The 446,687-nt window shown below is 67.1% G+C and carries 445 protein-coding genes, 4 tRNA genes, 12 pseudogenes and 3 riboswitches (2 of these 464 only partly in view); of the genes and pseudogenes, 248 read left to right on the forward strand and 213 right to left on the reverse strand.

Annotated features, from left to right (window positions below; translation table 11 throughout):
• The 7 genes and pseudogenes from PE061_RS06220 to PE061_RS06245 form a co-directional block, all read left to right on the forward strand.
• A protein-coding gene (locus PE061_RS06220) for a DUF736 domain-containing protein (RefSeq protein WP_145396306.1) crosses the window boundary here: on the forward strand, positions 1–73 show its 3' portion. Its footprint begins 263 nt before the window's first position; 73 of the gene's 336 nt are visible here — the last part of the coding sequence; the start codon falls outside the window, past its left edge; it ends in the stop codon at positions 71–73.
• A 173-nt stretch (positions 74–246) separates the two neighbouring features.
• Positions 247–978: a lytic transglycosylase domain-containing protein gene (locus PE061_RS06225; protein ID WP_420794391.1), complete on the forward strand. Its 732-nt coding sequence runs from the start codon at positions 247–249 to the stop codon at positions 976–978.
• A complete protein-coding gene (locus PE061_RS06230) occupies positions 975–1,295 on the forward strand; it encodes a hypothetical protein (RefSeq protein WP_183795786.1) in 321 nt (106 codons plus the stop codon). Before PE061_RS06225 ends, PE061_RS06230 begins: the two co-directional genes overlap by 4 nt.
• 143 nt (positions 1,296–1,438) lie before the next feature.
• Positions 1,439–1,939: pseudogene (locus PE061_RS21730) on the forward strand (relaxase/mobilization nuclease domain-containing protein); the annotation flags it as partial.
• 174 nt (positions 1,940–2,113) lie between these two features.
• On the forward strand, positions 2,114–3,346 hold the full coding sequence (locus tag PE061_RS06235; protein WP_271259137.1) for a DUF3363 domain-containing protein: 1,233 nt from the start codon (positions 2,114–2,116) through the stop codon (positions 3,344–3,346).
• A 216-nt stretch (positions 3,347–3,562) separates the two neighbouring features.
• A complete protein-coding gene (locus PE061_RS06240; RefSeq protein ID WP_000214125.1) occupies positions 3,563–4,777 on the forward strand; it encodes a chloramphenicol/florfenicol efflux MFS transporter FloR2 in 1,215 nt (404 codons plus the stop codon).
• A gap of 93 nt (positions 4,778–4,870) precedes the next feature.
• A pseudogene (locus PE061_RS06245) lies at positions 4,871–4,987 on the forward strand (DUF3363 domain-containing protein); the annotation flags it as partial.
• On the opposite strand, the gene tetR(G) reads toward PE061_RS06245, so the two are convergent.
• The gene (gene tetR(G) / locus PE061_RS06250; protein ID WP_000163574.1) at positions 4,984–5,610 is read right to left on the reverse strand and encodes a tetracycline resistance transcriptional repressor TetR(G); all 627 of its coding nucleotides are present in this window, start codon (positions 5,608–5,610) and stop codon (positions 4,984–4,986) included. The pseudogene PE061_RS06245 and the gene tetR(G) sit on opposite strands and share 4 nt — an antisense overlap.
• A gap of 103 nt (positions 5,611–5,713) precedes the next feature.
• Between tetR(G) and tet(G) the strand changes: the two genes are divergently transcribed.
• The 3 genes and pseudogenes from tet(G) to PE061_RS06265 form a co-directional block, all read left to right on the forward strand.
• A complete protein-coding gene (gene tet(G) / locus PE061_RS06255; protein ID WP_001257840.1) occupies positions 5,714–6,889 on the forward strand; it encodes a tetracycline efflux MFS transporter Tet(G) in 1,176 nt (391 codons plus the stop codon).
• 89 nt (positions 6,890–6,978) lie between these two features.
• Complete coding sequence (locus PE061_RS06260) at positions 6,979–7,902, forward strand: LysR family transcriptional regulator (protein WP_028657710.1); 924 nt, start codon at positions 6,979–6,981, stop codon at positions 7,900–7,902.
• Positions 7,839–8,024: pseudogene (locus tag PE061_RS06265) on the forward strand (DUF3363 domain-containing protein); the annotation flags it as partial. The gene PE061_RS06260 and the pseudogene PE061_RS06265, both read left to right, overlap by 64 nt.
• A gap of 123 nt (positions 8,025–8,147) precedes the next feature.
• Here the strand turns inward: PE061_RS06265 and fabF are convergent.
• Complete coding sequence (gene fabF, locus PE061_RS06270; RefSeq protein WP_084639837.1) at positions 8,148–9,410, reverse strand: beta-ketoacyl-ACP synthase II; 1,263 nt, start codon at positions 9,408–9,410, stop codon at positions 8,148–8,150.
• Positions 9,411–9,414: 4 nt separating this feature from the next.
• Positions 9,415–9,921, reverse strand: a complete 507-nt coding sequence (locus tag PE061_RS06275) for a winged helix-turn-helix transcriptional regulator (RefSeq protein WP_031623797.1) — start codon at positions 9,919–9,921, stop codon at positions 9,415–9,417.
• A 269-nt stretch (positions 9,922–10,190) separates the two neighbouring features.
• Between PE061_RS06275 and PE061_RS06280 the strand changes: the two genes are divergently transcribed.
• Together PE061_RS06280 and PE061_RS06285 are read left to right on the forward strand one after the other, a co-directional pair.
• Positions 10,191–12,179 carry a conjugal transfer protein TraG gene (locus PE061_RS06280; RefSeq protein ID WP_271258272.1) on the forward strand — a complete coding sequence of 663 codons (1,989 nt, stop codon included), beginning with the start codon at positions 10,191–10,193 and terminating at the stop codon, positions 12,177–12,179.
• A 10-nt stretch (positions 12,180–12,189) separates the two neighbouring features.
• Entirely contained in the window at positions 12,190–12,663 is a 474-nt protein-coding gene (locus tag PE061_RS06285; RefSeq protein WP_029074263.1) for a hypothetical protein, read from the forward strand.
• A gap of 76 nt (positions 12,664–12,739) precedes the next feature.
• On the opposite strand, the gene PE061_RS06290 is transcribed toward PE061_RS06285, so the two are convergent.
• A complete protein-coding gene (locus PE061_RS06290; RefSeq protein ID WP_271258273.1) occupies positions 12,740–13,474 on the reverse strand; it encodes an alpha/beta fold hydrolase in 735 nt (244 codons plus the stop codon).
• Between the two features lie 85 nt (positions 13,475–13,559).
• Here PE061_RS06290 and PE061_RS06295 point away from each other — a divergent pair, with 85 nt between their 5' ends.
• From PE061_RS06295 to trbF, 9 genes are all read left to right on the forward strand, one after another.
• Complete coding sequence (locus PE061_RS06295; RefSeq protein WP_255302509.1) at positions 13,560–13,694, forward strand: hypothetical protein; 135 nt, start codon at positions 13,560–13,562, stop codon at positions 13,692–13,694.
• Between the two features lie 146 nt (positions 13,695–13,840).
• A complete protein-coding gene (gene trbB / locus PE061_RS06300) occupies positions 13,841–14,836 on the forward strand; it encodes a P-type conjugative transfer ATPase TrbB (protein WP_271258274.1) in 996 nt (331 codons plus the stop codon).
• The gene (locus tag PE061_RS06305; RefSeq protein WP_271258275.1) at positions 14,833–15,165 is read left to right on the forward strand and encodes a TrbC/VirB2 family protein; all 333 of its coding nucleotides are present in this window, start codon (positions 14,833–14,835) and stop codon (positions 15,163–15,165) included. The genes trbB and PE061_RS06305 overlap by 4 nt, the downstream gene beginning before the upstream one ends.
• Positions 15,165–15,446, forward strand: a complete 282-nt coding sequence (locus PE061_RS06310) for a VirB3 family type IV secretion system protein (protein ID WP_271258276.1) — start codon at positions 15,165–15,167, stop codon at positions 15,444–15,446. The genes PE061_RS06305 and PE061_RS06310 overlap by 1 nt, the downstream gene beginning before the upstream one ends.
• A gap of 10 nt (positions 15,447–15,456) precedes the next feature.
• Positions 15,457–17,949: a conjugal transfer protein TrbE gene (gene trbE / locus PE061_RS06315; RefSeq protein WP_271258277.1), complete on the forward strand. Its 2,493-nt coding sequence runs from the start codon at positions 15,457–15,459 to the stop codon at positions 17,947–17,949.
• Positions 17,946–18,722 carry a P-type conjugative transfer protein TrbJ gene (gene trbJ, locus PE061_RS06320; RefSeq protein WP_271258278.1) on the forward strand — a complete coding sequence of 259 codons (777 nt, stop codon included), beginning with the start codon at positions 17,946–17,948 and terminating at the stop codon, positions 18,720–18,722. Before trbE ends, trbJ begins: the two co-directional genes overlap by 4 nt.
• Positions 18,723–18,736: 14 nt before the next feature.
• A complete protein-coding gene (gene trbK-alt / locus PE061_RS06325) occupies positions 18,737–19,003 on the forward strand; it encodes a putative entry exclusion protein TrbK-alt (protein ID WP_031623918.1) in 267 nt (88 codons plus the stop codon).
• Positions 19,004–19,005: 2 nt separating this feature from the next.
• Positions 19,006–20,361, forward strand: coding sequence for a P-type conjugative transfer protein TrbL (gene trbL, locus PE061_RS06330; protein WP_029074256.1), 1,356 nt, complete (start codon positions 19,006–19,008; stop codon positions 20,359–20,361).
• Positions 20,358–21,047 (forward strand): conjugal transfer protein TrbF, encoded by a 690-nt coding sequence (trbF, locus tag PE061_RS06335; RefSeq protein ID WP_031623919.1) that lies wholly within the window; start codon positions 20,358–20,360, stop codon positions 21,045–21,047. The genes trbL and trbF overlap by 4 nt, the downstream gene beginning before the upstream one ends.
• 5 nt (positions 21,048–21,052) lie before the next feature.
• Here the strand turns inward: trbF and PE061_RS06340 are convergent, their stop codons facing one another.
• Positions 21,053–21,430: a nuclear transport factor 2 family protein gene (locus tag PE061_RS06340; RefSeq protein ID WP_029074878.1), complete on the reverse strand. Its 378-nt coding sequence runs from the start codon at positions 21,428–21,430 to the stop codon at positions 21,053–21,055.
• Positions 21,431–21,526: 96 nt separating this feature from the next.
• Between PE061_RS06340 and trbG the strand changes: the two genes are divergently transcribed.
• The 7 genes from trbG to PE061_RS06375 all read left to right on the forward strand — a co-directional run bounded on the left by trbG (position 21,527) and on the right by PE061_RS06375 (position 26,669).
• Positions 21,527–22,444: a P-type conjugative transfer protein TrbG gene (trbG, locus tag PE061_RS06345; RefSeq protein ID WP_271259138.1), complete on the forward strand. Its 918-nt coding sequence runs from the start codon at positions 21,527–21,529 to the stop codon at positions 22,442–22,444.
• Positions 22,445–22,476: 32 nt separating this feature from the next.
• Entirely contained in the window at positions 22,477–23,577 is a 1,101-nt protein-coding gene (locus PE061_RS06350) for a TrbI/VirB10 family protein (RefSeq protein WP_420794392.1), read from the forward strand.
• A 2-nt stretch (positions 23,578–23,579) separates the two neighbouring features.
• The gene (locus PE061_RS06355) at positions 23,580–23,801 is read left to right on the forward strand and encodes a DUF2274 domain-containing protein (RefSeq protein ID WP_271258280.1); all 222 of its coding nucleotides are present in this window, start codon (positions 23,580–23,582) and stop codon (positions 23,799–23,801) included.
• A gap of 135 nt (positions 23,802–23,936) precedes the next feature.
• Positions 23,937–24,254: a hypothetical protein gene (locus PE061_RS06360; RefSeq protein WP_029074251.1), complete on the forward strand. Its 318-nt coding sequence runs from the start codon at positions 23,937–23,939 to the stop codon at positions 24,252–24,254.
• On the forward strand, positions 24,251–24,604 hold the full coding sequence (locus PE061_RS06365; protein ID WP_029074250.1) for a toxin-antitoxin system TumE family protein: 354 nt from the start codon (positions 24,251–24,253) through the stop codon (positions 24,602–24,604). Before PE061_RS06360 ends, PE061_RS06365 begins: the two co-directional genes overlap by 4 nt.
• Positions 24,601–24,999, forward strand: coding sequence for a helix-turn-helix domain-containing protein (locus PE061_RS06370; RefSeq protein ID WP_183794222.1), 399 nt, complete (start codon positions 24,601–24,603; stop codon positions 24,997–24,999). The genes PE061_RS06365 and PE061_RS06370 overlap by 4 nt, the downstream gene beginning before the upstream one ends.
• Positions 24,996–26,669, forward strand: coding sequence for a recombinase family protein (locus PE061_RS06375; RefSeq protein ID WP_271259139.1), 1,674 nt, complete (start codon positions 24,996–24,998; stop codon positions 26,667–26,669). The genes PE061_RS06370 and PE061_RS06375 overlap by 4 nt, the downstream gene beginning before the upstream one ends.
• On the opposite strand, the gene PE061_RS06380 is transcribed toward PE061_RS06375, so the two are convergent.
• Positions 26,625–26,701 (reverse strand) — tRNA-Arg (locus tag PE061_RS06380). The genes PE061_RS06375 and PE061_RS06380 overlap by 45 nt on opposite strands.
• A gap of 82 nt (positions 26,702–26,783) precedes the next feature.
• Here PE061_RS06380 and PE061_RS06385 point away from each other — a divergent pair.
• Positions 26,784–27,350 carry a hypothetical protein gene (locus tag PE061_RS06385; RefSeq protein WP_271258281.1) on the forward strand — a complete coding sequence of 189 codons (567 nt, stop codon included), beginning with the start codon at positions 26,784–26,786 and terminating at the stop codon, positions 27,348–27,350.
• Between the two features lie 431 nt (positions 27,351–27,781).
• A complete protein-coding gene (locus PE061_RS06390) occupies positions 27,782–28,018 on the forward strand; it encodes a hypothetical protein (RefSeq protein ID WP_271258282.1) in 237 nt (78 codons plus the stop codon).
• Between the two features lie 19 nt (positions 28,019–28,037).
• Here the strand turns inward: PE061_RS06390 and holA are convergent, their stop codons facing one another.
• The 4 genes from holA to PE061_RS06410 are packed head-to-tail and all read right to left on the reverse strand — an operon-like array spanning position 28,038 to position 32,492.
• The gene (gene holA, locus PE061_RS06395; protein WP_271258283.1) at positions 28,038–29,081 is read right to left on the reverse strand and encodes a DNA polymerase III subunit delta; all 1,044 of its coding nucleotides are present in this window, start codon (positions 29,079–29,081) and stop codon (positions 28,038–28,040) included.
• A gap of 7 nt (positions 29,082–29,088) precedes the next feature.
• Positions 29,089–29,577 (reverse strand): LPS assembly lipoprotein LptE, encoded by a 489-nt coding sequence (lptE, locus tag PE061_RS06400; protein ID WP_271258284.1) that lies wholly within the window; start codon positions 29,575–29,577, stop codon positions 29,089–29,091.
• Positions 29,574–32,072, reverse strand: a complete 2,499-nt coding sequence (leuS, locus tag PE061_RS06405) for a leucine--tRNA ligase (protein WP_271258285.1) — start codon at positions 32,070–32,072, stop codon at positions 29,574–29,576. The genes lptE and leuS overlap by 4 nt, the downstream gene beginning before the upstream one ends.
• Positions 32,073–32,078: 6 nt before the next feature.
• Positions 32,079–32,492 carry a DUF3576 domain-containing protein gene (locus PE061_RS06410; RefSeq protein WP_271259140.1) on the reverse strand — a complete coding sequence of 138 codons (414 nt, stop codon included), beginning with the start codon at positions 32,490–32,492 and terminating at the stop codon, positions 32,079–32,081.
• A 244-nt stretch (positions 32,493–32,736) separates the two neighbouring features.
• On the opposite strand from PE061_RS06410, the gene PE061_RS06415 reads away from it, so the two are divergent.
• Positions 32,737–33,522 carry a porin gene (locus PE061_RS06415; protein WP_271258286.1) on the forward strand — a complete coding sequence of 262 codons (786 nt, stop codon included), beginning with the start codon at positions 32,737–32,739 and terminating at the stop codon, positions 33,520–33,522.
• Positions 33,523–33,576: 54 nt separating this feature from the next.
• Here PE061_RS06415 and PE061_RS06420 read toward each other — a convergent pair whose 3' ends face one another.
• On the reverse strand, positions 33,577–34,128 hold the full coding sequence (locus tag PE061_RS06420) for a thiamine phosphate synthase (RefSeq protein ID WP_271258287.1): 552 nt from the start codon (positions 34,126–34,128) through the stop codon (positions 33,577–33,579).
• Between the two features lie 22 nt (positions 34,129–34,150).
• Here PE061_RS06420 and PE061_RS06425 point away from each other — a divergent pair, with 22 nt between their 5' ends.
• Positions 34,151–34,813, forward strand: coding sequence for a YggS family pyridoxal phosphate-dependent enzyme (locus tag PE061_RS06425; protein WP_271258288.1), 663 nt, complete (start codon positions 34,151–34,153; stop codon positions 34,811–34,813).
• A 10-nt stretch (positions 34,814–34,823) separates the two neighbouring features.
• Positions 34,824–35,870: a saccharopine dehydrogenase family protein gene (locus PE061_RS06430; RefSeq protein ID WP_271258289.1), complete on the forward strand. Its 1,047-nt coding sequence runs from the start codon at positions 34,824–34,826 to the stop codon at positions 35,868–35,870.
• On the opposite strand, the gene PE061_RS06435 is transcribed toward PE061_RS06430, so the two are convergent.
• Positions 35,839–36,276, reverse strand: coding sequence for a MerR family transcriptional regulator (locus PE061_RS06435; RefSeq protein ID WP_271258290.1), 438 nt, complete (start codon positions 36,274–36,276; stop codon positions 35,839–35,841). The genes PE061_RS06430 and PE061_RS06435 overlap by 32 nt on opposite strands.
• A 67-nt stretch (positions 36,277–36,343) precedes the next feature.
• Between PE061_RS06435 and PE061_RS06440 the strand changes: the two genes are divergently transcribed.
• Positions 36,344–37,057 (forward strand): cation transporter, encoded by a 714-nt coding sequence (locus tag PE061_RS06440; RefSeq protein WP_271258291.1) that lies wholly within the window; start codon positions 36,344–36,346, stop codon positions 37,055–37,057.
• Here the strand turns inward: PE061_RS06440 and PE061_RS06445 are convergent.
• From PE061_RS06445 to PE061_RS06465, 5 genes are all read right to left on the reverse strand, one after another.
• Positions 36,967–37,470, reverse strand: coding sequence for a L,D-transpeptidase family protein (locus PE061_RS06445; RefSeq protein WP_271258292.1), 504 nt, complete (start codon positions 37,468–37,470; stop codon positions 36,967–36,969). The two genes, PE061_RS06440 and PE061_RS06445, sit on opposite strands and share 91 nt — an antisense overlap.
• Positions 37,467–38,528, reverse strand: a complete 1,062-nt coding sequence (ribA, locus tag PE061_RS06450; protein WP_271258293.1) for a GTP cyclohydrolase II — start codon at positions 38,526–38,528, stop codon at positions 37,467–37,469. Before ribA ends, PE061_RS06445 begins: the two co-directional genes overlap by 4 nt.
• A complete protein-coding gene (locus tag PE061_RS06455) occupies positions 38,525–39,316 on the reverse strand; it encodes an exodeoxyribonuclease III (RefSeq protein ID WP_271258294.1) in 792 nt (263 codons plus the stop codon). Before PE061_RS06455 ends, ribA begins: the two co-directional genes overlap by 4 nt.
• Before the next feature lie 245 nt (positions 39,317–39,561).
• The gene (locus PE061_RS06460) at positions 39,562–40,164 is read right to left on the reverse strand and encodes a LolA family protein (RefSeq protein ID WP_271258295.1); all 603 of its coding nucleotides are present in this window, start codon (positions 40,162–40,164) and stop codon (positions 39,562–39,564) included.
• A gap of 95 nt (positions 40,165–40,259) precedes the next feature.
• Positions 40,260–42,581: an FtsK/SpoIIIE family DNA translocase gene (locus tag PE061_RS06465; protein WP_271258296.1), complete on the reverse strand. Its 2,322-nt coding sequence runs from the start codon at positions 42,579–42,581 to the stop codon at positions 40,260–40,262.
• 339 nt (positions 42,582–42,920) lie between these two features.
• On the opposite strand from PE061_RS06465, the gene PE061_RS06470 reads away from it, so the two are divergent.
• Complete coding sequence (locus PE061_RS06470) at positions 42,921–44,138, forward strand: UbiH/UbiF/VisC/COQ6 family ubiquinone biosynthesis hydroxylase (protein ID WP_271258297.1); 1,218 nt, start codon at positions 42,921–42,923, stop codon at positions 44,136–44,138.
• On the opposite strand, the gene PE061_RS06475 is transcribed toward PE061_RS06470, so the two are convergent.
• Genes PE061_RS06475 through PE061_RS06485 form a run of 3 tightly spaced genes read right to left on the reverse strand, consistent with a single transcriptional unit; the run spans position 44,135 to position 45,782 of the window.
• Complete coding sequence (locus PE061_RS06475; RefSeq protein WP_271258298.1) at positions 44,135–44,323, reverse strand: Trm112 family protein; 189 nt, start codon at positions 44,321–44,323, stop codon at positions 44,135–44,137. The two genes, PE061_RS06470 and PE061_RS06475, sit on opposite strands and share 4 nt — an antisense overlap.
• Positions 44,320–44,955 (reverse strand): LON peptidase substrate-binding domain-containing protein, encoded by a 636-nt coding sequence (locus tag PE061_RS06480; protein WP_271258299.1) that lies wholly within the window; start codon positions 44,953–44,955, stop codon positions 44,320–44,322. Before PE061_RS06480 ends, PE061_RS06475 begins: the two co-directional genes overlap by 4 nt.
• Positions 44,952–45,782, reverse strand: a complete 831-nt coding sequence (locus PE061_RS06485; RefSeq protein WP_420794393.1) for a tetratricopeptide repeat protein — start codon at positions 45,780–45,782, stop codon at positions 44,952–44,954. Before PE061_RS06485 ends, PE061_RS06480 begins: the two co-directional genes overlap by 4 nt.
• Before the next feature lie 234 nt (positions 45,783–46,016).
• Here PE061_RS06485 and PE061_RS06490 point away from each other — a divergent pair.
• Positions 46,017–46,091, forward strand: a tRNA-Gly gene (locus PE061_RS06490).
• 250 nt (positions 46,092–46,341) lie between these two features.
• Here the strand turns inward: PE061_RS06490 and PE061_RS06495 are convergent.
• On the reverse strand, positions 46,342–46,734 hold the full coding sequence (locus PE061_RS06495; RefSeq protein ID WP_118072619.1) for a hypothetical protein: 393 nt from the start codon (positions 46,732–46,734) through the stop codon (positions 46,342–46,344).
• Positions 46,731–47,414, reverse strand: a complete 684-nt coding sequence (locus PE061_RS06500) for a hypothetical protein (protein WP_118072620.1) — start codon at positions 47,412–47,414, stop codon at positions 46,731–46,733. Before PE061_RS06500 ends, PE061_RS06495 begins: the two co-directional genes overlap by 4 nt.
• A gap of 600 nt (positions 47,415–48,014) precedes the next feature.
• On the opposite strand from PE061_RS06500, the gene PE061_RS06505 reads away from it, so the two are divergent.
• The 7 genes from PE061_RS06505 (at position 48,015) to PE061_RS06535 (ending at position 59,601) form a co-directional block, all read left to right on the forward strand.
• Entirely contained in the window at positions 48,015–48,953 is a 939-nt protein-coding gene (locus PE061_RS06505; protein ID WP_271258301.1) for an ArdC family protein, read from the forward strand.
• Between the two features lie 156 nt (positions 48,954–49,109).
• Positions 49,110–51,251 carry a ParB/RepB/Spo0J family partition protein gene (locus PE061_RS06510; protein WP_271258302.1) on the forward strand — a complete coding sequence of 714 codons (2,142 nt, stop codon included), beginning with the start codon at positions 49,110–49,112 and terminating at the stop codon, positions 51,249–51,251.
• A gap of 104 nt (positions 51,252–51,355) precedes the next feature.
• The gene (locus PE061_RS06515; RefSeq protein WP_271258303.1) at positions 51,356–51,829 is read left to right on the forward strand and encodes a hypothetical protein; all 474 of its coding nucleotides are present in this window, start codon (positions 51,356–51,358) and stop codon (positions 51,827–51,829) included.
• Positions 51,826–52,656 (forward strand): DUF7007 domain-containing protein, encoded by an 831-nt coding sequence (locus PE061_RS06520; RefSeq protein WP_118072624.1) that lies wholly within the window; start codon positions 51,826–51,828, stop codon positions 52,654–52,656. Before PE061_RS06515 ends, PE061_RS06520 begins: the two co-directional genes overlap by 4 nt.
• Before the next feature lie 193 nt (positions 52,657–52,849).
• Complete coding sequence (locus tag PE061_RS06525) at positions 52,850–57,229, forward strand: strawberry notch-like NTP hydrolase domain-containing protein (protein WP_271258304.1); 4,380 nt, start codon at positions 52,850–52,852, stop codon at positions 57,227–57,229.
• A gap of 73 nt (positions 57,230–57,302) precedes the next feature.
• On the forward strand, positions 57,303–58,340 hold the full coding sequence (locus PE061_RS06530; protein ID WP_118072626.1) for a DUF7146 domain-containing protein: 1,038 nt from the start codon (positions 57,303–57,305) through the stop codon (positions 58,338–58,340).
• Between the two features lie 331 nt (positions 58,341–58,671).
• Positions 58,672–59,601 (forward strand): DUF2493 domain-containing protein, encoded by a 930-nt coding sequence (locus PE061_RS06535; RefSeq protein WP_271258305.1) that lies wholly within the window; start codon positions 58,672–58,674, stop codon positions 59,599–59,601.
• Between the two features lie 68 nt (positions 59,602–59,669).
• Here PE061_RS06535 and PE061_RS06540 read toward each other — a convergent pair whose 3' ends face one another.
• From PE061_RS06540 to PE061_RS06575, 8 genes are all read right to left on the reverse strand, one after another.
• The gene (locus PE061_RS06540; RefSeq protein WP_271258306.1) at positions 59,670–60,008 is read right to left on the reverse strand and encodes an energy transducer TonB family protein; all 339 of its coding nucleotides are present in this window, start codon (positions 60,006–60,008) and stop codon (positions 59,670–59,672) included.
• Between the two features lie 383 nt (positions 60,009–60,391).
• Positions 60,392–62,542 carry a TonB-dependent receptor plug domain-containing protein gene (locus PE061_RS06545; RefSeq protein WP_271258307.1) on the reverse strand — a complete coding sequence of 717 codons (2,151 nt, stop codon included), beginning with the start codon at positions 62,540–62,542 and terminating at the stop codon, positions 60,392–60,394.
• A gap of 44 nt (positions 62,543–62,586) precedes the next feature.
• A complete protein-coding gene (locus PE061_RS06550; protein WP_118074572.1) occupies positions 62,587–63,216 on the reverse strand; it encodes an SCO family protein in 630 nt (209 codons plus the stop codon).
• Positions 63,203–63,694 carry a copper chaperone PCu(A)C gene (locus PE061_RS06555; RefSeq protein ID WP_271258308.1) on the reverse strand — a complete coding sequence of 164 codons (492 nt, stop codon included), beginning with the start codon at positions 63,692–63,694 and terminating at the stop codon, positions 63,203–63,205. Before PE061_RS06555 ends, PE061_RS06550 begins: the two co-directional genes overlap by 14 nt.
• On the reverse strand, positions 63,691–63,888 hold the full coding sequence (locus tag PE061_RS06560) for a hypothetical protein (RefSeq protein ID WP_118072631.1): 198 nt from the start codon (positions 63,886–63,888) through the stop codon (positions 63,691–63,693). The genes PE061_RS06555 and PE061_RS06560 overlap by 4 nt, the downstream gene beginning before the upstream one ends.
• Before the next feature lie 3 nt (positions 63,889–63,891).
• On the reverse strand, positions 63,892–64,422 hold the full coding sequence (locus tag PE061_RS06565; RefSeq protein WP_271258309.1) for a DUF2244 domain-containing protein: 531 nt from the start codon (positions 64,420–64,422) through the stop codon (positions 63,892–63,894).
• 78 nt (positions 64,423–64,500) lie between these two features.
• Positions 64,501–64,905 (reverse strand): DUF2946 family protein, encoded by a 405-nt coding sequence (locus PE061_RS06570; RefSeq protein ID WP_271258310.1) that lies wholly within the window; start codon positions 64,903–64,905, stop codon positions 64,501–64,503.
• A gap of 285 nt (positions 64,906–65,190) precedes the next feature.
• Positions 65,191–66,306 carry a Fic family protein gene (locus PE061_RS06575; protein ID WP_271258311.1) on the reverse strand — a complete coding sequence of 372 codons (1,116 nt, stop codon included), beginning with the start codon at positions 66,304–66,306 and terminating at the stop codon, positions 65,191–65,193.
• Positions 66,307–66,493: 187 nt separating this feature from the next.
• Between PE061_RS06575 and PE061_RS06580 the strand changes: the two are divergent.
• Positions 66,494–66,814: pseudogene (locus PE061_RS06580) on the forward strand (ATP-binding protein); the annotation flags it as partial.
• A 630-nt stretch (positions 66,815–67,444) separates the two neighbouring features.
• Here PE061_RS06580 and PE061_RS06585 read toward each other — a convergent pair.
• Positions 67,445–68,758, reverse strand: a complete 1,314-nt coding sequence (locus PE061_RS06585; RefSeq protein ID WP_271258312.1) for a tyrosine-type recombinase/integrase — start codon at positions 68,756–68,758, stop codon at positions 67,445–67,447.
• A gap of 471 nt (positions 68,759–69,229) precedes the next feature.
• Between PE061_RS06585 and PE061_RS06590 the strand changes: the two genes are divergently transcribed.
• From PE061_RS06590 to mdoH, 5 genes are all read left to right on the forward strand, one after another.
• Complete coding sequence (locus PE061_RS06590; protein ID WP_271258313.1) at positions 69,230–72,064, forward strand: TonB-dependent receptor; 2,835 nt, start codon at positions 69,230–69,232, stop codon at positions 72,062–72,064.
• A complete protein-coding gene (locus tag PE061_RS06595) occupies positions 72,064–73,455 on the forward strand; it encodes a purple acid phosphatase family protein (RefSeq protein WP_271258314.1) in 1,392 nt (463 codons plus the stop codon). Before PE061_RS06590 ends, PE061_RS06595 begins: the two co-directional genes overlap by 1 nt.
• Positions 73,456–73,458: 3 nt before the next feature.
• Positions 73,459–74,508, forward strand: a complete 1,050-nt coding sequence (locus tag PE061_RS06600; protein WP_271258315.1) for a phytase — start codon at positions 73,459–73,461, stop codon at positions 74,506–74,508.
• 97 nt (positions 74,509–74,605) lie between these two features.
• Complete coding sequence (locus tag PE061_RS06605; protein WP_271258316.1) at positions 74,606–76,153, forward strand: glucan biosynthesis protein; 1,548 nt, start codon at positions 74,606–74,608, stop codon at positions 76,151–76,153.
• A gap of 85 nt (positions 76,154–76,238) precedes the next feature.
• Positions 76,239–78,098 (forward strand): glucans biosynthesis glucosyltransferase MdoH, encoded by a 1,860-nt coding sequence (mdoH, locus tag PE061_RS06610; RefSeq protein WP_271258317.1) that lies wholly within the window; start codon positions 76,239–76,241, stop codon positions 78,096–78,098.
• On the opposite strand, the gene PE061_RS06615 is transcribed toward mdoH, so the two are convergent.
• Positions 78,049–78,438 (reverse strand): YbaN family protein, encoded by a 390-nt coding sequence (locus PE061_RS06615; protein ID WP_271258318.1) that lies wholly within the window; start codon positions 78,436–78,438, stop codon positions 78,049–78,051. The genes mdoH and PE061_RS06615 overlap by 50 nt on opposite strands.
• Before the next feature lie 138 nt (positions 78,439–78,576).
• On the opposite strand from PE061_RS06615, the gene PE061_RS06620 reads away from it, so the two are divergent.
• Both PE061_RS06620 and PE061_RS06625 read left to right on the forward strand, forming a co-directional pair.
• Entirely contained in the window at positions 78,577–78,876 is a 300-nt protein-coding gene (locus PE061_RS06620; RefSeq protein ID WP_271258319.1) for a metalloregulator ArsR/SmtB family transcription factor, read from the forward strand.
• Positions 78,858–79,514 carry an SdpI family protein gene (locus tag PE061_RS06625; RefSeq protein WP_271258320.1) on the forward strand — a complete coding sequence of 219 codons (657 nt, stop codon included), beginning with the start codon at positions 78,858–78,860 and terminating at the stop codon, positions 79,512–79,514. The genes PE061_RS06620 and PE061_RS06625 overlap by 19 nt, the downstream gene beginning before the upstream one ends.
• Before the next feature lie 126 nt (positions 79,515–79,640).
• On the opposite strand, the gene PE061_RS06630 is transcribed toward PE061_RS06625, so the two are convergent.
• From PE061_RS06630 to PE061_RS06655, 6 genes are all read right to left on the reverse strand, one after another.
• Positions 79,641–80,426 (reverse strand): GNAT family N-acetyltransferase, encoded by a 786-nt coding sequence (locus tag PE061_RS06630; RefSeq protein WP_271258321.1) that lies wholly within the window; start codon positions 80,424–80,426, stop codon positions 79,641–79,643.
• 84 nt (positions 80,427–80,510) lie between these two features.
• Positions 80,511–81,680: a serine hydrolase domain-containing protein gene (locus PE061_RS06635; RefSeq protein WP_271258322.1), complete on the reverse strand. Its 1,170-nt coding sequence runs from the start codon at positions 81,678–81,680 to the stop codon at positions 80,511–80,513.
• Between the two features lie 4 nt (positions 81,681–81,684).
• The gene (locus tag PE061_RS06640; protein WP_271258323.1) at positions 81,685–82,263 is read right to left on the reverse strand and encodes an NAD(P)H-dependent oxidoreductase; all 579 of its coding nucleotides are present in this window, start codon (positions 82,261–82,263) and stop codon (positions 81,685–81,687) included.
• A gap of 7 nt (positions 82,264–82,270) precedes the next feature.
• A complete protein-coding gene (locus PE061_RS06645; RefSeq protein ID WP_271259141.1) occupies positions 82,271–83,650 on the reverse strand; it encodes an L-serine ammonia-lyase in 1,380 nt (459 codons plus the stop codon).
• Positions 83,651–83,768: 118 nt separating this feature from the next.
• On the reverse strand, positions 83,769–84,941 hold the full coding sequence (locus PE061_RS06650) for an acyl-CoA dehydrogenase family protein (protein WP_271258324.1): 1,173 nt from the start codon (positions 84,939–84,941) through the stop codon (positions 83,769–83,771).
• An 81-nt stretch (positions 84,942–85,022) separates the two neighbouring features.
• Positions 85,023–85,943, reverse strand: coding sequence for an EamA family transporter (locus PE061_RS06655; RefSeq protein WP_271258325.1), 921 nt, complete (start codon positions 85,941–85,943; stop codon positions 85,023–85,025).
• 273 nt (positions 85,944–86,216) lie between these two features.
• On the opposite strand from PE061_RS06655, the gene PE061_RS06660 reads away from it, so the two are divergent.
• Positions 86,217–87,908, forward strand: a complete 1,692-nt coding sequence (locus PE061_RS06660) for an Eco57I restriction-modification methylase domain-containing protein (RefSeq protein ID WP_271258326.1) — start codon at positions 86,217–86,219, stop codon at positions 87,906–87,908.
• Here the strand turns inward: PE061_RS06660 and PE061_RS06665 are convergent.
• Complete coding sequence (locus PE061_RS06665; protein ID WP_271258327.1) at positions 87,891–88,271, reverse strand: hypothetical protein; 381 nt, start codon at positions 88,269–88,271, stop codon at positions 87,891–87,893. The genes PE061_RS06660 and PE061_RS06665 overlap by 18 nt on opposite strands.
• Positions 88,272–88,391: 120 nt before the next feature.
• Here PE061_RS06665 and istA (PE061_RS06670) point away from each other — a divergent pair, with 120 nt between their 5' ends.
• The 12 genes and pseudogenes from istA (PE061_RS06670) to PE061_RS21735 all read left to right on the forward strand — a co-directional run.
• The gene (gene istA, locus PE061_RS06670) at positions 88,392–89,906 is read left to right on the forward strand and encodes an IS21 family transposase (protein ID WP_021238707.1); all 1,515 of its coding nucleotides are present in this window, start codon (positions 88,392–88,394) and stop codon (positions 89,904–89,906) included.
• Positions 89,893–90,621, forward strand: coding sequence for an IS21-like element helper ATPase IstB (gene istB, locus PE061_RS06675; protein ID WP_031304487.1), 729 nt, complete (start codon positions 89,893–89,895; stop codon positions 90,619–90,621). Before istA (PE061_RS06670) ends, istB (PE061_RS06675) begins: the two co-directional genes overlap by 14 nt.
• 344 nt (positions 90,622–90,965) lie before the next feature.
• Positions 90,966–93,722, forward strand: coding sequence for a LuxR C-terminal-related transcriptional regulator (locus PE061_RS06680; RefSeq protein ID WP_271258328.1), 2,757 nt, complete (start codon positions 90,966–90,968; stop codon positions 93,720–93,722).
• Positions 93,723–94,046: 324 nt separating this feature from the next.
• Positions 94,047–96,272 carry a TonB-dependent receptor gene (locus PE061_RS06685; RefSeq protein WP_271258329.1) on the forward strand — a complete coding sequence of 742 codons (2,226 nt, stop codon included), beginning with the start codon at positions 94,047–94,049 and terminating at the stop codon, positions 96,270–96,272.
• A gap of 149 nt (positions 96,273–96,421) precedes the next feature.
• The gene (locus PE061_RS06690) at positions 96,422–97,654 is read left to right on the forward strand and encodes a M24 family metallopeptidase (RefSeq protein WP_271258330.1); all 1,233 of its coding nucleotides are present in this window, start codon (positions 96,422–96,424) and stop codon (positions 97,652–97,654) included.
• Complete coding sequence (locus tag PE061_RS06695) at positions 97,651–98,328, forward strand: aspartate/glutamate racemase family protein (RefSeq protein ID WP_271258331.1); 678 nt, start codon at positions 97,651–97,653, stop codon at positions 98,326–98,328. Before PE061_RS06690 ends, PE061_RS06695 begins: the two co-directional genes overlap by 4 nt.
• A 48-nt stretch (positions 98,329–98,376) precedes the next feature.
• The gene (locus PE061_RS06700) at positions 98,377–99,375 is read left to right on the forward strand and encodes a quinone oxidoreductase family protein (protein WP_271258332.1); all 999 of its coding nucleotides are present in this window, start codon (positions 98,377–98,379) and stop codon (positions 99,373–99,375) included.
• 69 nt (positions 99,376–99,444) lie between these two features.
• Positions 99,445–100,677 (forward strand): M24 family metallopeptidase, encoded by a 1,233-nt coding sequence (locus PE061_RS06705; RefSeq protein WP_271258333.1) that lies wholly within the window; start codon positions 99,445–99,447, stop codon positions 100,675–100,677.
• Positions 100,678–100,727: 50 nt separating this feature from the next.
• The gene (locus tag PE061_RS06710) at positions 100,728–102,293 is read left to right on the forward strand and encodes a hydantoinase/oxoprolinase family protein (RefSeq protein ID WP_271258334.1); all 1,566 of its coding nucleotides are present in this window, start codon (positions 100,728–100,730) and stop codon (positions 102,291–102,293) included.
• Positions 102,294–102,326: 33 nt separating this feature from the next.
• A complete protein-coding gene (locus PE061_RS06715; protein WP_271258335.1) occupies positions 102,327–103,433 on the forward strand; it encodes a DUF917 domain-containing protein in 1,107 nt (368 codons plus the stop codon).
• Between the two features lie 195 nt (positions 103,434–103,628).
• Positions 103,629–104,789 (forward strand): aminotransferase class I/II-fold pyridoxal phosphate-dependent enzyme, encoded by a 1,161-nt coding sequence (locus PE061_RS06720; protein WP_271258336.1) that lies wholly within the window; start codon positions 103,629–103,631, stop codon positions 104,787–104,789.
• A 211-nt stretch (positions 104,790–105,000) separates the two neighbouring features.
• A pseudogene (locus PE061_RS21735) lies at positions 105,001–105,354 on the forward strand (IS630 family transposase); the annotation flags it as partial.
• A gap of 149 nt (positions 105,355–105,503) precedes the next feature.
• Here PE061_RS21735 and istB (PE061_RS06730) read toward each other — a convergent pair.
• The 3 genes and pseudogenes from istB (PE061_RS06730) to PE061_RS06740 form a co-directional block, all read right to left on the reverse strand.
• A pseudogene (istB, locus tag PE061_RS06730) lies at positions 105,504–106,145 on the reverse strand (IS21-like element helper ATPase IstB); the annotation flags it as partial.
• Positions 106,097–106,441 carry a BsuBI/PstI family type II restriction endonuclease gene (locus tag PE061_RS06735; protein ID WP_271259142.1) on the reverse strand — a complete coding sequence of 115 codons (345 nt, stop codon included), beginning with the start codon at positions 106,439–106,441 and terminating at the stop codon, positions 106,097–106,099. The pseudogene istB (PE061_RS06730) and the gene PE061_RS06735, both read right to left, overlap by 49 nt.
• 480 nt (positions 106,442–106,921) lie before the next feature.
• Positions 106,922–107,485: a hypothetical protein gene (locus PE061_RS06740; protein WP_271258337.1), complete on the reverse strand. Its 564-nt coding sequence runs from the start codon at positions 107,483–107,485 to the stop codon at positions 106,922–106,924.
• 119 nt (positions 107,486–107,604) lie between these two features.
• On the opposite strand from PE061_RS06740, the gene PE061_RS06745 reads away from it, so the two are divergent.
• The 4 genes from PE061_RS06745 to PE061_RS06760 all read left to right on the forward strand — a co-directional run bounded on the left by PE061_RS06745 (position 107,605) and on the right by PE061_RS06760 (position 109,907).
• The gene (locus PE061_RS06745; protein ID WP_271258338.1) at positions 107,605–107,847 is read left to right on the forward strand and encodes a helix-turn-helix domain-containing protein; all 243 of its coding nucleotides are present in this window, start codon (positions 107,605–107,607) and stop codon (positions 107,845–107,847) included.
• 157 nt (positions 107,848–108,004) lie between these two features.
• Positions 108,005–108,532, forward strand: coding sequence for a hypothetical protein (locus PE061_RS06750; RefSeq protein ID WP_271258339.1), 528 nt, complete (start codon positions 108,005–108,007; stop codon positions 108,530–108,532).
• Positions 108,533–108,872: 340 nt separating this feature from the next.
• Complete coding sequence (locus tag PE061_RS06755) at positions 108,873–109,133, forward strand: excisionase family DNA-binding protein (RefSeq protein WP_271258340.1); 261 nt, start codon at positions 108,873–108,875, stop codon at positions 109,131–109,133.
• A 183-nt stretch (positions 109,134–109,316) separates the two neighbouring features.
• Positions 109,317–109,907, forward strand: coding sequence for a hypothetical protein (locus PE061_RS06760; RefSeq protein ID WP_271258341.1), 591 nt, complete (start codon positions 109,317–109,319; stop codon positions 109,905–109,907).
• A gap of 110 nt (positions 109,908–110,017) precedes the next feature.
• Here PE061_RS06760 and istB (PE061_RS06765) read toward each other — a convergent pair whose 3' ends face one another.
• Both istB (PE061_RS06765) and istA (PE061_RS06770) read right to left on the reverse strand, forming a co-directional pair.
• Positions 110,018–110,746, reverse strand: coding sequence for an IS21-like element helper ATPase IstB (istB, locus tag PE061_RS06765; RefSeq protein WP_031304487.1), 729 nt, complete (start codon positions 110,744–110,746; stop codon positions 110,018–110,020).
• Positions 110,733–112,247 (reverse strand): IS21 family transposase, encoded by a 1,515-nt coding sequence (gene istA, locus PE061_RS06770; protein ID WP_021238707.1) that lies wholly within the window; start codon positions 112,245–112,247, stop codon positions 110,733–110,735. The genes istB (PE061_RS06765) and istA (PE061_RS06770) overlap by 14 nt, the downstream gene beginning before the upstream one ends.
• A gap of 98 nt (positions 112,248–112,345) precedes the next feature.
• On the opposite strand from istA (PE061_RS06770), the gene PE061_RS06775 reads away from it, so the two are divergent.
• The 4 genes and pseudogenes from PE061_RS06775 to PE061_RS21740 form a co-directional block, all read left to right on the forward strand.
• On the forward strand, positions 112,346–113,518 hold the full coding sequence (locus tag PE061_RS06775; protein ID WP_271258342.1) for a site-specific integrase: 1,173 nt from the start codon (positions 112,346–112,348) through the stop codon (positions 113,516–113,518).
• Positions 113,515–114,567: a hypothetical protein gene (locus PE061_RS06780; protein WP_271258343.1), complete on the forward strand. Its 1,053-nt coding sequence runs from the start codon at positions 113,515–113,517 to the stop codon at positions 114,565–114,567. The genes PE061_RS06775 and PE061_RS06780 overlap by 4 nt, the downstream gene beginning before the upstream one ends.
• A gap of 198 nt (positions 114,568–114,765) precedes the next feature.
• Entirely contained in the window at positions 114,766–114,918 is a 153-nt protein-coding gene (locus PE061_RS06785; RefSeq protein ID WP_271258344.1) for a hypothetical protein, read from the forward strand.
• Between the two features lie 6 nt (positions 114,919–114,924).
• Positions 114,925–115,365: pseudogene (locus tag PE061_RS21740) on the forward strand (recombinase family protein); the annotation flags it as partial.
• Between the two features lie 24 nt (positions 115,366–115,389).
• Here the strand turns inward: PE061_RS21740 and PE061_RS06790 are convergent.
• The gene (locus PE061_RS06790; RefSeq protein ID WP_271258345.1) at positions 115,390–115,614 is read right to left on the reverse strand and encodes a hypothetical protein; all 225 of its coding nucleotides are present in this window, start codon (positions 115,612–115,614) and stop codon (positions 115,390–115,392) included.
• Between PE061_RS06790 and PE061_RS21745 the strand changes: the two are divergent.
• A pseudogene (locus tag PE061_RS21745) lies at positions 115,531–115,935 on the forward strand (recombinase family protein); the annotation flags it as partial. The gene PE061_RS06790 and the pseudogene PE061_RS21745 overlap by 84 nt on opposite strands.
• Before the next feature lie 12 nt (positions 115,936–115,947).
• On the opposite strand, the gene PE061_RS06795 reads toward PE061_RS21745, so the two are convergent.
• The 4 genes from PE061_RS06795 to nth all read right to left on the reverse strand — a co-directional run bounded on the left by PE061_RS06795 (position 115,948) and on the right by nth (position 117,835).
• Entirely contained in the window at positions 115,948–116,097 is a 150-nt protein-coding gene (locus PE061_RS06795) for a hypothetical protein (protein WP_271258346.1), read from the reverse strand.
• Between the two features lie 405 nt (positions 116,098–116,502).
• Positions 116,503–116,579 (reverse strand) — tRNA-Arg (locus PE061_RS06800).
• A gap of 70 nt (positions 116,580–116,649) precedes the next feature.
• Entirely contained in the window at positions 116,650–117,048 is a 399-nt protein-coding gene (locus PE061_RS06805) for a hypothetical protein (protein ID WP_271258347.1), read from the reverse strand.
• A gap of 151 nt (positions 117,049–117,199) precedes the next feature.
• A complete protein-coding gene (nth, locus tag PE061_RS06810; protein WP_271258348.1) occupies positions 117,200–117,835 on the reverse strand; it encodes an endonuclease III in 636 nt (211 codons plus the stop codon).
• A 49-nt stretch (positions 117,836–117,884) separates the two neighbouring features.
• On the opposite strand from nth, the gene PE061_RS06815 reads away from it, so the two are divergent.
• Positions 117,885–118,331 (forward strand): DUF2244 domain-containing protein, encoded by a 447-nt coding sequence (locus tag PE061_RS06815; RefSeq protein ID WP_271258349.1) that lies wholly within the window; start codon positions 117,885–117,887, stop codon positions 118,329–118,331.
• Positions 118,332–118,341: 10 nt separating this feature from the next.
• Here the strand turns inward: PE061_RS06815 and dapB are convergent, their stop codons facing one another.
• Positions 118,342–119,121, reverse strand: coding sequence for a 4-hydroxy-tetrahydrodipicolinate reductase (gene dapB / locus PE061_RS06820; protein ID WP_271259143.1), 780 nt, complete (start codon positions 119,119–119,121; stop codon positions 118,342–118,344).
• Positions 119,122–119,209: 88 nt separating this feature from the next.
• Here dapB and PE061_RS06825 point away from each other — a divergent pair, with 88 nt between their 5' ends.
• Complete coding sequence (locus PE061_RS06825) at positions 119,210–119,920, forward strand: NAD-dependent deacylase (protein WP_271258350.1); 711 nt, start codon at positions 119,210–119,212, stop codon at positions 119,918–119,920.
• Here the strand turns inward: PE061_RS06825 and PE061_RS06830 are convergent.
• Positions 119,909–120,319, reverse strand: a complete 411-nt coding sequence (locus PE061_RS06830) for a metallopeptidase family protein (protein ID WP_271258351.1) — start codon at positions 120,317–120,319, stop codon at positions 119,909–119,911. The two genes, PE061_RS06825 and PE061_RS06830, sit on opposite strands and share 12 nt — an antisense overlap.
• A 32-nt stretch (positions 120,320–120,351) precedes the next feature.
• Here PE061_RS06830 and PE061_RS06835 point away from each other — a divergent pair.
• Positions 120,352–120,642 (forward strand): annotated as a pseudogene (locus PE061_RS06835) (4a-hydroxytetrahydrobiopterin dehydratase); the annotation flags it as partial.
• Between the two features lie 19 nt (positions 120,643–120,661).
• Here the strand turns inward: PE061_RS06835 and PE061_RS06840 are convergent.
• From PE061_RS06840 to secB, 22 genes are all read right to left on the reverse strand, one after another.
• Positions 120,662–121,660 (reverse strand): M23 family metallopeptidase, encoded by a 999-nt coding sequence (locus PE061_RS06840; RefSeq protein WP_271258352.1) that lies wholly within the window; start codon positions 121,658–121,660, stop codon positions 120,662–120,664.
• 28 nt (positions 121,661–121,688) lie between these two features.
• Positions 121,689–122,258, reverse strand: coding sequence for a hypothetical protein (locus tag PE061_RS06845; RefSeq protein ID WP_271258353.1), 570 nt, complete (start codon positions 122,256–122,258; stop codon positions 121,689–121,691).
• Entirely contained in the window at positions 122,255–122,791 is a 537-nt protein-coding gene (locus tag PE061_RS06850; protein ID WP_271258354.1) for an RNA polymerase sigma factor, read from the reverse strand. Before PE061_RS06850 ends, PE061_RS06845 begins: the two co-directional genes overlap by 4 nt.
• A 169-nt stretch (positions 122,792–122,960) precedes the next feature.
• Positions 122,961–124,178, reverse strand: coding sequence for a methionine adenosyltransferase (gene metK / locus PE061_RS06855; RefSeq protein WP_271258355.1), 1,218 nt, complete (start codon positions 124,176–124,178; stop codon positions 122,961–122,963).
• 80 nt (positions 124,179–124,258) lie between these two features.
• Positions 124,259–124,651 (reverse strand): helix-turn-helix domain-containing protein, encoded by a 393-nt coding sequence (locus tag PE061_RS06860; protein WP_271258356.1) that lies wholly within the window; start codon positions 124,649–124,651, stop codon positions 124,259–124,261.
• Positions 124,652–124,717: 66 nt separating this feature from the next.
• On the reverse strand, positions 124,718–126,220 hold the full coding sequence (gene lnt / locus PE061_RS06865) for an apolipoprotein N-acyltransferase (RefSeq protein WP_271258357.1): 1,503 nt from the start codon (positions 126,218–126,220) through the stop codon (positions 124,718–124,720).
• Entirely contained in the window at positions 126,217–127,128 is a 912-nt protein-coding gene (locus PE061_RS06870; RefSeq protein ID WP_271258358.1) for a hemolysin family protein, read from the reverse strand. Before PE061_RS06870 ends, lnt begins: the two co-directional genes overlap by 4 nt.
• A 13-nt stretch (positions 127,129–127,141) precedes the next feature.
• Positions 127,142–127,648 (reverse strand): rRNA maturation RNase YbeY, encoded by a 507-nt coding sequence (gene ybeY / locus PE061_RS06875; protein ID WP_271258359.1) that lies wholly within the window; start codon positions 127,646–127,648, stop codon positions 127,142–127,144.
• On the reverse strand, positions 127,641–128,645 hold the full coding sequence (locus PE061_RS06880) for a PhoH family protein (RefSeq protein ID WP_271258360.1): 1,005 nt from the start codon (positions 128,643–128,645) through the stop codon (positions 127,641–127,643). Before PE061_RS06880 ends, ybeY begins: the two co-directional genes overlap by 8 nt.
• A gap of 2 nt (positions 128,646–128,647) precedes the next feature.
• A complete protein-coding gene (gene miaB / locus PE061_RS06885; protein ID WP_271258361.1) occupies positions 128,648–129,979 on the reverse strand; it encodes a tRNA (N6-isopentenyl adenosine(37)-C2)-methylthiotransferase MiaB in 1,332 nt (443 codons plus the stop codon).
• On the reverse strand, positions 129,976–130,401 hold the full coding sequence (locus PE061_RS06890; protein ID WP_271258362.1) for a Fur family transcriptional regulator: 426 nt from the start codon (positions 130,399–130,401) through the stop codon (positions 129,976–129,978). The genes miaB and PE061_RS06890 overlap by 4 nt, the downstream gene beginning before the upstream one ends.
• Positions 130,402–130,481: 80 nt before the next feature.
• The gene (locus PE061_RS06895; protein WP_271258363.1) at positions 130,482–130,901 is read right to left on the reverse strand and encodes a MucR family transcriptional regulator; all 420 of its coding nucleotides are present in this window, start codon (positions 130,899–130,901) and stop codon (positions 130,482–130,484) included.
• 103 nt (positions 130,902–131,004) lie between these two features.
• Positions 131,005–131,463, reverse strand: a complete 459-nt coding sequence (locus PE061_RS06900; protein ID WP_271258364.1) for a GNAT family N-acetyltransferase — start codon at positions 131,461–131,463, stop codon at positions 131,005–131,007.
• Positions 131,460–132,074, reverse strand: a complete 615-nt coding sequence (gene tsaB, locus PE061_RS06905) for a tRNA (adenosine(37)-N6)-threonylcarbamoyltransferase complex dimerization subunit type 1 TsaB (RefSeq protein WP_271258365.1) — start codon at positions 132,072–132,074, stop codon at positions 131,460–131,462. The genes PE061_RS06900 and tsaB overlap by 4 nt, the downstream gene beginning before the upstream one ends.
• Positions 132,074–132,667: a malonic semialdehyde reductase gene (locus PE061_RS06910; RefSeq protein WP_271258366.1), complete on the reverse strand. Its 594-nt coding sequence runs from the start codon at positions 132,665–132,667 to the stop codon at positions 132,074–132,076. The genes tsaB and PE061_RS06910 overlap by 1 nt, the downstream gene beginning before the upstream one ends.
• Before the next feature lie 29 nt (positions 132,668–132,696).
• Positions 132,697–133,260: a NifU family protein gene (locus tag PE061_RS06915; RefSeq protein WP_271258367.1), complete on the reverse strand. Its 564-nt coding sequence runs from the start codon at positions 133,258–133,260 to the stop codon at positions 132,697–132,699.
• Between the two features lie 52 nt (positions 133,261–133,312).
• Complete coding sequence (locus PE061_RS06920; RefSeq protein ID WP_271258368.1) at positions 133,313–133,798, reverse strand: universal stress protein; 486 nt, start codon at positions 133,796–133,798, stop codon at positions 133,313–133,315.
• Entirely contained in the window at positions 133,795–134,745 is a 951-nt protein-coding gene (locus tag PE061_RS06925; protein ID WP_271258369.1) for a hypothetical protein, read from the reverse strand. The genes PE061_RS06920 and PE061_RS06925 overlap by 4 nt, the downstream gene beginning before the upstream one ends.
• A gap of 122 nt (positions 134,746–134,867) precedes the next feature.
• Entirely contained in the window at positions 134,868–135,518 is a 651-nt protein-coding gene (locus PE061_RS06930) for a DUF4136 domain-containing protein (protein ID WP_271258370.1), read from the reverse strand.
• Positions 135,519–135,609: 91 nt separating this feature from the next.
• A complete protein-coding gene (gene trpS / locus PE061_RS06935) occupies positions 135,610–136,632 on the reverse strand; it encodes a tryptophan--tRNA ligase (protein ID WP_271258371.1) in 1,023 nt (340 codons plus the stop codon).
• Positions 136,633–136,681: 49 nt separating this feature from the next.
• The gene (gene murJ, locus PE061_RS06940) at positions 136,682–138,244 is read right to left on the reverse strand and encodes a murein biosynthesis integral membrane protein MurJ (RefSeq protein WP_271258372.1); all 1,563 of its coding nucleotides are present in this window, start codon (positions 138,242–138,244) and stop codon (positions 136,682–136,684) included.
• A gap of 22 nt (positions 138,245–138,266) precedes the next feature.
• Positions 138,267–138,791, reverse strand: coding sequence for a protein-export chaperone SecB (secB, locus tag PE061_RS06945; protein ID WP_271258373.1), 525 nt, complete (start codon positions 138,789–138,791; stop codon positions 138,267–138,269).
• A gap of 218 nt (positions 138,792–139,009) precedes the next feature.
• On the opposite strand from secB, the gene PE061_RS06950 reads away from it, so the two are divergent.
• The 4 genes from PE061_RS06950 (at position 139,010) to PE061_RS06965 (ending at position 142,543) form a co-directional block, all read left to right on the forward strand.
• The gene (locus tag PE061_RS06950; protein ID WP_271259144.1) at positions 139,010–139,666 is read left to right on the forward strand and encodes a Tim44/TimA family putative adaptor protein; all 657 of its coding nucleotides are present in this window, start codon (positions 139,010–139,012) and stop codon (positions 139,664–139,666) included.
• Between the two features lie 88 nt (positions 139,667–139,754).
• Positions 139,755–140,972, forward strand: coding sequence for a murein transglycosylase A (locus PE061_RS06955; RefSeq protein ID WP_271258374.1), 1,218 nt, complete (start codon positions 139,755–139,757; stop codon positions 140,970–140,972).
• The gene (locus PE061_RS06960) at positions 140,956–141,498 is read left to right on the forward strand and encodes a Smr/MutS family protein (RefSeq protein ID WP_271258375.1); all 543 of its coding nucleotides are present in this window, start codon (positions 140,956–140,958) and stop codon (positions 141,496–141,498) included. Before PE061_RS06955 ends, PE061_RS06960 begins: the two co-directional genes overlap by 17 nt.
• 58 nt (positions 141,499–141,556) lie before the next feature.
• Entirely contained in the window at positions 141,557–142,543 is a 987-nt protein-coding gene (locus tag PE061_RS06965; RefSeq protein WP_271258376.1) for an I78 family peptidase inhibitor, read from the forward strand.
• A gap of 7 nt (positions 142,544–142,550) precedes the next feature.
• Here PE061_RS06965 and hslU read toward each other — a convergent pair whose 3' ends face one another.
• The gene (hslU, locus tag PE061_RS06970; RefSeq protein WP_271258377.1) at positions 142,551–143,894 is read right to left on the reverse strand and encodes an ATP-dependent protease ATPase subunit HslU; all 1,344 of its coding nucleotides are present in this window, start codon (positions 143,892–143,894) and stop codon (positions 142,551–142,553) included.
• Complete coding sequence (gene hslV, locus PE061_RS06975; RefSeq protein WP_420794373.1) at positions 143,891–144,442, reverse strand: ATP-dependent protease subunit HslV; 552 nt, start codon at positions 144,440–144,442, stop codon at positions 143,891–143,893. Before hslV ends, hslU begins: the two co-directional genes overlap by 4 nt.
• Before the next feature lie 95 nt (positions 144,443–144,537).
• Between hslV and PE061_RS06980 the strand changes: the two genes are divergently transcribed.
• The 8 genes from PE061_RS06980 (at position 144,538) to PE061_RS07015 (ending at position 151,145) form a co-directional block, all read left to right on the forward strand.
• Positions 144,538–145,860: a PQQ-dependent sugar dehydrogenase gene (locus PE061_RS06980; RefSeq protein ID WP_271258378.1), complete on the forward strand. Its 1,323-nt coding sequence runs from the start codon at positions 144,538–144,540 to the stop codon at positions 145,858–145,860.
• On the forward strand, positions 145,857–146,456 hold the full coding sequence (gene hisB / locus PE061_RS06985) for an imidazoleglycerol-phosphate dehydratase HisB (RefSeq protein ID WP_271258379.1): 600 nt from the start codon (positions 145,857–145,859) through the stop codon (positions 146,454–146,456). Before PE061_RS06980 ends, hisB begins: the two co-directional genes overlap by 4 nt.
• A 32-nt stretch (positions 146,457–146,488) precedes the next feature.
• Positions 146,489–147,145 carry an imidazole glycerol phosphate synthase subunit HisH gene (gene hisH, locus PE061_RS06990; protein WP_271258380.1) on the forward strand — a complete coding sequence of 219 codons (657 nt, stop codon included), beginning with the start codon at positions 146,489–146,491 and terminating at the stop codon, positions 147,143–147,145.
• Positions 147,146–147,172: 27 nt separating this feature from the next.
• On the forward strand, positions 147,173–147,901 hold the full coding sequence (hisA, locus tag PE061_RS06995; RefSeq protein WP_271258381.1) for a 1-(5-phosphoribosyl)-5-[(5-phosphoribosylamino)methylideneamino]imidazole-4-carboxamide isomerase: 729 nt from the start codon (positions 147,173–147,175) through the stop codon (positions 147,899–147,901).
• On the forward strand, positions 147,898–148,659 hold the full coding sequence (hisF, locus tag PE061_RS07000; protein WP_271258382.1) for an imidazole glycerol phosphate synthase subunit HisF: 762 nt from the start codon (positions 147,898–147,900) through the stop codon (positions 148,657–148,659). Before hisA ends, hisF begins: the two co-directional genes overlap by 4 nt.
• A 31-nt stretch (positions 148,660–148,690) precedes the next feature.
• Positions 148,691–149,038, forward strand: coding sequence for a phosphoribosyl-ATP diphosphatase (locus PE061_RS07005; RefSeq protein ID WP_271258383.1), 348 nt, complete (start codon positions 148,691–148,693; stop codon positions 149,036–149,038).
• A 2-nt stretch (positions 149,039–149,040) separates the two neighbouring features.
• Complete coding sequence (locus PE061_RS07010; RefSeq protein ID WP_271258384.1) at positions 149,041–149,427, forward strand: histidine triad nucleotide-binding protein; 387 nt, start codon at positions 149,041–149,043, stop codon at positions 149,425–149,427.
• Positions 149,428–149,561: 134 nt separating this feature from the next.
• A complete protein-coding gene (locus PE061_RS07015) occupies positions 149,562–151,145 on the forward strand; it encodes an amino acid permease (protein WP_271258385.1) in 1,584 nt (527 codons plus the stop codon).
• Positions 151,146–151,187: 42 nt separating this feature from the next.
• Here PE061_RS07015 and PE061_RS07020 read toward each other — a convergent pair whose 3' ends face one another.
• The 3 genes from PE061_RS07020 to crcB all read right to left on the reverse strand — a co-directional run bounded on the left by PE061_RS07020 (position 151,188) and on the right by crcB (position 153,370).
• Positions 151,188–152,177, reverse strand: coding sequence for an adenosine kinase (locus PE061_RS07020; protein ID WP_271258386.1), 990 nt, complete (start codon positions 152,175–152,177; stop codon positions 151,188–151,190).
• 213 nt (positions 152,178–152,390) lie between these two features.
• Complete coding sequence (locus tag PE061_RS07025) at positions 152,391–152,984, reverse strand: cation transporter (protein WP_271258387.1); 594 nt, start codon at positions 152,982–152,984, stop codon at positions 152,391–152,393.
• Positions 152,981–153,370 (reverse strand): fluoride efflux transporter CrcB, encoded by a 390-nt coding sequence (gene crcB / locus PE061_RS07030; protein WP_271258388.1) that lies wholly within the window; start codon positions 153,368–153,370, stop codon positions 152,981–152,983. Before crcB ends, PE061_RS07025 begins: the two co-directional genes overlap by 4 nt.
• Positions 153,371–153,395: 25 nt before the next feature.
• Positions 153,396–153,457, reverse strand: a riboswitch (Fluoride riboswitch).
• A gap of 185 nt (positions 153,458–153,642) precedes the next feature.
• On the opposite strand from crcB, the pseudogene PE061_RS07035 reads away from it, so the two are divergent.
• Positions 153,643–154,215 (forward strand): annotated as a pseudogene (locus tag PE061_RS07035) (EI24 domain-containing protein); the annotation flags it as partial.
• On the opposite strand, the gene queG reads toward PE061_RS07035, so the two are convergent.
• Positions 154,195–155,355, reverse strand: a complete 1,161-nt coding sequence (gene queG, locus PE061_RS07040) for a tRNA epoxyqueuosine(34) reductase QueG (protein WP_271258389.1) — start codon at positions 155,353–155,355, stop codon at positions 154,195–154,197. The pseudogene PE061_RS07035 and the gene queG overlap by 21 nt on opposite strands.
• A gap of 45 nt (positions 155,356–155,400) precedes the next feature.
• Between queG and PE061_RS07045 the strand changes: the two genes are divergently transcribed.
• Positions 155,401–156,339: an ABC transporter ATP-binding protein gene (locus tag PE061_RS07045; protein ID WP_271258390.1), complete on the forward strand. Its 939-nt coding sequence runs from the start codon at positions 155,401–155,403 to the stop codon at positions 156,337–156,339.
• Positions 156,336–157,700, forward strand: a complete 1,365-nt coding sequence (locus PE061_RS07050) for an ABC transporter permease (protein WP_271258391.1) — start codon at positions 156,336–156,338, stop codon at positions 157,698–157,700. Before PE061_RS07045 ends, PE061_RS07050 begins: the two co-directional genes overlap by 4 nt.
• Here PE061_RS07050 and PE061_RS07055 read toward each other — a convergent pair.
• The 5 genes from PE061_RS07055 to PE061_RS07075 all read right to left on the reverse strand — a co-directional run bounded on the left by PE061_RS07055 (position 157,697) and on the right by PE061_RS07075 (position 164,129).
• The gene (locus PE061_RS07055) at positions 157,697–158,476 is read right to left on the reverse strand and encodes an SDR family NAD(P)-dependent oxidoreductase (protein ID WP_271258392.1); all 780 of its coding nucleotides are present in this window, start codon (positions 158,474–158,476) and stop codon (positions 157,697–157,699) included. The genes PE061_RS07050 and PE061_RS07055 overlap by 4 nt on opposite strands.
• An 85-nt stretch (positions 158,477–158,561) precedes the next feature.
• Entirely contained in the window at positions 158,562–159,473 is a 912-nt protein-coding gene (locus PE061_RS07060) for a DMT family transporter (protein WP_271258393.1), read from the reverse strand.
• On the reverse strand, positions 159,454–161,256 hold the full coding sequence (locus PE061_RS07065; protein ID WP_271258394.1) for an AMP-dependent synthetase/ligase: 1,803 nt from the start codon (positions 161,254–161,256) through the stop codon (positions 159,454–159,456). Before PE061_RS07065 ends, PE061_RS07060 begins: the two co-directional genes overlap by 20 nt.
• Positions 161,257–161,292: 36 nt before the next feature.
• On the reverse strand, positions 161,293–163,035 hold the full coding sequence (ggt, locus tag PE061_RS07070) for a gamma-glutamyltransferase (RefSeq protein ID WP_271258395.1): 1,743 nt from the start codon (positions 163,033–163,035) through the stop codon (positions 161,293–161,295).
• A gap of 41 nt (positions 163,036–163,076) precedes the next feature.
• Positions 163,077–164,129, reverse strand: a complete 1,053-nt coding sequence (locus PE061_RS07075; RefSeq protein ID WP_271258396.1) for a quinone-dependent dihydroorotate dehydrogenase — start codon at positions 164,127–164,129, stop codon at positions 163,077–163,079.
• 658 nt (positions 164,130–164,787) lie between these two features.
• On the opposite strand from PE061_RS07075, the gene PE061_RS07080 reads away from it, so the two are divergent.
• From PE061_RS07080 to PE061_RS07120, 9 genes are all read left to right on the forward strand, one after another.
• The gene (locus tag PE061_RS07080) at positions 164,788–165,636 is read left to right on the forward strand and encodes a helix-turn-helix domain-containing protein (protein ID WP_271258397.1); all 849 of its coding nucleotides are present in this window, start codon (positions 164,788–164,790) and stop codon (positions 165,634–165,636) included.
• An 82-nt stretch (positions 165,637–165,718) separates the two neighbouring features.
• Positions 165,719–166,156: an SUF system Fe-S cluster assembly regulator gene (locus PE061_RS07085; protein ID WP_420794374.1), complete on the forward strand. Its 438-nt coding sequence runs from the start codon at positions 165,719–165,721 to the stop codon at positions 166,154–166,156.
• Positions 166,156–167,622 carry a Fe-S cluster assembly protein SufB gene (gene sufB / locus PE061_RS07090; RefSeq protein ID WP_271258398.1) on the forward strand — a complete coding sequence of 489 codons (1,467 nt, stop codon included), beginning with the start codon at positions 166,156–166,158 and terminating at the stop codon, positions 167,620–167,622. Before PE061_RS07085 ends, sufB begins: the two co-directional genes overlap by 1 nt.
• The gene (locus PE061_RS07095) at positions 167,619–167,855 is read left to right on the forward strand and encodes a hypothetical protein (RefSeq protein ID WP_271258399.1); all 237 of its coding nucleotides are present in this window, start codon (positions 167,619–167,621) and stop codon (positions 167,853–167,855) included. The genes sufB and PE061_RS07095 overlap by 4 nt, the downstream gene beginning before the upstream one ends.
• Before the next feature lie 7 nt (positions 167,856–167,862).
• On the forward strand, positions 167,863–168,603 hold the full coding sequence (gene sufC / locus PE061_RS07100; protein WP_271258400.1) for a Fe-S cluster assembly ATPase SufC: 741 nt from the start codon (positions 167,863–167,865) through the stop codon (positions 168,601–168,603).
• Positions 168,600–169,343, forward strand: a complete 744-nt coding sequence (locus PE061_RS07105; protein WP_271258401.1) for a SufD family Fe-S cluster assembly protein — start codon at positions 168,600–168,602, stop codon at positions 169,341–169,343. Before sufC ends, PE061_RS07105 begins: the two co-directional genes overlap by 4 nt.
• Complete coding sequence (locus tag PE061_RS07110) at positions 169,340–170,548, forward strand: aminotransferase class V-fold PLP-dependent enzyme (RefSeq protein WP_271258402.1); 1,209 nt, start codon at positions 169,340–169,342, stop codon at positions 170,546–170,548. The genes PE061_RS07105 and PE061_RS07110 overlap by 4 nt, the downstream gene beginning before the upstream one ends.
• The gene (locus tag PE061_RS07115) at positions 170,545–171,000 is read left to right on the forward strand and encodes an SUF system Fe-S cluster assembly protein (protein ID WP_271258403.1); all 456 of its coding nucleotides are present in this window, start codon (positions 170,545–170,547) and stop codon (positions 170,998–171,000) included. Before PE061_RS07110 ends, PE061_RS07115 begins: the two co-directional genes overlap by 4 nt.
• Positions 170,997–171,350 carry a HesB/IscA family protein gene (locus PE061_RS07120; RefSeq protein WP_271258404.1) on the forward strand — a complete coding sequence of 118 codons (354 nt, stop codon included), beginning with the start codon at positions 170,997–170,999 and terminating at the stop codon, positions 171,348–171,350. Before PE061_RS07115 ends, PE061_RS07120 begins: the two co-directional genes overlap by 4 nt.
• Before the next feature lie 35 nt (positions 171,351–171,385).
• Here PE061_RS07120 and PE061_RS07125 read toward each other — a convergent pair whose 3' ends face one another.
• Positions 171,386–172,000: an FMN-dependent NADH-azoreductase gene (locus PE061_RS07125; protein ID WP_271258405.1), complete on the reverse strand. Its 615-nt coding sequence runs from the start codon at positions 171,998–172,000 to the stop codon at positions 171,386–171,388.
• A 93-nt stretch (positions 172,001–172,093) separates the two neighbouring features.
• Between PE061_RS07125 and PE061_RS07130 the strand changes: the two genes are divergently transcribed.
• On the forward strand, positions 172,094–173,032 hold the full coding sequence (locus tag PE061_RS07130; RefSeq protein ID WP_271258406.1) for a LysR family transcriptional regulator: 939 nt from the start codon (positions 172,094–172,096) through the stop codon (positions 173,030–173,032).
• Positions 173,033–173,131: 99 nt separating this feature from the next.
• Here PE061_RS07130 and PE061_RS07135 read toward each other — a convergent pair whose 3' ends face one another.
• The 3 genes from PE061_RS07135 to PE061_RS07145 form a co-directional block, all read right to left on the reverse strand.
• On the reverse strand, positions 173,132–174,760 hold the full coding sequence (locus PE061_RS07135; RefSeq protein ID WP_271259147.1) for an ATP-binding protein: 1,629 nt from the start codon (positions 174,758–174,760) through the stop codon (positions 173,132–173,134).
• 123 nt (positions 174,761–174,883) lie between these two features.
• The gene (locus PE061_RS07140; protein ID WP_271258407.1) at positions 174,884–175,630 is read right to left on the reverse strand and encodes a TIGR02186 family protein; all 747 of its coding nucleotides are present in this window, start codon (positions 175,628–175,630) and stop codon (positions 174,884–174,886) included.
• Positions 175,627–176,541: a sulfite exporter TauE/SafE family protein gene (locus tag PE061_RS07145; RefSeq protein ID WP_271258408.1), complete on the reverse strand. Its 915-nt coding sequence runs from the start codon at positions 176,539–176,541 to the stop codon at positions 175,627–175,629. Before PE061_RS07145 ends, PE061_RS07140 begins: the two co-directional genes overlap by 4 nt.
• A 166-nt stretch (positions 176,542–176,707) precedes the next feature.
• On the opposite strand from PE061_RS07145, the gene ada reads away from it, so the two are divergent.
• From ada to PE061_RS07160, 3 genes are all read left to right on the forward strand, one after another.
• Positions 176,708–177,796 (forward strand): bifunctional DNA-binding transcriptional regulator/O6-methylguanine-DNA methyltransferase Ada, encoded by a 1,089-nt coding sequence (ada, locus tag PE061_RS07150; protein WP_271258409.1) that lies wholly within the window; start codon positions 176,708–176,710, stop codon positions 177,794–177,796.
• Between the two features lie 109 nt (positions 177,797–177,905).
• Positions 177,906–178,595 (forward strand): MerR family transcriptional regulator, encoded by a 690-nt coding sequence (locus tag PE061_RS07155; protein WP_271259148.1) that lies wholly within the window; start codon positions 177,906–177,908, stop codon positions 178,593–178,595.
• A 22-nt stretch (positions 178,596–178,617) separates the two neighbouring features.
• Positions 178,618–179,691, forward strand: coding sequence for a diiron oxygenase (locus PE061_RS07160; RefSeq protein WP_271258410.1), 1,074 nt, complete (start codon positions 178,618–178,620; stop codon positions 179,689–179,691).
• Positions 179,692–179,693: 2 nt separating this feature from the next.
• Here PE061_RS07160 and PE061_RS07165 read toward each other — a convergent pair whose 3' ends face one another.
• A complete protein-coding gene (locus PE061_RS07165; protein ID WP_271258411.1) occupies positions 179,694–180,848 on the reverse strand; it encodes a hypothetical protein in 1,155 nt (384 codons plus the stop codon).
• Positions 180,849–182,261 carry a glycosyl transferase family protein gene (locus tag PE061_RS07170; RefSeq protein WP_271258412.1) on the reverse strand — a complete coding sequence of 471 codons (1,413 nt, stop codon included), beginning with the start codon at positions 182,259–182,261 and terminating at the stop codon, positions 180,849–180,851.
• Positions 182,262–182,391: 130 nt separating this feature from the next.
• Between PE061_RS07170 and PE061_RS07175 the strand changes: the two genes are divergently transcribed.
• The 8 genes from PE061_RS07175 to PE061_RS07210 all read left to right on the forward strand — a co-directional run bounded on the left by PE061_RS07175 (position 182,392) and on the right by PE061_RS07210 (position 190,191).
• A complete protein-coding gene (locus PE061_RS07175) occupies positions 182,392–183,186 on the forward strand; it encodes a thymidylate synthase (RefSeq protein ID WP_271258413.1) in 795 nt (264 codons plus the stop codon).
• Positions 183,183–183,698: a dihydrofolate reductase gene (locus PE061_RS07180; RefSeq protein ID WP_271258414.1), complete on the forward strand. Its 516-nt coding sequence runs from the start codon at positions 183,183–183,185 to the stop codon at positions 183,696–183,698. Before PE061_RS07175 ends, PE061_RS07180 begins: the two co-directional genes overlap by 4 nt.
• Complete coding sequence (locus PE061_RS07185; RefSeq protein ID WP_271258415.1) at positions 183,698–184,873, forward strand: dipeptidase; 1,176 nt, start codon at positions 183,698–183,700, stop codon at positions 184,871–184,873. Before PE061_RS07180 ends, PE061_RS07185 begins: the two co-directional genes overlap by 1 nt.
• Positions 184,874–184,911: 38 nt before the next feature.
• Complete coding sequence (locus tag PE061_RS07190; RefSeq protein WP_271258416.1) at positions 184,912–185,853, forward strand: bifunctional riboflavin kinase/FAD synthetase; 942 nt, start codon at positions 184,912–184,914, stop codon at positions 185,851–185,853.
• 78 nt (positions 185,854–185,931) lie between these two features.
• Positions 185,932–188,739, forward strand: a complete 2,808-nt coding sequence (gene ileS / locus PE061_RS07195) for an isoleucine--tRNA ligase (RefSeq protein WP_271258417.1) — start codon at positions 185,932–185,934, stop codon at positions 188,737–188,739.
• Positions 188,736–189,215: a signal peptidase II gene (gene lspA / locus PE061_RS07200; RefSeq protein WP_271258418.1), complete on the forward strand. Its 480-nt coding sequence runs from the start codon at positions 188,736–188,738 to the stop codon at positions 189,213–189,215. Before ileS ends, lspA begins: the two co-directional genes overlap by 4 nt.
• Before the next feature lie 16 nt (positions 189,216–189,231).
• Complete coding sequence (locus tag PE061_RS07205; protein ID WP_271258419.1) at positions 189,232–189,663, forward strand: DUF3035 domain-containing protein; 432 nt, start codon at positions 189,232–189,234, stop codon at positions 189,661–189,663.
• Between the two features lie 201 nt (positions 189,664–189,864).
• Positions 189,865–190,191, forward strand: coding sequence for a hypothetical protein (locus PE061_RS07210; protein ID WP_271258420.1), 327 nt, complete (start codon positions 189,865–189,867; stop codon positions 190,189–190,191).
• Positions 190,192–190,273: 82 nt separating this feature from the next.
• Here the strand turns inward: PE061_RS07210 and PE061_RS07215 are convergent, their stop codons facing one another.
• The 5 genes from PE061_RS07215 to hflK form a co-directional block, all read right to left on the reverse strand.
• On the reverse strand, positions 190,274–191,899 hold the full coding sequence (locus PE061_RS07215) for a helicase HerA-like domain-containing protein (protein WP_271258421.1): 1,626 nt from the start codon (positions 191,897–191,899) through the stop codon (positions 190,274–190,276).
• 116 nt (positions 191,900–192,015) lie between these two features.
• Entirely contained in the window at positions 192,016–193,572 is a 1,557-nt protein-coding gene (locus PE061_RS07220) for a Do family serine endopeptidase (protein WP_271258422.1), read from the reverse strand.
• 74 nt (positions 193,573–193,646) lie between these two features.
• Positions 193,647–193,841, reverse strand: coding sequence for a DUF2065 domain-containing protein (locus PE061_RS07225; RefSeq protein ID WP_271258423.1), 195 nt, complete (start codon positions 193,839–193,841; stop codon positions 193,647–193,649).
• A 5-nt stretch (positions 193,842–193,846) separates the two neighbouring features.
• Positions 193,847–194,689 carry a protease modulator HflC gene (gene hflC / locus PE061_RS07230; RefSeq protein WP_271258424.1) on the reverse strand — a complete coding sequence of 281 codons (843 nt, stop codon included), beginning with the start codon at positions 194,687–194,689 and terminating at the stop codon, positions 193,847–193,849.
• Entirely contained in the window at positions 194,686–195,714 is a 1,029-nt protein-coding gene (gene hflK, locus PE061_RS07235; RefSeq protein ID WP_271258425.1) for an FtsH protease activity modulator HflK, read from the reverse strand. The genes hflC and hflK overlap by 4 nt, the downstream gene beginning before the upstream one ends.
• Positions 195,715–195,802: 88 nt before the next feature.
• On the opposite strand from hflK, the gene PE061_RS07240 reads away from it, so the two are divergent.
• Positions 195,803–196,861, forward strand: a complete 1,059-nt coding sequence (locus PE061_RS07240; protein WP_271258426.1) for an Mrp/NBP35 family ATP-binding protein — start codon at positions 195,803–195,805, stop codon at positions 196,859–196,861.
• Positions 196,842–197,270, forward strand: coding sequence for a CoA-binding protein (locus tag PE061_RS07245; RefSeq protein ID WP_271258427.1), 429 nt, complete (start codon positions 196,842–196,844; stop codon positions 197,268–197,270). Before PE061_RS07240 ends, PE061_RS07245 begins: the two co-directional genes overlap by 20 nt.
• A gap of 18 nt (positions 197,271–197,288) precedes the next feature.
• Here the strand turns inward: PE061_RS07245 and PE061_RS07250 are convergent, their stop codons facing one another.
• Entirely contained in the window at positions 197,289–198,635 is a 1,347-nt protein-coding gene (locus tag PE061_RS07250) for a TldD/PmbA family protein (protein ID WP_271258428.1), read from the reverse strand.
• A gap of 48 nt (positions 198,636–198,683) precedes the next feature.
• On the reverse strand, positions 198,684–199,625 hold the full coding sequence (gene ubiA, locus PE061_RS07255; RefSeq protein WP_271258429.1) for a 4-hydroxybenzoate octaprenyltransferase: 942 nt from the start codon (positions 199,623–199,625) through the stop codon (positions 198,684–198,686).
• A 30-nt stretch (positions 199,626–199,655) separates the two neighbouring features.
• Between ubiA and PE061_RS07260 the strand changes: the two genes are divergently transcribed.
• Both PE061_RS07260 and PE061_RS07265 read left to right on the forward strand, forming a co-directional pair.
• The gene (locus PE061_RS07260; protein WP_271258430.1) at positions 199,656–200,405 is read left to right on the forward strand and encodes a 16S rRNA (uracil(1498)-N(3))-methyltransferase; all 750 of its coding nucleotides are present in this window, start codon (positions 199,656–199,658) and stop codon (positions 200,403–200,405) included.
• Between the two features lie 54 nt (positions 200,406–200,459).
• Positions 200,460–201,833, forward strand: a complete 1,374-nt coding sequence (locus PE061_RS07265; protein WP_271258431.1) for a glutamate--cysteine ligase — start codon at positions 200,460–200,462, stop codon at positions 201,831–201,833.
• 149 nt (positions 201,834–201,982) lie between these two features.
• On the opposite strand, the gene PE061_RS07270 is transcribed toward PE061_RS07265, so the two are convergent.
• A complete protein-coding gene (locus PE061_RS07270; RefSeq protein ID WP_271258432.1) occupies positions 201,983–203,125 on the reverse strand; it encodes an acyl-CoA dehydrogenase family protein in 1,143 nt (380 codons plus the stop codon).
• Between the two features lie 54 nt (positions 203,126–203,179).
• Entirely contained in the window at positions 203,180–203,743 is a 564-nt protein-coding gene (locus tag PE061_RS07275; RefSeq protein ID WP_271258433.1) for a helix-turn-helix domain-containing protein, read from the reverse strand.
• A gap of 90 nt (positions 203,744–203,833) precedes the next feature.
• Between PE061_RS07275 and PE061_RS07280 the strand changes: the two genes are divergently transcribed.
• Positions 203,834–204,310, forward strand: a complete 477-nt coding sequence (locus PE061_RS07280; protein ID WP_271258434.1) for a DUF6456 domain-containing protein — start codon at positions 203,834–203,836, stop codon at positions 204,308–204,310.
• Here PE061_RS07280 and PE061_RS07285 read toward each other — a convergent pair.
• Positions 204,298–204,426: a hypothetical protein gene (locus PE061_RS07285; protein WP_271258435.1), complete on the reverse strand. Its 129-nt coding sequence runs from the start codon at positions 204,424–204,426 to the stop codon at positions 204,298–204,300. The genes PE061_RS07280 and PE061_RS07285 overlap by 13 nt on opposite strands.
• Before the next feature lie 308 nt (positions 204,427–204,734).
• On the opposite strand from PE061_RS07285, the gene PE061_RS07290 reads away from it, so the two are divergent.
• From PE061_RS07290 to PE061_RS07320, 7 genes are all read left to right on the forward strand, one after another.
• Positions 204,735–205,205, forward strand: a complete 471-nt coding sequence (locus tag PE061_RS07290) for a hypothetical protein (protein ID WP_271258436.1) — start codon at positions 204,735–204,737, stop codon at positions 205,203–205,205.
• On the forward strand, positions 205,148–205,363 hold the full coding sequence (locus PE061_RS07295; RefSeq protein WP_271258437.1) for a DUF2460 domain-containing protein: 216 nt from the start codon (positions 205,148–205,150) through the stop codon (positions 205,361–205,363). The genes PE061_RS07290 and PE061_RS07295 overlap by 58 nt, the downstream gene beginning before the upstream one ends.
• Complete coding sequence (locus tag PE061_RS07300; RefSeq protein ID WP_271258438.1) at positions 205,363–206,196, forward strand: DUF2163 domain-containing protein; 834 nt, start codon at positions 205,363–205,365, stop codon at positions 206,194–206,196. Before PE061_RS07295 ends, PE061_RS07300 begins: the two co-directional genes overlap by 1 nt.
• Positions 206,196–206,618 (forward strand): peptidoglycan endopeptidase, encoded by a 423-nt coding sequence (locus PE061_RS07305; protein ID WP_271258439.1) that lies wholly within the window; start codon positions 206,196–206,198, stop codon positions 206,616–206,618. The genes PE061_RS07300 and PE061_RS07305 overlap by 1 nt, the downstream gene beginning before the upstream one ends.
• Before the next feature lie 4 nt (positions 206,619–206,622).
• A complete protein-coding gene (locus PE061_RS07310) occupies positions 206,623–208,821 on the forward strand; it encodes a phage tail protein (RefSeq protein ID WP_271258440.1) in 2,199 nt (732 codons plus the stop codon).
• Between the two features lie 9 nt (positions 208,822–208,830).
• Positions 208,831–209,325: a DUF2793 domain-containing protein gene (locus tag PE061_RS07315; RefSeq protein WP_271258441.1), complete on the forward strand. Its 495-nt coding sequence runs from the start codon at positions 208,831–208,833 to the stop codon at positions 209,323–209,325.
• A gap of 147 nt (positions 209,326–209,472) precedes the next feature.
• A complete protein-coding gene (locus PE061_RS07320; protein WP_271258442.1) occupies positions 209,473–210,597 on the forward strand; it encodes an OmpA family protein in 1,125 nt (374 codons plus the stop codon).
• A gap of 120 nt (positions 210,598–210,717) precedes the next feature.
• On the opposite strand, the gene PE061_RS07325 is transcribed toward PE061_RS07320, so the two are convergent.
• The 3 genes from PE061_RS07325 to PE061_RS07335 are packed head-to-tail and all read right to left on the reverse strand — an operon-like array spanning position 210,718 to position 211,947.
• Positions 210,718–211,311, reverse strand: coding sequence for a hypothetical protein (locus PE061_RS07325; protein WP_271258443.1), 594 nt, complete (start codon positions 211,309–211,311; stop codon positions 210,718–210,720).
• Positions 211,312–211,324: 13 nt separating this feature from the next.
• On the reverse strand, positions 211,325–211,624 hold the full coding sequence (locus PE061_RS07330) for an SCP2 sterol-binding domain-containing protein (RefSeq protein ID WP_271258444.1): 300 nt from the start codon (positions 211,622–211,624) through the stop codon (positions 211,325–211,327).
• Between the two features lie 47 nt (positions 211,625–211,671).
• The gene (locus PE061_RS07335) at positions 211,672–211,947 is read right to left on the reverse strand and encodes a hypothetical protein (protein ID WP_271258445.1); all 276 of its coding nucleotides are present in this window, start codon (positions 211,945–211,947) and stop codon (positions 211,672–211,674) included.
• 194 nt (positions 211,948–212,141) lie between these two features.
• Here PE061_RS07335 and PE061_RS07340 point away from each other — a divergent pair, with 194 nt between their 5' ends.
• Positions 212,142–213,260 carry an EAL domain-containing protein gene (locus PE061_RS07340; RefSeq protein WP_271258446.1) on the forward strand — a complete coding sequence of 373 codons (1,119 nt, stop codon included), beginning with the start codon at positions 212,142–212,144 and terminating at the stop codon, positions 213,258–213,260.
• A gap of 3 nt (positions 213,261–213,263) precedes the next feature.
• Here PE061_RS07340 and lipB read toward each other — a convergent pair whose 3' ends face one another.
• Positions 213,264–213,878, reverse strand: a complete 615-nt coding sequence (lipB, locus tag PE061_RS07345; protein WP_271258447.1) for a lipoyl(octanoyl) transferase LipB — start codon at positions 213,876–213,878, stop codon at positions 213,264–213,266.
• A gap of 66 nt (positions 213,879–213,944) precedes the next feature.
• On the opposite strand from lipB, the gene PE061_RS07350 reads away from it, so the two are divergent.
• Positions 213,945–214,205 (forward strand): FliM/FliN family flagellar motor switch protein, encoded by a 261-nt coding sequence (locus PE061_RS07350; protein WP_271258448.1) that lies wholly within the window; start codon positions 213,945–213,947, stop codon positions 214,203–214,205.
• 99 nt (positions 214,206–214,304) lie between these two features.
• On the opposite strand, the gene PE061_RS07355 is transcribed toward PE061_RS07350, so the two are convergent.
• The 3 genes from PE061_RS07355 to PE061_RS07365 form a co-directional block, all read right to left on the reverse strand.
• Positions 214,305–215,429, reverse strand: a complete 1,125-nt coding sequence (locus tag PE061_RS07355; protein WP_271258449.1) for an epoxide hydrolase family protein — start codon at positions 215,427–215,429, stop codon at positions 214,305–214,307.
• The gene (locus tag PE061_RS07360) at positions 215,426–217,042 is read right to left on the reverse strand and encodes a GMC family oxidoreductase (RefSeq protein WP_271258450.1); all 1,617 of its coding nucleotides are present in this window, start codon (positions 217,040–217,042) and stop codon (positions 215,426–215,428) included. The genes PE061_RS07355 and PE061_RS07360 overlap by 4 nt, the downstream gene beginning before the upstream one ends.
• 76 nt (positions 217,043–217,118) lie before the next feature.
• Positions 217,119–218,699, reverse strand: coding sequence for a spinster family MFS transporter (locus PE061_RS07365; RefSeq protein WP_271258451.1), 1,581 nt, complete (start codon positions 218,697–218,699; stop codon positions 217,119–217,121).
• Positions 218,700–218,776: 77 nt separating this feature from the next.
• On the opposite strand from PE061_RS07365, the gene PE061_RS07370 reads away from it, so the two are divergent.
• Complete coding sequence (locus PE061_RS07370) at positions 218,777–219,268, forward strand: low molecular weight protein-tyrosine-phosphatase (protein WP_271258452.1); 492 nt, start codon at positions 218,777–218,779, stop codon at positions 219,266–219,268.
• Here the strand turns inward: PE061_RS07370 and thpR are convergent.
• Together thpR and PE061_RS07380 are read right to left on the reverse strand one after the other, a co-directional pair.
• Positions 219,232–219,762: an RNA 2',3'-cyclic phosphodiesterase gene (gene thpR, locus PE061_RS07375; protein ID WP_271258453.1), complete on the reverse strand. Its 531-nt coding sequence runs from the start codon at positions 219,760–219,762 to the stop codon at positions 219,232–219,234. The two genes, PE061_RS07370 and thpR, sit on opposite strands and share 37 nt — an antisense overlap.
• Positions 219,762–220,427: an arylesterase gene (locus PE061_RS07380; RefSeq protein WP_336297021.1), complete on the reverse strand. Its 666-nt coding sequence runs from the start codon at positions 220,425–220,427 to the stop codon at positions 219,762–219,764. The genes thpR and PE061_RS07380 overlap by 1 nt, the downstream gene beginning before the upstream one ends.
• A gap of 26 nt (positions 220,428–220,453) precedes the next feature.
• Here PE061_RS07380 and PE061_RS07385 point away from each other — a divergent pair, with 26 nt between their 5' ends.
• The 4 genes from PE061_RS07385 (at position 220,454) to mmsB (ending at position 225,485) form a co-directional block, all read left to right on the forward strand.
• On the forward strand, positions 220,454–221,158 hold the full coding sequence (locus PE061_RS07385; RefSeq protein ID WP_420794394.1) for an ABC transporter ATP-binding protein: 705 nt from the start codon (positions 220,454–220,456) through the stop codon (positions 221,156–221,158).
• On the forward strand, positions 221,155–223,653 hold the full coding sequence (locus tag PE061_RS07390; protein WP_271258455.1) for an ABC transporter permease: 2,499 nt from the start codon (positions 221,155–221,157) through the stop codon (positions 223,651–223,653). Before PE061_RS07385 ends, PE061_RS07390 begins: the two co-directional genes overlap by 4 nt.
• A 92-nt stretch (positions 223,654–223,745) precedes the next feature.
• Positions 223,746–224,474, forward strand: coding sequence for a Bax inhibitor-1 family protein (locus PE061_RS07395; RefSeq protein WP_271258456.1), 729 nt, complete (start codon positions 223,746–223,748; stop codon positions 224,472–224,474).
• A gap of 117 nt (positions 224,475–224,591) precedes the next feature.
• Positions 224,592–225,485: a 3-hydroxyisobutyrate dehydrogenase gene (gene mmsB, locus PE061_RS07400; protein ID WP_271258457.1), complete on the forward strand. Its 894-nt coding sequence runs from the start codon at positions 224,592–224,594 to the stop codon at positions 225,483–225,485.
• Positions 225,486–225,513: 28 nt separating this feature from the next.
• Here the strand turns inward: mmsB and PE061_RS07405 are convergent, their stop codons facing one another.
• The 3 genes from PE061_RS07405 to PE061_RS07415 form a co-directional block, all read right to left on the reverse strand.
• A complete protein-coding gene (locus PE061_RS07405; protein WP_271258458.1) occupies positions 225,514–225,885 on the reverse strand; it encodes a hypothetical protein in 372 nt (123 codons plus the stop codon).
• Positions 225,878–228,214, reverse strand: a complete 2,337-nt coding sequence (gene clpA, locus PE061_RS07410; RefSeq protein ID WP_271258459.1) for an ATP-dependent Clp protease ATP-binding subunit ClpA — start codon at positions 228,212–228,214, stop codon at positions 225,878–225,880. The genes PE061_RS07405 and clpA overlap by 8 nt, the downstream gene beginning before the upstream one ends.
• 118 nt (positions 228,215–228,332) lie before the next feature.
• Positions 228,333–229,790, reverse strand: a complete 1,458-nt coding sequence (locus tag PE061_RS07415) for a sigma-54-dependent transcriptional regulator (RefSeq protein WP_271258460.1) — start codon at positions 229,788–229,790, stop codon at positions 228,333–228,335.
• Between the two features lie 165 nt (positions 229,791–229,955).
• Between PE061_RS07415 and PE061_RS07420 the strand changes: the two genes are divergently transcribed.
• The 6 genes from PE061_RS07420 to PE061_RS07445 all read left to right on the forward strand — a co-directional run bounded on the left by PE061_RS07420 (position 229,956) and on the right by PE061_RS07445 (position 234,028).
• Positions 229,956–230,096, forward strand: a complete 141-nt coding sequence (locus tag PE061_RS07420) for an aa3-type cytochrome c oxidase subunit IV (RefSeq protein ID WP_271258461.1) — start codon at positions 229,956–229,958, stop codon at positions 230,094–230,096.
• Positions 230,097–230,103: 7 nt separating this feature from the next.
• Complete coding sequence (locus PE061_RS07425) at positions 230,104–231,243, forward strand: NAD(P) transhydrogenase subunit alpha (RefSeq protein ID WP_271258462.1); 1,140 nt, start codon at positions 230,104–230,106, stop codon at positions 231,241–231,243.
• A gap of 4 nt (positions 231,244–231,247) precedes the next feature.
• Positions 231,248–231,535 (forward strand): proton-translocating transhydrogenase family protein, encoded by a 288-nt coding sequence (locus PE061_RS07430; protein WP_271258463.1) that lies wholly within the window; start codon positions 231,248–231,250, stop codon positions 231,533–231,535.
• Positions 231,536–231,541: 6 nt separating this feature from the next.
• A complete protein-coding gene (locus tag PE061_RS07435) occupies positions 231,542–232,957 on the forward strand; it encodes an NAD(P)(+) transhydrogenase (Re/Si-specific) subunit beta (RefSeq protein WP_271258464.1) in 1,416 nt (471 codons plus the stop codon).
• A 69-nt stretch (positions 232,958–233,026) separates the two neighbouring features.
• Complete coding sequence (locus tag PE061_RS07440; protein ID WP_271258465.1) at positions 233,027–233,557, forward strand: superoxide dismutase family protein; 531 nt, start codon at positions 233,027–233,029, stop codon at positions 233,555–233,557.
• 60 nt (positions 233,558–233,617) lie between these two features.
• A complete protein-coding gene (locus tag PE061_RS07445; protein WP_271259150.1) occupies positions 233,618–234,028 on the forward strand; it encodes a DUF4112 domain-containing protein in 411 nt (136 codons plus the stop codon).
• Here the strand turns inward: PE061_RS07445 and PE061_RS07450 are convergent.
• From PE061_RS07450 to PE061_RS07490, 9 genes are all read right to left on the reverse strand, one after another.
• A complete protein-coding gene (locus PE061_RS07450; protein WP_271258466.1) occupies positions 234,009–234,716 on the reverse strand; it encodes a ribonuclease T2 family protein in 708 nt (235 codons plus the stop codon). The two genes, PE061_RS07445 and PE061_RS07450, sit on opposite strands and share 20 nt — an antisense overlap.
• Entirely contained in the window at positions 234,703–235,548 is an 846-nt protein-coding gene (gene nadC / locus PE061_RS07455; protein WP_271258467.1) for a carboxylating nicotinate-nucleotide diphosphorylase, read from the reverse strand. Before nadC ends, PE061_RS07450 begins: the two co-directional genes overlap by 14 nt.
• On the reverse strand, positions 235,545–237,656 hold the full coding sequence (locus PE061_RS07460; RefSeq protein WP_271258468.1) for a prolyl oligopeptidase family serine peptidase: 2,112 nt from the start codon (positions 237,654–237,656) through the stop codon (positions 235,545–235,547). The genes nadC and PE061_RS07460 overlap by 4 nt, the downstream gene beginning before the upstream one ends.
• Positions 237,657–237,807: 151 nt before the next feature.
• Positions 237,808–238,812: a quinolinate synthase NadA gene (gene nadA, locus PE061_RS07465; protein ID WP_271258469.1), complete on the reverse strand. Its 1,005-nt coding sequence runs from the start codon at positions 238,810–238,812 to the stop codon at positions 237,808–237,810.
• Positions 238,813–238,824: 12 nt separating this feature from the next.
• Positions 238,825–239,433 (reverse strand): DUF4230 domain-containing protein, encoded by a 609-nt coding sequence (locus PE061_RS07470; protein ID WP_271258470.1) that lies wholly within the window; start codon positions 239,431–239,433, stop codon positions 238,825–238,827.
• Positions 239,430–240,314 (reverse strand): MBL fold metallo-hydrolase, encoded by an 885-nt coding sequence (locus tag PE061_RS07475; protein ID WP_420794377.1) that lies wholly within the window; start codon positions 240,312–240,314, stop codon positions 239,430–239,432. Before PE061_RS07475 ends, PE061_RS07470 begins: the two co-directional genes overlap by 4 nt.
• Positions 240,315–240,366: 52 nt before the next feature.
• The gene (locus tag PE061_RS07480) at positions 240,367–241,584 is read right to left on the reverse strand and encodes an acyl-CoA dehydrogenase family protein (RefSeq protein ID WP_271258472.1); all 1,218 of its coding nucleotides are present in this window, start codon (positions 241,582–241,584) and stop codon (positions 240,367–240,369) included.
• Between the two features lie 12 nt (positions 241,585–241,596).
• Positions 241,597–242,691, reverse strand: a complete 1,095-nt coding sequence (locus tag PE061_RS07485; protein WP_271258473.1) for an acyl-CoA dehydrogenase family protein — start codon at positions 242,689–242,691, stop codon at positions 241,597–241,599.
• A gap of 76 nt (positions 242,692–242,767) precedes the next feature.
• On the reverse strand, positions 242,768–242,965 hold the full coding sequence (locus PE061_RS07490) for a DUF1192 domain-containing protein (RefSeq protein ID WP_271258474.1): 198 nt from the start codon (positions 242,963–242,965) through the stop codon (positions 242,768–242,770).
• 76 nt (positions 242,966–243,041) lie between these two features.
• Here PE061_RS07490 and PE061_RS07495 point away from each other — a divergent pair, with 76 nt between their 5' ends.
• Both PE061_RS07495 and PE061_RS07500 read left to right on the forward strand, forming a co-directional pair.
• Complete coding sequence (locus PE061_RS07495) at positions 243,042–244,064, forward strand: NAD(P)H-quinone oxidoreductase (RefSeq protein ID WP_271258475.1); 1,023 nt, start codon at positions 243,042–243,044, stop codon at positions 244,062–244,064.
• Positions 244,042–244,662: a glutathione S-transferase family protein gene (locus tag PE061_RS07500; RefSeq protein WP_271258476.1), complete on the forward strand. Its 621-nt coding sequence runs from the start codon at positions 244,042–244,044 to the stop codon at positions 244,660–244,662. The genes PE061_RS07495 and PE061_RS07500 overlap by 23 nt, the downstream gene beginning before the upstream one ends.
• A 54-nt stretch (positions 244,663–244,716) precedes the next feature.
• Here the strand turns inward: PE061_RS07500 and PE061_RS07505 are convergent, their stop codons facing one another.
• Both PE061_RS07505 and PE061_RS07510 read right to left on the reverse strand, forming a co-directional pair.
• Positions 244,717–245,013: a HigA family addiction module antitoxin gene (locus tag PE061_RS07505; RefSeq protein ID WP_271258477.1), complete on the reverse strand. Its 297-nt coding sequence runs from the start codon at positions 245,011–245,013 to the stop codon at positions 244,717–244,719.
• Positions 245,014–245,032: 19 nt separating this feature from the next.
• Positions 245,033–245,308 (reverse strand): type II toxin-antitoxin system RelE/ParE family toxin, encoded by a 276-nt coding sequence (locus PE061_RS07510; RefSeq protein WP_271258478.1) that lies wholly within the window; start codon positions 245,306–245,308, stop codon positions 245,033–245,035.
• A gap of 205 nt (positions 245,309–245,513) precedes the next feature.
• On the opposite strand from PE061_RS07510, the gene PE061_RS07515 reads away from it, so the two are divergent.
• The 8 genes from PE061_RS07515 (at position 245,514) to PE061_RS07550 (ending at position 252,790) form a co-directional block, all read left to right on the forward strand.
• On the forward strand, positions 245,514–246,365 hold the full coding sequence (locus PE061_RS07515) for a UDP-2,3-diacylglucosamine diphosphatase (RefSeq protein WP_271259151.1): 852 nt from the start codon (positions 245,514–245,516) through the stop codon (positions 246,363–246,365).
• A 49-nt stretch (positions 246,366–246,414) separates the two neighbouring features.
• Positions 246,415–247,434 carry a glycosyltransferase family 4 protein gene (locus PE061_RS07520; protein ID WP_271258479.1) on the forward strand — a complete coding sequence of 340 codons (1,020 nt, stop codon included), beginning with the start codon at positions 246,415–246,417 and terminating at the stop codon, positions 247,432–247,434.
• 105 nt (positions 247,435–247,539) lie between these two features.
• Entirely contained in the window at positions 247,540–248,166 is a 627-nt protein-coding gene (locus PE061_RS07525; protein ID WP_271259152.1) for a DUF1013 domain-containing protein, read from the forward strand.
• A gap of 51 nt (positions 248,167–248,217) precedes the next feature.
• Positions 248,218–249,336: an MBL fold metallo-hydrolase gene (locus PE061_RS07530; RefSeq protein WP_271258480.1), complete on the forward strand. Its 1,119-nt coding sequence runs from the start codon at positions 248,218–248,220 to the stop codon at positions 249,334–249,336.
• Complete coding sequence (locus PE061_RS07535) at positions 249,326–250,012, forward strand: HAD-IA family hydrolase (RefSeq protein WP_271258481.1); 687 nt, start codon at positions 249,326–249,328, stop codon at positions 250,010–250,012. Before PE061_RS07530 ends, PE061_RS07535 begins: the two co-directional genes overlap by 11 nt.
• Before the next feature lie 29 nt (positions 250,013–250,041).
• Positions 250,042–251,733, forward strand: a complete 1,692-nt coding sequence (locus tag PE061_RS07540; RefSeq protein WP_271258482.1) for a long-chain-fatty-acid--CoA ligase — start codon at positions 250,042–250,044, stop codon at positions 251,731–251,733.
• Between the two features lie 11 nt (positions 251,734–251,744).
• Positions 251,745–252,386, forward strand: coding sequence for a maleylacetoacetate isomerase (gene maiA / locus PE061_RS07545; RefSeq protein ID WP_271258483.1), 642 nt, complete (start codon positions 251,745–251,747; stop codon positions 252,384–252,386).
• Between the two features lie 2 nt (positions 252,387–252,388).
• Positions 252,389–252,790 carry an EVE domain-containing protein gene (locus PE061_RS07550; RefSeq protein ID WP_271258484.1) on the forward strand — a complete coding sequence of 134 codons (402 nt, stop codon included), beginning with the start codon at positions 252,389–252,391 and terminating at the stop codon, positions 252,788–252,790.
• A 141-nt stretch (positions 252,791–252,931) separates the two neighbouring features.
• Here PE061_RS07550 and PE061_RS07555 read toward each other — a convergent pair whose 3' ends face one another.
• Complete coding sequence (locus PE061_RS07555; RefSeq protein ID WP_271258485.1) at positions 252,932–254,365, reverse strand: amidohydrolase; 1,434 nt, start codon at positions 254,363–254,365, stop codon at positions 252,932–252,934.
• 94 nt (positions 254,366–254,459) lie between these two features.
• Here PE061_RS07555 and PE061_RS07560 point away from each other — a divergent pair, with 94 nt between their 5' ends.
• On the forward strand, positions 254,460–255,464 hold the full coding sequence (locus PE061_RS07560; RefSeq protein WP_271258486.1) for a threonine aldolase family protein: 1,005 nt from the start codon (positions 254,460–254,462) through the stop codon (positions 255,462–255,464).
• Entirely contained in the window at positions 255,461–256,396 is a 936-nt protein-coding gene (locus PE061_RS07565) for a DMT family transporter (protein WP_271258487.1), read from the forward strand. Before PE061_RS07560 ends, PE061_RS07565 begins: the two co-directional genes overlap by 4 nt.
• On the opposite strand, the gene PE061_RS07570 is transcribed toward PE061_RS07565, so the two are convergent.
• The 4 genes from PE061_RS07570 to PE061_RS07585 all read right to left on the reverse strand — a co-directional run bounded on the left by PE061_RS07570 (position 256,393) and on the right by PE061_RS07585 (position 261,617).
• Positions 256,393–258,057, reverse strand: a complete 1,665-nt coding sequence (locus PE061_RS07570; protein WP_271258488.1) for an MFS transporter — start codon at positions 258,055–258,057, stop codon at positions 256,393–256,395. The two genes, PE061_RS07565 and PE061_RS07570, sit on opposite strands and share 4 nt — an antisense overlap.
• A 91-nt stretch (positions 258,058–258,148) precedes the next feature.
• Positions 258,149–258,547 (reverse strand): endonuclease domain-containing protein, encoded by a 399-nt coding sequence (locus PE061_RS07575; protein ID WP_271258489.1) that lies wholly within the window; start codon positions 258,545–258,547, stop codon positions 258,149–258,151.
• A 5-nt stretch (positions 258,548–258,552) separates the two neighbouring features.
• On the reverse strand, positions 258,553–260,823 hold the full coding sequence (locus tag PE061_RS07580) for a xanthine dehydrogenase family protein molybdopterin-binding subunit (protein ID WP_271258490.1): 2,271 nt from the start codon (positions 260,821–260,823) through the stop codon (positions 258,553–258,555).
• On the reverse strand, positions 260,820–261,617 hold the full coding sequence (locus tag PE061_RS07585; RefSeq protein WP_271258491.1) for an SDR family NAD(P)-dependent oxidoreductase: 798 nt from the start codon (positions 261,615–261,617) through the stop codon (positions 260,820–260,822). The genes PE061_RS07580 and PE061_RS07585 overlap by 4 nt, the downstream gene beginning before the upstream one ends.
• A gap of 163 nt (positions 261,618–261,780) precedes the next feature.
• On the opposite strand from PE061_RS07585, the gene pepN reads away from it, so the two are divergent.
• A complete protein-coding gene (pepN, locus tag PE061_RS07590) occupies positions 261,781–264,387 on the forward strand; it encodes an aminopeptidase N (RefSeq protein WP_271258492.1) in 2,607 nt (868 codons plus the stop codon).
• Here the strand turns inward: pepN and PE061_RS07595 are convergent.
• Positions 264,384–265,214, reverse strand: a complete 831-nt coding sequence (locus PE061_RS07595) for a class I SAM-dependent methyltransferase (RefSeq protein WP_271258493.1) — start codon at positions 265,212–265,214, stop codon at positions 264,384–264,386. The genes pepN and PE061_RS07595 overlap by 4 nt on opposite strands.
• A 66-nt stretch (positions 265,215–265,280) precedes the next feature.
• On the opposite strand from PE061_RS07595, the gene PE061_RS07600 reads away from it, so the two are divergent.
• A complete protein-coding gene (locus PE061_RS07600; RefSeq protein ID WP_271258494.1) occupies positions 265,281–265,469 on the forward strand; it encodes a hypothetical protein in 189 nt (62 codons plus the stop codon).
• Between the two features lie 19 nt (positions 265,470–265,488).
• Here the strand turns inward: PE061_RS07600 and PE061_RS07605 are convergent, their stop codons facing one another.
• From PE061_RS07605 to PE061_RS07625, 5 genes are all read right to left on the reverse strand, one after another.
• Positions 265,489–265,743 (reverse strand): hypothetical protein, encoded by a 255-nt coding sequence (locus PE061_RS07605; RefSeq protein WP_271258495.1) that lies wholly within the window; start codon positions 265,741–265,743, stop codon positions 265,489–265,491.
• Positions 265,740–267,251 carry a CpaF family protein gene (locus PE061_RS07610; protein ID WP_271259153.1) on the reverse strand — a complete coding sequence of 504 codons (1,512 nt, stop codon included), beginning with the start codon at positions 267,249–267,251 and terminating at the stop codon, positions 265,740–265,742. Before PE061_RS07610 ends, PE061_RS07605 begins: the two co-directional genes overlap by 4 nt.
• A 69-nt stretch (positions 267,252–267,320) precedes the next feature.
• Positions 267,321–267,743, reverse strand: coding sequence for an acyl-CoA thioesterase (locus PE061_RS07615; RefSeq protein ID WP_271258496.1), 423 nt, complete (start codon positions 267,741–267,743; stop codon positions 267,321–267,323).
• Complete coding sequence (locus PE061_RS07620; protein WP_271258497.1) at positions 267,740–269,794, reverse strand: S9 family peptidase; 2,055 nt, start codon at positions 269,792–269,794, stop codon at positions 267,740–267,742. The genes PE061_RS07615 and PE061_RS07620 overlap by 4 nt, the downstream gene beginning before the upstream one ends.
• Positions 269,795–269,877: 83 nt before the next feature.
• Positions 269,878–272,262, reverse strand: a complete 2,385-nt coding sequence (locus PE061_RS07625) for an EAL domain-containing protein (RefSeq protein WP_271258498.1) — start codon at positions 272,260–272,262, stop codon at positions 269,878–269,880.
• A 122-nt stretch (positions 272,263–272,384) separates the two neighbouring features.
• Between PE061_RS07625 and PE061_RS07630 the strand changes: the two genes are divergently transcribed.
• Positions 272,385–274,172, forward strand: a complete 1,788-nt coding sequence (locus tag PE061_RS07630) for an aminopeptidase P family protein (protein ID WP_271258499.1) — start codon at positions 272,385–272,387, stop codon at positions 274,170–274,172.
• A gap of 381 nt (positions 274,173–274,553) precedes the next feature.
• A tRNA-Thr gene (locus tag PE061_RS07635) sits at positions 274,554–274,628 on the forward strand.
• A gap of 79 nt (positions 274,629–274,707) precedes the next feature.
• Here PE061_RS07635 and PE061_RS07640 read toward each other — a convergent pair.
• Positions 274,708–274,989: a hypothetical protein gene (locus tag PE061_RS07640; protein ID WP_271258500.1), complete on the reverse strand. Its 282-nt coding sequence runs from the start codon at positions 274,987–274,989 to the stop codon at positions 274,708–274,710.
• 132 nt (positions 274,990–275,121) lie between these two features.
• Positions 275,122–275,418, reverse strand: a complete 297-nt coding sequence (locus PE061_RS21750; RefSeq protein WP_420794378.1) for a Rap1a/Tai family immunity protein — start codon at positions 275,416–275,418, stop codon at positions 275,122–275,124.
• 124 nt (positions 275,419–275,542) lie between these two features.
• Here PE061_RS21750 and istA (PE061_RS07645) point away from each other — a divergent pair, with 124 nt between their 5' ends.
• The 4 genes from istA (PE061_RS07645) to PE061_RS07660 all read left to right on the forward strand — a co-directional run bounded on the left by istA (PE061_RS07645) (position 275,543) and on the right by PE061_RS07660 (position 279,046).
• The gene (gene istA / locus PE061_RS07645) at positions 275,543–277,057 is read left to right on the forward strand and encodes an IS21 family transposase (protein WP_021238707.1); all 1,515 of its coding nucleotides are present in this window, start codon (positions 275,543–275,545) and stop codon (positions 277,055–277,057) included.
• Entirely contained in the window at positions 277,044–277,772 is a 729-nt protein-coding gene (gene istB / locus PE061_RS07650) for an IS21-like element helper ATPase IstB (RefSeq protein WP_031304487.1), read from the forward strand. The genes istA (PE061_RS07645) and istB (PE061_RS07650) overlap by 14 nt, the downstream gene beginning before the upstream one ends.
• 255 nt (positions 277,773–278,027) lie before the next feature.
• Positions 278,028–278,285: a hypothetical protein gene (locus tag PE061_RS21755; protein ID WP_420794379.1), complete on the forward strand. Its 258-nt coding sequence runs from the start codon at positions 278,028–278,030 to the stop codon at positions 278,283–278,285.
• 56 nt (positions 278,286–278,341) lie between these two features.
• Entirely contained in the window at positions 278,342–279,046 is a 705-nt protein-coding gene (locus PE061_RS07660; RefSeq protein WP_271258502.1) for a nuclear transport factor 2 family protein, read from the forward strand.
• Positions 279,047–279,172: 126 nt separating this feature from the next.
• Here the strand turns inward: PE061_RS07660 and PE061_RS07665 are convergent, their stop codons facing one another.
• The 3 genes from PE061_RS07665 to PE061_RS07675 are packed head-to-tail and all read right to left on the reverse strand — an operon-like array spanning position 279,173 to position 282,808.
• Positions 279,173–280,039, reverse strand: coding sequence for an SMP-30/gluconolactonase/LRE family protein (locus PE061_RS07665; protein ID WP_271258503.1), 867 nt, complete (start codon positions 280,037–280,039; stop codon positions 279,173–279,175).
• Between the two features lie 25 nt (positions 280,040–280,064).
• Positions 280,065–282,353 carry a xanthine dehydrogenase family protein molybdopterin-binding subunit gene (locus PE061_RS07670; protein ID WP_271258504.1) on the reverse strand — a complete coding sequence of 763 codons (2,289 nt, stop codon included), beginning with the start codon at positions 282,351–282,353 and terminating at the stop codon, positions 280,065–280,067.
• Complete coding sequence (locus PE061_RS07675; RefSeq protein WP_271258505.1) at positions 282,350–282,808, reverse strand: (2Fe-2S)-binding protein; 459 nt, start codon at positions 282,806–282,808, stop codon at positions 282,350–282,352. The genes PE061_RS07670 and PE061_RS07675 overlap by 4 nt, the downstream gene beginning before the upstream one ends.
• A 208-nt stretch (positions 282,809–283,016) precedes the next feature.
• Between PE061_RS07675 and PE061_RS07680 the strand changes: the two genes are divergently transcribed.
• From PE061_RS07680 to PE061_RS07710, 7 genes are all read left to right on the forward strand, one after another.
• Positions 283,017–285,143 (forward strand): TonB-dependent receptor, encoded by a 2,127-nt coding sequence (locus PE061_RS07680; protein WP_271258506.1) that lies wholly within the window; start codon positions 283,017–283,019, stop codon positions 285,141–285,143.
• Between the two features lie 44 nt (positions 285,144–285,187).
• On the forward strand, positions 285,188–285,643 hold the full coding sequence (locus PE061_RS07685; protein WP_271258507.1) for a YybH family protein: 456 nt from the start codon (positions 285,188–285,190) through the stop codon (positions 285,641–285,643).
• A gap of 94 nt (positions 285,644–285,737) precedes the next feature.
• The gene (locus PE061_RS07690) at positions 285,738–286,205 is read left to right on the forward strand and encodes a nuclear transport factor 2 family protein (protein WP_271258508.1); all 468 of its coding nucleotides are present in this window, start codon (positions 285,738–285,740) and stop codon (positions 286,203–286,205) included.
• Positions 286,206–286,234: 29 nt separating this feature from the next.
• Positions 286,235–287,995 carry an FAD-dependent oxidoreductase gene (locus PE061_RS07695; RefSeq protein ID WP_271258509.1) on the forward strand — a complete coding sequence of 587 codons (1,761 nt, stop codon included), beginning with the start codon at positions 286,235–286,237 and terminating at the stop codon, positions 287,993–287,995.
• A gap of 53 nt (positions 287,996–288,048) precedes the next feature.
• Positions 288,049–288,705 carry an alpha/beta hydrolase gene (locus PE061_RS07700; RefSeq protein ID WP_271258510.1) on the forward strand — a complete coding sequence of 219 codons (657 nt, stop codon included), beginning with the start codon at positions 288,049–288,051 and terminating at the stop codon, positions 288,703–288,705.
• A 1-nt stretch (position 288,706) separates the two neighbouring features.
• On the forward strand, positions 288,707–289,306 hold the full coding sequence (locus PE061_RS07705) for a choice-of-anchor V domain-containing protein (RefSeq protein ID WP_271258511.1): 600 nt from the start codon (positions 288,707–288,709) through the stop codon (positions 289,304–289,306).
• Positions 289,307–289,329: 23 nt separating this feature from the next.
• Positions 289,330–290,016 (forward strand): nuclear transport factor 2 family protein, encoded by a 687-nt coding sequence (locus tag PE061_RS07710; protein WP_271258512.1) that lies wholly within the window; start codon positions 289,330–289,332, stop codon positions 290,014–290,016.
• Between the two features lie 107 nt (positions 290,017–290,123).
• On the opposite strand, the gene bioB is transcribed toward PE061_RS07710, so the two are convergent.
• From bioB to PE061_RS07760, 10 genes are all read right to left on the reverse strand, one after another.
• A complete protein-coding gene (gene bioB, locus PE061_RS07715; RefSeq protein WP_271258513.1) occupies positions 290,124–291,110 on the reverse strand; it encodes a biotin synthase BioB in 987 nt (328 codons plus the stop codon).
• A gap of 10 nt (positions 291,111–291,120) precedes the next feature.
• Positions 291,121–292,317, reverse strand: a complete 1,197-nt coding sequence (locus PE061_RS07720; RefSeq protein ID WP_271258514.1) for a thiolase family protein — start codon at positions 292,315–292,317, stop codon at positions 291,121–291,123.
• 3 nt (positions 292,318–292,320) lie between these two features.
• Positions 292,321–293,775 (reverse strand): pyruvate carboxylase, encoded by a 1,455-nt coding sequence (locus tag PE061_RS07725; RefSeq protein ID WP_271258515.1) that lies wholly within the window; start codon positions 293,773–293,775, stop codon positions 292,321–292,323.
• Positions 293,776–293,777: 2 nt separating this feature from the next.
• On the reverse strand, positions 293,778–295,163 hold the full coding sequence (locus PE061_RS07730) for an acetyl-CoA carboxylase biotin carboxylase subunit (RefSeq protein WP_271258516.1): 1,386 nt from the start codon (positions 295,161–295,163) through the stop codon (positions 293,778–293,780).
• Positions 295,156–295,578, reverse strand: coding sequence for an acetyl-CoA carboxylase biotin carboxyl carrier protein (locus PE061_RS07735; RefSeq protein WP_271258517.1), 423 nt, complete (start codon positions 295,576–295,578; stop codon positions 295,156–295,158). Before PE061_RS07735 ends, PE061_RS07730 begins: the two co-directional genes overlap by 8 nt.
• A gap of 83 nt (positions 295,579–295,661) precedes the next feature.
• On the reverse strand, positions 295,662–297,401 hold the full coding sequence (locus tag PE061_RS07740; protein ID WP_271258518.1) for a pyruvate, phosphate dikinase: 1,740 nt from the start codon (positions 297,399–297,401) through the stop codon (positions 295,662–295,664).
• Between the two features lie 4 nt (positions 297,402–297,405).
• Entirely contained in the window at positions 297,406–298,008 is a 603-nt protein-coding gene (locus PE061_RS07745; protein WP_271258519.1) for a hypothetical protein, read from the reverse strand.
• An 11-nt stretch (positions 298,009–298,019) separates the two neighbouring features.
• On the reverse strand, positions 298,020–299,498 hold the full coding sequence (locus PE061_RS07750; protein WP_271258520.1) for an AMP-binding protein: 1,479 nt from the start codon (positions 299,496–299,498) through the stop codon (positions 298,020–298,022).
• Positions 299,498–301,027, reverse strand: coding sequence for a hypothetical protein (locus tag PE061_RS07755; protein WP_271258521.1), 1,530 nt, complete (start codon positions 301,025–301,027; stop codon positions 299,498–299,500). Before PE061_RS07755 ends, PE061_RS07750 begins: the two co-directional genes overlap by 1 nt.
• Positions 301,024–301,758, reverse strand: a complete 735-nt coding sequence (locus PE061_RS07760) for a PEP-utilizing enzyme (protein WP_271258522.1) — start codon at positions 301,756–301,758, stop codon at positions 301,024–301,026. The genes PE061_RS07755 and PE061_RS07760 overlap by 4 nt, the downstream gene beginning before the upstream one ends.
• A 159-nt stretch (positions 301,759–301,917) precedes the next feature.
• Between PE061_RS07760 and PE061_RS07765 the strand changes: the two genes are divergently transcribed.
• On the forward strand, positions 301,918–302,649 hold the full coding sequence (locus PE061_RS07765) for a tyrosine-protein phosphatase (protein WP_271258523.1): 732 nt from the start codon (positions 301,918–301,920) through the stop codon (positions 302,647–302,649).
• 9 nt (positions 302,650–302,658) lie between these two features.
• Here PE061_RS07765 and PE061_RS07770 read toward each other — a convergent pair whose 3' ends face one another.
• Together PE061_RS07770 and PE061_RS07775 are read right to left on the reverse strand one after the other, a co-directional pair.
• Positions 302,659–303,396: a GntR family transcriptional regulator gene (locus PE061_RS07770; protein ID WP_271258524.1), complete on the reverse strand. Its 738-nt coding sequence runs from the start codon at positions 303,394–303,396 to the stop codon at positions 302,659–302,661.
• A 110-nt stretch (positions 303,397–303,506) separates the two neighbouring features.
• Positions 303,507–304,265, reverse strand: coding sequence for an enoyl-CoA hydratase-related protein (locus tag PE061_RS07775; RefSeq protein WP_271258525.1), 759 nt, complete (start codon positions 304,263–304,265; stop codon positions 303,507–303,509).
• 167 nt (positions 304,266–304,432) lie between these two features.
• Between PE061_RS07775 and PE061_RS07780 the strand changes: the two genes are divergently transcribed.
• From PE061_RS07780 to PE061_RS07800, 5 genes are all read left to right on the forward strand, one after another.
• Complete coding sequence (locus PE061_RS07780) at positions 304,433–305,254, forward strand: 3-hydroxyacyl-CoA dehydrogenase family protein (protein WP_271259154.1); 822 nt, start codon at positions 304,433–304,435, stop codon at positions 305,252–305,254.
• Positions 305,255–305,327: 73 nt separating this feature from the next.
• Entirely contained in the window at positions 305,328–306,107 is a 780-nt protein-coding gene (locus tag PE061_RS07785; RefSeq protein ID WP_271258526.1) for an SDR family NAD(P)-dependent oxidoreductase, read from the forward strand.
• 40 nt (positions 306,108–306,147) lie between these two features.
• Positions 306,148–307,464: an acyl-CoA dehydrogenase family protein gene (locus PE061_RS07790; RefSeq protein ID WP_271258527.1), complete on the forward strand. Its 1,317-nt coding sequence runs from the start codon at positions 306,148–306,150 to the stop codon at positions 307,462–307,464.
• A complete protein-coding gene (locus PE061_RS07795) occupies positions 307,461–308,594 on the forward strand; it encodes an NADH:flavin oxidoreductase (RefSeq protein WP_271258528.1) in 1,134 nt (377 codons plus the stop codon). The genes PE061_RS07790 and PE061_RS07795 overlap by 4 nt, the downstream gene beginning before the upstream one ends.
• Before the next feature lie 13 nt (positions 308,595–308,607).
• Positions 308,608–309,777, forward strand: coding sequence for an acetyl-CoA C-acetyltransferase (locus PE061_RS07800; RefSeq protein ID WP_271258529.1), 1,170 nt, complete (start codon positions 308,608–308,610; stop codon positions 309,775–309,777).
• Positions 309,778–310,890: 1,113 nt separating this feature from the next.
• Here PE061_RS07800 and PE061_RS07805 read toward each other — a convergent pair.
• Both PE061_RS07805 and PE061_RS07810 read right to left on the reverse strand, forming a co-directional pair.
• Positions 310,891–311,145: a hypothetical protein gene (locus PE061_RS07805; RefSeq protein ID WP_271258530.1), complete on the reverse strand. Its 255-nt coding sequence runs from the start codon at positions 311,143–311,145 to the stop codon at positions 310,891–310,893.
• Positions 311,146–311,163: 18 nt separating this feature from the next.
• On the reverse strand, positions 311,164–311,472 hold the full coding sequence (locus PE061_RS07810; RefSeq protein ID WP_271258531.1) for a hypothetical protein: 309 nt from the start codon (positions 311,470–311,472) through the stop codon (positions 311,164–311,166).
• A 275-nt stretch (positions 311,473–311,747) separates the two neighbouring features.
• Between PE061_RS07810 and PE061_RS07815 the strand changes: the two are divergent.
• A pseudogene (locus PE061_RS07815) lies at positions 311,748–312,059 on the forward strand (oxidoreductase); the annotation flags it as partial.
• A gap of 2 nt (positions 312,060–312,061) precedes the next feature.
• On the opposite strand, the gene PE061_RS07820 reads toward PE061_RS07815, so the two are convergent.
• Complete coding sequence (locus PE061_RS07820; protein ID WP_420794380.1) at positions 312,062–313,516, reverse strand: MFS transporter; 1,455 nt, start codon at positions 313,514–313,516, stop codon at positions 312,062–312,064.
• A gap of 409 nt (positions 313,517–313,925) precedes the next feature.
• On the opposite strand from PE061_RS07820, the gene gabT reads away from it, so the two are divergent.
• Both gabT and PE061_RS07830 read left to right on the forward strand, forming a co-directional pair.
• Positions 313,926–315,215 (forward strand): 4-aminobutyrate--2-oxoglutarate transaminase, encoded by a 1,290-nt coding sequence (gene gabT / locus PE061_RS07825; RefSeq protein WP_271258532.1) that lies wholly within the window; start codon positions 313,926–313,928, stop codon positions 315,213–315,215.
• Positions 315,216–315,295: 80 nt separating this feature from the next.
• Entirely contained in the window at positions 315,296–315,643 is a 348-nt protein-coding gene (locus PE061_RS07830; RefSeq protein WP_271258533.1) for a cupin domain-containing protein, read from the forward strand.
• Positions 315,644–315,695: 52 nt separating this feature from the next.
• On the opposite strand, the gene PE061_RS07835 is transcribed toward PE061_RS07830, so the two are convergent.
• The gene (locus tag PE061_RS07835; RefSeq protein ID WP_271258534.1) at positions 315,696–316,592 is read right to left on the reverse strand and encodes a PHB depolymerase family esterase; all 897 of its coding nucleotides are present in this window, start codon (positions 316,590–316,592) and stop codon (positions 315,696–315,698) included.
• 32 nt (positions 316,593–316,624) lie between these two features.
• The gene (locus PE061_RS07840) at positions 316,625–317,674 is read right to left on the reverse strand and encodes an extracellular solute-binding protein (protein ID WP_271258535.1); all 1,050 of its coding nucleotides are present in this window, start codon (positions 317,672–317,674) and stop codon (positions 316,625–316,627) included.
• Between the two features lie 347 nt (positions 317,675–318,021).
• On the opposite strand from PE061_RS07840, the gene PE061_RS07845 reads away from it, so the two are divergent.
• A complete protein-coding gene (locus tag PE061_RS07845; RefSeq protein ID WP_271258536.1) occupies positions 318,022–319,371 on the forward strand; it encodes a glutamine synthetase family protein in 1,350 nt (449 codons plus the stop codon).
• 58 nt (positions 319,372–319,429) lie between these two features.
• A complete protein-coding gene (locus PE061_RS07850; RefSeq protein WP_271258537.1) occupies positions 319,430–320,722 on the forward strand; it encodes an NAD(P)/FAD-dependent oxidoreductase in 1,293 nt (430 codons plus the stop codon).
• Between the two features lie 28 nt (positions 320,723–320,750).
• On the opposite strand, the gene PE061_RS07855 is transcribed toward PE061_RS07850, so the two are convergent.
• Positions 320,751–321,440 (reverse strand): TetR/AcrR family transcriptional regulator, encoded by a 690-nt coding sequence (locus PE061_RS07855; RefSeq protein WP_271258538.1) that lies wholly within the window; start codon positions 321,438–321,440, stop codon positions 320,751–320,753.
• Between the two features lie 261 nt (positions 321,441–321,701).
• Between PE061_RS07855 and PE061_RS07860 the strand changes: the two genes are divergently transcribed.
• Positions 321,702–322,025: a hypothetical protein gene (locus tag PE061_RS07860; protein ID WP_271258539.1), complete on the forward strand. Its 324-nt coding sequence runs from the start codon at positions 321,702–321,704 to the stop codon at positions 322,023–322,025.
• A gap of 52 nt (positions 322,026–322,077) precedes the next feature.
• Positions 322,078–322,883 (forward strand): annotated as a pseudogene (locus tag PE061_RS07865) (helix-turn-helix domain-containing protein); the annotation flags it as partial.
• Between the two features lie 177 nt (positions 322,884–323,060).
• Here PE061_RS07865 and istB (PE061_RS07870) read toward each other — a convergent pair.
• The 6 genes from istB (PE061_RS07870) to PE061_RS07895 form a co-directional block, all read right to left on the reverse strand.
• A complete protein-coding gene (gene istB, locus PE061_RS07870) occupies positions 323,061–323,789 on the reverse strand; it encodes an IS21-like element helper ATPase IstB (RefSeq protein ID WP_031304487.1) in 729 nt (242 codons plus the stop codon).
• Complete coding sequence (gene istA, locus PE061_RS07875; protein ID WP_021238707.1) at positions 323,776–325,290, reverse strand: IS21 family transposase; 1,515 nt, start codon at positions 325,288–325,290, stop codon at positions 323,776–323,778. The genes istB (PE061_RS07870) and istA (PE061_RS07875) overlap by 14 nt, the downstream gene beginning before the upstream one ends.
• A gap of 75 nt (positions 325,291–325,365) precedes the next feature.
• Positions 325,366–325,749, reverse strand: coding sequence for a carboxymuconolactone decarboxylase family protein (locus PE061_RS07880; RefSeq protein ID WP_271258540.1), 384 nt, complete (start codon positions 325,747–325,749; stop codon positions 325,366–325,368).
• 23 nt (positions 325,750–325,772) lie between these two features.
• Complete coding sequence (locus tag PE061_RS07885; protein WP_271258541.1) at positions 325,773–327,029, reverse strand: TolC family protein; 1,257 nt, start codon at positions 327,027–327,029, stop codon at positions 325,773–325,775.
• The gene (locus PE061_RS07890; protein ID WP_271258542.1) at positions 327,026–327,229 is read right to left on the reverse strand and encodes a YgaP family membrane protein; all 204 of its coding nucleotides are present in this window, start codon (positions 327,227–327,229) and stop codon (positions 327,026–327,028) included. The genes PE061_RS07885 and PE061_RS07890 overlap by 4 nt, the downstream gene beginning before the upstream one ends.
• 26 nt (positions 327,230–327,255) lie before the next feature.
• Positions 327,256–328,542: an NAD(P)/FAD-dependent oxidoreductase gene (locus PE061_RS07895; RefSeq protein WP_271258543.1), complete on the reverse strand. Its 1,287-nt coding sequence runs from the start codon at positions 328,540–328,542 to the stop codon at positions 327,256–327,258.
• A gap of 94 nt (positions 328,543–328,636) precedes the next feature.
• On the opposite strand from PE061_RS07895, the gene PE061_RS07900 reads away from it, so the two are divergent.
• From PE061_RS07900 to PE061_RS07915, 4 genes are read left to right on the forward strand one after another with little or no spacing between them, the layout of a single operon-like run.
• On the forward strand, positions 328,637–328,927 hold the full coding sequence (locus tag PE061_RS07900; RefSeq protein WP_271258544.1) for a rhodanese-like domain-containing protein: 291 nt from the start codon (positions 328,637–328,639) through the stop codon (positions 328,925–328,927).
• Positions 328,928–328,950: 23 nt separating this feature from the next.
• Complete coding sequence (locus PE061_RS07905; protein WP_271258545.1) at positions 328,951–329,967, forward strand: efflux RND transporter periplasmic adaptor subunit; 1,017 nt, start codon at positions 328,951–328,953, stop codon at positions 329,965–329,967.
• Positions 329,964–333,167 (forward strand): efflux RND transporter permease subunit, encoded by a 3,204-nt coding sequence (locus PE061_RS07910; protein ID WP_271258546.1) that lies wholly within the window; start codon positions 329,964–329,966, stop codon positions 333,165–333,167. The genes PE061_RS07905 and PE061_RS07910 overlap by 4 nt, the downstream gene beginning before the upstream one ends.
• Entirely contained in the window at positions 333,164–333,493 is a 330-nt protein-coding gene (locus PE061_RS07915) for an ArsR/SmtB family transcription factor (RefSeq protein WP_271258547.1), read from the forward strand. The genes PE061_RS07910 and PE061_RS07915 overlap by 4 nt, the downstream gene beginning before the upstream one ends.
• Before the next feature lie 16 nt (positions 333,494–333,509).
• Here the strand turns inward: PE061_RS07915 and PE061_RS07920 are convergent, their stop codons facing one another.
• Positions 333,510–333,872 carry a metalloregulator ArsR/SmtB family transcription factor gene (locus tag PE061_RS07920; RefSeq protein ID WP_271258548.1) on the reverse strand — a complete coding sequence of 121 codons (363 nt, stop codon included), beginning with the start codon at positions 333,870–333,872 and terminating at the stop codon, positions 333,510–333,512.
• Complete coding sequence (locus PE061_RS07925) at positions 333,865–334,521, reverse strand: peroxiredoxin (RefSeq protein WP_271258549.1); 657 nt, start codon at positions 334,519–334,521, stop codon at positions 333,865–333,867. The genes PE061_RS07920 and PE061_RS07925 overlap by 8 nt, the downstream gene beginning before the upstream one ends.
• A gap of 50 nt (positions 334,522–334,571) precedes the next feature.
• On the opposite strand from PE061_RS07925, the gene trxC reads away from it, so the two are divergent.
• The 7 genes from trxC to PE061_RS07960 all read left to right on the forward strand — a co-directional run bounded on the left by trxC (position 334,572) and on the right by PE061_RS07960 (position 340,009).
• Complete coding sequence (gene trxC, locus PE061_RS07930) at positions 334,572–335,036, forward strand: thioredoxin TrxC (protein WP_271258550.1); 465 nt, start codon at positions 334,572–334,574, stop codon at positions 335,034–335,036.
• A 152-nt stretch (positions 335,037–335,188) separates the two neighbouring features.
• The gene (locus tag PE061_RS07935) at positions 335,189–335,539 is read left to right on the forward strand and encodes a hypothetical protein (RefSeq protein WP_271258551.1); all 351 of its coding nucleotides are present in this window, start codon (positions 335,189–335,191) and stop codon (positions 335,537–335,539) included.
• A 103-nt stretch (positions 335,540–335,642) separates the two neighbouring features.
• Positions 335,643–336,509, forward strand: a complete 867-nt coding sequence (locus PE061_RS07940; protein ID WP_271258552.1) for a hypothetical protein — start codon at positions 335,643–335,645, stop codon at positions 336,507–336,509.
• A 2-nt stretch (positions 336,510–336,511) separates the two neighbouring features.
• Positions 336,512–336,739, forward strand: coding sequence for a sulfurtransferase TusA family protein (locus PE061_RS07945; protein WP_271258553.1), 228 nt, complete (start codon positions 336,512–336,514; stop codon positions 336,737–336,739).
• A gap of 85 nt (positions 336,740–336,824) precedes the next feature.
• Positions 336,825–338,753, forward strand: a complete 1,929-nt coding sequence (locus PE061_RS07950; RefSeq protein WP_271258554.1) for an alkyl/aryl-sulfatase — start codon at positions 336,825–336,827, stop codon at positions 338,751–338,753.
• A 95-nt stretch (positions 338,754–338,848) separates the two neighbouring features.
• Positions 338,849–339,292, forward strand: a complete 444-nt coding sequence (locus tag PE061_RS07955; protein WP_336297022.1) for an Hpt domain-containing protein — start codon at positions 338,849–338,851, stop codon at positions 339,290–339,292.
• A gap of 45 nt (positions 339,293–339,337) precedes the next feature.
• Positions 339,338–340,009, forward strand: coding sequence for a hypothetical protein (locus tag PE061_RS07960; protein ID WP_271258555.1), 672 nt, complete (start codon positions 339,338–339,340; stop codon positions 340,007–340,009).
• 67 nt (positions 340,010–340,076) lie between these two features.
• On the opposite strand, the gene purL is transcribed toward PE061_RS07960, so the two are convergent.
• Entirely contained in the window at positions 340,077–342,245 is a 2,169-nt protein-coding gene (gene purL / locus PE061_RS07965) for a phosphoribosylformylglycinamidine synthase subunit PurL (RefSeq protein WP_271258556.1), read from the reverse strand.
• Between the two features lie 40 nt (positions 342,246–342,285).
• On the reverse strand, positions 342,286–343,566 hold the full coding sequence (locus PE061_RS07970; protein WP_271258557.1) for a Y-family DNA polymerase: 1,281 nt from the start codon (positions 343,564–343,566) through the stop codon (positions 342,286–342,288).
• 31 nt (positions 343,567–343,597) lie between these two features.
• On the opposite strand from PE061_RS07970, the gene PE061_RS07975 reads away from it, so the two are divergent.
• Complete coding sequence (locus tag PE061_RS07975) at positions 343,598–344,353, forward strand: queuosine precursor transporter (RefSeq protein ID WP_271258558.1); 756 nt, start codon at positions 343,598–343,600, stop codon at positions 344,351–344,353.
• Positions 344,354–344,372: 19 nt separating this feature from the next.
• Positions 344,373–344,921, forward strand: a complete 549-nt coding sequence (locus PE061_RS07980; protein WP_271258559.1) for a glutathione peroxidase — start codon at positions 344,373–344,375, stop codon at positions 344,919–344,921.
• A gap of 25 nt (positions 344,922–344,946) precedes the next feature.
• Here PE061_RS07980 and PE061_RS07985 read toward each other — a convergent pair whose 3' ends face one another.
• Positions 344,947–345,450, reverse strand: coding sequence for a DUF3237 domain-containing protein (locus PE061_RS07985; protein ID WP_271258560.1), 504 nt, complete (start codon positions 345,448–345,450; stop codon positions 344,947–344,949).
• 134 nt (positions 345,451–345,584) lie between these two features.
• On the opposite strand from PE061_RS07985, the gene PE061_RS07990 reads away from it, so the two are divergent.
• Genes PE061_RS07990 through PE061_RS08000 form a run of 3 tightly spaced genes read left to right on the forward strand, consistent with a single transcriptional unit; the run spans position 345,585 to position 349,619 of the window.
• Positions 345,585–347,804 (forward strand): TonB-dependent receptor, encoded by a 2,220-nt coding sequence (locus tag PE061_RS07990; RefSeq protein WP_271258561.1) that lies wholly within the window; start codon positions 345,585–345,587, stop codon positions 347,802–347,804.
• A gap of 10 nt (positions 347,805–347,814) precedes the next feature.
• Positions 347,815–348,894, forward strand: coding sequence for an aromatic ring-hydroxylating dioxygenase subunit alpha (locus PE061_RS07995; protein ID WP_271258562.1), 1,080 nt, complete (start codon positions 347,815–347,817; stop codon positions 348,892–348,894).
• Positions 348,891–349,619 carry a glutathione S-transferase N-terminal domain-containing protein gene (locus tag PE061_RS08000; RefSeq protein WP_271258563.1) on the forward strand — a complete coding sequence of 243 codons (729 nt, stop codon included), beginning with the start codon at positions 348,891–348,893 and terminating at the stop codon, positions 349,617–349,619. The genes PE061_RS07995 and PE061_RS08000 overlap by 4 nt, the downstream gene beginning before the upstream one ends.
• A gap of 106 nt (positions 349,620–349,725) precedes the next feature.
• Here the strand turns inward: PE061_RS08000 and PE061_RS08005 are convergent, their stop codons facing one another.
• The gene (locus PE061_RS08005) at positions 349,726–351,006 is read right to left on the reverse strand and encodes a Rieske 2Fe-2S domain-containing protein (protein ID WP_271258564.1); all 1,281 of its coding nucleotides are present in this window, start codon (positions 351,004–351,006) and stop codon (positions 349,726–349,728) included.
• A 95-nt stretch (positions 351,007–351,101) separates the two neighbouring features.
• On the opposite strand from PE061_RS08005, the gene PE061_RS08010 reads away from it, so the two are divergent.
• The 6 genes from PE061_RS08010 (at position 351,102) to leuC (ending at position 357,110) form a co-directional block, all read left to right on the forward strand.
• Complete coding sequence (locus PE061_RS08010) at positions 351,102–352,265, forward strand: Gfo/Idh/MocA family oxidoreductase (protein WP_271258565.1); 1,164 nt, start codon at positions 351,102–351,104, stop codon at positions 352,263–352,265.
• Positions 352,262–353,254, forward strand: a complete 993-nt coding sequence (locus tag PE061_RS08015) for an ABC transporter substrate-binding protein (protein WP_271258566.1) — start codon at positions 352,262–352,264, stop codon at positions 353,252–353,254. Before PE061_RS08010 ends, PE061_RS08015 begins: the two co-directional genes overlap by 4 nt.
• A gap of 62 nt (positions 353,255–353,316) precedes the next feature.
• A complete protein-coding gene (locus tag PE061_RS08020; RefSeq protein WP_271258567.1) occupies positions 353,317–353,820 on the forward strand; it encodes a MarR family winged helix-turn-helix transcriptional regulator in 504 nt (167 codons plus the stop codon).
• Between the two features lie 65 nt (positions 353,821–353,885).
• The gene (locus tag PE061_RS08025; protein ID WP_271258568.1) at positions 353,886–354,464 is read left to right on the forward strand and encodes an NADPH-dependent FMN reductase; all 579 of its coding nucleotides are present in this window, start codon (positions 353,886–353,888) and stop codon (positions 354,462–354,464) included.
• Positions 354,465–354,525: 61 nt separating this feature from the next.
• Positions 354,526–355,707, forward strand: coding sequence for a CaiB/BaiF CoA transferase family protein (locus tag PE061_RS08030; RefSeq protein ID WP_271258569.1), 1,182 nt, complete (start codon positions 354,526–354,528; stop codon positions 355,705–355,707).
• Positions 355,707–357,110 (forward strand): 3-isopropylmalate dehydratase large subunit, encoded by a 1,404-nt coding sequence (gene leuC, locus PE061_RS08035; RefSeq protein ID WP_271258570.1) that lies wholly within the window; start codon positions 355,707–355,709, stop codon positions 357,108–357,110. Before PE061_RS08030 ends, leuC begins: the two co-directional genes overlap by 1 nt.
• Before the next feature lie 133 nt (positions 357,111–357,243).
• Here leuC and PE061_RS08040 read toward each other — a convergent pair whose 3' ends face one another.
• The 3 genes from PE061_RS08040 to PE061_RS08050 form a co-directional block, all read right to left on the reverse strand.
• Positions 357,244–358,122 carry an OmpA family protein gene (locus PE061_RS08040; protein ID WP_271258571.1) on the reverse strand — a complete coding sequence of 293 codons (879 nt, stop codon included), beginning with the start codon at positions 358,120–358,122 and terminating at the stop codon, positions 357,244–357,246.
• 408 nt (positions 358,123–358,530) lie between these two features.
• Positions 358,531–359,127, reverse strand: a complete 597-nt coding sequence (gene leuD, locus PE061_RS08045) for a 3-isopropylmalate dehydratase small subunit (protein WP_271258572.1) — start codon at positions 359,125–359,127, stop codon at positions 358,531–358,533.
• A gap of 53 nt (positions 359,128–359,180) precedes the next feature.
• Positions 359,181–359,621 (reverse strand): MarR family winged helix-turn-helix transcriptional regulator, encoded by a 441-nt coding sequence (locus PE061_RS08050; protein WP_271258573.1) that lies wholly within the window; start codon positions 359,619–359,621, stop codon positions 359,181–359,183.
• Between the two features lie 149 nt (positions 359,622–359,770).
• Between PE061_RS08050 and PE061_RS08055 the strand changes: the two genes are divergently transcribed.
• The 6 genes from PE061_RS08055 to PE061_RS08080 all read left to right on the forward strand — a co-directional run bounded on the left by PE061_RS08055 (position 359,771) and on the right by PE061_RS08080 (position 366,552).
• Positions 359,771–361,402, forward strand: coding sequence for a long-chain-fatty-acid--CoA ligase (locus PE061_RS08055; RefSeq protein WP_271258574.1), 1,632 nt, complete (start codon positions 359,771–359,773; stop codon positions 361,400–361,402).
• 69 nt (positions 361,403–361,471) lie between these two features.
• Positions 361,472–362,599, forward strand: a complete 1,128-nt coding sequence (locus PE061_RS08060; protein WP_271258575.1) for an alpha/beta hydrolase — start codon at positions 361,472–361,474, stop codon at positions 362,597–362,599.
• Positions 362,600–362,610: 11 nt separating this feature from the next.
• Positions 362,611–363,615, forward strand: coding sequence for a phosphotransferase family protein (locus tag PE061_RS08065; RefSeq protein ID WP_271258576.1), 1,005 nt, complete (start codon positions 362,611–362,613; stop codon positions 363,613–363,615).
• Complete coding sequence (gene eno / locus PE061_RS08070; RefSeq protein ID WP_271258577.1) at positions 363,612–364,913, forward strand: phosphopyruvate hydratase; 1,302 nt, start codon at positions 363,612–363,614, stop codon at positions 364,911–364,913. Before PE061_RS08065 ends, eno begins: the two co-directional genes overlap by 4 nt.
• Complete coding sequence (locus tag PE061_RS08075) at positions 364,910–365,848, forward strand: NAD(P)-dependent oxidoreductase (RefSeq protein ID WP_271258578.1); 939 nt, start codon at positions 364,910–364,912, stop codon at positions 365,846–365,848. The genes eno and PE061_RS08075 overlap by 4 nt, the downstream gene beginning before the upstream one ends.
• On the forward strand, positions 365,848–366,552 hold the full coding sequence (locus PE061_RS08080) for an alpha/beta fold hydrolase (RefSeq protein WP_271258579.1): 705 nt from the start codon (positions 365,848–365,850) through the stop codon (positions 366,550–366,552). The genes PE061_RS08075 and PE061_RS08080 overlap by 1 nt, the downstream gene beginning before the upstream one ends.
• A 102-nt stretch (positions 366,553–366,654) precedes the next feature.
• Here the strand turns inward: PE061_RS08080 and PE061_RS08085 are convergent, their stop codons facing one another.
• The 3 genes from PE061_RS08085 to PE061_RS08095 all read right to left on the reverse strand — a co-directional run bounded on the left by PE061_RS08085 (position 366,655) and on the right by PE061_RS08095 (position 368,857).
• On the reverse strand, positions 366,655–367,161 hold the full coding sequence (locus PE061_RS08085) for a hypothetical protein (RefSeq protein ID WP_271258580.1): 507 nt from the start codon (positions 367,159–367,161) through the stop codon (positions 366,655–366,657).
• A complete protein-coding gene (locus tag PE061_RS08090) occupies positions 367,158–367,415 on the reverse strand; it encodes a helix-turn-helix transcriptional regulator (protein WP_271258581.1) in 258 nt (85 codons plus the stop codon). Before PE061_RS08090 ends, PE061_RS08085 begins: the two co-directional genes overlap by 4 nt.
• A 395-nt stretch (positions 367,416–367,810) precedes the next feature.
• Complete coding sequence (locus tag PE061_RS08095) at positions 367,811–368,857, reverse strand: 5-methyltetrahydropteroyltriglutamate--homocysteine methyltransferase (RefSeq protein WP_271258582.1); 1,047 nt, start codon at positions 368,855–368,857, stop codon at positions 367,811–367,813.
• A gap of 76 nt (positions 368,858–368,933) precedes the next feature.
• On the opposite strand from PE061_RS08095, the gene PE061_RS08100 reads away from it, so the two are divergent.
• The gene (locus tag PE061_RS08100) at positions 368,934–370,496 is read left to right on the forward strand and encodes a long-chain-fatty-acid--CoA ligase (RefSeq protein WP_271258583.1); all 1,563 of its coding nucleotides are present in this window, start codon (positions 368,934–368,936) and stop codon (positions 370,494–370,496) included.
• Between the two features lie 26 nt (positions 370,497–370,522).
• Here PE061_RS08100 and PE061_RS08105 read toward each other — a convergent pair whose 3' ends face one another.
• From PE061_RS08105 to PE061_RS08120, 4 genes are all read right to left on the reverse strand, one after another.
• Positions 370,523–371,143 (reverse strand): VOC family protein, encoded by a 621-nt coding sequence (locus tag PE061_RS08105; RefSeq protein WP_271258584.1) that lies wholly within the window; start codon positions 371,141–371,143, stop codon positions 370,523–370,525.
• A 78-nt stretch (positions 371,144–371,221) separates the two neighbouring features.
• Positions 371,222–371,611 carry a nuclear transport factor 2 family protein gene (locus PE061_RS08110; RefSeq protein WP_271258585.1) on the reverse strand — a complete coding sequence of 130 codons (390 nt, stop codon included), beginning with the start codon at positions 371,609–371,611 and terminating at the stop codon, positions 371,222–371,224.
• A gap of 22 nt (positions 371,612–371,633) precedes the next feature.
• The gene (locus PE061_RS08115; RefSeq protein WP_271258586.1) at positions 371,634–372,506 is read right to left on the reverse strand and encodes an SDR family NAD(P)-dependent oxidoreductase; all 873 of its coding nucleotides are present in this window, start codon (positions 372,504–372,506) and stop codon (positions 371,634–371,636) included.
• Positions 372,503–373,816 carry a spinster family MFS transporter gene (locus PE061_RS08120; RefSeq protein WP_271258587.1) on the reverse strand — a complete coding sequence of 438 codons (1,314 nt, stop codon included), beginning with the start codon at positions 373,814–373,816 and terminating at the stop codon, positions 372,503–372,505. Before PE061_RS08120 ends, PE061_RS08115 begins: the two co-directional genes overlap by 4 nt.
• Positions 373,817–373,924: 108 nt before the next feature.
• Between PE061_RS08120 and PE061_RS08125 the strand changes: the two genes are divergently transcribed.
• Positions 373,925–374,704 (forward strand): SDR family NAD(P)-dependent oxidoreductase, encoded by a 780-nt coding sequence (locus PE061_RS08125; RefSeq protein ID WP_271258588.1) that lies wholly within the window; start codon positions 373,925–373,927, stop codon positions 374,702–374,704.
• Positions 374,705–374,728: 24 nt separating this feature from the next.
• Here PE061_RS08125 and purQ read toward each other — a convergent pair whose 3' ends face one another.
• Together purQ and purS are read right to left on the reverse strand one after the other, a co-directional pair.
• On the reverse strand, positions 374,729–375,397 hold the full coding sequence (purQ, locus tag PE061_RS08130; protein ID WP_271258589.1) for a phosphoribosylformylglycinamidine synthase subunit PurQ: 669 nt from the start codon (positions 375,395–375,397) through the stop codon (positions 374,729–374,731).
• A gap of 1 nt (position 375,398) precedes the next feature.
• The gene (gene purS / locus PE061_RS08135) at positions 375,399–375,629 is read right to left on the reverse strand and encodes a phosphoribosylformylglycinamidine synthase subunit PurS (RefSeq protein WP_271258590.1); all 231 of its coding nucleotides are present in this window, start codon (positions 375,627–375,629) and stop codon (positions 375,399–375,401) included.
• A 134-nt stretch (positions 375,630–375,763) separates the two neighbouring features.
• On the opposite strand from purS, the gene PE061_RS08140 reads away from it, so the two are divergent.
• Positions 375,764–375,928 (forward strand): hypothetical protein, encoded by a 165-nt coding sequence (locus PE061_RS08140; RefSeq protein WP_160119055.1) that lies wholly within the window; start codon positions 375,764–375,766, stop codon positions 375,926–375,928.
• A complete protein-coding gene (locus PE061_RS08145) occupies positions 375,928–376,092 on the forward strand; it encodes a hypothetical protein (RefSeq protein WP_271258591.1) in 165 nt (54 codons plus the stop codon). Before PE061_RS08140 ends, PE061_RS08145 begins: the two co-directional genes overlap by 1 nt.
• Positions 376,093–376,099: 7 nt before the next feature.
• On the opposite strand, the gene purC is transcribed toward PE061_RS08145, so the two are convergent.
• Together purC and PE061_RS08155 are read right to left on the reverse strand one after the other, a co-directional pair.
• A complete protein-coding gene (gene purC / locus PE061_RS08150) occupies positions 376,100–376,885 on the reverse strand; it encodes a phosphoribosylaminoimidazolesuccinocarboxamide synthase (RefSeq protein WP_271258592.1) in 786 nt (261 codons plus the stop codon).
• Positions 376,886–377,024: 139 nt separating this feature from the next.
• Positions 377,025–378,167 (reverse strand): DUF3667 domain-containing protein, encoded by a 1,143-nt coding sequence (locus tag PE061_RS08155; protein WP_271258593.1) that lies wholly within the window; start codon positions 378,165–378,167, stop codon positions 377,025–377,027.
• A gap of 158 nt (positions 378,168–378,325) precedes the next feature.
• Here PE061_RS08155 and PE061_RS08160 point away from each other — a divergent pair, with 158 nt between their 5' ends.
• From PE061_RS08160 to PE061_RS08175, 4 genes are read left to right on the forward strand one after another with little or no spacing between them, the layout of a single operon-like run.
• Positions 378,326–378,649, forward strand: coding sequence for a DUF1476 domain-containing protein (locus PE061_RS08160; protein ID WP_271258594.1), 324 nt, complete (start codon positions 378,326–378,328; stop codon positions 378,647–378,649).
• A gap of 10 nt (positions 378,650–378,659) precedes the next feature.
• Positions 378,660–378,893 (forward strand): BolA family protein, encoded by a 234-nt coding sequence (locus PE061_RS08165; RefSeq protein WP_271258595.1) that lies wholly within the window; start codon positions 378,660–378,662, stop codon positions 378,891–378,893.
• 20 nt (positions 378,894–378,913) lie between these two features.
• Positions 378,914–379,243 (forward strand): Grx4 family monothiol glutaredoxin, encoded by a 330-nt coding sequence (gene grxD, locus PE061_RS08170; RefSeq protein ID WP_271258596.1) that lies wholly within the window; start codon positions 378,914–378,916, stop codon positions 379,241–379,243.
• Between the two features lie 28 nt (positions 379,244–379,271).
• On the forward strand, positions 379,272–379,991 hold the full coding sequence (locus PE061_RS08175) for a glycerophosphoryl diester phosphodiesterase membrane domain-containing protein (protein WP_271258597.1): 720 nt from the start codon (positions 379,272–379,274) through the stop codon (positions 379,989–379,991).
• Here PE061_RS08175 and hemF read toward each other — a convergent pair.
• Together hemF and PE061_RS08185 are read right to left on the reverse strand one after the other, a co-directional pair.
• Positions 379,988–380,842, reverse strand: a complete 855-nt coding sequence (gene hemF, locus PE061_RS08180; protein WP_271258598.1) for an oxygen-dependent coproporphyrinogen oxidase — start codon at positions 380,840–380,842, stop codon at positions 379,988–379,990. The two genes, PE061_RS08175 and hemF, sit on opposite strands and share 4 nt — an antisense overlap.
• Positions 380,839–381,288 carry a tRNA (cytidine(34)-2'-O)-methyltransferase gene (locus PE061_RS08185; protein ID WP_271259157.1) on the reverse strand — a complete coding sequence of 150 codons (450 nt, stop codon included), beginning with the start codon at positions 381,286–381,288 and terminating at the stop codon, positions 380,839–380,841. Before PE061_RS08185 ends, hemF begins: the two co-directional genes overlap by 4 nt.
• 161 nt (positions 381,289–381,449) lie before the next feature.
• Here PE061_RS08185 and petA point away from each other — a divergent pair, with 161 nt between their 5' ends.
• From petA to PE061_RS08210, 5 genes are read left to right on the forward strand one after another with little or no spacing between them, the layout of a single operon-like run.
• Entirely contained in the window at positions 381,450–382,013 is a 564-nt protein-coding gene (gene petA / locus PE061_RS08190) for a ubiquinol-cytochrome c reductase iron-sulfur subunit (RefSeq protein WP_271258599.1), read from the forward strand.
• 6 nt (positions 382,014–382,019) lie between these two features.
• Entirely contained in the window at positions 382,020–383,309 is a 1,290-nt protein-coding gene (locus tag PE061_RS08195) for a cytochrome b (protein WP_271258600.1), read from the forward strand.
• A gap of 13 nt (positions 383,310–383,322) precedes the next feature.
• Positions 383,323–384,156 carry a cytochrome c1 gene (locus PE061_RS08200; RefSeq protein ID WP_271258601.1) on the forward strand — a complete coding sequence of 278 codons (834 nt, stop codon included), beginning with the start codon at positions 383,323–383,325 and terminating at the stop codon, positions 384,154–384,156.
• A 16-nt stretch (positions 384,157–384,172) separates the two neighbouring features.
• Positions 384,173–385,042 carry an S-methyl-5'-thioadenosine phosphorylase gene (locus PE061_RS08205; RefSeq protein WP_271258602.1) on the forward strand — a complete coding sequence of 290 codons (870 nt, stop codon included), beginning with the start codon at positions 384,173–384,175 and terminating at the stop codon, positions 385,040–385,042.
• The gene (locus tag PE061_RS08210; RefSeq protein ID WP_271258603.1) at positions 385,039–385,590 is read left to right on the forward strand and encodes an adenine phosphoribosyltransferase; all 552 of its coding nucleotides are present in this window, start codon (positions 385,039–385,041) and stop codon (positions 385,588–385,590) included. Before PE061_RS08205 ends, PE061_RS08210 begins: the two co-directional genes overlap by 4 nt.
• A gap of 4 nt (positions 385,591–385,594) precedes the next feature.
• Here PE061_RS08210 and PE061_RS08215 read toward each other — a convergent pair whose 3' ends face one another.
• The 6 genes from PE061_RS08215 to PE061_RS08240 all read right to left on the reverse strand — a co-directional run bounded on the left by PE061_RS08215 (position 385,595) and on the right by PE061_RS08240 (position 390,864).
• The gene (locus PE061_RS08215) at positions 385,595–386,041 is read right to left on the reverse strand and encodes a MaoC family dehydratase (protein ID WP_271258604.1); all 447 of its coding nucleotides are present in this window, start codon (positions 386,039–386,041) and stop codon (positions 385,595–385,597) included.
• A 54-nt stretch (positions 386,042–386,095) separates the two neighbouring features.
• Positions 386,096–387,349, reverse strand: coding sequence for an ectonucleotide pyrophosphatase/phosphodiesterase (locus PE061_RS08220; protein WP_271258605.1), 1,254 nt, complete (start codon positions 387,347–387,349; stop codon positions 386,096–386,098).
• Between the two features lie 38 nt (positions 387,350–387,387).
• Positions 387,388–388,488 carry a redox-regulated ATPase YchF gene (gene ychF / locus PE061_RS08225; protein ID WP_271258606.1) on the reverse strand — a complete coding sequence of 367 codons (1,101 nt, stop codon included), beginning with the start codon at positions 388,486–388,488 and terminating at the stop codon, positions 387,388–387,390.
• Between the two features lie 4 nt (positions 388,489–388,492).
• On the reverse strand, positions 388,493–389,074 hold the full coding sequence (gene pth / locus PE061_RS08230) for an aminoacyl-tRNA hydrolase (protein ID WP_271258607.1): 582 nt from the start codon (positions 389,072–389,074) through the stop codon (positions 388,493–388,495).
• Positions 389,075–389,116: 42 nt separating this feature from the next.
• A complete protein-coding gene (locus PE061_RS08235; protein WP_271258608.1) occupies positions 389,117–389,740 on the reverse strand; it encodes a 50S ribosomal protein L25/general stress protein Ctc in 624 nt (207 codons plus the stop codon).
• 209 nt (positions 389,741–389,949) lie between these two features.
• A complete protein-coding gene (locus PE061_RS08240) occupies positions 389,950–390,864 on the reverse strand; it encodes a TraB/GumN family protein (protein WP_271258609.1) in 915 nt (304 codons plus the stop codon).
• Between the two features lie 204 nt (positions 390,865–391,068).
• Between PE061_RS08240 and PE061_RS08245 the strand changes: the two genes are divergently transcribed.
• The gene (locus tag PE061_RS08245; RefSeq protein ID WP_271258610.1) at positions 391,069–391,857 is read left to right on the forward strand and encodes a PEP-CTERM sorting domain-containing protein; all 789 of its coding nucleotides are present in this window, start codon (positions 391,069–391,071) and stop codon (positions 391,855–391,857) included.
• 49 nt (positions 391,858–391,906) lie between these two features.
• Here PE061_RS08245 and PE061_RS08250 read toward each other — a convergent pair whose 3' ends face one another.
• Positions 391,907–393,436, reverse strand: coding sequence for an AMP-binding protein (locus PE061_RS08250; RefSeq protein WP_271258611.1), 1,530 nt, complete (start codon positions 393,434–393,436; stop codon positions 391,907–391,909).
• 236 nt (positions 393,437–393,672) lie between these two features.
• Here PE061_RS08250 and PE061_RS08255 point away from each other — a divergent pair, with 236 nt between their 5' ends.
• From PE061_RS08255 to PE061_RS08280, 6 genes are all read left to right on the forward strand, one after another.
• Positions 393,673–396,810 (forward strand): autotransporter outer membrane beta-barrel domain-containing protein, encoded by a 3,138-nt coding sequence (locus tag PE061_RS08255; RefSeq protein ID WP_271258612.1) that lies wholly within the window; start codon positions 393,673–393,675, stop codon positions 396,808–396,810.
• Between the two features lie 246 nt (positions 396,811–397,056).
• On the forward strand, positions 397,057–397,923 hold the full coding sequence (locus PE061_RS08260; protein ID WP_271258613.1) for a glycine--tRNA ligase subunit alpha: 867 nt from the start codon (positions 397,057–397,059) through the stop codon (positions 397,921–397,923).
• Positions 397,923–400,403 carry a glycine--tRNA ligase subunit beta gene (gene glyS / locus PE061_RS08265; protein WP_271259158.1) on the forward strand — a complete coding sequence of 827 codons (2,481 nt, stop codon included), beginning with the start codon at positions 397,923–397,925 and terminating at the stop codon, positions 400,401–400,403. Before PE061_RS08260 ends, glyS begins: the two co-directional genes overlap by 1 nt.
• A 45-nt stretch (positions 400,404–400,448) precedes the next feature.
• Positions 400,449–403,115 carry a pyruvate, phosphate dikinase gene (ppdK, locus tag PE061_RS08270; RefSeq protein ID WP_271258614.1) on the forward strand — a complete coding sequence of 889 codons (2,667 nt, stop codon included), beginning with the start codon at positions 400,449–400,451 and terminating at the stop codon, positions 403,113–403,115.
• Positions 403,116–403,155: 40 nt separating this feature from the next.
• Positions 403,156–403,731 carry a DUF1214 domain-containing protein gene (locus PE061_RS08275; protein WP_271258615.1) on the forward strand — a complete coding sequence of 192 codons (576 nt, stop codon included), beginning with the start codon at positions 403,156–403,158 and terminating at the stop codon, positions 403,729–403,731.
• Positions 403,728–404,225, forward strand: coding sequence for a DUF1254 domain-containing protein (locus tag PE061_RS08280; RefSeq protein WP_271258616.1), 498 nt, complete (start codon positions 403,728–403,730; stop codon positions 404,223–404,225). The genes PE061_RS08275 and PE061_RS08280 overlap by 4 nt, the downstream gene beginning before the upstream one ends.
• Positions 404,226–404,367: 142 nt before the next feature.
• Here PE061_RS08280 and PE061_RS08285 read toward each other — a convergent pair whose 3' ends face one another.
• From PE061_RS08285 to PE061_RS08295, 3 genes are read right to left on the reverse strand one after another with little or no spacing between them, the layout of a single operon-like run.
• Complete coding sequence (locus tag PE061_RS08285) at positions 404,368–404,997, reverse strand: glutathione S-transferase family protein (RefSeq protein ID WP_271258617.1); 630 nt, start codon at positions 404,995–404,997, stop codon at positions 404,368–404,370.
• Positions 404,998–405,001: 4 nt separating this feature from the next.
• Positions 405,002–405,409 (reverse strand): hypothetical protein, encoded by a 408-nt coding sequence (locus tag PE061_RS08290; protein ID WP_271258618.1) that lies wholly within the window; start codon positions 405,407–405,409, stop codon positions 405,002–405,004.
• Positions 405,409–406,032 carry a hypothetical protein gene (locus PE061_RS08295; RefSeq protein WP_271258619.1) on the reverse strand — a complete coding sequence of 208 codons (624 nt, stop codon included), beginning with the start codon at positions 406,030–406,032 and terminating at the stop codon, positions 405,409–405,411. Before PE061_RS08295 ends, PE061_RS08290 begins: the two co-directional genes overlap by 1 nt.
• Before the next feature lie 74 nt (positions 406,033–406,106).
• Between PE061_RS08295 and PE061_RS08300 the strand changes: the two genes are divergently transcribed.
• On the forward strand, positions 406,107–407,327 hold the full coding sequence (locus tag PE061_RS08300) for a CaiB/BaiF CoA transferase family protein (protein ID WP_271258620.1): 1,221 nt from the start codon (positions 406,107–406,109) through the stop codon (positions 407,325–407,327).
• A 6-nt stretch (positions 407,328–407,333) separates the two neighbouring features.
• On the opposite strand, the gene PE061_RS08305 is transcribed toward PE061_RS08300, so the two are convergent.
• Genes PE061_RS08305 through PE061_RS08340 form a run of 8 tightly spaced genes read right to left on the reverse strand, consistent with a single transcriptional unit; the run spans position 407,334 to position 415,935 of the window.
• Positions 407,334–408,314, reverse strand: a complete 981-nt coding sequence (locus PE061_RS08305) for a type II secretion system F family protein (RefSeq protein WP_271258621.1) — start codon at positions 408,312–408,314, stop codon at positions 407,334–407,336.
• Positions 408,314–409,288: a type II secretion system F family protein gene (locus PE061_RS08310; RefSeq protein ID WP_271258622.1), complete on the reverse strand. Its 975-nt coding sequence runs from the start codon at positions 409,286–409,288 to the stop codon at positions 408,314–408,316. Before PE061_RS08310 ends, PE061_RS08305 begins: the two co-directional genes overlap by 1 nt.
• Complete coding sequence (locus PE061_RS08315; protein ID WP_271258623.1) at positions 409,285–410,988, reverse strand: CpaF family protein; 1,704 nt, start codon at positions 410,986–410,988, stop codon at positions 409,285–409,287. The genes PE061_RS08310 and PE061_RS08315 overlap by 4 nt, the downstream gene beginning before the upstream one ends.
• Before the next feature lie 53 nt (positions 410,989–411,041).
• Positions 411,042–412,307, reverse strand: a complete 1,266-nt coding sequence (locus tag PE061_RS08320) for a pilus assembly protein CpaE (protein ID WP_271258624.1) — start codon at positions 412,305–412,307, stop codon at positions 411,042–411,044.
• 18 nt (positions 412,308–412,325) lie between these two features.
• Positions 412,326–413,009, reverse strand: a complete 684-nt coding sequence (locus tag PE061_RS08325) for a CpaD family pilus assembly protein (protein WP_271258625.1) — start codon at positions 413,007–413,009, stop codon at positions 412,326–412,328.
• Positions 413,010–413,026: 17 nt separating this feature from the next.
• On the reverse strand, positions 413,027–414,439 hold the full coding sequence (locus PE061_RS08330; RefSeq protein WP_271258626.1) for a type II and III secretion system protein family protein: 1,413 nt from the start codon (positions 414,437–414,439) through the stop codon (positions 413,027–413,029).
• Between the two features lies 1 nt (position 414,440).
• A complete protein-coding gene (gene cpaB, locus PE061_RS08335; RefSeq protein WP_271258627.1) occupies positions 414,441–415,424 on the reverse strand; it encodes a Flp pilus assembly protein CpaB in 984 nt (327 codons plus the stop codon).
• Positions 415,425–415,461: 37 nt separating this feature from the next.
• The gene (locus tag PE061_RS08340) at positions 415,462–415,935 is read right to left on the reverse strand and encodes an A24 family peptidase (RefSeq protein WP_271258628.1); all 474 of its coding nucleotides are present in this window, start codon (positions 415,933–415,935) and stop codon (positions 415,462–415,464) included.
• Positions 415,936–415,984: 49 nt separating this feature from the next.
• Here PE061_RS08340 and PE061_RS08345 point away from each other — a divergent pair, with 49 nt between their 5' ends.
• Together PE061_RS08345 and PE061_RS08350 are read left to right on the forward strand one after the other, a co-directional pair.
• The gene (locus tag PE061_RS08345) at positions 415,985–416,926 is read left to right on the forward strand and encodes an alpha/beta fold hydrolase (RefSeq protein ID WP_271258629.1); all 942 of its coding nucleotides are present in this window, start codon (positions 415,985–415,987) and stop codon (positions 416,924–416,926) included.
• On the forward strand, positions 416,923–418,041 hold the full coding sequence (locus PE061_RS08350) for an NAD(P)/FAD-dependent oxidoreductase (RefSeq protein ID WP_271258630.1): 1,119 nt from the start codon (positions 416,923–416,925) through the stop codon (positions 418,039–418,041). The genes PE061_RS08345 and PE061_RS08350 overlap by 4 nt, the downstream gene beginning before the upstream one ends.
• A 3-nt stretch (positions 418,042–418,044) precedes the next feature.
• Here PE061_RS08350 and rnhA read toward each other — a convergent pair whose 3' ends face one another.
• The 3 genes from rnhA to ispH are packed head-to-tail and all read right to left on the reverse strand — an operon-like array spanning position 418,045 to position 420,407.
• Positions 418,045–418,506 carry a ribonuclease HI gene (gene rnhA, locus PE061_RS08355; RefSeq protein ID WP_271258631.1) on the reverse strand — a complete coding sequence of 154 codons (462 nt, stop codon included), beginning with the start codon at positions 418,504–418,506 and terminating at the stop codon, positions 418,045–418,047.
• Positions 418,503–419,444, reverse strand: coding sequence for a homoserine kinase (gene thrB / locus PE061_RS08360; RefSeq protein ID WP_271258632.1), 942 nt, complete (start codon positions 419,442–419,444; stop codon positions 418,503–418,505). Before thrB ends, rnhA begins: the two co-directional genes overlap by 4 nt.
• A gap of 3 nt (positions 419,445–419,447) precedes the next feature.
• On the reverse strand, positions 419,448–420,407 hold the full coding sequence (gene ispH / locus PE061_RS08365) for a 4-hydroxy-3-methylbut-2-enyl diphosphate reductase (protein ID WP_271258633.1): 960 nt from the start codon (positions 420,405–420,407) through the stop codon (positions 419,448–419,450).
• A gap of 133 nt (positions 420,408–420,540) precedes the next feature.
• Between ispH and PE061_RS08370 the strand changes: the two genes are divergently transcribed.
• The 13 genes from PE061_RS08370 to tgt all read left to right on the forward strand — a co-directional run bounded on the left by PE061_RS08370 (position 420,541) and on the right by tgt (position 431,989).
• Positions 420,541–421,158: a hypothetical protein gene (locus tag PE061_RS08370; protein WP_271258634.1), complete on the forward strand. Its 618-nt coding sequence runs from the start codon at positions 420,541–420,543 to the stop codon at positions 421,156–421,158.
• A 75-nt stretch (positions 421,159–421,233) separates the two neighbouring features.
• A riboswitch (glycine riboswitch) is annotated at positions 421,234–421,328 on the forward strand.
• A gap of 1 nt (position 421,329) precedes the next feature.
• Positions 421,330–421,437: riboswitch (glycine riboswitch) on the forward strand.
• A 48-nt stretch (positions 421,438–421,485) separates the two neighbouring features.
• Complete coding sequence (gcvT, locus tag PE061_RS08375) at positions 421,486–422,601, forward strand: glycine cleavage system aminomethyltransferase GcvT (RefSeq protein ID WP_271258635.1); 1,116 nt, start codon at positions 421,486–421,488, stop codon at positions 422,599–422,601.
• Entirely contained in the window at positions 422,601–422,972 is a 372-nt protein-coding gene (gcvH, locus tag PE061_RS08380; RefSeq protein WP_271258636.1) for a glycine cleavage system protein GcvH, read from the forward strand. Before gcvT ends, gcvH begins: the two co-directional genes overlap by 1 nt.
• A 7-nt stretch (positions 422,973–422,979) precedes the next feature.
• Positions 422,980–423,741, forward strand: a complete 762-nt coding sequence (locus PE061_RS08385) for a class I SAM-dependent methyltransferase (RefSeq protein ID WP_271258637.1) — start codon at positions 422,980–422,982, stop codon at positions 423,739–423,741.
• A gap of 3 nt (positions 423,742–423,744) precedes the next feature.
• A complete protein-coding gene (gene gcvPA, locus PE061_RS08390; protein ID WP_271258638.1) occupies positions 423,745–425,115 on the forward strand; it encodes an aminomethyl-transferring glycine dehydrogenase subunit GcvPA in 1,371 nt (456 codons plus the stop codon).
• The gene (gene gcvPB, locus PE061_RS08395; protein WP_271258639.1) at positions 425,109–426,665 is read left to right on the forward strand and encodes an aminomethyl-transferring glycine dehydrogenase subunit GcvPB; all 1,557 of its coding nucleotides are present in this window, start codon (positions 425,109–425,111) and stop codon (positions 426,663–426,665) included. Before gcvPA ends, gcvPB begins: the two co-directional genes overlap by 7 nt.
• Before the next feature lie 64 nt (positions 426,666–426,729).
• Positions 426,730–426,978 carry an exodeoxyribonuclease VII small subunit gene (locus PE061_RS08400; protein WP_271258640.1) on the forward strand — a complete coding sequence of 83 codons (249 nt, stop codon included), beginning with the start codon at positions 426,730–426,732 and terminating at the stop codon, positions 426,976–426,978.
• A gap of 8 nt (positions 426,979–426,986) precedes the next feature.
• A complete protein-coding gene (locus PE061_RS08405; RefSeq protein ID WP_271258641.1) occupies positions 426,987–427,883 on the forward strand; it encodes a polyprenyl synthetase family protein in 897 nt (298 codons plus the stop codon).
• A gap of 24 nt (positions 427,884–427,907) precedes the next feature.
• Entirely contained in the window at positions 427,908–428,402 is a 495-nt protein-coding gene (gene coaD, locus PE061_RS08410; protein ID WP_271258642.1) for a pantetheine-phosphate adenylyltransferase, read from the forward strand.
• 80 nt (positions 428,403–428,482) lie between these two features.
• Positions 428,483–429,202, forward strand: coding sequence for a peptidylprolyl isomerase (locus PE061_RS08415; protein WP_271258643.1), 720 nt, complete (start codon positions 428,483–428,485; stop codon positions 429,200–429,202).
• A gap of 1 nt (position 429,203) precedes the next feature.
• The gene (gene queA, locus PE061_RS08420) at positions 429,204–430,229 is read left to right on the forward strand and encodes a tRNA preQ1(34) S-adenosylmethionine ribosyltransferase-isomerase QueA (RefSeq protein ID WP_271258644.1); all 1,026 of its coding nucleotides are present in this window, start codon (positions 429,204–429,206) and stop codon (positions 430,227–430,229) included.
• 50 nt (positions 430,230–430,279) lie between these two features.
• Entirely contained in the window at positions 430,280–430,816 is a 537-nt protein-coding gene (locus tag PE061_RS08425; RefSeq protein WP_271258645.1) for a hypothetical protein, read from the forward strand.
• Positions 430,817–430,855: 39 nt separating this feature from the next.
• Positions 430,856–431,989: a tRNA guanosine(34) transglycosylase Tgt gene (tgt, locus tag PE061_RS08430; protein WP_271258646.1), complete on the forward strand. Its 1,134-nt coding sequence runs from the start codon at positions 430,856–430,858 to the stop codon at positions 431,987–431,989.
• Here the strand turns inward: tgt and PE061_RS08435 are convergent.
• Positions 431,976–432,788, reverse strand: coding sequence for an enoyl-CoA hydratase-related protein (locus PE061_RS08435; RefSeq protein WP_271258647.1), 813 nt, complete (start codon positions 432,786–432,788; stop codon positions 431,976–431,978). The two genes, tgt and PE061_RS08435, sit on opposite strands and share 14 nt — an antisense overlap.
• Before the next feature lie 158 nt (positions 432,789–432,946).
• The gene (locus PE061_RS08440) at positions 432,947–433,204 is read right to left on the reverse strand and encodes a PepSY domain-containing protein (protein WP_271258648.1); all 258 of its coding nucleotides are present in this window, start codon (positions 433,202–433,204) and stop codon (positions 432,947–432,949) included.
• 109 nt (positions 433,205–433,313) lie between these two features.
• Here PE061_RS08440 and PE061_RS08445 point away from each other — a divergent pair, with 109 nt between their 5' ends.
• From PE061_RS08445 to PE061_RS08455, 3 genes are read left to right on the forward strand one after another with little or no spacing between them, the layout of a single operon-like run.
• Positions 433,314–433,667 carry a PepSY domain-containing protein gene (locus PE061_RS08445; RefSeq protein ID WP_271258649.1) on the forward strand — a complete coding sequence of 118 codons (354 nt, stop codon included), beginning with the start codon at positions 433,314–433,316 and terminating at the stop codon, positions 433,665–433,667.
• Entirely contained in the window at positions 433,667–434,329 is a 663-nt protein-coding gene (locus PE061_RS08450) for a response regulator transcription factor (protein WP_271258650.1), read from the forward strand. Before PE061_RS08445 ends, PE061_RS08450 begins: the two co-directional genes overlap by 1 nt.
• Positions 434,329–435,684, forward strand: a complete 1,356-nt coding sequence (locus PE061_RS08455) for a sensor histidine kinase (protein ID WP_271258651.1) — start codon at positions 434,329–434,331, stop codon at positions 435,682–435,684. Before PE061_RS08450 ends, PE061_RS08455 begins: the two co-directional genes overlap by 1 nt.
• 142 nt (positions 435,685–435,826) lie before the next feature.
• On the opposite strand, the gene PE061_RS08460 is transcribed toward PE061_RS08455, so the two are convergent.
• The 3 genes from PE061_RS08460 to PE061_RS08470 all read right to left on the reverse strand — a co-directional run bounded on the left by PE061_RS08460 (position 435,827) and on the right by PE061_RS08470 (position 440,091).
• A complete protein-coding gene (locus PE061_RS08460; RefSeq protein ID WP_271258652.1) occupies positions 435,827–437,119 on the reverse strand; it encodes a putative porin in 1,293 nt (430 codons plus the stop codon).
• A gap of 142 nt (positions 437,120–437,261) precedes the next feature.
• A complete protein-coding gene (locus tag PE061_RS08465; RefSeq protein WP_271258653.1) occupies positions 437,262–437,909 on the reverse strand; it encodes a carboxymuconolactone decarboxylase family protein in 648 nt (215 codons plus the stop codon).
• A gap of 82 nt (positions 437,910–437,991) precedes the next feature.
• Positions 437,992–440,091, reverse strand: a complete 2,100-nt coding sequence (locus tag PE061_RS08470) for a malate synthase G (protein WP_271258654.1) — start codon at positions 440,089–440,091, stop codon at positions 437,992–437,994.
• 102 nt (positions 440,092–440,193) lie between these two features.
• On the opposite strand from PE061_RS08470, the gene PE061_RS08475 reads away from it, so the two are divergent.
• On the forward strand, positions 440,194–441,129 hold the full coding sequence (locus PE061_RS08475) for a LysR family transcriptional regulator (protein WP_271258655.1): 936 nt from the start codon (positions 440,194–440,196) through the stop codon (positions 441,127–441,129).
• On the opposite strand, the gene PE061_RS08480 is transcribed toward PE061_RS08475, so the two are convergent.
• Positions 441,096–441,569 (reverse strand): Lrp/AsnC family transcriptional regulator, encoded by a 474-nt coding sequence (locus PE061_RS08480; RefSeq protein ID WP_271258656.1) that lies wholly within the window; start codon positions 441,567–441,569, stop codon positions 441,096–441,098. The genes PE061_RS08475 and PE061_RS08480 overlap by 34 nt on opposite strands.
• A 130-nt stretch (positions 441,570–441,699) precedes the next feature.
• Here PE061_RS08480 and PE061_RS08485 point away from each other — a divergent pair, with 130 nt between their 5' ends.
• Both PE061_RS08485 and PE061_RS08490 read left to right on the forward strand, forming a co-directional pair.
• The gene (locus tag PE061_RS08485; RefSeq protein ID WP_271258657.1) at positions 441,700–444,027 is read left to right on the forward strand and encodes a transketolase; all 2,328 of its coding nucleotides are present in this window, start codon (positions 441,700–441,702) and stop codon (positions 444,025–444,027) included.
• A gap of 240 nt (positions 444,028–444,267) precedes the next feature.
• Positions 444,268–445,623, forward strand: coding sequence for a cytochrome B6 (locus PE061_RS08490; RefSeq protein ID WP_271258658.1), 1,356 nt, complete (start codon positions 444,268–444,270; stop codon positions 445,621–445,623).
• A gap of 39 nt (positions 445,624–445,662) precedes the next feature.
• Here the strand turns inward: PE061_RS08490 and PE061_RS08495 are convergent, their stop codons facing one another.
• Positions 445,663–446,328, reverse strand: coding sequence for a TetR/AcrR family transcriptional regulator (locus PE061_RS08495; protein ID WP_420794382.1), 666 nt, complete (start codon positions 446,326–446,328; stop codon positions 445,663–445,665).
• Between the two features lie 155 nt (positions 446,329–446,483).
• Here PE061_RS08495 and PE061_RS08500 point away from each other — a divergent pair, with 155 nt between their 5' ends.
• On the forward strand, positions 446,484–446,687 hold the start of the coding sequence (locus PE061_RS08500; RefSeq protein WP_271258660.1) for an amine dehydrogenase large subunit. It continues 978 nt past the right edge of the window; 204 of the gene's 1,182 nt are visible here — the first part of the coding sequence; the start codon lies at positions 446,484–446,486; its stop codon lies beyond the right edge, outside the window.

Consider the following 446,687-nt stretch of genomic DNA (forward strand, 5'->3'; position numbering starts at 1 on the left):
CCAGTCCAACGACGACCCTTCGGTCTGGACCCTGCGTTGGAAGCACGCCCGGAAGATCGAGGATGAGGAATGACGGCCGCGCGCGTCCGGCCCGCCATCCGGTCAAAGATCGGCATCCCTTTGTTCGCGGAAAAGCCGTCTCATCCCTTCGTCCCGCTCGGCGACCAGACGGCCGGCGCGCGCAGCGAAGGTCAGGGGCGGCCATCGGCCGGCGCTTGCGCCTTGCCCTTGACCGCAGCGAGCACGCTGGCAGGCTGGCGGCAAAGCGGAGACAGGCCGGCATGGCATTATGCCGTCCTGCTGCTGGCGGGGGCGCTTTCCGTCTGCACCGGATCGGGCGTCGCTGTCGCGCAATCCGCGCCCGTCGAGCGCCCGACCGCCGCCCATCCCTATGCGGCGCACATCGCCGAGGCGTCGCAGCGTTTCGGCATCCCCGAGCACTGGATTCGCGCCGTGCTGCGCGCCGAAAGCGCGGGCGATGTGCGCGCCATATCGTCAGCCGGGGCGATGGGATTGATGCAGGTGATGCCCGACACATGGGCGGGCCTGCGCGTCCGCCATGGCCTCGGCCGTGATCCCTACGACCCGCGCGACAACATCCTCGCAGGCACCGCCTATCTGCGCGAGATGTTCGACCGCTACGGCAATGTCGCGGCGATGCTGGCGGCCTATAACGCCGGCCCCGGCCGCTATGACGAGCACCGCGCGACGGGCCGCCCGCTTCCCGCCGAAACCCGCGCCTATGTCGCCGCGCTCGCCCCGATCCTTGGCGGCGCGGCTCCATCGGATGCGCCGTTGCAACCACCGGCACCGCCGCCCGATTGGCGCGAGGCACCGCTATTCGTCATGCGCCCGGACGACACGCGAGCTGCCGCCGCGCCGCTGTCCGAGGCGCAATCCGGCGACGGCCGCGCCCGTGCGGAGCCGCAGGACGGCAGCATTTTCGTGGCGAGCGCCAGCGACGGGGGAACGCCATGAAGGCGGCGTTCCCGCGCTCGGCGGTTTTGGTTTTGGCATCCGGTCGGGCAGGTTTGCGCCCGGCAGGATTCCCGGCAGGAGGGGCAGAAAAGACAGAAAGGGCGGAGGGCAAGATTAAAGAAGACGGCACCATGTCGGGCCGCTTCTGGAAATTGTTGTTGTCTGCACACTGGTTAGGTGGCCGGTTCCGGCACCATGGTTTTGAGGGGCCGCGTGCCGCGATTTTGCGCAAAGCCTTGGCTTTGCAGGGTTTCAAGCGGCACCATAGGCGCAGATCGGCGGTTTTCCGGCGGTTTGGGCTGGAGTCGCGCCCTTGAGCGCCGACGACGAAAACCGCTTCCGACCGAAGCCCGGCCGCATCCGATCCGACACGCCGAAGGCTGGCAAGACCAAGAGCTTTTTCACGCAGGTCAGGAAGATCACCCGGCAGCATCAGGCGGCAGCCTCCCGCGACCCTTCCATGCCGTCATCCGCCCGCCCGTCATCGTCGGGCCGGTCCCGTGCCGTGGTCGCCAGCGGCAAGGGCGTGAAGCGCGGCCGGGGCGCGAGCTTCGTGCGTGCCCGCAATATCTCGGGCAACTGGCATCATCGCCAGCCGGGCAGCCGCCGCGTCATCGTCAAGCAGCGCAGCGTCAGGGCCGCATTGAAGGGCGGCCGTGCCCGTGCACATCTGCGCTATGTCCAGCGTGACGGAACCTCACGCGACGGCGAGCGGGGCCGGCTCTATTCGGCGACCGAGGACCGCGCCGATGGCGACGCCTTCCTTGATCGCGGCAAGGACGACCGCCACCAATTCAGATTCATCGTCTCGCCCGAGGAGGGGGCGGAGCTGTCGGACCTCACGGCCTACACCCGCGATTTCATGAAACAGGTGGAAGCTGACCTTGGCACCAAACTCGATTGGGTTGCCGTCAATCACTACAACACCGGCCATCCCCATGTGCATATCGTCGTCAACGGCCGCGACGATATGGGCGGGGATCTAGTCATCAACGGCGACTACCTTTCCGCCGGCCTGCGCGAACGCGCCAGCGAGCTTGCCAGTCTCGAACTCGGCCCCGTGACCGAGATCGAGCAGGCCCGCAAGCTATCCGCCGAGATCGACCAAGACCGTTTCACCCGGATCGACCGCGCCATGGTCGAGGAAGCCGATGCCCGTTTCCTCGACCTGCGCCATGAACTGGCAGAGCCGAGGCGGCAGTTCGAGCGCACCTTGCGCCTGCGCCGCCTTACCAAGCTGGAGAAGATGGGGCTGGCGACCGAGCACGCGCCCGCCGTTTGGGAATTGAGCAAGGACATGGAACCGGCCCTGCGCGAGCTAGGCGAGCGTGGCGACATTATCCGCACCATGCAGAAGGCGCTCGGCCCGCAGGCAGGCGAACGCGATCCCATGAGCTTCCAAATCCATGACGGAGCGCCCGAGACGCCTATCGTCGGCCGCGTCGTGGACAAGCACCTGTCCGACGAGTTGGGCGAGAACCTGACAATCGTGGTGGACGGGATCGACGGTAGGACGCACCACATCGCCGGCATCACGCCCGAGCGGCTGGAGGACGCCCGCATTGGCAGCGTCATCCAGATCGGCCCGGCCGAGGTGGCACCCCGGCCGTCCGACCGCACCATCACCGCCATCGCCGAGGACGGCATCTATCGGCCGAGCCGCCATCTGGAGCAGGCGAAATTCGAGGGCCGCGTTCCCGGCGGCGACTATGAGGGCTATATCGATGCCCATGTCCGGCGGCTGGAGGCGCTGCGCCGGGCCGGCATCGTCGAGCGCATCGACGCCGACCAATGGCGCATCCCAGATGATCTGGTCAGCCGCGCGGCTGATTACGATACCGGCCGCGACCGGCAGGCCAGCGTTCGCGTGCTTTCCCCGGTTGATCTGCAAAGGCAGATACGTTCGGACTGCGCGACATGGCTGGACCGGCGATTGGTCCATGGCGAAACGGCCGACCTTGCGCCGACCGGCTTCGGGCAACAGGTCCGCGAAGCCATGGACCAGCGCCGCGAGCATCATATCGAACAGCGCGACGCCACGCGCAACAGGGACGGCCGAATCTTCTACCGGCGCAATCTTCTCGCCACCCTGCGCGAGCGGGAAGTTGCGCGCGCCGGTGCGGAGATGGCCGAGGGCAAGGCGCTGCCGTTCCGCGCCGCCAAGGATGGTGAGAGTGTCAGCGGCAAGTTCACCGGGACTGTCCAGCTAACGAGCGGCAAGTTCGCCATCGTGGAAAAGAGCCACGAGTTCACCCTTGTCCCGTGGCGGCCGATCATCGACCGCCAGCTCGGCCGCGAGGTCGCGGGTATCATGCAGGGCGGTTCGGTGTCGTGGCAGTTAGGGCGGCAGCGGGGGTTGGGGCTATAGGAGCCAACGATACCGCATTGCAACGCAACAACTAATTCGATAAGAGCTGCTATTCAATTTCGTAATCGTGGAGCCATCAGCATGGGAAATTCCAAGTCAGCAGACAAGTAAGCCGCAACATCAGAATTGTTGTTGCGGCGCTCTGTAAGACCAATCCCATCTGATTGCTGACGAGCAGACGCTGCCCGGTATCCTTAATCGAGCGGTTGATTCGTCATGACCACCACACGCCCCGCGTGGGCCTATACGCTGCCGGCAGCCTTGCTGCTTATGGCTCCCTTCGACATCCTCGCCTCGCTGGCGATGGATATTTATCTTCCAGTCGTTCCGGCGATGCCGGGCGTCCTGAACACGACTCCATCCATAATCCAACTCACGTTGAGCCTCTACATGGTGATGCTCGGTGTGGGCCAAGTGATCTTTGGGCCACTCTCCGATCGCGTCGGGCGACGGCCGATCCTGCTTGTAGGCGCAACGGCTTTCGTTGCTGCGTCTCTGGGAGCGGCTTGTTCTTCAACTGCATTAGCCTTTGTTGCGTTTCGTCTGGTTCAGGCTGTTGGAGCATCGGCCATGCTGGTGGCCACCTTCGCGACCGTGCGCGACGTATATGCCAATCGTCCCGAAGGTGCCGTCATCTACGGCCTTTTCAGTTCGATGCTGGCGTTCGTGCCTGCGCTCGGCCCTATAGCCGGTGCGCTGATCGGCGAGTTTTGGGGATGGCAGGCGATCTTCATCACACTGGCTGCACTGGCTTCGCTCGCACTCTTAAACGCCAGTTTCAGGTGGCATGAAACCCGACCGTTGGATCAGGCCAGAACGCAACGATCTGTTTTGCCGATCTTCGCGAGTCCGGCCTTTTGGGTTTACACGGTCGGATTTAGTGCCGGCATGGGCACATTCTTCGTTTTCTTCTCGACAGCCCCCCGTGTTCTCATAGGCCAAGCCGGCTATTCCGAGATCGGATTTAGCTTGGCCTTCGCGACTGTCGCGCTGGTCATGGTCACGACAACCCGCTTCGCAAAGTCCTTCGTTGCCAAATGGGGTATCGCGGGATGCGTAGCGCGCGGGATGGCGTTGCTCGTTTCCGGCGCGATCCTGTTGGGGATCGGCCAACTTTTCGGATCGCCGTCATTTTTCAGCTTCATCCTGCCGATGTGGGTTGTCGCGGTCGGCATTGTCTTCACGGTGTCCGTTACCGCCAACGGCGCACTTGCGCAGTTCGACGACATCGCTGGATCAGCGGTTGCGTTCTACTTCTGCATCCAAAGCCTGATAGTCAGTATCGTCGGGACATTGGCGGTGACGCTGTTAAACGGCGATACAGCGTGGCCCGTGATTTGTTACGCCACGGCAATGGCAGTGCTGGTGTCGTTGGGGCTGGCGCTCCTTCGATCCCGTGATGCTGCCACCGAGAAGTCGCCAGTCGTCTAGCCGACGACTGGAAGCAAGCCCGCTCCGATGCGGCGCAATAATCTTCGAAACCTCGTGAATGGCGGTATCCTGTCTGGCAAGATACCGCTCATTTCCCTTGTCCCGTGGCGGCCGGTCATCGACCGCCAGCTCGGCCGTGAGGTCATGGGCATCGTGCAAAGCGGATCGGTGTCGTGGCAGTTGGGGCGGCAAAGGGGCATAAGCCTCTAATCTGTTGTAGATGAACGCAGCCGCTCGAAACCAGCGATGAGGCTGTCGAGTCCGAAGTTGAACGCAGCATCCATGCCGTCTGTTTCCAACTCGTGAAACAGATCGTGCAGGAAGGACGACGGTGCTTGCTCGGACACATCTGGCCTGTCCGGAACTCTCTCATCGGCATCAGATGCCTGCTGCTCGAGAACGGAACCGACCACATAGTGACTGACCGCCCGGAGCGCCCAAACGGCGCGCTTCGGACAAAAGCCCTCCGCGCAGAGAAAGCGTATTTGCGTCTCGGCGGTGCCAAAATTCGGTTCTGTCGGTCGAGTGCCGGCATGGATACGCGCGCCGTCGCGATAAGAGAGCAACGCCGTTCTGAAGCTCAGGGCATTCTCTTTCAGGAACACCCGCCAGTCCTCATTCTCTTCGGGTAGCGAGCGGGTATGGCGTTCCGCCAGCATCGCCTCGGCGAGCGCATCAAGCAGCGCTCGCTTGTTCTGGAAATGCCAGTAAAGCGCAGGCTGCTGAACCTTGAGGCGTTCAGCGAGCTTCCGCGTCGTCAGGCTGTCCATGCCAACCTCGTTCAACAGCTCTAGCGCCGCCGCGATCACGGTGCCCTTGTCCAGTTTGGTCATTCACGTTCCTTCGCCAGTGCTTGACAATTTATCACCGATAAGTTCTATGTCCATCTCCTTATCGTTGATAAAGTCGCTCCATTGAGCGGCGCTGGAGTTTCAGGTGCGCAGCTCTGCCATCATTGCCCTGCTGATCGTGGGTCTTGACGCCATGGGTCTCGGCCTCATCATGCCCGTCCTTCCGACGCTTCTGCGTGAGCTTGTGCCAGCAGAGCAGGTCGCTGGACACTATGGTGCCTTGCTGTCGCTCTATGCATTGATGCAGGTCGTCTTCGCGCCCATGCTTGGACAGCTTTCGGATTCTTACGGTCGGCGTCCGGTACTTCTGGCTTCTCTTGCAGGAGCCGCAGTCGATTACACGATTATGGCATCAGCGCCGGTCTTATGGGTGCTCTATATCGGCCGACTCGTGTCCGGCGTCACGGGCGCAACCGGAGCTGTAGCAGCCTCAACCATTGCCGATTCGACGGGGGAAGGTTCTCGCGCACGCTGGTTCGGCTACATGGGGGCCTGTTATGGGGCGGGCATGATTGCCGGGCCAGCACTTGGTGGCATGCTCGGTGGTATCTCTGCTCATGCCCCGTTTATCGCCGCCGCCCTTCTCAACGGGTTCGCGTTCCTGCTTGCCTGCATTTTCCTCAAGGAGACTCATCACAGCCATGGCGGGACCGGAAAGCCGGTTCGCATCAAACCATTCGTTCTGTTACGGCTGGATGATGCATTGCGCGGGCTAGGTGCGCTTTTCGCAGTTTTCTTCATTATTCAACTGATCGGCCAAGTGCCTGCAGCCCTATGGGTCATATATGGCGAGGACCGTTTTCAGTGGAACACCGCGACCGTTGGTTTGTCGCTCGCGGCGTTTGGGGCAACACATGCGATCTTCCAAGCGTTTGTTACCGGCCCGCTTTCAAGCCGGCTTGGAGAGCGGCGCACGCTGCTGTTTGGCATGGCTGCGGATGCGACTGGCTTCGTTCTTCTGGCTTTTGCCACGCAGGGATGGATGGTGTTCCCGATTCTGTTGCTGCTTGCCGCCGGGGGTGTTGGCATGCCGGCCTTGCAGGCAATGCTCTCAAACAATGTCAGCAGTAACAAGCAAGGGGCTTTGCAAGGAACGCTAACGAGCCTCACCAATCTAAGCTCTATCGCAGGACCGCTTGGCTTCACAGCACTCTATTCTGCCACCGCCGGGGCATGGAACGGTTGGGTTTGGATTGTCGGCGCGATCCTCTATTTAATATGTCTGCCAATACTACGCAGACCATTCGCAACTTCATTGTGATTTAGTCATGGCGATTTGGCATGCGTAGACTTAGGAGAAATGACGGATTAAATCTGTTGAGCAATCATCTCCTTTCGGGGCGAGTGCCAATGATGACCTTAGTTCACACTCTCGCTGTCGCCGAATATCTCAACTTCCGTCACGCCGCCAACGCGCTCGGCGTTGCACAGTCCAGCGTCAGCGCCCGCGTGAAGGCACTGGAAGAAGACCTCGGCATCCTCTTGTTCGAGCGTCATGCGCGCGGCGTTCGGCTGACCGAGGCCGGACGCCATTTCGTCGAGCGGATAGCCGTAGGTATTGACCAACTCGACCATGCGGTGAAAACCGCCGGCATGGCGGCAGCCGGAGAAAGCGGCCGGCTTCGTATCGGTATCCATGCCCTGATTCCGCATAGCTTCCTCGCAAAGCTGATCGGCCAATACCGCAAGGATTACCCCGATGTTGAAGTCGAGATCGCCGAAGGCCCGGCCCGTGAAGCGGTGGTGCAGCTTCGCGCCGGCAGGTTGGACGTGGCGTTCGTCGCGGGCACGCCCCAACCACCCGACTGCCATTCCCGTCGCACATGGACCGAACCGCTCTTGGCGGTGCTACCGGAACGGCATCCGCTCGCCAAGCGGTCAGCCGTCACATGGCCCGATTTGGCAGGCGAGACGTTCCTTGTCCGGCATGGCGGCACTGGACCGCAGGTTCATAGCCATATCGTGCTACGCCATGCCGAGCGCTGGCCTGCGCCGTCGATCCTGCGCTTCGACGTGGGGCGTGGCACCCTTTTGTCTTTGGTCGGACAGGGCTTTGGCATCACCATCGTCGGCGCGGCCACGGCGCTGTTGCCGACAAACGGCATTGTCTTTTTGCCCTTCACCGACGAGCCGGAGCCGGTCGCCTTCTCGGCTGTCTGGTCGCCGTCCAATCGCAGCGCGGCGCTTCGCAACCTGCTCAGCCTCGCCAACGACATGGGCCGGAAGGTCTGCACGGACTACCGTTCGATACTACCACGGATAGCGAAGGCGTGAGCGACAAGTCCAACGGCACCGTACAATTATCCAGCAGCCAGTTCGCTGTGGTTGAAAAGAGCCATAAATGCACCCTTGTCCCGTGGCGGCCGGTCATCAACCGCCAGCTCAGCAGCGAGGTCTGCGCGGGCAGATAGGACCGGCGCTATAGGATCAATGCTCTATTCGACCTTCCTCTCAAAAGCGTTATCTGACCATCGTTGCGTAGCGAACCGAAGTGTTTGCGGAAGCACAGTCCGGGACTGTTACTGCCATCGCCGGAAAGCGACACTTGCATTAACACCGCCAAAGCCGAATCCGTTGGAAATGGCATGTTCCATGAGAATGGGCCGCGCAGATTGGCGAACGAGGTCGATACCAGCGGCAACAGGATCGGGGGTTTCTAAATTTCTCGTTGGGGGAGCAATTTGATCGCGCAAAGCGAGCACCGTGAAGATTGCCTCAATACCGCCTGCGGCACCAAGTAGGTGCCCCGTAGCCGATTTCGTGGCGCTTACGACCACATCATGATTGCCGAACACGGATTGTATCGCGGCAATTTCTCCTCGATCTCCTACGGGGGTGGAGGTGGAATGTGCGTTCAAATGTTGAATATCGATTGGTTTCAACCCAGCACTGTGGAGTGCAATTCCCATCGCACGGGCCGCGCCTCGGCCGTCATCTGGACCGGCAGTCATATGATGTGCATCGGCGCTTGTGCCGTATCCCACCAATTCCGCTATGGGCTTGGCACCCCGAGCGAGGGCATGTTCTAATTCCTCTATGACGATCAGACCCGCCCCTTCAGACATTACGAAACCATCGCGCCCGGTGTCGAACGGCCTCGACGCCAGTTCCGGGGTAGTATTGTAGCCGGTGGATAGTGCTCGCGCGGCAGCAAATGCCCCAAGACTAACCTTATCAATGCATGCTTCTGCCCCGCCGCACAGAGCGATGTCGGCCTCGTTAGAGCGTATCAGCCGCGCGGCGTCGCCGATGGCTTGAACGCTGGCAGCGCAGGCGGTTACAGGCGTGCCAATAGGACCTGTAAATCCATGCCTGATGGTAACATGTCCTGCCGCGAGATTGGCCAGAAACGATGGCACGGTAAAGGGTGATAGCCTCCGTGCTCCCCGTGTATCCGTTATACGAACTGCTGAAGCAATTGCAGGAAATCCGCCTATACCAGAGGCAATAATTGTCGCCGTGCGCTCACGTTCGTAGTCGCACGTAGGATGCCATCCCGCCGTTTCAAGAGCCTCCATCGCGGCCGCTAGTGCGAACAGAATGAAGCGATCCATTTTTCGTTGATCCTTTGTGTCAACGATCACATCGGGATCGAAACCGGCTTCGGAATCTTCAATCAGGCTGGGAACGAGTCCTCCGATTTTCACCGGCAGGTCGCTGGAGATTTCATCGGGCAAACTCCTAATTCCTGATTTTCCTTCCAAGAGCCTTTTCCAGCTTGTTTCGGTCCCGGAACCAAGAGGGCCCACCAGACCCATGCCGGTTATAACAATTCGACGCATTTGATTATTCCGCTTTTTCTGAGTTTACCCGCTTCACACGGTTTATGACGCGCATCGTTTCTTCCGTCGCCGCTGGGCCTGCTAGAAGAACCGTGTTTTCAGGAGTGATTTTTTCTCCAGTATCCGCATCGACTATGATGGCGTTTCGTTCCCTACCGGTTTCCCTGTCGCCAAGGCGCATGGCTATTTCATTGGGCGCAAGATTCCGGTTTCCCCATGCGAACAGGGCGATTGCTACCGGATAGAAATCTCGCCCCTTGTCGGTAAGGACGTATTCAAATCGAGGCGGATGATCATTGTATCGTTGCCTTTCAAACAACCCTTCGGCTGTGAGATGTTTCAATCGCCTCGCCAAAATGTTCGTGGAAATACCGAGATTCTTCTCGAATTCATCGAATTTGCTCAACCCTTGGAAGGCGTCCCGCAGGATCAGGATGCTCCACCAGTCACCGACGCTTTCCAGCGCTCGGGCTGCGGGACATTCGGATGATAGAAAGCTTGTTCGTTGCATGGCACATCCATAATGGCGTTACTTCCATTATGCAAGTTACCTATGTGACAGCGGCGACATGACGCGAGGGCTATCCGAGGCATCCATTGCGGCGATTCGCCCGACCAGTTGAGCAGCGGCGATCACCCGGCCGGATGGCGGTGAATGCAACCCGTCCTATTTGCCGCCGATAGTATCCGGCAGCCCTCTCGCATCCGCTTTCCTGTTGCCTGTCCCGATTTTGCCTACTCTCTGATCGGCTCCGTCTCTTTTGCCGACTGGAGCCTGCATTGCGCGGAGGCCGAATCCTTTGGAGTCAGATCGCCGTAGTCTTCACCATCGTCTTGGTGATGACGTGGGCGGCGACGCAATGGGTAGCGTTTCGTCTCGGCTTCCAGCCCCAGCTTGGCAATCCGTGGTTCGAGCTGGTTGGCCTGCCGGTCTATTATCCGCCGGCCTTCTTTTGGTGGTGGTTTTCGTTCGACGCCTACGCGCCCGCGATCTTCGTCGAGGGCGGCATCATCGCCGTATCGGGCGGTTTCCTCGCCATCGCCGCCGCCATCCTCATGTCGATCATCCGGGCACGGGAGGCGCGCAACGTCGCCACCTATGGTTCGGCGCGATGGGCAGAGGATAGGGAAATCCGCACCGCCGGCCTGCTCGGTCCCGATGGCGTCCTGCTCGGCCGATACAACCGGGACTACCTGCGCCATGACGGCCCGGAGCATGTCCTATGCTTCGCCCCGACGCGTAGCGGCAAAGGCGTCGGGCTGGTGGTGCCGACGCTGCTGACATGGTCCGCATCCGCCATCGTTCACGACATAAAAGGCGAGAACTGGACGCTGACAGCGGGCTTCCGCGCGAAGCATGGCCGCGTGCTGCTGTTCGATCCGACCAACGCCAGATCGTCGGCCTACAACCCGCTGCTGGAGGTCCGGCAAGGGGAATGGGAAGTCCGCGACGTGCAGAATATCGCGGATATTCTGGTCGATCCCGAAGGCAGCTTGGACAAAAGGAACCATTGGGAAAAGACCAGTCATTCGCTGCTGGTCGGCGCGATCCTGCATATCCTCTATGCGGAGAAGGACAAGACCTTGGCGGGCGTTGCCAACTTCCTGTCCGATCCGCGTCGCCCGGTCGAGGCGACCTTGCGCGCCATGATGGATACGCCGCATCTCGGCGAGGCTGGCGTTCATCCCGTCATCGCGTCGTCGGCCCGCGAGCTGCTGAACAAGAGCGAGAACGAGCGCAGCGGCGTCCTTTCCACAGCCATGTCATTTCTCGGCCTCTACCGCGATCCCGTGGTGGCGCAGGTGACGGCACGATGCGACTGGCGCATTGCCGATCTGGTCGGCAGCCGCCGGCCCGTCACGCTCTATCTGGTCGTGCCGCCGTCCGACATAAACCGCACCAAGCCGCTTATCCGCCTGATCCTCAACCAGATCGGCAGGCGGTTGACCGAGGAACTGACCACCTCCGGCAAGCGCCATCGCCTGCTGTTGATGCTGGACGAGTTTCCGGCGCTCGGCCGGCTCGACTTCTTTGAATCGGCGCTCGCCTTCATGGCGGGGTATGGAATCAAAGGCTTCCTGATCGCGCAGAGCCTCAACCAGATCGAGCGCGCCTATGGGCCGAACAACGCCATCCTCGACAACTGCCACGTCCGCGTCAGCTTCGCCACGAACGACGAGCGGACGGCCAAGCGGGTGAGCGACGCACTTGGCACCGCGACCGAGTTGCGCGATTCCACCAACTACGCCGGCCATCGCCTTGCACCGTGGTTAGGTCACTTGATGGTTTCACGGCAGGAGACGGCTCGGCCGCTGCTCACGCCGGGCGAGATCATGCAGCTTCCGCCAACCGACGAAATCGTCATGGTCGCGGGCACGCCGCCGATCCGCGCAACCAAGGCCCGCTATTTCGAGGACGCGCGGTTTCAGGAACGCATCCTGACCCCGCCCGATCTGGTCGCCGCTCCGCTGGCGCCCAGCCCATCCGCCGATGACTGGTCCGGCCGTGTGGTCGCGGCGGGAAGCCGTTCCGCAACGGTCGCCGCAGATGCGACCGAGGGCGATCCGGCCAACGCCGGCATCCGCCGCGAGCCGGAATTGCCCGAGCATGAGGAAATCGTCACCCCGCCGCCATCCCCCGAACAGGAGTTCGACATTCTGGACGACGAGCCGGATGTTGACGCGGCCAAGGCCCGCACTATCCGCCAGCGCATGAGGATGGTGGCGCGGCAGGTGGCGATGAACCCCGATGATGGAATCGAGCTTTGAGGACACGCCTATGACCACACGCACCCGCCTGAATCTCTATTTCGACCCAGCGCTCATCCCGCAGATCGAGGCGATGGCGCTGCGCCGCTCGGCGGCGCTGCGCCGCAATGTCTCGAAATCCGCCATCGTGGAGGCGGCGGTCATGTCCTACCTGTCCGGCGATGCCGACGACCAGCTTGAAGCCGCCATGTCTCGCCGCTTGGATAAACTCGGCCGCCAGATCGACACGCTCGACCTAGATCTCGCCGTCCTCGGCGAGACGGTCGCGCAGTTCATCCATTTCTGGATGACCATCACGCCGCCGCTTTCAGGAGCCGCGCAATCTGCTGCCCGCGCGAAAGGTGCGGAACGGTTTGAAGGATTCATGCAGAATCTCGGCCGGCGTCTGGCGACGGGCGACAGGTTCTTGAAGGAGATTACGAGAGATGTTGGGCCTGAAGAAGGTCTTCCGGGGTTGAACAATCATCCAACGCAGGAGCGCTGATGAAGATTATTGCACCGACTATAGTCGCTATGCGCGGCGCTAGGTTCGCCTACTTCTCTCCGTCAACGCATCAATGTTATCTAGAGCTTCCGAATTGCTGAACTACCTCTCCGGTTATCCACGCGCTATCAGGCATCAGATCAAAGTGATTTCGCCCAGGGCGTTCGAGATACCGTGCTGATGGGAAATGTGCGACGGCGGCGGCTGTTGCATTCCGAAAAAAGCACTTTTCGCCTGCATAAAGTAAAACTGGCGCAGTGAACGACTCAGAAGCCGCACCCAAGGGCGGCCATTCAGCTTCAGCGGTGCGTAATGCATGAAGTGCGTTGGTGTTGACGCGAGCAAGACGGGTGGCCATGCCGTCCGGCACATCGAACATTTGCATCCAAACAGCAAGCCAAGCTTGTGCTCCACTGGAAAATGTTTCGGCAACCATATCTGTCGCCAAATCGACTTCAGAGTGAAGCTCGAACCCCCCAAGAATCAATCCTCGATAAGCCTCTGGATTTTGAACGGCGGCAGCGAGCGCTATTTTTGCGCCGAGCGAGTATCCCCAGACTAATGGATTTACTAGATCTAGGGTGTTGATTACCGTTTCAATGTCAGAAGCCATTTTGGGCAATGCGTAAGAGGACGAATTCGTGGGGCATGTGCTTAGCCCGTGCCCGCGAGGTTCGACACATACGACATGAAATTCCTTAGCCAATCCTGAGATGTAGCCAAGTTCTAACCAGTCCTCACAGGTCATGCTGATGCCAAAGATCAGGACAAGAGGCAGGTTCGTTTCATCACCAAACGTCTCATACCTCACGAGAACGTCGTCATTTTTAACATAGGGCATGACCATCAATAACGTGCGACAAGCCTGATCGCAACTTCGGTAGCAAAAAGGAGAGGTGGAAAGGCAGCAGAATCTCGGCCGGCGTCTGGCGACCGGCGACAGGTTCCTCAAAGAGCTGTCGCGCGACCTCGACTCACTTCCCGACGATCCGTTGCCGGACGAATCCGAGAGCAACGGCGATCAAGAATAAGTATTCGGACCCGTCCTATTTACCGCCGATGGCCGCCGATTGCCGCCGCCGCTTAGATACTTGTTGAACCGGCCCAATTCCGGGCTTTCTTAATCGACCCCGATCCGGGGACCGCCTGTTGCGCCCCGCCAGAAGCCGGGGCCGACATGACCACCAACCACCACAGACAGGAAGCGATCCAGCGCGGCGCGCGCATGTTGCGCACCGCGCTCGGCCCCGCCATTGCCCGGCTGCTCGAAGACCCGGCCGTGGTCGAGGTGATGCTGAACCCGGATGGTCGCCTTTGGGTGGACCGGCTATCCGAAGGGCTTTCCGACACGGGCGAACGCCTGTCCGCCGCCGATGGCGAACGCATCGTTCGGCTAGTCGCGCATCATGTCGGCGCGGAGGTTCATGCCCGCAGCCCCCGCGTCTCGGCCGAACTGCCCGAGAGCGGGGAGCGGTTCGAGGGCCTTTTGCCGCCCGTGGTCGCCGCGCCGGCCTTCGCCATCCGTAAACCTGCCGTCGCGGTGTTCACGCTCGACGACTATGTGGCCGCCGGCATCATGTCTGCCGATCAGGCGGAAACGCTGCGCGAAGCCGTCGCATCCCGCGCCAATATCTTGGTGGCGGGCGGCACTTCCACCGGCAAGACCACGCTCACCAATGCCCTTTTGGCGGAGGTCGCCAAGGGCGCGGATCGTGTCGTCATCATCGAAGACACCCGCGAGCTGCAATGTGCCGCGCCCAATCTGGTGGCGCTGCGCACCAAGGATGGCGTCGCCAGCCTGTCGGACCTTGTGCGGTCCTCGCTGCGCCTGCGCCCCGACCGCATCCCGATTGGGGAGGTGCGCGGATCGGAAGCCCTCGACCTGCTCAAAGCATGGGGCACGGGCCATCCCGGCGGGATCGGCACCATTCACGCCGGCACCGGCATCGGCGCGCTTCGTCGCCTTGAACAGCTCATCCAAGAGGCTGTCGTCACGGTCCCGCGTGCGCTGATCGCCGAGACTATCGACCTTGTTGCCGTCCTTTCCGGGCGCGGTTCCGCGCGCCGGCTGGCCGAGCTTGCCCGCGTCGAGGGGCTGGGGCCGGACGGCGACTACCGCATCACGCATCCCATCCCTTCGGCAATCCCCACCAGCACAGGAGAATCTTCATGATCCGCACCCTTACGCGCGGCTATCGCTTCGCCGCGACCGCCGCATCTGCCCTTGTCATCAGCCTCATGCTCGCCCCGGCCGCCCATGCGTCCGGTTCGTCGATGCCGTGGGAACAGCCCTTGCAGCAAATCCTCCAGTCCATCGAGGGGCCGGTCGCCAAGATCATCGCCGTCATCATCATCATCGTGACGGGCCTGACCCTCGCGTTCGGCGATACCAGCGGCGGCTTCCGTCGCCTGATCCAGATCGTTTTCGGCCTGTCCATCGCGTTCGCCGCATCGAGCTTCTTCCTGTCTTTCTTCTCGTTCGGCGGCGGGGCGCTCGTTTGATGGCGGGCGGCCTCGAACAGCTCGACGCGGTGCCGGGCTTCACGGTCCCGGTCCATCGGGCGCTGACCGAGCATATTTTGCTCGGCGGCGCACCGCGCTCCATCGCCATCATGAACGGAACGCTGGCCGGAGCCGTGGGCCTCGGTTTGCGCCTCTGGCTGGTCGGCATCGCCATTTGGGCAATCGGCCATTTCGCAGCCGTATGGGCGGCGAAGCGCGATCCCCAATTCGTCGAGGTCGGGCGTAGGCATCTGCGCATCCCCGGCCATCTGGCGGTGTGAGGGCGCGGCCATGATGAACCTTGCCGAATACCGCAGCACCGCCACCCGACTCGCCGACTATCTGCCATGGGCCGCACTGGTCGGCTCCGGCGTCGTCTTGAACAAGGACGGCAGTTTTCAGAGGACCGCGAAGTTTCGCGGTCCCGATCTGGATTCCGCCGTCGCGGCCGAGCTGGTCGCCGTCGCCGGCCGCATCAACAACGCCGTGCGCCGTCTCGGCTCCGGCTGGAGCATCTTCGTCGAGGCACAGCGCAGCGAGGCGGCGACCTATCCCGACAGCACCTTTCCCGATGCGGCGTCGGCGCTGGTCGATGCCGAGCGCAAAGCCGGGTTCGAGGAAGCAGGCACGCATTTCGTGTCGGGCTATTTCCTCACCTTCCTCTGGCTGCCCCCGGCCGAGGAAGCCGCCCGCGCCGAAACATGGCTCTATGAGGGCCGCGAGAAAACCGGCGTGGACCCGTGGGAGCTGATGCGCGGCTTCATCGACCGCACCGACCGCGTGCTGGCTTTGCTCGACGGCTTCATGCCCGAGTGCCGTTGGATGGATGATGGCGCGACGCTGACCTATCTCCACTCCACCATCTCGACCAACCGGCATCGCGTGCGCGTGCCCGAGGTGCCCATGCACCTCGATGCGCTGCTCGCCGACCAGCCCTTGACCGGCGGGCTGGAGCCGCGCCTTGGGACCAAGCATCTGCGCGTGCTGACCATCGTGGGATTCCCGACCGCGACGACGCCGGGCCTGCTCGACGAAATGAACCGCCTGCCGTTCCCCTACAGGTGGAGCACGCGCGCGATCCTGCTCGACAAGACCGATGCGACGCGGCTGCTGACCCGCATCCGCCGCCAATGGTTTGCGAAGCGCAAGAGCATCGCCGCGATCTTGAAAGAGGTGATGACCAACGAGGCGTCCGCGCTGGTGGACACCGACGCGGCCAACAAGGCGCTCGACGCCGACATGGCCTTGCAGGAACTCGGCGCGGACGTGGCGGGCATGGCCTATGTCACGGCCACCGTCACCGTATGGGATGCCGACCCGCGCCTAGCCGACGAGAAGCTGCGCCTGGTCGAGAAGATCGTTCAGGGGCGCGACTTCACCGCCATGCCCGAGAGCGTCAACGCGGTTGACGCATGGCTCGGCAGCCTGCCCGGACACGCCTACGCCAATGTCCGCCAGCCGCCCATCAGCACATTGAATCTCGCCCACATGATCCCGCTGTCGGCGGTGTGGGCGGGGCCGGAACGGGACGAGCATTTCGGTGCGCCCCCTCTGCTCTTTGGAAAGACCGAAGGCTCAACCCCGTTCCGGTTGTCTTTGCATGTCGGCGACGTAGGGCACACCCTTGTCGTCGGCCCCACGGGCGCGGGCAAGAGCGTGCTGCTCGCCCTTATGGCCTTGCAGTTCCGGCGCTACGCCGGATCGCAGGTCTTCGCCTTCGACTTCGGCGGCAGCATCCGCGCCGCCGCGCTCGCCATGGGCGGCGACTGGCACGACCTTGGTGGCGGGCTGACAGAAGGGGCCGAGGCGTCCGTCTCGCTCCAGCCGCTCGCCCGCATCCACGACACCTATGAACGCGCATGGGCGGCGGACTGGATCGCCGCCATCCTCATGCGGGAAGGCATCGCCATCACGCCCGAGGTCAAAGAGTATCTTTGGACGGCGCTGACTTCGCTGGCCTCGGCCCCGGTCGAGGAACGCACCATCACCGGCCTTGCGGTGCTGCTGCAATCCAACGATCTGAAACAGGCGCTCCGGCCGTTCTGCGTCGGCGGTGCCTATGGCCGGCTGCTCGACGCCGAAGCCGAACATCTCGGCTCGGCGGATGTGCAGGCGTTCGAGATCGAGGGCCTTGTCGGGACTGGAGCGGCCCCGGCCGTGCTGTCCTACCTGTTCCACCGCATCGGCGACCGGCTCGACGGGCGGCCGACGCTTCTCATCATAGATGAAGGCTGGCTTGCGCTGGACGACGAGGGTTTCGCCGGCCAGCTCCGCGAATGGCTGAAAACGCTCCGCAAAAAGAACGCCAGCGTCATCTTCGCCACGCAAAGCCTGTCCGACATTGACGGCAGCAACATCGCGCCCGCGATCATCGAGAGCTGCCCGACGCGGCTTCTGCTGCCGAACGAGCGCGCCATCGAGCCGCAGATTACCGAGATTTACCGGCGTTTCGGGTTGAATGACCGGCAGATCGAAATCCTCGCACGGGCCACGCCCAAGCGCGACTACTACTGCCAGTCGAGGCGCGGCAATCGCCTGTTCGAGCTTGGCCTGTCCGAAATCGGCCTCGCGCTCTGCGCCGCATCCGCCAAATCCGACCAGACGCTCATTGCGCAGATCGTCGCCGAACACGGCCGCGACGGCTTCCTCGCCGCATGGCTACGCGCGCGCGGCGTCGAGTGGGCGGCCGACCTGATCCCCAACCTCACCAATCTTGCCGACCGGCCGGAATCCGCCGCGCCGGCCCGGCTCGATACCCACCCCACACAGGAGATTCTTCCATGACCTATCCCAAGTTTGTCGGGGCTTCGGCCCTCGCGCTGGCGCTCGCAGTGCCCGTCGCGCTGTCGCCCATGCTGGCAAGCCCGGCCCATGCACAATTCGGTTTCGGCCGGATCGTCTATGACCCGACCAACTATGCGCAAAACCTGCTTACGGCCGCGCGCACGCTGGAGCAGATCAACAACCAGATCACCAGCCTCCAGAACGAGGCGCAGATGCTCATCAATCAGGCCCGCAATCTGGCGAGCCTGCCATATTCCTCGCTCCAGCAGCTCCAGCAGAACGTGAGCCGGACGCAGCAGCTTCTTAGCCAAGCGCAGAACATCGCGTTCGAGGTCGGGCAGATCGACCAAGCGTTTCAACAGCAATACGGCAACGTCTCGCTTTCGACGACCGACGCCCAGCTTGTCGCCGATGCGCGCAGCCGGTGGGAGAACACGGTCGGCAGCTTGCAGGACGCCATGCGCGTGCAGGCGGGAGCGGTCGGCAATATCGACAGCAACCGCGCCGAAATGGCCGCGCTGGTCGGCCAGAGCCAAGGCGCGACCGGCGCGCTGCAAGCCACGCAGGCCGGCAACCAGCTTCTCGCGCTCCAGTCGCAGCAGCTTTCCGACCTGATCGCGGTCATCTCGGCGAACGGCCGCGCCGACGCGCTGACCGAAGCCGAGCGCGCGACCGCCGCCGAACAGGGCCGCATCCAGCGCGAGCGTTTCCTGACGCCCGGCAGCGGCTATCAGCCGGGTAACGCGCAGATGTTCAACAACGGCAACAACTGACCGGGAGGCTCGCCATGGACGGCAAGATGCTGGTCCGGCTCGGGGCCGTGGTGTTCGTTGCGATTGCCTTGACAGTGACCGCAATCGACATGACGCGGAAGGACGAGCCTTCCGCGTCACGGCCGGCATCGGCCCTCCAGCCCCCGGCCGATCCCCTGCGCGAAACCCTGCGCCGTTGCCAGCAGCTCGGCGAGGCGGCGGCGAGCGACACCGACTGCCTCGCCGCATGGGCTGAATCCCGCGACCGCTTCCTCGGCCGTGACCGCAGCGAGGCGCGCTGACCATGGGAAACACGGGCGTCATCGACAATTTCCTCGGCGTATTCACGCGCTACATCGACAGCGGGTTCGGGCTGTTGTCTGGCGAAGTCGCCTTCATCGCTACCACCCTGATCGTCATCGACGTGACGCTTGCCGCGCTCTTTTGGGCATGGGGCGCAGATGACGACATCATCGCTCGGCTGGTGAAGAAGACCCTTTTCGTGGGCGTCTTCGCCTACATCATCGGCAATTGGAACAACCTCGCCCGGATCGTCTTCGAGAGCTTCGCCGGCCTCGGTCTCATGGCGTCGGGCACCGGCTTTTCTGTCACCGGTCTGACGCGGCCGGGCCGCGTAGCGCAGACCGGCCTCGACGCCGGCCGCCCGCTGCTCGACTCCATTTCCGACCTGATGGGCTGGATCGCCTTCTTCGAGAACTTCATCCAGATCGCGTGCCTGCTGTTCGCATGGGCGCTCGTGGTGTTGGCCTTCTTCATCCTCGCCATCCAGCTTTTCGTGACCCTCATCGAGTTCAAGCTGACCACGCTTGCCGGCTTCGTCCTCATCCCCTTCGGCCTGTTCGGCAAGACCGCCTTCATGGCCGAGAAGGTCTTGGGCAACGTGGTGTCCTCCGGCATCAAGGTTCTGGTGCTCGCCGTCATCATCGGCATCGGCAGCACCTTGTTTTCGCAATTCACGGCCGGTTTCGGCGGGGCGACCCCGACCATCGACGACGCCATGGCGATTGTGCTGGCAGCTCTGTCGCTGCTCGGCCTCGGCATCTTCGGCCCCGGCATAGCAAACGGCATCGTTTCGGGCGGCCCGCAGCTCGGCGCGGGTGCTGCCGTGGGAACCGGGCTTGCGGTCGCAGGTGCAGCCGTCGCCGCTGGCGGCGGGGCCATGCTCGCCGCCAAAGGTGGTGCCGCTGCCCTGTCCGGCGGGGCCGCGGCCGTCCGCGGCGGCGCGGCCACCGCGGGCGCGGCGACCGCCGCCTATAGCGTCGGATCGCTTGGCCAGTCCGGCGCGGCAGGCGTCGCCTCCGGTCTCGGCGGCGTCGGCCGCGCAGCAGGTTCGGCCGCCATCTCACCCCTCAAACGCGCCGCCGCGCGGGCCAGCGAATCCGTCAAATCCAGCTTCTCCGAAGGTTCGAAGGCCGGATTCGGCGCAAGCGGCGGCAGCTCCACCATGGGAACGGTCGGCGGGAGCGATGCTGCGCCCGCATCGCCGGCACCATCCGCCGGTCCTCCGGCCTGGGCGCAGCGCATGCAGCGTTCGCAAGCCCTCAACCACGGCACGACCATGGCCGCCCATGCGGTGCGCTCCGGCGACAGCCACGGCTCCGGTTCCTCCATCAATCTTTCCGAAAGTGACCGCTCATGAGCATCTTCAAACGACCAGCAACTCATTACGGCAAGACGCCGGAACCCGAGACGCCTTATCAGCGCGCCGCGCAAGTGTGGGACGAGCGTATCGGCTCGGCCCGCGTGCAGGCGCGGAACTGGCGGCTCATGGCCTTCGGCTCGCTGATCCTCTCGGCCGGCTTCGCCTCTGCGCTGGTCTGGCAGTCCGCGCGTGGGACCGTGGTGCCTTGGGTCGTGCAGGTGGACAATCTCGGTCAGGCGCAGACCGTCGCGCCAGCCAATGCCGACTATCGCCCGACCGATCCGCAGATTGCTTTCCATCTCGGCCGCTTCATCGAACAGGTCCGCGCGATCCCGGCCGACGCGATCATCGTCCGCCAGAACTGGCTTCGCGCCTATGAATGGACCACGGATCGCGGCGCGGCGGCATTGAACGATTACGCCCGCGCCAATGACCCTTTCACCAAGGTCGGCCGCCAACAGGTCGCCGTCGAGGTGTCCAGCGTCATCCGGGCCTCGCCCAACAGCTTCCGCGTCGCGTGGACGGAAAGGCATTTCGAGAACGGCCAGCTTTCCACCACGGAACGATGGACGGCCATCCTCACTATCGTCATCCAGCCGCCGCGCGACGCCGAGCGCCTGCGCGCCAATCCGCTGGGAATCTACGTCAATGCAATTTCGTGGTCGCGGGAGATGAGCCAATGAAAACGTCAGCTTGCATCAATCACCTCGCTGATCTTTCCCTTGGAGATCATGAAGAACGAGGTGCCCGCTATCTCGATCTTCTGCCCAGCCTTCCAGCCGTTGGGCAGGTCGGCCTTGACCTTGGCGCGATAGCCGATGCGCACCGCTGCACGGTCCTCAATGGCGATGCAGTCGAGAATTGTCTGTTCTCTTTCCGCAAACAATTCAACACCCTGTTCCGCCAACGCGCGAAATGCCTCAATCCCATGCGTCTCGTTCGTCACTTCTCCGTTCGATCTGTTGATAAACCGAACGTCGCCCGACAGGCAGTCGAGCATCGCCTGAACATTCATCGTGTTGTAGGCGTCGATATACCGGGCAACAATCGTCGGGACAGTATCCATCCTGTCAGTTCCTCACTACTAATCCTAAAGCCGCTATCGTATGCTATTTTTGTGACGGTCGTGGCAATCGCTTTGACCGGCTGCGCCACCAATCGGATGCCGCAATTCAGCTATGACGCCAGCGTTCCGCCGCTGCCGACCGTGCAGGCGGCAGCAGTCGACAACACGCCCCGGCCGCTGCATGTGCCCCCGGCATGGACCGTGGCGCGGGGCGGTACGGCTGCCGGCACGCCGACCGGCCGCGTCGAGAACGCCAATGCAGCCGCCCGCGTCGAGCCGCGCCGCGAAGGCTACTACAACGCCATCCAGATATATCCGTGGTCGGAAGGCGCGCTCTATCAGGTCTATGCCGCAGTCGGGCAGATCACGACGATCGCGCTGGAGCCGGGCGAGAGCCTGACCGGCGCGGGGCCAATCGCGGCGGGCGACACCGCCCGCTGGATCATCGGCGACACGGAATCCGGTTCGGGCGCGAACCGCCGCGTCCATATCCTCGTGAAGCCGACGCGACCCGACATCGCCACCAACCTTGTCGTCACCACCGACCGGCGCACCTACATGATCGAGCTGCGCGCCCGGGAATCACTCTACATGCCCGCCGTCGCCTGGGCCTATCCCGCGACGCCCGGCCAGCGCCGCACCGTTCCGACAGCCCCGATCATCCCCGCCGAGGCGGCGCGGAACTATCGCTATGCCTTGCAGGTGCAGGGCGATAGCCCGCCATGGCGGCCCGTCTCCGTGTTCGACGATGGCCGCCGCGTCTATGTCGTCTTCCCGGCCGGGATCGTGCAGGGCGAGATGCCGCCGATCTTCGTGCTCGGCACGAATGGCGAACCGCAGATCGTCAACAGCCGAGTCCACCAGAACGTCCTGATCGTGGACCGCCTGTTCGGCGCGGCCGAGCTGCGCCTTGGCTCTGGCAGCCGCCAGCAGGTCGTCAGGATCGTCCGCACCAACCCGACGCAGGCCGCCGACGCGCAGCCCGCCAGCGCGACCGGAGGCTCCCCGTCATGACCGACAACACCATCACCGAAACCGCAGCCCCCATGCGGCTGCGCGCCGAGCCGCCGCGCGTCACCCGCCTGTCCCGCAAGATGCTGGCGGGCGTCGGCGCGGTTGCGTTGCTCGGCATCGGCGGCGCACTCATCTATGCGCTCCAGACCCGCGACGGAGGGCCGGACGGCGGCGAACTCTACTCGACCGAGAACCGGCCCACGGCGGACGGCCTCGCCGGTCTGCCAAGCGACTATAGCGGGCCGGTGCTCGGCCCCGCGCTGCCCGGAGATTTGGGCCGTCCGATCCTCGACGCGCAGAACCGAGGGCAGCCCGTCGCACCGCCTACGATGGCGACGCCCGCCGTCGATCCCGCCGAGGAACGCCGCCGCGCCGAGGAAGAAGCCGCGCGCTTAAGCAATGTGTTCTTCCAGTCCGGCCCGCGCACGGGATCGCCGGCAGGGACGGCCATGCCCAGCCTTGCCGGTCTTGGCCTCGGCGGACAGCCCGCGACGCAGGACCGGCACGCGGCTTTCCTCAACGGACCCGTGGACCGGCAGACTGTCGCGCCGGATCGCGTCGCGCCGCCGGCATCGCCCTACATCCTTCAGGCCGGGGCCGTGATTCCGGCCGCGCTCATCACCGGCATCCGCTCGGACCTGCCGGGCCAGATCACGGCGCAAGTGACCGAGAACGTCTATGACAGCCCGACCGGGTCGCTGCTCCTGATCCCGCAGGGAACGCGCATCATCGGTCAATACGATGACGGCGTGACCTTCGGCCAGCGCAGGGTGCTCTTGGTGTGGAATCGCCTGATCCTGCCGGGCGGCCGTTCCATCGTCCTTGAGCGCCTGCCGGGCGCGGACGCTTCCGGTTACGCCGGGCTTGAGGATGGCGTGGATTACCACTGGTGGGATCTGATGAAGGCCGCAGGGCTGTCCACGCTGCTCGCAGTCGGCACGGAGCTGGCGACCAGCGACGAGGACCGGCTTGTTCGAGCCATCCGCGACGGGGCGCAGGATACCGTCAATCAGGCGGGCCAGCAGATCGTGCAGCGCCAGTTGCAGGTCGCACCGACTCTCACCATCCGGCCCGGCTTCCCGGTCAGGATCATCGTCACCCGCGACCTTGTATTCGAGCCGGCAGGAGGTTGACCATGACCAAGCTGAAACTCGGCCCGCTTCCCGACGACAAGCCCGTGAAGGTGACGGTGGAGCTACCCGCGCCGCTTCACCGCGATCTGGTCGCCTATGCCGAGGTGCTGGCCCGCGAGAGCGGCCAGCCCGTCGCCGATCCCGTCAGGCTCATCGTGCCGATGCTGGAGCGGTTCATCGCAACGGATCGCGGCTTCGCCAAGGCACGGCGAGCCGCCAACTGAGTCCCATCCCGGCAGGGGTGCCGCCAGCGCATAGGCGCAAATGCGGCACGCTACAGGCCGCCGACTGCCCTCCATGGTTCGCCTAATTCCGGGGCCTTGAGCGCCTCGGATTCCAACAGAACCAAGGAGGATTCCATGTGCGCAGAGCGCCGCCGCGCCCGGAGAGGGCGACCGCGACAGTCGATCCCCGAACCACTTCCCGACGATCTTTTCGACTACGCCGACGATCCTACGCCCGACGGCCGGACGCGAGCCGGCAACATGCCACTTCTCGGCCCGGATGGGCAGAGGATGCGTGTCACCGACGACTGGCCCGAAGACATTCCCGTCACCGAAGCCGAGATTGACGTGTTCGAGCGTTGGTTCGGCGATGTGTTCGACGAACTCTTGAACCCGAGAAAGCCGAATGACAGCTTGCAATACCTATCACAAACTGATAGGAAAAAGACGTGAGCGTGGATCGTGATCCAAGCCTCGACACGCTTCTGGACCTCGACGGACAGATGCTCTTTGTCGATCCCGAGGGCGGCCATTGGGTGAAGTTCGTCGTCACCCGCGTTCCGGCCTCGCCGGAAAAGCCGCACGGCCTCGATTATTCGCTCACGCTTCACGAGCCTTCGGGCGAACGGCTGGTCGGCTTCGACAATGCCCATCCGGTCGGCCGAGGCAGGCGCGGCGCGCCGATGGACCATCGGCACCGCTTTCAGACCGTGAAGCCTTACGCCTACGAGGATGCGGCCACGCTGCTGGCCGACTTCTGGCAGGCCGTGGACGCGGTATTGAAGGAACGAGGTGCCCTATGACCACATTGAAAGTCGGGATTGCCGACTATGAAGAAATGAAGGCCCGCACCATGCGGATCGCGCGCGGCGAGGAAAAACCTGTGCCCAGCGATCCGAAGGTGTGGTTCACCTCGACCGAATCCTTTGCCAAGGTGCTGTCGGCCGGCAACCGCGAACTGCTGCGCATCATCGCCGAGAAAGCCCCGGCATCGCTGGAGGAACTGGCGGAAATCACCGGCCGGGCCGGCTCCAATCTGTCACGCACCCTGAAAACCATGGAGAACTACGGTCTTGTGCGACTCGAACCGGGGCATGGGCGTAAGCTCGCGCCCAAGGTGGTGCATGACCGCGTGGAGCTGGCGTTGCCCCTGATCGACCACCCCAAGATGAAGAAAGCTATGGGAGGCCGACCATGAACATTCACAGCCCAACCACTACCGCCCGCGCCGCGCTCTACCTGCGCGTTTCGACTGCCCGGCAGGCGGAGCATGATATTTCCATTCCCGACCAGAAGCGGCAGGGCGAAGCCTATTGCGAGCAGCGCGGCTATCAGCTCGTTGAGACTTATGTGGAACCGGGCGCAACCGCCACCAACGACAAGCGCCCCGAATTCCAGCGCATGATCGAGGCGGGCACGTCGAAGCCCGCGCCCTTCGACATTGTCGTGGTGCATAGCTTCTCGCGCTTCTTCCGCGATCACTTCGAGATGGAGTTCTACGTTCGCAAGCTGGCGAAGAACGGCGTCAAGCTCGTGTCCATCACGCAGGAAATGGGCGACGATCCCATGCACCAGATGATGCGGCAGATCATGGCGCTGTTCGACGAATACCAGTCCAAGGAGAACGCCAAGCACGTCCTGCGCGCCATGAACGAGAATGCCCGGCAGGGTTTCTGGAACGGCGCACGGCCGCCCATCGGCTATCGCATCGTCGCGGCCGAGCAGCGCGGATCGAAGATCAAGAAGAAGCTGGAGATCGACCCGCTGCACGCCGACACCGTGCGGCTGATCTATCGCCTGTTCCTCGAAGGAGACGGCACGTCCGGCGCGATGGGCGTCAAGGCCATCGCCACCTATCTCAACGAGCGCCGCTTCTTCACCCGCGACGGAGGGCGTTGGGGATTGGCGCAAATCCACGCCATCCTGACCCGCACCACCTATATCGGCGAGCACAGGTTCAACACCCGCTCGCACAAGGATCGGGAGAAGAAGCCGGAGAGCGAGGTCGCCATCATGGCGGTGCCGCCCCTAATCGAGCGCGAGACGTTCGACGCGGTGCAAGCCCGCCTCAAGTCCCGCAATCCCATGGTGACGCCTGCACGTGTCTCCAGCGGCCCGACGCTCCTGACCGGCATTTGCTTCTGCGCCAAGTGCGGGGGAGCGATGACGCTTCGCACCGGCCAAGGCAGCACGGGCGCGACATACCGCTACTATACCTGCTCGACCAAGGCCCGGCAGGGCAAGACCGGCTGCAAGGGTCGCACGATCCCCATGGACAAGCTGGACCATACGGTCGCCGATTATATCGGGGACCGCCTGCTCCTGCCCAAGCGGTTGGAAACCGTCCTTGCCAGCGTCATCGACCGCCGACAGGAACGCACCGAGCGCCGCCGCGAGCATCTTGCCGAGCTTCAAAGGCGAATCACGGAAGCCGACCAGCGGCTCGGCCGTCTCTTTGACGCCATCGAAGCCGGCATGGTGGACAAGGACGACGCCATGGCAAAGGAACGCATGGTGAGCCTCAAGGCATTGCGGGATCAAGCCGCCGCCGACGCGGAGCGCACGCAGCTCGCGCTCGATAGTTCAGGCAATCAGGGCGTCACCCCCGATATGCTCAAGGGGTTTGCCCGCAAAGCCCGTGAACGGATCAGGCTCAACGATGGCGGCTACCGCCGCGACCATCTACGCGCGCTGGCGCAGCGTGTCGAGGTTGCCGACGACGAGGTTCGCATCATGGGATCGAAGTCGGAACTGCTGCGAACGCTGGTCGCCGCTTCAAGCGTAGAAACGGCGGCGTTCGGCGTTCATAGTTCTGTTCTGAAATGGCGCGCCCGGAACGATTCGAACGTCCGACCCTCAGATTCGTAGTCTGATGCTCTATCCAGCTGAGCTACGGGCGCGCACGGGAGGGCGCTACATAGTCGCCTCCGGCATCGGGTTCAAGCCCGTGTTTGCACCCCGGTCCAAGCCGTGGTCCGGGCCGTGCCCGCGCTTGCGGCTGCGGGGCCGCCTCTCTATCGTCCCGCCGTGATGCGCTATCTGTCTTTCCCGGCTTTTCTGGCCGTTGCCCTGATGCTCGGCGCCTGCGGCGACCGCGGCGGCGAATGGCCGTCGCTGGCGCGCGTGCCGGGATCGCCGAACGTCCCCTGCGGCCCGGCCGCCGAATCGCCGCCCGCATCGCAGCCCGCGGGGCCGCGCCCCTGCGTCGCCGCACCGCCCGCGGCGGAAGCCCCTCCCGCTCCTGCACCCGCGCCCGATCTGCCCGCGCTCGAATCGCGTCTCGCGGCGGCGCGCGGTGCGTGGGCCGATCAGCTTGAGGCCGCCGAAACCGCCGTGGCGGCCGCCGCGCGCGCCGATGCGGGCGAAAGTGCATGGGCGGCGGCGGAGCTTCAGCTCAGCCGGCTCGAGCGCGCGGCCGTGCCGTTCGGGGAGATCGCCGAGGCGCTCGGAGGGTCCGAATCAAGCGCGGCGTTGCGCGCCGCGGCGGAAGCCGAAAGGGCGCGCCACCTCGCAGCGTTCGCCCGCCTGCGCGCCGCGCTGCGGCGCTAGCACGGGCCCGAAAGTCGTCCGGCGCAACTTTTTTGGCGGCATCGTACAACCTATGCGTGTTTCGTTTACCGGTTGTTTACGGTTCCGGGGCTAGACCTGTGCGTGCAGGCCGATCAGCGGCGGTTCGTCCCCCTGGTTCCTCTCCGTTCCCGCCGGGCGGCCTGCTGAAAGAAGGGCACAAAGGCCGCCCCCGCGGCGAAGTGCTCCGACGGTGTCCGAAAGGGCCGCGACGCCAAGTCCCCCGTGCGTCCGGCCTTGATCGCCGCCCGGTCCGTGCTCCCCCGCCGGGCCGGGCGGCTTTTCGTTCATCCCGGCATTGACGCCGCGCCGGCGGGTGATGCACGCTTGCAACGCAGTCGCGCCCGCGGCCGCGGCGGGGGGACCCAAAGCCGTTGCCGCGCGTTTCCTGCCGTGAGGGAACATTAATAATAATGGCGCATCGTGCCTGCCGGATGGGGGCCGAACGCGCCGAAGTGGAAAACAAGATGGCCGAAAAGGACACGGGCAGCAGAAACGACAGGGGTGCAGTCGCACGGCCCCCGGCGTGCGCCGATCTGCAAGACCCGGATTTGCAGGATCTGCTGCGGGCGCTGGATCGCCCGCTCGATCAGTCCGTGGTCGACCGGGGCCTGCTGCGTCTCGCGACCTTCGTTGCCGGGCGGCATTAGCCGCCGTTTCCGGCGCCTGTCAGCGCCGCCGCCGCGCGAGATGCGCAACCGCCAGCAGCGCGCGCGACGTCAGCAGCTCGGGGTTTGCCGCGCCCGGTGACTTGATCTGGCGCTCCGCCTCCAGCAGACGCGAAAGACCGCTCCGCAGCGCCGGCGTGTTCCATGCCGAGGCCTGCCGCGCGACCCGGTCGCGCTCCTTCCAGAAGATCGGCGGCCGCGCGGCTTCCACCGCCTCGCGCGCGCTGCGCCCGCTGTCGATGATGCGCCTCAGCTCGCCGAGCAGCGTCAATCGCCGCGCCACGGCGCGAAGCTGGGGAATCCCGACGATGCCGTTGCGGCCGAGCTTCGCCGCCTGCATCTCGGCCTCGGCGGAATCGCCGCCCGCGACCGCGTTCACCAGCGCGTCGAAATCCGCTTCAGCCATCACCGCGCCGAGTTCGGTGAGCGTGTCCATTTCGAGCGCGCGCACCCGGTCCGGCGCCGCGTCGAGGTAGAGCGCGAGCTTTTCGAGTTCGCGGGCGAGCACGCCGCGCTCCGCCCCGAACCCGGCGGCGAGCGCTTCCGCCGCCTCGCGCGAGGGCTTGAGGCCGTGCCGCGCGCAGGCGTCGATCACCATGTTCACTGCCTCGCGCGCGTCGGGCACGAAGCACTGCGCGACGATCGCAAGCGGCGACGCGCTTGCGGTCTTGACGAGCGCGGACGTCGCCTTCAGCGTCGCCGTGCCGACCATCACCACGGGATTGCCCGCGGCGGGCGCGGTCAGCAGCGCCTCGACGGCGGCGGCGCAAGTGTCGCCCGCGCCGTCGACGCGGATCAGCCGCCGGTCGCCGAACATCGAGACGGCGGCGGCCTCGTCGGCAAGGCGGGCGGGATCGCCCGCGAGCGCGGCGGGATCGAAGTCGATCCGCCCCATCGGGTCGTCGGCGGGCGCGAGCAGCACGGTGAAGCGGTCGGCGATCTCGCGCGCCTGCGCCTCGTCGGGGCCGTAGAGCAGGACCAGCCTCGTGGCGGGGTCGAAGCGCGCCTGCGCCGCGTCGATCGCCTTGCGATCGGCGGCTTTCACGCCGCCCTCACCGGGCCGCTTCGCTGCGCGCAAAGAGCGCGACGCGCGCGATGATCTGCTGGGCGATGTCCTCGGAAAGCCGTTCGAGCGCCGCGTTCTCGGCCGCGATCACCGCATATTCGGAGCTGACGATGTCGATGCCCGCGTCCGACCGCGCAGCGGCGTCGATCAGCACCGTGCCGGTCAAATCCTCGACGAGCTGCCAGCGCGCGCGCAGCTGGCGCCGTTCGCGCGAGATCGAATCGTCGCCGCGCACGCCGAAGCCGCTGATGCTGTCGTCGAGCTTCACGATCAGGCGGTAGTGGCGCTCGCCGCTCGCGTCCGGCAGGCGGTCGAGCAGCGCCTGCCGCACCAGATAGCCGGATTTCTCCGGGATCACCGGCACGTCGATCCCGGCGAGGATGGTCGCGCCCGGCCCCTTGCTGCCACCCGAATAGACCGGTTGCAGCCCGCAGCCCGCCATCAGCAGGAACAGCAGGGCGGCGGCGCGTCTCATGCGACGAGGTTCACCAGCCGGTCGGGCACCACGATCACCTTGCGCGGGCTCTTGCCGTCGAGCGCGCGCTGCACCTTCTCGCGGGTCAGCACCAGCGCTTCCATGTCCTCGCGCGCCGCGCCCTTCGGCGCTTCCACCTCGTCGCGCAGCTTGCCGTTCACCTGGATGGCGATGGTCACGGTGTCCTGCGCCAGCATGGCGGGGTCCGCCTCCGGCCACGCCGCGTCCACGGCGAGGCCCGCCTCGCCGAGCGCTTCCCGCGCCTCCTCGGCGAGGTGCGGCATGGCGGGCGAGACGAGCTGCACGAGCGTCTTCACCGCGTGGCGGCGCGCCGAGGACGGCGCGGCCTTCTCGATCGCGGCGGCAAGCTCGTAGCTCTTGGCGACGGCCTTGTTGAAGCGCAGCGCCTCGATGTCCGCGGTGATGCCGTCGATGGCGACATGCGCGGCGCGCGTCAGCGCCTCGTCCGCGCCGCCGGCATCGTCCTTCACCTCGTTCACCAGCCGCCAGACGCGCTGCACGAAGCGCCACGCGCCCTCGATGCCCGCCTCGGTCCATTGCAGGTCGCGCTCGGCCGGGGAGTCGGACAGCACGAACCAGCGCACGGCGTCCGCACCGTACTGGTCGAGGATCGGCGAGGGGTCGACGGTGTTCTTCTTCGACTTCGACATCTTCTCGACGCGGCCGACCGTCACCGGTCCCGTGGTCGCCGTTTCGACGAGGTTGCCCTCGCGCCGCTCGACCTCGCTCGGCAGCAGCCAGCGGCCGTCGGCGGCGCGGTACGTCTCGTGCGTCACCATGCCCTGCGTGAAGAGCTGCCGGAACGGTTCCTCGAGGTCGATGAGGCCGCAAGCTTTGAGCGCGCGCGTCCAGAAGCGTGCGTAGAGCAGGTGCAGGATCGCGTGCTCGACGCCGCCGATATACTGGTTCACCGGCAGCCAGCTTTCCGCCTCGGCGCGGTCGAAGGGCCTGTCCTTCGGCTGGCTGGCGAAGCGGATGAAATACCAGCTCGAATCCGCGAACGTGTCGAGCGTGTCGGTCTCGCGCCGCGCCGGCTTGCCGCATTTCGGGCAATCGGCGTTCTTCCACGTCGGATGGTGCTCCAGCGGGTTGCCCGGCGTGTCGAAGGTGACGTCGGTGGGCAGCCGCACCGGAAGCTGGTCCTCCGGCACCGGCACCACGCCGCAATCGCCGCAATGGATCACCGGTATCGGGGTACCCCAATAGCGCTGGCGCGAGACGCCCCAGTCGCGCAGGCGGAACTGCGTCGTGCCCTCGCCCCAGCCCTCCGCCTCGGCGCGCGCGATGACGGCGGCGATGGCGTCGTCCACCTCCATGCCGTCGAGGAAGCCGGAGTTCACGAGGCGCCCGGGGCCGACATAGGCCTCGTCGCCGATCGGCGCGTCCGCGTCGCCGACGACGCGCGTCACCGGAAGCTGGTATTTCCGCGCGAAATCGAGGTCGCGCTGGTCGTGCGCCGGGCAACCGAAGACGGCGCCGGTGCCGTACTCCATCAGCACGAAGTTCGCGGCGAACACCGGCAGCGTCCACGCCGGGTCGAGCGGATGCACGACGCGCAGGCCCGTGTCGTAGCCCTTCTTTTCGGCGGTCTCGATGGTCTCGGCGGACGTACCGGTCTTGCGGCACTCCTCGATGAAGGCGGCAAGGCCAGCATCCTTCGCGGCCAGCCCGGCCGCGAGCGGATGGTCGGCGGCGATGGCGGCGAAGCTCGCGCCGAACAGCGTGTCCGGGCGCGTCGTGAACACGTCGAGGCCGTCGTCGCGGCCTTCGATCGCGAAGCGGAACTTGAGGCCCCGGCTTCGGCCGATCCAGTTCTCCTGCATCAGCCGCACCTTGTCCGGCCACTGGTCGAGGCCGGAAAGCCCGTCGAGCAGGTCGTCGGCGAAGGCGGTGATCTTCAGGAACCACTGGCTGAGCAGGCGGCGCTCCACGGGCGCGCCGGAGCGCCAGCCCTTGCCGTCGATCACCTGCTCGTTGGCGAGCACGGTCATGTCGACCGGGTCCCAGTTGACGTAGCTTTCCTTGCGATAGACGAGGCCCGCCTCGTACATCTTCAGGAACAGCGCCTGCTCGTGGCCGTAGTATTCGGCGTCGCAGGTCGCGAACTCGCGGCTCCAGTCGAGCGCGAAGCCGAGGCTCCTGAACTGCTCGCGCATCGCGGCGATGTTCTGCCGCGTCCAGCTTTCGGGGTGCGTCTTCTTCTCGAAGGCGGCGTTCTCGGCGGGCATCCCGAAGGCGTCCCAGCCCATCGGGTGCAGCACCTCGAAGCCGCGCGCGCGGCGGAAGCGCGCGATCACGTCGCCCATCGTGTAGTTGCGCACGTGGCCCATGTGCAGACGCCCCGACGGATAGGGGAACATCTCCAGCACGTAGGTCTTGGGCTTTTCGGAGGCGCTGTCCGCCGCGAAGGCCTGGCGCTCTTCCCAAATGCGTTGCCAGCGGCCGTCGGCGACCGCGGGATTGAATCGCGTCATCGGCCCTCAGCCCTGATACACGGCCCTGCGCATGTCGCGGGCGCGGGCGAGGATGGTTTCCTCCAGCTTCTGTACGGTGCCGGCGCGCACCGGGGCATCCACCCAGTTGCCGCCCTGCTGCTGCTGGCGGACGGCGGCGACGCGCAGCGCGTCGGCGCGCAATTCGCGGTCGAGGATGTAGACGGTCACCTTCACGCGCTCGCCGGGCGCCTGCGGATTGGCGTACCAGTCGGTGACGATGACGCCGCCGTTCGAATCGACCTGCGCCATCGGCATGAACGCCAGCGTTTCGAGGCTCGCCCGCCAGAGGTAGGAATTGACGCCGATCGTCGTCGTCGTCGCGGCGGCGAGGTCGGCGCGCGGCGCGGCCTTCTTGCCTCCGCAGGCGGCGAGCAGGGCCAGCGCGACCGCCAGACCCATAATGCGTGCACTCGTCTTCACGTGGATTTCCGCTCCATCAGGCTTGCTCGGCGGCCGTTATAGGCAGCGCTTTCGGGGGCGCATAGCCCCTCTTCGCGTTGCATTCGCTGTTGAGATGTTGCAACAGGTTGGAACGAACCCGGCCGGTCGCCGCCGAATGAGCGATTCGGACTCGGATTCGTGCGGAGGAATCTGTAGTTCTGTCACGTAGTTGTCATAGCGACGCGACAGAAGCGTGGGGGTTATGATTCGGGTTGGGACACACGCGACGAAGGCACTGGCCGCGATTTCCGCGGGCCTGATGCTGTGCGCGCTTCCCGCCGCCGCCTCCACCAAGAAGCCGGTCGAAAAGGTCGCGGCCGACAAGGCCGCCGCCGCGACGTCTTCGGAAACGAAGCGCAAGCTGACGACGACGGCGGGCGTGGTGACTCCGCTCAAGGCCGAAACGCTCGGCTCGTTCACGCCGCCGATGCTCGACAACGCCCGCCGCGCAGGGGTTGCCGGTGCGTCGCAGGAACGCACGTTCCGCTTCACGCCTTCGGGCAAGAGCCGCGACAGCAAGGCGCTGGCGCTGGGCGTCACGTCGCGCGTCGTCCGCGCGGCCGCGCCGGAAACCGCGCGCCCGGCCGAGACCGAAGCGGCGACCGCCTACAACTTCGACGTGTCGGTCGCGCTCAAGGGCTTCGCGCTCACCGGCGGCTACAGCAAGATCGCCAGCGTGCTCAGCGACGAGCGCGAGGGCATCGACCTCGGTCTCTCCTATCGCGGCAGCCGCTGGAAGACCGCGCTTCAGCTGAACGCCGAGCGCGATGCGGACGGCTGGGTGAACCCGCTCAGCCTCGACAAGCGCTACACGGTCGAACTCGGCGGCGCCTATGCGCTGAGCCCGCGCCTGTCGGTCATCGGCGGCGTCCGCTACCAGATGTCGGAACCGGATCCCTCGGGCCGCTACCTGCTGCGCCGCGGCGAGCGGCTCGGCACCGACGCCGAAGCCGGCGCGGTCTATCTCGGCACCTCCTTCAGCTTCTAGGACCGGTTCCGCGCGTTCCCGTCTCTCTCCGCGGGGAGAGGAGCGAACAAAATCTCATAGCCACGCGTCGATCGCGCCCCATGCCTGCGCGCCGAGCGGCTGCATCCGCGCGTAGCGCTCGCGGTTCATGCCGCCGAGCGCGGCGACGGCGATCCCCGCTCCACGCGCCATCAGCCCGAACCGGAGCGGGCCAAGCGTCCGGGCGCCGGGGTGCGAGCGTGTCGGGAACACGGGGGAGAGAAATACCAGCCGTGCACCTGCCCTTCGCGCCCGTACCAGCCCTGCGCGATCATGTGACGCTGCCGTTATGACGTCACGTGCCGGGCGTCCGCCGTCCGGCATATGGACCCCCGCCGCGCCTACGGCACGCGCGAGCCGGGCGTCGCCCGCGACGACAAGCATGTGCCCATGTCGCCGTGCCAGAGCCGCCGCGCGTTTGGCGATAGCGCGCCGGTCGGCTGCGCCGTAGTGCCTGAGCACGACGCCGCTGCCGCGCGGCAGGCGGCGGATGGCGTCCCACAGCGCCTCGCCCATGCGCGGGTCGGTGAACAGCCAGATTTCAGGCAACGTCTCGGGCAGGGGCTGGCGGGAGTGGCGGCGTCGCATCCCCCTCTCTATAGGGAAGCGCATGACCGCTGCCGAGACGCTCGCCGACATTCATGCCCGCATCGAAAAGGCCGCGAAGAGCGTGGGCCGCAAGCCGGATGTGACGCTCGTCGCCGTGTCCAAGACCTTCGCGGCCGATGATATCCGCCCGCTGCTCGAAGCGGGCCAGCGCGTGTTCGGCGAGAATCGCGTGCAGGAGGCGGCGGCGAAATGGCCCGCGCTCCGTGAAGTGTTTCCGGGCGTGGAACTGCACCTCGTCGGCCAACTCCAGTCCAACAAGGCGGCCGAGGCCGTCGCGCTGTTCGATGTCATTCATTCGCTCGACCGGCCCTCGCTCGTCGCCGCGCTCGCGAAGGCGATGGCGGCGTCGGGGCGCCGCGTGCCCTGCTTCGTGCAGGTGAATATCGGCGACGAGTCGCAGAAAGGCGGCGTGGCCATCGGCGATCTCCCGGCGCTTCTGGATGAAGCCCGCGCCGCGGACATTCCGCTCGCCGGGCTGATGTGCGTGCCGCCCGCCGACAAGGAGCCCGCGCCCTATTTCGGGCTGCTCGCGAAGCTTGCGGCCCGGCACGGGTTCGCCGGGCTCAGCATGGGCATGTCGGCCGATTTCGAGATGGCCGTCACGCTCGGCGCCACGCATGTGCGTGTCGGCTCGGCGCTGTTCGGAACGCGCGAAACCCGTTAGGCTCTCCCGCATGGGCGGAGACATCCTCATCTATGGCGCGAACGGCTACACCGGCCGTCTCGTGGTGGAACGTGCGCTCGCACGCGGATTGAGGCCGATCCTTGCGGGCCGCAATCGTCAGGCGGTCGAAGCGCTTGCCGATGAAAGCGGCCTTCCCTCGCGCGTGTTCGATCTGAGGGGCAATGTCACGGACGACCTCGGCGGCGTCGGCACGGTGCTGCACCTCGCCGGGCCGTTTTCGCGCACGTCGTCGCCGATGCTGGACGCCTGCCTCGCGGCGCGCGCGCATTACATCGACATCACCGGCGAGATCGACGTGTTCGAGGCGCTCGCGGCGCGGGACGCCGAGGCGAAGGCCGCCGGGATCGCCGTGCTGCCCGGCGCGGGGTTTGACGTCGTGCCGTCGGATTGCCTCGCCGCGCACCTGAAGCGCCGCCTGCCCGGCGCGGTCTCGCTCGATCTCGTCATCGGCGGCCTCAATGACCCGAGCCGCGGCACGACGCGCACGATGCTGGAGGGCATGGCGGCGGGCACGCGCGTTCGCGAGGGCGGCATCATCGTCGAACTCTCCGAAGTGCCGCGCGGCACCGCCGATTTCGGGCACGGATTGAAACCCACCCTCGGCGTCAGCTGGGGCGACGTTTCGACCGCGTGGCATTCCACCGGCATCCCCGACATCCGCGTCTTCTTCGAGGCGAGCCCGCCGCTCGAACGCGCCCTCGGCATCCCGCGCCCGCTGCGGGCGCTGATCGCCAGCGCGCCGGGCCGCTGGCTCGCGGGCCGCGCCATCGACCGGATGCCGCCCGGCCCCGACGCCGAAGCGCGCGGGCGGGGCCGCGCCGTCCTCGTCGGTCATGCGGCGGATGCCGAGGGGAACCGCGCCGTCAGCCAGCTCGAAACCCCGGAAGGCTACACGCTGACGGCGCTCACCGCCGTGGAGATCGCCCGCCGCGTCCACGGCGGAGAAGTGGCGGTAGGCTTCCACACGCCGTCCCGCGCCTTCGGCCCGGATTTCATCCTCGGCTTCAGCGGCGTGAAGCGCCGGGACCTGTCGTAGGAGGCGCGGACGGGGGCGGGGCGAGCGCCTCGAGAATACGGCACTCCGCGACCGTGCCGCCGCAGCACGATGTGATCAGTTCGGACAGCGCGCCTTTCAGGGCGACGAGATCGGCGATCTTGCGCTCGACCTCGGCGAGATGATCGCGGGCGAGGTCGTCGACCGTCGCGCAGTCGCGGCCGCGGTCGTCCGAGAGCTCCAGCAGCGCACGCACCTGATCGAGCGAAAAGCCGAGATCGCGCGCGCGCCGGATGAACGACAGGCGGTTGAGGTCCGGCGCGCCGTAGGCGCGGTAGTTGCCGTCCGTGCGCGGCGGCCTCGGCAGCAGGCCGATGCGCTCGTAATAGCGGATGGTCTCGACCTTCGTGTCCGTCGCTGTCGCAAGCGCGCCGATCTTCAGTCCCATGCCCTTGACCCTGTAGTGGCTACAGGGTGCATATGAGGCGCCGTGCCGGAAAAATCGAGGGTGATGCATGGCGGGCGGATGTTGCGGCGGTTGTGAGACGAAAGCGCCGGTCGAGGACAAGGCGTGGCGGCGGGTGCTCTGGATCGCGCTTGCGATCAATGCCGGCATGTTCGCGGTGGAGATCGCGGCGGGCGTCGCGGCGCACTCCGCCTCGCTGAAGGCCGATGCGCTTGATTTCCTGGGCGACAGCGCCAATTACGCGATCAGCCTCGGCGTCGCCGGCATGGCGCTCGAGTGGCGCGCCCGCGCGGCGCTGCTGAAGGGCGCGTCGCTGCTGCTGCTCGGCCTCTGGGTGCTCGGCAGCACGGTCTGGATGGCGGCGGCGGGCACGCTGCCGAAGGCGGAGACGATGGGCATCGTCGGCGTGCTCGCGCTTCTCGCCAACCTCGCCTGCGCGGTCATGCTGTGGCGGCACCGCGACGGCGACGCCAACCGCCGCTCGGTGTGGATCTGTTCGCGCAACGACGCGATCGGCAACATCGCCGTGGTGGCAGCGGCGCTCGGCGTGTTCGGCACGGGCACGGCGTGGCCCGATCTGGCGGTTGCGGCGATCCTCGCGGGGCTTGGCGTCAGCGGCGGCTGGCAGATCATCCGGCAGGCACGCGGCGAACTGAAAACCGGCAGCGCCCCTCAGGCGATCGCGATCGTATCGGCCGGTGAAAGCCGCCCGACAAGCGCCAGCAACGCATCGCGCGAAACCGCGACGCAGCCCTGCGTATAGGGCTTTTCCGCCGTGCAGTGCAGGAAGATGGCGCTGCCCATGCCCGGCACGGGCGGCGCGTCGTTGTGGCCGAGGATGACGATGAGGTCGTAAAGCCCGTCGTCGCGCCACAAATGCTCGGCCGAGAAGAGATGCGGGTGGCGTACCGGCCGGTTGTAGGCGGGGTCGCGCACGTCGTCGGACCAGCCGTCGCTTTGGTGCAGCCAGCGCCACGGCAGTGCGGTTTTCGGCGCTTGCATTCGGTCCGGCCGCACCAGCAGCGCGCGGACGGCGTAGGTGCCGCGCGGCGTCATGGCGTCACCTTCACGCTTGTCGGCGGCATCCGCGGCGCCCGCCTTGCCGATCAGGCAGGGTATGGTGTTGCCGAATGCGGTGAGCGTGCGGGCAGCTGTGTCGACGCGGATGGCGCTCAAAGCATGTGCCCGGTGCGGTCGCGCTTGGTGCGCAGGTACGCCTCGTTGTGCGCACCCTCGCCGGCCTTGAGGGGCAGCCGCTCGGCGACGCTGATCCCTTCCGCCTCCAGCCCCGCGACCTTCGCGGGGTTGTTGGTGAGCAGGCGGATGGTGCCGAAGCCGAGCGCCTTCAGCATGTTCGCGGCCAGCGCGAACTCGCGCTCGTCGATCTCGAAGCCGAGGCGCAGATTGGCGTCCACCGTGTCGAAACCCTGGTCCTGCAGCGCATAGGCGCGCAGCTTGTTGATGAGGCCGATGCCGCGCCCCTCCTGCTGGAGATAGAGCAGGATGCCGCCGCCCGATGCCGCGATGGCGTCGAGCGCGGCGTGGAGCTGGTCGCCGCAATCGCACTTCAGCGAGCCGAGCAGGTCGCCGGTGAGGCAGGAACTGTGCAGGCGCACCAGCGGCGTCGCGGCGTAGGGGTCGCCGATCAGCAGCGCGAGATGCTCCGGCCCGCCCGGCAGGCGGAAGGCGACGATCTCGGTCTTCTCGTGCGCCTTGATCGGCAGGCGCGCGCGGCTCACCAGTTTCAGCGCGCCGGTTTCGGCGAAACGCTCGATGTCGGCCGCAGCCACCGTGTCGTCCGCCTGCCCGCCCTCGATCACGAACAGCGCGGGCAGCAGCCCGGCGTGCTTGGCGAGGCTGAGCGCGGCGCGCCCGGCGCGTTCGATGCGCCCCGGCGGCAGGCTGCGGAACGGGCCTTTCATCGGCGTCGCGAGGTCGAGCACCGGGTCGGCGACCGCGCGCGCCGTATCGAGGTCGAGCCACGGCGCACGCTCGACCAGCACCGCCTGCATCCCCGCCGCCGCGAGCTGGTTGCCGAGGCCGAGGAAGGCGGCGCGCTTGTCGGTGAGCAGCACGTTCGCACGGGCCTCGCCCTCGAACGTCGCAAGCGATTCGGGATCGGCGAGTTCGATGGCGAGCACGGCGATCGCCGCCGCGCCGTCCGTCACCTGCACGGGGTGGCCGCGCCGCAGCGCGTCGATCGCGTGTTCGGCGCTTTGCGCGGCGCTCGTCAAAGCGTGAACTCCGCGACGAGCGGGATGTGGTCGGAGGGCTTCTCCCAGCTCCGCGCGGGCTCCAGCACGCGGAAGCCCGTGAGCGTGTCCTTCATCGCGGGGGAGACCCACACGTGATCGAGCCGCCGCCCGCGGTCGTTCACGGTGTGGTCCCTGTTGCGGTAGCTCCACCACGTGTAGAGCCGCCCCGGCGCGGGCACGTGCGTGCGCGCCACGTCCACCCAGTCGTGGCTCTGCATCAGGCCAGTGAGCGCCTCCACCTCGACCGGCGTGTGGCTGACGACGTCGAGCAGCGCCTTGTGGCTCCAGACGTCGCATTCCAGCGGCGCGATGTTGAAATCGCCGAGGATGATCGTGGGATCGCGCAAGCGTTCGGACCAGCGCGTCATGCGCTGCACGAAATCCAGCTTCTGCCCGAACTTCGGGTTCAGCGTGCGGTCCGGGATGTCGCCGCCCGCGGGCACGTAGACGTTTTCGAGCAGGATGCCATTCGGCAGCCGCACGCCGATGTGGCGCGCCTCGCCGTTGTCCTGCCAGTCGAACCGGCGCTCCTCGACGAGCGGCAGCTTCGAAAGGATGGCGACGCCGTGGTGCATCCGCTGGCCGTTCAGGATCACGTGCGGGTAGCCGAGTCGCTGGATCGCGGCGAGCGGGAAATCCGTGTTCTGCGCCTTGGTTTCCTGAAGGCAGATGATGTCGGGCGATTCGTCCCGCACCAGCTGCGCGATGATGGGCAGGCGGATGCGGACGGAGTTGATGTTCCAGCTGGCGATCTTGAGACGGGGCATGGCGAGCGGCTTAGCAAGGCCGAACGCCGACGCAAAGGGCTCAGAAATGCGTAGGCCCCCGCCTTCGAGGAGAAGACGGGGGCCCTTTTGCGCTCGTCACGCAAGTCGGCGGCGGGTCCGGGCAACAGGGGGCAAATCCCGAACACCAGCCGACTGAACGCAATTTAGGTGCCCGATGCTGTCGCTTCAATGAACGGGCCGTCGCTTGATCAGCAAATTCGACCGTTCCGCCTCCGAATCTCCGTTCAGCGGCTGCCGGGGCGGCTACGCGGGCGCGGGTCGCGGTAGCGGAAGGCATTGTCGTTCACGGGCACGTTGAACGCGATGTTGGTGAGATCGACGCGCGTGGTGTTGCCCTGCGCGTCGAGCACGCGCCAGCCTTTCAGCTCGAGTCCGCCGGGGGCGGCCTTGTCGCGATCGAAAAAGAGGGTGATGACGCCGTATTCGGGGTGCTTCGCGTCCTTCGCCTCCACCGTCAGCGCCTTCGGCGTCGAGGATACGATACGCGCGAAACGCGAAAGGTCGGCGTCCGCATCGAGCAGCACCGAAAGCGGCGTCTGCTTGATCGGATAACGCGAGACCTGCGCCACCTGATAGTCGATCATGGTGAGGTTGCGCCCGTCCGCCACCACCAGCAACGGCACCTCCTTCTGATACTGGAAGCGCACCTTGCCCGGCCGGGCGAGTGTGAGCTTCCCGGTCGCGACCGCGCCGCTCTCGGCGGTCTGCCGGAAATCGGCGGTCATCGTGCGCGTCGCGGCGAGATGCGCGCTCACCTCGGGAATCGAGGCGGCGGCGGGGACCGCGAGGCCGAGGGTGGCGGCAAGGGCAATAAGGGCTTTTTTCATTGCGAATCCTGATAGCGCCGGCGCGCAGGCGCGGCAAATACGCGAGGATAGTGCCGCATCGCGCTTGAACCGGCGTTGAACCGGCGATGCCGTGATCAGATCCGGTTTCCGTCCGGGTCGATCAGCACTTCGCGGCGGCCGACGTGGTCGGGCGTGCCGACGTAGCCGTCCTTCTCCATGCGCTCGATGAGGCGCGCGGCGTTGTTGTAGCCGACGCGGAGCTGGCGCTGGAGATACGATGTCGAGGCCTTCTGGCTTTCCGCGACGACCTGTATGGCGCGGCGGTAGAGGCCGGCCTCGGCATCGTCCTCGTCGATCGGCAGGCCGAACTGGCCGTCCGAGCCTTCCGGCTCCTCGGTGACGGCGGCGATATATTCGGGGGCGCCCTGCTCGCGCCAGTGGATGGCGACGCGCTCCACCTCCTCGTCGGACACGAACGGCCCGTGCACGCGCGCGATCTGCTTGCCGCCGGGCATGTAGAGCATGTCGCCCTTGCCCAGAAGCTGCTCGGCGCCCTGCTCGCCGAGGATGGTGCGCGAATCGATCTTGGAGGTGACGGAGAAGCTGATGCGCGTCGGCAGGTTCGCCTTGATGACGCCGGTGATGACGTCCACCGAAGGCCGCTGCGTCGCCATGATGAGGTGGATGCCCGCCGCGCGTGCCTTCTGCGCGAGGCGCTGGATCAGGAACTCGACCTCCTTGCCCGCCGTCATCATCAGGTCGGCAAGCTCGTCGACGACGACGACGATGAGCGGCAGCGTGTCGAACTCCAGCGTCTCGGTCTCGTAGATCGGCTGGCCGGTCTCGCTGTCGTAGCCGGTGTGGACGCGCCGCACGAACGGCTCGCCCTTCGCCCGCGCCTCCTTGACGCGCGCGTTGAAGCCGGAGAGCGAGCGGACGTTGACCGACGCCATCATCCGGTAGCGGTCCTCCATCTGCTCCACCGCCCACTTGAGCGCGCGGATCGCCTTCGGCGGCTCGGTGACGACCGGGGAAAGCAGGTGGGGGATGCCGTCGTAGACGGAAAGCTCCAGCATCTTGGGGTCGATCATGATCATTTTGCACTCGCGCGGGCTGAGCCGGTAGAGCAGCGACAGGATCATGGCGTTGAGGCCCACCGACTTGCCGGAGCCGGTGGTGCCCGCGATGAGGAGGTGCGGCATCGGCGCGAGGTCGGCGACGACCGGGTCGCCCGCGATGTCCTTGCCGAGCACGATGGGCAGCGCGGCGTTCTGCGATTCGAACGCGTCCGACGACAGCATCTCCGAAAGCGACACCGTCTCGCGCTTCACGTTCGGCAGCTCGATGCCGATGACGTTGCGGCCCGGCACCACGGCGATGCGCGCGGACAGCGCCGACATCGAGCGGGCGATGTCGTCGGCAAGCCCGATCACGCGGCTCGCCTTGATGCCCGCGGCGGGTTCGAGTTCGTACATGGTGACGACCGGGCCGGGGCGCACCTCGACGATCTCGCCCTTCACGCCGAAGTCGTCGAGCACGGATTCGAGCAGGCGCGCGTTCTGCTCGAGGCTCGCGGCGTCGATCTTGCGCGCGGCGGCCTTGGGCGGCGGCGTCAGCAGCGACAGCGGCGGCAACTGGAACGAATCGCGCAGGTCGAGCCGCGATTGCTTCTCGCGCGCCTCGCGCTTCGACGGCGCGGCCTTCTTCTCGGGCGTGACGATGCGCTTGGTCGGCGCGGCCGCGGTTTCCGGTACGGTCTCGGCGTCGCGCGGCGCGTCACGGCGCGGCTGCGCGCGCGGCGCGGGGCGTGACGGCGGCGCATCGGCGCGCTCGCTGCTGCGCTCGGCGAGGCGCGCGCGAAGCGCCGCAAGATTCTCCCGGCTGATGCCGAGCGCGTAGAAGAACAGGGCGAGCGCCGCGAGGCCGAGCAGCACGCCGACCGGCGCCGTCACGGCCGCGGGATTCACGTCCGGCGGCAGGAGGCCCGTCGCGGCTTCGGGGATGCGACCGAGCAGGAGCCCCGCGATGCCTCCGGCGCCCGCGGGGAGATCGCTGAGGAAGTCGCGCCCCGGCAGCGCCAGCGCCGTTGCGGTGAGCAGCACCGCGCCGAGCGTCGCGGCAAGCTGGCGTCGCCAGCCCTCGATGCCGCGCCGCTGGATCAGCCGCACGCCGAGCAGCGCGAGGACCGGCACGAGCAGCAAGTTGGCGAGCCCCGCGAGCTGCAACAGCAGGTCAGACGCATAGGCGCCGGTATGCCCCAGCCAGTTCTGCGGTGCCGCGATCGTGGCGCGGTTGAACGAGGGGTCGCCGCTGTCGTAGCTCGCGAGCGCCAGCGCCAGCGCCAGCGCGGCCATCACCAGCACGCCGCCGCCCGCGACGACGGCCGCGCGCTCCAGCGCCGCCACCCAGCTCTGCGGCATGATCGCCGTCGATTTGCCTGCTGCCCCGCGCGCCATGACCCTTTGCCGACCCCGCCGTTACGCCCCCGTTCGCGGAACATCCCGCGAACATGCCTAAGATTGAGTCCGTGGGCCGCCGGGGTCAAGAAAAAGTCGGCCGGCGGTGAGGCCGGCCGACAGGAACGGTCCTGAAAAATCCAGGTTCCCGAGCGAGCAGAGACGCGAGATGCGTCTCGCGGGAGTCTCTTCAAATTCCATGCCAAGCGCAGAATGGCGCAGTTCCGCCGGTTTTCAGTGCAAGACTGCCCAATAAATAGGCTTCAAAAGACGTGCGCCTGAAAAACAGGCAATCTTGATGCCCTTTCGCGGCTCACGATGTGCGGCTAGGCTTCGGCCATGCGCCACACCCACGACACCATCATCATCGGCGGCGGCCTCGTCGGCATGACGACGGCGCTCGCGCTGGCAGCGTCCGGCATCCGCTCGGCCGTCATCGACAGCGCCGACCTCGAAGCGACGCTGGCCGCGGGCTTCGACGGGCGCGCGTCGGCGATCGCCAGCGCGACGTGGCGGATGCTCGCCGCGCTCGGTCTCGATACCGAACTCGCGCCGAAAGGCTGCCCGATCCGCGAGATTCGTGTGACGGACGGTCTCTCGCCGCTGCACCTCCATTTCGACGGTACCGGCGACGCGTCCGGCGAACCGCTCGGCTACATGTTCGAAAACCGCCACCTGCGCATGGCGCTGGTCGCGTCCGGTTCGGCCTCGCCGCACGTCGATGTCCGCGCGCCCGATGCGGCAGCCGAAATCGCGCGCACGGACAGCGGCGTCACCGTCCGTCTCGCGAGCGGCGGCACGCTCACCGCGCCGCTGCTCATCGCCGCGGACGGCCGCCGCTCGAAGATCCGCGAGGATGCGGGCATCCGCATCGCCGCGTGGAGCTATCACCAGACCGCGATCGTCGGCATGATCGAGCACGCGGTACCGCACGGCAACGTCGCGTTCGAGTTGTTCTATCCGGCGGGGCCGTTCGCGGTGCTGCCGATGCTGCCGGGCACGCGCTCGGCGATCGTGTGGACGGTGCGCGAGCGCGATGCCGCGGCCACGCTGGCGCTGCCGGAGCGTGCTTTCGTTGCCGAGATCGACAAGCGCATGGGCGGTTTTCTGGGGCAGGTGCGTCTCGCCGCGAAGCCCAGTTCCTTCCCGCTCGGCTTCCACCATGCCGAACGCTACACCGACCGCCGCCTGATCCTCGTAGGCGACAGCGCACACGGTATGCACCCCATCGCCGGACAGGGCCTCAATCTCGGCCTTCGCGATTCCGCCGCGCTCGCCGATGTGCTTGCCGAAGCCGTGCGGCTCGGGCTCGACCTCGGCGATCCGCAGGTGCTCGCGCGCTATCAGCGCTGGCGCGGCTTCGACAGCATGTCGGTGATGGGCGCGACGGACGTGCTCAACAAGCTGTTCGCACTTCCCGGCCGCCCCGCCGCACTGGTCCGCCGCCTCGGCCTCGCGGGCGTTCACCGCCTGCCGCCGCTGAAGCGCTTCTTCATGGCCGAAGCGCGCGGCGCCTCGGGCGATCTGCCGTCGCTGCTGCGCGGCGACCTGCCTTAACCCTCGGCCTCGCCGAGTTCCCGCGCTTCCTCGATCACCATCACCGGCACGCCGTCGCGCACCGGGTAAGCAAGCCCCGCCGCCTTGCTGACGAGTTCCTGTTTCTCGCGGTCGTAGCTGAGCGGCGCCTTGGTGAGCGGGCAGACGAGGATGGCGAGCAGCCGGGGATCGACATCGCGGCTCAATGCACCAGCCCCGATCCGTTCTCGGCGCCGGGCTGCGCCAGCGTCATCAGCGCGCAGAGCGTCGCGGCGCGGATCGGCACCGTCTTCGCCTCCAGCAGCGCCTGCTTCTCCGCCACGTCGAACGGGCAGACGGCGGCGAGCGTGTTCACCAGCGATTCGTCGTCGGCGCCGGAAACCGCTTCCCAGTCGGCGGAGAGGCCCTGCGTGTCGAGATACGTCCGCAGCGTCGTCTCGAGGTCGGCGCGCAGCACCGCCGCCATCGGCTGCGGCGCCTGAAAGTCTTCGGTAAAGCCGCTGTAGTCGGCGCGCACCTGCCGGTACGGCGTCGCGGCGTCGAGTTCCCCGGCGATGCGGAACCGCGTGACGCCGGTCAGCACGATCAGCAGGCGGCCGTTCTCCGGGTCGGTGAACTGGGTGATGCGGCCGAGCCCGCCGATCTCGAACAGGCTGCCGTCCTCCTTCGGCTGGATCATGCCGATCAGCCGGTCGCCGCCCATCGCCGCCTTCACCATGGCGAGGTAGCGCGGCTCGAAGATGTTGAGGGGCAGCTGACCGCGCGGCAGCACGATCGCGTTTTCCAGCGGGAACACCGGGATCACCTCCGGCAGCGCGCTGGCCCCGAAACCGCTCACGAGAACAGCAGCGCGGAGAGCTTGCGGCGGGTGGCGCTCACCCACGGGTCTTCAAGGCCGATCGCCTCGAACAGCTTCAGCAGCTGCGCGCGTGCCGCATTGTCGTTCCAGCCGGGCTCGCGGCGCATCACCTCGAACAGATGCTCCGCCGCCGCATCGCGCTCGCCGTTCGCCGCGAGCGCGGCGGCAAGCTCCAGCCGCTTGGCGTGGTCGTCCGGGTTCGCGGCGAGCGCGGCTTCCAGCGCGGCGACAGCGCCGGCGGGCACGCGCTTCTTCGCCATCTCGATCGCGGCGCGCACCTGCGCCAGCCCCGGCGCCTTGCTGTCGGCGGCAACGGCAGCGAGCGCCGCCTCGGCCTCGTCGATCCGGTCGAGGTTGGCGAGGGCGCGGGCAAGGCCGATCGCGTGCGCCTCCTGCTCCGGCTCTTCCGTGCGCAGCGCCGTATAGAGCTGCTCGGCCTGCGCGAAGTCGCCCGCGTCGAGCGCGGCGGCTGCGGCCTCGGCATAGGCGGCGAGCGACCGGTCATGGCCGTCCGCCGCGCTGATCGGCAGCTGCGGCAGGATCTGGTCGAGGAACTGGGCAAGCTCGCGCTCGGTGCGCGCCGGCGTCAGGTCGGCGACCGGCTGGCCCTGGAAGAACGCATAAACGGTCGGGATGGACTGGACGCGGAACTGCGAGGCGATCATCTGGTTCTTGTCGACGTCGATCTTCACCAGCTTCACGCCGCGCGGCGCATAGTCGGCCGCCACCTTTTCCAGAACGGGCGCCAGCTGTTTGCACGGGCCGCACCAGTCCGCATAGAAATCGAGGATGACGAGCGACCCCATCGAGGGCTCGATCACGTCGCGCTTGAAGGCCTCGATCGAAGCGCGCTCGGATTCGGGGGTGCTGAGAGTGGCCAAGATACGTGCCCTTTTCGAAAGACGAAGGTGGGTTCCCGGCGTTCATATGGGAAGTCCGCGCGCCCCGTCCAACCCCAATCGCGAATCCGCTTGCGCTTTTCGCCGCGCTCATGCTAGCAGCCGCGGCCTCTGGCGGAGCGAGCCTCCGCATACGTTCGAGCGGGCGTAGCTCAGGGGTAGAGCACAACCTTGCCAAGGTTGGGGTCGAGGGTTCGAATCCCTTCGCCCGCTCCAGTTTTCTCCCAGAAAACCAACGTTTTGAAGCCAAGGCCAACCGGTCTTGGCCTGGAGACAAAGGTCTCCCGCGGAGCCTCTGTCTCCACATTGTCTCCAATTTTCCGGAAGGCCGCGCGTAAGTTCGGCTGTTGCAGCGTAGGCGGATGAATTTCCGGCTCGCTGATCGATCTCGTTTATGTGCAGCGGCAGATGAGTCGGAGGGAATTCCCGGCCTGACCGAATTCAATGCGACATCTCTGTCGGCGATTTACATCGCGCGCAGGCGGTCACCGGTCGCGCTGATCTCATAAAAGCCGCTGGCAACTGTCTCGGAGATGCTGACCAGCTTGGGCCACAGGGTCAGTACCCGGGCGCATTGTCGTTCCATTGGCCATTTGGCCACGGCAGGTGCCGGAAAGAAGCCAATCAGGCCTGCATGCGAGAATATATGTCGGGACGGTCGTTTTCTGGCGATGTTGCGATCCGCAGTCAGCACGCACCAGCGTCCTTCCCGGCCAAGGAGTTCGATCCACTCCTCGTCCTTGAGGCTGCCCGTCCCGAACTTGTCCTTGATATGGACGACCGTATGCATGCCGTCGAAAAACGCCCCAAGGCCCCTGCCGAGCCTTGGTGGCAGATTGTTGTCGACGAGCAGCTTCATGCCGCCTTTCGGTTGCCGATGCTCGCCTCGTAGGCGATTGCATCACGAATGAGGCGCGGCTTGATTTCATAGACCCGCGCTGCTTGCTCTACTGAGCCTTCGGCAGCGACAGCCTCGACCATCCGGGCCGTCGATATGCCGCATTCGGCCAATATCGGCTGGCCGAAGGAGCGGGTGGGATCGGCAACGACGGTTTTCTTGCCGTGAAGCAGCCACCAGCGTTCAGCCCCGCCCGGGCCAAAATCAAGATCCTGGAGGCTCGGCTCCACGACCCGCTTGAAGACGCCCTGGCTTTTCCTGAGATCGATGAACTCCGGTTCATCGAGATCCCGGGTTATCTCGAGAAAGATTGTCTTCCCATCGGTCCTGAAGGCCTTGGTCGAGAAGGGTCGCTCGTCGCCGACAATCTCCCGGGCCCGTTCAATGCACTTTCTGATCGTTGGAAGGCCAATACGCTGTTTGCGTAGTGCATAAACGATCCGCGCCTCGACCAGATCGCGGAAACCCAGGAGGACGCCGTCTTCGTCAGGCTCATACTGGGGATGCCAGAGCGCGGGTTCCGGCTTGCTGTCATGCTGATAGCCCAGCAACCAGCGACGAAGCGTGGATTGGCTCATCCCGACCATCCGGGCGGCCTCGAGTGCCGTATAGGCCCCAATTCCATAATCCACGCTATCCATGTCGCTCTATAATCATAACCGGTGAGCAAGGGGCAAAGGAATTCGTCGATGAGTGGAAGCCGCGACATTGCTGCCGCGGCGAGTATTTCGGCCATGGCATCAACATCCATCGTTTGCAGTGCATCCGTTGACGCTGTGGCAGAAGACGACATGGGGATTGCAATACCGGAAGGGGGAAAGCCTTCCCCTCGGTCGGAGACGCTGCGCTGTCCCGACCTACCCCATCTGCGGGGGCACCCCGCAACGCCCCTGGAAACGGAGCGGGGCTGATGACGCGCTCTATCCCGCAGGTCCTGACGGACCTGCTCCTGAGGGCGCGGTAGCTTTATCTATCGGGCCCCGCACGCACTCTGACCCGGCGCGAATGGCAGCAATGGCAGCCTGTGAACGCCGACCGGCCCCGCCGTTCGGTCTGCCAGGCATCTGGCAAGCCATTTCCCGCCTCTGTCAGGGTGCGCTCTTTCTGTTCGGGCGATCTCGCTGGCCGCTCGCGCGATGGCTGGCAACGGTGTTGGAGAGTGAGAGCCTGGCGGCTTCGGCCGTGACGGTGCCGAAGCCAGAGGGAGTGGCCCCCGGCCGGTCCGTCCGAGGAGACAGGCCATGGCATCTTTCCGCGCACGTAGCGCTTCCGTAACCGAGCGGACCGACCTCTATCAGGACATCACTGACCGGATTATCATTCAGCTCGAGCAGGGGCGCGTGCCCTGGGTGCAGCCGTGGGATTCGGCCGCAGCAGCCCTTGACCTGCCGGTCAATGCCAGCACTCGCGCGCGCTACAGCGGGATCAACATCCTGATCCTGTGGAGCGCGATGATCGAACGCGGCTTCACCACCAACCGCTTCCTCACCTTCCGCCAAGCGCTGGAGCTTGGCGGTAATGTCCGCAAGGGCGAGCGGGGCATGACCGTGGTCTATGCCCATCGCTACACGCCGCAGCAGGAGCGCGAACGGGCCCGCGAGGAAGACCGGATGCCCGGAACGATCCCGTTCCTGAAGCGCTACACGGTCTTTTCGACCGACCAGTGCGAAGGCCTGCCCGAGGACTTGAGCGCGCCGATCGAGCCGGTCGACCGCTCGCTGATCCTGCCCGAGGCCGACGCCCTGATCCGCGCCACCGGCGCCGATATTCGCATCGTGGGCGGTGAGGCCTTCTACGTGCCTTCGCGCGACTACATCCAGATTCCGCGCCCCGAGGCCTTCCCCGACCCGATCAACTGGCACCGCACGGCCTTTCATGAACTGGGGCACTGGACGGGGCATCCGAGCCGGCTCTCCCGCGTTCAGTCCGGCCGGTTTGGCTCGCCTGAATATGGCCGGGAGGAACTGTGCGCGGAGATGACGAGCGCCTTCGTCTGCGCGGCGCTGGGGATCGAGCCCAGCGTGCGCCATGCCGACTACCTCGGTTCGTGGCTGGCGATCCTGCGGGAGGACAACCGCGCCATCGTGCGGGCCGCAAGTGCCGCCTCAAAGGCCGCAGACTTCCTCCTCGCCTTCGCACGGGCGGAAGAGGCGGCGCCCGACCTCGCCCGGGGGGCCTGAGGTCTCCGCGCGGGCCATGGGCGGGATCGGGGCAAGGGCGTCGCTGCCTCCGGGCAGGCGGCGCCCGCCCCATAGAGGGAAAGGGAAGCCGGGGGCTTCGTGACGGGCCAGGGGCTGGGAGAGAGGCTCCCGGCGGTCCGCCACCGGAGACCTGACATGGCAAGTGCTGCTTCCAAGATCATCCTGTCGCAGTCGCGCGACATTCCCTTCAACCAGCTGGTCCTGAGCCAGGCCAATGTCCGGCGGGTCAAGACCGGCGTCTCGATCGAGGCGCTGGCCGAGGACATCGCCCGGCGCACCCTGCTCCAGAGCCTCAATGTCCGCCCCCAGCTTGACGATGACGGCAAGGAAACCGGCCTGTTCGAAGTGCCTGCGGGCGGCCGCCGCTTCCGCGCCCTCGAGTTGCTGGTGAAGCAGAAGCGCATGGCGAAAACCCAGCCCGTCCCTTGCGTGGTGCGCGAGGGCAGCGACATTTCTGCGGAAGAAGACTCGCTGGCGGAAAACACCCACCGCGAACAGCTGCACCCCCTCGACCAGTTTCGCGCCATGCAGGTGCTGAGCGATCAGGGCCTGGGGCTCGAGGACATCGCCGCCCATTTCATGGTGACGTCGGCTGTCGTGCGCCAGCGGCTCAAGCTCGCCTCGGTCTCGCCCCGGCTGCACGCGATCTATGCCGATGACGGGATGACCCTCGATCAGCTGATGGCCTTCTCGGTCTGCGAGGATCACGAACGGCAGGAGCAGGTCTGGGAGATGCTGGCGCACAGCTTCAACCGTTCGCCCGCTTATATCCGCTCGCGCCTGACCGAAGATACCGTGCGCGCCTCCGACAAGCGGGTCCGCTTCGTCACGCTCGATGCCTATGAGGCCGCAGGCGGCAGCGTCATGCGCGACCTGTTCGAGGATGACCACGGGGGCTGGCTGCAGGACGTGCACCTGCTCGACACGCTGGTCGCCGACCGCTTGCAGGCAGAGGCGGCAAAGCTCGAAGCCGAAGGCTGGAAATGGGCGGCGACGGCAGTCGATTTTCCCTGGGGTTACCGCGACGGCATGCGCGTCATCACCGGCACGGCCGCCGAGCTCACCCAGGAAGAACAGGCCCGGGTCGAAGCCTTGCAAGCCGAAGCTGCGGGTATCGAGAACGACTACGAGGGTGTCTCCGAGATCCCGGATGAGGTCGAACAGCGGCTGACCGCGATCGACCAGGAGCTGGCGCTGCTGCTGGAACGCTCGCCGGTATTTGCACCCGAGGACATGGCGATGGCTGGGGTATTCATCAGCATCGATGTCGACGGATCGCTCCATGTCGAACGCGGCTTCGTGCGCGCCGAGGATGAGCCGAAGCCTGACTCGGACATGCCGGATGACGGCGGGTATGCTGGCGGCGAAGATGGGCACGATGCCGGAAGCGTCGATGCCGATCGGCCCTTTGGCGGCGAACCGTCGCAGGGCAGCGAACCTTCCGGCGAGCCCGAAGAAGACGAGAGCAGCATCAAACCGCTGCCCGACAAGCTCGTCTGCGAACTGACCGCCGAGCGCACGCTGGCGTTGCAGGATGCGGTTGCGAACCGCCCTGACGTGGCCTTTGCCGTCGTCCTCCATGCCATGGTCCTCCAGACGTTCTACCATGGAGCGCGGGAAAGCTGTCTCGGCGTGGCGGTGCATCGCACCGGCTTCCCGCACCAGGCGCCGGGCATGGCGGATTCGACGAGCGCCCGCGCGATCATCGCGCGGCATGACCAGTGGAAGGCCAAACTGCCCGAGCACGACATCGATCTTTGGGCAGCTCTTCTGTCCATGACCGGCGCCGACCAGGCAACCCTGTTCGCCCATTGCGCCGCTTTCGGCATCAATGCGCAGTGGGAACCGGCCAGCCGCTACGATGGCAGGGTTTCCGCCCACACGGTGGCGCGGCGCATCGAGCATGCCCATGTCCTCGCCCGCGCAGTCGATCTCGACATGGTGGCCGCAGGCTGGAAGCCCGGCGTCGAGAACTACCTCGGCCGGGTGACCAAGCCGCACATCCTTGCTGCGGTGACCGAAGCCCGGGGCGAGGAGACCGCAGCGCTGATCGATCACCTCAAGAAAGGCGACATGGCCCGCGAGGCAGCCCGCCTGCTCGAGGACAGCGCATGGCTGCCCGAACCGCTGCGCACGCCGGGCATCGCCGATCTTGTCGATCTTGGCGCAGTCAGCACCGCAGCGAGTGACGACCTGCCAGCCTTCCTCACCGGCGACGGGGAGCCCGAGGACGGTGAAGACGGCAGCTTCGACGCGTGGGCCATCGCGGCCGAGTGACCCCCGAGGGCCGGGATGTGCCTGCTCGCGTCCCGGCCACTTCCCATCCCCTTTCCGGCGCGCGCGCGATGACGCCGCAGCGCCCCGATCACAGGACCAGACTGATGAATGCCCATGACCTTTTCGACACCGCGCCGCTTGGCAGCCTGATAAGCTTTGCCAATGACCAGCCCCGACCGCCCGAGCGCTTCCGGCGCAAACTGGCTGCCTGGCGTACCTGGAACGGCGCTGGCCGGCTTGTCGCCATCTACCCGCGCCGCCTGATAGGCAGCAGCTTCCAGTCCGCTGGGTTCGTGCTGAAGATCGGCGAATACGGCTCCGAAGGCGTGACGATCCTCACCGTCAGCCGCCATTTCGAGCTCACCTGTCCGCTCGACTTCGCCATCCTTGAGCGCCCGCGCCCCGGCATGGTTCGGGTCCTGACCGAATGGAACAGCAAGGTCGAGCTTCAGCATCTGGCCGAAGACCTGCCCTCAGCCCACGAATGGCTGGCACGCCACCGCTATTCGAACGCTTTCCTCAGCATTGCCGCAGCGGACGAAACGGGCGGACTTGGCGCCCTACGGAGGGCAGCGTGAAGACGCCCAGGACAAATCCCGCACCGGTGTTCGGCAGAACCGCCGGAGGTCTGCTCGCCGCAAGCCTAGAGGATCATTCCTGGATCGCAGTTCCTGTCCGGACCGGCCTGCGCATCGCCAATGCCTGGCGGCTCAAGAAGACGATGGCCGACTGGACCGAGGAGGACTTCTGGGGTTCGTGCGGCATCGTTGCCGACGAGGCCGCATTCCGGGATCACGTTGCCGAGATTGCCGAGCACCACCGCGAATTGCGGGGTCTTCCCCGTCCGACCATGATCCCACGCCGGTCGACGCCGTGGGGTCCGGCCCAGCAATCCTGCCGCTATGGTGAGGGGATCAGTTGCCACTCCACCGCCGGGCATGGCGGCTTCCATCTCGACGATCTACGCAATGCCGCGGTTCATCCGCTGCTGCGGCATGCCAATGGCTGGTACGAAGAGGACTGCGACTGGGCCAAGGTAGCCTTCACCTTCCCGCGCCTGTTCACTACGCGGGAGCGACGGATCGCGGCTGAAAGCCTGATCGCCTATTATCCGGACGCCTGGGAGGCGATCCACGACATCGAGCTTGCCCCCGGCCAGTCACGCGTCAAGGACGAGCGCCGTTTCCGCGAGGTCCATGCGGCCAACTGGATCGTCATCTCGGCAGTGCGGTCGGACAGCCATCCGGGAATGGTCGACTGTGTCGCGACGATGGGCGGTGCGCGCGGAGCAGTGCCTGTCCGACACTACCGGGTGCCGGTCGGCGAATACGCTCCCGGCGCGTTCGGCTTTGTCATCGATCCGGACCGCCACGAACAGGTGGAGCCTTCAGCCCTCAGCGCCTGACCGCCAGCATACGGGAACAACAGCGCTGCCGGACCGGCCCGCTTCCGCGCATTCCCGCACGGAGGCGGGCCTTTTCGCATGTCCGCCTGCACGGCGGACCAGAGAGGACGAGGCTGGCCGGGACGCAAGCGAGCCCGGGCAGGATCGAGGGAGATCGTGCCGGGCCGCAACCTTCAGTCCGGAGTTCCCTGTCATGTCTCTTCTGCCCGTTTCCGCCTCGGCCTTGCCGCGCGCCGCGCATGCAAGGCCCCCCGCCGCCGCAGACAGCGAGCCCAGTCGCCTGATCACGGCAGCTACCGCGCTCCTTCCCCTGCTGGTGCGGGGCGAGCGCATTGCCACCGCGCGGTTGCGCCGGGTCATGGAGGAAGCCTTCGGCGGCAGCGATGCCGAGGGGCGCTGGAGCTGGAAGCTTGCCTATGAAGCCTGCGAAGCGGCCCAGGTCCTGTTCCTGCGCCGCTATGGCGCAGCCCTGCTGAGGCGGCCGGGCGGAGCACAGGCATTGCTCGCCGCCATCCAACGCTTGGCCGACCTGCTTCCGACCCAGACCCGGCGATCGGAAGACGGACAGGCCTTTCAGCAGTTCTCCACGCCCCTGCCGCTGGGGCTAGTTGCCGCCGTCGCAGCCCGGATCACGCCCAGTGACCTGGTTCTCGAACCATCGGCAGGAACCGGCATGCTGGCGATCCTCGCCGAGATCATGGGCGCCCGTTTGCACCTTAACGAGCTGGCCGATGGCCGGGCTGACCTGTTGTCCGGACTGTTTGCGACCCTGCCGGTCACGCGCCACGACGCTGCCCAGATCGACGATTTTCTGGAGCTCGACCTGTCACCGAGCCTCGTGCTGATGAACCCGCCGTTCTCGGCAGCGGTCCACGTCAAGGGCCGGGTCCGCGATGCAGCCTTGCGCCACATGCGCTCGGCGTTTGCGCGGCTTGCCCCCGGCGGGCGGCTTGTCGCCATCACCGGCGCGAACTGCTCGCCCCATGATCCTGCCTGGCAGGACGCCTTTGCTGAACTCCAGCAGGCAGGCACTCTCGTCTTTACCGCCGCGATTGCCGGCAAGGTGTTCGCGCCCCACGGCACCGCGATTGCCACGCGCCTGACCGTGATCGACAAGCTGCCTGCTGCCGATCCGCTTGCTTTCCCTGAGCCGCGCGGGATGGCCCCGGACGTTGCCAGCCTGCTCGACTGGATCCTCGCCGACCTGTCGCCCCGGCCGGACTGCACGCCGTCTGTTCCCGTCCACATCGTCGGGCCCCAGGATGGACGCGCCACCGGGATGCAGCATGGCCGTCCTGCCGTGGTCGCGGTCCCGCTGAAGGGCAATGTCCCGTCGCTCGAAGGGATCGAGCTCGAGTATGAGACGCTCGAAAGCGCCCCAGCAGACACCGTCCAGCTGGGCGAGGCAATCTACGAGCCTTACACGCTCCAGTCGCTCCGCATCCCGGGCGCAGTTCCCCATCCGACGCCGCTGGTCCAGTCGGCGGCCATGGCCTCGGTAGCACCGCCGCCACCCAACTATCGTCCGCATGTCCCGGCGAGACTGGTCGCCGATGGCATGCTGTCTGACACACAGCTCGAATCAGTGATCTATGCCGGGGAAGCCCATGCCGGATTTCTGTCCGGAGCCTGGGCAGTGGATGCGACGTTCGATGTCCTGTCGGCCGCGAGCGAGGAGCAGGAGGGCGCCGTCCGCTTCCGGCGGGGCTGGTTCCTCGGTGATGGCACCGGCGCGGGCAAAGGCCGCCAGGTCGCCGGGATCATCCTCGACAACTGGCTCAAGGGTCGCCGCCGCGCGTTATGGATTTCGGTGTCGGACCGGTTGTTGGAAGACGCGCAGCGCGACTGGGCGGCCCTCGGCCAGGAGCGCCTGCCGGTCACGCCGCTGTCGCGTTTCCGGCAGGGTAGCCCGATCCGCCTTGCCGAAGGCATCCTGTTTACGACCTATGCGACCCTCCGTTCGCAGGAACGCGAAGGCAAGGCCTCGCGCCTGGCGCAGATTGTCGAATGGCTCGGCTGCGATTTTGACGGGGTCATCGTGTTTGACGAAGCCCATGCCATGGCCAATGCCGCCGGCGGCAAGGGCAGTCGGGGCGAACAGACGCCCTCCCAGCAGGGCCGGGCGGGCCTGCGCCTCCAGCATGCCTTGCCCTCGGCACGAGTGGTCTATGTCTCGGCGACCGGGGCGACCACGGTCCAGAACCTGGCCTATGCCCAGAGGCTCGGACTGTGGAGCGGTGAAGACTTCCCCTTCGCGACGCGCGGCGAATTCGTGGCGGCGATCGAGAACGGCGGGGTCGCGGCAATGGAAGTGCTGGCCCGCGATCTCAAGGCGCTCGGGCTGTATGCCTCGCGTTCGCTGTCGTTCGACGGGGTCGAATATGACATGCTCGAACACGCGCTGACGGGCGAGCAGGTGCGGATCTACGATGCCTATGCCGCCGCCTTCCAGGTCATTCACAATCACCTCGATGCAGCCCTTGCCGCAGCCAACGTCACTTCGGCGACCGGCACGCTCAACGCCCAGGCCAAGTCGGCCGCCCGCTCGGCGTTCGAAAGCGCGAAGCAGCGCTTCTTCAACCACCTGATCACCGCGATGCAGTGTCCGAGCGTCATTGCCGCGATCGAGCAGGATCTGGACGCCGGACATGCCGCCGTCGTGCAGATCGTCTCGACCGGGGAAGCCCTTATGGAGCGCCGTCTGGCGGACATTCCGACCGAGGAGTGGAACGACGTCCGCGTCGACATCACGCCTCGCGAATATGTTCTGTCGTACCTCGAGCACAGCTTCCCAGTGCAGTTGTTCGAGCCCTACAGCGATGAGGAGGGGAACCTGTCATCGCGCCCGGTCTGGAAGGATGGGCAGCCGGTTCTCTGCCGCGAGGCGGTCGCACGCCGCCAGCAGATGATCGAGCATCTGGCCGCCTTGCCGCCGGTGCCTGCCGCGCTCGACCAGATCCTTCATCATTTTGGCACGGATGTGGTCGCCGAAGTGACCGGCCGCGCACGACGCATTGTCGCGCACCGCGATGGAAGCGGGCAGGTCCGCTTTGCCGTCGAGACCCGTCCCACGTCCGCCAACCTCGCCGAGACCCAAGCCTTCATGGACGATGCCAAGCGGATCCTCATCTTCTCCGACGCCGGGGGCACGGGGCGTTCCTACCATGCCGATCTGGGAGCCCGGAACCGCCGGCTGCGGGTCCACTATCTGCTCGAAGCCGGATGGAAGGCCGACAATGCCATCCAGGGCTTCGGGCGGACCAACCGCACCAACCAGGCGCAGCCGCCGCGGTTTCGTCCAGTGACGACCGATGTGAAGGCGCAGAAGCGCTTTATCTCGACCATCGCCCGGCGGCTCGACAGCCTTGGCGCCATCACCCGCGGCCAGCGACAGACGGGCGGGCAGAACATGTTCCGGCCCGGGGACAATCTGGAATCGCACTATGCGCGCGACGCCCTGCGCCAGCTTTATGCCCTGATTGCCGCCGGCAAGGTTGAAGGCTGCAGTCTCCAGCAGTTCGAGCAGGCGACCGGGCTATCGATCATTGAAGCCGAAGGCGGCGGGCTGCGCGACGAGCTTCCGCCGATCACGACCTTCCTCAACCGCATGCTGGCCCTGACGATTGCGCTGCAGGACATTCTCTTCACCGCGTTCGAAGACCTGCTCTCCCGCCGGATCGAAGGCGCGATGGCCAGCGGCACTTATGAAATCGGCCTAGAGACCCTGCGCGCAGAGAGCTTCGCGCTGACCTCACGCCGGACCATCTATACCCATCCCGGCACCGGCGCCGTGACCGACCTGCTGACCATCACCCGCAAGGATCGCACTCGGACGGTTACGCTGGATGAAGCACTTGAGCTTGCCGGACGCAGCCAGGGACGGCTGCTCTTCAACCAGCGCTCGGGCCGCGCGGCGGTCGAGATGCCCGCGCGCAGCATGATGCGCGACGACGGTTCGGTCGAAGCCCGCATTCGACTGGTGCGCCCGGGCGAGGCCAGCACGGTGCCGGTTGAGGCCATGGCGGCAAGCCACTGGGAGCCTGCCGACGAAACAGCGTTCAGGACAGCCTGGACGGCCGAACTGGCGACGATCCCGGAGTTTGAAACCAGCACCCTGCACATGGTCAGCGGTCTGTTGCTGCCGATCTGGAAGCAGCTGCCCGACGAAAGCACCCGGGTATACCGGCTCCAGACCGATGACGGGCAGCGCTTTGTCGGGCGCAAGGTCTCGCCAGCATGGGTCGCCGCGATCATCGAGGAAGAGGCACCGGCACTCGCGCCCGATGCCGCCTTTGCCATGCTCATGTCCGGAGAAGCGGCGTTGCAACTGCGCGAAGGGCAGACCCTCCAGCAGGTCCGCGCCATGGGTACTCCGCGCATCGAGCTTGCGGGTTTCAGCGATCTGGCGCTCGACCGGCTGAAGGCGATCGGGCTCATCTCCGAAATCGTCTCGTGGAAGCTGCGCCTGTTCGTGCCGACCGGCAGCGACGGCCCCGCCATCCTCGCCCGGCTGCTCGAGCGCTATCCTCTCGAGCGCATCCTGCCCCGCCGCGAGAGCGCCAGGGTAGCCTGACCGCGCCGATTTGCCGGTCCCGGGCCGCGCATCGCATCCTTACCCCTTCTCTGTTCGGCAGGAGCTTTGCCTCATGAATGCCACCGAATTATCCCGCCGCCTTGGCCAGCAGGCCGAGGCGGTATGCCGCCGCTATCTGTCGAACGGGTGCAGGGAGGGGCGTTACTGGCTGGTCGGCAATGTCGACAACGCACCGGGGCGCAGTCTTTATGTCCGCTTGGTCGATGGCGAGAAAGGCCCAGCCGGTAAATGGACCGATGCTGCCACCGGCGATCATGGCGACCTGCTCGACATTATCGGTCACTCGGTTCGGGCCGCCGGCATGCGGGAGGCCCTGAGCGAGGCCCGTCGCTTTCTCTCCCTCCCGGAAGCTCCAGCCCCTGCGCCGCGATCGCGTCCTTTAGGGCTCAGTTGCATCAGTTCAGGCCAGCGGGACGCCGCCTTGCGGCTTTGGTCGGGCAGCCATCCGACCGCGGGCACTCTCGCGCAAGCTTACCTCCAGTCCCGGGGCCTTGAAGCAGGTGCGGACCTCACGGCCTTGCGGTTCCATCCCGGTTGTCATTACCGGCCGTCCCGTGACGATCCGTCTGACACGCCGACGCGTTGGCCAGCCCTGATTGCTGCGGTCACCGACAATGCAGGTGCGATCACCGGCGTTCATCGCACCTGGCTCGACCCGTCCGGTAAGGACAAGGCGCCTGTTGCCAATCCGCGAAAGACCATGGGCGCCATTCTCGGCCATGCCGTCCGCTTTGGCGTGCCGTCGGAGCGAATGATCATCGGCGAAGGCATCGAGACCATGCTTTCCCTGCGAGCATGTCTTCTGGCCATGCCTCTCGCGGCCTGTACGTCGTCCGCGCACCTGGCAGCCTTCCTGTTCCCGGCAGGCGTAAACCGCCTCTATGTCGCCCGCGATCGCGACACGGCCGGCGAGGCAGCTTTTGCCGCCATCGTCGACCGCTGCGCCACGTCGGGCATCGAGGTGATCCCACTCATGCCGATCTTGGGCGACTTCAACGACGACCTGCGACAATGCTCCCGCGAGGCTATGGCGGCCAACCTTGCCCGGCAGCTCGGTAGCGGGGACGAAGCCTTGCTGCGCAAGGCGTGAGACCGGGAAGAGAAGCAAGCGGTCCGGGTGATCGGGCTGTCCTGTTGGTGCTTCTGTCAGTCATCTGCCGGATCGTTCGGCCTTCCTTCCTGCGATGCGCGTCTGCGCCGGCCTGTCCGGCGGAGCAACGGCGCCGCCCGGGCTATTTTCCGTCGGCGGGCCGGGGGCCCGCCTTTACATCGCGAAGCAAAATAGCCCGGGCTTTGCCGTCCTGCGCTGATCGCTGCGGCCGTCCGCTTCGCTCCCGGTGCGCCGCCGGTCTGGCCGTCACCAGAGGACGCGCGAAGGAAGGCCGGGAGAACGCCCGGCTCCGCTATCAGGAGCGCACCCCATGCAAGACTATGACGATCACGAACCCGAACACGCATCTTCCCCCACGGCGCACTTGCTCGAAGAACTCAGCCTCTATGGCTACCGCCCCTTCTCGGACGAGGCCGACCCCAGGCCGCTGCCCGAAGAGCGGATCGCGTCCGGTGCGATCGCCGACATGTTCGACGCCCTGATCGCCACCATGCTCGACACCCGTCTCGAGCCTGACCTTGAGGAACTGTGCTGGTCGACCGTCAACATCTTCCACCGCGCCACCGGCCGCGTGCAGCGCGAACTTGATGACAACGAGGATGCCCAGCGCCGCAGCCAGGGTGAACAGGATGGCTCGGAAGTCCGCTCGGTCGAACTTGAACGGCTCCTGCGCGAAGGCCTGTCGCTGATCGAACGCCGCAATGCCCTGGAATTCATGCGCGAAGCCGCCAGTGACCAGTACGAACGACACTTCCGCAAGCCCTGGACGCCGCGCACCGGATCACTCGTCCACCACAAGACCCTGACGGCCGCGATGATCGACAGCCGCGACTTCCTCGCCGCCAAGCGCAAGGCCGAGATCGAGCCGCTGCTGCCAACCGGAACCCGCGTCGCTTTCACGGCTGGCCCTGACTACACCGACCACAAGCGGATCTGGGACGTGCTCGACCGAGTTCACGCCAAATATCCCGACATGGTCCTGTTCCACGGCGGCAACCCGACCGGGGGCGAACACATCGCGATGCTCTGGGCCCGCAACCGCAAGGTCCAGCATGTTGCCTTCCGGCCCGAGTGGGAACGCTACCGCAAAGCCGCCCCGTTTCGCCGCAACGATGCCATGCTCGAGGCCATGCCAAAGGCGGTGATCGCCTGCCCCGGCAACGGGATCAACGCCAACCTCGTCGACAAGGCGCGCAAGCTGGGGCTCAAGGTCTGGAAGGTGGGCGCAAGCGGCAGCTGAGCGCCCATTTCGACAACGGCCGCCAAGCCTGAAGGTCCTTGCCGCAGTGTCCCTGCGGTCCAGGCCGCCTAACGAAAATTGATAGGTATCTCGAACGTCAGCTGCGTATCCGCGATGCCGGTCGGAGCACGTGGGAAAGGCGCCGCCTGACGCACGGATCGAAGCGCGATCTTGTCGAGCTGAATCAGGCCGCTGGTTCGCGAAACGGCAGATTCGATGAGCGCGCCGTCGGGTGTAAGGCGGAACCGTATCATGGCAGTTCCGCGCATGGTGACACCACGGGGCCGATGCGCATCGATCTGTCGCCAAAGCGCGGCTCGGTAGAGCTCGAGTGCAGATTCCCGTTCGGCCGCAGTCGAAAGCCTTTCTGGAGCCGGACCCGAAATGCTCATTTCGGCAGGTTTCACGGATTCGGACGCCGCGGGGACAGGGGCAGACGAGCCTGGCGCCGATGACGTTTCTGCGCCTGGCGCTCTGGTCGGCCGACGTTCCGCTGGTTCTGGGAGGTGCGATGATGGAGCCGGCAGAGTGGCGGGCGTCGGCTCTGCCCTTTCCTCTCGCATCGCCACGGGCGGTATCACTGCCAGGGTCACGACGGTTAGAGCCGCCCCCCGATCCTTGGCATTATCGGGCCTGAAATCGAGGATGCTGGCAAGAGTTGCGGCCACAAGCAGATGCAAGATTGTCGTCGCGCACAGGGCAATCAGGCGGGCACCCTTCAGGCAGTCAGGCAGGGCCATCGGGTGATGACCCTGCGATGCCCCATCTGGTTGCCCGCCTGTGTTCATGCTCAGAAGCTGGCGCTGAGGCCAAAGTTTACCGAACGCCCACGACCGGGCACCGGCCGCAGCACACCGGTCGCCTTGTAATCGCCCAGCGATACGCCGCCGAGCGGCAGGTTGTAGCCCTTGTCGAACAGGTTTTCCGCCTCGACGCTCAGTTTTACCGGCCCAAGGTTGTAGGCAAGGCGCAGGTTGACGAGGGCGTAAGCGCTGGTCACCGGTTCGTTGCGGGTGGCGTCCACACGGGTTTTTTCTGCCACCCATTCGAGGTCGACGCCCGCTTCGACCGGCCCCTGGCGGTGGTCGAGCGCGACCTTAACGTTCAAGGGCATCTGATGGTAGAGCGGTGCATTATCGGAGAGGTTCTGGCCGCGCACCCAGGACAGCGACCCGCTGAGGCGTGTCCCGGCATCCTTGCCGCCATCCCAAAGCTCCACCTGACCAGACACGTCCACCCCGACAAATTCAGCCTTCTGGTTTGCGAACTGCAGTTGGACAAAAGGCATCGGCAGGCCCGACATCGGGTGCGTCAGATTCTTCACGAACGCGGCGTCGATGTAGTCATTGACGTGGGTGTAATACGGTGAAACCCGCAGTGACCAGGTATCGTCCGTTCCCTTGAACTCGATTGCCGCACTGACCGTATCGGCGCGTTCCGGCTTCAGGTTCAAATTGCCAACATAGCCGTTGCCATCGCCATACCAGCCGATCATCCGGCTCGCCATGGTCCCGCGCCCCCAGGTATAGCGTTCATAGATATTGGGCGAACGAGCCTTGTGCGCATAGCCAAGCTCGATCGCGACCCCTGAAGTGGGCGCATAGCTTAGCAGCGCGGATGCGCTCCAGTTGTTGTCGGTGCGTTTGTGTCCCACCGCGTTGAAAGCATCCGCCGCCGTGGCGTCGGGCATGTTCATCATTGATGTGGAATAGGGCTGGACCTGCCCGGTATTCATGCGGACATGGTCAAGCCGCGCGCCGATCACGCTGGATAGCGTGTCGCTCCAGTGGGCTTCCCACTCGGCAAACCCGCCGATGCGGTCGCGCGTGCCGCCATTGATGTTCACGAAGGTGTTTGGCCCCATCATCATGTTGCCGGCTACCGGTGGCCAGTAGTCGTTCAGCCACTGGTGGTGGTATTCGCCGCCGAAGCGCAGCTTGTCACGCGCGGATACCGGCAGTTCGAGCTTGAGCGCGGTGCTGAAGGTATGGACCTCGGTGATCATCGGCATGGCGCCGGGGAGCTTGTCCTCCAGGAAGTTCATCTCGTGGTCGGTATCGCGGTAATCAGCCGTGAACTTCACCGAGCCCCAGTCGAATTCTCCGTCATAACCGGCGTTGAGGAACCACGACTTGTTGGAGACCATGTCCATCGCCTGGTTGGCGAAGCCTTCATAGGGCGAAAAGTGGTAGCCACCCTTCAGCTTGAACAGCCCGGCATCGTTCTGAAACGCGAGGGCGAGGGCATGGTCGGTCTTGGCGTATTCGGTCGAGCGGACCCGCCCGAGATCGCCACCGGCCTTGTATTGCTGTGCCTGGGTATAGGAGCCGGTGTAGGTTGCACTGAGGTTGGCGCTCGCCACCGTCAGCAGCGCCGAGCCGCCAAAACCATCGCCGTTGGAACGATAGAACGCGGAAACCTCACCAGTCACCAGCGTGGTGCCGTCGCTAGCGAAGCGGGGAGCTACGCTCTCGACCGAGATGATCCCGCCGATGTTGTCGCCGCCCATGCTGACCGGCGCCACGCCCGGCACGACCCGGATCGATTCGATCGTCTGCGGAACCGTATAGGACAGCGGCGAATTCATGTCGTTGGGGCAGGACAGATCGATCGGCGCGCCATCAACCGTAATGCGCAGTCGCTGCTCGGACAGACCGCGCAGAGCCGGCATCGAGGAGAACCCGCCGCCCGAATTGGCGCTGACACCGGGCAACTGGCGCAGCAGATCGCCGGTATCGCTTGTCGCGTTGTGGCGGCGCTTGATGTCCTCGCGTGTCAATTCTCGTCCTGTCACCGGAGCAGTGCCCACGCTATCGGCCGCATTTGCGGCATCTGCATCGACCGGGGGCAGTTGCGTGATTTCCTGTGCGTGCGCGGCAAACGGCAGCAGGGTGGATGAGGCGGCGAGCAGAACGCGCAGCGAGACAATTTTCGAATTCATGGAATGCCTTTCCTGGAGTGATGCTTGAAAGTTCGAAGGTCGGTTCAGCCGATCAGGCGCTTGAGCTTGGCAAGCGCCGTCGCGTCGGGCTCGTGGGCGTCGATCGTGCCCGAGAACTCGCCTCTGGCGGTCATCAGGTAGATCGCGGCAGTATGATCGATGGTATAGTCGCCGCCCGGCTGCGGGACTTTGGCGGAGTAGACCCCATACCCCTTCTTGATCTGGGCCAGCTGGGCTTCGGTGCCGGTCAGCCCGATGATCGGGGTGCCGAACAGCGCCACATAGTTTCCAATATCAGCCGGCTTGTCGTGGCCGGGGTCGACCGAGACGAAGACGATATTGAACTTTGCGCCATCCGGGCCGAGTTGTTTCCGGAGCCGTGCCATGCGGGCAAGACTGGTCGGGCATACATCGGGGCAACGGGTGAAGCCGAAGAAGATGGCATAGGGTTTACCCGCTAACGTCTTGTCGGTGACGCTCGATCCATCCGGGGCGGTCAGAACAAACGGACCGCCGAACGCACTGGCATATTGGCTGGCTGGATCGCCGGGAGGATGGCCGCGATCATAGATCACGGCCAGTGCGATCAATACGCTCACACCTGCAGCCACCCACAGGCCTGCGCGCAGCCGCGCCAGTCCCTTGCGCCCGGCTTTCTGCTCAGTGCCCTGCATGGCCACTGTCCATCGAGCCCGAGGAGGTCACGGGCAGAACCGAGACTTGCACTGTCACGCTGCCTGCGCGCTGGAAACGCAGCGTTACGGGAAAGCGCTCGCCTTGGCGCAGCTGGCGCTTCAGCCCCATGAACATGATGTGATAGCTGCCGGGCTTGAGTTCGAGCGTGCCTCTAGCTGGCACGGCGATGCCACCCTCGACCCGGCGCATGCGCATGATGCCGCCATCCATGGTCATGGTATGGAGTTGCACTTCGGCGGCCACAGGGCTGGTGCCGGACAGGAGGCGGTCCGCTGCGGCTCCGCGGTTGGAGATGGTCATGAACCCGCCGCCCACGGACTGCCCGGCTGCCGTCTCGCGCGACCAGGCATGATGAACAGCAAGGCCCTCGGACTGGTTGGCTTGCGCCAGGGCGGAGGTGCCCAGGGCAGCCAATGCAGCCATCGGAACGAGAATTCTGGACTGAAGGAACATCATGGATTGCACTCCTGTGCGACAGAGCCGGCAGGTATTTCCTGTGCGGCGAGAGAGTGGGTGGGTTCGATGAAACCAAAGCCGAGCGCGGTGTCGGCAAGGCGCAACGCGGCGCAAAGAACGATTGCCTTCCACACCTTGAGGCGGAATCGCTTCAAGCTCTGGTGGCGTTGGTCGGAAACGGCGAGGATGCTCATGGCTCAGCACCCCCGTGTCTGCGCGAGGGCCGCAGCTACCAGCGGGGCAACGGCGCGGCGTTCATCAAGGCTGAGGCAGCGCCCGAATTCGATCGAGCCATCCCGGCCCCGCAGGAACAGGCGCAATTCGGATGGACTGCGGCCCTCTGCGGCAAGCCGCATCCAGAATGAGGGCAGTTCGACCTGCTGCCCGGCGCTATCACGATGCCGCACCCTGCCTTCGGCAAGTTCGAGCGTTTCGCTGGCAGGCCGGGACTTGCCATGCCTTTCGAGCGCGAACGTCAGACCCGCAAGGGCAAGGATCGAGAAGGCAGGGACGAGCCAGTGACCTTTTAGCGCGGGCGCGATGCTGGTAACCAAAAACAGCAGGGCAATGACACTGAAACAGACCCGCGCTTCCTGCGTCAGGTGCGAGCGGTTCTCCTGCATGTGCAGGATGAGGGGCCTGGAAGTGCCCCGTTCGGGCACTGCAACCAGCTTTTCAGGCTGGGGCGCCCAGGGCCGCTGCGATGAACGGCACAACAGTTCGTACATGGAAATGTGCTCCGGCTAAGCCGGTGCACGCGCAAAATGGGCGCAGGACCGGCCGGTCCGACAAATCGGTTCAGATTGTCAGACGAGAGCCGGCGGTCCGCGCAGCGGCGGACGGAGATGGAATACGCGCTCAGGATGGGCTGTGCGGGTCGGCACAAAGCCCAGAGCCAGGATGAAGGCCAGCGCCAGCGCCAGCAATGCCGGATCGGCACCCGACATCGACGCCATGGACAGCGAGGTGAAGGGACATTCGCCCTTGCCCTGCTTGCCGCTTGAGTCGCTGCCGCCATCCTTCATCGGGATGGCGATCTGCTTGACCGCGTGATTGCCAAAGGCGTCATCGCAGATCTGCACTGTCAGAAACTTGGAGTTCTGGCCGATCATGAAGCCTGTCGGGACGATTGCCTTCATGCACAGCGTCGCCAGCACCAGCACGATAGCCAGAGCTCGATGTCGCAGGAAAAAGGCGCGAACAAGATTCATGTCGGGCCGCCCTATGCGATCATCGGTTATTTGTCATCCCCGGACCGCTTCGCCAAAAAGCGGGCAGTATCCGCCGGGCCGGTATTGTCCGGGTCAAGGAAGTCGAGCGCGACGATGGCCGGATCGAAGTGGAAGGCTATGACGCGAAGGGACGCGAAATCGAACTCGTCATGGATGCTGCCGGCAAGCGGTGCTCGCAACCCGGGTCGATCATCGCTGGGATGACTGACGGCAACGAGCCCATTCGCCCGCAGACGGCCTGGCGAATGGGCATTGCGCCTGTGGTCAAAACGCCTCCCGGCCCTCCGCAATGTTCAGCAATTCCGAAAACACGAATGTTGCGGGTGCCCGCCCGGAGGCGGGCACCAGTTCTCGCAGCAAGCCGTTGTCGCGCAGGTCGCGGATAATCTTGCGGGCGGTCGCCGGCGGGATCTGGGCCGAGGCGATGAAGTCCGGTGTCTGAAAGATCGGGCGCTGGAAGATCCAGTCCAAAGCTCGCACGGCATATTGCGAGTGAGTGATCTCGACCACCCAATCGCGCTTGTCCTGATGTAGCGCCAGAATCGCCTGGGCCTTCTGGGTGTTGGCTTCTGCCTGGGCGATGATGCCGCGCAGGAAGAAGGCCACCCATCCGCTCCAATCGTCGTCGCGGGAAACGGCCAGCATCCGGTCGTAATACTCGTCCCGATTGGCTTCGAGGTATTCCGACAGGTAGAAATTGGGGCGCGACAACAGCCCATGGGCATAGAGGAACAGCGGGATGATCAATCGCCCGATGCGCCCGTTGCCATCGAGGAAGGGGTGGATCGATTCAAACTCGGCATGAACGATAGCCAGTTGCACCAGCCTATCCGGCGCATCGGCATGAATATAGGCTTCCCAGCCCGCCATTGCGTCCTCGATGCGATCGGCACCTGGCGGTACGAAGCGTGCCTGTTCGATGGTGCAACCGTCCGGACCGATCCAGTTGGGGATGCGGCGGTATTCGCCCGGATCCTTGTGACGGCCGCGCACACCATCCATCAAAACCCGATGCGTGGCCTTGATCAGGCGTTGCGACAGCGGAAGCTCCGCCATCAGGCTGTCCGCCTCGCGCAGGGCGGCGCGATAGTTCAGCACTTCGCGTGCGTCGGCTTTCTTGGGCGTGCTCTCGTCAAACAGATGCCCTTGCGCCTCGAACTCCAGAACCTCGCCAAGCGTTACCTGCGTTCCCTCAATTTTGCTGGAGAGCACGGCTTCGCGAGCCGTCAACGGCGAAAGCAGAATGTCGGGATTGGGAATGCTGGAGAGGACGCCCTCATAGCGCGCAATGGCGGCATTGGCTGGCCCGACCAGCGGAAACAGCGCGCCCAGATCAAGCGTTGCGGGCGGGAAACGTCCTTCGTGATAGACAACAGGCAATGGCGTCTCCGTCAGGCGGGCGTAGGCTAGTGCGCACGAATCACAACGCGCTTTGATGATCGTCTATCAACAGCTATACCATTTGATGATCGCAAAGTAGGGTTTTGCCTACATCAAACACCTTTGATGTTCACAGACGATCACCAAAGGCTTCACACGTATCGGATCAGGCCGGTTCCATCGCAAGATGGTGACACGCCTCGAAGAGGAGACCCGGATCGGCAAAGGCGGGACCCTGGCGGCGCAGCTGTCGCGGCTCGACCTGATCGTGCTCGACGAGCTCGGTTATCTGCCGTTCGCCCGCTCGGGAGGGCAGTTGCTGTTCCACCTCATCAGCAAGCTTTATGAGCGGACCAGCGTCATCATCACCACGAACCTCGCCTTCGGCGAATGGCCGACCGTGTTCGGCGATCCCAAGATGACCACGGCGCTGCTCGACCGCGTCACCCACCACTGCGATATCGTCGAGACGGGCAACGACAGCTGGCGCTTCAAAAACCGCAGCTGACAGCCACCTTCGGCGCCTTCAAAAATCTATCTTGCGCTGCGCGCGCCTCCGGTCGGGCTACGCCCGCCCTCCGCCGCACGCAGCGCAAGGCCATCTTCAACAAACCAGCATCATATTATCCGAAAAGGGGGTCCCTCTTCGACGCCGATCGGGGGTCCCTTTTGAACGCCGTTTGACACTTTGGGGGAAGCGCCAACCACTACAATGCCGTCTGTTGCGGTTGCATCGGTGGGAGCTAGGGCAACATCTGCCCCATACTGGCTATTCAGCGGGACCGGGAAGGCAGACGAAGCTGCCTCCGGCCATGACGTGACATTATCGTATTCCATGAACAGCGGACGTCTCAGGCAGCGATGCTTGCAATGAAGGCTTCGACCTCTCCCGCAACATAGCGGGGACAGGAGCCGATATAGCGCGGGTCTAGTGCAAGAATATGGGGCAGGCCGTGCTTTCGCTTGTGGCGCTGTGTTGTGTTGCTGCGAAAATAAGACGGGGAGAGTCGTAAAACCTCCCTACCCTATACCAACATTATACCAAAAAATGGGAGATTTGTCAAGAAAAATGTTGCATAATGCTAAATATATTGCTATATTCATGCAGTGCGACGGTTTTTCTATTGATAAAGACCTGTCAAGGGGCGTGACCTTCCGGGGCTGCCAAGTCGCCCGAGCGTGCCGCTTCTATCTCGCCGTCTTCCTCAATAGCATCGGCGGCCTCTTTAGGCTTTTTCCTCTTCACTATTGGGGTGCTGAATGCCTTTGCGGCCTCCATGTCTCCTAGATCCACGGCATAGTGTTTGGCCAGCATTGCCGTGCCGGAATGGCCAAGTCTTCCTGCCACTGTTCGAGGGTCGATATTGCGCTGTAGGAGCAGCGTAGCATGTGTACGCCTCAAGTCGTGCAGGCGAATATCCCGCAAGCCTGTTGCCCTCCACAAGCCCGTCAGGGAGCGTTTGAGCGTCGTCAGAGACACCGGGAACAAACGGTTATCACCTTCCACCCGATCCAAAGCACGCAGCGCCGGAAGGATTGTCAGCATTTCCTCTGTGCATGTTACGGTTCGGGGCTTGCCCGTCTTGGTGTTGATAACCTCGATGACTGTAGTTTCGCCGTTGATCTTCCGCACATTATCCCACGTTAGATTGAGGATTTCGGCCCGCCGCATACCGGAGTTGTAGGCCCAAACAACGTAGTGGCGTAGCCATCCCCTGATCTGCTGCGGTGTACGCTCCTTGTTCTCTTCCTGATCCTGTTCGATCTTGTCCACCGCTTTCAGGATAACTTCCCATTCCTCGTCGGTAACAAATCGCTGCCTTGGCTCGACGCCTTTGATCCGGTCGGCCCTATCAGTGGGGTTCTTCTCAATAACGCCGCTCCGAACGGCATCATTCATAATGGCATTGAATGTAGACAACTGCCTCTGAACAGTTGCTGGTTTCAGTTTGGCGCTTTGCTTCCCAATCCAGCGGTTCACGTCTGCAATGGTAATGACGTTCAAAGCCTTTTTCCCGAACGTAGGGCCAAGGGCAGAATTGATATGTCCTTTGGTTACGCCATAGCCCTTCATTGTCGGCTTTTTCCGTTCAAGCCATTCTGAGGCGTATTTGGCAAAGGTATCGACCTCCACAGCCTCCAAAGGTTCACCACGATCAGCCAGACCTTGCAACCGATCCCGCTCTGCTACGAGTTGCGACCAGTCCCAGGACGAGCGCTTGCCTAGTTTATGTTCGACAGGTCCGCCAACCGGGATTGTGCGCCCGTTGTATGTGCCCCCGCGTGGCAGTGTGATCTTGACCCAGACGGTTGTGACGGTCGCGCCTTTGTATATGCCAATGCCGTCGCAATAAGCGGGACGCTTGGTCTTTTTCGAAGATAGTGAAGCCTCAAACCGCTCAAAGTTGTCGAAACGGCCAGGGCGACCAACCGGACGTTTAACTACTACCATCGCTCCTCTTCCTTTCGCCAAGCCTATACGGCATATGCCAGTGGGGAATCTAGTGGGGTGCATTAAAAATCACCGGGAAAAGGGGGTGATTCTATGCCCCACTCGATCCCCACTCGGAACGTTTATAAATCCATGAATGCGTCTATAGCAGTATAAACACTGGATTTTTAGAAAGGGCGGAAGTCCGGCAACGGCAATAACATCCAAGATGCCGGATAACGTGTGGTACTTACGTTGCCAAGGTTGGGGTCGAGGGTTCGAATCCCTTCGCCCGCTCCAGATTTTTCCGCATTGGTAGACATGTTTGCAGCCAACCGCGACGGACTGGCTGGCTCTTGGCCGTTTGTCGCCGAGCTGCAATTTTTCGGGCATTTTTCTGTCACGCAAACGACGCCTGCGCGTAACCGCGTGCCCCTAAGCGGTCGCCGCAAGGGGCGGCATCGGGACTGCCCCCGCACAAAGGGGTATTCCATGTCGCACCGAATCCGCGCTCGCCGCAGCCGCCTCGTGGCTGCGTTCTTCGCCGTAACCTCGCTTTCCTCACCCGCCTTCGCCGGCACGCTCGTCGGCAGCGTCGTCGACGCAGGCGGCGTTCGCGGCCTTCAGGGCGCCGAGGTGGAGCTCGTCGAGCTGGGCCGCCGCACGTCGGCGGGGCCGGACGGCAGCTTCCGGTTCGCGGACGTGCCCTCGGGCCGCTACACGCTGCGCGCCGTCTATGCGGGCGCGGATGAAAGCCGCACCCCGGTGAGCGTGACGGAGGACGGCATCACGCGTGTCGATGTTGCGCTCAGCGCGGGCGACGACAGCCTCATCCTCGTCATCGGCCAGCAGGCGAACCTCGGCAGCTCGATCGCGCGGCAGCGCGCGGCGGACGGCGTCGCGTCCGTGCTCACGCGCGACGCGGTCGGCCAGTTCCCGGACCAGAACGTCGCGGAATCGCTGCGCCGCCTGCCGGGCGTCAACATCCTCAACGACCAGGGCGAGGGCCGTTTCGTTTCGGTGCGCGGCCTCGATCCCGAACTCAACGCCGCGTCGCTGAACGGCACTCGCCTGCCCGCGCCGGAATCGGACGTGCGTTCGGTCGCGCTCGATGTCATCTCCAGCGACCTCATCGAATCCATCGAGGTGAAGAAGTCGCTGACGCCGGACATGGACGGCGACACCATCGGCGCCTCCATCGAGATCAACACGACGAGCGCGTTCGCGCGCAAGAAGGACCTGCTGAAGCTGAGCGCGGAAGGCAGCTACAACGATCTCACCGATCACCTCTCGCCCAAGGGCGCGATCGATTTCTCGGCGAAGCTCAGTGACAATGTCGGCGTCGCGGGCGGCATCTCCTACTACAAGCGCAAGTTCGCGACCGACAACATGGAGATGGACGGCTGGGACGAGGACGACGGCGTCGTCTATGCCGATACGCTCGAATACCGCGACTACGACGTGGAGCGCGAACGCATCAGCGCTTCGCTCTCCTTCGACTTCAAGGCGGGCGAAAGCACCACGCTTTACGTGCGCGGCCTCTACAGCCAGTTCGACGATCAGGAATATCGCCGCCGCCTGATCTTCGAGATGGACGAATCCCCCTCGTCCGGCACGGGCACCACGGCGGAGTTCCTCTCCGACGGCGGCGAGATCAGCGTGCAGCGCGATCTCAAGGACCGGTTCGAAACGCAGAAGATCCGCTCGCTGACGCTCGGCGGCGAGACCGAGACGGGACCGTGGAAGCTCGTCTATTCGGGAAGCTGGGCGAAATCGAGCGAGCGCGAAAAGGGCTCGATCGACCCGGTGGTGTTCGAACGCCAGTTCGAGGACGAAGGCGAGTTCGGTGTCAGCTTCGATTACAGCAAGCCGAAGCTCACGAGCTACGCGATCACTGCCGGAAACGACCTGTTCCTCGACCCTGGCGAATATGAGTTCGACGCGCTGGAGCGCACCACGCTCAGCAATTCGCAGGATGAGGAATGGACGCTGAAGGCGGACGTCTCGCGCGTGTTCGCGCTGGGTGGCGGCGAGTTCACCGTGCAGGGCGGCGTGAAGTCGCGCTGGCGCGAGAAATTCTACAACGGCCAGTTCGACATCTACGACGGCTTCGACGGCGATCTGACGCTCGCGGATGTCCTCGGACCGCAGGACTACGGCCTTGCCGTCATCGATCCGGTGCCGGCGAAGAAGTCGTTCCGCAAGTTCTTCAACGCCAACCGCGACGCGTTCGAACGCGATCCGTTCGATACCGCGCAGGCATCCGCCGAGGAGGATTACAGCGTCGACGAGGACATCCTTGCGGCCTATCTGCTCGGCCGCTGGGACAGCAGCACGCTCAGGGTCATCGGCGGCGTGCGCATGGAGCGCACGAAGAACCGCATGACCGGAAACGTCGTCACGCTGGTCGAGGAAGGCGGCGAATTCGGCGGTGTCGAGGTGGAGGAGGACACGGTCTTCATCACGCCGCAGAGCTTCAGCCGTAGCTACACGGACTGGCTGCCGAGCCTCACCGTGCGCTACGAGCCAGTGCCGAACCTCGTGCTGCGCGCGGCAGGCTACAAGAACCTCATGCGTCCGAAACTGTCGAGCCTCGCGCCGCGCGCGGTCATCGAGGACAACGAGGGCGAATTCGGCAATCCCGACCTCAAGCCCTACCGGGCGTGGAATGCCGATCTTTCGGTCGAATATTATTTCGGCCGCAACGCCGCGGTCTCCGCGGGCGTCTTCTACAAGGACGTCAAGAACTACATCATCGAATACACGGTCGACGGCGGCGACACGGGCATTCCCTACAACGGCGAGCTGCTCGACGAAGCGACAACGTGGATCAACGGCGACACCGCCAAGATCCGCGGCTTCGAATTCAGCTACAATCAGGCGTTCGATTTCCTGCCTGCACCGTTCGACGGCCTGCTCGCGCAGTTCAACTACACCTACACGGACGCCAAGGGCCGGGTGACGACGGACGGCGATCTCGGCGATCTGCGCAGGGTCGGCCTGCCCGCGTCGGCGAAGCACACGTTCAACGCCGTGCTCGGCTATGAAAAGGGTCCGATCAGCCTGCGCGTCGCGGGCGCCTATCGCAGCAAGTATCTCGACGAGCTGAACGACGAGGCCGACCAGGACCGCTATGTCGCCAGCCACTTCCAGCTCGATCTCAGCGCCAAGTACAAGGTCACCGAGAACATCCAGATCTTCGGCGAATGGGTGAACGTCACCGACGAACCCTATTTCGCTTACCAGAACTTCGGCGGTTCACGGCGTCTGCTGCAGTACGAGGAGTATAGCTGGACGGCGAAGTTCGGCGTGAAGGCCACGTTCTGATGCTGCGCCTTGCCGCGCTCCTGCTCGCGGCGGCGACACCCGCCGCCGCTGGGCAGGCGGTTCCGATTCCCCGTTCGCCCGGCCTCCCCTACGCGGCGAAAACCCTGCCCGACCGCATCGTGCTGACCGCCGGTGCGGACCCGTCGCGCGAGATGGCGGTCGCGTTCCGCACCGATACGGCGCAGGCCACGGCCGAGGCGGAGATCGCGCCCGCGATCGACGGACCGTCGCTCGGCGCGCGTGCCGTCAGGGTCGTCGGCAGCAATTCGGAAATCGAGAACGAGAACGGCAAGGCGCTTTATCATCAGGTGCGCTTCACCGGGCTCGAGCCGGGGCGGGCCTACGTCTACCGCGTGAAGGGCAGTGCGGGCTGGAGCGAATGGCTCCAGTTCCGCACCGCGAGCGCGGAGGCGCAGCCGTTCCGCTTCCTCTATTTCGGCGACACCCAGAACAATATCCTCAGCATCGCCTCGCGCGTGATCCGGCAGGCGTTCCACGCGACGGCGAGCCCAGCGCTCGTCGTCCACGCCGGCGATCTCGTCGCGCAGCGCGACAATCTCGCGCATGACGACGAGTGGGGCGAGTGGACCGAGGCGGGCGGCTATAATTACAGCATCGTCCCGCAGCTCCCGGCCACCGGCAACCACGAATATGTCGACAACGAGCTGCCGGACGGCACCGAGCAATATGTGCTCGGGCCGCACTGGCCGCGCCAGTTCGTGCTGCCTGGAAACGGCGCCGAGGCGGCGAAGGCGACGACCTATTTCGTCGATTATCAGGGCGTGCGCTTCATCATCCTCGACGGCACCGCCGCGCTGGAACTCGGCGCGCTCGAAAGCCAGACGCGCTGGCTGGACGCGACGCTCGCAGCGAGCAAGGCGCGCTGGAACGTCGTGCTCTTCCACCAGCCGATCTTCACCTGCGCGCGGCCGAACGACACCGCAAAGCTGAAGGCGGCATGGAAGCCGGTGTTCGAGGCGCGGAAGGTGGACCTCGTGCTGCAGGGCCATGACCATTGCTACAGCCGCCTCACCGCGGAGGGCGGCAAGACCGTCTCCGCGAAGGCGCGCGCCGACGGCAAGGTGCAGGGGCCGGTGTATCTCGTGTCCGTCACGGGCTCCAAGATGTACGGCCTCAACGACCGCGCGGGCACGCAGCCCGACCGCGTCGCGGAGGACACCGAACTCTATCAGGTCGTCGACGTGGCGGCGGACAGGCTCCAGTTCCGTACCTATACGGCGAGCGGCCGCCTCTACGACGGCTTCGACCTCATCCGCCACGCGGACGGCAACCGCCTCGTCGAGATTCCCGAGGCCGCCGGTCCCGTGCGCCGCTGCGCGGGACAGACGGGACCGGACGGCGTACCCTGCACGGCAAACGCCAAGGACTGATTGATGAAGACGCTTTTCACCGCCCTTCCGCTCGTCCTGCTCGCCGCCTGCGCCGCGCAGGAGGCCGACCTGCCGCAGGGCACCGCCGCGCGCGGCGACCCTGCGAAGGCGGTGCCCGCGGCGGTGGAGACGGTCGTCGCCACCGATCCCGCCGTCGATGCCGACGATCCCGCGCTCTGGGCCGATCCGCGCGATCCGTCGCGCGCTGTGCTCTTCGGCACGGACAAGAGCGATGGCCTTTATGTTCACGATATAGACGGCGAGGTTCGCCAGTTCCTTCCGGACGGTCCGCTCAACAACGTCGACCTCCGCACCGGCTTCACGGTGGAGGGCAAGGACTATGTCCTCGTCACCGCGACCGAACGTGAGAACTTCACGCTCATTGCGTACCTCTTCGATCCGGACACGCTGGAGACGCGGCGCTACGGCGTGCTGCCGCTCGATATGGGTGAACCCTACGGCTATTGCATGGGGAAGCTCGGCGGCGATTTCTACCTGATCCCCAACAACAAGGCGGGCGAGATCCGCGCGCTGCGCCTTGCGAACGGCGCGCCGCTTTCCGAGGCGAAACACGCCTACAGCTTCAAGGTCGGCAGCCAGCCCGAGGGCTGCGTCGTCGATGACGAGACCGGACGGCTTTATCTGGGCGAGGAGGACGTCGCGATCTGGCGCTTCGACCTGAAGCCGGGCGCGAGCGCCGAGGGCATCAAGGTCGCCGCCGTGGACGGCGAGCGCCTCACCGCCGATGTCGAGGGCATCTCGATCCTGCGCGATCGCGGCGCGAAATACCTGATCGCCTCCAGCCAGGGCGACGCCACCTACCCCGTCTGGCGGATCGAGGGCGACGGCTACACCTACAAGGGCCGCTTCGCCGTGGAAGGCGGCACGATCGACAACGTGACCGGCACCGACGGCCTCGACGCGTGGAGCGGCCCGATCGGTCCCTTCCCCGAAGGCGCCATCGCGATGCACGACACCGACGACGGCGGCGGGCAGCAGAACTTCAAGATCGTCGACTGGCGCGAGGTGCGCCGGGCGCTGTCGCTACCCTGATCGCAACCGTCTGCCGCAAGGCTGCGTGCGCCTGTCGCGATGGCCCTTGCATCCATTTCGCTTGCGGTGCGTTCGCGGCAACGCAATGAAAACACGGATGAACCCTGATCGAAACGCACGCTGGTCGCGGCGCGAAGCAATGGCGGGCCTCGCCGCGTTCGGCCTGCTGCCCGCGCTTCCTGCGCTCGCCGCGCCCCGCCTCGGCCGTGCCGAAGCCTTCTCGTGGGAGGGGCTGAAACGGCAGGCGATGGCGCTGTCCGGGCGGCCGTTCGTGCCGCTTGCCCGCGTCGAGGCGGCCGCGGCGGTCGACTACGACGCGCTGAACGCCGTCCGCTACCGCGATTCCGCGGCGCTCTGGCCGGATCGGCCGGGGCAATCGGTGCGCCTGTTCCCGCTCGGGAAATATGCGCGCGAGCCCATCGCGATCCACGTCGTCGAGGCAGGACGCGCACGCGCGCTTCGCTATTCGCCCGATCTCTACGAGATGCCGGAGGACAGCCCGGCGCGCGCGCTGACGACGGAGAACGGCGGTTTCGCGGGCTTCCGCGTCATGAACCCCGGCGACATCGGCGACTGGCTCGCCTTTCAGGGCGCGTCCTATTTCCGCACCGCGGGCCCGCTTCATCAATACGGCCTCTCCGCGCGCGGCCTCGCCATCGACACGGGGCTTTCGACACCGGAGGAATTCCCGGTGTTCCGCGCCTTCTGGCTGGAGCCGGGCGAGGACGCCTTCACCGTCTACGCGCTTCTCGACGGGCCGCGCGTCGCGGGCGCCTACCGCTTCGTGAACCGCGTCCTCAAGGACGAGATGGTGCAGGAGGTGACGCTCTCCATTCGCCTGCGCGCCGATGTCGAACGCCTCGGCTTCGCGCCGATGACGAGCATGTACTGGTACGGTGAGACCGAGCCCGGCCCGCGCCGCGACTGGCGGCCGGAAATCCATGATTCCGACGGGCTTCTCATCGCCAACGGCGCGGGCGAGCGGCTGTGGCGGCCGCTCGTCAACCCGCCCCGCACCGCGCTCAATACCTTCCTAGACCGCAATCCGCGCGGTTTCGGCCTGTTCCAGCGCGACCGGAATTACGACAATTACGAGGACGACGGCGTCTTCTACCACAAGCGCCCCTCGCTCTGGGCCGAGCCGGTCGGCGACTGGGGCGAGGGCACCGTCGATCTCGTCGAGATCCCGACGAGAGGAGAGACGGACGACAATATCGTCGCCTTCTGGCAGCCGAAGGCCCCGGCGCGCGCGGGCGCGCGCTACGACATGGCCTATCGCCTGCGCTGGCTCGGCGGCGAGCCGGACGCATCGCCGCTCGCGCGCGTCATCGGCACCTATCGCGGCCTCGGCGGGCGCCCCGGCCATCCCGCGCAGGAGGATGTCGTCAAGCTCGTCGTCGATTTCGAAGGCGAAGGGCTGAAGGGCCGCGCGCACGGCGATGTCACGGCCGACGTTTCGGTCACGAACGGCGAGATCCTGATGCAGGCCGCCTATCCGGTCGCCGGTCGCCCGACTCGCTGGCGGCTGATGATCGACGTCGCGCCTCGAAACGGCGCCGAAACGGACCTTCGGGGGGCGCTCGTCTGCTGCGGCGCACAACTCACCGAAACGTGGCTATATCAAATACCTGCAATGGGGAACTGATCGGTGCGGCAGGCATTTGCTGACGGGCCGGACGATGCTGCTGAGACGGCAAGCCGGGAATGAAACCAGGGTCGATATTGCACATATGCGACATGAAGTTCTGCTGGCTGAGGGCGCGTCCGGTGGCTACGACGCGGTCTCCTTCGAAATCCTCCATCGGCGCACGGACAGCCTTCCGCCCGAGGCGCCGCTTGCCATGCCGCTGCAGGACTGGCGCGCGTGCGCGCCTGCGCCGCTGCGCTCCGAAACCGCGCCGCGCGGCATTGCGCTGCGCCGTTTCCTGCTGATCCTCGCGACGCTGCTCATCGCGCTCGCGGGCGGCGCCGAAATGGCGCGCGCCGCCGCGCCCGGCGGCTTCGCGCTGGGCGAGCTGCTGCTCATCGCGCTGTTCGTGCCGCTCTTCGCGTGGATCGGCTTCGGCTTCCTCACCGCGCTCGCCGGCTTCGTTCGCCTGCTTCGCAAGGCGCGCGATTTCGATCTCGTCGACGAGGCCGTGCCGGAAGGGCGCACCGCCGTCCTCGTCCCCGTCTACAACGAGGACGTCGCCGCCGTGTTCGGCCGCATCCGCGCGATGGCCTGCTCGCTCGCACGCGAGGGCCGCGCGCGCGATTTCGACATCTTCGTGCTGAGCGATTCGAGCCCCGAGAACGGCCGCGCGGAGTACGCTGCCTTCCTGTCGCTCAGGCCCACGCTCGCCCCCCGCCTCTTCTATCGCCGCCGCGAAAAGAACATCGAGCGCAAGCCCGGCAACATCGCCGACTGGGTGCGCCGCTTCGGCGGCGCCTACGACTACATGCTCGTGCTCGACGCCGACAGCCTGATGGACGGCCGCACGATGGCGCGCATGGCCGCCACGATGGACCGGAACCCCGGCGTCGGCCTTATCCAGACGGTGCCGGACGTCATCAATGCCCGCACGCTCTTCGCGCGCTGGCAGCAGTTCTCCGGCCGCCTCTACGGGCCGGTGGCGACGGCGGGCATGATCTGGTGGTCGGGCAGCGAGGCGACCTTCTGGGGCCACAACGCGATTCTGCGCACGCACGCCTTCGCCGAAAGCTGCGGCCTTGCCGCGCTTCCCGGCGCCGCGCCCTTCGGCGGGGCGATCATGAGCCACGACATGGTGGAGGCGGCGCTGCTCCGCCGCCGCGGCTGGGCGGTGCACATGGTCGCCGCGCCGGGCAGCACGGAGGAGTTCCCGCCCAGCATCGTCGATTTCGCGAAGCGCGACCGCCGCTGGTGCCAGGGCAATCTCCAGCATCTCCGGATTCTCGGCAGCGCGGGGTTCCACTGGGTGAACCGGCTCCAGCTGCTGATGGGCGGCTCGGCCTACCTCACCTCGCCCTTGTGGCTGCTGCTCATCGTCGCGGGCGTCGTGCACCACGTCACGCTCGGCGCGGGAGGCGCCGCCGCGCCCTCGCCGTGGCTGCTCGGCGTCACGCTGGCGCTGCTGTTCGGTCCGAAGCTGCTCGGGCTCGCCTGGACGCTGGTGGACCGCCGCCGCCGCGCCGCGCTCGGCGCCGTGCGGCGGATCGCGGCGGGCATCCTCGTCGACGTGCCGCTCTCGGCGCTCGTCGCGCCCCTGATGATGCTCACGCAGACGCTGAACCTCGCCGACATCCTGATGGGCCGCAGCAGCGGCTGGTCGCCGCAGCGCCGCGAGACGGACGGCATCGCGCCCGGCGAGGCGCTGCGCCACTATCGCCCGCACCTGCTGCTCGGCGCTGCCATGCTGGCGTTCGCGGCGCTCGGCGCGGGATCGTCGCTGTGGCTGCTGCCGGTCGCCGCCGGTCTCGTGCTCAGCCCGTGGATCGAGATGGCGACGGCGCGGCAATCCGCGCTGCCGGGTCTGTTCGGTGTCGCGGACAGGCCGGTGCAGGCGGTCGCGGCCGGGGCCGCTAGCGGGCCCGTTCCGTTTCGCGCTCCGCCATCGGCCTTGGCCGCGTGACCACGAAGAGCGCCGAGGCGATCAGCCCGGCGGCGGCAAGTCCGCGCCACAGCGGCGCGGGGTTCCCCGTCAGGTGGAAGACGGCGTAGCCGACGGCCATGCCGGTGCACGCCGCGATCTTCGCGCGCGTGCCGATCGCGCCCTCGCGCCGCCATGCGATCACCGGCGGCCCCAGCTTCGGGTGGGCGAGGATCTTCGCCTCCAGCCGCGCCGACGACCGACCGAAGCAATAGGCGGCGATGATGATGAAGATGGTGGTGGGAAGCAGCGGCAGGAACGCCCCGACGATGCCGAGCGCCAGCGAGACGAAGCCGAGCGCAAGGTAAAGGTGGCAAGTCATGCCCCGGTTATGGCCGCCCGCGCCGCTGCCGTCGATACGCTATCGACACTCATTCGCGTTCTGGCGCCGCCCGAGGGGCTTGACGCGATGCACGCGCTCATGATTTAGTCTGTTCGCTAACAGACAAACAGAGGGTTCGTGAACGAGGTTTTCGACGCGCTGGCGCATCCGATCCGCAGGCAGGTGCTCGAGATGCTGAAGACGGGCGGCAAGTCCGCCGGGGAGCTTGCCGATGCGTTTCCAGTGTCGAAGCCCACGATGTCCGCGCACTTCGCGAAGCTGAAATCGGCGGGGCTCATTCAGGGCGAAAGCCGCGGCGGCGGCATCGTCTACACGCTCAACCTGTCGGCGGTGGAAGAGGTCGTGATGGCCTTCATGGGCCGGCTCGGTGTCGGGGAAGCAGGGAAAGGAACGGCGGAATGCGCGAGCACGCACTGATCGTCATGTCATGGGTCACGGTGGCGTTTCTGGCCGCAATCGCGACGATCGCGCTCGCGCTGCTGCCGGAAGGCACGCGGCTTCCCGTGCACTGGAACCTTGCGGGAGAAGCGGACCGCCATGCCGGCGCCGCCTTCGCGCTGTTCACGCCCGTGGCGATGTGCGCCGGGCTGTCGCTGCTTTTCGCGGTCCTGCCGCGCATCGAGCCGCTTCAGAACCGCATGGAGGGCAGCGCGGCGCTGTACCGCGTGACGTGGATCGCCCTGCTGGCCGTCATGGTCATGGTCCAGCTTCTGGTCGCGGCCCCCGCTTTCGGCTGGGCGATTCCGATGACGCTGCCGTTCGTGGCCGTCGGCCTGCTGCTCATCGTCATCGGCAACGTGCTGCCGAAATCGCGCCCCGGCTTCTTCGTCGGCATCCGCACGCCGTGGGCGCTGCTCGACACCGACAACTGGATCGCTACGCACCGTCTCGGCGCATGGACCATGATGGCGGGCGGCGCGGCGCTGCTGCTCGTCGGCCTGCTGCCGCTCACGCCCGCCGCGCGCGGTGCGCTCGTCGTCGGCGCCCTGCTCGTCAGCACGGTCCCGCCCGTCTTCTACTCCTGGCTGCTCTGGCACCGCCGCACGGGGCGCTGACGCCGGTGTTCCGAGCCGCTCGACTCTCCGGCTGCGGGGCGCATCCGAGGAACGTGCGGATTCTACCGGGCTCGCGGGATCTTCATTAGCGCGACACGCGTGCCGTGCGTCCCTCTGCCCCTCCCCTTATGCCGCTGCGCCGAACCGTTTCGCATAGCGCGCCGCGATGGCGTCCACCGGCATCATCATGAACACGTCGACGGTGTTGAACTGCCGGTCGATGAAGGCGCCGCTGCCCACCATCGCGCCGACGCGCAGGTAGCCCTTGATGAGCGGCGGCAGCGCGCGCCACGCCGCCTTGGGGTCGTAGCCGCCGATCGGCAGGCGCGCCATGTCGGTGAAGTGGCGGACGTGGGCGCTCACGCGCCGGTCCTGCGGGGCGAGGTGGTTGTGGTGGAGATAGGCGAGCGCGGCGGCGTGTGCGTCCGGGTCGGTGCCGGGGAAGCTCGCGCAGCCGAACATGTGGCCGATGCGACGCTGCATCAGGTAATCGCCGATGCCGCGCCAGAGCAGCTGAATGGTCGCCGTGTCGCGGTATTCCGGCGCGACGCACGAGCGTCCGAGCTCCAGGAGCTCGCCGCCGTGCCGCGCCGCGTGCGCCTCGAGCGGGACGAGGTCGTATTCGGAGGCGCTGTAGAAGCCGCCGTGCCGTGCCGCGACGCTCTGGCGGAGCAGCCGGTAGGTGCCGACGACGCGCGCGCCGTCCGCGCCGGTCTCCTCGACGAGCAGGTGGTCGCAGAACCGGTCGTAGGGATCGACGTCAAGGCCCGCCGCCGCGCCGCCCGGCACTGCGCCCATGTCGCGGAAGAAGACCTGATAGCGCAGCGCCTGCGCGGCGCGCACGTCGGCCTCGCTGTCTGCAAGCCGGATGCTCAAGGATATGTCGCGGGCCGTGTTTTCGATGAGACGCATGGCGGTTCCCCCGGGGATTGTGACCGCTCGCGGATGTCGCACGCGTGTGTTGCGGGCGCGCGTCGCTCTTGCGACAGAAATGCGTCAGCCGAGCCGGGCGCGCAGCGCCGCGAAGGCGCGCGCGTGCAGCGGCTCGCTGGCGATGTTGGAAGGAAGCGGCGTCGAGGCGAGGCGGATGATGGCGAGATCGCTTTCCGGCTCGATGTGCAGGCGCTGGCCGTAGACGCCCATCGCCATCAGCGCGGGCGGCGGCGCGTGGTCCACCCACCAGAAGCCGCGATAGGAATGATCGGGCCGCATGTTCGCCGCGCCGGCCGCGAACAGCGCGCGGTCGCCGCCGGCGATCAGCGCCTCCGCAACCGGGCCGCCCGCCATCAGGAAGCGCGCCAGCCGGGCGAGGTCGCGCGCCGTGGCGTTGAGGCCCGATCCGGCGATCTCGTGGCCGCCGGTGTCGAGGAGGAAGTGCGCGGGGTCGCCGCAGCCCGCGGGTTTCCACACATGCTCCGCGACAAGGCGCGCGAGCGAACGCCCGGTCGCGCGGCGCAGCACCCATGCGGCGGCGTCCGCGATCGGCGTGCGGTAGCGGAAGGCGGTGCCCGGCGCGGCCTCGCGGCGGGTGAGCGCCGCAAGCGCGGGCAGCGTGCCGCCCTTTGCCACGTCCGGCATCCAGTAGCTCGCCGAATAGCGGTGCACGTCGGAATCGAGGTTGGCGTAGTCCTCGTCGAAGCCGATGCCGTCGGTCATGTCGAGGAGCTGGCGCAGCGTCGTGCCCGCGAAGGCGCTTGCGCCGAGTTCCGGCACCGCCTCGACGGTAGCGAGGTCCGCCGCGACCGCGCCGCCTGCGATCAGCGTTTCCGCAAGCAGCCCGACGATGGACTTGGTGACGGAGAACAGGTGGTGGGGCGTCGCTGCCGTCATGCCGTTGCGGTAGGTCTCGTAAACGATAACGCCCCGGTGCAGCACGATCATCGCATCCGTGTAGGTGGATGCGACATAGGTCTCCCAGTCCAGCGCTTCGCCGTTCTCGCCCGCGAAGCGCAGCGCCGAGAGACCGGCCGGCCGTTCGGGAAGCGGCGCCGGCCTGTCCGCGCCCGCGAGCGGCACGGACGGCACCAGCCGCCGCGTGTGCTGGAACGCCCAGCGGTTGAACGGCCACGTCCGCCAGTTGGCGCCGGTCACGCGGCGGTCCTCGGGAATATCCGCGTCGATGCCGAGCCCGGCCTCGCGCCAGTCGATCGGCGGCGGCAGCGTCATCGCGTCAGGCGGCGTCCGCGCCCAGCTTTCGCATCAGCGCCAGCGCCCCGGTGCGGTTCCCGGCATTGCCCTCGACATTGCCGACCAGGGTCTCCCGGATCGGCCCGATGCCGACGAAGCGCAGGATGTTGCTGCGCAGGCTCTTGAGGCTGTGGGCGCGGTACACCCAGCGGTAGAACAGCGCGGGCATTCCCATCGTCACGACGATGCGCGCGGACTTGCCCTTCAGCAGGCCCCCGTGCGGTTTGCGCGGACCGGTGGGGAACGCGAAGCCGGGCCGGAACACCTGCTCGAGGAACGCCTTCAGCAGCGCGGGCACGTCGCCGAGCCACAGCGGGAACAGGATCACCAGATGATCGGCGCGGGCGATCATCGCCTGCGCGTCCCGGATGGCGGGAGAGGCCTCGCCCTCCTCCCAGTCCGCGCGCGTGCGCAGCACGGGAACGTCGAGCCCCGACAGCGCCAGCCGCTCGACGGCATGGCCCGCGCCCGCGGCGCTCTCCGCATAGGTATCGGCGAGCGCATGGCAGAAGCGCACCGGATCGGGGTCCGGGTGCGCGTCGATGACGAGGATGCGCGCCACCCGCGCCTCAGCACTCGACGACGTTGACGGCAAGCCCGCCGAGGCTGGTTTCCTTGTACTGCGAGCGCATGTCCTCGCCCGTCTGCCGCATCGTCTCGATCACCGCGTCGAGGCTCACGACATGCTGGCCGTCGCCGTGCAGCGCGAGGTACGCGGCGTTGATCGCCTTGATCGCGCCCATCGTGTTGCGCTCGATGCAGGGGATCTGCACGAGCCCGCCGATGGGGTCGCAGGTGAGGCCGAGGTTGTGCTCCATGCCGATCTCGGCGGCGTTCTCGATCTGGCGGTTGCTGCCGCCGAGCGCCGCGACGAGGCCGCCCGCCGCCATCGAGCAGGCGACGCCCACCTCGCCCTGGCAGCCCATCTCGGCCGCCGAGATCGAGGCGCGCTTCTTGTAGAGGATGCCGATCGCGGCGGCGGTGGCGAGCAGCGTTCGGCTGCCCGCAGGCGTCGGCGCGCCGGTGAACACCTCGTAGTATTTGAGCACGGCGGGCAGCACGCCCGCGGCGCCGTTCGTCGGCGCGGTGACGACGCGGCTCCCGGCGGCGTTCTCCTCGTTCACCGCGAGCGCCCACAGGCTCACCCATTCGAACACGGTCGAGGGGTCGAGGCGCGGCCCGCGCGCGCTGAGCGCGCGCTGGATGTCGTTCGCGCGGCGCTTCACCTTGAGCCCGCCGGGAAGCACGCCCACCGACTGGCAGCCGCGCTCGATGCAGCCGAGCATCGCGGCGCGCACGCTGTCGAGGAAGCTCTCCGTCTCCTCGCGGCTGCGCCACGCGAGTTCGTTCTCCAGCAGCATGTCGCCGAACGAGAGGCCGGTCGCCTCGCCGAGCCGCAGCAGGTCGGCGGCGGACTCGAACGGATGCGGCAGGCGGATGTTGACGCGCGGCGCACTCTCGCCCTCGCGCAGGATCGCGCCGCCGCCGATCGAGAAATAGGTCGCCATCCACGTTTCGCCGCCCTCGTAATGCGCCTCGAAGCGCACCGCGTTCGGATGGCCGGGCAGGAACTCGCCCATGCGGAAGCGCAGGTGGTCGGCCTCGCGGAACGTCACCTTGCGCCCGCCCGCCAGCGGCAACTTGTCCTCGCCGCGGATCTGCGCGAGCATCGCCGGGGCGGCGTCGGGATCGAGGCTCTCCGGCGTGTTCCCGGCAAGGCCGAGGATGATCGCCGTGTCGGTGGCGTGCCCGCGCCCGGTGAGCGCCAGCGAGCCGTAGACGTCGCAGGCGACCGCGCGCACCTTGCCGCGCTTCACCGCGGCCTCGGCGAAGGCGAGCGCCGCGCGCATCGGCCCCACCGTGTGCGAACTCGACGGCCCGATGCCGATCGTGAACACCTCGGTCACGCTGATCGGCCGCTCGGCCATCGCCTTGCGCGCGGCGCTCATCGTCGCCGTGCTCGCCACCGCCTGTTCGAGTGTCATGCGCCTCTCGGTCCCTCGTTCAACCCCGGGGTCCTTTTAGGCGCAAACGCGCCCGGCCGCTACCGGCGGCAGGGCCGGATTTTCACACCGCGGCAAGCGTGTCGCGCTTGATCCTCTTGGCAAGCGACCATTTGTGGACCTCGGTGGGTCCGTCATAGATGCGGAAGGCGCGGATTTCGCGGAATACCTGCTCGACGATGGTGTCGCCCGACACGCCCATGCCGCCCATCACCTGCACTGAGCGGTCGGCGACGCGCATCAGCGCCTCGGACACCGCGACCTTCGTCATCGAGCTTTCCACCGTGCCGAGCGCGCCAGTGTCGAGCACGTCGGCGCACCAGTCGATCATCAACTCGGCCTGCTTCAGGTCGATGAGGTTCTCGGCGAGCATGAAGCCGACGCCCTCGTGGTCGACGAGCAGCTTGCCGAACGCCTGCCGCCTGCACGCATAGGCGCTCGCGATCTCGTTGGCGCGCGCCGCCGCACCCCACCAGCGCATGCAGTGCGAAAGCCGCGCGGGGCTGAGGCGCACCTGCGCGTATTTGAAGCCCTCGCCGCTCGCCCCGAGCATCTGGTCGGCGGGCACGCGCAGGTTGTCGATGGCGACGACGGCATGGCCGCCGGGCATCGAGGAATCGATCGTGTCGAGCACGCGCTCGATGCGGATGGCAGGGTCGGGCAGGTCGACGAGGAACATGCAGGCGCCCCCGGTTCCGTCAGTGGCCTCGGACTTCGCCATGACGATGCCGACCTTGGCGCCTTCCGCACCCGTGATGAACGCCTTGCGGCCGTTTATCACCCAGTGGTTGCCGTCCTGCCGGCAGGTCGTCCGCATCATCGAGGGGTCGGAACCCGCGCCGCCCTCGTCGGCCGGCTCGGTCATGAAGAACGCCGAGCGCGCCTCGCCCGAAACCAGCGGCGCAAGGAAACGCGCCTTCTGCTCGGGGCTGCCGACCTTGCCGAGCAGGTACATGTTGCCCTCGTCCGGCGCCATCGTGTTCACCGCGACCGGGCCCAGCGGCGACAGGCCGGACGCTTTCAGCACCGTCGCCGTGCCGCGCTGATCGAGATGCGACCCGTCCGCGAAGATGTGCGGCGTCATCACGCCCGCCGCGCGCGCCTTCTCCCGAAGCTCGCGCACCAGATCCTCCGAAGGGCCGTGCGGCCCGAGGCGCGGATCGTGCTCGTAAGGCGCGACCACCTCGCGGACGAACGCTTCGACGCGGGCGGCGATGGCGGCGGCGGTTTCGGACATCGGCAAATCCCCATTCTCGTTGCTTGGTTGATGAGCCTGCTAAGCGAATGCGGCCTGCGAGGAAATGCCTGATCGTGCCCCCTAGCGCCGGCGGAGGATGTGCGGCGCCGCGAGCGGCCAGAGAATATTGACTGCGAGGCCCCCCATCACCAGCGTTGCCGCCAGCAGCTTCCAGCCCGGTAGCCCCTCGTTCAGCAGGATCGCCGACGACGCCATGCCGAACACGGGGACGAGCAGCGCGCTCGGCGTGATCGTCGCCGCCGGATGCCGCGCGAGCAGCCAGCCCCACGCGGCATAGCCGAACAGCGTGTTGCCCACCGATTGCCAGAGCACCGCCGCCCACGTCGCGGTATCCGCCCGCGCCAGCGCCGCGCCGATCGACGCCGGGCCTTCGAACAGCAGCGAGCCGATGATGAGGGGCGGCACCGAGAACAGGCTCGACCAGACGACGAAGCCGAGCATGTCGGAAACGCCGCTCGTCCGCGCGACATGGTTGCCGATCGCCCAGCTCATCGCGGCGACGAGCACGAGGACGAGGCCGAGCGGCGTCGTGCTGCCGTCCGTGTGGGCGAGAATCACGCCGATCCCGGCGGTCGCGAGCAGCAGCGCGGCGATCTGGAAGGGCCGCAGCCTCTCCCGCGCGAAATACATGGCGAGCCCGATCGTGAAGAACACCTGCGACTGCACGACGAGCGAGGCGAGCCCCGGCGAGATGTCGCTGCGCATCGCGATGTAGAGCAGGCCGAACTGCCCGAAGCCGATCAGCACGCCGTAGGCGGCGAGCGCCTGCCAGCGCACATCGGGGCGGCGGATGAAGAGCGCCGCCGGCAGGAAGGCGAAGGTGAAACGCAGCGCCGCGAACAGCAGCGGCGGCAGGTCGTCGAGCGCGACCCGGATCACCACGAAGTTCGTACCCCACACCGCGACGACCGCGAGCGCCAGCAGCAGGTGGAGCGGCGGAATGCGGCCGGACGTGGCTGGCGGAGATTCGGCGTCGCTCATGAAGTCCTCTATACGGAGACGGCGCCCGGCTGACAGGCCCCGGCGAATGCACAACAGGCCTGCACGCCGGGCATGGCGTCCTTAGCCCTGGATCGGGGAATGGCGCAGCCGCAGGATGCGAACCCGCGACCTCTGCCATCCGTGCGCCAACGAGCGTAAGCCTCTAGGTTCCTTGATGATTTCCATGCTCCAGGATTTGTTCCTCTTTAGCTCCGCGGGCAATAAGGCTAGGGTGACGGCCGTCTAGGATTTTACCGTGTGAGATTTCCCCTGATGACTTCCTCCGCCCCCGTGCTTGCCAGGTACCAGGATGTAAGCGAGGCGAAGGCCGGGGGAGCAACGTATACGCCGCAGCTTCTGTCGGATTTTGTAGCCGGGCAGATTCTGGCAGTCGCGAATCTGGGTGCCTCGCGTCCGCTTCGGGTCCTCGATCCTGCGATCGGGCATGGGGAGTTGCTGGTTAGCCTCCTCTCTCGTTTGGAAGGCAACGTAGAAGTTTTCGGTTACGAGACCGATCCGGCGGCATTGCAGGTGGCCCGGGAGAGGCTGACGGGCTTGTTTCCCGATGCGACGCTGAATCTCTCGCTCGGCAGCTTCCTGGACCATGTGCTCGATGACCACTCCGGCGGTCCGTTCCCCACCGGCGAGCGCTATGACCTGATCATTGCGAATCCCCCTTACGTCCGAACCCAGATCATCGGCGCCGACAAGGCGCAACGCCTCGCCGAACAGTTCGGGTTGACCGGGCGTGTCGACCTCTATTTCGCATTTCTGCTCGGCATGGCGCGGGTCCTTCGGGAAGGCGGCACGTGCGGCATCATCGTCTCGAACCGTTTCATGACCACCAAGTCTGGTGCGACGGTGCGCGAGGCGCTTGCCCGCAAGCTCGATCTCAAGCGCATATTCGACCTGGGCGACACCAAGCTTTTCGACGCAGCGGTCTTGCCTGCCGTAATTATTGCAAACGGCCCCATGGCGGGCTCGGCTACCTCCGAGGCCCCCCGGTTCACGACCATTTACGAGGCGAAAGGGAAAGCACCTTTGGCCACGGCGGAGAATGCGATTGCGGCTCTGGGCTTGTCCGGTGCCGTCGGGCTTTCCGACGGTCGGGTATTCGACGTGCAGCATGGGATGCTCCAGACAACCGCCGATGGGAGCGACGTTTGGCGGCTGGGTTCAGCCGGGGTCACTGCGTGGCTGGATGCCGTGGAAGCGAAGGCATGGGCTTGTTTTCGCGACATCGGCAAGGTTCGCGTCGGGGTGAAGACCACTGCGGACAAGATCTTCATTCGGCGGGAATGGAAAGACGAGCTCGAGCTCTTGCGGCCGCTGACGACACACAAAATCGCCCGGCGGTTTCGCGCCGATGTCCGTTCGGAGAAGATACGAATCCTCTATCCCCATGATACTGTCGACGGACGCCGGACAGCCGTTGATCTTGAGAAGTATCCCGCCAGCCGGGCATATCTCGAAGAACACCGGGAGAAGCTCGAGGGGCGGACATATGTGATCGAAGGCGGCCGGAAGTGGTATGAGATTTGGGTGCCGCAAAACCCGTCCGACTGGTCCGGGCCCAAGCTCGTCTTTCGGGACATTTCCGAGCGACCGACTTTCTGGATCGACGTAGACGACACGATCGTCAACGGAGACTGCTACTGGCTGAAGCCCAGGCAGGGAATGGAAGGTGTCCTGTGGCTCGTCCTTGCCGTGGCGAACTCGACGTTCATAGAGCGCTTCTACGACACGCGGTTCAACAACAAGCTCTACGCCGGCCGCCGCCGTTTCATCACGCAGTACGTCGATGCGTTTCCTGTTCCCGATCCGAACACCGACATAGGGCAGGAGATTATCGAGAAAACGAGGCGTCTGTTTGACCGCGTCGGCGAGGATGACGCCCCCGCGCTGGAGCGGGAGTTGGATGGCCTCGTCTGGCGCGCCTTCGGGCTGTTACCGGAAGAAATCTGACGGCAGGGGGATTTGGAGCTTCTTGTTGAGCACCTTGCCTTGGAATTGAGGAAAGCGGCTGAAGAAGCTTTCGCCCGGCGTGAGATAGAAACGGGTCAAGGTGACGGTGACACCGTCTGTCTGCGCGTAAAAAATCGCATAGCGAACATCGCAATGACGTATCTGCCGACCTGCGATTTGCGGCACGTCCAGAGCCGCTTCACTGTCGGGACAGACCAGCCCCAGATCGATAGTCGGAGAGGTCTGCAACTTGACCTCGAGGAGCTGTTGGCGAACGTCCGGGAAGCGCCCGTCATCTCGATAGTCGGCAAAGCCAAGTTCTCGGCAAACCAGTTCGTGCAGGGCGGCCCCGCGATTGCGCACCTGATTGAGGATCAGCGTGCAATAGGCACCCCCTTCGTGGGGTGATCGGCGTGCAAAAAGGACCCCTTCATCCCGGGGATTTAGTCGGCCGACTGGTTTTGATCAGTTGGCGAGAACGGGATGTTGATCGTGGAGACAGTGGTTCGGATTCGGCGTGAGCATGCAGCGGGTAAGGCGATCAAGGCGATCGCTCGTGACCTTCGTTTGTCGCGGAAGGTCGTCCGCAAAGCGATCCGGTCGCCGGAGGCGGCGTTCAACTATCAGCGCAAAGTCCAGCCGCTGCCGCGGATCGGTCCTTATCAGGATCGTCTCGATGCGCTGCTTGAGGAGAACGAAGGTCGCGGCCGCCGCGATCGGCTACGGATGACGCGTATCCATGACCTGCTGGTGCGCGAGGGGTTCGATGGATCCTATGATGCGGTGCGCCGCTATGCGGCGCGCTGGCGTGCTGCGCGGCGGAAGGATGCTGGCGAAGGCGCACCGGCGTTCATCCCGATGACCTTCCAGCCGGGTGAGGCCTACCAGTTCGACTGGAGCCACGAGGATGTGGAGATCGCCGGCAAGCCGATGCGGGTGAAGGTGGCGCATATGCGTCTCTGCGACTCGCGCGCACCCTATGTCCGAGCCTATCCGCGCGAGGGCCAGGAGATGCTGTTCGATGCCCATGCCCGGGCGTTCGCGTTCTTCGGCGGTGTGCCGCGACGCGGTATCTACGATAATATGAAGACGGCGGTGACGGCCGTGTTCACCGGCAAGGAGCGTGTGTTCAACCGCCGCTTCCTGATCATGACCGATCATTACATGGTCGAGCCGACCGCCTGCTCGCCGGCGGCGGGATGGGAGAAGGGCCAGGTCGAGCAGCAGGTCCAGACGATCCGAGGCCGCTTCTTCCAGCCGCGACTCCGGTTCGCCAGCCTGGCCGAGCTCAACGGGTGGCTGGAGGCCGAGTGCCGGCGCTGGGCCGAGCATCATGCCCATCCCGAACGCGGGGATATTACCGTCGCCGAGGCGCTGGATATGGAGCGACCGGCCCTGCAGCCGATCCTGGCACCGTTCGACGGCTTCCATGAGAGCGAGCATGCCGTCACCGGCACCTGCCTCATCAGCTTCGATCGCAACCGCTACTCGGTCATGTCGACGGCCGCACGCCGGACCGTTCAGGTGCGCTCCTATGCCGATCGCATCGTCATACGCTGCGGCGATGCGATCGTCGGGGAGCATGAGCGCCACTTCGGTCGGAACCGCACGATATACGATCCCTGGCATTATCTGCCGGTCCTCGCGCACAAGCCCGGCGCGCTGCGTAACGGCGCACCGTTCCAGGACTGGGATCTGCCGCCCGCCCTGCACCGATTACGGCGAAGGCTCGGCACCGGGGACGAGGCCGATCGCAGGTTCGTGCGGGTCCTCTCGGCGGTGCTCACCGATGGCCTGGAGCCGGTAGAGGCTGCCGTGCGCGAAGCGTTGGCGAACGGAACGGCCAGCGACGAGCTGATCCTCAACATCCTCTCCCGGCGCCGCGAGCCGGCGACACCCCACAGCATCGTCACTTCGGAAGACCGGATGCTGCAGCATCCTCCGCTCGCCGACTGTGCCCGCTATGATCTGCTGCGAGGCTATGATGCAGCGGCATGATATGATCGACACGATGCGCGGCCTCGGACTCAAGGGCATGGCGGCGGCGTTCGACGAGGCGGTCACCACCGGCCTCCAGCGCAAGCGCACCACCATGGAGATACTGACCGACCTGCTCCGTGCTGAGGCGACCCACCGGGATGCAGCCTCCATCCGCTATCGGATGACGGCTGCGAGGCTGCCCGTGGTGAAGGACCTGGAGCGGTTCAGCTTCGAGGGCACACCGATCAATGAGGAGATGATCCGCTCCCTTCACGATGGCTCCTTCCTCCCGCCTCGCCGCAATATCGTGCTGGTCGGCGGCACGGGGACAGGCAAGACCCACCTCGCCATCGCGATCACCGCCAATGTCGTGCGAAGGGGCGCTCGCGCCCGCTACTTCAACACCGTCGATCTGGTGACACGCCTCGAAGAGGAGACCCGGATCGGCAAAGGCGGGACCCTGGCGGCGCAGCTGTCGCGGCTCGACCTGATCGTGCTCGACGAGCTCGGTTATCTGCCGTTCGCCCGCTCGGGAGGGCAGTTGCTGTTCCACCTCATCAGCAAGCTTTATGAGCGGACCAGCGTCATCATCACCACGAACCTCGCCTTCGGCGAATGGCCGACCGTGTTCGGCGATCCCAAGATGACCACGGCGCTGCTCGACCGCGTCACCCACCACTGCGATATCGTCGAGACGGGCAACGACAGCTGGCGCTTCAAAAACCGCAGCTGACAGCCACCTTCGGCGCCTTCAAAAATCTATCTTGCGCTGCGCGCGCCTCCGGTCGGGCTACGCCCGCCCTCCGCCGCACGCAGCGCAAGGCCATCTTCAACAAACCAGCATCATATTATCCGAAAAGGGGGTCCCTCTTCGACGCCGATCGGGGGTCCCTTTTGAACGCCGTTTGACACACCGAAAGCTCGCCGCCTAATATCAACCCCAAGACGAGGCTCGCACTCCGATAATTTACGCCGCGAGTTGCGCCAAATGTTCTGACGACGGACACCCTGGAGAATGCCGGATGGACCAGAATTTGAATGCTTCTTCGGGATCCATTTGAGCAGGGTCTCGGATAATTGACCTCAAAATCGGACCGGAGCGCTCCCAAGGACCCAGCCTGGCTGATCGCCAGCAAGTTGAAGCCGTCAGCCTCTGCCGGTCATTTGGTCAAGCGCTCGGCCTTGTTGGAAAAATTGAATGCCGCCCTAGGCGTCCGCCTAACACTGGTCCGCGCTCCGGCTGGGTTTGGCAAGACGACCTTGCTCCAGCAATTTTATGCGAGGCTGAGCGAGGAGGGAATTGCGGTCTGCTGGCTGACGCTGGACGAGGAGGACGGGAAGGGCGGACAGTTTCTCGCCTACCTGTCCGGGGCGCTCGTCCGGGCGGGAATATTGGAGGGCATACCTTCGCCGGTAGCGATCGATGATGCCAATACCCCGCCGGATCGATCGATCCTATCGTCGCTGCTCAACCAGCTAGCCGCGACCGATCGGGACATCGTCTTGATCCTGGACGATTATCACCGGGTGCAATCGGCGGAGGTCGATTCCCAATTCGGCTTCTTCATTCGGCACCTTTCGGCCAACGTGCACCTTATCGTGTCATCCCGGGAAACGCCGGGTTTCGAATGGACGTCATGCCGTACGAACGGTGGCTTGCTCGACATTGGCTCAAGCCATCTCCAATTCGCGCTGGAAGAGACCGGAGCTCTGGTGAACGGCCAGCAGCAGAAACAAAATGCGGCATGCCTGTCCGACGTTCAGGTCGAGAGGTTATTCCTGCTCACCGAAGGTTGGGTGATGGGAATCCAGTTGGCTTCGGCTTGGCTCACCAACGTTTCCTTCGATCCATCGCGGCTCGACGACTATTCCGGGCAGTCGGCAGAGGTAGCCGATTATCTAGCCGAACAGGTGTACCGACATTTGCCGGCCACCATTCAGGATTTCCTCGTCAAGACGTCCGTCCTCGAACGGTTCAACGGAGACCTCTGCAACGAGATTTGCGACTTCACGGAGAGCTGGCGTATCATTGAGGAATTGGAGTGCCGCAACTTGTTCATCTTCTTCCTGGACAAGGATCGTGAGTGGGCCCGCTACCACCAGCTCTTTTCGGACTTTCTGCAGCGCAAGCTTCGGAGAAACGGCCACGGAAGCGTCGAGGCGATTCATCGCAAGGCGGCAGAATGGTTCCTGCAGCAGGGTGACATTACCGGGGCCATTCATCACGCCCTCAACGCCAATGACGCCGATAATTGTGCGAGCATCATTGACCGCGCAGGGGGATGGCGGCTGGCGATCAACGGTTATGCGGGTCGGTTGAGGCATGCTTTCGCGAAGATACCCGATGATGTCCTGAAGCTTTATCCCAGGGCTTGGCTCGCCCACATATTGCTGAGCGGAAAGGCCGGTGGCCAAATCGAGGCGCGCGCTAAGCTCCAGGCGCTTCAGGTCGAGATCGAAGGTTCCCCAGCCTTGCAGGAGCTTGGGGATGAGCTCATCGCCGTCAAATTCCTGCTCTTCGCCTTCGAAGACCGCCTTCACGACGCGGTCGTGCTTCGCGACCTGGAAAGGGCGGTGGAGAAGATCGGTGCCTCGAAGGACCTGATTGCGGGCATCCTCGGCAACCAATTATGTGCTCTTTACGTCACCACGGGCAGGTTCACGGAGTGCCTGGCCGTAGGCGCGCGCGCGGAACAGCATGTGCGCGTTGCCGGCAATGCTTATTCGGAGCTTTTTGTCGGAATGCACATGGCGCAGGCCCATCTCGGCCAGGGTAACCTCGACGAAGCCGACACGGCCTATCGCGACGTCTACCAGCGTCTTCATGCGTCGTTCCGGATGGACGACGATCTAGTCGGAACGCTGCAGACTTTGCTCGCCGAAACCGCCTATGAGCGGGATAATCTTCTGGAAGCGCAAGCCTTTCTCGAGCAGTCACTTCCTTCGTTGGAGCGGATCGGAGGCTGGTTCGACGTATTTGCGGCCGGTTACGGGACCGCTGCGTCTCTCGCGCACGCCAGGCATGACATCGGCGCGGCGATGGCCGTCCTCGATCGCGCGGAGGAGCTTGCCAAGCGTGGCGGCTTTGCGCGGCTGCCGCAGTTCGTCGTGGCCCAGCGCGTGCGGGAACTGACGCTGGCCGGCCAGATCGATTTGGCCGACAAATTCGCGGAAAGGCTCGACGCTATCCCTGCTCCGGGACTCTCCGGCAGTGCGGATATGGTTAGCTGGCGCCTGCAGGAGGCCGTCTTCACCGCCCTGGCCAGGCTCGAAATAGCCAAAGGCAATCCCGATCTGGCGCTCTCCTTGCTGCAGCGGTTGCGCGCCCAGGCGGAACGCGAGCGGCATGTTCGCACTTTGATCAAGCTCGATCTGCTGCAAGCCATGGCCCAGGACTTGGCGGGTCGGCGCGCCATGGCGATGGCCAGCCTCGAATCCTGTCTCGATCGCGCGGCACCTTTGGGTTTCCTCAGGACGTTGCTGGACGAAGGCGAGCCGATGAAAAGGCTGCTTGGGCTTTTTGATGCCAGCAGGCGGGCATCACCGGTTGTGAGGACCTATGTGGCGCGGCTCAGGGATGATGATAACCGTCCCCGAGTGCCGCTGACGGCGCGCGAGACGCAAATATTGGCCCTGTTGGTTGCCGGCTATTCGACCAAGGAAATGGCCTATGACCTCAATCTGGGCATGAACACGATCAAGTATCATCGTCGCAACGTATTCGATAAATTGGGCGTTCGGTCCCGGTCCGAAGCCATTGCTGTGGCACGGCAGCGCGGCGGACTGCCCATCGCTTCGGGCGGAGGTTCGAAAGCGGTCCCCTCCATCGACTAACGCCTCGGATCCGTGTGGCGGCCAGTTTGAGGTGGCCCAGCCGCCCGACCCCACCCTTTTTCTCGATTCAGCTAAAAGCGCCCCACCCTTTTTGGCCAATAGTGCGGCCCACTCTCCGAGCGCACATTCCATTTCAGACGCGAGGGTCACCAGCCTCGTCGCGGACAGGGAATTAGGACCGCCCGGTTCCTGCCCAGTCTCATGACATTTGGGAGAACGATCTTGAACTCATTATCAAGCGCCCCGTCCGATCCAGTCCACGGCGCTCATGCTGGAGCATGGTCGTCGCCCTGTTGGACACGCTCCGCCTGCTCCGCTCTCGCCTTGGTTCTGGGCCTCGCCCATCCAAGTGTCGTCCAGGCCCAGGAAGTTTCGAGCGAGACGGCCGCCCAGGCCGAGAATGACTCGAAATCGTCGCCCAGCGTCGAGAAAGGCGGGCTGGAAGAGATTGTCGTCACCGCCACCAAGACTGGCGTGACCCGGCTTCAGGAAACGCCCATTTCGATCACCGCTTTCGCGGCGGAAGCGCTCGAGCGCTCCAATCTGGAAAGCATAAAGGATATAGGCGCGCTGGTGCCGGGCCTCAGCGTTGCCAACAACGCATCCTACGCCCAGCTCTATATTCGCGGGATAGGCACCAACAACGTCTTCACCGGGTCGGACCCGAGCGTAACCGTCCATCTTGACGGCGTCTACCTGGCCCGGCCCACGATGATCTTCACGGATTTCGTCGACGTCGATCGCATCGAAGTGCTCCGCGGACCGCAGGGTACGCTTTACGGGCGCAACTCGGCCGGGGGCACGATCAACATCATCTCCAAACTACCCACGAACAACTTCGGGCTGAAACTGACCGCCGGCTATGGAAGCTATGACCGCCTCCGGCTCTCGGGAAGCGTCAGTGGTCCGATTGTCCAGGATAAGGTGATGGCCAGCCTCGCCGCAATCCATACAAGAAGCGACGGCTATGTTAACAATATCAATACCGAGCCGGGGTCGCGCGATCTTAACAATGAAAATAGCTATGCGGTGCGCGGCACCTTGCTTTTCGCCCTCGGCGACCGGACGGACTTGGTTCTGACCGGCGACTATAATTATTACAAGACGCGGGGCAATGCGATGAAGCCCCTTTTCGTGGACCCGCTCGGCAATCCGGTGCCGATCCCGCCGGGCGTGCCGGTACCGCAGAGGATCGACGATCCTTGGACGCTGAACGTGCCGAACGCGGCGCAAAAGGTGAGCAATGAAGGCTATGGTTTCTCCGCCAAGCTCACGCATGAGATTGCGGACCGTCTCTCGTTGACTTCGATCACGGCCTTTAGGGGCGCCGATTCCGCCATCGACCATACCGAGTCCGACTGGACCGAAGTGTATGCGCTTTCGACCGATCTGATCGCGGATCGGCAGGACCAATTCACCCAGGAACTGCAGCTCAATGCCCGGCTCGGCGCGCTTCAACTTATGACCGGTCTTTTCTATTTCCACGAAAAAGACGAGATGGAGATAGCCGCATTTCTGCCGCTGACCGGCACATTGTTCTACGGCACGTCGGATCTCAGGACCAGCGGCCACGCGCTCGCCAAGACGAATGCCTACGCTGCTTTCGGCCAGGCGACCTACGCGATTACGGACCGCCTGTCGGCAACCGCGGGCATTCGCTACAGCTACGAAAAGAAGTCCATGCGGTCTTCGAATGTCATCCTCGCCAATGGCATGAATGTCGGCTTTGGCGACTTCACTTTTAGCGGCTCGAAAAGCTGGGAGGCTTGGACCCCCAAGATCGGGCTGGATTATCGCGTCACGGACGATGTGCTGATTTATGCTACGGCGTCCAAGGGCTTCAAGAGCGGTGGTTTCAACTGGTCGGCCGCCCAGCCCGCCTTCGGCCCCGAAAATCTGTGGGCCTATGAAGCGGGGGTGAAATCCGAATTTGCCGACCGCAGGGTGCGCGTGAACGCCAGCGGATTCTATTATGATTATACGGATCTTCAGGTCCAGCTTTTCGAGAATCTACCGGGGCAGGCGCCGGCGACTATTCTGGCCAATGCGTCCAGCTCCAAGATCAAGGGATTCGAGCTCGAAACCCAGATCGTGCCCGTTTCCGGGCTGATCCTGTCGGGGTCCCTTGCCTATCTCGACGCCACTTATGGCGATTTCATCACGGCGCGCAGCCTCACCCCGAGCATTCCGGTCGACGTTTCCGGCAATCGCCTCAACAGTGCACCAAAGTGGATGTATAGCCTTTCCGCCGAATATAGCCGTGGACTCGCCAGTATCGGCACGGTCACCGCGCACGTCGATTATAAATGGCAGGACGACGTGTTCTTCTCCCAGTTCAACGATCCAGTCATCGGGCAACGCGCTTATGGCCTGCTTGGGGCTAATATCAGCCTGCTGAGCGTCGACGAGCGCTGGCGGCTCACACTTTGGGGGCGGAACCTGACCAAAAAGGCCTATTACACCACTGCTTCGGATTATTCACCGTTCGGAAGTCTTGGACATATCAATCCGCCAAGGACGATCGAAGTGAGCCTGACCTTCAAATATTGAGTGAGGGGCGCCGCATCTTCCGCAAGGCCCGGTGCCCCAGCCCCCCAGCCCAGCTTTCGAGACGATTCAAAGGCCGCCCCACTCCCTGCCAGTCGCGGGGGTCGGGATTTCTGCGCCCTTTGCCAACGGACAATAGCGGAGCGCTTCCCATGAGAATCACCGATTTAAACGAGCACGTGATCGACGACAAAGCGATGATCGAACTCACCGCCGCGCGCGTAAAGGGCCTGATGGCGCGCGATGGCATGGATGCCTTGGTGGTGATCTCGCCCGACAGCTTTCGTTATTTGACCGGCCTGCCGATGATTCATTCGCTCTATATGGCGTCGGTCAATGCGGCAATACTCCACGGGGGCGCCGATCTTCCAGCAATTCTGGGCTTCGAAGGCTTCGGAAGCAAGATGCAGGCTCGCGCGCCCTGGTTCAACGATGTTGCGGATCTTCCTTTCCAAGGCACGGGCGAAGGTATGCAGCCGTTCGTTCTCGGCAGCTGGCCCGATATCTTCGCGACGAAAATCCGTGATCTCAAATTGGATGAGGCTGTGATCGCGGTCGACCCGACAATGCCTTATGCGCTGAAGGAGGGAATTGCGGCGAAGCTGCCGAATTGCCGCTTGGTCGATGCCGGCAAGCTGCTCCGCGAAGCGCGAATGGTTAAGAACGCGGAAGAGATCAAGGCCCTGAGGAGCGCCTGCCTTCTTTCCGAAATTGCCATCGAAGCCGGCATAGACGTGGTCCGAGCCGGAGCCGACGAACGCGCCATCGCAGCTGCGATCGAATATTCCTTCCGCATCAATGGCGCGGAAAATCCTGGTTTTACACCCTTGATCATGTCGGGGATGCACGCGCTCACCCCTTATTCCAATCCATCACAAAAGGTAGTTCGCAATGGCGAGCTAGTGCGGATCGACATCGGCTGTTGCTCCCATGGCTATAATAGCTGCTTCGGCCGCACCGTCGTGGTTGGCAATCCCCACCCAGACGTGCTCGTCGCTTACGAGGCAGTCAAAGCGGCCATCTTGGCGGGGATCGCCGCCGTCGGTCCCGGCACGACGAACGTCGCCGTTCACGCCGCCATGGCCGACGCCATGAAGGAAAGCTCTGCCGGCCGGCACCTCCTGGCAGATTATGGCGGCCATGGGCTGGGCACCGGCCTTCATGAGGATCCGATGATCGGCGCCGAAGGCACGGTCGAAAAGATCGTGCTCGAAGCCGGCATGTGCATAGCCCTGGAGCCTTCGATCATCCTTCCGGACCATGGCTGGCTCGGAGTCGAGGACAATGTCGTCGTCTCCGAGAATGGCTGCGAAGTGTTGACCCGCACGGCGTTCGATCTGGGCCTCGCACCGTCCTTCACTTCCCAGCGCCGGAGGCCATCATGACCGTGAACATTTGCCTGCTGGTTCCGATTAATATCGAGGGCCTGAGAAAGATTGAAAGCGTCAGCGGGCTCGCGCCTCCGGGAGTGTCGATCATTGTCCGCCACCTCGACCATACCGGACCGACCCCGGACGGTTTCATCGACGACCTGGGCGCCACGCAGGAGATGGTTCGCCTTGCCCCGGAACTCCAACGCGGCGGCATCGACGCGATTGTGATCGATTGCATGGGCGATACCGGGCTCGACGAAGTGCGCAAGTCGGTGACGATCCCGGTGCTAGGTCCGTCGCAGACCGCCATGCATTTCGCCGCGATGCTGAGTCGAAGATATTCGATCATCAGCCCGCTCGCCGAACATTATGACCAGTTCCATGCGCTCGCCGTGCGCTACAATGTCGACCACAAGATCGGCCCCGCACAGGTGATCGGCGTGCCCGTGCTCGAAGGCGCCGACAAGCCCGATCTCGTCAAACGCAAAGCGGTCGAAGCCGCTGGCCGGGCGATTAGCGAAGATGGTGCCGAAGCAGTCATTCTGGGCTGTACTTTGATGTCCGGCATGGCCCCCTCAATTAAGGCGTCACTCGAGCAAGAGGGACATCGCGGCGTCCGGATCATCGACCCGATAGACCTCGCGATCAGCACCGCCAATTCCCTGGTCCACTGCGCGCTTGACTGATCGGAACGGGCCGAAACCATTACGAATAGAAACGAAAAGGACAAGTTGATGAAAGCAGTGGTGGTAACCGCTTATGGCACAACCGAAGTTCTGGAATATCAGGACGTTCCGAAGCCCTCACCCAAAGCGGGCGAACTGCTCATACGCGTGAAGGCGAGCGCGGTCGGTTTCGGTGACACGAAGGTGCGATCAGGCGCCTATGACGACAAAGAAGGCTTCCACGGCCCCAAGCCACCCGTCATCCTCGGGTTCCAGGCCAGTGGCATTGTCGAAGGCGCTGGCGCCGGCGTCGATCAGGCGTGGATCGGCCGCAACGTCGTCTGCAACGCGATCAACACCAATGCGGAGTATATCGTCTGTCCGGTCGGCGACGTCGCCCGCATGCCGGACGGAGTCCCGTTCGACGTCGCCACCCTGATCCCGAACTTTTACCTGACGGCCTATCACGTCCTCGAGACGGCGATCGACCACAAGCCCGGCCAGGTCGTGATCATGTACGCGCCCGCCGGCGGCGTTGGCACCGCGCTCGTCCAACTCGGCAAGCTCGCGGGCCTTCGCATCATCGCAGTCACAAGCAGCCCCGAAAAATGCAGGTTCGCGCTGGAGCAGGGGGCGGAGCATGCGATCGACATGAACCGTGAAAATGTCGTCGAGCAAGTCGGGAAACTGACCGGCGGCAAGGGCGTCGACATCATCTTCAATTCCATTCTCGGCGAAAGCGTTCTCGACGATATCGACATGCTCGCGCCTTACGGGAAATTATTGATCTACGGCGAGGCGCAGGGCCTGCCCCAGGGCGACATATTCCGCAAATGGTACAATCACGGGCTACAGCACAGCACGTCTATCGTCTCGTTCAGCCTGTTCACTGTGATGAACTGGCAGCCGGAACTCATCCCCCAGTCTATGGAGGCGCTCCTCCAGCTGGTGGCTGAGAAGAAGATCGCGCCGCAGATCTACGCCAAGTTCCCGCTAACCGACGTCGCCAAGGCGCACGACCTTTTCGAAAGCCGGGCGGTGATGGGGAATGTCGTCATCGAGCCTTAGCGGATTCTTGCCCGTCCATTTTCCTGGCGCCGCCGCGTGCGTCGCGTTCGTCCATCGAAGGAGTTTAGCATGACTGCGCCCAATCGTCGGCCCGGCCTATATGCCATCCAGACGGATCTCGGTCTTCCCGACCTCGATCCGGCAGAGCCGCTCACCTTCCCGCTTCCGGAATATGCGGCGCGAAGGGAGCGGTTTCGTAAGGCGATGGCCGCGCGTAATCTGGACGTGCTGCTCGTCTATTCGATCCACAGCCAATTCTATCTTTACGGCTACGACATGTCGGCAGGCGCGACCATGCCTTATGCGGTGATTATTGCGGACGCGGATGGAGCGCCCACCGCCTTCCTGCGCAATACTCTGGTGCCGCCAGTCAGCCGCAACCCCTTGCTTCCAGACATAAGAAGCTATGATGAGCCGTTTCACGACGACAATGCATTTCAAACGGTCAAATTGCTCGGAGAGCTGGGTTTGCTGACGGGCAAGCGTATCGGGATCGAGACTCGGTGCCATCAACTGAGTGCTCACAATTATCACCTCATTCGCGAAGAGATCGAAAAAGGGGGTGGCATAGTCGTCGATGCGTCCGACTTGGTGCCCGAGCTTCGCTTCGTGAAATCGCCCGCTGAAGTCGATATGATGCGTTCCGCGGGTAAGCTCTACGACGTTTTCATGGGAACGGCGTTGGCGGCGATGAAGCCGGGCGTTCGGGAAAGCGACGTCAATGCCGAGGGTTTGTATGCTGTCCATTCGGCGGGCGGCGACGACGTCGCCCAACCGCTCATCATCATGCCCAACGCGCTTTCCAAATTGCATTGGTTGCCCCCCTCGCGGCGCCGGCTTGTCGCCGGGGATTCCTACTTCGTGGAGGCTGCAGGATGCTATAATCGCTACCACGCAGTCGGCGGCCGAACCATGTTTTGCGGGGACGAAGCCCCCCAGCATGTCGCCGACGCCTATGCGCGCGCTTGGGAAGCGATGGACATTACGCGCGACCTGTTGAAGCCTGGCGCCGTCGCCGAGGATATAGCGCGCGCTGTTATGGCGAAGCGCGACATCCAGCCCCATGAAGCTTTCTATGCCGCCTACAGTATAGGCATAGGCTTTCGTTACCAATGGCATGAAGATCTCATGCTGCGGATCGGCGATCAGCATGTGCTTCAGCCCGGCATGACGCTCAGCGTGTTCGGCTTCGGCACGGTCGGCGAATGTTTTGCAGTCGCCGCGGAGCCGGTCGTCATCACTGAGACTGGGTACGAGGATCTCTCGGCAATTCCACGCGGGAATTTGCAAGTGACCGGATAGCCGGAAGCCGATTTACCCAATTTCAACCATCACGGATCGGAACCGTTCTCATGTCTCAACGCAAGCTCCGGCTCGGCATCGATGTCGGCGGCACCAACACGGATGCCGCATTGATGTGCGGCAAGGACGTAGTCGCCACCGGCAAAAGCTTTACCACCTCTGACGTCAGGTCCGGCGTGATCAGTGTTGTCACTGAGATCCTCGCCCAAGGAGGCTATCGCGGATCGGACATCGAAGCGGTGATGATCGGAACGACGCAATTCGTGAATGCGTTCGTCCAGCGAAGCGACCTGTCGCCGGTGGCGATATTCCGAGTGGCTCTTCCCAAGGCCGACGGCGTGCCGCCGCTGGCCGGATGGCCGGATGATGCCGCCCGCGCCGTAGGCTCACATATCTACATGGTTGGGGGCGGCGCCTTTTACACCGGCAAGGACTTTGCGCCGCTCGATCGGGAAGCGCTCCGGCTAGCAGCGCGCGACGCCCGCCAGAAGGGTCTGGAAGCAGTCGCCGTATCTGCCATTTTCTCACCCTTGAGGCCGGATATCGAGGAGGAGGCCGCTGCGGTCATTCAAGCGGAAATGCCTGACGCGCGAATAACGCTTTCGTCGCAGGTTGGCGGAGTCGGGCTGGTGGATCGCGAAAATGCTACGATCATCAACGCCACGCTCGGCGCCTTGTCGGTCAAGGTCGTCCGGTCGCTGGTTCAGGCCTTCGCCGATCTTGGCATCCATGTTCCAATCTATATCAGTCAGAATGACGGTACGCTGATATCGACCGAGATGGCCGAGCGTTATCCCATCATGACCTGCTCGGCCGGGCCGACGAACAGCATAAGGGGCGCGGCCTTTTTGACCGGCCTCGATGAAGCGATCGTCGCGGATATCGGCGGCACCACCACCGACATCGGATTCCTGCTGCGCGGCTTCCCCCGCGAAACCACGGCGGCCAATCTGATCGGCGGCGTCCGCACCAATTTCCGTATGCCAGACACGCTTTCGATCGGCCTTGGCGGTGGCAGCATCGTTCGGATCTCCGACGCCGGCGTCAGCCTCGGGCCTGACTCGGTCGGCTATCGCCTCAAGGAGCTTGGCCGCGTGTTCGGTGGACCGACTGTCACGGCGACGGACATCGCCGTTCGCGCCGGACAGGCCCGGATCGGTGACGCGGCGGCCCTGTCCGACCTGCCGGACTCGACTGTCGAGGCCGCGCTGAGCGTGATACATACGATGATCGAAGATGCCATCGACCAAGTGAAAACAAGTCCTCATCCGCTTCCGCTGGTGCTGGTCGGTGGCGGAAGCATTTTGGTTTCGCGCCCGATCAAGGGCGCGTCGGAGGTCCTGCGGCCGGCTCATGCGGAAGTGGCCAATGCCGTGGGGGCTGCGATCGCCCTCGTCAGTGGGCGCGTCGACAAGATGTTCGATGTGGACAAGTTGGGGCGCGAGGGCGCCCTTGCCCAGGCGAAGGAAGAGGCGGTGAGTGCCGCAGTTCGTGCCGGTGCCCAGGCCGGCGCCGTCGAGATTATCGACATCTCCGAAATGCCGATGACGCATATGCGCACAGGATGCGTTCAGATGCGCGTCCGCGCGGCCGGGCCTCTCGCCGCGCTCAATTGATCTATCTCACCAAATCATAGGGAACAGGCCATCATGCTTACGGTCGATACCGTGCAGGACATTCAGGACATCGCCCGCGGGGCGGTGGTGCTTGGCACAGGCGGGGGCGGCGACCCTTATGTTGGGGAATTGTTTCTGCGCGCCCAGATCGCGCAGGGGCGCTTCGCCAAGGTAATAACCTCCGACGAAGTAGCGGATGATGCTTTCGTGTTGTCGATCGCTGGCATCGGCGCGCCTTCGGTGATGGTCGAAAATCTCGTCAGCGAAATCATGCTGCAGAAGCTGCTCAAGCGTTGCGAAGAATATTATGGCCGCAGCGTCGATGCCTTGATCAGCGCCGAGATTGGCGGAATTAACTCGATGTTCCCGCTCGCTCTGTCCGCGATCAGCGGCATTCCTGTCGTCGACGCCGACGGCGTGGGCCGGGCAATTCCGCGGATCGAAATGACCAACTTCAGTATCGATGGCTGCAAGGCAACTCCAGCCGTGCTGATGGACGAATCCGGTAATATCGTCATGATCGAAGCGGTCGATGATCGCACCGCAGAAGATATTTGCCGCGTCGTCACCGGCGTACTCGGGGCTGCCGTCTTCGGCGCGCTCTATCCAATGACGGGCAAGGAAATGAAAGCCTGCGCGGTACATCGAACCCTCACCCAGGCGTTCGGAATCGGCAGGTGCATTCGCGAAAGTCGCGAGAGCAGCGGCGAAATCTTCGCGAATCTGATCGATTATCTCAATAGCTGGGACGACAGGCTCGCAACCATATTGTTCGACGGCAAGATCGTCGACGTCAGCCACGAGACCCGCGACGGCTGGCATTGGGGCAAGGTGGTGCTGAACGGACTTTCCGACAGCAGCGACGAATTCACCGTCGAGATCCAGAACGAATTCATCGTTGCACGGCATAATGGCCGGACCGTGACGGTCGTCCCGGATTTGATCTCGATTCTGGACCGGGAATCCGGTGAGCCGTTGACCGGAGAGATGTTGACCTATGGTCAGCGCGTGAAGGTTCTCGGCTATGCCGCGGACCCTATCTTGCGGCGACCGGAAAGTCTGGAGGTGCTCGGGCCTCGTGCGTTCGGTCTCTCCGAGGATTTCTCGGCCATCGAGACCCTGGTGTCGGCTCCCGCATAGTCCGCGCCCGCAGCCGCAAAGCCGGCCTTCGCAAATTCAATTCCTTCGCAATTCAGCGCGGCAAATGGGAAGGGCGCTCTGCTGATGCCCTTGTCAGAAAAACGCTTCGAGCTGCTCGCCGCGCAGCTTAGCCAACAGGATTGCTGAAACGGCCTCGCGCGCCCATCCACCCTTCAACACAGGAGGCCAGATCGCATGGTTGCGACGATCGATCCCTTTCACTCGATTGCGATCAGTAAAACCGCACACGCACTCGCCGTAGCCGGCCGCTCGGTCATCCATATGGAGTTCGGGCAACCATCGACCGGCGCCCCAAGCGCTGCGATCCGGCGTGCGCATGAGGTGCTCGATCAAGACCCGATGGGCTATTGGGAAAGTCCCCGCCTCAAGGAACGCATCGCGCAGCACTACGGCGAGACATATGGGGTGGAGGTCACTCCCGATCAGGTCGTGCTTACCTGCGGGGCCTCACCCGCTCTCGTCCTCGCGCTCTCGTCACTTTTCCAACCCGGCGATCGCATTGCCTTCGCCAGGCCTGGCTATGTCGCTTATCGGAACACGGCGAAGGCGCTCTATCTCGACGTCGTCGAGATCGGCTGCGGCCCCGACCAGCGTTTCCAGCTGAGCGCTGCGGCGATCGAAGCGCTCGATCCGGCGCCTGCCGGAATCATCATCGCCAGCCCTGCAAATCCAACAGGGACGATCATCCCCCCGAACGAACTCGCGGCGATCGTCGCGGTGTGTCGGCGGCGCGGCATCCATATCGTCTCTGACGAGATCTACCACGGCCTCAGCTACGCCGGAGAGACGCAGTCCATCCTGAACTTCGACAGGGACGCGATCGTCGTCAACAGCTTCTCCAAATATTTCAGCATGGCGGGTTGGCGGCTGGGCTGGCTCGTCGTGCCCCCGCATCTGATCGAAGTTGCGCGGGCGCGCATGGGCAATCTCTTCCTCACGCCGCCATCGCTTGCGCAGCACGCCGGGCTCGCCGCATTCGACTGCGTCGACGAGCTCGAAGGTCATGTCAGGGTCTACGAGCGCAATCGCGGGATCATGCTCGAGGCGCTGCCGGCGATGGGGCTCCGCGAGATCGCGCCGCCTAACGGTGCCTTCTACATCTACGCCGACGTCGGGCGGCTGACGTCCGCCAGTCTCGCCTTTTGCCAAGAGCTCCTCGCCGACACCGGCGTTGCAACTGCGCCGGGGCTCGATTTCGATCCCGTTGACGGCGGGAGGTTCATTCGCTTCAGCTTTGCCGTCTCGACCGACCGCGTCCAGACCGCCATCGAACGCATGGTTCCCTGGTTCGCGGAGAAAGACCGCGTCAGCCGGCAACCGCCCCTGGAGACGTAACCGGGGATCGCGCGTGACCATCGCCGCACGACAAAGATCCTGCGACGACTTGGTCGCGAGAAAATAAAGAGCGGACGAGAGCGCCCTTGCCCGCGCGCGATATGGCTGCAGCCTGCTTAGAGCGGTTTTCGACCGTTTTGAATCGCTGAGGGGTTTCCCTCTGGTCTGATTTGTGATTCAGAATCTGTGCTGGTGAAGGAGGCCGGCATGGATGGGTCACGCTCTGTCGATGGATTTGCGCACGCGGCTTCTGGCGGCGATTGATGGCGGGCTGAGTTGCCGAGGAGCGGCGGCGCGCTTTGGGGTTGCGCCATCGACAGCCATTCGCTGGCAGGCGCAGCGTCTGGAAACCGGCAGCTTCGCTCCCAAGCCGCAAGGCGGCGACATGCGATCCCGCCGAGTGGAGGAGCGGGCGGTCGACATTCTGGCCTTGTGGGAGGCGCGCAAGGACATCTCGCTCGAAGAGCTGCGCATTGCCTTGTCCGAAGCGGGCCTGACAGTGTCGGTTGCCGGACTGCACCGCTTCTTCGCGCGGCGGGGCATGACGCGCAAAAAAAGACTGGGTGTCAATCGGCGCGGAGCCGGGGACCGGGATCGGCGTGCAATGGGGGACCATGGAGATTGGGCGCAATCATGCCGTGGGGTGACGGCGGAGGGCGTTGCCCGGAGGCGTCGCCCCACGGCATGCTGGTCTCTTTTTCGCCGGCCTGAGGCTCAGCTGCGGTTTTTGAAGCGCCAGCTGTCGTTGCCGGTCTCGATAATATCGCAATGATGGGTCAGCCGGTCGAGCAGGGCCGTGGTCATCTTGGCGTCGCCAAACACGGTGGGCCATTCGCCGAAGGCGAGGTTGGTGGTGACGATGATTGTGCGCTCGTAGAGCCGGCTGACAAGGTGGAACAGCAGCTGGCCCCCGGTACGGGCGAACGGCAGATATCCCAGTTCGTCGAGGATCAGCAGGTCGAGCCGCGAGAGATGTTCGGCGAGCTTGCCGGTCCGACCTTGGTGCGTCTCCAGCTCCAGCAGGTTCACCAGGTCAATGGTGTTGTAGAACCGGACGCGAGCGCCGCTACGGATGCAGTTGCGAGCAATGGCGATGCTGAGGTGGGTCTTTCCCGATCCCGTGCCACCTACAGCCACGATGTTGCGCTTGCTGGCGAGGAAGCTGCCGGTGGCAAGGTCGCGCACCAACCCTTCGTTGATCGGCGTTCCGGTAAACTCGAAGCCGTCGAGCTCGCGGGCGAGCGGCAGCTTGGAAGCGGTCATCTGGTACTTGATGGAACGGGCGTGCTTCTCGGCGATCTCAGCCTTCAGCAGGTCGCCAACGACGTGCTGGACTGGGTGCTGACGCTTGCCTGCATCCCCTTTACCTTGTGGGCATCGACCTCTCCGTCGCTGGTGACGGCCTCGATTACCCAAAGCCAATCGGTCTCCGGGTGCCAGAGGAGAACGTCCGGCATCGGGTCCGCCAGCGTGAGCTCGGCCCCGGCGGCCTGCATCTTCGCGCGCTCCTCGTCGCTTATCCGGTCCCCGTCGCTGTCGTCGACATAGAGGACCTCGTACCCCTCGAGGAAGCGGGGTGCGTAGTGCTCGACACAGTCGTTGATGAGCGCTGCGTGTCCGGTGTCGGACGCCGTCTTCGCGGCCTCGGCCATCTTGGCCTGAAATGCGAGCCGCTCCCGAGCGGCCTCTCCGGCGGCCCACGCCTCGAGCTTCTCTTCCCACTCCCCGTCCGGCGCGGTGAGTATCCCCCGGAAGGCTCCCTCGAGCCGATAGGACGAGTTGGGGCTCTTCGCCTTAGTGTGCCCAGGCACAAATTCGCTGCCCTCGAGCGTGACGGCCTCGATGCCTCCGAGATCGCGGAGCGGTTTGATCCAGTCCTATCCAAAGCTCAAACCCATCCGAAACGGTTCCTTTCTCGTCGCCGAGAAGCGAAGCTAACCTGAAAATGGCGCGCAACGCTGCCAGCGTTTGTCGATGTCGGAAGCGTTCTAGCTAAATTTGTATTGTGGTGCGCTCCCCGGCAGCGCCTCCCGGTCAGTGGCTTCTCTAGCGGCGAGGCCGTATCCATTAGCAAGAATTGTGGCTTATCCGATTCGCTGGCAGCCTCCGGTCATTCAAGAATTGATGCCATTTCAGGCTGTAGCCTCGAGGCTGTCGGGCGACCGCATTTCACCGCGATTGCTCGCATTGGGATGGCCGCGTTCTGATGAATGCGATGGAATCTCTTCACCAGCAGGAGTGTAGAGAGGCGCTTCGAACTTCATGTCGAGCGCCGGGTCGATCACGATGATGCGCTTACGTGCGCGATAGAACTGCCAGCGCGTTTCCAGTGTCGCAACATGATGCAGTGCGCTCCCCATAGCAGCTTTTATCGCCGCTTTATTGCCGCCTTCCGCGAAGCTGAAAACCGCAGAACATCTGTCTAGCAGAGCCGCGATGCGCCTGTTCTGTTGCTGCCTGTGTATACCACCGCCCCGAGCATGCGGCGCCACGTACCCAGAATAGATACTCGCCGCGTCCGGCGGATAGAAGATCTTTTGGTCTACGTAGGGCATATAGCTTTCAGAGGTGGGCATTCCAAAGCTCCATGAAATGAGCTTTCCATCTCGTACAAGCGTTACCGCGATACCGCCGCGGGCTAGGCATCCTCGCTTTCGGGGTTTTCCGCCAGCAAACGGCTGCTCTTTCAGCGTCATGGCTTAGCCTCCCCCAGCTATTAGAAATCTGCTCAATATGCGTCGGGGCACGGATGTCCAGAAAAATGAGTCTTATAAGTCGTGGGCCAATTAGTCTCATGGACTGATCGTGCCCGTCGATGGACATCCGCAAGCGCATAGGTTGGAATCTCAGACGCCTGCGCAAGGAACGTGATATTACGCAGGAAGACTTTGCGACCGACTCTGGGTTCGATCGGGGTTACCTCAGTGGTGTTGAGCGGGGTGTCCGCAATCCTTCTGCCCTTGTGATCGAAAGGATCGCAAAAGCGTTGGAGGTCGATGTTATCGAGCTGCTCGACGCGGAAAAGGCCAAGGCGTTTTCCAAAACGAAAGCCTCATAACCCGTACAGAATTTGACCATTCTGCGCTGGTTTCGGGCGTTGACGGTGTGGATCACGATTGTGATGTAGAGGAGTCTGCTCCGAGCACTATTTTCTTGTAATCTTTATTGCCCCGGGGCGGCTTTCACCTACGATTTTTGTCATCGATAACAACGGGATGACAAAAGGCGTGAGTAAAATAACCCTGAAGGAAAGAGCAGAAATCAGCGCCGAGCTGATCGGCGACGGTTTCCTGGAAGTGGCGCGGCAGCTGCGTGAGGCACAAGACGTCGACCCGGGCCTGTTCCGGGAAATCGCCAAGCATCTCGGCATCGGCCGCCGCAAGGCCTTTGCATTGGCGCAATTCGACCGCAGGTTCCATGACCTCGGTGTCGAGAGGGGCAGGCTCCGCCGGATCGGCTGGTCGAAGCTGGTGGTCGCGGCGCCCTATGTCACCGCCGACACGGTGGAAGATATCCTGAGCCTGGCAGAAACCTGCTCTGCATACGCTCTCAAACGTCATCTGCGCGGCGAAACGGTGCACGCGGGCGGACGCTGCGTGCTGCTCTACTTCTCAAGCGAACAATATGCCGTGTTCGAGGCGGCAGTGCTTGCCCATGGCGGCATCAGCCAGGGGCGCGGACTTTGCGGAACGGAAGCAGCACTGACACTGGCTCTCGGCAAGACCGTAAAGGGCGGCAAGTAAACGATTGGATACGGCCTGATCCAGGATGAGACCGACGGCGTATCGCCGGGATAGGAGCCGTGCGAGCGCGTCAATAGCAACTCCTTGTAGACATTTGTGCAAACCGGCGCTGGCTACCGGTGGTACAGATGACAGACCGGAGCTTAACTTTATTGTTTTCATCCGGTGACTGAGAATGATTTTGCGAACTACCCCGCACCGCCGATGGCGAGTCGCGACGGGTGGTTCGGGTCGCGGTCAAGTCCGAAGCCCATAGCACTGTCGGCTGTTCAGGTCGACCTGCGGTATCACCTGTCGTCTCTCCTCCGGCTGTCGGGGGCCACCCCGCAGGAGACTCCAGATGACGAAAATTCGTATCAAGCCCGGCCACAAACCACCCAGCCCGAATATGCCACAAGCCCTTTCCGCGCCGGGCAAACCCAGACCTGGGAAGGCCTTCCACACGGTCGCCGATCTTGCAGAGCGGTGGACCATGTCACAGCGCAATATCCGTCGTTTGATCGAGAACGGGGAGCTTTCCGTCCACCGTTTCGGCAGGTCGGTGCGCGTGTCGGCCGCCAACGTCGCGCTGTTCGAGGCGCGCTGCGCGGACGTCATCTGATGTCCGCTTCCGTCCAGGAATCCGGAGCCCGATCAAGAGCTTGGTGAATCTCTGAGGTCCAATTTTCAACAAATATGAGGTGCCGGGACATCACCAATCCGGACCCCGGTCCACACCAGTCATCACCCGTCCACAACACGCATGAAGGAGGGTTTCACAATGCCAGCGCCAAGCGCCCCAACTTTGACTCTTCGCCTGCTCGCCGAGCTGATCGCGAGCATGGAAGAAATCTCGTTGTCAAACCGGCGAGAGTTACGTTCCGCCATCAACAGCTTCGCGAAAGTGTGCAGCCTCACGCCCGGTGACATCGTCGCCGACCCCGGCACCATCCGCACATTGGCAGCCAAGGCTCCTTGGCAGCTTGCCGGATACAAGAAGGCGAGCTGGGCGAACATCATGTATCGTGTCAGACGGGCACTGGAGATCGGTGGCATAAAGGTCCACCGCCGGCGTCGGAACTTCAAGCCGGATGCCACATGGCAGGACGAGCTCGCGCCGCTTTGCAGGCGAGACCATGACGAACTGCATCGTTTCGCCGGCTGGTGCTCGGTGCATCAGATCGGGCCGGATGCTGTCACGCCCGGGACGTTCGACCGTTACTATGCGTATCTTGAAGAGCAGATGACTCAGCGCAACCCGCGCGAGCGGGCGCACGTGGCCCGCAGGGCATGGAACAGGGCGATCGCCACGGCAGGTTCACCGTTCGTGTCAAACGGCGTTCAAAAGGGACCCCCGATCGGCGTCGAAGAGGGACCCCCTTTTCGGATAATATGATGCTGGTTTGTTGAAGATGGCCTTGCGCTGCGTGCGGCGGAGGGCGGGCGTAGCCCGACCGGAGGCGCGCGCAGCGCAAGATAGATTTTTGAAGGCGCCGAAGGTGGCTGTCAGCTGCGGTTTTTGAAGCGCCAGCTGTCGTTGCCCGTCTCGACGATATCGCAGTGGTGGGTGACGCGGTCGAGCAGCGCCGTGGTCATCTTGGGATCGCCGAACACGGTCGGCCATTCGCCGAAGGCGAGGTTCGTGGTGATGATGACGCTGGTCCGCTCATAAAGCTTGCTGATGAGGTGGAACAGCAACTGCCCTCCCGAGCGGGCGAACGGCAGATAACCGAGCTCGTCGAGCACGATCAGGTCGAGCCGCGACAGCTGCGCCGCCAGGGTCCCGCCTTTGCCGATCCGGGTCTCCTCTTCGAGGCGTGTCACCAGATCGACGGTGTTGAAGTAGCGGGCGCGAGCGCCCCTTCGCACGACATTGGCGGTGATCGCGATGGCGAGGTGGGTCTTGCCTGTCCCCGTGCCGCCGACCAGCACGATATTGCGGCGAGGCGGGAGGAAGGAGCCATCGTGAAGGGAGCGGATCATCTCCTCATTGATCGGTGTGCCCTCGAAGCTGAACCGCTCCAGGTCCTTCACCACGGGCAGCCTCGCAGCCGTCATCCGATAGCGGATGGAGGCTGCATCCCGGTGGGTCGCCTCAGCACGGAGCAGGTCGGTCAGTATCTCCATGGTGGTGCGCTTGCGCTGGAGGCCGGTGGTGACCGCCTCGTCGAACGCCGCCGCCATGCCCTTGAGTCCGAGGCCGCGCATCGTGTCGATCATATCATGCCGCTGCATCATAGCCTCGCAGCAGATCATAGCGGGCACAGTCGGCGAGCGGAGGATGCTGCAGCATCCGGTCTTCCGAAGTGACGATGCTGTGGGGTGTCGCCGGCTCGCGGCGCCGGGAGAGGATGTTGAGGATCAGCTCGTCGCTGGCCGTTCCGTTCGCCAACGCTTCGCGCACGGCAGCCTCTACCGGCTCCAGGCCATCGGTGAGCACCGCCGAGAGGACCCGCACGAACCTGCGATCGGCCTCGTCCCCGGTGCCGAGCCTTCGCCGTAATCGGTGCAGGGCGGGCGGCAGATCCCAGTCCTGGAACGGTGCGCCGTTACGCAGCGCGCCGGGCTTGTGCGCGAGGACCGGCAGATAATGCCAGGGATCGTATATCGTGCGGTTCCGACCGAAGTGGCGCTCATGCTCCCCGACGATCGCATCGCCGCAGCGTATGACGATGCGATCGGCATAGGAGCGCACCTGAACGGTCCGGCGTGCGGCCGTCGACATGACCGAGTAGCGGTTGCGATCGAAGCTGATGAGGCAGGTGCCGGTGACGGCATGCTCGCTCTCATGGAAGCCGTCGAACGGTGCCAGGATCGGCTGCAGGGCCGGTCGCTCCATATCCAGCGCCTCGGCGACGGTAATATCCCCGCGTTCGGGATGGGCATGATGCTCGGCCCAGCGCCGGCACTCGGCCTCCAGCCACCCGTTGAGCTCGGCCAGGCTGGCGAACCGGAGTCGCGGCTGGAAGAAGCGGCCTCGGATCGTCTGGACCTGCTGCTCGACCTGGCCCTTCTCCCATCCCGCCGCCGGCGAGCAGGCGGTCGGCTCGACCATGTAATGATCGGTCATGATCAGGAAGCGGCGGTTGAACACACGCTCCTTGCCGGTGAACACGGCCGTCACCGCCGTCTTCATATTATCGTAGATACCGCGTCGCGGCACACCGCCGAAGAACGCGAACGCCCGGGCATGGGCATCGAACAGCATCTCCTGGCCCTCGCGCGGATAGGCTCGGACATAGGGTGCGCGCGAGTCGCAGAGACGCATATGCGCCACCTTCACCCGCATCGGCTTGCCGGCGATCTCCACATCCTCGTGGCTCCAGTCGAACTGGTAGGCCTCACCCGGCTGGAAGGTCATCGGGATGAACGCCGGTGCGCCTTCGCCAGCATCCTTCCGCCGCGCAGCACGCCAGCGCGCCGCATAGCGGCGCACCGCATCATAGGATCCATCGAACCCCTCGCGCACCAGCAGGTCATGGATACGCGTCATCCGTAGCCGATCGCGGCGGCCGCGACCTTCGTTCTCCTCAAGCAGCGCATCGAGACGATCCTGATAAGGACCGATCCGCGGCAGCGGCTGGACTTTGCGCTGATAGTTGAACGCCGCCTCCGGCGACCGGATCGCTTTGCGGACGACCTTCCGCGACAAACGAAGGTCACGAGCGATCGCCTTGATCGCCTTACCCGCTGCATGCTCACGCCGAATCCGAACCACTGTCTCCACGATCAACATCCCGTTCTCGCCAACTGATCAAAACCAGTCGGCCGACTAAATCCCCGGGATGAAGGGGTCCTTTTTGCACGCCGATCACCCCACGAAGGGGGTGCCTATTGCACGCTGATCCTCAACCGTTCGTGCGTATCCCGGCGCCGGAACCCATCGGCAAGCGCGCCGTGCAGTGGACCGACTTTCCGCAGTCTCTCCAGGACGAAATCGCTGTCTACAGTAAACGGGCCCTGGAACAGGTTGAGTTCGATGACGATCGCCGCCCGATCAAACCCGTCACGCTCGACAATTATCTGACTCGGTTGCGCGTGCTGCTTTCAGCATTGGTGGACGACGGTGTCCCCGCGGGCCATTTCACATCGCTTCAGACGGTGATCGACCCTGATATGCTCAGGCGCGGGCTCGAAGCGCGGCTGGGAGCAAGAAAGCTCGATGATCGGGCGCGCAAGGACATGCACGGCATGATAGTCGCCGCGCTCAGCATCGCCCATCACCTGAAGACCGGCGATGACCAGCGTAACCGGATCCGCAAGCTGGAAAAGAAGGTCCGTTTTACGGCCACCGGCATGTGCGAGAAGAACAGAGAACGGCTGGCACCGTTGCTCGACCCCAGGGTCCGCAGGCGGCTGCTCAATCTTCCCTATGTAGTTGCCGATGAGCTTAGCGGAATCCTGGAGCCCACCGTCAGACAGGCCCAGCGCATGCAGATGGCGGCCGGGCTTGGCGTACTCCTTCAGGTTCCGATGCGTGTCCGCAACCTTGCAGAGCTCGATTTCTGCAAGGACATCCTGCCGCCCATCGCCGGAAAGATCGGTAAATGGCGCATCGCGGTCGCCGCCGATGATGTGAAGAACAAGGTTCCCATCGATGCCGAGTTTGATAACGCTCTTGGCAGGCTGCTCGATCGCTATGTGAATGTCTTCCGTCCCGTGCTCCTGAACGGAAATGCCACCACCAGTCTATTCATTGGCCAGTCGGGCACGCCCAAGGGGCCATCCGCTCTGTCGAAGCAGTTGGCCGCGTTCGTCAGGCGCGAGGTCGGCGTCACCATTCATTCCCATCTGCTTCGGCATTTTGCCGCCCATCTCTGGCTCATAGCTCATCCGGGCGACTACGAGACTGCGCGCCGCCTGCTGGGCCACAAGAAGATCCAGACGACCATTCAGTTCTACCAGGGCCTGGAGAACGACAATGCGTTCGCCCGCTACGATGCTCTTCTCGATCACATGCGGAGGGATGACGGTGCCGGCTCCTCTCATTGGGAGGACAGGCTGTGACCCGAAGGCCATTTCCATCGCTCAAGGTCGAACAATGGCCCGAGCACGACCGCAGGCTCTGGCAGAAGGCGCATCTGGCAAGCGGCCCGTTCGATGACGATGGACTGGCCGCGCGCTGGCGCCCGGCCACACTCAGGGGCTGTGAGCGGGGCTATGGCGTCTGGCTTCGCTGGCTTGAGGATGCTGGGCAACTCGATCCCGCGCTGCACCCTTGCGACCGCATCTCCCGGAAGCGGATCAAGGCCTTCCTTGACAGCTACAGGGTAGGCCGGGCCGAATCTACGGTGGCCGGAACGATGCGCGATATCGCCTATGTGCTGCGTGCCTGTGCGCCGCCGGATGGCGTCGACTGGCTCACGAAACTCGCCCACAGGATGGTGAACACAGCAAGGCCGAGCCGTCCCAAGCTGCCCCGCATGGCCAGGGTGAAGGACATTATTGACCTTTCCGACAGCCTGATGAACGAAGGGCTGGAGAAACTCCGCAACGGGAAACGCAGCGGAGCGCCGCTTTACCGCGACGGCCTGATCATCGGCCTGCTGATCAGCCGCCCCTGGCGACGGTGCAATCTTGCCGATCTCCGGCTCGGCCGGAGCGTGTTCGTCGACGATCTCGGGGCGCGTGTCAGCATCCCCAAAGAGGAAACGAAGAAGGGCGTCGCGTTCCATGGCTATATACCCAAACGGCTTGAGCCGGCACTGTTCACCTATCTGGATATGGTCCGCCCGGTCCTTCTGAAAGGCGCCGCAGACAATGACGGCTGGCTGTGGATCGGCAGCAGAGGCAGGCGGTTGCCAGCCAACGACATTTCTATCCGTGTGACCCGTACCACGCGCAAGCACTTCGGCCGGGATCTCTCGCCGCACCTGTTCCGCGACTGCGCCGCCACCGAAGTCGCACTCGAAGACCCGGCACATATCGGCATCACCAAGGCCATACTCGGTCATGCGACGCTCACCTCCAGCCAGAAATTCTACAACCAGGCGACGAGCTTTACTGCCTTCTCCCGTTACCGGGATGTCATCCGGAGGTTTCGGGATGAGGGGTGATACGCAGTTAATTGCACAAGATGTAGGTCGCGGCCCGATAGGTCCGGTCCGGGCCGGTTCATCGAGCGTACCGGCTTCACGCATGACCTCTGGTTGCGGATCTCCAGCACGCATAGACAATTGGGGATGGACGCCCAGCCTTCCTCCTGCCCCGCACCGAAGCGGACAAACCGGATCATTATCCGGCGCAGAGCAGCTGTGTCTTCGCCGACGTACGGCGCCCCGGCCAACGGTCAGCGGACACTCGCCAGCGACCTTCCCCCCATCATGCCGGTGCTGCGCGAGGAGGTTGCGATCCTGCGAGCCCACCTGGGAAGGGAGATCGACGCGATCCTTTTCGGCGAGAAGTGATCGATCATGACCCGTGCAGCGATCTACGTGCGCGTATCGACAGCACGGCAAGCAGAACGGGACCTGTCGATTCCAGACCAGATCCTCCAGTGTCGCGTATGGTGCGAGCGTCAGGACATCGAGGTTGTGAGGACCTTTTCCGAGCCGGGAGCTTCGGCTCTTGATGAGGATCGGCCAGTTTTCCAGGAGTTGATCCACACGGCCAAACGGGCGGACCATCCCTTCGATCTCGTGGTCGTCCATTCGCTGAGTCGCTTCAGCCGAGATTCGCTGCATTCCGAGCTTTACATCAGGGAACTCAGAAAGGCCGGGGTCGAACTTGTCTCTATTACGCAGGAAGTCGGTCAGGACCCTACCGGGGAGATGTTCCGCAAACTGCTCAACATTTTCGACGAGCATCAGAGCCGAGAGACGGCCAAGCACGTCCACCGTGCAATGCTGGAGAATGCGCGGCAGGGTTTCTGGAACGGCTCACGGCCACCCTATGGCTATGGCGTCGAAATCATCGAGCGGCGAGGCAACAAGGACAAGAAAGTGCTGGTGATCGATGAGGCCGAGGCCCGCGTCGTCCGCATGATCTTTTACATGGCCTCCGGTACCGAAGGCCGCCCCATGGGCGTGAAGGCTATCGCCGCCTGGCTCAACGAACGCGGCATATTGCGGCGCGGCCGCCGATTCGGCACTGGGGGTGTTCATGCCATCCTGACGGCGAGCACATATCATGGTCTGCATCACTTCAACCGCACCGACAGTCGCAACCGTCGATCCAGACCACCGTCCGAGTGGGTTCCGTTCGAGGTGCCCGCGATCATCGATGAAAAGACCTTCAATGCCGTGCAGGCCTTACTCCAAAGCCGCGCTCCAAAGCGTGTGGCACCGCGTGTCGTCAATTCTCCGACCCTGCTCGCAGGTGTTGCCCGTTGTGGTCATTGTGGCGCCGCCCTTATCCAAAACACCGGTAAGGGCGGGCAATATCGGTATTACTGCTGCTCAACCCGCCTGAAGGAAGGCGCACTTGGCTGCCGGGGGTTACGCATACCGATGGACAAGCTGGACGGGATCGTCATCGGCGAGGTGACCAAGCAGATATTGCAGCCTGATCACCTCGTTGCCCTGCTGGATGAATATCTGCGCACGGCAATCGAACGCGAGGACCGCAACCGTGATCGGCTTCGTCAAATGCGCCAGGACCACAAGGAGGCCGAGGCGGGCATCACCCGACTGCTGGGACTGGTCGAAAAGGGGCTGATGGACGCCGAGGACGCCTCAATGCGTGAGCGGCTGGTCAATCTACGGTTCCGGCGGGACGAACTGGCCGACCAGATTTCTGATCTGACCCGCCGACTGGCAAATGCCGAGCCCGTCATTACCCCGGAAAAGGTCGAGAAGTTGGCTCTCCTCCTCCGCGAGAAGCTGCATCACGGTCCACCCGATCTACGTCAGGCATATGCCCGTCTGCTGCTCAGCGAGGTTCGCGTCGATGATCGGGAAATCCGCATCAGCGGCTCAAAGGCCGCGCTGGCCCGGAGTGCTGCTGGAGGCGTGGCCAAGGCCGCCCCTGCAGTTCTCTCTTTTGTTCGAGAATGGTGCACCCGAGAGGATTCGAACCTCTGGCCTCTGCCTTCGGAGGGCAGCGCTCTATCCAGCTGAGCTACGGGTGCCGGTTGCCGTTTCGGCGGGCACGCTTAACAAAGCGCGGGCGTGCAGGCCAGCGGGAAAAGCGCGCGTGGCCTATTCGCCCTTGATCGGCGTGTGGGGCACGAACGTTCCGAGCCCGCAGCTGGCGCCGAGCCGAGGTCCGCCGCCCTGCTGCACCACCGTGATGATGTCGGTCGAGCAGAGCTGCGACAGCGACGTCGCGTAGGTGAAGGCTTCCTCGAAGCCGAGCGAGGGGCACGGGTGCGGTAGCGTGTTCCGAAGGACACGGCCGTCGCGCATGTGGAAGTCGATGGTCGAATCGTCGACGACCTTCGTGTTCCTGATCGCGGCGAGGCCGACGCAGCGTTCGCCGATCGCGGCCTCCGGCGCAGGCGCTGCGGCGGGTTCCGCGGGGGGCTCGGGCGCCGAGCAGGCAGCGAGCGCCAGCGCGGCGGCGAGCGCGGCGCTGAGGGAGGGGCTGGACAGTGTCATGGGGGAAGTCTCCGCGCAGGGTGACTTGCCGGACCGCCCCCCACAAGGCGGGTTCGCGGTCCGGCGGTACGCAAACGCTACAATGTCACGATGTGAACCGTTCATAGCGCCTGCATCTGAACGCGAAGTGAATCGCGTATCGCTGTCATGCTCATGCCGCCGTCTTCGCCTCGTATTCGCATTCGTTCACCACCGGGCAGCGCCAGCATTCGGGTCTGCGGGCCTTGCAGATGTGGCGGCCGAGCAGGATGAGCCAGTGGTGCGCGTGGCGGCGGTAGGGCTTCGGAATCGCCGTCTCCAGCTTCAGCTCGACGGCGAGCGGCGTCTTGCCCGGCGCGAGCCCGGTACGGTTGGAGACGCGGAAGACGTGCGTGTCGACCGCGAAGGTTTCCTCCCCGAAGGCGACGTTGAGCACCACGTTCGCCGTCTTGCGGCCGACGCCGGGCAGCGCCTCCAGGCTCGCCCGGTCGTGGGGAACCCTGCCGCCATGCTTTTCGAGCAGGATCCCGGAAAGCGCGATCACGTTCGCGGCCTTGGCGTTGTAGAGGCCGATCGTCCTGATGTGCTGCTTCAGGCCCGCCTCGCCGAGCGCGACCATCGCGGCCGGGTCCCGGACCTGCTGAAACAACGCCTTCGTGGCCTTGTTGACGCCCGCGTCGGTCGCCTGCGCGGAAAGCACGACGGCGACGAGCAGCGTGTAGTCGTTCACATAGTCGAGCTCGGTTTCGGGCGCGGGGTCCGCTTCGGCGAGATGGTCGAAAAATCGCTTGATCGTCTGCGGCTTCATGCCTCCTCGCCTACCGCACCCGCCCGCGTATTGGTAGAGTGGAAGCCCCATGACGACGCTCGACCTGAAGCTGATGCCTCCGCCGCCGCTCGGCGCGCGTCCGGCGCTGTGGATCGTCGGCGGCACCGGGCTTGTCATGCTGCTCGCCTCGGCGCGCTTCATCGTGCTCGGCGCGTGGCCGATCCTGCCGTTCGTGGTCGTCGACCTTGCGCTGCTCGTCTGGGCGTTCCGCGCGGCGGCGCGTGCCTCCCGCGCCTACGAGCGCGTGCGGCTCGATGCCTCGGGGCTGCTCTACAGCCGTGTCGCGGCGGACGGCAGCGCGCGCGAGTTCCGGCTGGAGCCGCTGTTCACCCGCGTCGAGCTGGAGGCGCTGAGCCCGCCCGAAAACCGGCTCTGGCTCGGCGAGCGCGGCCACCGGCTTCTCGTCGGCCGCTTCCTCAGCCCGCGCGAGCGGCAGGAGGTCTATGCCGTGCTGAAGCGCGCGCTGGCCCGTTAAGCTATTGATGCTAAAGCCCGAGCACCTCGTTCATCGTGTAGCGCCCGGCGGGCTTGCCGGCGAGCCACAGCGCTGCGCGCACGGCGCCGCGCGCGAAGATCTCGCGCGATTCGGCGCGGTGGCCGAGCTCGATGCGCTCGCCGTCCGCGGCCAGGATCACCATGTGGTCGCCCGCCACCGATCCGCCGCGCAGCGACGCGAAGCCGATCTCGCCGACCTTGCGGGCTGCGTTTGCGCCCGCCCGGCCGTTTACGGCGGCGCTTGCCAGTTTCACGGCCCGGCCCGCCGCGGCGGCCTCGCCGAGCATCAGCGCGGTGCCGGAGGGCGCATCGACCTTGTGGCGATGGTGCATCTCGGCGATCTCGATGTCCCAGTCGTCGCCGAGGCGGCTTGCGGTCTCCCTGACCAGCGCGGCGAGCATGGTGACGCCGAGGCTGGTGTTCGCGGTCTGCAGCACCGGAATCGTCTTCGCCGCCTCGTCGATCAGCCTGTGGTGCTTCGGCGTGAGGCCCGTGGTGCCGATCACGATGCCGCACGCCGCGTCGCACGCGGCGGTGAGATTCTCCTCCAGCGCATCCGGCGTCGTGAAGTCGACGAGCACGTCGGCGCTGTGCGCGAGCGCCAGCGTGTTCGCGCAGATGACGAGGCTGGGGGCGATGCTGCGGCCCATCGCCGGATGGCCGGGCTTCTCGGCGGCCCCGGCCAGCACGGCCTCTTTCGTGTCGAGCACGCGCGCGATGATGCTCTGCCCCATGCGCCCGCCCGCGCCGAGGACGCCGATCCGTGCCACACCGCCACGCTTCGCCATAACTCTTGAACCCCTTGAACGCCGATGCGAAGGCGTATCTCTGGCCAATCGGGGAGCGGTGCGCAAGGTCATGCGAGGGACGGGGTTTCAAAGCATCGTCGTGCTCACGGGCGCGGGCATTTCGGCGGAAAGCGGCGTGCCCACCTTCCGCGGGCCGGACGGCCTGTGGGAAGGCCACCGCATCGAGGACGTGGCGACGCCGCAGGCGTTCCACCGCGATCCGGCGCTGGTGCAGGCGTTCTACGACGCCCGCCGCGCTGCGCTCGCCCGTGTCGAGCCGAACGCCGCGCACCGCGCGCTGGCGTGGCTCGATGCGGAATGGCCGGGCGACCTGCTGATTGTTACGCAGAACGTCGACGACCTTCACGAGCGCGCGGGCGCGGCGCGCATGGTGCACATGCACGGCGAGCTGAAGCGCGCCTTCTGCCTCGCCTGCGGCGAGCGGCAGGCGGCGCCGGACACGCTGTCGGACGGCCCGGCGTGCGCCCGCTGCGGCGCGCACGGGCGGCTTCGGCCCGACATCGTCTGGTTCGGTGAGATGCCCTATCACATGGACCGGATCGAGGCGGCGCTCGCCGCGTGCGACCTGTTCGTCTCGATCGGCACCTCGGGCGCGGTCTATCCGGCGGCGGGGTTCGTGCAGGGCGCGCGGCACTACGGCGCGCATACGCTGGAGATCAACCTCGAGCCGTCCGAGGGCACGCATGTCTTCCACGAGGCGCGCCACGGCCGCGCGGGCGACCTCGTGCCGCTCTGGGTCGGCGCGCTTCTAGAGGGCTGATTCCTCGATCCGGTGCATGTCCTCGTCGGAGAGGCCGAAATGGTGCCCCACCTCGTGCACCAGCACGTGCGTCACGATATGCTCGAGGCTCTCCTCGCCCTCCGCCCACAGGTCGAGGATCGGGCGCCGGTAGAGATAGACGGTATCGGGGAGCGCCCCAGAAACATCCACGGAGCGTCCCACCGCGTGGCCCTGATAGAGGCCGAGCAGGTCGAACTCGCTCTCCAGCTCCATGTCGCGGCACACGTCCTCGTCGGGAAAGTCCTCGATGCGCAGCACCACCGCGCCGAGGTGGGTCTGGAACAGTACGGGCAGCCGCGCGATGGCGGCGCGCGCCAGCGCCTCGATGTCATCGAGCGACGGCGCAAAGGTTTGACGGACGGCCATGCCCCACGACATAGGAGGATGCGCCCCGCCGCGCCAGCAGGAGGACAGCGATGGTGAAGAAACTTTCGGATTCCGAGCGCGCGGCGCTGCTTCCGGCCCTGCCTGCGTGGACGCTCGACGAAGCGCGCGACGGCATCGCCCGCAGCTTCCGCTTCCGCGATTTCGTCGAGGCGTTCGGCTTCATGAGCCGGGTGGCGCTCCTTGCCGAGAAGGCGGACCACCACCCGGAATGGTCAAACGTGTGGAACCGCGTCGACATCCTGCTCACCACGCACGACGCGGGCGGACTCTCGATGCGCGACATCGAGATGGCGCGGGCGATCGACGCGCTCTGAGGGTGCTGTTTCGCGGGCGCTATTTCGCCAGCGCGATCGCCTGCCCGCGCACCGGCTCGCCGTCCCGCACCGGTCGTCCGTCGACGAGCATGTCGCGGAAGTTCGCCGGAAGGCCGGTGCCGGCATCGGCGAAGGTCGCGCCCGTCTGCAGGTGGAAATGGATGTGCGGTTCGGACGTGCGGCCGCTGTTGCCGCAGAGGCCGAGCGCCTGCCCCGCCTTCACCGTGTCGCCTGTCTTCACCTTCGTCGATCCGCGTTGCAGGTGCGCGACGAGCGAGTGCCGATCGGGTCCGTGGCGGACGATCACGTGGTTGCCCGCCGCTTCCTTCGCGCCGAGGTCGCCGATCGGCATGTCGGGCAGCCCGTCGACGGCCTCGGTGACGACGCCGTCCGCCACCGCAAGCACCGGCTCGCCCCAGCAGTAGTAGGACGCGTGCTCATTCGCGGGGCCGGAGAAGCTCTTGCCGTCCTTCACCACCAGCAGGTCGAACGCATAGGTCTGCGCGGGGGCCACCATGTGGTAGTTGCGGGCGAGGTTGCGCCCGCCCCAGAAGGTGAACCACGTCCCCGCGCGCGGCGTCGCGAACGGCGGGCGGACGGGCACGCCGGTGCCCGCGGCGGGTGCGGGCGGCGGCGGAGACGACGGCTGCACAGTCGCGGCCGCCACCGTGCCCTTGTCGTCCCACACGATCGTGGTCATGGCGGCGGGCGCGCGTTCATAGGCGGCGAGGCGCTGGTAGAAGGTCAGGCCGTTGACGGTCATCTCGACCTCGTCGAACACGTTCGTCTGCTTGCCCATCTGCGCATCGACCGCAGCCGAGAAGGCGGCCGGACCGCCCCCTGCGTCGATCTTCGCCTTGAGGTCGGGAGATGCCGCCGCGGCAAGCGCGGCCACGCTTTCGGCGGAGGACCAGTCGGAGACGGCGCGTCCCCGCTCGGTGATGGAGCCCGTTTGCCCGGCGCTCGCCGCTGCGCTGACGGTGACGGCCATCACGGCCGCGATCATGGAATAGTGCAAGATAACGCTCCTTCTGCTTGTCGGTCGGTCAGCCCCGGTCGTGGCTTTCGAGTTCGGCGGAGATCGTCTGTGCGCCGCGCCGGTTCAGACGGACGACCCAGCCCATGAGCAGCGCCGTTGCCGCCGCCAGGGCGATCACGAGCGGGCGGTCGCCGGGCGCGACCTTCAGCAATGCGCTCGTGTAGATCGTGATCATGCCGGGCAGGAACGGCGCGATGTACCAGCGCGCAACGGACGCGAGCGCCTCGCATTCCCGCCGCAGGCCGTCGCGATAGGCGTCGATGCTCGGCCGGGCGCCGTCGATCGCCGGCCGCGCGCCGGTGCGCCGGTGAAGCTGCCACACCGCCGCGCCGCCGCCGATCCCCAGCAGGATCAACCCGATCGTGCCCGCGCCGAACGCGCCGAGCCGTATGTCGAGGAGGACGAGTCCCGCGACGGCGACGAACATCATCGCCGCGGTCAGATATTCGATGCGGTTGCGCCTGCGCACGCGGCGTTCGAGTGCGGCGTGCCGCCGGTGGATCTCGTCCGCGGGCAGCGTGCGCGGCCGCACGGCCTGCGCCTTCCACAGCGCGCCCATGTTGTTCGTATCGGTCATGGCCGGTTCCCTTCCGCGAATTGCCGGGCGAGCAGCGCCTTGATGCGGTGGATGCGCGTGGCGACGGCCCCGGGCGTCAGGCCGGTGATCTCGGCGCTCGCGGCGGCGTCGACCTCTTCGAGGTGCAGCAGCAGCACCTGCCGGTCGATCGGCCGCAGCCGCCAGATCAGGGCGTAAAGCCGGTCCAGTGTTGCGGCGGCGTCGGCGCTGTCCTCAGGCCCCGCACGGCTGTCGGCGATGTCGACGGTATCGAGATCGACGAAGGCGGCCGGCTTCGCGCGCACCGCGCGATGCACGTGCCGCGCGCCCACATTGTGCGCGATGCGATGCACCCATGTCGCAAGGCTGCACTGGTTCGCGAAGGTCGCGAAGCTGCGCCACAGCTGGAGATGAATCTCCTGCTCCGGATCCTCGCGCAGCGCCGGGTCCGCCTCATAACCCGCCGAAAGCCGCGCGATCATGCCGCCATGCGCCGCCGCTGCGTCCGCATACAGCGCGTCCTGCCGCTCGCTCTGGCCTTCGGGGCCGCTCATTCCCGCACTCCGCGCATTGCTCGTGGAGGGACAGTCGCAGCGATGCGGGATTTCTTACAAAGGAATTCGGGCGGCAGTCGGAGGCGCCGGTCCTTCTATTCCGTCATACCGGCGCAGGCCGGGATGACGGTGAGGGGACAAACGTGGTCTGCCCGGCTCCGAGCTTTTCCTAAACCGCCGCTTTCAGCGCATCCACCAGATCGGTCTTCTCCCACGGGAAGAAGTCGCCCTCGGGCTTGCGCCCGAAGTGCCCGTAGGCGGCGGTCTTGCTGTAGATCGGCTTGTTGAGGCCGAGGTGTTCGCGGATGCCCTTCGGCGTCAGGCGCACGAGCTCCGGGATCACCGTTTCCAGCTTCGCCTCGTCCACCGTGCCCGTGCCGTGCAGGTCGACGTAGAGCGACAGCGGCTCGGCGACGCCGATCGCGTAGGAAAGCTGGATCGTGCAGCGCTTGGCCAATCCCGCCGCGACGATGTTCTTCGCAAGGTAGCGCGCGATGTAGGCCGCCGAGCGGTCCACCTTCGTCGGGTCCTTGCCGCTGAACGCGCCGCCGCCGTGGGGGGAGGCGCCGCCGTAGGTGTCGACGATGATCTTGCGGCCCGTCAGCCCTGCGTCGCCGTCCGGCCCGCCGATCTCGAAGCGGCCGGTGGGGTTCACGTGGATCGCCGTCCTGTCGGTCACGAAGCCGTCCGGCAGCACGTCCCGGAACACGCCCATTACGTAGTCGCGCAGAACCTTGTACTTGTCGGGATCGCCCTCGCCGCCGTGCCAGAAATAGCCCGGCGCGTGCTGGGTCGAAACGACGAGCGCCGTCGCCTCCACCGGCACCCCGCCCGCGTAGCGCAGCGTCACCTGGCTCTTGCTGTCCGGCTCAAGGAACGGCGCCGCGCCGGAATGGCGGTCCGCCGCCAGCCGCGCGAGGATCTTGTGGCTGTAGTCGAGCGTCGCGGGCATCAGGTCGGGCGTCTCGTCGGTCGCGTAGCCGAACATGATGCCCTGGTCGCCTGCGCCCTCGTCCTTGTTGCCCGCCTCGTCGACGCCCTGCGCGATGTGCGCGGACTGGCCGTGGAGGTTGTTCTCGAAGCGCAGCTGCTCCCAGTGGAAGCCGTCCTGCGCGTAGCCGATGCGCTTCACCGTCTCGCGCACGGTCTTCTCGATCTCGTCGAGCGCGCCCGGCGCCCACGCGCCGTTCTCATAGACGCCCTTGCAGCGGATCTCTCCCGCCAGCACCACGAGCTGCGTCGTCGTCAGCGTCTCGCAGGCGATGCGCGCTTCGGGGTCTTTCGAAAGGAACAGGTCGACGATCGCGTCCGAGATCTGGTCGGCGACCTTGTCGGGGTGGCCTTCCGAAACCGATTCGGACGTGAAGAGGTAGTCGCTGCGCGCCATGCGTCTTTCCTGAAATAGTCGACGGACCGTCCCGCTCTAGCGTCGCCGCGTGCCCCGCGCAAGCGGACATAAAGAATCGTTTATATCTGTTCGGCCCGGCTTCGCACGTAGTCGAGCGCTTCCGCGCGCGCCGCGTCGTCGGGCAGCGACTTGAAGGCGGCGATCAGCGCGCGGGTCTGGTCGTGCGCCGTGGGCCCCGCGTCATAGGCGGCGGCCGGTTCGGCGAGGCCCGGCGTCCGCGGCGCGTCCAGTCCTGCGAAGAACCAGTCGACGCCCGTGCCGAGCCGCCCGGCGATCTCGAAGAGCTTGCTGGCGCTGATGCGGTTGCTGCCGTTCTCGTACTTCTGCACCTGCTGCGCGCTGACGCCGAGGTCGGCGCCGAGTTCGGCCTGCGTCAGCCTGAGCGCCGTGCGGCTTTCGCGCAGGCGCCTGCCCACGTGAAGGTCGACGGGATGGACGGCTTCGCTCGGCATAGCTCCGGGACGGGACGAAATACAACCATAGCGGGTGTATTTGTATCCGTTCCGGGGCGCAAGGCGTCAGCGTCTGCGGGCGAGGCTCCAGCCGAGAAGCGCGAGCAGCGCCGCGAGCAGCAGCGGCAGGATGCGGCCGGCATGGCTGAACAGCGTCGGCGGGTTCGCCTCCGGGAGCCGCGCGTCGATCACGCCCGCCTGCCCGCGCGGCATGGCGGCGGTGACGCGGCCGTTCGCGTCGATCACGGCGCTGATTCCCGTGGGCGTGGAGCGCGCCATCGGCAGGCCTTCCTCGATGCTGCGCAGCCGTGCCTGCGCGAGGTGCATCTCGGCGCCCGCGCCCGCGAACCACGCGTCGTTGGAGACGTTGAGCAGCCACGCCGGGCGATACCCGGCCTCGGTCACGCGGCCGTCGAAGATCACTTCGTAGCAGATCAGCGGCCCGACCGCCGGGACGCCGCCGGGCAGCGGCAGCGTGCGCGGGCCCGGCCCCGGCCAGAAATCGAGCGCGCCGGGGGCGAGCCGGTCGAGCCCGATGGCGTTCAGCAGCGTCCGCGCGGGCAGGAACTCGCCGAACGGCACCAGCCGCTTCTTGTCGTAGCGCGCGAGGATGCCGCCTTCGGTGTCGAGCGCGAACAGGCTGTTGTGCGCGGCGATCGCGGTGCCGTCGTCCTCGCGGATCGCCTTCAGCGCGCCGAGCAGCATCAGGTCGCCGGGTCCCAGATGCGCGCCGAGCCTGCGGCGCATCGACGGCATTTCGTCGAGGAGATCGGGGATGGCCGCTTCGGGCCAGATCAGCACGCGCGGGCTCGCTGTCGGCGCGGGCGAAAGGTCGAGATACTTGGCGACGGCGCGCTCGACGCCGTCCTCGGACCATTTCTCGTCCTGCCCGATGTCGGCCTGCACGATGTTGAGGCGCGTGGTCGTAAGCCCGGTCGGCGTCCGCAGCGGCATCAGCCCCGCCAGCGCCGCCGCCGCCGTCAGGCCGAGGATCGCGCCGCCCGTGCGCCATTGCCGTTCGCCGAGCGCATAAAGCGCGCCCGACGCCAGCACGATCACCGCGGAAAGCCCGAGCGCGCCGACGAGCGCCGCGCCCTGCCCCAGCCCCGCCATCGGCAGCGCGACAGCGCCCAGCGGATTCCACGGGAAGCCCGAGAACAGCACGCCGCGCAGGGCTTCCGCGAGCGTCCAGCAGCCCGCGAAGCCCAACACCAGCGCCAGCCCCGCGGGCGCGATCCGCCGTGCCGCCAGCGCCGCCACGGCCGGGAAAACCGCGAGATAGGCGGAGAGCAGCACCACGCCGATCCATCCCGTCCACGCGGGCATGTCCTGCTGGTATTGGAACGCCTGCGCGATCCAGTGCGTGCCGAGCAGGAAGTGCCCGAATCCGAACGCCCACCCCGCCCTCGCCGCCTGCCGCCGGCTTGCGGCCGCGGCGGTTTCGCGGATCAGCCAGCCGATCCCGATCAGCGTCAGCGGCCACAGGTTCCACGGCGCGAAGCCGAGGCTGCTCGCGATGCCTGCGATGAACAGAAGGCCGAGGCGCGCCCGGCCCGCAGGGACCGTCACGCCCCGCTGGCCGCGGCCGGAACCGCCGGCGGCGGATACGCGCGCACGCGCTCGATCTTGCGCTCGTCCCCGGCGGTTACCTCGAACGACCAGCCGCCCGGATGCTCCACGATCTCGCCGATCACCGGGATGTGGCCCGCCAGCATGAAGACGAGGCCGCCGACCGTGTCGACGTCGCCGTCCGCCGCTTCCGAGAGCGGCGCGCCCGTCGCCGTTTCCAGCGCCTCGATGTCGACGCGCGCGTCCACCGCGAAGCCGCCGTCCGGCAGCGGCGTGATCGCCTCGGCCTCTTCCTCGTCGTGCTCGTCGGCGATGTCGCCGACGATCTCCTCGACGAGGTCCTCGATGGTGACGAGCCCGTCGGTGCCACCGTACTCGTCGACGACGATCGCCATGTGCGTGCGCCCCTGCCGCATCCGCGCGAGCAGATCGAGCACGCGCATCGCGGGCGGCACGAACAGCACCGGGCGCAGCAGGCTCTCCGCCGCCACGTTGGCGCTGCGCCCCTCGCCCGCGATCACGGCGTAGACGTCCTTCACGTGAATCATGCCGATCACATCGTCGAGCGATTCGCGGAAAACCGGCAGGCGGCTGTGCCCGGCATCGACGAACGCCGCGACCAGCGTCTGGAAACTGTCCTCCACGTCGCAGGCGATGATGTCGCCGCGCGGCACCATCACGTCGCCGACGCGCCGCTCGCCGAAATCGAGCAGATTCCGCAGCATCAGGCGCTCTGTCTGGGAAAGATCGTCGCCTTCGGGGGTGTCGTCGGCGTGGTCCTCGAGGGCTTCCTCGATGCTCTCGCGCAGCGTCGCTTCGCCGCCGCGGCCGAAGATCAGGCTCCGCAAGGCGCGGAGAAGGGGTCGGAACGGCTGGTCGCCGCTGCTACTCGGAGGTTCGTCGCTCATCGTTTCCGAACCGTCATGCCTCGCCGGCGTAGGGGTTGGCAATCCCCAGCGACCCGAGCGCGCGGTGTTCCATCTCCTCCATCGCCTCGGCTTCGGCGTCATGCTCGTGGTCGTAGCCGACGAGATGCAGGAGCCCGTGGACGATGAGATGCGTCGCGTGATCGGCGATGCCGATGCCGCGCTCGGCGGCTTCGCGCGCCACGACGCCGTCGGCGAGCACGATGTCGCCGAGCAGCACCTCGCCGTCGTCGCTGTTGGAAAGGCCCTCCAGCAGGTCGGGCTGCACCATCGGGAACGACAGCACGTTCGTGGGCTTGTCCTTGCCGCGATACTGCGCGTTCAGCGTCTTCACCTCGGCATCGTCGGTCAGGCGAATCGAAACCTCGCAGCAGAAGCTCGCGTCGATCAGGCCCGCATAGGGCGTCTCGGCGAGCGCGGCGCGGCAGGCGGTTTCGGCGAGCGCTGTCCAGTCGGCATCCGGCCATGCGCCGCCCGCGATGCTCGCGGCGACGTCAAGCATCGGGGCCTTCGTAGGCCTCCACGATGCGGCCGACGATCGGATGGCGCACCACGTCGCCTGCGCCGAAGCGCACCACGGCGATGCCCTCGATGCCCTCGAGGCGCTGCGTGGCGTCGTGAAGTCCGGAGCGGCCGGGGTTGGGCAGGTCGACCTGCTTCGGGTCGCCGCAGATCACCATGCGGCTGCCCTGCCCGAAGCGGGTGAGGAACATCTTCATCTGCTCGGGCGTGGTGTTCTGCGCCTCGTCGAGGATGACGAAGGCATTGGCGAGCGTGCGCCCGCGCATGAAGGCGATGGGCGCGATCTCGATCTCGCCGCTGGCGATGCGCCGCTCCACCTGTTCGGACGGCAGCATGTCGTAGAGCGCGTCGTAGAGCGGCCGGAGGTAGGGATCGACCTTCTCGCGCATGTCGCCGGGGAGGAAGCCGAGCCGCTCGCCCGCCTCCACCGCCGGGCGCGACAGGATCAGCCGGTCGACCGAGCCCGCGATGAGCTGGCTCACCGCCTGCGCCACCGCCACATAGGTCTTGCCCGTGCCCGCCGGTCCCAATGCGAAGATGATGTCCTGCCGGCTGAGCGCCTCCATGTAGCGAAGCTGCGTCGGCGAGCGCGGCACGATGGTCTTGCGCCGCGTGCGGATGATGACCGGCGAGGCGCCGCCGTCCTCGGCGCGGACGAGGCCTTCGAGCGACGGGTCCTGCGACAGCGCGAGCGCGCCCTCCACGTCGCCGACATCGACGCTCTGGCCGAGCGCGAGGCGATTGTAGAGGCCGGTCAGCACGTCGCGCGCCCGCGCCGCGGCGTGGGCCTCGCCCTCGATCGAAAGCCGGTTGCCGCGCGCGGCGATATAGACGCCGAGCCGGTTCTCGATGGCGATCAGGTTCTGGTCGTACTGGCCGAACAGCGCGCCGAGCAGTTCGGCGCGGTTGAAATCGAGTTCGAGCCGGACGCGGTCGTTCGCGGCGGGCGGGGAGAGCGGAGCGGATTTTCTGGCCATCGTCAGGCAGCTTCGGCGAACGCGATGCGTCCTGCAAGACTGTTCGCGAAGGCGCCTTCGATCTCCACCGTCACGATGTCTCCGATGCTCGCGCCGCGCGCGTCGACGTATACGGATTGCAGCCACGGCGACTTGCCGATGAGCTGCCCCACGTGCTTGCCGGGGCGTTCCAGCAGGATGGGCATGGTGCGGCCGAGCGCGGCGCGGTTGAACGCCAGCTGCTGTTCCTGCACCAGCGCCTGCAGCCGGTGCAGCCGGTCCGACTTCACGTCCTCGCCGATCTGTCCGCCCATCTCCGCCGCCGGGGTGCCGGGGCGCGCCGAATATTTGAACGAATAGGCCTGCGCGTAGTTCGCCGCGCGGATGATCGCGAGCGTCTCCTCGAACTCGGCCTCGGTCTCGCCGGGAAAGCCGACGATGAAGTCGCCGGAGATCGCCATGTCGGCGCGCGCGGCGCGCAGCTTCTCGATGATGGCGAGATAGGTCTCGGCCGTGTGCGAGCGGTTCATCGCCTTCAGCACACGGTTGGAGCCGGACTGCACGGGGAGGTGCAGGTAGGGCATCAGTTTGGGCGTGGCGCCGTGCGCGTCGATCAGCGCGTCCGTCATGTCGGCGGGATGGCTCGTCGTGTAGCGGATGCGGGCGATCCCCTCGATCGCCGCGACCTCGGCGATGAGCGCCGCGAAGTCGGTGCCGTCGTGGCGATAGGCGTTGACGTTCTGCCCGAGCAGCACGATCTCGCGCGCGCCCTCGCCCGCGAGGCGGCGGGCCTCTTCAAGGATTGCTGCCGCGGGCCGCGAAACCTCGGCGCCGCGCGTGTAGGGCACGACGCAGTAGGTGCAGAACTTGTCGCAGCCCTCCTGGATCGTCAGGAACGACGAGGGCGCGGCCTTGCGGCGCTTGCCGAGCGCCTCGAACTTCTCCAGCGTCGGCAGGTCGGTCTCGACCGGGCGCTCCTTCGCCCGCGCGATCAGGTCCGGCAGCCGGTGATAGGCCTGCGGCCCCACGACGACATCGACCGCGGGCGCGCGGCGCACGATCTCGGCGCCTTCCGCCTGCGCCACGCAGCCCGCGACCGCGACGACCGGCTTCGGCCCCTCGCGGTGCTTCAGCCGTCCGATCTCCGAATAGACCTTCTCGCTGGCGCGTTCGCGGATGTGGCAGGTGTTGAGCACGACGATATCGGCGTCCTCCGCCGAGGCCGCCGGCGTGTGGCCTTCCGCCTCCAGCAGCTCCGCCATGCGCTCGCTGTCGTAGACGTTCATCTGGCAGCCGAACGTCTTGACGAAATAGGAACGGGAATCGCGCACCGGCGTGCCTTCGGCTCGCGTCAATTCGCGGGCGTGGTCTTGCGCGCCCGGCCGTAGAGCTCCAGCCGGTGATCGACCAGCTCGAAGCCGAGGCGGTCGGCGATCGCGCGCTGCAGCTCTTCGAGCGCGTCGTCGTGGAACTCGATGACGGCGCCGGTCTCCACGTCGATCAGGTGATCGTGATGCTCCTCGGGCGTCGGCTCATAGCGCGAGCGGCCGTCGCGGAAATCGTGACGTTCGAGGATGCCGGCCTCCTCGAAGAGGCGCACCGTGCGATAGACCGTGGCGATGGAAATGCCGGCATCGATCGCCGATGCCCGCCGATACAGCTCCTCGACATCGGGATGGTCGTCCGCATCGGAGAGCACCCGCGCGATCACGCGGCGCTGTTCGGTGATGCGCAGGCCGCGCTCGGCGCAAATGGCTTCGATGTCGATCTTGGTCATGGGCGGAGTGTAGGCACGGAAACAGGGACGGACAAGTCCGTCCCTGCGCGTCCCTGATGCCTTCGCGCGTTTGGCGCGGGCTACTTGCGTTTGCCGGCGCGCTTGGTGCCGAGGCCGATCTTCTTGGCGAGCGCCTGGCGCTGCAAGGCGTAGTTGGGGGCGACCATCGGATAGTCGGCGGGAAGGTTCCACTTCGCGCGATACTCGTCCGGCGTCATGTTGTAGTGCGTCATCAGGTGGCGTTTCAGCATTTTCAGCTTCTTGCCGTCCTCCAGACAGATGATGAAGTCGGGCTTCACCGATGCGCGGACCGAAACCGCAGGTTCCTGGCGCGGCTTTGCAGGCTCCACCGCCCCACCAAGCTTCGCGAGCGTCGAATAGACGTTCTCGATCACGTTCGGCAGGTCCGAAACCGCCACCGTATTGTTTGCGACATGCGACGACACGATGTCCGCCGTGAGCGCAAGTAGCTCCTGATGATTTTCGCTTTGTTCGTTCATAAGACCTGTTGACCCCGACTGTTTTGTTGTTGGACTGCCGAACTTATGTAGCGTCCGAATGATTTTCGCAAGATTTAACGTATTTTACGAACAGTCGAAATATCTACAGTGACAGCGCCATGGTCATCGCATCGAAGCGCAAGTGATTTTCGCCGGAATAATAATCTTTTCTCTGTCCGACACAGATAAACCCCTGGCGTTCATAAAGCCCGCGCGCGGCATTGTTGCCGGCGCGGACTTCCAGGAACATGCGCCGGGCGCCGGATTGTTTCGCAAGATCAACGGATCGTTTCAACAGTTCCGTTCCGATACCCTGCCCGCAGCGCGGCGGATCGACGGCGATCAGCAGAAGCTCGCAGTCCTCGCCCGCGAAGCGCGTCAGCGTGAAGCCGGCGGGCGCCGCGTCCGCAACCGCCATTTCGGAGCGCGTGCCCGGCATCGTCAGCGTGCCGAGCAGCTGGCTGCCGTTCCAGCCCTCGCCGTAGCGCGGATCGAAGGCGCGCGACATCAGCACCGCGAGCGCGGGCACGTCGTCGATCGTGACGGTGCGGAAATGCCTCATGCTGGTAGCTTCGCATCGGGTGCGCGCACGTAAAGCGGCGTCGGCGGCAAGGTGCGGAGCGAAGGCGGCAACAGCCTCACGTCGCGCGCGTCGGGCGGCGTGTCCGAAAGGACGGCGGCGGGGCTGCCCGCATCCTTCAGCAGCGGCGCGCCCGTTCCCGCCAGCGGGCCTGCGCACGCCGCGGCAGCGGCGGCGACCGGCAGCGCCGCGACCGGCGCTGCCGCTTGCAGGTCCCGGCCGAACGCCTGCACGAACACCTCGCCGCGCCCGGCGTCCAGCACGGCCGTGAGATGCGGGGCGTCGCTCGCGGCGAAGGCGCGCGCGGCAAGCAGCGTCATCGACGAAAAGCCGTGGACCGGCACGTCCCAGACGAGCCCGAAGCCCCGCGCGGCGGCGATGCCGACGCGAAGCCCGGTGAAGCTCCCCGGACCCACGTCGACCGCGATGGCGCGCGGGCGCGCGCCGGATTCGGCGAGCACGGCCTCGACGAGCGGCACGAGCCGCTCGGAATGGCCGCGGCCGATGATCTCGTGCCGCGCCGCGACGATGGCCGTCCCGTCGATCAGCGCGACCGAACAGGCGGCGGTGCCGGTTTCGATCGCGAGCAGCATCAGACGATGGACGCGGCCTCTTCGAACGACAGGCGCGGGCTGCGCGGGAACAGGTTCTTCTCGGTGCCGTAGCCGATCGAGCAGATGAAGTTCGTCTCGATGTCGGTGCCCGCGAAGAAGGCGGCGTCGACCTTCGCCTTGTCGAAGCCCGACATCGGGCCGCAATTGAGCCCGATCGCGCGCGCCGCGATGATGAAATACGCGCCCTGCAGCGAGGAGTTGCGGAACGCGGTTTCACGGACGAGGGCGTCGTTGCTGGTGAACCAGCTGCGCGCGTCGGTGTGCGGGAACAGCTTCGGCAGCTGGTCGTAGAACTTCATGTCCATGCCGATGATGGCGGTGACGGGCGCCTGCCGGATCTTCGGCGCGTTGCTGCCCGAAGCGCAGGCGGCGAGCTTCTCGCGCGCTTCCGGGCTTTTCGCGAACACGATCCGCGCGGGCTCGCAGTTCGCCGAGGTCGGCCCCATGCGCATCAGGTCGTAGACGGCGCGCAGCTGCACGTCGGAAACCGGGCGGTCGGACCAGTCGTTGTGCGTCCTCGCGCTGCGGAAGATGAGGTCGAGGTCGCGGTCGCTCAGCAGATGATCGGTCATGGGGACTCCCTGTTCTGTCGCCGGGCCGGTCAGACGGCGCGGACGTCCGTGACTTCCGGCACATAGTATTTCAGAAGGTTTTCGATGCCGTTCTTGAGCGTCGCCGTCGACGAGGGGCAGCCCGAGCAGGCGCCCTGCATCTGGAGGTAGACGACGCCTTCCCTGAAGCCCTTGTAGATGATGTCGCCGCCGTCGTTGGCGACCGCGGGCCGGATGCGCGTTTCCAGCAGGTCCCTGATCTGCGCGACGATGTCCGCAGTCTCCGGATCGTCCTCGACCTCGACCTCGGTTTCGGCGGCGCCGGTTTCATTCAGGAGCGGCGCGCCGCTCGCGAAATGGTCGACGATGATGCCGAGCACCTGCGGCTTCAGCTCGCGCCATTCGCTGCCGCCCTCGGCGCGCGTCACGGAGATGAAGTCGCTGCCGAGGAACACGCCCGTGACGTCGCCGAGCGCGAAGAGCGCGCTTGCCAGCGGCGATGCCTCCGCGGCCTCGGGCGATCCGAAATCGACGGTTCCCGAAGGCATCACGGTGCGCCCGGGAAGGAACTTCACGGTCGCGGGGTTGGGTGTGGCCTGGGTCTCGATGAACATGGCGGTTGTCCTGACTGCTGCCCGCCCCATGTGGCGTGCCTTGCCCGCCGGATCAAGCCAGACGGTCGATTGCTTCCGGATCGAGCCCGCCGGGCACGATGACCACCACGCAGGGGAGGTTGCCGGCGCGCTCGCCGGAGAAATGGCTGACGAGCGGCCCCGGCGCGCCCTTCGCGGCGGCGCCGAGGATCAGCGCGTGGACCTTGTTCTCCGTCAGGATCCGGCCGACTTCGTCGACCGCCTTGCCCTCGCGGATCACCAGCGCCGGGCGCTGCCCCGAAAGCGTCATCACCTCGTCGGCCTTGCGGCTGAGCAGGGCCTCGGCGGCCTCCTGGGCTTCGGCGGCGATCATGTCCTGAAGCCCGCCGGAGAGCAGGAACTCGGGCTTGGGAACGATATTCACGAGCATGATGTTGCCGCCGGTCATCTTCGCGCGGATGGCGGCATAGCGCATGGCCAGCGCCGATTCGTCGGTGTCGTCGACGACGACGAGATAGTTGGGCGTCCCCGTCCCTAGGGCCGTCCCCGGGGCCGTCATCGGGCGAGGCCTGCCGCGAGTGTGCGCAGCGATTCGCGTGCGCGCATCAGGAAATAGCCCTGCTCGACGAGATCCTGCCGGCCGACGCCGAAGGCGGGGCGCTTTCCGGCGACGGCATCGAGCGCTTCGGTCGTCTCGGCCCATGTCGCGGCGAGCTGCCGCTGGCCGATCGTCGTGCCGAAATCCTCGCGCAGTCCGCGCATCAGCATGGCGGCCGCATAGGCGCCGCCGCGGACCTCGTTGAACTGCGCGTCGGCGCTGCCGACGCGGCTGTCGTCGATCATGCGGTCGACCGCGCCCGCTTCTTCCGCGAGCGCGGCGCTGAGGCCGAGCAGCGCGAGCCGCAGCTCGCGGGCGTCGCCCTCGCCCGGCGCCGCGCTTTCCGCGACCGCGCGGTTGTAGCGCGCCAGCGCCTCGATCGCGTCGCGGTAGCGGCTTTCGGCGGAGCCGCCGATGAAGGGAAAGTCGCCGTGCAGCCAGCCGCGATCGGGCGGCGTCTTCAGCGCCTCCGCCGCCTCGCTGAGTTCGGGGTCGCCGCCGACGCCCTGATCGAAGCTGGTGACGAACGCGCTGATCGCGGAGTGCTGCCCGCGCTGGAAGGCGGGCATGTCCTCGAGCAGGCCGGTGGGGCGGAGCAGGCTGTCGTTGGGCGTCCAGCCCTTGTCCAGCGCCTGATCGAGCAGCATTGCGGCCGTCGCCACCGCAACGCTTCCGCCCGGCGGCAACACGGTGGTTCCGGGACGCACGGTGAGATCGGCCCGCGTGTCAGACAGCAGGCTGCCGATGACGCCCCAGTAGAGGATCGCGGCGAAGAACGCGCCGAGGATCATCAGCATCCAGCGCGGCATCGCGGCGATGCGTCCGGCGAGGCCGGTGCCGTCGGTTTCGGCACCGGCGGCGGTGACGGGGTTCACCGTCTGGCGGCGGAAGATGTCGAATATACCCACGCGCTGTTCTTAGAGCATCGTGCGCGAAAGTGGGAACCGGTTTTGCGCGTGGGGCGATGCGGCACGAAAGGCCGAAGCGCGCGACGAGGCGGCAGGGAAGCCCCCGCCGCCCTCGCGAACCGTCAGTAGCCGCTCTTCTTCTGGTCGACCTTCACGCGCACGGTCTGCCCGGAATTGCCCGGGAAGCCCTGGAACATCGCCTCGACGAGGTTGGGCACGAGCTTGGTGAGGTCGGACGAGCGCGTCGTCGCCTCGGCACGGCCCTCGAACACCGGCGCGCCGTTCTTGCGGACGATGTCCATGTCGAGGAACGAGCGGTAGACGGTGTAGCTGTAAACCTCGGCGCCGCCGTAGCCGGGGCCCCAGAACGGATCGTAGAACGAGCCCCAGTAATAGGGGTGGTAGCGGTAGCGGCTGTAGTAGGGCCAGCCCCAGCCACCCCATCCGTAACCCGCGCCGAAGCCGGTGTAGCGGGTGTCGATCTTCTCGCGGCCGTCGTTGACGCCGTAGTCGAGCTTGACGACGAGCGTCGCGGCCTCGGGCGAGGCGGCGCGCTGATAGCCCTGCTGGACGAGCTTGTTCTCGACGTAGGACGCGTATTGCGCGAACTCGAGGCCGCCCGAGCGGGCCGGGTCGCGGGCCTCGATCGCGAAGCTCTCGCCCGACGGCGCCGGCAGGCGCTGGAAGCGGGAAACGTCGGCAGTGAAGGGCGTCGTGCAGGCGGCGACCAGCGCCAGCAGCCCCAGCGACAACAGGATCTTCGGCAGTTTCATGCTATTCACCTACGGGCTTTCTCGTTCGCACCTTCGCCATGCTTATATAATGCATGTGCGCGGCTGAACGATCCCTGAATTTTCAAAGTCCTCAGCCGGGGAAGCCACCAAGGAATCCGACGGTCCGTTTCACCTCCGCGAGCACCGGCGCCGCGATGGCGTCGGCACGCGCCGCGCCCTTCGCCAGCACGGCGTCGAGATGGCCGGGATCGGCGCAAAGCTCGCGGAAACGCGCGGCGATCGGCGCCAGCACGCTCACCGTGAGGTCGGCGAGCGCGGGCTTGAACGCGCCGAAGCCCTTGCCCTCGAACTCCGCGAGCACCGCCTCGGCGCTCGTTCCCGCAAGCGCCGCGTAGATCGAGACGAGGTTCCGCGCCTCGGGCCGCGACTCGAGTCCCACGACGTCGCCCGGCAGCGGCTCGGGGTCGGTCTTCGCCTTCCTGATCTTCTGCGCGATGGCGTCGGCGTCGTCGGCGAGGTTGATGCGGCTCATGTCCGAGGGATCGGATTTCGACATCTTCGCGGTGCCGTCGCGCAGCGACATCACGCGCGTCGCCGGGCCCTGGATCACGGGCTCGGGAAGCGGGAACAGCTGCACGCCGTAGTCGGTGTTGAACTTCTGCGCGATGTCGCGGGAGAGTTCGAGATGCTGCTTCTGGTCCTCGCCCACCGGCACGTGCGTCGCCTTGTAGCCGAGGATGTCGGCCGCCTGCAGCACAGGATAGCCGAACAGCCCGACGGAGGCGCCTTCGCGGTCCTTGCCCGACTTCTCCTTGAACTGCGTCATGCGCTGCATCCAGCCCATGCGCGCGGTGCACATCAGGATCCAGCACAGCTCGGCGTGCATGTGCACCTGGCTCTGGTTGAACAGCACGGCGCGCTCGGGGTCGATGCCACTCGCGAGCAGCGCGGCGGCCATCTCGTGGATGCCCCGGCGCAGCGCCTCCGGCTCCTGCCACAGCGTGATCGCGTGCAGGTCCACGATGCAATAGACGCATTCGTGCCGGTGCTGCATGTCCACCCAGTTGCGGATGGCGCCGAGGTAGTTGCCGAGGTGCAGGTTGCCGGTCGGCTGGATGCCGGAAAAGACGCGCGGTTGGAAAGTCTGTGTCATAGCGCGCCGCCGTTAGGCCCCGCGCGGCATGAAGGTCAAGCGATGTTGCTCAGGCGCTGTTGCCGCGCCGGAGCTTGGCGAGGTGTTCGTGGTGGAAGCCGCCGATCGCCCAGAGCGTCCCGAAATAAAGGCCCGCCCCGGTCACGACGACCGCCGTCAGCGCGCCCGCGCGCGCCAGCGCGCCGCCGGTGAAGGCGGACCCGAGCGCGCCCGTCACCCACCAGAGCCCGGCGGCCATCACGAGCGCGGCGAGAAGCTGCTTGCCGACGCGCAGGAGCACCGCGCCCGTCAGCGTGAAGTGCCCGCGCCGGTGGAGGATCGTGTAGAGCAGCACACAGTTGAACCAGCTCGAAACGGCGGTCGCCGCCGCAAGCCCCACGATTCCGAAGCGGTCGATGACGAGCAGGATCACGGCGACGTTGAAGGTGAGCGCCGCCGCGGCGGTCTTCACCGGCGTCTTCGTGTCGCCGCGCGCGAAGAAGCCGGGCGTCAGCACCTTGATCAGCACATAGGCGGGCAGACCGGCGACGAGCGCCACCAGCACGCCCGAGGTGACGGAAACATGCGCCGCCGTGAACCGGCCGCCGAGGAAGATCGCCTCCACGATCGGGTGCGCGGCAACGGCGAGCGCCACGGCGGCGGGCAGCGTCAGCAGCATCGAAAGCTCGACCGCCGTGCCTTGCAGCTTCTGCGCGCCATCCGCGTCCGCGCGCGCGATGAGGCGGCTGAGCGCGGGCAGGATCGCGGTGCCGAGCGCGATGCCGACGACGCCGAGCGGCAACTGGTTCAGCCGGTCGGCGTAGTTCAGGAAGCTCATCGCGCCCTCCTCGAGCCGGGTCGCGAAGAACGTGTCGATGAGCTGGGAGAGCTGGTAGATGCCCGCGCCGAACGTCGCGGGCACGATGATGCGGCCGAGTTCCCGCACCTTGGGGTCGAGTCGCGGCCAGCGGAGACGCAGCGTCAGCCCGGCCCGGCGCACCGCCCACAGTAGCCACACGAACTGCACGATGCCCGCCACCGTCACCGAAACCGCGAGCGCCCGCGCCGTCTCTGCGCTGTCGCCCGTGGTGCTGCCGAAGAACAGCACGCCGATGATGAGGCAGAGGTTGAGCAGGATCGGCGCGGCGGCGGCGGCGGCGAACTTCGACATGGAATTGAGCACGCCCGAGAGCAGCGACACGAGGCTGATGAGCAGCAGGTAGGGAAAGGCGATTCGGGTCAGCTCGACGGTCAGCTCGAACTTGCCCGGCACGTCCTTGTAGGCGCTCGCCATCAGCCAGACGACGCCGGGCATGAAGATCTCGAACAGCGCCGTGAACAGCAGCAGCACGGGCAGGAACACGGACAGCACGTTCGCCGAGAAGCGCTCCGCGGCCTTCATGCCGCCGGGGCCGTGCAGTTCCTTGCTGAACATCGGCACGTAGGCGGCACTAAACGCGCCTTCCGCGAACAGGCGGCGGAAGATGTTCGGCAGCTTGAACGCCACGAAGAAGGCGTCCGCGCCCGCGCCCGCGCCGAGCAGGCGCGAAAGCAGCATGTCGCGGGCAAAGCCGAAGACGCGGCTGACGAGGGTCAGCCCTCCGATGACGCCGACGCTCTTGACGAGCGACATGGGCGCTGCCTCCCGCGAGGCCTCAGGCGTGCCCGATCTCGCCGGACTGGCCTGCCTCTTCCGCCTGCTGCTGGCGGGCGAAATAGAGCTGCGCGAAGTCGATCGGGTCGAGCATCAGCGGCGGGAAGCCGCCGTCACGCGTCGCGTCCGCGAAGATGCGGCGGGCGAACGGGAACAGCTGGCGCGGCGCCTCGACGACGAGGAACAGCTCGAGGTGCTCCTGCGGCACGTTCTGGAGGCCGAACAGGCCGCCGTAGAGAAGCTCGGTGATGAAGGCGGTCTTGCCGGTCTCGAAGGTCGCGTTCGCGGAGAGCTTCAGCTCCACCTCGTAGACGTTCTCGCCCTGCTGGCGGACGCCGACGTTGACGTTGATCTCGATCTTCGGCTGGCCCGCGCCCTGCTGCAGCGACTGCGGCGCGCCGGGGTTCTCGAACGACAGGTCCTTCACGTACTGCGCGAGGATGCTAACCTGCGGCAGGGCTTCCGCCGGGGCTTCGCCGCCGTTGCCGTTGATGTAGCCTTCGTCGCCCGTTTCGTTCTCGGCCATGATGCAGGTCTCAATTCTGTTGAATGCTGGAATATCGCGCGCTCGCTAGCAGGCGCATGGAACCGGCGCAAGGCGGCGCTGTTCCTTGTATGCGGCGGAGAATAGCCTATCTTAACGGAAAACAGGTTAAGCTGCGTGGACGGGGCCGCACGGCGCTGTTAAGCAAATGCGGTTGAAAGGACGCTTGAAGGTAGAGAATCATGGGCGACAGCAGCGGACTGATCGAGATCGTCGTTCTGGCGATGCTCGCGGGGTTCATCGCCCTTCGGCTCGTCAGCGTGCTCGGCCGCCGCACCGGCCACGAGGAGCCCGCGGGCGAAATCGTCCGCCGCAGCCCCGCCGAGCAGCAGACGCCGCCGCGCGCGGGCAGCTACGACCTGCCGCCCGCCGCGCCGCTCGACCTTCCCGCCGACATGTCGCCCGCGCTGAAGGAATCGCTGAACGCGATCGCCGCGGCCGATCCCTCCTTCGATCCGTCGCGCTTCGCCGAGGGCGCCAAGGCCGCCTATCGCATGATCCTCGAAGCCTTCTGGAAGGGCGACGTCGCGGCGCTGCGCGATCTCGTTTCCGACGACATCGCCGACCAGTTCGCCGAGGCGATCGCCGCGCGCGAGGCGGAAGGGCTGACGCTCGACAATCGCCTCGTGTCGCTGGAAAAGGTGGAGATCGTCGCCGCGCAGCTTCGCGGCGCGATGGCCGAGGTGACGCTGCGCTTCGACGCCGATCTCGTCGCCATCACGCGCGACAAGGCGGGCAGCGTCGTCAGCGGCTCGCTGTCGGACGCGGTGCAGTCGCACGACGTCTGGACGTTCAGCCGCCACACCGGCGCCGCCGACCCCAACTGGCTGCTCATCGACACCGACGAGGACGCCTGATCGCGGCGTCCTTGCGACGAATGCGGATTCCCGCCGCGACCGAAATCCGCTAGCCCTGCGCTCCGATCAAGGTTTGCCGGAGTTCCGCGTGCGTCATCGCCTTTTCCCCATGCTGTTCCTGCTCGCGGTCGCCGCGTGCGCGTCGCCGCGCGCCGTCACGACGCCTGCCGCACCGGTGTCGCCGGGTGCGCAGCCTGCGCCGACGGCACCCGCAGGGCCCGCGACGGCGGCGGCGCTCGGCGCCGTGCCCGCCACGTTCGCCGAGATTCCCGGCTGGGAAACCAACGACTTCGCCGCCACCCTCGCCGCGTTCCGCAAGTCCTGCCGCGCCGTCACGCGCCGCACGGACCTCTCCGGGCTCACCATCGCGTCCGACTGGGAAACCGCCTGCAACCTCGTTCCCGCCGCCACCGACGCGCGCGCCTTCTTCGAGGTGAACTTCACGCCTGTCCGCGTCGGCACCGGCGCGGCGTTCGTCACCGGCTACTACGAGCCGGAGATCGCGGGATCGCGCACGCGCGGCCCCGGCTATCTGGTGCCGATCTACGGGCTTCCCGACGACCTCGTGCGCGTCGACCAGCCCGATCCGGCCAACCCTGCCCAGATGAAGAAGGCCACCGGCCGCATCGACGAGACCGGCGCCTACCAGCTCTACTGGTCGCGCGAGGACATCGACAACGGCGCGCTGTTCGACCGCAACCTCGAGATCGCGTGGGCGGCGGACGAGGTGGAGTTCTTCTTCCTCCAGATCCAGGGCTCGGGGCGCCTGCGCCTGCCGGACGGCAGCGTCATGCGCATCGGCTACGCGGGCCAGAACGGCCGCGAGTATGTTGGCATCGGGCGGCGGCTCCGGGACATGAACGTGCTCGCCCCCGGCGAGGCCTCGATGCAGGGCATCATGCGCTGGCTGCGCGCCAACCCCGAAGACGGCCGCAAGCTGATGCACGAGAACAAAAGCTACATCTTCTTCAAGGAACTGACCGGCGAAGGTCCGCTCGGCGCGATGGGCACGCCGGTGACGCCGGAGCGCAGCCTCGCCGCCGATCCGATGTTCGTGCCCCTGGGGGCGCCCGTCTGGCTCTCCACGCGCTACACGGATGTCGATCGCGGCATGAAGCCGTTCGCGGCGCTGATGGTGGCGCAGGACACCGGCGGCGCCATCAAGGGCGCGAACCGCTTCGACCTGTTCTGGGGCGCGGGCGAGCGGGCGCGCACCATCGCCGGCGGGCTTTCCAGCGAGGGCGCGGCCTTCATCCTGCTGCCGAAGGCGGCGGCGGCGCGTCTCACCCGTGGCGCGGCGGCCTGAACCGCCTTCGGACGCGGACGCCGCGCCCGATGACGTACTCTGGGCGAAGGTCACGGCGTCCGTCCGCCCGCTGAGATCGCGCGGCCCCCTGCCGCCGGAGCCGCCGCGGCTGCGCGTGCAGGTCCGCCCGCAGCCGGTCGAAGCCCCTGAACTCTCGCGCCAGCGCGCCGCCGCCGCGCCGGAAGCCGCCTCGCTCGACGGCGGCTGGGACCGCCGCATCCGCAAGGGCAATATCGAGGCGGAGCGCACCGTCGATCTGCATGGCCACACGCAGGACGAGGCCTACGAAGCCCTCGCCGGGGCGTTGCAGCGCGCATGGCGGGACGATGTGCGCACGCTGCTCGTCATCACCGGCAAGACCCGCCCCGCCGGCAAGGACGGGCGTCCGCGCGGCGTCATCGCCGCGAACTTCTCCCGCTGGGCGGCGACCCCGGCGCTCCGGCCCTTCATCGCCGCCATCCGCCCCGCGCACCCGCGCCACGGCGGCAGCGGCGCGTGGTACGTGATCCTGCGGCGCAAGCGGTAGCTGTACCGTCGTTGCCGCGAGTGGCATGATCGGGAACAGGAATCAGGGGAGACCGCCGATGACCTCGAAGACGTTCGCGTTGCTCGCCGCTGCGCTGCTCCTGCCCGCGCTGCCTGTCCATGCCGCGCCCGCCGCCGTTGCGGCCGCAGTCGCCGCGAAGGACCGCCCGGAAGCCGAGGTGAAGCTCGACGAGAGCCGCAAGCCTGCCGAGGTCCTGAAGTTCCTCGGCCTCGAGCGCGGCGACCGGGCGTTCGATTTCCTCGCCGGGCGCGGCTATTACAGCGAGATCATGGCGCGCGCGGTCGGGCCGAAGGGCGCCGTCGTCGCGTGGAACCCGCCCGGCATCGCCGCAAGCGATCAGGCGAAGGCGGCGTGGGACGGCATCCGCAGCCGCGTGAAGAACGCCTCGGCGTTCGCGGTGCCGCTGCCGAACCTCGCGCTCGCGCCCGCCAGCTTCGATTTCGCGCTGCTGCACCTCGTCTATCACGACACCTATTGGGAAAGCGCCGAATACGGCTTCGCGCGCGTCGAGCCCGCGGAGGTGCTCGCGAAGCTCTACGGCGCCATGAAGCCGGGCGGCATCGTCGGCGTCATCGACCACGTCGGCCCCGCGGGCGCCGACGTGCGCGCCGAGGCGGACAAGACGCACCGCATCGACCCCGCCGTGATCCGCGCGGATTTCGAGCGCGCCGGTTTTGCTTTCGAAGGCGAATCGGATGTGCTGCGCGTGCCGGGCGACGACCTGTCGAAGTCGGTGTTCGATCCCGCCGTGCGCGGCAAGACGGACCGCGTCGTCTACAGGTTCAGCAAGCCGGAGCACGCCCCGAAGGATGATCTCGCGATGGCCTGCGACGTGGAGAAGGCGCAACGGTTCATCGGCCAGACCGCCGACGAGGCGACGATCGGGAAGATGAAGGCGGCAACCGGCGCCCGCACCGCGCGCGTCGTGCCGCCGAACGGCGCGGTGACGATGGACTTCCGGCCGGACCGGCTGACCATTTCGACCGACGAAGGCGGCAACATCACCCGCGTTTCGTGCGGCTGAGGACCATCTAGAGAATGTACTTCGACAGATCGTTGTCGCGCGCGATGTCGGAAAGCTGCGCGTCCACGTAGGCCGCGTCGATCCTCACCGCCGAGCCGCCGCGCTCGGAGGCGTCGAAGCTGATCTCCTCGAGCAGCTTCTCGAGCACCGTCTGGAGCCGCCGCGCGCCGATGTTCTCGATGCGGTCGTTCACCTGCGCCGCGATCCGCGCTATGGCGTCGATGGCGTCGTCGGTGAAGTCGAGGTTCACGCCCTCCGTGCCGATCAGCGCCGCGTACTGCTTCACCAGCGAGGCTTCGGTGTCCGTCAGGATGCGGCGGAAATCCGCTTCCGTCAGGCCCTTGAGCTCGACGCGGATCGGCAGGCGGCCCTGAAGCTCCGGCAGCAGGTCCGAGGGCTTGGCGACATGGAACGCGCCCGAGGCGATGAACAGGATATGGTCCGTCTTCACCGGGCCGTACTTGGTGGCGACCGTCGTGCCCTCGATCAGCGGCAAGAGGTCGCGCTGCACGCCTTCGCGCGAGACGGAGCCGCCGCGCACGTCGGAAACGGCGATCTTGTCGATCTCGTCGAGGAACACGATGCCGTTCTGCTCGGCCGCCTGGATCGCCTCGCGGTTCACCTCCTCCTGGTCGAGGCGCTTGTCGGACTCCTCGTTGACGAGCGCTTCCCACGCCTGCCGCACCTTCAGCTTGCGCTTCCTGGTGCGCTGGCCGCCCAGCTTGCCGAACATGCCGCCGAGGTCGATCATGCCGACCTGCCCGGCCATGCCGGGGATCTCGAAGGGCATCTGCGGGGCCTCGTCGACCTCGATCTCGATCTCCTTGTCGGAAAGCTCGCCCGCGATCAGCTTCTCGCGGAAGCGGTCGCGCGTGGCGCCGCTCGCGTCCTTGCCGACGAGCGCGTCGAGCACGCGCGCCTCGGCGGCCTGCTCGGCCTGATCGCGCACGCCCTTGCGCTTCGTCTCGCGGACGAGGCGGATGGCTTCCTCGACGAGATCGCGCACGATTTGCTCGACGTCGCGGCCGACATAGCCGACCTCGGTGAACTTGGTCGCCTCCACCTTCAGGAACGGCGCCTCGGCGAGCTTCGCGAGGCGGCGGCTGATCTCGGTCTTGCCGCAGCCGGTCGGCCCGATCATCAGGATGTTCTTGGGGCTCACCTCGTCGCGCATGTCCTCGGGCAGCTGCTGGCGCCGCCAGCGGTTCCTGAGCGCGACGGCGACGGCGCGCTTGGCGTCGTTCTGGCCGACGATGTAGCGGTCGAGCGCCGCGACGACGGCCTTCGGCGTGAGCGCGGAGATGGCTTCGCCCGATCCTGCGGTGTTCTTGATGGGGGCTTCGACGTTCATTGGGCCGCCTCCAGCGTTTCGATGGTGAGATTGGTGTTGGTGAAGACGCAGATGTCGGCGGCGATGTTCATGGCCTTCTGCGCCACGTCGTCGGCCGAAAGCCCGTCGATGTCGATCAGCGCCCGCGCGGCGGAGAGTGCATAGTTGCCGCCCGAGCCGATCGCGGTCACATGGTGCTCGGGTTCCAGCACGTCGCCCGTGCCGGTCAGCACCAGCGTCACCTCGCGGTCGGCGACGATCATCATCGCCTCCAGCCGCCGGAGGTAGCGGTCTGTCCGCCAGTCCTTGGCGAGTTCCACCGCCGCGCGCTTCAGCTGGCCGGGGAAGCGCTCCAGCTTCGCTTCCAGCCGTTCGAAGAGCGTGAAGGCGTCGGCGGTCGCGCCGGCGAAGCCGCCGATCACGCTGCCGTCGCCGAGGCGGCGCACCTTCTTCGCGTCGCCCTTCATCACGGTGTTGCCGAGGCTGACCTGTCCGTCGCCTGCGATCACCACCTTGCCGTTCTTGCGCACGGCAAGGATGGTCGTGCCGTGCATCACCTGGTCTGCCATGATTGGAAACGTGTCTTTCGTGTGGGTGTGAGAGTGTTCGCCAACTGATATAGGGAGCGAAAACCACGCTTCAATTCCGCACCCGGGAGACCAGCATGAAGACCGCCATCGTCGCCGCACTGCTTGCGCTCGCCGCGTGCGGCGATACCGCGAAGCTGAGCGTGGAGGACGGCACCGGCCCGGACCCGAAACTTCCCGAGCCCGTGCAGACGCTCACCCCCACGGTCAACGTCGCGGACGCGAAGCCGTGGGCGCCGGGGGAGGCGCCGGTCGCCGCCGAGGGCTATTCCGTCGCGCTCTTCGCAGAGGGGCTCGATCACCCGCGCTGGCTCTACCGGCTGCCGAACGGCGACATCCTCGTCGCCGAAACCAACAAGCCGCCGCGCCCGGTCAAGGGCATCATGGGCCGTATCGAGGCGTACATCATGGGGAAGGCAGGCGCGGGCGTCGCGTCCGCCGACCGCATCACGCTGCTGCGCGACGCGGACGGCGACGGCAGCATCGACAGCCGCGGCGCGTTCCTGACCGAAGGCCTCGGCTCGCCGTTCGGCATGGCGCTGATCGGGGACCGCTTCTACGTCGGCAACTACGCCGACGTGCGGGTCTGGCCCTATGCGGAGGGTGCGACGTCGCTCGCCGGACCGGGCACGAAGCTCGTCGACCTGCCGAACAGGGGCACGCGCACCGGGCACTGGACGCGGAACCTGCTGGCGAGCCCGGACGGCGCGAGGCTTTATGTCGCGGTCGGTTCGGCCTCGAACGTCGCGGAGGAAGGCATGGAGGTCGAGGAAGGCCGCGCCGCGATCCACGAGATCGACCTCGCCACGGGCAAGTCGCGCATCTTCGCCTCCGGCCTTCGCAATCCCGTGGGCATGGACTGGAACCCGGTGACGAAGGACCTCTGGACCGCCGTCAACGAGCGCGATGCGCTCGGCAGCGACCTCGTGCCCGACTACATGACGAGCGTGAAGGACGGCGGCTTCTACGGCTGGCCCTACAGCTACTACGGCCGGAACGAGGACGCGCGCCCGGAGCCGAAGCGTCCCGATCTCGTCGCAAAGGCGATCAAGCCCGACTATGCGCTCGGGGCGCACACGGCGAGCCTCGGCCTTGCCTTCATGGCCGACGGCAGCGGCGCGTTCGTCGGTCAGCACGGCTCATGGAACCGGAAGCCCCGCTCCGGCTACAAGGTGGTCTTCGTGCCGTTTTCCGGCGGCAAGCCCGCCGGAATGCCGCGCGATATTCTCACGGGCTTCCTCGTCGGCGACAATGCGAAGGGCCGCCCGGTCGGTGTCGCGTTCGACCGCACCGGCGCGCTGCTGGTGGCGGACGACGTGGGGAGCCGCATCTGGCGCGTGACGGGGCCGGGCCTCAAGAACCTTGAGCCTGCCGGGGAAGGCGCTATAGCGCCCGAATGACCCAGCGCACCGCGAGCATCGTCCGCAAGACGAACGAGACCGACATCGCCGTCGAGGTGAACCTCGACGGCACCGGCCAGTATGAGATCGAAACCGGCGTCGGCTTCCTCGATCACATGCTGGAGCAGCTCTCGCGCCATTCGCTGATCGACGTGAAGCTCACCTGCAAGGGCGATCTCCACATCGACCAGCACCACACGGTCGAGGACTGCGGCATCGCGCTCGGCGAGGCGATCCACAAGGCGCTCGGGGAGAAGCGCGGCATCCGCCGCTACGGCGACGCGCTCTCGCCGATGGACGAGGCGCTGACCCGCGTCGCGCTCGACATCTCGGGCCGCCCGTTCCTCGTCTGGAAGGTGTCGATCCCTCAAGCACGGCTGGGCGAGATGGACACGGAGCTGTTCCCGCACTGGTTCCACAGCTTCGCGGGCAGCGTCGGCATGACGCTGCATGTCGAGCAGCTTTCGGGCGAAAATTCACATCATATTATCGAATCCTGCTTTAAGGGTCTGGCGAGAGCCTTGCGGACGGCGACGGAGATCGACCGGCGCAAGGCGGACAGCGTGCCGAGCACCAAGGGCGTTCTCGGCGGCTGACCGGAAGCTCTAGGGATCAGGCACGGCACGGTATGGCGGAACGGATTGCAGTCATCGACTACGGCGCGGGCAACCTGCGCTCGGTGGCGAAGGCGCTGGAAGCGGCTTCGAACGAGATCGGCGTCGCCGTGCAGATCGTGGTGACGGACAGCCCCTCGACGGCCTCGCAGGCGGACCGCATCGTGCTTCCGGGCGTCGGCGCCTTCGGCCAGTGCGCGACGTCGCTGCGCGCCATCGACGGCATGGAGGACGTGCTGAGCGAGGTCGTGCTCGTCAAGCAGCGCCCGTTCCTCGGTATCTGCGTCGGTATGCAGCTCCTCGCCAAGCGCGGCGAGGAAAAGGGCATCCACCAGGGTTTGGGGTGGATTCCGGGCAAGGTCGTGAAGCTCGATCCGCATGACCCGAACCTCAAGATTCCGCACATGGGCTGGTCGCCCGTGTCGATGAAGCTCGCGGGCATCAACCACGAGGCGCTGCGCCACGTCGAGGACGGCGGCGAGGCCTATTTCGTGCACAGCTTCCATTTCGAGTGCACCGATCATTCGCACCTGCTCGCCACCTGCGACTACGGCGGGCCGATCACCGCGATCATCGGGCGGGACAATATTCTCGGCGCGCAGTTCCACCCGGAAAAGAGCCAGCACTACGGTCTCTCGTTCCTCGCCGCGTTTCTGGGCTGGACGCCGTAGATTCGCTGGGGCTAATGCAGCCCCGCAATGTCCTTCACGATCTTCCCAGCCATCGACCTCAAGTCCGGTCAGGTGGTGCGCCTCGCCGAGGGCGACATGGCGCGCGCCACCATCTATTCCGATGATCCCGCCGCGCAGGCGGCTGCGTTCGCGCGGGGCGGCGCCGACTGGCTGCACGTCGTCGATCTCGACGGCGCCTTCGCGGGCCGCAGCATCAACGGCGAGGTGGTCGCGCGAATCGTCGCCGCCTTCCCCGGCAAGGTGCAGCTCGGCGGCGGCATCCGCGACATGGCGGCCGTCGACGCCTGGTTCGGGCGCGGCGTGACGCGCGCCGTCATCGGCACCGCCGCGCTCAAGGACCCCGATTTCGTGAAGGCCGCGGCTAAGGCGCATCCGGACCGGATCGTCGTCGCCGTCGATGCGAAGGGCGGCATGGTTGCCACGGAGGGCTGGGCGGAGGCGTCGGACATGCCGGTCGCCGACCTCGCGCGCCGCTTCGAGGACGCGGGCGTCGCCGCCGTGCTGTTCACCGATGTCGGCCGCGACGGGCTCCTGAAAGGCGTCAATCTCGAAGCGACGCACGCGCTCGCGAAGGCGCAGACGCTCCCCGTCATCGCCAGCGGCGGCGTCGCGGGCGAGGCGGACATCCATGCGCTGAAGGCGATCGCGGCGGACGGCATCGCGGGCGTCATCTGCGGCCGCGCCATCTACGATGGCCGTCTCGACCTCGGCCGAGCGCTCGCCATCGCCGCATGAGCGCGGTGCGCATCATCCCCTGCCTCGACGTGGCGAACGGCCGTGTCGTCAAGGGCGTCAACTTCGTCGACCTGCGCGACGCGGGCGATCCGGTCGAGGCCGCCAAGGCCTATGACGCTGCCGGAGCGGACGAGATCTGCTTCCTCGACATCACCGCGACGCACGAGGACCGCGGCACGCTGCTCGACATCGTCCAGCGCACGGCGGACCAGTGCTTCGTGCCCCTCACCGTCGGCGGCGGCGTCCGCTCGGTGGAGGACGCGCGCGCGCTGCTGCTGGCGGGCGCGGACAAGGTGGCGATCAACAGCGCCGCGGTGCGCGATCCCGATGTCGTCACCGCGCTTTCGCAGCATTTCGGTTCGCAGTGCGTCGTCGTCGCCATCGACGCGCGCCAGTCCGGCCCCGGCCGCTGGGAGATCTTCACGCACGGCGGCCGCAAGGCGACCGGCATCGACGCGCTCGAGTTCGCGCTCACCGTCGTCGACAAGGGCGCGGGCGAGATCCTGCTCACCTCGATGGACCGCGACGGCACCAAGGCCGGCTTCGACCTCGCGCTCACCCGCACCATCGCCGATTCGGTGCCGGTGCCGGTGATCGCGAGCGGCGGCGTTGGCAACGTCGCGCATCTCGTGGAGGGCGTGCGCGAGGGCCATGCCTCCGCCGTGCTCGCCGCCTCCATCTTCCACTTCGGCGAGGTGACGATCGGCGAAGCGCGCGCGGCGATGCGCGCGGCGGGCATCAAGGTGCGAAACCGTTGACGCCCCGCGCCGCCGGCGTCAGGGTCGCGCCATGACCGCAACGCTCGACCGCCTCGCCGCCATCGTCGCCTCGCGCCGCGCTGCCGATCCGGCGGAAAGCTATGTCGCGAAGCTCTTCGCGAAGGGCCGCGGGAAGATCGCGCAGAAGGTGGGCGAGGAGGCCGTGGAAGCCGTCATCGCCGCCGTGGGGGACGATCGCGAGGGGCTGATCGGCGAAAGCGCGGACCTCCTCTTCCACCTCTCCGTGCTCTGGGCGGACATGGGCATCACGCCGGACGACATCGATGCCGAGCTCGCCCGCCGCGAGGGCGTCTCGGGCATTGCCGAGAAGGCCGCCAGAAAAACCGAAGTACCGAAAGCCGAAACATCGGGAGACTGACCGTGGGCGTCGAAACGCTGGAGCCTTACGACGACGACAACATCTTCGCGCGCATCCTGCGCGGCGAGATTCCGGCGCGGCCGGTCTACGAGGACGACCACGCCTTCGCCTTCCACGACATCAACCCGCAGGCGCCGACGCACGTGCTGGTGATCCCGAAGGGCCGCTACGTCAGCTGGGCGGATTTCGCGGAAAAGGCGCCGGATGCGGAAATCGCCGGTTTCGTGCGGGCCGTGGGCGCCGTCGCGCGCGAGCTCGGCATCGAGGAATCGGGCTATCGCCTGCTCGCCAACGCCGGTCCCGATTCGCATCAGGAGGTGCCGCATCTCCACGTGCACATCTTCGGCGGGAAAAAACTCGGGCCGATGCTCGTGACGCCCGGAAATTAGCGCCGAATCGCGCGCTTTTCATTTTGTGGTCGAGGGGAAAACCGCTAGACCACGCAACATTGTTTCAGTGTCCGGGCTGCGGCTGGGGAGCGCGGCCGTGTATCTGGGCTGTCGTATCTGGGGGGAGTTCCCGAATGATCTTTGGTCGTGTCAAATCGCTCGACGCCATTCTGGCGACGGCACAGAAGAAGTCGTTGCACCGCTCGCTCGGCGCGCTTCAGCTGACGCTTCTCGGCGTCGGCGCCATCATCGGCACGGGTATCTTCGTGCTGACGTCCGAGGCCGCGCAGAAGGCCGGCCCCGGCATGATGATCAGCTTCGTGATCGCCGGCGCGGTCTGCGTCGTCGCGGCGCTCTGCTATTCGGAAATCGCCTCGATGGTGCCCGTTTCGGGCTCCGCCTACACCTACACCTATGCCGTCATGGGCGAGCTTCTCGCCTGGATGGTCGGCTGGGCGCTGGTGCTCGAATATGCGGTGGCGGCAAGCGCGGTCTCGGTCGGCTGGTCGGGCTATTTCGTCGGACAGATCAAGGGCTGGTTCGGCATAGACCTGCCCGTCGCGCTCATTTCCGGCCCCTATGTGCCGGGTGGCATCATCAACCTTCCCGCCGTCGTCATCGCGCTCCTCGTCACCGCGCTCCTCATGATCGGCACTACGGAAAGCGCGCGCGTCAACGCCGTGCTGGTCGCGATCAAGGTCACTGCGCTCACCGCGTTCGTCGTGCTCGCGCTGCCGGTGATGCGGATGGAGAACTTCGAGCCGTTCGCCCCGCAGGGCTGGTTCGGCTCGGGCGGCGCCGGCGTCATCGGCGCGGCGGCCTCCATCTTCTTCGCCTATGTCGGCTTCGACGCCGTTTCGACGGCGGCCGAGGAAACCAAGAACCCGCAGCGCAACGTGCCGATCGGGCTCATCGGCTCGCTCGCGATCTGCACGGTCTTCTACATGCTCGTCGCCGCGGGCGCGATCGGTTCGCCGCTCGGCTCGCAGCCCGTCACCTCCGCGATGGGGGAATGGCTGGCGCCTGGCTCCGCCGAGCTCGGCGCACGCTGCGCGACGCTGATGGCGGCGGGTCAGGAGCCCCTCGCCTGCTCGAAGGAAGCGCTTGCGCACGTGCTGCGCGAGATTGGCTATCTCAACCTCGGCAACCTCATCGGCCTCGCCGCCTTCATCGCGCTGCCGTCGGTCATCCTCGTCATGCTGTTCGGCCAGACACGCATCTTCTTCGTGATGTCGCGCGACGGCCTGCTGCCGGAGAAGCTCTCGGCGATCCATCCGAAGTGGAAGACGCCGCACGTCATCACGGTGATCACCGGTCTTGCAGTGACGTTCACGGCGGCCTTCCTGCCGGTGGGCAAGCTCGCTGACATCGCCAACGCGGGCACGCTGTTCGCATTCATGATGGTGGCGATCGCGGTGATGCTGCTCAGAAAGCGCGATCCCAGCCGCGTGCGGCCGTTCCGCACGCCGGCGCTGTGGCTGGTCGGTCCGCTCACCGTCATCGGCTGCCTGTCGCTGTATTTCGCGCTGCCGTTCGATGCGAAGATCGTGCTGCCGCTCTGGGGCGGTGTCGGCCTCCTGCTCTACTTCGCCTACGGCTACCGCAAGAGCCATGTCGGCCGCGGCCTCATCGAGGTGCACGAGGCGGATAGCGACGCGCCGCCGCAGCCGGTGCCCCCGATGCCGGGCGCGCCGACCCCCGGCGGCAAGCAGGCCTGAAACGGATCGGCCCGGTTCTGAGCGAACCGGGCCGAACTGTTTTCAGCCCAGCCGCTTGCTGACCAGCGCGGCGAGGTCGGCCTCGGGGCGTGCGCCGATGTGGCTGATGATCTCGGCGGCGGCGACGGCGCCCATCACGGCGCAATCGACGAGCGCGCGGCCTTCCGAGAAGCCCGCGAGGAAGCCCCCCGCGAACAGGTCGCCCGCGCCCGTGGTATCGACGACGCGCGTGGCGGCTTCGGCCGGGATCACGATGGCCTCGTCCTTCGTCAGCACGATCGCGCCCTTCTCGGAGCGCGTGACGACGCTCACCTCGCAGGCGCCGCGCTGCGCCGCGACGGCGGCGTCGAAATCCTGCGTTTCGTAGAGGCTCTTCAGCTCGTTCTCGTTGGCGAACAGGATGTCGACGCCGCCGCGCGCGAGCCGCAGGAAGTCGGCGCGGTGCCGCTCCACGCAGAACACGTCCGAAAGCGTGAAGGAGACGCGCCGGCCGTTCGCGTGCGCCACCTCGCAGGCCTTCGCCATCGCCGCGCGCGGGTCGGCGGCGTCCCACAGATAGCCTTCGAGGTAGGTGAGCGGGCTCGCCGCGATCAGGCGGTAATCGACGTCCGCCTCGCTCAGCATGGCGCTGGTGCCGAGGAAGGTGTTCATCGTGCGCTGGGCGTCGGGCGTCACCACGATCAGGCAGCGCCCGGTCGGCGTGCCGTCGGCCGCATAGGCGGTCGTGAAATCGACGCCGGAGGCGCGGATGTCGTGCGCGAACACCTCGCCGAGCTGGTCGTTCGAGACGCGCCCGATGAAATTCACCCGCCGGCCCAATGCCGCCATGCCCACGGCGGCGTTGGAGCCCGAACCGCCCGACACCTCGCGCCCCGGCCCCATGCGGCCGTAGAGGCGCTGCGCCTCCGCCGTGTCGATCAGGTGCATCGAGCCCTTCTGGAGGCCGTTCTCGGCGAGGAAGGCGTCGTCGGCGGACGCGATCACGTCGACAAGGGCGTTGCCGATCACGACGATGTCGTAGGCGCTGGTCATCGGGGCTGTTTCACCTGCGAAGGAAGGGGAGAAAGCCGTCCCCCTAGAGCATTTTCCGGTCAGGTGGAATCACCTGGCGTCCCGGGAAATGCGGAAAAGGCAAGGACCGGCCCATGCGCCCCGGCGCCGTGACCTCAACCGTTTGCGGGTCGTGTCCCGGTTCGAATCTCTGTTTTCGGCCCATGCCGGCACAGGACGGCTGGTCGGCGTGGATCAGGCGCGCGCCTGATGTTCCTTCCGCGCCGCCGCCCAGACTTCGCGGGCGGCATCGGCATTCATCGCGGCAATGACAAGACCGATGGCGAGGTCCGGCCACGCCGAACGCCACAGGAAGCCGGTCACGGGCCCCGCGATCACGATCGCGATATTTGCGAGCGCATCATTCCGCGCGGAGAGGAAAGCCGCCTTGGCGAGGCTCCCGCCCCGATGTCTGTGAGCGACCAGCATGAACGCACACGTCACGTTGACCACAAGCGCTCCGAGGCCGGCGAGGGACAGCGCAAAGGGTTGCGGCGGCACGGGGGCGAGAAACTTGTCGAACGCCGTCCAGAGGGTCGCCAGACCCGGAACGAGAAGGATGAGCGCCAATGCCATGCCGACACGGGCGCGGCTGCGGGCGGACCATGCCACCGCGAAGAAGATCAGCGCGTTGACGGATGCGTCTTCGAGAAAATCCACGCTGTCCGCGAACAGGGAAACGGAGCCAATGACGCGGGCGACAGTGAACTCGATCGCAAAATAGGCGAGATTGAGCAGCGCGACGACGAGGACCGTGCGGCGAAAGCCGGAGGCTGTTTCGGCGTTCACAGGACACCCCTGCCGTCCAACACGCGGACCAGCCGAAGCCCCGCGAACAATGCCCCGACAGAGAGCGATACCGAAGCCGACACGTAGATTGCCGCAAGCAGCGGCTGGCCCCGCTCCCAAAGCAGGGCCGTCTCCAATGAGAATGCCGAGAAGGTCGTGAACCCGCCGATGACGCCGGTCGTCAGGAACAGGCGGGCGGGCTGGGGCAGCCCGCTCTTCAGCGCCCAATATTCGGCGACGATCCCCATCACGAGGGACCCGGTGATGTTGATGAAGAGCGTCGCGACGGGAAAGCCCGGGCCGAACCACTTCAGGGCCAGCAGACCGACACCGTGGCGCGCCATGCCGCCAATCCCCGATCCGACGAATACCAGCAGAAAACCCACGCAAGCCTCCTTCTGCGCCCAGGGCGCGAAAGCAGGCGTCATCAGCAACAGCGCGGTTTTGAGGGAGACACCATTCCCTTGGGCAGCCGGATAGCAATTCGCGCCACGTCCCGCAAGCGACGCCCCCTCTTTTGCGGGCGGCGCAGTGGATGCTAGGCTCCGTGCCCTCGGTCTCGCTCGGGATGATGGACGTTGATGCAAGGGAAATCCGCTTTCATCCCGGGTGCAGCCGAGGGACGCACGGCACGGCCGTCACCCGGCGGGCGAACACCATGATCGCCGAACTGCCGCGCGCCCTCGCCCAGCTTGCCGACCGGCGCTTCGTCGCCGTGTTCCTGAAGTCGGTCGCGCTCACGCTCCTCATCCTCGCGGGGCTGTGGTTCGGGCTCGATGCGTGGCTCAGCGGCGGCAGCGCGCCGCCGCTGCCCGTCTGGATGCAGCGCTTCTGGACCGATGCGGCGGACTGGGCGGCGCTGCCCATCGTCGTCATCGGCGGCTGGTTCCTGTTTCCCGGCATCGCCACCGGCGTCATGGGCCTGTTCCTCGACGATGTCGTCGATGCCGTGGAGGATCGCCACTATCCCCGCGCGATGGCGCAGCGCCGGGTGCCGCTCGCCGAGGCCGGGCTGCTCGCGCTCGGCTCCGCGGCGCGTGTCGTGCTCTGGAACCTCGCGCTGGCGCCCGTCTATCTGCTGCTGCTGTTCACGGCGGTGGGGCCGCTCATCCTGTTCACCGCCGTCAACGGCTGGCTGATGGGGCGCGACCTTCTGGAGATGGTCGCCGTCCGCCACATGCCGCGCGCCGAGGCGTCGGCGCTGATCGCGTCAAACCGTGCGCTGCGGCTGCGGCTCGGGCTCACTGCGGCGCCCCTGTTCCTCGTCCCCGTCCTCAACCTGTTCGCGCCGATCATCGCCGCCGCGCTCGCCGCGCACGCGTTCCAGGTCCTCGGCAAGCGCTAGGCGGCCCCAGTCCGCCGCCTCGCGCACGAGGTCGGAGGCATCCGCGCGCAGCCGCTCCAGCACTGGCGCCGCGCTTGCCGACCCGCTGTTGCCGAGTGCGATGGCGACGTTGCGGACGAAGCGGTCGCGCCCCACGCGCTTGATGGGCGATCCCGCGAACACCTGCCGGAACCCGGCGTCGTCGAGCGCGGCAAGCTCGGCGAGACGCGGCGCGGTCAGTTCGGCGCGGGGCTGGAAGGCCGCCTCGGCGGAGGCTTTCGCGAAGCGGTTCCACGGGCAGACGGCGAGGCAATCGTCGCAGCCGTAGATGCGGTTGCCGATGGCGCGGCGGAATTCGTGCGGGATCGGGCCCTTCAGCTCGATGGTGAGGTAGGAGATGCAGCGCCGCGCATCGAGGCTGTAGGGGCCGGTGAACGCCGCCGTCGGGCAGGCGCGCTGGCAGGCGTCGCACGAGCCGCAGCGGTCGGCGTGCGGCGCGTCCGGGGGCAATTCCAGCGTCGTGTAGATCGCGCCGAGGAACAGCCAGCTGCCGTGCTCGCGGCTCACGAGGTTGGTGTGCTTGCCCTGCCAGCCGATCCCGGCGGCGGCGGCGAGCGGCTTTTCCATCACCGGCGCGGTGTCCACGAACACCTTCACCTCGCCTTCGCCCGCGGCTTCCAGCAGCCGGCGCGCCAGCGCCTTCAGCCGCGCCTTGATCGTGTCGTGATAGTCCTGCCCCTGCGCGTAGACGGAGATGACGCCGATGTCGGGATGATCGGCGTGGCGCAGCGGATCGAGGCCGGGCGCGTAGCTCATGCCCAGCATGATCACGGACTTCACGTCGTCCCACAGCGCGCGCGGGCTTTCGCGGCGATCGGCCTTTTCCGCCATCCACAGCATGTCGCCGTGGCAGCCGTCCGCGATCCACGCCTTCAGCCGCGCGCCTGCCGCCGGGGCCGCGTCGGCGGGCGCGACGCCGAGCGCGGAAAAGCCCAGCTCCGCCGCCTTCGCCTTGAGGTCCTTCAAGATTTTGTTCGTATCCACCATCTATTCATAGCATCGTCGCGGGTCTGCGTGTGAAGGATCGGGGTCTTGGACTACGCCATCGAAGTTGAAAACCTGTCCAAGCGCTTCGGCGACAAGCAGGCGGTGGCGGGCGTCGACCTTCGCGTGCCCACGGGCGCGATCTACGGCTTCCTCGGCCAGAACGGCGCGGGCAAGACGACGACGCTGCGGATGCTGCTCGGCATCCTCGAGCCCGACGGCGGGCATCGCCGCCTGCTCGGCTCGGACCGGCCGCTCTCCGTCGCCGCGCGTGTCGGCTATCTGCCCGAGGAGCGCGGCCTCTACCCGGCGATGACGGCGCGGGAAGCCATAGCCTATGTCGGCGCACTGCGCGGCATGACGCTCGGCGCGGCGCGCGCGGGGGCCGATGCGCTGCTCGCCGCGCACGGCCTCGGCCACGAGGCGAACGCGCGCATCCGCACCTTCTCGAAGGGCATGGCGCAGAAGGTGCAGCTTCTCGCCACCTTCGTGAACCGGCCCGACCTCATCGTGCTCGACGAGCCCTTCTCGGGCCTCGACCCCGTCAACCAGCAGGACCTCGAGGCGATGATCCACGCCGAGCGCGCGCGCGGCGCGACCATCCTGTTCTCGACGCACGTGATGGCGCACGCCGAGCGCATGTGCGACGGCCTCGTCATCATCGCGAACGGGCGCACCTGCTTTTCGGGCAGCGTCGACGCGGCGCGGGCGCGCCTGCCCTCCCGCGTCGTTCTCGTCACCGAGCGCCCGCTCGCCGATCTTCACGCGCTGCTGCCGCCGGACAGCACGGCCGAGGCCGTGCCGGGCGGGGGGAGCCGCTACCGCTTTCCGCTGCCGGCCGGCGGCATCGAGCCGCTGCTCGCGCGCCTCATCGAGACGGGGAGCGGCATCCGCGACATGCACATCGAGCGCCCGACGCTGCACGACGCCTTCGTCGCCATCGTCGGCGAGGCGGACGCGCCCACTGAGGCGCGCGAGGCCGCATGATCCGCGCGACGTTCGTCATCGCCCGCCGCGACATCATGGCGACGATCCTGTCGCGGGGCTTCCTCATCTGGCTTGCGATGCCGGTCATCGGCCTTGCCTTCGCGGTGTTCGCGTCGGTCGTCGGCGGACCGCGCGAGGCGGCATCGGCGCCGCAGGCGGTCGCGGTGATCGACCCGGCCGGCGACTTCGCGCCGTGGGTGCAGGCGGTGGCGGCGCGCGAGCGCACGCGGACGGCCTACGAGCGGCTTCGCGCCGGCCATGCCGACACGGCGGCGTTCGCAAGGCCCGCCGCGCTGCTCACCGATGCCGAGCTCGATGCGCTGGCGAAGCGCGAGGATGTCGCCGCCGTCGCCGCGCTCGGGGCGCCGTCGTTCGTCCACGTCAGCGCCGGGGCGGACCCGGAGGCGCAGGCGCGCCGGCTGTTGTCCGGCAAGAGCCGGTTCGCCGCCGCGCTCGTCGCCGCGCCGGACGGGCTCACGCTGTTCACCGCCGGCAAGGCCCCGGCCACCGAGCGCATCCGCACGCTCGCCGGGCTTGCCTGGACGAAGCGCGCGCTCGCGGCGGACGGTCTCGCCCCGCGCATCGAGGCGGTGCGTGCGGCGCAGCCGGACGTCGCCGTCACCGTCCTCGACGAAGGCGCGCAGCCTGCCGGGCGGCGCGGCGCGCCGGTGCTCTCCACGGGCGCGGCGACCGTGCTCTTCGCGCTCATCTCGCTGCTCGCGGGCGCGCTCCTCTCCAACATGGTCGAGGAGAAGTCGAACAAGATCATCGAGGTGCTGGTCGCCGCCGTGCCGGTTCCTGCCATCTACGCGGGCAAGCTCATCGCCATGCTCGCCGTGTCGCTGATCGGCATCGCCGTGTGGGGCCTGCTGTTCGGCGGCGGCCTCATGCTCGCGGCGGCGCAGATGCCCGCCGGGCTGATCCCGACGCCGCCGCGCGGCTGGCCGGAGCTGCTGGCGCTCGGCATCGCCTATTTTTCCTGCGCCTATCTCATCTACGGCGCGATCTACCTCGGCATCGGTAGCCTCTGCTCGACGATCCGCGAGGTGCAGACGCTGTCGATGCCCGTCACCATCCTGCAGATGGTGATCCTGATCTCGACGCTCGGCGCGCTCGCGAATCCCGGCGGCCTCTGGCACGGCTTCGTGTCGTGGTTCCCGCTGTCGGCGCCCTACATGATGCTGGGCCGCGCAGCGGCCGATACGGGCCTCGGCCTGCATCTCGCGTCGATCGCCTGGCAGCTCGCCTTCGCGGCGCTGGTGATCGCGCTCGCCGCGCGGCTGTTCCGCTACGGCGTGCTGCGTTCAGGCCCGCCGCCCGGCCTCCGCCAGCTTGCGGGCCTGAAGCCGCGCGCTGCTTAACGCGGCGCCATGCGGATGCCGCCGTCGAGGCGCACGTCCTCGCCGTTGAAATAGCCGATGGTGATCATCGCGAGCGCGAGCTTCGCATATTCCTCCGGCTCGCCGAGGCGCTTGGGGAACGGCACGGAGGCGGCGAGCGCCGCCTTCACGTTGTCGGGCGCGGCCTGCATCAGCGGCGTATTGAAGATGCCGGGCAGGATCGTGTTGACGCGGATGCCCTCGCTCATCAGGTCGCGCGCGACGGGGAGCGTCATGCCGACGACGCCGCCCTTGGAGGCCGAATAGGCGGCCTGCCCCATCTGGCCATCTTCGGCAGCCACGGACGCGGTGTTGACGATGGCGCCGCGCTCGCCGTCTTCCAGCGGATCGAGCGTCAGCATTCCGGCCGCCGACTTCGCGATGCAGCGGAACGTGCCGACGAGGTTGATCTGGATGACCTTGTTGAAGGCGTCGAGCGGGAAGTGCTTGATCGCGCCGGTGGCCTTGTCGCGGCCCGCGGTCTTGATGGCGTTGCCGACGCCCGCGCAGTTCACGAGGATGCGCTCCTGCCCGTGCGCGGCGCGCGCCCTGGCGAAGCCCGCGTCGACCGATTCGTCGCTCGTCACGTCGACATTACAGAAGATGCCGCCGATCTCGGCGGCGACCGCCTCGCCCTTCTCGGCGTTCATGTCGAAGATGGCGACCTTCGCGCCTTCCTTGGCGAGCGCGCGGGCCGTCGCCGCGCCGAGGCCGGAGGCCGCGCCCGTCACGACCGCTGCCGTTCCTGCAAGCTTCATTCCTGATCTCCCGTGTGAAAAACTGCCTGTCGCGCGCCTTCCTAATCGAAGCGGCGGCGGGAGCAACCTCTCCACATGCGAAGGTTCAGTCGAGCGGCGGCGTGCTTGCGGGACCCCGCCGGGCAAGCACCGCCTCGCGGTAGGCGAGATAGATGGCGCTGCCGAGGATGAGTGCGCCGCCCAGCAGCGTGATGCCGTCCACGGTCTCGCCGAACAGCCATGTGCCGATGGCGACGGTGAGGCCGAAGCGCACGAAATCGTAGGGCATCACGGCGGTCGCCTCTGCGATGGCGAAGGCGCGCGTCGTGGCGATCTGCGCGATGAGCGTGCCCGCGCCGATGCCGAGGATGTAGAGCCACGACAGTCCCGACGGTGTCGTCCAGAACGCGAGGGCGACGAGGAATGTCGGCAGCACCGGCAGCGCGAAGCTCCAGAACACCACCGCCAGTGGGCGGGCGATCCCCACGAGCCGCTTGATGGCGATGATCGAGAAAGCGATCGCACCGGCCGCGATGACGGCCGAGACGATGCCGGGCGTCAGCGGCTGCGCGCCGGGCCGCAGCACGACGAGCACGCCCGCGAAGCCCGCGAGCAAGGCGCCGATCCGCCGCGCGCGCAGCGTCTCGCCCAGGAACAGCGCCGCGCCGGCGGTCGCGAAGATCGGTGCGGCGAAGGTGATCGCCTGCACCGTGGCGAGCGGTGCGTTCGCCACGGCGTAGAAGACCGTGAACATGCCGATCACGCCGCTCGTCGCGCGCACGGCATGGCTTTTCCATTGGCGCGGCGATGCGATCGAGGGATCGCGCAGGATGATCGGCAGGATCAGCAGCAGCCCGGCGAGGTTGCGCCAGAAGACGAGCGCGAACGGATGGATGGTCTCGCTCGCCAGCCGGATGAAGACCCACGCCGCGCAGAAGCCCACGGCGGCGACGAGAATCCATGCCGCGCCCGCGAGCGGCCGGTTTGCGGAAGCGGCGCTACTTGTAGAGGGCGTCAAGTCGCTCCCCGTAGACCTGCTTCAGCACGTGCCGCCGGATCTTCATCGACGGCGTCATCTGCTCGTTCTCCACGGTGAACGCCTCGTCGGCGACGATCACGCGCCGCACCTTCTCGATCACCGAGAGCTGGGCGTTCACGCGGTCCACCGCCGCGGCGATGGCGCGGTGGAACTCGGGGATGCCTTTCAACATCGCGAGATCGCCGGAATGGCCGTTCGCCGCGGCCCATTCGGCCGACCATTCGGGGTCCGGCACCACGAGGCCCACGAGGTGCGGCCGCTTGTCGCCGTAGACCATCGCCTGCAGGATTTCGGGTTGCAGCGTCAGCATCCCCTCGACGCGTTGCGGCGCGACATTGTCGCCCTTGTCGTTGACGATGATGTCCTTCTTGCGGTCGGTGATGACGATGTGGCCGTCCGCGTCGATATGGCCGATGTCGCCCGTGTGCAGCCAGCCGTCCTTCAGCACGCGCTCGGTTTCCGCCGGGTTCTGCCAGTAGCCGTGCATCACGAGTTCGCCGCGCACCAGGATCTCGCCGTCCTCGGCGATGCGGACCTCGACGCCCTTCAGCGCGGGGCCGACGCTGTGCATCTTCAGCTTCGCGCGCGGACGGTTGCAGGAGATCACCGGCGCCGCCTCGGTCTGGCCGTAGCCTTGCAGCAGCGTGACGCCGAGCGCGGCGAAGAAGATGCCGACCTCGGGATTGAGCGGCGCGCCGCCCGCCACCATCGCCTTCAGCCGTCCGCCGAGGCGGCCCTGCACCTTCTTGCGGATCGTGCGGTCGAGCAGCAGGTCGAGCGGCTTGTCGGTGAGCGGCAGCCGCCCCTTCTCGTAGCGCTTGCGCCCCAGTTTCAGCGCTTGCTCCAGCATCCACGCCGCCGCGCCGCCCTGCTTCTCGATCGCCTTCGACATGCGCTGGCGCAGCACCTCGAACAGGCGCGGCACCACCACCATGATCGTCGGGCGCGTCTCCTCGATGTTGGACGCGAGCTTCTCGAGGCCTTCCGAATAATAGATCTCGCCGCCGAGCGCGATGGGCAGGAACTGGCCGCCGGTGTGCTCGTAGGCGTGGCTCAGCGGCAGGAACGACAGGAAGGTCTCGGTGCCCTTCGGGAAGTCGTTCCAGAGGATGTCCTCGCAGCCCGAGAGGTTGCAGAGGATCGCGCCGTGATGCTGGCAGACGCCGCGCGGCGCGCCGCCGGTGCCGCTCGTGTAGATGATGCACGCCATGTCGCCGCGCTGCATGGTCGCGCCCGCGCGCACGGCGGCGACGTCGCCCGTGTGCGCCGCCATCAACGCCGACCAGTCGATGAGTTCGGCGCCGCTCGCCTGCCCGATGCGCAGCGTCTCCATGCCGATCACCTGGCGGCAGTTCGTGGAGCGGTAGACGGCGGGGAGCAGCACCTTGGCGAGCTTCGCGTTGGAGACGATCGCCGCCTTCGCGCCGCTGTTCTCGAGGATGTGCAGATGGTCGCGCTCGGTGTTCGTCGTGTAGGTCGGCACGGTGATCGCGCCCGCCGCCATGATGGCGAGGTCGGCGATGCACCATTCGGGCCGGTTCTCGCTCACCAGCACGACGCGGTCGCCCTTGCCGATGCCGCGCGCATTGAGCGCCGTCGCCAGCGTCGCCACCTGCTGCGCCGCCTCGGCCCATGTCGTCGCCCGCCACGCGCCGCCCACCTTGGCGTGCAGCATGGCGCGCTTGCCGCGCCGTTCCGCCTGGTTGAAGAACATCTCGACGAGGTTCGGCCAGGTTTCAGCCGTTTGCCCTGCCGTTTTCATCGGTTCGTCTCCTCCCCGGATCGGCCTCGCGCCGCCCTAAAGGCCGGCGACCGCGCCTTCGCTGCGCGGGTCGGCGCCGCCGATCCATCCCCTTGATTTTCGTTCTATGCCGTTCGCCTTCAGCGGCAGTTTCGCCGCGGTCGGCGCGTGCCCCTTTTCGGTCAGCGCCGGGATCATCGCTTCCAGCCGCGATCCCGCCTCGATGGTGACGCGGTTCCCCGGCGCGTAGATCTGCGGCAGCGCGATCGCGTCCTCCACGTCCATCTCCCAGTCGAGCACGCCGACCAGCGCCTTCGCCACCTGCGCGATGATCGTCGATCCGCCCGCCGCGCCGATCGCCAGCAAGGGCTTCCCGGAAGGGTCGTAGACGATGGTGGGCGCCATGGAGCTGCGCGGACGCTTGCCGGGCTGCACGCGGTTCGGCGCGGGCTTGCCGTCCGCCTCGGGCAGCATCGAGAAGTCGGTCAGCTCGTTGTTGAGGAAGAAGCCGTTGACGGTGAGGCCGCTGCCCCACGTGCCCTCGATGGTGGACGTGTAGCTCGCGACGTCGCCCTGCCGGTCGGCGGCGGCGAAATGCGAGGTGGAGGGCACTTCCCCGTCCGGGACGCGCGCCACGTCGCCCGCGCCCGGCGGGGTTCCGGCCTCGACGCGCTCCGCCGCCCTCGCCGGGTCGATCAGCGCGCCGCGCGCCGAGAGATAGGCGGGATCGACGAGGCCCGCGGTCGGCACGGGGACGAAATCGGGGTCGCCGAGGTACGCCTCGCGGTCGGCATAGGCGAGCCTCATGCTTTCGGCGATCAGGTGCCAGCTTTCCGGGCTGTTCGGGCCGAGCGCCCTGAGGTCGAAGCGTTCGAGCTGCTTCAGGATGGCGAGCACGGTGGTGCCGCCCGAGGACGGCGGCGCCATGCCGCAGACGCGCCATGTCCGGTAGGCGCCGCACACGGGGTCGCGCCACACGGCCTTGTAGCTCCCGAGATCGCCGACCGTCATCGCCTGCGGGTTCTTCGGCGCGCTCGCCACGGCGTTCACCAGCCGCGCCGCCTCCGCCCCGCGGTAGAAGGCGTCGGGGCCGTCCTTCGCGAGCTTTTCGAAAAAGCGGGCGAGCATGGGGTTGCGGATCGTCTCGCCGGCAAGGCGCGGCGTGTCGTCGGCATGGAAGAAGGTCGCCTTCGCCCATTCGGTCATGCCCGCGTGCTGCGGCCGCGCCGCCAGCATCTCGTGCAGCCGCGGGCTCATCTCGAAGCCGTCGCGCGCCAGCCGGATCGCCGGTTCGAACAGCTTCGCCCACGGCAGGCGGCCGAAGCGCGCGTGCGCCATCGCCATCAGCCGGATGTTGCCGGGCACGCCGACGCTCTTGCCGCCGGGCACGGCCTCGCGGAACGGCATCGGCGTGCCGTCGGCCTGAAGGAACATGGTCGGCGTTGCCGCCTTCGGCGCCGTTTCGCGGCCGTCGATCGTGTAGAGCCTGCCGCTTTCGGCGTCGTGGTAGAGCAGGAAGCCGCCGCCGCCGATGCCCGACGACTGCGGCTCCACCACGGTCAGCGCCAGCATGGTGGCGAGCGCGGCGTCCGCGGCGCTGCCGCCAGCCGCCAGCATCGCCTTGCCCGCGTCTGCCGCCAGCGGGTGCGCCGCGGAGACGAGGCTGCTGTAGACGGGGCTGTCGTCGTCGAACGCCGGCGGCGGCAGCGCGGCGGACGGCGCGGGCGCCTGCGCGGCGCAGGCGGCGAGACCCAGGAAAAGCGCGCCTGTCGCGGCGCGGGCGATCGGATGTGTGAGCACGCTGACGTCATAGGACGCCGGGCCGCGCCGGGGCAAGGTTTCTAGGCGTCGGCGCCCACGGCCTGCGAGACGCGCTCGAAGCCGTCTGCCCTGAGGTGCGCGGCCAGCCCCGTCTTGATCGCGCCGACGAGGCCCGGCCCCTGATAGACGAGCGCCGTGTAGAGCTGGACGAGGCTCGCGCCCGCGCGGATCTTCCGATAGGCGTCGTCGGCGCTCGCGATGCCGCCGACGCCGATCAGCGGCACCGCGCCCACGGTCGCCTGCCGGAACGCCCGCAGCACCTCCGTCGATCGCGCCATCAGCGGCCGTCCGGACAGCCCGCCCGCTTCCGGGGCGTGCCGGCTTTTCAGCGTGTCCGGCCGCGCGATCGTGGTGTTCGAGACGACGAGGCCGTCGATCCCCGCCGCCACCACCGCGACCGCGATGTCGCCGATGTCGGCGTCGGTGACGTCGGGGGCCACTTTCAGGAAGATCGGCGTCTTGCGATGGCCGCGCGCCTCGATGACGCGGCCGAGCAGCCCTGAAAGCTCGTCCTTCGATTGCAGGGTGCGCAGGCCGGGCGTGTTGGGCGAGCTGATGTTGACGGTGATGTAGTCGACGAAGGGCGCGGCGTGCTCCACGGACAGCGCGTAATCGGCGATGCGGTCGCGCGAGTCCTTGTTGGCGCCGACGTTGAGGCCGGTCACGCCGCGCGGACCCCGGTTCCAGGCGCGTTCCTTGAACTTGTCGAGCGCCTGTTCGAGGCCGTCGTTGTTGAAGCCGAGCCGGTTGATCACCGCCTGGTCCTCGGTCAGGCGGAACATGCGCGGCTTCGGGTTGCCCGGCTGCGGCAGCGGCGTCACCGTTCCCGCCTCCACGAAGCCGAAGCCGAGCCGCAGCAGCGGGTTCAGGGCCTCGGCGTTCTTGTCGAAGCCCGCGGCGATGCCGACCGGGTTCGAAAAGCGCAGCCCCGCCACGGTGGTCCGCAGGCTGGGCGGGTCTTCGGGAAGCCGCGACGACGGCATCGCGCCGAGCATCCGTAAGGTCAGGCGGTGCGCGCGTTCGGCATCGAGCTTGAAGAGGACGGGGCGGACCAGCCCGTAAGGGATCTGCATATGACGTCAGCCTTAGCGCAGCGACGGCCCCGCGGTCAAAAGGAAGCGCGCGGGTTCCGGCGGCCGACACCCGCGGGTTTCAGGGCGCCCGGCCGCGGCGGATGCGCGACTCGGCGGCCGTGCGGAACGGCGGCGTCCGCCGAACCGCCGCCGCGCGCCCGGCGGTTGCCGCCCGCCGCCATGATCCTCCGGCATAAACCTCTGGATCGAAACACGAAGCCGGTCCGATGTCGGATTCGTACAATCCACGGCCGGGGCCGCCCGCTAGGGTCCGTCTCGCGACTCAGGGGACGTCCTTTCTTCCGGTATCCAGCAGGCCGGAACGAACACGACCCTCACTTTCCGGCCCGGGCGTTTCAATGCGCCCGGGCCTTCTTTTTTCCGGCCTTTTGTGCGGGCGCGAAGTTTTTGCGAACGGCTCACAGCATTTTGACGGGGCTTTGACGCTGCCGCCCTAAACCGGCGCTGCGACCCAAGGGTTCGTCTCCTATGCCCCCTCCGGGCATCCACGACCCCGACTGACAGGGGGGTCCGCTCCAACCCGGACCCCCCGCTTTTTGTCGGCTGCGAACTGCGACTCGCAGGGCGCGCAAAGCTTTGGTATCTGTGCCGAAACCTTCGGCTCAGGCGTGAGGCACGAAAGGTCGGTCGCGGTTCCATGTTCTCGATGCGCTACTATTCGCCCGCCCCGCCGCTTCGGCGGCTGCTGTCGAGCTATTATGTCGTCGAGGTCGGCGAGGCCCGCATCACCGACGTGATGCGCGCCGAGCTTCCCAACGTGCGCTTCGTGATTCGCGGCCGTTCCGCCCTCACCTGGCCCGACGGCAGCGTCCGCAGCGGCTATGGCGCCAGCCTGTTCGGGCCGCGCTGCCTGCCGCTCGGCATGGCGCTCGAAGGGCCGGCGCTGGTGTTCGGCGCTGGGATCATGCCCGATGGCTGGCTGCGCTGCTTCGGCGTCGATTCCGACGAGATGGCGGACGAGATGCTGCCGCTGGAGGACCTTGCCGGAAGCCGAGCGCGTTCGACGCTCTGCCGGATGCGCAACGGCGCCTCTGACGACGATCTCGTCGCCGCCGCCGACGCCTTTTTCCTGTCGCTGGCGCGGCGGTACGCGGCGCGTCAGGACCCCGGCTTCGGGATGCTGGTCGAGGATTGGCTGGTGCGCGGCAGCCCCGGCGGCATCGACGGCCTGATCGCGAACGCGGACCGCTCGGCGCGGCAGGTGGAGCGCCTGTGCCGCCGCACCTACGGCGCGCCGCCGAAGCTCTTGATGCGCAAGTACCGGGCCCTGCGCGCCGCAGTCGGGATCAGCCTCGATCCGGGCGCGCACTGGCTCGACATCGCGGGCGAGGACTTCTACGACCAGTCGCACTTCATCCGCGAGTTCCGCACGTTCGTGGGCATGACGCCCACGCAGTTCGCCGACGCCGGCGCTGCGGTAATGAGTCACAGCATCCGCCTGCGCCGCCAGCTTCCCACGCTTCCGAGGCTGTCGCTCGTCAGCTAGAGGCATCTCGCCGCTTGACTCGGGCGCCGCACCCCCCACATAAGCCGGACCGAATTCGTCTGATTTAGCGCCCGGAGTGTCCGTGATCCGCCTGACCAACCTTGCCGACTACGCGGTCGTCGTGATGACGGCGGCGGCGCGCGCGCCGGAGCGGCGCTTTTCCGCGGCCGAGCTTGCCGCCGAAACGGGCGTGCCCGCGCCCACGGCGGCGAAGCTCACGGGCATCCTCGCGCGCGCCGGGCTGCTCGAATCGGCGCGCGGCGTCACCGGCGGCGTCCAGCTCGGGCGCGATCCGGCCGGGATTAGCATCGCCGACATCGTCGAGGCCGTGGACGGCCCCATCGTCATCACCCAGTGCCTGGACAAGCCTTCGGACTGCGGGCTCGAACTGAACTGCGCGGTGCGTCCGCACTGGTCGCTCATCAACGCGCGCGTGCGCGAGGCGCTCGGCGAGATGAGCCTCGCCGCGATCGTCGCGGCCGCCGAGCGCGCGAACCAGCGTGTCGGGGAGCCCGCCTGATGGCCGTGAACGAACAGGCCCTCGCCCTCGCCGAGGAGCGCGCGAAGTACAAGTGGGGCTTCACGTCCGACGTCGAGTCCGATTTCGCGCCGAAGGGCCTCGACGAGGATACCGTCCGCTTCATCTCGATGAAGAAGGGCGAGCCCGAATGGATGCTGGAGTGGCGCCTGAAGGCCTTCCGGCTCTGGCAGGGCATGGAAAACCCGGACTGGGCGAAGCTCTCGATCCCGCCGATCGACTATCAGGACGCCTATTATTACGCCGCGCCGCGCAGGAAGCCGACGCTGAAGTCCTTGGACGAGCTCGACCCCGAGATCCTGCTCACCTACCAGAAGCTCGGCATCCCGATCGAGGAGCAGAAGGTGCTCGCGGGCGTCGAGGGCGCGCGGAAAGTGGCCGTCGACGCCGTGTTCGACAGCGTGTCCGTCGCCACCACCTTCCGCGAGGAGCTGAAGAAGGCGGGCGTCATCTTCCTGTCGATCAGCGAGGCGATCCGCGAGCATCCGGAGCTTGTCCGCAAGTATCTCGGCGCCGTGGTGCCGCAGCGCGACAACTTCTTCGCCTGCCTCAACAGCGCGGTCTTCTCGGACGGCACCTTCGTCTACGTGCCCGAAGGCGTGCGCTGCCCGATGGAGCTGTCCACCTATTTCCGCATCAACGCGGAGAACACCGGCCAGTTCGAGCGCACGCTGATCATCGCCGACAAGGGCGCCTACGTCTCCTACCTCGAAGGCTGCACCGCGCCGCAGCGCGACGAGAACCAGCTCCACGCCGCCGTCGTCGAGCTGGTCGCGCTGGAGGACGCCGAGATCAAGTATTCCACGGTGCAGAACTGGTATCCGGGCGACGCGAACGGCAAGGGCGGCATCTACAATTTCGTCACCAAGCGCGCGCACTGCCGGGGCGACCGCTCCAAGGTGTCGTGGACGCAGGTCGAGACCGGCTCGGCGATCACGTGGAAATACCCGTCCTGCGTGCTCTCGGGGAAGGACAGCGTCGGCGAGTTCTACTCGGTCGCGCTCACCAACAACTACCAGCAGGCCGACACCGGCACGAAGATGATCCACCTCGGCGCGGGCTCGCGCTCCACGATCATCTCGAAGGGCATCTCGGCAGGCAAATCGAACAACACCTACCGCGGCCTCGTCCGCGTCGGCCCCTCGGCGGAGGGCGTGCGCAACTTCACCCAGTGCGATTCGCTGCTGCTCGGCTCCGAATGCGGCGCGCACACCGTCCCCTACATCGAGGTGAAGAACCCGAGCGCGCAGATCGAGCACGAGGCGACGACGAGCAAGATCAGCGACGACCAGCTCTTCTACGCCATGCAGCGCGGCCTCGACCGCGAGGCGGCGGTGGCGCTCATCGTCAACGGCTTCGCGAAAGAGGTGCTCCAGCAGCTCCCGATGGAATTCGCCGTGGAGGCGCAGAAGCTCCTCGGCATCAGCCTTGAGGGGAGCGTGGGGTGATCAAACAGGTGATTTTCATCGCTTTCCTTGTGGTGATGGCAGGTTTCATCTGGTGGCGTTTTTACGTTTCAATGCGCGACCAAATGGCGGACGTCAGAGGTGCGATTTACGTCAGACAGGAACAGCCGCTGCTATTCTGGTTTTCGACGTCGATGATGGCAGTTGGTGCCACGCTGATTTCGTTGATCGCACTGACCCTAGGCTATGGCGCCATCTCTGGCTCTTTGGATTGAAGTTACAATGCTCAAGATTGAAAACCTCCACGCCAATGTCGGCGACAAGGAAATCCTCAAGGGCCTGACGCTCAGCGTTGGCGCGGGCGAGGTGCACGCCATCATGGGGCCGAACGGCTCGGGCAAGTCGACGCTCGGCTATGTGCTCGCGGGCCGCGAGGGCTACGAGGCGACCTCGGGCTCCGTCACCTTCAACGGCGAGGACCTGCTCGCGATGGAGCCGCATGAGCGCGCCGCCGCCGGCTTCTTCCTCGGCCTCCAGTATCCGGTCGAGATTCCCGGCGTCTCCAACCTCAATTTCCTGCGCACCGCGCTCAACGCCCAGCGCAAGCTGCGCGGCGAGGCGGACATCTCGGCCGCAGATTTCATGCGCCTCGCGCGCGCCGAGGCGGATGCCTTCGATCTCACCATGGATCACATGAAGCGCGGCGTGAACGTCGGCTTCTCGGGCGGCGAGAAGAAGCGCAACGAGATGGTGCAGATGGCGCTGCTCCAGCCGAAATTCGCGGTGCTCGACGAGACCGATTCCGGCCTCGACATCGACGCGCTGAAGACGGTCGCGAACGGCATCAATCGCTTGCGTTCGCCCGAGCGCGGCTTCCTGCTCATCACCCACTACCAGCGCCTGCTCGACTACGTGAAGCCGGACCGGGTGCACGTGCTCTCCGCCGGACGCATCGTCCGCTCGGGCGGGCCGGAACTCGCGCATGAACTGGAGCGCGAGGGCTACGGAGAGATGGCGGCGTGAACGCCCTCGCCCTCCCCACACGCCGCGACGAGGCATGGCGCTACAGCGACCTCGATGCGCTCGCCGAGGTGTGGCCGTCGGGCGTCGTCACGGAAACCATCGCGGTGCCCGCCGGGGAAAGTCTCGCCCGCACGCTCGTCGCCGATGCCGCGCAGCCGGTCTCGGTGCGCGACTTCGTGATCTCGATCGCGGACGGCGCGCGGCTCGATTTCCACATGCTCAACCTCGGCGCCCGCTACGGCCGCATCGCGCTCGACGTGACTCTCGGCGAGGGCGCGCATTTCGAGCTCGGCGCCGCGCAGGTCGCGGGCGGCAAGGCGACGCTGGAAATCGTCACCCGCGTGCGCCACGCTGCGCCCGGCGCCACCAGCCGCCAGACCGTCCGCACCGTGCTCGCGCAGCAGGCCACCGGCACCTATCTCGGGCAGATCGTCGTCGATCGCGGCGCGCAGAAGACCGATGCCGAGCAGTCGGTGAAGGCGATGCTGCTCGACCGCACCGCCACGGCGAACGCCAAGCCGGAGCTCGAGATCTACGCCGACGACGTGAAGTGCGCGCACGGCGCGACGGTCGGCGAACTTGACGCCACCCAATATTTCTACCTGACCAGCCGCGGCCTGCCCCCGGCCGAGGCGAAGCGGCTGCTCCTGCAAGCGTTCCTCGCCGATGCTTTCGTAAACTTCGCCGACACCGAAACGCTCGAAGCGGCGGCGCTCGCCGCGCTGGAGCAGATCGCATGAACGCGCTCACCCCGATCAGCGTCTCGCGCCGCGCCGACTTCCCGGGTGTCGGCGACTGGGCCTATCTCGATTCCGCCGCGACCGCGCAGAAACCGCAAGTCGTGATCGACGCCATCGCCGCCGCCTACGGCCCCGAGTACGCCACCGTGCACCGCGGCGTTTACGCGCGCTCGGCGACGATGACCGAGCGTTTCGAGGCGGCGCGCAGCACCGCCGCCCGCTTCATCAATGCCGCGAGTCCGAACGAGATCGTCTTCGTGCGCGGTGCGACCGAGGCCATCAACCTCGTTGCTCAGACGTGGGGGGCGGCGAACCTGAAAGCCGGCGACCGTATCCTGCTGTCGCGGCTGGAGCACCATTCGAACATCGTGCCGTGGCAGCTTTTGCGGGACCGCACCGGCATCGAAATCGACGTCGCGCCGCTCACCGCCGACCACCGCATCGACGAGGATGCGCTGGAGGCGATGCTCACCCCCGCGCACAGGCTCGTCGCCGTCGCGCACGTCTCGAACGTGCTCGGCTCGGTGGCGGACATCGCCCGCATCGCCCGCGCCGCGCACGGTGTCGGCGCGAAGCTGCTCGTCGACGGCTGTCAGGCAGTGCCGCGCATGGGCGTCGACGTGCAGGCGCTCGGCGCCGATTTCTACGCTTTCTCCGGTCACAAGCTCTACGGCCCCACCGGTATCGGCGTGCTGTGGACGCGCGGGGACATCCTCTCCGCGATGCCGCCGTGGCAGGGCGGCGGTTCGATGATCGAGACGGTGACGTTCGAGAAGACCACTTACGCCCCGGCGCCGACGCGCTTCGAGGCGGGGACGCCTCACATCGTCGGCGCGGTCGGCCTCGCCGCCGCGATGGATTACGTCTCCGCCATCGGTCTCGACACCATCGACGCGCACGAACGGCATCTCGCCGGCCTCGCCCGCGCGGAGCTTCGCAAGGTCAACTCGCTCAGGCTGTTCGGGCCGGACGATTCGAGCGGCATCGTCAGCTTCGCGATGGAGGGGGTTCATCCCCACGACATCGGCACCATATTGGACGAGGAAGGCGTCGCCATCAGGGCGGGGCACCACTGCGCGCAGCCGCTGATGGAAACGCTGGGCGTGCCCGCCACGGCGCGCGCCAGCTTCGGCGTCTACAGCGATGAGCGCGATGTCGAGCGTCTGCTTCGTGGCATCGCGCGTGTGAAGAGGATTTTCGGATGAGCGAGGACTCGCGCCCCTATACCGTGGAAAGCGTCGATGCGCCGCCGCCCGCGCCGGAGCGCCCCGTGCTTCAGGAGGCGCGGCGCAAAGCCGATTACCTGGAAGGGTTCCTGTCGCAGAAGCCCGCCGTGCCCGATCCGGCGAGCCCCGGCGGCGACCTCTACGATGCCGTGATCGCATCGCTGCGCGAAATCTATGATCCCGAGATTCCCGTGAACATCTACGATCTCGGCCTCGTCTACGGCGTCGACATCGTGGACGACCACGTCGTCGTCACGATGACGCTGACGACGCCGCATTGCCCGGTCGCCGAATCCATGCCTGCCGAGGTGGAAATCCGCGTCGGCAGCATCCCCGGCGTCGGCTCGGCGGAGGTGAACCTCGTCTGGGATCCGCCGTGGGACCCGCAGAAGATGTCCGACGAGGCGAAGCTGGAGCTTGGGATGTTATGACGACGACTGTCCGCGAACGCCCGGCGCCCATCGCGCTCACTGAAAACGCCCACGCACGCATCGCCGCGATGATGGCGCGCGCGCCCGAAGGGACGCTCGGCGTGCGCCTGTCGACGCCCCGGCGCGGCTGCTCGGGCCTTGCGTACAGCATCGACTACGTCACCGAGGCGAAACCGGGCGACGAAGCGATCCCGACGCCGGGTGGGACGCTTTATGTGGACGGCGGTTCGCTCCTCTACCTGATCGGCAGCCGCATGGACTGGAAGGAAGACGATTTCGCCGCCGGCTTCGTCTTCGAAAACCCCAATGCCAAGGGCAGTTGCGGCTGCGGAGAGAGCTTCACCGTCTGATGCAGTGACGGAAGCGGTGGTGGCATAGCTGGGCTTCACGCAGCCAGTGCGAAGCCCTCTGCACCGAGTTTTTTGAGTTCATCGGCCGCAGCGGCGAGCGAGTCCGTGCGCGCTTCCGGCGAGATCGCCAGACGTTCGGCGCGGACGAAAATGATGTCGGTGATGCCGATGAAGTTCAGCATGGCTTTCAGGTGCGGTTCCTGCGCGTCGAGCGCCTTGCCGTCCCCTTCGCTGTAGAAGCCGCCGCGCGTCTCGACGACGATGACGCGCTTGCCGGCAAGATGGCCGACGGGGCCTTCAGCCGTGTAGTGGAAGGTGACGCCGGCGCGCAGCACGCGGTCGAACCAGCTCTTGAGGTTCGAGGTGATGCCGAAATTGTACATCGGCGCGCCGATCACGATGACGTCCGCGGCCTGAAGCTCAGCGATCAGTTCATCGGAAAGCGCGCGTTCCGCGCTGGCTTCCGAGGTGTCGGCACCGCTGAAACCGCCGAGTGTGGCGCCGGAAAGGTGCGGCAGGGGGTTCGCGCCGACGTCGCGAACCGTGATGTTCGCGCCTGTTCCCACGGTGGCGAGGAAATCGTTGATAAGGCTCCGCGATGCCGACGCATCGCCGAGCACGCTGCTCTGCACGACAAGAATGTTCTGCATGGGTCTGGTCCTTGTTCCCGGTTGCAGACCCCTAGCTAATGTGCGACCGGTGTTGCCGATAGCGCAGCAATGCGAACACCGGAGTTGCATGAAATGGAACAGTCGAGCGACCTTTCTGATATCGCAGCACTGGTTGCGGTCGTCGAAACCGGCAGCTTCAGCCGCGCGGCGGAGCGGCTCGGCCTTTCGAAGTCGATCGTCAGCCGCCGCGTCGCGCGGCTCGAAGCGGTGCTCGGCGCGCGGCTGCTCACGCGCAGTGCACAAGGCGCGCGGCCAACGGATGTCGGCGCGGACTATTTCGGGCGCGTGCGCGAGGCGATCGCAGGCCTGGAAGCAGCGCGCGACGCCGTCGCCGCGGCGATGGCCGAGATCGCCGGGCCGATCCGCCTCTCCGCGCCGCTCTCCTTCGGCATCGCCTACCTCGCTCCCGCACTCGCCGAGTTCGCGGCCGCGCACCCGCGCGTCGAGTTCGACATCGCCTTCGATGATCGTCGCGCAGACATCATCGGCGAAGGGCTCGACCTCGCCGTCCGCATCGGCCAGCTTGCCGATTCGACGCTGATTGCGCGGAAGCTCGCACTGATCCGCGCAGTCGCCATTGCGAGCCCCGCCTATCTGGCCCGCATGGGAACGCCTTCGCATCCCCGCGAGATCGCGGATCATGATGTGCTCCTCTACGCGAACGTCGCGCCGTCGGAGTCATGGCGCTTCGACGTGGGCGGGCGCAGCGAATATGTGAAGGGCCGCGCGCGGCTCCGCGCCAACAGCGGCGAGATGCTGCTTGCGGCGGCGGAGGCGGGCCTCGGCATCGCCATGCTGCCGACGTTCATCGCCTCGCCGGCAATCTCGAGCGGCGCGGTGGACGTCGTGCTCGGCGAATGGACGCGGGGCGAAACCGGACTTTACGCGGTCATGCCGCCGGGGCGCAGCGCGACCGCGCGGGTGCGGGCGCTCGTCGATTTTCTCGCCGCCCGCTTCGGCCCCGAACCGACGTGGGATCCCTGCTGGGAAGCGACGAAAGCCGCTCGCTAGAGCAGGCTGCATGATTCCGGAAGCGCGCAGCCTGCTCTATCCCTTTGTGGTCGCATCGTTCTTCGCGGAAAACCGGTTCCCACTTTTCCGCGCGATGCTCTAGCCGCGACCCTGCCCGCGCCAGCGGTGGATGGTGCGGGAGAGGATACCCGCCTCGTCGCCTTCCTCGGTCCAGAGCTGGCTGAACAGCGGATCGTCAGACGCCGGGCGAAGCTGCGGCGCGAGATCGTCGAGCCGCACGCGGATCGGGATCGAGACGCCCTCGCCGCAGATGATACATTCGCGGTTGCGGAGCGCGGGGATCGAATCGAGGAAACCGCGCGCGCCTTCGGGCATGGCATTGCGCACGTACATCTGGTCGCGCTCGTTGTTGAGGCGCATGGAGATGATCGTGCCGCACTGCGAGAGCACGCCTTCGGCAAGGTCCGACGGGCGCTGCGTGATGAGGCCGAGCGAGACGCCGTATTTACGGCCTTCCTTGGCAATGCGCTCGAGGATCTTGCGTACCGCGACGCCCTTCGTTTCGCGGTCGGACGGCACGTAGCGGTGCGCCTCCTCGCAGACGAGCAGGATCGGCCGCTGCGGCTCCCGCCGCGCCCAGATCGCGTAGTCGAACACCATGCGCGCGAGCACCGCGACCACCACGGTCACGATGTCGGACGGCACGCCCGACAGGTCGACGATCGAGATCGGCTTGCCCTCTGCTGGAAGCCGGAAGATCTTGGAGAGGAACGGCGCCATCGAATCCGAAACGAGCAGGCCGTTGAACATGAAATTGTAGCGCGGGTCGCTCTTCAACTCCTCGATCTTGGTCTTGAGCCGCATATAGGGCCCGAGGTCGCTCGCCTTGTCGAGCTTGCCCATCTGCGCCTGGATGGCGCCGAGCAGGTCCGAAAGCAGGTAGGGCACGGGCGAATCGACCGTCATCTTGCCGAGCGATTCGGCGATGCGGCTCTTGGAGCGGGCGGCGAGCAGGCACTTGGCCAGCACGTCCATGTCCTTCTCGCGCTCCGAACCGTCGGTGGTGATGAAGACCTCGCAGTGCTCCTCGAAGTTCATCAACCAGTAGGGGAGGTTGAGGTTGTCGACGTTGAAGATCATGCCGTTCGAGCTGAACGCGGCGGCATATTCGCCGTGCGGATCGAGCATCATGATGTGGCCCCTCGGCGCCTTCTCAACGATGCGGTGCAGGATCAGCGCGGCGCTCGTCGATTTGCCGGTACCGGTTGAGCCGAGCAGCGCGAAATGCTTGCCGAGCATCGAATCGATGAGCAGCGCGCCGCGCACGTCCTCCGTGGGATACACGGTGCCGATCTCGATGTGCGGCCGGTCCTCCGCCGCGAACACCAGCACGAGGTCGGCGCGCGAGACGGTGAACACATCGTCGCCCGGCACCGGATAGCGCGTCACGCCGCGGCGGAACGCCTTCATCGAACCGGTGGCGGGGTCCTCGGGCCCTTCGCCGAGGAAGTCGACGTGCGAGAGGATGACATCGTTCGCCTCGTCCATGCGCATGTCGCGCACGTTGCCGAGCAGCCAGAGGTCGCCGACGCGCATCTTCACCTGGCTGCCCACCTGCCCCGACATGGCGACGGTTGCGTCCTCGTGGCCTGCGATCGCCTTCAGCTGCGTGGGCTCGAGGCTGCAGATCGCGGAACCGCCGGCAATTTCCCGCACGCGGCCGATCACGCACGTGCTCGGCAGGCTGGCCGTCTTTTCGGGCTGCATGAAGACGTTGTGACCATCGGCCGGCGAGGGTGTTACCGGCATGAACGACTGATCCAAGACGCGCTCCTTCACTGCGATAAGGCTTTGCCGCAGAGGTCTAGCAGTGAAGGGATAAGGAAGCGTTTACCGCCGCGTGAAAAGCCCGGCGAGCCAGCCGAGCAGCAGTGCCAGCACGACCGCGAGCAGTCCGTAGGAGAAGCTGTGCTCCTCTGCGGCGACGGAGACCTGCCGCTCGAACCCCGACTTGTCGATGCTGATCTCGCGCATCGCGCTCGCCACCACCTTGCCATCGTCGATCAGGTGGATCTCGACCGTGTAGTTGCCGACGGGAACCTGGCTCGGGATCTGGATCCGGGCGCGATAGAGCACGTTTTCGGTAAGCTCGACCCCCTGCGCGTCGTCCGCATACAGGCCCTCGCGGCGGCGGAGGCTCAGGAACCCCCGCTCGAACGTGCGGATTTCAGCGGCGTCACCGGATACCGGCGAGAGCTGGAGATGCGACAGGCCCAGCTCGTAGATCGCCGCGGTCTCGTCGTCGACGAGCTCCGAGATCGGGCGCGTCGTCGCAACGCTGTAGAACGATGGCGCGGTTTCGAAGCGCACGGAGCTGGTGTTGATCCAGATGCCGGCGACACGCGCCTTGCGCCGCACCGTCAGCGCTTCCGGCGGTCCGCGCACGATCACGGCGATGTCGGGGCGCTCGTCGGGAGTCTGCCCGCCCGGGTACTGGATCGCGCCGAAAATCAGCAGCTCGGCACCGGCGAAGCTGTAGACGATGTCGATCTGGCTGTGGCTGATATCGGTGATCAGCCGCGGCGGCGCGGCCGCCGACAGCAGCAGGAGCATCAGGGGCAGGAACAGCCGCTTCATTCGGCATAGACCGAATAGAGTTCGCTCGGTGTCCAGGTGAGGCCGACGAGCAGGCGGATCGCGACCGCGATGACGAGCAGGGCAAGCGCGAAACGCAGCTTTTCAGGGGGCAGCCGCTGCGCCATGCGCGCGCCGATCTGCGCGCCGACGACGCCGCCGATGAGGAGCATCAGCGCGAGCACGATGTCCACCGTCTTCGACTGCACGGCGTGCAGCAGCGTGATGATCGACGTGGTGAACACGATCTGGAACAGCGACGTGCCGACCACCACCGACACCGACATGCCGAGCAGGTAGATCATCGCCGGCACCATGATGAAGCCGCCGCCGATACCCATGATGAAGGTGAGGATGCCGACGATCACGCCGATGCCGAACGGGGCGAGCGGCGAGATGTAGAGGCCCGACTTGTAGAAGCGCATCTTCCACGGCAGCGCCGCGATGAGCGGGATGTGGGGATGCAGCTTCACGCGGCGGATCTCGCCGGCGCGCGCGCGCCGCAGCGTCTGCCACGATTCCACGAGCATCAGCCCGCCCATCGTCGACAGGAAGACCACGTAGATCAGCGAGATGGAGATATCGATCTGGCCGATCTTCTGGAGCAGCTTGAAGAGGTAGGAGCCGATCCCGGACCCCACCACGCCGCCCGCCACGATCACTGCCCCCATCTTCGGATCGACGCCGCCGCGCCGCCAATGGGCAAGCGCGCCCGACACGCTCGATCCGGTGATCTGCGTGGCGGACGACGCCACCGCGATCGCCGGCGGAATCCCGTAGAAGATCAGCATCGGCGTGGTCAGGAATCCGCCACCGACACCGAACATGCCGGACAGGACGCCGACCAGAACGCCGAAGCCCACGATCACCAACGCATTGACGCTGAGCTCGGCGATCGGAAGGTAGATGTCCATGCTCTCCTGATTACCCAAGCCGGGAGTCGCCCGCCACCACCTTTGGCGTTTCCGGGTGGTGGGTCCCCAACAAAATTGCGATCGTGCATATCGGTGCAAGGAACGGAACGCCGTCCCTTCCGGTCGGGCCTATTCTCGCGGGCATCACCGGAAAGAGGAGCAGGACATGACCGACATCGACAGGCCAGGCGACGCGGATACATTCTGGAACGCCGTGGCGGCGCGTAATCGCGGCTACGACGGCCGCTTCGTCTATGCCGTGAAGCGCACCGGGGTCTATTGCCGCCCGTCGTGCCCGGCGCGGACGCCGAAGCGGGAGAACGTGCGCTTCTACGCGAACGGCGCGGCGGCCGAAGCGGACGGCTACAGGGCCTGTTTGCGCTGCCGTCCCGGCGCTCCGGAGGGACACGACCCCGCGGCGGACAAGATGGCGGCGCTCGCACGCTATATCGAGGCGCACGCGGACGCGCCGCTGCCGCTCGCCCGTCTGGCGGAGGTCGCCGGGCTCAGCAGCTTTCAGGTGCAGCGGACGTTCACCGCGATCATCGGCGTCAGCCCGAAGGCGTTCCAGACCGCGCTCAGGATGAAACGGCTGAAGGCCGGCCTGAAGGAGGGCGACGGCGTTGCCGGCGCGATCTTCGAGGCGGGCTTCGGGTCCACCAGCCGCGCCTACGAACGCGCCGGCGGACATCTCGGCATGACGCCCGCAGTTTACCGCGCTGGCGGCGCAGGGGAGGTAATCGCGTGGGCGTGCCGTCCCACCGGCCTTGGCCTTCTGCTGATGGCGGCGACGTCGCGCGGCGTCTGCGCGGTGGATTTCGGCGACGACGAAAATACGCTCGTGGATCGGTTGAGAGCCGAATTCCCGCGCGCCGTGATCGAGCCGTCGGATGCGGCTGCATCGCCGCAGCTCGATGCGTGGATCGACGCGCTCCGGGCGCATCTCTCGGACGGAGCGCCGCATCCCGATATCCCCGTCGATCTGCGCGGCACGGCATTCCAGATGAAGGTATGGCGCTTTCTGTTGAGCGTGCCGAGCGGCAGCGTGGTGTCCTATGCGGAGGTTGCCACCGGCATCGGCGTGCCGCGCGCGGTGCGCGCTGCGGCATCGGCTTGCGGCGCAAACAGGGTCGCCGTTCTCGTGCCCTGCCACCGCGTCCTCCGCGGCGACGGCGGGATCGGCGGCTATCGCTGGGGCGTGGAGCGGAAACGCGCCCTGCTGGCTGCGGAACGGCGGAGAGGACGAGCGGCCTGACCCGTGCGGCAACCGTCCTGCCGCGACCCTATCAGATTTTGCGTATCACAACTCCGCAAATCCTGTTAGCTTCCGGGTCGCACTCAGGGGGGAGATGGGCGGCGTGCGTATGCGCGAGCTTGAACGGCTGACGGGAGTGGGACGGGAAACCATCCGCTTCTATATCCGCGAGGGTTTGCTGCCCGAGCCGGACCGGGCGAGCGCGAACAGCGCCTTCTACAACGAAATGCATGTCGTGCGGCTGAGGGCGATCAAGCGGCTTCAGGAGGAGCGCTTCCTGCCGCTCGCGATCATTCGCACGCTGCTCGACGCGGAGGATGGCGACCGCTGGCTTCATGCCGACGCCTTTCCCGATCTCGATGCCATGTTGCGCGCCCGGCTCGATACCGGCGGCGACGGCGGGACGCTGGAAGAGCTTGCGGAACAGACCGGCCTTTCGATCGAGGAACTCGGCCGCGCGGCGGAGGAAGGCCTGCTCTGCCCCGACCTCGACGGTCGTTTCGGGCCGCGCAACCTCGCCATTGCGCGGTGCCTCAGGGAGCTGAACGCCATCGGCTTCACCGAAGCGCGCGGTTTTGTAGGTGTCGGCGCCATGTACGCACAGTTCATCGAGTGGCTCGTGGGGCAGGAGATGCGCCTGTTCTTCGAACACACCGCCGGCAAGATCGGCGACGATGAAGCGCTGGCGATGGCCGAGCGCGGCATCGCCACCGTCAACGAAATGCTGAGCCTGATGCGGACGCGGGAAATCCTCCGCCAGCTCGAAGCACGGCGCAGGATCGCCAACGACAACACATGATCCATTGGGAAGAGGGCACGTCATGGCTTTTTCGGACCTGTACCAGCTGACGCCGAGCGGCCCGAGCTGGAACATCGCGCAGGAGTTCCAGACGGTTTTCGACTTCGAATATTCCGACGACCGCGACGACCTGCTCGGCCTCTATGCCAAGGGCAAGAAGATGCAGTGGGATGCGGCCGAACGCATCGACTGGTCGCAGGATCTGGACTGGGAAAACCCGCAAGGTATGCCCGAACAGACCATCGGTATCTTCGGGTCGCCGATGTGGGAGAAGATGTCGCAGAAGGAACGCGTCGAGCTGCGCCGCAACATGCAGGCGTGGTCGGTCTCGCAGTTCCTGCACGGCGAGCAGGGCGCGCTCATCTGCTCGGCGAAGATCGTGCAGCAGGTGCCCGACCTCGAGGCGAAGTTCTACGCCTCCACGCAGACGATCGACGAGGCGCGGCACGTGGAGGCCTACAAGCGCCTCATCGAGAAGATCGGAATGAGCTATCCGATCACCGGCCCGCTCGCGACGCTGCTCGAGCAGGTGCTCGAAGACAAGCGCTGGGACATGACCTACCTCGGGATGCAGGTGGTGATCGAGGGGCTCGCGCTCGCCGCGTTCGCGGGCATCCGCGACATGTCGACCTCGCCGCTTGCGGGCGCCGTAAACGCTTACGTGATGCAGGACGAGGCGCGGCATGTCGCCTTCGGCCGACTCACCTTGCGCGAATATTATCCGCACCTTTCCGCGGCCGAGAAGAAGGAGCGAGAGGAGTTCCTCGTCGAGGCGTGCTACCACATGCGCGATCGGTTCCAGTCGCGCGAGGTCTACGAGACTCTCGGCTTCGACGCCGCCGAGTGCACGGCGTGGGCTGATGGGAGCGAAGGCACGCGCAACTTCCGCAATCACCTCTTCAACCGCATCGTCCCGGTCGTCGCCGACATCGGCCTGTGGGGCGAAACCGTGCAGCGCGGCTATGCGCAGATGGGCGTGCTCGATTACGTGAACGTCGATGTCGAGGCGCTGCAGGCGAACGACGAGAAGATCGCGCAGGATTTCGACGCCCGCCGCAAGAATATCGAGGCTGTCGCCGCGGCCGCGGCCGAATAGGTTCAGAACCGCGTGGCGATGGTGACGGCGGGGCCGCTCCCCGGCGCGGCCTCTCCGGCGATGCGGAACCTGTATTCGCCGCGAAGTTCGACCGTACCCTTGCCGATCCGCTGCGAGAGCTGTGCGCCGGGGCCGAGTTCGAGGCGCGATGCCGTCCGGGCTGTGCTGTCCTGGAGACTGCCCCACACGCCGCCGCCGAGCCCGAGACGCGTGCCCTTGCGCGCCGCGACCGGATAGAGCGCGAGCGCCTGCGCGCCCGCGAAGCCGTCTCGGCTGCGGGCGCCGACGATGCCGGCTTCGGCATAGGCGCTGAGATCGACCGGGAGCTTCGCGTCCGCCGCGTGCCACGCGCCGCCGGACACCCGGATGGCCCACGCATCGCGCGCCTCGCCGCCGATCGCGATCAGCCGCTCCGCGCCGATGGCCGGACCATCGCGGCCGAGCGGCATCCATGCCGCGCCGACCGCCGCCTGCGCGCTGCGCCGGTTGGGGTTCAGCCAGTCGTGCGCGAGCGCGATGCGGCCGAAGAGTTCGATCGGGCGCCGCGCCAGCGGATCGGGTGCGTAGCCGAAGCGGACGCCGCTCTGGCCGCCGCCGAGCAGCGGCCGGTCGCTGACGAAGCCGGCGCCGCCGCTTCGGATCAGGCTGTAGGCGTCCACGCGCCACGCCTTGCGCAGCGCCGCGAGCTCGGCCTGCCAGAGCGCGGCATTGGCATGGGCGGGATCGTCGGCGAGCGCGGCCTCGAATTGCCGGGCCGCGGTGCGGCGGTCTCCGGCCGCAAGCGCGGTATAGCCCGCCGCCGCGAAATCATACGCCGTCGGAGCCCCGCTCCGCACCGGCACCGACACGACGACCGGCGTGATTCCCGTGGCGATCACGGGCGATGCGGCGGGTCGGGGAAACGCCGTGACTGCCGGGAGTGCGCGCAGCGCCCGGCCCGGCTGAACCACGGGCATCGCGGCCTGCGAGGCTGCAACGGCGGTTCGCGTGGGGGAGACGGTTGCGAAAACACGGGTCGCTGCGGGAACAGCAGCAGGCGCAGGCCCGGCACGTGCGGCGAGCATGGCGGCAAAGGTTTCGCGCGCGGCTTCGAACCGCCACGTGGACCACAGCGCAAGCGCTGCCACCACGACACCGAAGGCGCGGACCGGACGCATCTATTCGTCCACCGCCGTTTGCGGGAAACGGTGCGCGGTCTTTTCCCAGACCGGGCGGGTCTTGCTGACGAGGCTGCGGACATAGCGCCTGCAGGCGCGGAGGGCGGCGAGGAAGTTTACGAAATTGGCGACGAAGGCGCGGGGGAGGGCGCGGAGCGCCTCGACGGGGCCATGTTGACGCCCAGTGAACAACATCCGCATGGCGAGCCGCCAGACGAGAAGCGCGGCCGTCAGCCGCAGCAGTCCGTCGAGCGCCGTGCCGCGCTCGACGACGGCGGGCAGCGCGCGCGCATCCGGCACCGTGCCCTTGAGGACGATCGCGGCGGCATAGGCGATCGCGGCGACGTAGGCGACGATCACGACGAGCGCGTTCAGCAGCGCCTTGCGGTCACGCAGCAGCATGTAGCGTGCGGCGACGCCGCCCTGCCAGCCGATGCGGTCCCAGCCGTGGAGCGCGATGCCGAGCAGCCAGCGCGACTTCTGGCGCACGGCGGCCTCAAGCGCCGCCGGGAAATGCTCGCGCGTCGTCACGTGCGCCGCGCCGCGCGTGCCCGGAATGCGCACGAACGCGGCCTTGCCGCCGCGCGCGTGGATGCGGTGGCCGAGCTCGTAGTCCTCGGTGAGCGACTCCGGGTCGAACGGCGCGCCGCCGAGCGCGTCGGCGATCCGGCCCATCATCTCCCGCTCGAAACCGCAGGCGACCCCCGCGGCGGGGACGGCCGCGCCGATCGCCTCGCGCACCACCATGTCCTTGGTGTGGCTCTCGGCGAACTCGTCGAGGTAATGCCCCGCGATCCAGCGCGAGGCCGGGTCGGCGAACGGCACGACGGGAAGCTGCACCATCGCCTTTGCCGGGATCAGGTAGTCGATGACGTCGAGCTCGCGCGCGTGCGCGACGTCCTCGGCGTCGTGCAGGACGATCGCCTTGAAGCGGACGCCGTGCGCGCGTTCGTAGCGCGCCATGCCGCGCCAGACCGCGTTCAGGCAGTCGGCCTTGGTCGTCGGGCCGGGGTGCGGCACCGTCATGGTCTCGACGCGGGGATCGCCGAGCGCGGCCACGGCGGCGTGTGTCGCCGCATCGTTCGGATAGATGCCGACGAAAACGCGGTAGTGCGGATGCCGCATCGTGCGCGTGAAGGTGGCGAGCATCGGCCCGATCACCTCGGCCTCGTCCCACGCGGGGACGAACACGGCGATGGGCGCATCGGCTGCCGGGCGCGCCGGGAGCGAACCGGCGTCGGCGCGCCGCCGGACGCGGTAGACGGTGAGGCGGCGCCAGACCTGCCGCGCGAAATAGAGGATGTCGAAAAGAAGATCGTCGAGGCTCGACACGGCAACGCCCGCCGCCGCGAGCAGCAGCAGCTCCCGCGTCAGCAGCCAGTATCCGGCCAGCCAGACGTACAAATCCCCCATGCGTGTGAACGATCCCCCCGTTCAGAAACGCAGGCGTAATGAAAGGTGTTCGCAGTGATTCTGCAAGCCTTTAATTTCTAAGGATTTGTGGCACTCGCCAAGCGGCCGCACCCGGCGTATATCTGCTTCCATGCAGCAGTATCTCGATCTTCTCGCCCGCGTCCGCCGCCACGGCACGGAGCGCGGCGACCGCACCGGCACGGGCACGCTCAGCGTCTTCGGGCACCAGATGCGCTTCGATCTCGCCGACGGTTTCCCGATGCTGACGACGAAGAAGCTGCACCTGAAATCCATCGTGCACGAGCTTCTGTGGTTCCTCTCGGGCGACACCAACATCCGCTACCTGAAGGAGAACGGCGTCTCCATCTGGGACGAGTGGGCGGACGGCGAGGGCGAGCTCGGCCCGGTCTACGGCAAGCAGTGGCGTCGCTGGGAAACGCCGGACGGGCGCGTCATCGACCAGATCGGGAACCTCGTGGAGGCGATCCGCCGCAATCCCGAATCGCGGCGGCTGATCGTCTCGGCGTGGAACGTCGCGGAGGTGGACAGCATGGCGCTGCCGCCCTGCCACTGCCTGTTCCAGTTCTACGTCGCCGAGGGGCGGCTCTCCTGCCAGCTCTACCAGCGCAGCGCCGACGTGTTCCTCGGCGTGCCGTTCAACATCGCCTCCTACGCGCTTCTCACGCAGATGATGGCGCAGGTGACGGGGCTGAAGCCCGGCGAGTTCGTCCACAGCTTCGGCGACGCGCACCTCTACCTCAACCACCTCGAACAGGCCGACCTGCAACTGACGCGGCGGCCGATGGCGCTGCCCGAGATGCGCATCAACCCGGAGGTGAAGGACATCTTCGGCTTCCGCTACGACGATTTCGAGCTCGTCGGCTACGCGGCGCACCCGCACATCAAGGCGCCGGTGGCGGTGTGACCGCGACATACCGGCCCGACATCGTCCTCGTCGTTGCGCGTGCCGACAACCGGGTGATCGGCAAGGACGGCGCCATGCCGTGGCACCTGTCCGAAGACCTGAGGCGCTTCAAGCGGATCACGGTGGGCAAGCCAGTGATCATGGGGCGCAAGACCTTCGAATCCATCGGGAAACCGCTACCCGGACGCCACAACATCGTGCTGACGCGCCAGCCCGGATGGCGGGCGGAGGGCGTCACCGTGGTGCCGAACCTCGCCGAGGCGATCGCGGCGGCGGGGCTCGATCCGCGCACGCGCGCCGACGCGATCATGGTGGTGGGCGGCGCGGACATCTACGCGCAGGCGCTGCCCTTCGCGACGCGCATCGAGCTCACCGAAATCCATGCGGCGCCGGACGGCGATACTTATTTTCCGCAGCTTGATCCGGCGCGCTGGCGTGAGACCTTCCGCGAAGCGCATCCGGCGGGGAAGACGCACCCCGCCTATGATTTCGTGACGCTGGAGGCGGTCTGATGGCGAAGGCGGCGACGGGACGGAGAACGGCGAAACGCAGGCGCTGGCCGTGGATCGTAGCGGCGCTGGCCGTCCTTGCCGCCGTGCTGTTCTTCGGGCTTGCGCCGGGCATCGCCGAGCGGTCGGTGAACCGCATCGCGGGTTCGGGCGAATGGACCGTGAGCCCCGCCGCGCAGGCGCTCCACGACCGGCTGGTGATCGCCGATCTCCACTCGGACACGCTGCTCTGGAAACGCGATCCCGAAAAACGCGCGGCGCGCGGGCACGTCGATCTGCCGCGGCTCCGCGACGGCAACGTGAAGCTGCAGGTGTTCTCGTCCGTCACCAAGACGCCGAAGAACCAGAACTACGACGCGAACGGCGGCGATACGGACAACATCACCCTGCTCGCCATCGCGCAGCTCCAGCCGCCGCGCACGTGGGATTCGCTGCTCCAGCGCTCGCTGTGGCACGCCGAGCGGATGCGCGCGGCGAAGGGCTACCGGCTGGTGCGCACGGCGCGCGACCTCGACGCGCTGCTCGGCGACAAGGCCGCGACGGGCGCGCTGCTTTCCATCGAGGGACTCCAGAACCTCGAAGGCAGGCTCGGCAACGTCGACGTGCTGTTCGACGCGGGCTACCGCATGGCGGGTCTCACGCACTTCTTCGACAACGAGCTGGCGGGCTCGATGCACGGGCTGGAGAAGGGCGGGCTGACGCCGTTCGGCCGCGACGTCATCCGCCGCATGGAGGCGAAGGGCATGGTCGTCGACCTCGCCCACGCCAGCCACGCGACCGTCGCCGAAGCACTGAAGCTTGTGACGAAGCCGGTCGTCTACAGCCACGGCGGCGTCAAGGCGACGTGCGACACCAACCGCAACCTCACCGACGAGGAGATCCGGGGGATCGCCGCGACGGGCGGCGTCGTCGGCATCGGCTTCTGGGACGCCGCCGTCTGCGCGCCGACACCGCAGGCGACGGCGCGGGCGATGCGGCACGTGCGCGATCTCGTCGGCATCGACCACGTGGCGCTCGGCTCGGACTGGGACGGCGCGACGACCGTGGGCGTCGATGCGGCGCATCTCGCCGCGGTCACGCAGGCGCTTCTCGATCAGGGCTTCACGCAAGGCGAGATCGGGAAGGCGATGGGCGGCAACGTCGTCCGCGTGCTTCGCGCCACCTTGCCGCGCCAGTGAGCTTGCCGTGATGGGCCGGGCGGGATAGCAGGGCGCGCATGGAACGCATCACGGGGGATGCGCCGCTTGCCGAAGCCCTTCGCGGCGGCGTCGCGGCGATCGGCAATTTCGACGGCTTCCACATCGGCCATCAGGCGGTGGTGGGCCGGGCGCTGGCGCGCGCGCGCGCCGAGGGGCTGCCCGCGCTCGCCCTGACGTTCGATCCGCACCCGGCGCGGCTGTTCCGCCCACAGTCGCCGCCGTTCATGCTGACGACCACGGACCAGAAGCTCGATCTCCTGGAGGCGTTCGGCATCGACGCCGCCGTGGTGCTGCGCTTCGACGTCGCCTTCGCGGCGCTGCCCGCCGAGGCGTTCGTCGCCGACGTGCTGATGGCGCGGCTCGGCCTCGTGGGGGTCGTGACGGGCGAGGACTTCACCTTCGGGCGCGGCGCGGGCGGCGACACGGCGAAGCTGCTGGAGCTGGGCGCGCCGCACGGGCTCATCGCGGAAACGGTCGCGCCGGTGCGCGACGAGGGCGCCGCGATCATCTCCTCGACGCGCGTGCGCGCCGCCTTGCAGGCGGGGCACTGCCGGGAGGCCGCGGCGCTGATGGGGCGGCCCTTTGCCATTCGCGGCACGGTGGAGCACGGCGACAAGCGCGGGCGCACCATCGACGTGCCGACGGCGAACGTGGCCATCGGCGGCGAATACGTCCGCCCCGCCTACGGCATCTACGCAGTGCGCTGCCGGCTCGAGGACGGGCGCCTTGTGGACGGCGTCGCGAACCTCGGCATCCGGCCGATGTTCACGCCGCCGAGGGAACTGCTGGAGGTCCACCTGTTCGACTACGCGGGCGACCTCTACGGGCAGGCCATCGAGACGCAGCTCATCGCGCACCTCAGGCCCGAAATGAAACTCGCCAGCCTCGAGGCGCTGAAGGCCCAGATCGCCAAGGATATCGTGGACGCGCGCGCCGCTCTCCAGCAGGGTAAACCCTGATTTTCTTCGTTTGCCGCATTTTCCGAGTCGTCAGGTGTTTCCACCTGACTTGAAAATGCTCTAGGGCGTATGCCCGATATGAGCGACGACACCCGTAAAGACTACCGCGACACCGTCTTCCTGCCGAAGACCGAATTCCCGATGAAGGCCGGACTCGCCGAGGCGGAGCCGAAGTGGCTCGCGCGCTGGCAGGGCCTCGACTTTTACAAGCGCCTTCGCGCCAAGCGGAAGGGGCGCGAGACGTTCGTCCTCCACGACGGCCCGCCCTACGCCAACGGCGACATGCACATCGGCCACGCGCTCAACCACGTGCTGAAGGACATGGTCGTCCGCACGCAGACGCTGCTGGGCAAGGATGCGCCCTACGTGCCCGGCTGGGACTGCCACGGCCTCCCCATCGAATGGAAGGTCGAGGAGGAATACCGCAAGAAGGGCAAGAACAAGGACGAGGTCGACCCCAGCGCCTTCCGCGCCGAATGCCGCGCCTACGCGCAGCACTGGGTGGACCGCCAGCGCGAGCAGCTGAAGCGCCTCGGCGTGAACGGCGACTGGGACAATCCGTACCTGACGATGGATTTCGAGGCGGAAGCGACCATCGTGGCCGAGCTGCTGAAGGTGGCGGAGAGCGGCCAGCTCTACCGCGGCGCGAAGCCGGTGATGTGGTCGCCGGTGGAAAAGACCGCGCTCGCCGAGGCGGAGGTCGAGTACGAGGACATCGTCTCCACGCAGGTGGACGTGGCGTTCGAGATCACCGAGGCGCCGAACGCGCCGGAGCTTGTCGGCGCTCATGCGGTGATCTGGACGACGACCCCGTGGACGCTGCCGGTGAACCGGGCCTTGGCGTATGGGGCGGACCTTGACTACGTGCTCGTCGAGGCTGGCGGCAAACGTCTGCTCGTTGCCGAGGCGCTGCTGGCACCGACGCTTGCACGATACGGCGCGCAGCAATCGGGTGATACGAAACCGATCAAAGGCTCCGCTCTCGCCGGTGCCGTCGCCCGCCACCCGTGGCACGATCTCGGCGGATTCTTCGCCGAGCCGCGTCCGCTGCTCGCGGGCGATTTCGTCACCACCGACACCGGCACCGGCATCGTCCACATGGCGCCGGACCACGGCGAGGACGACTTCTGGCTGTGCAAGGCGCACGGCATCGAGCCGAAGTTCGTGGTGGGGCCGGACGGCACCTATCAGGCGGACTGGCCGGTGGTCGGCGGCAACCACGTCTACAAGGTGAACGCGCCGGACGGCCCCGTCTGCGCGGCATTGAAGGACGCGGGGGCGCTGCTCGCGGCGAGCGCGGACTACACGCACTCCTACCCGCACTCGTGGCGCTCCAAGGCCAAGGTGATCTTCCGCTGCACGCCGCAGTGGTTCGTGCCGATGGACCGGCCGCTCGATCCGCAGATTCCGCTCTGCAAGACGGAAGCCGACATCCGCGCGGCGCAAGGGCAGGGCAGGACGCTTCGCGAGACCGCGATGTCGGAGATCGAGCGCGTACGCTGGGTGCCCGAGCGCGGCGCGAACCGTATCGGCGCGATGGTCGCCGGGCGGCCGGACTGGGTGCTGTCGCGCCAGCGCGCGTGGGGCGTGCCGATCACGCTGTTCGTGCACCGGCAGACGGGCGAGTATCTCGTCGACGCGGAGGTCAACGCCCGCATCGTCGCGGCGGTGAGGGCCGAAGGCGTCGACGCGTGGACGGGCACCGACCCGCAGCTGTTCCTCGGGGAGCGCTACAAGGCGGACGACTACGAGCGCATCGGCGACATCCTCGACGTGTGGTTCGACTCGGGGTGCACGCACGCCTTCGTGCTCGAATCGGGGCGCTGGCCGGACCTCCGCTGGCCCGCCGACCTCTATCTCGAAGGCTCGGACCAGCACCGCGGCTGGTTCCAGTCCTCGCTGCTGCAATCCTGCGTCACGCGCGGCCGAGCGCCCTATGACGCGGTCGTCACGCACGGCTTCACGCTCGACGCGTCGGGCCGCAAGATGTCGAAGAGCCTCGGCAACACCATCGACCCGAACAAGGTGATCGGCGAAAGCGGCGCGGACGTGCTGCGGCTGTGGGCGGTGAGCGTCGACTGGCGCGAGGATCACCGCATCGGGCCGGAGATCATGCGCGGCATGACCGACGCCTACCGCAAGATCCGCAACACCTTCCGCTACCTCTTGGGCGCGCTCGACGGCTTCGGCGAGGACGAGCGCATCGCGCCTGCCGAGATGCCGGAGCTGGAACGCTGGGTGCTGCACCGCCTCGCGGAGCTCAGCGCCGAGCTGCGCGGGTGCGTGAACGACTTCGACTTCACGCGCTACGTGACGGTGCTCCAGGCGTTCTGCGTCCACGACCTCAGCGCCTTCTATTTCGACGTGCGCAAGGACAGCCTCTATTGTGACGCCGTGACGTCACCGAAACGGCGCGCCTGCCGGACCGTGCTCGACACGCTGTTCCACGCGCTCACCCGCTGGTTCGCGCCGGTGCTGGTGTTCACGGCGGAAGAGGCGTGGCAGGCCCGCTTCCCGAGCGAAGACGGCTCGGTGCACCTCCTCGACTGGCCGGAGATCGACGGGGGCTGGCTGGATGCGGCGCTCGGCGAAAAATGGGCGGCGATCCGTGCGGCGCGCGAGAGCGTGACGGAAGCGATCGAGCCGCTGCGGCGGGAAAAGACGATCCGCTCGTCGAACGAGGCGGTCGTGCGCCTGCCGGACGTGGCGGGCATCGCGGCGGCGGACTTCGCCGAGGTCTCGATCGTCAGCGCGGTCGCGTACGGCGGCGATGCGGTCGCGGTGACGCGCACCGAGGCCGGGAAGTGCGCCCGCTGCTGGCGGCATACCGGCGACGTCGATCCGGCGACCGAACTTTGCGTGCGCTGCGACGAGGTCGTGGCGTGACGGCGGCGCGGGGCTACCTGCTGGCGGCGGCGATCTTCGTCGTCGACCAGCTCGTGAAGCTCTGGATCATCGCGGGGGTCGGGCTCCAGGCGAAGGGCAGCATCAACCTGCTGCCGGTGCTCAGCCTCACGTGGGTCGAGAACCGGGGCGTCTCGATGGGGCTTTTGCAGGCGGACGGCGCCAAGGAGCGCTGGATTCTCACCGGCGTCACCGCGCTCATCGCGGCGGGCGTCGCGTGGTGGATGCGCAAGGAGACGAACCGCATCGACATCCTCGCGCTCGCGCTCGTGCTCGGCGGCGCGCTCGGCAACATCGTCGACCGGGTGCGTTTCGGCTATGTCGTCGATTTCGTGCACGTCCACGTCGGGACATGGAGCTTTTACGTCTTCAATGTCGCCGACGCGGCGATTACCATAGGGGTCGCAATCCTGCTGCTGCGCGCGTTCTTCGAGCGCAAGCCCGCGGCAGCAGAATGAAGTGGAGTTGAAAAGCATGTCTTCCCTGATGCGCGCAGCCCTCGCGGGCGTTACGGCGCTTGGCCTTTCCGCCTGCGGCAGCAGCGGCATCTTCGGGCGCGACGCGCCGGACGAGTTCGCCATCGGCCGCTCCGCGCCGCTCGTGGTGCCGCCGGACTACAACCTCGCGCCGCCGCGCCCCGGCGCGCCGCGCCCGATGGAAACCGACGCGCAGACGCAGGCGATGGAAGCGCTGTTCGGCCCCGGCGTGCGCCCGGCGCCGAAATCGGCGGGCGAGCAGAAGCTGCTCGACGACGCGGGCGCGGTGCGGCCCGACCCGTCCGCGCGCTCCACGGCGGGCGATCCCGACACGGAGGTCGTCAACAAGGGCGCGCTTCTGAAGACGATCATCGACGCGCAGCCGGGCAGCAGCGACCCGGCGACCGCAAGCGTCTCGATCGGCGGTTGACCTCTTGAAGCCCTCTCCTGAAGGGGAGGGGTTGGGGGGCGGTTTTCGCCCCGGCGCCGAGCGTGGGGATACGCCCTACCCCCGGCCGATCATGTTGCTTGTAAACCCATTGTGCGAAGGCCATTTCGACCCAGTTGCGGCCATAGGAATTGAATGCAATGTTCCGCGCTTGAATGTGGCGAAACTCTTGGAAAGTCGGCGATGAGCGCTAGGCGCTGCTGGATAGCTCTGGTCACTTTCGAGCGGCGTGGCGAACCACAAAATATTCTCCCCGAAGAGGTGCAGGGCGCATGCGGCTGGATGATCGCTATGGCTCCCGATGAAGATGCTGCTCGTGCACTGCTCATAAGGGACGTGGAATATAATGGACTGCGCGTCTTAGAAATCTCGGATGAGCAAGAGATTTTTGAGATAGGCGAGATAGAAGGCATTGATGAACACCTCGCAGCGAGCTTCACCGAGATCGAGGCAGACAGACGGACAGTCTGGGGAACCATCCACCACTACAAAGGCGAGGGCGAAGCATAACTTCCGTTTCCCACCACAAGCCGCCGACCGGCGCTTGGGTCTGCAAACTCCATAATCGCCCCTGAAGAGGAGGAGCAGGCCTCTACCCGATCTTCTTCGCGACGCCGCGGCTGAAGCTGCCGAGCACGCCGCGGCCGATGCGGCCGCCCATCGGGCCGGCGATCGCCTTGCCGATCTCGTAGCCGATCTGGCTGCCCGCGGTGCCCACGGCGCTCGACGTCGCCGAGGCGCTGCGGCGCGAAGGCTTCTTGCCTGCGAGGCTGTCGCCGAAATCGCGCGCCTTCTTGGCGACGAACGCGCCGATCACGGCGGTCGCGACCTTGCCGAGGATGCTGTTCGACCAGCTGCCGCTGCGGCCGCCCCCGGATGATCTCGCCCTCGCCTTGGTCGTCGCTTCGGCTTCGGACTCTTCCAGCGCCTTCTCGGCGCGGTCTTTCAGGATCTCGAACGCCGATTCGCGGTCGACCGTTTCCTCGTAGCGCCCGGCGAAGGGCGAGCTTGCGATCATCACCTTGCGCTCCTGCTCGGTGAGCGGCCCCAGCCGCGAGCAGGGCGGGCGGATGAAGGCGCGCTCCACCGGCGACGGCGCGCCGTCGCCGTCGAGCAGCGAGACGAGCGCCTCGCCGACCTTGAGCTCGGTGATCGCCGCGGTGACGTTGAGCCCCGGATTGATGCGGAACGTCTCGGCCGCCGCCTTGATCGCCTTCTGGTCGCGCGGCGTGAAGGCGCGGAGCGCGTGCTGGATGCGGTTGCCGAGCTGCCCGCCGACGCCTTCCGGCACGTCGATGGGATTCTGCGTGATGAAATAGACGCCGACGCCTTTCGAGCGGATCAGGCGCACCACCTGCTCGATCTTCTCGAGCAGCGCCTTCGGGGCCTCGTCGAACAGCAGATGCGCCTCGTCGAAGAAGAACACCAGCTTCGGCTTGTCGGGATCGCCGACCTCGGGCAGCGCCTCGAAGAGCTCGGAGAGCAGCCACAGCAGGAAGGTGGAATAGAGCCGCGGGCTCTGCATCAGCTTGTCGGCGGCGAGGATGTTCACCTGCCCGCGTCCGTCGTCGCCGACCCTCATGAAGTCCTTCACGTCGAGCGCGGGCTCGGCGAAGAAGCGCGCGCCGCCCTCGTTCTCCAGCACCAGAAGCTGCCGCTGGATGGCGCCGACGCTTGGGCGGGTGACGTTGCCGTAGCGTGTGCCGATCGACGCGGCATTGTCCGCCACGTAGGTCAGCATGGATTGCAGGTCCTTGAGATCGAGCAGCATGAGCTGCTCCTCGTCGGCGATGCGGAAGGCGATGGTGAGCACGCCTTCCTGCGTCTCGTTCAGCCCCATCAGGCGCGACAGCAGCAGCGGTCCCATCTCGGAGACGGTGGTGCGGACCGGGTGGCCCTGCTCGCCGAACAGGTCCCAGAACACTGCCGGAAACGCCTCGTAGGCATAATCCGTGAGGCCCATGTTCGCCGCGCGCTCCTGCAAGGCCGTGTGCGCCTTGTGCGTGGCCGAGCCCGGCATGGCGAGGCCCGCGAGGTCGCCCTTCACGTCCGCCATGAACACGGGCACGCCGATCTTCGAGAACCCCTCGGCGAGGATCTGGAGGCTCACCGTCTTGCCGGTGCCGGTGGCGCCCGCGATCAGCCCGTGCCGGTTGGCGCGTTTCAGATCGAGTTCGAGCCTCTTGTCGCCCGCCGCACCGACGAAGATCGTTCCCATCGCCAACTCCCTGTCCGCCTGCGATCAACTAAAGCATGTCGCGCAAAAAGGAAAAACCCCGGCCGCGGGCGAACCGGGGCCGGGGTTCCTGTTTCCTGCCACGCCGGGCGGACGGGTCAGCCTTCGTCCTTGCCCATCATGGCGATGCCGATGAACTGCGGCGGGCGCGAGCCGCGCTTCACGAACAGCACCACCGTGTCGCGGCCCGCCTTGCGCGCCGCGTCCACGGCGGCGGCGGCGGCGGCGGGCGTCTTCGTCGGCTGCTGGTTGATCGAGAGGATCACGTCGCCGCGTTGCAGGCCGCGCTTGGCGGCATCGCTGTTGCGGTTGAGGCTGGCGATCACGACGCCCTCGACATCGTTGTCGACGCCGAGCTGGCGGCGGACCTCCGGCGTCAGCTCGGCGAGCGTGATGCCGAGGCTGCGGCGCGCGGACGCGGCCGCATCGTTCGCGGCCTTGTCGCCCGCCGCCGGCGCATTGTCACTGCCCGCGACGGCGATTTCGGACGGCCGCTCGATGAGCGTCGCCTGCACGGTCTGGCGCTTGCCGCCCCGGTAGAGCTCGATCGGCACGCGGCTGCCGATGCCGCTGTTCGCGACGATCGACGACAGCGTGTTGTCGACGGTGACCTCCTGCCCGTTGACGCGCGTGATGACGTCGCCGGCGAGGATGCCGGCCTTCTTCGCCGGTCCGTCATTCTCGACGCTGGCGACGATCTCGCCGCGGTCCTTCTGGAGCCCGAGCGCGGAGGCGATCTCGGGCGTCACCGGCTGGATGCTGACGCCGAGGTAGCCGCGGCGCACGCGGCCGATGGAGCGCAGCTGGTCGATCACCGGCGCGGCCTGCTCGGCCGGGATCGCGAAGCCGATGCCGACGTTGCCGCCCGTGGGCGAGAAGATCGCCGTGTTCACGCCGATGACGTTGCCGTTCAGATCGAACATCGGGCCGCCGGAGTTGCCCTGGTTGATCGAGGCGTCGGTCTGGATGTAGCGGTCGTACTGCCCGGCCTGGATGTTGCGGTGGAGCGCCGAGACGATGCCCGCCGTCACCGTGCCGCCGAGGCCGAAGGGGTTGCCGATGGCGATCACCCAGTCGCCGACGCGCACGCGCTCGGACTGGCCGAAGCGCACGTAGGGCAGGTCCTTGCCCTCGATCTTGAGGAGCGCGAGATCGGAGAGCGGATCGCGGCCGACGATGCGCGCCGAATACTCGGTGCGGTCGGACAGCGTCACGGTGATCTTGTCGACCGGCTCGGCGCCGCCGCGCCCGGTGACGACGTGGTTGTTGGTGACGACGTAGCCGTCGGGCGAGATGATGAAGCCGGAACCCAGCGACTGCGCCTCGCGCGTCTCGGGCTCCTGCCCGTCCTGCTGCTGCTGCTCCTGGAAGCGGCGGAACAGCTCGTCGAGCGGCGTGCCCGGCGCGAAGCGCGGGATGCCGCGCAGGCGGCCCACCTCGATCTCCTGCGTGGTCGAGACGTTGACCACGGCGGGCTGCAGGCGGGCGGTGAGGTCGGCGAAGCTGCCCGGCGCGCCGCCGGGGGCGGCGGCCTGCGGCTGCGCGCTCAGCGGCTCCTGCGCGGCGAGCTGGGCGTGGCCCGGCTCCTGAAGGGCAAGCGTCGCGGCGCTGGCGAACAGGATGGCCGCGCCGGTGATGGCAAATGCGATACGCACGTATCTCGTCTCCTCAACTGGACGCCATGTAAGCACCGGCCGGCGTCAATACAATTCCATACCCCTGATTCCGTCTAACCGTGCATTCGCGCCGCGGCGGCGACGGCGACGCCGATCACCACCGCGCCGAGGCCGGCGATGCGAACCGCGCTTTCCCCTCGCGTGAACAGCATGGCTGCGGCCTTTCGCATCGCGTCAGGAAACAGCGCATAGGCCGCGCCTTCCAGAACGAGCGCGAGGCCGATCGCCGCGAGGAGATCGTTTCCCATACGTGTCAGCGGCCGCGGACCCCTTGGAACTCGCGCAGGAATTCGTTGTCGGGAGAGAGGACGACGCTGGCGTTTCCGTTGTTGAAGGTGGTGCGATAGGCCTGCATGGCGCGGTAGAACGCGTAGAAGTCCTGATCCTTGCCGAACGACTGCGCGTAGACGCGCGCGGCCTCCGCGTCGGCCTCGGCGCGGATGATCTGCGCCTGCTTGCGGCCCTGCGCGCGGATCGATTCGGCTTCCTGCTGGCGCGCCGTCTGCATCCGCAGGAACGCCGACTGAAGCGGATCGCCGGGCGGCAGGTCGGCGCGCTTGATGCGGACGTCGACGATCTCGGCACCGTAGCGGCTGGCCTCGCGGTTCACCGCCTCCTGGATCGTGTCCATCAGCTGGCCGCGCTCGGGGCTGAGCAGCGTCGCGAAGGTCTGGCGGCCGAGCTCGTTGCGGAGCCGCGAGCCGAGGATGCGCGAAAGCTCGTCGGCGACGCGCTCCTCCGAGCGCACCGTCTGGTACATGCGCAGCGGATCGGTGACGCGGAAACGCGCGAAGGCATCGACGACGAGGCGGAGCTGGTCGGTGGACAGCACCACCTGCTGCGGCATGTCGAGATCGCGGATGCGCTTGTCGACCCACACGACGTTCTCGATGAACGGCACCTTCAGCGCGAGGCCCGCGCCGGTGGCACCGAACGGGTCGTTGGCGTTGTAGCGGTTGACGATCCTGTCGGGCTTGCCGAGGCGCACGACGATCGCCTGCTGCGTCTCCGACACCGTGAACAGCGCGGTCGTGAGGAGGATGAGCGCGAGGAAGCCGAGCCCGACGAGCGCGATGGGGTTGCGAAGCAGGCTCATTGCGCGTCTCCCGCGACGGCGCGCCTGCGGACTTCCGGGAGCGGCAGGTAGGGCACGACGCCATCCGCCTCGATGATCGTCTTGTCCACCTTGCCGAGCACTTCTTCCATCGTCTCCAGATACATGCGCTTGCGCGTCACGGCGGGCGCGAGGCGATACTGTTCGTAGACCGCGTCGAACGCCGCCGCCTGCCCCTGCGCCAGCGCGAGAAGCTGCTGCGAATAGCGCCGCGCCTCGTTCAGATACTGCTCGGCGTTCTGCTGCGCCGCCGACACGTCCTTGAACGCGGCATCGACGGCGGCGGGCGGGTCGGCCTGCTTGATGTCGACGCCGACGATGTCGATGCCGGCCTTGTAGCTGTCCAGCATCTCCTGCGTGCGCACGCGCACCTGCTCGGCGATCTGCGCCCGCTGGGGCCCGATCGCGGCGTCGAGCTGGACGCGGCCGATCTCGGCGCGCATCGCCGATTCGGCGACCTCGCGGATCGTGGTTTCGGGCTCGGCGAGCTGGTAGAGGAACTGCACCGGGTTCTTGATCTTCCAGCGCACGGCGTAGGCGATGTCGATGATGTTCTGGTCGCCCGTCAGCATCAGGTTCTCGCTCGACGCATCGAGCGTGCCGATGTCGATGGTGGCAACCGTTTCGACCGCGGGCTTGGTCACGGTTTCGATGGGCGCGGGCAGCTTGAAGTGCATCCCCGGCCCGGTCGTGCGCGAGTAGGCGCCGAAGCGCTGCACGACGCCGCGCTGCTCCGGGATCACGCGGTAGAAGGACGTGAAGGCGATCCAGACGAGGACGATGCCGAGGATGACATAGCCCCACGGCATCGTGCCGCTCTTGGGGCCGCCGGGAAAGCCGGCGCGCAGCCGCTCCTGACTGCGGCGGATGAACTCGTCGAAATCGGGGCCGCCGCCGCCGCTCCGTCCGCCGCCGCTGCCGGAGCCGCCGCCCCAGGGGTTGCGCGGCCCGTTGCCGCTGCCGCTGCCCCACGGCCCGGGGCTGTTGCTGTTATTCTCCCAAGGCATCCGCTACCCGTCGATTGCTTCCGTGAAGCAGCCTATATACGGACGCCTCCGCGCATTTGCGAGACATGCTGACCACCGAGGAGTGAAAATGGCGGGCGAGGACCTGTTGCGCGCGGCGCTTGAACGACTGGCGGACCCCGTATCCGGCAAGGATATCGTGAGCGCGGGGCGCGTTTCGGGCATCGTGCTCAGAAGCGGGCAGGCCGGGCTGGTGCTTGCCGTCGACGGTCTTTCCGCGCACGACGCGAGGACGCTGGAAGCCCGCGTCGACGCCGCGCTGCGCGCCGTGCCGGGCGTCGGGGGCGCGCGCATCATCACCACGGCCGAACGCGGCGATGCGCCGCAGGGGCCGCACCCGACCGCGCCGGCGACGCTTCCCGAGATCCGCCACATCATCGCCGTCGGCTCCGGCAAGGGCGGTGTCGGCAAGTCGACCGTCGCCGCGAACCTCGCCGTCGCGCTCGCCGCGCAGGGGCTGAAGGTCGGGCTGCTCGACGCCGACATCTACGGGCCGTCCGTGCCCATGCTGCTGGGGCGGCAGGAGCGGCTGACGCTGCGCGAGAAGCTCATCCAGCCCGCCGAGGTGCACGGGCTGAAGGCCGTGTCGATGGGCGCGATGACCGATCCCGACCGCGCCGTCGTGTGGCGCGGGCCGATGGCGTCGAGCGCGCTGATGCAGATGCTGACGCAGACCGAGTGGGGGCCGCTCGACGTGCTCGTCGTCGACCTGCCGCCGGGCACGGGCGACATCCAGCTGACGATGGCGCAGAAGGTGCCGCTCGCCGGCGCGGTGATCGTGTCGACGCCGCAGGACCTCGCGCTCATCGACGCGAAGAAGGCGGTCGCCATGTTCGGCAAGGTCGGCGTGCCGATCCTCGGCATGATCGAGAACATGTCGACCTTCCGCTGCCCGAACTGCGGCCACGAGAGCCATATCTTCGGGCACGGCGGCGCAGAGGAAGCGGCGGCGGCGATGGGGATCGCCTTCCTCGGCGGCATCCCGCTCGAGATCGGCATCCGCGAGGCGAGCGATGCCGGGACGCCCGTGGCGCTTCGCGGCGATGCGGCGGGGAACGTGTTCCGGCACCTCGCCGTTCAGATACAGGAAGCCCTGAAGGAGAACCCCCGTGCCGCTCACGTCCGCTGAAGACATTCGCGATCTGCTCACGACCACGCGCACCATCGCGATGGTCGGCGCGTCCGACCGCCCCGACCGCGCCAGCCACGGCGTGATGGCCTATCTGCAGGGGCGCGGCTACCGCGTGATCCCGGTGAACCCGACGCTCGCGGGTACGACGCTGCACGGCGAGACCGTCCACGGCGCGCTCTCCGAGATCGGCGAGCCGGTGGACATGGTCGAGATCTTCCGGCGCTCCGACGCCGTGGGGCCGATCGTCGACGACGCCATTGCGATCGGCGCGAAGGCGGTGTGGATGCAGCTCGGCGTCATCAACGAAGACGCCGCCGCGAAGACCGAAGCGGCCGGGCTCAAGGTGGTGATGGACGATTGCCCCGCGCGGGCGATCCCGCGTCTCGGCGTGCCGAAGGTCGCCTGAGTTCAGGCCGAACCGGGATCAGGCCCCGGCCACCGTCATGCCCTCGATGCGCAGCGTGGGCGCGTTCACCGCGTAGCGGAAGACGAGATCGTCCGCCGGGGTGATGCCCAGGAACATGGACCTGAGGTTGCCCGCCACGGTGATCTCGGCGACGGGGCCCGCGATCTCGCCGTCCTCGATCAGGAAGCCCGCCGCGCCGCGGCTGTAGTCGCCGGTGACGGCGTTGACGCCCTGGCCGATGAGCTCGGTGACGAGCACGCCGCGGCGGATGTCCGCGATCAGCGCGCTGCGGCTCAGCGTGCCGGGTGCCATGTAGAGGTTCGACGTCGAGACGCCCGGCGGGCCGGAGACGCCGCGCGAGGCATGGCCGGTGGGCCGGCTTTCGAGCTGGCGCGCCGAGGCGCTGTCGAGCAGCCAGCCGGTGAGGCGGCCGCCGTCCACGAGCACGGTGCGCGCCGTCGGCAGGCCCTCGCCGTCGAACGGCCGGGAGCGCAGGCCCCGCGCGCGGAGCGGATCGTCGACGATGGAAATGCCGGGCGCGAAAACGCCCTCGCCGAGCGCGTCCTTGAGGAAGCTGGTGCCGCGCGTGATCGCCGAGCCGCTGATCGCGCCCGCGAGATGCCCGAGCAGCGAGCCCGCGACGCGCGGATCGAACACCACCGGCATGGCGCCGGTGGCGAGCTTCGCGGGCGACAGCCGCGCGACGGCGCGCTCGCCCGCAAGGCGGCCGACGGCTTCGGGCGCTTCCAGATCGGCATCGTGCCGCGCGCTGTGGTAGGCGTAATCGCGCTGCATCGTCTCGCCGGTCCCGGCGATGATCGAGGCGGAGACGCCGTAGGAACTGCCGGAGTAGGCGCCCGCGAAACCGTGCGAGGTGGCGAGCGCGTAGACGGCGCGGCCGGTGCTGGCCGAGGCGCCCTGCGAATTGCTGACGCCCTCCACGGCGCGGGCGGCATCCTCGGCCGCGAGCGCGCGGGCCCTCAGCGCCTCGACCGGGATGGCGGCGCCGTCGTCGATGTCGAGCGCGGGCCACGGCCCTTTCGCGAGCCGCTCGGCGGGGGCGAGACCGGCATAGCGGTCCTCGGGCGCCTCGCGCGCCATCGCGACCGCGCGCTCCGCAGCGGCGACGAGCGCGGCGGCGGAGAGGTCGGACGAGGAGACGTTGGCGCTCTGCCGGCCGATGAAGACCCGGATGCCGATCTCCTCGGCCTCCGAACGGCCGATGTCCTCGAGCGCGCCGAGCCGGACATGCACGCTCGACGACATGTCGCCGAAATAGATCGCGTCCGCCGCATCGGCGCCGAGCGCCTTGGCGCGGGCTATGGCGTGGTCGAGACGGTCGAGCGCGGCGTTCGGATCAAGCATGGACGCCGCGCATAGGCGCTCGGCGCGCGCGCGTCAAAGCCCGGCTTTTCAGAATCCGGCCGCGAGGCAGGCGGCGAACACGAGCGCGCCCGTCACCGTGTTCGCGCGGAACAGGCGCAGCGCGCCCGGCGTGTCGGCGCTGCGCAGCGCGCGGACCTGCCACGCCAGATGGAGCGCGGCGGGCAGGAGCGCCGCGAGGGCGAGCGGTCGTTGCGGCGCGGCGAGCAGCAGCGCGGCGGCGAGCAGGGCAACCGTGATGACGTAAAAGATCGCGACGCCCGCGCGAAGGTTGCCGCCGAGGCGCCGCGCCGAGGACTTGATGCCCGCGAGCGCGTCGTCCTCGATGTCCTGAAGCGCGTAGATCGTGTCGTAGCCGAGCGTCCAGAACAGGCCCGCCGCATAGAGGACGAGCGCCGCGGGCGGCAGACCGCCCGAGACGGCGGCGAAACCGACGAGCGCGCCCCAGTTGAAGGTGAGGCCGAGCCACGCCTGCGGCCACCACGTGATGCGCTTCATGAACGGATAGCCGGCGACGAGCAGCAGCGCGCCGAGCGCGACGACCTGCGCGAAGCCGCCGAGCCGGAGCAGGACGACGAGGCCGATCAGCGACAGGCCGACGAGCAGCGCCCACGCGGCCTTCAGGGACACGGCGCCGCTGGCGAGCGGGCGGTCGCGCGTGCGCGCGACGCTGGCGTCGAGGTCGCGGTCGACGATGTCGTTGTAGACGCAGCCCGCCGAGCGCATGACGAACGCGCCGATCAGGAACAGCAGCACGAGATACGCCTGTTGCGGAAACCCGCCCGCGAGCGCGACGCCCCACGCGCAGGGCCAGAACAGCAGCCACGCGCCGATCGGCCGGTCCGCGCGCGCCAGCCGGGCGTAGGGTTTCCATGACCGGGGCAGCGCCTCGACCCAGCTTCCGGCAACGGCGTCCGGCGTCGCGCGGTCCGCGGGCGCGGGTTCCTGCGTGGTCAGGGGCGGGGTCTCCATGCTAGCGGGGTCAGCATGGGTGAACGATCATTGTCAAGCAAAGCCGGGTCAAGCAAGGCGGGTCCGCGCCTGTTCGTGGACGCGCCGCTCGAAGCCGGGAAGACGCTGCCTTTGCCGCCTGCCGCGGGCCACTATCTGACGCGGGTCATGCGGCTGCGCGAGGGCGACGGCGTGCGCCTGTTCGACGACCGCACTGGCGAATGGCGCGCGGTGATCGCCGCCGTCGGCAAGCGCGAGGTCGTGGTGCGCGCGGAGGCGCTGCTGAGGCCGCGCGAGGTGGTTCCCGACCTCTGGCTCTGCGCCGCGCCGCTGAAGGCGGGCCGCATCGACTGGCTGGCGGAAAAGGCCTGCGAGCTTGGGGTGGCGCGGCTGGTGCCCACGGTCACGCGGCGTACCGTGGTGGGCAATCTAAAGCTGGACCGGCTGCGCGCGCACATGATCGAGGCCGCCGAGCAGTGCGAGCGCACGGCGCTGCCGGAGCTTGCCGAGCCCGTGCCGCTCGCGGCGCTGCTCGCGGACTGGCCGGAGGCGCGCGCGCTGATCTTCTGCGACGAGGAGGGCGGCGAGCCGGCGGCGAAGGCGCTGCCGGGCATTGCCGCGCCCGCCGCGATCCTGATCGGGCCGGAGGGCGGTTTCGACGATGCCGAACGCGCGGCCATACGGGCGCTTCCCCGGTGCGTGCGCGTGTCGCTCGGCCCCCGGATCCTGCGCGCGGACACGGCGGCGGCGGCGGCGGTCTCGGTCTGGCAGGCGCTTGCGGGGGATTGGCGGGGGGATTGAGCCTCGCTCATTTCCTCTCTGGCGCGCGGCCGCGAGGATCGCTAAGCGCTCGCCATGAGCACGCGCAAGGCCGGTGAAGGGGACGACCTTCCAATCGAATCAAAGGACGATCTGCTGCGCGTATTCGAGCGCGGCTGCAAACCCGCGGCGCGCTGGCGAATCGGCACCGAGCACGAGAAGTTCGTCTATCGCACGGGCGATCACCGCGCGCCGTCCTACGACGAGCCGGGCGGCATCCGCGACCTCCTGATGGCGATGACGCGCTTCGGCTGGGAGCCGGTCGAGGAGAACGGCCACGTCATCGCGCTCGCGGGCGAGGACGGCAACGTCAGCCTCGAACCGGCCGGGCAGTTCGAGCTGTCGGGCGCGCCGCTCGAGAACCTCCACCAGACCTGCGCCGAGACGGGGCGTCACCTCAAGCAGGTGCAGGAGGTCGGCAAGGAGCTCGGCCTCGGCTTCCTCGGGCTCGGCATGTGGCCGGACAAGCGCCGCGAGGACCTGCCGGTCATGCCGAAGGGGCGCTACGCGATCATGCTGCGGCACATGCCGCGCGTCGGATCGCTCGGCCTCGACATGATGCTGCGCACCTGCACCATCCAGACCAACCTCGACTATGCGAGCGAGGCGGACATGGTGAAGAAGTTCCGCGTCAGCCTTGCGCTCCAGCCGCTCGCGACGGCGCTGTTCGCGAACTCGCCGTTCACCGAAGGGAAGCCCAACGGCTTCCTCAGCTACCGCAGCCACATCTGGACGGACACCGATCCCGCGCGCACCGGGATGCTGCCGTTCGTGTTCGAGGACGGTTTCGGGTTCGAACGATGGGCGGATTACATCCTCGATGTGCCGATGTATTTCGCGGTGCGGGACGGCAAGTACGTCGATCTCGCGGGCGAGGATTTCCGCGCCTTCATGGACGGCAGGCTCGCCGCGCTGCCGGGCGAGCGCGCGACGCTCGGCGACTGGAACGACCATATCTCGACCGCCTTCCCGGAGGTGCGCCTCAAGTCCTACCTCGAGATGCGCGGCGCCGACGGCGGGCCGTGGAACCGCATCTGCGCGCTGCCCGCCTTCTGGGTGGGGCTGCTTTACGACGACGCGGCGCTCGATGCGGCGTGGGAGATGGTGAAGCACTGGACGATCGAGGATCACCACCGCATCCGCGAGGAGGTGCCGCGGCTGGGGCTTCAGGCGAAGGGGCCGCGCGGGCGCAGCTTCCAGCAGCTCGGCAAGGACATCCTCGCCCTCGCCGAGGCGGGGCTGGCTCGGCGAGCGCGGCTCAACAGCGCGGGCGACAGCGAGGCGATCTTCCTCGCGCCGCTGTTCGAGATCGTCGAAAGCGGCAAGACGCCCGCCGAGCGCCTGCTCGACGCCTGGCACGGCCGCTGGGCGGGCGACCTCTCGCAGGTCTATGCGGAAGAGAGCTTCTGACGGCAGGGTGTGCGGGGGATTCAGCCTATGCCGGACTGTAAACGGCGGCTTTCTGCGCTTCCGGTGCTCACGTACCTTGAGTACGCTGCGCGCCGGTTCTCGAAATCCACCGTTTTCGCCTCGCCCTGAACTGAACCCCCGTACACCCTTTAGATCGCGCGGCTGACGACTTCTTTCATGATCTCCGACGTGCCGCCGTAGATGCGCTGCACGCGCGCGTCGCGCCACAGGCGGGCGATCGGATACTCGTTCATGTAGCCCGCGCCGCCGTGGAGCTGGAGCGAGACGTCGCAGGCCTCCCATTGCAGCTCGGTGTGCCAGAGCTTGGCGGCGGAGGCCTCGGCGGCGGTGAGCTTGCCCTCGACGTGGCGCTTCAGCGCCCAGTCGATATGCGCCCAGCCGATCTGGAGTTTCGTCGCGAGGTCGGCGAGCGTGAACCTGGTGTTCTGGAAGTCGAACACGGTCTTGCCGAACGCCTTGCGCTCTTTCGTGAATTTCACGGCCTCGTCGAACGCGCGCTGCGCGACCGCCTGCCCGGCGAGCGCGATCTGCAGCCGCTCCTGCGGGAGCTGCTTCATCAGGTAGATGAAGCCCATGTTCTCCTCGCCGATGCAGTTGGTGATCGGCACGCGGACGTCGTTGAAGAACAGCTCGGAGGTGTCGGCCGAGTTCTGGCCGATCTTGTCGAGGTTGCGGCCGCGCGCGAAGCCCTCGCGGTCGGCCTCGACGAGGATGAGCGAGGTGCCCTTCGCGCCGAGTGCCGGGTCGGTCTTGGCGACGACGATGATGAGGTCGGCGTTCTGGCCGTTGGTGATGTAGGTCTTGGAGCCGTTCACGACATAGTGGTTGCCGTCGCGCTTCGCCGTCGTCTTCACGCCCTGGAGGTCGGAGCCCGCGCCCGGTTCCGTCATGGCGATCGCGGTGATGACCTCGCCCGAGACCATGCCGGGGAGCCAGCGGCGCTTCTGCTCCTCCGAGCCGTAATTGATCAGGTAATCGACGACGATGTCGGAGTGGAGCGTGATGCCCGCCGACGAGCCGGCGTAGCAGAGCTCCTCGCCGATGACGGCGTTGTAGCGGTAGTCGAGGCCGAGGCCGCCGTAGTCCTCCGGCACCTGCGGGCAGAGCAGCCCGGCCTCGCCGCAGGCGCGCCAGAAAGCGCGGTCGACGATGCCCTCCTCCTCCCAGCGGTCGAGGCTGGGATAGAGTTCGCGGTCGAAGAACTTGCGGACGCTGTCGCGGAAGAGGGCGTGGTCCTCGTCGAAGGCGGTGCGGCTGGCGGTGTCGAGCATGGCGGGTTCCTTTCGGCGCTGCGGTTAGCGGCGGCGGATTTCAGTGCATACTCCCTAAAGTGGCCGGACCAGCGTGACGGCGACGGCGATCCACGGCGTCTCCGACACGACGAGCTGCCGCGCGCCGGGCACCAGCGGCAGGATGGCGAGGCGCTGGCCGTCGAGGTCGACGAGGCGGCCGAACACGAAGCGCCCCGCCGGGCGGGGGACGAGCACGTCGCGGTTGCGCGCGCGCTCGAACTCGGCAGGCGCGAGCCGCTCGCACCAGATCGAATCGCCGGTGCGGTAGTCGCCGATGCCGGAGACGACCTGCACCGCGATCATCGCGCCCGAGGGACGCGGCGGCAGCAGCGTCTGCGGCATCGTCGGCGCACGCGCGCCGTCCGCGCCGAGCAGCGCGGCGACGGGCACGTCCGGCCGCTCCGGGTGGGTGACGAGCTCGGCGGCCTCGACGCCGAGCGCATCGGCGATGCGGTTCAGCCAGCCGACGGAGACGGTGCGCGTGCCGGTTTCGAGGCGGCCGATGGTTTGCGGCGTGGTGGGGGGGCGGCAGCGCTCGGCGACGTCCGCCAGCGTGAGACCCTTGCCCTTGCGGACCTCGCGGATGCGTGTGAGCATCGAATTATCCTATTCGGTTATTTTTCACTGTCCTACAGCCGGGGGGCGATGGCAAGGGCGATTCGCAAGCCGACAGCGAGGGAGACGCCGATGCCCGAGACCCGCAACCGCCTGATCGTGAACGCCATCGACAGCCCCGCGCACCGCCGCGCGGCAATGGAAGGCGCGCGCCACGCCAACCGCGCCGAGGAACCGATCGCGTGGCTGCACGCGCGCGGCAAGATCAGCGACCGCCAGTTTGAGGCGGGCGTGCGGCTGCGCCGCGACTTCATGATCGCCGCGCAGGGCCCGCGCGTGACGATGGCGTGGGACGCGGGGCCGGTGGCGAAAGGCCGCCGCGCCGCGCCGGACGCCCCCGACCCGACGACGGCGCAGATCGGCGCGAAGGCGCGCGCGGACGCGGCGCTCGCGCACGCCGGGCAGGGCCTCGCCGACGTGCTGACGCGCACCGTGTGCCTCGGCGAGGGGCTGGAAACGGCGGAGCGGGCGATGGGCTGGCCGGCGCGCGCCGGGAAGGTGGTGCTGTGCCTGGGGCTCGACCGGGTGGCCGACTACTACCGCGTCTGAGGGGCGGCCTGCGCGGCGGCGGGCGTCGAGGCGATCGCGCCGGCGTGCGGCGGAATCGCGATGGCGCCGACGGCGGCGATGAACAGGAGGCAGGCGCAGACGATGATGGTTTTCATTTTATCCTCTTTTGCCCGGCCCCGGTAAGCGCCTCTTACGCCGCATAAAATTACGATCCGATGAACGACGCACGGCGATCGACCCGCGCCTTGGCGGGGGCAAGTGGGCGAGGTCGCGCCGCAATGCAAGCCGGGTGCGACGAAAAGGCCAATAAATAACCAAACAGGATAAATAATGCTTGACCAGCGAACCGCTCTTTGCTAGGAAACGGGAACGCTGAGGAATTGCGGCTCCGGGGCTTCACCGCCTTCGGAGCCGTTTTCGCATCGGGGCTCGGCGCCTTCCGCCTGTCCTTCGAGGATGCCCGATGCCGAAGACCCCGCAGCCGCGACGCCGCGCCCGGCGCCACGACGGCTGGACGCCGAAGCGCCGCAAGACCTTCCTGGAGACGCTCGGCGAGACCGCGAACGTGCGCGCGGCGGCGTTGAAGGCGGGCAAGAGCGCCTGCGGCGTCTACGCGCTGCGCCGCCGCGACGCGGAATTCGCGCGCGCATGGGACGACGCGCTTTCGGGCGCGATGGACGAGCTGGAGGCGATCGCCCTCGACCGCGTGCGCAACGGCGTCGAAAAGACCGTGGTGCGCGGCAGCGGCACGAAGGTGACGATCCGCGAATATTCGGACCGTCTGCTGATGTTCATGCTGAGCCGCCGCAGGCCGGAGGCCTACGCGGCGAAGGCGAGACGCGCCGCATCACGCGGCCGGACGCGGCGAGCGTCCGCGTGGCGGTTGCGGGGACGGAACTGGCGGACGGCTGGGCGCTCGAAGGCGGAGCGGTGACGTTCGATGCCGCGCCCGCCGATGGCGCTGCGGTGACGGCCGGTTTCCTGTTCGACGTGCCCGTGCGTTTCGCCGAGGACAGCATCGAGGCCTCGCTTCAGGGCTGGCGCGCGGGCGAGGTGCCCTCCGCGCCGATCATCGAGGTGCGCGAGGCCTGATGCGCGACATTCCCGAAGCGCTCGCCGCCGCGCTCGAAGCGGAAACGACGAACCTCGCCTTCTGCTGGCGGATCGAGCGCGCGGACGGCGCGGCACTCGGCTTCACGTCGCACGACCGGCCGCTCGTTGTGGACGGCGTGGCCTGTTCGCCCGTGCCCGGAATGGTGCCCTCCGCGCTCGCCCATGCCGATTCCGTGGAAGGCGGCGGCATGGAGGTGTCGGGCGCGCTCGGCAGCGGGCGTATCAGGGCCGACGATATAGCAACGGGCCGCTACGACCGCGCGCGCGCCGTGCTGTCGCTCGTCGACTGGCGCGCGCCGGAGGCATCGGTGATGCTGGCGAGCGGCGAGATCGGCGACATCGTGCGCCGCGACGACCGCTTCGAGGCGGAACTGAAAAGCGCGCACGCGGACCTCGACCGCACCCCGATCGCGCTGTGTGCGCCGGAATGCCGGGCGAGGCTCGGCGACGCGCGCTGCCGCGTGGCGCTGGCGCCGCTGACGCACCTTGCGCGCGTGACGGCGGTGACGGGCGCGGCGCGCATCGGGACCGACCGCGCGCTGCCGGACGGTGCGCTCGCCTATGGACGGCTGCGGCCGCTCGCCGGCGCGCTCGCGGGGCTGGATTTCGAGGTCGTCGCCTCGGAAGGGGCAGCCGTCGACCTGCGCGAGGCCGTGGCCGCGCGGCTGGCGCCGGGCGACCTCGTCGAACTGCGGGAAGGCTGCGACCGGCGCTTCTCGACATGCCGCGACCGCTTCCGGAACAAGGACAATTTCCGCGGCGAGCCGCACGTGCCCGGCACCGATTCCGTGATCCGCTACCCAAGCCTGTAATGCCCCTTGTGACGCCCTTGCATCCCCGACATGCCGACATCGTGCAGGCGGCGCGCGCCTGCGTGGGCACGCGCTGCCGCGTGCAAGGGCGCGTGCCCGGCCTCGCGCTCGACTGCGTCGGCGTCGCCGTCGCGGCGGCGGAGGGCGCGGGCCTCGCGTTCAGCGTGCCGCACGACTATTGCCTTGCCGCCGACAATCGGGACCGGCTGACGGCGGGGCTGGCGGCGGCCGGATGCACGCCGCTGGCAGGCGATGCGCTGGCGGGCGACCTGGCGCTGATCGCGGTCGCGCCCGCGCAGCATCACCTCGCCGTCTGCTGCGGCGACACGTTCGTTCACGCCCATTTCGGCCTCGGCCGCGTCGTCGAGGCGCCGCTGCCGCCGGAATGGACGCCCGCCCGCTGGCGCTTTCCGGAGACCTGAGATCATGGCGACGCTTGTTCTGACGACCGTCGGCGCGATCGTCGGCGGGCCCATCGGCGCCGGCCTCGGCGCGATCGCAGGGAACAGCATCGACCGGATGCTGTTTGCGCCGAAGGGGCGCACGGGGCCGCGCCTCGACGATCTCACCGTGCAGAGCTCGGCCTACGGGCTGCCGCATCCGCGGCTCTACGGCACGACGCGCGCGGCCGGCAACGTGATCTGGAGCCGGGGCCTCAGGGAGACGGCGCACCGGTCCGGCGGCGGCAAGCGCTCGGGCGGGCGCACGACCACCTACAGCTATTCCGCGTCGTTCGCGGTGGCCGTCTCGGCGCGGCCGATCGCCGGGATCGGGCGGATATGGGCCGACGGCAAGCTGCTGCGCGGCGCGGGCGGGGAGATGACGGCGGAAGGAACGGTCCGCATTTACACCGGGGGCGAGACGCAGGCGCCCGATCCGCTGATCACCGCCGCCGAAGGCCCGGCGAACGCGCCCTCCTATCGCGGGCTCGCCTACGTGGTGTTCGAGGACCTGCAACTCGGCGACTTCGCGAACCGCATCCCGAACCTGTCGTTCGAGGTCGTGTCCGACGCCGCGCCGCCGACGCTGGGCGCGATCCTGAACGATCTCGCCGAGGCCGCCGGGGTCCGAATCTCGACGGGCGGCCTGTCGGCATCCCTGCCCGGCTTCGCCGCGGCGACGAACGCGCCGCTTTCGACGTGGGTCAGGTCGCTCGGCGAGCTCGGAGAGATGCGGGCGATCGCGGACCGGCACGTGCGGTTGCATGACGAAAGCACCGATACGGGCATCGTGCTCGATGACGATCTGATTGCCGAGGGCGAGAACCGACATTCGATCGCGCGCCGGAGCGGGGATGCGCCGGCGTCGGTGACATTCGGCTATCTGGACATCGCGCGCGACTATCAGGCGGGGACGCAGCGGGCGTTCAGGCCGGGGGCGCAGGGCCGCGAGGACCATAGCGAGCTTCCCGTCGCGCTTTCCGCAGGGGCGGCGAAGCGCGCGGCGCAGACCCTGCTGCAACGCTTGTGGACGCAGCGGGAAACGGCGGAGTTCAGGCTCGGCTACCGTGCGCTTTCCCTGCAGCCGGGCGACCGGCTTCGCGACCGGGACGGCCGTCGCTGGGAAATCCGCCGGACCTCGCTGGAGGCGATGACGGTCGCGTTGGAGGCGGAGCCGGTGAACCCCGATGGGGGCGTGGATGCGGCGGCGGATGCCGGGCGCGCGGAGACGGGCGGCGATGCCCCGCAGGGCGAGACGCAGTTCCATGCCTTCGAGCTGCCCCCGATCGCCGGGGATGCGCCGACGGCGCCGCGCCTGTGGATCGCCGCGGCGGGAACGGGAAGCGGCTGGCGCCGCGCCGAGATCTGGCTGAGCGGCGACGCCGGGGCGAGCTGGTCGAGCATCGGCATGGCGAGCGGCGGGGTGCCGATGGGCACGGCGCTGTCGACGTTGCCCGCGGCCGATCCGACGCGCTGGGATGAGATCGCCGCGCTCGACGTGGAGTTGCTCTCCGACGCGATGTGGCTGGAAAGCCGTCCGGCGCTGTCCGTGCTGGCGGGCGCGAATCTGGCGCTCGCGGGAGACGAGCTGATCCAGTTCCGCAGCGCTGTGCCCATCGCGCCGCGCCGGTTCCGGCTTTCCGGCCTGCTGCGCGGCCGCAAGGCGACGGAGGCGGCGATGGCGGCGCACGTGCCGGGCGAGCGCTTCGTCCTTCTGGAAACGCCGGGACTGTTTCCGATCGACCTTTCGACCGATGCCGTCGGTACGGATGTCGCCGTGCGCGTGGTGCCGCCCAATGCGAGCGTCGCCGACAGCCCGCAAACCGTTCACCGCGTGACGGGCCGCGCGCTGCAGCCGCTGTCCCCGGTGCACGGCGCGGCGCGCGTGCTTGCGGACGGCGCGGTCGCCTTTTCGTGGACCCGGCGCAGCCGGACGGGCTTCGGGTGGATCGACGGGGTCGATGCGCCGCTCGGCGAGGAGCGCGAACGCTACGCCGTCCGTTGCAGCGTCGGCGCCGCCGCCGTGGCCGACGAGGTCGGCGAAGCGGCATGGACACTGGCGGCGGGCGCGCAGACGGCGGCTTTCGGGATGCTTCCCGGGGCCGTCCATCTCGAGGTCCGCCAGCTGAGCGCCGCCGTGGGCGCCGGTGCGCCGCTGTCCGCCGATTTCATCCTGAACCGATAGGAACATCCGATGACCGTCACTGCGCGTTTGGGTCTGCCGCTGATCGCCACGGGGCAGGCCCAGAAGGAACTGACCCACAACGCCGCGATTCACGGGCTCGACCGCCTCGTTCATCTTTGCGTGGAAAGCCGGACGCTCTCGGTGCCGCCCGCACTGCCCTCGCCGGGCGCGACCTGGATCGTCGGCGAGGGCGCGACAGGTGCATGGGAAGGGCACGCGGGCGCGCTCGCGCACTGGGACGGCGCATGGGCGATCGCGGCACCGGCGGAAGGGACGCTCTGCTGGATCGCCGACGACGGCATCGTCGCCGTGTTCGGCGGCGGGGTCTGGAACGCCGATTTCCTGCCGGTCGCGGGGCTGCGGGTGGGCGGCGTACCGATGCTGGCCGCGCCCCCGGTCGCGATCGGCGCTCCGGAGGGCGGAAGCGTGATCGACACCGAGGCGCGGGCGGTTCTGGAAAGCCTGCTGGACTATCTCCGCGAACAGGGTTTGTTGACGTCATGACATCGCAAAAGAGGCCGAAATCTGCCGCAACGTGCGATATTTATGCAACATTTCAGGGCTATATTCGGTTGCGTGGGATACTTCGGTGATATAGAGCGTTCAGGCGACTTCCATGGAAGTTCGTGGAGACTGAGAAAGGGGATTTCAATGCGTAGACTCGCCGTAGTCATGGCGCTGGCCGGCACCGCTCTTGCGGGCCCGGCGCTCGCGCGCGACAAGGCCTGGTATGCAGGTATCGAGGGCGGTGCGCTGCTCATCGAGAATATTGATTTCGACGTGACCAGCCCGCAGGGCGTCGAAACCAACAACGGTGTCACCGTCAAGCACAAGATGGGCTATGACGTTGACGGAATCGTCGGCTACGATTTCGGCGGCTTCCGCACCGAATTCGAACTGGGCTTCAAGAAGGCCTCGCTCGACAAGGTGACGCTGTCCGGCGTCGGCGTGCCCGGCAGCGGTCAGGCCACCACCGGCACGTTCTCGGATGCCGGCGGCACGACCAGCGTTCTCAGCTTCATGCTGAACGGACTGCTCGACTTCGGCGACGACGACGGCTGGAACGGCTATGTCGGCGGCGGCGTCGGCATCGCGCGGGTCAAGGCCGACATCTATCAGGTCGTCGATCTGGGCACCGATTTCGTTGACGACAGCGACACGGGCTTCGCCTGGCAGCTCATCGCCGGCGTTCGCCGTGCGATCAGCAGCAATGTCGACCTCGGCATCAAGTATCGCTTCTTCAACGCGCCTTCGACGGACTACGTCGGCGTCAACGGCAGCGAATACGACGGCCGCTTCCGCAGCCACTCGCTGCTGGCGAGCGTGATCTTCAACTTCGGTGCGGAAGCGCCGCCTCCGCCGCCGCCTCCGGTCGCGGAACCGGCTCCGCCGCCTCCGCCTCCGCCGCCCCCGCCGCCTCCGCCGCCCCCGACGCCGGGACCGTTCATCGTGTTCTTCGATTGGGACAAGGCGGACATCACGGCTGATGCCGCGGACATCCTCAACCGCGCCGCGCAGGCGTACAAGGACACGGGCCAGGCCAGCGTCACGCTCGCCGGTCACGCCGACGCTTCGGGTCCGGCCGACTACAACGTCGGTCTCTCGCAGCGCCGCGCCGATGCGGTCCGTGCGTACCTCGTGGGTCAGGGCGTGCCGGAAACGGCGGTTGCGTCCGAGGCCTTCGGCGAAACCCGCCTGCTCGTTGAAACCGCCGACGGTGTGCGTGAACCGCAGAACCGCCGCGTGGAGATCAACTTCGGCGGAGCTTCGATGTAAGCTCGACGGGATACGGGGCGGCGCCAACATCGCCGCCCCGCAACCGGAAAGGGCCGCCTCTCAAAGGCGGCCCTTTTTCTGTTCGGCAAGAGGCCGGCTACTGGCCGACTTGCGACAAGATCAGACGTTGCAGCGCTTGATGGGCTTGCCGCGTTTGTCGATGCACGGATCCGGAATCGCCGGCAGAACGACGTATCCGAGCTGGTACTGACGATAGGGATCGGGCGGGGCGATGAGTGCGGCGCGCAAACGCTGAACCGCGGTAACGGCCTGCCCGCCGAGGCTGCCCGGAACCCAGGACAGGGCCTCCCGGCCCACCTCGCCGGCCGCGGCGCAGAAGCTGCGCTGGGCCTCCAGCGCCGAGAAGCTGTTGTAGACGCGCGTCGTGAAGCTGTCGAACGCCCGCGGCCCGGCCTTTCCGTCGAGCCGGCGGAAATGCTTCTCCAGCGTCTGATAGGCGCGCGTGAGCTCGGGCTGGTGCTGCTTCAGGACGTCGTTGTAGTTCCTGACGGTGGCGAGATAGGGCGAAAACTGGCACTGCAACGCCGAGACGTTGAGCCCCGCGCGCAGCAGCCAGATCGCATGGGCCGCGCTTTCCTCGGCCGTCATCGCGCGGACCGGCGGCCCGCCGAGATCGGCGGCCGCATTCGCGGAAGGCGCGGCAGCGAGACAGATGCCGAGCGCCAGAGCCGCAGACCGGATAGGCTTCACCATGATGTGCCCCAAATCAGCCGAGCACCTTGCCCAGTTGCAAGGCGACCGACATGTCGCCTTCAACCTTGAGCTTGCCCATCATGAACGCCATCTGCGGGTTGGTCTTGCCGTCCGCGATGTCGAGAAAGTCGGACATCGACACCTTGACCGCGCAATCGACCGGGAGGTCCTGATTGTCGACGACCGCCGGCGATGCCGTGTCGTCGATGCGCACGACGCCGTCGCCGCCGAAATCGAACTTCACGCTTTTCCCGAGACCGGCACTCGCGCCGACACGGCTGCGCATCGTCTCGGTGATTTCGGCAAGGCTCATGCAAATCCTCCCACAAGAAATGGCCGCGAAGGCCGAATATCAAGGCACTACTGCTGCGCGGGAGCCTCTTCGGACGCCGTGTCCGGGATCGGCGCGACATCCACCAGCGCCGGATCGGTCATCGGCTCGACGCCGCCCGCCGCCACGTCGACGGACATGGCGTCCGCCGTCGATGCGTCCGCGCCGAGGTCCGACACGGACGCATCGGCCGCGCCTTCCACGGCTGCCTTTTCACCTTCCGTCCTGGCGTCGTCGCTTTTTCCGCAGGCGGTCGCAGCCAAGGCGATTGCCACCGAGAGCCCCATAATCGTGCGTTTCGACATGCTTCCCATTGTTTTACCCCGGTATTCTGTTGTTGCTGCGGCGTTTTTCCACCGCTTCACGCGCAACGTAACCGCATTCCGGGACCGGCTCAAGGCGAGTTGGGCGCGAGCCTCGTCTGGTTGATGCGGCGTTAACCATTTTTACACCGCGGCCCGGCAGTCTCGGTTGCACGATCATCTCACGGGGGACCAGAATGTCTGTGCACGCCGGATTGCCGATACGGCTCGCCTGCTACGCTGCGGGTGCCGCGGCGCTTTCAATCGTGGGCCCCGCGCTCTGGAACGTGCCGACGCTCATCGCCGCCGCGGCTTCGGCGGCCACGGCGTTCTGCTTCGTCGTCGCCGATGTTCTCTTCTGCACGTACCGCCTTGCGCGCCGCGCGTTCGTGACGGCGGCGTACCACAAGGCCGAGGTCGAAGCGCTCGGCGCGCGTGTGGCCGCTCTCGAGGCGCTTCGCCGGACCACGCTGCCGCCGACGGCCCCCGAGCCCTGCGACGCCTCTGCGGAAACGGCGAACAACCTCCTGCAGTTCGCCGCGCATGTCAGCGCACGCTGCGGACGGCGGACGGCCCCGGAAACACACGCGGCCGATGACACGCACGATCCGATCGCCGACACGCAGATCGAGCTGCACCTGCAACCGATCGTCGGCATTTCGGATCGCCGCGTGCTGCACTACGAGGTCCTCACGCGCCTCCGGTCGCATACGGGCACGCTGATGATGCCCGCCGAGTTCCTGCCGGCCGCCCGGGCGACCGGGCGCGCCGCCGATCTCGATACGCGGCAGCTTTCCAGCATCGTCGGCCTTTGCCACCGCATCGGCGACCGGCACCCGGAAACGCGGCTGTTCTGCAACCTCTCCGGCGATTCGCTGCAGAGCGACGGCTTCCGCGCCGCGCTCGCCGCGTTCGCGAAAGCGCAAAAGGCCCTGTCGCAGCGCATCGTGTTCGAGATCGACGCGGCGACCGCCGTCGCCCTCGACACCGAAGCCGTCGCCGACCTGCGTGGCATCGAGGCGACGGGCTTCGCGTTCTCGGTCGACAAGGCGTCGCTCGGCGACCTTCCGCGCCTGCAGGGCGTGTTCCGCCGCCCGGGCTTCCTGAAGCTCGACGCCGTGATGCTGGCAGATGCCGACCCGAACGTGCTGAAGGCGCTGGCCCGCGGCGGTACGCAGGTCGTCGCGACGCATGTCGAGACCGAGCAGCAGGCGCTGTCGGTGCGCCGGTCCGGCGTCGAACTCGGCCAAGGCTTCCTGTTCGGAAAGCCGCGCCCGGCGCGCATGGACGACTACGCACGCAGCCGCGCGGCCTGAGTTCTACAGGAACGGGCAGTGCCGCCGCAGCGCGGCGTCGACGTCGGCCATCGTCGCTTCGATGCCGAGCGCGGCAAGGCTCGTGACGGGATATTCGGCAAGGCCGCAGGGCACGATGCCGGAGAAGTGCTCCAGATCGGGCGCGACGTTCAGCGAAAAGCCGTGGAAGCTGACCCAGCGGCGCACGCGCACGCCGATGGCGCCGATCTTCGCCTCGCCCGCGGGCGTATCGGTCCACACGCCGACCCGGCCGCGAACCGCGCGCGCGGAGACGCCGAAATCGGCAAGCGCCGCGATCAGCCAGCGCTCGACCGAACAGATGAAGCCCCTGAGGTCGCGGCCGCGCTGCTCCAGATCGAGCATCAGATAGCCGACGCGCTGGCCCGGCCCGTGATAGGTGTAGCGCCCGCCGCGTCCGGTGGAGAACACGGGGAAGCGCGCGGGCGCGAGCAGCTCCGCCGCGTCCGCGCTGGTACCCGCGGTGTAGACCGGCGGATGCTCGACGAGCCAGATCAACTCGCCCGCTTCGCCCGCGCGAATGTCCGCCGCGCGCTGCTCCATCGCCGCCAGCGTTCCGGCATAGTCCGCAAGGCCGCTTTCAACCCGCCACTCGGGCATCTCTTTACCCCGTTCTAACCCTATCCGGCGCATCATGCCCCAAACCCGAAGCGCAGATAGGCGGTCATGAGCGTTATCGAAAGGATCAAGGTCGAGATTTCGGTCGTGATCGGCAGCAAGCAGATGCCGATCCGCCAGCTCCTGAAGATGGGGCGCGGCGCCGTGATCGACCTCGATGCGCGCCGCGACGACCCCGTGTGGATCTACGCGAACGACGAACTGATCGCGCGCGGCGAGATCGTGCTGCTCGGTGACAGGATTGGCGTTTCGATCTCGGAGCGGGTGCGCCGTGCGGGCGGGCTCAATCTTTCTTCGTCGGTGATCTAGCCGTATCACTCTCACCTCGCCGCGTCACCCTCACCAACTTCGCCTACGCTGCCTGCGGCGGGAAGGCTTCGTATCCTCTCCCATCGAGGGAGAGGTTGGTTACAGCGCGGCGACGAATGTTCTGAGGTCGGCGAGGAACAGTTCGGGCTCCTCGAGGCTGGCGAAGTGGCCGCCGCGCGGCATCTTCGTCCAGTGGACGACGTTGTAGCCGCGCTCGGCCATCGCGCGCGGCGGGAAGGCGAGCAGGTCGTGCGGGAAGGCGGCGACGCCTGTCGGCACCTCGATGCGCCGCCCGTCCGGAATCGTGAAGCCGCCTTCGTCGAACAGGCCGCGATAGATCCACGTCGCCGTGTGGAAGCTGCGCGTCGAGAGGTAGATCATGATGTTGGTGAGCATCTGATCCATGCTGAACGGCGGCTCAGGGTTGTGCGTGCCCGCATCGCTCCAGCCGCAGAATTTCTCGGCGAGCCATGCGGCGACGCCCATCGGCGAATCCATCATCGCGTAGGCGAGGCTTTGCGGCTTGGTGCCCTGAAGCTGGAGATAGGCGGTTTCGGTGGCGCGGATCTGCAGCGCCCATTTCAGCCAGAGCTCCTCTTCCTGCGTGGTCGGCTGCATGTTCGCCGGGCGCAGGCCGAAGCCGTTCAGGTGGATCGCCGTGACGCGCGCGGAATCGAGGCCGATCCAGCCGCCGATGACGCTGCCCCAGTCGCCGCCCTGATAGATGTAGCGGTCGTAGCCGAGCAGACCCATCAGGCCGTCGTAGAGCTTCGCGACGGCGCGCGGGCCGATGGGCGATTTCGGCTTGTCCGACCACGCGTAGCCGGGGAGCGAGGGGGCGACCACGTGAAAGGCGGGTGAGCCGTCCTCGGGTTCCGCGAGCCGTTCGATGATCGCATCGAATTCGAGGATCGACCCCGGCCAGCCGTGCGCGATGAGCAGCGGCTTCGCATCGGGGCGCGAGGACCGCTTGTGGATGCAGTGCAGGCGGAAGCCCGGCAGCACCTCGGCGCGAACGTGCGGATGCCGGTTGAGGCGGGCGACGGCCGCGGGCCAGTCGAACCCGGTGAGCCAGTAGTCGCGCAGCCGTTCGAGATAGGCGCGGTTCGCGCCGTAGCGCCAGCCGGCGTCCTCGGGTTCCTCGAAGAAGCGGAAGGCCTCGACGCGGCGGCGGACCCATTCCGCCTCCTCGGCCTCGACCGGGATTTCGAACGGTTCGATCATGCCGCGAGCGCCTGCCGGGCATCCGCAAGGATCATGTCGGCGGCCTTTTCCGCGATCGCGATCGTCGGTGCGTTGGTGTTCCCTGAAATGAGCGTCGGCATCACCGAGGCGTCGACGACGCGCAGGCCGGAGACGCCGCGCACGGCAAGCCGCGTATCGACGACCGAGCGCTCGTCCGCGCCCATGCGGCAGGTGCCGATGGGGTGATAGATGGTCTCGCCCCACGCCTTCAGCGCCGTTACCACGTCCTCGCGCGCAGTGACGCCCTCGCCGGGCCAGACCTCCTTGCCGCGGAACGGCGTGAGCGCGGGCATCCGCCCGATGTTCCGCGTGATCTCGATGCCCGCGAGAATGGTTTCGAGGTCGCCCGGCGCGGAGAGGTAATTGGGGTCGATCGCCGGGTGCGCGGCGGGGCCCGCGGACTTGAGACGGATCGTGCCGCGGCTTTCGGGGCGCAACTGGCACATGTGCATGGCATAGCCGTGCTGGCGCCCGAGCGTGCCGCGGCCGTGCGGCTCGCCGAGCACGGGCATGAAGTGAATCTGGATGTCCGGCGCGGCGAGGCCGGGACGGGTGGAGAGGAACGCGCCCGCCGGGGTCGGCATGTAGGCCCCCGAGCCGTCGCGGCGCAGCATCCACTTGCCGAGCGCGATCAGCTTGTTGTGGATGCCGGCGTTCCTGTTGAGCGTGATCGGCTGCGTGCACGTCCACTGCACGAGCATGTCGAGGTGGTCCTGAAGGTTGCCGCCGACATCCGGCGCGTCATGCACCACCGCGATGCCGTGTTCGGCGAGGTGCGCAGCGGGCCCGACGCCGGAGAGCATCAGCAGTTGCGGCGAATTCACGGCGCCGCCGCAGACGATCGTCTCGCGCGCTGCCACCGTCTCCGCCTTGCCGTCCTTCCGGTAGGCGATGCCGGTCGCCCGGCGGCCGTCGAACGTCACGCGCTCGACGAGCACGTCGGTGAGGACGTCGAGGTTCGGACGGTCGAGGACGGGTTTGAGATAACCCTTCGCCGCGGACCAGCGCTCGCCGTCCTTGATCGTCGAATCGTAGCGCCCTGCGCCTTCGAGCTGCGGCCCGTTGAAATCGTCGGTGACGGGATGGCCCGCTTCCGCCGCCGCCCTGATGAAGGCGTCGATGAGCGGACTCGGCAGGCAGCGGCGGCCGGTGTGGAGCGGGCCATCGCCGCCGTGGTAGTCGTCTGCGCCGCGCTCGCTCGCCTCGGAGCGGCGGAAGTAGGGCAGGATGTCGTCCCAGCCCCAGCCGGTGCAGCCCATCTGCGCCCAGCGGTCGTAGTCGCTGGCGTGGCCGCGGATATAGACCATGCCGTTGATCGACGAGGAGCCGCCGAGCACGCGCCCGCGCGGCCAGTAGAGGCGGCGGCCGTCCAGATGCTTCTGCGGTTCTGTCCAGAAGCACCAGTTGGTCTCGTGCGCGTTCTCGGGCGGGATGATCTTGGAAAGCCCGCCCGGCATGTGGATGAGGAAGGAGCTATCCTTGCCGCCGGCCTCGACGAGTAGCACGCGCGTGCCGGGGTCCGCGGACAGGCGGTTCGCGAGCACGCAGCCCGCCGAACCCGCGCCGACGACGATATAGTCGTATCCGGACATGTAAATCTCCCCCGAGTCCTGCAAGCAGCCGCAAGAGTGGCGCTGTTTCGGCGCCTGCGCAATTCTGGATAAAGCGTCAGGCTTGCCCGGCGTAGACTTCTCCAGCGGCGGCGGCGCGTTCCACGCGTGTCGCTTCGGCGTGCGGAAGCCGGCGCCAGACGAACCAGAGGCAGACGAGCGTCACCGGCGCGGCGACGAGCAGGCAGAGGATACCCGTGCCGAGGCTGCCGGTGACGAGCGACATCTTGCCCGCAAAGTAAGGCCCGAGACCGAGCCCGACGAGGGTGGTTCCGAGGAAGTAGGTCGCGGTCGCCGCGCCGCGCATCCGCGGCAGCACGAGGTTCTGGCTGGTCGCCGCGGCGATGCCCACCCAGCAGCTGTTGACGGTCGCCATCGGCGCGAACGCCAGATAGAAGATCGTGAGGCTTTCCGTCGTGTAGACGACGAGCATCAGCGGCGCAGGGATCAGCACGCCGAGCGCTGCGACGAGGATGTCGCCCGCCTGCCAGCGCGCTCTCGCCCAGTCGGCGAGGCGTCCGCCCGCGATCACGCCGATGAAGCCGCCCGCCGCGCCGACGCCGCCGATGATGAGGCCGACGATCGCCGGGTCCGCGCCGAAGGTGCGGATCGCATAGGGCGCGGACCAGAAGCTGACCGCATAGGTGACGAACGCGATCGAGCCGAAGCCGAGGATGGCGAGCAGGAACGTCGGCGTGCCCCAGATCAGCCGGTAGGTCGGAAGGTCGCGGCGCTTCAGCGACTGCGACCACGAGAAGACGGAATAGCAGCCGATGCCGATGGCGCTCCATTGCAGCATGTCGCCGGTGAGCGCGATCATCGCGGCCGCGCCGAGCACGACGGCGGCGAGCCCGGCGAGGTTGACCGCGAACGCGCGCGCGCCGCTGCGCGCGGCCTGCACCAGCGTGAACGGCGGGATGACGCTCGACAGCTCGGTGAAGAACTTCGGCCACGGCGACGGTTCGGGCGGGCTCAATATGCCCTCGGACATGCCGCGCAGCGGCTCGCGCAGGGTGAGCACCCACAGCGCCAGCAGCAGCCCCGGCAGGCCGACGGCGAGGAAAGCCGCCTGCCAGCCGACGAGGCCGAGGGGGCCGCCGCCCGGAAACGCGCTGTTCCAGCTTTGCACGATGAGCCCGCCGATGAACAGCGACAGGCCGCCGCCGATGTAGAGCCCGCTCGAATAGATGGCGAGCGCGGTGGCGCGTTTCTGCTTCGGGAAATAGTCCGAGATGATCGAGAAAGCGCAGGGACTCGCCGTCGCCTCGCCGATGCCGACGCCGATGCGCGCCGCGGCGAGCTGGCCGAAGTTCTGCGCGAAGCCGGAGAGCGCCGTCATCGCCGACCAGACCGAAAGCCCGATCGTCATCAGGCGGCCGCGATACCACATGTCCGCGAGCCGCCCGAGCGGGATGCCGAACAGCGAGTAGAACACGCCGAAGGCCGTGCCGTAGAGGAAGCCCATATCGGCGTCGGTGACGCCGAGGTCGGCCTTGATGTCCTCCGCGAGGATCGAGATGATCTGGCGGTCGACGAAGTTGAGCACGTAGACGAGCACGAGCACGCCGAGCACATACCAGGCGTAGGGCCCGCCGACCTCCCCCTTGCGCGCCTCGAGAAGCGCCGCCGCATCGTTCATCCGCCCGACCCTCTCCCCGGTTTCGAGACGCACCCCTTGCCGGAGCGTTTGCCCCGTGGCTAACACAGGGGCCCGCAATGGAAAGCATGGAAATCGCGATGACGACCTCGGTCCTGTTCGTTTGCCTAGGCAACATCTGCCGCTCGCCGCTCGCCGAGGGGGCGATGCGGCGGCTGGTGGAGATCGAGGCGGCGGCCGTCCACATCGACAGCGCGGGGACCGGCGACTGGCACATCGGCCGCGCGCCCGATCCGCGCGCGCAGGCGGAGGCGCTGCGGCAGGGGCTCGACATCTCGATGCTGCGCGCGCGGCAGGTGACGGCGGAGGACTTCCATAGCTTCGACCATATCGTTGCGATGGACGCGCAGAACCTTGCCGACCTTCTGGCGATGCAGCCGGACGGCGCGCGGGCGCGGCTGTCGCGGCTTCTCGACCATGTCGGGGGCGGCGACGTGCCCGACCCCTACTACGGCGGCGACGACGGCTTCGCCGAGACCTTCCGGCTCGTGGAGAGCGGTGCCCGCGCCCTGCTTCAGGCGATCAGCGGCCAGCGCGCGACGACATTGTAGTCCGCGCCCTCGGTGGTGAGGCGGCTTTCGAACAGGCTGATCGCGTCGACGGTGAACGACACGGGCGGGAAGCCCTCGCGCAGGAACGCGTCGAGCGGACCCGCCGTGCCGGAGAAACGCGCCAGCGTGATGTGGGGCAGATAGCTTCGCGTTTCGGGCGCGATGCCGACAAGCTGGAGCGCGCGGTCGACCTTGTTGTGCAGCGCCTTCACCGGCTCCTGCGGCTCGACGCCGACCCACAGGGTCTCGACGCGGCCCTTGCGCTCGAAAATGCCGGGGCGGCCGATGGACAGGTCGAACGCGCGCGTGCGGATCGTCGCCAGCGCCTCGGCGGCGGCATTGGCGGTGTGCGTATCGACGGTGCCGATGAAGCGCAGCGTCAGGTGGAGCTGCGCCGCGCTCTGCCAGCGTGCGCCGAGCACGCCGCCCATGCGCGCGGTGAGCGCCGCCTTCACCTGCTGCGGCAGGTCGATGCCGACGAACAGGCGGTGCACTAGCGGAGCGCCGCCTCGACGCTCGGCAATATGCCCTGCACGATCACGGCGACGCCTTTCGGATTGGGGTGCATCCCGTCGCCGAGCAGCAGCGCCTTGTTCGCGACGACGCCCTTCATGAAGAACGGGTAGAGCGGCACGGCGTGCTTCTTCGCCAGCGCCGGGTACATGCCGTTGAAGTCCGCCGCGTAGGCCTTCCCCATGTTGGGCGCGGCCAGCATCCCGGCGAGGAGCACCTTGCTGCCGCGCTTCTTGAACTCGGCGATCATCGCATCGAGGTTGGCGCGCGCCTCGGCGGGCGGCAGGCCGCGCAGCATGTCGTTGGCGCCGAGGCCGAGGATGACGAGATCGGGCTTCGCCTTGAGCCCGCCGAGCACCCACGCCGTGCGCGCCTTGCCCGCGGCGGTGGTGTCGCCGGAAACCGCGCCGCTCACCACGCGCGCGGAAATGCCCTTCGCCTTCAGCGCCTTTTCGAGCTGCGGCGCGAAGCCCTCGCCCGGCTTCAGCTGATACCCCGCCATCAGCGAATCGCCGTAGGCGACGATGACGCGCGTTTCGGCAAGCGACGGACTCGCGCCGACGAACAACAGCAGAAAAGCGGCAATCGCGGCTTGGACAAAGCGCGCGGCATCCCCATAGATACGGGACTTGCACGAACCGGACAAAGCGGATCCCCTTGAACGATATCTCCCTGTCGCCTTCCAATATCGTGATTGATGCGCGCGATGTCACCCTCACGCTCGGTGAAGGGGCGGGCGCGGTCGAAATCCTGCGCGGCGTCAGCCTGTCGGTGGCGCGCGGCGAAAGTGTCGCGATCCTCGGGCCTTCGGGGTCTGGCAAGTCCTCGCTGATGGCGGTGCTCTCCGGCCTTGAGCGCGCGAGCGGCGGCCGTATCGGCGTTGCGGGGCAGGATTTCGGCGCGTTCGACGAGGACGGGCTCGCCCGCGCGCGGCGCGGCCGCATTGGCATCGTGCTGCAGGCGTTCCACCTGCTGCCGACGATGACCGCGCTCGAGAACGTCTCGGTGCCGCTGGAGCTTGGCGGCGCCCCTGATGCCGAGGCGCGCGCCCGCGCCGAGCTGGAGGCGGTCGGCCTCGGCCACCGGCTGACGCACTACCCTTCGCAGCTTTCGGGCGGCGAGCAGCAGCGCGTCGCCATCGCGCGCGCCACCGCGCCGCGCCCCGGCATCCTCTTCGCCGACGAGCCCACCGGCAACCTCGACACTGCCACCGGCCACGAGATCGTCGAGCTGCTGTTCGAGCGGCAGCGGGCGCAGGGCACGACGCTGGTGCTGATCACCCACGACACGGAGCTTGCGGCGCGCTGCGGCCGCATCGTCGAGATGCGCGACGGCCGGATCGTGCGTGACCGCGCGGCGAGCGAGGCTGCTGCTTGAACCTCCCCCTCAAGCTGGCGCTCCGCGACCTGCGCGGCGGGCTTGCGGGCCTGCGGCTGCTTGCCGTGTGCCTGTTCCTCGGCGTCGCCGCGCTCGCGGGCGTCGGCAGCCTCTCCACCGCCATCGTCACGTCGCTCTCCGAAAAGGGCCAGTCGATCCTCGGCGGCGATGTCGAGGTGACGCTGACGCAGCGGCAGGCGAGCGACGCCGAGATGGCGGCGCTGCGCAGCTTCGGCAGCGTCGGCGAAGTGGTGCGGATGCGCGCAATGGCGAGCCGCCTCGACGGCGCCGAAAGCGTGCTCGGCGAACTCAAGGCCGTGGACGGCACCTATCCCTTCTACGGCAATGTGCGCCTCGAAAGCGGCCTGCCGCTGGCGGACGCCCTGAAGGCGAACGGCCTCGTCGTCGATCAGGCGGCGCTCGACCGGCTCGGCGCGCGTGTCGGCAACACGGTGACGATCGGCGACGCGCGCGTGGGTATCAGCGGCGTGCTCGCCGAGGAGCCGGACAAGGTCGGCGAAGGCTTCACGCTCGGGCCGACGCTGCTGATGTCGATGGAAACGCTCGGGCAAACCGGGCTTCGCCAGCCGGGGAGCCTTTATCGCACGCATTACCGCCTGAAACTGCCGTCCGATGTTTCCCCCGAATCCGTGACGGATACGCTGAACACACGCTTCCCGGACGCGGCATGGCGCATACAGGACCGCTCGAACGGCGCGCCCGGCACGCGGCGCTTCATCGAGCGGCTCGGCCAGTTCCTGACCCTCGTGGGCCTCACGGCGCTGCTCGTCGCCGGGGTCGGCGTCGGCAACGGCGTCGGCTCCTACCTCGACGGCAAGACGCGTTCGATCGCGGCGCTGAAAAGCGTCGGCGCGGATTCGCGGACGATTTTCCGCATCTACATGATCGAGGTGGGGCTGGTCGCGCTCGGCGCGGTCGTTCTGGGCGCCGCGGCGGGCGCGTTCGTGCCGGCGGTCGTGGTGGCGTTCGCGGGCGACGCGCTCCCGGTGCCGCCCGAACTCGGCCTCTATCCCCTGCCCCTCGTCACAGCGATCCTCTACGGCCTGCTTGCGGCGGCCGCTTTCGCGATCTGGCCGCTCGCGAAGGCGCGCGACGTTCCCGCCGCCCGCCTGTTCCGCGCGGGTGTCGAGCGCATCGCCCGTCCGCCGCTGGACGTCGTCCTGCTCAGCTTCGGGGCTGCGCTCGTGATCGCCGCCATCGCCGTCGCGCAGGCGCGCGAGCCGCTGTTCGCCGCCGCGTTCATCGCCGCAGCCCTCGGGCTCATGGCGCTGCTCGCGGTCCTTGCGCTCGGCATCCGCGCGCTTGCCGCGCGCCTGCCGCGCCCGAAGCAGCCGCTCCTGCGGCTCGCGTTCGGCAACCTGCACAGGCCCGGCTCGATGACGCGGCAGCTCGTGGTGGCGCTCGGCCTCGGCCTCACGCTGTTCGCGACGCTCGCCGTCATCGAAACCAACCTCTCGCGCCAGATCGACGAGGCCCTGCCGCGCGAGGCGCCGAGCCTGTTCGTCGTGGACATTCCCGCGGGCGAGGCCGACGCGTTCAGGAAAACCGTGCTGGACGCGGCGCCCGGCGCCTCGATCCGCATCGTGCCCTCGCTGCGCGGGCCGGTCGTCGCCGTGAACGGCACGCTCGTCTCGGAAATGAAGGACGTGCCCGAAGGTGCGTGGATCCTGCGCGGCGACCGGGGCCTCACCTATTCGCAGGGACTGCCGGACGGGAACCGCATCGTTTCCGGCGAATGGTGGCCGGAGGACTACGCCGGGCCGCAGCTCGTCTCGCTGGACGCGGAGGTGGGCGAGGCGCTCGGGCTCAAGGTCGGCGACACCATCACCGTCTCGGTGCTCGGCGTCGATCTTCCCGCGACCATCGCGAGCTTCCGCGAGATCAACTGGGATTCGCTCGGCTTCAACTTCGCGCTCGTCTATTCGCCCGGCCTCATCGAAAGCGCGCCGCACAGCTATATGGCGACGGTCGTCGTTTCGCCCGATGAGGTGCCCGCCGTCTCGCGCGCCGTGGTGCGGGCCTTCTCGTCCGCCTCCGTGATCCGCGTCGGCGACGTCATCGCGAACGCGGGGGCGCTGCTCGGCCAGATGTCGACGGCGGTGCGCGCCGCCGCCTCGGTCGCGATCGCGGCGGGGATCGCCGTCCTCGTCGGCGCGATCGCGGCGGCGCGGCGCGCGCGCATCTATGATTCGGTGATGCTGAAGGTGCTGGGCGCGACGCGGGGCCAGGTGCTTCTCAGCCTGCTCGCCGAATATGCGCTGCTCGCGCTCATCCTCTCGGCCATCGCCTTCGCGCTCGGCACGGCCGGCGGCTGGTACGTGGTGACGCAGGTTTTCGAGCTGGACTGGCTGCCGGTCTGGCCGCCGGTGGTCCTCACCGTCGTGCTCGGCGCGGCGGCGATTCTGCTGCTCAGCCTCGTCGGATCGTGGAGCGCGCTCGGCGCGCGTCCGGCACGTGCGCTCAGGAATTTATAGTGAATTCGTCCGGTTTTCCTTGAAGCTGCGGCAAAACCACCCGATATTGCCGGGGCAAGCCGGATGACCCGGCAAATGGGAGAGTGGATGAAATGGTGAACCAGACGGATCCTCGCCTGGCTTACGGTCGCCCGGCGACAACGGCCGAAGGTGTCGTTTTCGATGCCGGCCTTCGTAAATACATGCTGTCGGTCTACAATTACATGGCCTCCGGCGTGCTGCTTTCGGGCATCGTCGCCCTGCTGTTCGCGAACAGCGGCATGGCCGCGCAGGTCTTCGCGCAGGGCGGGCTGCTCGCTTGGGTGCTGATGCTGGCGCCGCTCGGCTTCGTGATGGTGCTGAGCTTCGGCATCAACCGCCTGTCCACCCCGGCCGCGCAGGGCGTGTTCTGGGCGTTCGCGGCGGTGATGGGCCTGTCGCTGTCGACGATCTTCCTGACCTTCACGGGCACGTCGATCGCGCGCATGTTCTTCATCACGGCGGGCGCCTTCGCGGGCCTCAGCCTGTTCGGCTACACGACGAAGAAGGACCTGTCGGGCTTCGGCACCTTCCTCGTGATGGGCCTCATCGGCCTCATCATCGCGAGCGTGGTGAACATCTTCCTCGGCTCGTCGGTGATGCAGTTCGCCATCTCGGTGATCGGCGTGCTGATCTTCGCGGGGCTCACCGCCTACGACACGCAGCGCATCAAGAACATGTACTTCCAGGTCGCGGGCAGCGACTTCGTCGGCAAGGCGGTGGTGATGGGCGCGCTGTCGCTCTACCTCGACTTCATCAACATGTTCATGTTCCTGCTGCAGCTGTTCGGCAACCGCGAGTAGCATTTTCGCAGCCACGGACTGCAAAAAGGCCCGGTGCGTTTCGACGCGCCGGGCCTTTTCTTTTGCCGCTCCGCATGGCTAGACCGTGCCCATCGAGAAGACGAAGGGGAGATCGGTATGGCGGAGACAATCGCGTTCATCGGGCTCGGCAACATGGGCTCGGGCATGGCGGCGAACCTTGCGAAGGCGGGATACGTCGTGCGCGCCTTCGATCTCAGCGCCGATGCGCTCGCGCGTGCCAAGGGCGACGGCTGCACCGTTGCGGCGAGCGCCGCCGAAGCCGTTTCGGGCGCCGACGCGGTGGTGACGATGCTGCCCGCGGGCAAGCACGTCGAGGCCGTCTACAACGGTGACGTGTTCGGTGCGGCGAAGCCGGACGCATTGTTCATGGACTGCTCGACGATCGACGTGGCGACGGCGCGCAAGGTCGTGGAGGCGGCGACCGCGAAGGGGTTCGCGATGGTCGATGCGCCGGTCTCGGGCGGCGTCGCGGCGGCCTCCGGCGGTACGCTCACCTTCATGGTCGGCGGCGCGGCTGAAGCGTTCGCGCGCGCCGAGCCGATCCTCGCGCGCATGGGCAAGGCGGTGATCCACGCGGGCGGCGCGGGCGCGGGGCAGGCCGCGAAGATCTGCAACAACATGCTGCTCGGCATCTCGATGATCGGCACGTGCGAGGCGTTCGCGCTCGCCGAGAAGCTCGGGCTCGACCCGCAGGTGTTCTTCGACATCTCCTCGAAGGCGAGCGGCCAGTGCTGGTCGATGACGAGCTATTGCCCGGTGCCCGGCCCCGTGCCCGCCGCGCCGTCCAACCGCGACTACGAGGGCGGTTTCGCCGCCGCGCTGATGCTGAAGGACCTGAAGCTGGCGATGGAGGCGGCGGCGGCGGCGAACGCCGCGACGCCGATGGGCGCGCAGGCGGAGGCGCTCTATCAGGCCTTCTCCAACCTCGGCGGCGCGGCGAAGGACTTCTCGGGGATCATCAAGCTGCTCGACGGCAGCTGGCGCGCCTGACCCGCCCGCGAGCGCGGGCGAGGCACGGTCAAAGCGTCTCGATAGCCTTCAGGAAGCGCTCCGGATTGCCGTCACGGAGTTCGTCGATGGCGGCGTCGAGTTCGTCCTCGTCGACCTTGGCGCTCGATTCGGCGGCCTCGATCCGTTCGGCGACGGCTTCCAGACGCTTTTCGATGGCCGCCTCGATGCGGTCCGCCTTGGCGTCGATCGCGTCGCCCTTCTTATCCAGAATGACCGCGGCACGATGACCCTTGTCGTCGTCCCCGAAGCCGAAGCTCGGGCCGTCGATATTGGACAGCAGCAACAGGGCGCCGAGACCGCCGAGGACGATCATCAGGTTCCGGCGGTTGACCGGCCTGTCTTCGCCTGTTTCTTCGCGCGCTGGCGGCTCGTCATGCATCGACGGTTTTCTTCCCGCCCTTCGTCTTGCCCTTCTTGGTCGCGCGCGGCTTCGGCGCCGCGGCCATGATCTCGAACGACGGCCTGTCGTCCTTGATGTGGACGACCACCTCGCCGCCGTTCACCAGCTTGCCGAACAGCAGCTCCTCGGCAAGCGGCTGCTTGATCGTCGACTGGATCAGGCGGGCGAGCGGGCGCGCGCCGTAGAGCCTGTCGTAGCCGCGCTCGATCAGCCAGCTCTTCGCCTCGTCCGAAAGCTTGATGTGGACGTCGCGGTCGGCGAGCTGGAGTTCGAGCTCGAGGATGAACTTGTCGACGACCATCGCGACGACCGGCGTCGGCAGATAGTCGAACGGCACGGTCGCATCGAGACGGTTGCGGAATTCGGGCGTGAACATGCGCTTGATGGCTTCCTCGTCCTCGCCGACGCGCACGGTGGAGCCGAAGCCGATGCCTTCCTTCGCCATGTCGGCGGCGCCCGCGTTCGTCGTCATGATGAGGATGACGTTGCGGAAATCCACCGTCTTGCCGTGGTGGTCGGTCAGCTTGCCCGCGTCCATCACCTGAAGGAGGATGTTGAACAGGTCCGGGTGCGCCTTCTCGATCTCGTCGAGCAGCAGCACCGAGTGCGGGTTCTGGTCGATGGCGTCCGTCAGCAGCCCGCCCTGATCGAAGCCGACATAGCCCGGAGGCGCGCCGATCAGGCGGCTCACCGAGTGGCGCTCCATGTATTCCGACATGTCGAAGCGGTGCAGCGGGATGCCGAGGATCGAGGCGAGCTGGCGCGCGACCTCGGTCTTGCCGACGCCGGTGGGGCCGGAGAACAGGTAGTTGCCGATCGGCTTGTTGGGCTCGCGAAGGCCCGCGCGGGACAGCTTGATCGCTGAGGACAGCGTCTCGATCGCCTTGTCCTGCCCGAACACGACGCGCTTCAGGTCCTGCTCCAGCGTCGCCAGCACCTTCTTGTCGTCGGAGGAGACCGATTTCGGCGGGATGCGCGCGATCGTCGCGACGACAGCCTCGACGTCCTTCACGCCGATCACCTTCTTGCGCCGGGCGGGCGGCAGCAGCATCTGCGAGGCGCCGACCTCGTCGATCACGTCGATCGCCTTGTCGGGCAGCTTGCGGTCGTTGATGTAGCGCGCCGACAGCTCCACCGCCGTCTTCACGGCCTCGTTGGTGTAGCGGACCTTGTGGTGCTCCTCGAAATAGGTCTTGAGGCCGAGGAGGATGCGCACGGTGTCCTCGATCGAAGGTTCCTTGACGTCGATCTTCTGGAACCGGCGCAGCAGCGCGCGGTCCTTCTCGAAGTGGTTGCGGAACTCCTTGTAGGTCGTCGAGCCGATGCAGCGGATCGCGCCGCCCGAAAGCGCCGGCTTCAGAAGGTTCGAGGCATCCATCGCGCCGCCCGAGGTGGCGCCCGCGCCGATCACGGTGTGAATCTCGTCGATGAACAGGATCGCCTCGGGCATCTTCTCGAGCTCGGTGACGACGCCCTTCAGCCGCTCCTCGAAGTCGCCGCGGTAGCGTGTGCCCGCAAGCAGCGCGCCCATGTCGAGCGCGTAGATCACCGCGTCCTTCAGCACGTCGGGCACGTCGCCCTCGACGATCTTGCGCGCGAGCCCTTCCGCGATCGCGGTCTTGCCGACGCCGGGATCGCCCACGTAGAGCGGGTTGTTCTTGGAACGGCGGCACAGGATCTGGATCGTGCGGTCGACCTCGGCGGCGCGGCCGATCAGCGGGTCGACCTTGCCGGAGAGCGCCTTGTCGTTGAGGTTCACGCAGAACTGCTTGAGCGGCGAATCCGCGGGCTTCTTGGCGTTGCCCTTGTCCTTCGCCTCCTCGGCGGGCTCGTCGGCGCCGCGCACCGCGCGCGGCTCGGAGAGCGAGGGCGACTTGGCGATGCCGTGGCTGAGATACGAGACCGCGTCGAGCCGCGTCATGTCCTGCTGCTGGAGGAAATAGACGGCGTGGCTCTCGCGTTCGGAGAACAGCGCGACGAGGACGTTCGCGCCCGTCACCTCGTCGCGGCCCGAGGACTGCACGTGCAGGATGGCGCGCTGCACGACGCGCTGGAAGCCGGCGGTGGGATTGGGATCGACCTGATCGCTGGCGCGCAGCGGCTCCAGCTCCTTGTCGAGATAGCCGGTCAGCTCCTCGCCGAGCTGGTCGAGATCGACGCCGCAGGCCTTCATCACCGCAGAGGCGTGGCTGTCGCCGATCAGCGCGAACAGCAGGTGTTCGAGCGTGGCATATTCATGCCGCCGCCGGCTCGCTTCGGCGAGGGCGTTGTGAAGCGTATGCTCGAGCTCGCGGGCAAAGGCGGGCATTCATCACTCCTGCGATGCGGCGAAACATCCGCCGCCTGATGTGAAGATCAGGGACGAATGGCAAAACATCAAGGGGGCAATGCGCGGCGGCAGCCGCTGAAACCACGTTTCCCGCGGTTCAGGCGACATTCCTGACGTCGTCGTCACGGTCGACGTCGTCGGTCACGGCCATTTCGCCGAGCTTGCGGTAGAGCGTCGAGCGGCCGATGCCGAGGCGGCGCGCCACCTCGCTCATGCGGCCCCGGCAATGGTGGATCGCCTTGCGGATGATCTCGGCCTCGAGGTCCTCGAGGCGGCGGAGCTTGCCGTCGTCCCCGAACAGGGAGACCTCGGCCGAAAGGTCGGACAGCGCAGCCCGCGCCGGTGCGGGCTGCGCCGTGCGTTTCGGCGTGGCGACGCCTGCAAGCTGCGGGAAGTCGAGGGCGGTGAGCCGCGCGCCGTCGCAGAGCACGGCGGCGCGGAACAGCGCGTTCTGGAGCTGGCGGACGTTGCCGGGCCAGTCGTAAGCCTCCAGCAGTGCCAGCGCGTCCTCGGAAAGATCGCGGGCGCTGACGCCCTCCTCGGCGCCGAGACGGCGGACGAAATGGCGGGCGAGCGCCGCGATGTCGCCGCGCCGCGCACGCAGCGGCGGAATGGTGACGGGCACGACGCCGAGCCGGTAGAACAGGTCCTCGCGGAAGCGGCCCTCGCGCACCTCCTCGGCGAGGTTGCGGTTGGTCGCGGCGATCAGCCGGACGTCGACGGTCACGTGGCCCCGGCTACCCACCGGCTCGATCTGTCCGGTTTGCAGCGCGCGCAGCAGCTTCACCTGCGCGTCGAGGGGCAGTTCGCCGATCTCGTCGAGAAACAGCGTGCCGCCGTCCGCCTCGCCGAAGCGGCCGACATGCTTTTCCACGGCGCCCGTGAACGCGCCCTTCTCGTGGCCGAACAGCACCGATTCGACGAGATTGGCGGGGATCGCCCCGCAGTTGACGATGACGAGCGGCTTGTCCTTGCGCGGCGAGGCGGTGTGGACCGCCTGCGCGACGACCTCCTTGCCGACGCCGCTTTCGCCCTCGACGAGGATCGGCACGTTCTTCTGCGCCGCCTTCTCGGCCACCGCGAGCGCGGCGCGGAAACCGGCATCGCTGCCGACGATCTCGGCGAAGCCCAAAGAGTCGGGCAGCTTTTCGGTCAGCGGGCGGAGTTCGCCGCCGGGCGCCTTGTGGTCGAGCGCGCTTGCAAGGGCGCGGGTGATGCGGTCCGGACTCGCCGGTTTCAGCAGGAAATCGCTCGCGCCCGCGCGCATCGCCTCGACGGCGGTGGAAACGCTCGAATGGGCGGTCAGCATGATGACGGGAAGCTGCGGGAATTGCGGGCGCAGTTCGCGCAAAACCTCGATGCCGGTCTTGCCCGGCATGTTGTAGTCGAGAATCACCGCGTCGATGGACTTGCCGCGCGCACCCGTCAGCAGGTCGAGCGCGGCCTGGCCATGCTCCGCCTCGAGCGTGGCGTACCCGGCCCGCGCCGCCACGGTCTCCGTGATGCGCCGCTGGCTCGTTTCGTCATCCACGATAAGGACGGTCTGTTTCGCCACGTCCCTGCTTTCGCTCGCCTAAATTGACCCGAATGTCTCGATACGGCACAGTTTCTTTCGATCGCGTTAAGATCAGCTTCTGCACGCCCGCGCATATTTTGCTTCACACCGGGGCGCGGGTCGTTATGAACGGGCCGAATTCAGGTCCGGATGGGGGACGTACATATGGCGCAGAACAGCTCGTACACCGACAAGGCGATGAAGGATCACGCCAAGACCTACGCGGGTTTCCTTGCAATGCTGAAGTATGGCACGGCCGCGATCGTGCTCGTGCTGCTCGGCATGCTCGTTTTCCTCTACAACTAGCCGTTCCGTGACACAGCCGGTTCGCATCGCGGTCCTCCTTGAGACCGCCGATTTTGAGCGCCGCGTTGCTGCAAGCCCCGAGACGGTGAAGAAGTTCATCGGTCTGGGCGCGAGCGTGGCCGTGGAAGCAGGCGCTGGCCTCGCCTCGGGGATCGCGGACGCCGACTATGCGGCGGCGGGCGCGGAGGTGGGCGACCGTGCCGCGGTGCTGAAGAACGCGGGCATCGTGCTCGGCGTGCAGGCACCGGAGCCATCGGCGCTCGCAGGGGCTGCACCCGGTGCGCTCGTGGCGGCGATGCACGCGCCCGCGGCGAACCCGGAGCGCGCGAAGGCCTATGCGGCGGCGGGCTACGAGGCGCTCGCCATGGAACTGATGCCGCGCATCACGCGCGCGCAGTCGATGGACGTGCTCTCCTCGCAGTCGAACCTGGCCGGATACAAGGCGGTGCTCGACGCTGCGGCGGAATACGGCCGCGCCTTCCCGATGATGATGACGGCGGCGGGCACGGTCTCGGCCGCGAAGGTGTTCATCATGGGCGTCGGCGTCGCGGGACTTCAGGCGATCGCGACGGCGCGGCGGCTCGGCGCGCAGGTCTCGGCGACCGACGTGCGCTCGGCGACGAAGGAGCAGATCCTCTCGCTCGGCGCGAAGCCGATCTTCGTCGAGGCCGTGAAGGGTATCGAGGGCGAGGGCTCGGGCGGCTACGCCACCGAGATGTCCGACGAATACAAGGCCGCGCAGGCCGAGCTGGTGTCGTCGCACATCGCGAAGCAGGACATCGTCATCACCACCGCGCTGATTCCGGGTCGCGCGGCGCCGCGCCTCGTCAGTGACGCGCAGATCGCCACGATGCGGCCGGGCGGCGTGATCGTCGACCTCGCGGTCGAGGCGGGCGGCAACGTGGAAGGCGCGGTGGCGGGCGAGATCGTGGTGAAGCACGGCGTCAAGATCGTCGGGCACCGGAACGTGCCGTCGCGCCTCGCCTCCGACGCCTCGCTGCTCTACGCGCGCAACCTGTTCAACTTCCTGTCCGCGTTCTGGGACAAGGAAACCAAGGCGCCCGTGCTTCCCGACGACGACGAGATCGTGAAGGGCGTGCGGCTGACCAAGGACGGCAAGGCCGTGCATCCGGTGCTGGGGGGCTAGTCACATGGACTTCATCTCGATCCTGTCGATCTTCGTGCTGGCGTGCTTCGTCGGCTACTACGTGGTCTGGTCCGTCACCCCGGCGCTGCACACGCCGCTGATGGCGGTGACGAACGCGATCTCGTCCGTCATCATCGTCGGCGCGCTCATCGCGAGCCTGTCCGCCGGTTCGGGCGTCGCCAAGTGGCTCGGCCTCGTCGCGGTGGCGCTCGCCAGCGTCAACATCTTCGGCGGCTTCGCGGTCACGCAGCGGATGCTCGCCATGTACAAGAAAAAAGAGAAGAAGGGCTAAGCACCGATGGAACACGCCGTCGCTGCGCTCCCGGCCTGGGCGCTTCTCGCCTACCTCGTTTCCGGGGTCCTCTTCATCCTCGCCCTTCGGGGCCTGTCCTCGCCCGAGACGAGCCGCGCGGGCAACCGCAACGGCATGATCGGCATGGGCATTGCCGTCGCCACGACGCTCGCCACGCACGAGATCGCCTCGCTGCCGGAGATCGCGGCCGCGATCATCCTCGGCGGCGGCATCGGCTTCGTCGTCGCGCGGCGCATCGCCATGACGGCGATGCCGCAGCTCGTCGCGGCGTTCCACAGCCTCGTCGGCATGGCTGCGGTGCTGGTGGCGGCGGCGGCGTTCCTCAACCCGCAGGCATTCGGAATCGCGGGCGCGGACGGCGAGATCTTCGCGGTCAGCCGCATCGAGATGGGGCTCGGCATCGCCATCGGCGCGATCACCTTTTCAGGCTCCGTCATCGCGTTCCTGAAGCTGAACGGCAACATGTCGGGCGCGCCGATCCTGCTGCCGCTCCGGCACGTCATCAACCTCGGCACGCTCGCGGCCATCCTCGGCCTCGTCGCCTATTTCGTCACCGACCAGAGCCCGTGGGTGTTCTGGATGGTGACGGGCCTCAGCTTCCTCATCGGCTTCCTGCTCATCATTCCGATCGGCGGCGCGGACATGCCGGTCGTCGTCTCGATGCTGAACAGCTACTCGGGCTGGGCGGCGGCGGCGATGGGCTTCACGCTGCAGAACACGGCGATGATCATCACCGGCGCGCTCGTGGGCTCCTCGGGCGCGATCCTCAGCTACATCATGTGCCGCGCGATGAACCGCAGCTTCATCAGCGTCATCGCGGGCGGCTTCGGCGCCGAAGCCGGTCCGGCAGGTGCTACCGCCGCCATCGACCGGCCGTGGAAGCGCGGCTCCGCCGAGGACGCGGCGTTCCTGATGCAGAACGCCGAAAAGGTCATCATCGTGCCGGGCTACGGCATGGCGGTGGCACAGGCGCAGCACGTGCTGCGCGAGATGGGTGACAAGCTGAAGGCGCACGGCGTCGACGTGCGCTATGCGATCCACCCTGTCGCGGGCCGTATGCCGGGGCACATGAACGTGCTGCTCGCCGAGGCGAACGTGCCTTATGACGAGGTGTTCGAGCTGGAGGACATCAACACCGATTTCGGGCAGGCCGATGTCGCCTTCGTGATCGGCGCCAACGACGTCACCAATCCGGCGGCGAAGACCGACAAGTCCTCGCCGATCTACGGTATGCCGGTGCTCGACGTCGAGAAGGCGAAGACCGTGCTGTTCATCAAGCGCTCGATGGGCGGCGTCGGCTACGCCGGCGTCGACAACGAGCTGTTCTACCGCGACAACACCATGATGCTCCTCGCCGACGCCAAGAAGATGGTCGAGGAAATCGTCAAGACAATGGATTGAGGTTGCACGCGAAACCTTAAGCGCTAGCGTGCGTTGACCTGCCGGACCGTTTCAGGGGACAGATCAGCCATGCGTGTTTCGCCGACCGCCATTCCGTTCGCCGCCCTGCTCGCCGCCGCGTGCGCGGGCAAGGCCGAGGAGCCCGCCGCCGCGCCCGCCGCGCCGCCGCCCGCTGCCTACGCGCAGCTTCTCGACAAGGACGGCGCCACCAAGGGGCGCGCCGTGCTCAGCGAGGCGAAGGGCGGCGTCGATGTCGGGCTCGTGCTGGAAGGCTGGTCGCCCGGCACCTATGCGTTCCACGTCCACGGCATCGGCCTGTGCACGCCGCCGGACTTCACGTCCGCAGGCCCCCACTTCAACCCGACCAACCAGAAGCACGGCCACCACAAGGGCGACCTGCCGAACGTCACGGTGGGCGCCGACGGCACCGCGCGCATCGAGGCCCGCATCGAAGGCGCGACGCTCTACAGCGGCGAAACGCCGATCCTCGATACCGACGGCGCGGCCGTGGTCGTCCACGCCCAGCCCGACGACGGCGTCACCGATCCGGCCGGAAATGCAGGCGCCCGCCTTGCATGTGGAGCGGTCGTCACCAAATAGCGCAGCCACAGGCTTTGGAGGCTGAAGGTGAGCGTCAACCCGCGTGCGTTCGAAGAGGTCATGTCCCGCGCCGGGTTCGACTCGCGCGATCCGCACGCCGTGCGGGCGCGCGTCGAGGCGCTGGAGGCGCTGCTCGAACGGTCGATCACGATCCCGGGTATCAACTACAAGATCGGTCTCGACGCCGTGCTCGGCCTCGTGCCGGTCGGCGGCGACATCATCGCCGGGCTGATGTCCGCCTACATCATCTGGGAAGCGCGCAACCTCGGCATGTCGCGCTGGAGCCTCGCGCGCATGGCGGGGAACACGTTGTTCGACACCGCGATCGGCTTCGTGCCGCTGCTCGGCGACGCGATGGACGTCGTGTTCCGCTCGAACACGCGCAACCTCCGCATCATCAGGAAGCACCTCGACCGGCACCACCCGAAGACGGCGGTGCTGGAAGGCACGATCACCCGCCGCGCCAGATGAGCACGCGCGCGCCGTCATCCGCGCCCGGCGCGCGGCAGGCTGCGTAGTTGTAGTCGAGGTCCATGCACAGGCGCACCTCGGTGAGCCAGCCGCGGTTGTTCCGGGCGACGGCGATGGCTTCGGACGGCAGGCTGATATTGGCCTTCACGAACGCCTCGCGCACCATGCCGGCGGTCAGCGTCTCGCCGCGGAGCCGGCGGAGGTCGGGCCGCTTCACGCCGTCCCACAGCGACTTCGCGGCGCCGAAATAGGCCTCCGCGCTCGAAAAGGCGCATGTGCCGTGCGCGGCCCACTGGTGCTGCATCAATTGGGCCGAGGGCATCATGCAATAGTGCTGGCGGACGAGCGCCTCGCCCACGGGCGGCGCGACCGTGCAGGCGCGGGGCGATGCGCCCGCCGCGCTGTCCACCCAGAGACCGTGCAGGATGAAGTCGAAGTCGTTGTCCGCGCACTGGCCCGCGTGGGCGGACGCGTCCTTGCGGAAGCGGCAGAATTCCGGCGACCACGACAGTGCGAGCACATAGGCGGCGGCGGGCGCGTCGGGTTTCGTGTCCGGCAGGCTCGCGGCGCGCGGCAGATCGAGTTTCGCGGGGATGTTGCATTCCGCCGTCGCGGTTCCGGTGGAATCGCCAGCCGATCCGCAGGCGGCGAGGCAGAGCGCGACGAGCAGGCGCTCAGGCGCTCGCAAGGTCGAGCCCGATGTCGGCGGCGGGCGCGGACTGCGTGATCCGGCCGACCGAGACGTAGGTGACGCCGGTTTCGGCGATGCCGCGGATGGTGTCGAGGTTGACGCCGCCCGAGGCCTCGATCGGCACGCGGCCCGCGACCAGCGCGACCGCCGCGCTGATGTCCGGCACGCTCATGTTGTCGAGCAGCAGGTGCGTCGCGCCCGCCGCGAGGCCGGGCTCGATCTGGTCGAGCCGGTCGACCTCCAGGATGATGCTGGCGATGCCCGCGTCCCGCGCGCGGCGGACGGCTTCGGCGACGCCGCCGGCGACGGCGACGTGGTTGTCCTTGATCATCGCGGCGTCCCACAGGCCCATGCGGTGGTTCTGCGCGCCGCCCATGCGCACCGCGTATTTTTCGAGGACGCGCAGGCCGGGGATGGTCTTGCGCGTGTCGAGCAGGATCGCGCCCGTGCCCGCGATGGCGTCGACGTAGCGGCGCGTGAGCGTCGCGATGCCGGAGAGGTGCTGGACGGTGTTGAGCGCCGAGCGTTCGGCGGTGAGCATGGCGCGGGCAAGGCCGGAGAGGCGCATCAGGTCCGTGCCCGCGGCGACGCGGTCGCCGTCTGCGGCCAGCATCTCGACCCGCACGTCCGGGTCGAGCGCGCGGAAGAAGGCGGCGGCGATGTCGAGGCCGGCGACGACGATGGCGTCGCGGCTGTCCATGACGCCGTTGAAGCGCGCATCGGCCGGGATCACGGCGGCGGAGGTGATGTCGCCCGCATCGCCGAGGTCCTCGGCCAGTGCCGCGCGCACGAAGGCGTCCGTGTCGAAGCCTGCGATACCCATGCTCATTTCCCCATCAGTTCCCGCCGCGCGAAGCTCAGCATCAGCGCGGCGCGGTAGGCGTGCCCGGCGGCGTTGGCGGTGCCGGCGTGGCCGCCTTCGATGTTTTCAAAGTAGTCGAAGAGATGGCCTTGCGCGGCGAGGCGAGCTGCAAACTTCCGGGCGTGGCCGGGGTGGACGCGGTCGTCCTTCGTCGAGGTGTAGATGATGACGGGCGGGTAGGCCGCGCCCGCGCGGAGGTTCCGGTAAGGCGAATACTTCGCGATGAAGGCGCGGTCCTCGGGTACGTCGGGATTGCCGTACTCGCCCATCCACGACGCGCCCGCGAGCAGCCTGTGGTAGCGCAGCATGTCGGCGAGCGGCACGCCCATGATGACGGCGTCGAAGAGGTCCGGCCGCTGCGTCATGGCGACGCCTACCAGCATCCCGCCCTGCGAGCGGCCCGACACGCCGAGCTTCGACGTGAGGCCGGAGCGCTTCAGGTCCTCGGCGACGGCGTAGAGATCGTCGAAGCTGTTCTGCCGCTTCTCGCGCAGCGCCGCCTCGTGCCACGCCGGGCCGTACTCGCCGCCGCCGCGGATGTTGGCGATGACGAAGCTGCCGCCGTCCTTCAGCCAGAACAGCCCGCCGGGGCCGATCTGGTAGGGGTTCTTGGTGAGGTAGGTCGGCTTCTGCGCGCTGCGGAAGCCGCCGTAGGCGTGCATGATCGTCGGCAGCGGACCCGTCGCGCCCTCCGGGCGCACGACGAAATAGGGGATGCGCGTGCCGTCCTTCGAGGTCGCGAACCGCTGCGCGACGCGGATCGCGGCGGGGTCGAAGAAGGCGCGGAGCGCGGCGACCCGCGACGGGGCGACGCCGTCCCGCACCGCCATCAGCGTCTCGGGGTTCGCGAACGTCTCGACCGTGTAGAAGGCCGTGTCGCTGCTGCCGGCGCCGCCGCCTGCCGCGGCGAGCGTCACGGCGCTGTTCGGCGGCACGGGCACGGTTTCGGCGGTCCAGCCGGTCGCGGAAGGCGTCAGCGCGATCAGCCGCCCGGCGACGTCCTCCAGCAGCGACACGTAGAGGCGGCCGCTGCCCGCCGCGACGGCCTCGATCGCCTGTCTGCCGGAAGGCACGTAGACCTGCTGGACCGCCGCCGTGCGCCCGACCGCGAGCGTCGCCGCGTCATAGGCGACGAGCGAGCCCGCGGCATAACGCTTGCCGCCGTAGGTCCAGTCCTTGTGCAGCAGCGCGACGACGCGGCTGCCGAGCATGTCCTCGATCGTCGCCGTATCCGGAAGCGGCGAACGGATCATCGTGCCGTCGAGGTTCAGGTGGAACACCTCGGCGGTCCAGAAGTCGCGATGGCGCGTGATGCGCGGCCACATGCGGCCCTCGCCCGCGCCGGCGCTCGCGTCCATGCCCATGTCGGCCCTCTTGCCCTCGGCGAGCAGCGCGGCCTCCGCCATCGGCGTGCCGCGCCGCCACAGGCGGACCTGACGCGGATAGCCGGACTCGGTGACGTCGCCGCCGTGCGCGGTGGCGATCATCAGCCGGTCGAGATCGACCCACGCGACATCCCCCTTCGCCTGCGGCGTCTCGAAGCCGCCGTCGACGAAGACGCCCGCCTCCATGTCGAACTCGCGGTAGACGAGCGCGTCCGAGCCGCCGTCGGAGAGCCCGACCATGCACCGGGCGTAGGCGGGGGCGAGACACACGGCGCCCTTCCATACCCATGTCCGGCCGTCCGCCTTCGACATGGCGTCGAGGTCGATGAGCGTGCGCCACTCCGGCTTTCCGGCGGCGAAGGCGTCGAGGTCGGCGACGCGCCACAGGCCCTGCGGGTTCTTGGCGTCGGTCCAGAGGTTCGTCACCTTGTCGCCGAGGATGGCCTCGGGCACGGCGATGCGGCTGTCGTCCTCGAGGATCGCCTGCATTTCGGTCTGGAGCGCCTTGAACGCCGGGCTCGCCGTCAGCAGGCGTTTTTCGGTGGCGGCATTCCATGCGCGCACCTGATCGAGCGCACGCGCGCCTTCGACCTCTTCGAGCCAGAGGTTGGGGTCCGGATCATCGGCCGCGTGCGCGGCGGGTGCAGTCGCCAGAGTGAAAGCCGCCATCAACAGGGTGGAAAAACGCATAGCCTCGGTTCGTCCCCAAGACGTTTGTTGCCGGACCCATCAAGTGAAACGGATTCAATGCGGGGTCAATCGGTTGACGATCGGGAGGCGGGACATACTCTCATCGTCATACCGGCGCAGGCCGGTATGACGAGTGGGGGCGGGGGCGGCGTCAGTCGCCGGTGACGCGGACGCTCGAAATGTCGCCCTGCCCGACCGTCGAGGAGGCCATCGCCAGCATCCGTTCGAGCGGCTTCAGCGCTTTCACGCGGGTCTCCTCGTCGAGCACGATCTCGGGCTTGAGATCGCGGAGCGCGAGGTAGAGCTTTTCGAGCGTGTTGAGCGCCATGAACGGGCAGTTGTTGCACGAGCAGTTCCCGTCCGCGCCGGGCGCGCCGATGAAGGTCTTGTGCGGCGCGGCCTTTTCCATCTGGTGGATGATGTGCGGCTCGGTGACGACGATGATGGTGTCCGCCGGGCTTTCGAGCGCGAACTTGAGGATCGCGCTCGTCGAGCCGACGAGATCGGCGTGGTCGAGGATGTTGCCGGGGCATTCGGGGTGCGCGGCGACCGGCGCGTCGGGGTGCTGCGCCTTCAGCTTCAGCAGCTCCTTCTCGCTGAACGCCTCGTGCACGATGCAGGCGCCCGGCCACAGCAGCATGTCGCGCCCGAACTTGCGGGAGAGGTAGCCGCCGAGGTGGCGGTCCGGCCCGAAGATGATCTTCTGCTCGGGCGGAAGCTGGCTGATGATCTTCTCGGCCGACGACGAGGTGACGATGATGTCGGAGAGCGCCTTCACCGCCGCCGAGCAGTTGATGTACGTGAGTGCGATGTGGTTCGGGTTCGCCTCGCGGAAGCGCTTGAACTGCTCGGGCGGGCAACTGTCTTCAAGGCTGCACCCGGCGTCCATGTCGGGCAGGATCACGGTCTTCTGCGGGGAAAGGATCTTCGCGGTCTCCGCCATGAAGCGCACGCCGCAGAAGGCGATGACGTCGGCGTCCGTATCGGCGGCCTTGCGCGACAGGTCGAGGCTGTCGCCGACGAAGTCGGCGATGTCCTGGATCGCGGCCTCCTGATAGTAATGCGCGAGGATCACGGCGTTGCGTTCCCGCTTCAGCCGGTCGATCTCGCTTAGCAGGTCCCTGCCCTTCGGCAATTCAGCGCGGCGTGCGTCCATTTTTCGATGCTCCTAAAGTCCGTAGCCGCTCTCGTCCGGGAAACGGACGATGACGCGGGCGTCGATTCCGGCCGCCTTCAGCGGCAGCGCGATGCCGCGCTCGACGGCGCTGCGCGCCGAGCGGCGCGCAAGCTCCCTCAGGAGCGCGGTGTCGGCCTCCTTGAGCACGGCGGTCCTGATCTTGCCGCGGTTGGCGGCGTCGATGACCTCCTCGGCGTTGCCGAGCGCCATCAGGATCGTGCCGCCGCCGTACTCGCGGATGTTCGCCATGTCGACCTGCGGCTCGTCGATCTCGATGTCGGGAAGCCGCACGGTCATGACGCGCGCGTCCGCGTCCCACGCGATGTCGTCGCGGCCGAGCTTCGAATAGTCGATGTCGTAGCGGACGGTGGCGGGGACGATCAGCGTCTTTTCCGCCGACAGGCCGAGCTTCTGGACGCGCGTCGTCACCGCAACGGTGAAACGCCCGGCGAACACGGTGAGCCTGTTCTGCGCGCGGATGGTATCGAGGCTGGCGGCGGCGACCGACTGCGCGTCGGCCGGTTTCTCGGCGCGGCCGACGAACCATACGGCGAGGGCGCCGATGATGAGCCCGGCGAGGAGCGTCAGGACGGTCTTCACGCGGCCTTCTCCCAGAGGTCTCCGGCCGCGCTGACCACGCCGCGCGTCTCGAGGTCGATGAGGTGGGCGAGCACCGAGCGGCCCGCCGCCGGGTGCAGGCGGGGATCGACGGCGGCGTACATGCTCGCGACGAGGTCGGGGATCGCCTTCGGCCCGGAGTCGAGCAGGCGCAGGATCTGCCCCTCGCGCTGGCGGCGATGCGCGATGTAGCCGCGCACCAGCCGCTGCGGCTCGGTGACGGGCTCGCCGTGCGTCGGGTAGTAGATGCGGTCGTCGCGGCCTTGCAGCAGCTTCAGGCTGTTCATGTAGTCGCGCATGTCGCCGTCCGGCGGGGTCACGACGCTCGTCGACCAGCCCATCACGTGGTCGCCGGTGAACAGCGCCTTCTCCTCGTGGAGCGCGAAGCAGAGGTGGTTCGAGGTGTGGCCGGGGGTGTGCACCGCCTCCAGCGTCCAGCCGCCGTCCGCCCACGCGCCGCCGGGGACGACCGCGCCGTGCGCGAGCACCGCGTCGGGCGCGTAGGTGGTGTCGAAGGCGGCGTCGGTGCGCGGGCCGTCGTCCTCCAGCGCCAGCGGCGCGCAGCCGAGCACGCGCGCGCCGGTTTCCGCCTTCAGCCGCACGGCGAGCGGGCTGTGGTCGCGGTGCGTGTGGGTGACGAAGATGTGGCTGATCGTCTCGCCCTTCGTGGCGGCGAGGATCGCGTCCAGATGGTCGCCCTCGTCGGGGCCGGGGTCGATCACCGCGACCTTGCCGTTCCCGACGATGTAGGTGCCCGTGCCGAGGAAGGTGAACGGACTCGGGTTCCGCGCCAGCACGCGGCGGACGAGCGGCGACACGCGCTCGCTGGCGCCGTAGGGCGCGGCGTCGATGGCAGCCTTCATGTCCATGTGCCCCATGTGGCAGCGGGAGGGGCCGCTGCCAAGGGCGGGCGTGCTACAACGGCACGATCTCGTTGAACGGCGTGTCCTTGTCCGGCCTGAGGTCGCCCGGCAGGCCGAGCACGCGCTCGGCGATGATGTTGCGCAAGATCTCGTCCGTGCCGCCCGCGATGCGGAGGCCCGCCGACCACATGTAGGCGCCTTGCAGGCGCCCAAGGTCGCCGTCCTTCGCGCCCGCCGCGAAGCCTTCGCCTTCGGCGAGGTCGAGCGCGAAGGCAGCCATGTCCTGCATGGTCCTGGCGACGACGACCTTGGCGATGGATTGCTCCGGCCCCGGCGCCTTACCCTGCGACAGCGCGGACAGCGCGCGCATCTGCGTGAGCTTCACGCCCTCGTCGGCGATGTAGCTGTCGGCGATGCGCCCACGCACGTCCATGCGCTCGATCGCCGGGCCCTGCCCGGTGTCGATGCCTCTCGCGAGGTCCATCAGCGTGCGCCAGCCGGGGGCGCTCTGCGGCTTGCCGCCGACGGCGAGGCGCTCGTTCATCAGCGTGGTGAGCGCGGCCTTCCAGCCGTCCCCCACCGCGCCCAGCCGCCATGCGTCGGGCACGCGCACGCCGTCGAAGAACACCTCGTTGAAATCGGCGCTGCCCGACATCTGCCTCAGCGGCCGCGCCTCGACGCCGGGGGCGTGCATGTCCACGATGAACATGGTGAGGCCCTTGTGCTTGGGCGCGGCGGGATCGGTGCGCGTGACGATGATGCCGTAATCGGAAAGGTGCGCGAAGGTCGTCCACACCTTCTGGCCGGTGATGATCCAGTCGTCGCCGTCGCGTACCGCCTTGGTGCGGATGCCCGCGAGGTCGGAGCCGGCGACGGGCTCGGAGAAGAGCTGGCACCAGACCTCGCTGCCGTCGAGAGCCTTCGGCACGAAGCGTTCGATCACCTCCTTCGTGCCGTGCGTGAACACGGTGGGGATGCACATGCCGAGGCCGATCGAATAGAGGCCGGTGGGCGCGGCGGAGCGGCCTTCCTCCTGCCCGAAGATGATGGCGTTCATCGGCCCGAGGCCCTGCCCGCCGAACGCCTTCGGCCATGTGAGGCCCGCGTAGCCCGCCTCGTACTTCTTCTTCTGCCAGCTCTTCTGGCGGGCGACGTACTCGTCCTGCGATTTCGGCTCGGCGAGGCCCTCGTAGGCCCTGGTGGCCTCGGCGATCCACGCGCGGGCTCTGTTGCGGTATTCGGCTTCCTGCGGAGTGTCGTTGAAATCCATGTCTCGTCTCCCTCAGGCCGCGGCGCGGTTGCGCTGCTCGAGCGCGCGCACCAGCCGGTCCGCCCAGAACGCGCGGTTGCCGAGCGCGGCGGAAATCTGCCGGGCGCGGCGGTAGTAGAACTGGCAGTCCGACTCCCACGTGAAGCCGATGCCGCCGTGAAGCTGCACGTTTTCCTCGGCGGCGAAGCGCACCGCGTCGAGGCTCGCGGCGCGCGCGGCGGCGGCGGCGTGGCGAAGCTCGTCCGCGTCCGCCGCGAAGGCCCATGCGCCGTAGAGCGCGTGCGCGCGGGCGAGCTCCAGCTTGATGTACATGTCGGCGCACTTGTGCTTGACGCCCTGATAGCGGCCAATGCGCTGGCCGAAGGCGACGCGGTCCTTCGCGTAGGCGACCGCCGTCTCCATCGCCGCCCCGGCGGTGCCGATCGCCTCGAAGGCGAGGATCACGGCGGCGCGGTCGAGGAAGCGCTGGTAGTCGGCGGGCGTGCCGAGCGGCTCGGCGGGGGTGCCGGAAAGCGTGATCGTGCCGTGCTTGCGGACGAGGTCGAGCGTCGCGGCGGGGGCGACGGCGGCGTCCTTCAGGTCGACGAGCCAGAGCGCCGGGCCGTCCTCTCCTGCGGCGGTCACGACCGCGAGGCTGGCCGCGAGCGCATCGGCGACCGGCGACTTGGCGCCGGTGAGCCTGCCGCCCTCGGCGCGCGTCGCGGGCATGGCCGCGGGCGAATTCGCGCCTTCGCCCCACGCGTGGCAGGCGATGGTGCTGCCGTCCGCGATGCCGGGCAGGTGCTTTGCCTGCTGGGCCTCGCTGCCGGCGAGTAGCAGCGCTTCCGTGGCAAGCAGCGTCGAGAGGAACGGCACGGGCGCGAGGCTGCGGCCGAATTCCTCGGCGAGCACGCAGCTTTCCTCGGGCGACAGGCCGACGCCGCCGTGCGCCTCCGGCACGCGCGCGGCGGTGAGGCCGAGGTCGACGACCTGCCGCCACAGCGCCGCGTCGTAGGGCGCGTCCGACTCCATGATGCGCCGCGCCGCCTCCGGCCCCGCGTGCGCTGCCAGCATACGCCGGGCGGACTCGCTGAGCGCCTTGGCGTCGTCCGAGAAATCGAAGTTCAAGACACCCTCCCGCAATGTTTGCACGAAGCATGTGCCGCAGAGGCCGCGCGCGCATCCCGTGACTTGTGAGAGGCGGCTATTTCCGGGCGAAAAGCGCCTCTGCGGCGGACTTGACGCTGCCGGCCTCGGCAAGGTGCGCGCGCGTCCGCCCGATCTCGGCCTCGAGCGCGGCGATGCGCGCCCCGAGTTCGTCCTGCGACAGCGGCCCGAGATCCTGCCGCGTGAGCGCGGTCAGCGGATCGTCTTTCGTTTTCGGCAGAAAATCGTCGTCCATAAGGTTAACCGGTATCTGGAGTGGCCGCGCAATCTGCGCTAGAGGGGCGCCGCGAACAAGGGGGAGGGGTGACGTCATGGCCGGGTTTCCAGTGGACATGATCGCGATAGACCCCGAAGGCCCCGGCGGGCCCGAGGTCCTCGTCCCCGTCCGCCGCCCGGTGCCCGCGCCGAAGGACGGCGAGGTGCTGGTGAAGGTCGCCGCCGCGGGCGTGAACCGGCCGGACGTGCTGCAACGCCTCGGCCTCTATCCGATGCCGCCCGGCGCGCCCTCGATCCCGGGCCTCGAGATCGCGGGCGAGATCGTCGCGGCGGGCAGCGGCGCGGGGCGCTGGCAGGTCGGCCAGCAGGTCTGTGCGCTCGTCGCGGGCGGCGGCTACGCGCAGTATTGCACGGTGCCCGAAGGCCAGTGCCTGCCGGTGCCCGAGGGGCTTTCGCTCGTGGAGGCGGCGAGCCTTCCCGAGACCTATTTCACCGTCTGGTCGAACCTCTTCGAGCGCGGCTACGGCGCGCCGGGCGAGACGGCGCTCATCCACGGCGGCACAAGCGGCATCGGCGTCACCGCGATCCTGCTCTGCAAGGCGTTCGGGCTGACCTCGATCGTCACCTGCGGCAGCGCGGAGAAATGCGCGGCGGCGCTGGCGCTCGGCGCCGATCACGCGATCGACTACAAGGCGCAGGATTTCGTCGACGAAGTGACGGCGATCACCGGCGGGCGCGGCGTCAACCTCGTGCTCGACATGGTGGGCGGAGACTATCTCGCGCGCAACGTCAAATGCCTCGGCGAAAGCGGGCGGCACGTCTCCATCGCGTTCCAGCGCGGGATGACGGGCGAGCTCGATCTCGGCGCGGTGATGCGCAAGGGGCTGATCCTGACCGGCTCGATGCTGCGTCCGCGCAGCGTCGAATACAAGTCGCTGCTCGCCGACAGCCTTGCCGCCGATGTCTGGCCGCTGTTCGCGAGCGGCGGCCTCAAGGCCGTCGTCGACCGCGTGTTCCCGCTGGAGGCCGCGGCGGACGCGCATCGCTACCTCGAATCCGGCGCGCATGTCGGCAAGGTGGTTCTGGAGATTCCGCATGGACAGGCTGACGCTGCATGAAGACCCGGTTTCGGGGAACTGCTACAAGATCCGCCTGACCGCGGCGCATCTCGGCTTTCCGCTGGAAAGAAAACTCTACGACATCCGCAAGGGCGAGACGCGCACGCCGGATTATCTCGCGACCGTGAACGCGAACGGCCGGGTGCCGGTGCTCCAGGTCGGCGAGCGATATTTGCCGGAATCGAACGCGGCGATCTTCTGGCTCGCCAAGGGGTCGGCGCTGATCCCCGCGGACCGCTGGGACGAGGCGGACATGCTGCGCTGGATGTTCTGGGAACAGTACAACCACGAGCCGAACATCGCGACGCTGCGCTTCTGGCTCGCCTATGTCGGGCGTGAGAACCTGCCGGACGCGCAGCGCGCGCAGATCGACGGCAAGCGCGCGGCCGGCGAGGCGGCGCTGAAGCTCATGGACGCGCACCTGACGCACCGCCAATGGTTCGTCGGGAACAGCCTAAGCCTCGCCGACATCGCGCTCTATGCCTACACGCACGTCTGCGAGGAAGGCGGCGCGTTCGACCTTGCCGCCTATCCGCGCGTACAGGGCTGGCTCGCGCGTGTCGCCGGGCTGCCGGGGCATATCCGGATCGAGTCCTGAAAACCGCCCGGCTGCGCGTTGCACGGATCGCTTGCGCTGCGATCCCGGCAGGCGTCAGGCCGCCAGTGTCGGAATGCGCTCGATCTCCGCGGCGATTGCCTCACCTTCGACGGCAAGATCATAGGCGGCCTGCATACGAAGCCAGAAGCCTCCGCCGTTCCCGAGCAGCTTGCCGAGCCGCAATGCAGTGTGCGGTGTGATCGGCTGACGTTCGCCGAGGATATCGTACAGCGTCGGCCGCGAAATACCGAGGAGCGACGCGATCTCCGTTTTCGACTTGCCCAGTGCGGGGAGCACGTCTTCGCGCAGGATTTCGCCGGGGTGCGTGGGACGAAGCCCCTTCATCGGCATGGCTGAACCTCCTTTCAGGTCAATGATAGTCTTCGATATCGACATCTACGGCGTCGGTGCCGTCGAAGCCGAATGTGATCCGGTAGTTTCCGCTCGCGTCGACCGCATATCGCCTGGGCTTCCCCTGCAAGCCATGAAACCGATAGCCGGGCAGGTTCATTTCCTCCGGTGTGACCGCGGCCTCGAGCGCTGCAAGAATGCGCCTGACCCGGTCTGTATTCGCAACCGGCAGTTTCGAGGCGTTCCCCTCCTCCGCAAATCTGCGGAGCGGTTTGCTGCGGTAACTCCTGATCATACGGGAATGTAAGCTATCACCTTACATGTTGCAAACGATTTGTAAGGTGTTGGCTTACAAAGACGCCATCGCCAAGGGTGGATTCCAGGGCTTGATTCCGGCGCGACTCGCGCAAAACCTTCATAATTCGGCCCGCAAAGCGTAACGCAAAGGCGCGATACGCTGGCGCGCAAGCAGCAGTCCGCCAGTGGAGGTCGACTTGAACATGTCTGCGCCGGACGACTTCGCCGAACGCGTCGCATCGCTTCGGCCGAGCGAGCCCGAGGTGCGGAGGAGCGACCGCCGCCGTTACCGCACGATCTGGATTTCGGACGTGCACCTCGGCACGCGCGGCTGCAACGCCGACCTGCTCATCGACTTCCTCGACAGCGTCGATTCCGACACGCTCTACCTCGTCGGCGACATCATCGACGGCTGGCGGCTGAAGAAGAGCTGGTACTGGCCCGCCAAGCACAACGACATCGTCTGGCGCCTGCTGAAGCGCGCCAAGCGCGGCACGCGCGTCATCTACATTCCGGGCAACCACGACGAGGTGTTCCGCCAGTTCACGGGCCTCAGCTTCGGCGGCGTCGAGATTCGCTCGAAGGCGATCCACGAGACGGCGGACGGCCGCCGCCTGCTCGTGCTGCACGGCGACGAGTTCGACGCCGTGGTGCTCTACGCGCGCTGGCTCGCGTTCCTCGGCGACGCCGCCTACGAAATGATGATGAAGCTGAACACGCTCGTCAACAAGGTGCGCGCGCGCTTCGGGATGCCCTACTGGTCGCTTTCCAAGCACGCCAAGCACAAGGTGAAGAACGCGGTGGAGTTCATCAGCCGCTTCGAGGAGGCGGTGGCGAAGGCCGCCGGCGACCGTCGGCTCGACGGCGTCGTCTGCGGCCACATCCACACGGCGGAGACGCGGCAGTTCGGCGACGTCGTCTACTACAACGACGGCGACTGGGTGGAAGGCTGCACCGCGCTCGTCGAGCACTTCACGGGCGAGATGGAGATCCTGCACTGGGCCGACGAGGTGAACGGGCGCGTGCTTCCGCTCGTGCAGGCGGACGCGGCTTGAACCGGGTGGAGCGGATGCGGCGCGGGCGCACGACCGCGATACGGGCCCAATGCGCATAGCCATCGTCACCGACGCGTGGGAGCCGCAGGTGAACGGCGTCGTGCGCACGCTCCAGATGGTGCGCGGCGAGCTGGAGCGCGCCGGGCATGACGTGCTGGTGCTTTCGCCCGATGCGTGGCCGTCGCTGCCCTGCCCCGGCTACGGCGAAATCCGGCTGGCGTTCGCTACGTCCGGGCAGGTCGGGCGGCGTCTCGGCGCGTTCGCTCCCGATGCCATCCATGTCGCCACGGAAGGCCCGCTCGGGCTCGCCGCGCGGCGCTGGTGCCTGCGCGCGCGCTTTCCGTTCACGACCGCCTATCATACGCATTTCCCGGACTACGTGTCGGCGCGCACCGGCCTTCCGGCGGCGTGGTTCTGGCGGTACGAGCGCTGGTTCCACGGCCCCGCTGCGAGCGTGCTCGCCGCGACGCCGAGCCTTCGGGAGCAGCTTGCCGCGCAGGGCATCGGCCCCACCATGCCGTTCGGGCGCGGCGTCGATCTTGCGAACTTCTCGGCGGACAGCCCGCCGCATGCCGCCTATGCGGCGCTGCCGCGGCCCATCCAGCTCTATGTCGGGCGCGTCGCGGTGGAGAAGAACATCGAGGCGTTCCTCGCCACCCGCCATCCGGGGACGCGCGTCGTCGTGGGGGACGGCCCGGCGCGAAAGCCGCTCGAACGGCGGTTCCCGGACGTGATCTTCCTCGGCGCCCTCAAGGGCGCGGCGCTCGCCGCCGCCTATGCGGGCGCGGACGTGTTCGTGTTCCCCAGCCGCACCGACACGTTCGGCATGGTGCTGATCGAGGCGCTCGCCTCCGGCCTGCCGGTGGCGGCGTATCCGGTGCAGGGGCCGATCGACATCGTGACGCCGGAGACGGGCTGCCTCGACGAGGACCTCGGCGCGGCCATCGCCGGGGCGCTCGGAAAGGATCGTGCAGCGTGCGCCGCCTATGGGCGGAGTTTCAGCTGGGAACGCGCCGCCGCCGAGTTCCGGCGCGCGCTCGTGCCGCTAAATCCCTTGATCGCGGCCTGAGGCGTGCCTATAGTTCCGACGTACCGGCCGCCCCCCAAAGGGCGGCCCTTTTCATTCGCTCTTTCGGGAAAAGGCGCATCCGTCATGGCCCAGAACTACCCGCTGATGCCGCACGCGACCGCCGCCTGGCTGGTCGACAACACCGCGCTCACCTTTTCGCAGATCGCCGATTTCTGCGGGCTGCACGTGCTCGAGGTGCAGGCGATCGCCGACGAGACGGCGTCCGCGCGGCACATCCCGCGCGATCCGGTGCGCGCCGGCGACCTGACGCAGGCCGAGCTCGACAAGGGGCAGGCCGACCCTTCCCACCGCCTCGTCCTCCAGAAGGGGCCGGAGCAGCAGCGCCGCACCAAGGGGCCGCGCTACACGCCCGTGTCGAAGCGGCAGGACAAGCCGGACGGCATCGCGTGGATCGTGCGCAACCACCCGGAGATCACCGACGCGCAGATCTCGCGCATCATCGGCACGACCAAGACGACGATCTCGGCGATCCGCGACAAGACGCACTGGAACATCCAGAACATCACGCCGAAGGACCCGGTGACGCTCGGCCTCTGCTCGCAGCGCGAGCTCGATGCGCTCGTCGCGCTCGCCGCGAAGAAGGCGGGCATCGAGCGCGTCGACGTGACCTTCGACCACGACCGCGACGAGCTTCTGGAAGAGCTCCGCAAGGAACGCGCCGAGGCCGCCCGCGCCGCGCAGGACGCGCTGGACGAAGCCGATCAGGACTGACGTTTCCGTGAGGTCGATGCGGCGTGCCGCGGGGCCTAAGCCGGTGCGGTCATGACGACAGGCACCACAGGCGGCACCGCTGCCGGCTCCATCGGCGACGCATCGCTCGCGGACCACGCGTTCCCGCCCGACGAAGGCGAGGAGCGGCGCGGGCTGTTCTATCCGCTCGGCCGCTGGGTGCCGCCCGCGGGCAAGCTGCACGAGGTCGCGCCGGGCGTGTTCTGGCTGCGGATGCCGCTGCCGATGAGCCTCGACCACATCAACCTCTGGGTGCTGGACGACGGGGACGGCTGGGCGATCGTCGACACGGGGCTCAACACCGCGGACGGCAAGGCGGTGTGGCGCGCCCTGCTCGCCGGTCCGCTCGCGGGGAAACCGGTCCGCCGCGTCATCGTCACGCACTACCATCCCGACCATCTCGGGCTCGCCGGCTGGCTCACCTACAAGACCGGCGCGCCGCTGGTGATGGCGCGCACCGAATATCTGATGGCGCGGATGCTGGCGCTCGACGTCGCGGAGGCGCCGCCGGAGCAGGTGATGGATTTCTACCGCGCTGCGGGCTGGCCGGAGGCGTCGCTGGAGGCGCTGCGCACGCGCGGCTGGGGCCGCTTCGCGAGCGCGGTGTCGCGCCTGCCCCCGAGCTTCCTGCGCCTTGCCGAGGGCGACGTGCTGCGTATCGGCGGCCGGGCATGGCGGGTGGTCGTCGGGCGCGGCCATACGCCGGAACACGCCTGCCTCGTCACCGACGACGACGGGCTGATGCTGGCGGGCGACCAGGTGCTGCCGCGCATCACCTCCAACGTCTCGGTCTATCCGACCGAGCCCGAGGCCGATCCGCTCGGCGACTGGCTCGCCAGCATCGAGAAGCTGCGCGCGCTCGACCATGATCTCTACGTGCTCCCTGCGCACAACGAGCCGTTCCGGGGGCTGCACGCGCGCCTCAACCAGCTCGAGGCCGACCATCACCGCAAGCTCGACGCGCTGGAGGCGTTCGTCGCCGTCCCGAAGCGCGCCTACGACTGCTTCGAGGTGCTGTTCCGCCGCCCGATCGGCGACGACGAGATCATGATGGCGACCGGCGAGACGCTGGCGCACCTGCATTACCTCGAGCGGCGCGGCCGGGCCGTGCGCACGCGGACGGACGGCGTGGACTGGTATCGTGCGGCCTGAGGTGAAGGCGGTGCTCTGGGATTTCGGCGGGGTCATCACCTCGTCGCCGTTCGAGGCGTTCAACCGCTACGAGGCCGGGCGCGGGCTGCCGAAGGACACGATCCGGCGCGTCAACGCCGCGAACCCGGACGGCAACGCCTGGGCGCGGCTCGAACGCAGCGAGATCGACGCCGACGCCTTCAACGCGCTGTTCGCGGAGGAAGCAGCGGCGCTCGGGCACCGGATCGCGGGGCGCGACGTGCTGTCGCTGCTGGCGGGCGACATCCGCCCGGCGATGGTCGCGGCGCTCGACACGCTGAAGGCCGCGGGCCTCAGGATCGGCTGCATCACCAACAACGCCAAGGTCGGGCGCGGCGCGGGCATGGCCGCCGATGCCGAAAAGGCGGCCGCCGTCGCGGCGATCCTCGCGCGGTTCGAGTATGTCATCGAAAGCGCCAAGGTCGGCGTCCGCAAGCCCGATCCGCGCATCTACCGCATGATGTGCGACGCGCTCGGCGTGGCGCCGGAGGCCTGCGTCTACCTCGACGACCTCGGCATCAACTGCAAGCCCGCCGCCGCGATGGGCATGGCGGCGATCAAGGTGACGGACGAGCGCCAAGCGCTCGCCGACCTCGCACGGCTCACCGGCCTCCAATTCCCGGGATTTTCAGCGAAAGTTCAGACACGGGCGCTATAGTCGCGCAAAACGCATTGCGGGAGAGACGGATGCCGGGCGGCGCGGACTGGATGCAGACCTACGGACACCCCGTGCCGTGGGACCTCGCGCTGGAGCCGATGCCCGTGCACAGGCTGATCGAGGATGCCGCCGCGCGCGCGCCGGACGCCGCCTGCATCGACTTCCTCGGGCGCATCACCACCTATGCCGAGATCGCCGGGGCGGTGGACAAGGCCGCGCGCGGCTTCCAGATCCTCGGCGTGCGGCGCGGCATCAAGGTCGGGCTCTTCCTGCCGAACTGCCCGCAGTACGTGATCGCCTACTATGCGATCATGAAGGCGGGCGGCACGGCGGTGAACTTCTCGCCGCTCTACACGGCGGACGAGCTTCGCCACCAGGTGGAGGACAGCGAGACCGACATCATGGTCTGCCTCGACGTCGCGCAGCTCTACCCGACGATCGCCGAGGTGCTGGAAAGCTCGCGCCTGCGCTGCCTCGTCGTCGGCTCGCTCGCGGACGTGCTGCCCGCCGGCAAGGCGCTGCTCTACCGCATGTTCAAGCGCCGCGAGCGTTCGAAGGTGAAGGCGGACCTGCGGCACATCCGCTTCCCGAGCCTGCTGGAGAACGACGGGCTGGAGGACGCGCCCGAGATCGACGTCCACGGCGATATCGCGCTCCTGCAATACACCGGCGGCACCACGGGCACGCCGAAGGGTGCCGTGCTCACCCACGCCAACCTCTCGATCAACGCGCAGCAGGTGCAGGCGATCGACCCCGAGCCGGACGTCGAGGACCGCATCCTCGGCGCGCTGCCGCTGTTCCACGTGTTCGCGAACACCTGCGTGCTCAACCGCACGGTGCTGCGCGGCGGCGAGATGGTGCTGCTGCCGAAGTTCGAGCTGGGCCTTGCGCTGGAGACGATCCAGCGCCGCCGCATCACCGCGCTGCCCGGCGTGCCGACCATGTACCAGGCGTTCCTCGACAGCCCGAAGATCGCCAAGTTCGACCTCACCTCGATCCGCGCCTGCATCTCGGGCGGCGCGCCGATGCCCGCCGAGCTCAAGACCCGGTTCGAGGCGAAGACGCAGGCGAAGGTGGTGGAGGGCTACGGCCTCACCGAAAGCGCGGGCGTCGTCTCGGTGAACCCCTACGAGACGGGCGGCAAGCCCGGCTCCATCGGCCAGCCGATCCCCGGCACGCGCATCGTCATCGTCGACAAGGAGGACCCGTCGAAGCCCGCCCCGGACGGCGAGCCGGGCGAGATCACCGTGGCGGGTCCGCAGATCATGCGCGGCTACTGGAAGAAGGACGAGGCCACGAAGGAGGCCTTCATCGACGGGCGGCTGCGCACCGGGGACGTTGGCTACATCGACGCGGACGGCTACGTCTACGTCGTCGACCGGCTGAAGGACATGATCGTCGTCGGCGGCTTCAAGGCGTTTCCGAGCCAGCTCGAAGCCGTGCTCTACAAGAACGACGCGGTGAAGGAAGCCATCGTCATCGGCGTGCCCGACCCGTATCTCGGCGAGCGGCCGAAGGCGTTCGTGACGTTGCAGCCGGGCGCCGACGCGACGGAGAAGGCGCTGCTCGATTATCTGAACGCGCACGTCGGCAAGCACGAACGCGCCGTCGCCGTCGAGATTCGCGAAACCCTGCCCAAGACGATGATCGGCAAGCTTTCCAGAAAGGAACTGGTCGCCGAGGCGCGCGCCCGCTACGACGCGACACGACTGGCAAGCTGAAAAGGGCAAACATGTCGCGCACGCTCTACGGGTACTGGCGCTCGTCGGCGTCCTACCGGGTCCGCATCGCGCTGAACCTCAAGGGGCTCGACTACGAGAGCAAGGGCATCGACCTGCGCACGGGCGCGCAAGGCGGCGTCGGCTTCAAGCTGCTGAACCCGCAGGGCTTCGTGCCCTATTTCATCGACGGCGACGTCGGCCTCAACCAGAGCCTTGCGATCATCGAATACCTCGACGAGACCTGTCCCGAGCCGCCGCTCCTCGATCCCGATCCGGTGAAGCGCGCGCGCATCCGCGCCGCCGCGCAGATCATCGCGTGCGACATCCACCCGATCAACAACCTGCGCGTGCTGAAATACCTGAAAGCGAGCATGGGTCAGGCGCAGGAGGCGATCGACGACTGGTATCGCCACTGGGTGGGCGAAGGCTTCCAGCCGCTCGAGGAGATCGCCGAAGGGTCGGCCGGGCCGTACCTGTTCGGGGACCGGGTGACGCTCGCCGACGTCTGCCTCGCGCCGCAGATGTACAACGCGCGCCGCCTGCGCAGCGACCTTTCGCGCTTCCCCTCGCTCGTGGAGATCGACAAGGCCTTGATGACGCTGCCGGCATTTCTTAACGCTCGCCCCGAGGCGCAACCGGACGCGGATAGCTGAGCATGGCATACTGGCTGGTGAAGACCGAGCCCACCAAGTGGAGCTGGGACGATCAGGTGAAGGCGAAACGCACGCACTGGAACGGCGTGCGCAACGCGCAGGCGCTCGGCAACATGCGCGCGATGAAGAAAGGCGACCTCGTGTTCTTCTACCATTCGGTGGAGGGCAAGGAGATCGTCGGCATCACGAAGGTCGCGCGCGAGTTCTATCCCGATCCCGACGACGAGAAGTCCGGGCTCGTCGACCTCGAAGCGGTGAAGCCGCTGCGGACGCCGGTGACGCTTGCCGCGCTGAAGGCCGACGAGCGCCTGAAGGACCTCGCACTCATCCGCCAGTCGCGGCTTTCGGTGATGCCGATCGACGACAAGGCGTGGGGCATCATCTCGAAGATGGGCGGCATCTAATGCTCCTCTCCCGCTTGCGGGAGAGGATACGGAGCCTTGGCCGGAGGCCGCCGGCGAAGTTGGTGAGGGTGCTGCCCTCACCCTCCCACCGCTTCGCGGCGGGCCCCGCCCTCTCCCGCAGGCGGGAGAGGGAATGTTGCCCTACTTTCCCGGTGCGTTCCGGTAATCGAGCGGCGGGGTGCGGTCGCCGACGAGGGAGCGGTAGACGAATTCCGGGCCGCGGCGTTCCTCGAACTCGGCCTTTGCCGCCGCGATGAGTTCCGGCTTCTGGAACAGGTCGATCGCGGTCAGCGCCAGCACCTTCGCGGCGTTCTGCATCCCCTTCATGCCGATCGACATGCCGCCCGCGGCGACCGCCTGCCAGCTGTGCGCGGGCGTGCCGGGCACCCATGTCGCGGTGGAGAAGCCCGCCGTGGGCACCGTCCACGAGACGTCGCCGACGTCGGTCGAGCCCGCGCCGTGGTCCTCCTTCATGGGCTGCACGAGCGCGGCGTCCGCGAGCTTCGCCTTCGTCTGCCCGAGCGTCGGGATGATCTTCTGCGCGAACGCGGTTTCCTCGGGCGTGTAGAGGATGCCGCCGACTTCGCCGAGCTTCGCGTGGACGAGCGTTTGCAGCGTGCGGTTGGGGAGCAGCGGCAGCGCGCCGTGGATCACCTCGTAATCGACCGTGGTGCCGGTGCCCATCGCGGCGCCCTCGGCGGCCTTCACCAGCCGCTCGAACGTCTCGCGCACCACCTCCGCGTCCGGGTTGCGCACGTAGTAGAAGGATTCGGCGAAGTCCGGCACCACGTTCGGCGCGTTGCCGCCCGCCGTGATGATGTAGTGCATCCGCGATTCCTCGGGCATGTGCTCGTGCATCATGTTCGCCATCATGTTCATGGCCTCGACGCCGTCGAGCGCCGAGCGGCCGCGCTCCGGCGCACCCGCGGCGTGCGCCGAGATGCCGCGGAAGCGGAACTTGGCGGACTTGTTGCTGTTCGAGGTCGCGATGTCGGCGCTGTTCTCGCTCGCCGGATGCCAGTGCAGCGCGATGTCGACGTCGCCGAACAGGCCGTCCCGCACCATGTAGACCTTGCCCGCGCCGCCTTCCTCGGCGGGCGTGCCGTAGAAGCGGATCGTGCCCTTGGTGCCGGTCGCCTTCATCCAGTCCCTGACCGCGATGGCGGCGGAGGCGGAGGCGACGCCGAACAGGTGATGCCCGCAGCCGTGCCCGGCGGCGGCATCGGCGCGCACGGTCTTGGCGGGGTCGGCGGTCTGGCTGAGGCCGGGCAGCGCGTCGAACTCGCCGATGATGCCGATCACGGGACCCGTGCCGTTCGTCCACGTCGCCGTGAAAGCGGTGGGTGCGTTCGCGACGCCCGCCTTCACGTCGAAGCCTGCTTCCTTCAGCCGCCTTTGCAGCAGCGCCGACGAGCGCGTCTCCTGATAGCCCACCTCGGCAAAGCTCCAGATCGCCTTCGCGGCGGCTTCGTTGGCGGCGCGGTCGGCGTCGATGCGGGCGAGCGCGGTCTTGGTGTCGGCGGCGGCCGGCGCGGCGGACGCGAGCAGCGCGGCGGCAAGCATAAGTTTCAGCATGATTCCCCTTTTCGCTTGGTGGCGAGACCATAATCGACTGGCCGGGCAGCGCCAGTGTTGACCGGCGACACGGAGCGGCCTAGCCGCTCGCAGCATGTATTTCGTCTCCGACAACGCCGCCGCCGCCTGCCCCGAGGTGATCGAAGCCGTCCTCGCCGCCAACACCGGCGTCGAGGGCACATACGACGACGATACGCTGACGCGACGCCTCGACGGCGTGTTCGGCGATTTTTTCGGGCACGAATGCCGCGTGTTCGCCGTGGGGTCGGGAACGGCGGCGAACTGTCTCGGCCTTGCCGCGATGGTGCCGCCGTGGGGCGCGGTCGTCTGCCACCGCGAGGCGCACATCCAGGTCGACGAGGCGGGTGCGCCCGCGTTCTTCAGCGGCGGCGCGGCGCTGCTGCTCGCGGAAGGCGAAGCCGCGAAGCTGACGGTGGACGCCGTGCGCGCGGCGGTGGCCGGGATACGCGGCGACGTGCACCAGGTGGTCCCATCCGCGCTCTCGCTGACGCAGGCGACCGAGTACGGCTGCGTCTACACGCCCGAAGAGGTCGCGGCGCTCGGCGACGAGGCGAAACAGCGCGGGTGGCGCCTGCACATGGACGGCGCGCGCTTCGCGAACGCGCTCGTGCACCTCGGCTGCGCGCCCGCCGACATCACGTGGCGCGCGGGCGTCGACATGCTGAGCTTCGGCTTCATCAAGAACGGCGGCATGTCGGCGGAGGCGATCGTGGTGTTCGATCCCGCGCTCGCCGAGACGCTGCCGCATCGCAAGAAGCGCGCCGGGCAGATGCCCTCGAAGGGCCGCTATGCCGCCGCGCAGCTTCTCGCGATGATCGAAACCGGCGCGTGGGAACGCAACGCCCGCGCCGCGAACGCCGCCGCCGCCCGCATCGGCGCCGCGGCCGGCGGCAGGCTGATCCATCCCGTGCAGGCGAACGAAGCGTTCGTGCGCGCATCGCCGGAGGAGTCCGCGGCGCTGCGTGCGCAGGGCTTCGGCTTCTACGACTGGGCGGCGGGCGAGATCCGGCTGGTGACGGCGTGGGACACGCCGGAGGCGCACGTGCAGGCGCTCGCCGCCGCGCTCGCCGCGCTGTGACGGGGCCGACGCTCTCGCGCATCGTCCTGCCGTTCGCGGCGGTCACGCTGATCTGGGGCACGACCTGGTACGTGATCAAGACGCAGCTCGGCGTCGTGCCGCCGCAATGGTCGGTGACGTACCGGTTCATGACGGCAAGCCTGCTGATGTTCGCGGCCTGCCTCGTCATGCGGCGGAACCTGCGGTTCCCGCTTTCCGCGCACGGCTTCTTCCTCGCGCTCGGCCTGTTCCAGTTCGCGGGCAATTTCAATTTCGTCTACCAGGCGAGCCGCAGCATCACCTCGGGGCTCATCGCGGTCGTGTTCGCGCTGCTGGTGGTGCCGAACGCGCTGTTCGCGCGCCTGTTCCTGAAGCAGCCGATCAGCGGCCGTTTCCTGATCGGGGCGGCGCTCGGCATCGTCGGCGTCGCGCTGCTGTTCGAACGGGAATTGACGCAGACGGGGTGGAGCGGCGCGTTCATCACCGGCCTGATGCTCACCGGCTGCGCCGTCATCCTCGCCTCGGTTTCGAACGTCATGCAGGGGACCGCGCGCGCCCGCACCTACGACATGTTCGGGATGCTCGCCTTCGCGATGTTCTACGGCGCGCTCATCGACGCAGGGGTCGCGTGGGCGACGAGCGGTCCGCCGGTCGTCGCGTGGACGCCCCTCTATCTCGGCGGCGTCTTCTATCTCGCCGCCATCGCCTCGGCGCTGGCCTTCGTGCTCTATTTCAACGTCATCCGCATCGTCGGACCGGCGTGGGCGGCCTATTCGAGCGTGCTCATCCCGTTCATCGCCATGACGATCTCGACGCTGCTCGAAGGCTATCGCTGGACGCCGCTCGCGGCGCTCGGCGCGGTGCTGACGGTGTCCGGTCTCGTCATCGCCCTCAAGGCGCGCAGCGTGCCCGCGGGAACGGCCGCGGCGGGCGGCACCACGGGGCGCAGCTAGCCGGTCTGCGACGGGTCCGTGAGCGGCCCGGCGAGTTCGCGGGCGCTCGGCAGGCGGAGGTCGGGCGGCACGCCGGTCTGGCGCTCGACCATGCGGTGCACGCGCGGCGGCGCCTCGCCCTTGTGCAGCGCGCGCAGGCGATGGGTGTTGTCCGCGTCCGCATTCGTGCGCCGCTGGTTGTGGCGGATGTAATCGAGCCACGTCGGCACGTGGTAGCGCTCGACCCAGAGCTCGGGATCGCCGAGATCGCGCAGCAACGTCCAGTGCCGGGCGCCGTCGCGGATGCGGATGCGCCGCCGTTCGCTCATCACGGTGAGGAAGGTGCGGATGCTCGCCTCGGGAATGCGATACTCGATCGTCACCACGACCGGGCCGGTGCGGGGCTCCACGGGGACCGCCACTTCGGGCTCGGTCCAGCGCGCGATGGGATCGAGGTCGAGGTCCGTCACCTCGGGCAGCGGGCGCGCCCGGCCGATCAGCAGCCCGAGCAGCAGCAGCGCCGCCGAGACCATCAGCGAGGTGCGGACGTCCGCGATTCCGGCGAGCTCGCCGAACACCCAGCTGCCGATCGCCATGCCGCCGAACGCCCACATCTGGTAGAGCGCGAGCGCGCGCGCCACGACCCAGCGCGGCGCCGACATCTGCACCGTGACGTTGAACGTGGACAGCGCGAGCACCCACCCGCCGCCGGCGAGGAAAAGCCCGATCATGGTGAGCGGCATCGCCGGGCTGAACGCGGTGACAAGCGTTCCGGCGGAGATCACGGCGATGGCGATCCGCACGATCCATTCGCTCGAACGGGTGCGGCGCAGACGCCCGCTCGAAAGCGCGCCGCCGATCGCGCCGACGCCGAAGGCGCCGAGCAGCAGCCCGTAGGTGAAGGCGCTGCCGGAAATCAGGTGGCGGGCGACGATGGGCATCAGCGCGGGAACGGCGCTTGCCGCCATGCCGAACACCGCCGCGCGCATCAGCACGGCCCGCAGCGTCGGCGACATGGCGACGTAGCGGATGCCGGCGGACATGCCGTCGACGAGGCCCTCGCGCGGTAGCGTTTGCGGCGGGCGCTCGGGCCGCCAGCGGGCGAGCACGGTGATGAGGCCGATGTAGCTCACCGCGTTCACGGCGAAGGCCGCCGCCGCGCCCGCCGCCGCGACGATGGCGCCGCCGATCGCCGGGCCGAGGCTGCGCGCGGTGTTGAAGTTCATCGAGTTGTAGGCGACCGCGCCGGGAAGCGCGGCGCGCGGCACCATGTCGCCGACGGAGGCCTGCCACGCCGGGCCGTTCAGCGCCGTGCCGCAGCCGATGAGGAAGGTGAAGGTAAGCAGCAGCCACGGCGTGATGAGGCCCGCCCACGTGCAGACCGCAAGCCCCACGGACACGGCGAGCATGAAGCCCTGCGCCGTCAGCATCACCAGCCGCCGGTCGCGGTTGTCGGCGATGGCGCCGGCGGCGAGCGACAGCAGCATGATCGGCAGCGTCACCGACGATTGCACGAGCGCGACGAGTGCCGGCGAGGTGGTGAGCGTCGTCATCATCCACGACGCGCCGACCGACTGGATCATGCCGCCGAAATTGGAAACCATGCTGGCGATCCACACCGTCCGGTAGATGGGGACGGCGAAGGGTCGCGTGGCGGAAGGGTCGTCGAGGGTGTCGGGCATGGTCTGCGCCCGGCCACTATGGACGCCTGAAGCGTGTGCCGACAAGCCCGACAAAAAACCCTCCCCAACCCCCTCCCTTGGCAGGGAGGGGCTAGATGCTCTCCTCTCCCCTCCCTGCAAGGGAGGGGTTGGGGGAGGGTAAGGGCTCCAGCGCGTGCAGGATCATCTCCAGCACGCCTTCGATATTCTCGTGAACCTCGCTGTTCGGGAAGCGCAGGACGCGGTAGCCCCGCTCTGCAAGTCGGGCGGAACGCTGCGCGTCATAAGTCTCGCGTGCCGCGTGGGTGTCGCCGTCAAGCTCGATGATCAAACGCTGCGACCGGCACGCGAAGTCCACGATATAGGGTCCGAAAACGACCTGCCGGGTGAACTTGTACCCTGCGAGTTGACGGCCTTTCAGGCGGTGCCACAATTTACCTTCGGCCGGGGCGGGTTCGGCCCGCATGGCGCGTGCATTGGCGAGCAGGACCGGTGGCAGGCGCGGGGCCATTCCCTTTATGCTGCGGCCCTCTCCGCGAGATCCCGGCAGATGCGCCAGAGCTTCTCGGGCGTGGCGGGCATGTCGACGTGGGTGCCGTCCAGCGCGTCGACGACGGCGTTCATGATGGAGGGCATGGCGCCGATCGTGCCGGCCTCGCCGCAGCCCTTGGCGCCGAGCGGGTTGTTGGGGCTTGGCACCGGGCGCGAGGCGAAGGCGATGCCGCGCGGCATGTCGTCGGCGCGGGGGATGCCGTAGTCCATGAAGCTGCCGGTGAGGAGCTGCGCGCTCTCGTCGTAGACGACGGTTTCGAGGAGCGCCTGCCCGAGGCCCTGCGCGATGCCGCCGTGCACCTGGCCCTCGACGAGCAGCGGGTTCACCAGCGTGCCGAAATCGTCGACGATGCTGTAGCGGGCGACGCGGACCGTGCCGGTGTCGGGATGGATTTCCACCTCGGCGACGTGGCAGCCGTTCGGGAAGGTCGGCGTCGGCTTCTCCTTCGCGTAGCGGGCGCGCGTGTCGAGCGCCTGCGGGTGGCGCTGCGAAAGCTCTGGCCAGCTCAGCGTGCGGTTGCTGCCGCGCGCGCGGAACAGGCCGTCGCCGAAATCGACGTCCTCGCCGAGATCGGCGCGGGCCAGCGCCAGCCCCTTGTCGATGATGCTCGCGGCGGCCTCGATCAGCGCGCCGCCGCCCCACACCATCGACCGCGAGCCGCCGGTGCCGTGGCCGACCTCCAGGCGTGCGGTGTCGCCCTGCACGATCCTCACCTGTTCGATGGGGACGCCCAGCCGCTCGGCGAGCACCTGCGCGTAAGAGGTCTCGTGCCCCTGCCCATTGGACTGCGTGCCGACCGCCGCCTCGATCGTCCCGTCGTCGAGGAAGCGCACGTCCGCGAACTCGTCGAGGTCGCCGCCGCCCGCGATCTCCACGTAGCAGGCGATGCCGCGTCCGTAGCGCAGGCCGCGCGCTTCGGCGGCGACGCGGCGGGTGGGAAACCCGGTCCAGTCGGCCTTCTCCAGCGCGGCATCGAGCAGCGCCGGGAAGTTGCCGACGTCGAAGGTGAGCCCGAGGCCGTTCGCGTGCGGAAGCTCATCCGGCCGCAGCAGGTTGCGGCGGCGCAGGTCGCCCGCGTCGCGGCCCGTCTCGCGCGCCGCCGTCTCGATCAGCCGCTCGATGATGTAGGTCGCCTCGGGACGGCCCGCGCCGCGATAGGCGTCGACCGGCGCGGTGTTGGTGACGACGCCGCGCACGTGGTTGTGCATCGCCGGGATGCGGTAGACGCCGCCCATGATGCGCCCGCCCGCCATCGTCTGGATCGCCGGGCCGAACTGCGCCTGATAGGCGCCGAGGTCGGCCCGGCTTTCAACGGCGAGCGCGAGGAAATTGCCGTCCGCGTCCAGCGCCAGCGCGGCCTCCGACACCACGGCGCGGCCGTGCGAATCGGTCTGGAAGGCATCGGACCGCTCGCCGGTCCATTTCACCGGCCGCTGCAAATGCTGCGCGGCATGGAGGACGAGCGCGTACTCGGGATAGATGAAGACCTTCATGCCGAAGCCGCCGCCGACATCGCCGGTGACGACGCGCAGGCGCCCGGGCGGGTATTTCAGGATCTTGCGGCTGAGGTCGCGGTGCATACCGGCGACGCCCTGGCTGCCGACGGTGAGCGTCAGGCCGCTTTCCGACCATTCGCCGAGCGCCGCGCGCACCTCCATCGAGGTCGGCGCGATGCGATTCTGCACGAGGCGCAGGCGCGTGACGTGCGCGGCGGAGGCGATGGCGGCGCGCGCGGCCTCCGCGTCGCCGGCCTGCCAGTCGAACACGATGTTGCCGGGGGCTTCGGGCCAGATCGCGGGCGCACCGGGCGCAAGCGCCGTGTCGAGGTGGGCGGCGGCGGGCAGGTCCTCGTAGTCGACGACGACGGCCTCGGCCGCAGCGCGCGCCGCGGCCCGCGTTTCGGCGACGACGAAGGCGACGCCGTCGCCGACGAAGCGGACCGTATCGGCGGCAAGCAGCGGCCGCGGCGTCTCGATCCGCCCCGGCAGCTTCACGAGGCAGGGAATTGGGCCGTAGTGCGCGACATCCTCCGCCGTGTACACCGCGAGCACGCCCGGCATCTGCCTCGCGTCCGCCGTGTCGATGCCGAGGATGCGCGCATGGCCGTAGGGCGAGCGCACCGTCACGCCGTAGGCGGTGCCCTCCGGCTGGAAATCGTCGGTGTAGCGGCCGCGGCCGGTCAGCAGCCGTTCGTCCTCCACCCTGCGGGGCGACTGGCCGACGCCGAATTTCATGGGCAATCCTCCAGAAGACAGGCGCGAAGGCCGGAGCGGTAGTCAGGATAGCGAAGCCGGATGCCGAGGTCCCGCTTCATCTTGCCGTTCGCGACGCGCCGGTTCTCGGCATAGAAGGCGCGCGCCTGCGGGGACAGCGCCGCTTCGGCGAGCGGCAGCAGCGGGGGCAGGGCCGCGCCCGCCAGACGGCAGGCGAAGGCCGTCACCGCGTGGCCGGGCGCGGGCAGGTCGTCGGCGACGTTCCAGACGCCGGGCGGCGCATTGAACGCAGCGATCACCGCCGCGACGATGTCGTCCACGTGGATGCGGCTGAACACCTGCGTTCCTGCGTCGATGCGCTGCGCCGTTCCCGCGCGCGCCCGGTCCAGCGCCGAGCGGCCGGGGCCGTAGATACCGGGCAGGCGCAGCACGCGCGCGCCGATGCCCTGCCACGCGAGATCGGCGGCGGTGCGCGCGCTGCGGCGGCCGGAGCCGACGGGCGCGGTTTCGTCCACCCACGCGCCGCCGGTGTCGCCGTAGACGCCGGTGGAGGAGAGGTAGCCGAGCCATGCGCCGGAAGATGCGAGCGCCGTGCCGTGCCGCGCCAGCACCGGGTCGCCATCGGCTTCGGGCGGCACGGAGGACAGGATGTGCGTCGCGCCCGCGACGGCGCTCGCCACGGCGGGGTCGTCCGCCGCGAGGATGCCGGGCCGCGCGGCGCGCGCCGTTCCCGTCACGGTCCAGCCGCCGCGCTCCAGCGCCGCGCGCAGCCGCGTGCCGGTATAGCCCTGGCCGAGGATCAGGAGATGAGGCATGGCGCCATCATGGCGGGGATACGGGGACGTGTCATGGGGTTGTGCATCCCTCGACTTCGCTCGGGATGATGGATGTGGAGTCATAAGGGATTTCATCCCGAGCGAAGTCGAGGGATGCACCGCAGCCGTTCGAACCCGCTGGCGATTCGCGCGGGCGCTCACTATGTCGGCTGTCATGGAAGCACGCAGCGAAACCCCCGCCATCACCCGCCGTGAGGACTATGCGCCGCCCGCGTGGCGCGTCCCCGAGATCAGCCTCGCCTTCGATCTGGACGCGGAGCGCACGCGCGTCCGCGCGGTGCTGAAGGCGGAGCGGGCGGGGGGCGGCCCGCTCGTGCTCGACGGCGACGATCTCGACCTCAAATCGGTCAGCGTCGACGGGCGCGTGCTCGGCGAAGGCGACTACACGCTTGCCGGAGGCACGCTGACGATCCCGCTCGCGGGCGACACGGCGACGGTGGAAACGGTCGTGGAGATCGCGCCCGCCGCCAACACCAAGCTGATGGGGCTCTACGCGTCCGGCGGCAACCTCTGCACGCAGTGCGAGGCGGAAGGCTTCCGCCGCATCACCTTCTTCCCGGACCGGCCGGACGTGCTCAGCCGCTACTCGGTGGAGCTGAAGGCCGACAAGGCGCGCTACCCCGTGCTGCTGTCGAACGGCAACCCGGTCGCCTCGGGCGACCTGCCGGACGGCCGCCACTTCGCGCGCTGGGACGATCCGTTCCCGAAGCCCTGCTACCTGTTCGCGGTGGTCGCGGGCGATCTCCGCGCGCTGGAAGACGGTTTCGAGACGATGTCCGGCCGCCACGTGACGCTCGGCATCTGGGTGCGCCCCGGCGACGTGGAGAAGTGCCGCCACGCCATGCAGGCGCTGAAAGACTCGATGCGCTGGGACGAGGCGCATTACGGGCGCGAATACGACCTCGACGTGTTCAACATCGTCGCCGTCGACGACTTCAACTTCGGTGCGATGGAGAACAAGGGCCTCAACATCTTCAATTCGAAGTACATCCTCGCCGATGCCGAGACGGCGACCGACGCCGATTTCGACGCGGTGGCGGCGGTGGTGGCGCACGAGTATTTCCACAACTGGACCGGCAACCGCATCACCTGCCGCGATTGGTTCCAGCTCAGCCTCAAGGAAGGCCTCACCGTCTTCCGCGACCAGAGCTTCAGCGCCGACATGGGCAGCCCCGCCGTGAAGCGCATCGAGGACGTGCGGGCGCTGCGCGCCGCGCAGTTCCAGGAGGACGCCGGGCCGCTCGCGCACCCGGTGCGCCCCGAAAGCTACATCGAGATCTCGAACTTCTACACGGCGACCGTCTACAACAAGGGCGCCGAGGTGATCCGCATGGCGGCGACGCTGCTGGGGCCGGAGAATTACCGCAAGGGCACCGACCTCTATTTCGAGCGCCACGACGGCGAGGCCGCGACGGTCGAGGATTGGGTGAAGGCGCTGGAAGACGGCGGCGGCGCCGATTTCGGCCAGTTCCGCCTGTGGTATTCGCAGGCGGGGACGCCGACCGTCACCGCCGATCTCGCTTACGATCCGGCGAAGAAATCCGCGACGCTGACGCTCGCGCAGGCCGTGCCGGACACGCCCGGCCAGTCGAACAAGGCGCCGATGCACATTCCGCTGAAGGTCGCGCTGTTCGGGCGCGAATCGGGGTCGCCGCTCGGGCCGGAGCAGCTCTTCCAGCTCCGCTCGGCGAGCGCGACGATGACGTTCGAGAACGTCGCCGAGCCGCCGGTGCTGTCGATCAACCGCGGCTTCTCGGCGCCGGTGACCGTCGAGACGACGCGCAGCGCCGCCGATTTCGCCTTCCTCTCCGCGCACGACGACGATCCGTTCGCGCGCTACGAGGCGATGCAGCAGCTGATGATGGACCGGCTGGTCGACGCCGTGCGCAGCGGCGGCACCGATGCCGCGCCGCTCGTCGAGGCGGTGCGCCGCACGCTGAAGAACCAGGCGCTCGACCGCGCCTTCATCGGCGAATCCATCCTGCTGCCGACCGAGACGATGGTCGCCGAGCGGCTTGCCGCGAACGTCGATCCGGATGCCGTGCACACGGCGCGCGAGGGCCTGCGCCGCGCGCTGCTGGAGGGCGTGGGCCGGGAGACGTGGACGGCGCTCCACGCCAGCCTCGCCGACGGCGGACCCTACGACCTGTCGCCCGACGCCAAGGGACGCCGCCGCCTGAAGAACGTCGCGCTCGGCTATCTGTTCGCGGACCCCGATGACGCCGCCGTCGCGGCCGCCGAGGCGCAGTACGACGCGGCGACCAACATGACCGACCGCATCGCCGCGCTCGGCCTGCTCGTCGATACGGACAGCCCGGCGCGCGGGCGGGTGCTCGGCGATTTCTACGACCGCTTCAGGGACGATGCGCTCGTGCTCGACAAGTGGTTCTCGGCGCAGGCGATGGCCACCGGCGTAGGTGCGCTCGAAAAGGCGATCGCGCTCGCCGCGCACGCCGATTTCACCATCCGCAACCCGAACCGTTTCCGCGCGCTCGTCGGCGCGCTCGCGATGAACCAGTACGTGTTCCACCGGAAGGACGGCGCCGGCTATCGCTTCGTGGCCGACAGGCTGCTGGAAGTGGACGCGATCAATCCGCAGACGGCGGCGCGTTTCATCGCGCCGTTCGGCCGCTGGCGGCGCATGGAGGACGAACGCGCCGCGATGATGCGCGCCGAGCTCGAACGCATCGTCGGGGCGCCGGGCGTCTCCCGCGACACGTTCGAGATGGCGTCGAAGAGCCTCGCCTAGGAGGCGGGCTTCACGAACTTCAACGTCATGCGGTCGGATTCGCCGATCGCGGCGTACTTGGCGCGGTCCTTGTCGCCTTCCCGGAAGGTCGGCGGCAGCGTCCACACGCCGTTCGGCCAGTCCGCGGCGTCCTTCGGATTGGCATTCACCTCGGATTCGCCCGCGAGCCGGAAGCCCGCCGCCTCGGCGAGCGCGACGATGGTCGAGCGCTTCATGTAGCCGGAGCCCTTCATCGCCTCGTCGGGGCGGTCTTCCGGCAGGCGGTGATCGACGACGCCGAGCACGCCGCCCGGCTTCAGCGCCGTGTAGAACGCCTTGAACGCGTCGCCCGCGAAGCCGCCCATGTACCAGTTGTGGACGTTGCGGAAGGTCAGCACCATGTCGGCGCTGCCCGCCGGGGCGAGGCCGTCGTAGTGGTCCTTGCCGAAGCGCGTGACTTCCACGGCCTTGTAGAGCGGATTCGACGCCAGCTTCGCCTGATACGCCGCCAGCGATTTCGCGGCATATTCCGACGCCTCGGGAACGCCGTGGGCGGCATAGAGCTTGCCGTGGTCGGCGAGGATCGGCGCCAGCACCTCGGTGTACCAGCCGCCGCCGGGCGCAACCTCGACCACGGTCATGCCCGGCGTGAGGCCGAAGAACGTCAGCGTTTCCGCCGGGTGGCGATACTGGTCGCGCGCGCGGTTCGCCTCGCTGCGGTGCGCGCCCGCGAGCGCGGCGGCATAGTCCGGCGCGGCCGGAACGGCGTGATGGCCGTGGTCGTGCTGCGCGGCGGCGGGCACGGCGGCCGCCGATATGAGCGCGGCGGCAAGGATGGTGCGGATCATTCGGAGTCTCCCTCTTCGGCCTTCGTGGACTTGTTCTATACGCGCCCGGCGCACTATCTGCCTCGCATGACGTTCGAGATCACGCTGCAGATGATGTCGGTCGCGCTCGCGTTCGGCCTCGTCAGCCTCTGGCAAGTCCGCCGCAAACGCAAGCCCGGCGCGCTGCCGTGGGTTCCGTGGCACGGTGTGATGTTTCTGGCGCTGCTCGCGCTGATCGTCGGCGCGGCGCATCTGCCGGCCGTGTGGCCGCGTTAGGGCCGGTTGCCGGAGGGGCTCAGTCCTCGAGCGGGCGGCAGGCGGCGATCTTCGCCTTGGCGACGATCAGCATGGTGCCGTCCGATTGCAGGAACGGCACGAACGGCCGCGCGTCGTTGAGGCATTCGAGCACGCGCTCGTCTGGGCCGACGAACATGTGGCCGGCAAGGCTCGTCCCGTCTTCCAGAACGAGTTCCACGGCCGCCTTGCGCTTGGTGCGCAGACGCGATTTCACGATCGGCGGCGTGACGGGAATGAGGGCTTCGACGGTCACAGGCAGGCCTCCAGAAGGGCCTGGTCGAAACCGAAGGCCTTGGCTTTCTCGAACGTGTGCGGGCGCAGGCCCATCGAGCGGTATTCGCCGATGATGCGGCCGTCCTCGGTCTCGTCGAGATACTCGAACTTGAACAGTTCCTGCGTCACGATCACCGGGCCTTCCATGCCGACGACCTCGGTGATGTTCGTCACGCGGCGCGAGCCGTCGCGCAGGCGCTTCACCTGCACGATCATGTCCACCGAATCGGCGATCTGGCGGCTGATGGCCTCCTTCGGGATCTTGATGTCGCCCATCATCACCATGTTCTCCATGCGCGCGAGGCATTCGCGCGGGGAGTTGGAGTGGAGCGTCGCCATCGAGCCGTCGTGGCCGGTGTTCATCGCGGCGAGCAGGTCGAAACACTCCTGCCCGCGGATTTCGCCGAGGATGATGCGGTCCGGGCGCATACGCAGCGCGTTGATGACGAGGTCGCGGATGGTAATCGCGCCCTTGCCTTCGAGGTTCGCGGGGCGCGTCTCCAGCGTCAGCACGTGCGGCTGCTGGAGCTGAAGCTCGGCGGCGTCCTCGATGGTGATGACGCGCTCGCCGGGGTCGATCATCTTCGACATGGCGTTCAGCATCGTCGTCTTGCCCGACCCCGTGCCGCCCGAGATGATGACGTTGAAGCGGCAGGCGCCCGCCACCTTCAGCACCGTCGCCATCTTGTCCGACATCGAATCGCCCTTCTGCATCATGTCGATGGTGATGGGCTTGGCGGAGAACTTGCGGATGGAGATGGCGGTGCCGCGAAGCGAGAGCGGCGGCACGATCACGTTGACGCGGCTGCCGTCGGGCAGGCGCGCGTCGGCGAGCGGCGTCGTCTGGTCGATGCGGCGGCCGACGCGGTTCACGATGCGCTGCGCGATCTGGAACAGATGCTCCTCGTCGCGGAACACGATGCTGGCGAGCTCGAGCTTGCCCTTGCGCTCGATGAAGGTCTGGTTGGGGCCGTTCACCATGATGTCCGAGACGGCCGGATCGGCGAGCAGCATCTCGAGCGGCCCGAGGCCGAGCAGCTCGTCGACGAGCACCTTCTCGAGCGCGATCTGCTCGCGGCGGTTGAGCGTCAGCTTCAGCTCGGCGAGCACCTCGCCGATGATCGGCCGGAATTCCTCGCTCAGCTCGTCCTTGGAAAGCGTCGCGGCGGCTTCCGGGTCGACACGCTCCAGCAGGCGCGGGAGCACCTGCTCCTTGATCTTGTGGATCGAGGCCTCGAAGCCCTCCTGGCGCGAGGTCGCCTGATCGGCGGCGCCGCGCTCGCGGGCGCTGAGGCGCTGCATCGCGTCCTGCACGCGGTCGCCCGTCACTTCGACGGCGGGCTCGGCGGCTTCCTCCTCCTCGGGTTCCGGCAGCGGCTCAACCGCCGGGGCCGCGCGCGATCCCCGCATGGGCGCTGCGTTGCCGAAGCCCCGACGCGGCGTGCTCAGCGCCGCTCCAATTCCAGCTTTTCTGCCGAATGCACTCATCATGATCCCCTCGGCCGAAACCGTCGGCCGCTGAGGGAAACTAGCGCGGCAAGCTTAGCAAACTCCTAACTATACCGACTTTTTCGGAACGAAAGGCGCGGTGATTTCCGCTGTCACCCGCATCGGGCGGCGGCTTTCCCGGTCCAGCAGCGCCCACGTGGTGAGCGCGCGCACGCGGACCTTGCCGTCCGGGCCGGTCACTTCGACGAAACGGTCGTAGCGTGCGCCCTTGGGCGCGTCGCCGACCCACGTGCGCAAGGTCAGCGTCTCGCCGAGGTGGCTGGGCGCGCGGTAGTCGATCTCGTGGCGGACGACGACCCACACGACGTTCGCGGCGAGGTCGGCCGGGGCGACGGCGTACCAGTGCGCGACAGCCACGTCCTGAATCCAGCGCACGTAGACGGCGTTGTTGACGTGGCCGAGCTCGTCGATGTCGCCGGGCATGGGCGTCTTCTGCTGCGTGAAGACGGCGTGCGGCGCTTCGCCCGTCATCGGCCGATCTGGCTGATCAGGAAGGCATATTCCTCGGCGTCTTCCTCCAGCGAGACATAGCGCCCGGACTTGCCGCCGTGGCCCGCGCCCATGTTGGTCTTGAGCAGCAGCACCTTGTCGTCGGTCTTGGCGGCGCGCAGCTTCGCCGCCCACTTCGCCGGCTCCCAATAGGTGACGCGCGGATCGTTGAGCCCGCCGGTGATGAGCAGCGCCGGGTAGGCCTGCGGCTTCACGTTGTCGTAGGGGCTGTAGCTGCGGATCAGTTCGAACGCGGCCTTGTCCGCGATGGGGTTGCCCCATTCCGGCCATTCGCCGGGGGTGAGCGGCAGCGTGTCGTCGAGCATGGTATTGAGCACATCGACGAACGGCACGTGCGCGGCGACCGCGCCGTAAAGCTCGGGCGCCTGATTGGCGATCGCGCCCATCAGCTCGCCGCCCGCCGAGCCGCCGGAAGCGGTGACGCGGCCGGGCGACGCGAAGCCCTGTTCGATCAGGAAGCGCGTCACGTCGACGAAATCGTTGAACGTGTTGGGGCGCTTGTCGAGCTTGCCGTCGAGATACCATCGGTAGCCGAGATCGTCGCCGCCGCGGATGTGCGCGATGGCGTAGGCGAAGCCGCGGTCGAGCAGCGACAGCCGGTTCGCCGAGAAGCCCGGCGGGAAGGCGAAGCCGTAGGCGCCGTAGGCGTAGATATGGAGCGGGCCGCGCCCGTCCTTCACGAAGTCCTTGCGGTAGACGACGGAGACGGGAACGAGCGTGCCGTCCCGCGCCGGGGCCATCAGCCGCTCGGTCGCGTACTGCGAGGGGTCGTAGCCGCTCGGAATCTCGCGGACCTTCAAGGTTTCGAGGCGGTCGTCGGCGAGGTGGTAATCGTAGACCGTGTTCGGCGTCACCATCGACTGGTAGTCGATGCGCAGCCGGTCGATGCGGTACTCCGGATTGGTGGAGAGCGTCGCGACGAAGCTGGCCTCTGGAAAGGCGACGTAGCGCTCGCCGCCGTCCGCGTAGCGGCGCAGCCGGATCTGCGACAGGCCGTCCACCCGTTCCTCGATGACGAGAAGGTTCTCGAAGCTGGTGGCGGACTGGATGTAGTGCCGGTCGCTGCCCGCGATCAGCTCGCTCCACTGGTCGGGTACGGCAACGGAGGCGGTGACGACGCGGAAGTTCGGGTGCGTGTCGTTGACGCGGATGTAGAGCGTGCCCTCGCGCTCGTCGACATCGTATTGCCGGTCGGCCTTGCGCGGCGAGACGAGCACCGGCGCCGCCGCGAAGTCGTCGGTCGGCAGCAGGCGCACCTCGCTCGTCGTGTGGTCGCCGGTCTGGAGCACGGCATACTTGCGCGACTGCGTGCGGCCGATCTGGACGCCGAACTCCTCGGCCGCTTCGGTGTAGACGGCGCGGTCGGCGGACTGCGCGTCGCCCAGCCGGTGGTGCCAGACCGTCTTGGAGCGCCAGTTCTCGTCGGCGTCCGTATAGAGGAAGCTCTTCGAATCGGCGGCCCAGACGAGGCCGTAGCGCCAGTTCTCGATCACGTCGGGCAGGTCGGCGCCGGTTTCGAGGTCGCGCACGCGCAGCACGTAGCGTTCGGAGCCGTTCGTATCGACGGCGTAGGCGAGCAGGCGCTGATCCGGGCTGACGGCGAGGCCGCCGAGCCGGAAATACTGGTGCCCCTCCGCGAGCTTCGGCTCGTCGAGGATCACAACGTCGCCGCCGCCCGCGGCGGGCCGGCGATACCACTTGCGGTACTCGGCGCCCGCATCGAAGGCGTACCAGTAGAGGAAGTCGCCGTCGCGCTGCGGGACGCTCGAATCGTCGTCCTTCACGCGGCCCTTCATCTCGTTGAAGATGGTCTGGGTAAGGCCCTTGTGCGGGGCCATCACCGCCTCGAAATAGGCGTTCTCGGCATTGAGGTAGGCGAGCACCTCCGCGTCCGTCACCTCCGGATAGCCGGGATCGCGAAGCCACGCATACGGGTCTTCGACCGTGATGCCGTGGCGCGTGAAACTGTGCGGCTTGCGGGGGGCGACGGGCGGCTTCGGGATTTCGGTCATGGCACTCCGGTCGGTCTGGGCCTCGAGCGGCCGCAGGGAAGGTCCGGTGTGTTTGCGCGAGCGGCGCCGCCGCGGTCAACCGTTCAGGAGGCCTGCGCGATCTTGTCCTCGCCGCCGTCGCCGCCCGGCACGCCGGGGTTCGACGGCGTCACCAGCCCGGCGTGCATGTCGATGTGCTCGGGGCGGCCGATCAGGAAGCCCTGCACCTGGTCGCAGCCTTCGCGGCGCAGGAATTCGAGCTGCGTTTCGGTCTCGACGCCCTCCGCCGTGATCGGCACGCCGAGGCTGTGGCCGAGGCTGACGATGGCGCGGACGATCTTCTCGGCCTGCGGCGAACGGCTGATCTCGTCGACGAAGCTGCGGTCGATCTTGATGCGGTCGAACGGAAAGGCGTTCAGCGTCGAAAGCGACGAATAGCCCGTGCCGAAGTCGTCCATCGCGATGCGCACGCCGAGCGCCTTCAGGCGGCGCAGGTTCGAAAGCGCGCGCGCCTGATCGAGGAACAGCGCCGATTCGGTGATCTCGATCTCGAGCCGCGCCGGGGAAAGCCCGCTGTTGACGAGGATCTCGTGCACGCGGCTGACGAGCGAATTGTCCTGCAAATGCAGCGCCGAGAGATTCACGGCGACGCGGAACGGCCGCTCCCACTTCACCGCCTCGAAGCAGGCCTGCTTCAGCACCCAGTTGCCGAGCGCGATGATGAGGCCGTTCTCCTCGGCGACGAGGATGAAGTCGTCGGGCTGCAGGAGCCCGCGCACCGGGTGCTGCCAGCGCACCAGCGCCTCGAAGCCGACGATGCGGCCGTCCGCCATCGCGGCGAGCGGCTGGTAGCTGAGCCGAAGCTCGCCGGCGTCGATGCCCTTCTTGAGGTCGCGCGCGAGGCGGCGGCGGTCGCGGATCGCCTCGTCCATGTCGCGGCTGAAGAAGCAGGCGGCGTTGCGCCCGCCGCGCTTCGCCCGGTAGAGCGCCATGTCGGCGAAGGCGACGAGATCGGAGGCGTTGCCCGCGTCCGCCGGATAGAGGCTGATGCCGACGCTGCCGGAAATCTCGACCTTGTGCTCCTCGTAGGGCACCGGCTCCAACAGGCGTTCGAGCAGGCTGTGCGCGCACTGCGCGGCCTCGGTCGGCTGCGTGCCGCCGTAGAGCGCGATGACGAACTCGTCGCCGCCGATGCGCCCCAGCAGGCTCGATCCCTTGGCCATGCCGCGCAGGCGATTGGCGACTTCCGCGATCACGAGGTCGCCGGCGCGGTGGCCGTGGACGTCGTTGATGTGCTTGAACAGGTCGAGATCGACGAACAGCAGCGCGACCGGCTCGCCTTCCTGCGCGGCGCGCTCCAGCAGCGCGTCGAGGCGCGTCATGAAGGCGTTGCGGTTGAGGAGGCGCGTCGCGCTGTCGTGCTGCGCGAGGTAGCGGATCTCCTCCTCGGCCTTGCGCTGCGCGCGAAGGTCGCGGATCGCGTAGACCGCCTCGGCCTTGTCGTCGGAGAGGCTGCGCGAGCGGACCTCCACCGGGATCGCCTCGCCGTGGTCGAAGGGGCTCAGCAGCGCGTCCTCGTTGCCGGTCTGGCTGTAGCCGCGTTCGAGCAGGTTCTTGTCGACCGGGCGGCCGATGACGTCGTCGTGGTCGGCGCGGACGAGATTTAGGAAGCTGGTGTTGGCGTCGACGATCCTGCCGTGCGCGGTGATGACGATGCCCTCGAAGGCGCCGTTCGCGAGCCGCCGCAGCCGCTCGACGGCGCGCTCGGCGCCCTTGGCGTCGACGAGCGCCGCGCCGAGGCCGGTCGCGATGACGATCAGCGTCACGGCGGCGATGGCGCCCGCGATGGCGAACTCCGAGATGACGAGGCCGCCCTTCCCGCCCGCGCCCGGAACGATGTTGAGCGCCGCCATGGCGATGAAGTGGAAAGCGCATACCGCGAGACCGAGGATGATGCCGCCGGCCGCCTGCCGCGGCACGGTCCGCGCTGGTCCCGTGGCCGCAAAGCCCGCGCTCGCCATCAGCGCGCAGGCGATGAAGGCCACCGCCACGAGGTCGCGGTCGACGTTGAACACGCCGTCGACGTGGAAATCCTTGAGGCTGGAGAAGTGCATCACCGTGACCGCGAAGGTGAAGATGACCCCGCCGAACGCGGGCCGCACCCATCCGTCGAGGTTGGCGGCGGCGTAGAAGGCGGCGATCGCCATCGGCAGCACGAGGATCAGCGAGGTGAGCAGCCCGACCGGGCCGTGCCCCGTGGACACGCCCGGATGGTAGGCCAGCATGGCGAGGAAATGCATCGCCCACGCGCCGAACCCGGCCGAAATGCCGGCCAGCAGCAGCCACGTGGGCCGCGCTTCGCCGCGCGCCACGAGGCCGCGCGAGAAAAGCCGCACCGCGGTCAGCATCGACATCACGCAAATGATGACGGCAAGCGCCGTGAAATTCGGGTCGAACTGGCTTCCCAGCGCCAGTATGCGGTCCATCATTGCGATTGTTCCAATCTCGATCTCGCGCCATATTGGCACGCGATATTTAACAAAGCCTTGGCGCCGGGGCCTTCGGACGCGGGCATCTGCCCCGTTTCCCGGCAGCGTTTGAGGAGTTTTCGATGTCGACTTACCGTGACCGGCTGGCGGCGCTTCGCCGCGCGCTGGCGGAAAACCGCTACGACGGCTTCGTCGTGCCGCTCACCGACGAACACATGAGCGAATATGTCGGCAGCTACGCGCAGCGGCTGGCGTGGCTGACGGGGTTCGAAGGCTCGGCCGGCTCCGCCGTCGTGCTCGCCGGGGAGGCCGGCATCTTCGTCGACGGGCGCTACACGCTGCAGGTCCGCGATCAGGTTGACGGCACGCTCTACCAGTACCTCGGCGTGCCGAAGGTTCAGATCGCCGACTGGCTGGAGGAGAAGGTCGGGCCCGGGCAGCGCATCGGCTTCGATCCGTGGCTGCACACGCGCGGCTGGGTGGAGGCGACGGGCAAGCGGCTTGCGGCGAAGGGCGCCGAACTGGTGCCGGTGACGGACAATCCGGTTGACCGCGTCTGGACCGATCGGCCCGCACCTTCGGCCGAGCGCCTCGAGGTGCACGGCGAGGCGCTTGCCGGCCGCAGTTCCGCGGAAAAGCGCGCCGAAATCGCCCGCTGGCTCGGCGAGAAGAAGGCGGACTGCGCGGTGATCGCCGCGCTCGATTCGATCGCGTGGCTGTTCAACGTGCGCGGCCGCGACGTCTCGCGCACGCCCGTCGCGCTCGCCTTCGCGATCGTTTCGGCGGACGGCAAGGCGCAGCTGTTCACCGCGCCCGCCAAGATCACGCCCGAGGTCGCCGCGCATCTGGGGCCGGATGTCAGTGCTCTCCCGCCCCAGGCATTCGTGGAGGCGCTTCAGGCGCTCGGCAAGGCGGGCAAGGCCGTCGCGGCCGACCCCGCCACGTGCGTCGCAGCGATCTTCCAGGCGCTGGAGGCCGGCGGCGCGCGCATCGTCGAGGCCCGCGACCCCTGCATCCTCGCCAAGGCGATCAAGAACCCGGTCGAGATCGCGGGCGCGAAGGCCGCGCACGTGCGCGACGGCGCGGCGCTTTCGCGCTTCCTCAGCTGGTTCGATCGCACGGCGCCGACGGGCGCGCTCGACGAGATCGCCGCGGCCGCGAAGCTCGAGGACTTCCGCCGCGAATCCAACCTGCTGAAGGACCTGTCGTTCGACACGATCTCGGGCGCCGGGCCGAACGGCGCGATCGTCCACTACCGCGTCTCGCCGGAGACCAACCGCAAGGTGGAGCGGGACAGCATCTTCCTGCTCGATTCGGGCGGGCAGTATCTCGACGGCACCACCGACGTGACGCGCACGATGATCGTCGGCACGCCGACGGCGGAAATGAAGGACCGCTTCACGCGCGTCCTCAAGGGCCACATCGCGCTCGCCACGGCGCGCTTCCCGGTCGGCACGCGCGGCGGCCAGCTCGACGTGCTGGCGCGCCAGTTCCTCTGGCAGGCCGGCCTCGACTACGCGCACGGCACCGGTCACGGCGTCGGCAGCTTCCTCTCGGTGCACGAAGGCCCGCAGCGCATCGCCACCTACGGCGGCGGCGACGAGCCGCTCGCCGCGGGCATGATCCTCTCGAACGAGCCCGGCTACTACAAGACCGGCGAATACGGCATCCGCATCGAGAACCTCGTGCTGGTCGTGCCGGTCGAGGTGGCGGGCGCCGAGCAGCCGCTGCTCGGCTTCGAGACGCTGACGCTGGCGCCGATCGACCTCAGGCTCGTCGATGCGGAGCTGCTAAGCGATGCGGAGCGGGCATGGCTGAACGCCTATCACGCCCGCGTCCGCGAAGCGCTGACGCCCGTCGTTCCGGAGGATGTGCGCGGCTGGCTCGCCGAGGCGACACGCGCGCTTTAGGCCGGATCCGGTTCCTGCGCCCTGCCGGTATCCGTACCGTCGTGCGCCGGCCCTGCCGCCGCACGGGCCGCAGCCTTCCGGCGATGCAGATTCTGCCGCAGCGCCGCAGCGAGCCGGGCCTTGCGTTCGTCGGCGGAAGGGCTGGTCATGGTCCCGCTGTAGCGGGATTCCCCTCCATTCGCCAAGCACCTTGCTTGACAAGGCGGCGCCTGCTCGCCCATAGGACGCCGCCCGCACGAATGGCAGGCTGCCGTAGCTCAGTGGTAGAGCGCATCCTTGGTAAGGGTGCGTCCCAAGAGCGAAAGTGGTGAGGAAACAAGAGTTTAAGGACCACCTCGGAGGCTCAGGGGAGCAGGCCGGGGAGCAGATTTGAAGGGTTATGCTGCTGTAGCTCAGTGGTAGAGCGCGTCCTTGGTAAGGACGAGGCCGGGAGTTCAATCCTCCCCAGCAGCACCACCATCCCCCTGATAAACAACGCAAATATGGCCGCCGGGCGGGGTGCTCGGCGGCCATTTGCGTTTCGGTGGGGTGCGGGTTAGTCGTTGTCGCTGCCCGCCGCGAGCATCCCGGCCAGAATGGGCCTTACCTCCAGTGCGTCTGCAATCTGCGTGATGTGGTGTGCCCAGTCGGCGGCCCCGTCGTCGGCAAAATCGGGATTGTGAAGCTCCCGCAAGAACAGGGTCGCCGCCAGCGTCGCGCGGGCGCGGCGCTCCAATGCCCCGATGTCGGTTTCCTCAAAGCCGATTGCCAGCGCGTCCATGTGGTAGGACAGGTTTTCGTGGGCCAAATCCATAGCCGCTACCGCTGCTGCATCCATTTCTAGGTTCCTTTCAGTTCTGCCCCGCCACCATTGGCGGGCGCGAAAGGACAGGTCGCACATGCGGCGCGGCGCTGTTTGGGGGCATATTCGGTGCCCAGAGGGTGCGAAGAGGCAGCGTTGGTCCCCGCACTACCGGCAAGGGAACGCCTCTGCCATCGCCTGATGGTACAAATAGATCGCTGGCAAGTGTCGCTTCGCGGGGTTGTCTCGCAGGAATTTCAGGAACACAGCAGCGTATTGCCCAATCGATCCACCAAATCCCGGAGTGCAATAATCGGGCTTTTCCGGCTCAGTGGAAATCGTCCCGCCAGCCGCCTGCGTGGCTCCATTAATCCATCCTAGACAAGTGAGGGCAGCAGTTGAATTTCTCCTGCCCCCGTCCTCTGTATGAGCGCAGGTAGCAAGGGCGTCGCGGCCCCACTGCATCCCTAGAGGTGAGGATCAGCGTGCAATAGGCACCCCCTTCGTGGGGTGATCGGCGTGCAAAAAGGACCCCTTCATCCCGGGGATTTAGTCGGCCGACTGGTTTTGATCAGTTGGCGAGAACGGGATGTTGATCGTGGAGACAGTGGTTCGGATTCGGCGTGAGCATGCAGCGGGTAAGGCGATCAAGGCGATCGCTCGTGACCTTCGTTTGTCGCGGAAGGTCGTCCGCAAAGCGATCCGGTCGCCGGAGGCGGCGTTCAACTATCAGCGCAAAGTCCAGCCGCTGCCGCGGATCGGTCCTTATCAGGATCGTCTCGATGCGCTGCTTGAGGAGAACGAAGGTCGCGGCCGCCGCGATCGGCTACGGATGACGCGTATCCATGACCTGCTGGTGCGCGAGGGGTTCGATGGATCCTATGATGCGGTGCGCCGCTATGCGGCGCGCTGGCGTGCTGCGCGGCGGAAGGATGCTGGCGAAGGCGCACCGGCGTTCATCCCGATGACCTTCCAGCCGGGTGAGGCCTACCAGTTCGACTGGAGCCACGAGGATGTGGAGATCGCCGGCAAGCCGATGCGGGTGAAGGTGGCGCATATGCGTCTCTGCGACTCGCGCGCACCCTATGTCCGAGCCTATCCGCGCGAGGGCCAGGAGATGCTGTTCGATGCCCATGCCCGGGCGTTCGCGTTCTTCGGCGGTGTGCCGCGACGCGGTATCTACGATAATATGAAGACGGCGGTGACGGCCGTGTTCACCGGCAAGGAGCGTGTGTTCAACCGCCGCTTCCTGATCATGACCGATCATTACATGGTCGAGCCGACCGCCTGCTCGCCGGCGGCGGGATGGGAGAAGGGCCAGGTCGAGCAGCAGGTCCAGACGATCCGAGGCCGCTTCTTCCAGCCGCGACTCCGGTTCGCCAGCCTGGCCGAGCTCAACGGGTGGCTGGAGGCCGAGTGCCGGCGCTGGGCCGAGCATCATGCCCATCCCGAACGCGGGGATATTACCGTCGCCGAGGCGCTGGATATGGAGCGACCGGCCCTGCAGCCGATCCTGGCACCGTTCGACGGCTTCCATGAGAGCGAGCATGCCGTCACCGGCACCTGCCTCATCAGCTTCGATCGCAACCGCTACTCGGTCATGTCGACGGCCGCACGCCGGACCGTTCAGGTGCGCTCCTATGCCGATCGCATCGTCATACGCTGCGGCGATGCGATCGTCGGGGAGCATGAGCGCCACTTCGGTCGGAACCGCACGATATACGATCCCTGGCATTATCTGCCGGTCCTCGCGCACAAGCCCGGCGCGCTGCGTAACGGCGCACCGTTCCAGGACTGGGATCTGCCGCCCGCCCTGCACCGATTACGGCGAAGGCTCGGCACCGGGGACGAGGCCGATCGCAGGTTCGTGCGGGTCCTCTCGGCGGTGCTCACCGATGGCCTGGAGCCGGTAGAGGCTGCCGTGCGCGAAGCGTTGGCGAACGGAACGGCCAGCGACGAGCTGATCCTCAACATCCTCTCCCGGCGCCGCGAGCCGGCGACACCCCACAGCATCGTCACTTCGGAAGACCGGATGCTGCAGCATCCTCCGCTCGCCGACTGTGCCCGCTATGATCTGCTGCGAGGCTATGATGCAGCGGCATGATATGATCGACACGATGCGCGGCCTCGGACTCAAGGGCATGGCGGCGGCGTTCGACGAGGCGGTCACCACCGGCCTCCAGCGCAAGCGCACCACCATGGAGATACTGACCGACCTGCTCCGTGCTGAGGCGACCCACCGGGATGCAGCCTCCATCCGCTATCGGATGACGGCTGCGAGGCTGCCCGTGGTGAAGGACCTGGAGCGGTTCAGCTTCGAGGGCACACCGATCAATGAGGAGATGATCCGCTCCCTTCACGATGGCTCCTTCCTCCCGCCTCGCCGCAATATCGTGCTGGTCGGCGGCACGGGGACAGGCAAGACCCACCTCGCCATCGCGATCACCGCCAATGTCGTGCGAAGGGGCGCTCGCGCCCGCTACTTCAACACCGTCGATCTGGTGACACGCCTCGAAGAGGAGACCCGGATCGGCAAAGGCGGGACCCTGGCGGCGCAGCTGTCGCGGCTCGACCTGATCGTGCTCGACGAGCTCGGTTATCTGCCGTTCGCCCGCTCGGGAGGGCAGTTGCTGTTCCACCTCATCAGCAAGCTTTATGAGCGGACCAGCGTCATCATCACCACGAACCTCGCCTTCGGCGAATGGCCGACCGTGTTCGGCGATCCCAAGATGACCACGGCGCTGCTCGACCGCGTCACCCACCACTGCGATATCGTCGAGACGGGCAACGACAGCTGGCGCTTCAAAAACCGCAGCTGACAGCCACCTTCGGCGCCTTCAAAAATCTATCTTGCGCTGCGCGCGCCTCCGGTCGGGCTACGCCCGCCCTCCGCCGCACGCAGCGCAAGGCCATCTTCAACAAACCAGCATCATATTATCCGAAAAGGGGGTCCCTCTTCGACGCCGATCGGGGGTCCCTTTTGAACGCCGTTTGACACATAAAATCTGGCGCCGAATGTGCCCAGCCTATGTTGTAGGCTTGATGGCTTGGGAGATCGAAAGAGCATCCAGCCTATGGCTGCGCGGGCGGATGAAGTCGGTTATGATCGACTGCATTACTTCATTGGTGCGGGGGATTTGGGACAGCGCGCCGCTGGAAGCAACATTGTGGCAGTAGTCGATGCGCTTATCGGAGGTGACACGGCACAGCTGATCATCGACGATACCGCGTTGCCGAAGAAGGGGGGCTTCGATTGGGATCGCGCCAAAATATGCTTCGGCACTGATCGGAATCGGCAAAGCTCCTTCCAACAAAGCGATATTGTAATGTAGGGCAATATGGTCATACTATAAACATGGTGGTAGTAGGAAAATGAGGGGAGATCATCATGTTTGGTGCAAGGCGCAGCGGAGTGCCTGTTGCGGCGATATTGGCCTGCACAATCGGTGTGGTTCAGTTACAGAGTGTGATCGCAAAAGCGGACCCACTAGGTGAGGCATGGCGGAAGCGAACGCTTGAGGCATATGATAATGCCAAGCCTACTGCTGAACTGGTTGCTATGTCTGAAACGGATAAACTCAAAGAGATCGAGGAGATCCAGAAGCTGCCCTTGAAGTATACGCGTTATATCAATCAACGGGATTGGGATCGCTGGGTTAACCTCTTCACCGACGAATCGAGCTACTGGCAATACACGATCGGGCGGGTCGTCAGCGGCCCCGAAGGCTGGCGGGAGCATCTGAACGCAGTTGGGATGACTAGCGAGAAAATGTACAGCCTTTTCGAGAATTTCGGTCATCCCGAAATCGAGCTTTTATCTCCGACCACCGCTCGCGGGGTCTGGCAGGCGCTCTTCGTGTTCTGGATGCCCCGGGACGAAACGCCGACAAAAGGGTTCCTCGTTGAGCCAGGACAGGAAAGCCGGACATATGCGATCTATTACCAGACATACAGGAAGGTGAACGGGACTTGGAAAATCAACACTAATATTCCTACAACTGTAAGGCATGAGCTTGGAATTTTGCCGGAAGGTGTGACCGCCCCGAAACCGGAATTGCCGCCGTCTGCCACTCATACAAAAGCAGGTGGATAGGAGAAGCTCGAAAATTGTATCGTAGTTGTGTATCTGGGCTTGAACCTTGCCTCCCAAGTGAGGCAAGGTTCAAGCCTAGGCATAACGATCGAAGCTGGTATTCCAGCTATATCATATATGATATAGCTAATCCCCAAGATTGAAAATGGAAACAGAACTGTTCCTTATCTGGGGAACAAGCAGGCGCATCCGTTTGTGATCTATGCCTATGGCGGCAGGCACTTCGATATTGTCGGCGACAACCACAGGCGGGCTGCTGTCCGCAGGAACGCGATAGACGTTTTTTCCGAGCTGGCTGGCTACAACAGTATCGCCATTCGGAAGCAGCACAATGCCGTCAAACTGGCCGGTCGGAAGTGTACGTTCGCCGATGATGTGACCTTGCCGGTTGCGGGTCACAAGGTTTACTCCGCGACCGCCATGAATGATGTGGCCATCAGCATCGACAGTGATACCATTCGGGCGTTCCAGTGCCGGATCACGTGGGGCGAATGTCGAAACCTCTCCTTTCGCATTGATGCTGAACAGCGCACCGGGCATCGTATCATTTCCGGAATCCGTAACATACACCGTCCCGTCTTTTGCTACGACAAGGTCATTGAGTCGCACTGCATCGGGAATCTCGATATTGCCGCGTGGCGCGCCGCTCTTGCGGTCAAACAGGCGGACTGCGCTGATATCGGCCACGTATAGCAGATCGCCGTGCAAATACATGCCGAGTGGATCAGCCAGCGTTACGCCATTTACACCTCCAGTAATCCACTTGAGTGAAATGACTTTGCCGTCCGGTGACACGCGCGAGATGAATCCGTTGTTTTCAGGGCCTCGCGCTGTGAGATTCGAGACAAGATATTCGTCGCGCTCGGCGTCGTAACGTGCGGCTTCGGAGCCATCGAACCCGACATTCTGGATGACCATAAGCGGAGGCTGCGTGCCGGGTGTCGCGGTGCTGCCGGCCAGATGAAGCAGTAATGTGGCAAAGTTCGCTATCATGGTTTCCCCCCTAGGAGCTGATGTTTCAGTTATTAATTTGATCTTTGATTGGCAGTGCCCTGATACGTTTTCCTGTTGCGGCGTGGATGGCGTTGCAGAGCGCGGGCGCAACGGGCGGTAGTCCGGGTTCGCCGACGCCGCCGGGGGGCGCATCCCACGCGCTGCCGCCGACGAGGTGGACCTCTGTGATCTTGGGGGCGGCGTCGATGCGGGTGACCTCGTAGCCGTCGAAGTTGTCCTGCTGGACGCGGCCGTCCCTGAAACTGATCTCGCCGAGCGTGGCGAGGCTGATCCCCATGACCACCGAGCCCTCCATCTGCGAACGGATACGGTCCGGGTTCACCTGCGGGCCGCAGTCGACCGCGATGTCGGCGCGCTCGACGGTAAGCTGGCCGTTCGTGACCGAGACCTCGATCGCGCAGGCGGTGTAAGTGACGAAGCTGTAGTGCGCGGCAATGCCAAGGCCACGGCTCGCCGCCAGCTTCCGGCCCCAGCCTATGCCCTTTGCTGCGGCCTCGATCACCGCCTTCAGCCGTGCGGTCTCGACCGGGTAGCGCGCCGGGTCCTCGCCGTAGTTGGTGGTGTCGCCCATGGCGCGCGGATCGATCGTGCGGTCCGGGCCGATGAGTTCGAGCAGATAGTCCTTGGGGTCGCGTCCCGCCGCGGCGGCAAGCTCGGCCACGAACGACTGCACGGCGAAGCAGTGCGGGATGTTGGAGACCGAGCGGAACCAGCCGATGCGCGTGTGCGCGGTTGCCGCGCAGGTCTCGGCGCGGAAGTCGGGGATCGCGAACGCGACGTTGCGCAACCCCATGCCCTGCTCGAACGGCAGCTGGTGCTTGGGATCAGGACCGAAGATCGAGCCGATCGAGGGCGCCGCGCTGCGGTGGCGCCACGCCACCGTGCGACCGGCCGCGTCGAGCCCGCCCTCCAGCCGCTCGACCGAGACGGTGTGGAAGTAGCTGTGGTGAAGGTCGTCCTCGCGCGTCCACACCACCTTCACCGGCCTGCCCTTTGCGGCGCGGCTGAGCAGCGCCGCCTCGAGCACGTAGTCCGGCTTCGACTTGCGCCCGAACCCGCCGCCGAGCAGCGTCTGGTGGATGGTCACATCGGCAACCGGGATCTTCAGCGCCTCAGCGATGAGGTCGCGCGCCGCCTGCGGGTCCTGCGTGCAGGCCCACGCCTCGCAGCGGCCCGCACTGGTGAGGGCGAGCGCCATCGGCGGTTCCATCGGCGCCTGCGCAAGATGGGGGATGTAATACTCGGCCTCGATGCGCTTCGCGGCCTTGCCGAGTGCGCCTTCCGCATCACCGTCGCTGCGCGAGATTTGCCCCGGCGCGCGTGCCGAACGTTCGAGTTCGGCGCGGTAGGCTGCCGAGTTGTAGGCAGCGTTCGGCCCGTCGTCCCACGTGATGGTGAGCGCCTCGCGGCCCCTCATCGCCGCCCACGTGTTCGCCGCCAGCACGGCGACGCCGCCGAGCGGCTGGAACGCGGACGGGAGAGTGGGCGCGGGTAGGTCGACGATGTCGACAACGCCGGGCACCTTGAACGCCGCGGCCTTGTCCACGCTCTTCGTCTTGCCACCGTAGACGGGTGGGCGCGCGATGACGGCGTAGAGCATGTCCGGCAGGCGTGCGTCGATGCCGTAGTCGGCGCAGCCCGTCGTTATGGCGACACCATCGGCAGAGGGTACGGCGTGACCGATGTAGCGGAACTGCGCCGGTGTCTTCAGGGTCACCGCGGCGCGGTCGGGGACGACAAGCGCTGCCGCGTCCTTCGCGAGTGCGCCGTAGCCGAGCTTCCGGCCCGTGGGACGGTGTATCACTTCGTGGAGGCTCGCGGCGACCTCGCCGGGATTCACGCCCCAGCGCGCCGCGGCGGCCTGTTCCAGCATCGTGCGCGCGGCTGCGCCGCAGCGCCTGAGCGGCATGAACAGGTGCCGCATGCTGCGCGAGCCGTCGGTGTTCTGGTTGCCGTAGCGCGCCTCGTCGCCTACGGCCTGTGCGACGTGCACGCGGCTCCAGTCAGCTTCCAGCTCGTCGGCGATCACCATGGCGAGGCTGGTACGGATGCCCTGGCCCATCTCGGCGCGGTGGCAGGTGATGGTCACCGTGCCGTTCTCGCCGATCGCTACGAACAGGGCGGGATCGTCGCGCCAGCCGCCGCTCTGTCCGTCGGCGCCGTACCTGGGCGCTTCGCTGGTCTGCGCCAGTGCCATCCGCGGCAGACCGAGCGCGAGTACGAACGCACCGCCCGCACCGATGAGGCCGCGGCGGCTGATGTTGTCAAAGTTATCGAACGGCTCCGCTTTCATGCCTGCGCTCCCATCGAACTTGCCGCCTTAATGGCGGCGCGGATGCGCGCGTAGGTGCCGCAGCGGCAGATGTTGCCGGCCATGGCGGCGTCGATGTCCGCGTCGGTCGGCTCCGGCGTCTCCGCGAGCAGCGCCGCCGCCTGCATGATCTGGCCGGGCTGGCAATAGCCGCACTGCGCGACGCCGAACTGCCGCCACGCGCGCTGGACGGCGTGATCGCCCTGTTCCGACAGCCCCTCGATCGTCGTCACCGCCTGGTCCGCCACTGCCGACATCGGCAGCTGGCACGAGCGCATCGCGGCCCCGTCCAGATGCACGGTGCACGCCCCGCACAAACCCGCGCCGCACCCGAATTTCGTCCCTGTCAGTCCGAGAAGATCGCGCACGTACCAGAGCAGTGGCATCTCGGGATCGCCGTCATACGCCCGCTCAACACCGTTCAACCTGAAACGCATGCCAAAACCTCCGCATGGTTTTTCACCGTATCGGCGTACCGTTCTAATACCCTATTGTAACCGATTGTAGCACAATTTTGCCATATACCTATTGCCAAGATCGTTTTCTTTGATATGGTCGCAGGTAACGATCGGGTGGCCTTTTGGTCATTGCGAATAAATTTGGGGAGGAGTCGGATCCTCTCCGAACATTGGGGAGAGGATCAACGTGCACTACACAATGCTTGTTTCCCGGCTTGCGATGGCCGTTGCGATAACCGGAATTTCCCAGCCCGCGTTGGCGCAGGCTACAGATAACGACGCAACCACCGGCGGCGTTGAGGAAATCGTTGTCACGGCCCAGAAGCGTGAGCAGCGTCTTCAGGACGTGCCGATCACTGTTTCCGCGCTTTCCGGCGCCGGTGCAGAAGCGCGAGGCATTCAGAGCACTGAAGAGCTTTCAACGGCCGTTCCGTCGCTCGACTGGCAGGCGGGTAAGGCGGGAAGCCCCTATATCCGCGGTATCGGTTCGATCATCTCGACTGCCGGCAACGAGTCGTCGGTTGGCCTCTTTGTCGACGGCGTGCTGTTGATCAGCCCTCTGCAAGCCAACTTCAACCTCAACAACGTCGAACGAGTCGAGGTGCTGAAGGGGCCGCAGGGTACGCTGTTCGGCCGCAATGCGAATGGCGGCGTCATCAACATAATCACGCTCGATCCGTCGCAAGAGACCAAAGTCGACGCAAGTCTCGGCTATGGCAACTATGACACGGTCGATGCGCAGTTCTACGGCAACGTCGGCCTGACCGATACGCTCGCCGCAAATGTTGCGGTGGCCTATCGCAATCAGATGGACGGATGGGGCAAGAATGTCATTACCGGCGCTGACGCCTATGATGGCGACTCGTTCGATATCCGTGCAAAGCTGGGGTGGTCGCCGACACCGGAAACCGACATCATTCTCACGGGCCAGTATTTCACCAATCACAACGAAGCCACGAAGAACAGGCTTTTGCGCGGTACTGTCGGTACCAACGGTGCTCTTCCGCCGCCGGGCTTCTACGACGTCAATGAGAGCTTCGAATCGTTCACCGAAACCGACGTATGGTCGGTCAATCTCCGGGTCACTCACGATTTCGGTGCGGCGACATTCCGGTCGTTGACGGCGTATACCGATGTCGACACACTCTGGGCGTATGATTCCGATGCAGGCCCTCTTGTTACGCTCGATGGCGACATTTTCGAAAATGCGTCGGGTTTCACACAGGAGTTCCAGCTGCTGTCACCCGCCGAGCAGAGTGTTCGCTGGATCGTCGGCCTCTACTATCTCGATATGGAAGCAGCGTTTACACCAATCGAGCTCGAAGGAACATCAGTCGGCGGTGCATTCGTGGAAGTGTTCGGTCATACCCGGGCCCGTTCTCTTGCGGGCTTTGGCGAAGTCACCTTTGAGCTGGCACCCACCACGCATCTGACGCTCGGCGGACGTTATACATTCGACAAGCGGACCGTGGACGGCCACACCGATGTCAATGGCAATCCCGGCGTGGTGTCGTATCAGCAGAAGAATTTTAGCGAACCAACCTACCGGGTCACGCTCGATCACAAATTTACAGACGATGTCATGGCCTATGCCACGGTGAGCACCGGCTACAACTCGGGTCAGTTCAACACCGGAAATGCGAGGGCACCTGCGGTGAAACCGGAAAAAATGCAGGCCTATGAGGTCGGTATAAAATCAAACCTGCTCGACCGGCGCCTGCAACTCAACGCAGCGGCCTTTTGGTACGATTACAAGGATCTGCAGGTAAACATCGTGCGGGAGGCCGTTACGGTGCAGACCAACGCCGCAAAGGCGAGGGTCAAGGGCTTCGAAATCGAGCTGAATGCGGCGCCTGTGGACAACCTGTCCCTGCAGTTCGCGTTCTCATATCTCGACTCGGAATACACGAAGTATGCCGATGCGCAATTTTATATCCCGAATGCTGGCGGCGGTTACACGACGATTGTCGGTGATGCCTCCGGCAATCAGATGATTAATGCACCGAAATACTCCGGATTTGCTTATGCCCAGTACGAGATTAAGACAGATATAGGATCGTTTACACCTGGTCTGTCTTACGCATACAAGAGCAAGATTTACCGCAACTACCAGAATAACCTGGTTTCGCCTTCGCAGAATCTCGTCAATGCCTCTCTTTTGTTCACACCAGCTTCCGGGAGCTGGGATGTACGACTGTGGGGCAAGAATCTTCTCGACGAGAAGAACGAACAGAAGTCGGTCCGGCTTGAAGGCGCGATGGGCCGTCCGTTTGCGCCGCTTACGTATGGTGTGACGCTGGGATTGCATTTCTGATCGTAGCTGAATTGAATGGCTGATCTTTGAGGGAAGGAGAGAAAATGACGAATGATGTAGTCGCTGACGAGAAGGCAATCCGGGAATTGTTCGGGAACCTGATGGATGCCGTGCGTCGCGAGGATGCGCCGGGAGTGGCTCAAGCCTATGCGCCGGAAGGATTCATCTATCTCGACGTGAGCACACCGCGGGCCTTCCACGGGCGCGAAGGTGCCGAGCACACTTGGAGATTGTGGTTTTCAATGATCGAACCCGGCTCCGGGACAGGGGATGCGACAGAGCTGCAGGTAACTGTGGCGGGCGAATACGCATTTGCCATGCATTTCGACCACTATACTGCGAAGCCGAAAGATCCATCTCTTGCGCACCTGTTCGACTTCACCAACAGGGCGACGTCATGGCTCAAGAAAATCAATGGACGGTGGCATATCCTTGTCGAGCATAATTCCTTCCCCATCGATCTGGTGACAGGTCAGGCTGATTTCAAATCGAAGGAATAAGATCGTTCGTGATCAAACGCTCTGACAGCGTGTTGGTTTCCCAAAAGCGTGCCAAGCGATGTCAGGGCCTTTCTTGCGCGCGCGAGGGGCAGTGATGGCTGCTGATACGGAAGACCTGAACACACGTGCCGTGTTTGCGTTCCTGCAGGCACTGACAAGCGGATCTGCCGAGAAAGCAGATCCGCTTCTGGCAGAGCATGTGCAATGGAGCATACCTCGTGCCGTTCCGGATGCGCCCTGGGATCGAGAGACTGCGCTGCAAGTTGTAAGCAGCATCCCGACGATGCTGGACGATTTTTCAATATTGTTGTTCGATAGTGAAAGCGGTTTACCCATCCCGCTCGATTCCAGAACCATCGAGATGGCTTCCGGTGCGCCGGGCGTGACAGCGCAGGGTGACCGGGTCGCCGTGGAAGCCGTCGCGCACGGAAAGCATCAGGACCGGATCTACAGGAACCGCTATCATTTTCTCTTTGTTCTGCGAGATGGACAAATCGCTCGAATCCTGGAGTACAACGACACGCAGCACCTCGCTGAGGTGTTCGGTGCGACTGTCGGATGAACATGCCAGCAAGGTACAAGGGAGTTATCATGAACGAAGCATCGAAAGGCCAGCGGCCTCCTTCGCGGGTTGATCGTCGCAGTTTCATTCGTGCAGCCGGCGGCACGACCGTAGCGGCCGTTGGCGGGACCTCGCTCGTTGTAGGTCCTGCACAGGGAGCCGCCCGCAAATGGGACCATGAAGTGGACGTGGTTGTGGTTGGCTCCGGCGGTGCTGCCCTCGCTGCGGCTGTTACGGCGGTTTCGCGCGGCCTCAAGGTCGCCGTTCTCGAAGCCGCACCTGTTGCAGGCGGCGCAACGGCCCGTTCGGGCGGCGGCTACTGGATCCCGAACAACCGCTACATGCGCGCGAAAGGTATTCAGGATCCGCGCGAGGACTGCATTCGCTACATGGCTCGCTACTCCTTTACCCAGCTCTATGATCCGAACGCCGAGCACTACGGTATTCCGGGACTATCGCTGAAACAGATGGCGGCAATGTATGATAACGCCGCGCCGGCCGTGGAACTGTTTGAAAAACTGGGCGCCCTGGCGACACGGGAAGACGATTCCTACGACTATTGGGAATCCGCTTCCGAGAATAAAGCGCCGCAGGGCCGGCTGATCTGGACGAAAATCACGGCTCCGGCGGGAACGGCAACGGGAGGGGGCGCGGACACCATCCGCCAGATGGGAGACTGGCTTGCCAAGAATGGCGCCCCTGTCCAGCTTGAGCACCGCGTCATCAAGCTCGTTACGAACAGCAAGGGGGCCGTAATCGGCGTTGTCGCAAGTGATACCGACGAGAACCAGATCCACTTTCGTGCCCGGCGCGGCGTCCACTTCGGATCAGGCGGCTTCACGCTCAACGAAGACCTGCGCCTGAATTTCCAGCGGGGGCCGGTTTTCGGGAGCTGCGGCCCCATGACCAATCAGGGTGATCTTGTCTACATGGCATCTGCGATCGGGGCGAAGCTCGGCAACATGCAGAACGGCTGGCGCTTTCAGCTCGTTCTGGACCAGGTGCTCCAGACCCCGGGCCTTGCCACCGATGTCTGGGGCGTGATCGGCGACAGCATGATCATGGTCAACAAATACGGCCAGCGTGTTGTAAACGAGAAACGGCCGTACAGCGATCGGGGCGAAATCCATTTCAACTATGATGCGAACAGGAACGAGTGGACCAATCTCGTTCTCATGCAGATTCTCGATCAGCGCGCCTATGACCTCTGTCAGGGGAGGTATCCGATTCCGCCGAAAGGCGCCACGGCGCCCTATATCATTTCGGCACCGGACCTCGACGCTCTTGCAAAGGCGATCAGGGAACGTCTGGATCGACATGCGCCGCGAACCGGCGGCTTTCAACTCGATGAGAGTTTTCTGCCGAATCTCCGGACCAGCATAAAGCGCTTCAACAGCTTCGCGGAATCCGGAAACGATGAAGATTTCGGGCGAGGATCGTTCGGATACGATCGCCAGTGGCACGAACGTTTCGGCGGACCCGAGTCGGTTTCCGCGAACAACAAGCCGAACAAGACGATGTATCCGTTGTCGGATAAAGGGCCGTATCACGCCATCTTGCTCGTATCGGGCAACGCAGACACGAACGGCGGTCCGATGATCAACGAAAATGCCCAGATCATTTCCATAGCCAACGAGCCGATTCCAGGCCTCTACGGTGCCGGCAACTGCATCGCCTCTCCATCGGGGCGGGCATATTGGGGCGGCGGTGCGACCATCGGTCTGGCGTTCACCTTCGGCTATATCGCCGCCAATCACATGGCGTCTGCGCCGGTCAACGAGGATGTTTGACGTAAATTCGTCGTTCAGACGAAATCACGTTCTATAGTGGCATGGAGGGCCGCGTGGCGACGACAGCGCTTGTCTACAGGGAGAATGTTCCGAACGGGCGTCGTCCACAGGCCGTTGTCGTTGCGCTTCATCCCGAAGGTCATGACGAGCGCGAGGCGGAAGCCCGTCTTTCAGAGCTCAAGGACGATTATCACATCATTGCTCCAAGGGCCTGGCGTGCGCTCAATCCACGAATGTATGGGCCGGGCGAGAACAATTACTTTGCCTGGTTCTTCATGTTCAGGCCGGATCAACCCGAACCGGCGACGTTCGGGGATTCGCTGTTCCAACTGGAGCAGTTCATACACGATGTTCGCGAGCGCGTTCCCGATGTTCCCGTCATTCTTGCCGGCTGGGGGCAAGGCGCAATCCTTGCCATAACGCTTGCGGGCGTGATCCCGGAGTTCCTCGACGGGGTCTATGCCGTCGACGGCTTTCTGCCGAGTATCAGCGGCTGGTCTCTTCCAAGCAGTGATCTGGGGCGGCTTCCGATCGCTCTTGCATACAGCGCCGGCAGCGGGAGGGAACGGCTGCATGGTTCGCAGACGAGAGCGGCGCTGACGGGTCGTGGCGCCGCAGTTGGAATCGAGCCCGCCGATGCGCGTTCGATCCACAGATGGGTGCAAAATATTTCGTGCCGCACGCGACATTCCTTGGCGGAGGCTTCCTGAAATGCGTTTTCTGCGTTCCTGCGTTATCCTGCTGGCATTGGCTTCCGCGGGCGGCGCATCCGCAAATTCGGAAGGACCGATGCCGGGCCTCACCGGTGCACCTCTGAAGAAGGGCGGCGGATCGGAAATGAACTGCCAGTCCTGCCATATGGACTATGCGCTGAACCCCGATGCGCTCGGCAGGATACAGTTGCTCGGCGCTCCCGCGGTATATGAACCGGGGAAAAATTACGTTCTGACGCTTCAGCTCAATCATCCTACGGCGAAGCGGTGGGGTTTCCAGCTCACCGCGTTGACCATACCTGCATATGATGCCGCCGGCGATTTCGCCCCCAACGACAAGACGACGCAGAAGTCGTCGGCAGAGGGCCGGCAATATATCGAGCACGGCGCCATGGGCGGACGGGCGACGGGGATCGGCAAAACCGGCGGCTATGCATGGTCCTTCACCTGGACCGCGCCCAAAGACGGCGCCGCCAACGTCGCGTTCTTCGCCGCAGCGAATATGGCCAACGGCAACGGCGATTTCACGGGAGACCGGATCTATGCTTCCGGCAAGCCGATCTTCACGAGCAAAGCGCCTGCCAAACGCAAGAATTGACCCGAAGACATTGAGAGGTGGACATGCTGAACAGGGGCACACGACTCGCCATCATCAGTATCTTGCTGACATGGGGGAGCACTGCGATGGCGCAGACGTCATCTGAAACGGCCGAAGCATGGCGGCAGAAGACGATAGAGGCCTTCCGACAGGCCAGGCCCACCCCGGAACTGGCGAAGATGTCGGCTGTCGACAAGTTGCTCGCCATAGAGGAAATCCGCCAGATTCCCTTGCGCTACACGCGTTGCATAAACCAGCGCGACTGGAAGTGCTGGACAGCGTTGTTCACCGAGGAATCCGACTACTGGAACGGGACGCTCGGCAAGGTCGTCTCCGGAACGAAAGGGTGGCATGACCATCTTGTCGCGACCGGCATGACATCCAGCCGCGTGCACAGTCTCTTTCATAGCTATGGTACGGAAATCGAAGTCCTTTCACCGACGACTGCGCGGGGTATCTGGCAGGCGTCTTTCGTATTCTATTCCGGGAAGGATGAACCCGGCGATCCAGCGGGGACGGTAATACAGCCCGGTCAGCAGATGAGGCATTGGGCCGTATACTATCAAACCTACAGGAAGGTTGACAGCGTCTGGAAGATCAACTCCAACATTCATCTGGACGTGCGCGGTGAATATGGGCCGCTCCGTGAAGGCGTGAAGGCATTGCAGCAGGAAATCCCGCCGAACCCGGAGGGGCGCCTATTCCCCTGAGCAGGCATGGGTGAACGGAGTGTCGTGCCAGTCAGGATAATGAGCGTTCTTCGAAATTTGCCGTTGTTTCCAAGCGTTCGGGACGATCGCCTCGATGTGGCTCAGTGTCATGCAGCCGATATTTGCTTTTGTGCCGAGGGGACGACGATACCAAGTCTGTCGAACAGAGCCGCGTCTTTGTCGGCACTGGCATTTCCCGTGGTGAGGGGTTTGTCTCCAGAGAAAATCGAATTTACGCATGCGAGAAAGCAGAGGGCTTGTGCGGTATCTGTCATGCCTTCGCGCCCGGCGGACAGGCGGATCATGGCTTCCGGCATGATGATCCGGGCCGTGGCAACGGTTCTAACGAACTCGATCTCGTCAACAACGGCAAGCGGCGTATTCTTCAGCATGTCGCCGATCGGTGTTCTTGCAATGGGAACGAGTTGATTGATCGGGACACTCTGCGGATGCTCCGGAAGCGTGGCCAGGGCGTGCAGGAAGCCGATCCGGTCCGCGCGGCTTTCGCCCATACCCATGATGCCGCCGCAGCACACGGAAATGCTGCTGTTCCGTACGCGCTCCAGTGTTTCCAGGCGATCGTCGTATGTCCGTGTCGTCACGACATTTGCGTAGTACTCGGGCGAACTGTCGATGTTGTGATTGTAGTAGTCGAGCCCAGCTTCAGCGAGGCGGCCTGCCTGATCATCGCTCAACATTCCAAGTGTCATGCAAGTTTCAAGGCCGAGCGCCTTGACGCGTCGAACCATGCTGACGATTGCGTTCATGTCGCGATCTTTCGGGCTGCGCCACGCTGCGCCCATGCAGAAGCGCTGCGACCCGGCCGACCTGGCTTCGGTCGCTGCCGTGACGACGGCGTCGACGTCCATCAGCTTCGAAGCCTTGAGTCCCGTGTCGTGGCCTGCGGACTGACTGCAATAGCCGCAATTCTCCGCGCAGCCACCCGTCTTGATCGAAAGCAGCGTGGAGCGCTGCACGGTGTTGCGGTCATGGTGACGGCAATGGATCGTCTGCGCCTCCCACAGGAGATCATTGAACGGCATCTCGAACAGCGCAGCGATTTCCTGCCGGGTCCAGTCGTTGCGTATGGTCATCTGTTCAGTCTCAGTGCAGCCGTTCGATCAGCGTTGCATTCGCCATGCCGCCGGATTCGCACATCGTCTGAAGCCCGTAGCGGCCATCCGTTTCTTCGAGCACAGTCAACAGATTGGCGAGAAGCCGTCCGCCGGACGCGCCGACAGGGTGGCCGAGCGCGATGGCACCGCCATAGGGATTCACCCGTTCCGGATCGACGCCGAGATCCTTCTGCCATGCGAGCGGGACCGAGGCGAAGGCCTCGTTCACCTCGAAGACGGAAATATCCTCAACACCGAGACCCGCGCGTGCCAGCAGCTTGCGGGTCGCGGGAATGATCGCGGTCAGCATCAGGATCGGGTCGTCTCCGGCGACCGCGAAGTGCGTGATTGCAGCGCGGGGCTTGAGGCCGAGCTGTGTGGCGAGGGTTTCCTCCATGATGAGCGTTGCGCTGGCGCCGTCCGTGACCTGGCTGGAATTGCCTGCCGTGACGCTCCAGCAGATTTGTGGATAGCGCTGAAGCATGGCGTCGTCCTCGAACGCAGGCTTCAGGCTGGCGAGACGTTCGAGCGAGGTGTCGCGGCGCAGGCCCTCGTCGCGTGTCACCTGGCGCATCTCGCCATTTGCCGTTGGAACATCAACGGGCACGATGGCGCGCGCCGTCAGCCCTGCGTCTTCGGCCGTAGCGGCACGCGTGTGCGAGCGCAGCGAAAAGGCATCCATCTCCGCGCGCGAGATATTCCAGCGCGCAGCGATCAGTTCAGCGGAGATGCCCTGTCGGACCAGCCCGTCGGGGTACCGCCGTTTCAACTGGACGCCATCGGTGTCCTTGCCGAGCCGGTTGGCGCGCATCGGCACGAGGCTCATCATCTCGACGCCGCCTGCTATGACGACATCATAGGCACCGGCCATCACACCCTGCGCGGCGAAATCGAACGCCTGCTGTGCGGAGCCGCACTTACGGTCGAGCGTTATCGCAGGCACGCTTTCCGGAAGGCCCGACGCGAGCACGGCATGACGCCCGATGTTTCCAGATTGCTCGCCAACCTGGATCACGCAACCGGTAATGACGTCCTCGACCAGCGCTGGAGCTATGCCGGTTCGTTCGACGAGTCCACGCAACACGTCTGCATAGAGATCGACGGGATGGATTCCGTCGAGGGCGCCACCGGCACGGCCACGACCGAACGGCGAGCGGACGGTGTCAATAATAACGGCGCGGCGCATAGGTCAGCGCCTCAGCGTCAGGGCCATCTCGGCATTCTTGAACTGCACGACGGGCAGGCTCACCAGTTTCATCAGCCGCCCCACTTCCTCCAACTCGGGCGAGGAGAGGAGCGGATAGGTTCGCTTCAACGGTCCTGCCTCGCGCATCTTCTGGAGGTCGGATTCGGGCATCAGCGCGCGCAGGATAAGCTCATCGTCGTTATCGGTGCCGTAGCGCTTGCGCAGTTCCTCGATCGTCGGCTGTTCGGGCGGGTTGTCGAGCACGTCCTTCGCACGCGGACTTTGCATGATGCGGTCGAGTACGTCGGGGTCGATCGGCGCCACCGTCTCGCCGTAGTAACCGGCGGCGTATTCGACGATCTCGTCGGGGATGATAGTGTAGCGTTCACCCTTCACGATATTCAATACCGCCTGTATCCCGACGAGCTGGCTGAACGGCGTCGCCATGCCCGGGTAGCCGAGTTCGTGGCGCACGACGGCAACCTCCTTCAACACGTCCTCGAAACGGTCGGACATGTTGTGCTGGGCAAGCTGTGCCTTCAGCGTACCGACCATGCCGCCCGGAATCTGGTGCAGAGTCGAAAGTACATTATACTCGTTGTGCTGGTTCACGAGGAACCCCGCAGCCTTGCCGACACGCTCGAAATGGTCCGCTACCGGCGCGAACAGGCTCTTGTCGAGGCTGTGCGTGTGACCCAGCAGCTCGATATTCGCGACGACGCTTTCGGTGGAGGGTACCGAAGGGCCGTTCGCCATCGGGCGGCTGGCCGTGTGCAGGATGGTGGCACCAAGCGGAATCGAATCCAGATAGGCCTTGCCGGATTGGCCGAGGATATTGTTGGCGTGGAACTCGATCGGCTTGCCGCGGGCTTTGGAAACGATGGCTGGAAGCAACGTCGAAAGCCGCTCCTTCTCCAGCACGCCCGCCGTATCGTAAAGCAGGATCGTGTCAATGTCATCGGATGCCGAGAGCTTGTCGACCTTGTCCGCGTAATAAGCATCACTATGCACGGGCGAGAGCGTGAACATGATCGCGCCCGCGACCTCGGACCCGAATTCCTTCGCCACCTTGGCCAGCCGCAACATCTTGTCGATGTTGAACAGTACGTCGTAAATCCAGAAGCTTCGCGCACCATGTACGTTGAGCTGCCGCATCCACGCGTCCATCAGCGCATCGGGCGTTGTGCGGAACGTCACGGAGGCGTTGGAGCGCATACCCGACCGCAGCACTGTGCGCGGTATCGCCTCCACCAGCGCGTCCATCATTTCCCACGGGTTCTCGCGGCAATGCCGGATCAGCACCTCGAAATGATTGGAGCCGGTGAGATCGATGACACGAAAGCCGGTCTTGTCGAGCCACGAAGCGGCGGGCAGTGCCATGCCGGCCTGAAGCCTCATGCCCCACAGGCTTTGCTGTCCGTCGCGGATGGTCTGGTCGAGGAATTCCACATGCGCCATTGTCAGCGTCCTTGTTGCACGCGGAAGGCAGGAAGCAGCACGGTTTCCAGCCAGCGTGTGTTGATGGTGTTCGAGCGGAAGTCTTCGTGCGCCACGATGAGCTTCAGCAGCGGGATGTTTGTGGCGATACCCTCGACCACGAAATCGTCGAGCGCGGCGGCGAGGCGGTCGATCGCTTCCACGCGCGTGTTCCCGTGCACGATCAGCTTGGCGATCATGCTGTCGTAGTAGGGGGGGATCAGCGTTCCGGTTTCGACAGCCGTATCAACCCGGATACCTTCGCCAGAGGGTGGGCTCCAACGTGTGATGCGGCCGGGGCAGGGGATGAAGTCGCGGTCGGGATCTTCCGCGATGATCCGCGCCTCGATGGCGTGTCCGGCGGTATGCACATCCTTCTGGGCGAAACCCTTGACCGCGCCCGTCGCGAGTTTCAGCTGCGCCTGCACCAGATCGGCGCCGGTGATCGCTTCGGAAACAGGGTGCTCCACCTGGATGCGGGCATTCACCTCCATGAAGAAGAATTCCTCGGTGGTGGTGTCGTAAAGGAACTCGACCGTGCCCGCGTTCCGGTAGTTGATCGAAGCGAGCAGGCGCACGGCGGCCTCGTGAAGACGCTTGCGCACCGCAGGAGAGAGGATGGCGGCCGGCGCCTCCTCGATCATCTTCTGGTAGCGGCGCTGGATCGAGCAGTCGCGTTCGCCGAAATGCACCACGCCGCCCTTGCCGTCGCCGATGACCTGCACTTCGATGTGCCGTGCGACCTCCACGTATCGCTCTATGAACAGTGTTCCGTCACCGAAGGCCTCGCGCGCCGTCATAACCGCCTGATCAAAGGCGCCCGCCAGTTCCTCGGCATTGCGCGCCACCACCATGCCGCGCCCGCCGCCGCCGGCCGAGGCCTTGGTGATCACGGGATAGCCGATCTCCTCGGCGAGCTTCAGCGCGTGTGCCACATCCTCCACGGCATCGGTGCCGCTCGTCATCGGCACGTTCGCGGCCCGTGCCATCGCGCGCGCGGAAATCTTGTCGCCCACCTGCCGGATCGATTCCGGTGTCGGGCCCACGAAGGTGATGCCCTCCTGCGCGCAAAGCTCGGCGAGTTCGGCACGTTCGGAAAGAAAGCCGTAGCCCGGATGGAGGGCGGTGCATCCCGTGCTCACCGCGGCGTGCACGATCAGCCCGGCATTCAGGTAGGAATCGCGCGCTTGCGCAGGGCCGAGCACGACGCAGCGGTTTGCCGTGCGCGCACCGAGCCCGTCGCGATCCGCCGCCGAAACCCCGAGCACGACCTCCATGCCGAGCGCCTGCGCGGCACGAATGGTCCGAAGCGCGATCTCGCCCCGGTTCGCGACGAACAGCCGTCCATTCGATGGCGCGGTATCAGGCATCGGGCTCAATCAGGAACAGCGGCTGGTCGAATTCCACGAGTTCACCGTCCTTGGCATAGATTTCACGGATGGTGCCGTGCGTTCCCGCTCTCAGCGTCGTGAACAGCTTCATCACCTCGATCAGACAAAGCTCCGAATCCGCCGCGACCTGTGCGCCGATTTCGGTAAACATCGGCGCACCCGGTTTCGGCGCACGATAAAAGGTTCCGAGGCTCGGCGCCTTCACCAGCGTCCAGCCAGACGGAATCTTGCTGCCGTGCGGCTTCGGGTCGGGCGTTTCCATGGGTGTCGCCGGAACCGAAGCGCGGTGGGAGAGCGCGGGCACGGCGGGTGCTGTCGCTGTAAGCGAGATCTGTGTCTGGGCGTTGCGGTCCTTGCTGAGAAACAGATCGGTTTCGCCGACGATCAGATGCATCTCGCGCCAATCGCTCTTTTCGAAGAGCTGGATGAGCGCCTGGATGTCGTTCGTGGAAATATTCCCCACCTCTTGTTATCCTTTCACTCGCGGCCTGCGGCCTGCGCTGCCGCCAGAAGGGCAGGAAGCGCCGGCGAGGTCACGATCGTTGCCGCGCCTGCCGCGATCACTGCCCGCACGGCCTTGTCGTCATTGGTGAACAGTGCGCCCTCCACGGTTGCGCCGGGTTCCAGCGCGGCGATCAGGGCATCGGCCTGTTCGATGTTCTCGTCGAAGCGCACGCTCACGCCGTTCCGGGGTTCACTCGTCACCAGCACCGGCGACTGATGTGCAGCCCACGCCGCGATTTGCCGCAGCGCCGCGTCGTCGTTTTCGTGCGGTGTCACGACCTCCAGCGCACCGCGATAGACGATGCCGTTCTGACCATCGACGGTGACAGTTTCGCCGGCAAGCGCGTCAAGGCTACCCGCGCCGCAGCCGACGACGCACGGCCGGCCAAGCGCTCGGCCGACGACGGCGGCGTGGCTCGTGGACCCGCCCTGTTCGGTCAGGATGGCGCGTGCGGCGATCATGCCGTGCAGGTCGTTGGGGCTGGTTGTCGCGCGCGCCAGCACCACCGCCTCGCCGTTCGCAGCACGCCGCTCCGCCTCATCGGAATCGAGCACGACCGCCCCGGTGCCGATACCCGGCGACGCAGCCTCTCCGCGTGCGGCGATTTCGGCTCCCAGTGCCGCGCCGTTGGCAAGCTGCGGGCTCAGCAGTGTGCGCACCTGCTCGCTGGAGACGCGTGCAAGTGCTTCGGAAGGATCGATCCGTCCTTCGGCCACCATGTCCACCGCGATCTTCACCGCAGCACGCGGCGCGCGTTTCGCGGCGCGCGTCTGGAGCAGGTAAAGCGTACCCTTCTCCAGCGTGAACTCGATATCCTGAACGTCTCCGCCCGCATCCTCCAGCAGGCGTGCGGCGGTCAAAAGCTCTTCATGGACATGGGGCATGTGCGTGCGCAGCGCTTCGAGCGGCTGCGGCGTGTGCTTGCCGGAAACGATGTCCTCGCCCTGCGCGCGCGCGAGATACTCGCCGTAGGGCGTGGGGGCGCCCGACAGCGGATTGCGGCTGAACAGCACGCCGGTGCCGGAGTTCTCGTCCATGTTCCCGAACACCATCGCCTGCACGGCCACGGCGGTGCCGAGATCGTGGGGAATGTCGTGATGCTCGCGGTAGCGCCGCGCGCGCCTGGAATTCCAGGATTCGAAGACGGCGTGCACCGCACGCGCAAGCTGTTCCTCGACCCTCCCCGGCACGGATTCGCCAGCGTCGGAGGCGATGGCGTTCCGCCAGTCCGCGGGGCGCCCGTCCGTGGCCAGCGCCGTTTCCGATTTCAGCACGATGTGGGCATAAAGGTCGAGGAACCGGCGATGCGTATCGCGGGCGAAGCCGGGATCGCCGCATTCTTCGGCCAGCAGCGCTTCGGTCTCGTCAGTGATGCCGAGGTTGAGCACGGTATCCATCATGCCCGGCATCGAAATAGGCGCGCCCGAGCGGACGGAGACGAGCAGCGGATTGGGACCGGCGCCGAAACGACGGCCTGTCTGCTGTTCCAGCCACGCGATCCCAGCCGCGATCTCCTGCGCCAGCGATGCGGGTTCAGACCCTTCGTGCAGGTAGTGCGCGCATGCCCGCGTCGTGATGACGAACGCAGGCGGCACACGGAGGCCGAGGGCGCCCATGCGTGCGATCGACCACGCCTTGCCGCCGATCAGCGCCTTGTCCGGCAGAGTGCTGCCGTCGAGCGCGAGAACCCAGTCTCCAAGAGGGGTCGCCATCGGCCTATTCCGCCCGCTCTTTGCCGACGATGCGCAGCAAATCCTCGTGCAGTTCGAACCACAGCGTGTGATAGCTTTCGATCTTCGCGTCGCTGACCCACTCGATGGCGCCGTCCTCGGCCTTTTCGAGCGCAGAGAGCAGATTGCGCCGATAATAGTCGAGGCGGGGGAGCCCAGTCGCCAGCTTGCCGAGAATGGCATCGGCGCGCTCGTGAAGCTCGCCGAGCCGGTCGACCACTTTCGCATCATGGGCGCTGTTGCTGTGGTCGTTTGCGACACGCTGTCCGCCAACATCGATCGTCTGCCAGTCGGTGATCAGCGCCTTCAGCTGCACGTTGATCCGTTCGAACGCTTCATAGGCCGCGAAGAAATCGGCGTTCTCGCGCAGGTCGGCATAGTGCCGCGAATAATCGCTTTCGAGCGCGATGCGCGCGAGCGGCGTCAGCAGGTACTTGTCGCCCACCTTTACGGCGCGGCCGCTCGTCACGGCATCGTCGAGGCGACGCGCCGTATCCTCGGGCGCAAGGCCGATCAGGCCGGCGATGTCGCCGGCATCGGCATGTTTCTTGATGGCAAGGCCGTGGAGCACGAGATGGCTGGGACTCATGGCAGTTCCGATCATTGCGCCGCCGCCGTCCGGCGGGCGGCTATGGTGTCGCGGATCTCGCGCCGCAGAATCTTGTTGGCGCCGCTTTTCGGCAATTCCGGCCAGATCTCGATCGATTTCGGGTGCTTGTAGTTGGCGAGCTTCGTCTTCACGAACGCCAGAACGGCATCGCTGTCGAGCCCGTCGCGGCCGGCGACGACGGCGTGGACACGGTCGCCCCATTTTTCATCGGGCAGGCCGACGACCGCCGCCTCGACGACGCCGTCATAGGCGAGCAGCACGTCCTCGACCTCGCGCGGATAGACGTTGTATCCGCCGGAGATCAACATGTCGTTCTTGCGGTCGAGGATATAGAAGAACCCGTCCTCGTCCATGCGTCCGATGTCGCCGGTGTGTAGCCAGCCGTTTCGGAACGCCTCGGCCGTCGCTTCCGGCCTGTTCCAGTAATAGGCCATCAACTGCGTTCCCCGGCAGACGATTTCGCCGATCTCGCCGGGTGCGAGGAAATTGTCGTCGTCGTCGACGATGCCGGCTTCCACCGTCGTGAACGGACGTCCGCACGATCCGACGCGGTCGTGCTCATCGGGTTTCAGGCAGGTGATCACCATGGGGCTTTCCGCCTGCCCATAGGTTTGCGCGAACACCTTGCCGAAGCGTGTCTCACCCTTGCGCAGCAGCGTCTCGGCGATGGGCGAGGCGCCATAGGCGATGCGGCGCAGACGAAGATCGGCGCCCGCACATGCCGGCTGTTCCAGGATCATCGCCAGCATGGTCGGCACCAGAAAGGTCATCGAGGCCTGCTCGGCCTCGGCAAGCGCGATGAACGCGGCCGGGTCGAATTTCTTCATCACCAGCGACCGCACGCCCCGCACCAGCGCCGGCAGGAAGAACGCGCCCGAGGCGTGAGCAATGGGCGCGGCGTGCAGGAACGTGTCGCCCTGCCGCATGTCCGGCATCAGATCTGTGAGGAAGGCGGAAAGCTCAGCCGTCTCGCCGCGCATGGTCAGCGTCACACCCTTGGGCTTGCCCGTGGTGCCGCCCGTGTAACCGAGGCGGTAGGGCGCTTCGAGATCGCGGTCGACGGCGCAGGGGGTTTCGGCCCCGGTCAGCGTCATCTCCGCGATCTCGTCGGGGCGGAAGATGAAGTCGAGCGTTTCCGGGACGATCTCTTCGTCGCCGCAGATCACCGCACGGCTACCGCTGTCGGCCAACTTGTAGGCATGGTTGTCGGGCGTCTCGCGCGTGTTCAGCGACACGCGCACGAGGCCCGATTTCGCCAGCGCATAGTATGCGACAAGGCAATCGATGCCGTTCGGCAGCAGCACGCTGACCCGGTCGCCGGGCGTGAGGCCGGTCGCGAGCAGCGCGTTACCCAGCCGGTCGGTGAGCGCATCGAAATCCCGGAAGGTGACGATGCGCGTGCCTTCGACAAGGCAGGGCGCATCCTTGTAATGCAGCGCCGCGCGGCGGATGAGCGAGCCGACCTGCATCAGGCTTCGCCCTTCCGCACGCCGCGGTCTTTCAGCGTCCGCGACTGGCGCTGCTCGACCTTGTAAAGCTCGTCGGCCAGCGGCGTGTGCGCATTGTACTTCAGCCAGGTCTCGCAGAGGTGGCGATACCGGTCGGAACAGATTTCCGGCACATGCTCCTGTGCCAGCCGGTTGTATTCCGCGAGCGTGAGCCGTCCGCGCGAGGTGCAATAGCGATCGACCTTTAGGTCGAGTGTCGTCGTCCCGCGCTGAATGGGGCCGGACGTCGGCACGTAGTCCTCGCCCGACAGGACCGAGTAGGGGATCGGGGTCAACATGCGCGTCGGTCTGTCCGAATGCTGCATCATCGTGAACGGCGAGGCCTGCTGGTTGGGGAACGTGAGGCCGGCGACGAGTTCGCCGAGCGCGACATTGCCGTACTCGTCGTTGAACAGCGGCCGGAACCGCTCCGCGCGCGGATCGATTTCCATCCAGTCCTCGACCTCGAACACGCCTGCAACGTGCGCGAGATCCTTGACGACGGCGAAATAGATCAGTGCGCCTGCCTCCAAAAGCTGGTCGCGTGTCCAGTCCGCCATGCGCATCCAGAGCTTGTTGGTGGCGTCCTTCAGGATGTCGTTCAGTTCGCGGAACGTCGCGGTCAGTTCCTCGCGCGAGCCCATGCCGAGCGGCATGAAGCCCTCGGTGAGGGGATCGGACGTGTAGAGGCCGACGCCGGCGAGCTTGTCTGCGGTGAAGCCGGGCGTCGATTCGAAGCTGCCCCAGTCGTCGACCAGATGGAAATGGCAATCGCACACCGACATGACGACGGTGAAATTGTTGTAGGGCACGCCGGCTGCGACACCGTCCAGCCATGGCAGCGAGCACTCGGCCATATCCATGAAATCGCGGACCAGCATCTCGTGGCGGTCGTCGATCCGGTAGGGGCCGGAGTTGGTAAGGCTGATCCGACTCTCGCAGGACACGAGGAAGCCGTATTGCGAGGCCGTCGCCATGAAGGCGTGCGCAGCGGCGTGCAGCTCGTCGCCCGCTTCACAGGCGAACATGTCGTCGCGGAAGATCTCCAGCCGCCGGTCAGGGAGGATCTGGGCGCGGTGGCCATATTCGCGGTTGGTGCGATGGCCGCTGTTGCGGTGCCACGAGAGCTGGAAGCGCTTCCAGAAGTCGAGCACGTAGATCACGTCCTCAAGCGCATCCTGCGGGCGCAGCAGGCCGAGCGAGATCAGCCATTCGCGCCCCAGCAGGTAGAATGCCGGCAGGCACCAGCCCATATGAGAGTTCTGGATCTTGATGCCCATGTTGCGGCTACGGTCGGCGATCTCTTCCGCAGGCATCCGCGCCTCGATCTTCCGCAGCAGCGACGGATAGCGGTAGAAGGCGTTGACGTAGGAGAACATGATGTAGGCCGAAACCGGGAACAGCTTCGATTCCTGCACCGTGCGCGTCAGGCACAGCCAGTAGGTCTCGTCCCCGATGGACTGCATCAGGTTGTTCGCTTCGAGAATCTGCGCGTAGCTCGGGCGGTTCATGCGAGCTTCCAGACGCGCGCCGGCATCTCGACGCCGCTTTGGTAGGATTCGGCCGTGCGCGCCGGCGCACTCGTTTCGATCTCGACCCGGTCGCCGTTCCGGATGCCGCTGATCCGTGCGTTCATCAGGCAGGGGATGCCATACTCGCGCGTCAGGATGCCGAGGTGCGAACGGACCGTGCCGCCGGCGCAGATCACGCCCTTGAACTTCTCGAGGATGGGCGCCGTCAGCGTGCCGCCGCTGTCGTCGATGATGGCGATGGCATCCTCGGGGACGCCGTTCTTCATGAGGTCCACGACACGCTCGCTCGTGCGGACATAGAGCGCGACGCCGCGCGTGTTCTCCGCGCGCATCACCACGTTGTCGCCGGTACCACGCTGCGCACGGCCTTCCGCATCCGGGGCTTCGGTCAAGGCTTCGGGGTGCTCGAAGCTGAAATCGGGATTATCGCCGGTATCGCCCGAGGTATAGGCTTCGGGACGGTCCCGCTGCGACAGGATCGAGGACCAGGCAAAGCGATAGCCCGTAGCGAGGATGCGCGCCTCGATGGCCTCGATGTCGGCCTTGGTCACCAGTCGCTCGGAGGAGCCGAAGACGAAGTCTGACCAGTCGTCACCGCTTTCGGCCCAGCGCCGGCGCACAAGGTCTCGCACGCTGTTCTGCACGGCCTCGACGAGAGGGGATGCGGGGCTGTGCCCGTATCGGTCCCGGTCCGTGTAAAGTACCGCCATGATCCTCCCAATCGCCGCGTGTTGTGCCGCGGCCTGATCTTCGTTGCGTCAAAATTTGAACACCGAACGCATGTCATTGTCAACCCTTAGGGCTATTTCAAAAAACAAAATTGTAGCGCAATCTTGATGTCTTGCAATTGTTCGAGAGAGGCTGGGAGAATGTTCGAAGGCGCTTATAACTTGCGGGATCTAGGCGGAATTCCGGGTCTTGGCGGGCGCCGTGTGAAGGCGGGTCACGTGTTTCGCTCCGGAAGCCTGGCTCATTTTTCGCCAGCAGCGGTGCAGGCGCTTCTCGGCATCGGTGTCTCGCTTATCGTCGATTTGCGCTCGGGTCCGGAACGTTCGCACGGACCGTCGCCCGCACCGCTCGAAGTGATTCCTCATTGGCGCATGGCGTCCGAAAGCCTGGGCAATCCACGCCCGCTCCTTGATCTGTGTCTGGCCGGCACATCCGGCCGCGATGCCATGCGCGATATCTATCGGTCGATGCCCATAGCGCAGGCAGAGGCATACCGCGCCTTGTTTCACCATATTGCGCGCGGGCACACGCCGCTTCTGTTCCACTGTGCTGCCGGAAAGGACAGGACTGGTGTCGCATCGGCTCTACTGCTGGCACTGTTGGGAGTCGGCCGCGAGGCTATCGTGGCCGATTACGTAGAAAGTGATGCCGCACGGGAGCGCACGCGGTCCATGTTCCTTACATACGTAGGCCAGGAGTTGGTTGCATCGGAGGCGCTTTGGTCGCCGATCCTGAATGCCGACCCCGGTTACCTCGATGCAATGTTCGGTGAGCTCGCGCGGCAATACGGCGATATCATCGGCTATGCGAACGCCGTATTGCGGCTCTCGCCGAAGGATATCGAGGTCCTCCGCGAAACGCTGCTCGAATAGTAGGTGATCTCAGCTTCGGGCGAAGGCTTCGTCCGGAAGCTGCGCGATCCGCTGGCGCATGTGGGTCATGTGCTGCCGCATGGCCTTCTGCGCGCCGGCCTTGTCGCCGCCGAGCACGGCAACAGTGATCGCGGCGTATTCGTTCAGCCGGTCCTGCCGGTCCTCGGAATTGAAGAACGGCTGCACCTGCAGGCGCAGCAGGTGGATGCGCATCATCGGCATCACCGACTGGATCTGTGAATTCTCGCCCACCGCGATGAGCGCATCATAAAAATGGCTGCGCTGTTCCAGGAAGGCCGCATTTTCCAGCGTCGGGTCCTTGAAACGCTCCAGCAGGTGGAAAGCCTCTTCCAGTTCGCGGGCGTTCTGCTCGCCCATCGTGCGCTTGCGCGCCACGGCGATGGCGGCGATGCGTGCGATGAAGCTCGTCAGCAGCTCCAGAATCTCCAGCAGGTCCACGGCCTCGGTACGGGTCAGCGAGCGCACATACGCGCCCCGATGGCGGGTCAGCTCGACGACGCCTTCCGCGTCCAGCCGCTTCAACGCCTCGCGCACCGGACCCCGGCTGACGCCGAGGCTCTGCGTGAGATCGGCTTCGATCAGCTTCTGACCGGGGACATAGCGGCCGGCGAGAATGCCGCGATGGATCGCATCCACCACCTTGTCGGGCGAGCTTGCGCTGTCGCTCGCGGTCTTTTCGGCCTCGGCCGCGCTGCGTTTTGCTTTCTTCTGAGCGGGCAACCCCATCGCCTTGTCTTTCGCTTTCTGGCCTGACTCAATTGTTCATCGGTTTGTTACGCTGCCAAGCTATTGGCGCGTCCTATTCTATTGCGTTTCTCCGGTAAATACATTGCGCATCAGCGCCCCGCCCAGCGTGGCGCGCGCTTTTCGATGAACGCGCGTGGCCCTTCCGCGAAATCTTCCGTCCGCATGATGACGTCCTGCGCTGCGAGGCTCAGCGCGCCCAGTCGGGGATCGGTTTCGTCGAAGGCCCGCCGCGCCACCTTCAGGCTTTCCCGAACCGCGATCGGTGCATTCGCGCAGACCTGCTCTGCGAGGTCGAGCGCTGTGCCCAGAACGTCCGCCTTCGGGACGACGCGGTTGACGAGGCCGAACGCCAGCGCGCGCTCCGCGCCGATAGGCTCGCCCGTCGCGATGAGTTCGAGCGCGAGCGCACGGGGCAGCGTGCGTGGCAGGCGATAGATGCCGCCTGCAGCCGCCACCAGACCACGCTTCACTTCCGGCAGTGCGAAGCGGGCATCCTCCGAAGCGACGATCATGTCGCAGGACAGCGCGATCTCGAAGCCCCCGGCCATGGCAGCGCCGTCCACGGCCGCGATCCACACCTTGTCACGCGGGGCGTGAACAAACGCCGCGAAGCCCCATTCCGGGTCGACGAGCCCGCTCATGCCGCCGTCCGAGACAGCCTTGAGGTCGGCGCCCGCCGAAAAGGCCTTGCCGCCTTCGCCGGTCACGATGGCGGCCCAGATGTCGGGGTCGTTCTCGATGGTCTTCACCGCATCCCTCATGCCCGCCGTGACCGCCGCGTTCACGGCGTTGCGCGCCTCCGGCCTGCGCAGCGTCACCAGTGCGATATGGTCTGCGATACGTTCCACAGTAACCGCCGTAGCGGTGGCTTCGGCCATGCTTCCTCCCACAAAGGTCGTACCCGTCACCGGGCCATATTTCGCTTGCATGATCGGTTTCAAGCGATCAAGAAAACGATATTGTCATACAACATTGGTTATCGGGGCGGATTGTGCAACAACATTCGACAGGCGTCGTGGGGGCCGGGCTGATGGGTGCGGAAATCGCGCTCGTGCAGGCACTTGCAGGCAAGTCCGTGTTGCTGCTCGACCGCGACGAGGTGGCGCTCACACGTGCGGTGTCCCGAATCGCCGGGATTCTGGAAAAGGGCGTCGCGCGGGGATTCTACGATGCCGCGCTGGCGGAAAACACCCCCGCCCGTATCCGCGCCACGGTCGATATCGCGGACTTCAAGGCCTGCACGATTGTGACCGAAGCCGTGTTCGAGGATCTCGAGGTGAAAGCGGACATCCTCCGCCGCCTCGACGAGACGTTGCCGGCGGGCGCCATGATCGCCACCAACACGTCCACGATTCCGATCTCGGTTCTCGCCTCGCGCGTGTCGGAAGCGCGGCGGCAGCATTTCATCGGCATGCACTATTTCTCGCCGGTCAGCCGCATGAAGCTGGTCGAGGTGATCCCGGCCTTCGACACCGCCGAGGAGACGGTGAAGGCCGCCTATGCGCTTGCCGAAAACACCGGCAAGGTGCCGATCCGCGTGAAGGACGTCGCCGGTTTCGCCGTCAACCGTGTGCTGCACATGTTTCTCATCGAGGCGGTGCGGCTCGTCGAGGAGGATGTGATCAGCGTCGAGGATCTGAACACGGCCTGCAAGCTCGGGCTCGGACACCCGCTCGGGCCGTTCGAGCTGATGGACGCGACCACGTCCAGTCTGTGCCTTACCGCGCAGCAGATCATGTTCGATGCCTATGGCGAACGCTTTCGCCCGCGCCCGCTGCTGAAGACGCGGGTCGCGGCGGGGCTCGTCGGCGGGAAGGGCCGAAAAGGCTGGTCCTGATCGGGAACGGCCGGAAGAATGCAAGGCGTGCTCTGCCGGAGAACGGCCGGGCACCAATATTGGGGAGTGGATCATGGCGGGAAGACTGGAAGGCAAGGTCGCGATCATCACCGGTGCCGGAACCGGCGTCGGCCGCGCGTGCATGGCGCGTTTCGCCGAGGAAGGTGCGAAGGTGCTGGGGGCCGGACGCACGAGGAGTACGCTGGAGGGGAGCCTTTCGCAGGTGCCGGTGGGTGCGGGCGCGATCCATGTTGCGGACCTCAGCAAGGATGAAAGCGCCGACGCCGTGGTCGCGGCCGCCATCACGGCTTTCGGCAAGGTGGACATTCTCGTCCATGCCGCCGGTGTCGGCTACAGCTGGGCGGAAAAAAGCCCCGGCTCGATGAACGACACCGTCAACACCACGCCGGACAAGTGGCGCGAGGTGATCGGTATCAACCTCGATGGCTATTATCTGATGGCCCGCGCCGTGCTACCGAAGATGATCGCGGCGGGCGGCGGCGCCATCGTGGGCGTCACCAGCATCTCGGGCATGCTCGGGCTGCAGGCGGCGCATGCCTACACGGCGGCGAAGGCCGGCATGATCAATCTCACGCGCTCGCTCTGCGTCAGCTACGCGAAGGACAATATCCGCTCAAACTGCATCGCGCCGGGCTTCATCGATACGCCGATGGTGGCGTCGGTCGTCGGCATCTTCGACGATCCGGTGGTGGCCGATCAGCTCGCGCCGATGCGTCGCCCCGGCACGCCGATGGAGATGGCGAACGGTTGCCTTTATCTCGCCTCCGACGAGGCTTCCTACTGCAACGGCAGCGTTCTCGTCATCGATGGCGGCACCTCCGCGCGGCAATAGCTCCGGCACGATTCTCTCGTCCTGAAAGGTTTCTCCCGCCATGTTCGAAATGTCGCCGAAGGTTCTCGACTACAAGGCTCGCCTCGAGAATTTCATGGCTGAGCACATCTATCCGAACGAATGGGCCTTCTATTCGGAAGCGGAACGGCTGGGACCGTGGGCGGTACTGCCCATCGTTGAAAAGCTGAAGCCGATCGCGCGGGAAGCCGGTCTCTGGAACCTGTTCCTGCCCGATGCGGAGCTTGGCGCAGGCCTGCACAATCTCGATTATGCACCGCTCTGCGAGATCATGGGGCGTTCGCTGCTGGCGCCCGAAGTGTTCAACTGTTCGGCGCCCGACACCGGCAACATGGAAACGATCTGGCGCTACGGCACGCCGGAGCAGCGTGAGGCGTGGCTGACGCCGCTTCTTGCCGGCGAGATTCGGTCCGCCTTTGCCATGACCGAGCCCGAAGTCGCCTCGTCCGACGCGACCAATATCGGCAGTTCGATCATCCGCGACGGCGACGACTATGTCCTGAACGGGCGCAAGTGGTACACGACCGGCGCCACCGATCCACGCTGCAAGATCATCATCTTCATGGGCAAGTCCGATCCGGACGGTGCGGATCGCCATCGTCAGCAGTCGATGATCCTCGTGCCGAAAGACACGCCCGGCATCCGCGTGCTTCGTCCCTTGCCGGTGTTCGGCTTCTACGGCGTGCCCGACAGGGCGGCCGAGGTGGTTTTCGAGAACGTGCGCGTTCCGGCCAGCAACATGCTGCTCGGTGAAGGGCGGGGCTTCGAGATCGCGCAGGGCCGTCTCGGGCCGGGCCGCATCCATCACTGCATGCGCCTCATCGGCCTGTGCGAGCGCATTCTCGAACGCATGTGCCGCCGCGCCGACCGGCGCGTGGCCTTCGGCAGTGAGCTTTCCCGGCAGACGGTGACGCTCGAACGCATCGCGAACGCGCGCATCATGATCGAGCAAGTACGCCTGCTGACGTTGAAAGCCGCGTGGATGATGGACACGGTCGGCAACAAGGTCGCTAAGTCCGAGATCGCCATGATCAAGGTGGCCGGGCCCACTGCGGCCTGCCAGATCGTCGATTGGGCGATCCAGATGTTCGGCGGTGGCGGCACCAACTCCGATCACCTGCTCACCGCCGCCTACGCGACTGCGCGTATGCTGCGTCTCGCGGATGGACCGGACGAGGTGCATCGCAACCAGATCGGCCGCCTCGAGATTCGCCGCCAGCTCCAGACCGATCCGGCGCGCACGGGCGGTACGGCGGATGTGCTCGGCCTTGCCGATGTCGAAGACCGCTTCGCATATCTGCGGCCCGGCGATGCCCACTATCTGTGGGCGGAGCAGTGACGAGTGTCAGCGACGTCCTGTTTCGGCCGTTCCGGCACGGGATGCTCGATCTTTCCAGCCGCGTCGTGATGGCGCCGATGACCCGCTCACTGTCGCCCGGCGGCGTTCCCGGCCCAGATGTGGCGCACTATTATCGCCGCCGCGCCGAGAACGGCGTCGGGCTCATCATCAGCGAAGGCACGTTCGTCGATCATGCCGGCGCTTCCATCGACGATAATGTGCCGCGCTTCCACGGCGAGAAGGCGCTCGAAGGCTGGGCTCGCGTCATTCGCGAAGTCCACGCGGCGGGTGGCCACATGGTGCCGCAGCTCTGGCACGCGGGCCTCATCGTGCCCGCTCCGGTCGAAGGCATTTTTGAAGGCGAGGGCGGCCTTCGCGACGATCAGGTCGGCCCCTCGGGCATGGTCGGCGGACCTGGCGTCCTGCCGTGGAAGGGTACCGAGCCGATGTCGCTTGCCGACATCGACGCTGTCGTCGAAGCCTTCGCCTCGGCAGCCGTCTCTGCGTTCCGGCTGGGCTTCGACGGCGTCGAACTGCACGCTGCACACGGTTATCTGATCGACCAGTTCTTCTGGCAGGACACCAATCGCCGTACCGATCGGTACGGCGGCGGGATCGCCGAGCGTTCGTCCTTCGCCGCCGACATCGTGCGCGCGATCAAGGATGCGACACCACCCGATTTTCCGGTGATCCTGCGGATATCGCAGTGGAAGCAGCACGATTTCGACACGAAGATGCTCGCGTCTCCGCAGGAACTCGAAGCCTTTCTGTCGCCGCTCGTCGATGCTGGCGTGGACATTTTCCACTGCTCGCAGCGGCGCTACTGGCAGCCCGAATTCGAGGGTTCGGATCTGAATCTCGCCGGGTGGGTCCGACGTCTGTCGTCGCTGCCGACGATCTCGGTCGGGTCCGTCGGCCTCAAGGACGATCTCCTCGCCACGCTCTTCGCGGGAAAGGGCACCGAAGGCACCGGCATCGACCGCCTGCTCGCGATGATGGAGCGCGGCGATTTCGATCTTATCGCCGTCGGCCGCGCGCTGCTCGCGGACCCCGAATGGCTTGCCAAGGTCAGGGTCGGCGATACCGCGTCGATCCGGCCCTACACCGTGGAATCCCTGAAGACATTGTAGAGAGGAACGACCTTTGGAAGCCTATATCGTGGCCGCGGTCCGCACCGCTGGAGGACGGCGCGGCGGCGCGCTCGCAGGCTGGCATCCGGCCGACATGGGCGGCGAGATTCTGAACGCGCTCGTCGACCGCAGCGGCATCGATCCCGCCGCCATCGAGGACGTGATCGCGGGCTGTGTCACGCAGGCCGGTGAGCAAAGTTTCGCGCTCGCCCGCAACCTGGTGATGGCCTCGAAGCTGCCCGACAGCGTACCCGCGACCACGGTGGACAGGCAGTGCGGCTCGTCGCAGCAGGCGATCCACTTCGCTGCGCAGGCGGTGATGTCGGGTACGCAGGACATTGTCGCCGCCGTTGGCGTCGAGAGCATGACGCGCGTGCCGATGGGCTCCAACTTTCGGCTACACGCCGAGGCTGGGCTCGGCGTTGGTCCGTGGAGCCCGAAGATCAAGGCCCGCTACGGCGTGGAAGAATTCAACCAGTTCACCGGCGCGGAGATGATCGCGGTGAAATACGGTTTCAGCCGCGACGACCTTGATGCGTTTGCGCTCGAGAGCCATAGACGAGGCGCGGCCGCCACCGAAGCTGGGGCATTCGACAGCGAAATTCTCCCCCTCCCGGTCGAAACACCGATGGGTCCGGCTATCCATGCTCGTGATGAGGGGATTCGGTATGATGCGTCGGCGGAATCGATCGGGTCAGTGAAGGGACTGTGTGAGGGTGGAAGGCTGAGTGCCGCGACGTCGAGCCAGATTTGCGACGGCGCGGCCGGCATACTGATTGCAAACGAGAGAGGGCTGAAAGCGCATGGCCTTACGCCTCTCGCGCGGGTCCACAATCTCACAGTTACGGCAGGCGATCCCGTGATCATGTTGGAAGAACCGATTCCCGCCACGCGACGGGCGCTCGCACGTTCAGGGCTCGGTATCGATGAGATCGATCTCTATGAAGTGAATGAAGCGTTTGCGTCCATCCCACTTGCCTGGTTGCAAGCCACGAGTGCTGACCCGGCGCGGCTGAACATTCGAGGCGGTGCGATCGCGCTGGGCCACCCGCTCGGAGCGAGCGGCGCAAAACTTATGACGACACTGGTTTATGCACTCCGGGCGGCGAGAGGTCGTTACGGTCTTCAAACCATGTGCGAAGGGGGAGGGACCGCAAATGTCACGATTGTGGAGGCATTTTAGGGTTCGTGGCTTCCATGCGGTTCCCGGACGCATGCTGCTTTCCGTGTTTTTGCGCTGGTTTCATGTGGTCGTGCCGCGACACCGCCGTCTCATGCACGGCTGGCACGACATCTTCGGGCGCGAGGCTCCTGTCCGGATCACTCTCGCTTGCCGTGTCGAGCACCCATGTCGATCTCGGCGAGACTAAAGCCGGTGAGCTCGACGTCGAAGTCGAGGTCGATAAGGTCCTGAAGCTCGATCGCGAGCGTCTCGCTGTCCCAGCTAGCCTCAAGGCAAGCTTGTTGTCGGCAAGTACGTAGGCACGCCGTTCGGCATGGCCGGCCTCACCTTCCGTTCCCCGATGCTATACTCGCTGTCGTCATGGTGCAGCCAGCGCACCGAGGCTGAACGGGGCAAAGAGTCGCGGTATCTGGCCGGGCTATCCACGTGGTACGGTGAATTTCCGTGTCGTGGCACGAGTGGGATGCCGTTCCGCTCCGGAGCACAATGTCGGGAAAGGGAAGTCCCCGCCGCGCGTCACACTTCAGGCCTTCTTCGTGTCGATCTTGTCCCGGAAATATCCGATCCGTCCCACTTTCATGCCTGTTCGTGCAAAACCCGTCCCACTTACATGGTGGTTTGGTGCAGGAACGGATCGGTATCAGAGAAGCGATGCCAGCAAGAAAACTCAGTTTTATCAATGGACAATCTCAAAAAGTGTCACTGCCGACGAAATAAGCTGCCGGCCGGATGCAGGTTATCCGCTACCCTGTTATTGGCCCGAAGTTTCCCTGTTTTCGGATAGGGTCCGAAACGGGAGCGAAGTCTCCAAACGCCGGAATTTTCAAGGGAAATGCTCGGACAAAGGCGCAGATAGCACAAAACTCCCTGTAAATTTACTCATAACAGGGAATATCAGGTGGAGACCCGTTCGCCATGGACTGCGCCACGCACCATTTTCTGAAATTAAATCAGATAGTTATTTGTTTTCGCGAGGCGATTCCGGACGGTCATTTTTATCCGGGGAAACGCCGGGGGAAACGGGAGGAGGTTCTTCCCCGCTCCGTCGCGTGCAGCCGCCACGCATGGTGGTAATCCGACTATCCTACCTCGAATCGTCTCCACACGTGTCAATCAGCCCTTCGTTTTCACCGGCGTCCAAGTGCCGTAACGGCGCTCAAGCATGTTGATGGCGACCTCTTTGGGCTTGCAGTTCTTGGCCTCGACCTCGACGCCCATGGCCTCGACATTCATGCCCCCGAAGCCGTTTTGTGCCCGATAGCGCATGATAACGCCGAACCTGCCATCCTTGCCCACGGCCGACCGGATAGTGGCTATATGCTCAAAAGACTTGGGATTACGTAGCGACGCCTTCACGGCGTCCTTCATTCCCGGCAGGGAATCGTCCTATTTGACAAAGCAATGCTGCCCTGAGGCAACCCGGGCGATCTTCTCGGCCGTTTCCGCGATTGCACGCGCTTCGGCCTCCTGCCCCTTTACCTTCTCTTGGGCAGCGCGCTTAGCTGCCGCAGCCTTGCCTTCCGGTGTTTGTGAATAAGCTTGTCCATATGCGACAAGCCCGGCCAGCGTTGCGACGAGGGCGCCAGTGCGGCGTGCGAACGAACGGGAGTTGATGCCCTTCGCCTTCACGCGCTTCCACAATGGCGGAAAGGCCAGAACGCCCACGACAATCGAGAAAAATACGCCGATGCCCAAGCCGACTTCGATTGCCGCTCCAGCTAAGGTGATGGCACCGTGCAGCGCCCGAAAGCGGACGTAAGATTTAGCGTTGGCTGCGCGCCTGTCTGCCGTTCTGAACACGGAGCGGCCATGTACAACCGGCCGTTCATCGTGGCTCGAGGCTAATCAAATCCCTGTCGATACACCGCATAATGTCGAGCTTTACTACGGACAGATCACCACGAGATCCGAGAAATAGTCGACAAAAACTTTTGGATTCGTCGTGTGCAGGGGTGCTCCCTCGATTTCAGCAAGTAGGGCAAATCTGCATTCTCGCGCTCTCGTTCAATAATGACGGTCCGCTTGGGACCTTCTTTCGCTATATCGGCGATACGGGAACCTACATCGTGCGCTACGACGACCTTGTCACGGGCCGGGAGAAACCGGTCGACTTCAACCGGGTGGCGGTGTCGATGAACGGGATTGAGCTGCAGGACCGCGAATTTGTGGCGGCAATCCGGGAGGGGCGCGAGCCGAACGGCTCGGGCGCCCAGATGCTCGACTGCTATCGCGTTATCGGCGAGCTCGCGGCCAGTCTGGAAGCACGCGACGGCTGGTCATAGCATCACGCTGTCTCTTCGGCTCGACTATGGAATTTTGCGCGGCCGGACAGGAACAGGAGCGCGATAGCCGCACACAGTGAACCGGCGGCCATGATGCCGGCGACGATCGGAAGGCCGATGTCGAAAGAAAAGAGCAGACCGGCCGCAATAGGGCCCAGCGCCGCGCCGCCGCGCCCGATGCCGATGATCAGACCTGTACCACTTGCCCGAACCTCGGTCGGGAAAGTGGCAGCGATAATCGCGTAGAGGCCAACGACGCCGGCATTGGCGCAGAACCCGGCCGTAGCAGCGACGAAACCCAATTGGTCGAGATTGGATTGACCCTGGCCGAACCATGCCACCGCAATGCACGAGCCCAGCATCGCGACGATCGCCAATGCGCGAATGCCGATGCGCCAGCTCAGCATGCTCAGCAGCAAAGCCCCCAAAAGCCCGCCGGCGTTGGCCCAGACCAGTACGCCGCCTGCCGCCGCAGGCGCGTAACCCATATCGACGACAATCTTGGGGATCCATTTCAGGATGAAATAGAACGTCATGATATGCGCGAAATAGCTGGCAGTCAGGAGCAGCGTGGCACGGCGCAGCGTAGGTGAAAACAGTTGGAGCGGGGATGCCGTGATCGGCGCGCTCTCGCGCTCGGGGATCGCATGGATCGCCTTATGGCCGACGCCGCGTAGGGCGCGATTGATCTTTTGCAGCGCGTTTTTCGGTCGTGCCTGCATCAGATATCCGACCGATTCGGGGAGCAGAAACCATGCGATCGGGAAGAAGGCCGCGGTAACTACCGCCCCGAAATGGAAAACGTCGCGCCATCCTCCGCTTTCGAGCAGGCCGGACGCGACCGTGCCACCGATCACAACGCCCATCGGATAACCGGCGGCCATGATGGCGACGGCGAGGTTGCGCGCACGGTCATTCGAATATTCCGCCACCATGGCATTGGTACAGGCCAGCATTCCGCCGATACCGAAACCCGTAAACAGGCGGTAGGCCGACAAGGACTGCACATCGCCCGCCAGCGTGGCGAGCCACATGCCGATCGACATGATGACGAGGCAGGCGAGGATCATCGGGCGGCGCCCCAACCGGTCGGCGGCATTGCCGAGAATGATCGAGCCGACCGCCATGCCGATCAGTTCCATCGACAGAACAAGGCCGAGCGCGGCTCGGTCGATGCCCCATTCGCTTGCGATGCCCGGCGAGGCGAAGCTGATCGCCAGAACGTCGAAGCCGTCCAGGGCGTTGAGCACAACGCACAGGGCAACTGCCATGATCTGCCGCATCGTCATCGGCGACTGCGCCAGCCGAACCCTGGGATCTTCCACCATTTCCCGCCCGCCCATTCTCTTCTCAGTTGCTGCTTGCGTCAGGCCGCGTCCCGGCTGTGCCGCATTGGCCTCCCGTATTTCATCCCGCAACGCACGTCCCCGAAGCGCGAAGGCTATCCCGGACGACATCTAGTCTCGCCCCGGCCACGTGGGATGCCACCGGACGGCCATGACCGCAGCTAAACCCTCAACTTCCGAAATGGCCTAGTAGATAGCCCGGTCGGTGCACGATTTTGATCGCAAGAGTCGCCATCAATAATATGAATAATGATTCGCTTAATAGATGGAATATGGCGATGGCGTCAACGAAAAATGCAGACGGCCAAGGCAAGTCGTGTTCTGTTTAGCCCCGGAAATACAGGCGAGCCACTCGTTTGTGGAGACCGGAATAGATGGTCACTTTTCTCGTTGACGCAAAAGAAAAATCTTGTTCTATTAAATGAATTATTATTCATATTATTTACACGTCGGGAACCGGTTCCCGGTTTGCTGGCGCGTGCATGCCACTTCCGTTTCTAAATTCGACAGGACCGCATTCATGGACAATCTCTCTCTTCAGCAGGCCCGCGCCGAGGTCGTTCCGCGCGGTGTCGCTTCGGCGACCGCAATCTATGCAGCACGGGCTGAGAACGCTGAAATATGGGATGTAGAAGGGCGGCGGTATATCGATTTTGCCGGAGGTATCGCGGTCCTGAATGTCGGGCATCGCCACCCCAAGATCATCGATGCGGTAAGCCGGCAACTCGGGCAGTTCACGCATACTGCTTTCCAGGTTGCGCCCTACCCATCCTATATCGAACTGGCACAGCGATTGAACCGGCTTGCGCCAATCGAAGGGCCCGCCAAGACGGTATTTTTTACCACCGGCGCCGAAGCGACTGAAAATGCAGTGAAAATTGCACGCTCGGCGACTCGGCGAGGCGGCGTGGTCGCATTTTCGGGCGGCTTTCACGGGCGCACGTTGCTGGCATCTGCGATGACCGGGAAAGTTTTACCATACAAAAAGGCTGCCGGACCGTTCCCTCCCGAAGTCTTTCACCTGCCTTTTCCGTCACCGACTACGGGCGTGTCGGTTCAGGACATGCTGAAGGCGCTCGATTTCCTTTTTGCTTCGGATGTCGAGCCGGACCGGATCGCGGCCTTCATTGTCGAGCCCATTCAGGGCGAGGGCGGGTTCCATGTCCCGTTTCCGGAATTCTTCGATGTGCTTGACCGGTTGAGAGAACGACACGGTATCCTGTTGATCGCCGACGAAGTGCAGACGGGCTTTGCGCGCACGGGTAAAATGTTCGCCATGGAGCACCACGCCATCAAGCCCGATCTGATCGCCGTCGCCAAGTCGCTTGCTGGCGGCTTTCCGCTGTCCGGCGTTATCGGGCGGGCCGAGGTCATGGATGCGGTCGAACCTGGCGGTCTTGGCGGGACATATGGCGGGTCGCCGGTCGCCTGCGCGGCCGCGCTCGCCGTGCTCGACGTCATTGATGAAGAGGGCTTGGCCGAACGCGCCGAGCAGATCGGAGGCATCATTGCCGATCGTATCGGGAGGCTGTCGGCAGAAGACGGTTCGCTGATCGCAGGCTTGCGCGGCAAGGGAGCGATGATCGCATTCGACATTGTCGACAGGGATGGCTTGCCCGATGCTGCGCGCGCAAAGCAGATATGCGGCCAGGCGATGGAGGCAGGTCTGCTCCTGCTGAGCTGCGGTCAGGCGGGGCAAGCCATCCGCATCCTCGTCCCTCTCACTGCGTCGGACGAATTGATTGCGGAGGGGCTCGATATTCTCGAGGCCGTCCTGACGGCCAATCGCGGCGCCGCGGCGATTTCGTAGCGCATCGATGCGAATGGTGTTAGGTCGTGCCCGACGTTCGCGCTGCGCCGGCGCCGGGCCCATTGAACAGGAAGAGTGATATGACGATCGTTTGTTTTGGTTCGCTCGATCCAGCCGGTGTCGATGCGGGCCCCGCATCCGACAGAATCGTCAGCGGTGACCCGCGAGCGACCTTGTGGGTGTATCATGAGTCAGAGGATGGCCGGTTTTCAGCAGGGGTTTGGCAATGCACGCCAGGGCGCTGGCGGATTGCCTGTGAAGAGCAGGAATATTGCCACATCCTGTCGGGATCGGGCGCAGTGATATCTTCGGATGGACGGCGTTTCTCTATTACCGCCGGCGATCAGTTCGTCGTCCCTTCGGGTTTCGTCGGCGAATGGGAAGTTGTCGAGACGATGAAAAAAAATTGGGTGGTCATGTTGCCATGACTACCCGATCGTCCTGAGATCGGCGAGGAAACAAGTGTCCTCGCGTCGACCGTTATTCCTGCGAGAGCGCTGATTTCAGGAATTTCTGTACTGTCGGAAACAGCTGGGTTTCATCATGTTCGGCGTTGGGCACCAGTTCCATCTGGACCTTGATGCCGTTGGCCTCGAAATTCTTCTTCAGCGTTGCCAGGCGCTCGACACGGTTCTTTCCGGTTGAACCATAGTCGGCGCCCTTGACGTTTTCACCCATCCAGTAGGCGGAATCTCGCTCGATGGGTTCATTCCATTCATCCAGATCCTTCGCGCCCGCCACCATATGCACTTTAACGTTCCGCATGGCGTTAAGGTTCAGCTTCGCATTGAAGCGGGCATAGAGATTCTTCGTTCCAACCCACCAGTCGGATGTGTTGTCGATCAGCGTGATCATGCCGGGTGCGCCGATGGAGATGGCGTGCAGCCGGTGCGGATGGAGATAGAAGAAGCGATGGGTGAAATGGCCGCCGCCCGAGAAGCCGTGCATATAGAATTTATTGTCTCGTAGGCGATATTTGGACGCGACCTCGTCGACCATGCTGAGCAGGACCAGGTCGTAGCGCGTGCCTTTATAGTCGATGAGTTTGTAGGTCTCGAGATCCTGGTTTCCGTGCGTGTTGAGCGGGAACAGCGGCGCCATCAGGATGACGCCATTCTCTTCAGCGAACGCTCGGTTGTGTTGGATGTAATGATGCGGCCAACGCTCGGTGCCATGAACGAGTACGACCAGCGGATAGGTTTTCGTACCGTTCTCGTCATAGTCCTTCGGGACATAGAGCATATAGGAGAAGCGGGGATCCATCTGGCTGGCGAGAAACGGTGTGATCCATTTGTCGTGCCAACTGAACTCCTTGGTCTGGGCCGCCGCCGGGAAGGCGGCGAACAGCAGAACGCCGAGGAAAGCCAAGATACGCATGTTGAAACCTCCCGAAAGACGTGGCTGGCCGATTACCATTCCGATTCCCAACCGGATTCTGCCATGATCCGGTCGGCCAAGTCATAATGATAGCGCAGGTCGTTGACGTTGAAATCGTCGACCTTGAACGTACCGAGCTTGCGAAGGTCCGCTGCGGGCTCAACATCCGACCGTACCGGATACTTGTGAACATGCTTCGACATCAGGGCTTGCCCCTTGGCCGAGAGGATGAAAGCGACGAGCTGCTCCGCCTGGCGATAGCGCTCGGTTCCGTTGGTCAGGTTTGTCGAAAGGCTGATCCCGGTTACGTTCGCGAAAAGACCATGGTCGGCGTCGAGCCAGACGACCTCGAGGTTCTTGTCGAGTCGCTCCTGCATGGCCTTGTCTTCAGGATACCAGTCGCGCAGATAGCCGAGATAGTAGGTGTTCATGAAACCGATGTCATATTTCCCTTCGGAAACCGCGAGTGCTTCCTTCACGTCGTTCAGGTAGCCACCTTTCGCAACATTCGCCGCAACGCCTTTCGCCCAGGCGCGAGCTTTGTCCTCGCCGTAGCGCGCGATGATATAGGCAAGCGTGGAGCGGTTATACACGTTGCTCGATGCTCGCTGTGTCATGCGGCCCTTCCATTTGGGGTCCGCGAGATCGAGAATCGATTTGGGGTATTCGGAGCGCGGAACCTTGTTCTTGTTCACGATCGCCGTCCGAAAGCGCAGGGCCATGCCGAACCAGCGCCCATCGACATCGCGCCACTTGGCAGGGACGATCTTGTTCATTTCCGCAACAAAGGCGGGTTCGAGCTTGTCGAGGTGGGTGAAATGCTTCGCTTCGAGCAGTCCTTTATAGTCCGACACGGTGATTACATCGGTGGTGAAGATGTCATAGTCGCTGGTAACCCGCACGGGAATGCCGGTTTGCGCGGTGAAGGCGTCGATGACCGGCTGGAAATACTCCTGATCATGATACCAGTTGATGCTGATCGGCCCCTTGGCCGGGGCGGCACCGTCCGCAACGGCCAGCGCCGGTACCGCAACCATGCCGGCCCAGCATGCCAAAAGCAGTGTGAAAAGCCGCTTCATCATAAAATGCCTCCCTAAATTCCGATTGCCGAGGAGGTCCTCGACTACCCCCTAATCCGCGAATATAATATGAATAATTAGTCACGTTCAAGCGGAATGTACCAGTTCGCCGAACCGATGGCTGTCGCCTGGCTTGCAATCAGGCTTGCCAAGAGCCCCAGATTTCGATTATGTGTATAATTATTCACATTTCGAAATCCGATTGCCGGAGGGCGGCGGATCCGGAATCTGAATATCGCCCGGCATCTATTCTGGGCGCGCGCATCGCGGCGTTCATGACGGTCTGCAATTTACGTCGGACCAGGTTTGCCGAGATCCCCGGCCGCATCGTCGGTCGAGATGGAGGATATATGAATATCGAAGAGCTGCGAAAGTGGCTGACGGATAACCGGGTGGGTGAAGTCGTATGCCTGATTCCCGACATGACAGGCGCCGCGCGCGGCAAATCGCTGACGCCGGCGCTGTTCCTGTCGAGCCTGGAAGGTGATGGCTTGAAGATACCCGAGGGGACTTACAATATTTCGGTTCAGGGAGAGACCGTTTATAATCGGCACGTCCCGCGAACCGAGAATGACCTGACGCTGGTGCCGGATCTGTCGACCATCCACCTCGCGCCGTGGAACAAGGAAGCGGCCGCATGCGTGATCTGCGATACCATCGACCGGAACAATCACTATTATGGTGCCGCTCCGCGGCAAATTCTGCGAACAGTCGTCGATCTCTATGCAGAGCGCGGCTGGGCGCCGATCGTTGGTCCAGAAGTCGAGTTTTACCTGATATCGCAGTTCAACGACACGATCCTCGAACCGAGCGCGCCGAGGGGCAGTTCGGGCCTGCGTGAATTCGGGCAGCACATCTACAGCCTCGACGCTCTGGATGACTTTGACGGCCTGTTCGAGGAACTGTTCCAGTTCTCGGAAATCCAGAATATTGAGCTCGACACGCTGATCCACGAGGATGGTCCTTGCCAGTTCGAGGTGAGCCTGCGGCACGGAGATGCGTTGAAGGTCGCCGACCAGTTGTTTCTGTTCAAGCGGATGGCGCGGCATGTTGCGAAGCGCCACGGCGTTTTCCTGACCTTCATGGCAAAACCCTATGCCAATGAGAGCGGAAGTGCGATCCATCTGCATCATAGCGTCGTGGACATTGCGAGCGGTACGAACATCTTTGCGAATGTCGATAATTCCGACACGCCGCGCTTCTATCAATTCATCGCGGGGCTTCAGCAGCACCTGCCCGAAGCGATGCCGATGCTGGCGCCCTACACGAACTCGTACAATCGGTTCGAGGCCTACATGGCGGCGCCGACCAACACGCACTGGAGCCGCGAAAACCGGACGGTCGGGTTGCGAGTCCCGCAGGGCGGCCGGTCTGCGAGACGTGTCGAGAACCGTATCCCGGGCTCCGATATCAATCCCTATCTTGCGATCGCGGCGTCGCTCCTTTGCGGCTTCGTGGGCATGGTGGAGGAACTGGCGCCGCGCGATGAATATGTAGGCGAGGGATATGAGGACAGGGAGCGCCCTCTTCCTGCGACATTGACCGAAAGCGTCGCGGCATTCTCGCGATCGGACATGATCCGAACCTATCTTGGAGACGTTTTCGCGGAGACCTTCGCCGATATCAAGCAGCGCGAATATGAGCACCGGTCGAGCATCCTCAGCCCATGGGATGTCCGCTTCCTGATGGTCAATACCTGATCTTGGCTGTTATCCGGCGGGGTCCGCGACGCCGGGTGACGATTAAATGGAGTGAGGGATGAACGCCCGGAAACCACAGCCACACGCGCCGTCCTATTACGCCGCGACGGCGCACAGCCAACCCTCTCGCCCTATGCTCGCGGGCCGCCGCGATGCCGACATCTGTGTCGTTGGCGGTGGTTTTTCGGGAGTGTCGACCGCGCTGGCGCTGGCCGAAAGAGGTTATTCGGTCATCCTGCTCGAGCAGAACAGGATCGGATGGGGCGCGTCCGGGCGGAATGGCGGTCAGGTGCTGGCCGGATGGTCTGGCGAGCATAACCTGGTCAAACAGCTCGGCGATCGGGCAAGCGAATTTCTTTCGCGCACACGCTACCGCGGTCATGAGATCATCGAACAGCGCATCGCGAGATATGGCATCGCGTGCGATTATGCCGTGGGTACCGCGACGGCAGCGCTGAGTACGCGATATCTCCATAAGCTCGAGGCTGAATATACGGCGCTCGCGGCGGAGGGGCAGGCGGGCCATTTGGAGCTGGTCGACGGCGGACGGATCAAACAATATATAGGTTCCGACCTGTATTGCGGCGGATTGATCGACAGTCGCGGCGCACATTGCCATCCTCTGAACCTGTGCATCGGCGAAGCGCTTGCTGCGGAATCCCTGGGTGTCCAGATCTTCGAAAATTCACAGGTAACCGGAATTGAGCAGAAGAGTGGGGTCATGGTATCGACGTTCGCCGGAGCGGTTCTCGCATCAGCGGTGGTTCTGGCGGGGAGCGCATACCATCATCTGTTACCGCAACAACTGGGCGGCTACACCCTGCCGGCAATGACCTATGTCATGGCGACGGAGCCGTTGGAAAGCAGGTTTGCGAAAAGCTTGCTACCTGCAAATCATGCGATTTGCGACACGAAGGAGGTGCTCGATTACTTCCGCTTGAGCGCCGACAATCGCCTGCTATGGGGTGGGGAGTGCAGCTACTCGAACCGCAGCGCCGTCGACATACGGAAAATCCTTACTCCCGGTATGCTTCGGGCCTTTCCGCAATTGGCAGCGACGCGCGTCGAGTTCACCTGGAGTGGTGCCATCGACATCACGCTGAATCGTGTTCCCATGATTGGGCGTACCGGGAAGGCACTCTATCATATCCAGGGATTCTCAGGGCACGGCGTGAATACAAGCCATATCGCGTCGGAAATTGTCGCGGATGCCATCAGTGATGACCTGGCACCGATCGACTTGCTTCAGGAGGCGCGTCACTGGCGCATTCCTGCCGCCGATTTCATCGGCAATCCCATGCTTGCGCTTGGAATGACGTATTTCAGGATGCGCGACCGCCTCGGATTTTGAAGCAAGCGGGATTTCGACCCCATTTGGTCTATAGCAACGTTTCGTGAGGTTTCTTTCTTGTCTTAACTTTCTTCGTCGACACAGTCTCCGGAACCACACGCGAATACCGCTCGAACAAATCACGTACGCTGTCCATCAGGAACTGCTGTTTCAGTTTAGCCCGCTTCTCGGTTTCGGTCGCTATCGAGACTGCGACCGCATCGACCAAGATTGTAAAATACCCGGCCAATGCGAACTTCTCGTCATCGCCAAGCTGAATAGGGCCTTTGTCCATCAGCGCCGCCAGTCGCTTGGCATATTGCTTGTCGTGCGTTTCGCCGATCTCATAGAGTTCGGGATTGTTGCGAACGATATTGACGAGGACGAGAAGGCCCTTCTGGTCGCGATAGTTTTTGACCAGTCTTTCGGTCAGGGCGAGAAACTCGTCGACGATGCTGTCATACTTCGCGCTCGCCTCGACCTCTTCGAGCGCCTGATTGTCCATGGCGAGCCACCGTTCGAACAACGCAACCATGATCGCCTGCTTGTTCGGAAAATACTGGTAGACCGATCCGATCGATGCGCCCGCCTGCTTAGCGATCGAGATCGTCGTTAAATGGTCGTAACCCTTCTCGTCGAGCAGGGTCGCCGCAGCCGCGAGAATCCGCTCAACGCTGTCGATGGCCCGCTGTTGCGAGGGTATTTTCCGGGGAACGATTACGCGTTTCTTGGTCCCCATTTTGCAGTCCACATCCTTCTGTTTCTCAATCCTCTGCACCATAGCCGCCGATACCGCGAGTGCCCAAATAAAAACTATTATTCGCTTTTTTGTTGCGGAATCATTTTTCCGCCTATAATGTGAATTATTATTCACAACGCAGATACTGCCCGACGCCATGAACTCCCGTCCCATTCGCCGATGTCGAAGGCGGCCCCTATGCGAAAATAGGGCACTTCTTTCCGAGAATACCTTTGAAATTTTATGGACTTACCTGCGACCATGAGCGTCAAGAACATCCGGACCTTCCCCCTGATCGACATAGCGGGACCACCCGAAGCGCGCGGGCTTCAATATGGTATGAAGGCGAAAGACTATATTCTGCGTGCGATCCAGAACTACAAACTCGCCTACGCCGATCTGGGCGTAGGCTGGGAGCAGGCCTGTGGCATCGCGGATACGTTCCTTCCCATGTTGGAGAATCGCGAAGAGTGGTTACTGACTGAGGTGAAGGCAATCGCGCAGGGGGCGGGTGTTCGCACCAACGAAATACTGGCGCTGAACTGCCGAACGTGTCCGCCGTCAGCACCAATGGCACAGATTTGAGGTTGTGAAGTAAGGAGGATTTGGGCTTCGTCGTAGTGACGAAGGAACGAAGATGAAGCCCAAATCCTCCTTGAAAAAATCGGCCAAGCCCCCTGCGGAACGGGTGGTGAAGGATATCCGGCGCGCGACACGCCGGCACTTCTCAGCAGAGGACAAGATCCGGATCGTACTGGAAGGGCTGCGCGGCGAGGACAGCATCGCCGAGCTGTGCCGCAAGGAAGGCATAGCGCAGAGCCTGTACTATACCTGGTCGAAGGAGTTCATGGAAGCGGGCAAGCGGCGCTTGGCGGGCGACACCGCCCGTGCCGCGACCACCGGCGAGGTGCATGACCTGCGCCGCGAAGCCCGTGCGCTGAAGGAATGCGTCGCCGATCTGACGCTGGAGAACCGTCTGCTCAAAAAAAGCATGATCGCGGATGGGGAAGGCGGCGAATGAGGTATCCCGCATCCGAGAAGCTGGAGATCCTCAGGATCGTCGAGCAATCGCACCTGCCGGCTAAACGCACGCTGGACCAGCTCGGTATCCCGCGCAGAACCTTCTACCGCTGGTACGACCGTTACCTCGAGGGCGGCCCGGAGGCACTGGAGGATCGGCCATCGGCTCCAAGCCGAGTGTGGAACCGCATCGGCGATGATATCCAGCAGCAAATCATCGACATGGCGTTGGATACAACCGATCTGTCACCCCGCGAGCTCGCGGTGCGCTTCACCGACGAGAAGCGCTACTTCGTGTCGGAAGCCACGGTCTACCGTCTGTTGAAGGCCCATGACCTGATCACCAGCCCGGCCTTCATCGTGATCAAGGCGGCCGATGCGTTCCACACGAAGACGACACGGCCGAACGAGATGTGGCAGACTGTCAAACGGCGTTCAAAAGGGACCCCCGATCGGCGTCGAAGAGGGACCCCCTTTTCGGATAATATGATGCTGGTTTGTTGAAGATGGCCTTGCGCTGCGTGCGGCGGAGGGCGGGCGTAGCCCGACCGGAGGCGCGCGCAGCGCAAGATAGATTTTTGAAGGCGCCGAAGGTGGCTGTCAGCTGCGGTTTTTGAAGCGCCAGCTGTCGTTGCCCGTCTCGACGATATCGCAGTGGTGGGTGACGCGGTCGAGCAGCGCCGTGGTCATCTTGGGATCGCCGAACACGGTCGGCCATTCGCCGAAGGCGAGGTTCGTGGTGATGATGACGCTGGTCCGCTCATAAAGCTTGCTGATGAGGTGGAACAGCAACTGCCCTCCCGAGCGGGCGAACGGCAGATAACCGAGCTCGTCGAGCACGATCAGGTCGAGCCGCGACAGCTGCGCCGCCAGGGTCCCGCCTTTGCCGATCCGGGTCTCCTCTTCGAGGCGTGTCACCAGATCGACGGTGTTGAAGTAGCGGGCGCGAGCGCCCCTTCGCACGACATTGGCGGTGATCGCGATGGCGAGGTGGGTCTTGCCTGTCCCCGTGCCGCCGACCAGCACGATATTGCGGCGAGGCGGGAGGAAGGAGCCATCGTGAAGGGAGCGGATCATCTCCTCATTGATCGGTGTGCCCTCGAAGCTGAACCGCTCCAGGTCCTTCACCACGGGCAGCCTCGCAGCCGTCATCCGATAGCGGATGGAGGCTGCATCCCGGTGGGTCGCCTCAGCACGGAGCAGGTCGGTCAGTATCTCCATGGTGGTGCGCTTGCGCTGGAGGCCGGTGGTGACCGCCTCGTCGAACGCCGCCGCCATGCCCTTGAGTCCGAGGCCGCGCATCGTGTCGATCATATCATGCCGCTGCATCATAGCCTCGCAGCAGATCATAGCGGGCACAGTCGGCGAGCGGAGGATGCTGCAGCATCCGGTCTTCCGAAGTGACGATGCTGTGGGGTGTCGCCGGCTCGCGGCGCCGGGAGAGGATGTTGAGGATCAGCTCGTCGCTGGCCGTTCCGTTCGCCAACGCTTCGCGCACGGCAGCCTCTACCGGCTCCAGGCCATCGGTGAGCACCGCCGAGAGGACCCGCACGAACCTGCGATCGGCCTCGTCCCCGGTGCCGAGCCTTCGCCGTAATCGGTGCAGGGCGGGCGGCAGATCCCAGTCCTGGAACGGTGCGCCGTTACGCAGCGCGCCGGGCTTGTGCGCGAGGACCGGCAGATAATGCCAGGGATCGTATATCGTGCGGTTCCGACCGAAGTGGCGCTCATGCTCCCCGACGATCGCATCGCCGCAGCGTATGACGATGCGATCGGCATAGGAGCGCACCTGAACGGTCCGGCGTGCGGCCGTCGACATGACCGAGTAGCGGTTGCGATCGAAGCTGATGAGGCAGGTGCCGGTGACGGCATGCTCGCTCTCATGGAAGCCGTCGAACGGTGCCAGGATCGGCTGCAGGGCCGGTCGCTCCATATCCAGCGCCTCGGCGACGGTAATATCCCCGCGTTCGGGATGGGCATGATGCTCGGCCCAGCGCCGGCACTCGGCCTCCAGCCACCCGTTGAGCTCGGCCAGGCTGGCGAACCGGAGTCGCGGCTGGAAGAAGCGGCCTCGGATCGTCTGGACCTGCTGCTCGACCTGGCCCTTCTCCCATCCCGCCGCCGGCGAGCAGGCGGTCGGCTCGACCATGTAATGATCGGTCATGATCAGGAAGCGGCGGTTGAACACACGCTCCTTGCCGGTGAACACGGCCGTCACCGCCGTCTTCATATTATCGTAGATACCGCGTCGCGGCACACCGCCGAAGAACGCGAACGCCCGGGCATGGGCATCGAACAGCATCTCCTGGCCCTCGCGCGGATAGGCTCGGACATAGGGTGCGCGCGAGTCGCAGAGACGCATATGCGCCACCTTCACCCGCATCGGCTTGCCGGCGATCTCCACATCCTCGTGGCTCCAGTCGAACTGGTAGGCCTCACCCGGCTGGAAGGTCATCGGGATGAACGCCGGTGCGCCTTCGCCAGCATCCTTCCGCCGCGCAGCACGCCAGCGCGCCGCATAGCGGCGCACCGCATCATAGGATCCATCGAACCCCTCGCGCACCAGCAGGTCATGGATACGCGTCATCCGTAGCCGATCGCGGCGGCCGCGACCTTCGTTCTCCTCAAGCAGCGCATCGAGACGATCCTGATAAGGACCGATCCGCGGCAGCGGCTGGACTTTGCGCTGATAGTTGAACGCCGCCTCCGGCGACCGGATCGCTTTGCGGACGACCTTCCGCGACAAACGAAGGTCACGAGCGATCGCCTTGATCGCCTTACCCGCTGCATGCTCACGCCGAATCCGAACCACTGTCTCCACGATCAACATCCCGTTCTCGCCAACTGATCAAAACCAGTCGGCCGACTAAATCCCCGGGATGAAGGGGTCCTTTTTGCACGCCGATCACCCCACGAAGGGGGTGCCTATTGCACGCTGATCCTCAGCTTTGGCCGTGAACTGGTCGTAGGCTTCAACGGCCTGCGCGGCGTACATCAGGCTGGGCCCCGCGCCCATGTAGAGCGCCATGCCCATCGTCTCCATCACCTCCTCGCGCGTTGCGCCGTGGCGGACGGCGGCCTGTGCGTGGAAGGCGACGCAGCCGTCGCAGCGGATTGCGACCGAGATGGCGAGCGCGATCAGTTCCTTGGTCTTCGCGTCGAGCGCACCCGCGTCGGTCGCGGCCTTCGCCATCGCCGAGAACGCCTTCATCACCTCGGGCGTGCCGAGCCGCACCTCCTTGATCGAGCCCGAAAGTTCCGTCGCTATCTGTGGCCAGTCCTTGTGCATTTCGCGTCTCCTGCTGCCGGTTTTCAGTTGCCGCCGATGAGCGCGAGCAGGCGGTAGGCGGCGACGATCCTGTCCGTGCGCGCGCCGGTCGCGGCGACGCCCGCGCCGAGCGCCTCGCGCTCGGCGTCGAGCAGGTCGAGCTGCGGCTTCATGCCGACGCGCACCTCGTGCCGCACGCCGGCGAGCGCCTGTTCGGCGGCCCGCGCCTGGTCCTCCGCGGCGCTTTCGACGAGCAGCGCGGTGCGCACGTCCTGGAACGCCGCGATCACCGCTTCCTCGATCTGCATTTCCGCGGCGCGCATCCTCGCCTCGGCGGCGCGCACGTCGCTCGCCGTCTCGGCGATCTTCGCGGAAACGCGCCCGCCGCTGAACAGCGCCCAACGGGCGCGCACGCCGACCGTGGTGCTGTCGGCGCGGTAATCGGGGAAGAACTGGTCGCGCACCGCGCCCGCTTCGGCGAAGGCGCCCACGGTCGGCAGGCGTTCGGCGCGCGCGCCGCGCGCGGCGGCCTCGGCGGCGCGAAGGCCCGCCTCGGCCTCGGCCAGCATCGGGCTTCGCGCCTTGGCGGCCTCCATCGCCTCGTCCAGCGTGACGGGAAGCGGCGGATTGCCGGGCAGCGGCTCCAGCCCCGCCGCGTCGAGGCCGGTGAGGCTCCGGAAGCGTGCGGCGGCCGAGACCTTCATGCCTTCGGCGCGGGCGAGCCCGGCGCGTGCCTCTGCGAGCCGCGCGGCGGCCTGCGAAACGTCGGTGCTCGGGCTCTCGCCTGCCTTGAAGCGCAGTTTCGCCTGACGCTCGATCTCGGCCGTCTCATCGACGAGGCGGGCGTGCAGCGCCGCCATGCGCTCGGCGGCGAGCACGTCGCCGTAAGCGCGCGCGACGTCGGCGGCGATGCGGCTGCGGATGCTGTCGCGTCCGGCCTCGCGCGCGGCGAGCCCGGCCTTCGCGGCGGCGATCCCGGCGCTCACGCGTCCGCCGGTGAACAGCGGCTGCTCGATCGTCGCCTGCACGGCACGGGGATGCACGGTCTCCGCGCCGAGACCGAAGAAGTCTTTCGGATCGAGCCGCCCGTAGCCGTAGGTGCCGCTGATCGTCGCGGTCGGCAGGCGCCCCGCCTCGGCCTGATCGAGCCGCGCTTCCGCCGCGCCCGCCTCGGCATCGGCGGCGGCGATTTCGGGCGCGTGACGGAGCGCGGCGGTGATCGCCTCGTCCAGCGTCACCGCTGCGGCAGGCAGGGGGAGGGCCGCGAGCGCGAGCGCCAGCGTCGCCCGCGCAGGCTTCATTTGAACGCCGTGCCCGGCCGGACGCCCAGCTTCTTGAAGACCATCGCGGCGGGGCAGAAGCCGGTGAATCCCGCCTGGATCATGTTGAGCCCGGCGAACGCCGAAAGCCCGATCCACCACGGATGCACGGTGAGCGACAGGGTGATTCCGAGCAGGACGACGCACCCGGCGAAGATGAGAACGACACGGTCGAGGGTCATGATGGTACTCCTTCTTCCAACCTGTTTCAGCGCGGCATCCGCAGCTTGCGGATGCCCGTCACATGCAGCGCGAGCTTCTCGTAGAAGGGCTCGCTCTCACCCTTCCTGACCTTGCGCAGGAAGTATTTCTCGAAGGCGATCTTCGCGAGGTGCACCCACTTGCCGCTCGCCGACCAGTTGACGTTGCGGGGCGGGATCTGCGGCTGCGCGACGAACGCCACGCCGCCGTCGCCGAAGTCGGCGAGGCACACGGCGTTCCACGTCGCCTCGGCGGCCGGTTCGCGGCCCTCGACGAGCGCGGCGAGGTTTTCCGCGATGGCCGTCACCATCGATTCGATCATGAAGCCGGTCTTGGGGACGCCCACGGGAACCGGCGTCGGCCCGGTCGGCGGAATGGCGACGCAGACGCCGAGCGCGAAGATTTCCGGGAAGGCGGGGCTCCGCTGGTGTCTGTCGACGATGATGAAGCCGCGCGGGTTCGTCAGCCCCGCGATGCCGCTGACGGCGGGCACGCCGCGAAACGCCGGGAGCATCATCGCATAGCCGAAGGGCAGGGCGTGCGCCGCCTTCACTGCGCCGCCCTCCGCGATCTCCTCCACGTGCATCGTGCCCGGCTCGACCTTCGTCACGCGCGCGCTGGTGATCCATTTGATGTGGCGCTCGCGCAGCGTGCTTTCGAGCAGCGACTTGGTGTCGCCGACGCCGTCGAGGCCGAGGTGGCCGATATAGGGCTCGGCGGTCACGAAGGTCATCGGCACGCGGTCGCGGATCCTGCGGCGGCGAAGCTCGGTGTCGAGGATCAGTGCGAACTCGTAGGCGGGGCCGTAGCAGGAGGCGCCCTGCACGGCGCCGACGACGACGGGGCCGGGAGTCTCGACGAAGCGGTCGAAGGCGTCCGCCGCTGCGGCGGCATGGTCCGTCCGGCAGACGGAGACGGTGTGGCCGCCGTTGGGGCCGAGCCCCTCGATCTCGTCGAAGGCGAGGTCGGGGCCGGTTGCGATTACGAGATAGTCGTAAGTGATGCTTCCGCCGTCGTTGAGTTCGATGCGCTTTTCCGCTGCGTGGACACGCCTCGCGCCGACCGACGTGAAGCCGATCTTCTTGCGCGCGAAGATCGACGGCAGGCTGATCTGGATCGCCTCCGGCTCACGCCAGCGCACGGCGACCCACGGGTTCGACGGAATGAACGAATACAGGTCGGTATCGGAGATCGTCATCACCTCCGCGCGGCCTTTCACGGCTGCCTGTATTTCGTAGGCGGCGATCGTGCCGCCCAGCCCGGCGCCCAGAATCACAATCCGCGGTCGGCTCATCGCGATCCTCCTTCGACCGGCCTTCATTCATTAGCTTGACTGAATATAAGAATTACACGATATATGCAATAGGCAAATTGAAAGGCGGAAGGCGATGTTCGGATCTGGCGGCAAGGCGCACAAGGAGATCGCGCCCGCGGCGCTGCACGCGATGCTCGGGCACGGTTCGGCGCTGGTCGTCGACGTTCGGGAAGCGGATGCGTTCGCGGCCGGCCACATCGAAGGCGCCGTCAATCTGCCGCTGTCCCGCTTCTCGCCCGCCGATGTTCCGGACGCCGACGGGCGGGCGATCGTCCTGCAATGCGCGGCGGCGAAGGCCGCCATCGACACGCACCTTGCCGGGGGCCTCGCCGCATGGGCGGCGGGCTGTCCGGTGGTCCGCTGACGGCCGGGAACAGGGAGCCTGCGATGAAGATCCGTACCCTGCTTGCCGCCGCCGCGGCGCTCGCGCTCCCCGCCTGCGGCGGAAGCCCTGAACCCGCGGACAAGGCGGCCGTGCTTCCTGCCGGCGAGTCGCTGAAGCTCGCCTACACGGAGATCGCGGACATGAAGGCCGTGGGCGCGGAGATCGCGACGCGCGATCAGGCGGAGGCGCTGGCGCGCATCCCCGGAACGCTCGTCGGCCTCTCGGTGCGCGCGGGCGATACCGTCCGCAAGGGCCAGCGCCTCGGCATGATCGTCGATTCGCGGCTCGGCCACGAAACCGCGGCCTATGGCGCGCAGGCCGCGGCCGCCGAGGCGGAGGCCGTGCGTGCCCGCGCCGAGCTCGCGCGCGCGCAATATCTCTACGACAACAAGGTCTATGCGAAGGCGCGCCTCGATCAGGCCGTCGCCGCCGCGCGCGCCGCGGACGCGCAGGCCGCCGCCGCGCGGTCGCAGCAGGAGGCAAGCGCTGCCGCGGCGGGGCAGGGCGCTGTCCTCGCGCCCGCCGACGGCCGGGTCCTCAGCGCCGACATTCCGGCGGGCTCGGCGGTCGTGCCGGGCATGTCGATCGCGACCGTCACCGCCGGTCCGCCGGTCGTCCGCCTGTGGCTCCCCGAATCGCTGGCCGGAAGCGTCCGCGTCGGCGCGCGCGTGCGGATTGCGGACGGCGATCTTCCCGGCGAGGCGCGCGTCGTGCAGGTCTATCCCGGAGTCAGCGCCGGGCGCGTGCGCGTCGATGCCGCAGCGCCCGGCCTGTCCGCCGCCTTCGTCGGGCAGCGCGTCACCGCCGCGATCGAGGTCGGACGGCGGCAGGCGCTGGTGGTGCCGCGCCGCTTCGTCTCGACGCGCTACGGCATGGATCAGGTCGACGTCGTGACTGCCGACAGGCGTCTCAGCGCCGTGCCCGTTCAGGTCGCGCCGACGTTGGAGGCCGGGTCGGTCGAAATCCTGAGCGGCGTTGCCCCCGGCGACACGCTGTTCGTTCCGGGCAGGCCCTCATGAACCTCGGCATCTCGGGCCGCCTGACGCGCGCCACCATCGCCTCGCCGCTGACGCCGCTGTTCCTGATGGCGGCGATCGCCGTCGGCCTCCTCGCGCTGTTCTCGATCCCGCGCGAGGAGGAGCCGCAGATCAGCGTGCCGATGGTGGACATTCAGGTGATGGCCCCCGGCCTGTCCGCCGCCGATGCCGTCGAGCTCGTCGGCATCCCGCTGGAGACGATCGTGAAGAGCGTCGACGGCATCGAGCATGTCTACACGCAGGCCGAGGACGACGGCGTGATGGTGACGGCGCGCTTCCTCGTCGGGTCGGACCCCGAGGACGCCGCCATCCGCATCGAGGAGAAGCTGCGCGCGAACTGGGACCGGAAGCCCGTCGGCATTCCCGACCCGAAGGTCACGGTGCGCGGCATCAACGACGTGCCGATCGTCGTGCTCACCCTCTCGCCGCAGCCAGGTGCGGCCGGTGAGTGGACGGACGGCGCGCTCTACGAGCTGGCCGCGAAGCTGCGCACCGAGGTCGCCAAGGTGGAGGACGTGGGCCTCACCTTCCTCGTCGGCGGGCGGCCGGAACAGATTCGCATCGCGCCCGATCCCGCGAGGCTCGCGCGCTACGGCGTGCCACTCGGCAGCGTGATCGAGGCGGCCGGGGAGGCGAACCGCAGTTTCCCGCTCGGCAGCATCCGCGAGGGCGGCAAGGCCGTCGCCCTCACGGCGGGGCAAACGCTCTCCTCCGCGCAGGAGGTCGGCCTGCTCACCGTGCGTGCGGTAAGCGGCGCGCCCGTCTATCTGCGCGATGTCGCCGCCGTCACGCAGGGTCCGCGCGAGGATCAGGCGCGCGCGTGGCGCTGGGCGAGGCGGGACGGCGGCTGGTCGAGCGCGCCCGCCGTCAGCCTCGCCGTCGCCAAGCGCGCCGGGGCGAACGCCGTCGTCGTCTCCAACGCGATTCTGGAGCGTATCGAGGGTCTCGAAGGCAGGCTGATCCCGGACGGGGTCGAGGTCGCCGTCACCCGCAATTACGGCCAGACCGCGAACGAGAAGGCGAACGAACTGCTGTTCCACCTCGGCCTCGCCACGGTGTCCATCGTGGCGCTGATCGGCTTCGCGATCGGCTGGCGCGAGGCGGCGGTGACGGCTGTCGTGATCCCCACGACGATCCTGCTCACCATGTTCGCCTCCAACCTCATGGGCTACACGATCAACCGCGTCAGCCTGTTCGCGCTGATCTTCTCCATCGGCATCCTCGTCGACGACGCCATCGTGATGATCGAGAACATCGCCCGCCACTGGGCGATGAAGGACGGGCGGAGCCGAGTAGACGCGGCGATCGAGGCGGTCGCCGAGGTCGGCAACCCCACCGTGGTCGCGACGCTCACCGTCGTCGCCGCGCTGCTTCCGATGCTGTTCGTCTCCGGCCTGATGGGGCCGTACATGGCGCCGATTCCGGTGAACGCGTCCGCTGCGATGGTCTTTTCCTTCTTCGTCGCGGTGGTGATCGCCCCGTGGCTGATGATCCGTTTCGCCCGCAAGGCGCTCGCAGGCGGCGGAGACGGCCACGAGGACGGCGGCAGGCTCGGCACACTCTACGCGCGCGTCGCGCACCGCGTCATCGACAGCCGCGCGTCGGCGCGCAATTTCCTCGTCGGCGTCGCGCTCGCCACGTTGCTCGCCTGCTCGATGTTCTACTTCAAGGCGGTGACGGTGAAGCTGCTGCCCTTCGACAACAAGTCGGAGGTGCAGGTCGTCGTCGACGTGCCCGAGGGCACCAGCCTCGAGGCGACATCGCGCACGCTGGAGGATGTCGCCGCCGTCGTGCGCGGGCTTCCCGAGGCGACCGCGATGGAGGTCTATGTCGGCACCTCGGCGCCGTTCAACTTCAACGGCCTCGTCCGCCATTATTTCCTGCGCGCGCGGCCCGAGATGGGCGACGTGATGGTGACGCTGCTGCCCAAGGGCGACCGCGACCGTTCGAGCCACGAGATCGCGCTCGACCTGCGCGAACGCCTCGCCGCGCTGAAGCTGCCCGCGGGCGGATCGCTCAAGGTCGTGGAAACGCCGCCGGGGCCGCCCGTGCTGGCGACGCTGCTCGCCGAAATCTATGGGCCCGATGCCGAAACGCGGCAGAAGACCGCCGCCGAGGTCGAGAAGATCTTCCGGTCGGTGCCCTACATCGTCGACGTCGACAACAGCTTCGGCGAGCCACGTCCGCGCCTCCGCCTCGTGCCGGAACGCGCCCGCATCGACTATTACGGCCTGTCGCAGCGGCAGATCTCCGACACGCTCGGCGCGCTGATGGGGGAGACGGTGGTCGGCTACGCGCCGCGCGGCGGCGGCCGCACGCCGCTCCCCATCGGCATCGCGCTCGCGCAAGGCGACCGGCGCTGGACGGAAACGCTGGCGAGCACGCCCGTCGCCGTCACGCCCGCGGGCGATCTCGTCGAGCTGGGCGCGGTGGTGGACGCGCGGCGGGAAGCGGGCAGCCGCACGATCTTCCGCCGCGACGGCCGCTACGCCGACATGGTCACCGCCGAACTCGCCGGGGACTATGAAGCGCCGATCTACGGGATGCTCGCCGTGGACCGCGCCGTCGCGGACCACGACTGGGCCGCGCAGGGCCTCGCGAAGCCCGTGGTGCGCCTCAACGGCCAGCCGGAGGACGAATCCGTGCCGACGCTGCTGTGGGACGGCGAGTGGGAGATCACCTGGGTGACGTTCCGCGACATGGGCGCGGCGTTCATGGTCGCGCTGCTCGGCATCTACATCCTCGTCGTCGCGCAGTTCCGCAGCTTCCGCCTGCCGCTCGTGATCCTGACGCCGGTTCCGCTCACGCTCGTCGGCATCGTCATCGGCCACATGCTGTTCCGCGCGCCGTTCACCGCGACCTCGATGATCGGCTTCATCGCGCTCGCCGGCATCATCGTGCGCAACTCGATCCTGCTCGTCGATTTCATCCGGCACAGCGCGGCACCGGACAAGCCGCTGCGCGACGTGCTGATCGCGGCGGGCGCGATCCGCTTCAAGCCGATCGTGCTGACGGCGGCGGCGGCGATGATCGGCGCGGCGGTGATCCTCACCGATCCGATCTTCCAGGGGCTTGCAATCTCGCTGCTGTTCGGGCTTGCCTCCTCCACCCTGCTCACCGTGCTCGTCATTCCGGCGATCTACGTGGTGCTGCGCGACGACGGGAGACCGGCGACGACATGATGACGGGCGATACACCCGCGGCGATGCTCGCGGCCTGCGCCGAGGAGGCCGCCGCCGTCCTGAAGCTGCTCGCCAACCCGCAGCGGCTGATCGTGCTTTGCCGCCTGTCGGAGGGCGAGGCCTCGGTGAACACGCTCGTCGAGCTGACCGGTCAGGCCCAGTCGAGCATCTCCCAGCACCTCGCGAAGCTCCGCGAGGGCGGCATGGTCGCCACGCGCCGCGAGGGCACGACGATCTTCTACCGCCTCGCCGACGCGGGCGTCCACGCGCTCATCGACATGCTCTGCGAGCGTTTCGGCGGCCCGGCCAAGGCCGGAAAGGCGTGATCGCGGCGACCGTCGTTTACAGGATTCTGGCAAACGTCGCGGCCGAACCGCGCGCGCGCCTCCTCGGCGCTTGATCGCTCTCTTGGGGCACGGCGAGGCGGGCAAGGAACGCCGCCGCCGGTGCCGCCGCCTCCGGCGCGACGCTGTAGTAGACGAGCTTCGCGGCGCGGCGTGTGTTCACCAGCGCCGCCTTGCGCAGGATCGCGAGCTGCTGCGAAAGGCCGGGCTGCCCGACGCCGGTCAGCGCTTCCAGCTCGCCGACCGAGGTTTCCCCCTTCGCCAGCAGCGTGCCGAGCAGGCGCAGCCGCGTCTCGTGCCCGAGCGTCCGCATGAGCTCGGCCATGCGTTCCAGATCGGCGTCGGGCAGGGTGTCAGCCATCGCGCCCGGCTCCGGGGTCGGGCGCGCTGCGGCAGAACCACAGCGGGTCGTCGCCGCGCGCCAGCAGCGCGGCCTGATCCTGATCGGGCGGCAGCAGCACGTCGCCGCCGGGCCGCCAGCCTTCCGGCGTCACGATGTTGTCGCTGTCGACACGCTGCAACGCCGCCACCACGCGCAGCATCTCCTCCACGGACCGGCCGATCGTTGCGGGATAGGCGGTGATCGCGCGGATGATGCCGTCGGGGTCGATGACGTAGGTGGAGCGCATCGTCGCGGCGTCGGGCGCGCGGTCGGCGATCATGCCGTAGGCCCGGCCGATGACGAGCGAGGCGTCCTCGACGATCGGGAAGCTGACGGTGACGCCGAAGGCGTCGCGGATGGCGCGGATCCAGGCGAGATGCGCGTAGAGGCTGTCGACCGACACGGCCATCAGCGCGCAGCCGAGTGCCGCGAAGCGATCGGCGGCGCGGGCCAGCGCCACGAACTCGCTGGTGCAGACCGGCGTGAAGTCGGCCGGGTGCGAGAGCAGCACCAGCCAGCGTCCCCGGAAGTCGGAAAGGCGGACCACGCCCGTCGTCGTCCGCGCCTCGAAATTGGGGGCGGGGTCGCCGATCTGCGGGCCTGCCGCGCTGTTCGCTTCCGCCGTCATTGACGCTCCGCGGCCTTTCCCTACATAGTTACAGGAAAGGTGTAATAACCATGACGGACGGAGTAAAGCCGGCGGCCGATCCCCTGATGATCGTTTGTCCCGCCTGCGGGGCCGCCAACCGCGTCCCGGCGGCGCGGCTCGGGCAGATGCCGCGCTGCGGGCGCTGCAAGGCCCCGCTTTTCACCGGCAAGCCGCTCGATCTCGACGCCGCCGCGTTCGAACGCCGGATGAGAACCGAAAGCCTGCCGTTGCTCGTCGATTTCTGGGCGTCGTGGTGCGGCCCCTGCCGCGCGATGGCCCCGGCGTTCGCGGCGGCGGCGCAGGCGCTCGAGCCTCATGTCCGGCTCGGCAAGGTCGATACGGAGGCCGAGCAGCAGATCGCGGGCCGCTATGCGATCCGGTCGATCCCGACCATGATCCTGTTCGCGCACGGCCGCGAGGTGGCGCGCACGGCGGGCGCGATGGACCGGAACGCGATCGTCGGCTGGGCGCGCGGGCATGTGGCGGGCTGCTGAAGTCAGGCGCCCGGAATCGTCGCCTGCCCCCGGCCTGCGCCCCGACCCGCGCACGGAACGGCCTGCCCCGTTTCTCGCCCGGAAGATCGGAGTCGGGCTTATCCGCGCGTGCGGGGCGGCCTAGCTGGCCGGGTGTCAGTCGGGGGTCGCGTATGGGTCCGGAAGTGTTCGCCAGCCAGATCAGTGCCATGGTGCAGGCAGGGGCGCTGCTCACCAGACGGGCGGACGTGATCCTGCAAGCCGTCGCCGCGGCGGATGTGACGGACGCCGATGCGCTCAATGCCATCGTGAAGGCGGTTTCGGACGGTCAAGTTTCCGAAGACCATCTGCGCGTGCTGATGGAGCGCGCGCCGGCCTTTGCCGACATGCTGCGCGGCGGGCTGCGTCCCCTCCTCGGCCCCGCCACCGAGGCGCGGCTCGCGAATCTGGCGCGCCACGGCCACCTCACGATTTCCGTGCTCGACCGGGCGCTCTGCAACGTGCTGCGGGCGAAGGCGGCCTGAAACCTTTGTGGGAGCGTTGACCGGCCCGGCCGTCGTTGCTGTTCCGTGCTGACAGGCGGCGGCGCCATCGGTATCTATCGGCGCCATGCCATCTGCGGCTCTCTTGACGATCGCGCTGATGCTCGCGCCGACGGTGGCGACGGGCGAGCCGCCTGTCGTCCCCGAAGCGGTGCTGGACGGCGACCCGGAGACGCTGCCGCCCGCGCCGCCCGTCGCGGCGGACACCACGCCGGACCCCAGCCTGCTTGCGTTGCAGCCGGCAACGACGCGGCTTTTCCATGCGCTGAAAGGCGGCGCAGACGACGAGGAGCTTGAAAAGCTCGTCTCGGCGGTGGTGGTCGAGCTCGACGTGAACTGCCCGCGCGTTCGCGAGTACCAGGTGTTCCGCTCCTCCGCGCGGGCCCGGACGCTCAAGGTGAAATGCACCGAGCGGCCGCTCTACGCGATCACCGTGGGGGCGTCGGGCGAGGGCTTCGTTTCGGGCGGCGACGGCACCATCGACCAGATGCGCCTGCAGGACGGTCCCATCAAGGCCGTGATGGGCCTCCGCGTCGAGGAGTATCTGGCGAACGAACAGGCCCAGGCGCGTGCCGCGCAAAGCCCGGATGGCGACGCGGCGCTGCCTGCCGACGCGCGCGCGGCGCAGCGCACGGTGGAAACGCACCGGGGCCGTCAGTGGCTCGCGGGCCTCGCGATGGGCGTCGGCCTTGCGGCCGGGAGCGCGGTGCTCTGGCTGATCGTGCGCGAGCGGCGGCGGCAGCGCCGCGCCTATTCGCGCTGGCGCGGCCTCGACAGCGGTGCGAAGGACCAGCTCGTCGAGCAATCCGAAGAGGTCTATCCCAACCTCTACCGGCATCCCGAGGGCGTGTTCATCGCGCGCGGGCGGCGGGGCAAGCGCCGCCTGTTCTCCTCGCTCGTGCTCGCCTATCTCTACGCGAGCCGGGGCATCAAGCTGTTCGAGATCCGCTGAGCGTGGCGGACGCGGCGGTCGTGCGGGTGGATGCGCGCGGGATGCGCTGCCCGCTCCCCGTGCTGCGGCTTGCGCGCGCGCTCCGCGAGCATCCCGAGGCGACCGAGTTCGAGCTTGTCGCCGACGACCCCGCCGCGGCGCGCGACGTGCCGGCCTTCGCCGGGGAGCAGGGTATCGACGCGGCGGAAACGGGGCCGCTCCGCTGGCGGATCAGGCGGATGGCGGCCTGAACGCCGGGCCTTTCGGGCCTGTCATCTTCGCCATTTGCGCCCATCCCCGATTCGTGCAGCATGATGCGAAACGGGGAGGAATGAGATGATGCGTGCGTGGATCGTGGCGATGCTCGCGGCGGCGCATCCCGCAGCGGCGGAAGCGCCGAGCGCAGCGACGAAGGCCGCGAACGGCGCGGCGGCGGCGGCATTGCCGTTCGGAGACACCGAGGATTTCGACTTCGCGCGGCGCGGCCTCGTGGCGCGGCCGGACGCGGACGTGACCGGGCCGGACGGCCGCGTGATCCGGTCGTTCGCCGACGACGCGAAGATCGCGGGCCCGGCGCCCGATACGGTGAACCCGGGCCTATGGCGGAACGCGCAGCTTGTGAGCGGGGCCGGGCTGTTCGCGGTGGTGCCCGGCATCTGGCAGGTGCGTGGCTACGATCTTTCGAACATGACGCTGATCCGGGGCAAGACCGGCCTCGTCGTCGTCGATCCGCTGACCACGGTGGAGACCGCGCGCGCCGCGATGGCGCTCGCCCGGCGGCACATCGGCGACCTGCCGGTGGCGGCGGTGATCTACACGCACAGCCACATCGACCACTTCGGCGGTGTGCGCGGCATCGTCGAGGAGGCGGACGTGAAGGCGGGCAAGGTGCGCATCTACGCGCCCGACGGCTTCATGGCGCACGCGACCTCGGAGAACGTGATCGCCGGCCCGGCGATGAGCCGCCGCGCCGTGTTCATGTTCGGGAACATGCTGGAGCGCGGCCCGGAGGGAATCGTCTCGGCCGGGATCGGGCCGGTGGTGGCGGGCGGAACCTACAGCCTGATCGCGCCCACGGACGTGATCAGGGCGGGCGGCGAGGCCATTCAGATCGACGGGATCGCCTTCGAGTTCCAGCTGACGCCCGGCACCGAGGCCCCCGCCGAGATGAACTTCTACCTGCCGGATTTCCGCGCGCTCTGCCTTGCCGAGAATGCGAACGGCGCGATGCACAACGTGCTCACCCCGCGCGGCGCGCTGGTGCGCGACGCCAAGGTCTGGGCGGACTACCTGACGGAGGCGCTCGCCCGCTTCGGGGGCAGGAGCGACGTGGTGTTCACCTCGCACTTCTGGCCGCGCTGGGGCGGCGAGACGCTGCGGCGCTACATGGCGCTGCACCGCGACGCCTACAAATACCTGCACGACCAGAGCGTCCGGATGATGAACGCCGGGCTGAACGGCAACGCGATCGCGGAGGCGATCGCGCTTCCGCCCGAGCTTGCGGGCGCGTGGTTCAACCGGCCCAACTACGGCTCGCTGAAGTTCAACGCCCGCGCCGTCTACCAGCGTTACATGGGGCACTACGACGGCAACCCCGCGCACCTCGATCCGCTGCCGGATGTCGAACGCGGCAAGCGCCTCGTCGCCGCGATGGGCGGCGCGCGGAAGGTGCTCGCCGAGGCCGCGAAGGCGCGCAAGGTGGGGGACGAGCGCTGGGCGGCCGAGCTTCTTTCCCACCTCGTGATGGCGGAGCCGGAGAACGGCCGCGCGCGCGAGATGCTCGCCGCCAGCTTCGAGCAGATGGCATGGGCCGCCGAAACCGCGCCGTGGCGCAACATCTACCTGTCCGGCGCGCGCGAGCTGCGCGGGCACCCCACGAGCGGCGGCGGGGCGAACACGGCCGAAATCGCCATGTCGACGCCGCTCGCCGACCTGCTCGACCTCATGGCGGTGCGCCTCTCGCCCGAAAAGGCGGCCGGAGCGGACCTTTCCATCGGCATCGCGCTCTCCGACAGCGGCGAGCGCCGCCTCGTCAGCGTGCGGAACCGCGTGCTCGTGCATCAGGCGTGGACGGAAGGCGCCGCCCCGGCGGTGACGCTCACCAGCCCGCGCCGCGTGTTCCTCGGCCTCGTCGGCGGGCAGGTGAAGGCGGCGGACGCCGTGGAGAAGGGCCTCCTCCGCATCGACGGCGACGCAGCGCAATTGCAGCGCTTCACCGGCCTTTTCGAGCCGCCGCCGCCGGGCTTCGGCCTCGCGCTTCCCTGAGACGGGCGTAACCACCCGGCAAGCATCGGCGGAAACCAAAACTTTACCCGCGTGGCGGAAGATCGCCTGCGCAGAATAAGGTAAGGATCGCGCGCGTGGAGAAGCTGGACATCACCGACCCCGGTCTGCCGGTCGTCGACATCGAGGTCTTCGAGAAGACGCGCGCCACCATGGGCGCGGGGTTCATCAAGATCATCACCTATTTCGGCGAGGACGGCGCCAAGGCCGTGGCCGAGATCGAGACCGCGCAGCGCGAGGGCAACGCCGCGCGCATGGTGATGCCCGCGCACACGATGAAGTCCGAAGCCCGCCAGTTCGGCGCGATGACGCTCGGCGACCTCACCGAGCGCATCGAGATGGGCGCGCGCCGCTGCGTCGAGCATCAGGAGGCGCCCGACGAGCTGCTCGTCCTCGTCGCGCGGCTGAAGCCGCTGTTCCGCCGCACCATGGAGGTGCTGGAGCGCGAGACCAACCCGCTCGTGCAGCGCCGCGGCGAGGTCCGGAACGCAGCCGGGAACCAGAGCTTCGGGCGCATCTGAAAAGCCCGGAGGACGCATCGCCTGATGCGTGCTAGCGTGCGCGGCATGGGAAAACAGGCTGGCATGGCGTTCGCCGCGTTGCTGCTCGCGTCGGCGACTGCGCTGGCGGACGAACCGGCGTGCGACACGAACATCCGCGTGCGCGGCTGCCGCGCCGAGGTGCTGGCGGAGGGAAACACCGTCACCATCCGCACCGCGACCGACCAGTGCACGGTGGTGGACTGGACGCTGGACGGCGCGGCGCGCTCCACCGTCGTGACCGACGGCGAGGCGAAGATCGACCTCGGCGCCCCGGCGGGCGCGGCCGTGCTCGGGCAGTGCAGCATCGTGAAGGACCTGCGCGGCGTCGCGGCGCGCGAATTCGGCACCAGCGACGCGAGCGTGATCGGCAAGCCCCCCGAAGGCCGCGGCGAGACGACGGCGTGCAAGGGCTTGCGCGAAGCGGCGGTGGCGGCGCAGCAGCGCGCGGCGGCGGTCGCGGACTTCGACACCCGCAAGGCGTATCCGGACAAGGAGACCGCCTGCACGGAGATGCTGGCGAACTTCGAAACGCTGAACGCCGTGCTGCCCGCATTCATGGACGCTGCGGTCAACTATGCCCGCCAGTGCCAGCCCCCCGGCCGCGCCGACGCGCTGCGCACCGAACTCTCCCGCCGCGTGAACACTGCCCGCACCCAGCACGAGAAGGTGCGGCGGACGTGCATGAGCGGCGGCTAGACGCGCGCGATCCTGAAGACTTGCGAACCCCTGTCCGCACCGGCGAAACGACGTCGTGCGAGGGGGCTCAGCCCTCGCGGCCCATCAGCGCCGGGAAGAAGCCCTCGTAGGCGTTGCGGAGCGCGGCGAGGCTGACGGAGGCGCCGCCGCCCACGGTCACGGCGTCGCCGCCCGTGGTGCCGATGCGCCGCGCCGCCACGGGTGCACCATCCAGCGCGCCTTCGGGCGCAGTGACGACATAGAGCCCCTGATCCTCGCCGAAGGCCTGCGCCGTCGTGAGCGCGTCCAGTTTCGCGCCCGTGCCGCCCGCGAGCGCCATTTCGGCGACCGTGACGAGGAGGCCGCCATCGGAAATGTCATGCACGGCGCTCACCTTGCCGTCCGCGATCAGCGTGCGGATGTATTCGCCCGCCGTGCGTTCGGCGGCGAGATCGACCGCCGGCGGCGGGCCGTCCTCGCGGGCGTGCACTTCGCGCAGCCAGATTGACTGGCCGAGGTGGCCTGCCTGATTGCCGACGAGCCAGATCGGCTGTCCCGCGCCCTTGAACGCGATGGTCGCGCTCTTCTCGTAGTCCCCGAGCAGCCCGACGCCGCCGATGGCGGGGGTCGGCAGGATGCCGACGCCGTTCGTCTCGTTGTAGAGGCTGACGTTGCCGGAGACGACCGGGAAGTCGAGCGCCTTCGACGCCGCGCCCATGCCCGAGACGCAGCCGACGAACTGGCCCATGATCTCGGGCCTTTGGGGGTTGCCGAAGTTGAGGCAGTTGGTGATGGCGAGCGGCGTCGCGCCGACCGCCGAGAGGTTGCGGTACGCCTCGGCCACCGCCTGCTTGCCGCCCTCGAACGGGTCCGCGAAGCAGTAGCGCGGGGTGCAGTCCGTGGTGATGGCGAGGCCCTTGCGGGTACCGTGCACGCGCACCACCGCGGCGTCGCCGCCGGGGCGCTGCACGGTGTCGGCGCCGACCATGTGGTCGTACTGCTCCCACACCCAGCGGCGGCTGGCGATGTCGGGCGAGCCGATGAGCTTGAGGAGATCGGCGGCGAGGTCCGTGCTTTCGGGCACGCCCGTCAGCGGCACACGCTTCGGCGTCTCCACGTGCGGACGGTCGTAGAGCGGCGCCTTGTCGGCGAGCGGCGCGAGCGGAATGTCGGCGGCGGTCTCGCCCTTGAATTTGAGCACGAGGCGGCCGGTGTCCGTCACCGTGCCGATTACGGCGAAGTCCAGCTCCCACTTGCGGAAGATCGCCTCCGCCATCGCCTCGCGGCCCGGCTTCAGGATCATCAGCATGCGCTCCTGGCTTTCGGAGAGCATCATCTCGTAGGGCACCATGCCGGTTTCGCGGCAGGGCACGGCGTCGAGGTCGAGTTCCAGCCCGACGCCGCCCTTGGATGCCATCTCGACCGACGAGGAGGTGAGGCCCGCCGCGCCCATGTCCTGAATCGCGACGATGGCGTCCGAGGCCATGAGCTCGAGGCAGGCTTCGATCAGCAATTTCTCGGTGAAAGGGTCGCCGACCTGAACCGTGGGCCGCTTCTCCTCCGAATCGTCCGTGAACTCGGCGGACGCCATCGTGGCGCCGTGGATGCCGTCGCGGCCCGTCTTGGAGCCGACGTAGACGACCGGATTGCCGATGCCCGCCGCGGCCGAATAGAAGATCTTGTCGGTCTTCGCGACGCCCACGGTCATGGCGTTCACGAGGATGTTGCCGTTGTACGCCGGGTGGAAATTCACCTCGCCGCCCACCGTGGGCACGCCGACGCAGTTGCCGTAGCCGCCGATGCCGTGGACGACGCCCGCGACGAGGTGGCGCGTCTTGGCATGGTCCGGCGCGCCGAAGCGCAGCGCGTTCATGTTGGCGACGGGCCGCGCGCCCATCGTGAACACGTCGCGCAATATGCCGCCGACGCCGGTCGCCGCGCCCTGATAGGGCTCGATGAACGAGGGGTGGTTGTGGCTCTCCATCTTGAAGATGGCGGCGTCGCCGTCGCCGATGTCGATGATGCCGGCGTTCTCGCCGGGGCCGCAGATCACCCACGGCGCCTCGGTGGGCAGCGTCTTCAGGTGGATGCGGCTCGACTTGTAGGAGCAGTGCTCCGACCACATCACCGAGAAGATGCCCAGCTCCGTCAGGTTGGGCGCGCGGCCCATCGCGGCAAGGATGGTTTCATACTCGTCCGGCGTCAGGCCGTGCTCGGCGACGATCTCGGGCGTGATGGTGTCGGGCTTGCTGGTCATGGCCGCGCTCATAGCGGGGCGGCGCGCACGGTTCCAGCGCCTATTCGTGGAACTCCGCCATGTCCGGGATGCGGTTGAAGGCGATCTTCGCGCCGACATGGTCGGTGCGTCCGCCCATCAGCGGCCCGAGCGTCACGGCGTTCCTGCCGAACTTCGCGTTCGCCGTGTCCATCGCCCGGCTGAGGCGCAGGCCGCGCGCCTCGCGGGAGAGCGCGTGGTCGATGTCATCGCGGTCGAACAGCGCGCCCTGTTCGTGACCGGCGGGGACGATCTCGGCGAGCGTGACGCCCACCATGCGGATGCGCGCGCCGCCGGGCTGCCGGCGCGCCGCGTCCGCGAGGCGGGGCCAGAGCGCGTTCAGCTGCGCGAGGAAGCTGAAGCTGTCCTGCGTCAGCGGCAGGTGCTGGTGCGCGGCGAACTTGCCGCCCTCCTCCAGCCGGGCGTGGAGCACGAGGCTGCGCGCCGCATAGCCCTCGCGGCGCAGGCGGCTCGCGGCCTTCAGGCACAGGCGCCGCGCGGTGGCGAGCGCGGCGGCGGGGTCGCGCTTCGAAGGCGACAGCACCTGGCTATGACCGATCGAGCGGTGCTGCGTCGTGATCTCCGGCACCTCGTGGCCTGAGAGCGACCACCACAGCCGGTCGCCGTTCACCGCGCCCCACGCCTCGCCCGCGCGCCTGGGGCCGCGCGCGATGAGGTCGCGGATCGAAAGCACGCCCTTCGCGGCGAGGCGGCGCTCCATCTTGCGCCCGATGCCGGGAATGTCGGTAAGGCCCAGCGCATAAAGCCGTTCCGGCAGTTCATGCGCCTCGACGACGGTGAGGCCGTCGGGCTTCCGCATGTCGCAGGCGATCTTGGCGACGAGGCGCGTCGGCGCGACGCCGATCGAGCATTTGAGATACTCGCCGACGTTCGCCGCGATCCCCGCCTTGATGCGCCGCGCGAGATCGCGCACGAACGCCGGGTCGTTCTCGTTGTCCATCAGGCGGCAGGCGACCTCGTCGATCGAGCAGACCTTCGTCACGGGCACGTGCCGCTCCACCTCGGCCCTGATGCGGTTGTGGTAGTCGACATAGGCGCCGTGGCGGGCAGGGGTGATGATGAGATCGCGGCAGAGCCGCTTCGCTTCCCAGATCGGCGTGCCGGTGCGGATGCCGTAGGCCTTCGCCTCGTAGCTCGCGGCGATGGCGCTCGTCGTGTCCGTGTCCACCGGCGACACGACGACGGGCTTTCCGCGCAGGTGCGGCTGCAACTGCTGCTCGACACTGGCGAAATAGCTGTTCAGATCGAGGAACAGCCAGCGAAGCGGCAGATCGGAGCGCATGGGCGGGAGCATAGCGCGTGGAGAACAAATTGTGAACGATGCACGTGCACGAGCGCATGTCCCTGGGGCCGTGGAGGCGGAGGCGCTGCACGGCCGGCCGCTGCGCTACTTCGATTTCGTGATGGCGGCGTTCGTCACCATCCTGCTGCTCTCGAACGTGCTCGGCGCAGGCAAGGTGGCGGTGGTGGACCTCCCCGGTATCGGCGACTGGCCGTTCGGCGCGGGCATATTGTTCTTCCCCATCGGCTACGTCATCGGCGACGTGCTCACCGAGGTCTACGGCTACGCGCGGGCGCGGCGCTGCATCTGGGCGGGCTTCGCCGCGCTCGTCTTCATGGCGTTCATGGCGTGGGTGGTGGTGAAACTGCCGCCTGCCGCGGACTGGACGGGGCAGGCGAGCTACGAGGCGGTGTTCGGGCAGGTGCCGCGCATCGTCTTCGCCAGCATCCTCGCCTTCTGGGCGGGCGAGTTCACCAACTCCTACGTGCTCGCGAAGATGAAGGTGTGGACGGGCGGCAAGCATCTCTGGATGCGCACCATCGGCAGCACCGTCGCGGGGCAGGGCGTCGACAGCCTGATCTTCTATCCGCTCGCCTTTCTCGGCGCGGCGGGCTGGACGAACGACCTCGTGATGAAGGTGCTCGTCACCCAGTGGGTGCTGAAGGTGGGCTGGGAGGCGATCCTGACGCCCGCGACCTACGCCGTCGTCGGCTTCCTGAAACGGCGCGAGGGGCTGGACGTTTACGACCGCGAGACCGACTTCACGCCGTTCAAGACCACAGTCTGAATCCTGAAAGGAGCCCGTCATGACCACGATTTCCGAAATCCCCCTGAAGACGATCGACGGAAGCGCAGCGACGCTCGGCGATTATGCGGGCAAGGTGCTGCTCGTCGTGAACGTCGCCTCGAAATGCGGGCTGACGCCGCAGTACGACGGGCTCGAGGCGCTCTATGCGGACAGGAAGGACGCGGGGCTCGTCGTGCTCGGCTTTCCGGCCAACGATTTCGCGGGTCAGGAGCCCGGCACGGACAGCGAGATCGCCGATTTCTGCCGTTCCACCTTCGGCGTGGATTTCCCGATGTTCTCCAAGATCGCCGTGACGGGCGCCGACCGGCATCCGCTCTACGACGCGCTCGTCGAGGCCCGGCCGCAGGCGACGCAGAAGCCGGGCGGCGATCTCCGCGCGAAGCTGGAGACGCACGGCCTCGCGCCCGCCGACCCCACGGGCGTGATGTGGAACTTCGAGAAGTTCCTGATCGGCCGCGACGGGCAGGTGATCGGCCGCTTCGCGCCGGATGTCGCGCCGGACGACCCGGCGCTGGTGGAGGCGATCGACGCGGCGCTCGCGGCCTGAGCGGCGTTTTTCGCGTTCCGGCCGCTCAGCCGATCTCGAACACCTCGTGGCGCACGCCGAAGCTCGTGCGCGTGCCGCGCCCCACGGCGAGGATGCCGTTCAGCCGGTCGTAGGCGGGGGCAGCGGTTTCGAAGACCATCGCCACGCGGATGTAGTAGAGCGAGGGATCGGCGTCGACGCCCGCATTGTCGGCCGCCGCGAAGGCCGCGCGCGCCGCATCATCGACGACGCTGCGGCCCGTGTAGGTCACGTAGATGAGCGCGTCGTCGTTCGTGCGCCACACGGCGCGCGCGTCGAACGTGCCCGCGCCGGCGCCGCTCGCGAGCTTGCCGGCGCGGGACCAGTTGCCGCCGCCGGGAAGCACCACGCCTGACAGTTCCGGCCCCTCGAAATGTCCGCCCGAGATGTAGCCGACGCGCTGCGCGCCGAACGGCGAGACGCCGAAATCGAGGATGCCGCCGCCCACTTCGAATTCCACGGTGCACAGCCTGCCGCCGACGAGGCCGCCGTCGCCCTCGGAAAATTTCATCGCCGCTTTCCTTCCCGTATGGACATGTGAAAAATAATTAGTACACTAAGCGTTAATAGAGATGCGGGAACAGGGCAAGCTGAAGGTCGTCGCCCCTTTCCGCCAGAACAAAGACGATCGAGGGGAGGTTCATCTTGAACGCTATTCGTACTCTGATGTCGGGCGCCGCCGTCACGGCGCTTGCCGGCGCACTTGCTTTTCCGGCCGTCGCGCAGGACGCCGCGACCGATACGGACGTCATCATCGTCACCGCGCTGAAGCGCGAGCAGAACCTGCAGGACGTGCCGATCTCGCTGGAGGTCGTCTCGGGCCAGAAGCTCGATGATTTCCGCGCGAACGATTTCAAGCAGGTGATGAATTACGTTCCCAACGTCTTCGTGCAGTCGACGGCGGGCAACGACACGATCTACATCCGCGGCTTCGGTTCGCCGCCCGCGAACTTCTCGTTCGACCAGTCCGTCAGCCTCTACGTGGACGGCGTCTACGCCGGGCGTAACCGGCAGGCGCAGGCGCCGTTCTTCGACCTCGAACGCGTCGAGGTGCTGCGCGGTCCGCAGGGCGCGTTGTTCGGCAAGAACACGGCGGCGGGCGCCGTCAGCATCGTGTCCGCCGGGCCGACGCGCGAGTTCGAGGGCGAGGCGAACGCGCTCTACAATTTCGACCAGAAGGGCTTCGACGTCTCCGGCTTCGTCTCCGGGCCGCTTGCGGACAATTTCGGCGTCCGCCTCGCCGGCAAGGTCATCAATCAGGACGGCTACATCCGGAATCTCGCCAACGGCGACAAGGAGCCGAAGACCAAGCAGCAGGTGTTCCGCCTGACCGCGAAGTGGGACGCCTCCGAGAATCTCGACATCACCGGCAAGCTCGAATACGCGAACCGCGACATGGAGGGCGGCATCACCGTGTCGAGCCCGCTGAACACGGGCCAGCAGCCGCGCCGCACGCGCTACATCGAGCAGAACCCGCTGGGCGAGGAGGGCACCTCGACGAAATCCGTGATGGGCTCGCTGACCGCGAACCTGTCGCTCGGCGACTATACGCTGACCTCGATCACCGGCTATTCGTGGTTCCGCGGCGACATCGTCAACAACTTCGACCAGTCGATCCCGGGCGGCGGCGTGACCGCCAATTCGGTGTACAACAAGTTCCTCGAGGACTTTAATCAGGTCTCGCAGGAAATCCGCCTGCTGTCGCCGACGGGCCAGACGCTGGAATTCATCGTCGGCGCCTATTTCGACCGCGCGAACTACAAGCTGGTGCAGTACGGCGGCTTCGACATCGCCGCGCTCAGCTACTTCGGCCTGCTGCGGACCAACTTCGACCAGGATTCGAAGACGGCGTCCGTGTTTGGGCAGGCGACGCTGAACGCCACGGATGCGCTGCGCGTCATCGGCAGCCTGCGCTACACGCGGACCAAGAAGGACGCGACGTTCGGCGGCCAGCTCATCTACGGCCCGTTCGCGCTGCGTCCGCTGACGAGCGCGGCGGGAGACCTGAGCGAAGGTCTGACCGACCCGTCCGTCACGGTGCAGTACGACATCACGGACCGCGTGATGGTCTATGCGACGTTCGGCAAGGGCTCGAAGTCGGGCGGCTTCGTCAGCAACACCTACGGGACCATCGATTCGACCTTCCAGTTCGCGCCCGAACGCTCGCGCAACTACGAGCTCGGCCTCAAGTCGGCGTTCGCGAACGGCGCCGTGGTGTTCAACGCCGCCGTCTACGACACCAAGTTCAAGAACCTTCAGGTCTCGGTCTACAATCCCAGCACGTCGTCATACCTGACCAGCAATGCGGCAAGCGCGACGTCGCGCGGCGTCGAGGCGTCGCTGACGGTGAACCCGATCCCGAATTTCGACATCACGGCGTCGGGCGCCTATCAGGATCTCGAATACGACGATTATCCCGGCGCCGCCTGCCTTGCGACGCAGCCGACGACCGAGTGCAACCCCACGGACCCGGTAAGCATCGCGAACAACAACCTCGCGGGTTACGCCCCGGCGCTCTATTCGAAGTTCTCCGGCAACATTCAGGCGCACGCGCGCTTCGACCTGCCGAGCGACCTCAAGATGGACGTGACCGGCATCGTCGGCGGACGTTCGAAATACTTCAACTCGGACAACCAGAGCCCGACCTTCGGCGTGCAGAAGGGCTATGCGAAGGTGGACGCGCGCATCCAGGTCGCGCCGCAGGACGACCGCTGGCACGTCGCGCTCATCGGCAAGAACCTGACGAACAAGCTCACCACCGGCAGCTCGTTCAACCTGCCCGCGCCGATCACCGCGGCGCCGCGCGCGATCCTCTATGTCGAGCCGGCGCGCAGCATATCGGTGGAAGCGGGGGTCCGCTTCTAGGGTGGCCGCCGTGAGCGGCGATCGCTCGGGCAAGGGCGGCGATGTCGCGGACCGCGACACGCCGCTCGTCCGGAATGAATGGTACGTCGCGGCGCTCGGCCGCGAGGTCACGCGCACGCCGCTCCGCCGCACCATCCTGGAGCAGGACATCGTCTTCTACCGGCGCGAGGACGGCAGCGCCGCCGCGCTCCAGAACCGCTGCGCGCACCGCTCCTACCCGCTTTCGAAGGGCTGCCTGAACGGCGATGCGATCGTCTGCGGCTATCACGGCATGGAATTCGGCGCCGACGGCCGCTGCGTTCGCATCCCGGCGCAGGACAATATCCCGGCGGCGATGCGCGTGCAGGCCTATCCGCTCATCGAGCAGGGGCCGTTCGTGTGGATCTGGACCGGCGATCCCGATGCGGCGGACGCGGCGAAGCTGGTGCCGCAGCCGTGGTTCACCGAGCCCGATTGGGGCAAGGTCGCGGGCTATTTCCACATGAAGGCGAGCTATCTCGGCCTCCATGAGAACCTGCTCGATCTCAGCCACTTCCCGTTCGTGCACGGCGCCGCGCTCGGGCGTGCCGAGCACGCCGGGGCGAAGCCGCGCGTCGGGATGCGGGACGGCCTCGTCCATTCCTCCGTCCTCCACCGCGACATCGCGATCAGCCCGGCCTTCGCCGCCGCCGCGCCGATGACGCATCCCGTCGACCGGCTGAGCGAGCAGGTCGTGCCGACCCCGGCGATCCATCTCGGCAAGGCGATCTACACGGATTCGTCGGACCCGCCGCAGGTGTTCAACCGCTACGTCGTGCATTTCCCGACGCCCGAGACGCGGACCTCGACGCATTATTTCTGGGGCATCGCGCGCGACACCGCGATCGACGATGCGGCGATGGACGCGGAAGCGCTCGCGCTCGGCAACAAGGCGTTCAACGAGGACCGCGAGGTGCTGGAGGAGATCGAGGCGCTCGTCGCGCGCGATCACCGTCCGGAGTTTCGCGAGAAGATCATCGACACCGACCGCGGCGGCATCCTGTTCCTGCGCTGGCTCGCCGCGCGGGCCGCCGCCGAGCAGGACGCCCTTGAACAGCAGGCAAAGCCATGATCGACGTCCACTACACGCCGACGCCGAACGGCTACAAGGTCTCGATACTGCTGGAAGAGCTGGAACTCCCCTACCGGCTGGTCCGCTACGACATGGCCGCGGGCGAGCATCTGAAACCGGAATTCCGACGCATCAATCCGAACGGCCGCCTGCCCGCGATCGTCGATCACGAGCCCGCGGACGGCGGCGCGCCGCTCCCCGTGTTCGAATCCGGCGCGATCCTGCTCTATCTCGCCGAGAAGACCGGCCGCTTCCTGCCGGAAGATCCGCGCGGCCGTTCGCTCGCCCAGCAATGGCTGGTCTGGCAGATGGCGGGCCTCGGCCCGATGCACGGACAGGCGCACCATTTCATCCGCTACGCGCCGGAGGGGCAGGACTATCCGGTGAACCGCTACCGGAACGAGGCGCTGCGGCTGCTCGCCGTGCTCGACCGGCGGCTTCAGGAGACGGACTATCTCGCGGGCGACTACTCGGTCGCCGACATCGCCTGCTGGCCGTGGGTGCGCGCCGCCGCGGTCATCGGTATCGACATCGCCGAGTTCGAGGCCATCCCCGGATGGTTCGAACGCATCGCCGCGCGGCCCGCCGTGGAACGCGGCACGGCGGTGAAGAACGCAGCGAACTTCATCAGCACGCGCCCGGTGCTGACGCCGGAGCAATGGTCCAACCTGTTCGGCGAGAACATGCTCAGGAGTTCGGGAACGCCGATCGCTCCGGCCGGCTGAACCGCGAAGCAGTCTCTGGCATCATTCCGTTTAGATTGAAGCCCTGAAGCCCCTCCTCTTCAGGGGAGGAGAGAAGAAGGGCGATCCATTCAAAACCGGAACGACCTCAGGCGGGAACGGGCTCCGCGCGCGCGGCGGGCTTGCCGACGTCGCGCCAGTCGGTCGTCCTCGGCACGAGCTGCTCGAAGCTCGGCGCATCGGCGGCGGTGAAGCCCGGCAATTCCGGCACGCGCCCGTCCGCCGCCGCGCGCGCCATCTGGAGCGCGAGCTTGCGGAATTCGAAGATCGCCTTGTCGCTGGAGCCGAGCCGGTCCTCGCTGCGGTCGGCGATCGGCCCCATGGATTCCCACATCGCCATGTCCTGCGTGGGGATGCCGGAAATGCCGGTGAAGTCGCCCGCCTTCATCGCGGCGCGGTCCTGCATGTAATTGTTGCCCGCGTGGCGCACCTTGCGGAACGTCACCGGGTCGATGTCCTCGCCCGGCACCGCGCCGCAGAACCGGCGCCACGCCTCGGTGGAGAGCCCCTTCGTCTCGTGCCAGGCGATCCAGTAGAACATGCAGTTCACGTCGTCGATCGGCACCAGCATCTGGATCAGCTTGTAGCGGTCCGTTGGCGGGATCATCACCGTGAACGGCGCGATGTAGAGTGTCGTGCGGATATAGTCCTGCGCGGCGGGGTCGTGGATCGGCGTGCGGATCGCGGCGTAGCGGAAGCCGTAGGGTGTGCGCTCCACCTGCAAGCGCGGCGACTTGTCGGCGGAGGGGCGCAGCCACTGGCTCTCGGTTGCTGTCGAGCCCGACACCTCCGGCGCGGTCGGCATGTTGGTGGAATGCAGGCTGGAACTGTGCGCCGAGTCGATCGCGCCTTCCAGCACCTGCGCCCAGTTGCAGGCGGCGTGCATCTTCACGATGGCGATCCTGTCAGCGGGCGCCGCCGACCATACGGGCGGCGTGAACGGCGCGGGCGCGGCGGGATCGCCCATCCACACCCAGACGAAACCCGCCGCCTCCCGCACCGGGTAGGCGCGCGTCCGCATCGAGTCGCGCAGCTTCGCGCCCGCGGGCTCGGAGGCCATGTCGACGGCGTTGCCGTCCACGTCGAATTTCCAGCCGTGATAGAGGCAGCGCAGCCCGCACGCCTCGTTGCGGCCGAAGAACAGCGAGGCGCGGCGGTGCGGGCACAGCTCGTCGAGCACGCCGACGCGGCCGTTCGTGTCGCGGAAGGCGACCATGTTCTCGCCGAGCAGCCGCACGCGCACAGGGGTTCCGTCAGGCTCGGCGATCTCCTCGCTCATGCAGGCCGGAATCCACACCTGCCGCATCACGCGCCCCATCGGCGCGCTGCCTTCCACGCGGCACATGAGGTCGTTCTGTTCCGGTGTCATCGTTCCCCTTCATTCTTATCGTTGCCGAAAATACTTTTATAACTAAGTATTCCGGATTACAAGATCGGTGTTCGGGGAGGGAGGCGCGCTTGCGGGTGCTGCGGCTGGGAATCGTCGGGTTGGGGCGCGGCGCGGTGCTGACCGTGCCGGCCTTTGCCGCGCACCCGCGCATCGAAATTATCGCCGGCTGCGACCCGAATGCCGAGGCGCGCGCGGGCTTCGCGGCGCAGACGGGCGCGCGGAGCCACGCGGACCTCGAAACGCTGCTCGGCGACCCGGAGATCGACGCCGTCTACATCGCCTCCCCGCACGAATTTCATGCCGCGCACACGGTCGCGGCGGCGCGCGCCGGAAAGCACGTGCTGGTCGAAAAGCCGATGGCGGTGACGCTCGGCGATGCCGCGCGCATGGTGGAGGCGGCGCGCGCGGCGGGCACGGTGCTGATGGTCGGGCCGAGCCACGGCTACGACGCGCCGGTCGCGCTCGCCGCGGACCTGATCGCGGACGGCACGGCGGGCGCGGTGCGGATGATCCACGCCTTCGCCTACACGGATTTCCTCTATCGCCCCCGCCGCCCGGCGGAGTTGCTGCGCGCCGAGGGCGGCGGCGTGGTGCTGAGCCAGGGCAGCCACCAGGTCGACGTCGTCCGCAGGCTTGCGGCGAGCCCGGTCAAAAGCGTGCGCGGATGGGTCGGCGACTGGGACGCGGCGCGGCCCTCCGATGGCGCCTTCACGGCGCTGCTCACGTTCGAAAGCGGCGCGGCGGCGAGCCTCGTCTATTCGGGCTACGCGCGCTACGACAGCGACGCGCTCGCGGGCTGGGCGGGCGAACTCGGCACTGCGAAAACGCCCGGCGCGCACGCCCGCACCCGCGCCGCGCTCGCCACCGGAAACGAGGGCGCGGCCAAGGCGGCGCGCGGCTTCGCCGCACGTGCCGAAGCCGTCCGGGCACCGTACCACGAGCGGCTCGGTTCGGTGATCGCCTGCTGCGCGAACGCCGACCTCGAACTCACGCCCGAAGGCGTCGTCGTGCACGGCGATGCCGGACCCGACCTGCGCCCGGCGCCGCTGCCGCCGGCCCGCCGCCACGGCGTCGCCGATGCCTTCGCGCGCGCGGTGCTGGCGGGGGAAGCGCCGCTGTTCGACGGCGCGTGGGGGCTGGAGACGCTCGCCGTCCTGCACGCGCTGCTGAGGTCGTCCGCCGAGGGCCGCGACGTCTCGCCCGCCGAACTGATCGAGGCCGAAAGGAAAACGCCATGAGCCGCCTGCCGCTGACGCTGGCCTGCTGGAACTACGACCGCACGCAGGCGCTCGTCGACGGGCGCGTGCGGCCCGACGGCATCGACCTCAACGTGCAGATGCTGGAGGTGGAGGAGACGTTCTTCCGGATGCTGCGGCACCGGGAATTCGATGCCGCCGAGATGTCGCTGTCCTCCTATTGCATGACGCTGACGCGGCCCGATCCGCCGTTCATCGCGCTGCCGGTATTCCCCTCGCGGCTGTTCCGGCACGGCTGCATCTTCGTGTCGGCGGCGAGCGGCATCACGCGGCCGGAGGATTTGCGGGGCAAGCGCATCGGCGTGCCGGAATACCAGATGACCGCGCCGGTCTGGATCCGCGGCATCCTCGCCGACGAATACGGCGTCGATCCGGCGGACGTGACCTACGTGACCGGCGGTGAGGAGCAGCCGGGCCGCGAGGAGAAATTGAAGCTCGCCCTGCCCGGGCGTTTCCGCGTCGAGCCGATCGGCCCGGAGGACACGCTCTCGGCGATGCTCGCGGACGGCCGCATCGACGCGCTGCACACCGCGCGCATCCCGTCCACCTTCTACACGCGGCCCGATGCCGTCCGCCGCCTGTTCCCGGATTTCAAGGCGGTGGAGCAGGACTATTTCCGCCGCACCGGCATCTTCCCGATCATGCACGTCGTCGTGATCCGCCGCGACGTCTACGCGGCGAACCGCTGGGCGGCGCGCGCGCTCTGCAAGGCGTTCGAGGCGGCGAGGGCGCTCGTGCAGGACGAGCTGCGCGTCACCGCGTCGCTGCGCACGATGCTGCCGTGGCAGATTGCCGCGGTGGAGGAGACGGCGGCGCTGATGGGCGGCGACTGGTGGCCCTACGGCGTTTCGGCGAACCGGGCCGTGCTCGACACGTTCCTGCGCTATCACCACGCGCAGGGCCTGTCCGCGCGCCGGTTGGCGGTGGAGGAATTGTTCGCGCCCGAATGTTTCGAGGGGTTCAAAATCTGACGGGACGGCCGGTCGCAAGTTTGCTACCGACGAACGGCGCACCACGCAGGGAGATACGCACGTTGTCGAAACGCAAGGCTGCACGTCAGCCCGCTGGATACTACCGGATTCCCGAAAACAGCCTCGGCTACCTGTCGCGCGTTACGTTCCGCTCGTTTTCGCGCGCGCTCGAGCGGCGGACGCTGGAGTACAACGTCTCGGCGGGGCAGTGGCGGTTCCTGCGCCAGCTCTGGCGGGAGGACGGCATCACGCAGCGCGAGCTCTCCGCGCGCGTCGGGATGCGCGAGCCGACAACCGTCGTCGCGCTGAAAGGGCTGGAGGCGGCGGGCCTCGTGCGGCGGGAAAAGAGCACGCTCGATCGCCGCAAGATCTACATCCACCTCACCGATCACGCGAAGGCGCTCGAGGACATCCTTGCGCCCATGAACGCGGAGGTGCACGACCTCGCGACGAAGGGTCTCTCCGATGCGGAGGTGGAGACGCTGCAATCGCTGCTGCGCCGCGTGATCGCCAACCTCGCCGAGGAATCGAAGGACACGCCGGTCCTCAGCGACCTCAGGGTCTGACGGGAACGGGGTTGCCCCGCCTTCCGTGAAAAGATTAGATACCTAATCAATACGAAGGAGGACGCATGGGCGCGAAGATCGCAGTGCTGGCGGGCAGCATCCGCAAGGGGTCGTTCAACGGCAGGCTGGCGGCGCTCGGCGCCGAGCGCCTGCGCGCGCACGGCGCGGACGTGACCGAGATCGACCTTCGCGACTACGACCTGCCGATCTATTGCCAGGACACGGAGGCGGAGGCGTTTCCGGCGGCTGCGCTCGCGCTCAAGGACGTGCTGCGCGCGCAGCACGGCCTGCTCGTCGCGACGCCCGAGCACAACGGGTCGATCTCCAGCCTGCTCAAGAACGCCATCGACTGGGCGTCGCGCCCCACGGACGGCGAGACCGCGGTTGCGCTTTCGGCCTATCGCGGCAAGGTCGCCGCCATCATGTCCGCCTCGATCGGCCCGTTCGGCGGCCTGCGCGCGCTCATCCAGCTTCGCCAGACGCTCGGCACGGTGCAGCTCCTGCTGCTGCCCGAGCAGGTCGCGGTGCCCTTCGCCGACCGCGCCTTCGATGCGGACGGGAGGCTCGTCGAGCCGCTTCCCGCCACGCTCCTCGACCAGATGGCGCAGCGGCTCGTCCGCACCGCCGAGGCGCTGCGCGGCTGACAGGCCTTCCTTTTCCTGCCGGAATAGTTAGAATACTAATCAAATATCGGGAGAGGTGCGCGTGCCGGGGCCGCTTGAAGGGTTGATCGTCGTCGAGCTGGGGCAGCTGATCGCCGGGCCCTTCTGCGGCCAGCTGCTCGGCGACATGGGCGCCACCGTCATCAAGGTCGAGCCGCCGCAGACGGGCGACCCGATGCGCCAGTGGGGCCGCGGCGATCCGCCCGTGTGGTGGGAGGTGATCGCCCGCAACAAGCGCTCGGTCGCGGCGAACCTGCGCGAGGCCGAAGGGCAGGAGATCGTGCGCCGCCTCGCCGCGAAGGCCGACATCCTCATCGAGAACTTCCGCGCCGGCACGCTCGAACGCTGGAACCTCGATCCCGAAGACCTCTGCCGCGAAAATCCCCGGCTGATCGTCGTCAGGATCAGCGGCTACGGCCAGTCCGGGCCTTACGCGGGGCGCGCCGGGTTCGGCGGCATCGGCGAGGCGATGGGCGGCTGGCGCGGCATCGTCGGTACGCCCGACCGGCCGCCCTCGCGCCTCGGCGTCTCGATCGGCGACAGCCTCGCCGGCACCTACGGCTGTCTCGGCGCGCTCGCCGCGCTCGAGGAGCGGCACCGGAGCGGCAAGGGCCAGGTCGTCGACGCCAGCCTCTACGAATCCGTGCTTCAGGTGATGGAAAGCCTCGTCCCCGAATACGACGTGACCGGTCACGTCCGGCAGCGCTCCGGCTCGGTGCTCACCGGCATCGCACCCTCCAACGTCTATCCGTGCAGCGACGGCGAGCTGCTGATCGCGGCGAACCAGGATGCGATCTTCCGCCGCCTCGCCCGCGCGATGGGGCGGGAGGAGCTCGCGGGCGACCCGCGCTACGCGACCCACGCGGCGCGCGGCGCGCGGCAGGAGGAGCTCGACGCCCTGATCGCGGACTGGACGCGGACGCGCGCGCTCGCGGAGGTCGAGGCGCTGATGGAGGAACACGCCATCCCCGCCGGGCGCATGTACACCGCGCGCGACATGCTGGACGATCCGCACTTCGCCGCGCGCGAATCCGTCGTCGCGGTCGAGACGGCGCGGCACGGGGCCGTGCGGATGCAGAACGTCTTCCCGCGCCTGTCGCGCACGCCGGGCGGCATTGCGAAGGCGGCGCCCGCGGCGGTGGGCGAGGACAGCGATTCGATCCTCGCCTCGATCGGCTACAGCGCCGGGGAAATCGCCGACATGAAGCGGCGCGGCGTCGCCTGATGGCGCGCACGCTCTACGAGAAGATCTGGGACGCGCATCTCGTCGCCGAGGATGAAGGCGAGGCGCTGCTCTACGTCGACCTCCACCTGCTGCACGAGGTCACCTCGCCGCAGGCGTTCGCCGGGCTCGCCGCGCGCGGCCTCCGCGTGCGCCGCCCGGAGCGGGCGCTGGCGCTGTTCGATCACGGCGTGCCGACCGAGAACCAGCGGGCGGGCGCCGCCGCCGTCCGCGACCCCGAGGCGCGCGCGCAGATCGAGATGCTGACCGCGAACAGCGACGCGTTCGGCATCGAGCGCTTCGACATGGGCGATCCGCGCAACGGCATCGTCCATGTCGTCGCGCCCGAGCAGGGCCGCACGCATCCCGGCATGACCATCGTCTGCGGCGACAGCCACACCTCCACGCACGGCGCGTTCGGCGCGCTCGCCTTCGGCATCGGCACCTCGGAGATCGAGCACGTGCTGGCGACGCAGACGATCCGCGCCCAGAAGGCAGGCACGATGCGGATCAGCGTGGAGGGCGCGCTCGCGCCGGGCGTCACCGCGAAGGACATGGCGCTCGCCGTCCTCGCGCGCATCGGCGTCGACGGCGCCTCGGGCCATGTCGTGGAGTTCGCCGGAAGCGCGGTGCGCGCGCTCTCGATGGAAGGGCGCATGACGCTCTGCAACCTCAGCATCGAGATGGGCGCGCGCGCCGGGCTGGTCGGCCCCGACGCCGTGACCTTCGCCTACCTCGAAGGCCGCCCCGCCGCGCCGCGCGGCGCCGACTGGGGCCGCGCCGTAGACCGCTGGGCCGCGCTCGCGAGCGATGCGGACGCGGCGTTCGACCGCGAGGTCCGGTTGGGCGGCGCGGCGATCCCGCCGATGGTGAGCTGGGGCATCACCCCGGCGCAGACCGTCGGCATCGACGGGCGCGTCCCGGACCCGGCAACGATCGCCGACCCCGCGCAGCGAGCCGTCGCGGAGCGTGCGCTCGCCTACATGGACCTGCGGCCGGGCGCGCCGCTCGCGGGGCTCCCCATCGACCGCGTCTTCATCGGCTCGTGCACCAACAGCCGCGTCGAGGACATCCGCGCAGCCGCCGCCGTCGCGGAAGGCAAGCGCGTTGCGAAGAGCGTGCGCGCAATGGTCGTGCCCGGCTCGGGCCTCGTCCGGCGGCAGGCGGAGGCGGAAGGCCTCGACCGCATTCTCGTCGCGGCCGGTTTCGACTGGCGCGAGCCCGGCTGCTCGCTCTGCGTCGGCATGAACCCCGACCGCCTCGACCCCGGCGAGCGCTGCGCCTCCACCTCCAACCGCAACTTCGAGCACCGGCAGGGCCGGAACGGCCGCACGCACCTGATGAGCCCCGCAATGGCGGCGGCGGCGGCGGTCACAGGGTGGATCGTCGATCTGCGCGATCTCTAGTCGACGACTTGAGGTGACGGGCCGGCATTTTTGAAATGTCTGCCGCAGTAGCCATTAAGGGGCCGCTAGCGGGCAGGGCGCTTTCGGGTGCAAACCGGAACGTGGGGGTGGGCGAGAGACCCACCCCAACGCTTCATATCCCGTCCAGACCCTTGCTGACCAAAACATTCACCGCAACGCGGCGGTTCTGCGCCTTGCCCTCAACCGAGTCATTGCTTGCCGCCGGGTCCGCTTCAGCCATTCCGGTGGGTGTAAGCATGCGATAGGGCTTCCAGCCGCAGGCCTGCTGAAGATAATTGACGACGCGCGCAGCTCGCTTCTCGCTAAGCTCTTGGTTAAATTCCTGGCTTCCCGTGGAATCGGTATAGCCAACGACAAGCAGGAGGGCATTGTCCATCGCTTCGGCCTCGGTGGCCGCGGCGCAGAGATCGGCTTTCGCTTGAGCAGACAGCACGGCCTTGCCGGTGTCGAAGTTCACGTTGGTCGTGCTTTTGACATTGTACTGATCGATATCGCCCACGCGGCCCCGGAGTGCTTCTGTTGCTGCGGCCTGCTCCTCAAAGCGCTGGTCCGTGGCGTTACGGATCATTGACGCGGTTTTGAAATCCTTGTTCTTGAGAGCGATCTGGCTTGCCACCAGTCCTTCCCCCCACTGCACCGTCTTGATGCTGACCGGCAGTCCGTTCAGCAGCGAGTCTGCGGCCAGTTTCTTGCTGTTGGCTCCGAGGAATCCCCCGCTGGATTTGATTCTGGTTCCATCGCTGATGAAAACTGTTGTTTTTGTGCCGCCAGCGGTCGTGATCTGCACCTTCTGGTCTTTGCGCGCCGAGATGAAGCCTTCGATCTCTGGTCCTGCGGCCATTCCCGTCAGGTCGGCAGGCGGATAGGCATTTATGTCTATTGGTGCGTCGGCCTCGCTCATGTCCTGCTGCTGCGCATGCAGGCTGGCCGGCACTAGGCCAGTAAGTGCAAGCAGCAAAAACATTCTTGGACTTTTGGAAATAACACTCATCGCATTGCTCCTTCAAATTCGACCAACCGGACGCGCGTGGTCGCCCGACTATCGTCTTCCGTGCCGTCGTATCCGGCGGCTGGAATCCGCGCCATCAAGCCTCGCTGATGTGCGGATTGTCGCCGTACCCGAACGCCACGGATGTCTTGCATGTTCGGGCCGATATTTCGGGCACAACACCCCGGACAACGCCAGTGTTACGTAGACGTTTCGAGAGCATCTTGCGGCAAGCCGATGCAGACTGCGCCGGGTAGGCGCGAAGCCGCCGCTGCTGTTCCAGATGAACGAACGGCTGATATAGGGCAGGCGCTATCCCGCCTGTGAATGACTGGGATCAAGGTGCTGGCCAGCAACGAAACGGCAGGTTTGCAAACGACACGCTCCTCTCCGTAAAGAGGGAGGGAGCGATTAGATTCGTTCGACCGCTTGGCGCGTTTCGTAGTCGGCGATAGCGCCCTCCAACGCCAGCGTCCGCTCCACTGAATCGCGGCCGTCCATCAGGTGACGGCGGACCGAGGGGTCGATGCTGAACCGGATCGGCGCTCCGCCGTCCATCAGGATCGTTTGCGAGCGCAGGTCGATGCTGAGCGGTGCCGTCGGCGTATCGTCCAGCCGCGCATTGAGGGCACCCAGCACGGCGTCGGGAAGCGCGATGAGCAATATGCCGTTCTCGCGGCAGTTGTTCGTGAAGATGCTGCCGAAGCTCGGCGCGATGATGCAGCGGATGCCGTGGTCGCGGAGCGCCCAGACGGCGTGCTCGCGCGAGGAGCCGCAGCCGAAGTTGGCGCCCGCGACGAGGACGCTCGCGTCGCGGAACGCGGGCCGGTTCAGCACGAACTCCGGCCGCTCGCGTCCCGCGTCGTCGTAGCGCATCCGCTCGAACAGGAAGGCGCCGAGGCCATCGCGCGTCAGCCCCTTCATGCGCTTGGCGGGCAGGATGCGGTCGGTGTCCACGTCGGCCATCGGCAGCCGCGCGGCGGGGGAGACGAGGATTTCGAAGGCCATGCGCGGGTTCCGCAGAAAATACTTCGAAACCTAACCATTTGCGCGCGCGGGCGTCAAGCCGGCGGGCGGCCCGTCGGCACCGGGCCCCAGTCCGCCTCCAGCGCCTCCAGCAGCGCCTCGTAGCGCGCCTCGCCGAGCGCATCCTTCACCGTGGCCGAGACGGCATCCATCGCCTGCTGCGCGTCGCTGCGCATCCGCGCGCCGTATTCGGTCACGGCGACGCGCCGCTGCCGCCCGTCGTCCGGGTCCGGTTCCAGTGTCAATATGCCCATCTCCGCGAGCTGCGCGATGGTGGTGTGGATCGCCTGCCGCGAGACGCCCATGCGGCGCGCGATCTCGGCGGGGCGCACGTAGCCGCTCAGCACGTTCACCATCACCATCGACTGCGCGCGGCTCACATCGGGCCAGCCGCGGTCGTGGAGCCGCGCCTGCAGCCCGTCGTCGAGCCAGCAGAAGCGCTGGAACAGGTGCATGATCAGCTGGTTGTCGCGCATTGCCCCTTCGCCGGAAATGGGTTCTCCTGGTCGCGATAGCGGAAGGTGCGGCGGTTGCACAGGCGCAAGGGCGGCGTGCATTCTTGTCCGGGCTCAATACTTAGATTACTAGGCATTTTGAATCGGGAACGAAAGCGGGGAGGGGAACGATGCTGGGATTGATGCAGGACTGGCCGCTCACGGTCGACCGCCTGCTCGATCACGCCGCCGCGTGGCACGGCGCGCGGGAGATCGTCTCGCGCGATGCCGAGGGGCGCGTCACGCGCAGCAGCTATGCCGGGGTCCATGCCGACGCGAAGCGCGTGTCGAATGCGCTGGCGCGCATGGGGATCGGACTCGGCGACCGCGTGGCGACCCTCGGGTGGAACGGCGCGCGCCACCTCGCGGCGTGGTACGGCATCGCCGGCATGGGCGCGATCTGCCACACGCTGAACCCGCGCCTGTTCCCTGAACAGCTCGCCTATATCGCCGCCGAGGCGGAGGACCGGCTGCTGATCGCCGATCCCGCCTGCGCAGCCCTGATCCCGGACCTGCTCGCGAACGTGCCCTCGATCGCGCGGGTGATCTTCTTCTGCGACCGCGCGGGGCTGCCCGAAACCGATTTCGAAGCCGTCGCCTTCGACGACTGGATCGCGGGCGAATCCGCCGAATTCGCGTGGGGCGGCTTCGACGAGCGGACCGCGTGCGGGCTCTGCTACACCTCGGGCACCACCGGCAATCCGAAGGGGGTGCTCTACGCGCACCGCTCCAACTACATCCACGCGCTGATGACCTTGCAGCGCGACGCGCTGGCGCTGTCGGCGCGCGACACCATCCTGCTCGTCGTGCCCATGTACCACGCCAACGCGTGGGGCGTCGTCTATTCGGCGCCCGCCGCGGGCGCGAAGCTGGTGCTGCCGGGGCAGCGGCTCGACGGCGCCTCGCTCTACGATCTCATCGAGAGCGAGGGCGTCACCTACGCGGGCGGGGTGCCCACCGTCTGGCAGTCGCTGCTCCAGCACGTCGAGGCCACGGGCGCGCGCTTCTCGACGCTGGAGCGCGTCACCATCGGCGGCTCGGCGTGCCCGGAATCCATCGTCCGCACCTTCCGCGACTACGGCGTCGACGTGATTCAGGGCTGGGGCATGACCGAGACCTCGCCGCTCGCCACCGTCTCCGTGCCCACCGCCGAGGTCGCCGCGATGGATGAGGACGCACAGGTCGCCTACAAATTGAAGCAGGGGCGGCCGCTCTGCGGCATCGAGCTCAAGCTCACCGACGACGCGGGGGGGCGCCTGCCGCACGACGGGCGCACGCCCGGGCGGCTCAAGATCAGGGGCGTCACCATCGCGGGCGGCTACTACGCGGGCGCGGGCGGCGACGTGCTCGATGACGAGGGCTTCTTCGACACCGGCGACGTCTCGACGATCGACAAACGCGGCTACATGCAGATCACCGACCGCGCCAAGGACATCGTGAAGTCGGGCGGCGAGTGGATTTCCTCGATCGACATCGAGAACATCGTCGTCGGCCACCCGAAGGCGCAGTATGCGGCCGTGATCGGCGTCGTGCATCCGAAGTGGGACGAACGGCCGATCCTGCTCGTGCAGCTGAAGGACGGCGAGACGGCGGACGGCGCCGAGTTCCTCGCGTGGCTCGACGGCAGGATCGCGAAGTGGTGGATGCCCGACGACGTGCTGATCGTGGACGAGATCCCGCTCGGCCCCACCGGCAAGGTCGACAAGAAGCTGATCCGCACGCGCCTCGAAGGCTACACGCTGCCCTTCAATGTCGAGCGATGAGGGGCTGGACCCTCGCGTTCCACCCGTTATATACTTCGATAGCTAAGTAATTCACCGAGGGGAGATACGATGGATCCGAACGGCACCGAGGGGCTGGACGCTGTCTTCATCGGCCGCGCGTCGGCCACCGCGCCGCGCATCCAGGCGGGCGGCCATCCGTGCCAGGGCATCTACTGGACCGCGCAGGGCGCGCGCCCGAAGGTGGCGCTCATCGCCACGCACTACAACGTCGATTTCGCCGAGCACTACATCGCGCCCTATTTCGCGCGGCGCGGCTTCGGCTTCCTCGGCTGGAACACGCGCTACCGCGGCTTCGAGGACCAGTTCCTGCTGGAGCACGCGCTCATCGACATCAGCGTCGGGATGCGCTGGCTGCGCGAGGAGGCGGGCGTCGAGCGGATCGTCATCCTCGGCAACTCGGGCGGCGGCTCGCTGATGGGCGCCTATCTCGCCGAGGCGATCAAGCCGACGATGCACACCGCGCTCACCGGCGCGGGCCGCGACGTGCTCGCGAGCCTGCCGAAGGCGGACCTCTACATCTCGCTGAACGCGCATCAGGGCCGCCCCGAGGTGCTCACCGACTGGATGGACGCCTCGGTGATCGACGAGACCGACCCCGTCGCCACCGACCCGGCGCTCGATCCCTTCAACCCGGACAACGGCCCGCCCTATTCGGCGGACTTCATCGAACGCTACCGGGCCGCGCAGCGCGCGCGCAACCAGCGCATCACGGACTGGGCGAAGGCCGAGCTCGCCCGCCTCAACGCCGCCGGCATCCCGGACCGCATCTTCCCGCTGTTCCGCGTGTGGGGCGACCTGCGCTGCATGGACCCGGCGATCGACCCCTCCGACCGCGCGCCCGGCCAGTGCTATCGCGGCGATCCCGCGGTCGCGAACCGCACGCCGAGCATCGGCCGCGCCAACACGATTCGGACATGGCTTTCGATGTGGAGCCTCGAGACCTCGAAGTGCATGGGCGAGCCGCACCTCAGCAAGTTCGACATGCCCGCGCTCGTCGTGCAGGGCTCGGCGGACACCGGCGTCTTCCCGAGCGACGCGCGGAAGATCTTCGATTTCATCGGATCGGCCGACAAGCGGCTGGAGATGCTCCCCGGCGCGCACTATTTCGAGGACTCGACGAAGCACCGCGACGATGCCGCAGACCTGATGGCGGGCTGGATTCGCGAGAAGCTCTGAAGGGGACGGGCGTGGGCGCAGCGCAGGACGAATCGGTCATAGAGCACCTGCGCGCCTCGGGCCTCGTCGCCCCCGGAGAGGTGCCGCGCATGACGCCGCTGTCGGGCGGCGTCTCGTGCGACGTGTGGCGCGTCGATACGGCGAAGGGCGCGTTCGCGGTGAAGCGCGCGCTCCCCAAGCTGCGCGTCGAGGCGGACTGGTTCGCGCCCGTCGAGCGCGCCGAGAGCGAGGTGCGCTGGCTGCGGCGCGTCGGCGCCTTCGCGCCCGCGATCGTGCCCGCCATCGTCGCGGAGGTGCCGGAGGAGCACCTCTTCGCGATGCGCTTCCTCGAACCCGCGCAGCACCCGGTCTGGAAGGACGAACTGATCGCCGGCCGCGTCGATCCGGCGTTCGCCGCGAAGGTCGGCGCGGCGCTTGCCCGCATCCACGCGGAGACGGCGAACGATCCGGCCATCGCGCGCGATTTCGATACGGGCGCGCTGTTCCACGCGCTCAGGGTCGAGCCGTTCCTGCTTTATGTCGCGCAGCATGACGCGGAGGTCGCGCCGCGCCTGCGGGCGCTCGCGGCCGATCTCGAAGTGCGCCGCGTGGCGCTCGTCCACGGCGACGTCAGCCCCAAGAACATCCTCGTCGGCCCCGGCGGCCCCGTGTTCCTCGATGCGGAGTGCGCGGTCTGCGGCGACCCGGCGTTCGACCTCGCCTTCTGCACGACGCACCTGCTGCTGAAGGCGGTGTGGCTGAAGCCGGATGCCGCGCCGCTCACGGAGTCTGCCGCGGCGATGGCGGCGGCGTACCGCGCGGGCATCGACTGGGAGGATGCGGACGCGCTGATGCAGCGCGCGGGTGCGCTCACGGCGGCGCTGCTGCTCGCGCGCGTCGATGGCAAATCGCCCGCGCCCTACCTCACGGACGCGGCGGACCGCGCCGAGGTCCGCGGCCGCGCCAAGCGCCTGCTCGCGGCCTCCGGTACAGACCTCGAACAGCTCATCGCCGGATGGCGGGAAGGACGGGAATGAACAGCGAAATCACCGCCATCAAGGGCCGTCAGCTCTGGGATTCGCGCGGCCGCCCGACAGTGGAGGCGGAGGTGCAGCTCGCGGGCGGCGCGGTCGGGCGCGCCATCGCGCCCGCGGGCGCGTCGCGCGGCGCGCACGAGGCGATCGACCTGCGCGACGGCGGCAAGGCGTTCGGCGGCATGGGCGTCGCCCGCGCCGTCGCCAACATCGTCGGCACGGTCGCGCCCGCGCTCGTCGGGCGAGATGCCGCCGATCAGGCCGCGGTCGACGCCGCGCTCGTCGCGCTCGACGCCTCGCCGAACCGCGCGGAGATCGGCGCCAACGCGCTCGTCGCCGTGTCGATGGCGGTGCTGCACGCCGCCGCCGCCGCCGCGGGCGAGCCGGTGTGGCGCTGGCTTTCCGGCGGCGCACCGGTGCGGATTCCGCTCCCCGAAATCCAGATCTTCGGCGGCGGCGCGCACGCCGGGCGGCGCACCGACGTGCAGGACTTCATGGTGATGGCGCCCCGCGCGGGCTCGTTCCGCCGCGCGCTCGAGATCACCGACGCCGTCTACCGCGCGGCCGGGCGGCTGATGGCGGCGAAGGGCGCCGTCGCGGGCGTCGCCGACGAGGGCGGCTGGTGGCCCAATTTCGATTCCAATGAAGACGCGCTCGATACACTCACCAAGGCCATCGAGCAGGCGGGCTTCCGCCCCGGCGAGGACGTGTTCATCTCGCTCGACATCGCCGCGAACGAGCTCGGCGACGCGAACGGCTACCGCCTCGCGCTCGACAACAACAGGCTCTCGGGCGCGGAGATGGCGGACCTCGTCGTCGGCTGGGCGAAGCGCTACCCGATCCTCTCGATCGAGGACCCGGCCGGGCAGGACGATTTCGCCACGATGGCGGACGTGACGGCGCGCATCGGCGACGCCGTGCAGATCATCGGCGACGACGTGCTGGTCACGAACGCCGCGCGCGTCGAAACGGCGGCCGCCCACGGCGCCTGCAACGCCGCGCTCATCAAGGTCAATCAGGTCGGCACGGTGACGGAGGCGAAGGCGGCGCTCGACGCGGCGCGCGGCAAGGGCTGGGGCACGATCGTCTCGGCGCGCTCGGGCGAGACCGAGGACGTGACCATCGCGCACCTTTCCGTGGGGTGGGACGCGGGCCAGCTCAAGGTCGGCTCGTTCACGCGCTCGGAGCGCATGGCGAAGTGGAACGAGGTGCTGCGCATCGAGGAAGCGATGGGCGCGGATGCGACCTTCGCGGGCGCGTCGGCGTTCGCCGCGCCGGTCGCGGCGAGATTGTCCGCATGAAGATTCTTCTCCACGCCCGGCCGAGCGCCGGTTTCCGCGCGCAGGTGGACGGCGTGTTCGGGGACGGCATCGCCATCGTCGACGAGGCCGACGACGCCGGTTTCCGCCGTGAGATGGCGGACACCGAAGCGCTGCTCCACGTGCTGACGCCGGTGCGGCCCGATCACATCGCGGGCGCGCCGAGGCTGAAACTGATCCAGAAGCTCGGCGTCGGCGTGAACACCATTGCGCTTGATGCCGCGAGGGACGCGGGCGTCGCCGTCTGCAACATGCCCGGCGTCAACGCGCAGGCGGTCGCCGAGATGGCGCTGGCGCTGCTGTTCTCGGTGCTGCGCCGCACGCCCTATTTCGATGCGATCACCCGCGAAGGGAAAGGCTGGGAGGCGGACTCCGCCGTGCTCGACGGCGTCGGCGAGGTCGCGGGGCGCGCCGTGGGGCTGGTCGGCTTCGGCAGCACCGCGGCCCGGCTGGCGCGCGCGCTCGAAGCGCTCGGCGCGCGCGTCGTCTACACCGCGCGCTCGGCGAAGGCGGACGTGCCTTATACGTATCTGCCCCTCGCCGATCTGCTCGCCGAATCCGATGTCGTGTCGCTGCACGCGCCGCTCACCGAGGAAACGCAGGGCATGATCGGCCGCGCCGCGATCGCGGCGATGAAGCCGGGCGCGATCCTCGTCAACACCGCGCGCGGCGAGCTCGTCGACGAGGCCGCGCTCGCCGATGCGCTGCGCTCCGGGCACCTGCGCGGCGCGGGGCTCGACGTGTTCGCGGCGGAACCGGCGGGCGCGGACAACCCGCTGTTCGGGCTGCCGCAGGTCGTCGTCAGCCCGCATATCGCGTGGCTGACGCCCGAAACGCTGGGGCGCTGCCTCGTGATCGCCAAGGAAAACGTCCGCAGGCTCGCCGCCGGGGAGCCGCTTCTGAACAGGGTTGTCTGATGGCAGAGCCGCTTCCCGTCGTCCTCGCTTCCGGCCAGCTTCTCACGCGCGACGTGTGGGCGCCGCAGATCGCGGCATGGTCGGCCGAGCGCGCGGTGATCGTCGCCGATCATACGCGGGACGAGACGATCGCGGACATGGCCCGGCGGCTGCTCGACGCCGCGCCCGAACGCTTCGCGCTCGCCGCGCACGCGATGGGTGGCTTCACCGCATTCGAGGTGATGCGGCAGGCGCCCGAGCGCGTCGCGCGCCTCGCGCTGCTCGCGACGCTCGCCCCCGCCGACGGCCCGGCGCAGACAGCGCGGCGGCAGGGCTATATCGACCTCGTCGAGAAAGGCCATTTCGATCAGGTGGCGGAGGAGCGCATCCCGATGCTGCTCTCCCCCGCGCGCCGCGAAGACCCCGCGCTCGTCGCCGCCGTGCGGCGGATGGCGGCAGAGACGGGTGCCGAGACGTTCCTGCGCCAGCAGCGCGCGATCATGGCCCGCGCCGACAGCCGGGCGTCTCTGGCCGACATCCGCGTGCCGACGCTGATTCTCTGGGGCGACGCCGACGGCATTGCCACGCGCGCGCATCAGGACGAGATCGTCTCCGGCATAGCGGGCGCACGGCTCGTCGTGCTGCCGGGTGTCGGGCACCTCTCGACGCTGGAAGCGCCGGAGGCGGTGTCGAAAGCGGTCGGCGACTGGCTGCGCGAAACCTGAGCTGCAATCGGTCTGTTTTGGGTTGCATCCCGGGCTGTGCCAAAACGGGCGCACGTCTATGACGACGGGGCTGGGTCGAGTGGCCGGGCCGGATTGCTGATTTCAGTCGTCGGGGTCCGCCGCCGGTCGCGGTTCGAGCCAACTGGCGATCCAGGTCGGCAAGAGCAAGCCGAACCCTTGAATCCCGAAGCCGAGATTGAACCAGTCCATGAACTGCGGGTGCCAAAGCCATGGAACGCCTGCGCTCGTCATGTAGAAGCAGCCGAGCGAAAACATAATAGCGAGCACGACGCCCGAGGTGGCGTGCGCGCGAGCCTTCACCATGAGTTCGCGCTCATCCAGTGGTCGGTTCACGGTCGCCGTGAATCGGGGTCCCAAGGCGCGAAGAAAGGCGGCGGCGAGGATCGCGCCATAGAAGATCAGCCACCCGATCAGGAAATCGGCGGCAATCGCTATTCCGGCCCTGGCCATCAGCACGAAGCCTAGGATCATGGCCGCGACCACCAGTAGCGGCGCCCAGCGAAAGCTTCGCGGCGGCGTTTTCATAAAAATGATCTTGTCGAGCCGCGTCGCATAGACGAGGCGGTCCATTTTTTCGAGCAGGGTCATGAGGATTGGTCTCCGGCTGCGGCGGCACGGCGTAATGTGTCTGCGACTGGTTCGAAGGGACGGAAGGAAAACAGAAGCTCGATCGGCACTTCGAAATAGACGGCGATCTTCATCGCGAGCTCGAGGCTGGGCTTGTAGTCGCCCCGCTCGAGATAGCCGATCGTCTGGTTGTTCACACCCACCGCCTCCGCGAGTTCGCGGCGGGACACGCCGCGTTCGGCTCGAAAGACAGCGATGCGGTTATATAAGTTCATCACAAAACCGTCTCGAATTGATAATGATATATTGTGTTTACACAACAAAAAAGAAGCAAGTCAATGGACATTTGGCTAAGGCTGAGTGACATGCACTCGGGCGATCCGCTGCCGGAGTTCAGCGTGCAAGACCTGCGCGCTGCGGTCGCAATGCACGCCGGGGGCACAGGGAACCATCCACAGATTGAGCGATCAGGGCGCGCTCGACCGTATGGCAGCCCGGATCTACGCCGACCCGAGCCTGATCCCCGAAGCTCCTCCCTCTTCAGGGGAAGGGTCGGGGAGTGGGGCAGTCATGATAAGCTGTATCGAGCTTGGGGAAACGCCCCACCCCAATCCCTCCCCTGAAGAGGGAGGGAGGGAATACAGGCGATCCATTCAAAATCGAACCGACTCTAGCGGCCGAGTTCGCGCCGCACGATCGCCGTGCCCTCCACCATCGCGCGCAGCTTGGCCTGCGCGAGTTCGCGCGAATGGTATTTCATGCCGCAGTCGGGCGCGATCCACAGCCGGTCGGTGGAGACGTAGCGCAGCGCCTCGCGGATGCGTGCCGCCACCGTCTCCGGCGTTTCGACGTTCGAATCGGCGAGGTCGAGCACGCCGTACATGATGATCTTGTCGGGAAGCTCGGCGAGGATCGCCGGGTCGAGCCGCGGTTGGGCGGCCTCGATCGAGATCACGTCGACGCGCGAACGGTTGAGTTCGGCGAGGAAGTCGTAGGCCTTGGGCTTCGCGACGTGGCTGCCGTGGACGAGCGCGTAGCCGAAGCAGATGTGGAGCGCGGTCGTGCCCTCGACGCCGTCAAGCGCACGGTCGATGGCGGCGAGCGCATAGTCCTGCGCGGCGTCGGCGCGGGCTTGAAGGTACGGCTCGTCGAGCTGCACGACGTCGACCCCGGCGGCGAACAGGTCGCGGATTTCCGCGTTCACCGCGTCGGCATAGTCCATCGCGAGCGCTTCGTTCGTCGGGTAATGGTCGTTCTGCGCCTGCTGCGTCATCGTGAACGGGCCGGGCAGCGTGAGTTTCACAGGTCCCCGCGCATGGCGTTTCAGGAAGGCGGCATCCTGCGCCTCGATCGGCGAGAGGCGGCGAATCGGGCCGGAAACGCGCGGCACCGGGTTCGCCTTTCCGGTGCGGTCGATGGCGGTGCCGTGGGTCTCCGTGTCGATGCCCGAAAGCGCCGTCGCCAGCCGGTTCGAATAGCTTTCGCGCCGCATCTCGCCGTCGCCGACGATGTCGATGCCCAGTTCCTCCTGGTCGCGGATCGCCATCAGCGTCGCGTGCTCCTGCGCGTCCGCCAGCCACGGCTCGGGCACGCGCCACAGCTCGGCGGCGCGCACGCGCGGCGGCAGGCTCTTTTTCAGCCGCTCGCGGTCGATCAGCCAGTCCGGCTGCGGATAGCTGCCGACGATTGTGGTAGGCAGGATCGGGTGTTCGAACACGGGGGACCTCGCTCCGGTTGTTTATGGTCTCCGTATTAGTTAGTATTCTTAGTATTAACAAGAACGAGGGGAGAGAATGATCGACCTTGAGGCCATCCGCTGCCTGTCGGACATCCCGGCCGTGCAGGCGAAGGCGCGGGGCGGCGAAGTCGCGGTCCTGTTCGGCGCGCGCGAGACGACCTTCGCCGAGCTCGCCGAACGGCAAGCGGCCGTGGCGCGCGCGCTCGCGGCAAGCGGCGTCGCGCCCGGCGACCGCGTGTCGGTGCTGACGCGCAACCACGACGCCTGGTATCCGCTGTTCTTCGGCACCGCGCGCGCCCGCGCCTGCCTCACGCCCGTCAACTGCCGCCTCGCCCCCGGCGAGATCGCCTTCATCCTGGAGGACGCCGCGCCGAAGCTGCTGTTCGTCGGCGCGGACTTCTTCGAGACCGCGCTGGAGGCGGTGAAGTTTCTCCCTGCCCCGCCGCGCCTCGTCGCACTTTACGGCGCGCACGATGATTTCGAAAACTTCGACACCTGGCTCGCGGCAGGCGAAGGCGCGCAGCTCCCCGGTGCGCCCGAGCCCGACGACGACGTGCTGCAGCTCTACACGAGCGGCACCACCGGTCGGCCCAAGGGCGTCGTGCTCGGCAACCGCAACTACCGCCGCTTCATGGAGATGGCGACGGGCGTCGACGGCTTCGCCTACCACGAGGGCGAGACCGTGATGATCGTGATGCCGCTGTTCCACGTCGCGGGCACGAACGTCAGCTTCGCAGGCCTCGCGCAGGGCTGCCGCCTCGTCCTCGTCCGCGATTTCGCCGCTGATGCCGCGGTCGGGATGCTGCAACGCGAACGCGTGTCGCACGCCTTCCTCGCGCCCGCCATGATCCAGATGATGCTGCAGACGGACGCGATCGCGGAGGCGCGTTTCGAGGCGCTGCGCACCATCGCCTATGGTGCCTCGCCGATTGCGGAGGACGTGCTGGTGCGCGCCCGCGCCGCCTTCGGCTGCGGCTTCGTGCAGTTCTACGGCATGACCGAATCGACCGGGGCGGGCTCGTACCTGTCACCGTCCGGGCACGAGGTTTCCGAACGCCTCAAGTCCTGCGGGCGGCCTTGGCCGGACATCGAGATCGCGATCCTCGGGCCGGACGGTGAGCGCCTCGCGCCCGGCGAGATCGGCGAGATCGCGATCCGCGGCGACATCGTCATGAAGGGCTACTGGAACCGCCCCGATGCGACCGTCGAGACGCTGGCGGATGGGTGGCTGCACACCGGCGACGCGGGCTTCGCCGACGCGCACGGCTATTTCTACGTCCACGACCGCATCAAGGACATGATCGTCTCGGGCGGCGAGAACGTCTATCCGGCAGAGGTCGAGAACGCGATCCTCGGCTGCCCCGGCGTCGCCGACGTCGCCGTCATCGGCGTCCCCGACGCGCGCTGGGGCGAGGCGGTGAAGGCGCTCGTGGTGCCGGATGGCGCGCCGCCCGCAGCGGAGGAGGTGATCGCGTGGGCGCGGAGCCGCATCGCCGCCTATAAGGCACCGAAAAGCGTCGACATCGTGGATGTTCTGCCGCGCAACGCGGCAGGCAAGGTGCTGCGGCGCGAACTCCGCCAGCCCTACTGGGAAGGCCGGGACCGCGCCGTCGGCTGACTGGCGCGGCCTCCTGCCGATTCGCCCTACTCGGCGGGAACCATCGTCGTTTCGTCGTTCTTCGCGGCCGCGACGATCATGCCGAGCGCGCGCGAACCGTCGGCGCGGGCAGGATCGTGGGCGACGTCCTTGTCGGTGAAGCCCTCGTGCGTCCACGCCGCGAACTCCAGGCAGACGCCGTCCGGATCGAAGAAGTAGACGGAGCGCACGTACACGTCCTCGTCGTCCGCGCTGTCGGCGACCTGCGTTTCGGAATTGTCGTGGTTCAGGATCTTTGTGACCACGACGCCCCTGTCGATCAGGCGCTGGTGATACTCGTCGAAATGCTCGGCGGGCACGTTGAAGGCGATATGGTTCATGGAGCCGTGCGCCGAAACGAAGGAGCCCTGTGTCGGCAGCGCGGCTGGCGCGGAGATGCCGGGGGCGGCTTCCGGCGCATCCTTGAACCAGAAGAAGGCGAGGCTGTCGCCGTTGCCGATGTCGAAGAAGAAGTGCTGGCCGCGGTTTCCGGGCAGGTCGATCGTCTTGACGAGCGGCATCCCGAGGATGTCGCGGTAGAATTCCACGGTGCGCGCCATGTCCTTGCAGACCAGCGCCAGATGGTTGACGCCCCGGAACTCGAACGGAGCGGTGGTGTCCCTGGACATGTCGATCCTCCTTATGCCTTTTGCCGAATGCTACGCTTTCGAAGTATAATCGTCAATCTAATTGACGATTATACGGGATCAGCTGACGGCGAATTTCCGGAATTCCGCGACGCGCGCGGAATCGAAATACTCGTCGAGCCGCGTGACCTTGCCGTTCTCGACGCGGCAGATGATGCAGGCGGGCAGCGTCAGGCGCGCGCCGTCCTGCCGTGTGCCGTGGAGCTCGTGTTGCTGCACGAAACCGCCGGGGAACACATTGACGCGGCGGTTGGCATAGACGCGGTGGCTGATCCGTTTGACGAAGCCGGAGAGCGTCTCCGCGTTCTCGTCCGGCGTCTGCTCAGCCTCGTCGGTGTTGTGCCAGATACGTGCGTCATCCGCATAGCAGCTGCGCAGCGTCGCCACGTCGCCTTGCTCGACGGCATCGAAGAAGCGTTTGGCAAGCGCACGCATGTCGTCATCGGTCATTGGCCTGTCTCCTTCTCGTGTCTCATCGCGGGCGGCGATTGGCGGCGGCCACCGCGCCGATGTCGTCGCCCGCGTAGGCCGGGTCCGCCGATGCACCGAAGGCGGCGAGCAGGTCCGCGTACTGCGCTTCGACGAGTGGCTTCCATTCGGGATGCGTGAAGATGAAGAACGCGTCGGCGCGGATCGCGCGGACGACATGCTCGCCGATCGGCCCCGGCGACATGCCCCCGGCCAGCACGGCCTGCATGGCCTGCGAAGTGGTTGCCGCGTCACCCACTTCCGGGTCGACCGGGCGGAGCGCGCGCGTCGTCTCCACGATCGCTGTCGCGGCCATGCCGGGGCAGAGCACCGAGATGCCGACGTTGCTGCCCGCAAGCTCGTTCCTGAGCGCCATGGCGATGCCGAGCGCGGCGTACTTCGAACTGATGTAGGCGGCGGAGATCGGCGGCGGCACGATCGCGACCATGGAAGCGGTGATGACGAGATGCGCCGGTTCGCCGCGCGCCTTCATGTCGCCGAGGAAGGTGCGGCAGGCGTGGAGGTGTGCGTCGGCATTGACTGCATAGTTCCAGCGCCACACGGCCGGGTCGTAGCTTTCGAAGGCGCCGCTGCCGCCGCCGACACCGGCGTTGCTGCACAGGATACCGACCGGGCCGAAGGCATCGGTGGCGACCTTCGCGGCGACCCACGATGCCGGGTCGGTCACGTCGAGCCGGATCGCCAGCGCCTCCGCACCGTCGGCGGCAAGCGCGTTTGCACCCGCTTGGAGCCTGCCCTCGTCGATGTCGGCGATCACGACGCGGGCGCCTTCGCGGGCCAGTGCGCGCGCCATCGCCAGCCCGATGCCGCTGCCGCCGCCGGTGATGAACGCGGTCTTGCCTGCGATGTCCTTCATGCCTGCGCCTGCATTGCTCTGAAGTCGTTCCCGACGGCGCGCGAAACGGCGAACTGGGCGATCGCCGCCACGGCCGCGGCGGGCATCGCGCAGAGAAGCGCGACGCGCAGGCTCTCGCTCCCCATCGAAGGCGCCACCGCGTCGGAGATCATGCCGATGAACAGCGGCCCGCCGCCGAGCCCCACGAGGTTGAACACCAGCAGCAGGATCGCGGAGGCGGTGGCGCGGGCGCGCGGCGGCGTGAGATTCTGCACGAGCGCGATCGCTGGCGCGACATAGATGGTGCAGCAGATCATCGGCACGATCATCAGTGTGAGCGACCATTCCCAGCCCGGCGCGAGCAGCGCGGCGATGAACGTCGGGATCATCACCAGCGTCGCGGCGCAGGGGATGAGCGCGTAGGCGCGCGTGCTCCTGCGCGCGGCACGGTTGACGAGCGCGCCGCCGCCCCAGATGCCGAGCGCCATCGAGAAGCCTGCGGCGGGCCCGAACCACGCGGCGAGCGCTTCGAGCGGCATACCCTGCGTGCGCATCAGGAACGCCGGAATCCAGTTCAGCATCCCGTAGCTGACGAAGGCGGCGAGGCCGCTCGCGAAGAGCAGCAGGCGGAGGCTGCGATGCCGGAAGAACAGCGCCATGCTTGCGCCGAACGAGGGAGCGGCGGTGTCCGCATGGGCGGCATCGGAGCGGCCCCGCGCCGGTTCGCGGACGAGCAGCAGCAGGAGCGGCGCCGCGACGAGACCGACGACGCCCACGGCGAAGAAGGCGCCGCGCCAGCCGATATGCTGCGCGGCCCACGCCCCGAACGTCGCCCCGATGAACACGCCGAGCGGGCCGTTCGCGGTGAAGATGCCGATGATGAGCGGGCGCTTTTCCGGCGGATAGTAGTCCGCGAGGACCGACAGCGAGGGCGCCGTGCCCCCCGCCTCGCCGATACCGACACCGAAACGCGCCGCGGCGAGCTGTCCGAACGAGTTCGCCATGCCGCAAAGCGCCGTAAAGCCGCTCCACACGAAGCAGGAGGCGGCGATCAGGCGAATCCTGTGCCAGCGGTCCGCGATCATCGCGATCGGCAGGCCGACGATGGCGTAGAAGAGTGCGAAGGCGAGTCCCGTCAGCAGCCCGAACTGCGTATCGGTGAACTGCATCTCCGCGCGGATCGGCTCAATGAGGACCGACAGGATCTGCCGGTCGACGAAGTTGATCGTGCCGATGATCGTGAGCATCCACAGCGCGACGAGACGCTGCCTTGCCAGCCTGGCCTCCGCGATCGGCGGCTCCGGGGCAAGCGCTGCTGCCGCGTCTGCCAATGCACCCTCCTCCCCATATGCTTTCGCATTTACTTAGGTATCTATGTATATTGCTGTCATTGTCAAACGCGGTCTAGTGTTGGCGGCAAAAGCGACGGGGAGGATCGGGTGGAGATCAGCGGCAAGACGGCGATCGTGACGGGCGGCGCGGCGGGAATCGGGCAGGCAACCGTGTCGCGGCTTGCGGGGAAGGGGGCGGCGAGGCTCATCATCGTCGATGTGGACGAGGCGGGCATGGCGGAAACCGCCGCGCACGCACGCGCCGCGGGCGCAATCGCGGAAACCGTGCGGCTCGACCTCTCCGACCTCTATGCGGTGGAAACGTGGTTCGGCAGCCTGTCGGCGCGCGGCGGCTGCGACATCCTGTTCAACAATGCGGGCATCGTCTCCGGCGCGGCGCAGTTTCCCGCGGCGGAGGTGCGCGGGCTGCGGCGGATGATCGACGTGAACCTGTCGTCGCTCGTGATCGCCACCCAGCTTGCCGCGCAGGCGATGCGCGCGCGGGGCGGCGGGGTGATCGTCAATACCGTCTCGACCGTGGCGCTCGGCACGGGCTTCAGCGACGCGCTCTATGCGACCACCAAGGCGGGCGTGATGATGTTCACGCGCTGCTGCGCCCCGCTCAAGGCCGACTGGAACGTGCGCGTCGCGGGCGTGCTCCCCGGCCTCACCAACACGCCGATCCTGAAGAAGACCGGCGCGGACGGCGACTATGCGCCGTGGATGGCGCCGATCCTCGCGGGCAACGCCATGTGCCAGCCGGAGGACATCGCCGACGCCGTCGTCGATCTCATCGAGGACGATACGCTTGCGGGCGGGGACTGGGTCGCGGTGCGCCGCATCGACGGGCGTATCGAGCGCCAGTGGGGTCACGATACGGCCGTTTGAGGCCGTGCCGGGGTTCCTGCGTCCTCAGGCGTCGACGAAGGCCCGCACGAGGCCTTCGAACAGACGGCGGCCGTCGGTGCCGCCCTGCGCCGCCTCGATGGCGCGTTCGGGGTGCGGCATCATGCCGAGCACGGTGCCGGTTTCATTGACGATGCCCGCGATGCGGCGCTGCGCCCCGTTCACGTCCTCGCCGTAGCGGAAGACGACGCGGCCCTCGCCCTCGAGCCGGTCGAGCGTCGCGGCATCGGCGAAGTAGTTGCCGTCGTGGTGCGCGACTGGAATGCGGATCCTCTCGCCCGCCTTGTAGGCCGATGTGAACGCCGTCTGCGTGTTCTCGACCGTCAGCGGCACGTCGCGGCAGACGAAGTCCAGCCCTGCGTTGCGCATCAGCGCACCCGGCAGCAGTCCGGTTTCGGTGAGGATCTGGAAGCCATTGCAGACGCCGAGCACGAAGCGGCCCTGTTCGGCGGCGCGCTTCACGGCGGCCATCACCGGCGACCGCGCCGAAATCGCGCCCGTGCGCAGGTAGTCGCCGTAGGAGAAGCCTCCCGGAAGCGCGATGACATCGACATCCGGCAGTTCCGCCTCGCGATGCCAGACCATCGCCGGGGCGCGTCCCGTCACCGCGCGCAGCGCCACGGCCATGTCGCGGTCGCAGTTGCTGCCCGGAAAGACGATGACCGCGCTCTTCATCTCAGGCGATCTCGATCCGGTAGTTCTCGATCACGGTGTTGGCGAGCAGCTTCCTGCACATCTCCTCGATGCGCGCCTCGCTGGTGCCGTCCGCGAGGTCCAGCTCGATGAACTTGCCCTGTCGCACGTCCTGCGCCTCGCCGAACCCCAGGGATTCCAGCGCGTGGCAGATCGCCTTGCCCTGCGGATCGAGAACGCCGTTCTTCAGCGTGACGTAGACTTTGGCTTTCATGGCGCGCCTTATGGCGTTCCCCGCGCCGCGTCGCAACGCTCAAATGGCGCGCATGGGGCCGCGCGTGAGGGTTTTGTTAAGCCTGTGGGTCTATCGTCACGGCGGGGTTGTTTTCTATTCGGGGCTTGGGGCACGTGGACTATCTCGCCATTGCCTTGTTCGTGCTGCTGTTCGCGACTGCCGAGAAATTCGTCGGCGGCTACATCTTCCCGTGGCTGACGCACGACCAGGAGGTGCAGCTCGCGCTCGTCGCCTCCTTCCTGTTCGGCATCATTTCCGCCTGGCGAAAGGACGGCTGATGGGTCTGATCGCCGCCGCGATGTTCGTGGCGCTGTTCGTCTATTACGAGGACATCCTCGGCCAGATGCGCGGCACGAACCTGCACATCGCGCTGTTCTGCGCGTTCCTGTTCGGCATCATCTGCGGCTATCAGGTCAAGAAGAAGGGCGCCAAGCGTCGCTGAACGGGCCTCAGCTGTCCTTCTTGCGCGCCTTGCGGTGCTCGTCGAGGTCGAGGACGGTCGAGACCGAGCCTTCGGGGAGCAGGCCGAAGCGGCGCGCGACTTCCTGATAGGCTTCCACCTCGCCGCCGAGGTCGCGGCGGAAGCGGTCCTTGTCCAGCTTCTCGTTCGTGGCGATGTCCCACAGGCGGCAGCCGTCCGGGCTGATCTCGTCGGCGAGGATGATGCGGCTGTAGTCGCCGTCCCACAGGCGGCCGAACTCCAGCTTGAAGTCGACGAGGCGGATGCCGACGCCGGCGAAAAGGCCCGACATGAAGTCGTTGATGCGGATCGCCATGTCGGCGACGTCGTGCATCTCCTCCTGGCTCGCCCAGCCGAAGCAGGCGATGTGCTCGTCGGTGATCATCGGATCGCCGAGCGCGTCGTCCTTGTAGTAATATTCAAGGATCGTGCGGGGCAGTGGCGTGCCCTCCTCGATGCCGAGGCGCTTCGAGAGCGAACCGGCGGCGACGTTGCGCACGACGACCTCGACCGGGATGATCTCCACCTGACGCACGAGCTGCTCGCGCATGTTGAGGCGGCGGATGAAGTGCGTGGGGATTCCGATCTGGCCGAGCAGCGTGAAGATATGCTCGGAAATCCGGTTGTTGAGCACGCCCTTGCCGCTGATCGTGCCCTTCTTCTGGGCGTTGAACGCGGTCGCGTCGTCCTTGAAGTACTGGATGATGGTGCCGGGCTCCGGCCCTTCGTACAGGATCTTGGCCTTGCCTTCGTAGATCTGGCGGCGGCGGGACATCGGCGGACCTTCTCGATTCGGGGTCTGGAAAAAGCACCGCCCCGGTTCGCACCGGGACTGGCGCGTGCCCGGGGCGGGGAAACACATCACCCGCCATAGCGGAAGCCTGCGGGGCTGACAATGCAAGCGCTGGGTGCGGTCAGACCGCGCCCAGCGCCATGACGATGACCATGAACAGGCTGAGCACGACGATCGCGAAGACCGAAAGCAGGACCGTTCGCGCAAGCGCGCCGCCGATGCCGAGGCCGTAGGCGCCCTTGAGCTGCACGAACATGTGGACGGGCGGCACGAACATGCTGATCGCCATCGCGTTCGGGAAGCTGATGAGGCCGAGGCGGGCGAGCAGCACGGCGAATACGAACAGCAGCGACATGAACGACAGCGAATAGAGCGTGAACACGGCGTGATCGTAGAGGTGCGTGTGCCGCCGGAACGGGAAGAGCAGCCACACGAAGGGCAGCGACAGGGGCACCAGCAGGAACGAGAACTTATAGGCGGACTGCTGCATCTTGTAGAACAGGAGCTCGGGGTTCTGCAGCGCCTTGCGGAGCTTCGCGTCGAGGCCGGGGTTGCCGGTATCGACATCGATGTCCTTGTCGGCCGCCTTCGCGAGCGCCTCGCGCCAGTCCGGCGGCTGCGGCGCGTCGGGTTTTGCCGGATCGCGCGGCACGACGCCCATCGTGCCGAGCGTCGCCTTGAGGATACCGATCTCGGTGCGCAGTTCCCGGATTCGGCCGCTGATTTCCGCGGCTTCGCCCGGCACCGGCACCGGCTTCGCCTTTGCGGCGGCAAGTTCCGCTTCGAGGGCATTCAGCTTTTCGGTTTCGGCGACGAGTTCCTTCTGCGCCGCCTCGACGCTCTTGGGGTCGAGCTGCACTGCGTCCGCAAGGTCGACCTTTGGCCCGCCGACCATCGCGAACGAGAAGTACATGACGAACACGGTGAACAGGAACATCGGGAAGGGCGCGATGTAGCGGGCGCGCTTTCCCTCCACGTAGTCGCGGGTCAGCGTGCCGGGGCGAAGGGCCAGCATGGGCAGCGTGCGCCAGCCCTTGCTGTCGAAGTGCAGTACGCCGTGCACGATGTCGTGGAAGATGTGGCCGATCGAACGCGGCAGGTGCGCACTTTGCCCGCATTCGTGGCAGTAGTGGCCGATGATGGCGGCGCCGCAGTTCGGGCATACGGTCTGCACGTCGCCCGCCTTGCCGTCCTGCCTGCCCGGCTCCGACGCCACGAGGCTGCCCGCGACCGTGGTGCCCGCTGCATCGCTCTCGTCGCTCATCGCTTCCCGCCCCGCGCCTGTAGGAATGTCCGCGCCCGAAGTTTCGGCGCAAAAGCTGCGACGATCAAGCATACCGCTTGCAGTTGAACCGGGTGCGGTGCCTCTCTATCTAGGCCCGATAACCCGGCTTGCCAGCCAAGGAAGGACAGACGCCCGCCATGACCAATCTCAACGACCGCGAGAAGGCTTTCGAGAATCGCTTCGCGCGCGATGCCGAGCTCCAGTTCAAGGTCACGGCGCGGCGCAACCGCCTGCTCGGCAACTGGGCGGCGGAAAAGCTGGGGCTGACGACCGCCGAGGCCGAGGCCTATGCGCGTGAGGTGGTGGCCGCCGACTTCGAGGAGGCCGGCGACGACGACGTGTTCCGCAAGGTCTACGGCGACCTCACTGCGAAGGGCGTGGAGGTCACCGAGCACGAGGTGCGCCGGGCAATGGAGGAAAAGCTCGTCGAGGCGCGCCGCCAGTTCATCGAGGAAGTCTGAGGGCCGCGCCATGCCGATGGATGCGGGCGCGATCGAAGGCATGATCCGGGCGGCATTGCCGGATGCCGTCGTCGAGATCACCGATCTCGCCGGCGACGGCGATCACTATGCGGCGCATGTGGTTTCGGAGGCGTTCCGGGGCCTGCCGCGCGTCCGCCAGCACCAGATGGTCTATGCGGCGCTCGGCGGCCGCATGGGCGGCGAACTGCACGCCTTGCAGCTGACCACCGAGGTTCCGGCCTGAAGCCGGACGAGGAGCAAGACATGACCGATATCAACACCCGAATCGCCGAGAAGGTGAACGGCAGCGACGTCGTGCTGTTCATGAAGGGCACGCCGCTGTTCCCGCAGTGCGGCTTTTCGAGCCGCGCCGTTGCCATTCTCGAGCACCTCGGCGTCGAATACGACAGCGCCGACGTGCTTCAGGACGCCGAGCTTCGGCAGGGCATCAAGACGTTCAGCGACTGGCCGACGATCCCGCAGCTCTACGTGAAGGGCGAGTTCGTGGGCGGCAGCGACATCATGATGGAGATGTTCGAATCGGGTGAGCTGCACACGCTGCTCGCCGAGAAGGGCGTTCCGCACGCCGCCTGAAACGGCGCTTTTTCAGGGGGGATGATGCGTGGCGCTGGCGATCGGCAAGGCCTGGACCGACACGGTCGCTGACGTGCAGCGCCGCTTCGGGGAGTTCGCCCTCCCTGCCGCCGCGTTCGTGTTCATGCCGTCGCTGCTGATCGCGCGCTTTGCCGACGAAAAGGCCCTCGGCGAGCAGAACGCGCAGCTCGCGCAGGCCGTAGGCGGCCTTGTCGGCGTGATCGGGCAGGCCGCCATCGTGCTTCTGGTGCTGTTTCCCGGCATCGACGCGGGGACGGCGATTCGCCGCGCGGTGAGCCTCACGCCCCGCATCGTCCTCGCAAGCCTTGCCGTGCTCGTCGCTTTCATGCCGGTCGCGGTCGTCTACACGGCGGGCGGGGTGCAGGCGTCGGTTCCGACGTCCGTCCTGCTGCTTCTGCTCACGGCGGTTGCCGTCTATGTCGCGTTGCGTTTGTCGCTGCTGGCGGCGATCATCGTCGCCGAGAACACGCGTGCCGCCGATGCGCTGCGCCGCAGCTGGGTGCTGACCGCGGGCAATGTCGGGCGCATCTTCGCGATTTTCGCAGTGTTCGTGCTGATCTTCGCGATTCTGAGCGGTCTCGTGGGCGCCGTCGGGCTTGCCGCGACGGGCGGCACGCCGGAAGACCCGTCCTTCCTCACCGAGCTGCTGATCTCGATCGTCGGCGCGGTGTTCAGCGTCTTCGTCGCGGCGCTCACCGCGAATATCTACCGCCAGCTCGCCGCCTAGCTCCAGGTCGCGACAGGCGGCAGGCTCATCAGGATCGCGTCGATGTTGCCGCCGGTCTTGAGGCCGAACAGCGTGCCGCGGTCGTAGACGAGGTTGAACTCCGTGTAGAGCCCCCGATAGGCGAGTTGCCGCGCACGGTCCTCCGGTGTCCAGCGCTCGTGCAAGTGACGGCGGACAAGCTCCGGATAGGTGCTCAGGAACGTCTCGCCGACGTCGCGCGTGAAGGCGAAGTCCGCGTCCCAGTCGCCGCTTGCGAGCTGGTCGTAGAAGATGCCGCCCTGCCCGCGCGCCACGTTCCGGTGCTTGATGAAGAAATACTCGTCGCACCACGCCTTGAAACGCGGGAAGTATTCGGGATCGTGTCGGTCGCAGCAGGCCTTGAAGGCAGCGTGCCAGTCGGCGGTGTCCGTCGCCACGGGGATCGGCGGGTTGAGGTCCGCGCCGCCGCCGAACCACGCCTTCGTCGTGACGAGGTAGCGCGTGTTCATGTGAACGGCGGGCACATGCGGGTTCACCATGTGCGCGACGAGGCTGATTCCTGTGGCAAAAAAGCGCGGGTCATCGGCGGCGCCGGGAATCGTCTTCGCGAACTCGGGGTCGAACGCGCCGTGGACGGTGGAGATGTTGACGCCGACCTTCTCGAACACGCGCCCCTTCATCACCGACATCGACCCACCGCCGCCCGGCGCGCCTGAATGATCGGCGCGTTCCCAGCCCTGCCTCGCGAATCGGCCGGGCGTGCCGCCGCCGCCAAGCTCGTCCTCAAGCGCCTCGAAGGCCGTGCAGATGCGGTCGCGCAAATCCCGGAACCAGTCGGCAGCGGCGGTCTGGCGGGTATCGAATGTCGTCATTGCGGATAAAGTCCTGTCTGTCGGAGGGCTTCGCCCGCCACCATCGCGGCGGCGAGCGCGACGTTCAGCGAACGCAGCCCGGCGCGCATCGGAATGCGGACGCGAAGCGCGGCGGCGTCATGCACGAAGTCGGGTGCGCCGACCGATTCCTGCCCCATCACCAGCACGTCCTCCGGCGCGTAGGCCGCCTCGGTGTAGGGCACCGACGCCTTCGTCGTCAGCAGCACGCGGCGGCCGGGCACGTCCTGCTGGAACGCCGCCCAGTCATCATGGATCCGGATTTCGGCCTGCTCGAAATAGTCCATCGCGCTGCGGCGAAGTGCCTCACGCCCCAGCGGGAAGCCGCAGGGGCGGATGATGTCGACGGGGAGACCGAGACAGGCGCCCATCCGCACCAGCGTGCCGACATTCGGCGGCAGATCGGGCTGAAACAGGGCGATGCGCATGGTGCCGTCCGCTAGCCCAGCCATGCTTCGACAGCAATGCGCCAAATTTGCCCATTGCGGTTGGGGGGGCTCGGCGGTTATCAGGCGCGCAAGTATAGAACCTGAAGGGGGCGTTCGGGCGGAGCTTTGCCCGAGACTCCCCCCGCGCGCGGGGTTAGGGAATGACAACAGTCGAAAATGCAACCGGTCATCCGATCACCGATGAAGGCGTGCGTCGCCGCGACTTCATCCATGTCGCAACCGGCGCCTTCGTCGGGGTCGGCGCGGCGGCCGCCGCCTGGCCGCTCGTGGACCAGATGAACCCGTCCGCGGACGTGCTGGCGCTTGCCTCGATCGAGGTCGATCTCGCGCCGATCGCGGTCGGGCAGGCCATCAAGCTCAACTGGCGCGGCAAGCCGGTGTTCGTGCGCAACCTGACGCCCACCGAGATCGCCGAGGCGAACAAGGTGCCGGTTTCCGAGCTGCGCGATCCGGAGACGCTCGCCGACCGCACCAAGGAAGGCAAGGCGAACTGGCTGATCACGCTTGGCGTCTGCACCCACCTCGGCTGCGTCCCGCTCGGCGCGGCGGAAGGCGAGAACCGCGGCGACTACGGCGGCTACTTCTGCCCCTGCCACGGCTCGCACTACGACACCGCAGCGCGTATCCGCAAAGGCCCGGCGCCGAAGAACCTCGAGGTGCCAGAGTACGCCTTCACGTCCGACACGCGCGTTCAGATTGGATAAGACGTCATGAGCTTTCCCTGGGCCAACCACTATCAGCCGAAGCACCCGTTCATGCAGTGGCTGGATTCGCGCCTGCCGCTGCCGCGCCTCGTCTACAACAGCGTCGGCGCAGGCTATCCGGTGCCGCGCAACATCAACTACTGGTGGAACTTCGGCGTCCTCTCCGGCCTCGCGCTGCTGATCCAGATCGTCACCGGCATCGTGCTCGCCATGCACTATGGCGGCAACACGCTCGTCGCGTTCGATTCGGTCGAGCACATCATGCGCGACGTGAACTACGGCTGGCTGCTGCGCTACGGCCACGCCAACGGCGCGAGCTTCTTCTTCATCGTCGTCTACATCCACATTTTCCGCGGGCTCTACTACGGCAGCTACAAGGCGCCGCGCGAGCTGGTGTGGATGCTCGGCGTCGTCATCCTGCTGCTGATGATGGCCACCGCCTTCATGGGCTACGTGCTGCCGTGGGGCCAGATGAGCTTCTGGGGCGCGACCGTGATCACCAACCTGTTCTCGGCCATTCCCGTGGTCGGCGACAGCATCGTGACGCTGCTGCTCGGCGGCTTTGCGGTCGACAACGCCACGCTCAACCGCTTCTTCAGCCTGCACTACCTGCTGCCGTTCGTGATCGCGGGCGTCGTCATCCTGAAGATCTGGTCGCTGCACATCCCGGGCTCCAACAACCCGGCCGGCATCGACGTGAAGGGCCCGGCGGACACGCTGCCGTTCCACCCCTATTTCACGGTGAAGGACCTGTTCGGCGCGGGCGTCTACCTGATCGTCTTCTCGATCTTCCTGTTCTTCCTGCCGAACTTCCTCGGCCACCCGGACAACTACATTCCGGCGAATCCGATCTCGACCCCGGCGCACATCGTTCCCGAATGGTACTTCTGGCCGTTCTACGCGATCCTGCGCGCCTTCACGGTGGACTTCATCCTGCCGGCGAAGCTGTGGGGCGTGCTCGCCATGTTCGCGGCGATCATCCTGCTGTTCTTCCTGCCGTGGCTCGACGGCTCGAACGTCAAGTCGAACCGCTACAAGCCGGTCTCGAAGCAGCTGTTCTGGGTGCTGATGCTCGATCTCGCCATCCTCGGCTGGGTCGGCGGCGCGCCGGCTGAAGAGCCTTACGTGCGGATCAGCCAGATCGCGTCGATGTACTACTTCGCGCACTTCCTCATCATCCTGCCGATCGTCTCGCGCATCGAGCGGCCGCTCCCGCTGCCCAACTCGATCGCCGAAGCCGTGCTCGGCAAGTCTGAACCCGCGCCCGCCAACGCGGCGGCGCAGCCGGCCGAATAAGGGACACGACGTCATGGTTCGTCTTTTCGGAATCGCCATCGGCGCCGTTTTCTGCGTGGTCCTGCTGTTCGCGGCGCTCGCTCCGCGAGAGGCCGCGGAGGTCGATCCGACGCTCGCGTTCCACGAGCACCCCAAGAAGGCCCATTGGTCGTGGGACGGCCCGATCGGGCTCGGCGTGTTCGGCGGCTACGACCGCGTGCAGCTGCAGCGCGGCTTTCAGGTCTACAAGGAGGTCTGCTCGGCCTGCCACAGCCTGAACCGCGTCGCGTTCCGTAACCTCGGCGAGATCGGCTTCTCGGAGGCCGAGGTGAAGGCGATCGCCAAGAACTGGGTGCACGAGGTGCCGGCGATCAATCCGGACACGGGTGAAGCGTCGACGCGCCCGGCCATCCCGTCCGACAGGATTCCGCTCGTCTACGCGAACGAGATCGCCGCGCGCGCCGCGAACAACAACGCGCTGCCGCCCGACCTTTCGCTCATCACCAAGGCGCGGCACGACGGATCGAACTACGTCTATTCGCTGATCAGCGGCTATGCGGACGTTCCGGCGAACTTCCCGGCGGATCGCCGCCCCGAGGCGCCGCTGCATTACAACCCGTACTTCCACAGCCTCGCGATCGCAATGGCGCCGCCGCTGAGCGATGGTCAGGTGACCTATGCCGAAGGCCAGCCGGAAGCGACCGTCGACCAGATGGCGCAGGACGTCGCCGCGTTCCTCACCTGGGCCGCGGAACCGAAGCTCGAATCGCGCAAGCGGGCGGGCGTGGGCGTGATCGCGTTCCTGCTGATCCTGACGACTCTCGCCTACCTCAGCTATCGCAGGGTCTGGGCCGGGGTGAAGCACTAGGGATCGAGGCCGGGCGATGGGGGGCAGGCTCGGCATCATCGGCGGCAGCGGGCTCTATGCCCTCGGGTCGCTCGCCGACGTCGAGTGGCGCGCCGTCGACACGCCCTTCGGACGCCCTTCCGACGACCTGCTGTTCGGGCGGCTCGGACAGGCGGACCTCGTCTTCCTGCCCCGCCACGGCCGTGGCCATCGCCTGACGCCGTCAGAGGTTCCCTACCGCGCGAACATCGCCGCGCTGAAGGCGGCGGGCTGCACGCATGTGCTCTCGCTGTCGGCCTGCGGTTCGTTCAGGGAAGCGCTCAGCCCCGGCACGTTCGTGCTCGTCGACCAGTTCGTCGACCGGACGCGGGGCCGGGTGAAATCCTTCTTCGGCGACGGCATCGTCGCGCATGTCAGCCTCGCGGATCCGGTGTGCGGGCCGCTCGGCGCGCGCGTCGCGGACGCGGCGAAGGCGCTCGGCATCCCGTTCGTTTCGGGCGGCACCTACCTCGTGATGGAAGGCCCGCAGTTCTCGACGCGCGCCGAATCGCGTGCCTACGTTGCGGCGGGCTTCGACGTGATCGGCATGACCAACATGCCCGAGGCCGCGCTCGCCCGCGAGGCGGAGCTTTGCTACGCCAGCGTCGCGATGGTGACCGACTACGACAGCTGGCGCCCGGCGGAAGAAGGCGCAAACGTCGCCGAGATCCTTGAAGTGATGCACGGCAACGGCGCGAACGCGCGGGCGCTCGTCGCAGCGGTCGCGGCGGCGTGGCCCGCCGGGCCTGCGGCTTGCCCGCAGGGCTGCGACCATGCGCTCGACCATGCCATCATCACCGATCCGGCGCTCTGGCCGCCGCCCACGGTCGAAAAGCTGCGCGGCATCGCCGGAAGGGTGCTGGCATGAGCGGTGCGAATGCCGATCCCCACGCCGATCTTCGCGCGCTCGTCCGCACCATTCCCGATCATCCGAAACCCGGCATCCTGTTTCGCGACATCACCACGCTGCTGCTCGATCCGGCGGGCTTCGCAGCGACGATCGACCGGATGGCGGACGCCGTGTCCGGCCCCTTCGATCTCGTCGCTGGCATCGAGGCGCGGGGCTTCGTGTTCGCCGCCGCGCTCGCACACCGGCTGAACGCGGGCGTGCTGCTCATCCGTAAGCGCAACAAGCTTCCGGGCGCAGTGATCGGCGTCAACTACGCGCTCGAATACGGCGAGGACCGCGTGGAGATGCACGCGGACGCCTGCGCGCCCGGCGCGCGCGTGCTGCTCGTCGACGACCTCATCGCCACCGGCGGCACGGCGATCGCCGGGGCCGAACTCATCCGCCGCGCGGGCGGCGTCGTCGCACAGGCGGCGTTCGTGATCGACCTGCCCGATCTCGGCGGCGCGGACCGGCTGCGTGCTGCAGGCGTGGCGCCCGTGACGCTGATGGCGTTCGAAGGGCACTGAGCCTTTAGGCTGGCCGCCGCCGCACCAGCCCGATCGACTTCATCGTCATCACCGGCTCGTCGTTCTGGTTGAACACCGTGAGGTCGCTGTGCACAGAGCCCATGTCGGGTCTCGTGCGCGAAGGGCGCACCTCGGTGACCACGGTTTCCACGCGCAGGGTGTCACCGGGATAGACCGGCTTCAACCAGCGAAGCTGATCGACGCCCGGCGAACCGAGCCCGGCGTGGCGGTCGGCCGTGAGATTCTCCACGATCATGCGCATCGTCATCGCGCAGGTGTGCCAGCCGCTGGCGGAAAGACGGCCGAAGTATGTTTTCGCAGCTGCCGCATCGTCGAGATGGAAGGGCTGCGGGTCATACTTCGAGGCGAAGTCGATCACCTCCTCGCGTGTCACCTTGTAGTTGCCGAAGGCGGCGCGGTCGCCGGGATTGATGTCTTCAAGATACTTCATGGCATCCGTCATAGCGCACGGGCTCCCGGGGCATAGTCACACTTTAAAGGGGGTTCAGTCCGATGCCTTCAGGATCGGGGCCAGCGTCTCGGCGCGGCCGTCGACTCCCGGGACCGGCGCGATGCCGACGAGGCGCGCAAGCAGCGGATAGACATCGACGTTGTCGAACACCGGGAGCGCGGCCCCGGACGCGATCGCGGGGCCGGCGGCGATGAACACGGCGGCCATGTCGGGCTCGGCCGGATCGTAGCCGTGCATACCCTTCAGGATATGCTCGCGATCCCGCGCCTGAATGGCCCAGCCGCTCGCCGCGAGGCAGAGGAATTCGGGGACGCGCGGATTCTTGCCATAGGCGAAGCGCGCGGGAAGCGCGCCCTTGCGCCAGCACTGCATATGGTCGTGCGGCGTGAGCAGCTTCGCCGCCACCTCGGCGTCCTTGCCAGGGATGGCATTGACGCCGGAGAACGGACCTTCGGTGACGATGGTGCCGATCTCGGGCGGGATCATGCCGTCGATGCGGATGACGCGCGCGTCGGCGGTGGCGCCCATGCCGTGGTCGGAGACGAGGACGATGTTCGCCGGCTGGCCGAGCGCGCCGAGGCCGCCGACGAGATCGCCGATGAGCCTGTCGACCTCGGCGAGCGCGGCGGTGGTTTCCGGCGCGTCCGGCCCGAGTTCGTGGCCGACCGTGTCCACCGTGTCGAAATAGAGCGTGACGAAGCGCGGGCGGATCGTGGCGGGGCGGCGCATCCAGTCGAGCACGGTGTTGATGCGCTGCGTGCCGCTCACCGCCTTGTCGTAGCGCAGCCAGTCCTGCGGGCGCGTGCCGTGGATGGCGACTTCCGAACCCGGCCAGAACATCGTGCCGGTGCGGACGCCCGCCCTCTCGGCCGTCACCCAAAGCGGTTCGGCCTCGTCCCACCAGAACGGGTCGAGCGACTGGCGCGGGTCGCCGAGCGTGAAGCGCACGTCGGGGCGGCGGGGATCGGCCATCGTGTTGTCGACGATGCCGTGGCGATCGGGACGGAGGCCGGTGACGACGCTGTGGTGGTTCGGGAAGGTGAGCGAGGGGAACGATGGCCGCATCGACGCCTTCACGCCCGCAGCGGCAAGCGCGTTGATGTTGGGCGTGACGCCGCGCTCCAGATAGTCCGGCCGCAGCCCGTCGATGGAGACGAGGATGGTGACGGGCGCGCGCGCCTCCACTGTCGCCGCCGCTCGGGGGAGCGGGGTGGCGGCGCAGGCCGAAAGCGCGAGGACGACGAGCGCCGTGAGGAGCGCGCGCAGGGGGAGGCGATCGTGCATCATGCTCATCTCCTTGCGCGGGCCACGTGACGGGCGGGTGACTAGACGTTGAAGCGGAAGTGGAGGACGTCGCCGTCCTTCACCACATACTCCTTGCCTTCGAGGCGGAGCTTGCCCGCTTCCTTCGCGCCCTGCTCGCCGCCGAAGTTTACGAAATCATCGTAGGCGATGGTTTCTGCGCGGATGAAGCCCTTTTCGAAATCGGTGTGGATGACGCCCGCGGCGTTGGGAGCGGTGGCGCCTTTCTCGACGGTCCAGGCGCGGGCCTCCTTGGGGCCGACGGTGAAGAAGGTGATAAGATGAAGGAGGTCGTAGCCGGCGCGGATGACGCGGGCGAGGCCGGTTTCGGTGAGCCCGAGGTCGGCGAGGAAGTCGGGACGGTCGGCCGGGTCCATCTGGCTGATCTCGGCCTCGATAGCCGCGGAGATGACGATGCTCGCCGCGCCTTCGGTCTTCGCCCTGGCGGCAACTTTCTCCGAAAGCGCGTTGCCGGTCGCGGCCTCGTCCTCGCCGACGTTGCAGACGTAGAGCACGGGCTTGGCGGTGAGGAGCTGGGCCTGCGCCAGCACGCGGCGCTCCTCCTCGTCCCTCGGCTCCACCATGCGGGCGGGCTGGCCGTCCCTCAGCACGTCGAGCGCGCGGCCGAGCACGGCGGCGGCGATCTTCGCCTCCTTGTCGCCGCCCTGACCCTTCTTGACGAGGTTCGGCACGCGCCGCTCGAGGCTCTCGATGTCGGCGAGCATCAGCTCGGTCTCGACGGTCTCGGCGTCGGCGATCGGATCGACGCGGCCGTCGACGTGGGTGATGTCGCCGTTCTCGAAGCAGCGCAGCACGTGGACGATGGCGTCCACCTCGCGGATGTTGCCGAGGAACTGGTTGCCGAGGCCCTCGCCCTTCGAGGCGCCGCGCACGAGCCCGGCGATGTCGACGAAGGCGAGCTGCGTCTCGATGACCTTCTGCGAGCCGGCGATCTCGGCGAGCCGGGTGAGCCGCGGATCGGGCACCGGCACCTGGCCCACGTTGGGCTCGATCGTGCAGAACGGGAAGTTGGCGGCGGCGGCCGCCGCCGTCTCGGTGAGCGCGTTAAACAGCGTCGACTTGCCGACGTTCGGCAGGCCGACGATACCGCACTTGAACCCCATCAGATCAGGCCTTTCCGTTGGTTTGCATGGCGAGCGCCACGTCGCTCATGAAGCGCGCGTCGTCGCCAGCCGCCAGCCACTTCGCCTCGCGCGCGACGGCGCCGAGCAGGTCGGCGAGCGGCTCCATCTCCGCCTTCGCATAGTTGCCGAGCACATGGCCCGTCACCCGCGCCTTGTCGCCGGGGTGGCCGATGCCGATGCGGACGCGGCGGAAATCCTCGCCGATGTGCGCGGCGATCGAGCGGATGCCGTTGTGGCCCGCCGCGCCGCCGCCCGTCTTCACCTTCACCTTCATCGGCGCGAGGTCGAGCTCGTCGTAGAACACCGTCACGTCGCCGGGCGAAAGCTTGTAGAAGCGCATCGCCTCGCCGACGCTCCGGCCGCTGTCGTTCATGAAGGTCTGCGGCTTCAGCAGCAGCACGCGCTCGCCGCCGATGCTGCCGTCCGCGATCAGCCCCTTGAACTTCTTCGTCCACGGGCCGAAGCGGTGGACATCGGCGATCGTGTCGGCCGCCATGAAGCCGACATTGTGCCGGTGAAGCGCATAGGCGCCCCCCGGATTGCCGAGGCCGACGAAAAGCTGCATCGCGTGAGGAAACGCCCGGCACGGAGGCCGGGCGTCCTATGGTCAGGCGGCTTCGCCTTCGCCCTCGGCGGCGGCTTCGGCGTCCTCGCTCGAACGCAGCGCCGACGGCGCGACGATGGTGGCGACGGTGAAGTCGCGGTCGTCGATCACGGGCCTCGCGCCGGCGGGCAGCGCGAAGGCCGAGATGTGCAGCGATTCGCCCACGTCGAGGCCCTTCAGCGAAGCGACGAGCTCGTCGGGGATCGCGTCGGCCGGGCAGACCAGCTCGACCTCGTGGCGGACGATGTTGAGCACCGCGCCGCGCTTGATGCCGGGCGAGGCCTCTTCGTCGGTGAAGCGCACCGGAACCGCGACCGTGACGCGCGCGTCCTTCGACAGGCGCAGGAAGTCGACGTGGATCGGACGGTCGGTGACGGGGTGGAACTGCACGTCGCGGGGCAGCGTGCGTTCGGTCTTTCCGCCGACCTCGACCTCGACGACCGAGTTCAGGAAATGGCCGGTCTGCAGCATCTTGACGAGGGCCTTCGCCTCGACATGGACCTGCACGGGTTCCTTGTTGTTGCCGTAGATCACGGCGGGGACGCGGCCTTCGCGACGGATTGCACGGGAGGCTCCCTTGCCTGCCCGGTCGCGCGCTTCAGCCGCGAGCTTCAGCGCTTCACTCATCTGTATCTCTCCATTGGTTCAAACCCGTGCAGCCGCCTCCAGGGATGACCAGCCGCTCGGGAAGCGGTGCCCGTACACGCCGAAGCGCGGAAATGCAAGGGATTCGGGCGGTGCAGATCCGTGCGTCCCTCGACTTCGCTCGGGATGATGATGGTAGAGCTATAAGGGTTTTCATCCCGAGCGAAGTCGAGGGACGCACGACCGCGCCGTCAGTTCAGCCGTTCGACCTTCAGACCCTTCGCCTCCAGCATGGACTGCACGCTGTCCTTGCCCGCGAGGTGGCCCGTGCCGACCGCGACGAACACGGTGCCGGGGGTGGTTTCGAGGCGCTCGGCGATCCAGTTCGCCCAGTTGAGGTTGCGGTCGGTGAGCAGGCGCTTGGCGAGGCCGGGCGAATCGCGCGTGTCGTCCTCCAGCAGGTCGGCGACCGCATCGACGTCGCCGGCGAGCCAGCTGTTCACGGCGTTCCTGATGACCGCGTCGATGTCGTCGATGTCGTCGAGCGAGTTGACGAGCAGCGTGCGCTGCTCGGCCTCGGGCAGCGTGTCGAAGAAGCCGAGCTGCTCGGTCATCGTCTCCAGCGCCTCGATGCGCTTGCGCTGCGCGGCGGCGCGTGTGGAGAGCTGATACTCGACGCCGCCCTCGATGCCGTAGCCGAGCTTCTGGATGCGCGCGGTGGAGAGCGACATGGTGGCGAGCCACGTCTCCATCGCATCGAGCGCGGCGGCGGGCACGCCCGCGTGCGCGATCGCGGCGGCAAGCTCGTCGCGCTCGTCCGCCGGAACGCGCTCGGCGAGCGGCGGCAGGCCGGGCGTGTAGCCCATCTTGAGGATGATCGGCGTCGTCACCTTCGCGTCGTTGGTGCCGAGCACTTCGAGCACCAGCGTGTCGGAGGCATCGAACGCCTTCGCGACCGGCGGCGCCAGCCACTCGGTGCCCTCCGGGAGCATGTGGATCGTGCCGAACAGGTATATGGTGGTGTCGGCATCCTTCACCGCCCAGAGCGCCGGGCCCTTCGCGGGAGCGGTCGCCGCGGCGGCCTGTTCGGGGGCTTCGTCCTGCGCCTTGCCGGGGGATTGCGCCGTGCAGGCGATGAGCATGAAGGCGCCGAGCGCCGCTTTCAATCGCGATATCATGACGCGAACATAGGGATGCTTTCGAAGCTTCACCAGAACCGTCGGAATTTCTTACAGTTCCGGAACGACTTTCCACAAGTCGGTTTATTTCCCTTTTGAAAACGCATCGAAAATCGACCTTGGCATTGATCGTGCATCCACGTTGCCCGTGGCGCAGAACAGGTTTGCGCCCGCAGGCAAGGGAACGGGGAAATGCGTTTGAAACTCTTGGCCGGTGCGGCGGCGGTACTCGCGACGCCCGCGCTCGCCGCGCCGGTCGACCTCACGGGATGGCAGGCCGACGTGCTCGACGATGTGCCCGGGAACGCCAACTGGGTCGTGCAGCCGGGCAACGATTCCGTGCTGCAGACCGTGAACGGACTGCCGACGATCTTCTTCAAGGACGGCGCCAATGCGCAGGGCCTGGCGCTCTCCGGCACGATCAAGGTCACGACCACCAGCGACGACGACTATGTCGGCTTCGTGCTCGGCTACAGCGACGGCGAGATCAACGCGTCGAACGCCGATTTCATCCTGATCGACTGGAAGCAGTCGGACCAGTTCTCGGGCAACATGGCGTATGACGGGCTGTCCATCTCCCGCGTTTCCGGAAACGCGGCGGCGGCGTCCGAATACGACTTCTGGGGGCATGAAGGCGTGGTGCAGGAGCTGAAGCGCGCGACGACGCTCGGCTCCACCGGCTGGGCCGACAACACCGAATACACGTTCGACCTGATCTTCCTGCCGGACCTCATCCAGGTGAAGGTCGGCGGCGTTCTCGAACTGAGCCTGACGGCGGCGGAAGCCGGGCTTGCGGCGTTCGACAACGGGTCGTTCGGTTTCTACAACTACAGCCAGAGCAATGTGCTCTACGCGGGCATCACCGAGGATGTCGCGCCCGACCCCGATCCGCCGGTCGTCGGCGTGCCGGAGCCCGGAATGCTGGGCCTGTTCGGCCTCGGCCTCGTCGGCGTGGGGGCGCTCCGCCGCCGCCGCAGGTAGCCGGTCCTTTACGGGGAAAAGCAGCAGGGGCGCCGTGCGGCGCCCCTGTTCATTCCGCCGCCTTGTAGCCCGCCGCCTTGTAACGCTCCTTCAGCAGCCGCTTGTAGAGCTTGCCCGTGTCGTGCCGCGGCAGTTCCGGCTCGAAGTCGACCGAGCGCGGGCATTTGACGTGGCTGAGGTGCGCGCGGGCGAAGGCGATCAGCTCGGCCTCCAGCTCCGGCCCGGCGTCCGCCCAGTCGCGCGGCTGCACGACCGCCTTCACCTCCTCGCCCATCTCCTCGTGGGGGATGCCGAACACCGCGACGTCCGCCACCTTGGGGTGCATGACGAGCACGTTCTCGGCTTCCTGCGGATAGACGTTCACGCCGCCGGTGATGATCATGTAGGCGGCGCGGTCGGTGAGGAACAGGTAGCCGTCCTCGTCGACGTAGCCGATGTCGCCGAAGGTGGCGCCGTGCTCCTCGTGCCGGACGCTTTGCGTCTTCTTGGGGTCGTTGTGGTAGGCGAACTCGCCGCCGCCCGCGAAGTAGATGCGGCCCTCGCGCCCCGGCGGCAGCAGCGCGCCCTCGTCGTCGAGGATGCGGATCTCGCCGAGCAGCGAGCGGCCGACCGTGCCGGGCTTCCTCAGCCACTCCTGCGGGCTGACCGCGCAGAAGCCGGCGCCCTCGGTGGAGGCGTAGTATTCGTAGATCGTCTCCCCCCACCAGTCGATCATCCGGCGCTTGACCTCGACGGGGCAGGGGGCGGCGGCATGGATCGCCACCCTGAGGCTGGAGAGGTCGTAGCGCGCGCGGACCTCGTCCGGCAGCTTCAGCATCCGCACGAACATCGTCGGCACGAGCTGCGTGTGCGTGACGCGGTACTGCTGGACGAACGCGAGATAGCGCTCGGGGTCGAACTGCCTCATCACGACGAGCGTTCCGCCCGCGCGGTGCACGGCCATCGAGTAGCGCAGCGGCGCGGCATGGTAGAGCGGCGCGGGCGACAGGTAGATCATGTCCGCATCGAAGGCGTAGAGCGCCTTCGTCAGCATGAACAGCGGGCTCACCTCGTCGATCGGCCCCTCGGAGAGCGGGCCGATGACGCCTTTCGGCCGCCCCGTCGTGCCCGACGAGTAGAGCATGTCGCGGCCCTGCGATTCGTCGGCGATGCGGGTGTCCGGCTGTTCGGCGACGGCGGCGCCGAAGTCCGCGAAGCCCGGGATCGCGCCGCCCACCGCGAAGCGCGGGCCGGGCACCTCCAGCCGCGCCGCCACGTCGGCGAGGCCGGGGCTCGCGAACAGCATCCTCGCGCCGGAATCGCCGAGGATGTACTGGGCCTCGTCGCGCCCGAGCTTGGTCGACATCGCGGTGAACACGATGCCGGCGCGCTGCGCGCCCCAGCAGATGGGCAGGAACTCCAGCCCGTTCTCCATCATCAGCGCGATCACGTCGCCGCGTTTCAGGCCGTGCGCGCGGATCAGCTGCGCGACGCGGTTGGAGAGCGCCTCGAGGCCGCCGTAGGTGAGCGTTTCGCCGGTCTCGGCGATGACGATCGCGGTCTTGTCGGGGGTCTCATCGGCAAAGACGTATGGATGCATGACGGTTCTAGTCCTCCCGCGGCCACGCTATCAAAAGCTGTTGCACAAAGACACGCTGGCGGCTTCGTCAGGTTGCCGCGGCGGGGGCGGCCATTGACGGCAGCGGGGCTTGGCCCTATCCGCCACAGAGCGTTCCGAAGCGCCAGGGAGGCGGTGTCGTGCGGCGTTCCGTCCGGTCCGAGTGGGGTGGGCCGGTGGTGATGCTCGGCGCCGTCGGCAGTATCTGAAAGGGCCCCATGAGCACGTTCCGCAGCACGTCCCGCGTCACCTCGTCGTTCATCGCCAGCATTGGGGCCAGCGCCTCGCTGATCGCGCTCGCCGCCGGACCGGCCGCCGCGGCGGACCTGACGGTCACGGGCACGCGCAACACGCCGATCACCACGTCGAACGCGAACAGCGGGCCGGGCAACGTCATCGTCGACGGCACCGTCGACGTCTCCGGCGGCACGGCGATCACGGTCGATTCGAGCCACAGCGTCACGGTGAACGCCTCGCGCACCGTGAAGACGACGACGGAATCGAACGGCACCGGCGTCGCCGTCGTCGCGCCCGCGGGCGGGCTTTCCGGCACGATCACCAACAACGGCGCGATCCAGGTGACGGGCACGGGCGCGAACGATGCGGTCGGCACCAACAACGTCGGGCTGCTGATCGGCGGCGCGGGCACGTTTACGGGCAATGTCGTGAGCGGCAGCGGCAGCTCGATCACGGTCGGCGGCACCGATTCCTACGGCGTCTCCGTGACCTCGCGCCTCGACGGCGACCTCGGCGTGAACGGCGTCTCGGTGACGGGCGCGCGCTCGGTCGCGGTTTCCGTGTCGGGCGAAGTCACCGGCGACGTGAAGGTCACGGGCGGCGTCGCCGCGACGGGCGCGGACGGCGCCGCGCTCGCGGTCAGCGGCACGGTCGGCGGCGGCATCGCCAACGCGGGCGCCATCGCCACCGGGCAGGCGCAGACGACGAATTCGAGCGGGGAGGCGGTTCCCGCGGTCGCCGGCAAGGCGAGCGTGCTCATCTCCGGCACGGTCGGCGGCGGCTTCGTCAACGACCGCTACTACGTGGACGAGGACGGCAACCGCGTCGCGCCCGCCGACGTCGACACCACCAAGCACACGCTGGTCGCGGGCACGGTCACGGCGCTCGGCGGCGCGCCGGCGATCCTCGTGTCCCCCGGCGCGGCCGGCACGGCGAACACCGTCGTCGGCAATGTCGGCACGGGCGCGGACGCCTACGGCATCGTCAACCGCTCGTCGATCACGGTGAGCGGCAGCACCGCGGGCCGCGAGACGGACGCCGTCAGAGTGGCGGGCGGCAACGGCTTCACCGCGAGCGTCGGCGGCGGCATCAGCAACCAGTCGAGCGCCAGCATCACCGCCTCCGCGATCGACGCGGCGGCGAGCGGCATCCGCGTCGGCGACGGCGGCATCGCGCCCGGGATCGCGAACGGCGGCCGCATCACCGTGCGCGGCAACCGCACCGCGAACAGCGACGGCACCTTCGGCGCGGGCGGCAACGCCTACGGCATCCGCGTCGATTCGGGCGCGTCGGTGGATTCGGTGACGAACAGCGGCACCATCCAGGTCTCCGCGCACGGCGACAACAAGACCGCCTACGGCATCTATTCGGCGGCGGGCGTCTCCACGATCACCAACAGCGGCACGATTCAGGCGGTCGCGGGCAGCGGCGAGAACGTCTCCGCCTACGCCATCGACACCTCGGCGAGCGCGGCGGGCGTCACGCTGAACAACTCGGGCACGATCAGCGGCGCGGTGCGGCTCGGCGCGGGCAGCGACACCGTCAACGTCACGGACGGCACCGTCACCGGCGCCATCAGCTTCGGCGGCGGCGCGAATGCGCTGAACATCAGCGGCGGCACGGTTTCCGGCGGCGTGTCGGCGAGCGGCGGCACGCTCGCGCTCGGCATGACCGGCGGCACGCTCGACCTCACGAGCCAGGACGGCCTCGCGCTCCAGAGCCTCACCGCCTCCGGCGCCTCGAAGATCATCCTCGACGTCGGCACCGACTTCACGGGGCTCGAGGTCGCGGGCGCGGCGAGCTTCACGGGCACGAGCACGATCCAGCTCAACATCACCGATCTCCTGGCGGGCGAGCGGACGATCAATGTCGTCACCGCGGGCGGCGGCATCACCACCGACCACCCCGACACGATCCTCACCGCCGACAGCGTGCCCTACATCTACGCCGTCGACGACGTGAGCGTCGGCGCGGACGCCATCAGCATCGACCTCCGCCGCAAGGGCGGCGGCGAGCTCGGCCTCACCAGCGAGTACAGCAAGATCTACGAGGCCTCGATCGGCGCGCTCGCCGACGAGCAGGCGCTCACCTCCGCCGTCAATGCGCTGCGCGACGAAGCTTCGGTGCAGGCCGCCGTGCGCCAGATGACGCCGACGACGTTCGGCAGCGCCGCCGCGCGCGTGCTGATCGCCAATCAGGACGCCGACTTCGGCGTGCTCGGCCACCGGATGCAGACCATCCGCCAGTCGTTCCACGGCGGCGGCATCGACGCGGTGGAGCGCGCCCGCTTCGGCGTGTGGCTCCAGCAGACCGGCAACTTCTTCAGCAAGAAGGACCGCGAGACCGACCCCGGTTTCGACGGCAACTCCTACGGCCTCACCGCGGGCGGCGACCTCCTCGTCGGCGAGCGCGCGGCGGTGGGCGCCGGCCTCAGCTTCATCTCGAGCGAGGTCGATCCGGACGGGCTTTCGGACAGCCCGCTCGTCGTCAAGAACCTGCAGGGCGACATCTACACGACCATCAAGTTCGGCCGCCTGTTCGTCGACGCGACCGCGGGCTACGCGATGAACGACTACCGCAGCCGCCGCGTCATCAGCTTCGGCGGGCTGGACCGCGAGGCGGAGGCGAAGTTCTCGGGCTCGCAGCTCTCGGCCAACCTCACCGTCGGCTACGAGATGCCGCTCGGCGGGCGGCTGCGCATCACGCCCAGCAACAACATCAACGTGCTGAAGGTGAAGCAGGACGGCTACTCCGAGGACGGTGCGGGCGCGCTCAACCTCGAAATCGAGAAACTGTCGTTCGACATCGTGCGCGGCACCTCGAAGCTCGCGCTCGGCTACGGCATCCCGATCGGCGACGGCGAGCTGTGGCTGGAGATGCGCGGCGCCTACATCTACCGCCTCGCCGGCGATCAGGTGATCGGCACCAGGGGCCAGTTCCTCGCCACCGGCGCGGCCTTCTACCTCGAATCGAAGTCCTCGCTCGACAGCGGCTGGCGCGCGGGCGCGAGCGCGAACTACATCGGCGGGCGCACGGCGCTCGGCGTCAACTACGACCGCGAAGGCGGCTCGGGCTATGCCAACGATGCGCTGACCATGTCCCTCGCCATGCACTTCTAGTGGGACGGGTCGTCATTTCGCCCATGCCGGGCTGCAAATGGCGGCTTTCTGCGCTTCCGGTGCTCACGGACACAAAGTCCGCTGCGCGCCGGTTCTCGAAATCCGTCATTTTCGCTCCGGCCTGGGCGAAATGACGACCCGTCCCGGCGTCGAAGGGTGTCGTTTGAGCCACCCTGAGCTTGCCGGGAGGGCTTGCGCCCGTTAGACGGCGAGCAAATTTTTTGCACCTGCGAAGGGCGGACGCACGTGGCACTCGGTTTCCAGGATATCATCCTTACGCTCCAGCGGTTCTGGGGCGAGCGGGGCTGCGTCATCCTCCAGCCCTACGACATGGAAATGGGCGCGGGCACCTTCCACCCGGCGACGACGCTGCGCGCGCTGGGGCCGCGCCCGTGGAACGCCGCCTACGTGCAGCCCTCGCGGCGGCCCACGGACGGCCGCTACGGCGAGAACCCGAACCGCCTGCAGCACTACTACCAGTTCCAGGTGATCCTGAAGCCGAGCCCGCCGGACATTCAGGACGCGTACCTCGAGTCCTTGCGCGCCATCGGCGTGGACCTCGCCAAGCACGACATCCGCTTCGTGGAGGACGACTGGGAATCGCCGACGCTCGGCGCGTGGGGCCTCGGCTGGGAGGTCTGGTGCGACGGCATGGAGGTGACGCAGTTCACCTATTTCCAGCAGGTCGGCGGCTACGACTGCAAGCCGGTGGCGGGCGAGATCACCTACGGGCTCGAGCGCCTCGCCATGTACATCCAGGGCGTCGACAACGTCTACGACCTCGATTTCAACGGGCGCGGCGTCACGTATGGCGACGTGTTCCTCGCGAACGAGCAGCAGCAGAGCGCGTACAACTTCGAGCACGCCGACACGGAGGCGCTGCTGCGGCAGTTCCGCGACGCGCAGGCCATGTGCCGGACGCTCATCGAGAAGGACCTGCCGCTGCCCGCCTACGAGCAGGCGATCAAGGCGAGCCACATCTTCAACCTGCTGAACGCGCGCGGCGTGATCTCGGTCGCCGAGCGGCAGGCCTATATCGGCCGCGTGCGCGACCTCGCGAAAGGGGCGTGCGAGAGCTGGATGAAGGTCAACGACTGGCTGGAGACGGCATGATGGCCGACTTCCTGCTCGAACTGTTCAGCGAGGAAATCCCGGCGCGGATGCAGCGGCAGGCCGCCGCCGACCTCGCGCGCCTGTTCGCCGCCGAGATCGCGGGCGCGGGGCTGAAGGCGGAGGCGACCGAGACGTTCGTGACGCCGCGCCGCGTCGCGCTGATCGCGCGCGGGCTTCCGGCCGAGACCGAAGCGGTGTCGGAAGAGCTGAAAGGCCCGCGCACCTCCGCGCCGCCGCAGGCGCTCGAAGGCTTCCTCCGCAAGACCGGCCTGACGCAGGACCAGCTCGAGGAGCGCGACGGCGTGTTCTTCGCGGTGATCGGCAAGCCGGGGCGCAGGACGGCGGACGTGCTCGCCGAGGCCGTCCCCGCCGTGGTGCGCGCCTTCCCGTGGCCGAAGTCGATGCGCTGGGGCGAGGCGAGCCTCTCCACCGAATCGCTGCGCTGGGTGCGGCCGCTGAAGGGCATCGTCGCGCTGTTCGGGGGCGAGGTGGTGCCGTTCGAGATCGCGGGCGTCACCTCCGGCCGCGCGACGCTCGGCCACCGGTTCATGTCCTCGGGCGCCATCGAGATCGCGGATGCAGACGACTACGCGCCGAAGCTGCGCGCCGCGCACGTGATCGTCTCGTCGGAGGAACGCGCCGGGATCATCGCGGACACGGCCGAGCGCCTTGCGGCGGACGCCGGGCTGGAACTGGTGGCGGACGCGGCGCTCGCCGAGGAGAACGCGGGGCTGACGGAATGGCCGGTGCCGCTGCTCGGCCGCTTCGACCCGGCGTTCCTCGACGTGCCGCCCGAGGTGATCCAGCTCACCGCCGCGAAGAACCAGAAGTATTTCGTGTGCCGCGAGCGGGGCACGGGGAAGCTCGCCCCGGCGTTCGTCTGCACCGCGAACATCGTCGCGAGCGACGGCGGCGCCTCGATCGTCGCGGGCAACCAGAAGGTGCTCGCCGCACGGCTGTCCGATGCGCGTTTCTTCTGGGAGCAGGACCGGAAGAAGACGCTCGCGGAGCACGCGGAGAAGCTTTCGGAGATCGTCTTCCACGAGAAGCTCGGCACGGTTGCGGACAAGGTGGAGCGCGTGGCGAAGCTCGCGCGCTGGCTGGTCGAAGAGGGAATCGTCGGGGGTTCAAGTCCCTCCTCCGCTACCACCGTCACCCCGGCGAAGGCCGGGGCCCATGGGACCGTGGACATGGGTCCCGGCCTTCGCCGGGATGACGAGGAAAGGAAGGCCCTCGCCGACCTCGCCGAACAGGCGGCGCGGCTCTGTAAGGCGGACCTCACCACCGGCATGGTCGGCGAATTCCCCGAGCTGCAAGGGCTGATGGGCGGCTACTATGCCCGCGCCGAGGGCCTGCCCGATGCCGTCGCCGATGCGATCCGCGACCATTACAAGCCGGTCGGGCAGGGCGACGACGTGCCGACCGCGCCGGTGACGGTGTCGGTGTCGTTGGCGGACAAGCTGGATACGTTATTTTCCTTCTTTGGCGTTGAAGAGTTTCCAACTGGGTCTCGTGATCCATTCGGGTTACGCCGCAGTGCGCTAGCCATTACTTCACTGCTAGTACGCAATAATCTTCGAATTTCTGTTGGACTCTTGAGGTCAGCGTTTGTTGATGCCGCTGCCAGCGCCTTTAAGGCACATGAAGATGTGCACGTATTTGTTGCTAGAGGACCTAAAGAATATCCATTTTCGGAAGATGATGGACAAACCGTTGAAAAAGGCGTTTGGCGTCTGTTCTCATACGGTCAAAAGAATGATCCCGATTGGCCCGATCTGTTTAAGTTTGACCCTAATTGGCTAGTTATTCTCAAAGCGAAGAAAAGCGAGACAATGTGGGATGAACACATCTCTCGCGATCTGTTTCGTTCGAGAATTGATAGTGCATCCTTCGAGCGGACCTTGGCTTTTCTTGCAGACCGCCTCAAGGTCCAGCAGCGCGAAGCCGGTGTCCGCCACGACCTGATCGACGCCGTGTTCGCGCTCGGCGGCGAGGACGATCTCGTCCGCCTGCTCGCGCGCGTGAAGGCGTTGCAAGCGTTCATCGGCACCGATGACGGCGCGAACCTGCTCGCGGGGTACAAGCGCGCGGCGAATATCCTGAAGGCCGAGGCGAAGAAGGGTTCCCTTCCCGTCACGTCGGAGGCCGGGGTCCACGGGGCCGAGGGCATGGATTCCGGCCTTCGCCGGAATGACGAAGAGGGATTGGCGAGACCGTCTTACCCGCCGGAACCTGCGGAAGGCGCACTGATCGCTGCGCTTGATGCCGCGGCCCCGAAGGCGGAGAGCGCCGTCGCAGCGGAGGACTTCGAGGGGGCGATGGCGGCGCTCGCCTCGCTGCGCGCGCCCATCGACGCCTTCTTCGAGGACGTCACCGTCAACGACGGCGATGCCGAAAAGCGGGCATTCCGGCTGGCGCTGCTGGTGCGGGTGCGCGACGCGGTGCACCGCGTTGCCGATTTCTCAAGGATTGAGGGGTAGCGGCGGGCTCTTCATCCGCCGGTGAAAACAAAGGAAGCGAGCGACATGACGCAGTGGGTTTACAGGTTCGGCGGCGGCGTTTCCGATGGCGGAAAAGGCGACAAGAACCTGCTGGGCGGCAAGGGCGCGAACCTGGACGGCATGGCCTCGATCGGCCTGCCGGTGCCGCCGGGCTTCACCATCTCCACCGCGATGTGCACGCATTATTACGAGGCGGGCGAGAGCTTCCCGGATTCGCTGCGTGAGCAGGTCGCGAAGGGCCTCGCGCATATCGAGGGCATCACCGGCAAGCGCTTCGGCGACGCGGGCGATCCGCTGCTCGTCTCGGTGCGCTCGGGCGCGCGCGTCTCGATGCCGGGCATGATGGACACGGTGCTCAACCTCGGCCTCAACGACACGACCGTGGAAGGGCTCGCCGCCTCGTCGGGCGACGCGCGCTTCGCGTGGGACAGCTACCGGCGCTTCATCCAGATGTACTCGGACGTGGTGCTCGGCATCGACCACTACATCTTCGAGGACGCGCTGGAGATCGCCAAGGAGGACAAGGGCGTCAGCCTCGACACGGACCTCGGCGCCGGGGACTGGCAGCGCCTCGTCGGCACCTACAAGGCGAAGGTGGAGGAGGCGCTGGGGCGGCCCTTCCCGCAGGACCCGATGGACCAGCTCTGGGGCGCGATCGCGGCGGTGTTCGGCTCTTGGCAGTCCGAGCGCGCCAAGGTCTACCGGCGCCTCAACGACATCCCGGCCGACTGGGGCACGGCGGTGAACGTGCAGGCGATGGTGTTCGGCAACATGGGCGACACCTCGGCGACGGGCGTGGCGTTCACGCGCGACCCCGCCATCGGCACGCGCGCCTACTATGGCGAGTACCTGATCAACGCGCAGGGCGAGGACGTCGTCGCGGGCATCCGCACGCCGCAGTACCTGACGAAAGCCGCGCGCGAGGCGGCGGGGGCGACCGCGCCCTCGATGGAAGAGGCGATGCCGGAGACCTACGCGGAGCTGGCACGCGTCTTCGATCTCCTCGAGACGCATTATCGCGACATGCAGGACATCGAGTTCACCGTCGAGCGCGGCAAGCTGTGGATGCTCCAGACGCGCAGCGGCAAGCGCACCGCGAAGGCGGCGCTGAAGATCGCCGTCGACATGGCCGAGGAGGGCCTCATCACGCAGGAGGAGGCGATCCTCCGCGTCGAGCCGGGGGCGCTCGACCAGCTCCTGCACCCGACGCTCGACCCGGCAGCGGCGCGCGACGTGGTGACGGCGGGCCTTCCCGCGAGCCCCGGCGCGGCCTCCGGCATCATCGCCTTCGACGCCGACAAGGCGGAACGGCTCGCCGCGCTCGGCGAGGACGTGATCCTCGTGCGCGTCGAGACGAGCCCCGAGGACATCCACGGGATGCACGCGGCGCGCGGGATCCTGACGGCGCGCGGCGGCATGACCAGCCACGCGGCGGTCGTCGCGCGCGGCATGGGGCGGCCCTGCGTCTCCGGCGCGGGCGCACTCACCATCGACATGGACGCGCGCGTGATGCGCATCGGCGGCCGCAGCTTCGCGGAAGGCGACACGCTCACCATCGACGGCGGCACCGGCGAGGTGATGGCGGGCCGCGTGCCCACCATCCAGCCGCAGCTCGCGGGCGATTTCGGCACGCTGATGGGCTGGGCCGACAAGGGCCGCCGCATGAAGGTGCGCGCCAACGCCGAGACCCCGGCCGACTGCACCGTGGCGCGCGAGTTCGGCGCGGAGGGCATCGGGCTCTGCCGCACCGAGCACATGTTCTTCGACCCCGCGCGCATCACGGCGGTGCGCCAGATGATCCTGTCGGAAAACGAGAAGGGCCGCCGCGCCGCGCTCGACAAGCTGCTCCCCGAGCAGCGCAGCGACTTCGCGGAGATCTTCCGCATCATGTCGGGCCTGCCGGTGACGATCCGCCTGCTCGACCCGCCGCTGCACGAGTTCCTGCCGCACCGCGAGGAGGACTACCAGGAGGTGGCGCAGGCCTCCGGCGTCTCCATCGACGTGCTGAAGCGCCGCGTTTCGGAGCTGCACGAGTTCAACCCGATGCTCGGCCATCGCGGCTGCCGCCTCGGCATCACCTACCCCGAGATCTACGAGATGCAGGCGCGCGCCATCATCGAGGCGGCGCTCGCCGTCGCCGACGAGACGGGCAAGGCCGTGGTGCCGGAGATCATGATCCCGCTCGTCATGACGACGCGCGAGTTCGAGCTGATGAAGGCGGTGGTCGACAAGGCCGCCGAGGCGGTGTTCGCCGCGAGCGCCAAGCGGCTCGACTATCTCGTCGGCACGATGATCGAGCTGCCGCGCGCGGCGCTGATGGCGGGCGAGATCGCGGGCGCCGCCGAGTTCTTCTCGTTCGGCACCAACGACCTCACGCAGACGACGCTCGGCATCAGCCGCGACGACGCGGGCCGGTTCCTCTCGGCCTACGTCGACAAGGGTGTGCTGCCGAAGGACCCGTTCGTCAGCATCGACGTCGACGGCGTCGGCCAGCTCGTGAGCCTCGCCGCCGAGCGCGGCCGGGCGGCGCGGCCGGGCCTCAAGCTCGGCATCTGCGGCGAGCACGGCGGCGACCCGGCCTCGATCGCGTTCTGCGAGAAGACCGGGCTCGACTACGTGAGCTGCTCGCCCTACCGCGTGCCGATCGCGCGGCTCGCGGCGGCGCAGGCGGCGCTCCGGGCCAGCAAATAAGCGAGTTGCCGCCGCCCTTCCGCGTGTCATGCTCGCGGGCATGAAGCGGTGGGGCATCCGGCTGCTGGCGGTCGCCGCCGGGATCGCGCTCGGGCTCGGCGGCGCATGGCTCGCCGTGCGCGGCGGGCTCGGCGCGGGGTCCGCGAAATCGGGGCCGTGGGTGACGTCCGCCGTTACCGGCTCCGCCGACGCCGATCTCCGGACGCGCGCCACCGTGGCCGTCGCCGGGCTGCTCGCGCTCTCGGCGAAGGAAGCGATCTACTTCAACGCCGGGGAGGACAGCGCCGGGGCGCCGCTCGACGGCCGGTGCCGCTACCGCGTGACGGGCCGCGACCCGAAGGCACGCTGGTGGAGCATCACGCTCTACGGCGCCGACCATTTCCTCGTCGCCAATCCGGAACGGCGCTTCAGCTTCCACATGCGGAACGTGCCGCGCGCGGGGCACGAGACGTTCGCCTTCGATGTCGCGCCGACGGGCGAGGGCGAGGCGTGGCTGCCGACCGGCGGACAGACGCGCTTCGCGCTGACGCTGCGCGCCTACAATCCCGATCCCGCCATCATCGGCCGCCCGGACCGCGCGCACCTGCCGCGGATCGAGAAGGTCTCGTGCGCATGAGGTGGCTCGGCCCCTTCGTGCTGGCCGCGCTCGTCGCGCTCGCGACGTTCTTCGCGGCGCTGTGGGCGACGCCGCATGTCGTCATGGCGAAGGCGATGCAGAAGCTGGGCGCGGGCGGCGTCAACACGATGCGGCATCAAGGGCTTCCGAACGCGGAGAATCGCTGGATCGTCCGCCCCAGCCCCGATCTGGCCTACAGCATCTGCGTGTTCGATCTCGCGAAGGGGCCGGTCGCCATCGACGCCTTCGTGCCGCCGCAGCGCTACTGGTCGCTCTCCGTCTTCGATGCGAACACCGACAACATCTTCTCGGTGAACGACCGCGCCGTGAAGGGCGGGCGCCATGCGCTGACGCTGTCGAAGAACGGGGCGGACGGGTCGCTCGCCGTGCCGGGCGGCAAGGGCATCGCGCTGATCCGCATCCTCGTCACCGATGCGGAGGACCTCGCCGCGATCGGCGCGCTCCGCCGCCGCAGCACCTGCGCGCCGGTGTGAGGGCTTCCCTGTCGCTTGCAAGCGGCAGGTTTCGGCGAGAATGCAGACATGCCCCCTGCGCCGGTATGACGAGAGTGTGGGCGGGTGTTATCGACCTTGCGTGGTCGTCGTCGGCACAATCGTGCCCGCAAGACAGGGGCTTTCAGGACAGGAACAGTGTTGCCCCGGCTTCCTTCCCGATCGCGCGCCGGTAGCCGTCCCGCGCCTGCATCCGCGCGCAGTAGGCCGCGACGTTTTCCGGGAACGCGCCGAGCTTCAGCATTTCGGCGAGCCGCAGCGCGTAGGCGAAGGCGATGTCGGCGATCGTGAAGCGTCCGGCGGCGACATACTCGCGGTCGCCGAGCAGCTTCGCGGCGCCCTTGAGGCGCGAGAAGAACCAGCGCGTGTAGTCCTCCACCGCCTGCGGCAGCCGCCGCTCCTCCGGCTCGAACACGCCGTAGCGCAGGACGAGCGTCTGCGGGAAGGTGAGCGTGGCGTCGGACTGGTAGAGCCAGTTGAGATAGCGGCCGTAGTCGGCCTCCTCCGGCTGCACGGCGAGCGGCGTCGGGCCGTGGCGCGCGGCGAGATAGTGGCAGATGCCGCTGGATTCGGTCATCAGCGTGTCGCCGTCGGTGAACGTCGGCGTGGTGCCGAAGGGGTTGAGGTCGAGGTAATCGGGCTCGGTGACGCGCGGCGGGAACGCCATCAGGCGGAGGTCGTAGGACAGCCCCATTTCCTCAAGGCACCAGAGCGGCCGGAACGAGCGCGTGCCCGCGCAGTGCCACAGTTTCATGCGGTCAGCATTTCCTGAGGGTGATCGGAGCGCCGCCGTCGCGCGACACGGTCATCGTGTCCGGGGCCGGATAGGCGAGCGCCCATTCCTCGCGCGACCACTTGCCGCCGGACTGGCAGACCATGCGGCGCTTCTCGTCGCCGCTCGCGGCGTCGGGGGGAAGGAGGTCGCAGCGCATCCCGGCCTTGGTGAGCAGCTCGTCGTGCCAGAAGCGCCACCAGCCCTCGGTGCACTGGTCGGCGCTCTTCGCCCAGCGGCCCGCGTAGCGCGGCGGGGGCGGCAACGGGACGGCGGGTTCGGCCGGCGCCTGCGGCGTCTCCGCTGTTGTCGCGGCCTTCTCCGCGGGCGCGGATTCGGGCGCGCTGCCGCACGCCGCGAGGGCGGTGAGAAAGAGGACCGCGGCGGTGCGCATCAGTCGCTGCCGAGCTTGCCGAAACGGGCCTCGTATTCGGTGAGGCGGCCGCTCGCGAGCAGCTTCGCCTGCTCGATGAGATGGTCCTTCTCGATGCGGCCGCGGAAGTTGTCGAGCTTGGCATCGACGAGCTTCACCTCCTCGGGGCTCCAGTCGGCGATCTGCGCGAAATAGAAAATACCGACCTCGCGGAGCCGCGCGGCAAGGCGCGGGCCGACGCCTTTCAGCAGCGACAGGTCGTCGGTCGGGCCGATCGGCGCCTCGAGGAAGGTCGGCAGCTTGCGGCCCGGTTTCCAGCCGATTCCGGGGGTCGGGGCGGTGCTCGGCGGGCTGTCGGCGGCGGTCGGCGTACCGGCGCTTTCCGTCTTGCGGGCGGCCTTTTCGCGGCGCAGCCGGTCGACCTCGTCGGCAAGCGGCTTCACCTGGTCGCGCGCGGAGGCAAGCTCCTTTTCCAGCCGCGCGATCTCCGCGCCGGCGCTCGCCAGCCGCGCTGTGGCCTGATCGTGCTCGGCCTGCAAGAGCTCCAGCTTCGCCGTGCCGCGGAACAGCGCCCAGCCGAGCGCGAGCCCGACGACAAGGCCGGGCAGGCCGAATGTCAGCAGCGCGGAGATGTCGATGGGCATGGTCCTGTCCTTGCTTGGCCTGACTCTCCCGAACTGATAGCGCGGTCGCCGCCGAATCCAAGGAGACAATCTCGATGGGACCGCTTTCCGGCCTCAAGGTGCTCGATCTCTCCCGCGTGCTCGCGGGGCCGTGGGCGACGCAGATCCTCGCCGATCTCGGCGCCGAGGTGGTGAAGGTGGAGCGGCCCGGCGCGGGCGACGACACGCGAAGCTGGGGGCCGCCGTTCATCACGGGCGCGGACGGCACGCAGGGCGACGCCGCCTATTACCTCTCGGCGAACCGCAACAAGCAGAGCCTCGCCATCGACATCGCCGATCCGCGCGGCGCGGCGCTGGTGCGGCGGCTGGCGGAGAGCGCGGACGTGGTCGTCGAGAACTTCAAGGCGGGCGGGCTTGCCCGCTACGGGCTCGACTACGCGGGGCTTTGCGCGGTGAAGCCCGACATCGTCTATTGCTCGGTCACCGGCTTCGGGCAGGACGGGCCGAACGCCGAGCGGCCCGGCTACGATTTCGTCATCCAGGCGATGGCGGGGTTGATGAGCATCACCGGCCCCGCGGGCGGCCAGCCGACCAAGGCGGGCGTCGCCATCGCCGACATCACCACGGGCCTCTACGCCGCCATCGCCATCCTCGCCGCGCTCCGCCACCGCGACGCGACCGGCGAGGGGCAGCACATCGACATGGCGCTGTTCGACACGACGCTCGGCTGGATGGCGAACCAGGCGATGAACTATCTCGTCTCGGGCAAGGCGCCGCGCCCGATGGGGAACGCGCACCCCAACATCGTGCCCTATCAGGACTTCCCCACGGCGACGCGCCGCATCGCCGTCGCGGTCGGCAACAACGGGCAGTTCCGGGCCTTCGCGAAGGCGCTCGGGCATCCCGAATGGAGCGACGACCCGCGCTATGCCGCGGGCTCGGCGCGCGTGGCGAACCGCGAGGTGCTGGTCGCCGAGATCGAGGCGGTGCTCGTGCGGGAGCCCGCCGAGCGCTGGCTGGCCGCGCTCGACGCGGCGGGCGTTCCCGCCGGGCCGGTCAACGATCTCGCGCAGGCGTTCGCGGAGGAGCAGACCAAGGCGCGGGGCCTCGTGATCGAGCAGCCGCACCCGCTCGCGGGCACCGTGCGGACGATGGCGCAGCCGATGCGCTTTTCGAAGACGCCGCCCGATTATGCGAAGGCGCCGCCGGAGCGCGGCGCGGACAGCGCGGCCGTGCTGCGCGCGGCCGGTCTTTCCGATGCCGAGATCGCGGCGCTGGCGGCGGCGGGCGTCGTCGAGACGAACGCCCGCGCCTGAGGCCGGTCAGCTCGTGAAGTTGTCGGCGATCGCGCAGGCCGCCGGCCCGAGGATCACGACGAACAGCACCGGTAGGATGAACAGGATCAGCGGCACGGTCATGATCGCCGGAAGCCGCGCGGCCTTTTCCTCGGCGCGCATCATGCGCTCGTTGCGGAATTCGGCGGACAGCACGCGCAGGGACGAGGCGAGCGGCGTGCCGTACTTCTCGGTCTGGATCATGGTCGTCACGACGCCGCGCAGCGCCTCGAGATCGACGCGGTTCGCGAGGTTCTCGAACGCCTGCCTGCGGTCGGTGAGGAAGCCGAGCTCGATCGCGGTCAGCGCGAACTCGTCGGCGAGCTCGGGGTAGCCGTTGCCGAGCTCCTTGGCGACGCGGTTGAACGCGGCGTCGACGGTGAGGCCGGCCTCGGCGCAGATCACGAGCAGGTCGAGCGCGTCGGGAAGACCCTTGCGGATCGCGTCCGAGCGCTTGGTGATCAGGTTCTTCACATAGATGTCGGGCGCCTTGTAGCCCAGCAGCAGCGCGCCGCCGACGATCATCGCCTTCGTCGAGGACGCATAGTCCGGGAACATGCCGAGACCGTAGATGTAGAAGGCGGCAAGGGCGCCGAGCGCGAACGGCGCGATCAGGCGGCCGAACAGGAACAGCACGACCGCGTCCTTGGAGCGGATGCCGGCCTGCACCAGCTTCACCTCGGCGAGCTTGGTCTGCTCGTCCTGCATGACCGACATCTTCTTGAGGATGCCGCGCATGAAATCCGTGGCCTCGGCCCTGGCGGCGAGGCTGGAGCGGCGGCGCGGCGCGACGATGCCGGCCTTGAGCTGCTCGCGGCGGTCCTGAAGCGCCTTGACGCGGCCGCGCATCGGATCGCGGACGGTCGCCACCGACCAGACCGCGACCATCATGGCGAAGACACCGAGCGCTGCGAGCAGCGTGGCGAGATCGGTCCCGGTCATGCCGAGAAGGAGGGTTTTCTCTTCCATCAGATTTCGAAGCTCACCATCTTGGCCATGATAAAGGCGCCGATTGACATCCAGACGAGGCCGCCGATGCCCGCCACCATCAGGCGCGGATCGGTGAAGAACGGCTGGAGGTAGGAGGGGTTCATCATGTACACCAGCGTGAACACGATGAACGGCAGCGCGCCGACGATGTAGGCGGACGCCTTCGATTCGGACGACATCGCCCGGATCTTCAGCTTCATCTGCGCGCGCTTCCTCAGCACGTCGGCGAGGTTGTTCAGCGTCTCGGCGAGGTTGCCGCCCGTCTCGCGCTGGATCGACAGCGTGATGACGAAGAACTGGAACTCGGGCGTCGCGAGGCGGTTCGCGGTTTCCTGAAGCGCCTGCTCCATCGTGCGGCCGATGCGGATCTTGTCGGAGACCTGCCGGAACTCGTAGCCGACCGGGTCCATGATCTCCTTGCCGACGACGCCGATGGATTCGGAGATCGGCAGACCCGACCGGAGGCCGCGCACGAGAAGGTCGATCGCGTCCGGGAAGCGGTCGTTGAAATTCTTCACGCGCTTCTTGATGAAGAAGCTCACCACCATGTGCGGGAGGAACAGGCCGAAGAACAGGCCGGCCAGCGCGGCGAGCCCCATCGGCGCGCCGGAACTCGAAATGGCGATGAAGACGAGCGCCAGGATGCCGAGGCTCGCGACCGCGTACTGGCCGAGCGACCAGGACTTGCCGGTGCGCTCCAGCCGCTGGCGAAGCAGCGCCCGGTTCGGGATGAAGCCCTGGAACATGTTGTCGAGCCTGCTCTCGCGCGAGGCGAGGATGCGGCGCATCTGCACCTGCGCGAGCACCTCGCGCGAGGAGGAATGCCGCTCGCGCAGCTGCTCAAGCCGCTTCGCGCCGCGCTTCGCGTTGCCGTCGCCGCTCATCAGAATGATCAGCGCCAGCACCAGGAAGACGCCGCCGAAGATCACGGCGATCATCAGGTCACGGCTCATCCCATACACTCCATCAATGCGCGGCCGAGGCCGAAGTATTCCGCGCGTTCGTAGCAATTCGGGCGAAGGCCCGTGCTGATGTATTCGCCGCGCAGTTTCCCGCTCTCGTCCTCGCCGTTGTAGCGGTAGAGGAACAGGTCCTGCATGGTGATGACGTCGCCTTCCATGCCGACCACCTCCGAGATGTGGGTGATGCGGCGGCCGCCGTCGCGCATACGGCTGATCTGCACGACGAGGTTGAGCGCGTCGGAAATCTGCTGGCGGATGGCGCTGGGGCTGAGATTGAGCCCGGCCATGTTGATCATGTTCTCAAGACGCGTCAGCGCCTCGCGCGGGCGGTTCGCGTGCAGCGTGCCGAGCGAGCCGTCGTGGCCCGTGTTCATGGCGGCGAGCAGGTCGAACGCCTCGGGGCCGCGAACCTCGCCGAGGATGATGCGGTCCGGGCGCATACGCAGCGCGTTCTTCACGAGGTCGCGCATCGTGACCTGGCCGTTGCCCTCGAGGTTCGCCGGGCGCGTTTCGAGGCGCACGACGTGCGGCTGCTGGAGCTGGAGCTCGGCGGCGTCCTCGATGGTGACGATGCGCTCGCCGGGGTCGATGTTGCGCGAGATCGCGTTCAGCATCGTCGTCTTGCCGGAACCCGTACCGCCCGAGATCAGGATGTTGAGGCGGCAGCGGCCGGCGATGTTCAGGAACTTGCACATGGCCGGCGACATCGAGCCGCCTTCCATCATGCGGTCGAGCGTCAGCTTGATCTTGGAGAACTTGCGGATCGAGATCGAGGTGCCGTCGATGGCGAGCGGCGGGATGACGACGTTGACGCGGCTGCCGTCGAGAAGGCGCGCGTCGCAGATCGGCGAGGTCTCGTCGACGCGGCGGCCGACGGCGCTGACGATGCGCTGCGCGATGTTGAGCAGGTGCGCGTCGTCGCGGAACCTGACGTCGGTCTGCGCGAGCTTGCCCTTGCGCTCGGCGTAGACGACGTTCGGTCCGTTCACCATGATCTCGCTGACGTCGTCGTCGTTGAGAAGCGGCTCGAGCGGCCCGAGGCCGAGCATGTCGTTGAGCAGCAGCGTCACGAGATCGCGCTGCTCGCGCTGGTTGAGGCCGATCTTCTCCTGGACGAGGATCTCGGAGATCACGTCCGAAATCTGCTCGGCGAGCTCGCCGCGCGAAAGATCGGCGATGACGCTCGCGTCGATCCGCTCCATCAGGATCGGGTGGACGCGCTCCTTGGCGGCGAGCACGCTCTGGGTGCTCGAACTCGCCACGCGGGCGGTACGCTCGGCGGCCTCCACGCTGGCGGCCGGCTTCAGGCCGCCGACGAGATTGATGAGCTCGTTGAGGAGGACGGTGACGGTGTCGCGCACCTGCCCGTCGTCGATCGCCATGCCCTGGATGTCGGCGAGGCGCTTGACGGTGTCTTCCATCTGCGCGGCGAGTTCGCCGCGGCGGCGCGTGCGCGTCTTCGTCGCCGGGAACAGCTCGGGAAGCTGCGGCGAAAGGATCGCGTGCAGCTCCCACACGCAGTTCTCGGTGCTGCGGCCGCGCGGCGTCTCGACGGGTTTCGAAAGCCCGAAGTCCCCGGAATCGGCGACGAGCGGCCGCCTGCCGGTGCCGGCGGCGGGGCTCTGCCCGAAGCTGTCGCCGACCACCTGCAGTCCTGCGCCGCTTCGTTTTCCGAATCCCCTGGGCTGCATACCTTACCCCGTTTTACGCACGCGCCCCGGCCGGTTCGCCCGGCCGGGAGGCGTTACTTCTTGCCCGAAGCCTTGGCGGTGCCCTTCTGGGGCAGCAGGCTGCGAACCTTGCTCATCAGCGTCTTCGCCTCGACCTCGGCGGCGATTTCACCCGCGAGCTGGACGGCCAGCGCCGTGAAGGCGCCGCCGACCTTGCCGGTCGCGACCGCGGCCAGCGCACGGCCCTGCTTCGCGGCGCCCACGGCCTGCTTGACGTCGAGCGGGATGACGATGTCGAGCTTGCGCTCGATCGACGCCTCGAAATCCTTGCGCGCCACTTCGGGCGGCGGATTCGTGCCGACGCGGTTCGCGACCATCGTCACCTTGGCGTGCGGCGCGTTCGCCTTCAGGAAGCCGAGCAGGCGGATCGCGTCGCGCGTCGAGGCCAGCGTCTGCTCCGTCACCACGACGACGTGGTTGACGTCGCTGAGCAGATGCGGGTGCTGCACCGCCACCGTGCGCGGCAGATCGACGATCACCGTCTCGAAGGCGTTGCGCATCTCTTCCTGGAGCTGGAACAGCGCGCTGCCGTCGGCGATCAGCGGCTGGCTGATCGGCGCCTCGGCTGAGAGCACGGCGAGCTTTTCGCCCACGCGCACCATCGCGCGCTCGATGAAGAGGCCGTCGATGCGGCTCGGGTTCTCGAGCGCGTCGGTGAGGCCGCGGCCCGGTTCGAGATCGAACGCGAGCGCGCCCGTGCCGAACTGCACGTCGAGATCGAGAAGCGCCGTCGAACGGCCCTGGCTGTCCGACGAGAGCCATGCGAGCGAGCTTGCGACCGTGGACGCGCCGACGCCGCCGCGCGTGCCGATCACCGCGATCGTCGTGCGCGGACGGTCGCTGGTGTCCGTCTCCACGTGCTTCGGCCCTTGCAGCGTGACCTGCGCGTGCATGAGCGCCTCGCGCAGCGCGTCGCCGGAAAGCGGCTTCAGCAGATAGTCCTGAAGGCCGCTCGCGACGAGATCGCGGTAGAGCTTCACGTCGTTGATCGTACCCACGGCGATCACGATCGTGCCCGGCTCGCAGACCTCGGCGAGCGCGTTGATGTCGTTCAGCGGATCGCCCGATTCGGACAGGTCGACGAGTAGCACCATCGGGCTCGACGAGACCGAGAGCGTCTGCACGGCGTTGCGAAGGCCACCCTTGTTGACCTTCTCGATCGCCCAGCCGAGCTCGGCCGCGACCACCTTGATGGCGTCAGCCGTCTCGTCGTCGCAGACGAAGGCGTTGAAGGCGTCGCGTGCGCCGACGCCGGTTTTCGGATTCCAAGGCGCGTTCATTTTCTGTCGTCCCCTCGTTTAATTGCTGCTGCCGCCACCGCCGCTGCCACTGCCGCCGGCGGTGCCGACCGTGCTGCGGACGGTCTGCGTGGCGGTGCCCGACTTGCTGCGATAGGTCTCGATCGCCTTCACCGTCGTCAGCGCGTCGGTGCCGGTGTGGGCCTTGCCCGACACGAGGTCGTTCGCATCGACGACCATCGCCGCGAGGTTGCTCTCGCTGGCGCAGCCGTAGTTGCTCAGCGTCGAGGCCTCGAACTCGACGTTCGAGGGGCGCGTCCAGTCGGGGCAGCCCGGCACGCTCGCCGTCGCACGCATCACGATGACGCGGGCGCCGGCGCTGCCGGCTCCGGCCGTGACGGGCACCTGATCGTTCAGCAGAAGCCCGTAGTGGGCGAGCACCGAGGCAATGGCCGCGCGCCGCGCCCCGGAACCTCTGCCGCTGTCGTCGACGCTGACACGGTCGCCGTAGCGGACGCCGATGCCTTCGAACCATTCCGAAAGCGACTTGCGCTGATCGGCGGAAAGCCCGTCCGCGCCCGCATATCCGAGATCATGGACGAGGATCGTCTGCGTCACGACCGGGGCCTTGGCCGAAGCCATGCCGGGGTTGGGCGTGCCGCCGCCGCAGGCGCCGAGCGCGAGCGAGGCGGCGAGAAGGGTGGCCGATGCAAGGCGGCGCATGGATATGGTCTTCATGGTCATTGTGCCCTTCCCATCCATCAGTCGTTCGAGAAGCCGGGCGTCGCCGTGCCGGCGACGACGGGCGCTCCGGCCGTCTTCGCCTCGGCGACCGGCGCCTTGGCGTCCTTGAACGTCTTGCCGAGCAGCCAGCGCTCCGCGTCGTTCGGGATCGCGAGACCGTCCGTCGGCAGCGCGAGGCGCGTGTTCGATGGCTTCACGAGGTACGGCGTCACGATGATCACCAGTTCCGATTCGTCGCGCGCGTAGCGATCCGACTTGAACAGCGCGCCGATGATCGGGAGATTGCCGAGCAGCGGAGTCTTGTCCTGCGTGGTGCCGACACGGTTCCTGAGCAGGCCCGCGATCATGAAGCTCTGACCGGAGCCGAGCTCGATCGAGGTTTCGGCCCGGCGCGTCGTCAGCGCCGGGATCGAGATGTTGTCGAGACGGATCGCACCGGCTTCCGAAAGCTCGGACACCTCGGGGCGAACGCGCAGGCTGATGCGGCTGCCGTCGAGCACGGTCGGCGTGAAGGCGATGCCGACGCCGTACTGCTTGAACTCGACATGGATGCCGCCGTCGCCGTCGCTGACCGCGATCGGGAATTCACCGCCCGCGAGGAAGCTCGCGGTTTCGCCCGAAAGCGCGGTGAGGTTCGGCTCGGCGAGAAGCGAGACGAGACCGTCCTGCTCCAGCGCGTCGATCATGCCGAGCACGTCCATGCCGAGGAAGCGCGCATCGCCGAAGATGCTGGTCGCGTCGGGGCGTGCAGTCAGCGTGCTGCCGCCTGCACCTTCGATCACGAAGTCGCGGCCGCGGCCGAGGAAGAAATTGATTCCGCCCCCGGCGTTCCGGCCCACGGCCTGGAGGTTGAGGCCCAGTTCCTTCACGAGGCTGCGGCTCACCTCGGCGAACTTCACGCGCAGGTTCACCTGCGCCGGCGTCGCGGTCTGCAGCTTGTTGACGATGGCCTGGGTGTCGCCGACGAAGGTCTTGACGAGGCGGGTGGCCTCCTCGACCTCTTCGGGGTTGGCGACCGTGCCGGTGAGCAGCGTCATGCCGTTCATCGAGTTGACCGTGATCGCGGCGCCCGGCATCGCAAGGCCCAGCATCGTGCGGATCTGGTCGATGTTCTGCGCGACGCGGACGTTCGCGGAATAGACGATGCGCCCGGCGCTGTCCGTCGCGTAGATCGTCGTCTCGCCGGCGCCGACGCCGTAGACATAGAGCAGGCGGTCGGAACGGACCTGCACGTCGGCGATCTTCTGGTTGGCGACGAACACGTCCGTCATCGAGCGTTCAAGCCGGATCAGCGTGCCCTTGTTGACGCCGACGTTGAGCGAGGACGCCGCCGACGTGATCGTCGTGTCCTGCGCCTGCGTCGCCGGCGTGGCCATCGCGGCCAGCGACAGTGCGGCGGCGCAGCCGCACAATATTGCCTTGAGCTTCATGTTATTCTGCCCCCACGGAAACGTCGGTGGTCTTGTTGCCGCGGAACACGCGGACGCTCGGACCCGCCGGCTTGCCGTTCTTGACGGCGACCGGACGCGGATCGAGGTTGGATGCGAAGCGCGAGACCTCGCCGCCGGTGGTGAACGACGGATTGCGGTCGTTCGGCTGTACCTGGAGCGCGATCTGCAGACGCTTTTCCTGCGTCGGATTCAGATCGTCGCTGACCTCTACCTCGCCGGTCGCGATCATCTGCTCCAGTTCCTGCGTGTTCTCCGCAAGCGGACGCAGGCTAAGCGAGATCTGGCCGAGCGTCTGCGCGACGGCGATCTTCTCGACGAACTTCGGCGGCACTTCGAACGTCACGGTGCGGCCGGTGCGCGGACCTTCGCCCTCGCCGCCCAGCTCGTTGGTGCGCTGGTCGATGGCGAGCACGCGCACGTTGCGCAGGATCGTCTCGGAGACGCGAAGCGCCTCGGCGGGCGTGCCCTCGGCGGTGTCGCCCTGGTAGCTGATGCCGTGCGTCAGCACCATGTCGACACGGTCGCCTGGGAAGACGAAGCCGGCGACGCCGCTCTCGGCGTTGATCGAGACGGTGACGGCGCGCATCCCGGGCGTCAGCGCCGCGGCAAGGAAGCCGCGCTCGCCCGGCCCGACGATGGACCCCTTGGTGAGTGGCTGCCCGGCCGGAACCGAAACGCGCACCACCTTGCCGGTCAGGCTTTCGAGACTGGTCTCGCCTTCAAGGAAGTAGACGTTCTCGACGAGATCCTTCGGCCACGGCTGGAGCTTGAACATCTCCTGCGTGAGGATGGTGCCGAGCGGCAGCGGCTTCGTCGCGACGAGGACCTTCGGTCCCTTGGGCTCGACCTCGCCGGCCTGCACCTGCTGCGCGCCGCTGTCGCTGACAAGCGCGCGCACGAAGAAGGCCGAGATACCCGCAATGACGAGCGCGCCGACCAGCAATATGAGCTTCTTTACGTCCATGACCCCTGTAGCCTCCAGGCGAAAACCCCTGCGTGCACTATCCCGCCAATTGCTTAACAATCGGTTCGCCAAGCGCGACAAAGGTCGCGAGGCAGATAGCGCAGCCGTATGGAACCTCCGGCTGTCCCGCTTTTCCGCGCCGCCGGTGCCACACGAGATAGGCGAGCGTGAGCACGCCGCCGATGATCGACATGATGACCAGCATACGCAGATACGGGATGGCCGGCAGCCAGAGCGCGAGCGCGGTGAGGAGCTTGACGTCCCCCCCGCCCATCGCCCCGAGCGCGAAGATTCCGGCGAAAACGGCGAACACGCCGACGGCCAGCAAGAGCTGCCAGCCGGCAAGCGGCCACAGCGCCTCGCCCGATCCCAGCCAGAAGGGAACGGCGAGCAGCGCGACGGCGGCATTGACGGTGTTCGGAATGATGCGCCGGGTCACGTCGCTGTAGATGACATAGGCGAGCAGCGCGAAAAGCGCTGCGACGCTGACGATCTGAAGAGCCCCGGCCATGTCGCCCGGTCCTAGACGTCATCACTGAAAAAAACGTAACCATGCGCCCGTGACGCCAGACCTGCCTCCCGATGACGCGCTGATCCGCCGCCGGTCGCTGCCGCCGGATGCGCGGCGGGCGGACTGGGTTGCCGCCGATGGCTGGCGCATCCGTACCCTGAGCTGGGCGCCGGTGCCGGGGCGGCCGTCGATCCTGTTCCTGAACGGGCGCGCGGATTTCATCGAGAAATATTCCGAAAGCTACTGGCACTGGCGGCGCCAAGGCTACGGCCTCTTCACCTTCGACTGGCGGGGCCAAGGCGCCTCCGGGCGCTTCCCGGCCGGGACGGGCGGATATTTCGATGCGTGGCTCGCCGACCTCGCCGGGCTTGCCGAGCGGGCCGCGGCGCTCGGCGGACCGCTGGTCCTTGCCGGGCACAGCATGGGCGGGCACCTCGCGCTCCGGCATCTCGCCGCGGGCGCCGCGCCGCGCTATCGCCGCGCCGTGCTGTTCGCGCCGATGGCCGGCATCGCCGCGCACGGGGTTCCGCCGCGCGTGCTGTCGTGGCTCGCACGCGCGCGGGTGAAAGCCGGTGCGGGCGATGCCTACCCGCCGATGCAGGGCCCCTATGGAGAGCGCACGCGCAGCGTGCACCGCCAGCGCATCCTGACCGGCGATCCGGAGCGGTTCGCCGACGAGGGCTGGTGGATCGACGAGGACCCCGGGCTTGCCTTCGGCGGGGCGAGCTGGCGCTGGATCATGGAGGCGTCGGCGTCGTGCGATGCGCTTGCCGCGCGCGGCGTGCCCGAAGCGATCGGGCTGCCGGTCGACGTGTTCATCGGCGACAACGAGCGCCTCGTCGACGCGGTGGCGGCGCGGCGGCTCGTTCAGCGGTTGCCGGACGGACGCCTGCACGTCATTGCAGGCGCCGCGCACGAGCTGCTGCGCGAACGGAGCGCGGTGCAGGCCGAGGTGCTCGCGGCGGTGGACGGGTTGATGGGAGCGTTATGACGGGTCGGTACGACGTTGTCGTCGTGGGGGCGGGGATCGGCGGCGCGAGCCTCGCGTGGTTCCTGAGCGAGCGGGCCTCCGTGCTGCTGATCGAGGCGGAAGCGCATCCGGGCCTGCACAGCACCGGCCGGTCGGCGGCGTTCTTCGCGGAAAGCTACGGCGGGCCGGGCGTGCAGCCGCTGACGACGGCGTCGAAGGCATTCCTGCACCGGCCCCCGGCGGGCTTCGCCGACGGGCCGCTGGTGACGCCGCGCGGCGCGCTCCATGTCGCCGGGCCGGGCGCGCAGGGCGCGCTCGATGATGTGGAAAGGGCGTTCCTTGCGTCGGGCGTCGCCGCCGAACGCCTCGACGCCGAAGGGGCGGCGGCGCGGGCGCCGCTGCTCGACCCCGCATGGCGGCAGCGCGCGCTCTGGGAGCCGGACTGCACCGACATCGAGGTGGCGCGCCTGCACCAGGCGTTCCTCGCCGGCGCGCGGCGGCGCGGCGCGGTGCTCGCCACCGACGCGCCCGCCCGCGGCCTCGAACGCAGCGGCGGGCGCTGGCGGATCGAAACCGCCGCGGGGCACTTCGAGGCCGACGTCGTCGTGAACGCGGCGGGCGCGTGGGCGGACGAGGTCGCCGCGCTGGCGGGCACGCGGCCGCTCGGCGTGCAGCCGCTTCGGCGCACGATGGTCGTCGCCGATCTGGGCGCGCCCGTGGACCCCGGGTTGCCGGTGGTGTTCGACGTGGCGGGCAGTTTCTATTTCAAGCCCGACGCGGGCATGATCTGGGTGAGCCCCCACGACGAAACCCCGGCACCGCCAAGCGACGTGCAGCCCGAGGAACTCGACATCGCCGTCGCCGTCGACCGCTTCGAGCGCGCGACGACGGCGACGGTACGGCGCGTCGTGCGCGCGTGGGCGGGGCTGCGCAGCTTCGCGCCGGACCGGCTGCCGGTCTACGGCTTCGCGCCCGATGCGCCGGGCTTCTTCTGGTGCGCCGGGCAGGGCGGCTTCGGCGTGCAGACCGCGCCGGCGGCGGGTGCGATGGCGGCGTCGCTGATCACGGGCGCGGCATGGAACGCGCCCGGCGTCGATCCGGAGCGCTACGCGCCCGCGCGGTTCAGCGGCGTCTAGCGTTCAGGCTTCGCCCGCAACGGCGGCGAGCTCGGCGATGGCGAGGTTCGCGAGCTGGTCGGCGCGCTCGTTCTCGGGATGCCCGCTGTGGCCCTTCACCCACTGCCAGTCGACGCGGTGGGGCGCGGCGGCGGCGATCAGCGCCTGCCACAGGTCGGCGTTCTTCACCGGTTTCCTGTCGGCTGTGCGCCAGCCGTTGCGCTGCCAGCCGTGCACCCATTTGCTGATGCCGTCGCGGACATAGACGGAATCGGTGGTGAGCCTTACGGCGCAGGGCCGCTTCAGCGCTTTCAGGGCCTCGATCGCGGCGGTCAGTTCCATGCGGTTGTTGGTCGTCAGGGACTCGGCGCCCATGAGCTCCAGTTCCCTGCCCTTCGCGCGCAGGATGGCGCCCCAGCCGCCGGGCCCGGGATTGCCCTTGCAGGCGCCGTCGGTGAACACCTCGACGTCGGGCGCGGCGCTCATTCGGCCTCGCGGTAGTGGATGAGCCGCCGCGCGAACGCCATCGGGTCCTTGCGGGTGACGAGCGCATCGGCGGGGGTGTTGAGCCAGTCCCACGCGCGCGTCAGCAGGAAGCGCAGCGCCGATGCGCGGCGCAGCACCGGCATCGCGGCCGCCTCCGCATCCGTGACCGGGTGGGCCGCGCGATAGCCCGCTTCCAGCGCCGCCGCGCGCTCCGGGTAGAAGATCGCGCCGTCGTTGCTGAAGCACCATGCACCGTGCATCACGGCGAGGTCGTAGGCGCGCGCGTCGGTGCAGGCGAAATAGAAATCAATGATGCCGGTGACGGTGTCGCCGAGCGCGAGCACGTTGTCGGGGAACAGGTCGGCGTGGATCGTCGCCTGCGGCAGATGCGCCGGCCAGTGCGCCGTCTGGAAGGCCATCTCGGTCTCGATGAGCGCGGCGAGGCCGGGGTCGATCTCGCCCGCGCGCGGCAGGCACCGCGCGGCAAGCTCCAGCCGGCCCTGATGGCCGAGCGCGTTGGGGCGCGTGCCCGCGAAATCCGCGGTCGCGGCGTGCAGGCGGCCGAGCGCTTCCCCGGCGGCGCGGCACAGCGCGGGCGTGGGCTCCGTCACCGAAATGCCGGTCAGGAACTCGATCACGCACGCCGGGCGGCCCGCGAGATCCTGCAAGGACTCGCCCGCGCGGTCCTCGATCGGCCGCGGCACGGGAAGCCCCCTGTCCGCCGCATGGCGCATCAGCGCGAGGAAATAGGGGAGGTCGGCGGCGGCGACGCGCTTCTCGTAGAGCGTCAGGATGTAGCGCCCGCGCGTGGTGTCGATCAGGTAATTCGAGTTCTCGACGCCCTCGGCGATGCCCTTGGCGGCGACGAGATCGCCGATGTCGTAGCGCGCGACGAACGCGGACAGGACCTCCGCAGGCACATGCGTATAGACGGCCACGCGCTACTCCGTGAGCACGCGCGGGAGCTTGAAGGCGACGTCCTCGACCGCGGTCGAGACCTGCTCGACGCTGAGCCGGCGCCGCTCGCCGAGCGCTTCGACGAGTTCCTGCACCAGCACCTCGGGCGCAGACGCGCCCGCGGTGATGCCCACCGTGTCCGCGCCCGCGAGCCAGGCCCAGTCCAGATCGGCGGCGCGCTGGACGAGGTAGGCGCGCGCGCCGCAGCGCTCCGCGACCTCGCGCAGGCGCAGCGAGTTCGAGGAATTGGGCGCGCCGATCACGAACACGACATCGCACGCGTCCGCGATCACCTTCACGGCGTCCTGCCGGTTGGAGGTCGCGTAGCAGATGTCCTCGCCGCGCGGCGACTGGATGGCCGGGAAACGGCGGCCCAGCGTCTCGACGATCGCGCGGGTGTCGTCCACGGAGAGCGTCGTCTGCGTGAGGAAGGCGAGGCGCGACGGGTCGTCGACCGCGACGGTTTCCGCGTCCTCGATCGTTTCCACGAGCGTCATCGCGCCCTCGGGCACCTGCCCGAACGTGCCGATCACCTCGGGATGCCCGGCGTGGCCGACGAAGATGATGTGCCGCCCCTGCGCGATCAGCCGCTCGGCCTGCCGGTGCACCTTGGAGACGAGCGGGCAGGTGGCGTCGACATACACCATCCTGCGGGCCTCGGCCGCCCTCGGCACGCTTTTCGGCACGCCGTGCGCCGAGAAGATCACCGGCACGTCCTCCGGCACCTCGTCCAGCTCCTCGACGAACACCGCGCCCTTGGCGCGCAGGTTCTCGACGACGAAGCGGTTGTGGACGATCTCATGGCGCACATAGACGGGCGCGCCCCACTTTTCGAGCGCGAGCTCGACGATGCGGATCGCGCGGTCCACGCCCGCGCAGAAGCCGCGCGGGGCGGCGACCAGCACCCGCAGCGGGCGCTTCAGTTCCGGATCAATGTCGGCCATGACGGCGCCCCCTCTACGCGATTGCTTGCCGCTTCAAAAGCCGCTTCCTATAGAAGCGGGCGACAGCGGGCGATATCGGGGCCTCCCTTAGGGCGGCCCGGCTTCGGCCCGACGCGGGAAGGATCATCTACACGTGCGCCATTATCTCGTTCTTGTGCCTGCGCTCCTCGGGCTCGCCGCCTGCGGCGGCGGCAATCCGCTGAAGATCACGCGCAGCCCGTGCCCCGCGGCGGGCACGCTCCAGTACGCGAGCGAGGTGACATTGTTCTCGCCCGAAACCAGCCGCGACGCGAGCGCGATCGACGTGACCGCCGCGATCACCAACGTGCGCGCCACCTGCGCCGAATCGACGGAACGGCTGAACAGCCAGCTCAGCTTCGACGTCGTCGCGCAGCGCGCCAGCGCCGGCGGCGCGCGCGAGGTGACGCTGCCCTATTTCGCGGTGGTGCTGCGCGCGGGCGACCAGCTCCTCTCGAAGCAGCTCGGCAGCGTGACGCTGCGCTTCGAGGACGGCCAGCTGCGCACGCGCACCACGGGCTATGCGCGCAGCGACATCAGCCGCGCCGCCGCCTCGCTGCCGGAAGCCATCGCGCGCGACATCACGCGCGAGCGCAAGCCCGGCGACGCCGACGCCGCCATCGACCCGCTCGCCGCGCCGGAAGCGCGCGCCGCTCTGCGGAATGCGAGCTTCGAACTGCTGGTCGGATTCCAGCTCGACGACGCGGCGCTCGCCTACAACGTCGGGAAGTGACCCCGCGGGCCTGATCCCCGGTTGACAGAATCCCTGCCGGCCCGCATGGAGGCCCGGCCGTCGGCGCTGAGGCGCCGGTGACGCGCGGGAGAGTTCGCGCCCCTCGGGGTGCGGCGCCGAAGGAGCAACCGCCCCCGGAATCTCTCAGGCCCAAGGACCGCGCGGCACCGTGTACGGCGCTCTGGAAAGCGGATGCGCCTTCGGGCGGGTCCCACCGACGGGGTAAGCGCGGGCAGGTCCCCGCGCGAAACTCTCAGGTTCCGTGACAGATGGGGGCGGCCCGGCGCGGCTTTGCGTCGGGATTCTGTGTCACGAACGGAGCCGCCAGTGTCTGAATCCGACGAAACCCCGCTATCGCTGCCGCTGGACGCTCTGCACCGTGAGCTCGGCGGCCGCATGGTGCCGTTCGCGGGCTATGCCATGCCCGTGCAGTTCGAGAGCATCATGGCCGAGCACAACTGGACGCGCGAGAGCGCGGGCCTGTTCGACGTGAGCCACATGGGCCAGCTCGAATTCCGTGGGCGGGGCGTCGCGGCTGCGCTCGAAAGCCTGATGCCGGGCGATTTCCTCGCGCTTCGCGAGAACCGGATGCGCTATTCCCTGCTGCTGGGCGACAGCGGCGGCATCATCGACGACCTGATGGTGACGAACCGCGGCGACCATTTCTACGTCGTCGTCAACGGCGCCACCAAGCACGGCGACATCGCGCACATGGCGGCGCGGCTTGCCGAGGGTGTCTCGCTCGTCCACCGCACCGATCTCGCGCTGCTCGCGTTGCAGGGGCCGAAGGCGGCGGATGTGCTGGCGCGTCTCGCCGGAGAGGTCTCGACGCTCGTGTTCATGCGCGCCGGGCCGTTCCGCATCGAAGGCGTCGACGTCTGGGTCAGCCGCTCCGGCTATACGGGCGAGGACGGGTTCGAGATTTCCTTGCCGGCCGAGCACGCCGAAACCGTCGCCCGTGCGCTGCTGGCGCAGCCGGAGGTGAAGCCGATCGGCCTCGGCGCGCGCGATTCGCTGCGGCTGGAGGCGGGGCTGCCGCTCTACGGCCACGATCTTTCCGCGGCGTCCACGCCGATCGAGGCCGATCTCGGCTTCGCCATCTCCAAGCGCCGCAAGCTCGAAGGCGGGTTTCCGGGCGCGGAGCGCGTGCTCGGCCAGCTCCTGAACGGCGCGGCGGTGAAGCGCATCGGGCTTCGCATCGAGGGCAAGCTGCCCGCGCGCGAGGGCGCGGAGATCTTCGCGGGCGAGACCAAGGTCGGCGTCGTCACCTCGGGCGGGTTCGCGCCCACGGTCGGCGCGCCGATCGCGATGGGCTATGTCTCGGCGGGCAACGCCGCAGACGGCACCGCGCTTGAGATCGACGTCCGCGGACGGCGGATCGCCGCCGTCGCCGCGCCCATGCCGTTCGTTCCGCACCGTTACGTCAGACAGGGAGGCCAGTGATGACCGTCTATTATTCGAAAGAGCACGAGTGGGTCCGCGTCGAGGGCGACACCGCCACTGTCGGCATCACCGACTATGCGCAGAGCCAGCTCGGCGACGTGGTGTTCGTCGAGCTTCCCGCCATCGGCAAGGCGCTCGTGCAGGGCAAGGACGCCGCCGTCGTCGAATCGGTGAAGGCGGCGAGCGAGGTCTACGCGCCGATCTCCGGCAATGTCACCGAGGTGAACGCCGCGCTGGAGGCCGACCCCGCGCTCGTCAACAGCGCGGCGGAAACGGACGGCTGGTTCTTCAAGCTGAGCATCGGCAACGCCGCCGAGCTTTCCGGCCTGATGGACGCGGACGCCTACGCGGCGTTCTGCGCGGACCTCTAGGACTTCGATGGCGCGGCGGCACAACTTCGACCCGGCTGAATACGCCGCCCACGCGGCGTTCGTGCCCGCGCTCGGGGCTGCCGTGCTCGGCCTGCTCGCGCCGAAGCCGGGCGAGCGCATCCTCGATCTCGGCTGCGGCGACGGGGTGCTGACCCTGAAGCTGGTCGAGGCGGGCGCCAGCGTGCTCGGCACAGATGCCGATCCGGCGATGGTGGCGGCCGCGCGCGCCAAGGGTCTCGACGCCGAGGTGATGGACGGCCAGCGCCTGAGCTTCGAGGGCGGCTTCGATGCCGTGTTCTCGAACGCGGCGCTGCACTGGATGCCGGATACGGCGGCGGTGTTCGCGGGCGTGCACCGCGCGCTGAAGCCGGGCGGGCGCTTCGTCGCCGAGTGCGGCGGCTTCGGCAACATCGCCGCGATCCGCGCCGGGCTGCGCGGCGTGCTGAAGGCGCGCGGCTATGCCGTGCCCGACCACGAGGACCAGGTCTACATGACTGCGCCGCAAGCGCGCGCCGCGCTGGAGGCTGCAGGGTTCGCCGTGCGATCCTGCGACATCATTCCGCGCCAGACGCCGCTCGCCAGCGGCCTGGCGGCGTGGCTGACGACGTTCCGCACGGGCTTCCTCGATGCGCTCGAGGTCGCGGACCGCGACCGGCAGGCGGTGATCGACGAGACCGTGGCGCTCCTGCGGCCGATCCTCTGCGATGCGGACGGCAACTGGATGGCGGATTACGTGCGGCTGCGCTTCGCAGCCACAAAACCGGAGTAGCGAATGCGATACCTGCCCCTCACTGCCGACGACCGCGCCGCGATGCTCGGGCGTATCGGCGCTTCGAGCGTCGACGACCTGTTCCGCGACGTGCCCGCCGCCGCGCGGCTTTCCGGCCCCGTCGAGGGCCTGCCGCTGCACATGAGCGAGATGGAGGTGGAGCGCGCGCTCTCCGCGATGGCGCGCCGGAACCTCACCGCCACGCACGTGCCCTTCTTCCTCGGCTGCGGCGCGTACAAGCATCACGTGCCGGCGAGCGTCGATCACCTGATCCAGCGCGGCGAGTTCCTGACCAGCTACACGCCCTACCAGCCGGAGATCGCGCAGGGCACGCTGCAGTACCTGTTCGAGTTCCAGACGCAGGTGGCGCGGCTGACCGGCATGGAGGTGGCGAACGCCTCGATGTACGACGGCTCCACGGCGTGCGTGGAGGCGATCTTCATGGCGCGGCGCGTCACCCGCCGCGCGAAGGCGCTGCTCTCCGCCGGGCTGCATCCGCATTACGTGTCGGTCGCGAAGACGCTGACGCACTTCACGGATGACGAAGTGGTGGCGTCCGTGCCCGTGCTCACCGAAGGCGCGCCGGGCGACGACATCGCGGCGCTCATCGCGGCGATCGACGACGAGACGAGCTGCGTCGTCGTGCAGAACCCGAACCTCTTCGGCCATGTCGCGGACCTCTCGGAGCTGGCCGCGCGCTGCCACGAGAAGGGCGCGCTGCTCGTCGCGGTGGTGACGGAGGCGGTGGCGCTGGGCGCGATCCGCTCGCCGGGCGCGATGGGCGCCGACATCGTGGTGGGCGAGGGCCAGTCGATCGGCGGCGGGCTCAGCTTCGGCGGGCCGTACCTCGGCCTCTTCGCCTGCAACAACAGGCATGTCCGCCAGATGCCGGGGCGCCTGTGCGGCGAGACGGTGGACGCGGCGGGGCGACGCGGTTTCGTGCTGACGCTCTCGACGCGCGAGCAGCATATCCGCCGCGAGAAGGCGACCTCGAACATCTGCACCAACTCCGGCCTCATCAGCCTCGCCTTCACCATCCACATGAGCCTGCTCGGCGAGAAGGGGCTGCGCGACCTCGCGGCGCTCAACCACGCGCGCGCGGTGCAGGTCGCCGAGCGGCTGGCGGCGATCCCCGGCGTGGAGCTGCTGAACGGGCCGTTCTTCAACGAGTTCACGCTGCGGCTTGCCGTCGAGGCGCGGCCGGCGATCCGGCGCATGGCGGACGCGGGCGTGCTCGGCGGCGTCGCGCTCGGGCGGCTTTATCCGGGCGAGGCGAGCCTTGCGAACGGCGTCGTCGTCGCCGTGACCGAGACGCAGACCGACGAGGATGTAGACGAACTTGTCGCAGCGTATGAGGAGGCCGTGTCATGCTGAACCGTCAGGGCCGCGAGACTGCGCCGGGGGCTGCCGCGGCGAGCGAAGTTGACACCTTCACCGGCAACCGGGGCCTTGCGCTGGAGGAGCCGCTGATCTTCGAGATCGGCGACAGCGCCCGCACCGGCGTCGACCTGCCCGCGCCGCCGGAGGTCGCCTCGCGGCTCGCCGGGCTGGAGCGCGAGCTGATCGGGCTTCCGGGCCTGTCGGAGCCCGAGGCGGTGCGCCACTACACGCGCCTCAGCCGCCAGAACTTCGCCATCGACATGGGCCTGTTCCCGCTCGGCTCGTGCACGATGAAGCACAACCCGCGGCTCAACGAGAAGATGGCGCGCCTGCCCGGCTTCTCGGACATCCACCCCTTGCAACCGGTGGACAGCGTGCAGGGCGCGCTCGAACTCATCGCGCAGCTAGCCAACTGGCTGAAGACGCTGACCGGTATGCCGGAGGTCTCGATGAGCCCGAAGGCGGGCGCGCACGGCGAGCTGTGCGGGATGCTGGCGATCCGCGCCGCGCACGAGGCGCGCGGCGAGGCGCGGAAAGTGGTGCTCGTCCCCGAATCGGCGCACGGCACCAACCCCGCCACGGCGGCGTTCTGCGGCTACGAGGTGGAGAACATCCCGGCGACGCCCGCGGGCCGCGTCGACCTCGCGGCGCTGAAGGCCCGCCTCGGTCCCGACGTCGCGGCGGTGATGATCACCAACCCCAACACCTGCGGCCTGTTCGAGCCGGACATGAGCGCGATCTCCGAGGCCGTGCACGCGGCGGGCGCCTACGTCTATTGCGACGGCGCCAACTTCAACGCCATCGTCGGGCGCGTCCGCCCCGGCGACCTCGGCGTCGACGCCATGCACATCAACCTCCACAAGACCTTCTCGACGCCGCACGGCGGCGGCGGACCGGGCGCGGGGCCGGTGGTGTTCTCGGCGGCGCTGGCGCCGTTCGCGCCGCTGCCGTTCGTGCGCCACACCGGCACGCACTTCGAGCTGGTCGAGGAGGAGCAGGCCCACGGCCTCGGCGACGCGCACGCGCAGAGCTTCGGCCGCATGGTCGCCTTCCACGGCCAGATGGGCATGTTCGTGCGCGCGCTCAGCTACATGATGAGCCACGGCGCGGACGGCCTCCGTCAGGTCGCCGAGGACGCGGTGCTGAACGCCAACTACGTGCTGCGCAGCCTCGAGGACGTGATGACCGCGCCGTTCGGTGCCTCCGGCCCCTGTATGCACGAGGCGCTGTTCGACGATTCGTTCCTTGAAGGCACCGGCGTCACCACGCTCGACATCGCCAAGGCGCTGATCGACGAGGGCTACCACCCGATGACGATGTACTTCCCGCTCGTCGTCCACGGCGCGATGCTGATCGAGCCCACGGAGACCGAGAGCAAGGCGGCGCTCGACCAGTTCATCGCCACGCTCAGGAGCCTCGTGGCGCGCGCCAAGGCGGGCGAGGCGGAGCACTTCAAGGCCGCGCCGCACCTCGCCCCGCGCCGCCGCCTCGACGAGACGCTGGCGGCAAGGAAGCCGGTGCTGAGCTGGGCGCCCTCCGCATAGCCCTGTTGACCGCCGCGCATCGCCCGTCCAAAACGCCCTGCGAAGAGGCAAGACGGGGATTCTGATGACCGATGCGGCGGCATCGCTGGAGGGGCTGAGCTTCGAGGCCGCGCTCGCGCGGCTGGAGAAGATCGTGCACCAGCTCGAGGCCGGCGAGGTCGACCTCGAAGCCTCGATCGGCCTCTACGAGCAGGGCCAGCAATTGAAGGCCTATTGCGAATCGAAGCTGAAGGCCGCGCAGGCGCGCATCGAGCTCATCCAGATCGGTCCGGACGGCGAAGCGAGGGGCACGCGGCCCTTCGACACCGAATAGGGGCCGCGGTGCACGCTTCGCTCAGCCTGAAGCCCGCGCTCGACGCTATCGGAACCGCCATCGACCAGCGTTTCGACAAGCTCCTGCCGATTCCCTCGGACCCCCGCCGCCGTCTCGTCGAGGCGATGCGCTACGCGGCGATGGGCGGCGGCAAGCGGATGCGGCCGCTGCTCGCGGTCGCCTCCTGCGACCTTTTCCACGTCGACAAGGAGCGCGCGCTGCGCGCCGCCATCGCCACCGAGTGCGTGCACGTCTACAGCCTCGTCCACGACGACCTGCCGTGCATGGACGACGACGACACGCGGCGCGGCAAGCCGGCGCTGCACAAGGCGTTCGACGAGGCGACGGCAGTGCTCGCGGGCGACGCCTTGCAGGCGCTCGCCTTCGAGGTGCTCGCCGACGAGGCGACGCACGAGGACCCTTATGTGCGCGCCGAGCTGGTGCTGGAGCTTGCCCGCGCCAGCGGCCCGACGGGCATGGCGGGCGGGCAGATGATGGACCTCGTCGCCGAGGAGGAGACGTTCGACCTGCCGACGACGACGCGGCTCCAGCAGCTGAAGACCGGCGCGCTGATCGGCTTCGCCATCGAGGCGGGCGCGATCATGGGCAAGGCGAGCGCGGACAACCGCGTGAAGCTGCGCGGCTATGCGCGCGACCTCGGCCTCGCCTTCCAGATCGCCGACGACCTGCTCGACGTGGAGGGCGACAGCGGCCGCACCGGCAAGGCCGTGCGCAAGGACGCGGGCGCCGGCAAGGCGACCTTCGTGTCGCTGCTCGGCATCGAGCGCGCGCGCAAGCAGGCGGAAATGCTGATCGACCAGGCGATCGGGCATCTTTACGGCTTCGGCCAGTCCGCCGATCTGCTGCGCGCCATCGCGCGCTTCGCGATCGAGCGCGACCGCTAGACCAGAAAGCAGGGGGGACACGTCATGCGCATCGGCGTCTATCCGGGCACGTTCGACCCGATCACGCTCGGCCACATCGACATCATCCGGCGCGGCGCCAAGCTCGTCGACAAGCTGATCATCGGCGTGTCGACGAACCCGTCGAAGTCGCCGATGTTCACATTGGACGAACGGCTGGAGCAGGTGCGCCGCGAGACGGCGGGCATCGCGAACGGCACGATCGAGGTGGTGTCGTTCAACGCGCTGCTGATGGATTTCGCCGCAAGCCAGGGCGCCAGCATGATCGTGCGGGGCCTGCGCGCGGTTGCCGATTTCGAGTATGAGTACCAGATGGCGGGCATGAACCAGCAGCTGAACAGCCAGATCGAGACGGTGTTCCTGATGGCGGACGTGGCCCTGCAGCCGATCGCCTCGCGGCTGGTGAAGGAGATCGCGGTGTTCGGCGGCGAGATCGCGAAGTTCGTGACGCCGGCGGTCGCCGCCGCGGTGAAGGCGAAGGTCGCCGCGGGCAGATCGTGATATTCAGCACAAGGATGTTCAGCGCCGATGCAGCCTTCCAGGGCTATGGCGCGCAGCAAGGTGGAAATCGAGGGTTCGGCATGAAACGAGTATGGACTGCGCTCATCGCGATGCTGGCGTTCGCGGCGGCGACGCCCGCATCCGCGCAGGAAGCGGGCAAGATGTCGCCGGAGCAGGCGATGAAGGTGCAGCAGCAGCAGGCCGCCGCCGCTGCGCCCGCGCCTGCCGCGCCCACGGCGCAGGACCCGGAGAACATCCTCTATCTCGACCTTTCGACGGGCGGCCGCGTCGCCATCCTGATGCGGCCGGACGTGGCGCCGAACCATATCGAGCGCATCAAGACGCTGGTGCGCCGCGGCTTCTACGACGGCATCATCTTCCACCGCGTGATCGACGGCTTCATGGCGCAGACCGGCGACCCGCAGGGCACCGGGCAGGGCGGCTCCGACCTTCCCGACCTCAAGGCCGAGTTCAATTCGCTGCCGCACCTGCGCGGCACCGCCTCGATGGCGCGCACGCAGGAGCCGGACAGCGCCAACAGCCAGTTCTTCATCATGTTCATGCCGATGACCGGCGCGATGGACGGCAACTATACCGGCTGGGGCCGCGTGATCTCGGGCATGGAGTTCGTCGACAGGATCGCGCGCGGCGAGCCGCCCGCGAAGCCGGACCGCATCCTCAAGGCCTCGATCGCCGCCGACAACGTGCCGCCGCCGCCGCCTGCCGCCATCGCCGCGCCCGAGGCCGCGCCCGCCGGGCAGCAGGCGGCCGTGGAGGCCTCGCCGCCGCCGCAGAACTGACTTGCGCGTCGACGCTTTCGATTTCGACCTGCCGCAGGACCGCATTGCGCTTCGCCCGGCCAGCCCGCGCGACGCGGCGCGGATGCTCGTCGTGCGGCCCGATGGTCTCGAAGACCGCGTGGTGCGCGACCTGCCCGCGCTGCTGGCGCCCGGCGACGTGCTCGTGTTCAACGACACGCGCGTCATCCCCGCGCAGCTTTTCGGCCGCAAGGGCGAGGCGCGGATCGGCGTCACGCTGCACAAGCGCGAGGGGCCGTATGAATGGCGGGCGTTCGTCCGCAACGCCAGGCGCCTGAAACCGGGCGACCGCGTCGATTTCGGCGCGGGGCTGGAGGGCATCGTCGCGGACAAGGGCGCTGACGGCAGCGTCCTGTGGCGCTTCGAATGCGATGGTCCGCTGGAGGCCGCGCTGCACGCGGCGGGCGCGATGCCGCTGCCGCCCTATATCGCGGGAAAGCGCCCGGCGGACGCGCGCGACGCCGAGGACTACCAGACGATGTTCGCCGCGCGCGAGGGCGCGGTCGCCGCGCCGACGGCGGCGCTGCACTTCACGCCCGCGCTGATCGCCGCGCTCGATGCGCGCGGGGTGCGGCGCGAGACGCTGACGCTGCATGTCGGGGCGGGGACGTTCCTGCCGGTGAAGGCGGAGGACACGCGCGACCACCGGATGCACGCCGAATGGGGCGAGGTGGGGGCGGACGCGGCGGCGCGCCTCAACGCCGCGCGCGCGGGCGGCGGGCGCATCATCGCCGTCGGCACGACCTCGCTGCGCCTCCTCGAAAGCGCGGCGGGCGAGGACGGCGCGATCGCGCCGTTTAGCGGCGACACCGACATCTTCATCACGCCCGGCTACCGCTTCCGCGCCGTGGCGGGCCTGATGACCAACTTCCATTTGCCGCGCTCGACGCTGTTCATGCTGGTGAGCGCGCTGATGGGGCTGGAGACGATGCGCGCCGCCTACGCGCACGCGATCGGCAGCGGTTACCGCTTCTACTCCTACGGCGATTCGAGCCTGCTCTTGCCGTGACGCGGGCGCTTCTGTATTATTTACATAATACGGTTAACGAGGTGGTCACGATGAAGCCGATGGTTTCCGCCCTGATGTGCGCCGCGCTCGGCCTCGCGGCCTGCGACGCGCCCGCCGATCCGCCGGAAAAGGGCGCGGACGTCGCCGTCGTCGCGGCGAACGACCAGGGGAGGCGCGTGTTCGAGGCGTCGGCGGACGGCGGGACGGGGGCAGTCACGGTCTCGACGCCGGGCTTCGACCTCAACCTCAAGCTGCCGAAGATGGCGCTCGGCGCCGACGATTTCGACATCGACGGCGTCAAGCTCTACCCCGGCTCGACGATCGGGACGATCCGGGTCGATGCCGGCGGCAAGGACAGGAAGGGCGACAGCGCGGTCGATGTCGGCTTCACCGCGCCCGCCGACGCGAAGACCGTGGCGGGCTGGTTCGCGCGCCGCTTCGCCGAGAAGGGCATCGCCTTCGAGCGCGACGGCGAGACGCTGACCGGCGAGACCGGAGACGGCGACGCCTTCGTCATCGAACTCGCCGACGAGACGGTGGACGGCGCGGCGGGGGCGAAGGGCAGCATCCACCTCGTCAGCGGATAACGGTTCCCAGCGCGGGCGCTTCGCTCTATGCGGCGCGCGATGACGCGTTTCGACTTCTCCATCCACGCGCGCGACGGCAAGGCGCGCACCGGCACCATCCGCATGATGCGCGGCGAGATTCGCACGCCCGCGTTCATGCCGGTCGGCACCGCCGCGACCGTGAAGGCGATGAAGCCCGCCGACGTGCGCGCGGGCGGCGCCGACATCATCCTCGGCAACACCTATCACCTGATGCTGCGCCCCGGCGACGCGCGCATGGCGCGCCTCGGCGGCCTGCATCGCTTCATGGGCTGGGACCGGCCGATCCTCACCGATTCGGGCGGCTATCAGGTGATGAGCCTCTCGGACCTCACCAAGGTGACGGAGGAGGGCGTGCGCTTCGCCTCGCACCTCGACGGCTCGCGGCACCTGCTGACGCCGGAGCGCTCGATGGAGATCCAGCGCAACCTCGGCAGCGACATCGTCATGGCGTTCGACGAGTGCACCGCGTTTCCCGCGCCGCACGCCGCCGCGGCGAGGTCGATGGAGATGTCGATGCGCTGGGCGAAGCGCTCGCGCAGCGGCTTCGATGGGCATGAGCACGCCGGGCGCGCCGCGCTGTTCGGCATCCAGCAGGGCTCGATGTTCGAGGATCTGCGGCGCGCCTCGTCGCAGGCGCTGACGGAGATCGGCTTCGACGGCTACGCGATCGGCGGCCTCGCCGTCGGAGAAGGACAGGCGCAGATGTTCGGCGTGCTCGACTACGCGCCGGGGCTGCTGCCGGAGGACCGGCCGCGCTACCTGATGGGCGTCGGCAAGCCCGACGACATCGTGGGGGCGGTCGTGCGCGGCATCGACATGTTCGACTGCGTGCTGCCGACGCGCTCGGGCCGCAACGGGCAGGCGTTCACGCACGACGGGCCGATCAACCTCAGGAACGCGCGCTTCGCGGAGGACACGGGGCCGCTCGACCCGGATTGCGCCTGCCCGGTCTGCCGCGGCTGGAGCCGTGCCTATGTCCACCACCTGATCCGCTCGGGCGAGATCCTCGGCGCGATGCTGATGACCGAGCACAACCTCGCCTTCTACCAGCAGGTGATGGCGGGGCTGCGGCAGGCCATCGCGGAAGGGCGGCTGGAGGCGTTCGCGCGCACGTTCGTCGGCCGCTACCGCGCCCGCGCTAGCGCCCCTTGAAGTTCGCGGGGCGCTTTTGCAGGAAGGCGCTGACGCCCTCGGCGAAGTCTTCCGTCAGGCCCGCGAGGCGCTGGTTGCGGCGCTCCACCATCAGCCCCTCGCCGAGCGGCTTGTCGAGGCACTGGCGCAGGCCCTGACGGATCAGCGCATAGGCCTTCGTCGGCCCCTTCGCGAGCCGCGCGGCGAGCGCCTGCGCCTCGGTCATCAGCGCGTCGTTCTCGACGACCTTGTAGATCATGCCCCAGTCGAGCGCCTGCTCGGCGGGCACCTTCTCGCCGAGCATCATCATCGCCTGCGCCCGCGCGCGCCCGGCGAGGCGCGGCAGCAGCCATGTCGAGCCGACATCGGGGACGAGGCCGATGTTGACGAAGGCCTGCAGGAAATAGGCGGAACGGGCGGCGATGACGATGTCGCCCGCAAGCGCGATCGACGCGCCCGCGCCCGCCGCCGGGCCGTTCACGGCGGTGACGAAGGGCAGCGGCAGGTCCATCAGCCGTTCGAGCAGCGGATTGAAATGGGTTTCGAGCACCTTGCCGGCGTCCATCGGCCCGGCAGGGAGCCCGCTGCTGTCCGGCGCCGCGCCAGCGTTGCCGCCCGAGAGGTCGGCGCCCGAGGAAAAGCCTCGGCCCGCGCCCGTCATCAGCAGCACGCGCGCCGTGCCGCCGTCGCGCACGGCATCGACCGCGTGGATCATCTCGGCCACCGTGTGCGTGCTGAGGCCGTTCAGCACCTCCGGCCGGTTGATCGTCAGCGTCGCGACGCCGTCCCGTTCGTCGAGCAGGATGTGGTCGTAGGCCATGTGCATCTCCCCAAATGTCCGATCGGGGCGATGCTTAGCGGCATCGGGCGGCAAGGGAACCGGTCATTTGAAAGGGGGCCATCGCCTGACCGGTTCCCGCCGTCCGCCGAGGGGCGGGTTCACGTTTCAGGCCGCCGGGGCCTGAAACGATCGCAGCCCTAGTCGTCGAAGCGCCGGTCGAGCACTTCGCCGGTCCGGCGGTCGAGCACCAGTTCCACCTTGCGGTTGCGGTCGTCGCGGCCCTCCACCTTGATCGTGGAGCGCTTGATCTTGATCTCGTCGGCGCGCACGCCGTGCTTCGCGGCGTGCTTTTCGGCGGCGCCGAACGACATCGGCTTTGCCACGGGTGCAGCGGCGCAGGCGGTGAACGGCGCGGCGAGCGCGATGATGGCGGCGGGGAGGACGAATCGGTTCATGGGCACTCTCCTTGGGTTCGATGTTGCCGCCGGATAGCCGCCCGGGGCTGACGCGCGATCGTCTGCGGCCGTCAGCGAAGCGTCAGCCGCGGCGTGATAGGCGCGGCAGATGCAGACGATCCTGAAATCCGGCCTTCGCCGGGTCTTTCTGGTGCTCCTGGCCGCGGCGGCGACGCTGACGCTCGCCTCGGGCGTGCCCGCGAAAGACAAGAAGCCGAAGAAGTACAAGGCCGAGGAAGTCACCTCGATTCGCGCCGCCGTCGAGCGCGGCGACATCCTGCCGCTGCCCCGCATCCTCGCGCTTGCACAGGCGCGCGTAAAAGGGGAAGTGCTGAAGATCGAACTGGAGCAGGAGCACGGCGTGCTCAGCTATGAAGTCAAGATCCTGACCAAGAAGGGCCGGGTCCGCGAGGTCGAGCTCGACGCCCGTACCGGCGCGCTCATCAAGATCGAGGACGATTGATGCGCCTGCTGGTGGTGGAGGACGATCCCGACGTCGGGGACGATCTCGTCCGCGCGCTCGGCGAGGCGGGCTTCGTCGTCGATCTTTCGGTGACGGGCGACGACGCCTGGTATCGGGGCGACACCGAGAACTACGCCGCCGTCATCCTCGATCTCGGCCTGCCGCGCCTCGACGGGCTCAGCGTGCTGAGGCGCTGGCGGAGCGCGGGGCGCAACTTCCCCGTGCTCATCCTCACGGCGCGCAGCGAATGGACCGAGAAGGTCGAGGGCATCGACGCGGGGGCGGACGACTATCTCGCCAAGCCCTTCGCGATGGGCGAACTGGTGGCGCGGGTGCGGGCGCTGCTGCGCCGCGCGGCCGGACACGGGTCGCCGCTCATCAGCATCGGCCGCCTGACGCTCGACACCAGCCGCATGTCCGCGCATGTCGATGCGCGCGCGATCCGCCTGTCGCCGCTCGAATACCGGTTCCTCGAATTCCTCGCGCACCAGAGCGGCCGCGTCGCCGCCGTGCACGACATCGCCGAGCATCTCTACGGCACCGCCGATTCGGGCGACACCAACGCCATCGAGGCGCTCGTCACCCGGCTTCGCCGCAAGACCGGCCCCGGCATCGTCGAGACCCGGCGCGGTTTCGGCTATTTCCTCGCGGAGGAAGGCTGATGCCGCTGCGTTCGCTGCGGCTTCGGCTGCTGGCGAGCGCCGCTGCCGCGATCTTCCTCGCGCTCGGCGTCGCGGGTTTCGGCCTCGACCTGCTTTTCGAGCGCCATATCGAGCGCCGCGAAGCGCTGTCGATGGAAGCGAAGGCGCGCGAGCTTCTGGGGGCGCTGAGGCTCGATGCGGCCGGCAGGCCGGTCGTCGATCCGCTGCCCTCCGACAACCGCTTCGACGAGCCGGCCGGCGGCCTTTATTGGCAGGTCAGCGCTGCCGGGGGACAGGCGCATTCGCCGTCGCTCTGGGACCAGTCGCTCGCCGCCGTGCCCGGCGCGCCGCGCGGCCATTGGCGCATCCGGCGCAGCCCCGGCCCGTTCGCGCAGGGGCTGCTCGTCATCGAGCGCATGGTCGAGCCGGACCGGAGCGGCCGCGCCGTTCTGGTGCAGGTCGCGACGGACGACAGCGCACTCATTGATGCGCAGCGCGAATTCGGCCGCGAGATGGTCGGCTCGCTGGTGCTGCTCTGGCTGGTCCTGATCGGCGCCGCGTATGGCCAGGTGGTGCTGGGGCTGCAGCCGCTGGCGCGCATCCGCGCCGAGCTCGACCGGATGCGGCGCAACCCCGGCGCGCGGCTCTCGGCGGACCATCCGGCCGAGATCGACCCGCTGGCGAACGCGATCAACTCGCTGGCGGACGCGCGCGCGGCGGACGTCGACCGGGCGCGCCGCCGCGCCGCCGACCTCGCGCACAGCCTGAAGACGCCGCTCGCCGCGCTCGCCGCGCAGAGCCGCCGCGCGCGCGAGGCGGGCGCAACCGAGGCCGCGGACGGCCTCGACCGCGCCATCGCCGCGGCGGGCGCGGCGCTGGAGGCGGAACTGGCGCGCTCGCGCTCGGCGGTGGCGCGCGAGGCGCAGGCGTCGTCGCGCGCGAACGTGCTCGACGCGGCGGAAGCCGTCGCCGCCGTCATCGAGCGCACCGAGGCCGGGGAGCGCATCGTGTTCGAGATCGACGTGCCGGAGGACATGGACCTGCCGCTCGCGCCTTCGGACCTCGCCGAGATCCTCGGCGCGCTGATGGAGAACGCCGCGCGCTTCGCCCGGCGGCGCGTCGCCGTGTCGGGCACGGTCACGGACGAGGAAATCCGCATCACCGTCGCGGACGACGGCCCCGGCATCGCCGATGCGCGCGCGGCGACGGCGCTGGTGCGCGGGGGGCGCCTCGACGAGGCGGGTCCCGGCCACGGCTTCGGGCTCGCCATCGTCAGCGACCTCGTGAGCGCGACGGACGGCACGCTGACGCTCGGCACCGGCCGGCTCGGCGGTCTCGAAGTCTGCCTCGCGTGGCCGGCGCCGGGCGCGTCCTAGCGCGCGATCGGGTTCGGCTTGAAAAGGAAAGCCCCTCCTCTTCAGGGGAGGGGCGGTGCCGCTCCTCGACGCCGGGCTTGTGGATGCGCCCCGCCCCCGGCCCCTCCCCTGAAGGGGAGGGGGGAGACGGTGCCCGGCCGTCCTAGAAGTTGACGAGGAAGTTGAGCCTGAGGCGGTTCTGCCAGTCGATGGGGCCGACGACGCCGTCCTTCTGCCGGTAGCGGTAGTAGGTGGCGTTGAGGACGAGGTTGTGCTTGGGCACGAAGTCGACGGCGAGCGTGTGCTGCATGTAGTTCGTCGCGATGTTGGTGTTGTCGTGGCTGAACGCCGCCAGCACCGCGTCCGTCTCCGCCTCGGCGTAGCCGTAGGTGAAGCGCCAGTCGCCGGGCTTGCTGGCGCGGCCGACGAGGAGGTCGACGCCGAAGCCGGTGTCGGCGTCGGTCGCCGCGCCGTAGTTGTGCACGTAGTCGCCGACGAGGCGCACCGGCCATTTCTCGCCGAGACCGTTCCACGTGAGCGCGGCGATCACGTCGAGCAGGTTGAAGTCGGAGAGGTAGCGGCCGCCCGCGAACAGGTTGGAGCGGAAGTCGCCCGCATCGGCGCCCGCGAGGCTGCGGAGGGAATAGTCGTAGTAGCCGACCGCGAGCTCGGCCTGAACGGGCGCCGGGGGCGTCTGCACCGAGAGCTGGCCGCCGATCATGCGGCTGTCCGGCCCGGCGACCGATTCGTCGACGAGGAAGTAGAGGCCGCTCGCCTTCACCTTCACGCCGCCGAGATCGGCGGTGTACGCGGCCGACGCGCCCTGCGGGGAGACGTCGCCGTCCCAGACCAGCTCGGTGCGGACAAACGGCTGCGGGATCTTGCCGAGGTGGACCTGAAGGTCGCCGGGGGTAAGGCGGATATAGGCCTGATCGAGGCTGACCTGGAGGTCGTCGTCGAAGTTCGACAGCGTCATGTCGGTGGAGTTGGGATCGTCGGGGTCGCCCGTGGCGAGCTGGCCGCCGACGGTCAGCCAGTCGTTCACCGCATAGGCGGCGCGCAGGCGGGCGCGCAGCACGCCGCGGTCGCGGTCGCGCGCGCCGGCGATGCCGAAGTTGGACTCGTAGCGCACGCGCACGTCGCCCGAGAGGCTGAGGCGCGAAGGCCCGCTGTCGGCGGGGGCGGCGGTCGTGACGATGGCGTTCGGCGCGGGGGGCGGCGCAGCCGCCACGGCGACCGGCGTTTCGCGCTGCTTCGCGAGCGCGCCTTCCAGCTCGGCGATGCGCGCCTGCGCGCGCGTCTGCTCGGCGCGCAGCGCCTCGACCGCAGCCTTCAACTCGGCGATGTCGTCCGCGGGGGCCGCCTGTGCCGACACCGGCGCCAGCGCGCTTCCCAGCAGCAACGACGCGCAGACGGGCAGGCGCCATCCGCGCAGAAAACGGAACGTATACGTCATAAATTCCCCTTTTGGGCAAGCAAAGGAAGCGCCGGGGCCGGCACCGCACGCCGCCGATAGCAGCATTTCGCTGGCATGTCGCTGACACGGGCCGTCAGCGAACTGTCAGATTGGCCGCGGGAGGGTCGGCCTCGGTGCGGCGTCAGCGCGATGCGGGCGGCGGCCCGCCGAGGAAATCGGCGGCGCTGAAGCCTTCGGGCGCTTCGACCTCGACGATCGGCTCGGGGCGGTTGTCGTATTCCATGCGGAGCGCGCGCGTGATGACGGCGTGCATGTCGTAGAGGCAGGTGATGTAGGTGAACTCGAAGATCTGCTCGTCGTCCCAGAAGGTCTTCAGCTTTTGGAACACGGCGTCGGGGACGCGCCCGCCCGCGCCGGACAGGCAGTCCGCATAGGCGAGCACGGCGCGCTCCTCGTCGCTGAACAGGTCGGAGACCGTCCAGTGCGGGATGGCGGCGATCTTCTCGTCGCTGACGCCGAGGCCGCGCAGCGACTTGCAGTGCTGCGAGAAGACGAACTGGCTCTGCTTCACCCACCCGGCGCGCGTCTGCCCGAGCTCGCGCAGCACGGGGTCGATGCGCCGCGCCGGGTTCCGGTAGAGCGCGAAGCCGTCGACGGCGTGCCGGAAGATGTCCGGCGAGAGCGCGTAGACGGTCCACCAGTCGCCGGGCGTGCCGGTCGCGGTGCCCGGCTCGGCGACCGGGCAGCGCGCGCCGAACAGCCGCGTGTAGTAGCGCTCGACGACCTCGTCCCTGACCTCGGAGCGGGGCACCTGGCGAAGCACGGGCATGGGCGGGTTCCTGTCGGCGTTGTTCACGGGCCGACCGTGCGAACCGCCCTCGCCGGTGTCAACCGGATATGTAGAACCCTAACTATTTCGCGGCCTTCACCTTGGCGCGGAAGGCGTGCAGCAGCGGCTCGGTGTAGCCGCTCGGTTGGGCCACGCCTTCGAACACCAGCGCCCGCGCCGCCTGATAGGCGAGGCTCGTGTCTTCGTGCCCCGACATCGGCCGGTAGAGCGGGTCCCCGGCGTTCTGTGCGTCGACCTTCGCGGCCATGCGCGCGAAGGCGGCGTCGACGTCCGCCGCCGTGCAGACGCCGTGCAGCAGCCAGTTCGCCATGTGCTGCGAGGAGATGCGCAGCGTGGCGCGGTCCTCCATCAGGCCGATGTCGTGGATGTCGGGCACCTTCGAGCAGCCAACGCCCTGATCCACCCAGCGCACGACATAGCCGAGGATGCCCTGCGCGTTGTTGTCGAGCTCCTCGCGGATTTCCTCAGGAGACCAGTTGCGCCCGGCGGCGAGCGGGACGGTGAGCAGCGCGCCCAGGCTGTCGATGCCCTCCGCCTTGCGCTCCTGCTGGCGCGCGAAGACGTCGACGGCGTGGTAGTGCGTGGCGTGCAGCGTGGCGGCCGTGGGCGAGGGCACCCACGCGGTGTTGGCACCCGTGCGGGGATGGCCGATCTTCTGCTCCAGCATGTCCGCCATGCGGTCGGGCGCCGCCCACATGCCCTTGCCGATCTGCGCCTTGCCGGAAAGCCCGCAGGCGAGGCCGATCTGCACGTTGCGGTTCTCGTAGGCGGCGATCCACGCGCTCGTCTTCATGTCGCCCTTGCGGATCATCGCGCCCGCGCGCATCGAGGTGTGGATCTCGTCGCCGGTGCGGTCGAGGAAGCCGGTGTTGATGAACACGATGCGGTTCTTCACCGCTTCGATGCAGGCGGCGAGGTTCGCGGAGGTGCGCCGCTCCTCGTCCATCACGCCGACCTTGATCGTGTGGCGCGGAAGGCCGAGCAGGTCCTCGATCGCGTCGAACAGGCGGTTCGTGAAACCGGCCTCCTCGGGGCCGTGCATCTTCGGCTTCACGATGTAGATCGAGCCCGCGCGGCTGTTCACGAAGCGGCCCCGGCGCCTCAGGTCGTGGACGGCGATGAGGCTGGTGACGATGCCGTCGAGAATGCCTTCGGGCGCTTCCGATCCGTCCGGCAGACGCACGGCGGGCGTCGTCATCAGGTGGCCGACGTTGCGCACGAAGAGCAGGCTGCGGCCGGGCAGGGTGAACGCCGTGCCGTCCGGCGCGGCGTATTCGCGGTCGGCGTTCAGGCGGCGGGTCATCATGCGCCCGCCCTTCTCGAACGTGTCCTCGAGGTCGCCCTTCATCAGGCCGAGCCAGTTCGCGTAAGCGGCGACCTTGTCCTCGGCATCGACGGCGGCGACCGAGTCCTCGAGGTCGACGATCGTCGACAGTGCCGATTCGAGGATCACGTCGGCGAGGCCCGCCGGATCGTCCTTGCCGATCGGGTGCGCGCGGTCGATGACGAGTTCGATGTGGAGGCCGTTGTGGCGCAGTAGCAGATTCTCGCCCGCGCGGCCGACGAGTTGCGCCGGGTCGGCGAGCGCGGGCATGCCTCCCGTCCAGTCCGCCCACGAGCCGCTGGCGAGCGGCACCGCGCGGTCGAGGAACGCCTTCGCCCACGCGATGACCTCGGCGCCGCGCGCGGGGTCGTAGCCCTTACCGGCGGGCGCGCCGGGGATCGCGTCCGTACCGTAGAGCGCGTCGTAGAGGCTGCCCCAGCGGGCGTTGGCGGCGTTGAGCACGAAACGCGCGTTCAGCACCGGCACGACGAGCTGCGGCCCGGCGAGCGTCGCAAGCTCGGCGTCGACGTTTTCGGTGGTGATCGTGAACGGCGCAGGCTCGGGCACGAGGTAGCCGATCTCGCGCAGGAACGCCTGATATTCGGCGTCGTCGACCGGCTTTCCGGCGCGCGCTTCGTGCCATGCGTCGATGCGCGCCTGAAGGTCGTTGCGTGTCCCGAGAAGCGCGGCGTTCTCCGGCGCGAAGCGGGCATAGATGTCGGCGACGCCCGCCCAGAAGGCGTCCCCGTCCACGCCCGTGCCGGGCAGCGCCTTGTCCTCGATGAAGCGGACGAGGTCGTCCGCGATCCGGAGGCCGTTCTTGTCGATTGTCGTCATGGCTTGGTCCCGATGCTGTGTTCGCGGCTTCATAGACGAGCGGGAACTCGTGCGGTAGATGAACGAAAATTAAAGCAGCTTTTCCTTAAAGGAACAAATCGGATGGATGCGGATTACGCACTGTTCGCAAGGATCGTCGAAAGCGGCAGCCTCTCGGCGGCGGGCCGCGCGGTGGGACTTTCACCCGCGATGGTCTCGAAGCGGCTGGCGCGGCTTGAAGCGCGGCTCGGCGCGGCGCTCGTCAACCGCACCACGCGGCGCCTCGCGCTCACCGAGACGGGCGAACGCTTCCACCGCGACGTGCTGGCGATCCTGAAGGCGGTCGAGGAGGCGGAGGCGCGGGTCGCGGGCCAGAGCGCGGGTCCATCGGGCCTGCTGCGCGTGTCGGCGCCGACCTCGTTCGGAAGGCTCCACATCGCGCCGCACCTCAAGCGCTTTCTGGACGACTATCCGCGCGTCGAACTGGACCTCGACCTTTCCGACGGGTTCGTCGACCTGATGGCTGAGCGCATCGACGTGGCGGTGCGCATCACGCCCGCGGTCGGCGGCGGCGTGACGGCGCGGCGGCTGGCCACCAACCGCCGCATCCTCTGCGCGGCGCCAGCCTATATCGCGGAGCACGGCGCGCCGGAGGACACGGCGGCGCTCGCCCGGCACCGGCTGCTCGCCGCGACCGGTCAGTTCCCGTGGCGGCTATCCGGCGCGGACGAGAACTCAGGCGCGCGCACGGTCGCCATCGACGGCACCAGCCGCGTGCGCACCAATTCGAGCGAGGTCGTCCGCGAGCTTTGCATCGCCGGGGTCGGCATCGCGCTCCGCTCGCTATGGGACGTGAGCGCTGACCTTGCCGCCGGGCGGCTCGTCCGCATCCTGTCGGACTGCGAGGGATCGGCGGACGTCGGCATCTACGCCGTCTCCCCCCGCCGCACCGAAATCGCCCCCGCCGTGCGCGCGTTCACGGATTTCCTCGAAAGCCTCTACAGGCCTGTGCCGCTGTGGGAGCGTCAGCCGCCGCTCACCGGCACTGCCGTCTTGTAAACGATCGGCCGCAGCGCGAAGCTCGTCGTCACCTGCGCGACGCCCTCGATGCGGGTGAGGCGTCGCAGCACGTCCTCGAAGTCGGAGAGGGAGGGGACGAGGACGCGGAGCTGGTAGTCGGCCTCGCCGGTCATCAGGTAGCATTCCATCACCTCGGGGAAATCGGCGACGGCAGTTTCGAAGATGTCGAGGTGCTTTTCGTCCTGCTGGTTCAGGCGCACACGCACGAAGGCGCTGATGGTGAGGCCGACACGGGTGGGGCTCACCAGCGCGACATAGCCGGTGATGATGCCGTCCGCCTCGAGCTGGCGGACGCGGCGCAGGCACGGGCTCGGCGACAGGCCGACCTTCTCGGAAAGCTCCTGATTGGTGATGCGGCCGTCCTCCTGCAGGCACTCCAGGATTTTGACATCGAGCGTATCGAGCGGCTGTGTTGGCACAAAATTGCTTTCCAAAGGTCTCATCTAATCGTTTCTGCTAAAATCACGGGTCTGTCGACCCCATTTCGCAAGGACCGCGCGCGCCCGGGCGTAATATACGGACGGCTGGCATCCAGTGCGGAGCAGACAGATGGCAGTGACGGTTTCCAGTCCCGATACGGTGAGCACGCTCGAGGACCTCGAGGCGCGGCTGCGCTGGCTTGCATCGTGGACGATCCACAACGCCAACCACGTCCGCGAGAACGTCGACGGCATCAAGGTGGGCGGCCATCAGGCGAGCTGCGCTTCGATGAGCGCGATCATGGCGGCGCTCTATTTCCATGCGCTGGGGCCGAACGACCGCGTGGCGGTGAAGCCCCATGCGGGCCCGCTGCTGCACGCGATCCACTACCTGCTCGGCAACGAGGGGCTGGACAAGTTGAAGGCGTTCCGCGGCCTCGGGGGCGTGCAATCCTACCCCTCGCGCACCAAGGACGTGATCCCGGTCGATTTCTCCACGGGCTCCGTGGGCCTCGGCGTCGCGGTCACGGCCTTCGCCAGCCTCGTGCAGGACTACATGATCGCGCACGGCCTAATGGCGGAGGCGGACGCGGGCCGCATGATCGCGCTGATGGGCGACGCCGAGCTCGACGAGGGCAACATCTACGAGTGCCTGATCGAGGCCTACAAGCACGACATCCGCAACTGCTGGTGGATCGTCGACTACAACCGCCAGTCGCTCGACGCGACCACCGCCGACCGCATGTTCCGCCGCTTCGACGACATCTTCGAGACCTGCGGCTGGCGGGTGGTGACGCTGAAGCACGGGAGGCACCAGCGCGCGGCGTTCAGGGAGCCGGGCGGGCAGGCGCTCGCCGACTGGATCGACAACTGCCCGAACGCCGATTACGCGGCGCTCACCTATCAGGGCGGCGCGGCGTGGCGGCAGCGGCTGACCGCGGACATCGGCAGCGTGCGCGGCGTGAAGGCGCTGCTTGCGAAGCGCGACGATGCGGCGCTCGCCGAGCTGATGACCAACCTCGGCGGCCACTGCCTCGAAACGCTGACGGAGGCGTTCGGCGGCGCCGACGACGACCGCCCGACGCTGTTCATCGCCTACACGATCAAGGGCTTCGGCCTGCCGCTCGCCGGGCACAAGGACAATCACGCCGGGCTGATGACGCCCAATCAGATCGCCGAGCTGCGCAGCCGCCTCGGCATCGCGGAAGGCGAGGAGTGGGCGCCGTGGGCGGGGCTCGGCGGCAATGCCGCCGCGGCCGCGAAGGCGATGGCCGAGGCGGCGCCGATCCGGCGCAGCAAGGACGCGCGGCCCGTCGATTCGATCCCGGTGCCGACGCTGGAGGCGCCGCGCGATGCCGAGCAATCGACGCAGGCGGCGTTTGGCAAGATATTGTTCGAGCTGGTGAAGTCCGGGCATCCGCTCGCCGCGCGCATCGTCACCACCTCGCCGGACGTGACCGTCTCCACGAACCTCGGCGGCTGGGTGAACCTGCGCGGGCTGTTCCGCCGCCAGGACCTCGCCGACGTGTTCCAGAAGGCGAAGATTCCGTCCGCGCAGAAATGGTCGGGTGCGCCCGCCGGGCAGCACATCGAGCTCGGCATCGCGGAGAACAACCTGTTCGTGATGCTCGCCGCGCTGGGCCTCGCGGGCGACCTCTTCGGCGAGCAATTGATGCCGGTCGGCACCGTCTACGATCCGTTCATCGCGCGCGGCCTCGATGCGCTCAACTACGCCTGCTATCAGGACGCGCGCTTCATGCTGGTGGCGACGCCCTCGGGCGTCACGCTCGGGCCGGAAGGCGGCGCGCACCAGTCGATCAACCCGCCGCTGATCGCGATGGGCCAGCCGGGCCTGACGCACTACGAACCCGCCTTCGCGGACGAGCTGGCGCTGATGATGGAGCACGGCTTCCGCCACATGCAGGCGGCGGACGGCGGCTCGATCTATCTCCGCCTCACCACGCGCAGCATCTTGCAGGCACGGCGCGAGGACGACACGTGGCAGGCGGATGCCCTGAAAGGCGCCTATTGGCTGCGGCGCCCCGCGGAGGGCAGCGAGGCGGCGGTGGTCGCGATGGGCGCGGTGATGCCCGAAGCCATCGCGGCGTGGGAGCTGCTGGAGGCCGACCTTCCCGGCCTCGGCCTGCTCGCCGTCACCTCGCCGACGCTGCTCCATCGCGACTGGAGCGCCGCGCGCGCCGCGCGCTGGCAGGGCCGGGCGCGGGAGACGTCGCACATCGAGACGCTGCTCGGCACGCTCGCGCCGAACGCCGGGCTCGTCACCGTGCTCGACGGCTCCCCGGCGGCGCTGTCGTGGCTCGGCGGCGTCCTCGGCCACCGCGTCAGCCCGCTCGGCACCGACCGCTTCGGGCAGACCGGCAACCTTCCCGATCTCTACCGCGCCTATCGCCTCGACGCGGACGCGATCGTGGAGGCGGCGGCGGAGCTGTTTCTCTAGGGCCGATCGCCGTTCAGCCCTGACGGTCTGCGACCGGCGGTTTTTCGCCGTTTCCCGGCTCATGCCCGGATGTCAGAAAGTCCCGATTTTTGGGGCACACGCGCCTGTGAGCACGTCATCGACAAATTCGATCTGACTGATTGAAATTATGAACGCCAAGAAAACAGGCGAATCGTTCTATGATCCCGTCATCTCGTTTGTCGCGTCGATTTCCGCTTCTTCACCAATGGGGAGGGTTTCATGAAGAAGAAGTTATTGACAGGCATTATCATTAGTTCGACGGTATTGTTCTGCGGCGCCGCGACATTTGCCGCCAATCCCGCGACATTCGCCGATCTCGTAAAGCAACTACAGGCCGAAAAGCCGAAGTTCGCCAAGCGGCAGCAGGACATGCTCGCCGCGCGCTACGACCTCGCCAACCGGCCCGCGGCCGGCGTCACCATGTCCGGCGGCAAGGCCGTGCAGGCGGGCGTGCGCGTGAAGCTGCCGGCCGGCACGACGTGGGAGCAGCTCGCGGAGATGTCCCCGGACGATATCCGCGAGAAGGGCCTCTGGCCCGCGGGCTTCTATCCGCTACCGCACCCGCACCACGAGGCGGGCGGCATGATCTTCCCGAAGCACGTGATCGAGCGGACGAAGAAGGACGCCGGGCGCGACATCTCGCGCTTCGATCTCGATTTCGACCTGCCCGAGCACATGCTCGCGGAATTCCCGGCGCCGATCTACCTGACGACGCGGCCCGATCTCGGCGACGTGTCGCGCGGGCAGCTGGTGACGACGCAGAACTACTACGACCTGTTCAAGGACGCGCTCAATCCGAAGCAGCTCGACGGGCTGCGCCTCCTGGTGACGCCGTTCCCGCAGCAGCAGTTCAACAACACCGACGACCGCCGGAGCCTCGAGCCGAGCCTCGGCGTGTCCTGCTTCGACTGCCATGCGAACGGACACACCAACAACGCGACGCATACCGTGGGCGACATCCGGCCCAACGAGTTCCGCCACCGCATCGACACGCCGACGCTGCGCGGCGTGAACGTCCAGCGCCTGTTCGGGTCGCAGCGGGCGCTGAAGACGGTGGAGGACTTCACCGAGTTCGAGCAGCGCGCGGCCTATTTCGACGGCGACCCGACGACCGCCGCGAAGAAGGGCGTCAACACGCTTAACCGCGCCGACCAGGTGCACGCGATGGCGGAGTTCCAGGAGCTTCTGGACTTCCCGCCGGCGCCCAAGCTCAATGTGCTCGGCAAGCTCGATCCGGCGAAGGCGACGGCGGCCGAGCTTCGTGGCGAGGCGCTGTTCAACGGCAAGGGGCAATGCTCGGTGTGCCACTCGGGACCGTATTTCACGGACAACCTGATGCACAACCTGAAGACCGAGCGCTTCTTCAAGCCGAAGATGATCAACGGCCGCTATGCCGTGATGGACGGGCCGATCAAGACCTTCCCGCTGCGCGGCATCAAGGACTCGCCGCCCTATCTGCACGACAACCGGCTGATGACGCTCGACGACGCGGTCGAGTTCTTCAACATCGTGCTCCAGACGAAGCTGACGGCGGACGAGAAGAAGGACCTCGTCGCGTTCCTCTACACGCTGTGAGGCGCGGGCGTCCCGGCGCAGGGCCGGGACGCCCCGCTCTCAGAAGGCGGATTTCCGGATGTCGCCCGGTTTCAGCGATTTGACGAGCGGCAGGTAGGCGCGGCAGGCGATGGTTTCCAGCCAGCCCATGCGGTGCCGCCACGGCTTCTCGTGGCCCGCGAAGATCGTGGTGCCCTCGAGCGAGGCGGAAATGAACAGGGCGACGGTTTCGCGCTCGTCCTCGGGCAGCGCCGGATTGAGTTCCGCGATCAGCTCGTTGAGGACGGCGCGCGCGCGGCGGTAGACCTCGTCGACCCGCTCGGAGACGAACGGGTCGTGATTGGCGAGCGCCCAGATTTCCGGGAAGAAGCGCGTCGTCTTCTTGGTGGTGATGTCCTCCAGGATCAGCCGGACGATGCTTTCGAAGCGCTCCTCGACGCTGGTGCCTTCGTCGTGGCTGATCGCGTCGAACGATTCCTCGTAGCTGCTGATCACGGCATCGAAGAGCGCGCGGACGAGTTCGTCGCGCGTGGGGAAATAATATGTGATGTTGCCGAGCTTCATGCCGCAGGCCTTGGCGATCGCCCGCATCGTCACGGCGCGGTAGCCGTGCTCGACGAGGATGGTGAGCGCCGCGCGCAGGATCTGCTCCACGCCGTCCTGCCCACGCGCATAGCCGCCCTCGCGCGGCACCACCTTCAGATCCGGAACGATGAACTCAGGCAACACGGGACTCCTTCGACTCTCGCCGGAGCGTCTAGCGCGCTGATTCTGAACCGACAAATTAGTACGCTTGACAAAAATTGGACACAAGACCTAAATCATTTTCACGCTTGTGGGAAGTGCGACTCGTCGAAGGACGAGGCGGAGGGAGAGGAATCATGTCACGACGCGCCGGGATTCTGGCTGCCACGCTGTTGTTTGCCGCGGCCAGCGCCGCAACGAACGGCGCCAATGCACAGCAGGCCTTTCCGCAGCCGCTCCCCGAAGAGCCGATTCCGGCGGTGGCGACGCTGCCGGAGCGCTATCCCGACAGCTACGTCTTCGTGCACGACCTGCACTTCAAGAGCATCCTCGACGGGCGC

Origin of the sequence: Sphingosinicella microcystinivorans, from assembly GCF_027941835.1 — a bacterium.
Lineage (GTDB): Bacteria > Pseudomonadota > Alphaproteobacteria > Sphingomonadales > Sphingomonadaceae > Sphingosinicella.

Excerpts from the sequence above, each read along its gene's own strand:
- PE061_RS06360 (WP_029074251.1), top strand. The coding sequence starts at position 23,937 with ATGTGCGCAGAGCGCCGCCGCGCCCGGAGAGGGCGACCGCGACAGTCG.
- PE061_RS08415 (WP_271258643.1), top strand. The coding sequence starts at position 428,483 with ATGAAACGAGTATGGACTGCGCTCATCGCGATGCTGGCGTTCGCGGCG.
- PE061_RS06635 (WP_271258322.1), bottom strand. The coding sequence starts at position 81,680 with ATGACGCTGCCGCCGCCGATCGACTGGCGCGAGGCCGGGCTCGGCATC.
- PE061_RS08040 (WP_271258571.1), bottom strand. The coding sequence starts at position 358,122 with ATGAGTGTTATTTCCAAAAGTCCAAGAATGTTTTTGCTGCTTGCACTT.
- PE061_RS07475 (WP_420794377.1), bottom strand. The coding sequence starts at position 240,314 with ATGAAGGCTGCCATCGACGCCGCGCCCTACGGCGCCAGCGAGCGCGTG.
- PE061_RS07550 (WP_271258484.1), top strand. The coding sequence starts at position 252,389 with ATGGCATACTGGCTGGTGAAGACCGAGCCCACCAAGTGGAGCTGGGAC.
- PE061_RS07250 (WP_271258428.1), bottom strand. The coding sequence starts at position 198,635 with ATGCTTGATCCGAACGCCGCGCTCGACCGTCTCGACCACGCCATAGCC.
- PE061_RS06420 (WP_271258287.1), bottom strand. The coding sequence starts at position 34,128 with ATGCGACGCCGCCACTCCCGCCAGCCCCTGCCCGAGACGTTGCCTGAA.
- PE061_RS08330 (WP_271258626.1), bottom strand. The coding sequence starts at position 414,439 with ATGAAGCTCAAGGCAATATTGTGCGGCTGCGCCGCCGCACTGTCGCTG.
- PE061_RS07755 (WP_271258521.1), bottom strand. The coding sequence starts at position 301,027 with ATGAACCGCCCGAGCTACGCGCAGATTCTCGAAGCGAACAACCTGATG.
- PE061_RS08165 (WP_271258595.1), top strand. The coding sequence starts at position 378,660 with ATGCCGATGGATGCGGGCGCGATCGAAGGCATGATCCGGGCGGCATTG.
- bioB (WP_271258513.1), bottom strand. The coding sequence starts at position 291,110 with ATGACCATACGCAACGACTGGACCCGGCAGGAAATCGCTGCGCTGTTC.
- PE061_RS08485 (WP_271258657.1), top strand. The coding sequence starts at position 441,700 with ATGGCAGTGACGGTTTCCAGTCCCGATACGGTGAGCACGCTCGAGGAC.
- secB (WP_271258373.1), bottom strand. The coding sequence starts at position 138,791 with ATGGCCGAGAACGAAACGGGCGACGAAGGCTACATCAACGGCAACGGC.
- PE061_RS06915 (WP_271258367.1), bottom strand. The coding sequence starts at position 133,260 with ATGTTCATCGAGACCCAGGCCACACCCAACCCCGCGACCGTGAAGTTC.
- nadA (WP_271258469.1), bottom strand. The coding sequence starts at position 238,812 with ATGGACGCACGCCGCGCTGAATTGCCGAAGGGCAGGGACCTGCTAAGC.
- PE061_RS07495 (WP_271258475.1), top strand. The coding sequence starts at position 243,042 with ATGGCCGGGTTTCCAGTGGACATGATCGCGATAGACCCCGAAGGCCCC.
- PE061_RS06605 (WP_271258316.1), top strand. The coding sequence starts at position 74,606 with ATGAACCCTGATCGAAACGCACGCTGGTCGCGGCGCGAAGCAATGGCG.
- PE061_RS08205 (WP_271258602.1), top strand. The coding sequence starts at position 384,173 with ATGGGGGGCAGGCTCGGCATCATCGGCGGCAGCGGGCTCTATGCCCTC.
- PE061_RS07155 (WP_271259148.1), top strand. The coding sequence starts at position 177,906 with ATGCGCGAGCTTGAACGGCTGACGGGAGTGGGACGGGAAACCATCCGC.
- PE061_RS07440 (WP_271258465.1), top strand. The coding sequence starts at position 233,027 with ATGCGTGTTTCGCCGACCGCCATTCCGTTCGCCGCCCTGCTCGCCGCC.
- PE061_RS06910 (WP_271258366.1), bottom strand. The coding sequence starts at position 132,667 with ATGACCGATCATCTGCTGAGCGACCGCGACCTCGACCTCATCTTCCGC.
- PE061_RS06340 (WP_029074878.1), bottom strand. The coding sequence starts at position 21,430 with ATGGATACTGTCCCGACGATTGTTGCCCGGTATATCGACGCCTACAAC.
- PE061_RS07165 (WP_271258411.1), bottom strand. The coding sequence starts at position 180,848 with ATGCGTCCGGTCCGCGCCTTCGGTGTCGTGGTGGCAGCGCTTGCGCTG.
- PE061_RS07895 (WP_271258543.1), bottom strand. The coding sequence starts at position 328,542 with ATGAGCCGACCGCGGATTGTGATTCTGGGCGCCGGGCTGGGCGGCACG.
- PE061_RS08440 (WP_271258648.1), bottom strand. The coding sequence starts at position 433,204 with ATGAACCGATTCGTCCTCCCCGCCGCCATCATCGCGCTCGCCGCGCCG.
- PE061_RS07055 (WP_271258392.1), bottom strand. The coding sequence starts at position 158,476 with ATGAAGCTTGCAGGAACGGCAGCGGTCGTGACGGGCGCGGCCTCCGGC.
- PE061_RS07005 (WP_271258383.1), top strand. The coding sequence starts at position 148,691 with ATGACCGCAACGCTCGACCGCCTCGCCGCCATCGTCGCCTCGCGCCGC.
- PE061_RS07785 (WP_271258526.1), top strand. The coding sequence starts at position 305,328 with ATGGCGGGAAGACTGGAAGGCAAGGTCGCGATCATCACCGGTGCCGGA.
- PE061_RS07320 (WP_271258442.1), top strand. The coding sequence starts at position 209,473 with ATGCGTAGACTCGCCGTAGTCATGGCGCTGGCCGGCACCGCTCTTGCG.
- PE061_RS06235 (WP_271259137.1), top strand. The coding sequence starts at position 2,114 with ATGGTCGAGGAAGCCGATGCCCGTTTCCTCGACCTGCGCCATGAACTG.
- PE061_RS07530 (WP_271258480.1), top strand. The coding sequence starts at position 248,218 with ATGACGACAGGCACCACAGGCGGCACCGCTGCCGGCTCCATCGGCGAC.
- hisF (WP_271258382.1), top strand. The coding sequence starts at position 147,898 with ATGAGCGCGGTGCGCATCATCCCCTGCCTCGACGTGGCGAACGGCCGT.
- PE061_RS07580 (WP_271258490.1), bottom strand. The coding sequence starts at position 260,823 with ATGAAATTCGGCGTCGGCCAGTCGCCCCGCAGGGTGGAGGACGAACGG.
- PE061_RS08215 (WP_271258604.1), bottom strand. The coding sequence starts at position 386,041 with ATGAAGTATCTTGAAGACATCAATCCCGGCGACCGCGCCGCCTTCGGC.
- PE061_RS06415 (WP_271258286.1), top strand. The coding sequence starts at position 32,737 with ATGATTCGGGTTGGGACACACGCGACGAAGGCACTGGCCGCGATTTCC.
- PE061_RS06570 (WP_271258310.1), bottom strand. The coding sequence starts at position 64,905 with ATGAATCTTGTTCGCGCCTTTTTCCTGCGACATCGAGCTCTGGCTATC.
- PE061_RS06375 (WP_271259139.1), top strand. The coding sequence starts at position 24,996 with ATGAACATTCACAGCCCAACCACTACCGCCCGCGCCGCGCTCTACCTG.
- PE061_RS06920 (WP_271258368.1), bottom strand. The coding sequence starts at position 133,798 with ATGACGGCCCCGGGGACGGCCCTAGGGACGGGGACGCCCAACTATCTC.
- PE061_RS07855 (WP_271258538.1), bottom strand. The coding sequence starts at position 321,440 with ATGGGGACCAAGAAACGCGTAATCGTTCCCCGGAAAATACCCTCGCAA.
- PE061_RS06495 (WP_118072619.1), bottom strand. The coding sequence starts at position 46,734 with ATGAAGCTGCTCGTCGACAACAATCTGCCACCAAGGCTCGGCAGGGGC.
- hisB (WP_271258379.1), top strand. The coding sequence starts at position 145,857 with ATGACCCAGCGCACCGCGAGCATCGTCCGCAAGACGAACGAGACCGAC.
- PE061_RS06355 (WP_271258280.1), top strand. The coding sequence starts at position 23,580 with ATGACCAAGCTGAAACTCGGCCCGCTTCCCGACGACAAGCCCGTGAAG.
- PE061_RS07300 (WP_271258438.1), top strand. The coding sequence starts at position 205,363 with ATGCGCGACATTCCCGAAGCGCTCGCCGCCGCGCTCGAAGCGGAAACG.
- PE061_RS08275 (WP_271258615.1), top strand. The coding sequence starts at position 403,156 with ATGAAGCGGTGGGGCATCCGGCTGCTGGCGGTCGCCGCCGGGATCGCG.
- PE061_RS06695 (WP_271258331.1), top strand. The coding sequence starts at position 97,651 with ATGACCGTGAACATTTGCCTGCTGGTTCCGATTAATATCGAGGGCCTG.
- PE061_RS08235 (WP_271258608.1), bottom strand. The coding sequence starts at position 389,740 with ATGAGTGAAGCGCTGAAGCTCGCGGCTGAAGCGCGCGACCGGGCAGGC.
- PE061_RS06745 (WP_271258338.1), top strand. The coding sequence starts at position 107,605 with ATGGACATCCGCAAGCGCATAGGTTGGAATCTCAGACGCCTGCGCAAG.
- PE061_RS08385 (WP_271258637.1), top strand. The coding sequence starts at position 422,980 with ATGGCGCGGCGGCACAACTTCGACCCGGCTGAATACGCCGCCCACGCG.
- PE061_RS07835 (WP_271258534.1), bottom strand. The coding sequence starts at position 316,592 with ATGCGTATCTTGGCTTTCCTCGGCGTTCTGCTGTTCGCCGCCTTCCCG.
- PE061_RS06390 (WP_271258282.1), top strand. The coding sequence starts at position 27,782 with ATGGCGCATCGTGCCTGCCGGATGGGGGCCGAACGCGCCGAAGTGGAA.
- PE061_RS08340 (WP_271258628.1), bottom strand. The coding sequence starts at position 415,935 with ATGGCCGGGGCTCTTCAGATCGTCAGCGTCGCAGCGCTTTTCGCGCTG.
- PE061_RS06980 (WP_271258378.1), top strand. The coding sequence starts at position 144,538 with ATGAAGACCGCCATCGTCGCCGCACTGCTTGCGCTCGCCGCGTGCGGC.
- istB (WP_031304487.1), bottom strand. The coding sequence starts at position 323,789 with ATGCAGCGGCATGATATGATCGACACGATGCGCGGCCTCGGACTCAAG.
- rnhA (WP_271258631.1), bottom strand. The coding sequence starts at position 418,506 with ATGAGCGCCGCGCCCGACGTCGAGGTGTTCACCGACGGCGCCTGCAAG.
- PE061_RS07745 (WP_271258519.1), bottom strand. The coding sequence starts at position 298,008 with ATGAGTCCCAGCCATCTCGTGCTCCACGGCCTTGCCATCAAGAAACAT.
- purC (WP_271258592.1), bottom strand. The coding sequence starts at position 376,885 with ATGTCCCGCCGCCGCCAGATCTACGAAGGCAAGGCCAAGATCCTGTAC.
- PE061_RS07305 (WP_271258439.1), top strand. The coding sequence starts at position 206,196 with ATGCCCCTTGTGACGCCCTTGCATCCCCGACATGCCGACATCGTGCAG.
- PE061_RS21750 (WP_420794378.1), bottom strand. The coding sequence starts at position 275,418 with ATGCAGTGGGGCCGCGACGCCCTTGCTACCTGCGCTCATACAGAGGAC.
- PE061_RS07175 (WP_271258413.1), top strand. The coding sequence starts at position 182,392 with ATGCAGCAGTATCTCGATCTTCTCGCCCGCGTCCGCCGCCACGGCACG.
- PE061_RS08195 (WP_271258600.1), top strand. The coding sequence starts at position 382,020 with ATGAGCTTTCCCTGGGCCAACCACTATCAGCCGAAGCACCCGTTCATG.
- trbB (WP_271258274.1), top strand. The coding sequence starts at position 13,841 with ATGACCACCAACCACCACAGACAGGAAGCGATCCAGCGCGGCGCGCGC.
- PE061_RS07705 (WP_271258511.1), top strand. The coding sequence starts at position 288,707 with ATGCGTTTTCTGCGTTCCTGCGTTATCCTGCTGGCATTGGCTTCCGCG.
- PE061_RS06535 (WP_271258305.1), top strand. The coding sequence starts at position 58,672 with ATGCAAGACTATGACGATCACGAACCCGAACACGCATCTTCCCCCACG.
- petA (WP_271258599.1), top strand. The coding sequence starts at position 381,450 with ATGACAACAGTCGAAAATGCAACCGGTCATCCGATCACCGATGAAGGC.
- ispH (WP_271258633.1), bottom strand. The coding sequence starts at position 420,407 with ATGGCCGACATTGATCCGGAACTGAAGCGCCCGCTGCGGGTGCTGGTC.
- PE061_RS08465 (WP_271258653.1), bottom strand. The coding sequence starts at position 437,909 with ATGCCCGTGCTTCGCCAGGTGCCCCGCTCCGAGGTCAGGGACGAGGTC.
- PE061_RS06440 (WP_271258291.1), top strand. The coding sequence starts at position 36,344 with ATGGCGGGCGGATGTTGCGGCGGTTGTGAGACGAAAGCGCCGGTCGAG.
- PE061_RS08325 (WP_271258625.1), bottom strand. The coding sequence starts at position 413,009 with ATGACCATGAAGACCATATCCATGCGCCGCCTTGCATCGGCCACCCTT.
- PE061_RS08475 (WP_271258655.1), top strand. The coding sequence starts at position 440,194 with ATGGATGCGGATTACGCACTGTTCGCAAGGATCGTCGAAAGCGGCAGC.
- PE061_RS08105 (WP_271258584.1), bottom strand. The coding sequence starts at position 371,143 with ATGTCCAGGGACACCACCGCTCCGTTCGAGTTCCGGGGCGTCAACCAT.
- PE061_RS08450 (WP_271258650.1), top strand. The coding sequence starts at position 433,667 with ATGCGCCTGCTGGTGGTGGAGGACGATCCCGACGTCGGGGACGATCTC.
- PE061_RS07925 (WP_271258549.1), bottom strand. The coding sequence starts at position 334,521 with ATGACGGCGGAAGCGAACAGCGCGGCAGGCCCGCAGATCGGCGACCCC.
- PE061_RS07240 (WP_271258426.1), top strand. The coding sequence starts at position 195,803 with ATGGCGGGCGAGGACCTGTTGCGCGCGGCGCTTGAACGACTGGCGGAC.
- PE061_RS08115 (WP_271258586.1), bottom strand. The coding sequence starts at position 372,506 with ATGAAGGACATCGCAGGCAAGACCGCGTTCATCACCGGCGGCGGCAGC.
- PE061_RS07050 (WP_271258391.1), top strand. The coding sequence starts at position 156,336 with ATGATCCGCGCGACGTTCGTCATCGCCCGCCGCGACATCATGGCGACG.
- PE061_RS07560 (WP_271258486.1), top strand. The coding sequence starts at position 254,460 with ATGTATTTCGTCTCCGACAACGCCGCCGCCGCCTGCCCCGAGGTGATC.
- PE061_RS07665 (WP_271258503.1), bottom strand. The coding sequence starts at position 280,039 with ATGATAGCGAACTTTGCCACATTACTGCTTCATCTGGCCGGCAGCACC.
- PE061_RS06460 (WP_271258295.1), bottom strand. The coding sequence starts at position 40,164 with ATGAAAAAAGCCCTTATTGCCCTTGCCGCCACCCTCGGCCTCGCGGTC.
- PE061_RS08090 (WP_271258581.1), bottom strand. The coding sequence starts at position 367,415 with ATGAACTTATATAACCGCATCGCTGTCTTTCGAGCCGAACGCGGCGTG.
- PE061_RS06645 (WP_271259141.1), bottom strand. The coding sequence starts at position 83,650 with ATGAGCGCCGCGCGCAAGGCGATGGCCGAGCGGCCGATCAGCGTGACC.
- PE061_RS06790 (WP_271258345.1), bottom strand. The coding sequence starts at position 115,614 with ATGAACACCCCCAGTGCCGAATCGGCGGCCGCGCCGCAATATGCCGCG.
- PE061_RS07265 (WP_271258431.1), top strand. The coding sequence starts at position 200,460 with ATGAGCACGCGCAAGGCCGGTGAAGGGGACGACCTTCCAATCGAATCA.
- PE061_RS07350 (WP_271258448.1), top strand. The coding sequence starts at position 213,945 with ATGAGCGTTATCGAAAGGATCAAGGTCGAGATTTCGGTCGTGATCGGC.
- PE061_RS06585 (WP_271258312.1), bottom strand. The coding sequence starts at position 68,758 with ATGGTAGTAGTTAAACGTCCGGTTGGTCGCCCTGGCCGTTTCGACAAC.
- murJ (WP_271258372.1), bottom strand. The coding sequence starts at position 138,244 with ATGTCGCTCGTCAAGAGCGTCGGCGTCATCGGAGGGCTGACCCTCGTC.
- PE061_RS07790 (WP_271258527.1), top strand. The coding sequence starts at position 306,148 with ATGTTCGAAATGTCGCCGAAGGTTCTCGACTACAAGGCTCGCCTCGAG.
- coaD (WP_271258642.1), top strand. The coding sequence starts at position 427,908 with ATGCGCATCGGCGTCTATCCGGGCACGTTCGACCCGATCACGCTCGGC.
- PE061_RS07125 (WP_271258405.1), bottom strand. The coding sequence starts at position 172,000 with ATGCAGAACATTCTTGTCGTGCAGAGCAGCGTGCTCGGCGATGCGTCG.
- PE061_RS06930 (WP_271258370.1), bottom strand. The coding sequence starts at position 135,518 with ATGAAACTGCCGAAGATCCTGTTGTCGCTGGGGCTGCTGGCGCTGGTC.
- trbJ (WP_271258278.1), top strand. The coding sequence starts at position 17,946 with ATGACCTATCCCAAGTTTGTCGGGGCTTCGGCCCTCGCGCTGGCGCTC.
- PE061_RS08305 (WP_271258621.1), bottom strand. The coding sequence starts at position 408,314 with ATGGAAGAGAAAACCCTCCTTCTCGGCATGACCGGGACCGATCTCGCC.
- hflK (WP_271258425.1), bottom strand. The coding sequence starts at position 195,714 with ATGCCTTGGGAGAATAACAGCAACAGCCCCGGGCCGTGGGGCAGCGGC.
- PE061_RS06350 (WP_420794392.1), top strand. The coding sequence starts at position 22,477 with ATGCGGCTGCGCGCCGAGCCGCCGCGCGTCACCCGCCTGTCCCGCAAG.
- PE061_RS07420 (WP_271258461.1), top strand. The coding sequence starts at position 229,956 with ATGGCGCAGAACAGCTCGTACACCGACAAGGCGATGAAGGATCACGCC.
- hisH (WP_271258380.1), top strand. The coding sequence starts at position 146,489 with ATGGCGGAACGGATTGCAGTCATCGACTACGGCGCGGGCAACCTGCGC.
- ileS (WP_271258417.1), top strand. The coding sequence starts at position 185,932 with ATGAGCGACGACACCCGTAAAGACTACCGCGACACCGTCTTCCTGCCG.
- PE061_RS07365 (WP_271258451.1), bottom strand. The coding sequence starts at position 218,699 with ATGAACGATGCGGCGGCGCTTCTCGAGGCGCGCAAGGGGGAGGTCGGC.
- PE061_RS06515 (WP_271258303.1), top strand. The coding sequence starts at position 51,356 with ATGAATGCCCATGACCTTTTCGACACCGCGCCGCTTGGCAGCCTGATA.
- PE061_RS06505 (WP_271258301.1), top strand. The coding sequence starts at position 48,015 with ATGGCATCTTTCCGCGCACGTAGCGCTTCCGTAACCGAGCGGACCGAC.
- hslU (WP_271258377.1), bottom strand. The coding sequence starts at position 143,894 with ATGAACGTCGAAGCCCCCATCAAGAACACCGCAGGATCGGGCGAAGCC.
- PE061_RS07280 (WP_271258434.1), top strand. The coding sequence starts at position 203,834 with ATGCCCGAGACCCGCAACCGCCTGATCGTGAACGCCATCGACAGCCCC.
- PE061_RS07330 (WP_271258444.1), bottom strand. The coding sequence starts at position 211,624 with ATGAGCCTTGCCGAAATCACCGAGACGATGCGCAGCCGTGTCGGCGCG.
- PE061_RS07110 (WP_271258402.1), top strand. The coding sequence starts at position 169,340 with ATGAACGCGCTCACCCCGATCAGCGTCTCGCGCCGCGCCGACTTCCCG.
- PE061_RS07695 (WP_271258509.1), top strand. The coding sequence starts at position 286,235 with ATGAACGAAGCATCGAAAGGCCAGCGGCCTCCTTCGCGGGTTGATCGT.
- PE061_RS08110 (WP_271258585.1), bottom strand. The coding sequence starts at position 371,611 with ATGACCGATGACGACATGCGTGCGCTTGCCAAACGCTTCTTCGATGCC.
- PE061_RS07360 (WP_271258450.1), bottom strand. The coding sequence starts at position 217,042 with ATGTCCGGATACGACTATATCGTCGTCGGCGCGGGTTCGGCGGGCTGC.
- PE061_RS06370 (WP_183794222.1), top strand. The coding sequence starts at position 24,601 with ATGACCACATTGAAAGTCGGGATTGCCGACTATGAAGAAATGAAGGCC.
- PE061_RS07725 (WP_271258515.1), bottom strand. The coding sequence starts at position 293,775 with ATGGCGCATGTGGAATTCCTCGACCAGACCATCCGCGACGGACAGCAA.
- ubiA (WP_271258429.1), bottom strand. The coding sequence starts at position 199,625 with ATGGAGACCCCGCCCCTGACCACGCAGGAACCCGCGCCCGCGGACCGC.
- PE061_RS06430 (WP_271258289.1), top strand. The coding sequence starts at position 34,824 with ATGGGCGGAGACATCCTCATCTATGGCGCGAACGGCTACACCGGCCGT.
- PE061_RS08455 (WP_271258651.1), top strand. The coding sequence starts at position 434,329 with ATGCCGCTGCGTTCGCTGCGGCTTCGGCTGCTGGCGAGCGCCGCTGCC.
- PE061_RS08435 (WP_271258647.1), bottom strand. The coding sequence starts at position 432,788 with ATGGCCTACGACCACATCCTGCTCGACGAACGGGACGGCGTCGCGACG.
- PE061_RS06435 (WP_271258290.1), bottom strand. The coding sequence starts at position 36,276 with ATGGGACTGAAGATCGGCGCGCTTGCGACAGCGACGGACACGAAGGTC.
- lptE (WP_271258284.1), bottom strand. The coding sequence starts at position 29,577 with ATGAGACGCGCCGCCGCCCTGCTGTTCCTGCTGATGGCGGGCTGCGGG.
- PE061_RS07710 (WP_271258512.1), top strand. The coding sequence starts at position 289,330 with ATGCTGAACAGGGGCACACGACTCGCCATCATCAGTATCTTGCTGACA.
- PE061_RS08400 (WP_271258640.1), top strand. The coding sequence starts at position 426,730 with ATGACCGATGCGGCGGCATCGCTGGAGGGGCTGAGCTTCGAGGCCGCG.
- ada (WP_271258409.1), top strand. The coding sequence starts at position 176,708 with ATGACCGACATCGACAGGCCAGGCGACGCGGATACATTCTGGAACGCC.
- ychF (WP_271258606.1), bottom strand. The coding sequence starts at position 388,488 with ATGGGGTTCAAGTGCGGTATCGTCGGCCTGCCGAACGTCGGCAAGTCG.
- PE061_RS07685 (WP_271258507.1), top strand. The coding sequence starts at position 285,188 with ATGACGAATGATGTAGTCGCTGACGAGAAGGCAATCCGGGAATTGTTC.
- purL (WP_271258556.1), bottom strand. The coding sequence starts at position 342,245 with ATGACCAGCAAGCCCGACACCATCACGCCCGAGATCGTCGCCGAGCAC.
- PE061_RS08100 (WP_271258583.1), top strand. The coding sequence starts at position 368,934 with ATGATCGACCTTGAGGCCATCCGCTGCCTGTCGGACATCCCGGCCGTG.
- PE061_RS06805 (WP_271258347.1), bottom strand. The coding sequence starts at position 117,048 with ATGACACTGTCCAGCCCCTCCCTCAGCGCCGCGCTCGCCGCCGCGCTG.
- PE061_RS06240 (WP_000214125.1), top strand. The coding sequence starts at position 3,563 with ATGACCACCACACGCCCCGCGTGGGCCTATACGCTGCCGGCAGCCTTG.
- PE061_RS07370 (WP_271258452.1), top strand. The coding sequence starts at position 218,777 with ATGGAAAGCATGGAAATCGCGATGACGACCTCGGTCCTGTTCGTTTGC.
- PE061_RS06845 (WP_271258353.1), bottom strand. The coding sequence starts at position 122,258 with ATGACCGATACGAACAACATGGGCGCGCTGTGGAAGGCGCAGGCCGTG.
- PE061_RS07065 (WP_271258394.1), bottom strand. The coding sequence starts at position 161,256 with ATGAAAACGGCAGGGCAAACGGCTGAAACCTGGCCGAACCTCGTCGAG.
- PE061_RS07310 (WP_271258440.1), top strand. The coding sequence starts at position 206,623 with ATGGCGACGCTTGTTCTGACGACCGTCGGCGCGATCGTCGGCGGGCCC.
- PE061_RS07205 (WP_271258419.1), top strand. The coding sequence starts at position 189,232 with ATGTCTTCCCTGATGCGCGCAGCCCTCGCGGGCGTTACGGCGCTTGGC.
- PE061_RS07830 (WP_271258533.1), top strand. The coding sequence starts at position 315,296 with ATGACGATCGTTTGTTTTGGTTCGCTCGATCCAGCCGGTGTCGATGCG.
- maiA (WP_271258483.1), top strand. The coding sequence starts at position 251,745 with ATGTCGCGCACGCTCTACGGGTACTGGCGCTCGTCGGCGTCCTACCGG.
- PE061_RS07900 (WP_271258544.1), top strand. The coding sequence starts at position 328,637 with ATGTTCGGATCTGGCGGCAAGGCGCACAAGGAGATCGCGCCCGCGGCG.
- PE061_RS07720 (WP_271258514.1), bottom strand. The coding sequence starts at position 292,317 with ATGCGCCGCGCCGTTATTATTGACACCGTCCGCTCGCCGTTCGGTCGT.
- leuD (WP_271258572.1), bottom strand. The coding sequence starts at position 359,127 with ATGGCCTTCGAAATCCTCGTCTCCCCCGCCGCGCGGCTGCCGATGGCC.
- PE061_RS06275 (WP_031623797.1), bottom strand. The coding sequence starts at position 9,921 with ATGCAACGAACAAGCTTTCTATCATCCGAATGTCCCGCAGCCCGAGCG.
- PE061_RS07445 (WP_271259150.1), top strand. The coding sequence starts at position 233,618 with ATGTCCCGCGCCGGGTTCGACTCGCGCGATCCGCACGCCGTGCGGGCG.
- PE061_RS07395 (WP_271258456.1), top strand. The coding sequence starts at position 223,746 with ATGGTGAACCAGACGGATCCTCGCCTGGCTTACGGTCGCCCGGCGACA.
- PE061_RS07910 (WP_271258546.1), top strand. The coding sequence starts at position 329,964 with ATGAACCTCGGCATCTCGGGCCGCCTGACGCGCGCCACCATCGCCTCG.
- istA (WP_021238707.1), bottom strand. The coding sequence starts at position 325,290 with ATGTTGATCGTGGAGACAGTGGTTCGGATTCGGCGTGAGCATGCAGCG.
- PE061_RS08080 (WP_271258579.1), top strand. The coding sequence starts at position 365,848 with ATGGCAGAGCCGCTTCCCGTCGTCCTCGCTTCCGGCCAGCTTCTCACG.
- PE061_RS06305 (WP_271258275.1), top strand. The coding sequence starts at position 14,833 with ATGATCCGCACCCTTACGCGCGGCTATCGCTTCGCCGCGACCGCCGCA.
- pepN (WP_271258492.1), top strand. The coding sequence starts at position 261,781 with ATGTCGGCTGTCATGGAAGCACGCAGCGAAACCCCCGCCATCACCCGC.
- mmsB (WP_271258457.1), top strand. The coding sequence starts at position 224,592 with ATGGCGGAGACAATCGCGTTCATCGGGCTCGGCAACATGGGCTCGGGC.
- PE061_RS08490 (WP_271258658.1), top strand. The coding sequence starts at position 444,268 with ATGAAGAAGAAGTTATTGACAGGCATTATCATTAGTTCGACGGTATTG.
- PE061_RS08310 (WP_271258622.1), bottom strand. The coding sequence starts at position 409,288 with ATGAGCCGTGACCTGATGATCGCCGTGATCTTCGGCGGCGTCTTCCTG.
- PE061_RS07135 (WP_271259147.1), bottom strand. The coding sequence starts at position 174,760 with ATGCAGCCCGAAAAGACGGCCAGCCTGCCGAGCACGTGCGTGATCGGC.
- PE061_RS07770 (WP_271258524.1), bottom strand. The coding sequence starts at position 303,396 with ATGGGGTTGCCCGCTCAGAAGAAAGCAAAACGCAGCGCGGCCGAGGCC.
- PE061_RS07980 (WP_271258559.1), top strand. The coding sequence starts at position 344,373 with ATGACCACGATTTCCGAAATCCCCCTGAAGACGATCGACGGAAGCGCA.
- PE061_RS07285 (WP_271258435.1), bottom strand. The coding sequence starts at position 204,426 with ATGAAAACCATCATCGTCTGCGCCTGCCTCCTGTTCATCGCCGCCGTC.
- PE061_RS07570 (WP_271258488.1), bottom strand. The coding sequence starts at position 258,057 with ATGCCCGACACCCTCGACGACCCTTCCGCCACGCGACCCTTCGCCGTC.
- nadC (WP_271258467.1), bottom strand. The coding sequence starts at position 235,548 with ATGAGCATGGGTATCGCAGGCTTCGACACGGACGCCTTCGTGCGCGCG.
- PE061_RS07850 (WP_271258537.1), top strand. The coding sequence starts at position 319,430 with ATGAACGCCCGGAAACCACAGCCACACGCGCCGTCCTATTACGCCGCG.
- PE061_RS06530 (WP_118072626.1), top strand. The coding sequence starts at position 57,303 with ATGAATGCCACCGAATTATCCCGCCGCCTTGGCCAGCAGGCCGAGGCG.
- lipB (WP_271258447.1), bottom strand. The coding sequence starts at position 213,878 with ATGCCCGAGTGGCGGGTTGAAAGCGGCCTTGCGGACTATGCCGGAACG.
- PE061_RS06825 (WP_271258350.1), top strand. The coding sequence starts at position 119,210 with ATGCGAGGGACGGGGTTTCAAAGCATCGTCGTGCTCACGGGCGCGGGC.
- hemF (WP_271258598.1), bottom strand. The coding sequence starts at position 380,842 with ATGACGACATTCGATACCCGCCAGACCGCCGCTGCCGACTGGTTCCGG.
- PE061_RS06705 (WP_271258333.1), top strand. The coding sequence starts at position 99,445 with ATGACTGCGCCCAATCGTCGGCCCGGCCTATATGCCATCCAGACGGAT.
- PE061_RS08470 (WP_271258654.1), bottom strand. The coding sequence starts at position 440,091 with ATGACGACAATCGACAAGAACGGCCTCCGGATCGCGGACGACCTCGTC.
- PE061_RS08255 (WP_271258612.1), top strand. The coding sequence starts at position 393,673 with ATGAGCACGTTCCGCAGCACGTCCCGCGTCACCTCGTCGTTCATCGCC.
- PE061_RS07275 (WP_271258433.1), bottom strand. The coding sequence starts at position 203,743 with ATGCTCACACGCATCCGCGAGGTCCGCAAGGGCAAGGGTCTCACGCTG.
- PE061_RS08000 (WP_271258563.1), top strand. The coding sequence starts at position 348,891 with ATGATCGACGTCCACTACACGCCGACGCCGAACGGCTACAAGGTCTCG.
- PE061_RS06850 (WP_271258354.1), bottom strand. The coding sequence starts at position 122,791 with ATGAGCGGCCCCGAAGGCCAGAGCGAGCGGCAGGACGCGCTGTATGCG.
- PE061_RS07595 (WP_271258493.1), bottom strand. The coding sequence starts at position 265,214 with ATGATCCGCACCATCCTTGCCGCCGCGCTCATATCGGCGGCCGCCGTG.
- istA (WP_021238707.1), top strand. The coding sequence starts at position 88,392 with ATGTTGATCGTGGAGACAGTGGTTCGGATTCGGCGTGAGCATGCAGCG.
- PE061_RS07515 (WP_271259151.1), top strand. The coding sequence starts at position 245,514 with ATGTCTGCGCCGGACGACTTCGCCGAACGCGTCGCATCGCTTCGGCCG.
- PE061_RS08460 (WP_271258652.1), bottom strand. The coding sequence starts at position 437,119 with ATGACGTATACGTTCCGTTTTCTGCGCGGATGGCGCCTGCCCGTCTGC.
- PE061_RS06895 (WP_271258363.1), bottom strand. The coding sequence starts at position 130,901 with ATGAACGAACAAAGCGAAAATCATCAGGAGCTACTTGCGCTCACGGCG.
- PE061_RS06660 (WP_271258326.1), top strand. The coding sequence starts at position 86,217 with ATGACTTCCTCCGCCCCCGTGCTTGCCAGGTACCAGGATGTAAGCGAG.
- trxC (WP_271258550.1), top strand. The coding sequence starts at position 334,572 with ATGACGGACGGAGTAAAGCCGGCGGCCGATCCCCTGATGATCGTTTGT.
- glyS (WP_271259158.1), top strand. The coding sequence starts at position 397,923 with ATGGCCGACTTCCTGCTCGAACTGTTCAGCGAGGAAATCCCGGCGCGG.
- PE061_RS06555 (WP_271258308.1), bottom strand. The coding sequence starts at position 63,694 with ATGATGTTCCTTCAGTCCAGAATTCTCGTTCCGATGGCTGCATTGGCT.
- pth (WP_271258607.1), bottom strand. The coding sequence starts at position 389,074 with ATGCAGCTTTTCGTCGGCCTCGGCAATCCGGGGGGCGCCTATGCGCTT.
- PE061_RS08050 (WP_271258573.1), bottom strand. The coding sequence starts at position 359,621 with ATGCGCGACAACCAGCTGATCATGCACCTGTTCCAGCGCTTCTGCTGG.
- tsaB (WP_271258365.1), bottom strand. The coding sequence starts at position 132,074 with ATGCTGCTCGCGATCGAAACCGGCACCGCCGCCTGTTCGGTCGCGCTG.
- PE061_RS06560 (WP_118072631.1), bottom strand. The coding sequence starts at position 63,888 with ATGAGCATCCTCGCCGTTTCCGACCAACGCCACCAGAGCTTGAAGCGA.
- trpS (WP_271258371.1), bottom strand. The coding sequence starts at position 136,632 with ATGACACAGACTTTCCAACCGCGCGTCTTTTCCGGCATCCAGCCGACC.
- PE061_RS08250 (WP_271258611.1), bottom strand. The coding sequence starts at position 393,436 with ATGCATCCATACGTCTTTGCCGATGAGACCCCCGACAAGACCGCGATC.
- PE061_RS06710 (WP_271258334.1), top strand. The coding sequence starts at position 100,728 with ATGTCTCAACGCAAGCTCCGGCTCGGCATCGATGTCGGCGGCACCAAC.
- grxD (WP_271258596.1), top strand. The coding sequence starts at position 378,914 with ATGACCGATATCAACACCCGAATCGCCGAGAAGGTGAACGGCAGCGAC.
- PE061_RS08210 (WP_271258603.1), top strand. The coding sequence starts at position 385,039 with ATGAGCGGTGCGAATGCCGATCCCCACGCCGATCTTCGCGCGCTCGTC.
- hflC (WP_271258424.1), bottom strand. The coding sequence starts at position 194,689 with ATGAGCCTGCTTCGCAACCCCATCGCGCTCGTCGGGCTCGGCTTCCTC.
- PE061_RS07500 (WP_271258476.1), top strand. The coding sequence starts at position 244,042 with ATGGACAGGCTGACGCTGCATGAAGACCCGGTTTCGGGGAACTGCTAC.
- PE061_RS06815 (WP_271258349.1), top strand. The coding sequence starts at position 117,885 with ATGACGACGCTCGACCTGAAGCTGATGCCTCCGCCGCCGCTCGGCGCG.
- PE061_RS07675 (WP_271258505.1), bottom strand. The coding sequence starts at position 282,808 with ATGCGTTTCAGGTTGAACGGTGTTGAGCGGGCGTATGACGGCGATCCC.
- PE061_RS07145 (WP_271258408.1), bottom strand. The coding sequence starts at position 176,541 with ATGGACATCTACCTTCCGATCGCCGAGCTCAGCGTCAATGCGTTGGTG.
- PE061_RS07170 (WP_271258412.1), bottom strand. The coding sequence starts at position 182,261 with ATGGGGGATTTGTACGTCTGGCTGGCCGGATACTGGCTGCTGACGCGG.
- PE061_RS06625 (WP_271258320.1), top strand. The coding sequence starts at position 78,858 with ATGCGCGAGCACGCACTGATCGTCATGTCATGGGTCACGGTGGCGTTT.
- PE061_RS07075 (WP_271258396.1), bottom strand. The coding sequence starts at position 164,129 with ATGCAGATCCCTTACGGGCTGGTCCGCCCCGTCCTCTTCAAGCTCGAT.
- PE061_RS06500 (WP_118072620.1), bottom strand. The coding sequence starts at position 47,414 with ATGGATAGCGTGGATTATGGAATTGGGGCCTATACGGCACTCGAGGCC.
- gcvPB (WP_271258639.1), top strand. The coding sequence starts at position 425,109 with ATGCTGAACCGTCAGGGCCGCGAGACTGCGCCGGGGGCTGCCGCGGCG.
- PE061_RS07520 (WP_271258479.1), top strand. The coding sequence starts at position 246,415 with ATGCGCATAGCCATCGTCACCGACGCGTGGGAGCCGCAGGTGAACGGC.
- PE061_RS06720 (WP_271258336.1), top strand. The coding sequence starts at position 103,629 with ATGGTTGCGACGATCGATCCCTTTCACTCGATTGCGATCAGTAAAACC.
- PE061_RS07130 (WP_271258406.1), top strand. The coding sequence starts at position 172,094 with ATGGAACAGTCGAGCGACCTTTCTGATATCGCAGCACTGGTTGCGGTC.
- PE061_RS08160 (WP_271258594.1), top strand. The coding sequence starts at position 378,326 with ATGACCAATCTCAACGACCGCGAGAAGGCTTTCGAGAATCGCTTCGCG.
- gabT (WP_271258532.1), top strand. The coding sequence starts at position 313,926 with ATGGACAATCTCTCTCTTCAGCAGGCCCGCGCCGAGGTCGTTCCGCGC.
- PE061_RS07820 (WP_420794380.1), bottom strand. The coding sequence starts at position 313,516 with ATGTCGTCCGGGATAGCCTTCGCGCTTCGGGGACGTGCGTTGCGGGAT.
- PE061_RS07080 (WP_271258397.1), top strand. The coding sequence starts at position 164,788 with ATGTTCTCGATGCGCTACTATTCGCCCGCCCCGCCGCTTCGGCGGCTG.
- PE061_RS06650 (WP_271258324.1), bottom strand. The coding sequence starts at position 84,941 with ATGTCCGAAACCGCCGCCGCCATCGCCGCCCGCGTCGAAGCGTTCGTC.
- PE061_RS06595 (WP_271258314.1), top strand. The coding sequence starts at position 72,064 with ATGCTGCGCCTTGCCGCGCTCCTGCTCGCGGCGGCGACACCCGCCGCC.
- PE061_RS07585 (WP_271258491.1), bottom strand. The coding sequence starts at position 261,617 with ATGCCTCATCTCCTGATCCTCGGCCAGGGCTATACCGGCACGCGGCTG.
- PE061_RS08025 (WP_271258568.1), top strand. The coding sequence starts at position 353,886 with ATGGGCGCGAAGATCGCAGTGCTGGCGGGCAGCATCCGCAAGGGGTCG.
- hslV (WP_420794373.1), bottom strand. The coding sequence starts at position 144,442 with ATGGCAGACCAGGTGATGCACGGCACGACCATCCTTGCCGTGCGCAAG.
- PE061_RS07140 (WP_271258407.1), bottom strand. The coding sequence starts at position 175,630 with ATGAAGCGGCTGTTCCTGCCCCTGATGCTCCTGCTGCTGTCGGCGGCC.
- trbE (WP_271258277.1), top strand. The coding sequence starts at position 15,457 with ATGATGAACCTTGCCGAATACCGCAGCACCGCCACCCGACTCGCCGAC.
- PE061_RS07970 (WP_271258557.1), bottom strand. The coding sequence starts at position 343,566 with ATGCGCTCCGATCTGCCGCTTCGCTGGCTGTTCCTCGATCTGAACAGC.
- PE061_RS08285 (WP_271258617.1), bottom strand. The coding sequence starts at position 404,997 with ATGAAACTGTGGCACTGCGCGGGCACGCGCTCGTTCCGGCCGCTCTGG.
- PE061_RS08425 (WP_271258645.1), top strand. The coding sequence starts at position 430,280 with ATGAAGCCGATGGTTTCCGCCCTGATGTGCGCCGCGCTCGGCCTCGCG.
- PE061_RS07805 (WP_271258530.1), bottom strand. The coding sequence starts at position 311,145 with ATGAAGGACGCCGTGAAGGCGTCGCTACGTAATCCCAAGTCTTTTGAG.
- PE061_RS07915 (WP_271258547.1), top strand. The coding sequence starts at position 333,164 with ATGATGACGGGCGATACACCCGCGGCGATGCTCGCGGCCTGCGCCGAG.
- leuS (WP_271258285.1), bottom strand. The coding sequence starts at position 32,072 with ATGACGCGATTCAATCCCGCGGTCGCCGACGGCCGCTGGCAACGCATT.
- PE061_RS07210 (WP_271258420.1), top strand. The coding sequence starts at position 189,865 with ATGAGCGCTAGGCGCTGCTGGATAGCTCTGGTCACTTTCGAGCGGCGT.
- PE061_RS07845 (WP_271258536.1), top strand. The coding sequence starts at position 318,022 with ATGAATATCGAAGAGCTGCGAAAGTGGCTGACGGATAACCGGGTGGGT.
- PE061_RS07620 (WP_271258497.1), bottom strand. The coding sequence starts at position 269,794 with ATGACCGAAATCCCGAAGCCGCCCGTCGCCCCCCGCAAGCCGCACAGT.
- PE061_RS07625 (WP_271258498.1), bottom strand. The coding sequence starts at position 272,262 with ATGATGGACCGCATACTGGCGCTGGGAAGCCAGTTCGACCCGAATTTC.
- trbK-alt (WP_031623918.1), top strand. The coding sequence starts at position 18,737 with ATGGACGGCAAGATGCTGGTCCGGCTCGGGGCCGTGGTGTTCGTTGCG.
- PE061_RS07340 (WP_271258446.1), top strand. The coding sequence starts at position 212,142 with ATGTCTGTGCACGCCGGATTGCCGATACGGCTCGCCTGCTACGCTGCG.
- PE061_RS07020 (WP_271258386.1), bottom strand. The coding sequence starts at position 152,177 with ATGACCAGCGCCTACGACATCGTCGTGATCGGCAACGCCCTTGTCGAC.
- PE061_RS08185 (WP_271259157.1), bottom strand. The coding sequence starts at position 381,288 with ATGCGCATCGCCCTGTTTCAGCCCGATCTGCCGCCGAATGTCGGCACG.
- purS (WP_271258590.1), bottom strand. The coding sequence starts at position 375,629 with ATGAAAGCCAAAGTCTACGTCACGCTGAAGAACGGCGTTCTCGATCCG.
- PE061_RS07735 (WP_271258517.1), bottom strand. The coding sequence starts at position 295,578 with ATGCATCTGATCGTCGGCGAAACCGATCTGTTTCTCAGCAAGGACCGC.
- PE061_RS06455 (WP_271258294.1), bottom strand. The coding sequence starts at position 39,316 with ATGCCCCGTCTCAAGATCGCCAGCTGGAACATCAACTCCGTCCGCATC.
- PE061_RS07480 (WP_271258472.1), bottom strand. The coding sequence starts at position 241,584 with ATGGATTTCAACGACACTCCGCAGGAAGCCGAATACCGCAACAGAGCC.
- PE061_RS06630 (WP_271258321.1), bottom strand. The coding sequence starts at position 80,426 with ATGCGTCTCATCGAAAACACGGCCCGCGACATATCCTTGAGCATCCGG.
- PE061_RS06285 (WP_029074263.1), top strand. The coding sequence starts at position 12,190 with ATGACCACACGCACCCGCCTGAATCTCTATTTCGACCCAGCGCTCATC.
- PE061_RS07640 (WP_271258500.1), bottom strand. The coding sequence starts at position 274,989 with ATGGATGCAGCAGCGGTAGCGGCTATGGATTTGGCCCACGAAAACCTG.
- PE061_RS08445 (WP_271258649.1), top strand. The coding sequence starts at position 433,314 with ATGCAGACGATCCTGAAATCCGGCCTTCGCCGGGTCTTTCTGGTGCTC.
- PE061_RS06700 (WP_271258332.1), top strand. The coding sequence starts at position 98,377 with ATGAAAGCAGTGGTGGTAACCGCTTATGGCACAACCGAAGTTCTGGAA.
- leuC (WP_271258570.1), top strand. The coding sequence starts at position 355,707 with ATGGCGCGCACGCTCTACGAGAAGATCTGGGACGCGCATCTCGTCGCC.
- eno (WP_271258577.1), top strand. The coding sequence starts at position 363,612 with ATGAACAGCGAAATCACCGCCATCAAGGGCCGTCAGCTCTGGGATTCG.
- hisA (WP_271258381.1), top strand. The coding sequence starts at position 147,173 with ATGTCCTTCACGATCTTCCCAGCCATCGACCTCAAGTCCGGTCAGGTG.
- PE061_RS07765 (WP_271258523.1), top strand. The coding sequence starts at position 301,918 with ATGTTCGAAGGCGCTTATAACTTGCGGGATCTAGGCGGAATTCCGGGT.
- PE061_RS07525 (WP_271259152.1), top strand. The coding sequence starts at position 247,540 with ATGCCGCACGCGACCGCCGCCTGGCTGGTCGACAACACCGCGCTCACC.
- PE061_RS08245 (WP_271258610.1), top strand. The coding sequence starts at position 391,069 with ATGCGTTTGAAACTCTTGGCCGGTGCGGCGGCGGTACTCGCGACGCCC.
- PE061_RS08315 (WP_271258623.1), bottom strand. The coding sequence starts at position 410,988 with ATGCAGCCCAGGGGATTCGGAAAACGAAGCGGCGCAGGACTGCAGGTG.
- PE061_RS07510 (WP_271258478.1), bottom strand. The coding sequence starts at position 245,308 with ATGATCAGGAGTTACCGCAGCAAACCGCTCCGCAGATTTGCGGAGGAG.
- PE061_RS07760 (WP_271258522.1), bottom strand. The coding sequence starts at position 301,758 with ATGGCGGTACTTTACACGGACCGGGACCGATACGGGCACAGCCCCGCA.
- PE061_RS07185 (WP_271258415.1), top strand. The coding sequence starts at position 183,698 with ATGGCGAAGGCGGCGACGGGACGGAGAACGGCGAAACGCAGGCGCTGG.
- PE061_RS07430 (WP_271258463.1), top strand. The coding sequence starts at position 231,248 with ATGGACTTCATCTCGATCCTGTCGATCTTCGTGCTGGCGTGCTTCGTC.
- queG (WP_271258389.1), bottom strand. The coding sequence starts at position 155,355 with ATGGTGGATACGAACAAAATCTTGAAGGACCTCAAGGCGAAGGCGGCG.
- sufB (WP_271258398.1), top strand. The coding sequence starts at position 166,156 with ATGGCCGTGAACGAACAGGCCCTCGCCCTCGCCGAGGAGCGCGCGAAG.
- PE061_RS07505 (WP_271258477.1), bottom strand. The coding sequence starts at position 245,013 with ATGCCGATGAAGGGGCTTCGTCCCACGCACCCCGGCGAAATCCTGCGC.
- PE061_RS07490 (WP_271258474.1), bottom strand. The coding sequence starts at position 242,965 with ATGGACGACGATTTTCTGCCGAAAACGAAAGACGATCCGCTGACCGCG.
- PE061_RS08155 (WP_271258593.1), bottom strand. The coding sequence starts at position 378,167 with ATGAGCGACGAGAGCGATGCAGCGGGCACCACGGTCGCGGGCAGCCTC.
- PE061_RS06860 (WP_271258356.1), bottom strand. The coding sequence starts at position 124,651 with ATGCCGAGCGAAGCCGTCCATCCCGTCGACCTTCACGTGGGCAGGCGC.
- metK (WP_271258355.1), bottom strand. The coding sequence starts at position 124,178 with ATGGCGCGCAGCGACTACCTCTTCACGTCCGAATCGGTTTCGGAAGGC.
- PE061_RS06890 (WP_271258362.1), bottom strand. The coding sequence starts at position 130,401 with ATGACCAAGATCGACATCGAAGCCATTTGCGCCGAGCGCGGCCTGCGC.
- PE061_RS08015 (WP_271258566.1), top strand. The coding sequence starts at position 352,262 with ATGAGCCGCCTGCCGCTGACGCTGGCCTGCTGGAACTACGACCGCACG.
- PE061_RS07890 (WP_271258542.1), bottom strand. The coding sequence starts at position 327,229 with ATGACCCTCGACCGTGTCGTTCTCATCTTCGCCGGGTGCGTCGTCCTG.
- PE061_RS07115 (WP_271258403.1), top strand. The coding sequence starts at position 170,545 with ATGAGCGAGGACTCGCGCCCCTATACCGTGGAAAGCGTCGATGCGCCG.
- PE061_RS07405 (WP_271258458.1), bottom strand. The coding sequence starts at position 225,885 with ATGCATGACGAGCCGCCAGCGCGCGAAGAAACAGGCGAAGACAGGCCG.
- PE061_RS07355 (WP_271258449.1), bottom strand. The coding sequence starts at position 215,429 with ATGATCGAACCGTTCGAAATCCCGGTCGAGGCCGAGGAGGCGGAATGG.
- PE061_RS08280 (WP_271258616.1), top strand. The coding sequence starts at position 403,728 with ATGAGGTGGCTCGGCCCCTTCGTGCTGGCCGCGCTCGTCGCGCTCGCG.
- PE061_RS07660 (WP_271258502.1), top strand. The coding sequence starts at position 278,342 with ATGTTTGGTGCAAGGCGCAGCGGAGTGCCTGTTGCGGCGATATTGGCC.
- PE061_RS08005 (WP_271258564.1), bottom strand. The coding sequence starts at position 351,006 with ATGACACCGGAACAGAACGACCTCATGTGCCGCGTGGAAGGCAGCGCG.
- PE061_RS06600 (WP_271258315.1), top strand. The coding sequence starts at position 73,459 with ATGAAGACGCTTTTCACCGCCCTTCCGCTCGTCCTGCTCGCCGCCTGC.
- PE061_RS07290 (WP_271258436.1), top strand. The coding sequence starts at position 204,735 with ATGCCGAAGACCCCGCAGCCGCGACGCCGCGCCCGGCGCCACGACGGC.
- PE061_RS07575 (WP_271258489.1), bottom strand. The coding sequence starts at position 258,547 with ATGGCCCCGCGCCTGCCACCGGTCCTGCTCGCCAATGCACGCGCCATG.
- PE061_RS08200 (WP_271258601.1), top strand. The coding sequence starts at position 383,323 with ATGGTTCGTCTTTTCGGAATCGCCATCGGCGCCGTTTTCTGCGTGGTC.
- PE061_RS08290 (WP_271258618.1), bottom strand. The coding sequence starts at position 405,409 with ATGCGCACCGCCGCGGTCCTCTTTCTCACCGCCCTCGCGGCGTGCGGC.
- PE061_RS07950 (WP_271258554.1), top strand. The coding sequence starts at position 336,825 with ATGATGCGTGCGTGGATCGTGGCGATGCTCGCGGCGGCGCATCCCGCA.
- gcvH (WP_271258636.1), top strand. The coding sequence starts at position 422,601 with ATGACCGTCTATTATTCGAAAGAGCACGAGTGGGTCCGCGTCGAGGGC.
- PE061_RS08300 (WP_271258620.1), top strand. The coding sequence starts at position 406,107 with ATGGGACCGCTTTCCGGCCTCAAGGTGCTCGATCTCTCCCGCGTGCTC.
- PE061_RS08060 (WP_271258575.1), top strand. The coding sequence starts at position 361,472 with ATGGATCCGAACGGCACCGAGGGGCTGGACGCTGTCTTCATCGGCCGC.
- PE061_RS06410 (WP_271259140.1), bottom strand. The coding sequence starts at position 32,492 with ATGGGTCTGGCGGTCGCGCTGGCCCTGCTCGCCGCCTGCGGAGGCAAG.
- PE061_RS07960 (WP_271258555.1), top strand. The coding sequence starts at position 339,338 with ATGGGAAAACAGGCTGGCATGGCGTTCGCCGCGTTGCTGCTCGCGTCG.
- PE061_RS07540 (WP_271258482.1), top strand. The coding sequence starts at position 250,042 with ATGCCGGGCGGCGCGGACTGGATGCAGACCTACGGACACCCCGTGCCG.
- PE061_RS07740 (WP_271258518.1), bottom strand. The coding sequence starts at position 297,401 with ATGGCGACCCCTCTTGGAGACTGGGTTCTCGCGCTCGACGGCAGCACT.
- PE061_RS06510 (WP_271258302.1), top strand. The coding sequence starts at position 49,110 with ATGGCAAGTGCTGCTTCCAAGATCATCCTGTCGCAGTCGCGCGACATT.
- PE061_RS21755 (WP_420794379.1), top strand. The coding sequence starts at position 278,028 with ATGGCTGCGCGGGCGGATGAAGTCGGTTATGATCGACTGCATTACTTC.
- PE061_RS06565 (WP_271258309.1), bottom strand. The coding sequence starts at position 64,422 with ATGTACGAACTGTTGTGCCGTTCATCGCAGCGGCCCTGGGCGCCCCAG.
- PE061_RS06310 (WP_271258276.1), top strand. The coding sequence starts at position 15,165 with ATGGCGGGCGGCCTCGAACAGCTCGACGCGGTGCCGGGCTTCACGGTC.
- PE061_RS07885 (WP_271258541.1), bottom strand. The coding sequence starts at position 327,029 with ATGAAGCCTGCGCGGGCGACGCTGGCGCTCGCGCTCGCGGCCCTCCCC.
- trbF (WP_031623919.1), top strand. The coding sequence starts at position 20,358 with ATGAGCATCTTCAAACGACCAGCAACTCATTACGGCAAGACGCCGGAA.
- PE061_RS07905 (WP_271258545.1), top strand. The coding sequence starts at position 328,951 with ATGAAGATCCGTACCCTGCTTGCCGCCGCCGCGGCGCTCGCGCTCCCC.
- PE061_RS06485 (WP_420794393.1), bottom strand. The coding sequence starts at position 45,782 with ATGGGGTCGCTCGTCATCCTCGATTTCTATGCGGACTGGTGCGGCCCG.
- PE061_RS06230 (WP_183795786.1), top strand. The coding sequence starts at position 975 with ATGAAGGCGGCGTTCCCGCGCTCGGCGGTTTTGGTTTTGGCATCCGGT.
- istB (WP_031304487.1), top strand. The coding sequence starts at position 277,044 with ATGCAGCGGCATGATATGATCGACACGATGCGCGGCCTCGGACTCAAG.
- PE061_RS06260 (WP_028657710.1), top strand. The coding sequence starts at position 6,979 with ATGATGACCTTAGTTCACACTCTCGCTGTCGCCGAATATCTCAACTTC.
- PE061_RS06755 (WP_271258340.1), top strand. The coding sequence starts at position 108,873 with ATGACGAAAATTCGTATCAAGCCCGGCCACAAACCACCCAGCCCGAAT.
- PE061_RS06900 (WP_271258364.1), bottom strand. The coding sequence starts at position 131,463 with ATGAGGCATTTCCGCACCGTCACGATCGACGACGTGCCCGCGCTCGCG.
- PE061_RS07750 (WP_271258520.1), bottom strand. The coding sequence starts at position 299,498 with ATGCAGGTCGGCTCGCTCATCCGCCGCGCGGCGCTGCATTACAAGGAT.
- istA (WP_021238707.1), top strand. The coding sequence starts at position 275,543 with ATGTTGATCGTGGAGACAGTGGTTCGGATTCGGCGTGAGCATGCAGCG.
- PE061_RS07630 (WP_271258499.1), top strand. The coding sequence starts at position 272,385 with ATGTCGACTTACCGTGACCGGCTGGCGGCGCTTCGCCGCGCGCTGGCG.
- PE061_RS07270 (WP_271258432.1), bottom strand. The coding sequence starts at position 203,125 with ATGCTCGACACCGCCAGCCGCACCGCCTTCGACGAGGACCACGCCCTC.
- PE061_RS06655 (WP_271258325.1), bottom strand. The coding sequence starts at position 85,943 with ATGAGCGACGCCGAATCTCCGCCAGCCACGTCCGGCCGCATTCCGCCG.
- PE061_RS07555 (WP_271258485.1), bottom strand. The coding sequence starts at position 254,365 with ATGCTGAAACTTATGCTTGCCGCCGCGCTGCTCGCGTCCGCCGCGCCG.
- PE061_RS06465 (WP_271258296.1), bottom strand. The coding sequence starts at position 42,581 with ATGGCGCGCGGGGCAGCAGGCAAATCGACGGCGATCATGCCGCAGAGC.
- PE061_RS07160 (WP_271258410.1), top strand. The coding sequence starts at position 178,618 with ATGGCTTTTTCGGACCTGTACCAGCTGACGCCGAGCGGCCCGAGCTGG.
- PE061_RS07215 (WP_271258421.1), bottom strand. The coding sequence starts at position 191,899 with ATGGGAACGATCTTCGTCGGTGCGGCGGGCGACAAGAGGCTCGAACTC.
- PE061_RS06965 (WP_271258376.1), top strand. The coding sequence starts at position 141,557 with ATGACCTCGAAGACGTTCGCGTTGCTCGCCGCTGCGCTGCTCCTGCCC.
- istA (WP_021238707.1), bottom strand. The coding sequence starts at position 112,247 with ATGTTGATCGTGGAGACAGTGGTTCGGATTCGGCGTGAGCATGCAGCG.
- PE061_RS07690 (WP_271258508.1), top strand. The coding sequence starts at position 285,738 with ATGGCTGCTGATACGGAAGACCTGAACACACGTGCCGTGTTTGCGTTC.
- PE061_RS06525 (WP_271258304.1), top strand. The coding sequence starts at position 52,850 with ATGTCTCTTCTGCCCGTTTCCGCCTCGGCCTTGCCGCGCGCCGCGCAT.
- istB (WP_031304487.1), top strand. The coding sequence starts at position 89,893 with ATGCAGCGGCATGATATGATCGACACGATGCGCGGCCTCGGACTCAAG.
- PE061_RS07920 (WP_271258548.1), bottom strand. The coding sequence starts at position 333,872 with ATGGCTGACACCCTGCCCGACGCCGATCTGGAACGCATGGCCGAGCTC.
- PE061_RS07730 (WP_271258516.1), bottom strand. The coding sequence starts at position 295,163 with ATGCCTGATACCGCGCCATCGAATGGACGGCTGTTCGTCGCGAACCGG.
- ybeY (WP_271258359.1), bottom strand. The coding sequence starts at position 127,648 with ATGCTTGACGTCGCCGCGAGCATCGCGGGCGGCGCATGGCCGGATGCC.
- PE061_RS06750 (WP_271258339.1), top strand. The coding sequence starts at position 108,005 with ATGACAAAAGGCGTGAGTAAAATAACCCTGAAGGAAAGAGCAGAAATC.
- PE061_RS07840 (WP_271258535.1), bottom strand. The coding sequence starts at position 317,674 with ATGATGAAGCGGCTTTTCACACTGCTTTTGGCATGCTGGGCCGGCATG.
- fabF (WP_084639837.1), bottom strand. The coding sequence starts at position 9,410 with ATGCGTCGAATTGTTATAACCGGCATGGGTCTGGTGGGCCCTCTTGGT.
- PE061_RS07670 (WP_271258504.1), bottom strand. The coding sequence starts at position 282,353 with ATGAAAGCGGAGCCGTTCGATAACTTTGACAACATCAGCCGCCGCGGC.
- PE061_RS07335 (WP_271258445.1), bottom strand. The coding sequence starts at position 211,947 with ATGTCGAAACGCACGATTATGGGGCTCTCGGTGGCAATCGCCTTGGCT.
- PE061_RS07610 (WP_271259153.1), bottom strand. The coding sequence starts at position 267,251 with ATGAGTGCATTCGGCAGAAAAGCTGGAATTGGAGCGGCGCTGAGCACG.
- trbL (WP_029074256.1), top strand. The coding sequence starts at position 19,006 with ATGGGAAACACGGGCGTCATCGACAATTTCCTCGGCGTATTCACGCGC.
- PE061_RS08320 (WP_271258624.1), bottom strand. The coding sequence starts at position 412,307 with ATGAACGCGCCTTGGAATCCGAAAACCGGCGTCGGCGCACGCGACGCC.
- PE061_RS08075 (WP_271258578.1), top strand. The coding sequence starts at position 364,910 with ATGAAGATTCTTCTCCACGCCCGGCCGAGCGCCGGTTTCCGCGCGCAG.
- PE061_RS07325 (WP_271258443.1), bottom strand. The coding sequence starts at position 211,311 with ATGGTGAAGCCTATCCGGTCTGCGGCTCTGGCGCTCGGCATCTGTCTC.
- PE061_RS08350 (WP_271258630.1), top strand. The coding sequence starts at position 416,923 with ATGACGGGTCGGTACGACGTTGTCGTCGTGGGGGCGGGGATCGGCGGC.
- PE061_RS06870 (WP_271258358.1), bottom strand. The coding sequence starts at position 127,128 with ATGAGCGACGAACCTCCGAGTAGCAGCGGCGACCAGCCGTTCCGACCC.
- PE061_RS06690 (WP_271258330.1), top strand. The coding sequence starts at position 96,422 with ATGAGAATCACCGATTTAAACGAGCACGTGATCGACGACAAAGCGATG.
- PE061_RS06715 (WP_271258335.1), top strand. The coding sequence starts at position 102,327 with ATGCTTACGGTCGATACCGTGCAGGACATTCAGGACATCGCCCGCGGG.
- PE061_RS07615 (WP_271258496.1), bottom strand. The coding sequence starts at position 267,743 with ATGACGGGCGAAGCGCCGCACGCCGTCTTCACGCAGCAGAAGACGCCC.
- PE061_RS07225 (WP_271258423.1), bottom strand. The coding sequence starts at position 193,841 with ATGGGAAACGATCTCCTCGCGGCGATCGGCCTCGCGCTCGTTCTGGAA.
- PE061_RS06735 (WP_271259142.1), bottom strand. The coding sequence starts at position 106,441 with ATGGCCGAGGCCGCGAAGACGGCGTCCGACACCGGACACGCAGCGCTC.
- tgt (WP_271258646.1), top strand. The coding sequence starts at position 430,856 with ATGACGCGTTTCGACTTCTCCATCCACGCGCGCGACGGCAAGGCGCGC.
- trbG (WP_271259138.1), top strand. The coding sequence starts at position 21,527 with ATGCCGCAATTCAGCTATGACGCCAGCGTTCCGCCGCTGCCGACCGTG.
- PE061_RS08085 (WP_271258580.1), bottom strand. The coding sequence starts at position 367,161 with ATGACCCTGCTCGAAAAAATGGACCGCCTCGTCTATGCGACGCGGCTC.
- PE061_RS06830 (WP_271258351.1), bottom strand. The coding sequence starts at position 120,319 with ATGTCGTGGGGCATGGCCGTCCGTCAAACCTTTGCGCCGTCGCTCGAT.
- PE061_RS07460 (WP_271258468.1), bottom strand. The coding sequence starts at position 237,656 with ATGCGTTTTTCCACCCTGTTGATGGCGGCTTTCACTCTGGCGACTGCA.
- mdoH (WP_271258317.1), top strand. The coding sequence starts at position 76,239 with ATGCGACATGAAGTTCTGCTGGCTGAGGGCGCGTCCGGTGGCTACGAC.
- PE061_RS06550 (WP_118074572.1), bottom strand. The coding sequence starts at position 63,216 with ATGCAGGGCACTGAGCAGAAAGCCGGGCGCAAGGGACTGGCGCGGCTG.
- PE061_RS06590 (WP_271258313.1), top strand. The coding sequence starts at position 69,230 with ATGTCGCACCGAATCCGCGCTCGCCGCAGCCGCCTCGTGGCTGCGTTC.
- PE061_RS07935 (WP_271258551.1), top strand. The coding sequence starts at position 335,189 with ATGGGTCCGGAAGTGTTCGCCAGCCAGATCAGTGCCATGGTGCAGGCA.
- PE061_RS06470 (WP_271258297.1), top strand. The coding sequence starts at position 42,921 with ATGCGCCACACCCACGACACCATCATCATCGGCGGCGGCCTCGTCGGC.
- nth (WP_271258348.1), bottom strand. The coding sequence starts at position 117,835 with ATGAAGCCGCAGACGATCAAGCGATTTTTCGACCATCTCGCCGAAGCG.
- istB (WP_031304487.1), bottom strand. The coding sequence starts at position 110,746 with ATGCAGCGGCATGATATGATCGACACGATGCGCGGCCTCGGACTCAAG.
- PE061_RS06740 (WP_271258337.1), bottom strand. The coding sequence starts at position 107,485 with ATGACGCTGAAAGAGCAGCCGTTTGCTGGCGGAAAACCCCGAAAGCGA.
- PE061_RS07015 (WP_271258385.1), top strand. The coding sequence starts at position 149,562 with ATGATCTTTGGTCGTGTCAAATCGCTCGACGCCATTCTGGCGACGGCA.
- clpA (WP_271258459.1), bottom strand. The coding sequence starts at position 228,214 with ATGCCCGCCTTTGCCCGCGAGCTCGAGCATACGCTTCACAACGCCCTC.
- PE061_RS07435 (WP_271258464.1), top strand. The coding sequence starts at position 231,542 with ATGGAACACGCCGTCGCTGCGCTCCCGGCCTGGGCGCTTCTCGCCTAC.
- PE061_RS06425 (WP_271258288.1), top strand. The coding sequence starts at position 34,151 with ATGACCGCTGCCGAGACGCTCGCCGACATTCATGCCCGCATCGAAAAG.
- PE061_RS07880 (WP_271258540.1), bottom strand. The coding sequence starts at position 325,749 with ATGCACAAGGACTGGCCACAGATAGCGACGGAACTTTCGGGCTCGATC.
- sufC (WP_271258400.1), top strand. The coding sequence starts at position 167,863 with ATGCTCAAGATTGAAAACCTCCACGCCAATGTCGGCGACAAGGAAATC.
- cpaB (WP_271258627.1), bottom strand. The coding sequence starts at position 415,424 with ATGGACGTAAAGAAGCTCATATTGCTGGTCGGCGCGCTCGTCATTGCG.
- gcvPA (WP_271258638.1), top strand. The coding sequence starts at position 423,745 with ATGCGATACCTGCCCCTCACTGCCGACGACCGCGCCGCGATGCTCGGG.
- PE061_RS08295 (WP_271258619.1), bottom strand. The coding sequence starts at position 406,032 with ATGCCCATCGACATCTCCGCGCTGCTGACATTCGGCCTGCCCGGCCTT.
- PE061_RS08055 (WP_271258574.1), top strand. The coding sequence starts at position 359,771 with ATGCTGGGATTGATGCAGGACTGGCCGCTCACGGTCGACCGCCTGCTC.
- PE061_RS07315 (WP_271258441.1), top strand. The coding sequence starts at position 208,831 with ATGACCGTCACTGCGCGTTTGGGTCTGCCGCTGATCGCCACGGGGCAG.
- purQ (WP_271258589.1), bottom strand. The coding sequence starts at position 375,397 with ATGAAGAGCGCGGTCATCGTCTTTCCGGGCAGCAACTGCGACCGCGAC.
- PE061_RS08220 (WP_271258605.1), bottom strand. The coding sequence starts at position 387,349 with ATGATGCACGATCGCCTCCCCCTGCGCGCGCTCCTCACGGCGCTCGTC.
- PE061_RS06615 (WP_271258318.1), bottom strand. The coding sequence starts at position 78,438 with ATGACTTGCCACCTTTACCTTGCGCTCGGCTTCGTCTCGCTGGCGCTC.
- PE061_RS07600 (WP_271258494.1), top strand. The coding sequence starts at position 265,281 with ATGACGTTCGAGATCACGCTGCAGATGATGTCGGTCGCGCTCGCGTTC.
- PE061_RS07985 (WP_271258560.1), bottom strand. The coding sequence starts at position 345,450 with ATGAAATTTTCCGAGGGCGACGGCGGCCTCGTCGGCGGCAGGCTGTGC.
- PE061_RS08145 (WP_271258591.1), top strand. The coding sequence starts at position 375,928 with ATGGGTCTGATCGCCGCCGCGATGTTCGTGGCGCTGTTCGTCTATTAC.
- PE061_RS06880 (WP_271258360.1), bottom strand. The coding sequence starts at position 128,645 with ATGGCCAGAAAATCCGCTCCGCTCTCCCCGCCCGCCGCGAACGACCGC.
- PE061_RS07120 (WP_271258404.1), top strand. The coding sequence starts at position 170,997 with ATGACGACGACTGTCCGCGAACGCCCGGCGCCCATCGCGCTCACTGAA.
- ppdK (WP_271258614.1), top strand. The coding sequence starts at position 400,449 with ATGACGCAGTGGGTTTACAGGTTCGGCGGCGGCGTTTCCGATGGCGGA.
- PE061_RS07190 (WP_271258416.1), top strand. The coding sequence starts at position 184,912 with ATGGAACGCATCACGGGGGATGCGCCGCTTGCCGAAGCCCTTCGCGGC.
- PE061_RS06545 (WP_271258307.1), bottom strand. The coding sequence starts at position 62,542 with ATGAATTCGAAAATTGTCTCGCTGCGCGTTCTGCTCGCCGCCTCATCC.
- PE061_RS07860 (WP_271258539.1), top strand. The coding sequence starts at position 321,702 with ATGAGCGTCAAGAACATCCGGACCTTCCCCCTGATCGACATAGCGGGA.